298 protein-coding genes and 1 riboswitch (1 of these 299 only partly in view) are annotated in these 328,481 nt (G+C 64.1%); of the genes, 150 read left to right on the top strand and 148 right to left on the bottom strand.

Features of this window, described 5'->3' with window-relative positions; translation table 11 throughout:
* Window positions 1-237 precede the first annotated feature (237 nt).
* Both VSR72_RS03335 and VSR72_RS03330 read right to left on the bottom strand, forming a co-directional pair.
* On the bottom strand, window positions 238-2,508 hold the full coding sequence (locus tag VSR72_RS03335) for an EAL domain-containing protein (RefSeq protein WP_342950971.1): 2,271 nt from the start codon (window positions 2,506-2,508) through the stop codon (window positions 238-240).
* 320 nt (window positions 2,509-2,828) lie between these two features.
* The gene (locus tag VSR72_RS03330; RefSeq protein ID WP_342950970.1) at window positions 2,829-5,042 is read right to left on the bottom strand and encodes a glycoside hydrolase family 3 C-terminal domain-containing protein; all 2,214 of its coding nucleotides are present in this window, start codon (window positions 5,040-5,042) and stop codon (window positions 2,829-2,831) included.
* Between the two features lie 508 nt (window positions 5,043-5,550).
* Between VSR72_RS03330 and VSR72_RS03325 the strand changes: the two genes are divergently transcribed.
* A complete protein-coding gene (locus VSR72_RS03325) occupies window positions 5,551-5,988 on the top strand; it encodes a carboxypeptidase regulatory-like domain-containing protein (protein WP_342950969.1) in 438 nt (145 codons plus the stop codon).
* Between the two features lie 34 nt (window positions 5,989-6,022).
* On the opposite strand, the gene VSR72_RS03320 is transcribed toward VSR72_RS03325, so the two are convergent.
* Window positions 6,023-6,727 (bottom strand): SDR family NAD(P)-dependent oxidoreductase, encoded by a 705-nt coding sequence (locus VSR72_RS03320; RefSeq protein ID WP_342950968.1) that lies wholly within the window; start codon window positions 6,725-6,727, stop codon window positions 6,023-6,025.
* 127 nt (window positions 6,728-6,854) lie between these two features.
* On the opposite strand from VSR72_RS03320, the gene VSR72_RS03315 reads away from it, so the two are divergent.
* Complete coding sequence (locus VSR72_RS03315; RefSeq protein ID WP_342950967.1) at window positions 6,855-7,787, top strand: LysR family transcriptional regulator; 933 nt, start codon at window positions 6,855-6,857, stop codon at window positions 7,785-7,787.
* 11 nt (window positions 7,788-7,798) lie between these two features.
* Here VSR72_RS03315 and VSR72_RS03310 read toward each other — a convergent pair whose 3' ends face one another.
* Window positions 7,799-8,713, bottom strand: coding sequence for a LysR family transcriptional regulator (locus VSR72_RS03310; protein ID WP_342950966.1), 915 nt, complete (start codon window positions 8,711-8,713; stop codon window positions 7,799-7,801).
* Window positions 8,714-8,916: 203 nt separating this feature from the next.
* Between VSR72_RS03310 and VSR72_RS03305 the strand changes: the two genes are divergently transcribed.
* Window positions 8,917-9,780, top strand: a complete 864-nt coding sequence (locus VSR72_RS03305) for an NmrA family NAD(P)-binding protein (protein WP_342950965.1) — start codon at window positions 8,917-8,919, stop codon at window positions 9,778-9,780.
* Window positions 9,781-9,895: 115 nt separating this feature from the next.
* The gene (locus VSR72_RS03300; RefSeq protein ID WP_342950964.1) at window positions 9,896-10,609 is read left to right on the top strand and encodes a GNAT family N-acetyltransferase; all 714 of its coding nucleotides are present in this window, start codon (window positions 9,896-9,898) and stop codon (window positions 10,607-10,609) included.
* A gap of 22 nt (window positions 10,610-10,631) precedes the next feature.
* Here VSR72_RS03300 and VSR72_RS03295 read toward each other — a convergent pair whose 3' ends face one another.
* Entirely contained in the window at window positions 10,632-11,597 is a 966-nt protein-coding gene (locus VSR72_RS03295) for a helix-turn-helix domain-containing protein (protein WP_342950963.1), read from the bottom strand.
* Window positions 11,598-11,706: 109 nt separating this feature from the next.
* Between VSR72_RS03295 and VSR72_RS03290 the strand changes: the two genes are divergently transcribed.
* From VSR72_RS03290 to VSR72_RS03250, 9 genes are all read left to right on the top strand, one after another.
* Window positions 11,707-12,000: a hypothetical protein gene (locus VSR72_RS03290; RefSeq protein WP_342950962.1), complete on the top strand. Its 294-nt coding sequence runs from the start codon at window positions 11,707-11,709 to the stop codon at window positions 11,998-12,000.
* 194 nt (window positions 12,001-12,194) lie between these two features.
* A complete protein-coding gene (locus tag VSR72_RS03285) occupies window positions 12,195-12,566 on the top strand; it encodes a BON domain-containing protein (protein ID WP_342950961.1) in 372 nt (123 codons plus the stop codon).
* 132 nt (window positions 12,567-12,698) lie between these two features.
* On the top strand, window positions 12,699-13,574 hold the full coding sequence (locus tag VSR72_RS03280; RefSeq protein WP_342950960.1) for a GNAT family N-acetyltransferase: 876 nt from the start codon (window positions 12,699-12,701) through the stop codon (window positions 13,572-13,574).
* Window positions 13,575-13,591: 17 nt separating this feature from the next.
* On the top strand, window positions 13,592-14,518 hold the full coding sequence (locus VSR72_RS03275; protein ID WP_342950959.1) for a glyoxylate/hydroxypyruvate reductase A: 927 nt from the start codon (window positions 13,592-13,594) through the stop codon (window positions 14,516-14,518).
* Between the two features lie 202 nt (window positions 14,519-14,720).
* Entirely contained in the window at window positions 14,721-16,127 is a 1,407-nt protein-coding gene (locus tag VSR72_RS03270; RefSeq protein ID WP_342950958.1) for an aspartate aminotransferase family protein, read from the top strand.
* Between the two features lie 44 nt (window positions 16,128-16,171).
* Window positions 16,172-16,672 (top strand): winged helix-turn-helix transcriptional regulator, encoded by a 501-nt coding sequence (locus VSR72_RS03265; protein WP_042269347.1) that lies wholly within the window; start codon window positions 16,172-16,174, stop codon window positions 16,670-16,672.
* A gap of 169 nt (window positions 16,673-16,841) precedes the next feature.
* The gene (locus VSR72_RS03260; protein ID WP_342950957.1) at window positions 16,842-18,314 is read left to right on the top strand and encodes an NAD-dependent succinate-semialdehyde dehydrogenase; all 1,473 of its coding nucleotides are present in this window, start codon (window positions 16,842-16,844) and stop codon (window positions 18,312-18,314) included.
* Window positions 18,311-19,282, top strand: coding sequence for a M14 family metallopeptidase (locus VSR72_RS03255; protein ID WP_342950956.1), 972 nt, complete (start codon window positions 18,311-18,313; stop codon window positions 19,280-19,282). Before VSR72_RS03260 ends, VSR72_RS03255 begins: the two co-directional genes overlap by 4 nt.
* A gap of 37 nt (window positions 19,283-19,319) precedes the next feature.
* Window positions 19,320-19,664 carry a cupin domain-containing protein gene (locus tag VSR72_RS03250; protein ID WP_342951012.1) on the top strand — a complete coding sequence of 115 codons (345 nt, stop codon included), beginning with the start codon at window positions 19,320-19,322 and terminating at the stop codon, window positions 19,662-19,664.
* A 30-nt stretch (window positions 19,665-19,694) separates the two neighbouring features.
* Here the strand turns inward: VSR72_RS03250 and VSR72_RS03245 are convergent, their stop codons facing one another.
* The 11 genes from VSR72_RS03245 to VSR72_RS03195 all read right to left on the bottom strand — a co-directional run bounded on the left by VSR72_RS03245 (window position 19,695) and on the right by VSR72_RS03195 (window position 32,183).
* The gene (locus tag VSR72_RS03245) at window positions 19,695-20,045 is read right to left on the bottom strand and encodes an AraC family transcriptional regulator (RefSeq protein ID WP_342950955.1); all 351 of its coding nucleotides are present in this window, start codon (window positions 20,043-20,045) and stop codon (window positions 19,695-19,697) included.
* A gap of 2 nt (window positions 20,046-20,047) precedes the next feature.
* Window positions 20,048-21,217, bottom strand: coding sequence for an FAD-binding oxidoreductase (locus VSR72_RS03240; RefSeq protein WP_342950954.1), 1,170 nt, complete (start codon window positions 21,215-21,217; stop codon window positions 20,048-20,050).
* Window positions 21,214-22,680: an FAD/NAD(P)-binding oxidoreductase gene (locus tag VSR72_RS03235; RefSeq protein ID WP_342950953.1), complete on the bottom strand. Its 1,467-nt coding sequence runs from the start codon at window positions 22,678-22,680 to the stop codon at window positions 21,214-21,216. The genes VSR72_RS03240 and VSR72_RS03235 overlap by 4 nt, the downstream gene beginning before the upstream one ends.
* Window positions 22,659-22,979 (bottom strand): (2Fe-2S)-binding protein, encoded by a 321-nt coding sequence (locus VSR72_RS03230; protein WP_342950952.1) that lies wholly within the window; start codon window positions 22,977-22,979, stop codon window positions 22,659-22,661. The genes VSR72_RS03235 and VSR72_RS03230 overlap by 22 nt, the downstream gene beginning before the upstream one ends.
* Window positions 22,976-24,832, bottom strand: coding sequence for an ABC transporter ATP-binding protein (locus tag VSR72_RS03225; RefSeq protein WP_342950951.1), 1,857 nt, complete (start codon window positions 24,830-24,832; stop codon window positions 22,976-22,978). The genes VSR72_RS03230 and VSR72_RS03225 overlap by 4 nt, the downstream gene beginning before the upstream one ends.
* Window positions 24,829-25,785: an ABC transporter permease gene (locus tag VSR72_RS03220; protein WP_342950950.1), complete on the bottom strand. Its 957-nt coding sequence runs from the start codon at window positions 25,783-25,785 to the stop codon at window positions 24,829-24,831. The genes VSR72_RS03225 and VSR72_RS03220 overlap by 4 nt, the downstream gene beginning before the upstream one ends.
* Window positions 25,782-26,738 carry an ABC transporter permease gene (locus VSR72_RS03215; protein ID WP_110388115.1) on the bottom strand — a complete coding sequence of 319 codons (957 nt, stop codon included), beginning with the start codon at window positions 26,736-26,738 and terminating at the stop codon, window positions 25,782-25,784. The genes VSR72_RS03220 and VSR72_RS03215 overlap by 4 nt, the downstream gene beginning before the upstream one ends.
* A 67-nt stretch (window positions 26,739-26,805) precedes the next feature.
* Window positions 26,806-28,422, bottom strand: coding sequence for an ABC transporter substrate-binding protein (locus tag VSR72_RS03210; protein WP_342950949.1), 1,617 nt, complete (start codon window positions 28,420-28,422; stop codon window positions 26,806-26,808).
* Between the two features lie 72 nt (window positions 28,423-28,494).
* Window positions 28,495-29,769 carry an FAD-binding oxidoreductase gene (locus VSR72_RS03205; RefSeq protein ID WP_342950948.1) on the bottom strand — a complete coding sequence of 425 codons (1,275 nt, stop codon included), beginning with the start codon at window positions 29,767-29,769 and terminating at the stop codon, window positions 28,495-28,497.
* Window positions 29,770-29,785: 16 nt separating this feature from the next.
* Window positions 29,786-30,454, bottom strand: a complete 669-nt coding sequence (locus VSR72_RS03200; protein WP_342950947.1) for a haloacid dehalogenase type II — start codon at window positions 30,452-30,454, stop codon at window positions 29,786-29,788.
* 238 nt (window positions 30,455-30,692) lie between these two features.
* Window positions 30,693-32,183, bottom strand: coding sequence for an aldehyde dehydrogenase family protein (locus tag VSR72_RS03195; RefSeq protein ID WP_342950946.1), 1,491 nt, complete (start codon window positions 32,181-32,183; stop codon window positions 30,693-30,695).
* Between the two features lie 251 nt (window positions 32,184-32,434).
* Here VSR72_RS03195 and VSR72_RS03190 point away from each other — a divergent pair, with 251 nt between their 5' ends.
* Both VSR72_RS03190 and VSR72_RS03185 read left to right on the top strand, forming a co-directional pair.
* A complete protein-coding gene (locus VSR72_RS03190) occupies window positions 32,435-33,307 on the top strand; it encodes a GNAT family N-acetyltransferase (RefSeq protein ID WP_342950945.1) in 873 nt (290 codons plus the stop codon).
* Window positions 33,308-33,392: 85 nt separating this feature from the next.
* Window positions 33,393-33,701, top strand: a complete 309-nt coding sequence (locus VSR72_RS03185; RefSeq protein WP_342950944.1) for a hypothetical protein — start codon at window positions 33,393-33,395, stop codon at window positions 33,699-33,701.
* A 148-nt stretch (window positions 33,702-33,849) separates the two neighbouring features.
* Here VSR72_RS03185 and VSR72_RS03180 read toward each other — a convergent pair whose 3' ends face one another.
* Window positions 33,850-34,026, bottom strand: coding sequence for a hypothetical protein (locus tag VSR72_RS03180; RefSeq protein ID WP_342950943.1), 177 nt, complete (start codon window positions 34,024-34,026; stop codon window positions 33,850-33,852).
* 255 nt (window positions 34,027-34,281) lie between these two features.
* The gene (locus VSR72_RS03175) at window positions 34,282-34,473 is read right to left on the bottom strand and encodes a hypothetical protein (protein ID WP_342950942.1); all 192 of its coding nucleotides are present in this window, start codon (window positions 34,471-34,473) and stop codon (window positions 34,282-34,284) included.
* A gap of 368 nt (window positions 34,474-34,841) precedes the next feature.
* Between VSR72_RS03175 and VSR72_RS03170 the strand changes: the two genes are divergently transcribed.
* Entirely contained in the window at window positions 34,842-35,711 is an 870-nt protein-coding gene (locus VSR72_RS03170; RefSeq protein ID WP_342950941.1) for a substrate-binding domain-containing protein, read from the top strand.
* A 7-nt stretch (window positions 35,712-35,718) separates the two neighbouring features.
* Here the strand turns inward: VSR72_RS03170 and VSR72_RS03165 are convergent, their stop codons facing one another.
* Complete coding sequence (locus VSR72_RS03165; protein ID WP_342950940.1) at window positions 35,719-36,177, bottom strand: VOC family protein; 459 nt, start codon at window positions 36,175-36,177, stop codon at window positions 35,719-35,721.
* A 281-nt stretch (window positions 36,178-36,458) separates the two neighbouring features.
* Here VSR72_RS03165 and VSR72_RS03160 point away from each other — a divergent pair, with 281 nt between their 5' ends.
* Complete coding sequence (locus VSR72_RS03160) at window positions 36,459-37,625, top strand: radical SAM protein (RefSeq protein ID WP_342950939.1); 1,167 nt, start codon at window positions 36,459-36,461, stop codon at window positions 37,623-37,625.
* Between the two features lie 7 nt (window positions 37,626-37,632).
* On the opposite strand, the gene VSR72_RS03155 is transcribed toward VSR72_RS03160, so the two are convergent.
* Complete coding sequence (locus VSR72_RS03155; RefSeq protein WP_342950938.1) at window positions 37,633-38,712, bottom strand: zinc-binding dehydrogenase; 1,080 nt, start codon at window positions 38,710-38,712, stop codon at window positions 37,633-37,635.
* Between the two features lie 108 nt (window positions 38,713-38,820).
* Between VSR72_RS03155 and VSR72_RS03150 the strand changes: the two genes are divergently transcribed.
* Complete coding sequence (locus tag VSR72_RS03150) at window positions 38,821-39,609, top strand: helix-turn-helix transcriptional regulator (protein WP_342950937.1); 789 nt, start codon at window positions 38,821-38,823, stop codon at window positions 39,607-39,609.
* Here VSR72_RS03150 and VSR72_RS03145 read toward each other — a convergent pair.
* From VSR72_RS03145 to VSR72_RS03125, 5 genes are all read right to left on the bottom strand, one after another.
* The gene (locus tag VSR72_RS03145; RefSeq protein WP_342950936.1) at window positions 39,606-40,595 is read right to left on the bottom strand and encodes a serine hydrolase; all 990 of its coding nucleotides are present in this window, start codon (window positions 40,593-40,595) and stop codon (window positions 39,606-39,608) included. The genes VSR72_RS03150 and VSR72_RS03145 overlap by 4 nt on opposite strands.
* Window positions 40,596-41,231: 636 nt before the next feature.
* A complete protein-coding gene (locus VSR72_RS03140; protein WP_342950935.1) occupies window positions 41,232-42,554 on the bottom strand; it encodes a leucine-rich repeat-containing protein kinase family protein in 1,323 nt (440 codons plus the stop codon).
* 116 nt (window positions 42,555-42,670) lie between these two features.
* The gene (locus VSR72_RS03135; protein WP_342950934.1) at window positions 42,671-44,125 is read right to left on the bottom strand and encodes an efflux transporter outer membrane subunit; all 1,455 of its coding nucleotides are present in this window, start codon (window positions 44,123-44,125) and stop codon (window positions 42,671-42,673) included.
* Complete coding sequence (locus tag VSR72_RS03130) at window positions 44,122-47,334, bottom strand: efflux RND transporter permease subunit (RefSeq protein ID WP_342950933.1); 3,213 nt, start codon at window positions 47,332-47,334, stop codon at window positions 44,122-44,124. Before VSR72_RS03130 ends, VSR72_RS03135 begins: the two co-directional genes overlap by 4 nt.
* A 9-nt stretch (window positions 47,335-47,343) precedes the next feature.
* On the bottom strand, window positions 47,344-48,546 hold the full coding sequence (locus tag VSR72_RS03125; RefSeq protein WP_342951011.1) for an efflux RND transporter periplasmic adaptor subunit: 1,203 nt from the start codon (window positions 48,544-48,546) through the stop codon (window positions 47,344-47,346).
* A 275-nt stretch (window positions 48,547-48,821) separates the two neighbouring features.
* Here VSR72_RS03125 and VSR72_RS03120 point away from each other — a divergent pair, with 275 nt between their 5' ends.
* On the top strand, window positions 48,822-49,463 hold the full coding sequence (locus VSR72_RS03120) for a TetR/AcrR family transcriptional regulator (RefSeq protein WP_342951010.1): 642 nt from the start codon (window positions 48,822-48,824) through the stop codon (window positions 49,461-49,463).
* A gap of 28 nt (window positions 49,464-49,491) precedes the next feature.
* Here the strand turns inward: VSR72_RS03120 and VSR72_RS03115 are convergent, their stop codons facing one another.
* Window positions 49,492-49,947: an MEKHLA domain-containing protein gene (locus VSR72_RS03115; RefSeq protein WP_342950932.1), complete on the bottom strand. Its 456-nt coding sequence runs from the start codon at window positions 49,945-49,947 to the stop codon at window positions 49,492-49,494.
* Between the two features lie 198 nt (window positions 49,948-50,145).
* Here VSR72_RS03115 and VSR72_RS03110 point away from each other — a divergent pair, with 198 nt between their 5' ends.
* Together VSR72_RS03110 and VSR72_RS03105 are read left to right on the top strand one after the other, a co-directional pair.
* Window positions 50,146-51,159 (top strand): DapH/DapD/GlmU-related protein, encoded by a 1,014-nt coding sequence (locus VSR72_RS03110; protein ID WP_342950931.1) that lies wholly within the window; start codon window positions 50,146-50,148, stop codon window positions 51,157-51,159.
* A gap of 129 nt (window positions 51,160-51,288) precedes the next feature.
* Window positions 51,289-51,603 (top strand): DUF3311 domain-containing protein, encoded by a 315-nt coding sequence (locus VSR72_RS03105; protein WP_342950930.1) that lies wholly within the window; start codon window positions 51,289-51,291, stop codon window positions 51,601-51,603.
* Between the two features lie 19 nt (window positions 51,604-51,622).
* Here VSR72_RS03105 and VSR72_RS03100 read toward each other — a convergent pair whose 3' ends face one another.
* Window positions 51,623-52,405, bottom strand: a complete 783-nt coding sequence (locus VSR72_RS03100) for an aldolase (RefSeq protein ID WP_342950929.1) — start codon at window positions 52,403-52,405, stop codon at window positions 51,623-51,625.
* Window positions 52,406-52,608: 203 nt separating this feature from the next.
* Between VSR72_RS03100 and VSR72_RS03095 the strand changes: the two genes are divergently transcribed.
* Window positions 52,609-53,373 carry a YdcF family protein gene (locus VSR72_RS03095; protein ID WP_342950928.1) on the top strand — a complete coding sequence of 255 codons (765 nt, stop codon included), beginning with the start codon at window positions 52,609-52,611 and terminating at the stop codon, window positions 53,371-53,373.
* A 21-nt stretch (window positions 53,374-53,394) separates the two neighbouring features.
* On the opposite strand, the gene VSR72_RS03090 is transcribed toward VSR72_RS03095, so the two are convergent.
* Window positions 53,395-54,675, bottom strand: a complete 1,281-nt coding sequence (locus VSR72_RS03090; protein WP_342950927.1) for a glycosyltransferase — start codon at window positions 54,673-54,675, stop codon at window positions 53,395-53,397.
* Window positions 54,676-55,016: 341 nt separating this feature from the next.
* On the opposite strand from VSR72_RS03090, the gene VSR72_RS03085 reads away from it, so the two are divergent.
* The 5 genes from VSR72_RS03085 to VSR72_RS03065 all read left to right on the top strand — a co-directional run bounded on the left by VSR72_RS03085 (window position 55,017) and on the right by VSR72_RS03065 (window position 58,857).
* Complete coding sequence (locus VSR72_RS03085) at window positions 55,017-55,568, top strand: RNA polymerase sigma factor (RefSeq protein WP_342950926.1); 552 nt, start codon at window positions 55,017-55,019, stop codon at window positions 55,566-55,568.
* Between the two features lie 164 nt (window positions 55,569-55,732).
* Window positions 55,733-57,274 (top strand): methyl-accepting chemotaxis protein, encoded by a 1,542-nt coding sequence (locus tag VSR72_RS03080; protein ID WP_342950925.1) that lies wholly within the window; start codon window positions 55,733-55,735, stop codon window positions 57,272-57,274.
* A gap of 167 nt (window positions 57,275-57,441) precedes the next feature.
* Entirely contained in the window at window positions 57,442-57,936 is a 495-nt protein-coding gene (locus tag VSR72_RS03075) for a molybdopterin-dependent oxidoreductase (protein ID WP_342950924.1), read from the top strand.
* A gap of 309 nt (window positions 57,937-58,245) precedes the next feature.
* Window positions 58,246-58,449 (top strand): hypothetical protein, encoded by a 204-nt coding sequence (locus VSR72_RS03070; protein WP_342950923.1) that lies wholly within the window; start codon window positions 58,246-58,248, stop codon window positions 58,447-58,449.
* A gap of 66 nt (window positions 58,450-58,515) precedes the next feature.
* Complete coding sequence (locus VSR72_RS03065; RefSeq protein ID WP_342950922.1) at window positions 58,516-58,857, top strand: RcnB family protein; 342 nt, start codon at window positions 58,516-58,518, stop codon at window positions 58,855-58,857.
* Between the two features lie 94 nt (window positions 58,858-58,951).
* Here VSR72_RS03065 and VSR72_RS03060 read toward each other — a convergent pair whose 3' ends face one another.
* Window positions 58,952-59,320 (bottom strand): antibiotic biosynthesis monooxygenase family protein, encoded by a 369-nt coding sequence (locus VSR72_RS03060; RefSeq protein WP_342950921.1) that lies wholly within the window; start codon window positions 59,318-59,320, stop codon window positions 58,952-58,954.
* Between the two features lie 141 nt (window positions 59,321-59,461).
* Here VSR72_RS03060 and VSR72_RS03055 point away from each other — a divergent pair, with 141 nt between their 5' ends.
* From VSR72_RS03055 to VSR72_RS03040, 4 genes are all read left to right on the top strand, one after another.
* Entirely contained in the window at window positions 59,462-59,890 is a 429-nt protein-coding gene (locus VSR72_RS03055; protein WP_342950920.1) for a MarR family winged helix-turn-helix transcriptional regulator, read from the top strand.
* 75 nt (window positions 59,891-59,965) lie between these two features.
* On the top strand, window positions 59,966-61,237 hold the full coding sequence (cls, locus tag VSR72_RS03050) for a cardiolipin synthase (RefSeq protein ID WP_342950919.1): 1,272 nt from the start codon (window positions 59,966-59,968) through the stop codon (window positions 61,235-61,237).
* Complete coding sequence (locus VSR72_RS03045; RefSeq protein ID WP_342950918.1) at window positions 61,234-62,373, top strand: GNAT family N-acetyltransferase; 1,140 nt, start codon at window positions 61,234-61,236, stop codon at window positions 62,371-62,373. Before cls ends, VSR72_RS03045 begins: the two co-directional genes overlap by 4 nt.
* 108 nt (window positions 62,374-62,481) lie before the next feature.
* A complete protein-coding gene (locus tag VSR72_RS03040; protein WP_342950917.1) occupies window positions 62,482-63,723 on the top strand; it encodes a cystathionine gamma-synthase family protein in 1,242 nt (413 codons plus the stop codon).
* Between the two features lie 82 nt (window positions 63,724-63,805).
* On the opposite strand, the gene VSR72_RS03035 is transcribed toward VSR72_RS03040, so the two are convergent.
* Window positions 63,806-64,711 carry an NAD(P)-dependent oxidoreductase gene (locus VSR72_RS03035; protein ID WP_342950916.1) on the bottom strand — a complete coding sequence of 302 codons (906 nt, stop codon included), beginning with the start codon at window positions 64,709-64,711 and terminating at the stop codon, window positions 63,806-63,808.
* Window positions 64,712-65,036: 325 nt separating this feature from the next.
* Here VSR72_RS03035 and VSR72_RS03030 point away from each other — a divergent pair, with 325 nt between their 5' ends.
* From VSR72_RS03030 to VSR72_RS02995, 8 genes are all read left to right on the top strand, one after another.
* Window positions 65,037-66,185: a porin gene (locus tag VSR72_RS03030; RefSeq protein ID WP_342950915.1), complete on the top strand. Its 1,149-nt coding sequence runs from the start codon at window positions 65,037-65,039 to the stop codon at window positions 66,183-66,185.
* 85 nt (window positions 66,186-66,270) lie between these two features.
* Window positions 66,271-67,158: a 4-hydroxy-tetrahydrodipicolinate synthase gene (dapA, locus tag VSR72_RS03025; RefSeq protein ID WP_342950914.1), complete on the top strand. Its 888-nt coding sequence runs from the start codon at window positions 66,271-66,273 to the stop codon at window positions 67,156-67,158.
* Window positions 67,159-67,216: 58 nt separating this feature from the next.
* Window positions 67,217-68,386, top strand: coding sequence for an iron-containing alcohol dehydrogenase (locus VSR72_RS03020; RefSeq protein ID WP_342950913.1), 1,170 nt, complete (start codon window positions 67,217-67,219; stop codon window positions 68,384-68,386).
* Window positions 68,383-70,713: a 4-hydroxythreonine-4-phosphate dehydrogenase PdxA gene (gene pdxA, locus VSR72_RS03015; protein ID WP_342950912.1), complete on the top strand. Its 2,331-nt coding sequence runs from the start codon at window positions 68,383-68,385 to the stop codon at window positions 70,711-70,713. Before VSR72_RS03020 ends, pdxA begins: the two co-directional genes overlap by 4 nt.
* A gap of 71 nt (window positions 70,714-70,784) precedes the next feature.
* Window positions 70,785-72,194: a sodium:solute symporter family protein gene (locus tag VSR72_RS03010; RefSeq protein ID WP_342950911.1), complete on the top strand. Its 1,410-nt coding sequence runs from the start codon at window positions 70,785-70,787 to the stop codon at window positions 72,192-72,194.
* A 70-nt stretch (window positions 72,195-72,264) separates the two neighbouring features.
* On the top strand, window positions 72,265-73,449 hold the full coding sequence (locus VSR72_RS03005) for a sialidase family protein (protein ID WP_342951009.1): 1,185 nt from the start codon (window positions 72,265-72,267) through the stop codon (window positions 73,447-73,449).
* Between the two features lie 166 nt (window positions 73,450-73,615).
* Complete coding sequence (locus tag VSR72_RS03000; protein ID WP_342950910.1) at window positions 73,616-74,404, top strand: DeoR/GlpR family DNA-binding transcription regulator; 789 nt, start codon at window positions 73,616-73,618, stop codon at window positions 74,402-74,404.
* 9 nt (window positions 74,405-74,413) lie between these two features.
* The gene (locus VSR72_RS02995; protein WP_342950909.1) at window positions 74,414-75,136 is read left to right on the top strand and encodes an SDR family oxidoreductase; all 723 of its coding nucleotides are present in this window, start codon (window positions 74,414-74,416) and stop codon (window positions 75,134-75,136) included.
* 34 nt (window positions 75,137-75,170) lie between these two features.
* On the opposite strand, the gene VSR72_RS02990 is transcribed toward VSR72_RS02995, so the two are convergent.
* Window positions 75,171-76,100, bottom strand: coding sequence for a LysR substrate-binding domain-containing protein (locus VSR72_RS02990; RefSeq protein WP_342950908.1), 930 nt, complete (start codon window positions 76,098-76,100; stop codon window positions 75,171-75,173).
* Between the two features lie 128 nt (window positions 76,101-76,228).
* On the opposite strand from VSR72_RS02990, the gene VSR72_RS02985 reads away from it, so the two are divergent.
* The 10 genes from VSR72_RS02985 (at window position 76,229) to VSR72_RS02940 (ending at window position 86,445) form a co-directional block, all read left to right on the top strand.
* On the top strand, window positions 76,229-77,395 hold the full coding sequence (locus tag VSR72_RS02985; protein ID WP_342950907.1) for a mandelate racemase/muconate lactonizing enzyme family protein: 1,167 nt from the start codon (window positions 76,229-76,231) through the stop codon (window positions 77,393-77,395).
* A gap of 104 nt (window positions 77,396-77,499) precedes the next feature.
* Window positions 77,500-78,861 (top strand): C4-dicarboxylate transporter DctA, encoded by a 1,362-nt coding sequence (gene dctA, locus VSR72_RS02980; protein ID WP_342950906.1) that lies wholly within the window; start codon window positions 77,500-77,502, stop codon window positions 78,859-78,861.
* 291 nt (window positions 78,862-79,152) lie between these two features.
* The gene (locus tag VSR72_RS02975) at window positions 79,153-79,923 is read left to right on the top strand and encodes a GntR family transcriptional regulator (RefSeq protein WP_342950905.1); all 771 of its coding nucleotides are present in this window, start codon (window positions 79,153-79,155) and stop codon (window positions 79,921-79,923) included.
* A complete protein-coding gene (locus VSR72_RS02970) occupies window positions 79,920-81,659 on the top strand; it encodes a fumarate reductase/succinate dehydrogenase flavoprotein subunit (RefSeq protein WP_342950904.1) in 1,740 nt (579 codons plus the stop codon). Before VSR72_RS02975 ends, VSR72_RS02970 begins: the two co-directional genes overlap by 4 nt.
* Before the next feature lie 11 nt (window positions 81,660-81,670).
* Window positions 81,671-81,916, top strand: coding sequence for a ferredoxin family protein (locus VSR72_RS02965; protein WP_069266595.1), 246 nt, complete (start codon window positions 81,671-81,673; stop codon window positions 81,914-81,916).
* Window positions 81,917-81,942: 26 nt separating this feature from the next.
* Window positions 81,943-83,370 carry an ABC transporter substrate-binding protein gene (locus VSR72_RS02960; RefSeq protein ID WP_342950903.1) on the top strand — a complete coding sequence of 476 codons (1,428 nt, stop codon included), beginning with the start codon at window positions 81,943-81,945 and terminating at the stop codon, window positions 83,368-83,370.
* A 45-nt stretch (window positions 83,371-83,415) separates the two neighbouring features.
* Window positions 83,416-84,276, top strand: a complete 861-nt coding sequence (locus tag VSR72_RS02955; protein WP_342950902.1) for an ABC transporter permease — start codon at window positions 83,416-83,418, stop codon at window positions 84,274-84,276.
* A 44-nt stretch (window positions 84,277-84,320) separates the two neighbouring features.
* Window positions 84,321-85,091 (top strand): ABC transporter ATP-binding protein, encoded by a 771-nt coding sequence (locus VSR72_RS02950; protein ID WP_342951008.1) that lies wholly within the window; start codon window positions 84,321-84,323, stop codon window positions 85,089-85,091.
* A 68-nt stretch (window positions 85,092-85,159) separates the two neighbouring features.
* Window positions 85,160-86,155: a HEAT repeat domain-containing protein gene (locus VSR72_RS02945; protein WP_342950901.1), complete on the top strand. Its 996-nt coding sequence runs from the start codon at window positions 85,160-85,162 to the stop codon at window positions 86,153-86,155.
* Window positions 86,152-86,445 carry a gamma-butyrobetaine hydroxylase-like domain-containing protein gene (locus VSR72_RS02940; protein ID WP_342950900.1) on the top strand — a complete coding sequence of 98 codons (294 nt, stop codon included), beginning with the start codon at window positions 86,152-86,154 and terminating at the stop codon, window positions 86,443-86,445. Before VSR72_RS02945 ends, VSR72_RS02940 begins: the two co-directional genes overlap by 4 nt.
* Before the next feature lie 67 nt (window positions 86,446-86,512).
* On the opposite strand, the gene VSR72_RS02935 is transcribed toward VSR72_RS02940, so the two are convergent.
* Both VSR72_RS02935 and VSR72_RS02930 read right to left on the bottom strand, forming a co-directional pair.
* Complete coding sequence (locus VSR72_RS02935) at window positions 86,513-87,514, bottom strand: MvdC/MvdD family ATP grasp protein (RefSeq protein WP_342950899.1); 1,002 nt, start codon at window positions 87,512-87,514, stop codon at window positions 86,513-86,515.
* Window positions 87,515-87,607: 93 nt separating this feature from the next.
* Complete coding sequence (locus tag VSR72_RS02930) at window positions 87,608-87,901, bottom strand: microviridin/marinostatin family tricyclic proteinase inhibitor (RefSeq protein ID WP_342950898.1); 294 nt, start codon at window positions 87,899-87,901, stop codon at window positions 87,608-87,610.
* Window positions 87,902-88,208: 307 nt separating this feature from the next.
* Here VSR72_RS02930 and VSR72_RS02925 point away from each other — a divergent pair, with 307 nt between their 5' ends.
* The 3 genes from VSR72_RS02925 to VSR72_RS02915 all read left to right on the top strand — a co-directional run bounded on the left by VSR72_RS02925 (window position 88,209) and on the right by VSR72_RS02915 (window position 91,606).
* Window positions 88,209-89,204 (top strand): aldo/keto reductase, encoded by a 996-nt coding sequence (locus VSR72_RS02925; RefSeq protein WP_342950897.1) that lies wholly within the window; start codon window positions 88,209-88,211, stop codon window positions 89,202-89,204.
* Window positions 89,205-89,424: 220 nt separating this feature from the next.
* Window positions 89,425-90,171 carry a glucose 1-dehydrogenase gene (locus VSR72_RS02920; protein ID WP_342951007.1) on the top strand — a complete coding sequence of 249 codons (747 nt, stop codon included), beginning with the start codon at window positions 89,425-89,427 and terminating at the stop codon, window positions 90,169-90,171.
* A gap of 127 nt (window positions 90,172-90,298) precedes the next feature.
* Entirely contained in the window at window positions 90,299-91,606 is a 1,308-nt protein-coding gene (locus VSR72_RS02915; RefSeq protein WP_342950896.1) for a chloride channel protein, read from the top strand.
* Between the two features lie 33 nt (window positions 91,607-91,639).
* Here VSR72_RS02915 and VSR72_RS02910 read toward each other — a convergent pair whose 3' ends face one another.
* Together VSR72_RS02910 and VSR72_RS02905 are read right to left on the bottom strand one after the other, a co-directional pair.
* Window positions 91,640-92,281, bottom strand: a complete 642-nt coding sequence (locus VSR72_RS02910) for a DUF1109 domain-containing protein (protein WP_342950895.1) — start codon at window positions 92,279-92,281, stop codon at window positions 91,640-91,642.
* Window positions 92,278-92,871 carry a sigma-70 family RNA polymerase sigma factor gene (locus tag VSR72_RS02905; RefSeq protein ID WP_342951006.1) on the bottom strand — a complete coding sequence of 198 codons (594 nt, stop codon included), beginning with the start codon at window positions 92,869-92,871 and terminating at the stop codon, window positions 92,278-92,280. The genes VSR72_RS02910 and VSR72_RS02905 overlap by 4 nt, the downstream gene beginning before the upstream one ends.
* Before the next feature lie 360 nt (window positions 92,872-93,231).
* Between VSR72_RS02905 and VSR72_RS02900 the strand changes: the two genes are divergently transcribed.
* From VSR72_RS02900 to VSR72_RS02870, 7 genes are all read left to right on the top strand, one after another.
* On the top strand, window positions 93,232-93,870 hold the full coding sequence (locus VSR72_RS02900; protein ID WP_342950894.1) for a cytochrome b/b6 domain-containing protein: 639 nt from the start codon (window positions 93,232-93,234) through the stop codon (window positions 93,868-93,870).
* 56 nt (window positions 93,871-93,926) lie between these two features.
* Window positions 93,927-94,703, top strand: coding sequence for a molybdopterin-dependent oxidoreductase (locus VSR72_RS02895; RefSeq protein WP_342950893.1), 777 nt, complete (start codon window positions 93,927-93,929; stop codon window positions 94,701-94,703).
* Window positions 94,704-94,819: 116 nt separating this feature from the next.
* A complete protein-coding gene (locus VSR72_RS02890; RefSeq protein ID WP_342950892.1) occupies window positions 94,820-95,086 on the top strand; it encodes a pentapeptide MXKDX repeat protein in 267 nt (88 codons plus the stop codon).
* A gap of 119 nt (window positions 95,087-95,205) precedes the next feature.
* Window positions 95,206-95,598 carry a hypothetical protein gene (locus VSR72_RS02885; RefSeq protein WP_342950891.1) on the top strand — a complete coding sequence of 131 codons (393 nt, stop codon included), beginning with the start codon at window positions 95,206-95,208 and terminating at the stop codon, window positions 95,596-95,598.
* 335 nt (window positions 95,599-95,933) lie between these two features.
* A complete protein-coding gene (locus tag VSR72_RS02880; RefSeq protein WP_342950890.1) occupies window positions 95,934-96,191 on the top strand; it encodes a hypothetical protein in 258 nt (85 codons plus the stop codon).
* A gap of 82 nt (window positions 96,192-96,273) precedes the next feature.
* On the top strand, window positions 96,274-96,612 hold the full coding sequence (locus VSR72_RS02875) for a hypothetical protein (protein WP_342951005.1): 339 nt from the start codon (window positions 96,274-96,276) through the stop codon (window positions 96,610-96,612).
* 93 nt (window positions 96,613-96,705) lie between these two features.
* A complete protein-coding gene (locus tag VSR72_RS02870; protein ID WP_342950889.1) occupies window positions 96,706-98,262 on the top strand; it encodes a transporter substrate-binding domain-containing protein in 1,557 nt (518 codons plus the stop codon).
* A gap of 7 nt (window positions 98,263-98,269) precedes the next feature.
* On the opposite strand, the gene VSR72_RS02865 is transcribed toward VSR72_RS02870, so the two are convergent.
* Window positions 98,270-99,217 carry an alpha/beta hydrolase fold domain-containing protein gene (locus VSR72_RS02865; protein WP_342950888.1) on the bottom strand — a complete coding sequence of 316 codons (948 nt, stop codon included), beginning with the start codon at window positions 99,215-99,217 and terminating at the stop codon, window positions 98,270-98,272.
* 121 nt (window positions 99,218-99,338) lie between these two features.
* On the opposite strand from VSR72_RS02865, the gene VSR72_RS02860 reads away from it, so the two are divergent.
* Both VSR72_RS02860 and VSR72_RS02855 read left to right on the top strand, forming a co-directional pair.
* Window positions 99,339-100,250, top strand: coding sequence for a LysR family transcriptional regulator (locus VSR72_RS02860; RefSeq protein ID WP_342950887.1), 912 nt, complete (start codon window positions 99,339-99,341; stop codon window positions 100,248-100,250).
* Window positions 100,251-100,329: 79 nt separating this feature from the next.
* Entirely contained in the window at window positions 100,330-101,763 is a 1,434-nt protein-coding gene (locus VSR72_RS02855; protein ID WP_342950886.1) for a 3-deoxy-D-arabino-heptulosonate 7-phosphate synthase, read from the top strand.
* Window positions 101,764-101,796: 33 nt separating this feature from the next.
* On the opposite strand, the gene VSR72_RS02850 is transcribed toward VSR72_RS02855, so the two are convergent.
* Window positions 101,797-102,690 (bottom strand): hypothetical protein, encoded by an 894-nt coding sequence (locus tag VSR72_RS02850; RefSeq protein WP_342950885.1) that lies wholly within the window; start codon window positions 102,688-102,690, stop codon window positions 101,797-101,799.
* Window positions 102,691-102,834: 144 nt separating this feature from the next.
* On the opposite strand from VSR72_RS02850, the gene VSR72_RS02845 reads away from it, so the two are divergent.
* The 4 genes from VSR72_RS02845 (at window position 102,835) to VSR72_RS02830 (ending at window position 109,613) form a co-directional block, all read left to right on the top strand.
* Window positions 102,835-103,692, top strand: coding sequence for a M15 family metallopeptidase (locus VSR72_RS02845; RefSeq protein ID WP_342950884.1), 858 nt, complete (start codon window positions 102,835-102,837; stop codon window positions 103,690-103,692).
* 131 nt (window positions 103,693-103,823) lie between these two features.
* The gene (tssM, locus tag VSR72_RS02840; RefSeq protein WP_342950883.1) at window positions 103,824-107,675 is read left to right on the top strand and encodes a type VI secretion system membrane subunit TssM; all 3,852 of its coding nucleotides are present in this window, start codon (window positions 103,824-103,826) and stop codon (window positions 107,673-107,675) included.
* The gene (gene tagF, locus VSR72_RS02835) at window positions 107,672-108,682 is read left to right on the top strand and encodes a type VI secretion system-associated protein TagF (protein ID WP_342950882.1); all 1,011 of its coding nucleotides are present in this window, start codon (window positions 107,672-107,674) and stop codon (window positions 108,680-108,682) included. Before tssM ends, tagF begins: the two co-directional genes overlap by 4 nt.
* Before the next feature lie 28 nt (window positions 108,683-108,710).
* A complete protein-coding gene (locus tag VSR72_RS02830) occupies window positions 108,711-109,613 on the top strand; it encodes an OmpA family protein (RefSeq protein ID WP_342951004.1) in 903 nt (300 codons plus the stop codon).
* 38 nt (window positions 109,614-109,651) lie between these two features.
* On the opposite strand, the gene VSR72_RS02825 is transcribed toward VSR72_RS02830, so the two are convergent.
* The 14 genes from VSR72_RS02825 to VSR72_RS02760 form a co-directional block, all read right to left on the bottom strand.
* Window positions 109,652-110,017 (bottom strand): hypothetical protein, encoded by a 366-nt coding sequence (locus VSR72_RS02825; protein ID WP_342950881.1) that lies wholly within the window; start codon window positions 110,015-110,017, stop codon window positions 109,652-109,654.
* A gap of 328 nt (window positions 110,018-110,345) precedes the next feature.
* Complete coding sequence (locus tag VSR72_RS02820; protein ID WP_342950880.1) at window positions 110,346-110,630, bottom strand: PAAR domain-containing protein; 285 nt, start codon at window positions 110,628-110,630, stop codon at window positions 110,346-110,348.
* A gap of 92 nt (window positions 110,631-110,722) precedes the next feature.
* Entirely contained in the window at window positions 110,723-111,379 is a 657-nt protein-coding gene (locus VSR72_RS02815) for a hypothetical protein (RefSeq protein ID WP_342950879.1), read from the bottom strand.
* Window positions 111,354-113,723, bottom strand: a complete 2,370-nt coding sequence (locus VSR72_RS02810) for a hypothetical protein (RefSeq protein WP_342950878.1) — start codon at window positions 113,721-113,723, stop codon at window positions 111,354-111,356. The genes VSR72_RS02815 and VSR72_RS02810 overlap by 26 nt, the downstream gene beginning before the upstream one ends.
* 5 nt (window positions 113,724-113,728) lie before the next feature.
* Window positions 113,729-116,254 carry a type VI secretion system Vgr family protein gene (locus tag VSR72_RS02805; protein ID WP_342950877.1) on the bottom strand — a complete coding sequence of 842 codons (2,526 nt, stop codon included), beginning with the start codon at window positions 116,252-116,254 and terminating at the stop codon, window positions 113,729-113,731.
* A gap of 51 nt (window positions 116,255-116,305) precedes the next feature.
* Entirely contained in the window at window positions 116,306-117,430 is a 1,125-nt protein-coding gene (tssA, locus tag VSR72_RS02800; RefSeq protein ID WP_342950876.1) for a type VI secretion system protein TssA, read from the bottom strand.
* A 2-nt stretch (window positions 117,431-117,432) separates the two neighbouring features.
* Entirely contained in the window at window positions 117,433-120,093 is a 2,661-nt protein-coding gene (gene tssH / locus VSR72_RS02795; protein ID WP_342950875.1) for a type VI secretion system ATPase TssH, read from the bottom strand.
* Window positions 120,094-120,124: 31 nt separating this feature from the next.
* Window positions 120,125-121,210, bottom strand: coding sequence for a type VI secretion system baseplate subunit TssG (gene tssG, locus VSR72_RS02790; RefSeq protein WP_342950874.1), 1,086 nt, complete (start codon window positions 121,208-121,210; stop codon window positions 120,125-120,127).
* On the bottom strand, window positions 121,174-123,012 hold the full coding sequence (gene tssF, locus VSR72_RS02785; RefSeq protein ID WP_342950873.1) for a type VI secretion system baseplate subunit TssF: 1,839 nt from the start codon (window positions 123,010-123,012) through the stop codon (window positions 121,174-121,176). Before tssF ends, tssG begins: the two co-directional genes overlap by 37 nt.
* Window positions 123,013-123,080: 68 nt before the next feature.
* A complete protein-coding gene (tssE, locus tag VSR72_RS02780) occupies window positions 123,081-123,560 on the bottom strand; it encodes a type VI secretion system baseplate subunit TssE (protein ID WP_342950872.1) in 480 nt (159 codons plus the stop codon).
* A gap of 78 nt (window positions 123,561-123,638) precedes the next feature.
* On the bottom strand, window positions 123,639-124,142 hold the full coding sequence (locus VSR72_RS02775; protein ID WP_342950871.1) for a type VI secretion system tube protein Hcp: 504 nt from the start codon (window positions 124,140-124,142) through the stop codon (window positions 123,639-123,641).
* Window positions 124,143-124,270: 128 nt separating this feature from the next.
* The gene (gene tssC / locus VSR72_RS02770; protein ID WP_342950870.1) at window positions 124,271-125,764 is read right to left on the bottom strand and encodes a type VI secretion system contractile sheath large subunit; all 1,494 of its coding nucleotides are present in this window, start codon (window positions 125,762-125,764) and stop codon (window positions 124,271-124,273) included.
* 17 nt (window positions 125,765-125,781) lie between these two features.
* On the bottom strand, window positions 125,782-126,330 hold the full coding sequence (gene tssB, locus VSR72_RS02765; RefSeq protein ID WP_342950869.1) for a type VI secretion system contractile sheath small subunit: 549 nt from the start codon (window positions 126,328-126,330) through the stop codon (window positions 125,782-125,784).
* Between the two features lie 60 nt (window positions 126,331-126,390).
* Complete coding sequence (locus tag VSR72_RS02760) at window positions 126,391-127,086, bottom strand: tetratricopeptide repeat protein (protein WP_342950868.1); 696 nt, start codon at window positions 127,084-127,086, stop codon at window positions 126,391-126,393.
* A 362-nt stretch (window positions 127,087-127,448) separates the two neighbouring features.
* On the opposite strand from VSR72_RS02760, the gene tssJ reads away from it, so the two are divergent.
* The 7 genes from tssJ to VSR72_RS02725 all read left to right on the top strand — a co-directional run bounded on the left by tssJ (window position 127,449) and on the right by VSR72_RS02725 (window position 134,185).
* Window positions 127,449-128,063, top strand: a complete 615-nt coding sequence (tssJ, locus tag VSR72_RS02755; protein WP_342950867.1) for a type VI secretion system lipoprotein TssJ — start codon at window positions 127,449-127,451, stop codon at window positions 128,061-128,063.
* A 115-nt stretch (window positions 128,064-128,178) separates the two neighbouring features.
* Entirely contained in the window at window positions 128,179-129,525 is a 1,347-nt protein-coding gene (tssK, locus tag VSR72_RS02750; protein WP_342950866.1) for a type VI secretion system baseplate subunit TssK, read from the top strand.
* On the top strand, window positions 129,522-130,304 hold the full coding sequence (gene icmH / locus VSR72_RS02745; RefSeq protein ID WP_342950865.1) for a type IVB secretion system protein IcmH/DotU: 783 nt from the start codon (window positions 129,522-129,524) through the stop codon (window positions 130,302-130,304). Before tssK ends, icmH begins: the two co-directional genes overlap by 4 nt.
* Before the next feature lie 208 nt (window positions 130,305-130,512).
* Window positions 130,513-131,598, top strand: coding sequence for an ABC transporter substrate-binding protein (locus VSR72_RS02740; protein WP_342950864.1), 1,086 nt, complete (start codon window positions 130,513-130,515; stop codon window positions 131,596-131,598).
* A complete protein-coding gene (locus VSR72_RS02735) occupies window positions 131,595-132,437 on the top strand; it encodes an ABC transporter ATP-binding protein (protein WP_342950863.1) in 843 nt (280 codons plus the stop codon). The genes VSR72_RS02740 and VSR72_RS02735 overlap by 4 nt, the downstream gene beginning before the upstream one ends.
* Window positions 132,430-133,302, top strand: a complete 873-nt coding sequence (locus VSR72_RS02730; protein WP_342950862.1) for an ABC transporter permease — start codon at window positions 132,430-132,432, stop codon at window positions 133,300-133,302. The genes VSR72_RS02735 and VSR72_RS02730 overlap by 8 nt, the downstream gene beginning before the upstream one ends.
* Window positions 133,295-134,185: a transporter substrate-binding domain-containing protein gene (locus tag VSR72_RS02725; protein WP_342950861.1), complete on the top strand. Its 891-nt coding sequence runs from the start codon at window positions 133,295-133,297 to the stop codon at window positions 134,183-134,185. The genes VSR72_RS02730 and VSR72_RS02725 overlap by 8 nt, the downstream gene beginning before the upstream one ends.
* A 6-nt stretch (window positions 134,186-134,191) precedes the next feature.
* Here the strand turns inward: VSR72_RS02725 and VSR72_RS02720 are convergent, their stop codons facing one another.
* On the bottom strand, window positions 134,192-135,061 hold the full coding sequence (locus VSR72_RS02720; protein ID WP_342950860.1) for a lysozyme inhibitor LprI family protein: 870 nt from the start codon (window positions 135,059-135,061) through the stop codon (window positions 134,192-134,194).
* 51 nt (window positions 135,062-135,112) lie between these two features.
* On the bottom strand, window positions 135,113-135,625 hold the full coding sequence (locus VSR72_RS02715; protein ID WP_342950859.1) for a hypothetical protein: 513 nt from the start codon (window positions 135,623-135,625) through the stop codon (window positions 135,113-135,115).
* Between the two features lie 265 nt (window positions 135,626-135,890).
* On the opposite strand from VSR72_RS02715, the gene VSR72_RS02710 reads away from it, so the two are divergent.
* Window positions 135,891-137,483 (top strand): EAL domain-containing protein, encoded by a 1,593-nt coding sequence (locus tag VSR72_RS02710; RefSeq protein ID WP_342950858.1) that lies wholly within the window; start codon window positions 135,891-135,893, stop codon window positions 137,481-137,483.
* 169 nt (window positions 137,484-137,652) lie between these two features.
* A complete protein-coding gene (locus VSR72_RS02705; RefSeq protein ID WP_342950857.1) occupies window positions 137,653-138,801 on the top strand; it encodes a DSD1 family PLP-dependent enzyme in 1,149 nt (382 codons plus the stop codon).
* A 42-nt stretch (window positions 138,802-138,843) separates the two neighbouring features.
* Here VSR72_RS02705 and VSR72_RS02700 read toward each other — a convergent pair whose 3' ends face one another.
* The 3 genes from VSR72_RS02700 to VSR72_RS02690 form a co-directional block, all read right to left on the bottom strand.
* The gene (locus VSR72_RS02700; RefSeq protein ID WP_342950856.1) at window positions 138,844-140,400 is read right to left on the bottom strand and encodes a methyl-accepting chemotaxis protein; all 1,557 of its coding nucleotides are present in this window, start codon (window positions 140,398-140,400) and stop codon (window positions 138,844-138,846) included.
* 221 nt (window positions 140,401-140,621) lie between these two features.
* Window positions 140,622-141,911: a voltage-gated chloride channel family protein gene (locus VSR72_RS02695; RefSeq protein ID WP_342950855.1), complete on the bottom strand. Its 1,290-nt coding sequence runs from the start codon at window positions 141,909-141,911 to the stop codon at window positions 140,622-140,624.
* A 97-nt stretch (window positions 141,912-142,008) separates the two neighbouring features.
* Window positions 142,009-142,080: riboswitch (Fluoride riboswitch) on the bottom strand.
* 67 nt (window positions 142,081-142,147) lie between these two features.
* Complete coding sequence (locus tag VSR72_RS02690; RefSeq protein ID WP_342950854.1) at window positions 142,148-144,658, bottom strand: penicillin acylase family protein; 2,511 nt, start codon at window positions 144,656-144,658, stop codon at window positions 142,148-142,150.
* A gap of 241 nt (window positions 144,659-144,899) precedes the next feature.
* Between VSR72_RS02690 and VSR72_RS02685 the strand changes: the two genes are divergently transcribed.
* Window positions 144,900-145,103, top strand: coding sequence for a DUF3079 domain-containing protein (locus VSR72_RS02685; RefSeq protein ID WP_028206775.1), 204 nt, complete (start codon window positions 144,900-144,902; stop codon window positions 145,101-145,103).
* Window positions 145,104-145,112: 9 nt separating this feature from the next.
* Here VSR72_RS02685 and VSR72_RS02680 read toward each other — a convergent pair whose 3' ends face one another.
* The gene (locus tag VSR72_RS02680; RefSeq protein WP_342950853.1) at window positions 145,113-145,916 is read right to left on the bottom strand and encodes an SDR family oxidoreductase; all 804 of its coding nucleotides are present in this window, start codon (window positions 145,914-145,916) and stop codon (window positions 145,113-145,115) included.
* A gap of 154 nt (window positions 145,917-146,070) precedes the next feature.
* On the opposite strand from VSR72_RS02680, the gene VSR72_RS02675 reads away from it, so the two are divergent.
* Window positions 146,071-146,967 (top strand): AraC family transcriptional regulator, encoded by an 897-nt coding sequence (locus VSR72_RS02675; RefSeq protein WP_342950852.1) that lies wholly within the window; start codon window positions 146,071-146,073, stop codon window positions 146,965-146,967.
* A gap of 70 nt (window positions 146,968-147,037) precedes the next feature.
* Here VSR72_RS02675 and VSR72_RS02670 read toward each other — a convergent pair whose 3' ends face one another.
* Window positions 147,038-147,817 (bottom strand): ABC transporter substrate-binding protein, encoded by a 780-nt coding sequence (locus VSR72_RS02670; protein WP_342950851.1) that lies wholly within the window; start codon window positions 147,815-147,817, stop codon window positions 147,038-147,040.
* A 285-nt stretch (window positions 147,818-148,102) separates the two neighbouring features.
* Entirely contained in the window at window positions 148,103-149,134 is a 1,032-nt protein-coding gene (locus tag VSR72_RS02665) for a GGDEF domain-containing protein (protein WP_342950850.1), read from the bottom strand.
* Between the two features lies 1 nt (window position 149,135).
* Between VSR72_RS02665 and VSR72_RS02660 the strand changes: the two genes are divergently transcribed.
* Window positions 149,136-149,657: a hypothetical protein gene (locus VSR72_RS02660; RefSeq protein WP_342950849.1), complete on the top strand. Its 522-nt coding sequence runs from the start codon at window positions 149,136-149,138 to the stop codon at window positions 149,655-149,657.
* Between the two features lie 51 nt (window positions 149,658-149,708).
* Here VSR72_RS02660 and VSR72_RS02655 read toward each other — a convergent pair whose 3' ends face one another.
* On the bottom strand, window positions 149,709-150,839 hold the full coding sequence (locus VSR72_RS02655) for a GGDEF domain-containing protein (protein WP_342950848.1): 1,131 nt from the start codon (window positions 150,837-150,839) through the stop codon (window positions 149,709-149,711).
* 240 nt (window positions 150,840-151,079) lie between these two features.
* Between VSR72_RS02655 and VSR72_RS02650 the strand changes: the two genes are divergently transcribed.
* A complete protein-coding gene (locus VSR72_RS02650) occupies window positions 151,080-151,571 on the top strand; it encodes an LEA type 2 family protein (protein WP_342950847.1) in 492 nt (163 codons plus the stop codon).
* A gap of 160 nt (window positions 151,572-151,731) precedes the next feature.
* Here VSR72_RS02650 and trpS read toward each other — a convergent pair whose 3' ends face one another.
* Window positions 151,732-152,748 (bottom strand): tryptophan--tRNA ligase, encoded by a 1,017-nt coding sequence (gene trpS / locus VSR72_RS02645; RefSeq protein WP_342950846.1) that lies wholly within the window; start codon window positions 152,746-152,748, stop codon window positions 151,732-151,734.
* A 339-nt stretch (window positions 152,749-153,087) separates the two neighbouring features.
* Between trpS and VSR72_RS02640 the strand changes: the two genes are divergently transcribed.
* Together VSR72_RS02640 and VSR72_RS02635 are read left to right on the top strand one after the other, a co-directional pair.
* Window positions 153,088-154,824: an ATP-binding protein gene (locus tag VSR72_RS02640; protein WP_342950845.1), complete on the top strand. Its 1,737-nt coding sequence runs from the start codon at window positions 153,088-153,090 to the stop codon at window positions 154,822-154,824.
* Between the two features lie 147 nt (window positions 154,825-154,971).
* A complete protein-coding gene (locus VSR72_RS02635) occupies window positions 154,972-155,247 on the top strand; it encodes a CsbD family protein (protein ID WP_342950844.1) in 276 nt (91 codons plus the stop codon).
* 71 nt (window positions 155,248-155,318) lie between these two features.
* Here the strand turns inward: VSR72_RS02635 and VSR72_RS02630 are convergent, their stop codons facing one another.
* A complete protein-coding gene (locus VSR72_RS02630) occupies window positions 155,319-156,164 on the bottom strand; it encodes a helix-turn-helix transcriptional regulator (RefSeq protein ID WP_342950843.1) in 846 nt (281 codons plus the stop codon).
* Window positions 156,165-156,244: 80 nt separating this feature from the next.
* Between VSR72_RS02630 and VSR72_RS02625 the strand changes: the two genes are divergently transcribed.
* Window positions 156,245-157,138, top strand: coding sequence for an SDR family oxidoreductase (locus VSR72_RS02625; RefSeq protein ID WP_342950842.1), 894 nt, complete (start codon window positions 156,245-156,247; stop codon window positions 157,136-157,138).
* 99 nt (window positions 157,139-157,237) lie between these two features.
* Here VSR72_RS02625 and VSR72_RS02620 read toward each other — a convergent pair whose 3' ends face one another.
* Window positions 157,238-158,428, bottom strand: a complete 1,191-nt coding sequence (locus VSR72_RS02620; protein ID WP_342950841.1) for a phytanoyl-CoA dioxygenase family protein — start codon at window positions 158,426-158,428, stop codon at window positions 157,238-157,240.
* A 109-nt stretch (window positions 158,429-158,537) separates the two neighbouring features.
* Window positions 158,538-159,479 carry a LysR family transcriptional regulator gene (locus VSR72_RS02615; RefSeq protein WP_342950840.1) on the bottom strand — a complete coding sequence of 314 codons (942 nt, stop codon included), beginning with the start codon at window positions 159,477-159,479 and terminating at the stop codon, window positions 158,538-158,540.
* Between the two features lie 185 nt (window positions 159,480-159,664).
* Here VSR72_RS02615 and VSR72_RS02610 point away from each other — a divergent pair, with 185 nt between their 5' ends.
* A complete protein-coding gene (locus tag VSR72_RS02610; RefSeq protein WP_342950839.1) occupies window positions 159,665-161,176 on the top strand; it encodes a CoA-acylating methylmalonate-semialdehyde dehydrogenase in 1,512 nt (503 codons plus the stop codon).
* Between the two features lie 78 nt (window positions 161,177-161,254).
* On the opposite strand, the gene VSR72_RS02605 is transcribed toward VSR72_RS02610, so the two are convergent.
* The 6 genes from VSR72_RS02605 to VSR72_RS02580 all read right to left on the bottom strand — a co-directional run bounded on the left by VSR72_RS02605 (window position 161,255) and on the right by VSR72_RS02580 (window position 167,345).
* Window positions 161,255-161,551, bottom strand: a complete 297-nt coding sequence (locus tag VSR72_RS02605) for a VF_A0006 family four-cysteine protein (protein WP_342950838.1) — start codon at window positions 161,549-161,551, stop codon at window positions 161,255-161,257.
* 137 nt (window positions 161,552-161,688) lie between these two features.
* Complete coding sequence (gene iolG, locus VSR72_RS02600) at window positions 161,689-162,711, bottom strand: inositol 2-dehydrogenase (protein ID WP_342950837.1); 1,023 nt, start codon at window positions 162,709-162,711, stop codon at window positions 161,689-161,691.
* Window positions 162,712-162,779: 68 nt separating this feature from the next.
* Window positions 162,780-163,802 (bottom strand): ABC transporter permease, encoded by a 1,023-nt coding sequence (locus tag VSR72_RS02595; protein ID WP_342950836.1) that lies wholly within the window; start codon window positions 163,800-163,802, stop codon window positions 162,780-162,782.
* Window positions 163,803-163,852: 50 nt separating this feature from the next.
* Window positions 163,853-165,370 carry a sugar ABC transporter ATP-binding protein gene (locus VSR72_RS02590; RefSeq protein ID WP_342950835.1) on the bottom strand — a complete coding sequence of 506 codons (1,518 nt, stop codon included), beginning with the start codon at window positions 165,368-165,370 and terminating at the stop codon, window positions 163,853-163,855.
* 55 nt (window positions 165,371-165,425) lie between these two features.
* Window positions 165,426-166,352, bottom strand: coding sequence for a sugar ABC transporter substrate-binding protein (locus tag VSR72_RS02585; protein ID WP_342950834.1), 927 nt, complete (start codon window positions 166,350-166,352; stop codon window positions 165,426-165,428).
* A 147-nt stretch (window positions 166,353-166,499) separates the two neighbouring features.
* Window positions 166,500-167,345 (bottom strand): TIM barrel protein, encoded by an 846-nt coding sequence (locus VSR72_RS02580; protein ID WP_342950833.1) that lies wholly within the window; start codon window positions 167,343-167,345, stop codon window positions 166,500-166,502.
* Window positions 167,346-167,525: 180 nt separating this feature from the next.
* Here VSR72_RS02580 and VSR72_RS02575 point away from each other — a divergent pair, with 180 nt between their 5' ends.
* The gene (locus VSR72_RS02575) at window positions 167,526-168,590 is read left to right on the top strand and encodes a LacI family DNA-binding transcriptional regulator (RefSeq protein WP_342950832.1); all 1,065 of its coding nucleotides are present in this window, start codon (window positions 167,526-167,528) and stop codon (window positions 168,588-168,590) included.
* A 10-nt stretch (window positions 168,591-168,600) separates the two neighbouring features.
* On the opposite strand, the gene VSR72_RS02570 is transcribed toward VSR72_RS02575, so the two are convergent.
* The 4 genes from VSR72_RS02570 to VSR72_RS02555 all read right to left on the bottom strand — a co-directional run bounded on the left by VSR72_RS02570 (window position 168,601) and on the right by VSR72_RS02555 (window position 172,883).
* Entirely contained in the window at window positions 168,601-169,467 is an 867-nt protein-coding gene (locus tag VSR72_RS02570; RefSeq protein WP_342950831.1) for a sugar phosphate isomerase/epimerase, read from the bottom strand.
* Window positions 169,468-169,483: 16 nt separating this feature from the next.
* Window positions 169,484-170,710 carry an FAD-dependent oxidoreductase gene (locus tag VSR72_RS02565; RefSeq protein ID WP_342950830.1) on the bottom strand — a complete coding sequence of 409 codons (1,227 nt, stop codon included), beginning with the start codon at window positions 170,708-170,710 and terminating at the stop codon, window positions 169,484-169,486.
* 19 nt (window positions 170,711-170,729) lie between these two features.
* On the bottom strand, window positions 170,730-171,812 hold the full coding sequence (locus VSR72_RS02560) for a fatty acid desaturase family protein (RefSeq protein ID WP_342950829.1): 1,083 nt from the start codon (window positions 171,810-171,812) through the stop codon (window positions 170,730-170,732).
* A 108-nt stretch (window positions 171,813-171,920) separates the two neighbouring features.
* Window positions 171,921-172,883 (bottom strand): LysR family transcriptional regulator, encoded by a 963-nt coding sequence (locus VSR72_RS02555; RefSeq protein WP_342950828.1) that lies wholly within the window; start codon window positions 172,881-172,883, stop codon window positions 171,921-171,923.
* A gap of 110 nt (window positions 172,884-172,993) precedes the next feature.
* On the opposite strand from VSR72_RS02555, the gene VSR72_RS02550 reads away from it, so the two are divergent.
* On the top strand, window positions 172,994-174,010 hold the full coding sequence (locus VSR72_RS02550; RefSeq protein ID WP_342950827.1) for an NAD(P)-dependent alcohol dehydrogenase: 1,017 nt from the start codon (window positions 172,994-172,996) through the stop codon (window positions 174,008-174,010).
* 69 nt (window positions 174,011-174,079) lie between these two features.
* Here VSR72_RS02550 and VSR72_RS02545 read toward each other — a convergent pair whose 3' ends face one another.
* From VSR72_RS02545 to VSR72_RS02530, 4 genes are all read right to left on the bottom strand, one after another.
* Window positions 174,080-175,432: a TRAP transporter large permease gene (locus tag VSR72_RS02545; protein ID WP_342950826.1), complete on the bottom strand. Its 1,353-nt coding sequence runs from the start codon at window positions 175,430-175,432 to the stop codon at window positions 174,080-174,082.
* A gap of 7 nt (window positions 175,433-175,439) precedes the next feature.
* Complete coding sequence (locus VSR72_RS02540) at window positions 175,440-175,919, bottom strand: TRAP transporter small permease (RefSeq protein ID WP_342950825.1); 480 nt, start codon at window positions 175,917-175,919, stop codon at window positions 175,440-175,442.
* Between the two features lie 77 nt (window positions 175,920-175,996).
* Entirely contained in the window at window positions 175,997-176,998 is a 1,002-nt protein-coding gene (locus VSR72_RS02535) for a TRAP transporter substrate-binding protein (RefSeq protein WP_342950824.1), read from the bottom strand.
* A 367-nt stretch (window positions 176,999-177,365) separates the two neighbouring features.
* The gene (locus tag VSR72_RS02530; protein ID WP_342950823.1) at window positions 177,366-178,358 is read right to left on the bottom strand and encodes a LacI family DNA-binding transcriptional regulator; all 993 of its coding nucleotides are present in this window, start codon (window positions 178,356-178,358) and stop codon (window positions 177,366-177,368) included.
* 175 nt (window positions 178,359-178,533) lie between these two features.
* Here VSR72_RS02530 and VSR72_RS02525 point away from each other — a divergent pair, with 175 nt between their 5' ends.
* The 3 genes from VSR72_RS02525 to VSR72_RS02515 all read left to right on the top strand — a co-directional run bounded on the left by VSR72_RS02525 (window position 178,534) and on the right by VSR72_RS02515 (window position 181,387).
* On the top strand, window positions 178,534-179,367 hold the full coding sequence (locus tag VSR72_RS02525) for an NAD(P)-dependent oxidoreductase (RefSeq protein WP_342950822.1): 834 nt from the start codon (window positions 178,534-178,536) through the stop codon (window positions 179,365-179,367).
* 293 nt (window positions 179,368-179,660) lie between these two features.
* Complete coding sequence (locus VSR72_RS02520) at window positions 179,661-180,059, top strand: helix-turn-helix transcriptional regulator (protein WP_342950821.1); 399 nt, start codon at window positions 179,661-179,663, stop codon at window positions 180,057-180,059.
* A 38-nt stretch (window positions 180,060-180,097) separates the two neighbouring features.
* Window positions 180,098-181,387, top strand: coding sequence for a type II toxin-antitoxin system HipA family toxin (locus VSR72_RS02515; RefSeq protein WP_342951003.1), 1,290 nt, complete (start codon window positions 180,098-180,100; stop codon window positions 181,385-181,387).
* A 6-nt stretch (window positions 181,388-181,393) separates the two neighbouring features.
* On the opposite strand, the gene VSR72_RS02510 is transcribed toward VSR72_RS02515, so the two are convergent.
* Complete coding sequence (locus tag VSR72_RS02510) at window positions 181,394-182,302, bottom strand: LysR family transcriptional regulator (protein ID WP_342950820.1); 909 nt, start codon at window positions 182,300-182,302, stop codon at window positions 181,394-181,396.
* 123 nt (window positions 182,303-182,425) lie between these two features.
* Between VSR72_RS02510 and VSR72_RS02505 the strand changes: the two genes are divergently transcribed.
* The 3 genes from VSR72_RS02505 to VSR72_RS02495 are packed head-to-tail and all read left to right on the top strand — an operon-like array spanning window position 182,426 to window position 186,312.
* Window positions 182,426-183,844, top strand: coding sequence for a M20 family metallopeptidase (locus VSR72_RS02505; RefSeq protein WP_342950819.1), 1,419 nt, complete (start codon window positions 182,426-182,428; stop codon window positions 183,842-183,844).
* A 10-nt stretch (window positions 183,845-183,854) separates the two neighbouring features.
* Entirely contained in the window at window positions 183,855-185,165 is a 1,311-nt protein-coding gene (locus tag VSR72_RS02500; protein ID WP_342950818.1) for an MFS transporter, read from the top strand.
* Between the two features lie 52 nt (window positions 185,166-185,217).
* Complete coding sequence (locus tag VSR72_RS02495) at window positions 185,218-186,312, top strand: serine hydrolase (protein WP_342950817.1); 1,095 nt, start codon at window positions 185,218-185,220, stop codon at window positions 186,310-186,312.
* Here the strand turns inward: VSR72_RS02495 and VSR72_RS02490 are convergent.
* From VSR72_RS02490 to VSR72_RS02480, 3 genes are all read right to left on the bottom strand, one after another.
* The gene (locus VSR72_RS02490) at window positions 186,309-189,332 is read right to left on the bottom strand and encodes an FAD-binding and (Fe-S)-binding domain-containing protein (RefSeq protein WP_342950816.1); all 3,024 of its coding nucleotides are present in this window, start codon (window positions 189,330-189,332) and stop codon (window positions 186,309-186,311) included. The two genes, VSR72_RS02495 and VSR72_RS02490, sit on opposite strands and share 4 nt — an antisense overlap.
* A gap of 6 nt (window positions 189,333-189,338) precedes the next feature.
* On the bottom strand, window positions 189,339-190,625 hold the full coding sequence (locus VSR72_RS02485; protein ID WP_342950815.1) for an MFS transporter: 1,287 nt from the start codon (window positions 190,623-190,625) through the stop codon (window positions 189,339-189,341).
* Window positions 190,626-190,764: 139 nt separating this feature from the next.
* Window positions 190,765-191,982: an aminotransferase class V-fold PLP-dependent enzyme gene (locus VSR72_RS02480; protein WP_342950814.1), complete on the bottom strand. Its 1,218-nt coding sequence runs from the start codon at window positions 191,980-191,982 to the stop codon at window positions 190,765-190,767.
* Window positions 191,983-192,144: 162 nt separating this feature from the next.
* On the opposite strand from VSR72_RS02480, the gene VSR72_RS02475 reads away from it, so the two are divergent.
* Entirely contained in the window at window positions 192,145-192,864 is a 720-nt protein-coding gene (locus VSR72_RS02475) for a GntR family transcriptional regulator (protein WP_342950813.1), read from the top strand.
* Window positions 192,865-192,922: 58 nt separating this feature from the next.
* On the opposite strand, the gene VSR72_RS02470 is transcribed toward VSR72_RS02475, so the two are convergent.
* Complete coding sequence (locus VSR72_RS02470; protein ID WP_342950812.1) at window positions 192,923-193,876, bottom strand: LysR family transcriptional regulator; 954 nt, start codon at window positions 193,874-193,876, stop codon at window positions 192,923-192,925.
* A 164-nt stretch (window positions 193,877-194,040) separates the two neighbouring features.
* Between VSR72_RS02470 and VSR72_RS02465 the strand changes: the two genes are divergently transcribed.
* The 3 genes from VSR72_RS02465 to VSR72_RS02455 all read left to right on the top strand — a co-directional run bounded on the left by VSR72_RS02465 (window position 194,041) and on the right by VSR72_RS02455 (window position 197,682).
* Window positions 194,041-195,231 (top strand): M20 aminoacylase family protein, encoded by a 1,191-nt coding sequence (locus VSR72_RS02465; protein ID WP_342950811.1) that lies wholly within the window; start codon window positions 194,041-194,043, stop codon window positions 195,229-195,231.
* Window positions 195,228-196,532, top strand: coding sequence for an MFS transporter (locus tag VSR72_RS02460; protein ID WP_342950810.1), 1,305 nt, complete (start codon window positions 195,228-195,230; stop codon window positions 196,530-196,532). The genes VSR72_RS02465 and VSR72_RS02460 overlap by 4 nt, the downstream gene beginning before the upstream one ends.
* 178 nt (window positions 196,533-196,710) lie before the next feature.
* Window positions 196,711-197,682, top strand: coding sequence for a helix-turn-helix domain-containing GNAT family N-acetyltransferase (locus VSR72_RS02455; RefSeq protein ID WP_342950809.1), 972 nt, complete (start codon window positions 196,711-196,713; stop codon window positions 197,680-197,682).
* Window positions 197,683-197,688: 6 nt separating this feature from the next.
* Here the strand turns inward: VSR72_RS02455 and VSR72_RS02450 are convergent, their stop codons facing one another.
* On the bottom strand, window positions 197,689-199,020 hold the full coding sequence (locus VSR72_RS02450; RefSeq protein WP_342950808.1) for an MFS transporter: 1,332 nt from the start codon (window positions 199,018-199,020) through the stop codon (window positions 197,689-197,691).
* Between the two features lie 46 nt (window positions 199,021-199,066).
* A complete protein-coding gene (locus tag VSR72_RS02445) occupies window positions 199,067-199,951 on the bottom strand; it encodes an oxaloacetate decarboxylase (RefSeq protein WP_342950807.1) in 885 nt (294 codons plus the stop codon).
* A 194-nt stretch (window positions 199,952-200,145) separates the two neighbouring features.
* Between VSR72_RS02445 and prpR the strand changes: the two genes are divergently transcribed.
* From prpR to VSR72_RS02430, 3 genes are all read left to right on the top strand, one after another.
* On the top strand, window positions 200,146-202,104 hold the full coding sequence (gene prpR / locus VSR72_RS02440) for a propionate catabolism operon regulatory protein PrpR (RefSeq protein ID WP_342950806.1): 1,959 nt from the start codon (window positions 200,146-200,148) through the stop codon (window positions 202,102-202,104).
* A 110-nt stretch (window positions 202,105-202,214) separates the two neighbouring features.
* Window positions 202,215-202,829 carry a LysE family transporter gene (locus tag VSR72_RS02435; RefSeq protein WP_342951002.1) on the top strand — a complete coding sequence of 205 codons (615 nt, stop codon included), beginning with the start codon at window positions 202,215-202,217 and terminating at the stop codon, window positions 202,827-202,829.
* A gap of 16 nt (window positions 202,830-202,845) precedes the next feature.
* Entirely contained in the window at window positions 202,846-203,694 is an 849-nt protein-coding gene (locus VSR72_RS02430) for an alpha/beta hydrolase (protein ID WP_342950805.1), read from the top strand.
* Window positions 203,695-203,710: 16 nt separating this feature from the next.
* Here VSR72_RS02430 and VSR72_RS02425 read toward each other — a convergent pair whose 3' ends face one another.
* The 4 genes from VSR72_RS02425 to gcvA form a co-directional block, all read right to left on the bottom strand.
* Window positions 203,711-204,652 carry an arginine deiminase-related protein gene (locus VSR72_RS02425; protein WP_342950804.1) on the bottom strand — a complete coding sequence of 314 codons (942 nt, stop codon included), beginning with the start codon at window positions 204,650-204,652 and terminating at the stop codon, window positions 203,711-203,713.
* A gap of 8 nt (window positions 204,653-204,660) precedes the next feature.
* The gene (locus VSR72_RS02420; RefSeq protein ID WP_342950803.1) at window positions 204,661-205,722 is read right to left on the bottom strand and encodes an ornithine cyclodeaminase; all 1,062 of its coding nucleotides are present in this window, start codon (window positions 205,720-205,722) and stop codon (window positions 204,661-204,663) included.
* A gap of 168 nt (window positions 205,723-205,890) precedes the next feature.
* The gene (locus tag VSR72_RS02415) at window positions 205,891-206,322 is read right to left on the bottom strand and encodes an Lrp/AsnC family transcriptional regulator (RefSeq protein ID WP_342950802.1); all 432 of its coding nucleotides are present in this window, start codon (window positions 206,320-206,322) and stop codon (window positions 205,891-205,893) included.
* Between the two features lie 144 nt (window positions 206,323-206,466).
* Complete coding sequence (gene gcvA, locus VSR72_RS02410; RefSeq protein ID WP_342950801.1) at window positions 206,467-207,393, bottom strand: transcriptional regulator GcvA; 927 nt, start codon at window positions 207,391-207,393, stop codon at window positions 206,467-206,469.
* A 146-nt stretch (window positions 207,394-207,539) separates the two neighbouring features.
* On the opposite strand from gcvA, the gene VSR72_RS02405 reads away from it, so the two are divergent.
* From VSR72_RS02405 to VSR72_RS02390, 4 genes are read left to right on the top strand one after another with little or no spacing between them, the layout of a single operon-like run.
* Window positions 207,540-208,331 carry an SDR family NAD(P)-dependent oxidoreductase gene (locus tag VSR72_RS02405; RefSeq protein ID WP_342950800.1) on the top strand — a complete coding sequence of 264 codons (792 nt, stop codon included), beginning with the start codon at window positions 207,540-207,542 and terminating at the stop codon, window positions 208,329-208,331.
* Between the two features lie 41 nt (window positions 208,332-208,372).
* A complete protein-coding gene (locus tag VSR72_RS02400) occupies window positions 208,373-208,654 on the top strand; it encodes a hypothetical protein (protein WP_342950799.1) in 282 nt (93 codons plus the stop codon).
* Window positions 208,655-208,702: 48 nt separating this feature from the next.
* Window positions 208,703-209,044: a carboxymuconolactone decarboxylase family protein gene (locus VSR72_RS02395; RefSeq protein WP_342950798.1), complete on the top strand. Its 342-nt coding sequence runs from the start codon at window positions 208,703-208,705 to the stop codon at window positions 209,042-209,044.
* Window positions 209,045-209,100: 56 nt separating this feature from the next.
* Window positions 209,101-210,147 carry an alcohol dehydrogenase gene (locus VSR72_RS02390; RefSeq protein ID WP_342950797.1) on the top strand — a complete coding sequence of 349 codons (1,047 nt, stop codon included), beginning with the start codon at window positions 209,101-209,103 and terminating at the stop codon, window positions 210,145-210,147.
* Here the strand turns inward: VSR72_RS02390 and VSR72_RS02385 are convergent.
* The 3 genes from VSR72_RS02385 to VSR72_RS02375 all read right to left on the bottom strand — a co-directional run bounded on the left by VSR72_RS02385 (window position 210,144) and on the right by VSR72_RS02375 (window position 211,094).
* Window positions 210,144-210,413: a hypothetical protein gene (locus VSR72_RS02385; RefSeq protein WP_342950796.1), complete on the bottom strand. Its 270-nt coding sequence runs from the start codon at window positions 210,411-210,413 to the stop codon at window positions 210,144-210,146. The genes VSR72_RS02390 and VSR72_RS02385 overlap by 4 nt on opposite strands.
* 46 nt (window positions 210,414-210,459) lie before the next feature.
* Window positions 210,460-210,669 (bottom strand): hypothetical protein, encoded by a 210-nt coding sequence (locus VSR72_RS02380; RefSeq protein ID WP_342950795.1) that lies wholly within the window; start codon window positions 210,667-210,669, stop codon window positions 210,460-210,462.
* Window positions 210,670-210,803: 134 nt separating this feature from the next.
* On the bottom strand, window positions 210,804-211,094 hold the full coding sequence (locus VSR72_RS02375) for a hypothetical protein (protein ID WP_342950794.1): 291 nt from the start codon (window positions 211,092-211,094) through the stop codon (window positions 210,804-210,806).
* A gap of 163 nt (window positions 211,095-211,257) precedes the next feature.
* Between VSR72_RS02375 and VSR72_RS02370 the strand changes: the two genes are divergently transcribed.
* A complete protein-coding gene (locus VSR72_RS02370; protein WP_342950793.1) occupies window positions 211,258-211,644 on the top strand; it encodes a DUF3175 domain-containing protein in 387 nt (128 codons plus the stop codon).
* Between the two features lie 180 nt (window positions 211,645-211,824).
* Window positions 211,825-214,410 (top strand): bifunctional aconitate hydratase 2/2-methylisocitrate dehydratase, encoded by a 2,586-nt coding sequence (gene acnB / locus VSR72_RS02365; RefSeq protein WP_342950792.1) that lies wholly within the window; start codon window positions 211,825-211,827, stop codon window positions 214,408-214,410.
* A gap of 110 nt (window positions 214,411-214,520) precedes the next feature.
* Here the strand turns inward: acnB and VSR72_RS02360 are convergent, their stop codons facing one another.
* A complete protein-coding gene (locus VSR72_RS02360; protein ID WP_342950791.1) occupies window positions 214,521-215,093 on the bottom strand; it encodes a TetR/AcrR family transcriptional regulator in 573 nt (190 codons plus the stop codon).
* A 67-nt stretch (window positions 215,094-215,160) separates the two neighbouring features.
* On the opposite strand from VSR72_RS02360, the gene VSR72_RS02355 reads away from it, so the two are divergent.
* Together VSR72_RS02355 and VSR72_RS02350 are read left to right on the top strand one after the other, a co-directional pair.
* Window positions 215,161-215,589 carry a DUF4267 domain-containing protein gene (locus VSR72_RS02355; protein ID WP_342950790.1) on the top strand — a complete coding sequence of 143 codons (429 nt, stop codon included), beginning with the start codon at window positions 215,161-215,163 and terminating at the stop codon, window positions 215,587-215,589.
* Window position 215,590: 1 nt separating this feature from the next.
* The gene (locus tag VSR72_RS02350) at window positions 215,591-215,911 is read left to right on the top strand and encodes a DoxX family protein (RefSeq protein WP_342950789.1); all 321 of its coding nucleotides are present in this window, start codon (window positions 215,591-215,593) and stop codon (window positions 215,909-215,911) included.
* Between the two features lie 18 nt (window positions 215,912-215,929).
* Here VSR72_RS02350 and VSR72_RS02345 read toward each other — a convergent pair whose 3' ends face one another.
* Together VSR72_RS02345 and VSR72_RS02340 are read right to left on the bottom strand one after the other, a co-directional pair.
* Window positions 215,930-216,292 carry a BON domain-containing protein gene (locus tag VSR72_RS02345; RefSeq protein WP_342950788.1) on the bottom strand — a complete coding sequence of 121 codons (363 nt, stop codon included), beginning with the start codon at window positions 216,290-216,292 and terminating at the stop codon, window positions 215,930-215,932.
* A gap of 124 nt (window positions 216,293-216,416) precedes the next feature.
* Entirely contained in the window at window positions 216,417-217,286 is an 870-nt protein-coding gene (locus VSR72_RS02340) for a LysR family transcriptional regulator (RefSeq protein ID WP_342950787.1), read from the bottom strand.
* 181 nt (window positions 217,287-217,467) lie between these two features.
* Between VSR72_RS02340 and VSR72_RS02335 the strand changes: the two genes are divergently transcribed.
* Window positions 217,468-218,118, top strand: coding sequence for an ureidoglycolate lyase (locus tag VSR72_RS02335; protein ID WP_342950786.1), 651 nt, complete (start codon window positions 217,468-217,470; stop codon window positions 218,116-218,118).
* A 38-nt stretch (window positions 218,119-218,156) separates the two neighbouring features.
* Here VSR72_RS02335 and tatA read toward each other — a convergent pair whose 3' ends face one another.
* Window positions 218,157-218,381 (bottom strand): Sec-independent protein translocase subunit TatA, encoded by a 225-nt coding sequence (gene tatA, locus VSR72_RS02330; protein ID WP_342950785.1) that lies wholly within the window; start codon window positions 218,379-218,381, stop codon window positions 218,157-218,159.
* A 234-nt stretch (window positions 218,382-218,615) separates the two neighbouring features.
* The gene (locus VSR72_RS02325; protein WP_342950784.1) at window positions 218,616-219,587 is read right to left on the bottom strand and encodes a LysR family transcriptional regulator; all 972 of its coding nucleotides are present in this window, start codon (window positions 219,585-219,587) and stop codon (window positions 218,616-218,618) included.
* A 119-nt stretch (window positions 219,588-219,706) separates the two neighbouring features.
* Here VSR72_RS02325 and VSR72_RS02320 point away from each other — a divergent pair, with 119 nt between their 5' ends.
* On the top strand, window positions 219,707-220,564 hold the full coding sequence (locus VSR72_RS02320) for an oxidoreductase (protein ID WP_342950783.1): 858 nt from the start codon (window positions 219,707-219,709) through the stop codon (window positions 220,562-220,564).
* A gap of 44 nt (window positions 220,565-220,608) precedes the next feature.
* On the opposite strand, the gene VSR72_RS02315 is transcribed toward VSR72_RS02320, so the two are convergent.
* On the bottom strand, window positions 220,609-221,214 hold the full coding sequence (locus VSR72_RS02315; protein WP_342950782.1) for a glycine zipper 2TM domain-containing protein: 606 nt from the start codon (window positions 221,212-221,214) through the stop codon (window positions 220,609-220,611).
* A gap of 167 nt (window positions 221,215-221,381) precedes the next feature.
* Window positions 221,382-221,822, bottom strand: a complete 441-nt coding sequence (locus VSR72_RS02310) for a potassium channel family protein (protein WP_342950781.1) — start codon at window positions 221,820-221,822, stop codon at window positions 221,382-221,384.
* Between the two features lie 381 nt (window positions 221,823-222,203).
* Here VSR72_RS02310 and VSR72_RS02305 point away from each other — a divergent pair, with 381 nt between their 5' ends.
* The 3 genes from VSR72_RS02305 to VSR72_RS02295 all read left to right on the top strand — a co-directional run bounded on the left by VSR72_RS02305 (window position 222,204) and on the right by VSR72_RS02295 (window position 226,272).
* Window positions 222,204-222,884 (top strand): VIT1/CCC1 transporter family protein, encoded by a 681-nt coding sequence (locus tag VSR72_RS02305; RefSeq protein WP_342950780.1) that lies wholly within the window; start codon window positions 222,204-222,206, stop codon window positions 222,882-222,884.
* A gap of 168 nt (window positions 222,885-223,052) precedes the next feature.
* A complete protein-coding gene (locus VSR72_RS02300; RefSeq protein WP_342950779.1) occupies window positions 223,053-224,768 on the top strand; it encodes a SulP family inorganic anion transporter in 1,716 nt (571 codons plus the stop codon).
* 49 nt (window positions 224,769-224,817) lie between these two features.
* The gene (locus tag VSR72_RS02295; protein ID WP_342950778.1) at window positions 224,818-226,272 is read left to right on the top strand and encodes a DUF2252 domain-containing protein; all 1,455 of its coding nucleotides are present in this window, start codon (window positions 224,818-224,820) and stop codon (window positions 226,270-226,272) included.
* Window positions 226,273-226,348: 76 nt separating this feature from the next.
* On the opposite strand, the gene VSR72_RS02290 is transcribed toward VSR72_RS02295, so the two are convergent.
* Window positions 226,349-226,639 carry a hypothetical protein gene (locus tag VSR72_RS02290; RefSeq protein WP_342950777.1) on the bottom strand — a complete coding sequence of 97 codons (291 nt, stop codon included), beginning with the start codon at window positions 226,637-226,639 and terminating at the stop codon, window positions 226,349-226,351.
* A 113-nt stretch (window positions 226,640-226,752) separates the two neighbouring features.
* Window positions 226,753-227,580, bottom strand: coding sequence for a tyrosine-protein phosphatase (locus tag VSR72_RS02285; RefSeq protein ID WP_342950776.1), 828 nt, complete (start codon window positions 227,578-227,580; stop codon window positions 226,753-226,755).
* A 594-nt stretch (window positions 227,581-228,174) separates the two neighbouring features.
* Between VSR72_RS02285 and VSR72_RS02280 the strand changes: the two genes are divergently transcribed.
* The gene (locus VSR72_RS02280) at window positions 228,175-230,367 is read left to right on the top strand and encodes a glycoside hydrolase family 28 protein (protein WP_342950775.1); all 2,193 of its coding nucleotides are present in this window, start codon (window positions 228,175-228,177) and stop codon (window positions 230,365-230,367) included.
* A 323-nt stretch (window positions 230,368-230,690) separates the two neighbouring features.
* On the opposite strand, the gene VSR72_RS02275 is transcribed toward VSR72_RS02280, so the two are convergent.
* From VSR72_RS02275 to VSR72_RS02265, 3 genes are all read right to left on the bottom strand, one after another.
* The gene (locus tag VSR72_RS02275; RefSeq protein WP_158761588.1) at window positions 230,691-231,002 is read right to left on the bottom strand and encodes a high-potential iron-sulfur protein; all 312 of its coding nucleotides are present in this window, start codon (window positions 231,000-231,002) and stop codon (window positions 230,691-230,693) included.
* Window positions 231,003-231,221: 219 nt separating this feature from the next.
* On the bottom strand, window positions 231,222-232,235 hold the full coding sequence (locus VSR72_RS02270) for an NAD(P)-dependent alcohol dehydrogenase (RefSeq protein ID WP_342950774.1): 1,014 nt from the start codon (window positions 232,233-232,235) through the stop codon (window positions 231,222-231,224).
* A complete protein-coding gene (locus VSR72_RS02265; protein WP_342950773.1) occupies window positions 232,232-232,753 on the bottom strand; it encodes an SRPBCC domain-containing protein in 522 nt (173 codons plus the stop codon). The genes VSR72_RS02270 and VSR72_RS02265 overlap by 4 nt, the downstream gene beginning before the upstream one ends.
* Before the next feature lie 120 nt (window positions 232,754-232,873).
* Here VSR72_RS02265 and VSR72_RS02260 point away from each other — a divergent pair, with 120 nt between their 5' ends.
* Window positions 232,874-233,776, top strand: coding sequence for a LysR family transcriptional regulator (locus VSR72_RS02260; protein ID WP_342950772.1), 903 nt, complete (start codon window positions 232,874-232,876; stop codon window positions 233,774-233,776).
* Between the two features lie 157 nt (window positions 233,777-233,933).
* On the opposite strand, the gene VSR72_RS02255 is transcribed toward VSR72_RS02260, so the two are convergent.
* Together VSR72_RS02255 and VSR72_RS02250 are read right to left on the bottom strand one after the other, a co-directional pair.
* A complete protein-coding gene (locus VSR72_RS02255) occupies window positions 233,934-234,314 on the bottom strand; it encodes a hypothetical protein (RefSeq protein WP_342950771.1) in 381 nt (126 codons plus the stop codon).
* 138 nt (window positions 234,315-234,452) lie between these two features.
* Entirely contained in the window at window positions 234,453-235,361 is a 909-nt protein-coding gene (locus tag VSR72_RS02250) for a LysR family transcriptional regulator (protein WP_342950770.1), read from the bottom strand.
* Between the two features lie 121 nt (window positions 235,362-235,482).
* On the opposite strand from VSR72_RS02250, the gene VSR72_RS02245 reads away from it, so the two are divergent.
* The 5 genes from VSR72_RS02245 to VSR72_RS02225 all read left to right on the top strand — a co-directional run bounded on the left by VSR72_RS02245 (window position 235,483) and on the right by VSR72_RS02225 (window position 241,038).
* Window positions 235,483-236,838 (top strand): MFS transporter, encoded by a 1,356-nt coding sequence (locus VSR72_RS02245; protein ID WP_342950769.1) that lies wholly within the window; start codon window positions 235,483-235,485, stop codon window positions 236,836-236,838.
* Complete coding sequence (locus VSR72_RS02240) at window positions 236,835-237,893, top strand: hypothetical protein (RefSeq protein ID WP_342950768.1); 1,059 nt, start codon at window positions 236,835-236,837, stop codon at window positions 237,891-237,893. The genes VSR72_RS02245 and VSR72_RS02240 overlap by 4 nt, the downstream gene beginning before the upstream one ends.
* 97 nt (window positions 237,894-237,990) lie before the next feature.
* Complete coding sequence (locus tag VSR72_RS02235; protein ID WP_342950767.1) at window positions 237,991-238,869, top strand: LysR substrate-binding domain-containing protein; 879 nt, start codon at window positions 237,991-237,993, stop codon at window positions 238,867-238,869.
* 159 nt (window positions 238,870-239,028) lie between these two features.
* Complete coding sequence (locus VSR72_RS02230) at window positions 239,029-240,183, top strand: pyridoxal phosphate-dependent aminotransferase (protein ID WP_342950766.1); 1,155 nt, start codon at window positions 239,029-239,031, stop codon at window positions 240,181-240,183.
* Between the two features lie 66 nt (window positions 240,184-240,249).
* Complete coding sequence (locus tag VSR72_RS02225) at window positions 240,250-241,038, top strand: ABC transporter substrate-binding protein (protein WP_342950765.1); 789 nt, start codon at window positions 240,250-240,252, stop codon at window positions 241,036-241,038.
* Window positions 241,039-241,073: 35 nt separating this feature from the next.
* Here VSR72_RS02225 and VSR72_RS02220 read toward each other — a convergent pair whose 3' ends face one another.
* The 3 genes from VSR72_RS02220 to VSR72_RS02210 all read right to left on the bottom strand — a co-directional run bounded on the left by VSR72_RS02220 (window position 241,074) and on the right by VSR72_RS02210 (window position 245,014).
* Window positions 241,074-242,399 carry an MFS transporter gene (locus VSR72_RS02220; RefSeq protein ID WP_342950764.1) on the bottom strand — a complete coding sequence of 442 codons (1,326 nt, stop codon included), beginning with the start codon at window positions 242,397-242,399 and terminating at the stop codon, window positions 241,074-241,076.
* A gap of 83 nt (window positions 242,400-242,482) precedes the next feature.
* A complete protein-coding gene (locus VSR72_RS02215) occupies window positions 242,483-244,042 on the bottom strand; it encodes a bifunctional 3-(3-hydroxy-phenyl)propionate/3-hydroxycinnamic acid hydroxylase (protein WP_342950763.1) in 1,560 nt (519 codons plus the stop codon).
* 120 nt (window positions 244,043-244,162) lie between these two features.
* Window positions 244,163-245,014 carry a fumarylacetoacetate hydrolase family protein gene (locus VSR72_RS02210; RefSeq protein ID WP_342950762.1) on the bottom strand — a complete coding sequence of 284 codons (852 nt, stop codon included), beginning with the start codon at window positions 245,012-245,014 and terminating at the stop codon, window positions 244,163-244,165.
* 145 nt (window positions 245,015-245,159) lie between these two features.
* On the opposite strand from VSR72_RS02210, the gene VSR72_RS02205 reads away from it, so the two are divergent.
* Window positions 245,160-245,726: a VOC family protein gene (locus VSR72_RS02205; protein WP_342950761.1), complete on the top strand. Its 567-nt coding sequence runs from the start codon at window positions 245,160-245,162 to the stop codon at window positions 245,724-245,726.
* A 15-nt stretch (window positions 245,727-245,741) separates the two neighbouring features.
* On the opposite strand, the gene VSR72_RS02200 is transcribed toward VSR72_RS02205, so the two are convergent.
* The 4 genes from VSR72_RS02200 to phaP form a co-directional block, all read right to left on the bottom strand.
* The gene (locus VSR72_RS02200) at window positions 245,742-246,497 is read right to left on the bottom strand and encodes an IclR family transcriptional regulator (RefSeq protein ID WP_342950760.1); all 756 of its coding nucleotides are present in this window, start codon (window positions 246,495-246,497) and stop codon (window positions 245,742-245,744) included.
* Between the two features lie 243 nt (window positions 246,498-246,740).
* Window positions 246,741-247,484, bottom strand: a complete 744-nt coding sequence (phbB, locus tag VSR72_RS02195) for an acetoacetyl-CoA reductase (RefSeq protein WP_342950759.1) — start codon at window positions 247,482-247,484, stop codon at window positions 246,741-246,743.
* 273 nt (window positions 247,485-247,757) lie between these two features.
* On the bottom strand, window positions 247,758-248,939 hold the full coding sequence (locus VSR72_RS02190) for an acetyl-CoA C-acetyltransferase (RefSeq protein WP_342950758.1): 1,182 nt from the start codon (window positions 248,937-248,939) through the stop codon (window positions 247,758-247,760).
* Between the two features lie 135 nt (window positions 248,940-249,074).
* Window positions 249,075-249,653, bottom strand: a complete 579-nt coding sequence (gene phaP / locus VSR72_RS02185; protein WP_342950757.1) for a TIGR01841 family phasin — start codon at window positions 249,651-249,653, stop codon at window positions 249,075-249,077.
* Between the two features lie 357 nt (window positions 249,654-250,010).
* Here phaP and VSR72_RS02180 point away from each other — a divergent pair, with 357 nt between their 5' ends.
* The 8 genes from VSR72_RS02180 (at window position 250,011) to hmpA (ending at window position 256,516) form a co-directional block, all read left to right on the top strand.
* Window positions 250,011-250,349: a hypothetical protein gene (locus VSR72_RS02180; RefSeq protein ID WP_342950756.1), complete on the top strand. Its 339-nt coding sequence runs from the start codon at window positions 250,011-250,013 to the stop codon at window positions 250,347-250,349.
* Window positions 250,350-250,475: 126 nt separating this feature from the next.
* Window positions 250,476-251,075 (top strand): RNA polymerase sigma factor, encoded by a 600-nt coding sequence (locus VSR72_RS02175; RefSeq protein ID WP_342950755.1) that lies wholly within the window; start codon window positions 250,476-250,478, stop codon window positions 251,073-251,075.
* Entirely contained in the window at window positions 251,072-251,533 is a 462-nt protein-coding gene (locus VSR72_RS02170) for a hypothetical protein (protein ID WP_342950754.1), read from the top strand. Before VSR72_RS02175 ends, VSR72_RS02170 begins: the two co-directional genes overlap by 4 nt.
* Window positions 251,530-252,042, top strand: a complete 513-nt coding sequence (locus tag VSR72_RS02165; RefSeq protein WP_342950753.1) for a periplasmic heavy metal sensor — start codon at window positions 251,530-251,532, stop codon at window positions 252,040-252,042. The genes VSR72_RS02170 and VSR72_RS02165 overlap by 4 nt, the downstream gene beginning before the upstream one ends.
* An 86-nt stretch (window positions 252,043-252,128) precedes the next feature.
* Window positions 252,129-253,631, top strand: coding sequence for a DUF1800 domain-containing protein (locus VSR72_RS02160; RefSeq protein WP_342950752.1), 1,503 nt, complete (start codon window positions 252,129-252,131; stop codon window positions 253,629-253,631).
* Complete coding sequence (locus VSR72_RS02155; protein ID WP_342951001.1) at window positions 253,628-254,785, top strand: DUF1501 domain-containing protein; 1,158 nt, start codon at window positions 253,628-253,630, stop codon at window positions 254,783-254,785. The genes VSR72_RS02160 and VSR72_RS02155 overlap by 4 nt, the downstream gene beginning before the upstream one ends.
* A 116-nt stretch (window positions 254,786-254,901) precedes the next feature.
* Window positions 254,902-255,117, top strand: a complete 216-nt coding sequence (locus VSR72_RS02150; RefSeq protein WP_342950751.1) for a YXWGXW repeat-containing protein — start codon at window positions 254,902-254,904, stop codon at window positions 255,115-255,117.
* A gap of 187 nt (window positions 255,118-255,304) precedes the next feature.
* The gene (gene hmpA / locus VSR72_RS02145) at window positions 255,305-256,516 is read left to right on the top strand and encodes an NO-inducible flavohemoprotein (RefSeq protein WP_342950750.1); all 1,212 of its coding nucleotides are present in this window, start codon (window positions 255,305-255,307) and stop codon (window positions 256,514-256,516) included.
* 57 nt (window positions 256,517-256,573) lie between these two features.
* Here the strand turns inward: hmpA and VSR72_RS02140 are convergent, their stop codons facing one another.
* Together VSR72_RS02140 and VSR72_RS02135 are read right to left on the bottom strand one after the other, a co-directional pair.
* Window positions 256,574-257,554, bottom strand: a complete 981-nt coding sequence (locus tag VSR72_RS02140) for an amidohydrolase family protein (protein WP_342950749.1) — start codon at window positions 257,552-257,554, stop codon at window positions 256,574-256,576.
* Between the two features lie 91 nt (window positions 257,555-257,645).
* Window positions 257,646-258,929 (bottom strand): MFS transporter, encoded by a 1,284-nt coding sequence (locus VSR72_RS02135; protein WP_342951000.1) that lies wholly within the window; start codon window positions 258,927-258,929, stop codon window positions 257,646-257,648.
* A 164-nt stretch (window positions 258,930-259,093) separates the two neighbouring features.
* Here VSR72_RS02135 and VSR72_RS02130 point away from each other — a divergent pair, with 164 nt between their 5' ends.
* Window positions 259,094-259,996 carry a LysR substrate-binding domain-containing protein gene (locus VSR72_RS02130; protein WP_342950748.1) on the top strand — a complete coding sequence of 301 codons (903 nt, stop codon included), beginning with the start codon at window positions 259,094-259,096 and terminating at the stop codon, window positions 259,994-259,996.
* Window positions 259,997-260,023: 27 nt separating this feature from the next.
* Here VSR72_RS02130 and VSR72_RS02125 read toward each other — a convergent pair whose 3' ends face one another.
* Window positions 260,024-260,896 (bottom strand): LysR family transcriptional regulator, encoded by an 873-nt coding sequence (locus VSR72_RS02125; protein ID WP_342950747.1) that lies wholly within the window; start codon window positions 260,894-260,896, stop codon window positions 260,024-260,026.
* A gap of 104 nt (window positions 260,897-261,000) precedes the next feature.
* Between VSR72_RS02125 and VSR72_RS02120 the strand changes: the two genes are divergently transcribed.
* From VSR72_RS02120 to VSR72_RS02100, 5 genes are all read left to right on the top strand, one after another.
* On the top strand, window positions 261,001-261,894 hold the full coding sequence (locus VSR72_RS02120; RefSeq protein ID WP_342950746.1) for a CoA ester lyase: 894 nt from the start codon (window positions 261,001-261,003) through the stop codon (window positions 261,892-261,894).
* Window positions 261,891-263,093 carry a CoA transferase gene (locus VSR72_RS02115; RefSeq protein WP_342950745.1) on the top strand — a complete coding sequence of 401 codons (1,203 nt, stop codon included), beginning with the start codon at window positions 261,891-261,893 and terminating at the stop codon, window positions 263,091-263,093. The genes VSR72_RS02120 and VSR72_RS02115 overlap by 4 nt, the downstream gene beginning before the upstream one ends.
* Window positions 263,094-263,160: 67 nt before the next feature.
* Entirely contained in the window at window positions 263,161-264,036 is an 876-nt protein-coding gene (locus VSR72_RS02110; RefSeq protein ID WP_342950744.1) for an amidohydrolase family protein, read from the top strand.
* 78 nt (window positions 264,037-264,114) lie between these two features.
* The gene (locus tag VSR72_RS02105; RefSeq protein WP_342950743.1) at window positions 264,115-265,482 is read left to right on the top strand and encodes a TIGR00366 family protein; all 1,368 of its coding nucleotides are present in this window, start codon (window positions 264,115-264,117) and stop codon (window positions 265,480-265,482) included.
* Between the two features lie 44 nt (window positions 265,483-265,526).
* On the top strand, window positions 265,527-267,011 hold the full coding sequence (locus tag VSR72_RS02100; RefSeq protein ID WP_342950742.1) for an MmgE/PrpD family protein: 1,485 nt from the start codon (window positions 265,527-265,529) through the stop codon (window positions 267,009-267,011).
* Between the two features lie 18 nt (window positions 267,012-267,029).
* On the opposite strand, the gene VSR72_RS02095 is transcribed toward VSR72_RS02100, so the two are convergent.
* The 6 genes from VSR72_RS02095 to VSR72_RS02070 form a co-directional block, all read right to left on the bottom strand.
* Window positions 267,030-268,616, bottom strand: a complete 1,587-nt coding sequence (locus tag VSR72_RS02095) for a Na+/H+ antiporter (RefSeq protein WP_342950741.1) — start codon at window positions 268,614-268,616, stop codon at window positions 267,030-267,032.
* Between the two features lie 133 nt (window positions 268,617-268,749).
* Window positions 268,750-268,941, bottom strand: a complete 192-nt coding sequence (locus VSR72_RS02090; RefSeq protein WP_342950740.1) for a hypothetical protein — start codon at window positions 268,939-268,941, stop codon at window positions 268,750-268,752.
* Between the two features lie 22 nt (window positions 268,942-268,963).
* Entirely contained in the window at window positions 268,964-269,197 is a 234-nt protein-coding gene (locus VSR72_RS02085) for a hypothetical protein (RefSeq protein WP_342950739.1), read from the bottom strand.
* Window positions 269,198-269,298: 101 nt separating this feature from the next.
* Window positions 269,299-270,204: a LysR family transcriptional regulator gene (locus VSR72_RS02080; protein WP_342950738.1), complete on the bottom strand. Its 906-nt coding sequence runs from the start codon at window positions 270,202-270,204 to the stop codon at window positions 269,299-269,301.
* A 92-nt stretch (window positions 270,205-270,296) separates the two neighbouring features.
* Window positions 270,297-271,064: an SDR family NAD(P)-dependent oxidoreductase gene (locus tag VSR72_RS02075; protein ID WP_342950737.1), complete on the bottom strand. Its 768-nt coding sequence runs from the start codon at window positions 271,062-271,064 to the stop codon at window positions 270,297-270,299.
* A gap of 27 nt (window positions 271,065-271,091) precedes the next feature.
* Entirely contained in the window at window positions 271,092-274,622 is a 3,531-nt protein-coding gene (locus VSR72_RS02070) for an indolepyruvate ferredoxin oxidoreductase family protein (protein WP_342950736.1), read from the bottom strand.
* A gap of 141 nt (window positions 274,623-274,763) precedes the next feature.
* On the opposite strand from VSR72_RS02070, the gene VSR72_RS02065 reads away from it, so the two are divergent.
* Entirely contained in the window at window positions 274,764-275,237 is a 474-nt protein-coding gene (locus VSR72_RS02065) for an Lrp/AsnC family transcriptional regulator (RefSeq protein ID WP_042267102.1), read from the top strand.
* A gap of 67 nt (window positions 275,238-275,304) precedes the next feature.
* Here VSR72_RS02065 and VSR72_RS02060 read toward each other — a convergent pair whose 3' ends face one another.
* Window positions 275,305-276,186 carry a DNA-binding protein gene (locus VSR72_RS02060; RefSeq protein ID WP_342950735.1) on the bottom strand — a complete coding sequence of 294 codons (882 nt, stop codon included), beginning with the start codon at window positions 276,184-276,186 and terminating at the stop codon, window positions 275,305-275,307.
* A 115-nt stretch (window positions 276,187-276,301) separates the two neighbouring features.
* On the opposite strand from VSR72_RS02060, the gene VSR72_RS02055 reads away from it, so the two are divergent.
* Window positions 276,302-277,855: a phospholipase D family protein gene (locus VSR72_RS02055; protein WP_342950734.1), complete on the top strand. Its 1,554-nt coding sequence runs from the start codon at window positions 276,302-276,304 to the stop codon at window positions 277,853-277,855.
* Between the two features lie 31 nt (window positions 277,856-277,886).
* On the opposite strand, the gene VSR72_RS02050 is transcribed toward VSR72_RS02055, so the two are convergent.
* Complete coding sequence (locus VSR72_RS02050; protein WP_342950733.1) at window positions 277,887-279,347, bottom strand: mechanosensitive ion channel family protein; 1,461 nt, start codon at window positions 279,345-279,347, stop codon at window positions 277,887-277,889.
* 626 nt (window positions 279,348-279,973) lie between these two features.
* On the opposite strand from VSR72_RS02050, the gene VSR72_RS02045 reads away from it, so the two are divergent.
* The 5 genes from VSR72_RS02045 to VSR72_RS02025 all read left to right on the top strand — a co-directional run bounded on the left by VSR72_RS02045 (window position 279,974) and on the right by VSR72_RS02025 (window position 283,255).
* On the top strand, window positions 279,974-281,380 hold the full coding sequence (locus tag VSR72_RS02045) for an FAD-binding oxidoreductase (protein WP_342950732.1): 1,407 nt from the start codon (window positions 279,974-279,976) through the stop codon (window positions 281,378-281,380).
* Window positions 281,381-281,414: 34 nt separating this feature from the next.
* Window positions 281,415-281,708, top strand: coding sequence for a GYD domain-containing protein (locus VSR72_RS02040; protein WP_342950731.1), 294 nt, complete (start codon window positions 281,415-281,417; stop codon window positions 281,706-281,708).
* 296 nt (window positions 281,709-282,004) lie between these two features.
* Window positions 282,005-282,349 carry a hypothetical protein gene (locus tag VSR72_RS02035; RefSeq protein ID WP_321915242.1) on the top strand — a complete coding sequence of 115 codons (345 nt, stop codon included), beginning with the start codon at window positions 282,005-282,007 and terminating at the stop codon, window positions 282,347-282,349.
* Window positions 282,350-282,353: 4 nt separating this feature from the next.
* Window positions 282,354-282,701, top strand: a complete 348-nt coding sequence (locus VSR72_RS02030; protein ID WP_342950730.1) for a hypothetical protein — start codon at window positions 282,354-282,356, stop codon at window positions 282,699-282,701.
* Window positions 282,702-282,823: 122 nt separating this feature from the next.
* Window positions 282,824-283,255, top strand: coding sequence for a lytic transglycosylase domain-containing protein (locus VSR72_RS02025; protein ID WP_342950999.1), 432 nt, complete (start codon window positions 282,824-282,826; stop codon window positions 283,253-283,255).
* 50 nt (window positions 283,256-283,305) lie between these two features.
* On the opposite strand, the gene VSR72_RS02020 is transcribed toward VSR72_RS02025, so the two are convergent.
* Window positions 283,306-284,277: a DUF6492 family protein gene (locus VSR72_RS02020; RefSeq protein ID WP_342950729.1), complete on the bottom strand. Its 972-nt coding sequence runs from the start codon at window positions 284,275-284,277 to the stop codon at window positions 283,306-283,308.
* 19 nt (window positions 284,278-284,296) lie between these two features.
* Complete coding sequence (locus VSR72_RS02015) at window positions 284,297-286,294, bottom strand: hypothetical protein (protein ID WP_342950728.1); 1,998 nt, start codon at window positions 286,292-286,294, stop codon at window positions 284,297-284,299.
* Between the two features lie 385 nt (window positions 286,295-286,679).
* On the opposite strand from VSR72_RS02015, the gene VSR72_RS02010 reads away from it, so the two are divergent.
* The 6 genes from VSR72_RS02010 (at window position 286,680) to VSR72_RS01985 (ending at window position 294,098) form a co-directional block, all read left to right on the top strand.
* Window positions 286,680-287,363 carry a polysaccharide biosynthesis/export family protein gene (locus tag VSR72_RS02010; RefSeq protein ID WP_342950727.1) on the top strand — a complete coding sequence of 228 codons (684 nt, stop codon included), beginning with the start codon at window positions 286,680-286,682 and terminating at the stop codon, window positions 287,361-287,363.
* A 73-nt stretch (window positions 287,364-287,436) separates the two neighbouring features.
* The gene (locus VSR72_RS02005) at window positions 287,437-288,732 is read left to right on the top strand and encodes a hypothetical protein (protein ID WP_342950726.1); all 1,296 of its coding nucleotides are present in this window, start codon (window positions 287,437-287,439) and stop codon (window positions 288,730-288,732) included.
* Window positions 288,719-290,419 (top strand): glycoside hydrolase family 44 protein, encoded by a 1,701-nt coding sequence (locus tag VSR72_RS02000; protein ID WP_342950725.1) that lies wholly within the window; start codon window positions 288,719-288,721, stop codon window positions 290,417-290,419. Before VSR72_RS02005 ends, VSR72_RS02000 begins: the two co-directional genes overlap by 14 nt.
* The gene (locus VSR72_RS01995; RefSeq protein ID WP_342950724.1) at window positions 290,412-291,788 is read left to right on the top strand and encodes an oligosaccharide flippase family protein; all 1,377 of its coding nucleotides are present in this window, start codon (window positions 290,412-290,414) and stop codon (window positions 291,786-291,788) included. Before VSR72_RS02000 ends, VSR72_RS01995 begins: the two co-directional genes overlap by 8 nt.
* A 331-nt stretch (window positions 291,789-292,119) precedes the next feature.
* On the top strand, window positions 292,120-292,260 hold the full coding sequence (locus VSR72_RS01990; protein ID WP_342950723.1) for a hypothetical protein: 141 nt from the start codon (window positions 292,120-292,122) through the stop codon (window positions 292,258-292,260).
* A gap of 32 nt (window positions 292,261-292,292) precedes the next feature.
* Window positions 292,293-294,098, top strand: a complete 1,806-nt coding sequence (locus VSR72_RS01985; protein ID WP_342950722.1) for an FAD-binding oxidoreductase — start codon at window positions 292,293-292,295, stop codon at window positions 294,096-294,098.
* Between the two features lie 76 nt (window positions 294,099-294,174).
* Here the strand turns inward: VSR72_RS01985 and VSR72_RS01980 are convergent, their stop codons facing one another.
* The 15 genes from VSR72_RS01980 to VSR72_RS01910 form a co-directional block, all read right to left on the bottom strand.
* Window positions 294,175-294,423, bottom strand: coding sequence for a hypothetical protein (locus VSR72_RS01980; protein WP_342950721.1), 249 nt, complete (start codon window positions 294,421-294,423; stop codon window positions 294,175-294,177).
* Between the two features lie 60 nt (window positions 294,424-294,483).
* Window positions 294,484-294,900: a PilZ domain-containing protein gene (locus tag VSR72_RS01975; RefSeq protein ID WP_342950720.1), complete on the bottom strand. Its 417-nt coding sequence runs from the start codon at window positions 294,898-294,900 to the stop codon at window positions 294,484-294,486.
* Between the two features lie 194 nt (window positions 294,901-295,094).
* Window positions 295,095-296,606 (bottom strand): efflux transporter outer membrane subunit, encoded by a 1,512-nt coding sequence (locus tag VSR72_RS01970; protein ID WP_342950719.1) that lies wholly within the window; start codon window positions 296,604-296,606, stop codon window positions 295,095-295,097.
* A gap of 1 nt (window position 296,607) precedes the next feature.
* Entirely contained in the window at window positions 296,608-299,826 is a 3,219-nt protein-coding gene (locus VSR72_RS01965) for a multidrug efflux RND transporter permease subunit (RefSeq protein ID WP_342950718.1), read from the bottom strand.
* Between the two features lie 11 nt (window positions 299,827-299,837).
* Window positions 299,838-301,124 carry an efflux RND transporter periplasmic adaptor subunit gene (locus VSR72_RS01960; protein ID WP_342950717.1) on the bottom strand — a complete coding sequence of 429 codons (1,287 nt, stop codon included), beginning with the start codon at window positions 301,122-301,124 and terminating at the stop codon, window positions 299,838-299,840.
* A 377-nt stretch (window positions 301,125-301,501) separates the two neighbouring features.
* Window positions 301,502-301,738, bottom strand: coding sequence for a hypothetical protein (locus VSR72_RS01955; protein ID WP_342950716.1), 237 nt, complete (start codon window positions 301,736-301,738; stop codon window positions 301,502-301,504).
* A 43-nt stretch (window positions 301,739-301,781) separates the two neighbouring features.
* Window positions 301,782-302,066, bottom strand: a complete 285-nt coding sequence (locus tag VSR72_RS01950) for a hypothetical protein (protein WP_342950715.1) — start codon at window positions 302,064-302,066, stop codon at window positions 301,782-301,784.
* 257 nt (window positions 302,067-302,323) lie between these two features.
* Complete coding sequence (locus VSR72_RS01945) at window positions 302,324-303,067, bottom strand: acetoacetate decarboxylase (RefSeq protein ID WP_342950714.1); 744 nt, start codon at window positions 303,065-303,067, stop codon at window positions 302,324-302,326.
* The gene (locus VSR72_RS01940) at window positions 303,064-304,236 is read right to left on the bottom strand and encodes a patatin-like phospholipase family protein (protein WP_342950998.1); all 1,173 of its coding nucleotides are present in this window, start codon (window positions 304,234-304,236) and stop codon (window positions 303,064-303,066) included. Before VSR72_RS01940 ends, VSR72_RS01945 begins: the two co-directional genes overlap by 4 nt.
* A complete protein-coding gene (locus tag VSR72_RS01935; RefSeq protein WP_342950713.1) occupies window positions 304,236-304,823 on the bottom strand; it encodes a PqiC family protein in 588 nt (195 codons plus the stop codon). The genes VSR72_RS01940 and VSR72_RS01935 overlap by 1 nt, the downstream gene beginning before the upstream one ends.
* Window positions 304,820-306,442 (bottom strand): MlaD family protein, encoded by a 1,623-nt coding sequence (locus tag VSR72_RS01930; protein ID WP_342950712.1) that lies wholly within the window; start codon window positions 306,440-306,442, stop codon window positions 304,820-304,822. The genes VSR72_RS01935 and VSR72_RS01930 overlap by 4 nt, the downstream gene beginning before the upstream one ends.
* Window positions 306,417-307,706 carry a paraquat-inducible protein A gene (locus tag VSR72_RS01925; protein ID WP_342950711.1) on the bottom strand — a complete coding sequence of 430 codons (1,290 nt, stop codon included), beginning with the start codon at window positions 307,704-307,706 and terminating at the stop codon, window positions 306,417-306,419. Before VSR72_RS01925 ends, VSR72_RS01930 begins: the two co-directional genes overlap by 26 nt.
* A 422-nt stretch (window positions 307,707-308,128) precedes the next feature.
* Window positions 308,129-308,737 carry a lipid-binding SYLF domain-containing protein gene (locus VSR72_RS01920; protein WP_342950710.1) on the bottom strand — a complete coding sequence of 203 codons (609 nt, stop codon included), beginning with the start codon at window positions 308,735-308,737 and terminating at the stop codon, window positions 308,129-308,131.
* A 281-nt stretch (window positions 308,738-309,018) separates the two neighbouring features.
* A complete protein-coding gene (locus VSR72_RS01915) occupies window positions 309,019-309,990 on the bottom strand; it encodes an NAD(P)-dependent oxidoreductase (protein ID WP_342950709.1) in 972 nt (323 codons plus the stop codon).
* Entirely contained in the window at window positions 309,990-311,690 is a 1,701-nt protein-coding gene (locus VSR72_RS01910; RefSeq protein ID WP_342950708.1) for a GMC family oxidoreductase, read from the bottom strand. Before VSR72_RS01910 ends, VSR72_RS01915 begins: the two co-directional genes overlap by 1 nt.
* A gap of 317 nt (window positions 311,691-312,007) precedes the next feature.
* Between VSR72_RS01910 and VSR72_RS01905 the strand changes: the two genes are divergently transcribed.
* On the top strand, window positions 312,008-312,832 hold the full coding sequence (locus VSR72_RS01905; protein WP_342950707.1) for a WecB/TagA/CpsF family glycosyltransferase: 825 nt from the start codon (window positions 312,008-312,010) through the stop codon (window positions 312,830-312,832).
* A gap of 58 nt (window positions 312,833-312,890) precedes the next feature.
* Here VSR72_RS01905 and VSR72_RS01900 read toward each other — a convergent pair whose 3' ends face one another.
* Together VSR72_RS01900 and VSR72_RS01895 are read right to left on the bottom strand one after the other, a co-directional pair.
* Window positions 312,891-314,333, bottom strand: a complete 1,443-nt coding sequence (locus tag VSR72_RS01900; protein ID WP_342950706.1) for an undecaprenyl-phosphate glucose phosphotransferase — start codon at window positions 314,331-314,333, stop codon at window positions 312,891-312,893.
* A gap of 600 nt (window positions 314,334-314,933) precedes the next feature.
* The gene (locus tag VSR72_RS01895) at window positions 314,934-315,281 is read right to left on the bottom strand and encodes a DUF4148 domain-containing protein (RefSeq protein WP_342950705.1); all 348 of its coding nucleotides are present in this window, start codon (window positions 315,279-315,281) and stop codon (window positions 314,934-314,936) included.
* 284 nt (window positions 315,282-315,565) lie between these two features.
* Here VSR72_RS01895 and VSR72_RS01890 point away from each other — a divergent pair, with 284 nt between their 5' ends.
* From VSR72_RS01890 to VSR72_RS01880, 3 genes are read left to right on the top strand one after another with little or no spacing between them, the layout of a single operon-like run.
* The gene (locus VSR72_RS01890) at window positions 315,566-318,775 is read left to right on the top strand and encodes an efflux RND transporter permease subunit (protein WP_342950704.1); all 3,210 of its coding nucleotides are present in this window, start codon (window positions 315,566-315,568) and stop codon (window positions 318,773-318,775) included.
* A gap of 10 nt (window positions 318,776-318,785) precedes the next feature.
* Window positions 318,786-320,015 (top strand): efflux RND transporter periplasmic adaptor subunit, encoded by a 1,230-nt coding sequence (locus VSR72_RS01885; RefSeq protein ID WP_342950703.1) that lies wholly within the window; start codon window positions 318,786-318,788, stop codon window positions 320,013-320,015.
* 12 nt (window positions 320,016-320,027) lie between these two features.
* Window positions 320,028-321,518: an efflux transporter outer membrane subunit gene (locus tag VSR72_RS01880; RefSeq protein WP_342950702.1), complete on the top strand. Its 1,491-nt coding sequence runs from the start codon at window positions 320,028-320,030 to the stop codon at window positions 321,516-321,518.
* Here VSR72_RS01880 and VSR72_RS01875 read toward each other — a convergent pair.
* On the bottom strand, window positions 321,493-322,908 hold the full coding sequence (locus VSR72_RS01875) for a heavy metal sensor histidine kinase (RefSeq protein ID WP_342950997.1): 1,416 nt from the start codon (window positions 322,906-322,908) through the stop codon (window positions 321,493-321,495). The two genes, VSR72_RS01880 and VSR72_RS01875, sit on opposite strands and share 26 nt — an antisense overlap.
* A gap of 8 nt (window positions 322,909-322,916) precedes the next feature.
* A complete protein-coding gene (locus VSR72_RS01870; protein WP_342950701.1) occupies window positions 322,917-323,594 on the bottom strand; it encodes a heavy metal response regulator transcription factor in 678 nt (225 codons plus the stop codon).
* A gap of 402 nt (window positions 323,595-323,996) precedes the next feature.
* Between VSR72_RS01870 and VSR72_RS01865 the strand changes: the two genes are divergently transcribed.
* The gene (locus tag VSR72_RS01865) at window positions 323,997-325,583 is read left to right on the top strand and encodes a methyl-accepting chemotaxis protein (RefSeq protein WP_342950700.1); all 1,587 of its coding nucleotides are present in this window, start codon (window positions 323,997-323,999) and stop codon (window positions 325,581-325,583) included.
* Window positions 325,584-325,693: 110 nt separating this feature from the next.
* On the opposite strand, the gene VSR72_RS01860 is transcribed toward VSR72_RS01865, so the two are convergent.
* The 3 genes from VSR72_RS01860 to VSR72_RS01850 all read right to left on the bottom strand — a co-directional run.
* Window positions 325,694-327,043, bottom strand: coding sequence for an aromatic acid/H+ symport family MFS transporter (locus tag VSR72_RS01860; RefSeq protein WP_342950699.1), 1,350 nt, complete (start codon window positions 327,041-327,043; stop codon window positions 325,694-325,696).
* 386 nt (window positions 327,044-327,429) lie between these two features.
* Complete coding sequence (locus VSR72_RS01855; protein ID WP_342950698.1) at window positions 327,430-328,197, bottom strand: class II aldolase/adducin family protein; 768 nt, start codon at window positions 328,195-328,197, stop codon at window positions 327,430-327,432.
* A gap of 205 nt (window positions 328,198-328,402) precedes the next feature.
* Window positions 328,403-328,481: the final stretch of a tannase/feruloyl esterase family alpha/beta hydrolase gene (locus tag VSR72_RS01850; protein WP_342950697.1), read on the bottom strand. It continues 1,697 nt past the right edge of the window; only the last 79 of its 1,776 coding nucleotides appear in the window; the start codon falls outside the window, past its right edge; its stop codon occupies window positions 328,403-328,405.

Here is a 328,481-nt window from a genome sequence, read left to right as displayed (position 1 = left end):
CTGTAAATTTTTAAAGAGCAATTCGTCTTAATCGCTTCGTTTTCGTTCGCAGCGATCAGCGAAGGAGGCGAATTATGCGGGTCATTCCGGATATCGTCAAGCGTCTTTCGAATATTTATTTTTGGGGGCCGCTACGCCGATTTTGCCCTCAATCGCGCAGCGTATGGCAACGTCGTTACAGGGCGCCCTCCAACTTGAAAACACCGACGCGCCGCCAGGCGGATTTGCCGTGGAGCGCTACGCGGCCGCGGTCACGTCGATTCCTTCGGGCAAAGGCTGGGGCAACCCAACACAAAACCCTTGCGCATAGTCGATGCCAATCCCGCTAAGGCGCCCGATGATCGCCTCGCTCTCCACAAATTCGGCGATGGTCGCTTTGCCCGCGGCGTGGGCCACCTGGTGAATGGACTGGACGATCGTCCTGTCGAGGTCGCTGCTGGCAATGCCGCGCACGAAGCTGCCGTCGATCTTCAGGTAATCCACGGGCAGACGCTTGAGGTAGGTGAACGAAGACATGCCGGAGCCGAAATCGTCGAGCGCGAATCGGCAGCCAAGTACACGCAGGCTCTCCATAAGGGCAATCGCTTTCGAGAGATTGGTGATCACGGCCGTTTCCGTGATTTCGAAGCAAACGCTTTCGAAGCTGATTCCGCAGCGCTGCTGCTGCTGCACGATATACGCGAGCAAGTCTTCGTCGCCGAGCGATGCGCCGGAGAGATTGATCGACCAGACGTTCGCCGCAAGATGGCCCGCCGCGATAGCCTCGAAAGCGCGCCCGATCACCCATCGGTCGACGAGCGGCATCAAATTGAAGCGCTCGGCGGCCCCGATGAAGTAAGCGGGAGGAATCACGCCGCCCGATTCGTCGACCATGCGCAGCAGCAACTCGACGTGCACTTCCTCGCCGGCGCCCTCTTTGAGCGACTTGATCTGTTGCGCGTACAGGCGGAAGCGGTCGTGCTCGAGCGCGGCTTTCACGCGAGCCACCCATTCCATCTGCGTATGGGTGGTCGACTGGAGCTGATCTTCGAGGCAATACTGGTGCACGCGGTTGCGGCCTTTTTCCTTGGCCATATAACAGGCAACGTCGGCCGCCTTCATGATGTCCCACGTCGAAGTCTGCGTGGCGTCCACATCCACTACGCCGACGCTCACCCCGGTCGTGAGCAAGCGCTGGTCCCAGGGCAGCCGGATGACCGTCACGGCCTCCCGCAGATCTTCCGCCATCCTCAGGGCGTCGTCGATACTGCACTCCGGCAGGACGACGCCGAATTCGTCGCCGCCCAGGCGCGCGAGGATATGGGCCGCGCGCAGTTGTTGTTTCAACGCAGCGCCCACACTGCGAATCAATTCATCGCCGGCCGCGTGGCCGCACGTATCGTTGACGACCTTGAACTGATCGAGGTCGAGGAACATCACCGCATGCGGGCGCGTACCGGCCTTCTCGAGCAAACCCGACAGCCGCCGCTCGAATTCGCGACGGTTCAGCAAACCGGTCAGATGATCGTGCGTAGCCTGATATTCGAGTTCGGCGGCGTGCTTGCGCTCCGTGCTGGCGTCCCGAAGCACCATCACCGTGCCCAGCATTTCCTCTTCGTCGTCGCGGATCGTCGCTACAGAGCAGGCCACGGGCAGGAGCGAGCCATCCGGGCGCGTCACCGAAAGTCTGCGCTCCGCGTCGTCGGGCATCGCTTCGCGGTTGTGCAAGCATTGAGCGGTGACGATATTGCCGGAGCGCTCGTCGTAGAGATCGCAAACGTCGAACAGCGGCTTGCGGTAAATCTCGCGCGTGGGTCGCCCGAGCATGCGCTCGGCGGCGGCGTTGCAATAGGTCACGCTCGCCTCGTTGTCCATGCGGATCACGCCGTCATCGATCGACGCGAGCGTGGCTTCGGTCAGGCTCTTTTCCTTCGCGGCGGCCGCTTCTGCGCGCTTGAGTTCGGAGATATCGAACAGGCAACCGACGATACGCGTCGCCCGGCCGCTCTCGTCGCGTATGGCCTTGCCGCGTCCGCGGCACCACAGATATTGACCGTCGGCCATTCGCAGCCTGTACTCGACATCGTAGAGGCTGTCATGCTTCAGGTGGTTGATGATGGTCTCGCGCAAGCGCAGCAGATCCGCCGGATGCACGAGCGCGTTGAACGCGCGGGTGTCCATAGGCAGGTCACCGTCGCCATAGCCGAGTTGTTGGTACAGATAGCGGGAATAGTAGGCACGGTCGTTATCCAGGTCCCAGTCCCATAGTCCAGCGTTGATTCCCTCGAACCCGAGGCTGAGGCGCTCTTCGCTTAAACGCAAACGGGCGCCGAGGTGCCGGAAGAGACGCACCAGCAGCACTGCGGTGCAAGCGAGCACGATCGCGAGCCACGCTATCGCAGCACGGGAGTGCTGATTGAGTACGGCCGCCGCTACGGCACTCACCCACACAGGGACGAGCACCACAACGATTCGACCGCGGCGGTTGCCTTCGGTAAGCCAGTTCACGGCGCGTGTGATCAGTCTCATGGCTGATTTAGTATTCTTCTTGGTTCAGCTTCCATGCGTCGCGTGCGCGCGGCACTATGAGACAGAGTCACCGTGAAACGTGACAGCGTGTGACTGGAATACGCGCAAACGGAGGAAGGCCCACGGACGGGTGGGTAAGTCTACCTGGTTTCACGATTCAAAATGAATGGGGATTACCCGCGGGAGTCATTTACGTTTGCGGGAATTTCCGTTTGCATGCGAGTCCACTATTAAAACCGGCTCACAAACGTTCGCGAGCCAGGCCCTATCAAGTATTGAGGTACAGAGGCTGCCATCGCAGCCTCTGCATGCCCGCTTGCTTACCGGCTCTGCAGACGGATATCGCGCGACGACGCGCCTACATAGACCGCGCTACCAGGCACATAGGCCCAGTCGTTATGCGTCGTGTCCCAGACGCTCTGCGCGCGCTCGGTGATCGTCACACGCACCGGTTGCGACTGGCCAGGCTTCAGGAACACCTTCTGGAAGCCAACCAGACGGCGCGGCGGCTCGCCGGCATAGCTCACGCCCAGATACACCTGAGCCGTGTCCGCACCGGCTACGCGACCATCGTTGCGCACCGTGAACGAAGCCGTGAGCGTATGGCCTGGGCCCTGCTTCACCGTCAGTCCCGAATAGCTGAAGTGCGTATACGACAGGCCATAGCCGAACTCGTAAAGCGGCGTGATGTTGTTCGCGTCATACCAGCGATAACCCATGTCCAGCTTTTCCGAGTACACCGGATCGGACGCGAAAGCGCCGTTCGTCCCCCACGTCGGCGTGTCCTGATCGCGCACCGGGAACGTGACCGGCAGCTTGCCCGAAGGATTGACCTGACCGAACAGCACGTTCGCGATCGCCTTGCCGCCGCCCTCGCCCGGATACCATGCCTCGACGATCGCCGAGACCTGGTCCTTCCAAGGCATGAGCACCGGATTGCCGCTCTCGATGATCACGATCGTGCGCGGATTGGCCTTCGCCACAGCCTCGACCAGTTGATCCTGATTCGACGGATTCGCGAGGCCCAGGCTTTGCAGATCGCCGAAGTCCTCACCCGCAGGCTGCGCCACGACGACGATCGCGACATCGGATTGGCTGGCGAGCGTCGCGGCCTGGGTGATTTCCTGCTGTGTATAGGCGCTAAACGGCTGCGTCTGGTCGATGTTGCCCGCGAAGCTCACCTGAGCCGACGGCGCGAGTTGCTGGATCGCCTGGGTGATCGGCGTACCGAGCTTGAGCCACGGGTTGGTCCACCATCCGCAGCCCGTATGCGACGCGAACGTGAGTCCGCCGCAGCCCGAGAAGTTGCCCGTGACCGGATCGCGCGTATTACCCGAGCCACCGCCAGACAGCACCGCCGTGTCGGCATGCGCGCCGATCACTGCGATCTTGTGCAGGCTCGGCCCCGAAAGCGGCAGCTGGCTGTTGTCGTTCTTCAGGAGAACGATTGATTGTTCTTCGGCGGCCTGCGTGAACGCGTTGTACTTCGCGAAGTCGATCGTGGCGCCGCCCTGTGCCGGATGATCCAGCACGCCCGTGCTGATCATCACATAGAGCTTGCGCCGCACCATGTCGTCCAGACGGTCCTGCGAGACCGCCTTCGAGGCGATGGCCTGCTTGACCAGATCGGGCGTGAGGTAGACCGTCGGGCCGACGTCCTCTTCCTCGTCGAGGCCCGCGTTGATCGCCGGTGCCGTGCTATGCGTCGCGCCCCAGTCCGACTGCACCTGACCCTGGAAGCCCCAATCCTTTTTCAGCACGTCGGTCAGCACATGCGTGTTCTCGCACGCGTAGGTGCCGTTCAGGCGGTTATAGCTGCACATCACGCTGCCCGGCCGCGCTTCCTTCGCCGCGATCTCGAACGGCAGCAGATAAAGCTCGCGCAGCGTACGCTCGTCGATCTGGCTGTTGCCGCCCTGACGGCCCGTTTCCTGCTCGTTGCCGACGTAGTGCTTGATCGTGGCGATCACCTGCTGGCTTTGCGTGCCGATGGTGCGCGCCGCCAACATTTCGCCCGCCAGCACGGGGTCCTCGCCGAGGTACTCGAACAGACGCCCGCCACGCGGCTCGCGCGCGAGGTTCGTGCCGCCGCCCAGACCCATGCCGAACCCTTGCTCGCGCAACTGGTCGGCTATGCGCGCGCCAAAATCACGCGCGAGGTACGGGTCCCAGCTCGCCGCGAGCGCGATCGTCGCCGGGAAAGTCGTGCTCTTCTGGTTCGTGCTGCCCGATCCCGTTGCGGAATCAACCATATTCAGGTCAGGAATGCCCAGGCGCGGCACGCCCTGAATATAGCCCGCGCCGCCGCCGGGCACGGCGCTCATTTGATACTCGGAATGGATGAACTGGAGCTTCTCGTCCTGCGTCATGCGCTTGAGCAGCAGGTCCGCGCGAACGTGCGCGCCGAGGTTTTGGGGGACGGCCATCAACGGCATCGGCAATGGATAAGGTACGTCGTTGCTGCTGTCGCCGGCATGTGCGGTAGCGGCCATCGCAACCAGAACGGCGGCGGTAGGCCAACGGGTGATCCTCATGTGTCTCTCCGAGAGTTCGAATACGTTATGGAGTACTGATCAGACCGGTAAACACGATCTGGCAGAGCGGCCGGTCGCCTCAGGCGCCGGCAAACTTCCTGCGGGGGAAACCGGCTGAGCCGCTGCGCGCAAACGTTTGCCTCTTTGCTTGCTTGTGGGCTTCGCCGGTTGATGTAGCAAAACTCCAAATAATCATATAAAAACTATTGAGTAGCCTTACGGGCTTTTATCTCAGTATTTTCCCGGCTGGCGGTAGCTAACACGCATGAAAGGCACGAAATCGACAGTTAAACGTAATGTGCGCGTAATGTGATTGTTGCGAACGCAACGGAAAATCGGAATTCGATGTGATTTGCATGGCGCTCGCGAATGAGGAGCGGCGCCCTGTGAATGCAGCGTGCGGTGCGCATCGCGGGCCGAAAAAAGCTAATCTGTTGCGAGGCCTGCGCATGCGGCGGCGCTCACGCTACCGCGCGCGAAATCGACATCGCTGTAAGGAGTGACCACGATGAAAAGGCAACGCAAGGCTCCCCGAATCGCTTCGACCCTGCTCGCCGCGGCGTGCGCATTTGCTCTGGCGAGCGGCGCACTCGCGCAAACCGGCATGCCGCAAACGGAGCAGCAAGGCGACGTCTCGTTCGTGTCCGGCGGGGTGGGCCGCGACGAGTCCACGGCGCTGCGGCACGCGCGCGGCCAGTGGCCGCTCTCGCTGCTGTTTACGGGTCCCGGTTCGAGCTATGTCTCGGACGTGCAGGTGCAGATCGCGGGCGCCGGCGGCGCGTCCGTGCTCGACACGCGTTCGCACGGTCCGTACATGCTCGTGCGCCTGCCTGCCGGTCGCTATACGATCACCGCGACCTATAACGAAGTCACGAGAACACAGCGCGTGAACGTCGCCGGCAACGGCAGCGCGCGTGCGACGTTCTCGTTCCCGGGCAAGCACTGAGCACGAAAACGCATCTCCAGCCGGTCGAACTGGCTCACCAGGGAACGACTCTCCCGAGGTAGTCGAGGTAATGCAGTCCGGTGCGGCCTTCGTACGCTTCGATCGTGCTGACGAGGTTGGGGATGCTTTCTTCGATGCCCAGGCGCGCTTCGGGGCCGCCCATGTCCGTGCGCACCCATCCGGGCGCCATCAGCAACAAGGTTCTCGCGTCGTTGTGATGGCGCGCCGCGTAACTGCGCATGAACATGTTCAATGCGGCCTTGCTGCCCCGGTAGACTTCGTGGTTTCCATTCGTGTTGTTGCTGACGCTGCCTTGGCCCGACGACATGACGCCTATCGTGCCGGCCGGCTGCACGAGGTCCTGGAATGCCTCGACAACGCGCATCGGACTCAATGCGTTCGTCACCATCACGCGGACGAATTCATCGGTCGAGACATCTGCAATCGTTTCACGATGGTCATTCGTGACACCGGCGTTCACGAAAAGCATGTCCACCTGACGACCCTGAAGGCGATTGCGGAGCGCAGCGACTTGCTCCGGCACCGTAATGTCGACCGAGTCGACTTCGAGCGCGCCGTTTGAGGTTTGCGCCGCCAGCGCAAGTCGCTCCATCGAACCCGCTCTGCCGGTGGCGATCACGCGCCAGCCGCGCTTGAGGTATTCCTCGACCATGGCGAAGCCGAGCCCGCGCGATGCGCCGATGAGAAGGACCGTTTTTAAATGCGGTGAATCGTGCATGGCTATTTCCCTGTATTCAGTCGATACGGGAAATATAGTGGCGCCTCACACGTGGCGGAAGGCGCATGGCTTGCAGCTATAAGCTGCACGCAACGCCATGTGTGAAAGTGCCGTGCTAGCATCGGGCATGTCCGCCCCCGACTTGAATCTCCTCATCGCGCTCGACGCATTGCTCGACGACGGCAGCGTGGTTGGCGCGGCGCGTCGACTGGGGTTGAGCGCCTCGGCAATGAGCCGAACCTTGACCCGCCTTCGCGAGGCGACCGGCGACCCGCTCCTCGTTCGCGCCGGCCGCGGCATGGTGCTCACCCCGCATGCGCAGGCGCTGCGCGAACGCACACGAAACGCGGTTCACGAAGCGCGCGCCGTCCTCTTGCCGTCGGCCACCGAACCCGATCTCGCGACCTTGCAACGGAGCTTCACCCTACGCGCCAACGACGGCTTCGTGGAAGCCTTCGGCGCGCCGCTCATCGCCGCGGCCACCGCGGTCGCGCCGTTCGTGCGGCTGCGTTTCGCGCCCAAAACCGAAAAGACCTCGGCGCATTTGCGCGAGGGTTCGGCCGACCTCGAGATCGGCGTGCTGGGCGAGATGGGTCCGGAAATCCGCGTGCAGGCTCTCTTCAGGGACCGCTTCGTTGGCGTCGTGAGAAAAGGCCATCCGCTGGCGTTGGAGCGCGAACTGAGCGCCGAGCGGTATGTCGCTTTCGGCCACGTCGTCGCGTCGCGCAGCGGCCGCAGCAATGGCCCGGTCGATGTCGCACTGGCCGCGCTGGGACTCGAAAGAACGATCGTCGCCGTGGTGCCCAGCTTCCCTGCCGCCCTAGCCGTGGCACGCGCTTCCGATCTGATCGCGCTCGTGCCCGGATCGTTTCTGCGCAATCAATGGGAAAAGCCGCACGACTCGCCGCCATCCGCTGGCATCCACGTTTTCGAGCTTCCGGTCACGACCGAAAAAATCACCGTCTCGCAGATGTGGCATCCGCGCATCGAGGCCGATCCGGCTCATCGCTGGCTGCGTCAGCTCGTGCTCGCGGTATGCGGGGAACGCATCCCGCTGTGATCTCGCCGCAATCAATGCGCAGCGGCCCAGCCGACGATGAAATCGATGAATGCGCGCGTCTTCGCGGGCGTGTAGTGACGCGACGGATAGTAGACGTATAGCGGGAATCGTTCGTCTGGCCAGTCGGGGAACAGGTTCACCAGTTTGCCGTCGGCAATCAGCGGTTCGGCGCCGAGCAGGAGCATTTGCGCAATGCCGGAACCAGCGAGGCACGCATTGAGCAGCGCGCCCGGATCGTTCACGGTCAGCCGCCCTTGCGTCGCCACCACGACATGCTTGCGCTTGCGATGAAACTCCCAGGGATAAGGTTTGCCGGTCTCGGGGTCGCGGAATTCGAGGCACCGGTGCGCGGGGCCTTCGAGATCTTCGGGGCGCAGCGGCCTTCCCCGGCGCGAGAGGTACGCTGGAGCCGCAACCGTCACCACGGCGGTGTCGAGCAGCTTGCGTGCAACTAGCGTCGATGACTTCGGCTTGCCGAAACGCATCGCGACATCGAATCCCTCCGCGACCAGATCGCCGAGACTATCCCTTGCGATGAGTTCGATCTCGAGTTCGGGATGAGCGTCCATGAAACGGTCGAGCGCCGTGCCGAGAATCGCGCGATAGCACACGGGGTCCAGGTTGACCCGCAGCCTGCCCCGCACCGCCGACGCATTGCCCGATGCCGCGATGGCCGCTTCTTCGAGCCCCGCGAGATGCGGGACAACCTGCTCGTAAAAACGGCGGCCTCCTTCGGTGAGCGAAATCGATCGCGTCGTGCGATTGAAGAGACGGATATCGAGCCGCTTTTCCAGCCGTGCAATCGCGCGGCTCACGCCTGGCGGCGACATGCCGAGCACGTCTGCCGCGGCGGCAAACGTCCCCGCGTCGACAACGGCGGCAAACACGCTGATCGCGCCGGAAATATTCTCGAGTGTCGTTCTCAATGTCGTCGTTCCAATCGCGGCCGGTACGGCGGCAGGCCATCCGATTCGTGCGCACCAGTCACTGATCTAGTGCCCTTCACGGCATTTAGCTTCGGCCGCCGTGCGTCCAGAATGCGTCTCACCGAAACGGAACCAGGCAGCACGTTGCTGCCATCGTGTTCGGTTCTTTCTGCAATCTCGTCGGCGCATTCGGAGGGTTTCAAGTGTACGCAATTACAGGCATTACCGGAAAAGTGGGCGGCGCACTCGCACGTGCACTCATTGCCTCGGGGCAACCGGTGCGGGCAGTCGTGCGCGACGCGGCGCGCGCCGCGTCGTGGCAAGCACAAGGCTGTGAGCTGGCGACGGCGAGCATGGAAGACACGGCAGCGCTTACCGCCGCATTCAGCGGCGCGCAGGGCGTATTCATCCTGCTGCCCCCGCAGTTCGATCCCGCGCCTGGCTTTCCGGAATCGCGCGCGGTCGTCGACGCCGTTTGCGCCGCGATCCGCCACGCACAACCCGGAAAAGTCGTTTGTCTGTCGACCATCGGCGCCCAGGCGCAGGAAAGCAATTTACTCTCGCAACTCTCGATGATGGAAGAGGCGCTAACCGCGCTGCCTGTGCCCGTCACTTTCCTTCGACCCGGCTGGTTCATGGAGAACGCGGCGTGGGATGTCGCGTCAGCGCGCGACGATGGTGTGATCGAGAGCTACCTGCAACCGCTCGACCACGCCGTGCCGATGGTCGCGACATCGGACGTCGGCCGCGTCGCCGCCGGATTGCTCCAGCAAACATGGAGCGGCACGCGCGTGGTCGAGCTGGAGGGGCCGCGCCGCGTGAGCGCCAACGACATGGCTTCGGCGTTTGCTCGCGTGCTTGGCAGGCCCGTACGCGCCGTGGCGGTGAGCCGGCAGACCTGGGAATCGCGATTTCTCTCGCAGGGCATGAAGCATCCGCTGCCGCGTATGCGCATGCTGGACGGCTTCAACGAGGGCTGGATCTGCTTCGACAAGCCCGAACATGAAATCGTCCGCGGGCATGTCGAACTGGACACCGTGCTCGAAGCGCTGGCAAAGGGTGCGTGACGAAGGGCGTTGGCGCGAATGACGCCAAAGTTGGCGCGTCCGGCCGTGGTCCGCCGGACGCGCCGCGTCTAGACTATCGTCGCAAACCGTCCACCTTTTTAGCGGAGCGCGAATCATGTTCGATGTGCTGGCAACGAAATCTGCGGGCAGCACGCCCGCGCTGGACAACGTGATCGGGAACGCGCTAACCGGCCGCCAGCGCCAGTTTGCCGTTGGCAACGATCGCGCAGTGCGGTATGCGCACGCCGTCGCCCCCTTTGCGGCGATGACGGACACCACGCCCGAATCGTTCGATGCCCTGGCGCGACTGATCGAAGAGCACGCACCCGTTGCCCTGACCACGCTGGATGCCGTGGAACCGCCCGCCGGCTTCGCGCTGATCAGGCATGCCACGCTGCTGCAAATGGTCTGGCAAGGCGAACCGCACGCGCACGCCGCGCTGGAACACGTCCCGCTAACGGCGCACGACGTGCCGGAGATGCTGGCGCTGGCCGCTGCAACACAGCCCGGCCCGTTTGGTCCACGCACCATTGAATTCGGCGGCTACGTTGGCGTACGCAGGGAGGGAAAGCTCGTCGCTATGGCAGGCGAGCGCATGAAGATCGAAGGGCATACCGAAATCAGCGCCGTGTGCGTGGACCCGGCCTTCCGGGGACAAGGGCTCGCGGCGGGCCTCATGAAGCTGCTGATGGCGGCAATCAGCGCGCGCGGCGAGACCCCCTTCCTGCACGTGCTCACGTCGAATCACGGCGCCATTTCCATCTATCGCGCACTGGGTTTTGTCGAGCGCCGCGAGTTGCATCTCACGGTGCTCGGCGTCGCGCAATAGAAAAGCCGGAAAAGCCGCACGCTCATAGCAGGTCGGCGCGCAGTTCCCGCACCCCTCTTCCCAGCCGCTGCCGCAACAGGCTGCGCAGCGTCGCGCCGTCGCCGTAACCGACTTCGGCGGCGATCCTCTCCAGGTCGAGCTTGCCGCTGCGCAACAGCGACTGCGCGTGCTCGACCCGCAAATCCTGAAAGTACGCCAATGGCGACTTGCCGAGCACTTCCTGGCAGCGGCGCTGCAATGAGCGCGAACTGGTTGCCAGCGCCTTCGCGGCGTCCTGCAGCGAGAATCCCGCCTTGAGATTCTTCCTCGCCCATTGTTCGAAGCGCTGAATGAGCGGATCGGCTTGCGCCAGATGATTCGGGATGATGTACGGCGCCTGCGAAGAGCGGATGTCCGCCAGCAGATAGCGCGAAACGAGCGACGCCAGTTCCGGGCTCGCGGAGCGGATCAGCCAGAGCGCGAGATCGAGGTGCCCCATCGCCGCGCCGGCCGTCACGCCGATATCCGAAGGCACGAGCATGCGCGCCTCGTTCAACTGGACCTGCGGATAGCGTTGCCGGAAGAACGGCGCGAGCGCCCAGTTGGTCGTGGCTTCGCGATGATCGAGCAGCCCCGCCTCGGCGAGGATGAAAGTTCCCACGCACGACGCGCCGACTCGCGCGCCCCCCGCTTGCCATTCGAGCAAACGCCCGATGGCCTGTTCGACGTCCGGGCGCTCGAAAGACGCCATCAGCTCCTGCGGGGACAACGTCACCAACGCCGGCACGATCACCCAGTCCGGCTTTGCGTCGGCCGTGACCGGCTGCACCGGGACAGCCAGGCCGTGAGCCGAGCGCACCCGCTTTCTCACCCCCACGAGCGTGACGTCGAAACGCGGAACGCCGCCCATGGTGGCGGCCGAGAGCTTGTTGGCGGCTGAGAACGCGTCGAGCGTGACGGAGAGCCCGGTATCGAAGACGCCGTCGAGCGCCAGGACAGAAATGCGCATGGCGTAAATGCCTCTAAAGTTGTCGTTTGTGACAGTACAGCCGACGAGACCCCAACGATACACTCAATCGCGTTGCAAGTCGCAACACACATTGAACAAGGAGGTTGTCATGAAGGTTCTCGCCATTGGATCGATCGTCAAGGAACTCACGCCCGCGCAGCGCGACGAGATCATGCCGCACGAAGTGCCGGCCACGCTCAAGCTCTACCTGGACGGCAAGATCGAGCAGCACTGGTTTCGCCAGGACAAGCCGGGTGTGGTGTTTCTCATGAGCTCGGGCTCGGTGGAAGAAGCGAAGGCCACGCTGGATACGCTGCCGCTCGCCGAAGCTGGCATCCTCGCGTTCGATCTGCTGCCGGTGGGCCCGCTCGCGCCGCTCGGCCTGCTGCTTCAAGGAAAGTAATCGAGGAAAACAAGCGCTGCGAAGGAGGCGCCGTCCACGCATGCGCCATGAGTGGCCGGCGCCCTCCTGGCAGCCTTCTTCTCCTCGCCAGAGATTTCACCTACAACGTACTGATCCGCCGCTTGTTTTCGATGCTGTCCGGCGGCTGGCGCGCAACCTTGGGGAATCTGCAGCACCTGGCAAAGGGATGAAGGATGAAAACTAACGGTAAAAGCCAAATCGCCCGCGTGCTGGTCTTCGCGGCCATCGCGACCGGCGCGGGCTATGCGCACGCCCAAACGGCCGCGAGCGCGCCCGCCGAGGCGTCCGCCCAGGAAGGCGCGGCGCAATCGGGCCGCTCGGACAGCGCACTGGTGCGTGACGTCCGCCGGGCCTTCACGCGCACGACGGGACTCAATTTCGCCAACATTCACGTCACGGCGCACCAAGGCGTCGTCTCGTTGACGGGGTCGGTACCGCACCAGTCGCAGATCGCGCGGGCCGGCGACGCGGCGGGGTCGGTGAACGGCGTCACCTCGGTGTCGAACCACTTGACCGTGCGCACGGCTCGCGGCAGCGGACCTTGATTAGCGGCCTTACAAGCCGACTCTGAAGCGGACTCTGAAGCGGATTCGATTGGCCGCACAGCAGGATCGTCCTATTCCCGCGGCGTGCGTCCTGTCAAAGTGACCCATCGAACTTCGATCAAGGAGCCCTCCGTGTCTGGCCAGCCTGCGTCCTCGACTCTCGTCTGCGAGACTTTCACCGAATCCGACATCGAGGGCGCCCACGCGCTTTCGCTGCAATTCCGTTGGCCGCATCGTAGCGACGACTGGCGTTTTGCCGCCGCGGCCGGGCATGGCTTCGTGGTTCGCGAAGGCAAGACTGTGGTGGGCACGGCGCTGTGCTGGCCGTGGGGCGAGCATGGCGCGACGCTCGGGCTCGTGATCGTCTCGGCCGACCAGCAGGGCCGCGGCATCGGCCGGATGCTGATGGAGCGCCTGCTCGATGCGCTAGGCCCACGCATGACCGTGCTGCACGCCACGCAGGCGGGCCAGCCGCTCTACGAAAAGCTCGGCTTCAAGAAGATTGGCCTGCTGCACCAGCATCAGGGTGACAGCTTTGCCGCGCCCGTTGTCGAGCCGCCGCCTGGCGAGCGTTTGCGTGCGCTCGAACCCGGCGACACGCCGCGGCTGATCGAACTCGCATCGCGCGCGAGCGGGCTCGACCGCAGCGCACTCGTGCCGCCGCTGCTCGATGTCTCCCAGGGCGTCGCGCTCGTGCGTGGCGACACGGTGCTCGGCTTCGCGCTGTTGCGCCCGTTTGGCCGCGGCCAAGCGATCGGTCCGGTGGCCGTCGCCACCGACGATGGGTTGCACATGCAGCGCGCCAAAGCGCTGATCGCCAACCGGCTCGCCGCCAACGCAGGCGCCTTCACGCGCCTCGATACGCCCGACGAGCAGGGCCTCGGCCCGTGGCTCGAATCGATCGGCCTCGCACGCGTCGACACGGTCGTGAAGATGGCGCGCAACGGCGAGCCCGCGCACGATGCGGGCGTGCTGCAATTCGCCATCGTCAACCAGGCGCTCGGCTGACTGCGAGGACCGCCTTCATGACGCTTCTCTACAAAGCCGACCCCGAGCGCGGCAAGCAATGGGCGCAGCTTTTCGCGCACAAGGCGCCCGAGATCCCCTTCCGCCTTTGGCCCGATACCGGCGACCTCGCCGCCGTGCGTTATCTCGCGGCGTGGCAGCCGCCCGAGGACCCCGCGCGCACGCTGCCCAATCTCGAAGTGATCTTTTCGGTAGGCGCGGGCATCGACCAGTTCGATCTTTCCGGCGTGCCGGAGCACGTCGCCGTGGTGCGCATGATCGAGCCGGGCATCGTCGAGGGCATGGTCGAGTATGTGACGCAGTCGGTCCTGACCATCCACCGCGATCTGTTCGACTACGCCCTGCAACAGCAGCAGCGGGTGTGGCGCGCGCTGCCCGTGCGCTCCGCCGCGTCGCGCCGCGTTGGCGTACTGGGCCTCGGCATGCTGGGCAGCGCGGTGCTCGAACGCCTGGGCCTCTTCGGCTTTACATGCGCGGGCTGGAGCCGCTCGCCGCGCGCGTTGCCAGGCGTGGAATGCTACGCGGGCGCCGAAGCGCTCGACGCCTTCCTCGCGCGCACCGATATCCTCATCTGCCTGTTGCCGCTGACCGAAGCGACGCGCGGACTACTCGACGCGAAGCTCTTCGCGAAGCTGCCGCAGGGTGCATCGTTCATCAACGTCGGGCGCGGGCCGCAACTGGACCAGCACGCGCTGCGCGACGCGCTCGACACCGGTCACCTGCGCAATGCGATTCTCGATGTCGCGGACCCCGAGCCGCTGCCGCCGGAGCATGCGTTCTGGACCCATCCGCGCGTGCGCCTCACGCCGCACATCGCGAGCGCCACGCGGCCCGAAACCGCAGTCGACGTCGTGCTCGAGAACATCCGCCGCCACCGCGACGGCTTGCCGATGCTCGGCCTTATCGACCGGACGCGCGGCTACTGAAGCGGCTGAAGCGATAAGGGGCGCAGCACAATATGCTGCGCCCCCCGATCAAAACGCCACAAACACGCTATTTGGCGAATTATTTGGCGAAACGTCCACCGGTATCGGCCCGGTAGCATGGAACGGTGAATCAACGGCCTCTCAATGGCCTCTCAACGGCCACTCGCCGCACTCCTCTGACTCTTCAGCCGGGAACCGAACCATGCCGAATCGCTCGCTCATTGAAGCCGACCGCAAACATCTGATCCATCCCGTCGTGAACTACCGCGCGCACGAAGCGCGCGGCGTGACCGTGCTCGAATCCGCCCAGGGTGTGTTCCTGCGCGACGCAGACGGCAACGAACTGCTCGACGCGTTCTCCGGCCTCTGGTGCGTGAACACGGGCTACGGCCATCAAAGCATCGTCGAAGCCGCCGCGCGCCAGATGGCGCGCCTGCCCTACGCAACGGGCTACTTCCACTTCGGCTCGGAGCCCGCCATCGAACTGGCCGCGCTGCTCGTGGAACGCGCGCCCGCTTCGTTGCAGCACGTGTACTTCACGCTGGGCGGCTCGGATGCCGTCGATTCCGCGCTGCGCTTCATCACGCACTACTACAACGCGACGGGACGCCCCGCGAAGAAGCACATCATCGCGCAGGAGCGCGGCTATCACGGCTCGTCGGCAGTCGGCGCGGGGCTGACTGCATTGCCCGCGTTCCATCGAAACTTCGACTTGCCGCTCGCCACGCAGCATCACATTCCTTCGCCCTATGCGTATCGCAGCGAGCACGCCGACGATGCCGCGCTCATCGCCGCTTCGGTCGCCGCGCTCGAAGCGAAGGTCGCCGCGCTCGGTGCGGAGAACGTCGCCGCGTTTTTCTGCGAGCCGATCCAGGGCTCGGGCGGCGTGATCGTGCCGCCCGTCGGCTGGCTGAAAGCCATGCGCGAAGCGTGCCGCAAGCTCGACATTCTGTTCGTCGCCGATGAAGTGATCACGGGCTTTGGCCGCACGGGTCCGCTCTTCGCATGCCAGGCGGAAGATGTCGAACCGGATCTGATGACCGTGGCCAAGGGCCTCACGGCAGGCTACGCGCCGATGGGCGCCGTGCTGATGTCGGACGCGATCTATCAAGGCATTGCCGATGGCGACGCCGCCGCCGTGGTCGGTCACGGCCACACGTATTCGGCGCACCCGGTGAGCGCGGCTATCGGCCTCGAAGTCATGCGGCTCTATCACGAAGGCGGGCTGCTCGCGAATGGCGTGGCGCGCGCGCCGCGCTTCGCGCAGGGCCTCGACGCGCTGCTCGCGCACCCGCTCGTGGGCGACTCGCGTCACCGCGGCCTGCTCGGCGCGCTCGAGCTCGTGGCAGACAAAGACAGCAAGCAGCGCTTCGACGCATCGCTCGGCCTGCCCGATCGCATTGCCGCTGCCGCATATGGCAACGGCCTCGTTTTCCGCGCGTTCGGCGACAACATTCTCGGCTTCGCGCCCGCGCTTTCGTACACCGAAAGCGAATTCGACCTGCTGTTCGAGCGCCTCGAAAAAACGCTCGACGACGTGCTCGCGCAACCCGAAGTGCGCGCGGCATTGAAGCAAAAGAATGGGGTCAGCGCCCGTGTCGCCGCGTGATAACATCACTCGACACTTCGACATGCAGGGCCGCCCCCATCCCGATGAGCAACGACTGCAAGCTGGACCGAATCGATCTGCGCATCCTCTCGCAACTGCAGAAGCGGGGGCGCATCACGAATGTCGAACTGGCCGACGCAGTCGGGCTGTCGCCCAGCCCCTGCCTGATCCGCGTGAAACGTCTGGAGAAGGCGGGGTTCATCGTCGGCTACGGCGCGCAAATCCAGCTGGAAAAGCTCGGCGACGTGCAAATGGTGTTCACCGAAGTCACGCTCGCCGACCATCGCCGCGAGGACTTCATCAAGTTCGAGAAGGCCATACGCGAGGTGGACGAGGTCGTCGAGTGCCATCTCGCGAGCGGCGGCTACGACTATCTGCTGAAGTTTGTCGCGCGCAGCGTGAGCCACTATCAGAGCATTGTCGAGGGGCTGCTGGAGCGCGACATCGGCATCGAGAAGTACTTCAGCTACGTCATCATCAAGACGGCGTTCGTCAAGACGCACTATCCGCTCGAAACGCTGTTCTCGCAGAACCTGCATTCCTAAGCATGGGCGACGGACGTGAGGCATGCGCCTCGCGCTCCTGCGTCCCTCATCCATTTTCTCGCGCGCGCTTCGCGCTGAAACCTCCTTCCGGTTTCGGCGCACTCGTCGTGCGCGTTTGGTTACCCGCATCGATCCATCTTCTTCCGCATGGGCGGAAAGGACTCGGCATATGACTACGCGTTATCTCTTGAGCGCGCTGATCCGCAGCGACAACTTCATCGACGGGGAGTGGGTGCCCGCCGCGTCTGGCACGCGCTTCGCCGTGACCGATCCAGCCACTGGCAAAACAATCGCCGAGATCGCCGACAGCGATGCGAATGACGCACGCGCCGCCACCGACGCCGCCGCCCGCGCATTCCCCGCGTGGCGTGACACGCTGCCCGCTGAACGCGCGGCGGTGCTGCGCCGCTGGCATGCGCTGATCGTCGCGAACGCCGACGAACTCGGCCAACTGATCTCGCTCGAACAAGGCAAGCCCCTGCACGAAGGACGCGGCGAAGCGATGTATGGCGCGTCGTACGTCGCATGGTTTGCGGATGAAGCCACGCGCATTTACGGCGACCTCATCCCGCAGCAGCAGCGCGGCAAGCGCATGAGCGCGGTGAAAGAACCGGTTGGCGTGGTCGCGGCGATCACGCCCTGGAACTTCCCGCTCGCGATGATCGCTCGCAAGATCGCGCCTGCCCTCGCCGCGGGCTGCACCGTAGTCGGCAAGCCCGCTGAAGATACGCCGCTCACCGCGCTCGCGCTCGTGATGCTCGCGCACGAGGCGGGCGTGCCGCCTGGCGTGCTGAACCTCATCTGCGCGTCGCGCGATCGCGGCGTGACCGCCGTCGCCGACTGGCTCGCCGACAGCCGCGTGCGCAAGATCACCTTCACCGGCTCGACGCCCGTGGGCAAGCATCTCGCGAGGGAATCGGCGGGCACGTTGAAGAAGCTTTCGCTCGAACTGGGCGGCAACGCGCCGTTCATCGTATTCGACGACGCGGATCTCGACGCCGCCGTGGAAGGCCTCATGGCCGCGAAGTTCCGCAACGGCGGCCAGACCTGCGTGTGCCCGAACCGCGTGTACGTGCAGTCAGGCGTGTTCGAGCGTTTCGCCGACAAGCTCGCTACGCGCGTGGCCGCCTTGAAAGTCGCGCCCGCGACCGACCCCGCCGCGCAGATCGGCCCGATGATCAACGCGCGCGCGGTCGAAAAAATCGCCCGCCACGTGGATGACGCCGTGAGCCGCGGTGCACGCGTGCTCACGGGCGGCAAGCGCCTGAACGAACTGGGCCCCAACTGGTACGCGCCCACCGTTCTCGCAGGTGCCACGTCCGACATGCAGCTAAGCTGCGAAGAAACCTTCGGCCCGGTCGTGCCGCTGTTCCGCTTCGACGACGAAGCCGAAGCGATTCACGCCGCCAACGACACGCCGTATGGTCTCGCCTCGTACTTCTACAGCCAGGACGTGCGCCGCATCGACCGCGTCGCGCGGCAACTCGAAGCGGGGATCGTCGGCATCAACGAAGGCGCGCTTGCTAGCGAAGCGGCGCCGTTCGGCGGCGTGAAGGAATCGGGCTATGGCCGCGAAGGCTCGAAGTACGGGCTCGACGATTACCTTTCCATCAAATACCTCTGCCAGGGAGGGCTTGCATGAGTACCTATCCGATCGAAGTCGCGTTTCCCGACATCGCCGCGCACGAGCGCAGCGAAACGGGCATCCCCTATGTGCACACGTTCGATTCGGGCGTGCCCGGCCCGCATGTGATGATCAACGCGCTCACGCACGGCAACGAGGTGTGCGGCGCGATCGTCGTCGATGCGCTGCTGCGTGCGCGGCTGCGGCCACGGCGCGGCAAGCTCACGCTAGCGTTCGCGAACGTGGAGGCCTACGGCCGCTTCGACCCCGCTCACCCAGACGCCGCGCGTTTCGTCGATCAGGACTTCAACCGCGTGTGGACCGCGCAGGCGCTAGACGACCTAACGCGCGATTCGAGCGAACTGCGCCGCGCCCGCGCGATGCGGCCCGTGATCGACGACGTCGTCCTGCTGCTCGATCTGCATTCGATGCACGAGAAGTGCATGCCGCTCATCGTCGCGGGGCCGCTCGCCAAGGGCGTCGAACTCTCCGCACGGCTCGGGGCGCCGGCCACCGTCATTTGCGACGAAGGCCACCCCGAAGGCCGCCGCATGCGCGACTACGAAGGCTTCGGCGACGCGGCGAGCGAGAAGAACGCACTGTTGATCGAGTGCGGACAGCATTGGGAAGCGAGCGCGGCGACTGTGGCGCGCGATGTCACCGCGCGCTTTTTGCTGCTCTCGGGCGTGGTGGACGAAGCGGATCTGCCTGCGGACTGGCTGCAGCCGCTGCCGCCTGAAATGCGCGTCGTGCGCGTGACGGAACCCGTAGTGGCGAAGAGCATGGACTTCCGTTTCGCGGATAACTACACGGGCCTCGAAGTTTTTCCCAAGGCGGGCGCCGTGATCGGCTGGTCCAACGGCGAGCCGGTCGTCACGACCTACGACGACTGCATTCTCGTGATGCCCTCGCTGCGCCAGTTGCGCCCCGGTGTGACCGTGGTGCGCCTCGGCAAGATCGAGCAGCGCATCGTTCGGAAGCGATGATTCGGCTTCCACTTTTACTTAGGCAAACGAACAAATGATGAAAGTTCAGCAAATCGAGCAGAGCATCGACGTACAAGCGCTAGAAGACTGGGGCACGGCAGGCGCACCGGGCTCGCAGACAATACGCGTTTCCGGCGTGCAAAAGGTCATTCCGGGAACGGAGTCCATCGACACCGGGCTTTTCGAATGCACGAGCGGCACCTACCGTCGTTCGGTGAAAGAAGCGGAAGTCATGCACATCCTGAGCGGCAGCGGACGCTTCACGCCCGACGGCGAGGCGACCGTGCATTTCCGCGGCGGCGATACGCTCTTCTTCGCGGCGAACACGCAGGGCACGTGGGAAGTCGACGAAACGATGCGCAAGGTCTACGTCATTCTGTGACGCGAGATGCAAGACAGAGGGCGCTCAAGCTCAAGCCGCTTCGAGCGCCCTCGCCTGCTGCAGGAAAGCGCTGGGCGTGACGCCGCAAAAGCGCTTGAAATGGCGAGCCAGATGGCTCTGGTCGAAAAAGCCCACCTGGGTCGCGACCACAGCGCCCGGTACGCCCGCAAGCAGCAATAGCTGCGCGCGGCGCACCCGCACTTCGCACAAGTACTTGTATGGCGAAAGGCCGACCTGCTGACGAAATACAGTAGCGAATCGCGAGACGCTGAGCGCCGACACCTCGGCCAGTTCGGCAAGGCTCACCGACTTGTCGAAATTCGCTTCGATATAGGCCAGCGCGTCGCGAAGCGGAGTCACTGTCGCGTGGAACGTATGCATGATCAAGCCTCGCTGGCAGTCGATGCGTGCGCGCTCATCGCTGACGCCGTGCGCCCGAAGCGCGCAATCGAAAACGGTTCGAGCGGCATGTCGGTGGCGCCGGAATCGAGCAGTTCCGCGAGCGTTTCGCCCACGCCCGGCCCAATCTGGAATCCCGAGCCGCTGAAGCCGAACGCATAGAAAAGGCCCGCCGTGGTCGAACTCGGACCGATCACCGGCTCGGAATCCGGCAGATAGCTTTCCACGCCGCTCCACACGCGAATCACATGCAGCGGCGCGAGCGCGGGAACCAGCCGGCGGAACTGCGCGATCTGCTGCACGGTGTTGCCGGGCAGCACACCGGCGCGGCGCGTGTGCGCGTCGGCGGGCCCTGGGGGACCGCCGCCCAGCACGAGGTTGCCGCGCGGAATCTGCCGGAAGTACACGCTCTCTTCCTTGACCGACGTGTAGACGCCCATCGAATGCGTAAAGCGGTACGGCACGGGCTCGGTCACGGCCATCTGCGGGCCGCGCGCGACGAGCGGGACCGGCTCGCCGAACTGCTCTGAGAGCGCACCCGCCCATGCCCCGGCGCAGATGAGCAGTTGTTCCGCGCGCCACACGGCCCCCGTGGCGCTCTCCACGCGAAAGCCGCCTGCCTCCTTTTCCACGCGGACGATCTCGGTGTTCTCCACGAGATTCGCGCCGAGCCGCGCGGCGGCGCGCCCGAAAGCGGGTGCCGCGAGACGCGGATTGGCGTGGCCGTCGCGCGGCGAGATCGAGGCGGCCAGCACTTCGCGGCCAAGGAAGGGAAAGCGCTTGAACATCGCCTCGCCTTCGAGCACTTCGAGATCGAGGTCGTATGCACGCGCCTGCTCGGCGTAGCGATGAAAATACTCGGCGTCGTGCGCGTGGTAGCACACGCGCGTGTGGCCCGAAGGCAGGAACTCCACGTCCTCGCCGAGCAGCGACTGCGCGCGGTACCAGATATCGAGCGCGCGATTGGACATGCCGAGCTGCGAGAGCGCGCGGCCCTGGCGGCGCACGCCGCCGAAATTCACGCCGCTCGCCTGCTGCCCCGTTAGTCCGCGTTCGATCAGGATCACTGAGCGCTTGCGGCGGCTCAGAAAGAACGCCGTTGACGTCCCGATGATGCCGCCGCCAATCACGATCACATCGGCGCGATCCGTCATTCGCTGAACTCCTTTGTTCGGCATGCGCCGAGCTGCGTTTGCGCGGCGCGCATCTGCGTTTCGTCGATATCGTGCGAGGTGGCGCTCAGCGTCATCGTGAGCGGTTTCACCGGCGCCTGCCCGCGCAAGCGCCCCACGGCTTCAAGCGGCACGCGCGCCTCGGCTGCGATGACTTCGGCCCCTGCGTGCGCGCAGAAGCGGCCCTGGCAGCGCCCCATCCCCACGCGTGAAAACGCCTTCGCGCGATTCGCCTCGGTTGCGCCCGTCTCGCGCACCACGCGGCGTAGCTCGCCCGCGGTAATGGCCTCGCACCGGCATACGACGGTATCGTCGGGCAGCGCCGCCGCGAAATGCGCGGGCCACGGAAAAGCTTTGCGCAAGCCTTGCGCGAAGCGCGTGAACCGAACGAGTTCAACACGCAGTTTCGCTGCTTCTGCGAGTGCGCCGTTCGATGCGCCCTCGCCCGCATCCTGCAATGCCGCCAGTGCGGCGAGACGCCCCGCGCGCTCGGCCGCGTCCGCGCCGCGCACGCGCACGCCGTCACCGGCCAGATAAACGCCTGCCACGCTGCTACGGCCATCCTGATCGACTTCGGGCAGCCATTGCCGCGCAGCTTGATCGAAATGGAACGCGCAACCTGCGAGATCCGCGATTTGCGTTTCGGAGCGCAGGTGGTAGCCAAGCGCAACGGCGTCGCACTCCACGCGTTGTTCGCTGCCGTTCGCGAGCTTCACGCGCACCGCGTCTACGCCGTGCTCGGGCGTGCCCTCGATCGCTAGCGGCGTGACGCCGCGATGCACCGCCACGCCCGCACGGCGCAGCGTGCGCAGAAGGGCCATGCCCTTGCGCAACGTCGCGGGCACTTGCAGCAAATCGGGCAACGCCCGCACGCGCTGCCCCAACGTCGACGTATCGAGCACCGCACTCACCGTCGCGCCCGCTTTCACGTACTGCGCGGCGACGAGGTAAAGCAGCGGTCCCGTGCCCATCATCACGGTGCGCGCGCCGATGGCGCAGCCCTGCGACTTCAGCGCGACCTGCGCGCCGCCCAGGCTATAGGCGCCCGCCAGATGCCAGCCGGGCACGGGCATGAGCCTGTCGGTCGCGCCGCTGCAGACGATCAGCGCGTCGAAGGCAAGCTCGTGGTAGCGCGCGCCGCTCGCGAGATGCACGGACTTCGGCCCGACGTTCCAGACGAGCGTGTCGGGCAGGTAATCGATCTGCGAGCGCAGCGCGTCGAAGTCGCGATGCAGCGACGCCGCCCGCTCGGCTTCGGTGCCATAGAGCGTTTCGTAGCTGCGTTTAAAGCCGTCGGGCTGACGTCGATAAATCTGCCCGCCATCGCGCCGCCCTTCGTCCACGACGACAGGACGCAGGCCCGCCGCGACCAGCGTTTGCGCCGCGCGCACGCCCGCCGGACCCGCGCCGATCACGACGACCTTCAGTTCTGCGCCTGCGGCCATACGCCCTCCCCGGCAAGCGCATTGCGCGTGACGATCGACATGCCCGGCGCCGCCGGCGTCGTGCAGGCGCGCAGCCGCTCGCCCTGCGCGGTCCACACCCAGCAGTCCTGGCACGCGCCCATCAGGCAGAAGCCCGCGCGCCGTCCGTCGTCGAACTCGCAGTCGCGCAGCGCGTCCTGCGTGGCGAGCAGCGCGACCATCAGCGTGTCGCCTTCGGCGGCCTGCGCCGTGCGGCCGTCGATCTCGATGTCGAAGGTCGGTCGGCCCGCCTCCGCCACTCTCACGAAACGCGCACTCATGCGGCCGCCCTCTTCGTGGATTGCGCGATCTGCTCGGCCTGTGCAATCTGCAGGCGCGCCAGTTCCGCCGTCGTGTGATGGCAAAGAATCTGCGCGCCGCTGGGCAAGCGCTTCATCGCGGGCGCCGAAACATTGCACGCGCCATCGATCCGCACCGGGCAGCGCGCGCGGAACGCGCACAGCTCGCGCACCTCGGCCGAGGCCCCGAGCGGCGGGAGCGCCGCGCCCGCCACCGCGCGCCGCGCATCGAGCCAGCCCGGCTGCAACGCGGGCACCGAATCGACGAGCAAACCCGTGTACGGGTGATACGGCGGCGCCTCCAGTACATCGCGCTGGCCCGCCTCGACGCACTGGCCGCCGTACAGCACGACGACGTCGTCGCAGATCGCGCGCACCGTCGAAATATCGTGGCTGATGAACATGTACGAGACGCCCAGCTCGCGCCGCAGCTCGGCGAGCAGGTCGAGGATCGCAGCGCCGACCACGGTGTCGAGCGCGGACGTCACCTCGTCGCACAGAATGAGCGCGGGCTCGGCCGCGAGCGCGCGGGCCAGGTTCACGCGCTGTTTCTGGCCGCCCGAGAGACCGCCCGGCTGACGCTTCGCAATCGATGCGGGCAACTTCACGAGGTCGAGCAGTTCGAGCATGCGCTTTTGCGCCCGCGCGCCGCGCAGCCCGTGATAGAAGCACATGGGCCGCGCGAGAATGTCGGCGATCGTGCGGCTCGGGTTGAGCGCCGTGTCCGCGTTCTGGAACACGATCTGGATGCGGCGGTACTGATCGGGCGTGCGCGCCGCAAGCGTGGCGGGCAGCGGCACGCCGTCGAGCAGCACCTCGCCGCGCGCGCGCTCGACGAGCCCGGACACCACGCGCGCAAGCGTCGTCTTGCCCGAACCGGATTCGCCGATCACGCCGAGCGCACTGCCGCGCGCAATGCGCAGGCTCACGTCCTCCAGCACGCGCACAGCGGGCACGCCGTTCGCATCGACACGGCCGTAGCCCGCGATCAGGTTGCGCACTTCGAGCAGCGGCACTTCGGCGGGCGGCGGCGCGGCGGGCGGCCCGGGGTCGGGGTGGCGGCGCGCCGCCAGCAGTGCGCGCGTGTAATCGTCGGCGGGTTCGTCGAGCACCTGGAGCGTCGTGCCATTCTCGCGCACGGCGCCATTGTTCAGGACGACGATACGATCGGCCATCTGCGCAACGACCGCGAGATCGTGGGACACGTACACAGCCGTCGTGCCAAGCTCCCTCACGACCTTGCGGAACGCCGCGAGCACTTCGATCTGTGTGGTCACGTCGAGCGCCGTGGTGGGCTCGTCGAAGACGACCACGGCGGGATCGGTGATGAGCGCCATCGCCGCCATGAGCCGTTGCAACTGGCCGCCGGACACCTGATGCGGATAGCGCGCGCCAATTGTCTCGGGCGAAGGCAGCGCGAGTGCGCGGAACAGGTTCACCGCCTTTTCGCGCGCTGCTGCGGGCGACATGAGCTTATGCAGCAGCGCGGGCTCGGTCACCTGATCCATGATCGTGCGCGCCGGATTGAAGCCTGCCGATGCGCTCTGCGCCACATAAGCCACGGTGCGCGCGCGCAGCGCGCGGCGGCCGCGTTCGTCGAGCGCCAGCACATCCTTGCCGCCGATTTTGACGCTGCCGCCCGCAATGGCGCAGCCGTCGCGCGCATGGCCGAGCAGCGAGAGCGCGATGGTGGTCTTGCCCGACCCCGACTCGCCGATCAGCGCGAGCACTTCGCCCTTCTTCACCGTGAAGTCGACGCCCTTGACGATCTCGACGACCGGATCGGGCGCCGTGCCCGCGACCACGCGCAGGCCCGTCACTTCGATCATGTTCATTTTCCGCCTCCCTGTGCGCGGCCGCCGTGGCGGCGCAGGCTGTCGATCAGCAGGTTCACGCCCACGGTCAGCGTCGCGATGGCGACGGCCGGCATCAGCACGGCGGGCGCGCCTTCCGAAAGGCCACCGATGTTTTCGCGCACGAGCGAGCCCCAGTCCGCGTCCGGCGGTTGCACGCCCAGGCCGAGGAACGACAGGCCGCTCAGCAGCAGCACGATGAACACGAAGCGCAAGCCGAAGTCGGCGAGCATGGGGTGGATCATGTTCGGCAGCACCTCCACGCGAGCGATATAGAACAGCCCCTCGCCGCGCGCCCTTGCGACTTGCACGTATTCGAGCGTCATCAGGTTCACGGCGAGCGAGCGCGAAATGCGGAACGCGCCCGGAATATAGGCCAGCGCCGCAACCGTGATGAGCATCGGCACAGAAGAGCCGAACGCCGCAATCACGACGAGCGCGAGCACCTTGCTCGGAATGGAGATCAGCGCGTCGAACAGGCGGCTCAGCACCTCGTCGATCCAGCGCGGCGACACGGCGGCAAGCAGTCCGAAGAATGTGCCGATGCCGCTTGCAAGCAGCGTCGCGGCGAGCGCGAGGCCAACGGTGTACTGCGTGCCGTAGAGCACGCGGCTCAGCATGTCGCGGCCGAGGAAATCGGTACCGAGCAGATGCGCCGCGCTATACGAGCCAAAAATCTCCGTGGAGGTGATCGCGCCGCCCTTGTACGGCGCGACGAGCGGTCCGATGAAGGCCACGCCGAGCCAGAACACGACAATCGCAAGGCCGATCAGGCCGAGCACCGAGAGGCGCCCGACGATGCGGCGCAGCGGCGAGCGCGGCGGCGTGGGTATGTCGTTCTGCGCTTCCTTGACAGCCTCGGTTGCTGGCCGTTCCTCGCTCTCGCTCGTCGCGTAGAGCACGGTTGCGGCATGGGATGTGGCGGGTCGGTTCATCGTTGACGCAGCCTCGGGTTGGATACGATTTGACACAGGTCCGCGATCAGCACGAGCACCAGATACGCGGCGCAGAACACCATCACGCAGCCCTGCACGAGCGGCAGGTCGCGGTTCGTCACGGCGTCGACCATCAGGCTCGCGAGGCCCGGATAGTTGAAGATCGACTCCACGATCACCACGCCGCCAAAGAGATACGACAGGCTCAGCGCGACAGCATTGGCGATCGGGCCAATCGTGTTGGGCAGCACGTGGCGCAACACGATGCGAGCGGGCGAGGCGCCCTTCAAGCGCGCCATTTCCACATAAGGCGCGCCCAGTTGATCGAGCACGGCCGCGCGCGTCATGCGCGCCATCTGCGCAACGATCACGCAGCACAGCGTCATGACCGGCATCGCGTAGATGCGCAACAGCGTGCCGAACGAATCCACCTCGGAGAGATACGAGAGCGCAGGCAGCCAGCGCAGCTTCACCGCGAAGATCAGCACGGCGATGGTGGCCACCAGGAATTCAGGTACGGCCACGGCGGAGAGCGTGAGCACGTTGAGCGCGCGGTCGAGCAGCGAGCCGCGGAACACGGCGGAAAAGATGCCGATGGCGAGCGCAAGCGGCACCGAAACGAGCGTGGTGAGCCCCGCGAGCACGAGCGAATTCGGCAGGCGCGTGGCGATCAGTTCGCTCACCGGCTGGTTGTTCGACACCGAGGTGCCGAAGTTGCCGGTCACGGCCTGCAGGAGCCAGTGCACATAACGCGTGAGCGCGGGCTGGTCGAGGCCGAACTGATGGCGCAGCGCCGCCACCTGCTCAGGCGTGGCCGCCTGACCGAGGGCCTGCTGCGCGGCGTCGCCGGGCAAGAGGCCCGTGAGGCCGAACACGATTGCCGAGACGATCAGCAACGTGAGCAGCGCGAGACCGAGACGCGCGGCAATGAGTCGTTGCGCGTGTGCTTTCATCGGGTGTCGCCTCCTCATCATGGTGAAGCGAGAAATCGGTGGCCGGGCGCGCGCCCGGCCGCAAGCATCAAGCCTCGAGCCAGACGTTCTCGGCAAACTTGAAGCCCATGAGGCCCGCAATCGGAATCGAGCCGAGGCCCTTGAGCTTCGTCGAATGCGCGTCGAGCGAACTCAGGAACAGCGGAATGCCGATGCCGCCGTCGCTATGCACGAGCACCTGCATGTCGCCGTAGATCTTCTTGCGCTTGGCGTCGTCGGGTTCGCCGCGCGCGGCCAGCAGCATCTGGTCGAACTTCGGGTCCTTCCAGTTCGCCTCGTTCCACGGGGCATCCGACTTGAAGAACTGCGTGAAGATCACGTCGGCGCTCGGGCGCGCATTGATGTTGCCGAAGGTCAGCGGGTGCTTCATCCAGTGGTTCGACCAGTAGCCGTCGCTTGGCGTGCGCACCACCTGGAGGTTCAGGCCCGCCTGCGGCGCGACCTGCTGCAGCAGCATCGCCATTTCGACGGAACCGTCTGCCGCCGGGGACGCATAGATCTGCAGCGGCGTGCTGCCGAGCTTCGCCTTCTGGAAGTAGAACTTCGCCTTCTGCGGATCGAACGTACGCTCCGGCAAGCCCGCGAAGTAGTACTTGTTGGTCGGATCGATAGGCTGGTCGTTGCCGATCGCGCCATAGCCGAGGAACACGGCGTTGCGGATCTGCTCGCGGTCGAACAGGTGCATCATGCCGCGGCGGAAATCGGCGTTGCCCGTGACGCCGCCTTCGTCGCGCATGATGAGGTCGGTGTACTGGCCCGTCTTGGTTTCCTTCACTGCGAAGCCAGGCGTGCCCTTGATGCGCGAGGTCGAACGCGGACTCACCTGGTTGATGAGCTGCACGTCGCCCGAGAGCAGCGCATTCACGCGCGCCGATTCGTCGCCGATGCCGACCAGTTCGATCTCGTCCAGATGCGGCAGGCCCGGCTTCCAGTAGCGCTCGTTGCGCACGACCACCGTGCGCACGCCCGGCGAGAATTCCTTGAGCTTGAACGGGCCGGTGCCCACGGCCGTCTTGAAGTCGTTCGTGCCGTCCTTGATGATCATGAAGTGCGAGTCGGCGAGAATGACCGGCAGGTCGGCGTTCGCCCCCGTGAGCGTAATCGTCACTTCGTTCGGGCCCGTGGCCTTCACGTCCTGGAACTGGTCGGCGAGCGTCTTGACCTTCGAGCCCACCGCGGCGTCCTTGTGGCGCATGAGCGAGTAGACCACGTCGGCCGGTGCGAGCGACTTGCCGTCATGGAACACCACGCCGTTGCGCAGCTTCACGACCCACACCGTCGCGTCCTTTGTTTCGAGCGACTGCGCAAGCGCCATCTGCGCGCCGAGGTGCGAGTCGTACTCGGTCAGGCCGTTGTACACCATGTAGGCGCGCACGTAGTCGGTGGACACCGACTCCTTCGCGGGGTCGAGCGTGTCCGAAGCCGACGCCGACTGCGTCGCCACGCGGATCTTGCCGCCCTGCTTCGGCTTTTCCTGCGCGAGGGCCGCGCCGCTCGCGGCGAGCAGGCCCGCGCCCGTCATCGACATCATGCCCCCCGCGACCATCGCGCGAAGGAGGTCGCGGCGCGAGGCGCCGCGCTTCGTCAACTCCTCGAGCCGCACGCCCGGGTGTGCGATGTCTTCAAGCGATTTGTCGATGCTCATGAAACTTCTCCGCGTCTGATGTGGGGGGCCGCAGCTCGACGTATCGAGGCTGTGTGTTGTGGAAAAGCAGGGTCAGTAAAAAGCGTCTTTGATCTGGTAGTACGCGCCGACGAGCGGCAAAAACCACGGTTTGCCCGTATGGCCGGGAATGGCTGGCCACGTAAAATCTCGCCACGGGTTGGCCGATGTGTTGCCGCTCATGACTTCGGCCATTACCTGGCCCATGTGCGTCGACATCTGCGTGCCGTGGCCGCTGTAACCCATCGAGAACCACACGCCTTCATGCTGGCCCGCGCGCGGCAGGCGGTCCGCCGTGATATCGACGAGCCCGCCCCAGCAGTAATCGATGCGCACGTTCGCCAGCGCCGGAAAGAGCTGCGCGAGATTGCGTTGAAGAATGCGGCCGCTCTTCGCGTCGGAGGGCTGCTCCGACGCCGTGAAGCGCGCACGGCCGCCGAACAGCAGACGCGAGTCCGGCGTCACGCGGAAATAGTTGTGCATGAGGCGGCTCGTGGTGTACGAGCGGCGGTTGGGCAAGAGCTGCATGAGCTGCGCGGGCGGCAGCGGTTCCGTCACGACGATGAACGAGCCGACTGGCGCAAGACGTCGCCGATACCACGCAAACGGACCGTGCCGCGAAGGGCCCGTGGCAATCAACACCTGTTGCGCGTGCAACGTTCCGCGCGAAGACTCCACGCGATAACCGCCGCCCTCCTTCGCGATGGACGTCACGCCAGCGTGCTCATACAACCGCGCGCCGCGACGCACCGCAGCGTTCGCGAGCCCTACCGCAAAGCGGCCCATGTGCATCTGGCCGCCATGCTTTTGCAGCAGCCCACCATAAAAGCTGTCCGACTCCACCTCGCTGCGAATCTGCTCGCGGCCGATGATTTCGACGTCCGGATCGACTTCGCGGCGGATCAGCTCGGCCGTGTGTTCGAGGTGTTCGAGGTGATGCGGCTTCGACGCGAGCTTGAGCTTTCCGGAAGCCAGGTAGTCGCAGTCGATGCCCTCTTCGCGAATGAGCCGCTCGACCGTATCGACCGCCGCCGCGTACGCGCGGTAGCAGCCCTGTGCGCGCTCGACGCCCAGTTGCCCGCGCAGCGCCGCATAGTCCTGCGCCACGCCCGTGTTGCACTGGCCGCCGTTGCGCCCCGATGCCCCGCCGCCCATGCGGCCCGCGTCCAGCACCGCGACGCTCGCGCCGCGGCGGCCAAACGCAAGCGCCGCCGAAAGCCCGGTGAAGCCGCCGCCAACCACGGCGACATCCACGCGGCCTTCCACTGGCCCCTCGCTTGCGAGGAGACCGGCAGGGGCAGTATCGAGCCAGTACGAGTCGAGCTTCATTCGGCGGCCTCGGTGATTACAGACCCAGTTGCGAAGCGAGTTCGCCGATCGTCTCGACTTCGTAGTACTCGTAGTACGGCGTGCCCGGCTCGTGGCCGCGCTTGACGAACGCCTTGTGCTTGATGCCCATGTCGTGCGCCGTCATCAGGTCGTAGCGCAGGCTCGACGAAACGTGCAGCACGTCGCCGGGGTTGCAGTTCAGCTGGTCGAACATGTACTCGAAGCCCTGCATGCGCGGCTTGTACGACTGCGCCTGCTGCGCCGTGAACACGCGGTGGAACGGCGCGCCGAGCTTGTCGACGTTGCTCTGGATCTGGTCGTCCGAAGCGTTCGAGAGAATCACGAGCTTGTACTTCTTCGCGAGGCGCGAGAGGCCTTCGGGCACGTCCGGGTGCGGGCCCCAGGTCGGCACGGCGGTGTAGAACTTTTCAGCTTCAGACTCGATGAACTCGACGTTCATGCGCTTGCAGGTGCGGCGCACCGAATTGACGACCACGTCGCGGTACGGCTTCCATGCGCCGAGCACCTCGTCGCGGCGATAGCCCGCGAAGAACGCGACGAACTTCTCGAGTTCCGCGCCCTTGAGGCGGTCGCCGTACATCTCGCGCGCCATGTCGGCCATGCGGAACTTCGTCAGCGTGCCGTAGCAGTCGAACGTGATGTACTTCGGCTCGAAATCGATCATGATGGCAATCCTTTCGTGTGATGAACCCGCTCCGGGCTCAGTGGCGAAAACAGGTGAAAGTGCGTCCCTGTGGAAAATTTAACCAGCGCAAAATTTGGGGTTGGCGTCGAATCGTGGGGCCTTCGCGGTATAAATCACGCGTTTGCAGGGGCCGCCACAGCAGATTCTGCGGTGGCGCTCCTGAGCGGGTTTTAACCGCATGACCGTGCGTTTTGGCAGGCGATTCGTCAGCATTACGTCAGGCCCTCGTATCGATCAGCACGCTCTTGAAACGCAGGTGCGCTTCGTAGCCCTGGCGGCCGAGATCCTTGCCCATGCCCGAGCGTTTGTAGCCGCCCGTCGGGATCATGAAGTCGTTGCTGCGCCCGTACCGGTTGACCCACACGGTGCCCGCCTCCAGCGCGCGCACGAGGCGCAGCGCGCGGCCGATGTCCGCGGTGTGCACGCCGGCGGCCAGCCCGTATTCGGGATGCGAGGCGAGCGCGAGCGCTTCTTCCTCTGTGTCGAAGGACTGCACCGTGAGCACGGGGCCGAAGATCTCGGCGCGCACGGCCTCGGTTTGCGGCGTCACGCCGGTGAGGATGGTGGGCTGATAGAACGCGCCAGGCACAGCGGCATCCGCGCGGCGGCCGCCGCAATACAGCGTGGCGCCTTCGGCCACGCTGCGCTCGACAATGGCTTCGATACGCGCGGCCTGGGTTTCCGAAATGATGGGCGGCAGCGTCGTGCCCGAAGCCCACGTCGCCCCGGCGCGCAGCGCAGCGAATGCCTGCTCAATGCGCGACACCAGTTCATCGGCGATGGAGCGTTCGACCAGAAGCCGCGAACCTGCCACGCACACCTGCCCCGCGTTACCCGCAATCGCGCCTGCAATGCGGCGCGCAACTTCGTCGAGCTTCGGCGCATCGGCGAACACGAGCTGCGGGCTCTTGCCGCCCAGTTCCAGCGTGACCGGCTTCGTACCGCTTTGCGCGCACGCCGCCATGATCGCGGCGCCCGCGCGCGTCGATCCCGTGAACGTCACTTTCGCGACATCCGGGTGGCGCACGAGCGCGTCGCCGGTCGTCACGCCGTCGCCTTGCACGACGTTGAAAATGCCCGGCGGAATGCCCGCCTCGATCGCGAGTTCGGCCAGGCGCAGCACAGAAAACGGCGTCATCTCCGAAGGCTTGAGCACAACGGCATTGCCTGCCGCGAGCGCGGGGCCGATCTTCCACGACGCCATCACGAGCGGGAAATTCCACGGTGCGATCGCACCCACCACGCCATAAGGTTCGGCGATCGTCATGCCCAGGTGGTCATGATCGGTGGCCACGACCTCGCCGCCGATCTTGTCGGCGAATTCGGCATAGAAGCGGATGCCTTCCGCCGTGAACGGCACGTCCCACGCGCATACGTCGCGCACGGGCCGCGTCGAGCCGAGCGCTTCGAGCGGCGCGAGCGTGGCGGTGTCGGCGACGATCAGGTCGGCGAAGCGGCGCAGGATGCGGGCGCGCTCGCGCGGCGCCATGCGCGCCCAGCCGCTCTCGCGAAACGCGCGCCTCGCGTTATCGACGGCGCGGTCCACGAGTTGCGCATCGCCGAGCGGCACCGAGGCATAGACCACGCCGTCCGATGGCCGCGCGACGCCGATGCGCGCCGCGCCCTCGGCGACCCACTCGCCGCTGATGAAATGGCCGGCTTTGTCGGCCATTGCGGCAGTGACTGCGGCGGGATCGAACTGGTCCATGACTGGGTTCCCTCGACTTGGTCTCGATGGGAACTATCGTAGGTCCATTGGCACCGCATATTTCGCCGACAAAAAAGCGCAATCAGCAGAATCGACGCGTTATTCACTGTCCAACCCCGCGTTTTGCATTGCATCACCGGCGCAGGCCGCTCGCACGCAGAACACGCATGCAGAACAGGAAGATCGTCCTAGTCAGCCACCGCGGCCAATGCGATAGTCACGGTACGCGTATACAGAATCTGGAGGCCGGCGTGTCCGACCCAAACCTGCACAGCGTCATCACCTACCGCGCCTTTACTGCCGACGACCTGGCCGCAGCACATGCGTTGTCGACGGCCGTGCGCTGGCGGCACCGCCCCGAAGACTGGCGTTTTGCTGCGCGCATCGGCGAAGGCATCGTGGCCGTGGACGAAACCGGCTCGCTCGTCGGCACGGCTTTCTCCTGGCTGTTCGGTCCCAACGCGGCAACGCTCGGCATGCTGATCGTCAAGCCCAGTCATCAGCGCCGCGGCATTGGCCGCGCGATGATCGAGCACTGGATGCAGGCGCTCGCCTCGCGCACGCTGCTGCTCCACGCAAGCGACACGGGCTGGCCGCTCGTCGAGCGGCTCGGCTTTACGCGCATTGGGCGCGTTCATCAGCATCAGGGCGCGGCGTTCCAGCCGCCGCTCGTCTCGCTGCCTGCGGGCGAGCGGCTGCGCCCGATCGGCGCGAGCGACCGGCCCCGCCTGATCGAGCTGGCCACGCGCGCAAGCGGCCTCGACCGCTCGGACATGCTGCCCAAACTACTCGACCAGGCAAGCGGCATCGCGCTCGACCGCGACGGCGAACTGATTGGCTTCGCGCTCTTTCGCCGCTTTGGCGACGGGCATGTGATCGGCCCCGTGATCGCCCCCGACTCACCCGATGCGTGCCGCGCCAAGGCGCTGATCAGCCATTGGCTCGCCTCCAACGCGGGCATGTTCGTGCGCATCGATACGCCCGTCGATCTCGGCCTCTCTGATTGGCTCGAAGGCGTGGGGCTGCCGCTCGTCGATCACATCGAGAAGACGGAGCGCGGCGCGCCTTTGCGCGTCGATGCGCAGTTCAAACAGTTTGCTATCACGAGCCAGGCGGTGTGGTGAGCGCGCTCGACTGAAAAAAACCAGCGCGCTACCACCCGCGCAGCGAACGGACTACCATTGAAGTCTCGCCTCGAGGGTGACGGCTATGGCTACCTATGGTGTCGACGGTGTACGCATCAGTTCCTCAACGGACCGGGTAACACACGTGCGCTGGGCGCAAATCGATCCCCAGACGCATAATTGGCTCTCGGTGCCCACCATCTCCGAGGTGTCGGCGCTCACCGACGACATCCGCTCGGGCGCAGTGGTTTATTCCGTATTTACGCTGGGCGGAATGCGATTTCTCGGCCCGAAAATCAAGCCGGTGCCGCATCCAAACGGCATAGATGGAATCGATCTGGAAGTGCCGGACGGCAACGTCGAAAAGTCGATCGACGATCTGCCGCGCGTCTAGCGGTGCATTGATTGCCCACGAAGAGTGCCGGGAAGCGCGATGCGCCCGGATGGGCGCGCATCTGCCGCTTGTCTTTAAGGTTGACCCGGCGAGTCAACTGGTTCGGAGTGCCGATCATAGGTCGGCGCACGACGAGCGATCTATTACCTCAGTTGTAGCCCAGTATCGCAGACGTCGCGACGTCTGCCCGGTCACTTGGATTGCCAACCAGCACGACGGTAGGCTCGTGCAAACACGCACGATACGGGTGCTCGTAAGGCTCGTTCGCGGAATCAGCGTCGTTCTGATCAATCTCCAGCGGGTGGCTATGCTCACGGTTGTCCATGATCGTCTCCTGATGTAGGGGCTGTTTGTTCGACCAATAGGGTTCCCTACCCACCGATTAAGCAAGTTCGGTGCCGTAGCCGCAAGCGCTGCCGCCCCTCTCGAGCCATCGCACGTATCCACGCGGCCGGACGTCTTGTCCCCAGGTCGCTGAACGCATTCGCGCGAGTCATCGGCTGCAGAGTTCCTTCAATAGATATTACATCACGTTGTGATGCTTTTACCCTACCGGAGGAAACTCGTCTGCCGTGCTTGACTATTGCGAAGTCGTGAGCTTCAGGTTCGGACGCAAGTCATGCGTAATCGCTTCGTGATGTCCTTTGCGCTGATCCGACACCTGTTCGATGCCTGTCTTCAGCACTTCCTCACAAAACGCAATTCGCGTGCGGTAATACTCGGCCTGCAGTTGCGCATCGAGCACCCGCTGCTCGGCCTGGAACAGTGCCATGCGCAATTCGCCTAGCGCGCGTTGAGCCTGCTTCTCCGGCGTTGCGGCATTGTGGGCAATCAGGTTTGAAAGCCAATGCAACATGGATAAGCCCCCCTGTTGTCAATTTCACGCTTCGCACGCGGCAAGTTTGATAACCGCTCGAACTGTCGCTGGGAAAAGACTATCAGAGGCGAAGAAAAGCAGTGTGTGCACAAACGAACGTGTTGTATAAACGATGCACAAAGCACGCAGACATCGCTCGAACGATCACTTCACTGTACGCAATCCGCCTCATGCTCAAGACGCGCTTTCGTCGCACGTTTTCGTCGCTATTAGGGAGCGATGCATGTGCGGGTCAGATCAGCCGATCGAGATGGGACGCAGCGGTGACTATCCACAAGCTGAGGGTTCGCACATTCGCGCTCTGCGCAGCGCTCGCGTTGCTGGGCCCCGGCGCATGTTGGGCCGACCAGGTCAAGGTGATGATGTCGGGCTGGTTTGCGCCGGCGTATCGCGACCTGGGTCCGCTATTCGAGGACGAGACCGGCAATACCCTGGTCACGGTTTGGGGGGCCGCGGCGGGCACGAGCCTGACTGCCATTCCCGTGCGGTTCGCGCGGGGCGAGTGGGCCGACGTGCTGATCGTAGTCAGCTATGCGCTCGACGATCAGATTCACGCAGGCAACGTCGTGGCCGGCAGCAGGGTGGATTTCGCACGCTCGCCAATCGGCATGGTGGTGCGCGACGGTGCGCCGAAGCCGGACATCAGCACGGTCGACGCCTTGCGCCGCACGCTGCTTGCAGCGAAGTCTATCGTCTACCCGGAGAGCGCGAGCGGCGTCTATATCGCCAACGAACTGTTTGCGCGCCTGGGCATCGAGGGGCGTGTGAAAAGCAAGAGCCGCATGGTTTCCGCCGAGCGGGTCGCCACGGTCGTCGCGAACGGCGGCGCGGAAATCGGCTTGCAGCAGGTCGTGGAAGTGTTGCCGGCGAAGGGGGTGACGGTGGTCGGCAGTTTGCCCGCGGAAGTACAGAGTTACGTGGTGTATTCCGGGGGCATTGCCACCACTGCGAAAAATCCGCTCGGCGCACAGGCGCTGATCCGTTTTCTGTCTTCGCCGGACGCCGCGCCCGCGATTATGCACTCCGGGCTCGAGCCGATCACGGCACCGCAACCGCTGCCGTTGCCGACACCATTGCCGACACCGCCGCCGAATGAGCCAGGCAGCAGCGCCGCGGTAAATCCCTCGCCATAAATGGGCGCTAGCGCTCTGCCATCCCTTTTTCCGCCAGTTCCTTTTTCGCGCTTTCGTTCTTGCTCAGGTGCGTGAGGCCCATGCCACGAAGAACGTTCGGAGCCTTGGTGTACTGAATATTCTCGTAGCCCACGATCTCGATGCGATTGCCCCACGGGTCGCGGAAATCCAGAAACGGACCGTCGAGCAACCTGACTCCCGCAGCCTTGAGCGCGGCGCGCGCCGCCTCCTTGTCATCGACGACGAGGCCGACATGCCGGCCGTCGTCAGCGGGCTGTTTGCGTCCCGCCTGCAACGCGATGAATTGATCGCCGAGATCGATGAAGGCCATCGTCCTGCTCTTGCCGCGCAACTGAAAATCGAAAATGCGTCCATAGAAAGTCAGCGCTTCTTCGATATCGCCAACTTCCAGCGCGACGTGATTGAAGCCGATGGCGCGCGGCCTGGTGGTTGTGGTGTCAACCATTTCACCCTCCTTCTGCAACCCGTGCATAGCGTTCGCGAACTCGCCGCGAACCGGTCTCCCGGTGAGACACCTCAAGTATGGGGATTCAAGTCGCCGCACACTAGCCAGTCAAACAGGATTTGTTTGATCCATTATTGGACAAATGTCGTGCCTGATCCGAACGCTCTGGCCGTGTTCGTTCCGGTCGTCCACGCCTGGTACTTTCACTGTCACGGCGCGCGCGGGCCGAACGTAACCTATGATGGTTCCTGCAGAATCAGTCAGCAAACCTTGGGGGGGCCATGGAGACGACTGAGCAGACCATCAAGTGGCGCAGTCGGCCAAATGTAAGCACCAGCGCGATCGAGCCGCTCAATCCACTGCCCGCAGTCTGCGACGTATCGGTGACCAACGTCTGCAACGCGGCGTGCGACTTCTGCGGATTCGCGCGCGACAAGAATCTGGCTGGCCCGCGTCGCTATATCGATCCCGATGCGTTCGAGCGTGCAATGCCGTTGCTGCGCAAACGCAGGATTCGCTACATGACGCTGCAGGGCGGCGAGCCTCTGGTTCACCCGCAGATCGAATCGCTCGTCGCGTCGGCCGCGAAAGCCGGCATTCAGTGCGGCGTGATCACGAACGGCTGGTTCCTCCCCCGCCACATCAAGCAACTGGCGGCAGCCGGCCTCAAGCGGCTCCTGATATCGATCGATAGCGCGGACATGAGCGAGCACGAGCGCAATCGCGGCTTGCCCGGTCTGGCGGCCCGCATCCGCGAGGGCATCGCTCAGGCGCACACCTTCGGTATCCCTGTCTGCGCTACGGTTACGGTGAGCCATCTGGTTCGTTACGCTGCGCTTCCCGAGACGCTCGAGCGGCTTGGGTTCGATTCCGTGGTGTTTTCCTACCCCAGGCGCGACGCATTCGGGTCCACATCGCTCGTCTACGACGAACATTCGACACTCGTCGACTTGAGCCGCGACGAAATGCTCGAAGCATTGAGCGCCATCGAGCGCCTCAAGAAGCACTTTCGTGTGATGGACCCAAGCGCTGCACTGGACGAAGTCGCGCGGTTCGTACGCGGCGAAGAACAACGGATTCCGTGTATCGCTGGCAGCAAGTATTTTTATATCGACTGGAACCTCGATGTCTGGCGTTGCGAACCGTGGCACGAGCCCATGGGCTCCGTGTTCGACCTCGACCGCTTGCCCGATCAACGCGAGCCCTGCAATGCCTGCATGATGGGGTGCTACCGGCATGCCAGCGTGCTGATGCACGGTGCAAAGGCCGTCACTGACTCGGCACAAGCGCTGGGCAGAGGCGAGCTTCGCACTGCTGTGAGCCTGATGTTCCAGCGCGGCGTTGCGTATTCGCTGTGGGCGCTCGCCACGGAAGAATTGCCTCGAACGGCGCTTGCCGCACTGGCAGGACGAAGCGGCGCTCGCCGTTCGTCGCCGCAAAGTGCATGAATGACGGTTACGGGCAAATCACCGTCATTCTGAATGGACCGCCGTTCGCCGCTGCGTGTGCGACGGCCTCGTTCGCATCGTCGAGCGAAAACGTCGTCACGTCGAACTGGCCCAGATCGAGCAGTGCGCCGCGAATCAAACCTGTCATCAGCGTGACGGCTTGCTTTGGGTACATCCACTTGCCGCGCAGCGTGATGTCGTTGCGCATGATCCACGGATAAGGCAGTTCGAGCCCGGCTCCCCCCAGCATGCCGACACCGCCCATCAGGACCACGCGCCCGTAGGGGCGCACCGCCATCACCGCGGCGCGCACCGTCGTCGCGGGCACCGACGGCGGCATCAGGTCCATCACGCAGTCGATCGGCCCGGGCGCCGCCTGTTGCATGCGTTCGCGATCCGTTGCTTCGTCGCCGGAAAGCACAACGGTTCGCACGCGCTCGCCGAACCTGCGCGTCAGGTCCTCGAGCGCCTGCGCATTGCGGCCAGGCGCCACGACGCAGCGCGCACCCATGGCGAGCGCGACCGCGACGCACGCGCTGCCGAAGTTGCCGGTCGCGCCGCTCACGAGCAGGATCTCGCCCGCCCGCAGATCCGACGCGAGCAGCCCGCCATACGGCACGAGCAGCGTATTGAGCGCGCACCAGCGCGCGGCGTCGGCCGGGTCGATGTCGCCGAGACTCACGGCGTTTTCGGTCGGCACGCGTAACTGTTGCGCGAACGGGCCGTCATGAAAATAGCGCTGCAACTTCGCGCCGCCCTCGCCTCGCGCGCTCCAGCCCTGCAACACGATGTCGGGCATGAGCGCGTCGTCGCGAGAGCGCACGGTCGGGTCGCAGAACACCCAGTCGCCCGGTTGCAGATGCGTCGCATCCGGGCCGATGGTGCGGACCCGGCCAATCGCGCCGCAGCCAGGCACGATCGGCAGCTCGATGGGATAGCGGCGCTCTCCGCTGAACACTTCCTTCGCATAGGACAACACCGGCGCCGCAACGACGTCCACGATGACCTCGCCGGTGCCGGCAGAAGGGTCCGGCATCGGTTCGATCGAGAGCGGCGCGTTGAGCGTCTTCAGAATGGCAGCTTTCATGGCGCTTCCAGAGAGGGGAATGAGCCGATTCTGGCAGGCTTAGAATGGGCAACAAGGCCCGCTGCGATCCCAGGACTGCGCAGTCCCTCCCTACATGAAACGAACACGATGACAGCGACGACTCGAACCCAGTTCGGCGATTTTCTGCGCTCCCGGCGCAAGAAGCTCAAACCCGATGACGTCGGCCTGGGCGGTGGCCAGCGCCGCCGCACGCCCGGCCTGCGGCGCGAAGAAGTCGCGGAACTCGCGGGTATCGGCGTGGACTGGTATGTGCGGCTCGAGCAAGGGCGCGCGGTCAGTCCTTCGGATGCGACGCTCGATGCGCTCGCGCAGGCACTGCGGCTCGACAAAGCCGAAGCCGGCCATTTGCGCGCACTCGCGCAGCGCGGCGAGCCGCGCGCCTTCGCCCGCGAAAGCGTGCCGCCTGCGATCGCGCGGATCGTCGCCAGTCTCGCGCTGCCGGCCTATGTCACCGGCCGGCGCTGGGACATCCTCGCGTGCAACGAGGCCGCCTCGGAACTGCTCGGCTTCGACCGCCTCGCGCAACAAGATCGCAACATCATGATCTACATGTTCATCGAACCCGAGGCACGGCGGCTCTTTGGCGCGAACTGGTCCGATGAGGCGCGCCGCATGATCGCGCTCTTTCGCACGAGCCACGACCTCCATGCGGGCGACCCGGCGTTCGTCGAACTGGTCGAGCGGCTGCGCTCGGGCAGCGAGGAGTTCGCGAGGTGGTGGAGTGCCCACGACGTGCGCAGCGGCGCGTCGGGCCAGAAAGTCTTTGCGCACGCGAAGCACGGCATGCAGCGCTACGAGTACGCCACGTTTCAGGCGAACGACGATCCAGCGCTGAAACTCGCCATCTACACACCGCTCGGCGCGGACGCAAGTTAGCCTACGGCCGCAACCAGCGTACGATGTCCCCGCTTGCCGGCATGGTGTTTGACGCTCTGCCGGTGCGCGCCGGATGCCGAAGCGCTCCGGTACGATGCGAGCCGCACCTTGACGCCGTGCGAATGCGCGAGCGTCCAATGGTGACGATGCGCAGCGGCGCCTGCGTAATAGCGCGGCTCGACAACCGGTGTGTCGTCGCCGTTCAGCCAGCGCCGTATCGTGACGAGATCGGCGGAGCGCCCCCACGACGTTTGTGAGCCCAGCAGCGCGATCATCACTTCACCGCTCGGCAGGTTGGCATCGACCACGATGCAGCGTCCCGCCTCGCGGATATAGCCGGTCTTTGCGACCAGCAAGTCCCAGTCGGCAGAGCTCACCAAAGGGTCGGTGTTGTGATAGAAGCGCGTCCTCGTGCCGATCGCCTCTTCGTAACGGGGCAGCGTCGTGTACTCGCTGATCAATGGGTAGTGCGCCGCGGCGCCCGCCATCTTCACGACGTCACGCGCCGTCGAGAGATTTTCGGGCGAGAGCCCGGTTGGATCGTCGAAGTGCGAATTGGCCATATGCAGCGCGCGTGCCTTTTCATTCATCTGCCGGATGAACGCGGCCTGGCCGCCCGGGAACGCACGCGAAAGCGCCGACGCCGCGCGATTCTCCGACGACATGAGCGCAAGACGCAGCATCTCTCCTCGCTCGAGCGACGCACCGATAGGGATGCGGGAGCCCGTATGCTTGAGCCGGTCGATATCGTCGTTGTCGACGTTCACCGTGCCTCCCAACGGCTGGGCGCTGTCCAGCACGACCATCGCCGTCATCAGCTTGGTGAGCGACGCGATCGGCTGGGCTTCGTCGGCGTTCTTTTCCAGCAGGACTTCCTGGCGCCCGACGTCGTACACGATCGCACTGCGCGAATGGAGGAATGGCGTCTCGCCCCACGCGACGAAGGACGCAGAAGCGAGCAGTAGCGCGCTGAGGGATTTTTTCATGGTGTTCACACCCTGGGACGGCAATCAGGCGATGGCGGGTCCAACGTGCAACTGATCCCCAACGATTCAACTGTAGTTGCTCGTTGCACGAATGAGTGTGTGAAAGAGGACAGAATTCTTGTCCTTCATGCGGGCAATTCAGCGCCTTACGAAAATACCTTTGGCGTCTTTCTCTAGTGCGAGTGACGCGAGTGATGCGTGCCGCTTTTTCTTGCGCGCCGCCCGCGAGCGTTCGTCTTCCAGTTCAGGAAGCTGGCCACAGCAGCCGCAATGAATGTGACGAAAGTCGAGGCCGACGAAGCGAGGAGCGTCTTTTCCGCTGCATCCATCGGGGGCGTTGTCGGACGAAATCGGGCAGCAGGCGGGATTGACACTGCCGGGGCGCTTCCCGGCGAGACTGACGAGACGCGCGGCGCCGGTGCGCCTTTAGGCTGGACGACGGTTGCGTGCGGTAGCGGAACCGCCCACTTGTCACGCACAAAAAGGGCGGCCGTTACGCAAAAGAATCCCACAAAGAGACCCAGAAACAACCGGCAAAACAGTTCGAGCCTGAGGGAATGAGCCACGTCAGCCTCCGTCGTCGTCAACGGTTCCCACAGGCTTATATTGCGCTGGCAATGGCAAAAGGGAATAGCTTCAGGCAGACAGCCGCTCGACAATCTCATCGAACGAAGGCCGCGTTTCGACCTGCTCGGAGAAACAGTCGGCTATCAGCGCTTCGAACCCGGCGGCGCGATCATGGGCTTCTCCGGCCAGGCGTTGCGAGAGTTCTTCGAGCAGGCAGCCGAACGCACGCACCTCGATACGTTCGAGCGCCTGCGCCTGTGCGCGATCGTCGATATCGTGGAAGGACGCCGCGCCGAAGTCGCCGAGCAATACGCGCCCTGCGCCGTCGTGCAGGATGTTGTGCGCATAGAGATCGCCGTGCATGATCCCACGCCCATGCAGATGCCGCGCCGCCGATGCGATGCCGCGCGCGATCTGCAAAGCAACTGGCCAGTCGAAGCGCACATCTGCCGCATACACATCGCGTGTACACGAGTCGAGGCTCGGCGGCCCGGCGAGATTGCTAAACGACGGAGGGATCAGTTCCATCACGAGGCCGTGCTCGCCCAGCGGATGACCCGTGATCTTGCCGAGCACCGGGATAAGGTTCGGGTGCGAACCGGCTTGCAGACACGCTGCCATTTCGAGCTCGGGCAAACCGTCGCTCGTCACCGCGCCCTTGAACAGCTTGACAGCGACCGCCTCGACTGGATGCCCGTCGCGCAGAAGACGCGTCGCGCGATGCGTCACACCAGACGCGCCCTCACCGATCGTTTGTCCAAGCGCGAGCGTATGCCAGTCGATATCGGGCACCGGCGAGTCGGCCAGCGCCACCTGCTCGCGCACGACGTTCAGCGGATTGCCCGCGTAGGCGAGCCACGCGAGGCGCGGCAGGCGCAACAGCCAGTCGGGCAAGGCGTCGAGCCGGTTCGCCGAAATCCGCAGGAGTTCGAGCCGGCTGCATGCGGCCATCGTCTCAGGCAACGACCGCAGGCGGTTGCCGGCCAGCATCAGCTTTTGCAGATTCGGACGCTCGCCGATTTCCGGCGGCAGCGCGTCGACGTCGTTATCGGTCAGGATCAGCCAGCGCAATTGCGGCGGCAGCGCGCGCCCGGAAACGTGGCGGATGCGGTTCGCCTTGAAGCCGACCATGCTCAGCGATTCGCACTCGCCGAGTACGGGCGGCAACTCGGTGAACGGGTTGTTCGAGGCGAACAGAATGCGCAAATGGCGCAGCCGCGGCAGGTCGTCCGGCAGCGCCGTGAGCGAATTGCCCGAGAGATCGAGCACCTCCAGGGTATCGGCGAGGTCGAAGATCTCGCGCGGAAATTCGGTCAACCCGCAGGCGAGCTTGAGCTGTCGTGCGCCGGCGAGTTGCCCGTCGCGCAGTTGTTCGAGAGAAGCGGTCTTCACGCGTGGATTGAATTCGAAAATGGCAAGGAAATCGCAGGTGCCGGCGCCAAAACGTGGCGCCGGCACCTGCAATTCTAGCGGGTCACCCGCTGTGAGCGCATTTCGGACCGCATTCTTCAGGAACGCGCCGGCTCGCTTGCGGCGGCTGGCTCTCGCACGCTCGTTGCGGACCAGCCGCCGCCCAGCACCTTGTACAGCGTGACCTGATTCGACAGCTTCGCCAGTTCGTCGGTGACGAGCTGCTCCTGCGCGGTGTAGAGCGTGCGTTGCGCGGTCAGCACGGTCAGGAAGCTGTCGGTGCCGGTCTTGTAGCGCGCCTGCGCAAGATCGTAGTAATCCTGCGCCGATTTCACGTAATCGCGGTCCGCCTCGACCTGATCGACATAGGTCGCGCGCCCCGCCAGTGCGTTCGACACTTCCTTGAACGCCGTCTGGATCGCCTTTTCGTAGTCAGCCACGTCGATATCCTTCTCGATCTTCGCCACGTCGAGCGACGCCTTGTTGCTGCCGTAATCGAAGATCGGCATCGTGATCGTGGGCGCGAAGGTCCACGCGCCCGTGCTCGCCTTGAACAATTGCGAGAGGCTCGTGCTGGCGGTTCCCGCGCTCGCCGTCAGTTCGATCTTGGGAAAGAACGCCGCGCGCGCGGCGCCGATATTCGCGTTCGCCGCCTTCAGCGTATGCTCCGCCTCGACGATATCGGGGCGGCGGGCGAGCAAATCGGACGGGATGCCCGCATCGACATCGGCGAACATGGCGTCGCTCTCCAGCAGCGTGGGCCCCGTGCCAAAGTCGTCCGGCAGCGGGCAGCCAATTTCGGCGATCAGATTGTTGCGGTCCTGCGCGACCGCTCGCGTGTACGACGCCACACTCGCTCGCGCGCTTGCCAGCGACGTCTGCGCCTCGCGCACGTCCTGAAGCGACGCACTGCCGATCTTCATCATGCTCACCGTGAGATCGTAGGTGCTCTGGTTGGCTGTGGCGGTGTCGGTGGAGACCTTCAGCAAGGTCTCGTCGGAGAGCCATTGCAGATAGTCGCTCGCCACATCTGCCACGAGCGAAAGCTGGGTGCTGGTGCGCGAGGCCTGCGTCGACAGATAGCTTTCCAGCGCCTGGCGCTTCAGGCTCCGAATGCGCCCGAAGAAGTCGATTTCCCACGACGTCGTACCAACCGACACGGTGTTCGTGTGACTCACCGCGCCATCGGTGCGCGTGTTCGTGAGCGAGCCGCCGGCATCGATCGTCGGCGCCAGTTCCGCGCGCGTGATGCGGTACTGCGCCTCGTATTCGGCCACCTGAAGCGCCGCGACGCGCAGGTCGCGATTGTGGTCGAGCGCGAGCGCGATCAGCTCCTGCAGGCGCGCGTCCTTGAAGTAATCGTGCCAGCCGACGTCGGCCGCGTTCGGTGCCCTGGATGGCGCCGGGGGCGTGGCCGCCGTTGCTGTCGCCTCGTACGCGGCGCCCGTAGGCCACGCGCTATCGACTGGCGACGCGGGCCGTTGATAAACCGGGTCGAGAGAACACGCACTCAATGCAACAGCACAAAGTGCAGCCAGAAGCTTCAATTTCATTCGTTGTCCTTTTCGGGCTGTGCTGCATCGCCTTCAGCGCCATGCTCGTTGAACAGCCGGCGCACCACGATGAAGAACACGGGCACGAAGAAGATGGCGAGCGCCGTCGCCGCGATCATCCCGCCGGCCACACCGGTTCCGATCGCATGGCGCGCGGCCGAGCCCGCACCGGTGGAGATCACGAGCGGCAGCACGCCGAACACGAAAGCCAGCGACGTCATCAGGATTGGCCGCAAACGCTGGTGCGCCGCTTCGAGCGTGGCCTCGACGAGCCCGCGGCCCTGTGCCTGGAGGTCCTTCGCGAATTCGACGATCAGGATCGCGTTCTTCGTCGCAAGGCCGATGGTCGTCAGCAGGCCGACCTTGAAGTAGACGTCGTTCGACAGTCCGCGCATATGCGCACCCAGCAGCGCGCCAAGCACGCCGATCGGCACCACGAGAATGACCGCGAGCGGCACGGACCAGCTTTCGTACAACCCCGCAAGGCAAAGGAACACCACGATTAGCGAAATGGCGTAGAGGTAGGTGGCCTGTGAGCCGGCGAGCACTTCCTGAAACGACTGGCCCGTCCATTCGATGCCGAATCCGGCGGGTAACTGCTTCGCGAGATTCTCGACGGCGGTCATCGCCTGGCCGGTGCTGACACCCGGCGCGGGCTGCGCGCTCATTTGCGCGGCCAGTTCACGGTTGTAGCGTTCGATCTGCGGCGGTCCGAACGTCCAGCGCGTGGTGGCGAACGCGGAGAACGGCACCATCTGGCTGTCGTAGCCCGAGGTCGTCGTGGAAGACGTAGAGCTTGAACTGGACGACGAACTTGAGGATGACGAAGTACTCGACGACGACGAATCCGCACGCACATACCACTGCCCGATGTCGTCCGGCATCATCCGGTACGGCGCATCCGCCTGCACGTAAACCTTCTGGATTCGCCCCGTATCGATGTAGTTGTTCACGTACGCCGAACCGAACGCAGTGGAAAGCGTCGTGTCGACATCGGCGATCGACAGCCCGAGCGCACTCGCCTTCTCCCGGTCGATATCGACGTAGAGTTGCGGCGTATCTTCGAGGCCTGCCGGACGCGTCATCGCAAGCGATGGATCCTTCGCGGCCAGCGCCATGAACTGGTTGCGCGCCTTCATCAGCTTGTCGTGCCCCTGACCCGCGCGGTCCTCGATCTCGAAGTCGAGGCCGCTTTGGGTGCCGAGCCCATGAATCGCGGGCTCGTTCATCACGAAGATCTGCGCATCGCGATTGCCCGCGAAGGCCGCGTTCGCGCGATTGATCACCGCCTGCGCGCTATCGTTCGACCCGCGCAGGCTCCAGTCCTTCAACTGCACGAACGCGAGCGCGTTATTCTGCCCTTGCCCGTTGAAGCTGAATCCGTTCACGGCCATCACGTGCGTCACCGCGGGCTGCTTGAGGAAATACTGCTCGACGGCTGCCACGGTTTTCAGCGTCTTCGAAGAAGGCGTGCCGACCGGCGCCGAAATCGACACCATGATCGAACCCTGGTCCTCTTCCGGCAGATACGATGAAGGCAGCGTCACGTACAGAATGCCGACCACGCCCGCAATGAGCGCATAGCCGAGCATCCAGCGCGCGGGCTTGGCCACCACGCGCGTAAGCGTCGCGCTATAGCGCGCGTTGCCCTTCGTGAAGAGGCGATTGAACGCGCCGAGCAAGCCGCGGCTCTGCGCGTGTTCAACCGCCGACGGGCTCAGCAAGCTCGCACAGAGCGCGGGCGTGAGCGTCATGGCGAGCAGCACCGAGAGCACCATCGCCGAAACGATCGTGACCGAGAACTGGCGATAGATCGCCCCCGTCGAGCCGGAAAAGAAGGCCATGGGGATGAAGACGGCGGTCAGCACGGTCGTCACGCCCACGAGCGCGCCGGTGATCTGGTTCATCGCCTTCTTCGTTGCCGCCTTCGCGTCGAGCTTTTCTTCGGCCATGATCCGCTCGACGTTCTCGACGACGACGATCGCGTCGTCCACGAGCAGGCCGATTGCGAGCACCATGGCGAACATCGAAAGCACGTTGATCGAGAAGCCGATCACCGACATCACGCCCAGCGTGCCGAGCAGCGCGACCGGTACGACGATGGTCGGAATCAGCGTCGCACGCAGGTTCTGCAGGAACAGGTACATCACGAGGAACACGAGGATCACCGCTTCGAAGAGCGTCTTCATGACCTCCTCGATCGAGATCTTCACGAACGGCGTGGAGTCGTACGGGTACGCAATCGCCACGTCCTTCGGCAATTGTGGCTGCAACTCCACGAGCTTCGCACGCACGGCCTTTGCAACCGCCATGGCGTTCGCCCCCGTCGAGAGCTTGACAGCCAGCGCGGAGGCCGGCTTGCCGTCGAGCCGTGACGACGTATCGTACGAATCGCCGCCCACCTCGACGCGCGCGACGTCTTTGAGAAGCACCTTCGAGCCGTCGCTATTCACGCGCAGGAGAATGTCGCCGAACTGCTCAGGCGTGGTCAACAGGCTAGACGCGGAGATCGTCGCGTTGATCGCCTGGGAGTCCGTAGCAGGCGCGCCGCCAAGTTCGCCGACGGAGAGCTGCACGTTCTGGTTGGTGACTGCGGTCGTCACATCGGACGCGGTGACGCCGAAACTGCGCAGCTTCACGGGATCGAGCCAGATCCGCATGGCATGCTGCGCGCCAAAGAGCGTGACGTCGCCCACGCCGTTGATCTGCGTGAGCGGGTCCTCGATCTGCGTCGCGATGACATTGCCGAGGTCGATCGAATTGAGCGTGCCGCCCGGCGACGACAGCGCGACGATCATCAGAAAGTCGCTCGACGCCTTTGCCACCTGCACGCCCTGCTCCTGCACCGTTTCCGGCAGGGAGGCGGTGGCCTGAGTCACCTTGTTCTGGACCTGCACCTGCGCGATGTCCGGATTGGTGCCGGGCTTGAACGTCAGGTTGATGGTCGCCTGCCCCGCACCGCTGCTCGTCGACGACATGTACAGCAGATTGTCGATGCCGGAGAGCTTCTGCTCGATCACCTGGGTGACGGTCTTCGCAACGGTATCGGCGGAGGCGCCCGGATAGGTCGCCGTGACCTGCACCGAAGGCGGCGCGATGGTCGGATATTGCTCGATCGGCAGCGTAGTGGTCGCCGCGCCGCCGATCAGCATGATGACGATCGCGACGACCCACGCGAGGATCGGGCGCTGAATGAAGAAACCTGCCATGCGCCCTCCTTACGACGTCGCCGCGGCGTCCGCGGCCACGTGAACCGCCACGCCGGCCTGCACCTTCTGCAGCCCGCTCACGATCACGCGGTCGCCGGCTTTCAGTCCGCTCGTGACGATCCACTGGTCTGCGTAGGCACTGTCCGCGTGCACCGACACCTGCTTCGCGTGTCCGGTCGCATCGACGACCCACACGCTCGCGCCGCCGTCCGAAGCGCGCGTGACCGCGAGCTGCGGAACGAGCAGCGCGCTCGTGCTTTCGCCTTCGTCGAGTTGCGCGCGCACGAACATGCCGGGCAGCAGCTCGCCCTCCGGGTTCGGGAAAATCATGCGCAGCGTGACCGAGCCTGTCGTCGCGTCGACGGTGATACCCGAAAACTGCAGCACGCCCGCGTGTGCGTACGGCGTGCCGTCCTCCATCACGAGCTGCACAGCCGCGCCCGTGCCCGAGCGCTTGAGCCGGCCCGAGGCAAATGCCTTGCGCAAGCGCAGCCAGTCGGCGCTCGAGCGCGTGACGTCGAGGTACATCTGGTCGTAGGCCTGAATGGAGGCGAGCGCGGTGGTCTGCTCCGAGGTCACGAGCGCGCCTTCGGTCACGGACGAAGCGCCGATGCGGCCCGAAATGGGCGCCGTGATCCGCGTGTAGCCGAGATTGATACGCGCCGACTCGAGCGATGCGCGGTCCGCAATCACATCGGCCTCGTCCTCGCGAACGGCCGCGATCGCGTCGTCGTTGTCCTGCGCGCTCACTGCGTTGATCTTCACGAGCTGTGCATAGCGGTCGGCTTTCGTCTCCGCGGAAGCGAGCGTGGCCTCGGCCTTGGCAAGCGTGCCGCGCGCCTGATCGTAAGTCGCCTGGTAGGTCGCGGGATCGATCTGGTAGAGCACCTGGCCGGCCTTCACGTCCGAACCCTCGACGAAGAACCGCTTCTGCACGATGCCGCCGATCTGCGGCCGTACATCCGAAACCTTGAGCGACGAAAGCCGGCCCGATAGCTCGGCCGTCATCACGATGCGTTGCGGTGCGAGCGTCCTGACGCCGACTTCGACGCTCTGGCTAGCGTGGCCAACGGAGTTCGCGGGCATGGCGGCGTCGTGACGTTGACAGCCTGCGGTCAGTATTGCGGCCGAGCAGAAAAGCATTGCGCCCAAGCGGCGGCTTTTGCTGCCCCACCTATTTCTTGCATGAATCTGTTGTGGCATATATCCCATCGAGTCGCGCATTGAATCGCGTTGCCGGAACGTGGCGAGGTGCGATGCAATTGACTCGGAGTGCTAAGTGGTTGAACTCGTGCGATTCAGAAAGGCGATGCCTCGTTTTGCATCACCTTCCAACCCTAAATCCCATGTTCCCGATCACATAACTAAACTGAACGGTATGGTTTATAATGGAAGGGTTGGTGGCTGTCAATCGAATCGCCCGGCAACGAATGTTTCAAACCGTGACTGGCCGGCCCAGCCGGAGAGCGAGTGAGGAAGGGAGACCCATGAGAAAGAAGACCGAAGAAAAGCGTCAATCGATCATCGAGGCCGCGCTGGAAGTGTTTAGGGACGTCGGATTCGAGCAGGCGTCCATGACGCAAATCGCCGCTCGCTCAGGCGCGTCGAAGGCGACGCTCTACAGCTATTTCGAGTCGAAAGAGGCGTTATTTGCTGAAACAATGACGAGCCGCGCCGGAACCGAGATTCGGCATGCGTTCGGTCAGCTAACGCTCGATATGCCGTTAGGCGAGTCGCTCGTTTCGTTTGGGGTCCACTACCTGACGGCCGTGCTGCAGCCCTCGTTTCTCGCGACACGCCGCCTGTGCTTTCAGGAGGTCGACCGCTCGGACGTGGGCCGGACCTTGTACGAATCGGGGCCGAAACGGGGCTTGATGCACGTGCGCGACTTTCTGGCAAGTGCGATCGAATCGGGCGCCATTCGGCCCTGCGACGCAGGCGTCGCGGCCCACCATCTGTTGGCGCTTCTCGAGGCAGAGCTGGTCGAAATCGCGACGCTCGGTTATGAAGTGAAAACCTCGCGCGCGAAATTGCTGGAAGTCGTGAACCGCGCGGTCGATGTATTTCTCGCGGGCTATGCCGTGGCGGCGCCGCAAGCGAACCGCAAGGGTCCGCTGAATACGAAATGATTACGGGCTTCGCGATCCCAAGGACGCGTCAGCAAGGCGCGACATGCGGAATCATCGCCGCCTGCCCGTGCAGCACACCGGCTTCGTCGATCAGTTGCCATACGGTCGCGCGCTCGATCCAGAAGCGCTGCCCCGACTTCGTAATGCGGATGCCACGATAGTCTTTCACGAAGCCTTCGCGGGTAACCGAGTCGAGAAAGGCCTGGCGCTCGCTACGCTCGGGCGCCTGCGCCGAAAGACGCGAAGGCAGCGCCGTGATTTCAGCCCAGTCATAGCCGAAGATCGCTTGTGCGCGGCGATTGCCGTACATGAACACGGGGTCTGCCTGCGTGCCGTGCGCGAGCAAGCCAAACGGCGCGCATTCGTAGAGCCAGGCCGCGCCTTCTGTGTCGCTCATGCCATCGGGAACGAGGGCAACACCTAGCAGGCGGCGATAGCTATTCGCGAGAAGGCGAAAAAGTTCGGTATCCGTGTTCGTCGACATTCAGACTGGCTCCTTCAAATCGAGGGGTTGCGCGTTGCGCAATTCTATCAACCGCGCGTTAATGCACGCGAGTTGCCCGGCGGCGAATACACACCGACACAAACGAGAAAAAAACGGATACATGTGCGGGCCAGCCACGCTGGAATACGACCGAAACGCCGGGTGTTTTGTTAGCGGGTCAACTTCACGAGCACACCAATGGCACCGCTTTATCTGAACACCGGCGCAGAGGGATTCGGCCTCGCCACCGTCTCCAGCAATCACACGGTCCTCGACACGTGGTATCCATTTCTCGCGCTGCGCGCCGATGCGGCGCCATCGGGCAGTTCGGAACTCACCGGCGCGCGGATCGGCGAATCGCTGGGAAAATGGACCAGGCTGGCCGGTCAACGAGACGAGCGTCGAGGAGTGCGAACAGTTGCAGTGAGGACCACGATAGCAAGCCTCGAGGCCCCGCCTGCGGACATCCACGATGTTTATCTGCGTTTGCACCTGATCAGCCGTCGCCTCATTCAGCCGAGGCAAGCCAATTTGACCGGCTTCCTGGATCTCATGGCGGATGTCACGTGGACAACGCTCGGCCCATGCGAGCCCGGCCAGGCGCTCGACGTTCTGCGCACGTGTCGCGCCGAAGGCGTTCCATTCGAGATTCGCGGCACCTTCAAGGTCCCGCGCATGATCGACTACGTCATGCACGACGACGTCTGGATCGCCGATGCCGACCGGGTGCTGCTGGGCGCTCACCTCGCGCGCGGCACGACGGTGACGGCAGAGGGCTTTATCGGCGTCAATGCCGGGACAACCGGATCGTGCATGGTCGAGGGGCGCATCAGTCTCGGCGCATTGGTGGGCGAGCTCTCCGACGTAGGCGGCGGCGTGTCGATCATGGGCACGACGTCTGGGGGCGGCAAACATCAGGTGACGATCGGGAAACGGTGCTTGCTGGGCGCGAACGCCGGAGTCGGCATTTCCCTGGGCGACGATTGCGCAGTCGAAGCAGGTTTGTATCTGACTGCGGGAACGCGAGTGCGGCTTTTCTCGGGCGAAGTGGTAAAAGCCATCGACTTGAGTGGCCAAAGCGGCCTTGTGTACCGGCGCAACTCGCAGACCGGTCAGATCGAGGCATTGGAAAGCACGCGGAGTTGGGTGTCACTGCATCCGTCGCTTCATCGCCTCTCGCCCCAGCCATATCTCGTCACGTTAGAAGGATAATTATTTCGTATGCCATATTAATTTTTTCACCCCTTCGTGTCAGGAATATGCCTGATCGATTGCGTGTTATGCCCTACAGATCGCCGCATCTCATGACGCGACGGTTTCAACTTTCCATGGGCTACGCAATTGAAAGGCAATCCAAAATCACCGCGACACTGGCTTTTCCTTTTGTATTTGCCGTGGCTGGCCCTCATCGCCGTGCCAACCTGGGACCAGGTCGATCCCATGTGGGATGGCATGCCGTTCTTCTACTGGTATCCGCTTTTCTGGATTCTGGCTGGCTGCGTGATCACGGGCATCGTCTTCTTTGCAAGCGACGCAACTGCATCGAAATGCATGGCTGGCGGAAACGGTACGTCAACGGCAGCTCCCGACCCCGCTGCCGATCCTCTCATCGCCGAGTTTCATTTCGAAGCGTTTGAAGGGGAGGCCGATCTATAGTTCGCCGGCGCGCCCTGCATTAGCCAAGGCAATCGCCATGCACGCGCAGCGCGCGCCGCGCGTAGTAGGCAAAAGTCACGCGATCGCGCTTCTCCGTAGAAACCCAGTCGTGCGCCTCGCTCGCCAGCACAGGTGGCAGCCGACGGATCGTGCCCGCCGCCATTGCAAGCAGTTGCAACCGCGCGGCCTTTTCCATCAACAGTGCGAGCATGCACGCCTCCTCCACCGACTTGCCGACGACGAGCTGGCCGTGATGCGCGAGCAGGATTGCGCGTTTCTCGCCAAGCGCCGCCGAGATAATTTCGCCCTCCTCGTTGCCCACCGGCACGCCGGGCCATTTCTCGAGAAATGCGCAGTCGTCGTAGAGCGGGCTCGTGTCCATATGCGAAACATCCAGCGGCACCTCGAGCATCGAAAGCGCGGAAACATGAGGCGGATGGGTGTGGATGATGCAGTTCACCTCGGGACGCGCGCGATAGATCCACGTGTGAAAGCGGTTTGCCGGATTGGGAATGCCCTCACCCGCAACGACTTCGAGATCCTCGTTCACCTCGATCAGGTTCGACGGTGTGATCTCGTCGAAGCCCAGACCCAACCGCTGGGTGTAGTACGTGCCGCCGTTGCCCGATCGGCCGGTAATCTGCCCAGCAAGCCCCGAGTCGTGTCCACCATCAAACAGAATGCGGCACGTCAGCGCCAGTTTCTGCGGCAAATCCCAGCTGCCGTCGCTGACACCGCTTTCGAGCCGGCGCTCGGCGAGCGCCAGGAGTTCCTGCTTCGACATATCGAGTGTGCTGCTCATGCTAGCCCTCCGATCCTTTTACATTGAGTGGATGTGTTGCACTCTAGAAGAGTATTGTCAGCGAGTAAAGGCAACGCAACGCATTCATATTTGCCAGAACTAGCTGGAATAAACGGCCTGCGTGGCTTGTTCTGTGCGATGCACTGCGCGGCGGCCATGTCGCCGTCCAATTTTCAATTCCGTTTCGATACCAGGTGATACGCATGACGTTCGTCGTCCTTCTCGTCGCCATTGTTTTTGCCATTTGTTTCGCCGCACTCAAATGGCGCCGCACGAGTGGAGCGATCTATGCCGCTGCATTCGCCCTCTTTCTGGCTGTAGGCTGCGGACCCGTTCCTGCCTGGCTGTTGACGAACCTGCAATCGGCCTACGTAACGAATCCAGTGATGCAATGGGGCAAACGTAACGCCATCGTCGTTCTCGGCGCTGGCACGGAAAAGGTCCCCGGTGCCGACCTCATCGAGCCGCCGATTTTGTCGTATTCGCGTATCGTCGAATCCGCCGCGCTTTATCGCGACTGCCGAAGCACAGCGGCGAATTGCAAGGTCGTCGTGAGCGGCGGCGATCCGCTCCATCATGGCGCGTCAGAAGCATCGGTATATCGAGGCGCCTTGCTCCGGCTCGGTGTCGAGTCAGCCGATGTGCTCGTTGAACCCGACAGCATGAATACATGGCAAAACGCCCAATTCACCAGTGCCTTGCTCGAGCGATACCAAGCAAACGAGGTACTGCTGGTGTCGTCAGGCATCCACCTACGGCGAAGCGTCCTGTATTTTTCGCATTTCGGTGTCGATGCCATTCCTATACGCGCTGACTATCTACGCGCCGTTTTCTCGCCGCTGCCGCTTTCGTACAACTTCGCGATCGCCGACTTCGCGCTCCACGAATACCTTGGCATTGCTCGCTACGCGGTGTACAACGCGCTGGGCTGGAATGCGCCCGTGAAACATCCGCGTCTGCGCGGCTAGAACCGGCGGCTCGCTCGCGCGCTATTGCACCGTGGTTAGCAGCGCGATGATCTCGGCTTTGGTATCGAATGCGGCGTAACGGGACTTCAGGGTCTTCGCCGCCTCCGAATATCCGGACGTCTGCAACACCTCGTCGATCGCCTCACGCAGCGACGCTGGATCAGGCGCGTTGGATTTCAGATCGATGCCGCAACCCGACCACGCGACGCGTGCAGCGATCTCCGCCTTGTCTTCGGTGAGACCCGCCACGACGATCGGCACGCCTTCGCTCAAGGCGTGGTTGACCGTTCCATAGCCCCCGTTGGTGACGAGTACGTCGACGAACGGCATGATCACGTCGTACGGCAAGAATTCCGTGACATACGCGTTGGCGGGAATCGGCGCGGGAATGTCCGTTGCCGGCTTGCCTCCGGTGGTGACCAGCACGACAAGATCGTCGCGTCCGCTCAACGCGGTCAGCGTTGGGCCGACCAATTGGCCGAGGTCGAAATTCGCCACGGTTCCTTGTGTCACGAGAATGACCTTTTTTGCCGGATCGATATCGCGCGCCCATTCCGGCAGCCGCGTCTCGACCGAGCCGGGCAGGCGTCCGACGAATCGCACCGTGCCGGGAAGCGTTGCACGCGGATATTCGAACTCCGGCACGGTAGCCTGTATGTAGAGGTCCGGCCGATGGACCGTCGCGTCGAACACCGTTTGCGCAACAGGCGCCGCACCAATGCTTGCCAGAACTTCGTTGAGCGAGCGCGCGACGGGTTCGTAAAACGATTCCTGCAATCCGTCGAAGATCTGCCGATAGGCGCTTACCTGCTCCTGCGATTGCGCGGGCGGAAGGCCGGGCCCCATCGGTGCGTGATCGTCGCGGGCGGACCAAAGAATACTGATTGCGCAATGCACGACCGCTGGCCGCTTTTCGCGCGGAAGGTCCAACAGCGGAAACGAGCCGAGGAAAAGCTGATCGCAGATGACAACGTCTGCCGGAAACTCGCGCAGCGTCTGCGTTAGTTGCTGAAACTGATCCGGAATGACGTCGATGAACACCTTTTTCAGGTCGAACAGCAATAATTCGGCACCGGGCTCAAGGTCGGTCCGTTCGGGGAAATACTCGAATATCTTCGAAAGATCCCTGTTCGGTTTTCCGGAGAATGCTTTGTGCCGCACGCCGCTTTTTGTGAACCGGTCTTTGAATGCGTCGGCGGTCAACGCGAGGACTTCATGCCCTTCTTCGACGAGGACTCGCGCAATGGCAAGCAATGGGTTGATGTGTCCAGCCGCAGACGTTGCGGCAACGAGAAATTTCATTTGAGTCAGCCTCAGCAGTTTCGTGGGGAGTCGTAGAAGACAGCGTGCTCACGGTCTCCCCCTACAACAGCCAGCTGAGTCGGTCTATTCCAGCCGAGGACGATTGCTGGAAAGCGAGTGTGTCGATTCTTGTCTCACGCGGCGTCAGACAAAAATAAACAAAAAAGTCGTAAAGAATTAATCATTAATGGCACTCCATCTGTTAATTTTTAATCAAATAGGCGCTTCATATGAACCGAATAGCCCATACTTATTGGACCGGATAGCGTGATGCTCGTAGAGTGCTCGATGCCCGATCATGCGAATGCGATTGCGTCGATCGCCACAGCTTTCCGAAAGCGATGAAGCCAGCCGATCTCTCCCCTCTCCTTCCCGACATGCTTCCCCGGCTTTGGTCGTTTGCCTTCCGCTTGTCCCGAAGCCCACGCAATGCCGAAGAGATCGTTCGCCGCGCCTGCGTCCGCGGACTCGATGAGGCGTATCGCATGACCCCTGGCATGTCGGCGTTGACCTGGATGCTCTCGCTCGTTTACTCCACGTGGCTAAAGGATATGCAGCGGGACACGCGGTCTCTCGCGCAATGGAGCGGACGCCCTGGTGAAAGCCGTGTAGCGATGATCGACGCCGTTGAACGCCTGCCCGAACCGCAACGCGTCGTATTGCTTCTGGCCTGCGCGGAAGGCCTGTGCAAGCAGGAAGTCGCCGAGGTGCTCGCCATAACGGTCGGAACAGTCGCGAGCCGCCTGTTCCACGGGCTCGCGACGGCAAGTTCATCGCCAGACACGAACGCCGCGCAAGGCAAAGTCCCAGCGCGAGCGAGAAGAATCGCGCGGAGCGTGCGCCCGTCATTCATAGACCGAAGACGCCTCGGGCGGCAGCGGCGATTCAGTTAATACGGACTCCGTACTTCATTGCATTTCGGCACGCGCAACAGGTTTGCTGCGGCTTCCGTATGACGAAAGACTGCGTAATGCGCCAACGCTCAAGAACAGCGGACGCGCGCCGTTATAGGAAGATCGGCGCGCAATGCGCCTTGCGTTTTCAGCCATTCGACCCTATGAAGCTCAGCCGCAAGATTCCCCTCGCTTTCGCCGCATCCCTCACCCTCATGTCGGCAGGTGCGCTCTACGGCATCCACACCCTCAACCAGGCCATCGATACCTACCGCAGCACCGTGCAGGACGCCGCCGCGAACGAACGCATGGTGTCCGCCACGCTCGTCGAGTTCAAGCTGCAGGTGCAGGAGTGGAAGGACACGCTCCTGCGCGGCAAGGACCCGCAAAAGCTCGATCGCTACTGGAGCGCGTTTCAAAAGCGCGAGCGCAAGGTGAACGAGCTCGCCGCCGCGCTCGAAACGAAGCTGCCCGAAGGCGAAGCGCGTACGCTCGTCGAACAGTTCGCGGCGGCGCACGAGGCGATGGGCCGGGGGTATCGCAAGGGCTTCGAGGCGTTCAAGGCAGCGGGTGCCGATCCCGTGGCGGGCGACACCGTGGTCGCCGGCGTCGATCGCGCGCCAGCCGAGTTGCTCGACCGCGCCGCGCAGATCATTGCCGCCACCAACGCGCAGGTGGCCGCGCAGGCCGCGGTGCAGGCAGCGCATGCCACCATCGTCAGCGCCGTGCTCATGGTGGTCGCGTTCCTGCTGGCGCTGGCGGGCGGCGTGTTCTTCAGCCGCACGGTCACGCGCCCGCTGGGCCGCGCCGTGGGCTTTGCCCGCGAGGTCGCCAACGGTGACCTGTCGACCGATCTGCACGCGCATGGCGACGACGAAACCGCTGAACTGCTCACGGCGCTTGCGAAGATGCAGGCGAGCCTCGCGCGCGTGGTGAGCGGGGTCCGCGCCAACGCCGAGGGCGTGGCAACCGCGAGCGCGCAGATCGCCTCGGGCAACCAGAATCTGTCCTCGCGCACCGAAGAGCAGGCAGCGTCGCTCGAAGAAACCGCCGCGAGCATGGAAGAGCTCACGTCGATCGTGCGCATGAACGCCCAGAACGCGGAGCACGCCAGCTCGCTCGCGGGCACGGCGGCGCAGACCGCGGCGCGCGGCGGCACGGTGATGCGCGGCGTGGTCGGCACGATGCAGTCCATCGCAACCAGCTCGAGCAAGGTCGGCGAAATCATCGGACTGATCGACGGCATCGCCTTTCAGACCAACATTCTTGCGCTGAACGCCGCCGTCGAAGCGGCGCGCGCGGGCGAGCAAGGCCGCGGCTTCGCGGTCGTCGCGGGAGAAGTCCGCACGCTCGCGCAGCGCAGCGCGAGCGCGGCGCGCGAGATCAAGGTGCTCGTCGAACAATCGAAAGAGCACGTCGAAAGCGGATCGACGCAAGTGGCCGACGCCGGGAGCATCATCGACGAGATCGTCGAAGCCGTGCGGCGGGTTTCGGGCACCGTTCAAGATATCTCGACAGCGTCGCGCGAACAGTCGACGGGCATCGAACAGGTGAACATCGCCGTCACGCAAATGGACGAAGTCACGCAGCAGAACGCCGCGCTCGTGGAAGAAGCATCCGCGGCAACGTATGCGCTGGCCGAGCAGGCGCACGCGCTGCGGGAAACCGTGGCCGCGTTCAAACTCAGGCAGACGGCCACGGCCTGACTTCACGAGCACGCCGCGCACGCGCGTTGGGGGCCATAACCGCTGCGGCATGACCGGCATCTTGCGGGCCGGGCTGACTCAGGTCGATCGCGAGCGTAATATACGCCAGACTATAGCGAACGCTAGACCGACGCTCATTGCGCAGACACCGGCCCGGAGACTCATGCATGGATATCGCCACCGCCCCCGCACCAATCGACGACGCCGCAGGACAAAGCGCCCCGCTCCAGCTCACGGGCACCCTCGTGCGTCCGATGTCGCTTTCGCTCGAAGCGCTCCGGCGCTATCCGGCCGTGACGTGCGCGGCGTTCGATCTGCGCTGCTACACCACGCAGCGCTTCATCCGGGCAGTCGCGCCCTATCGCGGCGTGCGCCTCACGGACCTGCTCATGGAGGCAGAACTGCGCAACGACGTGGACGGCGACTTCAAGCGCATGATCTTCCTCGCCGTCGGCGATGACGGTTACTTTGTGACTTTCTCGTGGCACGAACTCTTCAACACGCCCGTAGGCGAGCAGGTGATCGTTGCGTATGAATGCGGGGGCAATGCGCTCGATGCCCAGCACGGCGCGCCCGTGTTGTTTTCCGGCGCCGATCTTGTACCCGCGCCGCGCCACGTCAAACGCCTCGCGCGCATCGAGGCTCGCGTGCTCGCGCTCTGAGGCTGCTCCCCCGGCTGGCTTGTGCAACGCAGGCTGGCCCGCAGTTCCGCCCGCAGTTTTCACCCTATGCGACCGACGCGCCTACCGCCGCCGTGTTCGCGCTCTAATTTCACGACGCTTTCGTGAGGCCCTCGTGGGGCGTTACGCCGCACGAAAACTTCGCTCCCATTGCTTGAAAGCAAATCTTACGGAATGTAAACTTGCCGTAAGCTTTGGATCCGGAAGCGGTCTTCCAGAGGCTTCAGTCGAGCCCCGATGCGATCCATCGATAAGTTAGCAATCCTTTGTTTAATTGTCAGGGAGAAAAGCGTGAATACGTATGTCAACCGACTCAACGCCACGTTCGCGATTGCAGGCCTCCTCATGATGGCGCCGTTCATGGCCATGGCCCGCTTGCCAGCGCCGACGACCGCCCCGCACGGCGACTCCGTCGTCAAGAAGCGCACGACGACCCGCGCGGCAGAAGAGGAGCATCGCGCCAGCAAATCCGACGGAAGTGAATCTCACCCGTAATTCATACGGACTCCCGATTGAATTGCAATTCACTTCCTTTTTTGAACGCTATTCGGAGCATTCACCATGAAAGCGAAAGTCACGACATTCTTCATCATTGCGGCCCTGCTTGCAGCGACAACGACCGCGTTCGCGTCACAGCCTGAACACCGTCCCGGTAACCCGCCGCCCATGTCGATCGAAAGAGCCAATCGTCCCGTAGGTGCGATTCCGCATCGCGACTGGCATCGTGGCGACCGCCTGCCGTCCGAATACCGCGACCGGATTTTCGTGGTCGACGACTGGCACCAGCATGGTCTGAAAGCGCCCCCGCGCGGCTACCATTGGGTCGGCGTCGCCGGCGACTACGTGCTTGTCGCCAGCGCATCCGGCGTGATCTCGACTGTCCTGTCCGCCGGTACGCATTGATCATGCGGTTGTTTGTCCACTCTTTGCCCGCTCTTTGCCGCAAAACGGCCACGGCGGGCAACCGGCGCTAGCGCATTCGCCGCGGCGCCACCGCCTAACTCCCACAAATTCCCTGCACGGCAACCTTCTGGAAGATATGCGGCGACGCGATCACCGAAGAAGGATAAGCGGCCAGGCTCGCCCGGAACGCCGGGTGCGAGAATGCCGCACGAAAATGCGCCGTGGATTCCCAGATCGCGTAATTCATATAGGACGCGCGCTCTCCGAGCCCGCGATGGAGTTGCGTTGAAATGAAGCCGGATTGCTGCTTCATGAACGCAGCGTCCTCCTGCCAAGCCTCGAGAAACTTCGCCTCATCGGCTGGATCCAGCGTGAAGACATTCACGAGCACAACGGGCTCGGCGTCAATGGCAAGTTGATGTTCGATCGGGCAAGCAGAATCGAGTGGTCGTAATTGCAGCACGGTTACTCCTGGTTCTGAAGCATGATGTCAACCCTTCATGGGCAATTTATAGTAAATTGACATGATGATGTCAATTAAGAAATAGGGTGACAAATGCGCGAACCTGCGAGAACCCCGGCCGGCGAACTCCTGTCGAGCATCATGCTCGATCTCTTCCGGCTCAATAGCAGACTGCTCACCTCGGGGGACCGCCTGGTCGAGGGCCTCGGGCTCACGAGCGCACGCTGGCAAATGCTTGGCGCCATCCGTGCCGCGGAGCGGCCGCAGCCGGTGGCCTGGATCGCCCGGGATCTGGGGGCCAATCGGCAAAACGTACAACGGATCGTGAACGACCTCGCAGCCGACGGTCTGGTGCGCTTCGAGGCGAACCCTCACCATCGCCGCGCACAGCTTGTCGTTTTGACCGACGAAGGCAGTCAGGCCTTCGAAGCGGCCATGCGTCTTCAGGCCCCTTGGGTCAACCGCCTCGCCGACGGATTGAGCGTCAACGAGATCAAGGCCGCGCATCGCGTGATGACGAAATTGCAGGCGAATCTGGACGACATGGACGGGGCCGCCGAGCCGGATTGAGCCCCCCGGCGCCGCTTGCGCATGCAATGTGCTACCACCATGGCATCGTTCCCACCCGCCAGGCGAGGCTCACGCATGTCGACGATTGCCCTCATTTTCGTGACGGTCGCGGTGACGCTCGTCGTCATCCTCGTGATCGCGAACCTCACGAGCGGCGAGAAGAAGATCGAGCACAAAATCGCCCGGCTTTACGCGAGCGAGAGCCCGCAGTTCATCCGCTCGATGGGGCTGCTGCTGGGCCCGCCCGTCGTGGGAGGCAACCGCTTCGAAGTGCTCGTGAACGGCGACGAGATCTTCCCGTCGATGCTGGAGGGCATACGCTCGGCGCAGCACACCATCACCTTCGAGACCTTCATTTACTGGTCCGGCGCGATCGGCGAGGAAATCGCGCGCGTGCTGGCCGAGCGCTCGCGCGCGGGCGTCGCCGTGCATGTGCTGCTCGACTGGGTCGGCTCCTCGAAGATGGACAAGCGCTATCAACGAATGCTGCGCGAAGCGGGCGCGCAGCTCGTGCTCTATCACAAGCCGCACTGGACCGGCCTCGGCCGCATGAACGACCGCACGCACCGCAAGCTGCTCGTGATCGACGGACGCATCGGCTTTACGGGCGGCGTGGGCATCGCCGACGAATGGAGCGGCCACGCACAGGACGAAAACCACTGGCGCGACACGCACTTTCGCGTTGAAGGCCCAGCGGTCGGGCAGATGCAGGCGGTCTTCATGGACAACTGGGTCAAGTCCACGGGCAATGTGCTCCACGGCTGGCAATATTTTCCCGAGATCGACGATGCGGGCAACGGCCTCGCACACACGTTCAGCAGTTCGCCCTCGGGCGGCAGCGACGACATGGAGCTCATGTACCTCATGGCGATCACCGCCGCGGCGCGCTCCATCCACTTGTCGACGGCGTACTTCGTGCCGGACAAGCTGACGATCAACGCGATCGTGGAGGCGGCGAAGCGCGGCGTGAAAGTGCGCATCATCACGCCCGGCAAGCGCATCGACACCCACACGGTGCGCGAAGCGTCGCGCGCGTGCTGGGGCGACCTGCTCGCGGCGGGCGTGGAGATGTACGAGTATCAGCCGACGATGTTTCACTGCAAGCTGATCGTCGTCGACGAATATCTGGTGTCGGTCGGCTCGACCAATTTCGACAGCCGCTCGTTCAAGCTCAACGACGAGGCCAATCTCAACATCTACGACCGCGATTTCGCGCGCCAGCAAACGGCCATTTTCGACGCCGACGTGACCCTCGCGAAACGCATCACACTCGAGGCGTGGCGCCGCCGGTCGTTACGCGAAAGACTGCTCGAACACGTGGCCGCCCTGCTCGATTCGCAGTTGTGACGCGCATCGACGCTAGCTGCGACGCCTGTGCGAGTGCAGCAGCGCCAATCGACAACGAAGCGAAGATCACCGACAATCGGTGCCCGACAGAAGTGGTTGGCGAAGCGCACTCCAGTCAACAAACAAATCAGAAAGAGGGACCGCAACCCATGCTGCACATCGAGGATCTGGCCGCTCCGCCAGAGGGGTTTCTGCGCGACGAACCCGAGGGGGCGGAGTTTTACCAGGCCTTTCAGACGGCACGCCTGGACGATTTCAGCTTCGGTTATTTTGCCGTGTACCGGGACAGCGCGCTCGTTACCGTGGCGCCCTACTTCGTGATGGATTTCCGCCTCAATACCCTGCTTCCCAGCGGCTGGCTGAAGCACAGTTTGAGCTGGATCCGCTTCAAGCTGGCCTGCATCGGGCATCCAACCGTGGATGCCGGACGCATCCAGGGCGAAGTCTCGCAGGAGACGCTTGCGGCCATCAGTGCGGCGCTTGCGAAGAAAGGAAGCCTGCTCGCGTACAAAGGATTCGCCGAAGATTTGCCGCTGCGCGGCTTCGTGGCGGCGAAAGGCCTGCCCGTGCCCGTGCTGTCGATCGGCCCGGACTACTACCAGGCCATGAAGAGCGACCGCAGAAACCTGCTCAAGCGCAAGCTGAAGAAAGCCGCCGCACTGCGCTATGAAGAGTGTGCGGGTCTGCCCGATCACCTCGTCGCCAAAGTGCACGCGCTCTATTTGAACACCTGGCAAAAAGCCGAGCTGAAGTTCGAAAAGCTCACGCCGGAGTATTTCGCCAATACCCGCAGCCTCAGCCACTATCTGCTGTACTTTCTGGACGACGAGTTGATTGGCTTCACCCAGTTGATCGGCAAAGGACGGCACCTGGTCAACCGCTATATCGGGCTCGACTACGCGAGGAGCCACGAATACGGCTTGTATTTCGCCATGTTCATTCGCACGGTCGAATTCGGCATTCGCGAAGGCTTCGAGGAAATCGAGCTGGGCGCCACGTCCTATGAGTTCAAACGCATTCTGGGCGCCCGCCAGATTCCCACATGGAATCACTACCGGCACAACAATGCGCTGGTCAACTGGCTGCTCGGCAAGCTGCGCAGCGTGCTGGAACCGTCGGAGTCCGAACTGCGTTAGCGCAGCGGCGCGCCTGGGGAATATGGGCGCGGTGCATGCCCGATGCCCGCAACACGCGTTACAGGCGATAATGTGCCAAACGCAATCGACTTGAGAAACGGAGTAAGGATGAGCAAGCAAGGCTTCACCACTGGCATCGTTCACGGCGACAGAATCGCGGGCACCGAGCACGGCGGCGTGCGCCAGCCGATTCATACGTCCGTGCAATACGGTTTCGAGCGCGTCGAGGACCTGATCGGCGTGTTTCAGGGCACGAAGAAAGGCGGCTTCAACTACGCGCGCCAGGGCACGCCCACGACGGCCGCGCTAGAGCGCAAGATCACGAGCCTGGAAGGCGGCACCGGCACGGTCTGCTTCAGCACCGGCATGGCCGCGATCACGGCAACCTTCCTCACGCTGCTGCGCGCGGGCGATCATCTCGTGTCGAGCCGCTACGTGTTCGGCAACACCAACAGCCTGTTCGGCACGCTGCGCATGCTCGGCGTGGAAGTCACGACCGTCGACGCCAGCGACGCGGCGAACGTGAAAGCCGCCATCCAGCCGAATACGCGCATGGTGTTCGTCGAAACCATCGCGAATCCGGGCACGCAGATTCCCGACCTGGAAGGCATCGGCGCACTGTGCCGCGAGCGCGGCATCGTCTATGTGGTCGACAACACGATCACCTCGCCCGCCCTGTTCCAGCCGAAGGCGGTTGGCGCGAGCCTCGTCATCAACTCGTTGACGAAGACCATCGCGGGCCACGGCGCCGCGCTCGGCGGCGCGGTGACGGACACGGGCCTGTTCGACTGGAGCGCGTATCCGAATATCGCCGACGACTATCGGCGCTCGGCAGCCAGGGATCAGGGGCTCCTGCAGATCCGCAAAAAAGGCCTGCGCGACATGGGCGCGTCGTTGTCGTCCGAGCAGGCGCATTCCATCGCGCAGGGCGCGGAAACGCTTGCCCTGCGCGTGAAGCAAAGCAGCGACAATGCGCTCGCACTCGCGCAGTTTCTCGAAGGCCACGACGCCATCGGCAAGGTGTTCTATCCGGGCTTGCAGAGCCATCCGCAATACGAGGTCGCGCAAAAGCTGTTCAAAGGCGCGTCGTGGCTGCTCTCGTTCGAATTGCTCAACGCGGAGCGCATGATCGACGTCGTGAACGCGCTCGAACTGCCGATCAAGGCGACCGGTCTCGGCGACACGCGCACGCTCATCATTCCCGTCGCGCCGACGATCTTTTTCGAAGCCGGCGCAGAGACGCGCAAGGCAATGGGCATCTCCGACGGCATGCTGCGCCTTTCGGCAGGCATCGAGGATATCGACGACCTGATCGCGGACTTCTCGCAAGCGCTCAAGCTGGCGGCGTAACACCAGGAGCGGCCAGAAGCGCCGCTTTCTTGAACGGGGCCAGCGCACGCTGGTCCCGTGACGTTTACAGCATCGATCGCACTTACGGAGTATTGAAGCGTTTTGCCTCATCACGCCAGTAGTGCTGCTGCTTCCAGCCAAGCAGTCGTTTGAGCTTTTCGTTGCTGAGCAGCGTCTCGAACTCGCCGAGCGCCTTCTTGACCGGCACGCCCGGATAATAGCGATCCAGCAGGGTTTGGGTCGGCAAGTCGGACGACACGTCGTCCGCAGCGACGTTCATGATCTCGAAGCCGAGCCCGTCCGTTTCTATCGCCAGCCTGCACGCGTTCGCGAGGTCCCGCCCGTCGATATAGCTCCACGCAATGCGCTTGCGCAGCGCGGGGTCCTTGAGCCACGTGGAGAACTTCGCGTAGTCCTCGGGATCGAGCACGTTGCCAATGCGAAAACAGTAGATATCCGACCCGGTGCGCGCCTGAAAGGCCTTCGCGGTCACTTCGTTGACCACTTTCGAGGTCGCGTAGCTGTCCATCGGGTCCACCGGGTAGTCCTCGTCGAGCGGAAAGTACGCGGGATCGCGATGCCGGTGGGCGAACACCACGCCGTAAGTCGTCTCGCTCGAGGCCAGGATCACCTTGCGGATCCCGAGCTTCGACGCGGCGTCGAGAATGTTGTAAGTCCCCATCACGTTGATCCGGTAGACCTCGTTATCGGTCGTGATCATGACGCGTGGGATCGCCGCAAAGTGAACGATCGCGTCGATCGGCTTCGGCTCCAGATCGTCGGCGAACTCCACGGCCGCCGTGGTCGAGGCGAGCGCATTGAAAACCTGGCCCGCGTCGGTAATGTCGGTAATCAGCGTGCGCGCCGTGCGCTTCGGCATGGGCACGCGGTCCAGATTCAGCACTTCGTAGCCCTGCGCTACCAGGTTTTCGACCACCCATTTGCCGGCGAGGCCACTGCCGCCGGTCACTATGACTCGCTTTGTCATCTGTCTCGCTCCAGTTCGTCGCTCGATGCCAGCCTCGGCAAACGCGCACGTTACCGCAAACATTGGGCGTCTGTAACGACCATCACCGCCTTTCCAGCCGGATGGAATATCTGTGCAGCGCGGAGACATTCCGGTCTGCGCGCCGAATGATAACTCCTCAAAAAATGATCGATTCGATCAATTTCAGGGTTTTCCCTCGGTTGAATTGATCGTTTCGCTCAAATAAGATGACTTCATCGATCAATTCTGAGGTGCCCGATGCATGAATCCCGCCCCGCCTTGATCGAATCAATCAAATAACTCACCCAGCCGGAGACAATAAACGATGAGAAGGACCACCGCCATGCTTGGCCTGTTGGGCGCCGCGATCGGCGCACATGCGCAAAGCAGCGTCACCCTCTACGGGTTGATCGACACGTCGCTCGTGTACACGAACAACCAGAAGGGGTCGGCGAACTACCAGATGTCGAGCGGCGTACTGTCCGGCAGCCGCTGGGGCCTCAAGGGCTCCGAGGATCTGGGTGGCGGGTACGCGGCCATCTTCCAGCTGGAAAACGGCTTTAGCAGCACCACGGGCACGCTGGGCCAGAACGGCCGCATGTTCGGCCGCGCGGCCTGGGTGGGCGCATCCACGCCGGTCGGCAGCGTCACGCTCGGCCGCCAGAACGAGCCTTCGGCCGATCTCGTCGGTCCGCTCGTCGTCGCGAATCAGTGGGCCGGCGGCATCGGCGCGCATCCGGGCGACACGGACAACCTGTATGTGAACTCGCGCGTGAGCAACAGCGTCAAGTTCCTGAGCCAGAGCTATCACGGTCTGCGCGGCGGCGCGCTGTTCAGTTTCGGCGGCACGCCGGGCGCCTTCAACAACAACCGCATCTGGAGCGTCGTGGCGGGCTACTCGCAAGGGCCGCTCGCGCTGGCCGCGTCTTACATCAACACGTCGCGACCCAACACAGCGCTGTGGGACGGCACGGCCGGCGCCGCGCCCATTTCGCCGAACAACTCGCCGATCTTCTCCGGCTACACGTCGGCGCGCACGCAGCAAGTCGCCTCCGTGGCGGGCAACTACACATTCGGCAACGCGAAGCTCGGTCTGGTGTACTCGAATTCGCGTTTCGAGGACCTCGGCTCGGGTGCGGCGGCGGCGCCCATTGCGGCCTACCATGGCAAGACAGCGGTGTTCGACAACGCCGAAGTGAGCTTCAGCTACCAGTTCACGCCCGCGCTCTTGATGGGCGTAGCGTACGAATATACGAACAGCCACGGCGCCGGCGACGCGCACTACAACCAGGCCAATATCGGCGGCGACTATCTGCTTTCCAAGCGCACCGATATTTACCTGACCGCCGCGTACCAGCGCGCGAGCGGCATCGACTCGACCGGCAAGGCCGCAGTGGCCGCGCTGTGGCCGATCACGGCTTCGAGCAACTCGCATCAGATCGTCGCGGCACTGGGGCTGCGGCACCGGTTCTAGCAATCAACCAGCGGCGGCGCGCCCCATCGCGCCGCCAGGCTTGAGGACAACGTGGCGTTGTCCTCCGGCGAAATGGAGAACGAACATGGCAGTGAATTTCCGGGGCATCATCCCCGCCCTCATCACCCCGATGACCGCCGACGAAGAAGTCGACGAAGCCGGCCTGCGCACGCTCGTCGAGCGCCTGATCGGCGCGGGCGTGCACGCGCTCTTCGTGCTCGGCACCAACGGCGAATTCATCGCGCTCTCCGAGGCGGAAAAGCTGCGCATCGCGCGCATCGCCGTGGATCAGGCGCGCTCGCGCGTGCCCGTGATCGCGGGCACCGGCGCCTACGCCACGCGCGACGTGATCGAACTGAACAGCAAGATGGTGGACACGGGCGTCGACGCCGTCTCCGTCATCACGCCGTACTTCAACGGTGCTTCGCAGCCCGAACTGTTCACGCACTACGAGCGCATCGCACGCGCCACGCCGCTGCCGGTGATGCTCTACACGATTCCGGCCAAGGCGGGCGTGACGCTCACCATCGACACCGTGCGCCGCCTCGCCGAGATTCCGAACATTCGCGGCATTAAAGATAGCGGCGGCGACTTCGACCGCCTGCTGCAGCTCATCAACCTGCGCCGCGACGATTTCGCCGTATTTACCGGCACCGATTCGATGATCCTCTGGTCGCTGATTGCAGGCGGCGACGGCGCCGTTGCCGCCACGACGAATGCGGTACCCAGCGTCGTGATGTCGATCTGGAATCACTTCCAGGCAGGCGAAATCGAAGCGGCCCGCCGCGCCCAGGAATCGCTGCGCGCGCTGCGCGACGCCTTCGCGCTCGGCACGATGCCGGTGGTGCTCAAGACCGCCGCCGCCATGCTCGGCATGCCCGCCGGCCCAGCGCGCTCGCCTGCGCAGCCGCTCGACGCCGCCACGCGCGAACGCCTCGCGAAGGCGCTCGAAATCTACCCGCGCGTCGCCTGAAGCCACGGCAGCAAACGAACGAAAGCTCATCCGCAAGACCGAAATCGAGACTCACGAAATGAACCCCGTTTATCACTTCCAGACCGTCAAGCACGTCGTGCACGGCGCCAACAGCCTCGACCAGTTGCCCGAGAAACTCGCGCTGCTCGACCGCCCGGTTCGCCGCATAGCGTTCATCACGCAACCGGTGATGGAGGAGAACGGCGTCGCGGCGCGCGTGGTGGCGGCGCTCGAAGCGAAGGATATCGAAGTATTGATCGTGCGCGACGTGCAGCCCGAGCCGACCATCGAGAACGTGGAGACGGTGTTTCGCGGCCAGATCGAGCCGTTCGCGCCCGACGCGGTGCTTTCCGTCGGCGGCGGCAGCGTGCTCGACGCCGCGAAGCTCTTCGCCGTGCGCCTCACCAACGCGCAGCCGCTGCGCGAATGGCTCGGCATCGATCTGATCAAGACGCCGGGCGTGCCGCTCATTCTCGTGCCGACCACTTCGGGCACCGGCTCCGAGGTCACGCCCAACGCCATCGTCACGCTGCCCGACGAAGAGCTGAAAGTGGGCATCGTGAGCCGCCATCTGCTGCCGCAGCTCGTGATCCTCGACGCCACGCTCACGCTCGACTTGCCCAAGCCCATCACGGCCGCCACGGGCATGGACGCGTTCATTCACGCGCTCGAATCGTATATCTCGACCAAGGCCAATCCCATCAGCGACATGTTCGCGATGGAGTCCATGCGCCTCATTGGCGCGAACCTGCTCGAAGCCTATGAAAACGGCCACTCGCTGAAGGCGCGCGAAGCCATGCTGCTCGGCTCGATGTACGGCGGCCTCGCGCTGACCGCGGCTGGCACGGCCGCCGTGCACGCCCTCGCCTACCCGCTCGGCGGCATGTTCAACATCACGCACGGCGTGGCCAACTCCATGCTGCTGCCGCACGTGATGGCGTTCAATCTCGACGCGATCGTCGGCCGCCTCGCCACCGTGGCGCACGCGCTCGGCATCGCGCAGCACGACGACAGCGATCAGGCCGCCGCCGACAAATTCCTCGAGCGCCTGCGCGAATGGACTGCGGCGCTCGCGATTCCGCAGGATCTGCGCCAGTTCGGCGTGTCGGAAACGCATCTCGACGCGCTCGCCGTTGCGGCCGCCAAGGTCAAGCGCCTGCTCGGCAACAACCCCAAGGCGCTGAGCCTCGACGACATCAAGGCCATCTACAGCCGTCTGCTGCCATGAACACCGCCATCACCCGCAACGTGCGCCTGCTGATACTCGGAGACGACCTCTCCGGCACGGCCGACTGCGCCGTGAAGAGCACGCATCGGGGTCTTGCCAGCGTGGTCTGCCTGAACGCGGCGGCGGCGCACGGCGGAGCAGCCGGTCCCGACGTGCTCGCGATCGACACCGACACACGCCGCGCCTCGCCCGCGCAAGCTGCGAGCGCGAATGCGCAGGCGTGGCGCGCGCACGCTGCCGGCCGGCGGCTCTACAAGAAGATCGATTCGACGTTGCGCGGCAACGTCGCCGCGGAAGTGGCCGCGCTCGCGGCTCACGCGGGCATGGCGATCGTGGCGCCCGCGCTGCCGGAAGCGGGCCGCACCACGCAGGGCGGGTGCCTCCTCGTGAACGGCACGCCCGTTGAAGAGACGGAAGTCTGGCGCAACGAAAGCATCGGCGGCACGGGCCACCTGCCTTCCATGCTCACGGGCGCCGGCTTGCAGGTCGAGCATATCGGCCTGCAAGCCGTGCGCGAAGGCGTCGATCGCTTGCGCGCACGTCTCGAAGCCTTGCGCGCCGCAAAGTGCGAGGCCGTGGTCTGCGACAGCGAAACCGATGCCGACCTCGCCATGCTTGCGCAAGCCTCCGCCACGCTCGACGGCGTGTTCTGGGTCGGATCGGCAGGACTCGCGCAACCCTTGATCGCCAGGCTCACGAATGAAAACGCACGGCAAAGCGCAACGCCTGCGCATGAGGTTGCACCCGCAACGATCGCGCAACACCCGCGCGGCGTACTGGCGGTCGTGGGCAGCATGTCGAGCGTCTCGCACGAACAGGTCGCCACGCTGCGCGCCAATGTGGGCGATGCCGTCGACGTATTCGAAGTCGACGTCGTTGCGCTGCTCGACCCCGTGAGCCCCGAATCGCTCACGCTGGGCACGCGCGTCGCGAACACGCTCATGCGCGGGCGCCATGCGGTCGTCGCCTTGAGCCAGACCGAACGCGTACTCATTGGCGACGGCGAACTGCTCGCCCGCCAGCTCGCCGAGTGCCTGGCCCCTGCCGCCGCGCACGCCGCCGCACTGTTCGCCACGGGCGGCGAAACGGCGCGCGCGCTGCTCGCGGCCATGGGCGTGGCTACGCTGCGCGTGATCGAAGAAGTCGAAAACGGCGTGCCGCTCTTGGCCGCCTCCCAGGCGTCGCGCGTTTTGCCCGTCGTCACCAAGGCGGGCGGCTTCGGTCGCCCCGACACCCTTTATCGCGCATGGCAGCGGCTCGCCGCCATGACGCAAGCGGACGCGAAGGCGCCGCGCCACTCCAGCAAAGAGGAAGCCATGAACTATCGTCCCGTAATCGGCATCACGATGGGCGATGCCACCGGCGTGGGCCCGGAAATCATCATGAAGAGCCTGGCGCACCAGTCGGTGTACGACGGCTGCCGCCCGCTCGTGATCGGCGACGCGAAGCGTCTCGTCGACGCCGGGCGGCGCGTGGGCGTCACGCTCGAAGTGCGCTCGATCAAGGCCCCCGCCGAAGCGCGCTTCCAGCTCGGCGTGGTCGACTGCATCGATCTCGGCCTGATTCCAGAGTCGATGCCCTACGGCCAGCTTTCCTCCGTCGCCGGCGACGCCGCGTACCAGTACATCGCGCGCACAGTCGAACTGACCTCGGCGGGCGAACTAGACGCGATCTGCACCGCGCCGCTGAACAAAGAAGCGCTGCACGCGGGCGGCCACATCTTCCCCGGCCACACGGAAATGCTCGCGCACCTCACGGGCATTCCCGAAGTCTCGATGATGCTCGTGGCGCCCAAGCTGCGCGTGATTCACGTGACGACGCACATCGGCCTGCTCGACGCGATCCGCAAGATCGAGCCGGGCCTCGTGCAGCGCACGATCGAGCGCGCGCACGAAACGCTCGTGCGTGCAGGCATTGAGGAGCCGCGTATCGGCGTGTGCGGCATCAATCCGCATGCGGGCGAAAACGGCCTGTTCGGCTATGGCGAAGAAGAGGAAAAGATCATGCCCGCCGTGGCCGTGCTGCGCGAGCGCGGCTGGGACGTGGAAGGCCCTCTGCCTGCCGACACCCTGTTCTTCCGCGCGGGCCGCGGCGACTTCGACGTAGTCGTGGCGATGTATCACGACCAGGGCCACGGCCCCGTGAAGGTGATGGGTCTCGAAGCGGGCGTGAACGTGACGGTGGGGCTGCCCGTGATCCGCACCTCGGTCGATCACGGCACGGCGTTCGATATCGCGGGCAAGGGCATTGCCGACGAGCGCAGCATGCTCGAAGCGCTGAAGCAGGCACAAGACCTCGCCACGCGCCGCGCCGTGCAGACGGCGTAACGCTCTGCCCCGCCGCCGCCCACGCGTGCGGGCGGCGGCCGTTGAGCACACAACAATCGGAGACATCACGTATGAATCGCCTCACTGTGTGGGATACCTCCATCATCATCGCGATGGTGGTCGTGTATATCGTCGTCACGGCCTGGATCAGCATCCGGCTGCGCAGCAAGACCACCGAGCAGTTCATGGTCGCGGGCCGCTCCACGCCCGCCATCGTGATCGCCATCCTGCTGATGTCGGAGTACATCGGCGCGAAGTCCACCATCGGCACCTCGCAGGAAGCCTTCAACGTCGGTATTGCGGCTTCGTGGTCGGTGCTCTCCGCTTCCATCGGCTTCGTGTTCTTTGGCCTCTTCATGGCCAGGCGCCTCTACCGCTCCGGCGAATTCACGATCTCGGGCTTCATTGCGCAGAAGTACGGCAAAACGGCCAGGCTCGTCGTTTCAGCCGTCATGATCTACGCGCTCTTCATCGTGAACGTGGGCAACTACGTGAGCGGGGCGGCGGCCATCTCGACCGTGATGCGCGTGAACCTGCCCACTGCGGCGTTCATCACCGCTGTCGTCAGCACGATCTACTTCGCATGGGGCGGCCTGAAGAGCGTGGCCTACGTGACGATCCTGCATAGCACGGTGAAGCTCATCGGCATCGGCATTCTCGTGTGGGTCGCGTTCTCCATGACGGGCGGCGTCGCACCGATGATGCACGCCATGCCCGCCCAGTACTTCACCTGGAACGGCATGCTGAGCGGCGGCACGATCGGCGCATGGATCATCGGCACGGCCGGCGCGATCTTCTCCACGCAGTTCATCATTCAGGCGATCTCGGGCGCGAAGTCGGCGAACGAGGCGCGCAACTCCACGCTGATCGCAGGCGCGCTGTGCATTCCCATCGCGATTGCACTTGGCTTTCTCGGCGTCGCGGCGAAGTTCCTGTTCCCCAACATCAAGAGCCTCTACGCGCTGCCGATCTTTCTCCAGCACATGCACCCGCTGCTTTCGGGCGTGGTCACGGTCTCGCTCGTCGCTTCGATCTTCGTGAGCGTGAGCACGGTGGCGCTCGCCATCGCCTCGCTGATCGTCAAGGACTTCTACGTACCGCGCTATCGTCCGACGCCTGAGAAAGAGCTGCGCGCCACGCGCATGATCTCCTTCGTGGTGGGCTTCCTGCCGCTCATTTTCGTGCTGTTCGTGCCGCAGATTCTCGCGCTCTCGTTCTTCACCCGCGCGCTGCGCCTCTCGGTGACGGTCGTCGCGCTGATGGGCATCTACCTGCCCTTCTTCAACAGCAACCGCGGCGCGATCAGTGCGCTCGTGGTCGCCACGATCGCCACGACGATCTGGTATGGGCTCGGCAATCCGCTCGGCATCGACAACATGTACGTCGCGCTCATTGCGCCCGCGATCGTGATGGTCGTCGAAAAGCTGCTCACGCCCACGGCGAGCGGCAACGGCCAGCGCGTCGCGCATACCGATTCGTGAACCCCTTGCAACACCGCAACAGGAATTCATCATGACGACTCCCTCCACGCTGCCCGACGCCGCGTTCACCATGCCCGGCCGCCTGCACGCCGCCGCCGGCGACGCTGCGCGCACGGACGCCTACCTCCCCGCCGCCACGGTGCAGTGCCACGCGGCCAACCTGCTCGCGCTCGCCAACGGCGACGTGCTCTGTGCCTGGTTTGGCGGCACCCAGGAAGGCGTGCCCGACATTTCGGTCTACCTCTCGCGCCTGAACAAGGGCAGCGATGCGTGGAGCGAGCCGGTGCGCCTCTCCGACGACCCCACGCGCTCCGAGCAGAACCCCGTCCTTTTTGCGGCGCCCAACGGCGATATCTGGCTCATCTACACGGCGCAGCTCTCGGGCCACCAGAACACCTCGATCGTGCGCCGCCGCGTTTCCGCCGATCAGGGCCGCACCTGGGGCCCGATCGAAACGCTGTTCGACAAACCCGGCACCTTCGTGCGCCAGCCTGTCGTCGTGGCGCGCGACGGCGCATGGCTGTGCCCCGTGTTCCTGTGCCGCGTGCAGCCGGGCGAGCGCTGGTCGGGCAACGACGACGTGAGCGTGGTGATGCGCTCGACCGACAACGGCGCGAGCTGGACCGAGCACGCGGTGCCCGCGAGCGTGGGCTGCGTGCACATGAACATCCAGCCGCTCACGGACGGCTCGCTCCTCGCGCTCTACCGCAGCCGCTGGGCCGACCATATCTACGCGAGCCGCTCCGCCGACGGCATGACGTGGAGCGTGCCCGAGCCGCTCGCCCTGCCGAACAACAACTCGTCGATCCAGTTCGTCGCGCTCGCAAACGGCCATCTCGGCCTCGTGTTCAACGCGAGCAGCGCGGCGCAGAGCACCGGGCGGCGCGCCTCGCTCTATGACGACATCGAAGACTCGGAAGACAGCGGCGAACTGGTCACGCAAGCCGCCTCCGCACACGGCACCGCGTTCTGGGGCGCACCGCGCGCGCCGATGACGCTCGCCATTTCGATGGATGGCGGCCGCACCTGGCCCGTCACGCGCAACCTGGAAACCGGCGACGGCTACTGCATGACGAACAACTCGACGGACAAGCTCAACCGCGAGTTCTCGTATCCGTCAATCGCGCAGTCGCCCGATGGCCGCCTGCATATCGCTTACACGTACTTCCGCCAGCGCATCAAGTACGTGAGCGTGGCCGAGGCATGGGCCAGCGCGGCGCCAGCCGCTTCGCAGCCCGCGCCGGCCGCCGCCTGACGGGACGCCAGGACACCGGGACACCGGGACCCACGCGATGAACGCGAGGCGTCGGAAAGTGGATACAGTACGGGGTGACGTACGCGGTAAACTGCGTGCGCACCGTATTGTCCAAGCCGTCTGCCTCGTTGCGAAGCGACGTCCCGAACCCATCGCCGAACACTCCATGAAAGTAGCCCGCCGCCGCGAAGCCATGCTCCAGGCCGTCCTCTCCGGCATGACCGAAGTGTCCGAGTTGTGCGAGCACTTCGGCATGTCGGAGGCCACCGTGCGCCGCGACCTGCGCGCGCTCGCCGACGAGCGGCTGATCCTGCGCACCTATGGCGGCGCGGCCTCGGTCAGCACGCATGCGCCCGAGGAATCGCTCGAGCAGCGCCGCCAGAGCTTCCAGGCGGAGAAAGACGCCATCGGCCACGCGGCAGCGGCTCACGTGCGCGCCGGCGACACGATCTTCCTCGACAGCGGCACCACCACCGCCGCGCTTGCACGCGCGCTCGCGCAGGCGGGTCGCCACGACATTCGCGTGGTCACGAACAACCTGCTCGTTGTGCAGGCACTCGCGGGCAGCAGCGTGCCGCTCACACTGATCGGCGGCGAGGTGCGCGAGTCGAGCATGAGCACGCTCGGGCCAATCGCACAGCTTGCGCTCACGCGGGTGACGGTCGACAAGGCCTTTCTTGGCGCCGATGGCGTGGTGCCCGGCCGCGGCCTATGCGAAGCGACCGCCGACCAGGCCTACCTCAAGGAATGCCTCATGCGGCAGGCTGCGAGCCTCTTCGTGCTCGTGACCGCCGACAAGCTCAACCGCGACAGCCAGCAGCACTGGGCGCCGATCGAAAAGCCGTGGACGCTCATCACGGACGCGAGCGCAACGCACAGCGAGCTGCAGGCGTTCCGCAATCTCGCGGGGCTCACGATCGAGCCGATCGAAGTGCCTGCGGGAGCCGCGCATTGAAAGACGACAATGGACAACGCAACGAAAGCAGCGGATAGCACGCCGCCTGGCGCCACGAAAAAACGCATGGTCGTGACGGGCGCAAGCTCCGGCATCGGCTATGCCATTACGCAGCACCTGCTTGCAGAAGGCCACGACGTGATCGGCCTGAGCCGCAGCGCGCCGGACCTCGATCATCCAGGCTTCACCTGGTGCGCCGCCGATCTGGACGATACCGCCGCGATTGACAGACTCGCGCAACGCATGGGCGCAGTCGACGGCCTCGTGCACGCGGCGGGCTTCATGAAAACAGCGCGCCTTGGCGAACTCGACGAAGCAAGCGGCGAAGCGATGTGGCGCCTGCACGTGGCCGCTGCTTCGGCGCTCGCCAACGCACTCGTGCCCGCCATGAGCGAAGGCGGCCGCATCGTGCTGATCGGCAGCCGCGTGTCGGCCGGGGCCGCTGGGCGCAGCCAGTACGCCGCTGTCAAGGCCGCCATGGTCGGCATGGCGCGTTCGTGGGCCATCGAACTGGCACCGCGCGGCATTACCGTCAACGTGGTCTCGCCCGCTGCGACCGCTACGCCCATGCTGAGCGATCCGAAGCGCACATCCAGTGCGCCGGTCATGCCGCCTATCGGGCGCTACGTGACGGTGGAGGAAGTGGCCTCGATGGTCGCGTATCTGCTCGGCCCGCAGGCCGGCGCGATTACGGGGCAGCAGATCATGATCTGCGGCGGCAGTTCGCTATGAGCGGGCCAAGCGCGTCGTTCGTCCGTCAAGGCATTCACTCGGCGGACTGCGCAGGCGCCGCCACCGAAGCGTGCCGATTGAACCGCTCCGCCAGAAAGTCGATAAACGCCCGCGCGCGCGCCGATTGATTCCGCTTGTTCGGGTAATAAACGAATAAATCGGCAAGCGGCTGCACGAACTCGGGCAGCACGACGCGCAACCGCCCGCTCTCCAGATACTTCGCCAGGTCCCACTCCGAGCGCAGCAGAATGCCGTGACCGTCGAGCGCCCAGCCGAGCACGATATCGCCATCGTTGCTCGACAGCATGCCGTGCACCTTCACCGAATGCGCCTCGCCGCCGCGTTCCAGACGCCAGATGCCATAGGCGTTGTCGTTCTGCCGATGCACGATGCACTGATGATTGGCGAGATCGCCAAGCGTCGCGGGCGTGCCCTGCTTCTCCAGATAACGCGGCGACGCGCACAGCAAGCGGCGATTCGTCATGATGCGCCGCGCAATGAGCCGCTTGTCGGGCAGCTCGCCGAAACGGATCGCCAGATCCACGCCGCTTTCGACGAGATCGATCGGCCGGTCGGTGACGTCTAGCTGCACCTCCACATGCGGATGGCGCCTCGCGAACTCCGATACGAGCGGCGCAATCGTCGTGCGCCCAAAGCCGAGCGTCGCGTTCACACGCAGCAAGCCGCGCGTCACGGAACGGCTCGACGACACCACATCTTCCATTTCCTTCACTTCCGCGAGAATGCGCGTCGCGTAGTGCAGAAAGGTTTCGCCTTCGGCGGTCAGGCTCACGCTGCGGGTCGTCCGGTTGACGAGCCGCACGCCCAGCCGCGCCTCGAGCTGGGCGAGCCGTTTGGTGGCCGCCGGCGGCGTGATGTCCATGTCGCGCGCCACGCTAGAAAGGCTTCCGTAACGCCCGAGCAGGACGAAAAACTCCAGGTAGGAGGTCAGGTCATTCTTCACCGTAAGTTAATAAAGATGTGAAAACAAGTGAATCATAGTACCGATCCGGGCGCATAACCTAGCGTCTCCAACAGCCAGCCAGGCGCGAACCATCGCAAGCACGCTGGCCGTGCCACCAGGAGACACCCGTGAGAATCGTTGAAATCCGCGAAAAAACCGTGCCGATCAGCTCCTCGATCCGCAACGCCTATATCGACTTCAGCAAGATGACGCTCAGCCTCGTCGCCGTGGTCACCGACGTGATCCGCGACGGCAAGCCCGTCATCGGCTATGGCTTCAACTCGAATGGCCGCTACGGCCAGGGCACGCTGATGCGCGAGCGCTTCATCCCGCGCATTCTCGAAGCCGACCCCGCCGCGCTCGTGAACGACGCGGGCGACAACCTCGATCCGCACAAGATCTGGGCGACGATGTTCACCAACGAAAAGCCGGGCGGCCACGGCGAGCGCTCGGTGGCCATCGGCACGATCGATATGGCGGTGTGGGACGCCGTGGCGAAGATCGAAGGCAAGCCGCTCTTCCAGCTGCTCGCCGACCGTTATGGCAACGGCCAGCCGGACCGCAAGATCTTCGTGTATGCGGCGGGCGGCTACTACTACCCGGGCCAGGACCACAACAAGCTCAAGGACGAAATGCGCAGCTATATCGACCGCGGCTACACGGTCGTGAAGAAGAAGATTGGCGGCGCGTCGCTCGACGAGGACCTGCGCCGCATCGACTCGATCCTGAGCGTGCTGGGCGACGGCCAGAAGCTCGCCGTCGACGCCAACGGCCGTTTCGACCTCGACACCGCGATCCAGTACGCGAAAGCGCTCTCGCAATACGACCTGTTCTGGTACGAGGAGCCGGGCGACCCGCTCGACTTCGAACTGCAGGCCACGCTGCGCAACTACTACGACAAACCGATGGCGACCGGCGAGGATCTGTTCTCGATGCAGGACGCGCGCAACCTCATCCGCTACGGCGGCATGCGCCCGGATCGCGACTGGCTGCAATTCGACTGCGCGCTGAGCTATGGCCTCGTCGAGTATCTGCGCACGCTCGACATGCTGCATCAGCACGGCTGGTCCGCGAGCCGCTGCATTCCGCACGGCGGCCATCAGATGTCGCTCAATATCGCGGCAGGCCTGGGTCTTGGCGGCAACGAGTCGTATCCCGATCTGTTCCAGCCGTATGGCGGCTTCCCCGACGGCGTGAAGGTCGACAACGGCTACATCACGATGCCCGACCTGCCCGGTATCGGTTTTGAGGGCAAAGCCGATCTGTTTGCCGAAATGAAAAAGCTCGCGGGCTAACGCTCAAGCACAAGCGAAGCGCGACCGGAAACACAACCGCTGCACGCATGGCGGTTGGCGGTCGCCTGGATTCATCTGGATGGCGCCATGCTCAGGAGACAGACATGCGGCCCTCGAAACTCAAAAAGTATCTTTCCAGGCTCTACATACAGGTCTTGATCGGTATTGTGGCCGGCATTCTCATCGGCCACTTTTACCCGGATATCGGGGCCGATCTCAAACCGCTCGGCGACCTCTTCATCAAGCTGATCCGCATGGCGCTCGCGCCGATCATCTTCGCCTCGGTCGTCGTGGGCATTGCCCGCATGAACGATCTGCACGAAGCGGGCCGCGTGGGCGTGAAGGCGCTGCTCTACTTCGAAGTGGCTTCGACCATCGCGCTGCTCGTGGGCCTTGTCGTCGTGAACGTGATCAAGCCTGGCAGCGGCATGAACATCGATCCGGCGCACATCGACAGCTCGGCCATTGCCAGCTACGCGCACGCTGCGCACGACCACACGGCGATCGGGTTCCTCATGAGCATCGTGCCGAACAGCATCGTCGGCGCATTCGCGAACGGCGAAATCCTGCCGATCATCTTTTTCTCGGTACTGTTCGCCATCGCGCTGGCGAAGCTCGGCCCGCGCACCGCGCCGCTCGTCGACATGCTCGACATGTTTTTGCAGGGCATGTTCGGCGTCGTGCGTATCGTCATGTATGTCGCGCCCGTGGGCGCGTTTGGCGGCATGGCGTTCACCATCGCGAAGTACGGGCTCGGCACGCTGGCGTCATTCGGCGAATTGATGCTTTGCCTGTACGTGACGTCGATCTTCTTCGTCGTGGTCGTGCTCGGGCTCGTCATGCGCGTTTGCGGCCTTTCGCTGTGGAAGTATCTGCGCTATATCCGCGACGAAATTCTGATCACGTTCGGCACCGCGTCGACCGAGGCTGTGCTGCCGCAGATGCTCGTCAAGATGGAGAACCTCGGCTGTTCGCGTCCGGTTGTCGGCATGGTGCTGCCGACCGGCTATACGTTCAACGCGGATGGCACGGCAATCTATCTCACGATGGCCGCCCTCTTCGTTGCGCAGGCAATGAACATTCATCTCACGCTGCTCGATCAACTCGTTGTACTGAGCGTTTTGCTGCTGACTTCCAAGGGGTCTGCCGGTGTGGCGGGAGCCGGGTTTGTCGCGCTTGCGGCGACGCTCGCGTCGATGCACAAGATTCCGGTTTCGGGTCTCGTGCTGCTGTTGGGCGTGGATCGCTTTCTGAATGAAGCTCGCGCGGTGACGAATTTGATCGGTAACGGCGTGGCCACGATCGTGGTCGCGCGGTGGGAAGGCGCGATGGATGTCGATCGCGCGCGGGCGGTGTTGAATGGCGAGGGCGAATTCGGGTTGGGGGGTGGCGTGATGGATGCGCCGGGGACCGAGGATTTGCCCTTGCCGTGTGGCGAGACCGTTACTGGGTCGCGGAGTGGGTAGTTGGGTCTGTGAGTTGTACGGTTTGGGCTTTCCTTGATTTCGTGTCGGTGTTTGCCGCTGCAAAGAAAAGTAGGTGCCACCCCGCACAGGGGGAACACTGGTAGACCGACGCGAACACAAGGAAAGGCCAAAGCGGCAAAAACCACGCCCCCACCACTTCCGCGATAGCACCAAAACCCACATCAAAACAGCGCCACCAGAAACCCAAGAAATAGATATCAGAATTCGTTGGTTTGTCGCGGGCAAAAGCCTGACTAGACTGCACATCCATCTTGTTATGACAAGCCAACCATGCCCCGAACGAATCTGGTGGCGCTTTCCCCCCAGCCGCTCTACGTCCAGATCAAGGACACACTGCGCGAGCGCATCCTGAACGGCACGTATGCGCCGCACAGCCAGATGCCCTCCGAACACGAACTGTGCGCCCTGTTCGGCGTCAGCCGCATTACCGTGCGCCAGGCGCTAGGCGATCTGCAAAAGGAAGGCCTGGTTTTCAGGCTGCACGGCAAGGGCACATTCGTCTCCAAACCCAAGGCCTTCCAGAACGTGACGTCGCTGCAAGGCTTCGCGGAAGCCATGTCGTCGATGGGCTACGAGATCGTCAACCAGTTGCGCAGCTTCAGGATCATCAAGGCCGATCGCCACGTCGCGCAGCGTCTGAACCTGCCGGAAGGCGCACCGGTCGCGGAAATCCATCGTGTGCGCATGCTCAATCGCGAGCCCGTTTCGCTCGAACTGACCTGGGTGCCCGAAGCGCTCGGCAAGCGTCTGGCCAATGCGGACCTCGCCACGCGCGACATCTTCCTCATTCTCGAGAACGATTGCGGCGTGCCGCTCGGCCACGCCGATGTGTCGATCGACGCGATTCTCGCCGACGACGACATCGCCCGCGCCCTGCGCGTGGAAGACGGCAGCCCCGTGCTGCGCATCGAGCGTCTGACGCTCGACGCGTCCGGCAATCCGCTCGACTACGAATACCTGTACTTCCGCGGCGACGCCTTCCAATACCGCCTGCGCGTCGACCGCCAGAAAACCCGTGCAAAGCGAAGGAAAACGCTATGAATACCGAAGTGCTCGAATACGACATCGTGGTCGTCGGCGGCGGCACGGCCGGCCCAATGGCCGCCATCAAGGCCAAGGAGCGCAACCCCGCGCTCAAGGTCTTGCTGCTCGAAAAAGCCAACGTCAAGCGCAGCGGCGCGATCTCGATGGGCATGGACGGCCTGAACAACGCCATCATTCCCGGCCATGCCACGCCCGAGCAGTACACGCGCGAAATCACCGTCGCGAACGATGGCATTGTCGACCAGGAGGCCGTCTACGCGTATGCGCGGCACAGCTTCACGACCATCGAGCAACTCGACCGCTGGGGCGTGAAGTTCGAAAAAGACGGCAACGGCGACTACGCCGTGAAGAAGGTCCATCACATGGGCGCTTATGTGCTGCCCATGCCCGAAGGCCACGACGTCAAAAAGATCCTGTACCGGCAACTCAAGCGCGCGCGCATCGAGATCACGAACCGCATTGTCGCCACCCGGCTCCTGACCGACGCACAAGGCCGCGTGAGCGGCGTGCTCGGCTTCGACTGCCGAACGGCGCAATTCCACGTGGTGCGCGCAAAAGCCGTGATCCTGTGTTGCGGCGCGGCCGGCCGCCTCGGCCTGCCCTCTTCCGGCTATCTGATGGGAACCTACGAGAACCCCACGAATGCGGGCGACGGCTACGCCATGGCCTACCATGCGGGGGCCGCGCTCGCAAACCTGGAATGCTTTCAAATCAACCCGCTTATTAAGGACTACAACGGACCGGCATGCGCGTATGTCACCGGGCCACTGGGCGGCTTCACCGCGAACGGCAAGGGCGAGCGCTTCATCGAATGCGACTACTGGAGCGGCCAGATGATGTGGGAGTTCTACCAGGAACTGCAGAGCGGCAATGGCCCCGTATTCCTGAAGCTCGACCATCTCGCCGAAGAAACGATCCAGACCATCGAGCAGATCCTGCACACCAACGAGCGCCCAAGCCGCGGCCGCTTTCACGCGGGGCGCGGCACCGACTACCGGCAGCAGATGGTCGAGATGCATATCTCCGAGATCGGCTTTTGCAGCGGCCATAGCGCATCGGGCGTCTATGTGAACTCGCGCGCGGAGACGACCGTGCCCGGACTGTACGCAGCAGGGGACATGGCGGCGGTGCCGCACAACTATATGCTGGGCGCGTTCACGTACGGCTGGTTCGCAGGTGCGAACGCGGCCGAATACGTGGCGGGCCGCGAGCATGCGAGCCTCGACGAAGGCCAGATCGCCGCCGAGCGCGCGCGTATCTACGCGCCGCTCGAGCGCGAAAACGGACTCGCGCCCGCACAGGTCGAATACAAGCTGCGCCGCATGGTGAACGACTACCTCCAGCCACCCAAGGTCACGCGCAAGATGGAGATCGGCCTGCAGCGTTTCGACGAGATCGGCGAAGACATCAAGTCGATCAAGGCCAATAATGCGCACGAGTTGATGCGCGCCGCCGAAGTGCGCGCCATACGCGACTGCGCGGAAATGGCGGCGCGCGCCTCGCTGTTCCGCACAGAAAGCCGCTGGGGCCTGTATCACCACCGGGTCGATTACCCGCAGCGCAACGACGCCGAATGGTTCTGCCACACGCACCTGCGCAAGGACGCCGCCGGCCGGATGACAAGCGAAAAACGCACGGTCGAACCGTACATCGTCCCGCTTGCGCAGGCGGATCGAGGCGCCTACGACCAGCTGCGCATTCGTGAATCCACGGAACTCGCCACCGAACACTGAGGAATCCGAATATGTCCTATACACCGCACGAAATCTTCCAGCGCAGCAGTGCGCCCGTCACGATCGACGAAGACCGCTGCATTGCCGACAAGGGCTGCACGGTTTGCGTGGACGTGTGCCCGCTCGACCTGCTCGCGATCGACGTGAGCAAGGGCAAAGCCTATATGCAGTTCGACGAATGCTGGTATTGCATGCCCTGCGAACGCGACTGCCCGACCGGCGCAGTCAAGGTCGACATTCCGTACCTGTTGCGCTAGCCCTCATATTGCTCACCCAAAAGACCATGAAAACACGCCAACGGATTCTTCGCCTTCTCGCCGTACCGCTTGTGTTTAGCGCGGCAACGACCGCGCAAGCCGAGACGATACGCGTCGCGATCGGCACGCAGGACACGACGATCAACTGCGCGACGGGCGGCCTCCTGATCCGCGAATTGCATCTGCTCGACAAGTATCTGCCGCACACCGGCAAATACGCGAACGTCACTTACGACGTGCAGTGGAAAGACTTCACCTCCGGCGCGCCGCTCACGAACGAAATGGTGGCAGGCAAGCTCGACTTCGGCGCGATGGCGGATTTCCCGGGGTCGCTCAACGGTGCGGCGTTCCAGAAGGCAGGCCGCAAGAGCCTCTTCATCACCGTGCTCGAAGGCAGCACCGAGGGCAGCGGCAACGGCATCGTCGTGCCCGTCAACTCGCCGGTGCACTCGATCGCCGACCTGAAGGGCAAGACGATCTCGGTGCCGTTCGCCTCGACCTCGCACGGCATGCTGCTGCGCGCGATCAAGGCGCAGGGGTGGAACCCGGATACCGACGTGAACATCATCACGCAGGCGCCGGAAGTGGCCGGCAGCGCGCTCAAGGCGGGCAAGATCGACGCGCACGCCGACTTCGTGCCGTTCGCCGACCTGTTCCCGTATCGCGGCATCGCTCGCAAGATCTACGACGGCGCGCAAAGCCATGCGCCGACCTTTCACGGCGCGCTCGTGGACGCCGCCTACGCACAGCAGTACCCCGAAGTGGTGGTCGCGTATCTGCGCGCGGCAATCGAGGCAAACCGCCTGATCGCAGACGACCCCGAAAAATATAGCCTGCTGATCGAGAAGGTGACGGGCATCGAGGCGCCGGTCGATTATCTCTATCACGGCCCGCTCGGCCTGCAAACGCGCGATCTCACCTGGAAGCCGGAATACCGCCAGGCGGTGGCGACCGCCATCGACACGCTGAAGCTGCTCAAGAAGACGGATGTCAATCTCGATGCGAACACGTTCATCGACGACCGCTATATCCGCGAAGCGTTCAAGGAATCGGGGCTCGACTATGACGCCGCGCTGAAGAACTACGCGCGACAGCCGCTCGCCGCCAATGACGCGCTGACCGGCAAGCCCATTCGCGATTTCCTCGCGGTGACGCAGGTGTGGGTCGCAAACGAAGCGCACGTGCGCAACTATGCGAACGCGGCGGAAGGATTCGCCGCGCTCGCGAAGCTCGAACAATCGGGCAGCAAGGTGCGCGCGGTGTACGTGCAGGACCACGACAGCGGCCAGAAGCTCTTTGCTTCCGACGCCTGGTACGTGCGCGACGCGCATGGCGGCGTCACCGCCTTCCTGCAGAAAGCGGGCGCCGATGCCTATGCGCAGCACACGTCGGGGGCGGTCGTTGACTACGCCGCCGCGAAAACGGGCGCGCAGCAGGCCCTCGCTTCGCGCTAGCGCGCCATGCCCCGTCCGATCCCCTGCACTTGATGAGGAGTCCGCATGTCCGCCACACTTGACCTCGCCGCCCGGCAACGCCTCGGCGCCCGGGAACCGGCACTGACCGCAGCCGCGGCGCGCCGCGCACCGATGCGCCGCCGCGCGTGGCGCGCCGGTTCGATTGTGCTGTTCGTGGCCGCCTGGCAGGCAGCCGTTCACTACCGCCTCTCGCTTGGCATCGTGACGTTCGCGAACGTCCCCTCGCCCGCCGACGCCATTCCCGCGCTATGGGCGCTGCTCCATTCGCCGAAACTGCCGATGCATCTCGCCGCGAGCCTGACACGCGTGCTCGCCGGCTTCTGCGCGGCGGCCGTGGTCGGCGTCGGACTTGGACTCGCGATCGGCCGCCATCGCGCGCTTGAAGATGTGCTGCTGCCGCCGCTCGAAGTGCTGCGGCCCATCCCGGCGGTCGCCTGGATTCCGCTCGCGATCCTGATGTTTCCTTCTTCCGAGCTGAGCATGATGTTCATCACGTTCATCGGCGCGCTGTTTCCTATCCTGCTGAACACGATCCACGGCGTGGAAGCCGTCGATCCGCGGCTCGTCGCCACCGCACGGGGTCTCGGCACCGGCTCGCTGTCGCTCTACACGGAAGTGGTGTTGCCAGGCGCGGCACCGTCGATCTTCACCGGCCTCTCCATCGGCATGGGCACTGCCTGGTTTTGCCTCGTGACCGCGGAGATGATTGCTGGCCAGTACGGCATAGGTTATTTCACCTGGGAATCCTATACGTTGCAGAACTACGCCGATATCGTCGTCGGCATGGCGTTGATCGGCGTGCTCGGTATGGGCAGCAGCCTGCTCCTCAAGCGCATTGGCGCAGCGCTGACGCCGTGGTACCGCCTGCGGGGAGCCCGCCAGTGAACGCGCCAGCCGCCATCCAGCCAGAAGCCCGCGCCCCGGCGCCGGTGTCCCGCGCGCCTGGGCGCATTGATGTGCGTTCGCTGACTGTGGAGGTCGGTCCGCCGCACGCGCGCTTCGCCGCTCTCGATTCGCTCGATGTCGATATCGCGCCCGGCGAATTCGTTTGCGTGCTCGGGCCGTCCGGCTGCGGAAAGTCCACGCTGCTCGGCGCCATAGGGGGCCACCTGCTGCCCACGCAGGGCGTAATCGCCGTGGACGGCGTTGCGGTCGACCGCCCGCATCCGCAGCGCGGCCTCGTGTTCCAGCAGCACACGCTGTTCCCCTGGAAGCGTGTGATCGACAACGTGGCCTTCGGCCTCAAGATGAAGGGCGTAGGCGCTGGCGAGCGTCGGCGCGAAGCCGCCGAACTGCTCGCGCTGGTCGGCCTCGCGGGGTTCGAGTCGCACTATCCCGCGCAGCTGTCGGGCGGCATGCAGCAGCGCGTGGAAATCGCGCGTGTACTGATCAACCGGCCGCGCATTCTGCTGATGGACGAGCCCTTCGGCGCACTCGACGCCCAAACGCGCCGCATGATGCAAACCCTGTTGCTCGATATCTGGGCGCAGATCCGCACGACCGTCGTGTTCGTCACGCACGATATCGACGAAGCGCTGTTTCTCGGCGACCGCATCCTGATGCTCTCGCAACGACCCGCGCGCCTCATCGCCGATATTGCGGTGCCGCTCGCGCGGCCGCGCAGCGACGAGAGCACGACCGAAGCAGGCTTCATCGATATCAAGCGCCGCTGCCTCGCGTTGCTGCGCGAAGCGGCGTAGCCCCGCTAGCGCCCTCTACGCCGCCCGAAACTCTGCCTGAGCGCCCACCAAGACAATCGCCTTTGCCCATGACCGTTTCCGCTCCCACTTTGCCGATCCACCAGCACCCGAGCGCCGAAGCGAGCGTCCCGCTCGCGCGCCTGGCCGACGCCGATGCCGCCGTGCGCCGCATCGCGCTCTTCGAACTCGCCGATCTGGAAGATGCAACGCTGCTGCCTGCGTTCATCGCCGCGCTGCGCGACGATCCTGCGCCAGACGTGCGGCGCGAAGCCGCCGCCGTGCTGGCCTCGTGGGAAGACGACGACGTTGTTGAAGCGCTGTGCGCGGCGTTGCTCGACGCCGACGACGATGTGCGCGGAGCCGCGGCGCAAAGTCTTTCGGAGTTGAAAGCCCAGTCGTCGGGCCATGTGCTGCGCCGCTGGGCCACGCGGCCCGAACCGTTCGTGCGCCGCGCGGCATTGCGCGGCCTGCGCGAGCTGCGCTTTGCGGATGCCTTCGAGCCGGCGCTGGACGCGCTCGCGGCCACAGAGGCCGACGTGCGGCTCGAAGCCGTTGCCGTGCTCGGCTGGATGAAGGAGGCGCGCGCACTGGAGGCGCTCGCCGCGCTCGCGGCCCGCGACGCGCACCCGGAGGTCCGCCGCGCCGCCGTCGGTGCGCTGGGATTCGCCGCGCCAGACGATCAGCCCACGCTCGACGCGCTGCTCACGGCGTTGCGCGACGACGCCTGGCAAGTGCGCGAAGAAGCCGCGACGACGCTCGGCAAATTGCACGCCGCCGCGGCGCTCGAACCGCTTGTCGAAGCGCTCGGCGACGCGTACTGGCAGGTCCGCCTGCGTGCAGCGCGCGCGCTCGGGCAATTGCGCGATGCGCAAGCGGCCGACGCCGTCGCTACGCTCCTCACACACTCGATCAGCAATTTGCGCAAGGAAGCGGCGCTTGCGCTCGGCGAGTTGGGCGCGCGCGAGTCATTGCCGGCGCTGCACGGCACACTGCAGGACCGCGATCCCGAGGTGCGCAAGGCCGCGCGCATCGCGATCGGCCAGATCGAGGGCGGCGCGCAATGAACACGCCGCTCGAAGTCCGCAACGACACCGCCGCGCGAGCGCTTACGCTCTGCTGGCCCGCGGGCGAAACGCAACGCGTGGACCACGCCCGGCTGCGCGCGGCCTGCCCGTGCGCAGCCTGCCGACGGCTGCGGCTCGGCGGCGCCGCGCCCGCGCTCGCACCTGACGTGATGCTGATCGCCATCGAGCCAATGGGCTACGGCGTGCAGCTCTCGTTCAGCGACGGCCATGCGCGCGGCATCTATCCCTGGACGTACCTCGAGCAACTGGGGCACGGCAAGGACCGCTAGCTCGAAAAAGCCGGTTTGACGTATAGGCCGTGACGGAGCGCGCGCACGCGTCGACGCGCCCCCTGTGTCACGAAGCGCCCTTGCCCGCAACGAGCAGGTCGGCAATCGCGGCCGAGATCGGCAAACCGGGGTGCTTTTCCAGCCAGAAGAACTCGCCAACCGGGTTGACCTCAAGAAAGCAGTGGCGACCGTCGGGGGTAAGGATGAAATCGGCGGCGCCGTAGTTGAGGCCCAGCGCACGCATGAGTTTCAGCAGCCCGCTCTCGACCTCGGGCGGTAAGGGGTACGGCTCCCACGCTTCGAGTAGTCCAAAGCCATCACGACGCCAGTCGACGCTCGACTTCTCGGAGCGTTGGGAATCGATCGAGGCGGTGAACACGCGATTTCCCACGATCGTGGTTCTGAGTTCCAGCGCCTTGGGCACCTGCTCCTGAAAGATGGCCGGGCAATAGCGAAGATCGTCGAGGCGTTCGAGGTCCTTGTCATGAACCCTGCTGGTAAAGACCACTTTCTGGTCGCACTGATCGTAAATGGCAAACGACGACAGCGTCTTCATGATCATCCCCTGCGTGCATTCGCGTGCGAAACTGCGCACGGCGTCTGGCGCATTGGTGATCAAGGTGCGTGGAATCGTGAGCCCGGCTTCTCTCGCGATCTTGAGCTGAAGCTGCTTGTTTTCCGCGCGGCGCAGGCGGTGCACGGGGTCGAGATGAAACGCATCGAGGCTCGCGATCATGCCGTGCAGCGTGGCGCGCGATTGATCGATCGCCGCCCGCCTGAGCTGTGAATCCATCGTTTCAGGAATGCATCGCCCAATGGCGATCCGCCGATACCACACGGCAGAAACCGCGCCCAGGTCTAACTCATAGTCCTCACACGCGATCACCTGCCGCTCTTCTTCGCCGCTGTACTGGCTGCGATGGCGAATGTCCGTGGGAAAACGATCGGTATCGAACCGGTGAGCCGTGCCGCCCTGTGCCGCGACAGCGTTCATGACCAGCGGAATACTCTCGTTGTCGTTGCTGTGGGTGATGATCAGTACCACCGGCCGTGGGTGCCGCTCGGACATGGTTGAACTCCTTCACTAAAGGCGCGCGGTGAGATGGCACCTCGCCGCGCGCTCGACCCCGGTTCAGGCGCCTCCGCTATATACACAGGAATGCTAAACAGGGATAAATTCGCTGTCGGAGGGATACGCCATGGTCGTCGACGGCGCGTGCTGATTGCCAGGCATCTGTCCCATCGTCGGCAATCCCATGTGCCGGAGCAGGCACTGGATGTCGGGCATCTCGCCGACCGGCATGCCTTCCTGGTCGGACGGCGCCACCATCGTCACGACCGCACCGCCGCGTATCGCCTGCATCTCCGCCGGCGTGAGGTTCCTGGAAAACTGCCCTTCCAGGAAATGCGAGAAGAACGGTACGGGCTCCTGATTTTCAATCTTGACGTTAGACATGATGCTTACCTCGCTGGAAGTGTGGGGCCATTGACAACCACTCGGACGGCACAGGCCGCTGCCACGTCCTGCAACTGGCGTGCCAGCGCGCAACGGCCTGCCGTGGCGGAGAATTCGCGTGGAATCGACGGCGGAATCGTTGGCCCGCAACCAACGCGAGGGGCTAAAAGACGGCCATAGGCCAACAGCGGGCCAACAGCGGCCCAACGGCAGGCCAACACCGGAACCAGCAGCCAGCTAAACTACTGGCGCAGAGACCATTGGGCGCCTGAGGCCCGACTTCGCATATCACAGGAGGAGTACGTAAATGACGCTTTCGAATAGAAAATTTGGTCGCACCGGCTGGAATGTTTCCGAAATAGGCTTTGGTGCATGGGCGATCGGCGGCTCGTGGGGCAGCGTTGGCGAAGACGACGCGAAAGCCGCGCTGAACGCCGCGCTCGATAGTGGCGTCACGTTCATCGATACGGCCGACGTGTACGGCGACGGCCGCTCGGAGCGCATCATCCGGGACGTATTGCGCCAACGCGGCGGCACGCGACCCATCGTGGCCACCAAGCTCGGGCGTCGCCTCGACCCTCACGTGACCAACGGGTATCTGAACAAGCGCGAACTCGAAGGCTTCATCGACCGGAGTCTCTCGAACCTGGGCGTCGACACGCTCGACCTCGTGCAACTGCACTGCCCGCCGACGGAGGTCTATTACTGCCCCGAGGTGTTCGACGCGATGGACGACTTTGTCGCCGCCGGCAAAATCCGCTTTTACGGCGTTTCGGTCGAAAAGGTGGAAGAAGCGCTGAAGGCGATCGAATATCCCAATGTCGCTTCGGTGCAGATCATCTACAACATGTTCCGTCAACGTCCTGCCGACCTGTTTTTCCGCGAGGCACAAAAGAAAAACGTTGCGGTCATCGCGCGGGTGCCGCTCGCCAGCGGCATGCTCACCGGCAAATTGTCCGCGGATTCCGTTTTCGCGGCAGACGACCACCGTGCGTTCAATCGTCATGGCGAAGCGTTCGACGTTGGCGAAACGTTCTCGGGCGTGCCGTATGACGTCGCGCTGAAGGCAGTCGATGAACTGCGCGGCCTGGTGCCGGTCGACGCCTCGATGGCGCAACTCGCCCTGCGCTGGATTCTGATGGAAGACGCCGTCACGGTCATCATTCCGGGCAGCAAGAACGCGGCCCAGGCAGCGTCGAATGTCTCGGCAGCGGGCCTCGCGCCACTGCCCGATGCAGCGATGCAACGCGTGCGGGATGTTTACGAACGCCTTATCGCACCGCACGTCCACCAGCGCTGGTAAAAGCGCTGCGGTCAATGCCGCTCGAGTTTCTGCGACCGCTTACTCCAGTTTGCCCGTCCTTGCCCCGATTGTTCGGCTGATCCCGCCACTCTATTCGCGCCCGGCCGCTTTATCGCGGCGGCGCGGATCTTTACATTTGTACCCGTCGCCGGCCGATGGCTGCATGCATGCCAGGGCGCCGGTTCCATTCGATGCTGCGACTTACGGTACGGAGAACATGATGGGCAAACTTGCAGGCAAGGTGGCGGTCGTCACGGGCGCGTCGAAAGGCATTGGCGCCGCTATCGCCAAGGCCCTCGCGGCCGAAGGCGCTTCGGTGGTCGTGAACTACGCGAGCAGCAAGGCGGGCGCGGATACGGTCGTCGCCGCGATTACGGCGGCCGGTGGCAAGGCGGTTTCCGTTGGCGGCGACGTGTCGAAGGCAGCCGACGCACAGGGCATCATCGGCGCGGCCGTCGAAACTTACGGTCGGCTCGACATCCTCGTGAACAATTCGGGCGTCTATGAGTTCGCGCCAATCGAAGAGTTCACGGAAGCGCAATACCGCAAGCAGTTCGACACGAACGTGCTCGGCGTGCTGCTCACCACGCAGGCGGCCGTGAAGCATCTTGGCGAAGGCGCAAGCATCATCAACGTGAGTTCGGTCGTGACGACCCTCACGCCGCCGACCACCGCTGTCTATAGCGGCACGAAGGGCGCCGTGGATGCGATCACCGGCGTGCTCGCACGCGAACTGGGACCGCGCAAGATTCGCGTGAATTCGATCAATCCCGGGATGGTCGAGACCGAAGGCGCGCACACGGCCGGCGTCATCGGCTCGGAATTCGAAAGCCAGGTGGTCAGCCAGACGCCGCTCGGACGCGTGGGGCAGCCCGACGATATCGCCACGGCCGTGGTGTTCCTCGCATCCGACGATGCCAAATGGTTGACGGGCGAGCATATCGTCGCCAGCGGGGGCATGCGCTAAGGCGGGTTGTGGTACCGGCTCGCGCGAGAAAACGCGTGCGTGCTAATCTCCCTAAGACCGGTCGTGCCGCCCTCGCTGCGGCACGACTGGCAACGCTTCAGCACAGGGAGTTCGGCCAAGCCGGTTCATGCGAGTTTCCGACCTTGTAGACCACCGTACGATCCTGCGCAGCCGGCGGCGCTGGCTGTATTTCGGCGTGTTCTGGCTCGGCGCCATCGCGACGGGCCTCGTCGCGGTCCTGTACGCGCGCCTCATCGACTTCGGCTACGCGCTCTTCGTGCAGATGACCGCCCACCACTGGTGGCTGCCGATCTTCATCACGCCGGCAATCTCCGCGTTCTGCGTCTGGGCCACGCGCCGCTGGTTTCCCGGCTCGGAGGGCAGCGGCATCCCGCAGGTCATCGCGACGCTGCACGACGTGCGTGAGTTCGGCCCGCGTCTGCTCACGCTGCGCATCCTGATCGGCAAGATCGCCCTGTCGTTCCTCGCGATTCTCGGCGGCTTCACGATCGGCCGCGAAGGACCGACCATCCACGTGGGCGCCGCGCTGATGTACACCCTCCGGCGTTTCTACCCGGCGCGGCTGCGCAGCATGTACGGCGTCGGCCTCGAATACAGGCTCGCGCTCGCGGGCGCCGCTGCCGGCCTTTCTGCGGCGTTCAATGCGCCGCTCGCGGGCGTGGTCTTCGCCATCGAGGAACTCACGCGCAGCTTCGAGGCGCGAACGAGCGGCGTGATCATCACGGCGATCATCTTTTCGGGCGTCGTCTCGCTTGCCCTGCAAGGCAACTATGTGTATTTCGGCACGATCGCCATCGCCGGCAAACTGCCCGACCTGCTCGCCGTCGCCGTCATTCTCGTTGGCGTGATCACTGGCCTCGCGGGCGGCGTGTTCTGCTGGCTGCTGCTCAACACCGAGCGATGGATGCCCGCGCGTTTATTCGCTCTCCGAAAGGAACGGCCCGTGGCGTTTGGCGCCGCATGCGGTTTGTTCATCGCCGTGATCGGCGTGGCGAGCGGTGGCAATCTGTTCGGCAGCGGCTATGCGGAGGCGCGCGGCATGCTCGAAGGCCACTCGCAGCTCGGTGTGGCCTATCCCGTGCTGAAAATGGCCTCGATGGTGGGCTCTTATCTGCCGGGCACACCGGGCGGCCTCTTTGCGCCGTCGCTGGCAATTGGCGCGGGCATCGGCAACGTGCTGCACATGGTGTTCGGGCAGATGCAGTTGCCGATGCTGATCGCGCTCGGCATGGTCGGCTATCTTGCCGCCGTCACGCAAAGCCCGATTACAGCGTTTGTCATCGTCATCGAAATGATCGACGGGCACGCGCTCGTGATCTCGTTGATGGCGACGGCGCTCATTTCGAGCCAGGTGTCCAGGCTATTCGCGCCGCCGCTTTACGAAGCCCTGGCGGAACGCTTCCTCAAGCAGTAACGCGCGCCAACTCGCGCTGACCGGCGCACGCCGCTACCAGCGCAGCAGCCGCGGCCCGAGCCACGCGCCAATGCCGGCGGGCAGCAACATGCCAATCACATACCAGACGCTCCAGAACGCCGGGCTCATCTCCGGGCAATGGAGGCAATACGCAATGGTGGCGAGCGCGCTCGCAAAGAGCCCCGCCGCCGCGCCCGCCGCGCGCAGGTTGGTTGGCGCGAGACCGCGCACGGCCCAGAACACGGCCGCGAACGTGGGCACCGAAAGCAGCACGATATTGAACGGGCACGTGCGCCATGTGAGGCCCATCACGAGCGGCATGCGTTGCGCGGGCGCCGCGTCGCCCAGCGCGAGCCACGCGCCCGCAAGCACGGCGACGAACGGCAGCGCCACCAGCGCCCACGCATAGCCGCCGCGCTGGCCCGGCCGCCCGAGGCGGCTGACCGCGAACGCTGCAGCCACCGCGACACACAGCGGGAACGCGAGCTTCGCCCAGAAGATCGGCGTGTGCATGACGCTCATGAGATCGTGCCGCACGCCGAACACCACGCTCATCAGCACGACCGAGCCTGCGAAACCGAGCGACAGCGCCCGCGCGAAGCGGCGCAGCACGGCCTTGCGGTCCACGCGCGCATCGCCGCTGGCAAGGAGGTTGATCAGATCGTCTGTTTTCATCGCGCTCCCCTGATGCGCGTGGCAAGCGCTTTCAATCCGCGATGAATCCCCACCTTGACCGCCGATTCGGAGAGTCCCGTGAGCTTCGCCGTTTCCACGACCGAAAGCCCCTCGAGCTTCACGTGGACGATAGGCAGGCGCTGCTTGTCGGGCAACTGTTCGAGCAGCTTGCCGATATCGCGGCGCGCCTGCGCGGGCTCGTCGTCGGGCGCGGCGAAGAGATCGGTGTGGTCTTCCAGCGGATCGTTGAGCATGTCGCGGCGCGCGCGCGAGCGGAAAAAGTCCATCAGCTTGTAGCGGGCGATCGCGTGCACCCAGGCCGTGAGCGGTTCGTCGGGGCGCCACGTGTGACGCGCGTTGTGCACCGCAAGCAGGATTTCCTGCACGAGGTCCTCTACGTCGTCGCGCAACTGCGGAATGCGCCGGCGCAGGTAGCCACGCAGATGACGCGTGAGCTCCGCGAGGAAGTCGCGATACGCTTGCGCATCGCCTTCCAGTCCGCTGACGAAAAGCGCTTTGAGACGGGTTTCCGCAGAGTGCAAAGGTTGTCCTGGATTGTCGCGACGCCAGGTTGGCGGGTTGGCGGGCATGGCGCTTGCCCGGTCTGCTGAAGGCGAGCTTTCATAATGATTACGCGCGCCGCCGCACTCGCGCCCGTTCGCGTGAGCGTAGCCGAACGTTTCGTGCGCCGCAACGGCAGCCGCAGCGCCGCCGCACGCCCCGTCCGTCATCGTCGCCCATGTGCTGGTCAAGCCCACCGTTGAGTTCTCCGCGTGAAGCGAGCGCGTGCGCCCGCTGCAGGTAGTTCGCTCGCCACGCCAGTTGGGTTACAGCCGAAGCGAATTATTCCTGGCCGCCCCCCGGTTGCAAGATTTTTTTCCCGACGTGCTGTAACCGGGGGGCGCGCCACAGCGAATTCACTGTCAACTCTGCGCTAACGAGGAATCGCCATGCACACGTCGATCGGTGAAACGCCCGCACTGCAAGCACACACGCGCCGCCCGCGCTCGATCCAGCCGCTCTGGCTGCGCATCGCGCATTGGCTCAACGCGCTCGCGGCGCTCGTCATGATGTTCTCCGGCTGGCGCATCTACGATGCGTCGCCCGTGTTCGCGGGGTTCGTCATTCCCACGTCGATCACGCTCGGCGGCTGGCTCGGCGGCGCGCTGCAATGGCATTTCGCCGCCATGTGGCTGCTGTTTTTCAACGGGCTTTTCTATCTCGCCATGAATTTCACCACCGGCCGCTGGCGCACGAAGTTCTTCCCCTTGAGCCCGCGCGCCGTGCTGCACGATCTGCGCGCCGCGCTCACCGGCCGGCTTTCCCACGCCGATCTGAGCCAGTACAACGCCGTGCAGAAACTCGCCTATCTCGTCGCGATCGCCGATCTCATCGTCCTCGTGCTGTCGGGCCTGGCGATCTGGAAGTCGGTGCAGTTTCCGCTGCTGCGCGAGTTGATGGGCGGATACGACCGCGCACGCGTGGTGCACTTTTGCGCGATGTCCGTGCTCGCGGCGTTCGTGCTCGTTCACGTGACGATGGTCGCGCTCGTGCCGCGCTCGTTGCTCACGATGCTGCGCGGACGCTGAGCACGCGGCCCGGATCAACGAAAAGACGCCCCCCTATCCGTTGCTAAGGATTGCATATGAAAACGACTGACCGAAAGATCATCGAACTCGACCGCGCAGCGATTCTGGCCGATGCACGGCGCGAACTCGACATGCCGTCACGGCGCCTGTTCGGCAAGCGCGTGCTCACGCTCGGCGGCCTTTCGCTGCTGACGGGCTGCACGCTCACCGACGACGCCTCGGTCAACACGTTCCTGACCGCCGTTTCCCGGCTCAACGATCGCGTGCAGGGGTGGCTGTTCGACCCAACCCGGCTCGCGCCCACGTACGCCGAAGCGCAGATCACGCGGCCCTTCCCCTTCAACGCGTTCTATAGCGAGAGCGAGGCGCCTGTTGTCGATGGCGGGGACTATCGGCTCAAGCTCAGCGGGCTTGTGAAGGGCCAGCGCGTCTGGACGCTGCCCGAGTTGTACGCGCTGCCGCACGAAGAGCAGATCACGCGGCATATCTGCGTGGAAGGCTGGAGCGCGATAGGCCGTTGGGGCGGCACGCCGTTCGCGCATTTCCTGCGCCGTGTGGACGCGGATCTCACCGCGAAATACGTAGGCTTTCGTTGCGCTGACAACTACTACGAAAGCATCGACATGCCTACGGCGCTGCATCCGCAGACCTTGCTCGCTTTCGACTATGACGGCGAGCGCCTGCCCGCGAAATACGGCTATCCGATGAAGCTGCGCATGCCGACGAAGCTCGGCTACAAGAACCCGAAGCACATCGTCGAGATTTTCGTCACGAATACGTACCCAGGCGGCTACTGGGTCGACCAGGGCTACAACTGGTTCGGCGGTTCGTGACGTCTTCCTGCCGCCGCTTGATAGGCCACTTGATACGCCACTTCATGCGACGGCTCCGTTTCACTTCCGCCCGAAAACGGGCAAGCGTTTTTTCCACCCAGCAAGGAGCAATGCAAATGAACACGATCCGATTCGCAGCAATCGCCATCTCGGCCGCCCTGTTGAGCCTGAGCGCTGGCGCGGCATTCGCGCAGGCAAGCGGCGCGATGTCGAACGACGCCATGTCGCAAGACTCGATGCACAAGGACACCATGGGCAAAGGCGCGATGTCGCACGATACGACGGGCAAAGACGGCGCGATGAGCCACGACAAGATGGGCAAGCCCATGAAGCAGGACGCCATGGGCATGGATCATCCGGCGTCGGGCGCCATGGCGCATTGAACCCTTGTGGTGTGCTCCCGGCGTGGCTTGCGTCGGGAGCGCATCGCGCGCGCCTCGCCACCGTGCGCTCGCGATGTATGATTTCTGCAGGGCCGCACACCCTGCACCGGGAGTCCGTCATGGGAAGCGAATGGCATCGCCGCCTGAAACTGTTCATTCAGCGCTTCTGGCAGCCAACCAGTGCGTGCATGACCTGCATGCCGGGGAGTTGGGGCAACGTCATGAGCCTTGCCCATTGGACGATCGCATTCAAGACGGGGCTCTTCACCGGCGCGCTGGCCGTGCTGCTCACCTTCACGCCGGCGAAGAAGTGGTACGGGAATCGCTATGGCAACGCGCTGCTGGTTGGCTGCCTGACCGTCATAGGCGACGCCTACGCTCACATGAATCACTATGTTCTCGAACACGTCGCGACCGGCGTCGTGTCCGGGTTGATCGCGCTCGCAGCGTCGTATCTGTTAGCGGACCCTGTGCGCCGGATACGAACGCTGTGGGCGCGCTTGACTGGATAGTCCAGGGTTCTGCATCGCGTGTGCGGTGGCCCGTTACTGCGACTTCGCGAAATCCTGTCCAATCATGGCCACGACGGCCATCCGTCGAAAGCTTGACCTTCTGGTCGGTCGGCGTAACGGCCTGATGCCCGTCCGTGGTCAGGCGTGAGACGGGGCCCCAGACGAACTTCAGGCATGCCGCTTCCGTCTAGGACCTAGGTCCGATTGACTGGATATCCGCACGTGGCACCCTTCGACAAAGCCGCCCTCGCTTGCCCAGTCGCCAGCGGCGCAAACACGCCAACAGACAGTTGGCGACACGAAATAGCCAAATTCAGTCTGCTACGGAGGTCACCATGTATTCATGGCGCCGGAAGTTCGCCGTCACGGTCGTGTCGATGGTTGTGACGGCCACTGCTGGGTCCGCATGGGCAACCGAGCAGGCTCAGCAGCGCCGGGCCGGGCGTGACGTTCGTCAGGAAACACGCCAGGGTTCGCGCCATACCAAGCAGGACTGCAGGGCGGCCAACCAGCAGAGCAATTCGCAATGCCGGCAGGACAAGCGGCAAACCAAGCAGAACGGCCGCCAGACGGCCAGGGCGATCAAATATTGAGCGTTCGCGCTCCGTCTATCAGACCAAAGAGGGCAACCCGATGCGAGCCTGCCGATACGTGGTCCTTTGCGCTTTGCCATTCATGATTGTGGGCTGCAACACGCCGCCCATCCCGCCGGGAAAGCCGGTCGATATCCCGACCGCCCTCCATCAGGTTCTCGAAGGCCTGTGCAATTTCAAGAAGGAACAGGCCGACCGCAAGCAGGATATGGGCGTCGCAATCGACTCGGTCACCGTGGAGCTCGACCTGACCGTAGACGGCGCAAGGAATCCCCCTGTGGCCGTCGCGCCGGATATCCAGTTCATCCCCACCGTCAGTTACGGGCAGATCATCACAGCAAACCGGGGCAGCCGGCTTACGCTCACCCTGAAAAACACCGGCTCCCATGGCGGCTGCGACGTCATGACATCGGCGAAGTAGCGGCAGTTCTCTTTCGCTATAGGACTATCGGCCCATAGCCAGCGTATGCGGTTGTGACATGATGGAGACAGCGGAACATTCGGCCCTGGCATCATGCGAATTGTTCATACGTTGCTGATCATCCTGGCGTTCGGGATGTCCATTGCCGCCCGGCCGACCGGTTGCCTCGCGGCCCAGGGAACGCCTGCGCAAGCCGCGGCGTCACCGGCCGCGCCGGCAGCGCCAGCCAGCGCGCCACCGCCCCCTGTACCGGCGAAGCCCACCGCACCCCGCCGGCTCGACGTCGCCACCCTCGCCAACCAGCCGAAGTTCGGCGACTTCGACGCGATGCTCGAGCGTCGGGTGATCCGCGTGCTGGTGCCGTACAGCAGAACGCTCTATTTCAACGAGATGGGGCATGAGCGAGGACTGACCGCCGGGCTCATGCGCGACTTCGAGCGCTACCTGAACAAGACATACGAGAGCACCCTAGGCAAGCGTCCATTGACGCTCGTGATCATCCCGACGACGCGCGACCAACTCCTTCCGGCGCTGATCGCCGGGAAGGGCGACATCGCCGCCGGCAATCTGACCGTCACGGAAACGCGGCTGAAGCAAGTCGACTTCGTCGCACCGCGCGACCGCAAGGCGGTTCGGGAACTAGTCGTCACCGGTCCGAAATCTCCCGCGCTCACCAAACTCGACGACCTGAGCGGCAAGACCGTGCACGTGCGCGCGAGCAGCAGCTACTACGAGAGCCTGACCGCCCTGAACGCGCGCTTCAAGAAAGACGGCAAGCCGCCGATGAAGCTGGTGTTGCTGCCCGATGCGCTCGAGGACGAAGACGCCATGGAGATGCTCAATGTCGGGCTGGTCCAGATCCTCGTCGTCGACGACTGGAAGGCCAATTTCTGGGCGCAGGTGCTGCCGGGCATCGTGGTGCACGACGACATGGCCGTGCGTGACGCCGGCTATATCGGCTGGGCGATTCGCAAGCAGAGTCCCAAACTCCAGCAGGCCATCACCGACTTCTACGTTGGCTACGTGAAAAAGCAGAGCGTGGCGGAAGTGCGCCTGCAGCAGGAACTGCAGCGCGTCAAGCAGATCACCAGCAATACCGAGGACACGGAACTCAAGCGTTTCACGCAAACGGTCGGTCTCTTCGAAAAGTATGGCGCGCAGTATCACTTCGATCCGTTGATGCTTGCCGCGCAGGGATTCCAGGAGTCGCAGCTCAATCAAAGTGCCCGCAGCCATGTTGGAGCGATCGGCATCATGCAGCTCATGCCGGCAACCGGCAAGGAGCTGGCCGTCGGCGACATCCGGGTGACGGATTCGAACATCCATGCCGGCGCGAAATACCTGGACGTCCTGATGACCCGTTACTTCCCGGATGCGCACTTTTCCGACTCGGACCGCGCCCTCTTCGCGTTCGCGAGCTACAACGCGGGTCCCGCCAGGATCGCGAAGATGCGCAAGGAAGCGGCCGCCCGGGGACTCTCGCCGGACAAGTGGTTCAACAACGTCGAGATCGTGGTGGGCGAGAAGATCGGGATCGAGACGACCACCTACGTGCGCAATATCTACAAGTACTACGTCGCCTACCGGCTCGTTCAGCAAGCACAGGCGGCGCGCGATCGCGCCATCGGGCAGGTGCGCAAGCAGGGCTGAGGCCTGCCTACGCGTCGCGCGTCCAGCATCGCGTGATGAAGCTCGCGACCTCATCCAGCGCATGCCGGGCGCTCGCCAGTTCATGGGTGGATCGCTGGAACACGTGGTGCAGCCCTTCGTAGATTTCCAGTTGCACCGCGTTGCCCTGCTCCGCCGCAGCCGCCGCGTAACGTCGCGCGTCGTCGAACAGCAGTTCGTCAGTGCCCACCTGGAGCGCGATGGGCGGCAGGCGCCCGGGAATCGCATGCAGCGGCGAGGCGCGTCCATCCGTGGGATCGGCAGCACCCAGGTACGTAGCGGCGGCATTGGCGAGCACAGGTCTCGTCAAAACCGGATCGTGCGTCGCTTCGCTGTGGAACGATGGCCCGGTCAACGCAAGATCGACCCACGGCGAAAAGGCCGCCACGCTCGCGATGTTCAACGCCGGCCGTTCCTCGACACCCAGAGCCGCGAGCGCTAGCGCCCCGCCTGCGGAATCGCCAACCAGGGCGACTTCGCGTATGCCGCTGTTCGCCAGCCAGCGCAGCGCGGCTAGCACGGCATCGTGCGCCGCCGGAAACGGATGCTCGGGCGCAAGCGGGTAGTCGAGAACAAAGGTGTCGACGCCGGTGCGCGCCGCGATCTGACTCGCAAACCCGCGATACCCCGTGGCAGACCCGAGCACGAAGGCGCCGCCGTGCAGAAACAGGATCGCGCAACCGGAACAGTTGGCAGGCGCGGATCGCGGCCGAATCCACCAGCCATCGATGTGCGCATTCCCGATGCGCCCCAGGCTGACGCCGTCCGCCACCGGCGTCTGCGCAGTCATGGCGTCGTATGCCTCGCGCATCGTCCCGTTGAATTCATTGAAATGCCGTTGCGTGCGCTCGATCGCGGCCTTTGCCGCGTTACGTTCGTCAGCGCTCAGGGCGTGCCGTATTTCGATCAGGTTCGCGCGTTGTTCGATGCTCATCATGGCTCCTTCGTTGCGTGAATGCGTTGTCGATGGGCATGACGATATCGATTCCAGTCACAGCTCGGAAGAACGTCAAACGGAATAAAATCCATTCCAATCAGGAAGTTTTGGAGGAGTTGAGATGGACCGGCTCGACGCGCTCAAACTGTTCATTCGCATCGTCGAAAGCGGGAGTTTCGCCGCGGCGGCGCGCGACATCGGCGTGGGCCAGCCTGCGGTCAGCAAGCAGATCGCGTCGCTCGAGCACTATCTGGGCACACAACTGGTCAGACGCACGTCGCGCAGCATGACGCTCACTGAAACCGGTCAATCGGTTTATGAAGCGGGCTTGCGCATCATTGGCGACTTCACCGATCTCGAATCTTCGGTCGGGCATGGCCAGGTGTCGCCGGGCGGCCTGATCCGCGTCACCGTGCCGCCCGTTTTTGGCAGGCTGTATATCGTGCCGCACCTGCCGGTGTTCTTCTCCCGGTATCCACACGTGTACGTGGACCTTTCCGCAACGGAGCGCAACGTCAATCTCGTCGAGGAAGGTTTCGACCTTTCGATCAAGAGCGGACCGCTTGCCGACTCGTCGATGATTTCGAAGCATCTGGCCTCGAGTCCAGTGGTGGTGGTCGCAACGCCGGAATACCTCGAAACGCATGGGCGCCCCGAACAGCCGCAGGATATCGAACGGCATGCGTGTGTCGTCTTCGCGCCCAGACACGAGCCGCGAGCATGGCATTTCGGCACCGTCGAAGGTCCGCGCACGCATGTTCCATCCGGCAATTTCCGCACCGGCGACGCGGAGCAGATTCGCGCTGCCGTCCTGGCCCATATGGGATTGGTTCAAGCGCCGGGTTGGCTCTTTGCCACGGAGATGGCGAGCGGTGCGGTGGTCAGCGTGCTGGAGGGTTTCGCGCCGCCCCCGTTGCCGATCCACGGCGTGCATGCCTCCGGCAGGCGGCTGCCGAACAAGACCCGCGTGTTTCTCGACTTCGTTGCCGAAATCCTCGCGGCCGATCCGCGCACGGCTTTTGCTCCGGTCTGATGACTTCGCGATTGGCAAGTAGCGGGGTTATGAGACTATGTGCCTCATCGCCTCGCACACCGATGCTGCCACTTCGCCGATGTCATCACCCGCTCTGCTGCTCGAAACCATTCTGCGCGACGTCGCCCGTCGTTATCGCCTGCCACACGATGCCGCGGTTTCAGGGTCGCGGCTTCGAAACGCCAATTCGGCCACGGCGCTCGCACTCGTCATCGAACAGGTACGCGAAGGCATGGCTCATGGCGGAGCACCAGACGCAACGCTGAAGCCGCGCTTTATCGACGCGCTCGCGGCCATGATCACCGAGGCCATGCAGGCCGATTCCGGCGACCGTGCGTTCCAGGCGATGGTTCTGCGGCACCGTGCCGCTCCGGTGCGCGAGTTTGCGTCGCTTTCGGCACAGGCCGACCAGGACCGCCGGCAGATCCATGCCGCTGTCAATGCGATCGCACATCCGGCCAAACAGCAGCGCGCCGTGCAAGAGTGGCAGCGCGAAGTACTCGCACGGCTGCATAAGTCCGCGTCTTCCGCGCACCGCGAAGCGCACTACGTTGGGCTTCGCGATACGCTGCAAACCCTGCTCAAGGAACTTGCTGAGAAGGGCGCGGACTTCGCGCCCGCGCTGGCGGACCTGCGCGACAGTCCAGCACTCACGCGCCTGTGCCGCCTTGAAGCCCTCGCACACGATCCACTCGTACAGGATTACGTATCATTGCTCGATGCGTATGGCCCGCGCCCCGGTACGCCGGCGGCCCAGGCGCAAGGCCGGGCGTCGCAACGACGCGGCGCGGCCGTCGAAGCACTCGCCGTACAGGCGCTCGAAGCGCTCGCTCAACGGCTCAACGCTGCGCAGGAGAATCCCCTTGCGTACCGGGTCGTGAGTTCGATGCGCGTTCCGGCCTCGATACCGGGCAAGCACGAGCGCGCGAAAACGGAATGGGACGTGGTGCTGCTCAAGCGCTTGCACGCGAAGACCCTCGATACCGCGCCGGTCTGGAATGTGCGCCTGCTGGTCGAAGCGAAGGCATCCGTCGAGTCTGCAACGACCGACCTCCCGCGGCTCATGCGCGGTTTGCGCCTGCTCGCGCACGCCGAGGAAACCGCCGTGTATACGTTTGAAACCCAGCAGGGTCCCGTCCAGTTGAACGGCGCGTCGTTACGCACACAAGGCAGCGACGAGCCGGGCTTGATGCACACCGTCCTCTATTGCTGCGATGCGCCGGCCGAAGCCGCCCCGCGAATGCTCAATGCCGCGAGCCGCATGCAGCTTCTCTCCGCAGAGGCGAGCCTTGAATTCGCCAGCGCCCAGTACGACGGGCGACATGCCGATCCGCAAATACTGGGCGCTGTCTGGCAGCAACTCACGCAATCGCCGCGCTGGCATGCGGTCCTCAACCAGTACTCGATGTTGCGCCTCGTGCGCGACTTGATGGTTCATCCAGACGACCTGATGGCTGCCATCCGCGACACGACGGCGTGTGCGCAATACACGGCGAACGGACGGCCCGGTTGACGCACCCTCGTTCGCTAAAGGCGCGCTAACGCCTCAATGCTCCGTGCTCGCGCGCGCCGCCGCGGGGCACGCCGGATCCTTGCCCCAATGCCCGTCGCACACGCGCCAGCGGCAAAGCTGATCCTCGAAAAATCCCTGCTCTCCGCACGCCTTCACTTGCTGGGCGAGCGTGGGCTTTGCAGCCGCCACCTTCGCCGTTCGCGCGGATGCGTCCTTGCCGTCGCCCGGTTTCGTGCGGGCCATGAGCACGGCCAGCAGGTCCGCATCGGAGTCGTCCTTCTGGGCGCCGGGGCGCACGTCATGCCGCTTCCTCGCAAGGGCTTCCGGTTTGGTGTTGCCAGCATGCGCCGCGGTCTTCGCTTCATGCCGGCTTTCGGCGCTCTTGCCCGTGTGCTTGTGGTTCGCGTCGGGGGCCGCGCTTGCAAGCGGCGCGGCGCCGCCCGAAGCCGCGCTCGCTCCTGCATCGCGCGCGCCATCGGCCAACGCACGCGAAAGCCGGCCATCGTCGGGTGCCGTTGCGGACGCAACGGTATCGGCAGCGGGCTTCGCGTTGTCGGTGCTTTCGTCGTCGCTCACGATGGTGGCCGCGTGGGAAGCCGACGCCGTATCGGGCGCGCTCGCCGCGTTTGCGACCACTGGCGCAGCAACGGCGGGGGCAGCCGCGTGCGTCCCGTCGCCCACCGGTGTACTGCGCTCGGCCACGTGCCAGGCGCCGAAACCGGCAGCGGCGATCAGAAGCAGCGCCCCGGCCAGAATCGGGGCGCGCGAGCGACGCCCCGTGCCCGGCGGCGTGGCCGGCGGCACGACACGGCCCTCGAGATTCGCGAGGATGCGCGAGCCGCCCGGCTGCGCGCCCGGCACACTGGCAGGCGTGTCGGCGAGGAGGCTGGGCGGAGCTTTGGGGGTAGAGTTGTCCGGCGCACTCATTCACTGTCTCGTTGGAATCGTGCTCATTGTGCTCATTGAATTGAGCGTGTTTCACCGCAATAATACGAGGCGGCCCAGCTTCGGGCAGCGCTGATTCTAAAATCAAGCATTACAAAAAACAATTGCCACTACGCGGGTTCGCTTTTGGTCGCCATTGCTCTTGTCGTCTATTTTGCCATTGCCGTACCGCTGGCCGCACTATTGCTGCTGCCTGCCGTACGTGCGTCGATTTTCAGCACGTTATTCGAATTGCATAATGTAATTATGCGTCGCGCTTCAACAAGCGCTACTCAAGCCCGGAGTCAGTTCTTTAAGTCGGCAAAAATTTCTCATTTGAGAATGGCCGATATGAAAAATATACTCATCAAGCGCCGCTTGCTGATTTTCATTACCGCAGGTATTCTTGCGACGCCGCCGCTGATTGCAATTACATTGCGCGGTCATCAGTTATTTCAATACGATGACACGCCCCGAGTGCCGGACGAAAAAATCGCTGCCTTGCTCAACGGCGAGCAGCTGGTTCCACCGCCGCCGCTGCCTCCCGAGGTGTTCGCCACCAAGGAGGTCGAGCAGGTGCGGCCCGCGCTGCACGACGCAAGCCGCGACTGGAATTTGCTGGACGCCGATTTCCGCACGCGGCTATTGCTCGTCTACAAAATCATGCGCGAGCAATACGGTTATGAAATGGCATTGCTGGAGGGTTACCGCAGCCCCGAGCGGCAAAACAGGCTTGCGCAAATGGGCGGTAATGTGACAAACGCGGCAGCTTTCCAAAGCTATCACCAATATGGACTCGCGGCCGATAACGCATTTCTGCGTGACGGCAAGCTCGTCATTTCAGAAAAAGATCCCTGGGCGATGCGCGGCTATCAGTTATACGGTCAAGTGGCCGAGCAGGTTGGCCTGACCTGGGGCGGACGCTGGAAATTGATGGACCTGGGCCACGTCGAATATCACAAACCCGGCTTCGTTCTGGGCCGCGCGCCAGCAAGCGTTAAATGAGGCGCAGCGGGAAATAAATGGGGAGTTTATGGGGCGTTCATTCATTCTGCCGGGCGGCAAAAGCGCTTGCTGCGTGAGCACACCGCACACCACCACACACAGCACCCAAGGCACCAGGACCTGAACGGCTTATGCAACGCTTTTTCAACGTGTTGATCAACACGCGCACGCTCTCCGTGGTCGGCGTCATTGCGCTCACGGCCGCATTGTTCATCGCCGCCGACGCACTGCAAATCAGCCCCGTCTGGCCCGCCGCCATACTCGGCGCACTATTCGCGATCTGGTTCGCATTCTGGCTCTGGCGCCGCGCGCGCGTGCGGCGCGCGAACCACAAGCTCGGCGACATGCTCGAGCAGCAGGCGCAGACCGACAACGGCGCTCCCGCATCCGCACCCGCCAGGCAAGCGGAGCTCGATGTGCTGCGCACCCGGCTCGTCGATGCCGTCAAGACCATCAAGACTTCGAAGATCGGCCAGCTTTCGGGCGGCTCGGCGCTGTATGAATTGCCGTGGTACATCGTCATCGGCAATCCGGCGGCCGGCAAGAGCAGCGCCGTGCTGAACTCGGGCCTGCAGTTCCCTTTCGCTGACAAACACGACGCCGTCGTGCACGGCATCGGCGGCACGCGCAACTGCGACTGGTTCTTCACGACCGAAGGCATTCTGCTCGATACCGCGGGCCGCTATTCGGTCCACGAGGAAGACCGCAGCGAATGGCTCGGCTTTCTCGGCCTCCTCAAGCGCCATCGTCCGAAGGCGCCGATCAACGGCATCATCGTCACCGCGAGCATTGCGGAACTCACGGGCAACCGCCCCGAGTTCGCCATCAATCTCGCGAAAAATCTGCGCCAGCGCGTGCAGGAACTGACCGAGAAGCTCGAAGTGTTCGCGCCCGTGTACGTGATGTTCACGAAAGCCGACCTCATCACCGGCTTCACCGAATTCTTCAGCAGCAACGACCGCCAGGAGTACGACCGCGTGTGGGGCGCCACCCTGCCCTACGAGCCGGACGAGAAGCGCGATATCGTCGCGCTGTTCGACGAGCGTTTCGAGGAGCTTTACGAAGGCCTCAAGGAAATCAGCATCGCGCAGATGTCGCTTAGCCGCGGCAAGCAGCTAACGCCTGGACAACTGAGCTTCCCGCTCGAATTCTCGGCGATCAAACCCGCGCTGCGGGCGTTCCTCGCCACGCTGTTCGAAAACAACCCGTTCCAGTACAAGCCGATCTTCCGCGGCTTCTATTTCACGAGCGCGCTGCAGGAAGGCGAAACGAGCAGCGCCGCCGCACAGCGCATCGCGAACCGCTTCGTGCTTTCGGCCGAGGGCCTGCCCAAGCCGCATAGCGCGTTCTCGAAGAACGGCTTCTTCCTGCGCGACCTGTTCTCCAAGGTGATCTTCGCGGACCGGCAAACGGTGAAGCAGTTCGCGAGCCCCGCCAAAACGCGACTGCGCTACGCCACGTTCTTCGGATTCGTCGCGGTGCTCGCGCTCGCGCTGGGTGGCTGGACGTGGTCCACCATCGGCAACCAGCAGCTCGTGGCGAACGTGCAGGCCGATCTCGACAACGTCGAGCGCCTCCAGCAGAACCGCAACGACCTGCAGTCGCGCCTGCAGGCCATGGACATTCTCGAAGACCGCATCGAGCAGCTCGAGCAGTTCCGCCGCGACCGGCCGCTCGCCGTCTCGCTCGGCCTTTACCAGGGCGACCGGCTCGAACAGCATCTGCTTCAGGAGTATTACAGCGGCGTGCGGCAGATCATGCTCACGCCCGTCTCGCAGAATCTCGCCTCGTTCCTCAAGGACGTGGACGCGCATCCCGAACTGCTCGCGCCGATGTCGCACACGCCCGATTCGGGCGCGATTCCCGTCTCGGCGCACACGGCAATGGCTGGTGCGAGCCAGGGCGGTCTGTATAGCGCCGCCTCGCCCACAAGCGTCGAAGACGCCTACAACGCGCTCAAAACTTACCTGATGCTCTCCGACAAGCGTCACGTCGAGGCCGCGCACCTCACCGACCAGATCGCGCGCTTCTGGCGCGGCTGGCTCGAAACGAATCGCGGCAACATGCCTCGCGACGAGATGATCCGCAGCGCGGAGCGCATGATCACGTTCTACCTCGCACGCGTGTCCGACGACGACTGGCCGATGGTCGACGCAAATCTCGCGCTAGTCGACCAAACGCGCGAAAACCTGCGCCACGTGGTGCGCGGCATGCCGGCACGCCAGCGCGTGTACGAAGAGATCAAGGCGCGCGCCTCCACGCGATTCGCGCCGATGACGGTCGCGCGCATCGTCGGCGACACGAATACCTCGCTGATTGCGGGCAGTTATGCCATTTCTGGCACCTTCACGCGCGAGGCATGGTTCCAGTACGTGCAGCCCGCCATCCGCGACGCCGCGACGAAGGAACTGCAAGCGAAGGACTGGGTGCTCAACACCTCGGCGCAGGACGATCTCACGCTCGAAGGCAGCCCCGAGCAGATCCAGAAGGCGCTGGTGTCGATGTACAAGACCGAGTACGCGCAGAACTGGCAGAAGTTCATGCAGGGCATTGCCGTGCAGGACTTCGGCACGTTCGGCCAAGCTGTCGATGCGATGAACCGCCTGGGCGACCCGCAGGATTCGCCGATCCGCAAGATCCTCGAGACTGCGTACGACCAGACCTCGTGGGACAACCCGTCGCTTGCGAGCGTGAGCATCAAGCGCGCGGAAAGCGGCGTGACGGGCTGGGTCAAGCAATGGTTCTCGCGCATGTCGGGCAACACCGCGACAGCCAATCTCGACCTCAACGGCAATCCGGTCGAACCGACGATGGGCCCGATCGGCCAGGCGTTCGCGGGTCTGGGCCGCATGGTCGTGACGCACGACAACGCGTCGCTGCTCGGCGGCTATATGGACTCGCTCTCCAAGGTGCGCACGCGTCTTAACGTGATCAAGAACCAGGGCGACCCGGGGCCCGGCGCGCGCCAGCTCATGCAGCAAACGCTGGATGGCAACGGCTCCGAACTCTCCGATTCGCTCAAGTTCGTCGACGAGCAGATGCTCACCGGTCTGACCGACCCGCAGAAGAAGGCCCTGCGCCCGCTGCTCGTGCGCCCGCTCATGCAGGCCTATGCCGTGGTGATCCAGCCGGCGAGCGTGGAAGTGAACAAGGTATGGAATGCACAGGTATACCAACCATTCCAGGCCTCACTTGCGAACAAGTATCCGTTTGCGGGCAGCGCGAAAGTCGAGGCCGGATCGACCGAAATCGCCCAGATGTTCGGGCCGGACGGCGCGATCTCGAAGTTCGTGGGCACGACGCTCGGGCCGCTCGCCGTGCGCCGCGGTGACACGCTCTCCGCGCGCACCTGGGGCGACATGGGCCTCACGCTCTCGCCTGACTTCACGAGCGGCTTTGCACGCTGGGTGGCGCCGCTTGCAGGCGGCGCAGCGGGCGCGGGACAAGGCTCGTCCGAGCCGCAGACCGTGTTCCAGATCCTGCCGCAGCCGTCCACCGGCACGACCGAGTACACGATCGCTATCGACGGCCAGCAACTGCGCTACCGCAACACGCCGCCGCAATGGACGAACTTCGTCTGGCCCAATCCGCAGGGCGCGCCGGGCGCGACGCTCTCGGCCACCACGTTCGACGGCCGCACGATCCAGTTCGTCAACGAGCCGGGCCGTTTCGGTCTGGAGAAACTCATCAACTCGGCGCAGCGCACGCGCCATCCGGACGGCACGTTCGACCTCGCGTGGACGCAGGGCAACGTGACGGTGTCGGTGAGCATGCGCATCGTCAGCACCTCGCAGCCCACGGCCGCGAGCGGCAACGCGCCCCAGCAGCAGGGCTTGAGCGGCGTGCAACTGCCCTCGTCGATCGCGAGCGTCGGGACGGTGAACAATCCGGCAGCGACTACGACTGGCGCGAGCGCAGCACCCGCCGCCGTGGCCGCAGCGACGACTGCGGCCCCCACCCAGCAAGGAGGTACCGCGCAATGACGCAGTCCGTTCAGGCGCAGATCGCGTACTTCGGCAAGATTCCGTCACGCGGCGACTTCGTCAAGAGTGCTCACAATCCGCAGTTGCTGCAAACGCTCGACCGCTGGATCGCGCAAGCGATGGAACTACTCGCCGACGATCCGCGCTGGAAGATCGTCTACGGCGAAGCGCAGCCCATGCACTTCGCGTTTCTCGGCTCGCAGAGCAAGCTTGCCATCGCGGGGCACATGGTGGCGAGCCAGGACCAGTCTTCGCGGCGCTTTCCGTTTCTCGCGGCCACGGCGCTCGAAGTCGAGCAGCCGCTCGCCTTTCTCGCGCGCAGCCCGCTCGCGTTCGCGCGGCTGTGGTCGCGCGCCGCGCAGCAGATGCAGCCGCTGCTTGGCGCTAGCGAACCGGCGGGCGCGCTGCACGCGCTCGGCGAAACCCAGGTGAGCGTGGACGTGGGCGGCGTGGGCAACCCGCATGATGGCACCTTCAACGACTTCGTCGAACACCAGACGCTCGAAGGCCTGGAGCGCATGCTGCTCGCGAGCGGCCATCCTGTGCGCCTGCGCGGCGCGATGCTCGCGCTCGGCTCGCTGTTGCGGCCCGTGATGACGAGCGGCTCCTCGCATCTGGAGCGCGGCCTCACGCTGCCGCTGCCGACCGATCCGTTCTACCGCAGCCTCGTGGCTGCGTTCTGGCTGGAGCTGATTGCGCCGTTCGTTTCGAAGGCGGACTTCGAGCTTGCGATCTTCATCGGCACCATCGCGCAGCGCGAGCGGCTGATCGTCGGCTTCAACGGCGCCTCGGCCCGGACCCTGCACAGCGTGGTCGATCCGCAAACCTACGCCGCCCACAACATCGATATCGACGATCCCGAATGGGTCGACGGTCACGCACAAAGCGACCATGGCATCAGCAAACTCGTCAGCTACCTCGATCAGCCGCAACTGTCGCTGCGGCTTGCGATCGATACGTTCCAGGAAGCGTTCGTTGGGGAGGCTGGCAATGCGCGGCGCGGATAAACAGGCTTGGAGTCATGTGCGCACGGCGATGACTGCGGCGCTCGTGGCCGGTTTGTTCGGGCTCGTGGGCGCGCACGCATGGGCCGATGATGCGAGCCCTGCTCGCGTCACGCCTGTGAACAACAGCGGCGCGCAGGTCAGCACGACCGAGCTGCCTTCCGCGAATACGGTGGCCTCTGCTGCCGCAACAGCGCCCCGCTCGTCCGCCACATCCACGCCCGCGCCCGTCGATACGGTGCCGGGCCAGGTTGTGGCAGGCGGCAAAGTGCCCGACGAAGCCACGCACGCGGCCGTGCTCGCGCGCCTGCGCGAGACCTATGGTGCGGCCAACGTCGTGGATCAGATCGAAGTGGGCGACGTTGCGACGCCGCCCAACTGGTCGGACAACGTGCAGAAGCTGCTCAATGTACAGCTCAAACAGATCCACAAAGGACAACTGAAGATCGACGGCACGCAGATCGACGTGCGCGGCGAGGTGGGCAACGAGGCCGCACGCCAGCAGATCGCGAGCGATATGGCCACCGCGCTCAATCCCACTTACACGATCCGCAACGGGCTACGTGTGAGCGCGTCTGAACAGGGCCTGCTCGATCAGACGCTCGCGAATCGCACGATCGAATTCGAAACGGGCAGCGCGACGCTCACGCCGCAAGGCCGCTCGATTCTCGACCAGATGGCGGTTGTGCTCGTGAAGATGAACACGCGTACCGTAGCGATCATCGGGCATACGGACAATTCGGGCAATCGCGCGTCGAATATCGCGCTGAGTCAGGCGCGTGCTGATGCTGTTAAGGGCTACCTCGTCGGCAAGGGGATCTCGCCGCAACAGATGACGGCGACGGGCGTGGGCCCCGATCAGCCGATCGCTTCGAATGACACGAACGACGGGCGGGCGCGGAATCGGCGGATCGAGTTTCGGGCGGGGTTGTAGGCGGCTCAGGCGGCGCGCGACCTGAATGGATGCGTGCGTCAATTCTTGTTGCACGCATCCATCGAGAACGGTGGCACGTAAGTTGGATCGTAAGATACGAAGTTTTTACTCGCGATATCAAGAACGTCGATGGAGGATACCGAGGAGACAACGAGGTATTTTCCGTCCGCGCTGAAGTCCGCGAAATAGATCCCTGCTCCATAGGTTCGCGTGAGCCCTTTCTTCGTTCCACCGCCGATCGCATAGAGCGTGAGGAACGTAGCCTGAGCATTCTTCGGCTCTATCCTCAATGGTTGCCCGTACAGCACCAGATACTTGCCGTCGGGGCTGAATTTCCCACCTTCCACTTGATGATCGATCCTGGCGCTTACAGCGCTCCCGTTTTTCCCAACGACGGAAATCATGCCCGGCTGGACTACATCGACGCGGGATGAAGTATCACACGAGACGACCGCTTCGCCAGCACGTGCAATCCCGCACGTAACGAGAGCGTCCCTGGTGAATTGATCAAGTACCGCTCTTGCCAATTCTCACAGGCACTTCGTGAAAGCAGGTGCCGATAAGCTGCTTATTTTTAGCGTCTGCCTGTAAGCAAGGAATTACGCTCAGCTTGTTGTTTAAATGATAGAGTCCGTCGATACCATCTGAACGGTCAAACGTACATTAGTTTTCTTGCAGGCGTCCATTGAGAACGGGGTTGCGTAAGTCAGTTACACCGGCAATGGTGGAGCATTACGCGTCGATGGCCATGGACTGCTGCGAAGCCACAAGCTTCGGCGGCGGATCACATTTGCAGATGCACAGATCATCGCTCAATGCCGCGCGCCGACCATCCGGCGCTGTCATCTGATGAGTTTCGTCGCATCTGATTTTCCCCGTGGTATCACATGCGGGGCATTGTACATCGTCACCTTCGTGGGCAATGTCGCGACCCTCGAATTGGACTGTGGTTGGTGCAGCAACCACCGTTCCGTTAACTGCGGTCTTATCGCCGCTGAGGATCAAGTAGCGTCTCATAGGATTCGAATTACTTTCTAGCGCATCCGGATTCACTTATGAATGACGTGTCCACGCGCTTTTTGTTCCTTGCGACATGGACTCCGCCCTCGTTATTTAGCCTGCTTGAATAAAGCATTGCAGGCTTCGGGATCGACAAACACCCGCTTATTTTTAGCGATATCCCAAACACCCGGATATGCATCGTTGCTGCAGTCTATTTGACCGCCAGGCGCGACATAGCGGCCATCAGGCGAGATAGTTGAAGAACCCGCATCGCCTGATGCCGAGAACGCTGTCTTCTTCAGCTGATTGACGCTCTTCCCCGCTATATATGCGCCATCCAGGTTCACCAGATTATTCTTGCTCCCGATCCTTGCAACCGTTGCAAGGTATGTCATTGGCTGCGTGCTGACGAAATCAAGGGAAACATAGACAGCCTTTGATACGTTGATATCCGACAGAAATCCAACACCCTTTGGAATCTCAGCGACGTGCAGAGGGTTCCCCGCCTGACAATTCTCTAGATCAGACATCAGTACGTAGCCGCGCTCCGACACGATGACGGCTTGGCCATCCGCGCTCTCCACCGCATACGCTGGCGTAGCATCGAGAGCACAATGTATATTCTTTCCATTCAATGATGCATCAATGAACTTCCCGTTAATTGATAGATTCTCGTCTGCACAAATTTCCTTCGAAGAAATCGCAGACGCAATCGCGAGAGAAAGAATAATCAGTGAATTAAGACAAAATATCTTTCGCAACACGTGTATCCTCCCATCTATTTCTGTCCGCCAACAATGCACCATTAATTGCTCGCGTAACACTCTGAGAAATCGCAAATTCAGCCATTTTCCCCGAGTCGCTTGTTGCAGATTCTGCGTTGTCCGCATCAATCGCTTTTGCAACACCGGGTCGCTCACAACGTAAATAAAATCCACCACTGTCAATACAGTTCTCCGGAAGCGCCACTCTCTGCGGACTGTCGATCACCGCCGGCCTCCGCGTCATGCTACTTCTGTGGCGTGCATGATACGCCGGGTCATCCCACCAATTTCTGGTGAAATCGGATTCCGACAACCATCCCCTAAAGAGCCAGTAGTCCGCGTAGTTGCTTCTTCCCGTCAGTTGCTTGAATCCACGGCCTCTAAATTTTTGTGCATCCTCGAAATCGCAATTCCCCAATTTCCAGTCGTACGAACCCGTAATATACCCACCGTGGCTGTTGTATTTTTTGGAGCGGAACCAAGCATCATCTTCAGCAGGGGTCGCTCCGTACCAATGCCCCAAGCCCGACTCCGCTACCGTAGACGCGGGATTTTCGGCTGTTCCATGAAAGCCTGTCGTATCGAGTTGCCCAAGCATACTCGTTTCTTGCATTGACGCCAGCCATCCGCTCTCAACGGCCCCTTGTCCAAGGAAATGCGCCAGCCTTACCGGCGAGGTCAACCCATACTTTCGCACAGCAAGGTTCAAAGGCACAAGGTACGTCGACCGCAGCTGGGGAGCCTGCGAACGTTTGTGTCTGCTATATCTGCTATCCGAATAGATTTGCTCGAATTCCTTCATGCTCAACCAGCCACACCCGCGGAAGGTGCGAATGAATTGCAGCGGGTGGAAGAACCAGAGCTTGCCATCGGGGAGTCCAGTCTTATCCCAAAACTGGAATTTTTCCAGCAGTGTGAGGAACTCACCGTAGCCATCCGGATTCGTTTGCTGCTGCTTGCCGTAGAAGCCATCGGGTTCGTTTAACTTCGCGTATCGAGTGGCATTGTGTGTCTTGCTCCATTCCGTTGGAGCCTCGCAAACTAACCTTCGCAGTTTTGCCTGAACCGACCTGTTACCCTTAACGTAGTCGCTCAACACGTCTTCGTCCTCGTATTCCTTCGCGTCAGCGGACTTCGGCTGGACATCGCCGAGGATCTTCTGCAGTTCGTCGATATCGCATATGCCATCGTCACTGTAGGGCGTGTTGCCCTCACTGATTTTCTCCCAGCCCATAAAGAGCGGGAAATCGGCATCCGACAGCTTGACAACAGAATCTGGGCTAATGTCAATGTAGCCTTCCTTCCCAGCTGCAAACGTCACCCGCGTCCAGGTAACGCGCCCTGCGCCAGCCGGTAGCGTCGGCTGAGGCGACAGAATACGGCCGAAGCGAAGCAGTTCGTAACCATCGCTCGGGCAACTCGGATATAGACCCTTCGCCCTGTGGTAAAGATCATATTCATATCCCTGCTCTCGTACGGGTTGCGAAGTGATCAGAGTTCGCGTGCCATCCGGCGAGACGGTCCATACGCTCGTGAATTTGTCGCCTTTATAAAACCACGCTTCCACGTGCAACGCATATCCGTCGTTCGCTCCGTCCTCCAACGGGACAAATTCCACGCCGTTAAGCGAATATACGATCCCGCCGTGGGGCTTGTGGCGGCTAGCGGTGCCGTCGGGCAGTTTCTTGAACGCCTGGCCGGCCGGAATGATGAAGTAGCTATGCCCCCAGTAGTCAGTGCTACCTGGCGTAGTGGGCTGCTTGTCGTCGAGTTTCGTTCTGCCGAAGTAAGTATTGAAGTCGGCCGGCAGCATGAAGATTTCGAAATGGATATGCCGCTGACCATGGCAGGCTCCCGGCAAACCGAGTACGTCTTTCCGGTACACCTTCAGTGTGCTGCTGCCCGCAACCCCTTCATCAGGCGTGGCCTTCTGCAGGAATTTCGGCAACGCCTGGACCATGGACGCTGCCCCGGCAGCCCCGTAACTGTCCAGGTCCAACAGATGCATATAAAGGGAGTAGAACGTGATGGACCGGCCGTCACCTGTGTCGGTGTGATGTTTGAGCAGCACGAAGCCCGGATTGCTGTCGAGCGTCCCCGCACCTCCGTCGATCGCCTTCTGACTCACACGATACGCGACAACTTCTCCGTCGGCGATCGCGCGCACGGGGTCGCCTTTGTTCTCTGGCATAAGGTGCACACCGGTATGCCAGCGCCGATCAAACGCGATCGGATAGACTCCGTGTGCAAGCTCTAATGCATTTACCGCTGTCGTTAGCGGATCGTCGTCCGGGCCGGCGTTGTCGGTCACACCTGCAAGCAGGAAGGGGGGGCTGATGATCATCGTTCTTATCGTGACAGGTTGTAGACGTTGCTGATTTTCAGATCGCCCTGAGGAAGCGATGGCAGCGGCGTATCGAGGCTCGCAGGACCTTCGAAGGAATGCGAGGCTGCCTTGACCGTAAATTTACCCGGACAGCGAATTTCGACATTGCCGTTCTCGATCGTGATACTGGCGCCTCCGCTCGTCACTACCACCTTCTGGCTCGCCGCAACCAGCACATCCTGCCCCGCGCTCGTCACCCGCAATTGCTTTTCCGAGATCAGATCCATCCCGTCGCTCTGTGCCTGTATCTCGACCTTCCCTTTCGCCGCAAAAAGCTTCATGCCGGCATTCTGCACGAACAGGCTAATTTTCTCCGCCACACTGACGATCAACGATTTTCCAGATGCGACATGCGTGCTTTGCCCGCTGACCAGATTCAGGTGCTGGTCGGCCGTGACGCGCGTCGACTTCTCCGAGGAAATGCCTACGCCGGACGGGCTGGCCAACAATATCAGCGGCTCCTGGAACGCATTTGCGCTTCCGGTCCCTCCTCCTGCGGTGCGCCCGCCGCTCGAGGACGCGGATACGGTATGTTGCGCCGCCGACGAGTATTGTTTGAGCGAGTCGAGTTCAGCCTGCAGATCTTCGGCATTGCGCTGTCTGGCTGCATCGGAGAGACCCTTGGTCACGTTCTCGGCACGCGCGAGCTGTTGCTGTGCACTGGCAGTATCAAAGGGTTGGCTTCCCGACGAGGTAGTGTGCGTCGTCACAAACAGCCCTTTGTTCGCTCTCACTGCACCGTATGAATCTGTGCGCAGATCGAAACCCGAGCCGAGGTACGAACCGCGCGTGTTACCGCTCTGATCGACCAGATACCCCAAGTGAAGCAGACTATTGCCAGTACTGCTGAACAACTTCGCACGATTCTGCCCCGTCGCATCGTCGAGAACCATTTCGTTGAAGCCGGACCCCGAATACTCCTTCGACCGATAGCCCGAAAGAATACCGTTGCTGTGCCACTGCGGCTGGGCACTTCCGTTGTACACACGATGCAGAACGATGGGCCTGTCGCAGTCGCCGCCCACATACCCGATCAGCACTTCCTCGCCAACTCTGGGAACATGAACACTCCCGTATCCGCCCCCCGTATCCGACTGTGCGACCCGCACCCAGCACGAGGCGCCCGCATCGCCTGAGTTCTGCCGGTCCCAGATGAACATCACCTTCACACGGTTCAGTTCGTCCGTGTAGACCTCTTCGCCCTGCGGCCCCACGACGATACCCGTCTCCAGGTGCATCTCCGGCTTTGTGTGCTCGAACGGGCTACGGTACGGAACCGTCACGCGCTGCGCCTCGACCTCGACCAGATAGAAGCCCGTGGAGCCGTCCTCCTGGGTAACGGTTTCTCCCGTGTATGCGGCCTTGGCCCGCGCCAGCTCGTTCTGCAAGCTATGAGGAAAGCTCGCTTCGTGATCCGAAAGCGGCAGATTGTTCTCGATGTACCGGCGCACCATGATCGCCGCGAATTCGCGCTGGCTCGCCGGGTCGTGATCATGCTCGGGGTGACCGGTCAGTTCGAAGCGCAGGCCAGCATCGATACCGCGTACGCCGCCGGCAGCGTAAAAGCGCTTCGCACGCGACTCCCACTCTTCTAGATGAACCTTCGAAAGCTGCTCGCCGCGGCTCTGGTCCGAGAAGGTGTACGCGCCGGTGTATTCATAAACCTCGGTCTGCTCAGGCAGGTCGCCCTGACCGGCCATCGTCGGCAGCGTTGTCCCTTTGGGATTGACCGCCGAAGACGGCGCCTTGTAGTCGAACGTGCGCGTGGTGTGCACTGTGCTCTGCAAGGTGCGCGTGCCCGACCACTGCGTGAAGGCATCCGTTTCGCTGCCAGCGCCCGACCGGTAGAACGTAACCGGATTGGGCGACACCTCATCGAGCGAGTGGATGTCGTCGGTCACGACCAGCGTATGGGATTTGCCGTCCTTCGCCTGCCGCCAGAATCCGAACAGACCTTCTTCCTCCATCAGCCGGTGGACAAAGTTCCAGTCAGTTTCGCTCTGGCGACAATACGAGCGTTGCGGCAGCGGCTTGCTCAAGGCGAACTGGAACTGGCCTCTTGCCTGCGGATGCTGGTTGAATACGTCCGTGATGATGGCGTCGGCACTCTTGTCCTGCCAGTACCGCATGTCGCTGCGGAACCGGAGAAAGTGCATCCACGAGGCATAGGTCAATTGATAACTGGAAAAGCTGCCGTCCGCACCGAGCCTTCGAGCCGTATGAATATAGCCGTTCACCGGAAGGTAGGACTTGTCCGCCTGCTGAATCCACAGCGTCATCGGCTGCGCAATCAGCTTCTTGAGCTCGATGTCTCCTGCCGTGGATACCATGTCGAGCGTGCCATTGAAATCTCGCCCAAGATCGGAATAAAGCACTGCCCTGCGCGGCACAAGCGCACTATCCGGCAATGCTGGAATATCTGTTTTGATCAGGCGGTCCTGCTGGATCAAACCGCCCTGAATGATCTGGACCAGTTCAGTCAGGTTCATGCCAATTCCATATTGTTGTCTTCGCAGGCCAGCTCGACGCGCTCACCACGCTCAACCCGCATCATCCGTCTTCACACCCAGCATCTCGCGAATCTGCGCGAGCGTGCCCTCGTCTTTCACCACGGTCGAAAGCCACTTATGCAGCGGCATTTCCGCCCACTCGGCCGCCTTATCCGCGAGATAGGCGGCGGGGCTATGCGGCTCGGTGTCGCGAAAGAAAACCGCCACCGCGCGCAGTTGCGCAACGGCTTCAGCACGGCTCTGTATGCCCGCGTGCGAGCGGACCAGCATTTGAATCGGATCCGCCATGGTGTCCTCAACGGGCAAAGGTGTCTTGAAGCTCGGCTCCGCGCGTTCGACCATCGCAGGTGAACCGGCAGGCTGCGCGACAAGCTCCGGAGCCTCTGCCTGAAGGTTCACACCCACGTCACGCGCGAACCGCTGCGCGAGTCCGTACACGCTCTCGCAGGCTTCCCGCGCCTGGCGGAAGCTCGGCGCGTCGTCGCCGGCTCGGGCTTCGAGCGCCTCGTCGAGCGCCGCGAGCGCCGCTTCGAACGTATTCAGTTGTGCGAGCAGCGTTCGATAGAATGAAGCCGGCGTGGCGCGCTTCGAGGCGTCGATTTGCTCCACCGAAGGCTTGCCGCGCGCAATGTCGTCCGCGTGATCGGGGTCGCGCTTGACGGCCTGCGCGACATGCATCGCGACATCCCAGTCGATCGCGCTGAACGCCACGCCAGACTGCGTGAGCGGCACCGAACGCAGCAACTCCGCCGTGCGGCCCGCGAGCCACGCAATGTTGCCGAGACGGTACTCGGTATCGTCGCCTTCGGGCAGCGGATGCACCTGTTCCCAATACTGCTCGACAAGTCCGGTCAAGAGCCCATAGCCCTGGGTGAGTCCCGGCACGCCCTCCTGAATGGCGAGCGCTTCGGTAAGCCAAACGGCGAGCCGCAAATCCTTCGTCTGTGTACGCAGCAACGCCGTGCAGCGCTCGACAACGAAGGGCCAGTCGGCTTCCTTGATTTCGGTGATCCACTCGCCCTGATCGAGCGACGGGTCGTCGAAGCGGCGTGCATGCTGGATCGCATCGAAATCCACCGAAAACAGCAAGTCGGCGCCGCAGGGCGACGCTTCGTTAATGGGCGCAAGCAGCGCGGTCGTGTCAGTCGTGGTCATGGTCATTGCACCGTGTATTCGAACTCGCCGGCATCATCGGCGCGCACGCTCACGCGCGAGAGCGACGTGCCCTGCGCGATGCGCTCCAGAATCTGCTGCGCGAGTTCCGGCAGGAGCGTTCCGTTCAGAATGTGATCGACGTTTCGTGCGCCCGAATCGACTTCAGTGCATCGCGCGAGCACTGCATCGACGAGCGACTCGTCCCATTCGAACGCGGCACCGTGGTTCGTTTCGACGCGGCGGCGAATGCGTTCCAGCTTCAAGTCGATGATTTCCGCAAGCACGTCGTCGGAAATCGGGTAATACGGCACGACTTTCATACGTCCGAGGAAAGCGGGCTTGAATGTCTTGTACAGTTGCGGGCGCAACAGTTCTGCCAGCGCCTGTGCATCTGGCAGTTCTTCAGCGGGCCTGTTCAGGCAGGCTTGCATGACCGCTGCAGAACCCACGTTCGACGTGAGGATGATGAGCGTGTTGCGAAAATCGATCGCACGGCCCTCGGCATCATCCATCGTGCCTTTGTCGAACACCTGGAAGAACATTTCCAGCACGTCGGGATGGGCCTTTTCCACTTCGTCGAGCAGCACGACCGAATACGGATTGCGGCGCACGGCCTCGGTCAACACGCCGCCCTCGCCGTAACCCACATAGCCAGGCGGCGAGCCCTTCAGGCCCGACACGCTGTGCGCCTCCTGATACTCGCTCATGTTGATCGTGACGAGCTTGCGCTCGCCGCCGTAGAGAATGTCGGCCAATGCGAGCGCCGTTTCCGTCTTGCCCACGCCAGACGGCCCCACGAACATGAACACGCCGCGCGGCTTGTTCGGGTCCTCCAGATTCGCGCCCGCCGTGCGCACGCGCTGCGCGATGGCTTCGAGCGCGTGATCCTGTCCGATCACGCGCTCGGCAAGTAACGGATGAAGATTCAGCATGGTATGGATTTCGTCCTTTACCATGCGACCAAGCGGAATGCCCGTCCAGGAAGCGACGATTTCGGCCACCACGTGCGCGTCGACCTGCAGCGGCACCATCGGCGTGTTCTGCTGCAGCGCGTGCAGCCGCTCGATGAGCGACGGCAACAATTCACGTGCGGCATCGGCTTCGCGCATTCGTTCGGATGACGTACTGTCCTCGCGAGCCGTGTCGATCTGGCCGCGCAGTTGCGTAATGCGCGCCACGAGTTCGCGCTCCTCAGCGTGGCGCGCTTCGTTTTCGGCAAGCTCGCGCCCGGCAAGGTCGCGCGCCTCGCGCAGCGCGGCGAGTCGCTCGTCGTGCGCGGCGCCATGCACGGCCTCACGTTCGAGCGAAGCAATCTCGGCCTCGACGCGCTCGATGCGCTTTTTACCGTCATCGATCGCACCCGGCGTCGCGCCTTGCGCGAGCGCCACCCTGGCGCATGCGGTGTCGAGCACGCTCACGGCCTTGTCGGGCAATTGCCGCGCACTGATGTAGCGATGCGAAAGCCGCACGGCCTCCGTGATCGCCTCATCCAGAATGCGCACGTCGAAGTGGCGCTCCATGAGCCCCACCATGCCGCGCAGCATGGCCGCCGCGAGCGTTTCGTCCGGTTCCTCGATTTTGACCACCTGAAAGCGCCGCGCCAGCGCCGCATCTTTTTCGAAGTAGCGCTTGTATTCGCTCCATGTCGTCGCGGCGATGGTACGCAGTTCGCCTCGCGCGAGCGCGGGCTTGAGCAGGTTCGCCGCGTCGTTCTGGCCCGCCTGACCGCCCGCGCCGATGATGGTATGCGCCTCGTCGATAAAGAGCACGATGGGCTGCGGGCTTTTCTTCACCTCGTCGATCACGCTCTTCAGGCGGTTCTCGAACTCGCCCTTCACGCTCGCGCCGGCCTGCAGCAACCCCATGTCGAGCACACGCAGCGCGACGCCGCACAGCGCCTGCGGCACGTCGCCCGCGGCGATGCGCAGTGCGAGCCCCTCCACCACCGCAGTCTTGCCTACGCCCGGCTCGCCCGTGAGGATCGGGTTATTCTGGCGGCGGCGCATCAGAATATCGATCGTTTGGCGGATTTCCGCTTCGCGCCCGATGACCGGGTCGACGTATCCTTCGCGCGCACGCTGGGTCAGGTCGGTCGTGTAAGTGTCGAGCGCGGGCGTTTTCGACGGCACGGCACTCGTTGCGCCCGCAGCGTCATCTCCTTCTTCCTGCGCGCTTTCGCGCGGCTCGGCCTCAACCGAACCTTGCGTCACTTCATCGAAGCGATGCTTGAGTTCGGCAACAGGTACCTCCGCGAAGCGCGCCGACATGCGCTGCGCGAACTGCGCAAGATCGGGTGCGCTCAGGAGCGCGAGCAACAGATGACCGGAGCGGATGCGCCCGATCTGCGAGTCGAGCGAAGCGATCAGCCAGGCTTGCTCGAACAGCGCGATCAAATGCGGCGAGAATACAGGTGTGCGTGTATTGCCCGTCTTGAGGCGTTGCAGTTCGCGCTCCAGATCCGCGCGCAGCGCATGTGCGTCGACGCGTGACGCGCGCAACACGCACGCGAGGTCGCTGGCCGGTTCTTCGAGCAGCGCAAGCAGCACATGCTCGAGGTCCACTTCATAGTGTCCGCGAGAAAGGCACGCACTCGCCGCGCGCTCGGTGACTAGCCGGCAGGTCGTGTTCAGCTTCGCGATCAGGGTTTTCAGGGGCGTGCTCATGTCGTGCAGTCCGGCCTCAGGTCTCGTGTGTTCAATGAATGACGTGCAGTTCGTAGCGCGCGTCGCGGCGGTCGCGCTCGGCTGCGTGCGTGCACAGGAAAGCGTCCCAGCCGAGACGCGCTCCCGCGCCCAGGCGGCTAGGCCCGACTTCCTCGCGACGCAGCACCAGCAACACCTCGTATTCGAGCGTCACGCGCGCGAGCAGCGTGAGCATGCGTTCGAGTGCGAGCGCGTTTTCCGCGCCAGGCAGGAAGGACTCATAGTCGGCCTTCGAAAGCGGCCCGATCACGAGGCGCGCGCGCATGTCGCGTTGCCAGACGCGCTCGCCCGCGAGCGCCGTTGCGCCGAGCATGACATTGCGCTGCCCGAGCATGGAAAGCTGGTCGGGCGGCACGTCGTACCACTTGCCCACGAACTGCTCGACCCGCACGGGCACGCCAAAATAATCGGAGAGCGTCTGCCGCAGATACGCGGCGGAAACCGGCTGATGACGCGCGGCCACGGCATGACCCGCGATCGCCTCGTCGAACAGTGCGCCGCCGCCATTCTGCATGCTCTCGCGAGACGTGTCGTTGGCCACGCCCGCGAGCGCGAGCAGCAACGGCAAGTAACGTTCATCGCGATCGAGTTCGTAGTGCAACGGCAGCCGGTACTTTTTCCACGCCGAATAGAACAGCGCCGTGGCGCGATTCGAGAACACGTCGAAGAACTCGCGCGCGGCGCGGTCTCGCCGCAATTGCTCACGCGCGACGATCTGCTCCGTATAGTTCAGCGGCAGCGCGCCTTGGGCGCCCAGCAGCCCGAAGAACGCGGGCGTGAGATCCACGCGTTCGAGTTCGCCCATATCGAGCGCGGCCGCGCGTTGGTCGGCATCGGCAAGCGGTGCGCCAGCCGCGTCGTAAGACACGGCGCCCGCGATTTCGCTGGCCGGAAACGCAAGCGACAACGAATTGCGAAAGCCGATGCGCTGCGGGAGCACGTCGCGCTGCCGCGCGCCGGCCTTGTCGACGAACCAGCGCTCGAGCAGACGCACCGCCTGGAAAAATCCAAAGCGGTGCGGTTCTTCGAGCAGCCGCTCGATTACGCCAGAATCGATTCGCCGCTGCGGGGACTGCATCGCATGATCTCCTCGCCGGTGCGCCGCGAGACGACGACCAGTTGCACGAAGCTGTTGATGTGCACGTAAAGCCCGAAAAACACGTCGATGACGCGCACGAACGTTCCGAGGCTGGTGCCGACGAAGTGATCCTCGTCGACGGTGAGGCGGATCTCGATGCCGCGCACGAAGGTCGCGAACGGCTTGCCGGGCAGCCATTGCACGGCGGCGCGCTGCTCGACGTCGACGATTCCGTCCACGTGCCGCGCCGACACCGCCGTGCGCCGCAGGTCATAGAGCGCGAGCATTTCCTTGAGCGCAGTGGCGCCGTGGTTCGCAAGCGAAACATGGTTGAGCGCGAGATGCGAAATGAGCCGCCAGTGCGCAGCCTGGCGGCGCTCGAAACGCACGCATGGCGTGGGCCGCATCAGGAGCGCAATGCTGCTCGTCATCGAGCCGCCTTCCAGAAACAAATCGCCGCCATCGAGTCCGGTCGCGAGCGCCGTGGGCAAATCGCGGTTGGTGCAAGTCAGGTCGAGGCTCAATGTTTCGTTCTGCTCGGCATCTACTTCGAAGTCAATATCGACGATCGAGATTTCGGTTTCGTAGCCGGGACTCTTTTGCGCGACCGCCTCGTCGCGCCGGGCGAACCAGTAGTGACCGGCGCGCATCGATTCGCCATGCCGCAGCGAATAGAAAGGCCTGAACTCGACGACCGATTCTTCATGCGCGCGTTGCCGCACCAGTTGCACGGAGTCGATCGAATACACCTCATAGGCGAACGCGCGCCGCCCCTCTGCCACGACGGGATACGAGACCGCTTGATGATCGAGGCGAATCGGCTCGCCGTGCTGCTTGAAGAGGTTCACGACGGGCGTGCAGAAAAGCCGCAGGTGGTGCGCCGCGAGCGCGTCGAGCAGGCGCGCCACGTGCGAGTCGCCGCGCACGTCCTTGAGCACAATGTGCAGCGTCAGACGATGGCAGCGCCCCGCCGCCGCGGTCATCGCGGCGAGGTCGAAGTCGACGAAATCGAACTTGTCTGGAAACGCGAAATACTCTGTGAGCAGGCGGTACGCCGGGTGCGATTTCGCCGGATAGTCGATCAGCGCGTCGGCCTCATCGAAGCCCGCCTGCGCGAACGGCAGCGCGGAAAGCGCGCGCCAGCGGCCATTGCGCTCGGGCTCGGCGTAGGCGGCAATCGCATGAACGAGCAGGCAGTCGCCGAGCGCCGCGATGAACGACTGCTCGCCGTGCAGATACGTGCGCAGTGCGCCGCTTCTCCATGCAGAGAGATCGAACTGCGGCGAGGTCGATTCGAACGTAATCGACATGACGCCCGTTGCGTTCGGCGGCAGAACGGTCGCGCTCGGTGCGATCGCCGCCGGAACGTAGCGCGCCTCCGAAATGCGGATCGGCGCGAGCGTTACGTCATAGGCGGTGCGAAAGCGGCATTGCACGCCACGCAGCGGGCGCGACTTGAGTTCGGTGCCGCGCTCGACCACGGCCGGCTCCGTGAGATTGCCGGACGCGCCTGCAGCGCCGAACTGTACGATCGAGCACGAGGGAAACGGGCGCAGATAGTGCGGGTACAGCACCTCCAGCAGCGCCTCGGTGAACTCCGGATAGTCGTCGTCGAGTCGCTTGTTGATGCGCGCACCGAGCAACGCAAACGACTCGATCATCCGCTCGACGTGCGGGTCCTCGCAATGCTCCCCCGTCATCGCGAGGCGGCCCGCGATCTTCGGGTAGCGCTGGGCGAATTCGCGCGAATAACGCCGCAGGAACGACAATTCGCGCTCGTAGTACGGCAACAACTCTTCCATCGGTACGCTCCCGCCCCCAAAACCGCCTTTATGTCATGTCAGGTCGCGCGCCGCAGCCCGCGGCAGCGTCATGCTTTTGCGCGTGCGCGCGTGACCGAATACTGCAGCGTGGAAGGCTGCAGCATCGCGTCGAAACTCACCGGCTCTTGCGCCGGATGCACCACGAGCAGCGCCTGAATCGCAAAGTACAGCGCATTGGTCGAGCGCTCGTTCAGTTCGAGCGTTACCGTGACGCGCTGTAGACGCGGTTCGTGCCGCTCGATCGCCTGCTGGATCGACTTGCAGATGAACGCGCGATCGTAGTGGCTCGCGAGGCTCAAGCCCGCGAAGTCGTTCAGCCCATAGGTCAGGATCGAACGGCGGCATTCGGGCAACATCGCAAGTTCGTGCTCGGTGAACGCGATGCGCGAGTTCAAGATGGACTCCAGATCGCGCGCGACGCTCCCCTTGAGCTCTTCGATCGAAAACTGCCGCACTGCCGCCGGTGCCGGCGAGTGCGGGTCGTCGTCGAAGAGCTTGTCCAGCAGTCCTGGCTCGAAACGCTTCATGAGTTCAATTTGAGTCGATCAGCCAGTGCATCCGGTGCAGGCGGCGAGCGCAATCGCGCGCCGCCTTTGCCCGGTTTGTTAGACCGCGTAGGTCTTGTCGTTCTTCGTGAGGCTCCATGCGCCTTGCGCATTGCCGCCCTGATTGCCGCCGATCTTCTGCTGCGTGTACTTCCACTGCACGGCCGCGTACTTCAGCGAGAACTGCTCAGTGGGCAGACCAACGCCCACGACTTCCGGCGTGATGCTCGAAATGATCACGTACTTGAGCTTGATTTCGAGGTACTTGATGCGGTTGCCCTCGCCGTCAGAGCGCATGAAGTCGATCGTGACTTCGTCGAAGGTCGTGCCGCCCGAAGCGTGCTGATATAGCAGCGGGCTCACGACGTCGATGTCCTTCAGGAAGCGCATGTCGGCGTGCTCGCAACGCTCGACCGTGTGACCGCCCGCCGTCGAGGCCGTGGCCGAACGCGGCTGCAGAATGGAGTGATTCCACGAATCGATTTCGATCCAGCCCGCGTGGTCCTTGTCCTGCGACTCGCCCTTGATGGCCGGATTGCCGAATTTTAGATAGATGTCCTTCATAACGCCTCGACTCCCCAGAGTGGTGGTTTACGGTAGTTTTTAACGCGATCCCGGGGGCGATGCCCCGGGCTGCTTCTCAAAGCGATGCGCCCGATGGCGGACCGCTCGCGCTCAACTCATGCGCGCGCTTACGAATTTGCCGGCTTCGGCAGATCCGCCACGAGCCGCAGCGATATCGACAGCTCGTCGAGCTGGAAGTGCGGCCGCAGGAATGCAACCGACCGGTACGAACCCGGCTTGCCCGGAATCTCGCTGACCTGGATCGACGCCTCGCGCAACGGGAACTGCGCCTTTTGCTCCTGCGAGGCGTTGTCGTCTAGCAGCACGTACTGCGATATCCAACGATTCAGGAACACTTCGACGTTTTGTGCGGAAGCGAAGCTGCCGATCTTGTCGCGCATCATCGCCTTCAGATAGTGCGCCACGCGCGAGACCGAGAAGATGTATTGCAGCTGCGCCGAAAGCACAGCGTTCGCATTCGCGTTGTCGGTACTATATTTTTTGGGCTTCTGCACTGACTGTGCGGCAAAAAATGCGGCGTAGTCTGAGTTCTTGCAATGGACGAGCGGAATGAAGCCGAGGTCGCTCAGTTCCTTTTCGCGCCGATCGGTGATGGCGATTTCGGTCGGGCATTTCAGCGCGATTTCGCCGTCGTCGGTCTTGAAGGTGTGCGTGGGCAGGTCTTCCACGAGGCCGCCGCCTTCCACGCCGCGAATCGCCGCGCACCAGCCGAAGTCGTCGAACGCCGCGGTCAGGCGCGCCGCGAAAGCCCATGCCGCGTTACACCACAGGTATTTCGCGTGGTCGGTGCCGTCCACGTCCTCGACGAAGTTGAAGCCTTCCGCCGTCGCGCCATCTTTCGGATTGAACGGCAGGCGGCCGAGAAAGCGCGGCAGCGTGAGGCCCACGTAGCGCGAATCTTCCGCGTCGCGGAACGACTTCCATTTCGTGTATTCGACGGTGTCGAACACCTTGCCGAGATCGCGCGGCTTGCCGAGATCGGCGAACGACTCGAGCCCGAGCAGCTCGGGTGAGGCCGATGCGACGAAAGGCGCATGCGCCGCCGCCGCGACGTGCGACATCTGCTCGATGAAATACATGTCTTCCGGCTGGCGCGTCACTTCGTAGTCGCCGATCAGCGCACCGAACGGCGCGCCGCCGAACGTGCCGAACTCTTCCTCGTAGATCTTCTTGAAGAGCGCGCTCTGGTCGAATTCGACGGCGGTCTTGAAGTCGCGCACGATGTCGCGCTTGGGTGCGTGCAGCGCCTTGATCTTAATGGTCGAGCCGGTATTGCTTTCCTTGCACAGATACTCGAGGCCGCGCCATGTGCCTTCCAGCTTCTGGAATTCCGGCGCGTGCATCACGGCGCTCAGCTGCGCCGAGATCAGGCGGTCGAGTTCGGCCACGCGGGCATCGATCGTCGCGGAAAGATTGTTCGAGACGATCACGGTGCCGTCCAGCACCTGATGCACGAGTTCGCCGATCAAGTCTTTCGCGCGCGCGTGCTCAGATTCGGATTTGGCCACCTTGCTCTTTTCGACGATCTCGTCGAGCAACGACGGCGCGGCCTGGGCTTCTTCCAGGGCCGGTGCGCGCACTGCGCCAGTTTGCTGGTTCATGTCGATCTCCCTGGCGCTTATTGATCGTTGCCCGGATCGTTGCGGTCGCCACGATCCGTTTCGCCCGCGCTGCCGGTGTTGCCAGCGAGCGCCTGCAATTGCTGTGTATTGGCCAGCACCTCGCTCAGCAGGTCTTCGAGCTTGTCGTTGCCGGCGAGCTTGTTGCGCAGGTCCGCGAGCTTCGAACGTGCTTCGAGCAAACGGCGCAGCGGCTCGATCTGCGCGACAACTTCGTCGGGATTGAAGTCGGCCATCGAATGAAAGCGCAGGTCCACGGCGAACTTGCCGCCCGTCTCGCTCAAGCGGTTCTCGACCTGGAACGCCGCGCGCGGCTCGATGCCTTTCATGACGTCGTCGAAATTGTCGCGGTCGATATTGACGAACTTGCGATCGCGCAGACGCGGCTGTTCGACTTCCGACTGACCCGCGAGATCGCCCATCACGCCGACCACGAACGGCAGCTCCTTCACCTCAATCGCGTCGCCGAGTTCGACTTCGTACGTCAACTGGACGCGCGGCGGCCGCACTTTCTGCAAGCGCTTCTGGATACTTTCTTTCTTGGCCATCGAGGGCTCCCCTGTTCGAATCGTTCAAGACCTGTTGTCAGCAATTCACCGCGAGGCGTTTCAGCGCAGCGCGCTGAACGGATCGGACGCGCCGCCGCTTGCAGCCGCTTTGGTCGGCGCCGCCTTTGCAGGCGCGGGCGCCGCTGCCGCGGGGGCCGCGGGTGCGGAAGGCGCAGGCTGTGCAGCCGGCGCGGCCTCTGCCGTTTCAACGGGCTTTGCCGCCGGCTTCTGCACATGGCGAACGATGCGACGCTTCTTCGGCGTGGCCTTCTCCGCCTGCTCGGGCGGGAACAGCGCATCCTCGCCGAGCGTGTCGCGCAACTGCTTTGCGAGCGCCTGCGCGTCGGACTTCGCATCGCCCTGCAGTGAGGCGTCCTGACGCAATTCGCCGAGCGACTGCGTCGCGACGCGCAAGCCGGCCACGGCCAGCACGCTTTTCGCCGCGCGGTCGGTCTGATCGCGCTGCAGTGCTTCCTGCGCGGCGACGATGGCCTGTCCATAGTGTTGCTGCTGGAACTGGATCTGCGCGATACGCGACCACGGCTCTTCGCGCGTGGGGTCCGCCGCGGCGAGTTTCTGATAAAGCGCGATCGCGCGATCCTGATCACCACCCTTCGCCGCAGTATCAGCGTCGGCTAGCGCCTTGTTGAATGCGTCTGGCGATGCCGCGAGATTATGGTCCTGCGTAGCGCAGCCCGCGATTACCCCGCATGCCAGCACCACCCCGGAGAGCCTTGAAATGACCCGGTTTATCATTCTTTCACCAACGTGTAATTATTAATTCGATGGGAGGGAACTAGAGTTTTGCTTTAGCTCTAGCGCGCGGGTATAGTACAGCCCAAATTTTGATAATTCAACTTCTTAATGTAATGCGGCGACACTAAATAGCTTCTCTGAAGCGGGGTTTACTGCCACAAATTGCCACAAGAAATTCATACAGGAAATAATTTCTCGCTCGAGTAATTGAAAACACGAGCGAACCGGAAAAGTTTGCCGCGTCAATTAATGAGCCGCTAATCGCGCAAAGCGGGGATAAATGCGCTTTTATGCGGATAGCATTATCCGGATCGCATACCACCACTAAACGGACCCCGGGCATTCATGCCTGGCCAATAAAAATGAATGCGCGTGTTATTCGTTTCGCATCGCTCCTTATCGTCACGGCCCACCTGGCCGGCTGCGCGGCGGCCGTGCCCGCGCTCGGCAGCGCGGCGTCCGCGGCGTTGCAGCTCGCGGGCATCGGCAAGCCCGACGTGCCGGACAGCCAGAAACCCCCGCGCGACCTCGGTATTACGCTATTTGCGGCGCAAAACCTCAACGCGGCGACCGACAACAAGCCGCTTGCGCTCGTGGTGCGGCTCTATGTGCTGAAGGACCCCACGTCATTCCAGCAAGCGTCTTTCGATACGTTCACCGACCCCGTAAAAGAAAAGAGCGCGCTGGGCGGCGACCTGCTCGGCGTGCGCGAGGTGACGCTCATTCCTGGCCAGCGATATAACGCCACCGAAAAGATTTCACGCGAGGCGCAGGCATTCGGCATTGTCGCGCTATTCCGCGATCCGGCCATGCAGCGTTGGAAGTTCGCCTTCGACCCTGCGAAATCCGAGAAATCCGGCATAATGGTCGGCCTGCATAACTGCGCAATGACCGTCACGAGCGGCACGGTGATTTCTCGGGACCAGGGATTACCGCCGCAGCAGCTGAATCTGCTTTCGTCGGTGACTTGCGGGTGAATAACGGGGAAAGCCACGAGCAGAGTAACGAGCAAGCGGGATATTTAACCATTTCAGTCCGCCGATCGCCGGCTGCGAGCGGCACGGGCCGAATCACGCATATAGCCGATTTAACATGAGTTATTCCTCGAAAGTGCTATGGGGAGAAGGCCTGTTCCTGAGGCCTCAGCACTTCCAGCGGCAGGACGCCTATCACGAAGCGCGCCTTTTCGAATCGATCCAGGCCATCGCGCCGTACAACTGGGGCGTTCGCACCGCGCGACTCGATCACGACGCGCTGGGCAGCAACATGCTGCGCATGAGCGAGCTCGCACTCGTGTTTCCGGACGGCACGCTCTATAGCGCGCCGCAGGCCGACGACCTGCCGCCGCCCGTTGCGCTCGACACGTTGCCCGAGGGCATCAATGAATTCACGTTCTACCTCGCCCTGCACCAGATGCGCGAAACCGGCACGAACTACGCGCCCGACCGCAACGAGGGCTTCGTCACGCGCTACGTGAGCGAGCAGGCGAGCGTGGCCGACCACTACACGGACGCCGCGCAGGCCGACGTGACGTTCCTGAAAACGAACGTCAAGCTGATTGCGCACAGCGAACCGCGCGACCAGTTGCTTTCGGTGCCCGTCGCGCGCGTGCGGCGCACCGCGACTTCGGGCTTCGAGGTCGACGAAAGCTTCGTGCCGCCAAGTCTCGCCATTGAAGCGTCGCCGCTGCTGCACCAGCGGTTGCGACGCCTCATCGACGCGCTTCAGGCCAAGGTCAACGCGCTTTATGGCTTCCATCGCGAGCCGACCAAGAACATCATCGAGTTCCGCTCGGGCGACATCGCCTCGTTCTGGCTGCTGCATACGGCAAGCGGCGCGTTCGCCACGCTCGCGCATCTCTATCAGCACGCGGCGCTCCACCCGGAGCGGCTCTTTCATGAACTGCTGCGCCTCGCCGGCCAGCTCATGACGTTCTCCAAGGGCTACGCGCTGGCTGACCTGCCCGCGTACCGCCACGACGATCCCGGCCCCGGCTTTGCGCGCCTCGACACGATTCTGCGCGACCTGCTCGAAACGGTGATCTCCACGCAATACTTCGCGATTGCGCTGGAAGAAGTGCGCCCATCGTTCCAAATCGGTCGCCTCGATTCGGGCAAGATCGACGACAAGACCACGTTCTATCTCGCCGTTTCGGCGGACATGCCCGCCGTCGATCTCGTCGAGGCCGTACCGACGCGCTTCAAGGTCGGCGCGCCCGACGACGTCGACAAGCTCGTGCTCTCGGCCATGCCGGGCGTACGGCTCGTCTACACGCCCCAGGTGCCGCCCGCCATTCCCGTGCGGCCGGGTGCGTGCTATTTCGCGTTCGAGGCGCGCAGCGCGCTTTATGAGCGCATGGTGCAGGCACAGTCGGCCATGGTCTATGCGCCTTCGGGCATCAACGATCTCAAACTCGAACTGATCGCGGTGACGTCATGAGCAACGCCCCTTCCCTTTTCGGTGACGCGCCGCCCGCCGCGAATCACGCCTCACCTGCCGCCGAGCCCGCTTACCAGGTGCGCTCGCTGCTCGATTTGCTCTACGACGGCTTCTTCATGCTGTTCCTCTTGAAGAACGGCCGCGAGCCCGGCGACGCTGCAGAATTCGGCGCGCGCGTGCAGCAGTTTCTCGGCGACTTCGAGCGCGGCGCGAAAAAGCTGAACGTCGCGGCCGAAGACGTGTACGCGGCCAAATTCGCGTTTTGCGCCGCGCTCGACGAATCGGTGCTGGCATCGTCGTTCCGCATTCGCGCCGAGTGGGAACGCCGCCCCTTGCAGCTCGCCCTCTTCGGCGAGCAGCTCGCGGGCGAGAAGTTCTTCCAGTATCTCGAGGAATGCCGCGCGCAGGGTGCACCGCGGCTGCAGTCGCTCGAGGTCTTCCATATGTGCCTGCTGCTCGGATTCCAGGGCAAGTACATTCTCGAAGGACCGGAAAAGCTCGCCTACCTCACGGCGCGCCTGGGCGACGAGATCGCACATATCAAAGGCAAGCGCGCGGCCTTCGCGCCGCATTGGCCGCTGCCCGATCAGGTTGCACACCGGCTCAAGCGCGAGGTGCCGTTGTGGTCGATCGGCGCGGTGTTCGCGCTGGTGGGTCTGCTCGCGTGGCTCGGCCTCAGCACCTGGCTGCGCGACAACACGGTGCACATGCTCGCGCCGTATACGCAGCTCATCAAGCTCGGGCCGCAATCGGCGAATCTGACGATCTCGCTGCCTTGAGTGTGTGAAAGGGGCGTGGCGTGCGGCCCGCCCCTTTGCAGTAACGGATATTTCGAAGCAACAGCAGAAGTAGCCGAATTGGCGCATTGTCGATACGAACAACTAAGCAAATCATAATTCGTTGGTTTGCCTGAAATCGTTGCAGATCGACAATCATCTTGCTTCGTCAATTCACTTACCTACTCTGCTCGCTGCCGAGTCTCCGCACATGAAGGCGTTCTCCTCGAAAACCGGTCGGCGCTCCGCCGGAACCCTCCTGCTTGCCGCGTGCGCTGCTGCGGCGCTGATTTTCCAAAGCGGTTGCAAACCGCGTTCGGAGCAGGCGCAAGACGCATCGGCAACGACCAGGCAAGCGTCGGCACAGCAGCAAATCACATATTTCAAGTACCCCGACAATCCCGCGTTCGACCTTGTCTATCTCGCCGACAAGCTCGGCTATTTCGACAACACGAGCACGCGGCCCAAATATGTCGGCAAGATTTCGGCGCCGCAGATCATTCCGCTCGTGGGCACCGGCGATATCGATTTCGGCACACGCATGGTGCCGCTCGTCATTTCCGCAATTGCCAGCGGCGCGGATATCAAGGTCATTTCCGCAGGCGGCGAAACGCTGCCCGACGCGCCGCACATGAAGTATTTCGTGCGCAAGGACTCCGGCATTCTCGGGCCGAAGGACTTCGAAGGCAAAACGGTGGCGTTCAACAGCTTCGGCGCGTGCGCGGAGTTCGTCACCAAGAAGTATCTGGCGCAGCACGGCGTGAATGTCTCGAAGGTGAACTGGCTCGTCGTGCCCGACAACCAGTCAGAGCAGGCGCTCGTCACGAAGAACGTAGACGTCGCGATCATTCACCCGCCCTTTTCCGGCTCGGCCGAAGCCGATCCGCAACTGCGCAAGCTGTGGAGCGACTGGGACGAGGACCACGGTCTTGGCGGCATGGCGCCCTATAGCGTGAACGGCGCGTTCGCACGCGCCCACCCGCAGGCGGTGCGCGACTTCGTCACGGCCATTGCGAAAGCGGGCAACTGGGTCAACGCGCATCCCGACGAAGCACGCACGCTCACAGCCGAGCGGCTTGGCATCGACGTTCGGCTCGTGGAGCGCTATGCCTACGTGAAGGATCTCGTGGTCACGGAGCCGCCCATCCAGTACTACATCGATATCCTCGAGCAGGCCGGCAAGATTCCGAAGGGCAAGGTCAACGTTAAGGATGTCTATACAAACGACTTCAATCCGTTTGCGAAGCACGAGGCCCAAGCCAGCGTGACGACCTTGCCTGAAGGAACGCGCTCGTGAGCACGGCAACGGCAATACGCGAGAAGATCGTTGCGCGCGATCTCTCGCTCACCTACACCAATGCGCAAACGGACACGCACCATACGGTGCTCAAGCGCTTCGATCTTTCCGTGCGCGAAGGCGAATTCCTTTCGCTGCTAGGCCCGAGCGGTTGCGGCAAGTCGACCTTCCTCAACGTGCTCGCCGGCCTTACGCCGCCCACCTCGGGCGATATTCGCGTGGACGGTGAACCCGTAGGCGCCGTGCGGCAAAAGCTCGGCTTCGTGTTTCAGGGCTACGCGCTCTTTCCGTGGCGCACCGTGCGCCGGAACGTGGAAGCGGGACTCGAAATTCGCGGCATGAAGCGCGCCGAGCGCCGCCGCGAGGCCGAACGCTTCTTGCACCTCGTGGGCCTGCTGGAGTTCGCGGACCACTACCCGCATCAGCTTTCCGGCGGCATGCGCCAGCGCGTGGCCATCGCACGCGCGCTCGCTTACGGCCCCGAGATTTTGCTGATGGACGAACCATTCGGTGCGCTCGACGCGCAAACGCGCGAGTTGCTTCAGCAGGAATTGCTCGCGATCTGGGAGCAAAGCGCCACGACCGTCGTGTTCGTCACGCACAGCATCGACGAGGCCATCTTTCTCTCCAATCGCATCGCCATTCTCGGTCGCGGCCCCGGACGCGTGAAAGAGATCATCGACGTCGATCTGCCGCGCCCGCGCGACGCCGCGCTGCGTCATTCGGCGGCGTTTGTCGCGCTGCGGCAGCGCGCATGGGCGAGCCTCAGCACGGAACTCGACGCGCGACTCGACGTAGAGCCGCAAACCCATGCTTTAGCGGGAGCCCAGCATGTCTGACTCGATGTCCGATTCCATGTCCGACCCCGGTGCGGTCCGCGAATCGCGCGTTCTTTCGCCGCGCGGCGTGCGGCGTGCGCGCGCTGGCTCGTCCATTGCCCGCGTTTTCGCGGGAGTCGAGCGTTCCATCGCGCTCATCGCCTTCCTGGTGTTGTGGGAGTTGCTGCCCCGGCTCGGCGTGGTCAACGCGGCTTATTTGAGCCCGCCTTCGCAGGTCGCCCTGGCCATCGCGCGGCTCTTCGAAAACGGCGATGCCTGGACGCATATCGGCGCGAGCGCCGTGCGCTCCCTGAGCGGCCTGCTGCTCGCCGTGGCCGGCGGGATCGTGTGCGGCTTCCTGCTGGGATGGTTCCGGCGCGTCGAGCGCATTGTCGACCCCGTGTTTCAACTGCTACGGCAGGTGTCGGCCTTCGCGCTCTTTCCCGTTTTCATGCTGTTTCTCGGCATCGGCGAGTCGTCGAAGATCGCAATTGTCGTGTGGGCCGCGTTCTGGCCGGTCCTGCTCAATACCATTGCGGGCGTAAAGCAGGTCGAGCGCGTGCTGATCGACTGCGCCCGCTCGATGGGCGCCTCGCAGCGCTTTATCGCGACCAAGGTCGTGCTCCCCGCGGCACTGCCGCAAATCCTCACGGGCGTGCGCCTGGCGGGCGCGTACAGCATTACCGCACTGGTGGCGGCGGAAATGATCGGCGCGCGTTCGGGACTCGGGTTCTATACGCTCAACTCGCAGGAGACGTTTCAGATTCCGGACATGTACGCGGGCATCGTTCTGCTCGCTATCTTTGGACTGCTGATCAATCAGAGTCTGTCGATACTCGAACGGCAACTGCTGCGCTGGCGCGTCGGGCTCGCGCAGAATGGCTAGGCACGCGCCACTCGCGGGTCCGGCGGACCCAAGGCGCCTGCGCCGGCCGGCGACCGCGCTAGCCTTTGCGTTCGCAGGGCTCGCGCTGCTCGCGTGGGCACTGAAGCACGACGTTGCACGCAACCTGCTAGACGACGAACGTCCCTTCGCGGCGGCGGCAGCGCGCGGCGTGCTGATCGTGGCGGTGCCGCCGCGCGCCGCGCCTACGCTTTACGTCGGCAAGGTCGACCGGACGGTGCGCGCGCCCGATCCATTCGCCGCTGCGCTAGCCACGGACCTCGCAAGCCGCTTGGGACTGCCCGTGCAGTTTTTGCTGGCCGAACCGGACGGCGCACGGGCCGCCCTGCAGTCGGGCAAAGCCGATGCCGCCATCGCCGGCCTGCGTTTCTCACCCGATGCGCACGTCGCGTTCGCACCGGCTTCGTACACGAGCGGCCGTGGCATGGCGCTCGTCCTGAACCGTGGCGACGTGCGAGCATGGCGCGACCTGCGCGGCCGCACGATTTGCGCGTCGCAAGGCAACCCGTATGCCGAGCGCGCGGCGCGCGAGTTCCACGCGAGCGTGCACGGATTCGACCGGCCGCTCGATGCGCTGTTGGCGTTCCAGGCGGGCGATTGCGCCGCGCTGGTCGACGACGAGTTCGTGATCGAGTCGCTGCTCAAGCAGCCGGACTGGTCGTACTATCGCCCGCTGCGCGGCACGATCGCCGCGCAGGCCGCATTCATCGCGACGCGCGCGGGCGACACGGCAAGCACAGTCTTTGTGGGCAACACGGTGACGCATTGGCAACGTAGCCGGTGGCTCGCAACCGTGCGCAAGGATCAGGCAATCAGCCTCGCGTTCGATATGTTCAATGCGGAAAACGACCTGTATTGCCATTAATCGCCGCTACCCGCGCCGCTTCAGTTCAGCGAGGCGAAGCTGATAGCTTTTCAGCAAACACGCTTTGTCGGCGCATGCATTGCGGGAGTTTCGAAGCCATGCCCGTTGCTCCGCTCTCAATTGCGCCTTGCGGGTCGATACCTTCAGCTTTTGGTTAAAGACTTCGGCCATGGTTTGATCGATGCGGGCCAACTCCGGATCGCCGCAAACGAGCTGCGCCTGAAGGGAAATGAGTTCGCTGCAATCGAAGCTTTGCGCGAGCGCCGCTTTCGTTGCGGGCTGCGTTTCCAGCAGCCCCGGCCTGCAAAGCCCCTGAAGCAACGTGCACGCGACATTGCGATGGACCCACGCCATCTCTCCCGCGCCATATTGCTCGACAAAGCGATTGATGCCGGCGTGGCTCACGCCTCGCTGCATGGCGTTTGCCGCGATGATTTCATTGCAAAGCGAGTCCTCTGCGTACGTGCTCCCGGCGCGCCGATAACAACTGTGAAAGCCGAGTTGCCCCGAACCCATGACGCTTCTGCGCACCCCTGAAGCAAACAGAATCGAGGCGCATGCGGACGCGCACTTCGCATCATCCGGAACGATCGTATAGACCTTGACCTGGTCCATCGCATCCACTACGCGGAAAGCCGCTTCGACATTTCCGCCTGGGCTGTCCAGCACCAGGGGAACGAGTCCTTCGCTATCACGGTCGGCAAGTTTGGCAGCCGCCCGGAATTTTTCGGCATCGCCGCTCTGAATCTTGCCCTTTCCGATCACCATTTTCAGTTTGAGATCGGGCTGGTAATAGAGCTTAAAATCCATTGCCCGCGATATGCCGGGCAGCATGAGCAGAACTGCGATTAGCCACATGTGCGCGAGGCGTTGCATGGGCGTTGGCTGCCGGGCGCTACGCATGCACGCCTCCGAACGGTGCCCGATTTAGAACCCGCGCCTCAGATTGCGGTCGCGCATCGGATCGGGCGTCTTCTGCGTGAGCCGCAAGATGCCCTGATCGTCGAAGTAGAAGTGGAACATCATCCAATCGATGTTGTTCTCGACGTAGCGGTAGGACCAGACTTCCCGCTGCATGCGCGAGAAGTATGCGGTCTCCGCAGGCCGGCCGAAATTGATCAGGACATCGTCGCGTGTCCACACGTTGACTTGTGCGCGATAGAACTCGCGCTCCTGCAAGACCTGGCGCACGCTCACGACCTTGCCGCTCGCGTCGATGTCGGCAACGGTGTTCGTCGACCCCATCGGCTGGGTCGACCACATGAGCCGTTTGCCGCCGTCCGGCAGATTATAGGTTTCGCGCGGCTGCCCGAGACGCGCGATCAGCGCAGACTGGTCGGTGCCGGGTTCGACGTTTTGCCACGGCTGCGCGCAGCCGGCCACGAGCGCCACAGCGGCGGCAAGCCATACGTGCTTCACGATGTCGGAAAGAGTCCCCATTCACGCTCCCCCTGAGCAGCGAACCCGGCGAGCCACACAGCCAGATCATGCGGGCCGAGGCGGACGCGGACAATCGGACCATGGTCCTACCGGCAAGCCGCCTGTGGCGGCCCTGGAGGAAGCCCTGGCAGCGCGTCTGCCCGTTGAAAACGAAGCGCCGGAGTGTATGCTTTGGTCTGATGTTCGGCATCCCGTACATCGGAAGCGCCCGCGCGCGTCCTGCCTGTGGTTCGTTCTCTAACGTTCCATCCCTCCGGGGTGCGAAATGATCAAGCGCATCACGCTGATTTCGGCTTCGGTCGCCCTTGGGTGCCTCGCCACGCTCGTCCCCGTTTTCACGAGTCTTTATGTCGCGGACAAGGACGTCCAGCGGCGCGACCGAACCGAACTGCGCGAGTTCGCCGAAAAGGCGGTCATGCGCACAGACCTCGTCACCTACCAGGCCTTTGCCGCCCTTTCCGACCTGGACCGGGAACCCGGCGCGCCCTGTACGCCCGCCAATCTCGAACTCGCCGCGCGTGTCATCTACAACTACCGCTATGTTCAGGATGCCGGCACCTACGAGGACGGGCACTACCTCTGCTCGCCCCTGCTTGGCGACGTGCGCAACAAGGACTTCACGCTGCCGCCGCCCGACTATCGCAGCAACGACGGCTACCTGGTGTGGTTCCAGCAGAAGAGCCCGCTAAGCGACATCCGCAAGGACATTCAGATTGGCCGCAATGGCCACTACGTCTCAATCGATCCAGGCTCGTTTGTCGATCTCATCGATCCGGCGAGACGCCCCATCGCGGTGATCCAGATCACGACGGGAAGGCTCCTCGCCATTTCGCCCGGCGCTGACCCTGACGACATGCTCGATGCGTGGAAGCGCGGCGGCAAGGTGAACAGCAATGACTGGAATTACGCGGTCGCCCACTCGGCTACGAGACCGCTCGGCGTCGTGGTGAAGTCGCCGCGCAGCAGCGTCGCGGGCGACTGGCCCAAGTTGCTCGCAGCGTGGCTGACCGTCGGCGTGTTCTTTGGCGCCGCGCTTGGCTGGCTCGCCTACAAGCGCGTTTTGCGGCAGCTCTCGTTTCCGGCAACACTGCACTGGGCCATTTCGCGGCGCAAGCTCGACGTGGTTTTCCAGCCCATCGTGCGGCTCGCCGACAACCAGTGCGCCGGCGCCGAAGCGCTGGTGCGGTGGACGCTGAACGGGCGCGCCATTTCGCCCGAGGTCTTCGTGCGCGTTGCCGAAGACAATCACCTCATTGAGCCCTTGACCGATCTCGTGCTCGAAAAGACCATCGCGCAAATCGGGAAACTGCTCACGGCGAACCCCTCGTTTTATGTCTCGATCAACGTGAGCGGCGAAGACCTGCAGAGCTTGCGCTTTCTGAACCTGCTCACCGCGTCGCTGGACGGAACCGGCATCGCGCCCGCGCAAATCCGCATCGAGGCGACGGAGCGCAGTTTCATGAACGCCGAAGCCACGCGCAGTGTCATTGCGGCATTCCGCGCCGCCGGCCATCCCATCTATATCGACGACTTCGGCACCGGCTACTCGAGCCTCTCGTATTTGCAGACCTTCGAGATCGACGTGCTGAAGATCGACAAGTCGTTCGTCGATACGATTGTCCAGGACACCGCTTCGAGCGTCGTCGCGCCGCACATCATTTCGATGGCCCACGAGCTGGGCCTGGAGATCGTCGCCGAGGGCGTGGAGACGGGCGCCCAGGTGACGTGGCTGCGCGACAAAGGTGTCCAGTATGGCCAGGGCTGGTACTACGCGAAGGCAATGTCCGCCGGCGATCTCGCAAAATGGCTGGGCAAGCAGCGCACACCGCGTGAAGCGAACAGCATGCCGGCTATTTGAGCCACGCAAAATACCCGAGAACGATTCGAGCCGCCTGGGCCGGCCACGCCGTGTGCAATACTGGCGCAGCACGGGCGTTCGCGTACGGTGGTAGCGTCGCGCGCCTTCCGATACGCGCGTCTGACTTTGCGCACGCGCGACATGCTTGCGCATCCTGAACGGAGCCTTGATGACTCTCACTCCCCCTGCCGCCGCCCTCGCCGGCGACCGGCTTGTTTCGGTCGGCACCCCTTCGCTGTTGATCGATCTCGACGCATTTGAAGCGAACTTGCGCGACACCGCGGCATTCGTCGCCGGTCACGGCGTCGCCTTGCGGCCGCACGCCAAGGCCCACAAGAGCAGCGCCGTCGCCCTGAGGCAGATCGAAGCCGGCGCCGTGGGCATCTGTTGCCAGAAGCTGAGCGAAGCGTATCCGTTTGCCGCTGCCGGCGTGCGTGACATCTACGTGACCAATGAGTTTGTCGGCAAAGACAAACTCTCGATGGCCACCGAACTCGCATCGCACGTACAACTAAGCGTTTGCGTGGACGCCATGCCGCAGGTAATCGCACTAGGCGAAGCGGCGGCGTCGGCAGGCGTCGCGATCGACGTGTTACCTGAGATCGATGTCGGGCAGAACCGTTGCGGGGTGACAACCCATGACGCCCTGCTCGAACTGATCGACGCCATTGCCGCGCATTCGAGCCTGCACTTCGCGGGGCTGCAGGCCTACCACGGCGGGGCGCAGCATATTGCGGGCTGGGCGGCAAGAAAGGACACGGCCAGCCGCGCCGCAGAGCGCGCCGGGTCGTTCGTCCACGCACTCGAAGCGCGCGGCGTGCGTTGCGCGCGCGTGACGGGCGGCGGCACCGGCACCTTTGAATTCGACGTTGCCAGCGGCGTGTACACCGAGGTGCAGCCGGGCTCGTACGCGATCATGGACGGCGAATACGGCGGCATTGAGTGGCATGGCGCCGTCCGGCCGCGCAACAGCCTGTTCGTGCTCTCCACCATCATGAGCGCAACCCGCCCTGGCATGGCGGTGTGCGACGTTGGCCTCAAGGGGCTGGCCGTCGATGCAGGGCTTCCGCGAGAAGTGACGTGGACGGCCTCCGAAGAAGGTCCGCCGCTCGCGTACATCGCGGCCAACGACGAGCACGGCAAGCTGGAAATAGTCGGCTCCCCGGATGCCGATACTTCGCACCTCCTCGGGCAGCGCGTTCTCGTCACGCCGGGGCACTGCGACCCGACTGTGAATCTCTACGATCAGTACGTGTGCTTCCGGGGCGATCGCGTGGAAGCGATCTGGCCCATCGACGCACGCGGCCTTTCCCGATGATGCCCCGCTGCCGCGGCAAGCGCCGCGGCTTCAGCTCTCCCGTCAAGCGCCCGCGAACCTGAATACCGATACCGCCTGCTGCAACTGCGCCGCCTGATCCGCCATCGAACTCGCCGCGGCGGCGGCCTGTTCGACGAGGGCCGCGTTTTGCTGCGTGACCTGGTCCATTTGCGCCACCGCGCGATTCACCTGCTCGATGCCCGTGCTCTGTTCGCCAGACGCCGCGACGATCTCGCCCATGATGTCCGTGACGCGCTGCACGGCCGCCGTCACCTCGACCATCGTCGAGCCTGCGCGTTCAGCCAGCGCCGCGCCGTTCGAGACGCCAGCCGTCGAGGCTTCGATCAGCTCCTTGATCTCCCGCGCCGAAGCCGCGCTGCGCTGCGCGAGCGCGCGCACCTCGCCCGCCACGACCGCGAAGCCACGCCCTTGCTCGCCTGCGCGCGCCGACTCGACGGCGGCGTTGAGCGCAAGAATATTGGTCTGGAAGGCGATTTTCTCGATCGTCGCGATGATGTCGGTCATGCGCTTAGCGTCCTGCGCCACCTCGCCCATCGTCCTCGCCACTTCGCTCACCAGCTTGCTGCCGCGCGCCGCAACCTCTGAAGCGCCGCGGGCGAGGCCGCCCACCTGGCGCGCGCTCTCGGCATTCTGCCGCACGGTCGAGGTCAGTTGCTCCATGCTCGTCGCGGTCTCGCCGAGCGACGCCGCCTGCTCTTCGGTGCGTTGCGAAAGGTCCGTATTGCCTTGCGAGATTTCGCGCGCGGCGAGAAGGATGGAACCGCTCGAGTCGTGAATGTTGGCGACGATGCCCGTGAGCTGCACACGCATCTCGCCCAGCGCGTACAACAGGCTGCTCGAATCGCCGCGGCGTGTTTCTACGGACACCGAAAGATCGCCAGACGCGATACGGCCCGCGATTTCCATGGCATGAGACGGCTCGCAGCCCAGCTGACGCGATAGCCGTTGCGATATCAGCCAGGCTAGCAACGCGCCGGTCGCGACCGCCCCAAGCAGAATCGCCATGATGAGCGTGCGCATGTGCTGGAATTGCGCCGTGGCTTCGGTCTGCGCGCTTTTCGCCTCGCGTTGCAGCGAATCGATCAGCGCAGCCACGCTGTCGCCCAGCGCAACGCTCGCCGCAATTGCGCGGCGCACGAGTTCGGCGTTGTCCACGCCTGCGGGCACCGGCGCGAAACCGATCTGCTGATGCACGATCGCCTCCCATGCAGCGGTTTTCCGGAGCACGTCGTCGTACAGGCTGCGGTCGCCAGCCGACACGCCCGCACCGGCGTAGCGATCCAGCGATTCATGCATGCGTTTGAGTTGCGCGACGATGTCTTCCTTCAGACGGTTGCGACCCGCTTCGTCGGCGTAGCCCAGATTCGCGGCGTCGAGGTCGGTGCTCAGCTTGCTGCGAGCCGCTTCCTCCAGCCAGAACTGGCCGCTCATGTGCCGGTTGCAGATTTCATCGGCGATGTCGTGCATCGACGCCAGCGACGAAACCCCGGCAACGCCGACGGCCACCGCAAATACGATCACAACGGCGAAGGCTGTGAGCAGCTTTTTGAACACCGTCATGCGATCGAGCCACTTCATGGCTGTCCCCTTATTCGATTCCCTGTTATATGGCTCGCGGCGAGTCATTGCCTCGACGCGAGCGCGGCAAGCTTGACTCAATCCCCCCCATCAACGGTAGGAGAGGAACAGATATAGGGAGAATCAGCCGGCGCTTCTAGCGGCGTGCGCGGACTTCTGCTAACGCGCGACGCGCGCTGCATTTCGCGGTGGACGAGCCAACCATGGCGCGTTGTTGGGGCTCAATCGCTGCGCCGCGCCCGGCGCAACGCGGGAATGTCCGAAAGCCGCATGCCGGCAGGCAGAAGTGGATGTTTCGCCTCGCCCACGCGTTGCGCGCGGTAGATGCCCGTATGGCCAGAAAACAGGTACGCCACCACGCAGGCCAGCGCCGCATACATGCCGATATCGGCGCCGAACAACTCGATTGCCATGACCGTCGAAGCGATGGGCGTGTTGGCGGCGCCGGCGAATACGGCGACGAAACCGAGACCCGCGAGCACAGGCATCGGCAAGGCCAGCACATGACCCAGCGCATTGCCGAGCGTCGCGCCGATATAGAAGAGCGGCGTGACTTCGCCGCCTTTGAAACCCGAGGCAAGCGTCACGACGGTAAAGCCGAACTTGCCCGCGAAGTCGTAGACGGGCAACGGATGATTGAACGACTCGACGATCGTCGGAATACCCAGGCCGAGATATTGCGGCACGTTCAGCACGGTGGCCGCAACCGCCACGACGATGCCGCCCACGAACGGGCGTGCCGGTGCGTATGCGATCTTGCGCTTGATGAAGGCGGAGAGCGCGTGGGTCGAGTCGGCGAACAGCATGCCCACGACGCCGAACGCAATGCCCGCGAGAATGACCGACCCCAGTCCGAGCGGCGAGACATGCGGTACGAACGAAATGACGTAGGCCGTGTGATGGATGCCCCACATCCGGCACACCTGGTCCGCGACCAGCGACGACGCCACGCAGGTGAGCAGCGCGTCATAACGCAGGCGCCCGATTGCGAGCACTTCCAGCCCGAAGATCGCGCCGGCCAGCGGCGTGCCGAACACCGACGAGAAGCCCGCGGCGATGCCGCCCATCAGCAGAATGCGGCGGTCTTCCCGTTCGAGGCCGAAGAGGTTCGTCACCTGGTCGGCGAGCGCGCCGCCCATCTGAACGGCAGTGCCTTCGCGCCCGGCCGAGCCGCCGAACAAATGCGTGACCACGGTGGCGACGAGCACGAGCGGCGCCATCCGCTTGGGTACGATTTTCTGCGGGTCGTGGATTTCGTCGATCAGCAGGTTATTCCCGCCTTCGACCGGCTTGCCGACGCTGTGATAGATCCAGCCGGTCACGAAGCCGGCAACGGGCAACAGCCAGAGCAGCCACGCATGAGCCACGCGGATATCGGTTGCGCGGTCGAGCGCGTAGAGGAACAAGGCGGATGCGCTGCCCGCCAGGGCACCGAGCATGCACGAGAGCAGCAGCCAACGCGCGAGGTACGGAACCATCGCGAATTGCTCGATTGACTTCAGGGGTTTCATTGCGGTCCAGGTTTGCGTTTGCTTATGCGTAAGCGTGTGCGTCGAACCTGGGCGACAGGAGGCGTCGCGTGGACGGCCTACGACCTCCTGCACCCAGGAACTCGTAGGCATCATCAGCGCTGCGGGAATGCAGCGCGGTTACGGGAGGAATGCCATCTCCGAAAACCCCGTGATTCTATGCGACAACATACGCCGCCGCAACAGGATCGCCGCTGCGCCCGCTTACCGCTGAGCGCTCAGCTTCCAGCCTGGCGCTGCGCGCCAGCCGGTACGAGCTTCATCGTATGCACGGCGGCACCCGGCAGAAACGGCGCCGCGCCCGAATGCACCCACGTTTCATGCCCCGCAAGGAAATACGGCGACATGGGATTGCCCGACTGTCCGCCCGGCATCTCGAAGATGCCGTCCTGCTCGCGCCCCGGCGACACCGCGAAACGCTCGGACGCGCCAAACACCGGCGTCTGCACACGCGGCATGTTGGTGTCGCCCGGCAGCGGGTCATGCGGCGCGCTGAGCCAGTCGCGAACCCACGGCAGCCACGCCGGCACCATGCGCGCGAACGGATGCGCAATGGCCGAGCGGTTGCGCTCGCCCCAGCGGACCTTGTCGAGCTTCGCTGCGCTCGTGCCCTTTTGCAGCCTGGCGATCGTGTGGTCGATCCGGTCCAGCATGAACGCACGCCAATCCGCGAAACCGCCCGGTATCCACGCGTGCTGGTCGGCGAGCGTCTCCATCGTCGCTTCGAAACGCGAGTTCGCCGCGCGGTAGCTGAGGTCCGGCGCGATCGCTGCCATCTGCTTGTCCAGTACACCGAACCATGTTTCGTAGAGCGAGTCGTAGAACGCGCGCACCAGGCGGTAGCCGACGGCATCCACATCGGCGCGGCCATCCCACGTTTGAACCAGCCGCTGGAATTCGGCGCGTTCGGGATGGCCGTCGAGCGCGCGTGCATCGAGTGCGTCGAGCGCGACGCGTCGCCAATGCTCGATCCAGAATGCGCGGTCGTCGGTCTGCACCGCGAGCATGTCGCGCTCGCTCGCGTGCGGCAACGCGAGCAGGTCGTCGCGGATCTGCGTTGCGCGCGCGCCGAGGTCCGTGCCGGAGTCGCCGATGCGCGCCGCCTCGTCCAGCGGCAACGTCCGGTTGTTCGCCGTCCAGATGCGGCCCGCCGCCGGATCGATGCGCATGGGATACGCATCGGGTGGGAGATATCCTTGCCAACCGGCATACGTGTCGGACCTGAACGGCAAGCCGGGGAGCGCTGCTGCACCACCGTCGGCAGCAGCGTCAGCGAAGCGCGGCAGCGGCCCGGCAAGCGTCCAGCCGATATGGCCTTGCGCGTCGGCCACCATGAAGTTTTGCGTCGGCATGCCGAAGGTCTGCGCGGCGCGCAACGCGTCGGCGACATTCGTGGTGCCTTCGAGCCGCACGAAATTCATGTTGGTCGCCTGCGGATCCTGCGCGACCCAATGCAATGCATAGGCATGCTCGCCGGCAACGAGCTGCGGCCCCCAGCGCGTTTGCACGACCGGCAGATCGACGCTCGCGCCGCCGCTCACGTCAAGGCGCTCGTGGATCACCTGCGCCGTCTCCCAATCGCCGTTCGGGACGCGGTAACGCAGAGGATCGGCCGGATCGCGCTGAAGTTCGACCAGATCGACGAAGCGCCCATAGCTGTCCGTGAAGCCCCACGCGATATGGCCATTGCTGCCCGCCACGACGAACGGCGTACCCGGCAGACTGACGCCCGTGATACGCCGCTCGCCGCCGTCGGGCGCGGGATAAACGAGCGAGACGCGGTACCAGATGTTCGGCAACGACAGGCCGAGGTGCATGTCGCTCGCAAGCAGCGCGCCGCCGTGCGCACTGTGTGCGCCGTCGACCGCGAAGCCGTTGCTGCCCACCATCGAATCGACCGCGCCCCCGCCATCGACGAAACCGGGCACGCCGCTGAGAAGCGCAGTGGCATCCGGTTCGGCATCGGCAGCGGACTGTGTTTGCGGAAGCCATGACGGCGGCGCAGCGGGCAGCGCGGCCGGTGGCTGCGGCAATGCACGCTGCCCGTCGAGCGGGGCGTCCCAATGGCTCGTTTCAGGGAGCAGGAACGCAAGCAGATCGGCAGGCACGCGCTCGCGCAGCGCCGCGCGAGAGAGCGCGCGCCTCACCTGGTCATACTGAAGATCGAAGTACATCGCATAGACGGCGAGCACCGTGTCCTCGGGGCGCCACGGCGCCGGTTGCGAGTGCAACAGCCAGTATTCGAACGGCCGCGCGCGAAGCGAGCGCAGGCCGTCGTTGACGCCCGCCGTATAGCGCTCGATCAGTTGCCGCTGGTCGGCCGGGAGCGCAGCAAGCGCCGCCTGCGCGTGTTCGCGAAAGCGCAAGGGACGGTCGCGGCGGTCCAGAGGCAGCGCCGCCGGACCGATGAGCGCCGCCATCTCGCCGGCGGCGACCCGGCGCAGCAAATCCATCTGGAAGAAGCGGTCCTGCGCGTGAAGGAAGCCACTCGCGTATGCGACGTCGCCACGTGTGCGGCCCTGCGCCGTCGGCACACCTTGTGAGTCGCGCGCGATCGTGACCGGTGCGGAGAGTGGCGCGGCATACGTGCCGTCCAGTTCCGGCAAACTGGCGCGCAACGTCAGCCAGCCCGCCAGCGCCACGGCTGCGAGGACGATGACGACGGCACACAACAGGATCAGCGGCCACGCGCGGCGCCGCTGTTGCGGGGAAAGGCTCGAACGGGTCATGGAGGAACACGCGGGTCGTTTGGTTCAGCGCTTCCAGGCGCCGCGACCGGATCGGCCGGACGCCGTACGACCATAGCATGGCCCTGTGGCAATTTGCTGCAGCGCTCGGCAACTGCCCGTGTCGTGAGCGCGAGCGGCGCCCGTGCCAGTCGGGCGCGACACTCTGCCATCTGCCACCGGGCCGCGGAAGGAACACAATTCTCACATTGCGTTCCTTCCAGGATCGCACAGGGGCGACATCATGGCAAAGAAGTTTCCGATTCACCCACTGCATCCCGAGCGTTTGTGCTGGGGCTGCGACCACTACTGCCCCGCCAACGACATGCGATGCGGCAACGGCCAGAGCCGCACGCAGCATCCGGCCGAACTGCTCGGCGACGACTGGCTCGAACAGGGCGACTGGGGTATCGAAGTCGACGCCTCCGGCAAAAGCGTCACGCCATAAGCAACGAAGTCAAATATGAATGCCGCCGGCTACCTCGATGCGCTGCGCATTCACCCAGCCAAAGTCATCCGATAGCAAACCCGCGATAACCGGCCCCACGTCGGTCGGCAATCCCGCGCGTCCCAGCGCGGTATGTTCCGCCACGGCTTTGTTGACCTCCGGATTGTCCCGCACGATGCCGCCGCTAAAGTCGGTCGCAATGGCGCCCGGCGCCACCACGTTGACCGCGATTCGGCGCGGCGCGAGTTCGAGCGCCATATAGCGCGTGAGCGCTTCGACCGCCGCCTTCATCGGACCGTATATCGCGCGGCCCGGAAACGCGAAGCGCGCGAGGCCCGAGGAGATATTCACAATCCGGCCGCCGTCGTGAATGAGCGGCAGCAGCTTTTGCGTCAGCAGAAACGGCCCCTTGAAATGCACCGCGAACTGCGCGTCGAGTTCCGCTTCGGTGCCGGCTGCGAGCGTGGCTGTCGATGAAATACCGGCGTTGTTCACCAGGTAGTCGAAGCCCTCGGCGTTCAGCATGCCAAGCGCTTCTCGCAGGCGCGTAACGAAGTCGTCGAACGCGCCTGAATTCGCCATGTTCAATTGCAGGGCAATCGCGCGTCCGCCCGCTTCAGCAGCCTGCGCAAAGACCTTCTCTGCTTCGGCTCGATTGGTGTTGTATGTGAAAACCGAATGGACGCCGCGGCTTGCCAACCGCAGAACGGTATCGCGGCCAATGCCGCGGCTGCCGCCCGTGACGACCGCGATTTTTGGGAACGATTGTGCGCCCGAATGTGCGTCCGACTGCGTGCTGTTGTGCGTTGCCATCTGGCACCTCCCGGTAGGTTCGATAGCGTCGATTCTCCGCTTGACACCACCGGCGAGTGAATACCCGAACCTGCCCGATTCTTGCCTAATCCTGCTTCGCTGACTAAGATGGGCCGACGCGCACTTTCCGACGCACGTTCCTGATCGAGCCGCCATGACTAACGAACTGGCCGCCGCCCTGCTGCGCTACACGCAAGCGCAGCCAGGCACGAGCCCATACAGCACCGCTGTCGACGGACTGCTTATCCTGCGCTCCGACCACCCCGCCCCGCCCTCGTTTCGCTCGGCGCGACCGGCGTTGTGCATCGTCGCCCAAGGCGCCAAATGGGCCAGTTTTGGCGGGGCGCAACTGGAGTACCGGGCCGGCCAGGCGCTGGTGGTCGGCGTGGAAACGCCCTCACAGGGCCGCGTGTTCGAAGCGAGCCCGGACAAACCTTGCCTGGTTCTGATTCTCGAACTGGATCTGGCCATGTTGCGAGCCGTGGCGAAGGAGATGTCGCCTGCGCCCGTTCCTGCGGCAGACGCCAGCCGCGGCGTGTTCGTGGCAAACTTCGACGGCCCGCTTGCCGATTGCGCGCTGCGCGCCGTGCGCCTGCTGGATACGCCCGACGCCATCGGCATGCTGTACCCCATGCTCCTGCGCGAGATTTGCTACTGGTTGCTAAGGGGTCCGAATGGATCGGAAATCGCGAGACTGGCGTCGACCGAAAGTCCCTCTCATAGCCTGATGCGCGCGGTGGAAGATTTGCGCTCACGGTTTGCCGAGCCCGTGCGGGTGGAAGACCTGGCGGCGCTCGCCCAGCTCAGCGCGTCGGCGTTCCATCGACAGTTCAAGGCGCTCACTGGGCTGCCGCCCCTGCAATACCAGAAGCAATTGCGGCTTCTGGAAGCCCGCAGACTGCTGCTCTCGCTTTCGATGAGCGTGCAGGCCGCCGCATTCGAAGTGGGATACGAGAGCGCCTCGCAGTTCAGCCGGGAATACGCGCGGATGTTTGGCGCGCCGCCGAAAAAGGAATCGAACCAGGCGAAGGCCATACGCGAAGCCGCGTAGGCTGCTGCGGTGACTCACAGCGCGAAAGCGAAACGTCCGCTTTCGCGCCGTGCGCATCATCGATCAAGCATTACTTGCCATACACGTCGAAGTCGAAGTACTTCTTCTCGATCTTCTTGTAGGTGCCGTCCTTGATGATGCTGGCGATCGCGCCGTCGATCTTCGTCTTGAGCGCGGTGTCTTCCTTGCGCAGGCCGATGCCGGCGCCGTTGCCGAGCGTGGCCGGGTCATCCAGGTCGCCGCCCGCGAAGCTGTAGCCCTGGCCGCGCGGCGACTTCAGGAAGCCCACTTCGGCCTGCACGGCGTCTTGCAGCGCCGCGTCCACGCGACCGGCCAGCAGGTCCTGATACACCTGGTCCTGGTTCTGGTAAGGCACGACCTCTACGCCCGCCGTTGCCCAATGCGCCTTCGCATAGGCTTCCTGAATCGTGCCCTGCTCCACGCCCACGCGCTTACCCTTGAGCGATTCCGCGGTCGGCTTGATGCCCGAACCCGTCTTGGCGACGAGGCGCGTCGGCGTGTTGAACAGTTTGTCCGAGAACGCGATCTGCTCTTTGCGCGCCGGGGTCATCGACATCGACGAGAGCACGCCGTCGAACTTGCGCGCCTTCAGCGCCGGGATCATGCCGTCGAAGTCGTTTTCGATCCAGACGCATTGCGCATTCAGACGGTGGCAGATCTCGTTGCCGAGATCGATGTCGAAGCCGACCAGTTTGCCGTCCGGCGCTTTCGATTCAAACGGCGGATAGCTCGCATCGACACCAAAGCGGATGGTGTCCGCCGCAAAGGCTCCGGCGCTGGCCGTGGCGGAGATCAAGGCAATAGACACGGCTGCAAACAACTTTTTCATGGGATCTCCCTTGGTTCTCGATATACAGGGTGGTCAAGTCATGGACTCCGCCCGCATGGTTGCGGCGCGGACGTTCCCCGCGGCGCGCGCCCCCAGCGTGATCGACGCTGCGGGTGCACCTGCGCCCGGCAAGGTAGCAGTCCAGAATACTCGCGTCGAGTTGTCAAAAACACGAGGAAACACCTGGTTGCCCGGGAGAACCCTGAGAAAAACTCGCGATGAAACGGCCCGCCCACCCTCATGGCAGGGAAGACCCTGGACGAATGCAAGTGGATTCAAGGCGGCTTACCTGAACGTCCAGTTGCTCCTGCCGGCGCGAGCCGCGCGCCGCAAGCGCTTGACGCGGTACATCTCATGGTCCGCCTGGTCGAGCGCCTGCTGGGCGCTCACGAAGCGAACCGCGACACAACCGGCGGTCGCCCCCTCGTAATGCAGGCGCATGTTCGGCAAGGTGTATTCGCCCGCCGTCACGGCGGCGACATGGTTCGCGATGACGTCTGCCAGGCTCGCTGCCTGATCGTAATCGCCCGGCCCAGCTGCAACGAATGCGAACTCATCGCCGCCAATGCGCGCGAGCAGGCCTCTATCGGAAGTCGCGGCGAGCAGTCGCCCGGCGCACGTTTGCAGAAACTGGTCGCCCACCGCGTGGCCGCGTTGATCGTTCAGTTCCTTGAAGCCGTCCAGGTCGATCATGCACACCACGACATAGGAACCGTCCGATGCGGCGTGCGCCATCAGGCGGCCGAGTTCCTCATGCAGCGCGCGCCGGTTCGGCAGTTCCGTCATGTCGTCTATCAGGGCGCGCTGTGCGAGATGCTCGTTGGCGAGCGTGAGTTGTTCGATGAGCCGCTCGCGCCCGATATGCTCCGAGATCAGCTTGGCAAAGACGTTAAGCGCGCCGCGCGCCCGCGAGTTGACTTCGAGGCTCTCGCGGCTAATGCCGCATAACGTACCGATGACGGCGCCGCCTTCCGCGCAGACCGGCGCGCTGGCATATGTGCAGATTCCGAGTTCGGAGGCCGCCCGTGAATCGCCCCAGATATCCTTTACGTTGCTGACGACACGCCGCCCGCTTTCGAGGCTGCGCTTGCACAGGGTGTCGAACCACTGAACCTGCAGGCCCTCCATGATGTGCACGTCGCCTTCGTTGCGCGAATAGAGGACGGTTTGCACTTCGCGGCTGAAGTCGACCGATGTCAGGTAGGTCGATTCGAGTCCGGTCAATATTCCAAGCATCTCGAGAAGCGGCCGCACGAGACCTTCCAGACTATCCGCCGCGACAACCTTCTGGGAAAGCCGCTCAAGCAATTCATCCATATTGGCGATTCACCGTAAAGCAATTGAAACCCTGTTTTGGCAACGGTCCTTCGAGCCGGGTTTTTGTGCAAATTACAGTAGCAGCTTTTCTATGACGAATCCACGTCGCGTTATCCCTGCGCCCCTGATTACGGGCGGGCGTATTGGCGCATTAGCGGCGCGGCAAAGGACGAATGGTGTGGCGGACTGCGCGAAGCCTCCAGACGCGGCGGCGCGAGCGGGCCGCACGCATGCCTGCACAGTCGCGCAATCGGGACAGCCCGCTTTCCCGCTCGTTGGCGGCGTCGTCGAACGCACCGCAGGGGAAGTCGATCAGAGCGGGGAAGTCGCAGGTTCGCCCAGCCGGGACGAAGACTCGGGCAAGTTCGGCAAAGAGGCGCTTGAACATGGGCAGTTGTCCGGCATGACCACCGTTGCGGACGCCATTGCCCGAAAAAGGATTGACCTGCCCGGTACGACGCGCCGGGTCGCACAAAGCCGGCGTCGATGCCGGTTTCGTCAGCGCGAATTCTCCCTGGAATAAATTCCCCGGGCAAGCATTTATTCAGGGAGAGTCGGCGAAATTCAGCAAAATTCAGCCGGATTCGGCGAGGTAGCGCGCTTCGCCCTCTTCGGCATCCGACGTCATGATGACGCGATTGCGCCCCGCCGCCTTGGCGACATAAAGGGCAGCGTCGGCACGCACCATCGCGCTCTCCAGCGTGTCGGCCGGCACGAACCTGCCGACGCCCGCGCTGAGCGTGCAGCGCACGCCTTCGGCGGACGACCGCTCGAGCGCGAGCCTCAGCGAATTCGTCAACGTCGCTGCGTCGTGCTTTTGCGCGTAGGCGAACAGGATCGCGAACTCTTCGCCGCCCAGCCGCCCGAACAGATCGCATGACCTCAATTGCGCGGCGACGACCGAGGCGACGTGCGTGAGGATGCGGTCGCCGACCGCGTGGCCAAACCCGTCGTTGACAGCCTTGAAGTTATCGATGTCGAGAATCGCGATCGACACGGGATCGCCCTTCTCCCGCGCTTGGGCGAGCAGAACCTGCGCGCGGTCGATGAACGCACGGCGCGTGAGCGCGCCCGTCAATTCGTCGATCGTCGCGAGCTTTTCCATGCGCCCGAGGATCCGGTCGTGAGCGAGCATCACCATGCCGATCGACATGCAAGGTAACGTGCAGATGGCGAGCCCGAGAAGCGCCACATTCCAGGGCGACGGCTGCAGGAACGAAAGCGACGGCACGGCGCCGAAGACGATCGCGCCGATGCGCGCGACAGAAACGAGCGCGCCGAGCCCGGCGGCGACGGCGATGAGCCGGCATGCATAGCGCGTACCCTCGCGCGAAGCATGCCGCAGCGCCAACGTCCCCACCGCGAGCCGCCCATAGATAAGGCCCAGCGAAATGAGCACGCCTCTCGCGTCGACTTTCGGCGACGCCCACGTGAAATACACGAGCGCCGCGCAGACCACGACGAACGCCCCGGATTCCACACCCCACACGGCAGGCTTGCCGAAGAACTGGCGCGTGCCCTGCACGAGCAGCACCACGGCGCCCAGGATCGCGGTCGAAGCGCCGACGATCGTGATGCCGCCCGCCCGCACGCCGGCGAGCACGATCCAGGCGGAAGCCGCGGCCAGCAGCGCATAGCCCAGACACCAGCGGGCCACGCCCGGCACGGCGGTTCGCATCAGCGAGCCCAGGATGGCGACGCTCATCAGGCAAGATACGATCAAGATCCCGAATAGAGCGAAGGCGCTGAGCATGAGAACGGGCCGGGCAACGAAAGAAGAGAATCGGGACGGGCGATGCGGTGCGCGGCCGACGAAAGCAAATTGCAAGGAATTCCGGCCGCGAGTCGCGCATGTCGCATTAGCCTCGGGGACGTATCGTATCGCAGGTTTCGATCGACGCTACACTAAGCGCCTCCAGCGCACTCTACGGACGAGGGACTTTCCATGCCAGAACCTGATACCGGGCGCTCGATTCGACTCTTCTGCGCCTTGCTTTGCGTCCTTTTCTGGCTTGGCGGCTGCGCGGGGTTCGGTCAGGATCCGCTGCGGGTCAACGTGGCGGGGCTCGAGCCGCTGCAGGGCGAAGGCATGGAGATGCGCTTCAACGTGAAGCTGCGCGTCCAGAATCCCAATGACGCGCCAGTCGAATTCAGTGGCGTGTCGCTGCAACTGGATCTGAACGGTCAATCGTTCGCGAGCGGCGTGAGCGATCAAAGCGGCGTCGTGCCGCGCTTCGGTGAGGCAGTCATCGTCGTGCCGTTGACCGTGCCGGCATTCGCCGCCGTGCGCCAGGCGTTCGCCTTTGCGGGCAGCGCCCAGTCCGGCAGCATCCCCTACGAAATCCGCGGGCGCCTCGCAGGCGGCATCGGCGGCGGCACTCGCTTCGTCGACCACGGCAAGCTGTCGCTGCCAACCCAGGGTCTGCTCGGCCCGTGAGCGCAGGCTGGCCGGTGGCGGCAATGCCAGCATGGGTCGCACTTCGTCCTCATCGAATCCACCAGACAAATCGGGGGATTTAATCTGGAGAGCGAACCATGCGATGACGGCTCCCTCGCGCCTTTGAATTCGCATCGCCTGTTCCTGCGCAGCGGGCATTTCATGCATCGAAATAATTCAGCCCCAACGCGCTTTTCACTTCGGAGAGCGTCGCGCCGGCAGCCTCGCGCGCGCGCATCGTGCCACGGCGCAGGATCGCCAGCACTTCGGCGCGATCCTGCTCGAACTCGCGACGACGCGTGCGAATGGGTTCCAGCAGCGCCTGCAGCCGCTCGTTGAGCAGCCGTTTGACGACGCTGTCGCCGAGGCCCCCCTGACGATACTGCGCCTTGAGTTCGTCCACGCGGCTCGTGTCCGGCTCGAACGCATCCAGAAACGTGAAGACGACATTGCCTTCGACCTGGCCCGGGTCGCTCACGCGCAAGTGCTTCGGATCGGTGTACATGTCGTGAACGGCCCGCGTGATTTCGTCCGGGGCCGAGCCAAGCGTGATGGCATTGCCGAGCGACTTGCTCATCTTGGCCTTGCCGTCGATGCCGGGCAACCGCGGCGCATGCGAGAGCACCGCCTCGCACTCGACGAGCACCTGCCGGTCCGTGGTGAGGTTGAAGCGGCGCACGAGTTCGTTGGTTTGCTCGATCATGGGCAGCTGGTCGTCGCCCACCGGTACGTGCGTCGCCTTGAACGCGGTGATATCGGCCGCCTGACTGACCGGATAGGTCAGGAAACCAGCCGGGATATCGCGCTCGAACCCGCGCAGGCGGATTTCTGCCTTGATGGTCGGATTGCGCTCGAGGCGCGCGACCGTAACGAGATTGAGCAGATACTGTGAAAGCTCGGCCAGCTCCGGCACCTGCGACTGGATGAAAATGGTCGACTTTGCCGGGTCGATGCCTACTGCGAGGTAGTCGAGCGCGACTTCAACGACGTTTTCCGTCACCCGCTGGTGCCGCCCGACGTTGTCGGTGAGCGCTTGCGTGTCCGCGAGCAGAAGGAACTGCTGCGCCTCGTGCTGCAGTTGCACCCGCGCACTCAGGGAGCCGACGTAGTGGCCGAGATGCAGCGGCCCGGTCGTGCGGTCGCCAGTGAGAATAATGGGTCGATTGGCTAGCGTCATGGTGAGATGTTCCAGATTTCGGACACCACCAGCCATTAGCGCGGGGAAACAAAAATGCCGCCTTGGCTGGCGGCATCATGTTTTCGATTGACATGGGGAAACCGGCCGCCTGGGTCAGGCGTGCCACCAATGCTGCAGGTCGAGCGATTGCGGTTTCGAATCCATGGGTCGAGTATATCGCAGCATGGTGCGGGCTGCCGGTCGGACACTCGCGCCGCCGTGTGTCGTTGCCAGTGCAACTGGATGTAACCCGACTTACGGGTGGGCAACACATGGACATTACAAAGCCGCATAGAATACGCGGATTGCCGGAAGTGGGCGCCCCCGTACGGAACCAGGATGACGACGCGAGACGCAGATCCGCTAATGGGCCCGGCCCCGGCGGTCAGCACCGACCCCGCAACGCTGATCGCCCTGCTCAACGAGGATCTGTCCGCGAGCCGGTCGCTGCACGAACTCTCGCTTCACCTGCTGGTGGAGCATCAGCCGGTGGCGCTATACAGCCGTATCGTCGCGGCGGCCCGGCAACTCATGGGCTCCGATTTCGCGAGCCTGCAAATGCTTTCTGGCCCGGAGAACGGGCGCAAGCGGCTCGATCTCATTGCCCATTGCGGCTTCACGCTGGCTGCGGCCGAACACTGGCGCGTCGTTTATATCGACTCGACAACGAGTTGCGGCGCCGCCTGGGCGCGCAGCGAGCGCGTGATCGTCCCCGACGCGGAAACCTGGCCCGACTTCGCCGGCACGGCCGACCTCGACATGTTCCGCGAGACAGGCATCCGGAGCATGCAGACCACGCCACTGCGCGCCCGCGACGGCACGCTGATCGGCATGCTCTCCACGCACTGGGCCACGCCCTATTCACCGAGCGCGCAGCAACTCCAGCTTTTCGACATTCTTGCGAGCCAGGCGGCGAGCCTCATCGAACGCACGAAGGCCGAGGCGCTGCTGCGCGAGCGCGAAGCGAAGCTCGCGCACGTCGACCGCATGAAAGACCACTTTCTCGCGACGCTCGCGCACGAGTTGCGCAATCCGCTCGCGCCCATCCGCAACGGCCTGCAGATCCTGCGCGCGAGCCCCGACCCGAGCGACGGGAAACACGTGCTCGACATGCTCGATCGCCAGCTCGGCCATCTCGTGCGACTCGTCGACGACCTGATGGAGGTGGCGCGCATCAATAGCGGCGCCATTGCGCTGCGCCGGCGGCGTGTCGATATTCATACCGTGCTGGAGACCGCGCTCGACCTGAGCCGGCCGGCCATCGAGAATGCGCGGCATACGCTGGCAGTGAGCAAGGCGGCCGCGCCGTTGCATCTGCATGGCGACGACGTGCGGCTCGCCCAGGTCTTCGCCAATCTGCTCAACAACTCGGCGAAATACACGCCCGAGGGCGGCCGCATCGACATTGCCGTGGAACGCGGCCTGGACCGCGTGATCGTGACGGTCGAGGACAACGGCGTGGGTTTCACGCAGGAGGAGTCGCCCCTGCTCTTCACGCTGTTCGGGCGTCTGCAGACGGAGCGGCACACGGACGGACTCGGTGTAGGCCTCGCGTTGTCGAAGAAGCTCGTCGAACTGCATGGCGGCACGATCTCCGCAACGAGCGAAGGCAGGAACCAGGGAAGCCGCTTCGTCGTTTCACTGCCCGTCGACTACGCGTTCGAGCCGGCCGCACCCAATGGCGGCACAGCCGAAGTCGCCAGACTCGACGGCACGAAGGTGTTGATCGTCGACGACAACCGCGACGCCGCAGACAGCCTCGGCGAACTGCTTGGCGTACTCGGATGTGAATGTGCCGTGTTTTACGATGGAAAAGCAGCCTTCGATTCGCTGGAACGGTCCACCCCCGCGATCGCGTTCGTCGATCTCGACATGCCGGGCATCGACGGCTGCCAGTTTGCGCAACAGGTACGCGCGCGCGCAGGCTTGCGCGACCTGCGCCTCGTCGCGCTGACCGGCTGGGCGCAAGCCGGCGACGCGCTGCGCAGCGCGCAGGCCGGCTTCGATCGGCACCTCGTCAAACCTGTTGGCCTCGATCAGCTCACCGCCGCACTGGCGCTCACGCGCGAGCGCTGATTTGCTGCTGATTTGCTGCTGATTTGCTCCTGATTCGCCGCTGATTCATCGATCGCCGCCCGGCGGGCATTCGCGTTGCTCCACCGTCATTGCGCCAGTGGAGCGCGCACATTCAATGACCCACCCTGAGCACACAGGAGCACGATCATGAGCACGAGAAACGCACACGCCATCGCGAACGAGGTCGCGGGAGAAGCGCAGCATCTGGCCGGCGACATGCTGGGCGACCCGGCGATGGGACTGGCCGGCAAGGCGAAGGTGCTATACGGCAAGTCCCAGCAGGCATTGAACAATGCCGCCGACGTTACACGCGACAACGTCGCCGACAAGCCCATGACGGCACTCGGGCTCGCCGCCGCCGTCGGCTTCGCGCTCGGCGCGGCCTGGGCCCTGAACCGCGGCAGATCCGAAGACCAGGGATAAACCCCGGCGCGGCGCGCGCAAGACAGGCCAGCGGGGTCAGGATGCGTGCGGTGCGAATTCACACGGCAGCGTCACGACTGCTCGATCAGCGCCTTGATGCGCTCGGCTTGCCCGGCGTCGACCGGGTTGTACACGATCATGTGCAGGTCCGGCCGGCCATCGACGGCAAACGCCGACTGCTCCAGCGCGATCAGACCGAGCGTGGGATGGTGCAGGCGCTTGACGTGGTCGGCTTCTGCGTGCGTATGCACTTCGGCGTCGCGCCACAGCGCGTCGAACTCGGGGCTGACGCTGCACAGTTCATCGACGAGTTCGCCAACGGCCGACACGAGGCCCGCGCGCGCCACGTCGGCCCGGAACGCGCCCACCACGAAGCGCGCCACGCTGTCCCAGTCGTGCTGCTTGGCGCGCACGTCCGGGTTGCAGAACAGAAAGCGCAGGATATTGCGCTGACCGGGTGGCAGCTTGCCGTAATCGGTGAGAACGATGGCCGCGGCGCGATTCCAGGCCACGACCTCCCATGTCGCCGTCTTGACGATGGCCGGGCTGAAGCGCAGCGAGTCGAGCAGGCGCTGCAACCGCGGATTGACCCCGTCAACGGCCTTGTAGCGCACTTCCGGGGGCCGCCCGAGCCCCAGCATGAAGAGGTGCTCGCGCTCGGGGTCGGTGAGCATCAGCGCGCTGCAAATGCGCTCGAGCACTTCCGGCGAAGGCGCGCCGCCGCGCCCCTGTTCGAGCCACGTGTACCAGGTCGGACTGATGTTGGCCCGCTGCGCCACTTCTTCGCGGCGTAGTCCCGGCGTGCGCCGGCGGCCGCTGAAGCCGAAACTCGCGGGGTCGAGCCGCGTGCGGCAGCGCCTCAGGAAGTCGCCGAGCGACCCCGCCGAATGGATCGGAATGGAAAGCCTGTTAGTCATCTTAATATGATGAACTCACTACTTTAACGGTATAGAAAATTTGGAGATAGTACGCCAGTCATGACCCAGGAGAGATGACCATGCGTATTTTTCTGACCGGCGCGACCGGCTTCATCGGCTCGGCGCTCGTGCCGGAACTCATCGAAGCCGGTCACGAGGTGACCGGCATGACCCGTTCCGAAGCCGGCGCACAGGCGCTCGCCAAGGCGGGCGCACGCGTGCATCGCGGCACGCTGGAGGAACCGGCGAGCCTGCGCAGCGGCGCTGAGCATGCGGACGCCGTGATCCACACGGCCTTCGATCACGACTTCTCGCGCTTCGTCGAGAACTGCGAAAAGGACAAGCGCGCCATTGCGGCGCTCGGCGCCGCGCTCGCCGGCTCCGATCGCCCGCTGCTCATCACGTCCGGAACGGGCATCGGCAACGGAGCGCACGGCGAGCTGGCGAGCGAGGACGTCTTCAATACGAGCCACCCCAACCCGCGCATTGCGTCCGAGCTGGCCGGGCAGGTGCTGCTGGACCAAGGGCTCAATGTGGGCGCGGTGCGGCTGCCGCAGGTCCACAACCCGTTCCGGCAGGGACTCATTACGCCGCTCGTGGCCATCGCGCGAGAAAAAGGCGTATGCGCCTATGTGGGCGACGGCCTGAACCGCTGGCCGGCCGGCCATCTCTCCGACGTCGTGCGCCTTTATCGGCTCGCCATCGAAAAAGGGCAGCCCGGCGCGCGTTACAACGCGGTCGGCGAAGAAGGCGTAACGAGCCGCGACATTGCCGAGGCGCTGGCCCGCGGGCTCGGCCTGCCCGCCGTTTCGATCGCACCGGAGGAAGCGGCCGCGCATTTCGGGTGGATGGGCATGTTCGTCGGCATGGACATGCCTGCTTCGAGCGCGCTCACCCAGGCGCGGCTCGGCTGGCGTCCGACGGGTCCGACGCTCATCGCCGATCTGGACGAAGCGCGTTTCGCCGACATGTGAGCTTCAGGTTGAATCGATAGCCATCCTGAATATCCTCACCTTACCGTCTCGTGGTCCATCGCGGCCACGAGACACGCCCCACGCTGGGCGTCTCGGCGCTTACGCGGGGTCGCGTCGCGCGCCCTGCGCGCGCAACGCCTCGGCGAATCTGCCCGGCTCCCAGCGCTCACGCAGCGCGCGCTGCATGAGGGCCTGCTGGCTTTCCGGCGCCAGGCCGCCCACGGGCGGATCGCGGTCGAGATTCGTGGGAAAAGGATAGCCCTCGGCGCAGGACGCGATGACCGCGAGTTCGGCCGCGTCGCCGAGGCGGCCGCTCATACGCCGCTCGCGCAGCACGGGATAAATCGCTTCGCACATGCTCGTGCGCTCGAGCGCCTCCATTGCGCGCCCCATTGCCGATGAAACCTGCAGGAGGTTAGCCATGCGCTGAACGTCCGCGGTGCGGTTCGCGCCCGCCGCATGAAATAGCGCGGGATTGAAGAACAAGGCGTCGCCCTTGGCAAGCGGCAACTGCACGCAATGCGCTTCGAAATACGCGCGGAAATCGCTGCGACGCCAGGCAAGGTAGCCCTCGGCATAGCGTTGCGAGTAAGGCAGGAGTTTCGTCGGCCCGCTCTCGATTGGCATGTCGCTGTGTGCAACCGCGCCCTGGAGCGTGAGATAGGCCGAGACATGATGCACATGCGCCGGATAACGCTGTGCCTCCTCGATCGTCTGGAATCCCAGGTGATAGTCGCGGTGCGCCTCCTGCGCCGCGCCGCCCGGACGCACCACGTTGACCTGCGAGGTCATCTGATAGCACGGGCCGAGCCATGCCTCGCAGATCGCCATGAGCGGCAGGTTCGCGAAGTAATCGACGAATACGGCGGGCGCTTCGAGGCACAGCTTTTGTTGCGCATTCCAGATGCGGTCGTTCGCGCCCGCCTTGGCGAAATGATCCGCACCGCTCGCGCCCTGCTCCCGCTCGGCACGGATGATGGATTCGAACACGGCGGTCGCTTCGTCCACGGGCTGCGTGTTGCCGTAAGCGCGCTCGAGCACCAGCACTCCCGCGCCGTCGCGCAGCACGTAGGCCCATTCGGCCTGCAATTGCGCGCGCTGCTCCGCGTCCTCGAGCGCGCCCTGGAGTGCCTGGCAGTCGTACACCGGAATACGCTGCCGCACATCGCATGCGAAACGCAGCGGGTTGCCGTCGTCCCGCAGCCGGCTCACGAACGTATCGAGCGAGCAATCGCGCTCGGCATACCATTGCCGCCCCAAATCCGCCACATGGGTTTCGTGCTGATTCATGCGTCTGCCTCCGTTACGAGTCAAGGATAACGTCGGCACCGGGCGCTGTGGATACCAAAAATCCATCAAAAACACATCAGAAAGCTGGCCGCATGGCTAAGTGCGTGAGTCACTCCAGCGGAAAACCATCCTTGAAGGTCTGCCGCAGGAATTCCGCAAAGTGCCTGACCGCACGCGGCACCTGCGCCCCATATGGCCGCACGACGTGCAGTTGCGAAGCGAACGCCCCAACAGGGCGCCAGTTGGGCAGCAGCACGACGAGCTTGCCTGCCTGCAGCGCAGCCTGCGCGCTGAAATCGGGCAGCAGCGCGATGCCGAGATGTTCGAGCGCCGCGTCGCGCAGCGCTTCGCTGTTGTTCGCCGAGAACGGGCCGTTCACCGTCACGGTCTCGCGCGCGCCTTCCGCGCGGCGGCCGGCTTTTTCGAACGACCACGCGCCCGCGCCCAGCGCGCGTGGATAGAACAGGCAGTCGTGCTGCGCCAGATCGGCGGGCGTTTGCGGTGTGCCGCGCTGCTTCAGGTAAGCGCGCGTGGCGACGATGACCGAGCGCGTGTCACACAGCTTCCAGGCCACGTGGGTTTCCGGCACCTGCGCGCTATGGCGAATCGCGAGATCGAACCCTTCGGTCGCAATCGAGGTGAGCCGGTCGGAAAGCTCCAGTTGCACGCGCACTTCGGGATGCGTGCGCGAAAACTCCGCGAGACGCGGCACCAGCTGCTGGCGTGCGAATGCCACGGGCGCGGTGACGCGCACGGTGCCGCGCGCGACATCGGCCATCTCGCGCACGCTCGCGAAGCTCGCCGCGATGCTGTCGAACTGCGCGCGCGTGTCTTCCACGAGCCGCAATCCCGCTTCCGTGAAGCGCACGCTGCGCGTGGTGCGCTGCACAAGCGGTACGCCCGCCACGCGCTCCAGTTCGGCAATGCGCTGGCTCACGGCCGCCTTGCTCACGCCGAGGCGCGTCGCCGCCGCGGTATAGCTGCCCTGGGTGGCCAGCACATTGAGCCAGTGCAGATGCGTCCAGAGTGCCTCGACTCGCTGCGTATCCATGAATGAAAAGTCCGCGTCAAAACTCGTGATCCCCGCGCCGATACTAGCACGCCGCCCGGGCACTTTTCACAGACTGCGCGAGAGATTGTTCACAGATGAAAACAATCAATTCAGCGCCAGAGTCTTTCCTCGCCCCTGCGCCCTCCGTAGACTGGCGGCACGCACTCACCAATCGAGGAGATGACATGCAGGCCTTTACCGATTCCGCAGACGTGGTCCACTTCATCGGCGGCAAAGCCGAACGCGGCGCGGGCGACCGCACGCAAGCGGTCTTCAACCCCGCGACCGGCGCCGCCGCGCGCCGCCTCGTGCTGGGCGAAGTTGCCGACGTGGACGCCGCCGTGGCGAGCGCGAAAGCCGCATTCCCGCAGTGGCGCGACACGCCGCCCATCCGCCGTGCACGCGTCATGCTGCGATTTCTCGAGTTGATGAACCGTCACGCGGACGAACTCGCGGCCATCATCACGGCCGAGCATGGCAAGGTGTTCTCCGACGCGCAAGGCGAAGTGGCACGCGGCATCGACGTGATCGAATTCGCTTGCGGCATTCCGCAACTGCTCAAGGGCGACTACACCGAGCAGGTTTCGACAGGCATGGACAACTGGACCGTGCGCCAGCCGCTGGGCGTGGTGGCCGGCATCACGCCGTTCAACTTCCCCTGCATGGTGCCGTGCTGGATGTTCCCCGTGGCGCTCGCAGCGGGCTGCACGTTCATCCTCAAACCTAGCGAGCGCGATCCCTCGGCTTCGCTCTTCATGGCGCGTCTGCTCAAGGAAGCGGGCCTGCCCGACGGCGTGTTCAATGTCGTGCAAGGCGACAAGATCGTGGTGGACGCCCTCCTCGCGCACCGCGACGTGAAGGCCGTGAGCTTCGTGGGTTCCACGCCGATCGCGAACTACATCTACGAAACGGGTGCGAAGCACGGCAAGCGCGTGCAGGCGCTCGGCGGTGCGAAGAACCACATGGTCGTGATGCCCGACGCTGACATCGACAAGACCGTGGACGCACTGATCGGCGCAGGCTACGGGTCGGCAGGCGAGCGCTGCATGGCGATCTCGGTGGCCGTTCTGGTGGGCGACGTGGCTGACAAGATCGTGCCGCGTCTCGCCGAGCGCGCACGCAGCCTCATTGTGAAGAACGGCATGGAAGCCGATGCGGAAATGGGCCCGATCGTCACGAAGCAGGCGCTCGAGCGCATCGAGGGCTATATCGCGAGCGGCGTGGAAGAAGGCGCGAAGCTCGTGGTGGACGGGCGCGGCCTCAAGGTGCCGGGCCACGAAGCAGGCTTCTTCACCGGCGGCACGCTGTTCGACAACGTCACGCCCGAGATGCGCATCTACAAGGAAGAAATCTTTGGACCGGTGCTCGCCTGCGTGCGTGTGAAGGATTTCGCGCAAGCCGTGCAACTGATCAACGATCACGAATTCGGTAACGGCGTCGCCTGCTTCACGAGCGACGGCCACGTGGCGCGCGAGTTCGGCCGCCAGATCGAAGTGGGCATGGTGGGCATCAACGTGCCGATTCCGGTGCCGATGGCATGGCACGGCTTTGGCGGCTGGAAGCGCAGCCTCTTTGGCGACATGCACGCGTATGGCGAAGAAGGCGTGCGCTTCTATACGAAGCAGAAGTCGATCATGCAGCGCTGGCCGGAAAGCACCGAAAAGGGTGCGGAGTTTTCGATGCCGGTGGCGAAGTAAGCGCTTTCTGTGCGAGAAAAAGCCCACTTTCGAGTGGGCTTTTTTAATGTTGCGCTCAGGCGATCCGTGGGTGCGGCTTTACAGTTGGCCCCTGCGAGAACAGATCTGCGCGATGCGCGAAATCGCAGACGGTTCTCTCGCGCCGGGCATGTTCTGCAGAATGCACTCGTGATATGCCTTCTCGCGCGGCAACAGCATCTCGCCGTTCCGATACAGCGCGTAGCACGAGCGCTGGACATAGTTCGATGCGACCTCATTGCGGGCGTCGCGCAATCCAGCCAGCATACAGTCATCGTAGGATGACTGACCATCGGCCAGCGCAGCGTGTGCAGTCAGCAAGCCTGCCAGACCAATCGCAGTCCGCAGGGCGGACATCCATCTGCCATTCCTTACCATGACGTTCCTTATTCTGATTCTTGTCTGTCTGCATGAGTTTGCGCGGCGTGAATACCAGCCGCGCATTTTCAGCAGTCTAACAAAGGACGTCATTACTGCATTGATGGATGCCTCGCCTACGCCGCTGTCGCCAGTTGGCGATGCTCATCCGCTGCGACATCGAGAGCCGCGCCGTTCGTCCACGACGACGTAGCCAACTCCGCCAGTTCGAGCGCCTTCACGCCGTCTTCGATCGTCGTGCGAACCGGCGCGCCCTTCGTCAGCGCTTCCACGAAGTGCGCCATCTCTGCGGCATACGCCTCGCGATAACGTTCGAGGAAGAACGGCTCGGGCACATCCGTCGAAACCGCTGCGGCGGTCCACGCGCTCACCTGCGTCGGGCGCACATTACCCGCCTGCAGCATGCCCATGCTGCCCAGCACTTCAAAACGCTGATCGTAGCCATACGCGGCACGCCGCGAGGTGTTGATCTGGCAAAGCAGACCGCGCTGCGTGCGAATGGTCACCGCCGTCGAATCGATATCGCCCGCCGCGGCCACCTTCGGGTCCGTCAGGCAACTACCGGTTGCGTGCAAGCTCAACGCCTCGTCGCCAAGAATCCAGCGGAAAACGTCGAGGTCGTGAATCAGCATGTCCTTGAAAATGCCGCCCGAGCTCTTGATGTAATCCACGGGCGGCGCGCCCGGGTCGCGGCTCGTGATGATGAGCATTTCCGGGTCGCCAATTTCGCCCTGCTCGATGCGTGCCTTAAGTGCCGCGAAGGTCGGATCGAAGCGCCGCTGAAAACCGATCATGCAAACCACGCCGTTGCGCCGCACCGCCTCGGCGCTTTCACGCGAGCGTGCAACCGTCAAGTCGACCGGCTTTTCGCAGAACACCGCTTTGCCTGCATTCGCGGCGGCGACGATCAGATCCGCATGCGTATTCGTGCTCGAAGCGATCACCACCGCACCAATGGCCGGATCGTCCAGCGCCTGCGCGACACTGGCCACCTGCGCGCCGTGCATCTGCGCGAGCGCCTGCGCGGAAGGCGCGTGCATGTCCACCACGTACTTCAACCGCACGCCCGGCTGGCGAACCAGATTCGAAGCGTGAATCTTGCCGATTCGACCTGCACCGAACAAAGCAAACTCAATCATTACGTTCTCCGTTATGTCTCTTTTAGACGTGGTTTCCACTGCGATGCTGGTGAACAACGAATGGGGTTTCAACGCGCGCGGCGCTTGCGATATTGATCGGCGATCACGGCAGCAACGATGATTCCGCCTTTCACGATTTCCTGAATATAAGAGTCGATGCCGAGGAAAATGAAGCCGCTCGAAATCACGCCGAGAATCAACGCGCCGATGACGGTGCCGGTAATGCGCCCTACGCCGCCAGCGAGACTCGTGCCGCCGATCACGGCTGCCGCAATTGCATCGAGTTCGTACGAAAGGCCCATGCCCGATTGACTCGTTTGCGCGCGCGCCGACACCACCACACCGGCAAGACCGCTCAACAGCCCGGCAATGGCATACACGGCGATCAGGTTGCGCCCCACGCCAATACCCGAAACACGCGCGGCCTGCACGTTGCCGCCAATCGCATAGAGGCACTTGCCGAAGCGCGTATAGCGCAGCACGATATGGAAGATCAGCGCCGCCACGAGAAAGATCGCTACGGGCCGGGCGCCCGAGCCAATCGCCGAATAGGCGTCGGTGAACATGGAGATCGGCTGACCGTGCGTGTAGTAACGCGCCAGACCTCGCGCCGAAACCATCATGCCCAGCGTGACAATGAACGGCGGCACATTCGAGCGCACGATCAATGCACCATTCAGGAGACCGCACAAACTGCCTACGAGCACGCCGGCCAGCACCGGAACGAGCACCGGCAAATCCGCCACGCCAGGAGACACGGTCGAACCAAAACCGCCGGCCTGCGCAAAGCTGCCCGCCACCATCGCCGACAACGCGACGAGCGAACCCGACGACAGATCGATGCCGCCCGCGATAATGACCATCGTCACGCCAACCGCTATGAGCCCGATCTCCGATACGCGCAGGACCATGATGAGCAAGCCTTGCGGGTTGTAGAGAAACGACTGGCCACGTTCGATCCAGCCCAGCGCCTCGAACACGAGCGCAATCGCGACCAGCACGACGAGAATGCTGGTCTCCTGGGGGAAGCGCCATTTGCGGGGCGCGGGGGCCGCCGCGTCGGCGGCGCCGTTGATCGCTGATACTCGCATGTCCGTCTCCTTCTCTTTCGTCGAATTGTCGAATTGTCGAATTGTCGAATTCAGGGTCGCTCGCCCGATGCGAGCGTCATGATGGATTCCTGCGTGGCGCGTTCGCGCGGAAGAATGCCGCTCACCGTGCGCTCATGCATGACCACGACGCGGTCGCTCATGCCGATCACCTCCGGCAGCTCCGAGGAAATCATGATGATCGCGGCGCCGCTGCGCGCGAGCTGGGTGATGAGCGCATGAATCTCGGCTTTGGCGCCTACGTCCACGCCGCGCGTGGGTTCATCGAGAATGAGTAGCTTTGGCTGATTGAGCAGCCACCTCGCGAGCAGCACTTTCTGCTGATTGCCGCCGCTCAGGTTCTCGATGATCTGCGCGAGCCCAGGCGTTTTCACTTTCAGGCTTCGGCACATGCGCGCGCACTCCTCGTCCATGCGCTGCTGCCGCACGAAGCCGAACGCGCAATGACGTTTGAGCGAAGAGATCTGCATGTTTTCGCCCACGGAAAGCTGGAGGAAAAGACCCGTGCCCTTGCGGTCCTCGGTGAGGAACGCGACACCGGCGCGAATGGCGTCGGCGGGCGAGCGAATCGCCTTTGGCTTGCCGTCGAACAGCATTTCGCCTTCATCCGCGGCGTAAATGCCGAAGATCGATTCCATGACTTCGGTGCGACCCGATCCCATCAGGCCCGCCACGCCGAGAATCTCGCCATAGCGCACGTCGAAACTCACGTCCGTAAAGGCGCCGCGCCGGCCGAGTTTGCGTACCGTGAGCGCCACTTCGCCTATCGGCACCGTCTCCTTCGGGAAGACCTGTGTGAGTTCACGCCCCACCATCGCGGCGATCAGCGAAGACTTGTCAAATTCGCTCGCGGCGCGCGTGACGATATGGTGCCCGTCGCGGAAGATCGAAATATCGTCCGCGATCTGGAACACTTCGTCCATCTTGTGCGTGATGTAGATGATCGCCTTGCCGCGCGCCTTCAACTCCGCAATGATGCGAAAGAGATGCTCGACCTCCTTTTCCGTGATGGCCGAAGTCGGCTCGTCCATGATCAGCAAGTCGGAGTCGAACGACACGGCTTTCGCGATCTCGACCATCTGCCGGTTCGCAATGCTCAGTTTGCCTAACTGAATTTGCGGATCGATTTCGATGCCGAGTTGATCGAACAGATCGCGCGTGTGCCGGTTCAGTGCGCCGTGATCGACAAGGCCGATGCGGCTGCGCGGCTCGCGGCGTATCCAGATGTTTTCCGCGACCGTCATGTCCGGCAGGAGGTTCAGCTCCTGGTGGATCATGGCGATGCCGCGGTCGAGCGCATCGCGCGGCGACTTCAACGTGATGGGCTCGCCTTTGAAGCGCAGCGTTCCGCCGTCGGGCGTGTACACGCCTGCGATGATCTTCATCATCGTAGACTTGCCCGCGCCGTTCTCGCCCATCAGTGCGTGAACGCGTCCCGCATGGATGTCGATGGAGACATCATGGAGCGCGATCACGCCTGGAAACGCCTTGCGGACGTGCTGAGCCGCGAGTAGCGGGTTGATCTGTGCTGCGATAGTCGAATCTGGCATTTCGCTCTCGCCTGAAGAAACTGCTTGAGAAGACACGCTGCCCGCAACGAGCGGCTTAGCGGTTCACGAAGTCCTTGTAGTTCTCGGGCGTCACGAGCTGATAGGGAATCCAGGCTTCGCTCTGCACGCTCTTGTCGCCGCCAGCGAGCTTCGCGGCCATGTCGACGGCCGCCTTGCCCTGGCCCTTGCCGTCCTGAAACACGGTCACGGCGAGGTCTCCCTTCGACATCGCGAACAAGGCGTCCTTCGTGGCATCGACGCCGCCCACCAGCACCGTCTTGGGCGCGACGCCGGCCTGGCGCATGGCGATCAGCGCGCCGAGCGCCATTTCGTCGTTGTTGGCGGCAATGGCGTCGAACTTCTTGCCCGCGCTGAGCCACTGGCTCATGAGATTGATTGCCTGGCTGCGGTCGAAATTCGCCGTCTGCTCCGCGACGATATGAATGCCCGGATTCTTCGAGAGGATGTCCTTCACGCCGCGCGTGCGGTCGCGTGTGGCGTCGGTCGAGAGTTCGCCGAGCATGACCGCGATATTGCCGTGCCCATTGAGTTTTTTCGCGAGGTACTCCATTTGCAGATGCCCCGCCACGAGGCTATCGGAGCCCACGAAATACGCGCCGTTGCCCATCGGTTCGTCGGGCTTGCGATTGACGTACACGATCGGAATGCCGCCCTTGCGCGCGGCGTCGGTCATGCGTTTCGTTGCGGACGCATCGGCCGGGTTCACGATAATGGCCGCCACGTGCTGCGCGACGAAGGCTTCGACCTGGCTCACCTGGCGGCCTACGTCGCCTTGCGCGTCTTCGAAGTCGAGCGTCACGTTCTTCGCACGGCCTTCGGCGGCCATGGACTCGCGCACGGTGGTGAGGAAGTTGTCGTCGAAGTGCGCCATCGTCACGCCTATCGTCGAGCTTGCCGAAGCGGAAAGTGGGATGGCTGCGGCCAGCGCGAACGCGAGCAGCGAGCGGGTGAGGATGTTCATGGCTGTCTCCGTATGTTTGTGGGTTTTGTGCGCCGGTTAATCGCCAGAGGGCTTTAATTCGGCGCACAAAACCTCTCCTGCCGTGCGAACGCACGGTCAGTTACGACTTCGGTATTGCGGGTTAATGCAGAAAGAGGCGAATGGGCCTTATGCGGCCTCGCGCAAACTCGCGGCTTCGAGCGCTTCGCGGATATGGCTCATGCTCGCCGCGAGACGCTGCTCGATGTCGCTGGCCTGAGCGATCTCATCGGCGAACGGTTCGTACGACGCATAACCGCGATAGCCACGCGCACGCAGAATCGCAAGCTGGCGCACGTTGCCGAGGCGATCGTCGCGGCCCACTAGCACGCGATGGCCGTCGCGCATTTCGTCGACTTTCAGCGCGCTCTCCTCCACGCCGGAGATATGCACGAGCCCCGTGAGATCGGGATAAAAGATGTCTTCGCCCGCAAGGTGATGATGAAACGTGTCGTGCACGAGTTTGAAATGACGCTCGCCCGCCGCGTCGTAAATGCCCTTTACCGCGTCGGACTTGCGGCGCAGCGCGCACTCTTCGAAGCCGAGCGTTTCCACGAGACCTAGCAGGCCGTGGTCTTGCAGAATTGGCTTGAGCTGCATGAGTGCGGCCACCAGATCCGCGTGACGCTCGGCCGGCGTGCGCTTGTCGAGCAGCGAATTGGTGGGGCACAGCACCAGCGCTTTCGCTCCGCAATCGGCGGCATAGCGCGCGAGCGCTACGGCTTCGCTCATGCGCGTCTCATCGAACTGCTCGAAGCGCTGCAACGCGTTGATCGAGAGAATGGTGAGTCCACCTGCTTCGCACGCGTCCTTGATTCGCGCGGCGGGCGTGCCGTCGGTGATTTCGATGCCCGGTAGATCGTTGCGGATCTCAATCGCATCGATGCCCAGACGCTGGCACAGCGCCACATACTCGGGAAAGCCGAGCTTCGGCGCGCTCATGCGGTTGAGGGAAAACTGCTGCACTTCTCGCATCGTTGTCTCCTTTTCGATTTCTTCAATGACCTGCGCGATGTAGAAAAGGTAGGCGACCCATTGACGCGCCTCAACGAAAAGATTGATGATTTTTCGTCAGCGGCAGCGCGGCGGAAATGACCGCTTCGTGCTGCAATGCGACATCGCTGTGCAAGACAACAAAACAGACGGAGACACCCCATGACGGACCCCGCTTCGCCGCGCCGCAAGCGCACGGCGCGTTTCGTGGAGATTGCCGAAGCCGCGGGCGTAAGCCCCGCCACGGTCGACCGCGTGCTCAACGAGCGCGGCAGCGTGTCCGCCGCGATGCGCGCGCGCGTCGTGGCGGCCGCGCGCCAGCTTGGCGTTCCGCGCGTGTTACCCGAAACGCATCACGGGCTCGTGCATATCGACGTGCTGCTGCCACAAAACAGCACGCCGTTTTTCCAGCGGCTGACGCAAGGCCTCGAGCGCTCCATGCAAATGCTCGACCGGCGCATCGTCCTGCATCGGCAGTTCCTGCCCGAAGCCGACGACGACGTGATTACGCGCGCCATCCTGCAGCCGAACTACAAGCGCGCGGGCCTGATCGTCACCACGCACGACACGGCGGCGGTGCGCGACGCGCTACGCACCGTGATCGCCCAGGGCGAGGCCGTGGTCACGATGGTCACGGATATCGACGATGTCGAGCGCGTGCATTACGCGGGCATCGACAACCGGCTCGCGGGCCGCACCGCGGGCTATTTCGTCGGGCGCCTCGCAAAAGAACCGGGCCGCGTGCTGCTGATCTGCTCGCGCAAGGACTATCACGCGCATATCGAACGCATCAGCGGATGCCGTGAGCAGTTGGCCGAAACGTTTCCGCACCTCGTTTGCGACGAAGAAGCCGTGGAAACGCTCGACGACGTGGACCTGTGCCACCGCGCCGTGCTCAAGTCGCTCAAGCGCGGCGGCGTGGTCGGCATTTACAACAGCGGCTATGCGTCGGCGGGAATCGAGGCCGCGTTGCGCAAGGTGGGCGCGACGGGAAAAATCGTGTGGGCAGGCCATGAAATGCTCGACCTGCACCGCCAGTACATCGAACAGGGGACGATGGATATCGCCATCGACCAGGACCCGGACGGGCAGGTCATTTCAGCGTTGCAGCACGCGCTCAACGCATGCGGCGTGCTCGAAACGCCCGCGCCTCCGGGGCCAGTCGAGTTCCGGATTTTCTGCTCGGCGAATGTGCGGCGCAATCCGTATCTGGGCGTTGGGATCTAAGTGCCTGGTTTCAAGCCGCCGCACTTTCGCGCGCCGATTCCTTTTCGACCTCTTGCCACAGTTCGCGAATCCAGTCGCGCATGAGCAGCGATTCGCGCCAGCGGTCGGTCGTGTCGTTGCCGTCCGGACCGATTATCGCGTAAGGCTGCGGCCCCAGCTCGCAGGTGAACGCGAGCGTGTCGTCCGCGCCCGCACGCTTGCGCCACGAGCGAAAGCCGTAGCGCCACCAGTCGAGAAAGAGATCGACCCATTTGCGGTGCGGCGCGAACGATAGCTCGATCTGCACCTGCTCGCGGCTCGCCACGCGGCCATGATACGCCCACGAAGCATCGAGTATGCGATGCATGAGCGCGTGATTCTCCTGCGAAACCGGCCACGCGAACTCGCGCCCCACGAGGTAATGCGAAATGTCGCCAAGCAGCTTGAGGCCGGGCCGCGCGTCGAGCAAATCGAGCGTGAAATACAGGTCCGTCGTCATGCGGTCGCGATGCGTTTCGATGTAGACGGGTATATCCACCTGCTCGGCCAGCCGCTGCCAGCCGTCCAGCAAGGCGAGCGCCTCGCGCTGCGTGCGCGGACGCACGTCGGGCTGGAGATCGACGTGATGCAGGCCGAATTCGGTTGCGAGCTCGAGCACCGGCTGCAAATCGTCCACGGTCGTGGGGAAGCATTGGCCTTCCGCCGCAAGCCCGTATGTTTTGCGTAGTTCCGCGAGGCGCTTCACGTCCTCGCGGTTCGTACAATGCGCGCTCACGCCGTCGAAACCCGCTTCGGCGATCATTCGCACGTTGTCTTCGAGCGTGCGCTCGTAGCCATCGGTATGGCGGCGTTCCATCGACCAGAGCGACTGGAACACCAGGAGTCGTTGCGCCATCATGTCTCCGTTTTTCGTTTTAAAGCAGGCTCTTGAGTTTCACCTCGGGATTTCCCAACTGCTCTGCCGCAACTGAAGCGCCCCGCTCCACCAGCATGCGCGCCAGCTTCATGTCTTTGGCAAGCGCACTGGTGGGTCCAAAGCCGCTTGCACCAACGAGGCGCGCTTCTTTATCGAATTCGAAATGGATTTGCGTATCGCTACCGATCGTGCGCACGATCGAACTCGCGCCGAGCGCAGGCTCGCCCGCGACCTGCAACTGGTGGTCGTACTGATCGGACCAGAACCAGGGCAGCTCGCGATAGGCATCGTGCGCGCCGAGCATGTTATGCGCCGCTACGCGCGCCTGGGTTTCCGCGTTGTGCCAGGTCTCCTGGCGAATGCGATGCGAACCGAAGCGGCTCGGAAAAACTGCCACGTCGCCAGCGGCATAGACGCCGCGCGCCGAGGTGGCGAGTTCCTCGTTCACGACTATCCCGCGCTCGACTTCGATGCCAGCCTCACGCGCAAGCGCATCGGCAGGCTCGATGCCAATGCCGACGATCACCGTGTCCGCACGAAGCGTGTCGCCGTTTTCCAGCAGCACGTCGAGCGTGCCGTCGCTCAGCCGCTCGAACGCCTGCGGCGCGCAGTTCAGGAGAATGCGCACGCCGTTGCGTTCATGCAGCGCATGCGCACGCGCCGCGATCACGGCGGGCACGGCGCGGCCCATCAGCCGAGTACCGCCTTCGATGAGCGTCACGTCGCAGCCGCGCGCGCGGGCCGAGGCCGCGACTTCGAGCCCGATGAACCCGCCGCCCACGACAACTATGCGCGAACCCTGCGCGAGCCGCGGACCGATCGCCGCTGCATCGTCGAGCGTGCGCAGGCTGAGCACGCCCGCGCCTGTTGCCCCTGGAATGCTCAGCCGTCTCGCGTGACCGCCGGTTGCCAGCAGCAGCGCCTCATAGGCGAGCGTCGCGCCGTCGCCAAGTCGCAGCGTACGCGCCGCTGGATCGATCGCCTGCACCGTCGCGACGATGTGCTCGACGCCATCTTCGCGCCACGCCTCCAGCGGACGTAGACCGCATTGCTCCGGGCTGCGCTCACCCGTCAGGAGTGCTTTGGAAAGCGGCGGCCGCTCGTACGGCAGATGCGGCTCCGCACCGATCAGCGCAATGCGGCCGCGCCACCCTGCTTCGCGCAATGTCTGCGCGGCACGCCCGCCGACATGGCCCGCCCCGACGATCGCCATCACCCGTTCCATCTCGTGTCTCCCTGGGTTTTCACGCCGCTTCTGGTTGCTTGAACTCACTCAACTCAGCGCCCGGCACCGGCCGCCTGATGTGATACGAGGGATCGCGAGTCTGGCGCACGAGCGCGGGCAGGATCTCCGCGTAGGCGGCAATCGTGCTGCCATACGAAGGCGGCATATCCGGCTTGACGACGTCATGCAGTCGCGGCAACGCATGGAACGGCACCATCGGGAACATGTGATGTTCGACGTGATAGTTCATGTTCCAGTACAGGAAGCGGAACACGGGATTCATCATGACCGTGCGGCAGTTCTTGCGATGATCGAGCACGTTCTCAGGCAGGCCAGCGTGCTGCATGAGGCCGAAGTAAAGATAGAGCCACGCGCCGTAAAGGCTCGGCAGGCCGATATACAAGAGCGGCAACGGGGAGCGCAACGCAATGCTCGCGCCAGTCACGATCGCATACACGAGCAGCGTGAGCCGCGCTTCGCGCACGACCTTGGGCCACTCGGAAGCGGGCACATAGGTCTTTTCTTCCGCGCCGATACGGCCGAACGCGCACGCCACGATCTTCGGCGCTTCGCCCGCCACATGCTTGATCGCGAAAACGTTGAGCAGCAGCGCGGCCCAGTCGGTTGGGCGCGGCGCGGCGATCTCGGGGTCGCGGCCCACGACGAGCGTATCGGTATGGTGGCGCGCATGCGTCCAGCGCGTGACGGTCGGGCGGCGAAACACCTGGAAGGAAGCCAACTGGTAGACCACGGTGTTCATCCAGCGCGTCTTGAACGCCGTGCCGTGTCCGCATTCGTGCCAGCGCGAATCGGCGGGGCTGCAATAGAGCGTGCCGTAGAGGAAGAACGCGGGAATCGCCCACAGCGAATGCGCGTGCCACGCGAACCACGCAAGCACGCCACTCGCGACGATGGCTGCGTACCAGATGAACGTGTCGCGAATGGCGCGCGCGTCGCCGCGCTGCATGAGCGCTTTCATCGTGGCGCGCGGCACCGGGCACTTGTACCACTCGGCATTGACGAGCCCCGCGGCGCGCGCCGCGTCCCCGCTTCCGCCGATCAGCCTGTACGCGTTACGTGCGCTGGTTTCCGTGTTCGACACCGATGTCTCCTTGATCCGGTTGGCCGTGCTTCGAGCGGCAACGTCTTCTTGGGATCAAACATAAGCGGCGCGCCTCACGCGCTCAACGGAAACCTTGATGAAATTTCGTCAATTTCCTGCCAGATCGGCGTGGTCCGTACGCTCCATATAGTCCGCGTGGGTCTGATCGGCGCCGAGCATGCGCGAAATATCCGCGACTAGCGCATCCACCGCCACGCGCACCTTAGAAGGCATATGCCGCGCCTTCTGCCGCACCACGTGCACTTCGTCGCCCATCACGCTCTTGCTGTCCATGACGAGTTCGAGGCGTCCGTCGCTCAAATACGGGCCCATGAGCCAGCACGGCAGCCACGCGAGACCGGCGCCGGCAGCGGCCGCATCGGCAATCGCCAGCAGGTCGTCGAAGCACAGCCGCGACGCGAGCCGGCACTCCTCGACTTCGCCGTCCGGGCCGCGCACGCGCCACGCCGGGGTCTGCCCCGCGCGGCCGTACGCGATGCCCGTATGCGCGGCGAGCGCCGCGACGTCGGCGGGCTTGCCGTGCTGCGCGAGATACGCGGGCGACGCACAAATGCCCATGCGCTGCACGCCGAGCCGGCGCGCGACGAGCGTGCCGTTGTCGGGCAGCGTGCCGATGCGCACCGCCAGATCGAAGCCATCCTCGACGAGATCGGCGACGCGGTCGCTGAACGAGAGCTCGACGTTCAGACGCGGATACGCCTCCACGAGGCGACGCACCACGGGCGCCACGCACTGGCGGCCGAACAGCACAGGCGCGCTGATGCGCAAGCGTCCCGAAGGCTCGCGCCTTCCATGGTCGAAGGCAGCCTCCACGGCGCTCAGCTCGCCCAGCACGCGGCGGCACTGCTCGTAGTAGGCGTGGCCTTCATCGGTGAGGCTCAAGCTGCGCGTGGTCCGCTGCAGCAGACGCACGCCCAGGCGCTGCTCGAGCCGCGCGACGATCTTCGCGACCGCCGAGCGTGTCACGCCAAGGCGCTCACCCGCGGCCGAGAAGCTGCCCGCGTCCACCACGTCCACGAATTCGGCCACGCCGCTCAGGCGGTCGTTCATATCCCCACTCCTTTTGTATCCTTCACGGCGACAACGAAGCGCCAGAATCTCACCAATGTCGCCTGACAAGCAACACTATCATAGGTGCTCCCACTCGTACTGGAGCAGTCATGAACGCATGGAAACTGAAGGCCGGCAGCGGCTATGGCGCACTCGCGCGCGCCGACTTCACGCCGCGCGCGCCCGGCCCGCATGACGTGGTCGTGAAGATTCACGCGGTCTCGCTCAACTATCGCGACCTGATGTTCGCGCGCGGCGATTACCTCGGTCTTGGCGACACCCCGCTCGTGCCGGTCGCCGACGGCGCGGGCGAAGTGCTCGAAGTCGGCGCGGCCGTCACGCGCTTCAAGCCCGGCGACCGCGTGATCAACACGTACTTCCCGCATTGGTTGGATGGCCCGCCCACGCCATCGAAGGTGCGCGAGACGCCCGGCGCGCAGTTCGACGGCGTGCTGGCCGAGCGCTTCGTCGCCGCGGAGTCCTCGCTCGTTTCCATTCCCTCGCACCTGAGCTACGAGGAAGCCGCGACGATCTCGTGCGCCGGCATCACGGCATGGAATGCGATCTTCGCCGATGGCCAGGCGCAGCCCGGCGCGACTGTGGCGCTGCTCGGCACCGGCGGCGTGTCGATCTGGGCTTTGCAGATTGCTCACGCCGCGGGCTTGCGCACCATCATCACCTCGTCGAGCGACGAGAAGCTCGAACGCGCGCGCACGCTAGGTGCGAACGAGACGATCAACTATCGTTCGCACCCCGAATGGCAGGACGAAGTGCTGAAACTCACGGGCGGCGAAGGCGCGGATATCGTCGTGGAAGTGGGCGGTCGCGATACGCTGCCGCGCTCGGTGGCCGCCGCGAAGATGGGCGGACTCGTTTCGATCATCGGTGGCGTGACGAGTTTTGCGGGCCCCGAACTCCCGCTGCTCCCGGTGATCGGCGGCTTCAAGCGCCTGCACGGCTTCATGGTCGGCAGCCGCTCGATGCTCGACGACCTCACGCGTTTTGTCGGCGCGCAGCAGATTCGCCCCGTGGTGGATCGCGTGTTCGGTTTCGACGAAGCGCCCGAGGCTTACGCGTGGCTCGAAGCCGGCAAGCATTTCGGCAAGGTGGTGATACGCGTGGCGTGATGCGCTAACGCTTTAAAAAAAGCGGGCACCCTTCAAGGTGCCCGCTTCGTTTTTATCGTGCCGGTTGCGTTAGAAAACCGGATGCCCGTTGATCACGCTGGGCAGCCACGTCGAGAAGAACGGAAAGTAAGTGACCAGATTGATCGCGCTGAAAATCGCGAGATAGTATGGCCACGCGACCTTGGTCGTCTCCCCGATCGACACGTCGCCGATTGCGCAGCCGATGAACTGCACCGAGCCGATTGGCGGATGCACGAGTCCCAGCGCGCAGTTCAGCAGGATCATGATGCCGAACTGCACCGGGCCCACGCCGCTATGCATGGCGAGCGGCAGGAAGAGCGGCGTCGTGATCAGGATGTGCGCCGCCATGTCGATGAACGTGCCCAGAAACACCTGGATGATGTTGATGTACAGAAGCATCAGCCAGGGAAGCGTCGTGGCGTGTTCGAGCACGCGCTCGATGGCCTCCGGAATCTCCAGATAAGCCATCTGATAGCGCAGCATGTTCGACACCGCGATCAGCAGCAGCACGACACCTGTGGTCTTGGCGGCGCGCGAGAGTGCGTAGAACAGCTTCTCCTTCGTCATCGAGCGATAGACGACCACGGTGAGCCCGAGTGAATACACCACGGCAATCGCGGCCGCCTCCGTTGCGGTTGCGATACCACGAGCCACGCAGAAGAGAATGATCCCGATCACCAGCAAGCCGGGCAGCGCGCCGAGGAACGCTCGCACCACAGCAAGCCAGCCGGGGAACACCTGCAGTTTGGTCGAGCCATCCGCGCTGAGCGGATAGCCAAAGCGGCGTGCCTGCCAGTACGCGGCAATCAGCACGAAGCCCATGACCCACAACACGGGCAGCAAGCCCGAGAACAGCAGGTCGCCAATCGAGACGCCGCTCATCTGCTGGCCGTTCAGCGTGCCCGTAATGCCTTGGGCCGCGAACGCGTAGATGATCATGTTCGTCGAGGTCGGCATCAACGCGCCTGCGAGCGACGAGTGCGTCGTCACGTTGACCGCATAGGCCGCGCTATAGCCTTCGCGTTTCATGAGCGGGATGACCACGCCGCCCATGGCCGACGTATCGGCGGAAGGCGAACCGGAAACGCCGCCGAACAGCGTGCACGCGACGACGTTGGCCATGCCGAGGCCGCCACGGAAATGCCCCACAGCGGCTTGTGCAAAGCGCAGGATGCGGTCGGCAATGCCGCCGTGCAGCATCAACTCGCCGGAGAAGATGAAGAACGGCACGGCCAGAAACGAGAACGCGTTCATGCCCGAGACCATCGACTGCATGGCAGTCGCGGCGGGCAGCCCTTCGTAAAGGTACGTGCTGACGCAGGCTAGACCCAAAGAGAAAGAGACCGGCACCCCAACGGCGAGGAGCACCAAAAAACTGAGCGAAAGAATTGCGAGTTCCATGTTTGCCCTACTTTGCCTTGCGTACGAAGAGCGCCAACAAATGCTCGAGCGAAAACAGCACGATGCAGGTGCCGGCCACGACCGGAATGACATAGCGCACGGCTTCCGGCACGCCGAGAATCGCGATGCGGTCATCCATGGTCGTTTCCGCCATTTGCAGGCAGCCGAAGAAAATCGCCACGCCAAGCGCGATCAGGCAGAGGTGCTGGAACGCCTCTGCGATCACTTGTCCTCGCGGGGAAAGCTTCTTGACGAGCGAATCGAGACCGATATGCCCGCGCTCGCGCACCTTGAGCGCAGCGCCGAACATGGCGATGGTGACCACCAGCAGCAACGCGATCGGCTCGACGAAATCGGGTGCGCTCTCGAACACGTAGCGCATGATCACGCCGTAAAAGACAAGCACCGTGAGCGCGGCGAGCGCGACCGAGGCGACGACAGTCAGCAGGCGAAACAGTAAATCGTTGGGGAGTTTCAGGAAGGTCATGATCCATCCTTGCACGGTACAGACTTCACAACTGCGTTTCTTCGGCTCCGCGCCGCTTCAGACGCGGAGCCCCGGCTTTAGTGAATCGCCTGGATTTCGTCCACGATCTTCTTCATGTCTGCGGTCTTTTCATACTTCGTCCAGACCGGCTGCATGGCCTTCACGAAGGCCGCGCGATCGACCTGCGTGGCCGGAATGATGGTCGCACCGCCCTTTTCCACCGTCTTGCCCGCGGTATCTTCGCGCGCCGTCCAGAGCTTCACGTAGTACGGCACCGAGTCGGCCGCTGCCTTCTTGATGACTTCCTGCTCCTGCGGCGTGAGCGTGTCCCACACCTTCTTCGAGAACACGAGCACTTCCGGCGTCATGGCGTGATCCGTCTCCGAGTACACCTGCGCCACTTCGTAGTGCTTGGTTTCCTCGTACGAGGGCAGGTTGTTTTCGGCTGCGTCCACGAGGCCCGTCTTCAGGCCCGTATAGACTTCGGCGAACGGCATCGGCGTGGGCGTGCCGCCCATGGCCTTGATTTCGTCGACCATGAGGTCGGACGGTTGCACGCGCACCTTCAGGCCTTTCATGTCGGCCGGCGACTTGATCGGACGCTTCGCGTAGATCGAGCGCGCGCCGCTCTCATAGAACGTCAGCGCGATCATGCCCTTGGCCTTGAACGCGTCGAGAATCTTCTGGCCTTCGGGGCCGTACATCACCTTGCGGAAATGGTCGATGTCGCGAAAGAGGAACGGCAGCGAAGGAATCATCGACTCCGGCACGATCTCGTTGAAGGCGGCGCCATTGGCGCGCACCATGTCGAGCGCGCCAATGCGCACCTGATCGATCGTATCGTTCTCCGAACCGAGTGCGCTGTTGCCGAACACCTTGATGGAGTCCTTGCCGCCCGTGGCCTGCGAGATTTCCTCGCCCATGTGCTTGAGCGCCATGTTGGTCGGGAAGGTGTCGCTGTGGACGTCGGCTACGCGAAACACGCGTGCGTGCGCGGCGCCTGCGGTGAGCGCGAGAGCCGCAGCCAGAACGGTCATTGCGGTCTTTGCACTACGTGAATTGCGAAAGGTCTTTTGCATCGCTTGCCCCATGAATGGAAGAGTTGTTTTGAGCATTAGCTGACCAACCGGCTGTCTCAGAACCGGCGGATGATGTCTGCACCTACTGCGACCCTGCTGCGAGACGAAGACGGCCTGGTCTGGAAGCCGCCGCCGATCGTCGCGGTCGCGTTGATGATCTGCGTATCGTTGCCTGCCTCCAGTCTCGTTTTGTTCTTCGCATGTCATTTCTGGAAAACGTTTTCTCGAATTTAATGCGTTCCTTTCGAAATGGCTAGTAGGTAGTTACGCGGAGCGGCTGCGCGAACCGGCGCGGATCGAACAGGCGTGACGAGGCCGCTGGCCGCCTGTTGGCGGCCAGCGCGCGGGAAGTTCGGCGATCAGGAAATCAGCGGCAGGCGACGGTCGAGTCGCGCACGACGAGGCGGGGCTCGAGCACGACCTGCTCGACATCCGGCTTGCCGGCCAGGACGTCGATGAGCTTTTGCATGGCCAGCTCCCCCATTCGCTCGCTCTGCCCATCGATCGTGGTGAGGCGAGGCTCGACATACTCGCCATAGGGCACGTTGTCGATGCCGGCGACCGAGACGTCCTGCGGCAGGCGAAAGCCGAGCGAGCGAGCCTCCTTCATGAAGCCGAGCGCGATGAGGTCGTTGTAGCAGATCACCGCCTGCGGGCGCTTCGGGCCCAGCATCACGCGCGAGCAGGCCTGCTCGCCCGCCTCGGCGGTCGGCGCGTGCGTCTCGTACACATCGAGCGTGAGGCCCGCTTCGGCCAGCGCCTCGGTTGCGCCGGCAATCCGCTCGTCGTTGATGGTCGCCGCGGCGAACCCGAGATAGGCGATATGCCGGTGCCCGAGATTGAGCAGGTGGCGCACCATCATGGAAGTCGCGAGCCGGTTGTCGAAGCCGACCGCGGCAATGTCGAGCCCGCGCACGGTCCTGAGCATGACGACAGGCTTACCCAGTTTCATCGTCCACTTCGCGATCTCCTCGGAAGCGCGCGAGCTGACGATGAGCCCGTCCACGCGCGGCGCAAGCGCTTCGATGAGCGAGCGTTCGCGCGCGAGATTCTCTTCGGCGTCCACGAGCAGCAGGGTGTAGTCGTGCTGGAGCGCAACGCGGTTTGCCCCCTTGACCACGTTCGTGAAGTGCGGGTTCGCGATGTCCAGAATGGCAATGCCGATGGTGCGCGTGCGCCCCGTGATCATCGAGCGCGCAAGCGGATTGGAGCGGTAGCCGAGCAGTTCGATGGCGTCCTTCACCTTCGCTTCCACCGCCGGCGAAAAGCGTTGCGTGCCGTTCACGTACTTCGATACCGTCGCGACCGAGACGCCGGCCATGGCGGCGACATCGCGAATCGTCGGGGAACCACTTTTCATAGATTGGCAACGCCCTGGAGGATCGACGGCGAGCATTGTCGCAGAAACAGACCTGGGGTGAACCCCTGTGTTTGCCGCAGGTATTCCTCCATTGACGCTGTGACTCCCGATGGCTATATTCGGAAAACGTTTTCCTATTATTTCTCAATATCAAAATAATTCCCAGGGAGCCCCGATGTCGCAACACTCACTTTCAGCCAAACCGTTCGGCCGCCTTCTTCTGACTGGCGCGGGCGGCAATCTGGGCCGTCAGTTGCGCGGCGCGCTCGCGAACTGGGCCGACTTCGTCCGTGTCAGCGACATCTCGGAGCTGGGCGAGGCTGCGCCGCACGAGGAAACGCGCCGCGTCGACCTCGCAGATCGTGAAGCGGTCACGCAACTCGTGGAAGGCGTGGATGCGATCGTGCACCTGGGCGGCATTTCCATCGACGCGCCGTTCGACGATCTGCTCGAAGCCAATATTCGCGGCACGTACAACCTTTATGAAGCCGCGCGCAAGCACGGCATCAAGCGCATCGTCTACGCGAGCTCCAATCACGTCACCGGCTTCCATCCTGTGACGAACGTGCTCGATACCGATGCCGCGCACCGGCCGGACAGCCTGTACGGCGTGACGAAATGCTTCGGCGAATCGCTGTCGCGCTATTACTTCGATCGCTTCGGCATCGAAACGGTATGCCTGCGCATCGGTTCGTCGTTCGAAGAACCGCGCAACGCGCGCATGCTCGTCACGTTCCTGAGCTATCGCGACTTCATCGAACTCGTGCGCTGCTCGCTGTTCACCAACCGCGTGGGTCATGCGGTCGTCTATGGCGTGTCCGACAACCCGGCAAGCTGGTGGGACAATGGCAAGGCCGGTTTCCTGGGCTATCGTCCGCGCGACAGTTCGGCGCCATACGCCGACCGCTTCCCGGCGACCGCGCCGAACGCCGAGCTTGCCGACGCTGCCCAGCAGTACCAGGGCGGGCCGTTCGTGCTTGGCGAGCCGATGCAAGGCGCCGAACTCTGATCGGACTCCTGATAAAAAGGGGAAACCGGCTCGACAGCCTGAAAGCAGGCCGCTTTGGCCGCGAAGCGGCTTGGCGGTGTCGTGCGGCGCCAGACAGTTAGTTGCAGCTTTATGGCGGCGACGCGCACGTCGCCGCACTCACCCGGCGCTAGATACAACTTATAGGCTGTATATTCACATTACAGCCTGGAGTTTGTATTTTTACTTTACAACGTATAGACTGTATTCGACTGCGCCGCGCGTTTCCGTTTGCACCGGCCGCTTGCCTCAGCATTTAGCCGCCCGGAGTTGCCGTGGACTACCCTCTCAAGACCCTGAGCCAACTGCGCCCGATTCTCGTCGGCTTCCGCAAGAAAGCCGGCCTCACCCAGAAAGACGTGGCAGCGCGGCTCGGCATCTCGCAGCAAAGCTATGCCGCGTTCGAGGCGAATCCCGAAGCGGCGAGCGTCGAGCGGCTCGTACGGGTTCTGCGGCTCGTCGACGTAGAAATCAAGCTCGGCACGGCTGAAGCCAAGGCCTCGCCGGTCGCGTCGAAAGCCACGCCCCGCCCGGCTAAAGCCCCGGCAGCCGCTGCCAAGACGTCGAGCGCTACCAAGCCCCCGGCCGCCCGCAAACGTACCCGCGCCACGCCAACGGCTGGAACGCCGCCGCGCCAGGCCGCCACGCGACGCAAGCCGAGGGAGAACTGGTGAGCACACGCGCACGTCTACCCAACCGGCTCGACCTGTGGATGAACGGCCTGCCCGTGGGCTACTGGGAGAGCGTGCGCGGCAACGAACGCCTCGCGTACCTCGACAGCTGGCTCGACGACGAGCAAGGCCGCCCCCTCTCACTCTCGCTGCCGTTCACGCCCGGCAACCAGCCCTACCGCGGCAAGATCGTCGCCGACTATTTCGACAATCTGCTGCCGGACAGCGACCGCATTCGCAGACGCATCGCCGCGCGCTATCAGACGGGCGGCATTTCGCCGTTCGAGCTGCTCACCGCGCTTGGCCGCGATTGCGTGGGCGCGCTGCAGATTCTTCCGGCCGGCGAGGCGCCCGCCGGCCTGCGAAGCATCAAGGGACGCGCACTGAGCGAAACGGACATCGCGCAACTGCTGCGCGAAACCACCGCCACGCCACACGCGGGCGCGCACGATGCCGTGGACAGCCTGCGGCTATCGATCGCCGGGGCGCAGGAAAAGACGGCACTGCTGTGGCATGGCGGACAGTGGCTGCTTCCTGAAGGCAGCACGCCGACCACGCACATCCTGAAGCTGCCGCTCGGCCTCGTCGGCAACATGCGCGCCGACATGCGCACCTCGGTGGAAAACGAATGGCTGTGCACGCAAATCATCGCGGCCTACGGCCTGCCGGTCGCACCTTGCGAGATCGCGCAATTCGAGGACGTCAAGGCGCTGGTCGTGGAGCGCTTCGACCGGCGCCTTTCCAGCGACGCCAAATGGATCGTGCGCCTGCCGCAGGAGGACCTGTGCCAGGCCACGGGTACGTCGGGGCTCGCCAAATACGAGGCCGATGGCGGCCCCGGCATCGACGCGATCATGCAGGTGCTGGACGGCTCCGCGCAGGCCACAGCCGACCGCCGCCACTTCTTCGTCACGCAAATCGTCTTCTGGCTGCTCGCAGCAACAGACGGCCACGCGAAGAACTACAGCATCGCGCTGCTGCCCGGCAGCGAGTATGCCGCCACACCGCTTTACGACGTGCTCAGCGCGCATCCGATCGTCGGCCGGGGCCGCAATCATATTGCGCCGCAGCGCGTGAGCCTCGCCATGGCCGTGCGCGGGCGCAACCGGCACTATCGCGTCGAGGAGATCTATCCCCGGCACTGGATCGCGCAAGGCCAGCGCGTGGGGTTCGCCGCAGCGGAAGTCGAAGCGATGCTCGCGCAGTTGGCGGCGCAAACGCCAGGTGTGATCGAAGCCGTCGCGGGGCAGATCCCCGCCGGTTTTCCCGAAGACGTTTCCGACGCCGTATTCGCCGGCATGGGCAGGCTCGCCGCGAGGCTCACCGCCTAAGCGAGATCAGCCGCACACGAGTTGCTCGTCGTCGATCGCACGCGTAAGCAGGTCGAGAAATGCCTGCATGGTTTGCGGCAGCGTGCGGCCCGCCATCGTCTGGACCTGCAACGTGCGCTGGTGCAGTTCCGGGTTCGTGATCGGCACGGCGGCAAGCTCTTCCACATCGAGACGGCCGCGCACGGTCAGAAAGCCGGCGAACGTCACGGCATTGGTCAGACGTACGAACCGTTGCAGCGCGACATGATAGTTGCTGACGAACACCGGCTCGAAGATCAACCCTTCGAGGCTGCACGCGATGTCGAGAAGCTGGCGGATCGTCACGCCCTCGCTGTTCATGGCAACCGGCCAGGGGAGCAGATCGCGCAATGACACTGACTCGCGCGCCGCCAGCGGATGGTCGCGCCGCATGAGCGCGAAGATCGGCGCGCGCTGCGAATAGTGCACGGCAATTTCCTTCTCCGGCGCGACGTTGAAGCACAACGCGATATCGGCCGTTCCCTCTCTCACGCGCTGCGTTGCAACAGAAGGCGCCGACACGTCCAGCTGAAAATGCGTTTGCGGATACGTCCTGAGAAAGTGCGCGAACACCTTCGGCAAAAAATCCGGCGCGAGGCCCTCGGAACTCGCAACGCGGATGGTCGCCCGGCCACCCTCGCTCAGCCCGCGAATCTCGCCGACCACGCGCTCCGTTTCGAGCAGACTGCGCCGCGCGTGCTCGGCGAGCAAACGCCCCGCCTCGCTCAGCACCATGCCGCGCGGGCGCCGCTCGAATAGCGGCGTACCCAGTTCCTCTTCGAGCCGGGCGATCTGGCGGCTGAGCGCCGAAACGGCCACGTAAAGCCGCTCGGAGGCCTTGCTCAGCGAGCCGCTGCGGGTCACCTCCAGAAAATAACGCAGTGCGGTGTTGTCCATGTCGATGGGAGCGGCCTCGTCCGCTTTGCCGTTTCGGCAACGATAGATCACAAATATTGTAATTGTGCAGAAATATCGGCGGTTGCAGGATCGCTCGACGGCTTTCAAACAGGGAGACGCGCGTTGACCCGTGACACAGCCATTCAAACCGCAACCGGTCAATATGATTCAGGACACTTCCTGAACGATCTGCGACGCCGCGTGGCGTTTCGTACCGAGAGCCAGGAGCCGGAAAGCGCTGAGCGTTTGCGCGGCTATCTGGATGAAGAACTCACGCCGTTGCTGACGCAATGGGGCTTCACCTGCCGTGTCGTCGAGAACCCCGCCAAAGGCGCGGGCCCGTTCCTGATTGCCCACCGCCACGAAGACGATGCGCTGCCAACCGTCCTCAGCTACGGCCACGGCGACGTGGTGCGCGGCTACGACGCGCAGTGGCGCGCAGGCCTCACGCCGTGGGACGTGACCGTCGACGGCGAGCGCTGGTACGGCCGCGGCACCGCCGACAACAAGGGGCAGCACAGCATCAACCTCGCCGCGCTCAAGGCCGTGCTCGACGCGCGCGGCGGCAAGCTCGGCTTCAACCTCAAGCTGCTCTTCGAAACGGGCGAGGAAGTCGGCTCGCCGGGTCTGCACGAACTGTGCACGCAACTGCGCGACGAACTCGCCGCCGACGTGCTGATCGCCTCCGACGGCCCGCGCCTCTCCGCCCACCGTCCGACGATCTTTCTCGGTTCGCGCGGCCTCGTCAATTTCAAGCTCGAACTCACGCTGCGCGAGGGCGGCCATCATTCGGGTAACTGGGGCGGCCTCTTGCGCAATCCGGGCGTCGTGCTCGCGAATGCAATCGCCGCGATGGTCGATGCGAACGGCAAGATTCTCGTCGATGGCCTGCGCCCGCCGCCCATTCCGGAATCCGTGCGCCGCGCGCTCGCCGATATTCGCGTGGGCGGCAATCCGGGCGAGCCCGACGTCGATCACGACTATGGCGAGCCGGGCCTCACGCCCACCGAGCGCGTGTTCGGCTGGAACAATCTGGAAGTGCTCGCGTTCCGCACGGGCAACCCCGAGAAGCCCGTAAACGCGATTCCGCCGACCGCCATCGCGTACATGCAGATCCGCTTCGTCGTGGGCACGGACTGGCAGAACCTCGAACACATCGTGCGCGCGCACCTCGATGCGCACGGCTTCGGCATGGTCGAACTCGAAGTGGAACGCGGCGCGCCGGCCACACGTGTCGATCCGGACAACGTCTGGGTGCAATGGGCGCTGCGCTCACTGCGCGAAACCACCGGAGGCGAGCCCGTGCTGCTGCCGAACCTGGGCGGCACGCTGCCCAACGACGTATTCGCCGAAGTGCTCGGCATGCCCACCCTCTGGGTGCCGCATTCGTATCCAGGCTGCTCGCAGCACGCGCCGAACGAGCACCTGCTCGGCCCGGTCGTGCGCGACGGCCTGCGCATCATGGCTGGCCTCTTCTGGGACCTCGGCGCAAGAGAGGCCGGCGCGTCCAACCCCGCACCGCATCCGCCAACGCTTGCATGAGGACGTCGCAATGAGCATCGATTCCCTACCCGCGCATCACGGCAGCGAGCCCTGGTCAGAGTCCGCGCAAAGCAGCTCCGGCAAGAACGTCTCGCGGCTCATCCTCGCGACTTCGATAGGCAACGCGCTGGAGTTCTACGACCTGCTGGCGTACGGCTACTTCGCCACGACGCTCTCCAAGCTCTTCTTCCCCGTTCACAACGCCACGATATCGCTGCTGCTCACGCTCGGCACATTCGCGCTCTCCTACCTCGCGCGGCCGTTCGGCGCGCTCGTGCTCGGCTCGTACAGCGACCGCAAGGGCCGCAAGGCGTCGCTCACGCTCTCCATCGCGATGATGACGATCGGCACCGGCATGGTCGCGCTCATGCCCACTTACGCGACAATCGGCATACTCGCGCCGATTGGCATTTTTGCGTCGCGCCTTCTGCAAGGCTTTTCGGCGGGCGGCGAGTTCGGCAGTTCCACCGCCTTCCTGGTCGAGCACGCGCCGCAGCGCAGCGGTTTCATGTCGAGCTGGCAGTTCTCGAGCCAGGGCGCGAGCACGCTGCTCGTCTCCCTGTTCGGCGCGGTGCTGACGGGTATGCTCACGCAGCCGCAACTCGAAGGCTGGGGATGGCGAATTCCATTTTTGTTCGGTGTGCTGATCGGCCCCGTGGGTCTTTATATCCGCCGACGCATGGACGAAACGCCCGAATTCGAGCGCATCGAAAAAGCCGAGTCGCCGGTGCGCGAATTGTTCGCCACGCAAAAATCGGGCGTGATTGCATCGATTGGCGTGCTGATCCTGACCACGTCGGCTCAATACGTGCTCCTCTACATGCCGACTTATGCTGCGCGACAGCTCGGCCTCGCGCCTTCGTCGGGCTTTATCGCCACGCTCGTGGCAGGCCTCATTGCCATCGTGCTCACGCCGATTGTGGGCCACTGGTCGGACAAGGTGGGCCGCACGCGCATCATGTTCGTGGCGGGCGTGCTGTTCCTGCTCACCGTTTATCCCGCGTTCATGATCCTGAACGCCCATCCTTCGCTGCCCATGCTGCTCGCCGCCGTTATCTGGGTCGCGGTGCTGAAGGTCAGCTATTTCGCCTCGATTCCGGCGCTCATGGCCAGTTTCTTCCCCACACGCACGCGCACCACGGGCATGGCACTCGCCTATAACGTCGGCACAACCGTATTCGGCGGGTTCACGCCGCTGGCCGTGGCCTCGATCATCGCGGTCACGGGCAACAATCTCGCGCCGGGACTCTGGCTGATGTTCGCCGCCGTGTTGAGCCTCGTTACACTGACCTGGGCCTGCGTCAAGCTGGGCGCCCGTTGACCCGGCGCGGCACAAGCACAATACGAGAACACGAAAAAGGAAACACGCACGTATGCAACACGATTTGCCGCAGGAAGTTCAGGACGCCATTCAGTTTTCCGTCGATCACGAATCGGCCTGGGACCGTAACGCCGATGGCAACTTCGGCGTGCATGTGAACGACCCGCCGCCGTGGAACCGCTTGCTCGGCCCGATCCACGATCGCGGCCCTGTGTCGGGCGCAATCGCCGTGGATGGGCACATGCTTGCGCAATGGGGCGAGCCCGACCGGCCCGATCTGACCTTCAGCATCGCGAAGACGTATCTGGCGCTGCTCGCGGGCGTCGCGCACGACCGCGGCCTCCTGCCCGATCCCGACGAGCCCGTACGCGTGCGCGTGCCTGGCATCGGCTTCGACGATGACCACAATGCGTCGGTCACGTGGACGCATCTGCTGCAACAGACGAGCGAATGGCAAGGCGAGTGCTTCGGCCTCTCCGATCAAGCCGACCACTTTCGCGCCGTCACGTTCGGCGAGCCGCCCAACGGGAAGAAAGGCGATTTGCGCCCCTTGCAAGCGCCCGGCACGTATTGGGAATACAACGACGTACGCATCAACCAGCTTTCGCTCGCGCTTCTGCATCTGTTCGGTCGTTCGTTACCCGAAGTATTTCGCGAGACGATCATGCGGCCCGTTGGCGCAAGCGAAAACTGGCAATGGGTCGGTTACGACGACGCATGGATCGATATGGGCGGAAGGCGCGTGCAATCGGTGCCAGGCGGCTCGCATTGGGGCGGCGGCATGTCGGTAAGCGCCAACGATCAGTTGAAGGTCGCGCAGATGCTGCTCGACGACGGCGTGGCCCAGGGTCACCGCGTGCTTTCGAGCGAATGGATCGCGCGCATGCGCACGCCCTGCCCGCTCGCGCCGTTTTATGGCTCGCTGGTCTGGCTCAACACAGAGCGGCGCGTGTTTCCGGGCGTGCCTGAGTCGAGCTGGTTCGGCGTGGGCGCGGGCAGTTCGTTCATGTGGATCGAACCCGAGCGCAAGATCGCGCTGATCGTGCGCTGGCTCGACTCGCAATTCGCCGATGCGTTCTTCGGCAAGATGCTGCACGCAGTGGACGCCGCGTGCTCGCGCCAGGGCACGAGCACGCTAGCGACTTAACGCATCGCCATTTCCAGCACTCTCGCCACGTGCAGCGCCGTGGCGTTTGCGCCGTCGTGGATCTGATGGCGGCAACTCGTGCCGTCCGCCACGACGAGATCGGTGCGATCGGCTTTGCGCACGGCGGGCAGCAGCGAAATCTCAGCCATTGCGAGCGATGCTTCGTAGTGCTCCGCTTCATAGCCGAAGCTGCCTGCCATCCCGCAACATGACGATTCGATCGGCTGCACATCGAGGCCCGGAATCCATCCCAGCACCGTGAGCACAGGCCGGAAAGCGTCGAACGCTTTCTGGTGGCAGTGGCCGTGTACCCACGCGCGCGGCGCGTCTAGCTGGTGCAAGGCCAGATCGAATCGGCCCGCGCTTTTCTCGCGCACGAGAAATTCTTCGAACAGAAACGCCGCCGCTGAAAGCTCGCGCGCTTCGTCGCCGTAGCCGTATTGCAGGAACTCGTCGCGCATCGAGAGCAGGCACGACGGTTCCAGCCCGACGATCGAAACGCCGCGCGCCACGAACGGCATGAGCGTATCGAGGAGGCGCCGCGCCTCGCGCTTCGCCTCGTCCACCAGTCCCGCTGCGAGGAACGTTCGGCCGCAGCATAGCGGGCGTTCATCGCCGCGCACGTTGAAGTGCACGAAATAGCCGGCCGCTTCGAGCACCCGTTGCGCGGCGCGGGCGTTTTCGGGCTCGAAGTTGTCGTTGAAGGTATCGACGAACAGCACCACTTCCTTCGTTGCCGCTGCCGGGTCCTGCTTTGCGGCCGCAACCTCCGAAAGGAACGAAGGCTGTAACTGCGGCAGCGAGCGTTGCGGCGCGAAGCCGAGCGCGCGCTTCGCCCACGCGGATACCACAGGGATGCGCTCGCCAGCCGCCGCCAAGCCGCCCGCTTTTGCCGCGCGACGCGCATAGCGCGGCAAAAACGCGATCATCTTCTCGCGTAGCTTCAGGCCATGCTTCGTGTTCCATGCCGCGCGCGCTTCGATCTTCAGCTTCGCCATGTCCACGCCGGTCGGGCAGTCGCGCTTGCAGCCCTTGCACGATACACAGAGGTCAAGCGTGTCCTTGACCTCGTCGCTCGCGAGTCCGTCCTCGCCCAGTTGCCCCGAAATCGCGAGCCGCAACGTGTTCGCGCGACCCCGCGTCACGTGCTTTTCGTCTTTCGTCACGCGATAGCTCGGGCACATGGTGCCCGCGTCGAACTTGCGGCAGTGGCCATTGTTGTTGCACATCTCCACGGCTTTCGCGAGGCCGCCGGTCAGGTCGTCGCCAGTGCCGGGCGGCGTCTCTACCCCCGTTTGCGGATCGCGGTTCACATCCCACGCCGACCAGTCGAGCATTGGCCGCATCTGGCGCTCGCGATATCCCGGCGCGAAGCGGAATAGCTTCGCGTCGTCCATCTTCGGCGGGCGCACGATCTTGTCAGGATTGAAGCGGTTCTCGGGGTCGAACAACTGCTTGATCTCCGAAAACGCCGCGTTGATCTTCGGTCCGTACTGCCAGGCAATCCATTCGCCGCGGCACAGGCCGTCGCCGTGCTCACCCGAAAACGCCCCCTTATACTCGCGCACGAGTTCGGCAGCCTGCTCCCCTATCGCGCGCATTTTCGCCGCGCCGTCGCGACGCATGTCGAGAATCGGGCGCACGTGCAGCGTGCCGACGCTCGCATGCGCGTACCACGTGCCTTCGGTGCCGTGCTGATGGAAGATTTCGGTCAGGCGGCTCGTGTACTGGGCGAGATGTTCGAGCGGCACAGCGCAGTCCTCGATGAACGAGACGGGCTTGCCGTCGCCCTTCATGCTCATCATGATGTTCAGGCCTGCCTTGCGCACTTCCCATAGCGCCTTTTGCTCGTTCGCGTCGGTCATCTTCACGACCGAGTCCGGCAGGCCGAGGTCGCCCATCAGTTCGACCAGGCCATCGAGGCGGCGCACCTGCTCATCGCGCTCATTGCCGGCGAACTCCACGAGCAGGATCGCATCGGGCCTGCCCACCAGCGCCTTTTCGATCACCGGCTTGAAGCCCGGATTGCCGAGCGCAAGCTCGATCATCGTGCGATCGACCAGCTCCACGGCGGTCGGCTTGAGCTTGACGATGTGCTGCGCCGAATCCATTGCCTGCCAGAACGAGGGAAAACTCACCACGCCCAGCGTTTTGTGCGCGGGCAGCGGCGCGAGCTTCAGCGTGATCTGCCGGCTGAACGCGAGCGTGCCTTCGGAGCCCACGAGCAGATGCGCGAGGTTCGCCACACCGTCGTCGGTATAGGCGAGCGGGTTCTGGCAGTCGAACAGGTCGATGTTGTAGCCCGCCACACGGCGCAGCACCTTCGGCATGCGCTCGGCAATCTCGCCGCGCTCGCGCGTGGCGATGCGCTGCACGCCTTCGAGCAGCGCCGCCAGCCGCGTGCCTTCGTGCGACATTTTCAGGGACTGGAAACGCGCCTCGCTGCCATCCGCGAGAATCGCGTCGATGCCGAGCACGTTGTGCACCATGTTGCCGTATTCGATCGAGCGCGAGCCGCACGAATTGTTGCCCGCCATGCCGCCGATCGTGCACTGCGCCGCCGTCGAAACGTCCACGGGAAACCACAGCCCGTGCGGCTTGAGCCACGCGTTCAGATGATCGAGCACGACGCCCGGCTCGACCGTCACCGTGCGCGCATCGGCATCGAAATCGACGATGTTGTTCAGCCACTTCGACGTGTCGATCACGAGCGCTTCGCCCACCGTCTGCCCGCACTGGCTCGTGCCCGCGCCGCGCGCCAGCACGGGAGCATGCTCGAGGCGCGCCACTTCCAGCGCGGCGCGCAAGTCGTCCTGATCGCGCGGCACCACCACGCCGATGGGCATGATCTGGTAGATCGAGGCGTCGGTTGCATAACGGCCGCGGCTCGCCGCGTCGAAGAACACGTCGCCGCGCAGTGCATCACGCAGGCGCCGCGCGAGCGGCGAGCCGTGGCCCGCGCTCGAAGGAACCAGATGAATCGGCTTGACCAGCATGCCTGAAGTACGTGCGCCTTCCATCGCCGTTCACACTCCTTGACGGGAACCCGTGGGTTCTTCAGCCTGCTTGCCCAGCTCGAAGCGGCTGTCCGGCTGCATGCGGAACGCGAGAATCACACCGCACCCCATCAGCACCATGCTGCCGACGAACGGCAAATCCCAGTTGCCGAAGCGGTCGATCAGAAAACCGCCCACCACAGGCGAGATGATCGCAGCCAGCGCCGAGCCCGTGTTCATCATGCCGCTCGCCGTGCCCGAGAACTCCGGTGCGATATCCATGGGAATCGCCCACATCGGCCCGATGGTCATCTCGGCGAAGAAGAAACCCGCCGCGAGGCATGCCATGGAAATGACCGGATCGTGGACGAACATCAGCGGCACCATCACGATGAGCGTGATGAGCATGCACACCGAGACCATCCAGCTGCGCGCGCGCTTGAGATTGCCCGTGCGCTGAAAGAGCCAGTCGGTCACGAGCCCGCCGAGCGTGTCGCCCACCACGCCCGCGAGGAACACCACCGACGCAAAGATCGCCGACTTGCCCAGTTGCAGGTGATAGTTGTGCAGGAAGTATTGCGGAATCCAGCTAAGGAAAAGCCACAGCGTCCAGCCGTAGCAGAAGTAGACGATCGTCACCGGAATCATGCGCTTGAAGAGCGCCATCCACGGCAGGCCCGTCGAGCGCGGCTTGGGCGGCGGCAGAATCGCGAGTTCGGCCTCGGTGATGCGCGGGTGATCCTTCGGATGCTCGGTGAACGTGAACGCCCATACCACCACCCACAGCAGGCTGAGCGCGCCGCACACGTAGAACGATTCGCGCCAGCCGTAGCGCGCCATCACCAGCACCACGACGGCGGGCGCCACGGCATTGCCGATGCGCGAAGCCGAGTGCGTGATGCCCTGCGCGAAGCCGCGCCGCTCTTTCGCGACCCAGCGCGACATGGCCGAAGTCGAGGCGGGAAACGTTGCGCCCTCACCGAACCCGAGCAACAGGCGCGCGGCGAGCAGCGAGGCAAGGCCGCCTGCCATCCCCGTGAGCACTGTCGCCACGCCCCACAGCGCGCCGCAAAAAAGCAGCGTGCGGCGGGCGCCGAAGCGGTCGCTCACCCAGCCGCCAATGATCTGAAACAGCAGATACGGATACGCAAACGCCGAAAAAACCAGCCCTACCTGGGTATGCGAGAGCTGGAACTCCTTGCCGAAGCCCGCCGCCGCCGTGCTCACGTTCACACGGTCCAGGTAGGTGATGAAGTACATGATGCAGAGCATGATCAGCACGATGCTGCTCGCGCTCGTCAATCGATACCGTTTCATCGTCTGTCTCCGTTGCTGGTTCTATCGGCCGCGTCGCCCTTCTTTCAGGGGCGTCCGGCAAGGGAACAACCTGGGACCGCCTGGGAAATCAGCCTGTCATGCCGCGCCCCGCGCGCGGCATGTGCAAAAAGCCCTTGTTTCAGGCCGCTTTCAGCGACACCACGTTGGGTTGCGCCGCGAGATATTCCATCGCGGCCGGCAAGCCACTGTCCTTCAACGGCACGCCCGCAATGCGCAGGCCCATTTCGCAGCCGGCCAACGCCGCCAGCAGCGTGAGGTCGTTGCAGTCGCCCAGGTGCCCGATGCGGAACATGCGCCCCTTGACCTTGCCGAGACCCGTGCCGAGCGAAAGATCGAAACGCTCGTAGATGATCTTGCGCACCGCATCCGCGTCCACGCCTTCGGGCATCATCACGCCCGTGAGCACGGGGCTGTACACGGCCGGGTCCACGCACTGGATCTCGAGGCCCCACGCGCGCACCGCGCGCCGGCACGCCTCGCCAAGACGCTGATGCCGCGCGAACACGTTGTCGAGCCCTTCGTCCTGCAGCATGTCGAGCGCTTCGGAAAGGCCGTAAAGCAGGTTCGTGTTCGGCGTGTACGGCCAGTAGCCGCTCTTGTTCATCTCGATGATCTCGGTCCAGCCCCAGAAGCTGCGCGGCAGCTTCGCGTGCTCGCTAGCCGCCAGCGCCTTCGCCGAAACGGCATTGAAGCTGATGCCCGGCGGCAGCATGAGGCCCTTTTGCGAGCCGGAGACGGTCACGTCCACGCCCCACTCGTCGTGGCGATAGTCAGCGCTTGCGAGACCCGAGATCGTGTCCACGAGCAGCAGCGCCGGATGCCCGGAGGCGTCGATCGCGCGGCGCACCGCCGCAATGTCCGAGGTCACGCCGGTCGAGGTTTCGTTGTGGACCACGCAAACCGCCTTGATGGCGTGCTGCGCGTCCTCGCGCAGACGCTTTTCGATCATGTCGGCCTGCACGCCGCGCCGCCAGCCTTCAATGCCGGGCAAGCCGAGAAATTCCGGCTTCAGCCCAAGGCGCTCGGCCATCTGCTTCCATAACGTCGCGAAATGACCCGTTTCGTACATGAGCACCGTATCGCCGGGGCTCAGCGTGTTGGTGAGCGCGGCTTCCCAGGCGCCAGTGCCCGAGGCCGGGTAGATCACCACCGGCTGCTGCGTCTTGAAGATCTTCTTGATGCCTTCCAGCACCTTGAGCCCAAGCACGCCGAACTCGGGACCGCGATGATCGATGGTCGGATAGCTCATCGCGCGCAGGATGCGATCGGGCACCGGGCTCGGCCCGGGAATCTGCAGGAAGTGGCGACCAGCGGGATGGAAATCGAGCTTCAACATGCAATCGCTCCTGTTTTGAATTTTGCATGCAAAAAACTATAATCCAGTCAGCCCACGTGTAGACAGACAATTCTGACGTGGTTTACCCCAATGACAGCTTGCTTCATTGGGGTCCTGTCCTTGGGCTAGAATTCGCTGGAAATCGATGGAAATGCCTTTTGCATGCAAAATCCGAACCTGAACCCCTCCGCCATTAGCCCGGTCGTTAGCCCGGAACTGCCGCCCATTCCGCGCCAGCAACTTCATGACACCGTCGTCGACCATCTGCGGCGGTTCATCGTGGAGGGCGTGCTCGAGGCCGGCCGCAAGCTCAACGAACGCGAGCTGTGCGAAACCTTGGGCATTTCGCGCACGCCGCTGCGCGAGGCGCTGAAGGTGCTCGCGTCCGAAGGGCTGATCGAGATCTCGCCGAACCGCGGCGCCTCAGTCTCGAAGATGTCGGAGGCGGAGCTGCGCGAGACCTTCGAACTCATGAGCGGGCTCGAAGCGTTTTCAGGCGAGCTGGCTTGCGAGCGCATCACCGCGGCCGAGATCGCCGAGATCAAGGCGCTGCACTACGCCATGCTCGCGTGCCGCGCGCAGAACGATCTGGCCGGTTACTACAGCCGCAACCAGGCGATTCACGACAAGATCAACGAAGCGGCGCGCAACTCGGCGCTGCGGCAAACGTATATCGCCGTGAACCGCCGCTTGCAGGCGCTGCGCTTTCGTTCGAACTTCGAGACCCCGAAGTGGGACCGTGCGATTCATGAGCACGGCGAAATGCTCGAGGCGCTGGACGCGCGCGATGGCAAGCGGCTCGCGGCGATCTTGCGGCAGCATTTGCTTGCGAAACGCGATGCGGTGTTGAGGATTGGGGATACGCCTGCGGCGCAAGAATAGAAACAGAAGCGAGGAGCGCACGGCCATTCTTGTCCGTTGCGCGCGCAACGTCGAACAGTTACTTCGTTGCCGACTCCAGAAAACTCTGCGCGAGCTGCTTCCTCAAGTGATCGGCGGCTGGCGAGAGCCTGCGCCCCACGCGCGTGACCATCTGGCTGGAAAAACCCGCCGCGATCGGATGATCGATCGGCACGGCCACCAATTCACCCAGATCGATGCCGCGGCGCGCCGTGATCGACGACATGAACGCCACCCCCAGCCCGGCCGCCGCAAGCGTCTGCGCCGTGTTGAAAAGATCCACGCGATACGCGGGCATCACGTTCAGGCGCGCGTCGTCGAACAGTGACTGCACGAAGTGCTGCACGCCGAACGATTCGGTCATGAATATCAGGCGTTCGCTCGCGAGTTCGGCAGGCGCCACCTTCTGCATCTTCGCAAAGCGGTGCGAAGGCGCGACGAGCGCACAGAGCGGCCTCGACGCGAAGGGATGAATGCGCATCGCGGGGTCGTCGGAGGTGCGCGTGCACAAGCCGATATCGACTACGTCGTCGCGCACGAGCGAGAGCACGACCGGCGTCGGCCCCGAGCGGATCTCCACGAGAATGTCAGGGTACGTCATCGAAAACCGCTGCAGCGCCCGCGCGATCAGATTGCCGATGAAGCCCTCGCCCACGCCGAGCGCCACGCGCCCGCGCTGCAGGTGGCGGTACTCCTCCAGGCGCGCGGCCAGATCGCGCTGGCGGCGCTGGCCGTCGCGATAGTGGTCCACGAGAAGCTGGCCGATTTCGGTCACGGCCACGTTGCGGCCGCGCCGCTCGATCAGCGGAAAGCGCAGCCGCCGCTCCAGTGCCGCCACCTGCCGGCTGATGACCGAGGCGTTGATGCCCAGCGCCTCGGCCGCCATACGCACGCCACCCGCCGCGGCGATTTCGGCCAGATAGCGCAGCGGCCGCTCGCCGATATCGTCGATCGCACCTCGCGCCGCATCTTCCCGATCTGCCTTTCCTCGCACTGCCTTGCTCCTTTCGCACGCGTTGCGTTGCTGCGCCGCGACAATCGACCGTTGACTTCAAGTCAACATTTTCGGCGCTTTTCCGTCATGGGTCGAGTTTTTCGTCGGTGCAATACTCGGCCTTTGGCTTTTGCCCAAACCTATTCCAATAAACGGAGTCCCCCGTGAGCGAGCACCCCTATTGCGAAGTCGCCGACCTGGCCGAAGCCCGATCGGAACTCGACGAAATCCGTCATCACCTCCACAAGCACCCCGAGCTGTCGTACGAGGAAGCCGACACGTCGCGCTTCGTCGCGGACAAGCTCGCGGCCTGGGGCTACGAAGTCACGCGCCACGTGGGCGGGCACGGCGTGGTGGCGTCGCTCAAGGCGGGCACGAGCGCGCGCACGGTAGGCGTGCGCGCCGACATGGACGCCCTGCCGATCCAGGAGTTGACCGGCCTCGACTACGCGAGCGTTCACGAGGGCAAGATGCACGCGTGCGGCCACGACGGCCACACCACGGTCCTGCTCGGCGCGGCGCGCCAGCTCGCCAAAACGCGCAATTTCGACGGCACCGTCCACCTGATCTTCCAGCCCGCAGAGGAAGCCGGCTCGGACAGCGGCGCCGAGCGCATGATCGCCGACGGCCTGTTCGAGCGCTTCCCCTGCGAAGCCATCTTCGGGCTGCACAACCACCCGGGCGTACCTACCGGCACCTTCGGCTTTCGCGCCGGCCCGCTCATGGCCGCGTGCGACACCGTCAAGCTGCGCGTTCACGGCAAGGGCGGCCATGCGGCGCGCCCGCATCTGGCCGTCGACCCGGTGCTCGTGGGCAGCAGCATCGTGATGGCCCTGCAGTCGGTGGTGTCGCGCAACGTCGATCCCAACGAAGCCGCGGTCGTGACTGTTGGCGCGTTCCGCTCGGGCCACGCGCCGAACGTGATTCCTGAAGACGCCGTGCTCGAAATGAGCGTGCGCTCGTTCTCGCCAGAAGTGCGCGCGACGCTCGAAGCGCGCATCCGCGCGCTCGTTCAAGCGCAGGCGCAAAGCTACGGCGCGACGGTGGACATCGAATTCATCCGCGGCTATCCGGTGCTCATCAACAGCGAAGCCGAAACCGAATTCGCGCGCCAGGTCGCCGAGGAACTGGTCGGGCCGGAGCACGTCATCGCGCCGTTCCCGCCGATCGCGGGCAGCGAAGACTTCGCGTACTACCTGCAGCAGCGCCCCGGTTGTTTCGTACGCCTTGGCAATGGCGAAGGCCGGCCGATGCTGCACAACGCGCGCTACGACTTCAACGACGAGAACCTGACCATTGGCGCCGCGTTCTGGACGCGTCTTGTCGAGCGCTTCCTCAGCAAGGGCCGTGCATGAACGCCGCCATCGAACCGCTTCAGAAAGCGGACGAAGAAGGCGCGCTCTCGCCCGGCTACCAGCGCAAGATCGTTCTCGCGGCGGTAATCGGCAACCTGCTCGAGTTCTTCGACTTCACCGTCTATAGCTATTTCGCGCTCACGATCGGCCATCAGTTCTTTCCGGCCGACAGCCAGGTCACGTCGCTGCTGCTCGCGTTCGCGGTGTTCGCCGTGGGCTTCGTGATGCGCCCGCTCGGTGGCATCGTGCTCGGCCGCTACGCGGACCGCGCGGGCCGCAAGCCGGCGCTCACGCTCACCATCCTGCTGATGGCGGTGGGTTCGGCGTCCATCGGTCTTGCGCCCACTTACGCGCAGATCGGCTTGGCCGCGCCCCTGCTGATCGTCGTCGCCCGTCTCGTGCAGGGCTTCGCGCAAGGCGGCGAGTTCGGCGCGGCAACGGCCACGCTGCTCGAAATGGGCGGTCAGGCCAGCCGCGGTTTTCGCGCGAGCTGGCAACTGGCAAGCCAGGGCGCGGCGGCGCTGCTCGGCTCGGGATTCGCGGCGAGCCTCGGCTTTCTGCTTTCAGCGGAGACGATGCATAGCTGGGGCTGGCGCATTCCGTTCCTGCTCGGCACGCTCATCGCGCCGGTCGGCATCTATCTGCGCCGGCATATTCGCGAGGAGCCGCCCGCGCAGCGCGTCGTCGCCGACCGCAACGACCCGAAGCGCAGCCTGTACGTGCGCAACTGGTTCCTCACGATCTTCGCGATCATGGGCATGTCGGTTTCGACGTACGTGATGATGTATTACATGCCGACCTACTGCATCCAGTACCTGGGACTGCCACCTAAAATGTCGATCCTGGCGGGCGTGGCCTCAAGCACGATCTCGCTCGTGATGTGCCCGATCTACGGCGCGTGGTCGGACCGCATGGGGCGCCGCAAGCCGCTCACGGTGATCGGCCGCGTCGCGCTGATCGTCCTGCTCTACCCGGCGTTCTGGCTCATGACGCACTTTCCCTCGCTGCCGGTCGTGCTCGCCGCGCTCATCGTGCTCATGCTTTGCTACACGATGGGCTCCGCCCCCGCTTACGCGCTAATGCCGGAAAACTTTCCGAAACATCTGCGCGCAGGTTACATGTCGAGCGCGTACGCGATTGCGGTTTCGGTGTTCGGCGGCACGGCTCAGCTTGTGGCCGGCTGGCTCATTCATGCGACGGGCAGCAAGATGGCCCCCGCGTGGTACATGATCGGCTGCGTGCTGATTTCGCTCATCGCCGTTTCGATGTTCGAGGAAACCGGCAACAAGGCGATCGACTGAAAGGCCGCCTGAAACGCGTGCAGTGCCAAAAAAGGGCGGGCGAACGCAAATTGCGTCGCCCGCCCTTCTCGCTTCATCGTAACCCCGGATCTTGCGTTCTCCGTAGGTCCCGCCTATATTTCTCTCCAATGGTTGCGACTCGCAACCATTGGCATATAGGACCATAACGGAGACCACCATGGATTTTGTCGACGTGCCCACCCAGCCCCGCGAGACGACCATCCTGGAGCTGCGCGAGTTTTCGCGGCGGCTCGTGCGCGAGCTGGGCTTCATGCGCACGACGCTCGCGGACAGCGATCTCGCCCCCTCCGCCGTGCACGCGATCATCGAAATCGGCGCGCAGCCCGGCATCAACGCCCGTGCGCTGGGCGACATCCTGCGGCTCGACAAGTCGAATACGAGCCGCCAGGTCGCACGGCTCGAAGCGGCCGGTCTCGTCAAACGCAAGACCGCCGACGACGACGCACGCTCCTCGGAACTGAGCCTGAGCGCGGCAGGCCAGAAACTGCGCGCGAAGATCGACCGCTTCGCAACCGACCAGGTTTCCAACGCGCTGCGGCGGCTGGTTCCCGCCGACCAGCAGGCGCTCGTGCGCGCGCTCGCGCTCTACGCCGACGCGCTCGCGCACGACAACCCCAACGAGGCCGGCGCAACCGCGCCGACGGCGGGCGTGCAGATCGTGGAAGGCTACCGGCCCGGCTGCATCGGCGATATTGCGAGCCTGCATGGGCGTTACTACGCGGCGAACTGGGGCTTCGGCGCGTACTTCGAGAAGAAGGTGGCGACGGGACTAGCCGAGTTCGCGGGCGCGTTGCCGGCCGAGGGCAAGGCGCTCTGGCTCGCGGTGGAGCGCGATCGCATACTGGCTTCGCTCGCCATCGATGGAAACGCGAGCGGCGTTGCGCATTTGCGTTGGTTCATCGTGGACGACTCGCTGCGCGGCACCGGAATCGGCAAGCAGTTGATGGCAGGCGCAATGCAGTTCGTCGATGCGCGCTACACCGAGACTTACCTGTGGACGTTCAAGGGCCTCGACGCCGCGCGGCATCTGTACGAGTCGTTCGGCTTTCAGTTGGCCGAGGAGTTCGAAGGGGACCAGTGGGGCACGAAGGTCACGGAGCAGCGCTTCGTGAGGCGCCGCGCCCACTAACCGGCGTTATACGGACTCTGCCGGGCGCCCGCGCGTTTCAGGCATGCGCAAATACACGATCAGCGAGATCGCCGCGCAGGCCGTGACGTACCAGTAGAAGTACTGCTCGTGCCCGCTCGCCTTGAAGCGCAGCGCGACGAACTCCGTCGTGCCGCCGAGAATCGCCGTGGTGAGCGCGTACGGCAATCCCACCGCGAGCGCGCGAATGCGCGTGGGGAACAGTTCCGTTTTCGCGAGCATGTGAACCGAGGTGAAGCCGCTCAGCATCACGAGCCCGGCGAACGAGAGCAGGAACGCCACCAGCGGATCACGCGTATGGCTGAGCGCCGTGAAAAGCGGCACGGAGAATAGCGTGGTCGAAAGGCCGAAACAGATCAGCACCGGGCGGCGGCCAAACACATCGGAGGCAAGACCGAAGAGCGGCTGGAGCGGCATATACAGCAGCAGCGCGCCCGTGGAAACGAGCGTCGACATCTCCTTCGAAAGGCCCACCGTGTTCACGAGATACTTCTGCATGTACACGGTGAACGTATAGAAGCCCACCGTGCCGCCCACCGTAATACCGATGGCAAGCAAGATCTGCCGCCAGTGCGAGAGCAATTGCTTCAGCACCGGCGGACCGGCTGCACGCCTGCCGCGCTCGAAAGCTTCGGTTTCCGTCACGTTGCGCCGCATGTAGAGCGCAAACAGCGCGAGCGCGCCGCCCAGCAGAAACGGCACGCGCCAGCCCCAGCGCTCGATCTGCTCGGCCGTCATCAGCAGGTTCTGCATGACGAGCATGAGTGCGAGCGCAACGAGTTGCCCCGCCACCACGCTCACCTGCAAAAAGCCGAGATAAAAGCCGCGACGGTTGGCGGGCGCGATCTCGCTGAGGTAAGTCGCGCTGGTGCCGTATTCGCCGCCCATGCTCAGACCCTGCAGCAGGCGCGCGGCGATCAGCACGACAGGCGCGAGCACGCCGATGCTCGCGTAGCCGGGCGTGAGCGCGATCATCAGCGAGCCGATGCACATGGCCGTGACCGACCACGTGAGCGCGGACTTGCGCCCGTGGCGGTCGGCGTAGAAGCCCACGAGCCAGCTGCCGAGCGGCCTCGCAACGTAGCCCACGGCGGCGATAGCAGCCGTGTTCATGAGCTGCACGGTAGGCTTGTCGCTCGGGAAAAACGACTTCGCGAAGTAGATCGAAAAAATGCTGTACGCCAGAAAGTCGTACCACTCGATCAGATTGCCGGCCAGGCCCCCGACGATCGAACGGATGCGTGGCCGCGCTATTGGCGCAGCATCTGCTTCTACTGCCTGATTATTTATTCGGACTCCGAAGTCTGTTTCATTCGACATGCGTGCGTCTCCTCCTCTTGATTTTCAAATTGTCGGGATGTGGCGTTCAGTCCTTCGGCGCGTACTCTTTATCGAGCCGGTCGAAGAGCGGCTTGTTCACGAGGCGCTGACGCTCGGCGAACGGCGCGACGATATTCGCGTCTTCGTCGAGGCGGCCGTTTGCGCGCAATTGCCCAAGCGCACGCTGCATGCCGACCAACGCACCTTGCAGCGCCGCGTTCGCGTACAGCACCAGCGCGTAGCCCAGACCCGCCAGCGCTTCGCGCGACTGCACCGGCGTCTTGCCGCCAATCACGATGTTGATGAGTTGCGGCGCGTCGATGAGCTTCGGCAGGCGCTCGATGTCTTCGAGCTTTTCCGTGGCTTCGATAAAGAGAATGTCCGCGCCAGCCTCGATGAACGCATGGCCGCGCGCAATCGCGTCTTCGATGCCGTGCACGGCGGCCGCGTCGGTGCGCGCCATGATGAGCAGGTTGCCGTCTTCGCGCGCGTCCACGGCCGCGCGGATCTTGCCGACCATCTCGCTCGCGCCGATCACTTCCTTGTTGGCGAAGTGGCCGCACTTCTTTGGCATCACCTGGTCTTCGAACTGGATCGCGTCGGCGCCGCTGCGCTCGAGCGTGCGCACGGTCTGGCGCACATTGAGCGCGTTGCCGAAGCCCGTGTCGGCGTCGACGATGAGCGGCAGGTTGACGGCGTCGCGCACGCGCGCCGTGTGCTCGGCGATGTCGGAGAGGCCGACGAAACCGAGATCGGGCAGGCCGAACGACATGTTGGTGACGCCCGCACCCGTGAGGTAGAGCGCTTCGAAGCCGGCGTCCTCGATCACGCGGGCGCTCATGGCGTTGAAGGCGCCCGGCACGAGCAGGCCGCGGCGTTCGTTGACCTTGGCGCGGAAAGCGGCGCGGCGCGCGGCAGTGGAAGTGGTCATCGCGATGACTCCGTGAAGTGGGTTTTGAGATGGCTCAGACAATTGCAGGATGTATGCCAACCGGCAGATGCCGGGGCCAGGCCATATAAAACAACACCTTAGCCGGTCCCTGCGCACGGCAGCGTTTCATGCCACAATCGGTGGAACGTTTCATGAAACGTTCCAGAACACCCCTTCGTACCGAGGATTTTGCCGTGCCTCAACCCAGCCTGCCCCAGCCCGCCGGCCGCCCGAGCATCGCGCTCGTGAGCATCAGCCGGCTGCGCAATCTCTGCGAAACCGTTGCGCCGCGTTACGCCAATGAGGCGCGCTTCTTCAACGTGCGCGAAGGCTATGGCGACGCCGTTACGGCGCTGCAGCCCTATATCGAAGCGGGCACTGTCGACGTGGTGCTCGCCGCCGGGTCCAACGGCGCGTATCTGCGCGACAACCTGAGCGTGCCCGTGGTCATGGTGAAAGTGAACGGTTTCGACGTGCTGGCCGGCATCACGCACGCGAACGCCACCTGGCCCGGCGCGCCGATCGGGCTGATCCTGCACGAGAGCGTTTCGCACGAGCTCGCCGACCTGGGCGCGTGGCTCAAGCTGCGCCTCACGCAGCGCGCCTACCGCACTGTGGATGAAGTACGCGACGCCGTCACGGCGCTCGCCGCCGAGGGATGCCGCGTCATCATCGGCCCCGGCATGGCCTGCGATCTCGCCCAGGAGGCGGGGCTCGAAAGCGTCTTCCTCTATTCGCTGGGCGCGGTACATGAAGCGTTCGAGCGCTCCGTGGAGCTGGCGCGCGTGAGCCGCCAGAAAGAGTCCAAGCGCGTGCGCCTGAACACGATCGTCGCGCACCTGCGCGACGGCGTGGCCGCTTTCGACGCAGCCGGTCAGCTCGAAGCGGTCAATCCCGCCATGCTCGACTTGCTCGGCCTCGACCGCGCGCGCGACGTGAGTGCGCAGCTTGTCCGCTCGCTGGGCCCGCTGCTGCGTGAAGTAGCCAACGAGGTGGCCGGCGGCGAGGCGGCAGTCGACGAGCGCATCGAGCAGATCGGCGGGCGCTCGCTCATCGTGAGTTGCGTGCCGATCGTCGAGCAAGGCGCGCGCTCGGGCGCGGTCGTCACGGCGCAGGATGCGCTCGTCGCGCAGCGCATCGACCGGTCGCTGCGCACGACCCAGCGGCCCCGGCATCTCGTGGCGCGCTACGAACTGGACGACCTGGTAGGCGTGGCGCCCTCCATGGCGCGCGTGCGGCGCCTCGCGGCCATGAGCGCCGCGCACGACGCCACCGTGCTCCTTACGGGCGAAAGCGGCACGGGCAAGGAACTCGTCGCGCAAGGCATCCACAACGCGAGCCGGCGGCACGGCAATCCATTCGTCGCCTTCAATTGCGCGGCGCTGCCCGAGGGGCTGATCGAAAGCGAGCTGTTCGGCCACGAGGAAGGCGCGTTCACGGGCGCGCGGCGCGGCGGCAAGCCCGGCCTCGTGGAAACCGCGCATACGGGCACGATCTTTCTCGACGAAATCGGCGAGATGCCGCCCGCGTTGCAAAGCCGCTTGCTGCGCGTGCTCCAGGAGCGCGAGGTGATGAAGCTGGGCGCTAGCCGCGCCACGCCCGTGGACGTGCGCGTGATCGCCGCCACGCACCGCGACCTGCGCGCACTGGTGCAGGAAGGCGCGTTCCGGGCCGACCTGTATTTCCGGCTCAATCTGCTGCATATTCCGTTGCCGCCCTTGCGCGAGCGCCGCGAGGACATGGCCGCGCTCGCGCGCCATCTGCTCGAACGCATGGCCGATCGTTACGGGCTGCGCGCCGTCGCGATCGAGCGCGTGCATACGCTGTTCGCGCCGTATTTCACGCGCTATGCGTGGCCGGGCAATGTTCGCGAACTGGAAAATCTGCTGGCGCGCGCGGCCATTTTCCTCGCAGATGAAACTGGCGGCATGCCCGGAGATAGTTCGTTATACGATGTATTCCCGGAATTCGCGCAGAGCGACGAAGCCACCGATGCGCCACAGCGCAACGGAGCGCGCCGCGACGACGCCACACCGGTCACCCGGGAGGATGTCGAGCGCGCACTCGCCGCGCACGGCGGCAATCGGGCGGCCGCCAGCCGTGCGCTCGGCATCGGGCGCACGACACTTTGGCGTTTGATGAAGGGGACTTGAGCCACGGCGATCGTCACGGTCCGGCGGGTCGCGCCGCCGCGCTCGGGTAATATGACACGCTGAACATCGCGTCTTTCTACAACGCCTCCACCCTGCCGCGGAACCTGTCAATCGTGAACTATTTCAATGTCCTGCTCGCGCTTTCGGGCGTCCTGCTGTTGAGCGTCGCCAGTCCGGGGCCGAACTTCGTCATCGTCACTTCCACGGCGGTGGCCTCGCGCCGCGCGGGCCTCGCGACCGGCCTCGGCCTCGCCGCCGCCTCCGGCACCTGGGCGTGGATCGCCATCGCGGGCTTGAGCCTGATCGTCAGCCATGTCGCGTGGATCGGCACCGGGCTGCGCATTGCGGGCGCGGCCTATTTGATCTGGCTCGGCGCGAAAATGCTGCTCACCGCGCGCCAGCCTTTGCAGGTTGCGGCGCAGGCGGGCGCGTCGGGTTGGGCCGCAGCGAAAAAGGGCTATGTCGTCAGCATGACGAACCCGAAGGCCATTGCGTTTTACGGCAGCATCTTCGCGTTGATGGTGCCCGCCAGCGCGCCGCGGTGGCTCGAAGCGGCCGTCGTCGTGATCGCGATCCTCATCTCGTGCGGGTGGTATTGCACGATGGCTCTGCTCGCCTCGCATCCCGCCGTGCGCCAGTTCCTCGTTCGGCGCAAAGCTGCGCTCGACTCGGTGGTGGGCGTCGTGCTGATCGGGCTCGGCGGGCGCATGCTCGCAGGGCGCTGAGCGTTTCTGCGCGGCCATGAGCGCTCGCATACCTTCGCAATGGCTGCGCGCCGCGCTGCTGGCGTTCGCGCTCGCGTGGCTGAGCGCGGCCTCGTCATTGCTGGCCCATGCGCAAAGCGCGCCCAGAGTCGTCGACATCCCTACCCGGCCCGGCGTCACCCAGCGATTTCTTTTCATTGCGCCCGCAACTCCGAAGGCGGTCGCGATACTCTATGCGGGCGGGCACGGCGGCCTGCAACTGAACCCGAATGGCAGCTTCGGCTGGGGCGCCAACAACTTTCTCGTGCGTTCGCGCATGCTGTTCGTGAACGACGACGTTGCCGTGGCCGTCATCGACGCACCGAGCGACCGGCAATCGCCGCCCTACCTTGACGGCTTTCGCAGCACGCCCGAACACGCCGAGGACGCCCGCGCCGTGATTGCATGGTTGCGCGAGCAACTACACGTGCCGGTCTGGCTCGTCGGCACGAGCCGCGGCACGCAGTCGGTCGCGGCCATCGCCATTGCGCTAGGGAACGACGCAAACCCGAATGCAACCCCCGGCGCGGGCCCGGACGGCATCGTGCTGAGTTCGACCATCCTGCAAGACAAACGTGGCGGCAATCCGGTCACGAGCATGAACCTCTCCGCGCTCAAGATCCCCGTGCTCGTGGTGCATCACAAGGACGACGCCTGCAAGTTCTGTCCGGTTTCCGAAACGGACACGCTCATGCAAAAGCTCACGCAGTCGCCGAGAACGAAGCTGATGCTCGTCTCCGGCGGCGCCTCGCGGGGCGACCCGTGCGAGGCGTTTGCGTATCACGGCTACAACGGCATCGAGAGCGACGTCGTACACGGCATCACGGCTTGGATGCTGGCGCCTTGAGCGCTTTCACGCACGTCTAGTGACGCCTCGCGAGATGAATGCCGGCCAGCATGCAGCGCACCGAACCGCCAGCCATCTCGATCGTCGGCACATTTAGCGGCAAGAGCTGCGCGGATCGTTCGATCAAGCGCCGTTGCTCTGGGCTCAGGCAGTCGTACGCGCGCTGCGACAGCGCGAGCACGCGCGCGCCGTTTGCCGTGAGTTCGATGGCGTTGCCCGCAAAATTGCCGATCTGTTCGCGCTCGAGTCCGATGACAGTGCGCCCGCTTTGCTCGAGGCGCCGACGAATCTCGGCGCGGCGCGTGGCGTCGGGAATCACATCGAGGCCAATCAGCGCGAAGTCGGTCGCGACGCTCATCATGACGTTGGTGTGATAGATGGGCTTACCGTCCGCGCCGGCCGTATCGAAGCACATCGGCTCGTACTGAAAGCGCTCGCAAAAGCGTTCGAGCGCCGCTGGATCGGCACGGCGCGAACGCGCCGTATAAGCCACGCGGGTCACATGGTCGAGCACCATGGCGCCCGTGCCTTCGAGAAATACTTCGTCCTGCTCAAGAACCGAGAAGTCGATCACCTCCGCGACGCGATATTGCGTCTTGAGCAGATCGATCACATCGGGCCTGCGCTCGCGGCGGCGGTTGCCGCTATACATCGGATAAAGCGCGACATGCCCGCCCGCATGGGTGGAAAACCAGTTGTTCGGGAATACCGAATCGGGCGTGCCATGCTCGCCGAAGTCGTCGAAGAGATGCACGCGCACGCCCGCGTGTTCGAGCGCCTCGGCCGCCTGGGTCACCTCGTCGCGCGCGGTCTCGGCGATGGCCTGCGCGGCCTCGCTACAGGTAGCGGCCGCCGCGCATTGAAACGCGTTGTCGGCGGCGGTTTCGGGGTTGGGGTGAAAGCGGTGCGGCCGGATCATCACGACGGCAGACGGCGCCTGGATCGAAGGGAGATTCATGGCTTCGCTCAGGCGGCGCATTCTGCTGCGTGTGCCGTTGCGCCCGTTTCGGCGACCTCGCCGATCAACCCGAAGAGGTTCTTGGGATCGTCGGCGGGCGGGACCAGCGAAATCTCGCTGCCCACGTGGTGCTCGGAGGACAGCGCATACAGGTAGCGCAGCGCAGAATAATCCTCCAGCGCGAAGCCAACCGAATCGAATACCGTCACCTGCGCCGCATGCTCGCGGCCCGGCGCTTCGCCTTGCAGCACGCGCCAGAACTCGGTCACGGAAAAGTCGGCGGGCATTTGCTGGATCTCGCCTTCAATGCGGCTCTGCGGCTCGTATTCCACAATGACGCGCGCCATGCGCAATACGTCCGCGTGCAACTCGGTCTTGCCGGGGCAGTCCCCGCCCACCGCGTTCAGATGCATGCCGGGCTCGATCATCTCCGGCGTGACGATGGTCGCGTATGCCTTGTCCGCCGTGACGGTCGTGACGATATCGGCACCGCGCACGGCATCCGCGGTCGAAGCGGCACGCACGAGTTTCAGGCGCGGCCATGCCGCGAGATTGCGCATCAGCTTGTCGGTGGCGAGCGGGTCGATGTCGAACACACGGATCTCGTCGATGCCCAGCAGCGTGTGAAAGGCAATCGCCTGAAACTCGCTCTGCGCGCCATTGCCGATCAGCGCCATCGTGCGCGCATTGGTACGCGCAAGACGCTTCGCGGCCATGACCGAGGTGGCGGCCGTGCGCAGCGCGGTGGTGAGCGTCAGTTCCGCGAGCAGCACGGGATAGCCCGTCTCGACGTCGCCGAGCGCCCCGAACGCCATCACGGTGGGCAGACCGCGCCGCGCATTGATCGGGTGACCGTTCACGTACTTGAACGCGAAGAGCTTCGAGTCCGCCACCGGCATGAGTTCGATCACGCCGTCGCGCGAATGGCACGCAACGCGCGGCGACTTGTCGAAGTCGGCCCAACGGCGGTAGTCGGCCTCGAGCGTATCGACGAGTTCACTCAGGAAGCGGCGCACGCCGATTCGCGCGATTAGATGGCTGGTAGCAGGAACGTCGAGAAAGCGGGTCATGAAATGTCTCCTGTGCGATGCCTGATGGATACGCGGCGTTGCGCCGCTGATAAGGAGATTATTTCGATGAAGCGCGCCAACCAGAAGCGCGCAAAGCTGGCAAATTGCGCGGCAAATGTGTCACTTTGCCATGTCTCGCTGGCAGGTTGCGCCCTGCTGCGCGCCCGCTCAAGCCTTATGCGTGGAAAGCAGGATGCTGGTTTCGGTGTTGTTAATGCCGTCGATCAGGCGGATCGCGCCAAGCACGCGATCGAAATTTTCCAGCGAGTCGGCCTGCAGTTCCGCGATCAGGTCCCACCGCCCGTTCGTGCTGTAGATGGTCGTGACGTTGGGATAGCCGCGCAGCGCCTTGACGACTTCGGCGCCCTGGTTGCCTTCCACCGCAATCGACATCAGCGCGCGAATGCGATGCTTTTCCGCCACGGGCTTCACCCTGATCGTGTAGCCGACGATCACGCCGTTCTCTTCGAGTCGCGCAATGCGGTTCTGCACGGTGGCGCGTGCCACGCGCAGTTGCTTCGCGAGCGTGACGACGGAGGTGCGGGCGTTGTCGCGCAAGAGCGCGATGAGTTGGCGATCGACGTCGTCGAGGCTGATCATGTTGAGTTTCCTGCCTGTATTTCCGAAAGCCGCGACTATGCAGTGAATGGCGGGTTGCCGCCATGCGGGTTGATCAGCATGCGTAGCATGCATGCACATTTTGCCAGGAATATCGGCATTTTCGCCAGCTTCGCGAAGCTCGCATTACGGCCGCTCGCGCAATTCGCTTGCGGCCTCCTGGACGAGCCAGTCACGAAACGCCTTAAGGCGCGGCAGACTCGCGCATTCCGGCCGATAGACCACGTAATACGCCAGCGCCGACGTGAAGTCGACCTCAGGAAAGAGCCGCACGAGCCGGCCGGCCGCGAGATCGTCGCGCGCCATGACGCTGCGCGCGAGCGCAACGCCATGCCCTTCAATCGCGGCCTGCAGCACCGCGGCCGAGTTGTTGATCTTCATGCCGCGGCTGGCTGATGCGAGCGTCACACCCACGCTCTCGAACCACGCCCGCCACGAAGCGAAGCCCGCATGGCTGTCCACGGAGAGATCGTGAATGAGCGGCGCGCGGGCAAGATCGCGTGGCGCGCGCCATTTGCCGGCCCGGCGCACGGCCGGTGAGCAGACGGGATAGATCTCCTCGTCCATGAGCTTTTCGGCAGCGAGCCCCGGCCACGCGCCCGCTCCATAGCGCACGCCGATATCGACGCCCTGCGCGACGAAGTCGAGCAGTTTGAGGCTCGTGTCCAGACGCACATCGGTGTCGGGCCATGCCGCCTGAAATCGGTCGATGCGCGGCAAGAGCCATTTGGCGGCGAACGCGGGGCTTACCGTGACCGTGAGCACGCCGTTCGCCGATCCTTCCTTCAGGCGCTCCAGCCCCAGGCTCAAGCGATCGAAACCCGCGCGAATGTCGGGCAGCGCGCGCTCGGCCACCTCTGTCGCCACCAACCGCGCCCGTCCGCCGCTGCCGCGGACGAACAAGGGCGTACCGAGCCAGTCTTCGAGACTGCGCACGAGCTGGCCCACGGCGGCAGGTGTCACGCTCAACTCGGCCGCAGCGGCGGAAAAGCTCTGATGCCGCGCGCTCGCTTCGAATGCGCGCATGGCATTGAGGTAGACCGGCGTCTTCATGATCTAAATATTTTCTATCAATGAGAGACAGAATATCTGATTTGTGGCCGCTTGAGGACGCGCACAGAATGACTGCATAGACATAACGCGGCGTACAACCCGTTCCGCCAGCTTCGTCCACCATTTACTGCTTCGAGGAGTCCGTCATGAGCCAAAGTTTTTCTTTCGATTTTACGTCCAGGGTCGCCATCGTCACCGGCGGCGGCTCCGGTATCGGCAAGGAGGTCGCCGCGCGCCTCGTGAAGGGCGGCGCGCGCGTTGTCATTGGCGGGCGCGATGAGGCAAAGCTGCGCGAAGCGGCCGCGCAAATCGACGCTTCGGGTGAGAACGTGCGCTTCCTTGCGGGCGACATCGCGCTGCCTGCCACGGCGGCTGCGCTCGTCGACCTCGCGACCGAGGCATTCGGCGGCGTCGACATTCTCATCAACAACGCCGGCATATTCCGGCCCAAAGCGTTTCTCGACGTGACCGAGGCTGAATACGACGGCTTTCTCGACACGATCCTCAAAGGCAAGTTCTTCATGGCGCAAGCGGCTGCAAAGGCGATGCTCAAGCGCGGCGGCGGCGCGATCGTGCAGACGGGTTCGCTCTGGGCGCTGCAAGCCATCGGCGCCACGCCTTCCGCGGCCTATTCGGCGGCAAATGCGGGCGTGCATGCGCTCACGCGCAATCTCGCCATCGAACTGGCGTCCTCGAACATCCGCATCAATACCGTCGCGCCGGGCGTTGTGGAAACGCCGGTCTATCGCACTTTCATGACGGAAGACGAAGTCAAGCAGACGCTGCCGGGATTCAACGCGTTTCATCCGCTCGGACGCAACGGGCAACCCGCGGATGTCGCCGAAGCGATGCTCTTTCTCGCCTCGCCTCACGCCTCGTGGATTACGGGCACCGTGCTGCCCGTGGACGGCGGCGTGATGGCCGGCCGCCACGCCTGAAGCGCTTTCGACTCATCGAAATTTCGACACAGGAGCAAGACATGGTTTATCTGCAAATCACCCTGAAGATCGCGGCAGGCAACCGCGCGGCCGCAGCAGGCGTCTACCGGCAGTACAAGGCGCCGTTTCTCGAAACGATAGCGGGAGCCAAATCGAAAGAACTGCTCGTGCGTGAAGCGGACGTGCAGGTGCTGCACGGCTTTGACACTATCGAACGTGCGCAGGCTTACCTGGAAAGCACGTTGTTCACGGCAGACGTCGTTGGCGCGCTCGCGCCGCTGCTGGACGATGCGCCCGAAGTGCGCGTGTACGAAGCCGCCTGAAGCAACCGCACAGCCTGACCAACCTCACAAACCGGACAAACGACGAAGATGCAAGACTGGAACCTCTATCGCGACGCAATGCTCGCGCGCGTAGGCGAATACGCACGGATCACTCCCGATGTGATGCGCGGGCTGATGACGATCGACGGCGCGGCGGCCAAAACCGGCAAGCTCGAACCGAAGATGCACGAACTCATTGCGCTCGCGGTTGCCGTCACCACGCGCTGCGACGGCTGTATCGCCGTACACACCAAGAAGGCTGTCGAGCTCGACGCGACGATCGAGGAAATATCCGAAGCATTGGGCGTGGCGATCGCGCTCAACGCAGGCGCGGCGCTCACGTATTCGGCGCGTGTTCTCGACGCACACGCCGCTTTGCCGAAAGTCTGAAAGTCACACTCGTTCGCCGCCGGGCACGCTGCTTCATTCATAAGGAATCCTGCATCATGAAGAAAACGTACCGTGCCATGCAGATCACGCGGCCCGGCATGCTCGAACTGGTGGAGCGGCCCACGCCCGAGCCCGGCCCCGGCGAGGTGCTGCTCGAAGTCGAGGCGTGCGGCGTGTGCGGCGCAGACGCCATGGACATCGAGCAGCCGGACCCAGCACTCGATGCGCCACGCGTGCCGGGCCACGAAGTCGTAGGCCGCATTGCTGCGATCGGCGCGGGTACGCCGCCAATCTGGCGCATGGGGCAGCGCGTGGGCGTGGGCCGTCTCGGCGGCCACTGCAATGCCTGCGATGCGTGCCGGCGCGGCCAGTTTCAGCTATGTCGCAATCAGCCCTTCGTGGGCGCCAGTTGCGACGGCGGCTACGCCGAAATGATGGTGGCGCGCAGCACCGGGCTCGTTTCTATCCCCGAAGCGTTGAGCGCCGAGGCGGCCGCGCCGATACTCTGCGCCGGGATCGCGACGTTCAACGCGCTCAAGAAATGCGGTGCGCAAGCCGGCGATCGCGTCGCCGTGTTCGGCATCGGCGGGCTCGGCCACATGGCGCTGCAGTACGCGCGCCGCATGGGCTTCGAGGTGATAGCCATTGGCCGCGGCGACGACGTTGCCGCCGACACGCTCGCACTCGGCGCGCACGTCTACATCGACGCCACCCGCGACGATGCAGCGGCACGACTGCTGGCGCTGGGGGGCGCACAGGCCATCGTCGCGACCGTCGGCGACGCCGCAAGCGTGAGCGCACTGATGCGCGCGCTCGCGCCTCAGGGCCGCATGGTGGTGCTCGGCGCGGGAAAGGACGCGCTGGCCGTATCGCCGGGACTGCTTGTCGTGGGCGAACAGGGCGTGCTGGGGTCGCTCACGGGCTCGCCCTATGAGAATGAGAAAACGCTGAACTTCAGCGTACTGACCGGCGTGCGCCCGACAATCGAAGTCCTCCCGCTTGTGCGCGCCAACGACGCCTACCAGAAGATGAAATCCGGCAAGGCGCAGTTCCGGATGGTGCTCACGATGGAGAACCCGCCGCTCGACGGCAGCCAACGCTAACCGCCCTTCTTCCTCACCGGCGCGCTGTTGTGCCCGAACGACCCCGGCGGCTCCGCTCTGCCGTGGTGGCCGAGCGGCACCTCTGCCGATTGTTCCGGATGCGGTCCGCCCTCGCGCGGCATGAACTCGGGCCGCGATTCCGGTTGATCGAAGCTGCCCGGCGCACCCCGTGCGGGTTTCTGCTTCGCCAGTTGCTTGCCCGCGCCGGGATCGTCGCCGGATTCGCTGGCCTCGTCCGGCCGCGGGTTTTGTGTCGAAGGACCCATACTCGCTCCCTGGTGTGCGTAAAACATCGTTGCGCGGCCATCCTGCTCACGATTTCGGTCCGCTGGCCGGCGTCGCTTGCGCGCCGGCCGGCGCCGACATCTGACTGCTCGAAGAGGAGTCCAGCGTTTGCGGGTGCTCGCCTTCGTTCACACGTTTGCAGGCCGTGCATCCAAGCGCGAGCGCAACCGCGCCGAGCAGCCACACGCCGGCCCGCCGCCGGCCCTGGCCTGGACGTCGATTCGTAGTGCTTTTCATCTGATCCCTCCCTCGTGCGCGGCAATTGCAATTCCGCCTGCCACGCTTGTAATTTTTCTACCCCGCTCTGCGTCCGTCTGATCTTTTGGTTCTGCGCTGCTGCACGCCGTCTTTGCGCTCAACGTTGCGCCCAGCTATTCCCGATATGCCGCCATCACGATCCACATATCGCGCTCGCCGTTGCTCACTTCGGCGGCTAGCGCGTAGCGATCGTGCGGGCTGCAGGCGTTTTGCAGCGCCTTGCGCGCCTGCTCCGTGTTGTCGTAATCGCGCCGTTCCAGCGGACGCACCTCGTTGCGTCCCTCGAACATCTTCTGGTCCCTGCGGTAGATGAGCGTTTCCGTTTTCCATTCGCGAAAGCATTCCCTGACATGCTGGAAATCGCCCCCGCACACATTCACTTCGTAGCGTGGAGTTGACTTCATGATCGACTGCCTCCCTTGCCGGTTCCGCGCGCGCGAGCCGTTTTCCTCACGTCTCGCGCGTGCACACCCGATAGAACGCATGAGGCGTGCCGGATCCCGCCGCACTCGCGCCGCAGACGGTATTGCATTTGCGCAGCGGGTGAATCGTCGAAAGGGAGCACTTATGACCACGAGCCAGCATCCTTCTACGCGGCGCAAGGGCGGCCGCCCCGCGCGCCAGCGTCATGCCCATGCGAGCGCCGCTAAAGGTCACACGAAAAGCGCCGCTAGCAGCGCCACGAACAAATGGTCGAAGCACGTGAACGAGACGAGCGACGCCATGGACATCGAATCCGGCTTATTCAAGTCCGGCAGCGCCGAACAGATTGCCCGGTCGCTCAAGGAGTCGTCGCTGCACAGCCGGCGGCGCAAGGGCACACCGTTTCAGTCGGCCATGTCGATGCTGAACTTCTACATCAATCGGGCGGGCAAAAACCTGCCTAAAACGCGGCGCGACACGCTCGCGAAAGCAAAAGGAAAGCTGCGCGAAGCGTTTGGCCGCAAGCCCTGAAGGAAAATCTCAGGCTTTTCCACGCAGGCACCGGCGTTGCAGCCCAACTCTTATATAAGACATAAGACATTTGACGTTATAGAGCATTCCAATTAAAATCGCGATCAAAGCAGTGCCTGGAAAAGCCTCGGAGTGCCCGAAAAGCCTTCGCCTTCAAACGCAATACCAGTAGGTCCCCCAATGCTTGAAAATTTTCGCGCTCACGTAGCCGCACGCGCCGCGCTCGGCATTCCCCCCCTGCCGCTCACGGCCCAGCAGACCGCCGAACTGGTGGAACTGCTGACGAACCCGCCCGCTGGCGAAGAACAAACCCTCGTCGACCTGATCACCAACCGCGTGCCCGCAGGCGTTGACGAAGCCGCCCGCGTGAAGGCCGGGTTCCTGGCCGCCGTGGCCAAGGGCGAAACCGCCTGCGCGCTGATCTCGCGCGCTCGCGCCACCGAACTGCTCGGCACGATGCTGGGCGGCTACAACATCGCCCCGCTGATCGAGCTGCTGTCCGACGCCGAAGTGGGCACCGTGGCTGCCGACGCGCTGAAGAAAACCCTGCTGATGTTCGACCAGTTCCACGACGTCAAGGAACTGGCCGACAAGGGCAACGCGAATGCACGTGCCGTGCTGCAAAGCTGGGCCGACGCCGAATGGTTCACGAGCCGTCCGGAAGTGCCGCAAAGCCTGACCATCACCGTGTTCAAGGTGACGGGCGAAACCAACACCGACGACCTCTCGCCGGCCCCGGACGCGACCACCCGCCCGGACATCCCCATGCACGCGCTGGCGATGCTCAAGAACGCGCGCCCCGGCATCACGCCGGAAGAAGACGGCAAGCGCGGCCCGGTCAAGTTCATCGAATCGCTGAAGGAAAAGGGTCACCTGGTCGCCTACGTGGGCGACGTGGTCGGCACCGGCTCCTCGCGCAAGTCGGCGACCAATTCGGTGCTGTGGTTCACGGGTGAAGACATCCCCTTCATCCCGAACAAGCGCTTCGGCGGCGTGTGCCTCGGCGGCAAGATCGCCCCGATCTTCTACAACACGATGGAAGACGCCGGCGCCCTGCCGATCGAACTCGACGTGTCGCAGATGGAAATGGGCGACGTGGTCGAACTGCGCCCGTATGAAGGCAAGGCACTCAAGAACGGCGAAGTCATCTCCGAATTCCAGGTCAAGTCCGACGTGCTGTTCGACGAAGTGCGCGCCGGCGGCCGCATTCCGCTGATCATCGGCCGCGGCCTGACCGCCAAGGCGCGTGAAGCACTGGGTCTCGCCCCGTCGACGCTGTTCCGCCTGCCGCAGCAGCCGGCCAACAGCGGCAAGGGTTTCTCGCTGGCACAGAAGATGGTTGGCCGCGCCTGCGGCCTGCCGGAAGGCCAGGGCGTGCGCCCCGGCACGTACTGCGAACCGAAGATGACCTCGGTCGGCTCGCAGGACACGACGGGCCCGATGACCCGCGACGAACTGAAGGACCTGGCGTGTCTCGGCTTCTCGGCCGACCTCGTCATGCAGTCGTTCTGCCACACCGCCGCTTATCCGAAGCCGGTGGACGTGAAGACGCACCAGACGCTGCCGAACTTCATCAGCAACCGTGGCGGCATCGCGCTGCGCCCCGGCGACGGCGTGATCCACTCGTGGCTGAACCGCATGCTGCTGCCCGACACCGTCGGCACCGGCGGCGACTCGCACACGCGCTTCCCGATCGGCATCAGCTTCCCGGCAGGCTCGGGTCTGGTCGCCTTCGCGGCCGCCACCGGCACGATGCCGCTGGACATGCCGGAATCGGTGCTCGTGCGCTTCAAGGGCAAGATGCAGCCGGGCGTCACGCTGCGTGACCTCGTCAACGCCATCCCGCTGTGGGCGATCAAGCAAGGCACGCTGACGGTTGCCAAGCAAGGCAAGAAGAACATTTTCTCGGGCCGCATCCTCGAAATCGAAGGCCTGCCCGACCTGAAGGTCGAGCAAGCGTTTGAACTGTCGGATGCATCGGCCGAGCGTTCGGCTGCCGGTTGCACGGTGCACCTGAACAAGGAACCGATCATCGAATACCTCAACAGCAACATCACGCTGCTGAAGTGGATGATGGCCCAGGGCTACCAGGACCCGCGCAGCCTCGAGCGCCGCGTCAAGGCGATGGAAGCATGGCTCGCCGACCCGCAACTGCTGCAACCGGATGCGGACGCCGAGTACGCCGCGGTCATCGAAATCGACCTGGCCGACGTGCATGAGCCGATCGTGGCCTGCCCGAACGACCCGGACGACGTGAAGACGCTGTCGGATGTTGCCGGCGCCAAGATCGACGAAGTGTTCATCGGCTCGTGCATGACCAACATCGGTCACTTCCGTGCCGCGTCGAAGCTGCTCGAAGGCAAGCGCGACATTCCGGTCAAGCTGTGGGTCGCTCCGCCGACCAAGATGGACCAGAAGCAGTTGACCGAAGAAGGCCACTATGGCGTGTTCGGCACGGCAGGCGCACGCACCGAAATGCCGGGCTGCTCGCTGTGCATGGGCAACCAGGCACAGGTGCGCGAAGGCGCGACGGTCATGTCGACGTCCACGCGTAACTTCCCGAACCGTCTGGGCAAGAACACGAACGTGTATCTTGGCTCGGCGGAACTGGCGGCGATCTGCTCGCGTCTGGGCAAGATCCCGACCAAGGAAGAGTACATGGCCGACATGGGCGTGCTCAACGCCAATGGCGACAAGATCTACCAGTACATGAACTTCGACCAGATCGCCGACTTCAAGGAAGTGGCCGACACGGTGACGATGTAAGTGTGACGCTGGAGTACGGCGCGGAGTTGTTGTTCTAGCTCTGCGCCGCTGCGCCAAACGATGGCGCCGCAGGCTCGATGCCTGCGGCGCCATTTTTTTCGCTTCGAGGATTACCGCGCGGCGGTGACGGCCCGAACCACGAGCATGATGCGCTCGACCCGCGCGCCGGGCCGGATCCGGCCTGAACGTTCGAGCTCGGCGAGCCCATGCAGCGCTGCCCAGAAAGTCTCGGTCACGTCGTCGACATTGGCGCAGAACGGCGCGACGACCGACGCGATCGCTTCGAAACCAGCCCGAAGTTCCGGGCGCGTTTCAGCGTCGGCAAACCGCAGATCGGTCGGGAGGGTAAACATGGCCTCGTAGAGCGCGGTGCAACGCGATGCAAAGCCGAGATAGGCCATCGCGACATTCTCGATGGCGTTCTCCTGGCCGCTCGATCCATCGGCCGCTTCCCGAAGCGCCACTGTCAGCTCCTGGAAGCCCTCTATCGCAACCGCTGTCACGATCGCGTCCCTATTCTCAAAATGCGAATAGAGGACCGGCTGACTGTATTCGATCTCAACGGCCAGGCGGCGCACGGTTACGGCATCCCATCCTTCGCGCTCCGCAATCGCGCGCGCAACCGCAATGATGCGGGACTCGCGCTCCGCCCGTTGCCTGCCCTTGCGCTCGGCGATACTCAACTTTTCATCTCCCTGACCAGAATGGTCGACATGCCCCGCGATGATACGGAAGCTTGAAAATCTAGCAATGCTAGATTATATTCCATCACTACATCACGAGGCATGGGGCGATGCGATGCACGGACTTTCGATCGGACTGGCGCTGTTTCTGGCCCTCGCAATTATCGCGATCGGCACCCAATATCTTGCGCGGCCAATGACTGCGACTCGCAGTTTCGGCCTGCCGCTGCCGGAGAACGGCGCCAACGTCGCCTGGTGGCTTCGTCTCAAGGGCGTGCGCGACATTGCGTCGGGACTGGCGGTCCTGGCGTTCATGGTGTGGGGCACGCCTCTTGGGGCCGGCATCGTCCTGCTTGTGCTGGCCTTTGTTCCCGTTGGCGACATGCTGGTCATTCTTGGCGCGAAAGGCTCCACCAAGGCTGCTTTCGGCATGCACGGCGCGACGGCCGTGCTGATGGTCTTCACGGCGGCTTCTTTGATGATGGGCGGGCGCTGAGATGATCCATACGCTTTCGGTCTGGCTTCTCGTTGCCGGCTTCTTTGGCGCAGGTCTCTTCAATGCGCTCGGCACGCCCGCGACGCAACGCGATTTCGCCCGGTGGGGTTACCCGCGCTGGTGGGGCCGCTTGACCGGCGCACTCGAGATGGTGTGCGCCGCTCTGATTGCGCTTCCTGTTAGCCGCATGGTTGGCCTCGCGCTTGGTGCGCTAATCATTGCGGCCGCGGTTTTGACCGTGCTGCGTCACCGCGACTACACGCACCTTGTGCCACTCGGTGTGTTTGTCGCCGTGATCGCGCTCGCAGGAATCGCGCCTTGAGAGAGCGGCGCACCGTATTCAGCCGTTGCCGCCGTGAAAGAGCGTCAGCTTGTTCGACACCGAAGTCACGCCCTGCACCGAACGCGTAACGTCCTCCGCCTGCCGGATCTGGTCGGCAGTGCGAACCGTGCCGCTCAGCGTCACGGCGCCGCTTCGCGCGCGAACGAAAACGCCGGAAACGTTGAATCCTTGCGCTCTGGACAGTGCGTGCCGCACAGCACGGGCGAGTGCGCGGTCTGACTTCGCCGCGCTGGGCGCCGCCGGCGTCGCGGCGGGCGCCATCGAGGCGTCCGCTGGCGCACTTGCCGACTGGGCATAAGCCACGCCAGCCGAGCTCAACAGAAGAAACGCACACAAGGCACATCGCAGGTTCGATTTCATGACCAGCTCCTGTCAACGCCGCGCAAAAATGCGCCGGCCGCGATCCATATTGCACCACCATCCGAACACTCGCTCCGACAGCGCTCGAATCGCGCCGTTGCATCGCCGTTGCACCGCCGCAGCACTACAGCGTCGCCGATGTCGCCGCGACGCCCAGAAAGGTTTGCACGATGCCGCGCTTGCGTTGACTGTGCAGGCAGGCCACCGAATCGATATTGCAGCCGCGCAGCTCCTCCACCGCAATGGCAACGGAACGCGCGCCCTCGGGAATCTCGCGTTCGAGCACGAACCCGATGCCGAGCCCTTGCCTGACGGCTTCCAGAACGGCCTCGCGACTCCCTAGTTTCATTGCCGTCGGGAGCGAAATCCCCGCACGCCGCAACGCTTCATCGACGAGTCGTTGCGTGTTGGAGCCCGCCTCCCGGCGAATCGCGGCATACGCCCCGAGATCTCGCAGCGATACGCTCCCGGCCGCTGCGAGCGGATGATGCTCTGGCACGAGAACACGCATGTCCTGCCGGGCGATGGGAATCGACGACACACGCGCATCGCTTTTCGCGTTGCCGATGACCACCGCGTCTACCCGATACGCCAGCAGATCGTCCCAGACCTCGCGCTGGCTGCCGAACGAGACCGATATTTCGATGTCCGGATATTGCGCGCGAAAGGCAGCCACCACTTGAAGGACCACCTGTGGCCCGTCGGCGGCGAGTTTGAGGCTGCCGTGCTGGAACATCGTCGCCCGGCTCACCATGTCCTCGATCTGCTCTTGCGCCGCAAACATCTGGCGGGTCAATTCAAAGAGCGGCTTCGCGGCATCGGTTGGATAAACGCCCTCGTTCGTGCGAACAAAGAGCGCCTGCTTGCAATCCTCTTCGAGATTGCGAATCTGCGCCGTGATCGCCGGTTGCGTCAGGCCAAGAAGATTTGCCGCCTTCGAGAAACTGCCCTCGCGCGCCACCGCGTCGAACGCCCTGAGCTGGAAATAACGCATCGCCACTCGAACCTCGCCATATAAATCTCAATGTGAAAATATAGCATCCGTATTAATTTGACTGCCGCCGGCGACACGTTCTAAGCTCGGTGCCGTTGCGGTTCCGCACGATCGCGCCAACTGGCGCCCGGCCCGATTCACGTTGAACGCGCCCGCCCCTTTTGACTCCTGGTGAAACGTAATGAGCAAAGAGATCGACTACCTCAATCCCGCCCTCCCGCGCGGCCTCCGGCGAGTGGCGATGCCCGTGGTCGACGCGACTGACGCAACGCTGAATGGCTACGGCAAGCTGGTGGACGACCCGCACGCATGCGAAGTGGAAATCGTGCAGTGGCCCGCAGTGGGCTCAAGACCGATCGACCCAGGGACCGGTGACGAAGCGGGCACGACGGAAGGCACATTTGTGAGCGAATGGCGCGGCGACATTCTCTACGGCCGAAACGAAGCCGTAGGCGGCAACTATGTGCTCGCCTACGCAACGGAGCCGGACGACGCGCGCGAAAACAGCGCCGCCGCACCGGAACGCATGTTGCTTTGGCATGCTAACTATCACCCCGATGGCGGGCAGCTGTTTTTTCCGCTCGATCGTCGCCCGTTCTATGTCCCGCTGGCATTGCCCGGCGACGATATAACGCCAGAGAAGTTCGTGTGCTTTCGCTTCGACGGACGGCAGGGTCTCTATATCCACCCCAACATCTGGCATGAAGGCGTGTTCACGCTGGACGGGACCCAGCGATTCTTCGACAAGCAAGGCGCTGTCCATGCACGCGTCTCGGTCGAATTTGCGTCCGAGTTCGGCTGTCTGCTCGAGGCAGCCATTACGCGTGACTAGCGCGTAGTGCTCCCGAAGCAGCACTGAGGCGGATAACGCTAGCGGAAGTTGCCCGAACGCGTCACGTCCTTTGCCTCCCTGTCGACAGCGCTGAGCGGCAATTCACGCTGCGTTTCGGGCATTTCGCTTTGCGCCATGCCCTCCTTGAATCCCTTCACAGCGCCGCCCAGATCGCCGCCGATGTTCCGTAGCTTCTTCGTGCCAAAAACGAGTGCCACGATCAATAGCACGATCATCCAATGCCAAATGCTCAATGAACCCATAACTGAAAATCCTCTCTTTCGCGTGACGGAGCATCGCCACCCCGCAGATTGAAACCGATGTTTCGCAGGCGTATTGGAACGCGCGGATGTGTCTCGTTCGTTTCCTGAAACGGCGGTTTTGTATGCGCATGTACGAACGCAGCCAGCAGATACACGCACATACAAAGCGGGGCCTTGTCTGCGAGCATGCGGCGCACCATCGGCCTCTTGTTTTACAGGGGCTGCGTCAGGCAACTATGCGCGTCGCTTCGCTGCGCGTTTGGGCTGCTGCGGCTGCGCCGCGCGAAGTTCGGACGGATCGAGGAAAAAGTTTCGGTTGCCGGCCATGTGCTCGACCATGAAGTCGATGAACGTCTTCACGCGCAGCGATTGTTCGGTTCGATGCTTGTAGTAGATGTAAAGCGTGCCGTATTCGGTGACGTGCTGCACCAGCAACGGAATGAGTCGACCGCTTCTGATATGCGTCGTGGCGTTGAAGCTACCCAGTTGCCCGATGCCGAGACCAGAAAGCACAGCCTGCGTTTCCATTTCCGTATCGTTCACGCAGATGGCGGCGGGCACATCGCGATAGACGATTTCATCGCCGATACGGAACTGCCACTGCGCGAGCTTGCCCGTGTTTGCGCGGCGGTACCCGGTGCAGCGATGTTGAGCGAGTTCGTCGATAGTGCGTGGCGCGCCGTTGCGCTCGATATAGTCCGGCGATCCGCACACGATCAGTTGAATCGGCACCAGCCGGCGTGCGATCGAGCCGCCCGAAGGCGGCGGTCCACCGCGAAATCCCACGTCGGCGCGCTCGGTCACGAGATCCGTGAATTGATCGTCGAACTGCACTTCGAGTTGCACGTGCGGATAGCGCTTCTGGAATGCCTCGAAGTACGGCCACAGAACCGGCAGCCCGAATGCGCGCGGCGCGCTCACGCGCAGCATGCCGGCCACGTCCTCTTTCGAGCGCCGGGCCTCGTCGAGCGCCGTCGACAGAATGGCGAGCGCCGGCTCCACGCTGTCGAGAAGCCGCTGGCCGTCCTCGGTCAGGCTCAGCTTGCGAGTGGTCCGATGAAAGAGCCGCACGCCCAGTTCCTTCTCCAACTGCATCACCGCATGGCTTGCGGCCTGCGGCGAGATGCCTTGATCGACTGCCGCGGCGCGCAGACTGCCGCGCGCCGCGGCCCGGACGAAAGTAGTGATCGCGCGGATTTCGTTCATTTCCGGGGCCCCCGATTCGCAAACAAACGTTGATTATCACTCCAGTAATATACGGCTAGTTTGTGTCAATCGTCACGCTTACCATGGCGTCACCTCATCACACACGTAGGAGAGACATCATGGCGGACGTTCAACAAGGGGGTTTCAAGCGCGTATGGTTCATCACCGGCGCGTCGCGCGGCATTGGCGCATTGATTGCCGAAGCGGCGCTCGCGGACGGCAACGCGGTTGTGGCCGCCGGACGTAACGTCCAGGCGATCGTCGAGCGTCTCGGCGAGTCGGCCGCATTGCTGCCGGTTGCGCTGGACGTGACAAACGAGGCCCAGGCCAGAACGGCAGTGCAATTAGCGCTTGAAAAATTCGGCCGCGTCGATGTCCTCGTCAACAATGCCGGCTTCGGTCTGCTGGGCGCGATCGAAGAATCCGCCGACAAGGACGTCCGCCGCATGTACGACACGAATGTATTCGGACTGCTGAACGTTACGCGCGCCGCGCTGCCGACAATGCGCGCGAACCGCTCGGGCCACGTAATCAATATTTCGTCGATCGGCGGCTATCGCGCCGCGGCCGGATTTGGCGCGTACTCGTCGACGAAGTTCGCCGTCGAAGGCATTACTGAAGCCTTGCATGCCGAGCTCAAACCGCTAGGCGTGCACGCGACCGTTGTCGAGCCGGGGTATTTCCGCACGGACTTTCTGGATGCGTCCTCGCTGGTCGTCGCGCCCGAGGTGATCGACGATTACGACGAGACCTCGGGCGCAGTTCGCCGCAAGGCCGTGCAAATGAATCACAACCAGCCCGGCGACCCGACGAAGCTTGCGGCCGCATTGCTCACGCTCGTCGACGCGGCTAACCCGCCGCTGCGCCTTCCGCTCGGCACGGACACGCTGGCCGCCATCGCTGCGAAAAACGCTTACGTCACGCAGGAAACCGAAACGTGGAAGGCACTGTCGACGTCGACGGACTTCGCTGCGTGAGTGATAAGCCCGACTCACGCACCGCTTTGTGGCGGCAGCCCGAATCAGTAGCGCGCTAGCTGGCTGCCGTTGACCTGTACGCGGTCGCCCGGACGCAGGTCGCCGGGCGTCGACACGTTGAACGCGCGGGTCGAGCCGTCGCTCAGCTGCACGTCGATCTGGAAGCCTGCGGGCTGCCCCATCTGCTGGCCGATCTGATTGCCTGCATAAGCACCGCCGAGCGCGCCGATGACGGTCGCGGCGTCGCGACCGTGGCCACCTCCGACCTGATTGCCGAGAACGCCGCCAACCAGCGCGCCGACCACGGTGCCGGCGATGCCCGAGGCGCCCGTGGCGCTACTCAAGGGCTGGATTCTCGAGATCGTGCCGTACTGCGTGCCATATTGGTTGCCGTATTGCGAGTTGTACTGCGATCCGTACTGGCCGTTGCTTTGCGTGTCGTACGGCTGTTGCGGCGCAGGCGGCGGCGCGTAGGCCGGTTGCTGCACGGTGCCGGGTTGCGCGTAGGCAGGCGCTGCATACTGCCCCTGGTAGCCTTGCTGCGCGCCATACGGCGAGTAGCCCGGGGCAACGCATGCTGACAACGAAAGACTGGCTGCAGCGACGAGCGCAGCGGCGAGGACGGACCTGGTAGAGAACATGGGCATCACGGTGTAGTTCGCATTGCCGCCGCGCCGGGCACGGCAAGCGTAATGAGGAAGGCGGTTGCGCGGCAGTATACGGAAAGGCCGCCCGAACGTGCGCTGCGCGACGGTAACAACGTGTAAAGTCCGTTGCTGGGTGAATGGCCGCCGCCAGGTACGTGCTTGCTTCGCCGCTACTCCTGTTGCAGCCGGGCGTGATGGAACTTGATCACATCCATGACCGCAGCCGTCATCACCGAGGTTGAGACGCCGAACATCAGAATGCCGTTGGCCGCTTCGATTGGGCCAAGCATGCGCCACCGTTTGGACATGACAATATCGCCGTAGCCCAGCGTGATGAAGTTGACCGCGGAGTGATACAGCGCCGTGGCGAAATCGGAAAATTCGCCTAAGAGCATGAACAGTGCAGCCCAGATCGCCATTTGGGCGAAATTGCAGAGCAAGGTCAGCAGCATCACGGTTACCAATAGCAGGACATCCACCCACAGCAAATCCTGATTCTTGACGTCGCGCCGAAAACGCGCGTACCGGCGCAGGCAGACGGCTACCACCACGGCTTGCAGCAGCAGGCACAGGATCATGGCCGGAGCGGCGGCCAGTACGTTGTGTAGCATGATCGACTCCGTCTTCTGGGGGAGCGCACGGGCAAGAAGCGGCCGCATTCTGAACGCGGGGATCGCAAGTCTAAAACTCGCTGGCCATTCAATCATAGAAAGACGCGCCGGGCGTTGTCGAATGGGCGGTTGCAGGCAAAGCGCTTCTTTGGCTCGATGCCGGACCTGAGGAAACACGCTGCGCAACCCGCACGATGCACAACCGTCATTTGGCCGGTCGTGACTTGCTTGCGAACATCCACGCCCGCATGCCATTGGTGCTCCCGGTCCATCAAAAAAATAAGGGAAGCAAACTGCCGACTCTTTCATATACTGCTCGTACCAGCAGCCCATGCTGACCGCTAGCGCGACGTCTCGTTACCAACATCGAGTCGAGGCCCTATGAGCACGATCATGCCGGCAGGACACGCCGAACCCGAACGGCGCGTACCGATTCTCAATACCGTCGACCGCGTCTGCGAAATATGTTTTGGTCTGTTCATGGCCCTGACGTTCGTCGGCGCCGTCAAGGCGGTCACCGCAGGTGCGGACGAGGGCTACAAGATGTTCTTCGCCGCGCTCGGGTGCAATCTGGCGTGGGGCCTCGCGGACGCCGTGATGTACCTCGTACGCACGCTCGCCGATCGAGGGCAACGCCTGAAACTCGCGCAGACCGTCAGGGACGAGAAGGACGCAGCGGTCGCGGTACGCGTGTTGCGCGATGCACTCCCGGAAAAGCTGGAGCAGCTCGTCGACGATGCCGAACTCGAGCGAATCCGCGCGCGCCTCGCGCTCGCCTCGACACTGCCTCCCCGGGCGAATTTTGTGGGTGCTGATTTCGTCGGCGCGCTGGGCATCTTTCTGCTTGTGGTCCTGGGAACGTTCCCGGTCGCCATACCGTTTCTCGTCATCAGGGACGTGACGACGGCACTCATCGCCTCGCGCGTGCTCACACTCGCGATGCTTTTCATCGCGGGCTTTGCGCTCGGGCGCTATACCGGCGCAGGGGGAATGAAGGCCGGTGTCGTAATGATCGCGCTCGGCATTTTGCTGACGATGGCAATCATCAAGCTGGGCGGCTAACCGTCGCCACGCCGGTTCACAATCGATCGGCCCGCCTGGCGCATGCGGGCACAGACCTGGCACATTCGCAGGCCGATCCAACGCAATGAAGGAGCGCAAGCTCGAACAACTCTCCAATCAATTCGCACGGGTCGGATTTCACTCGTCGGCTGAAATCGAGGTGACGCCATGAAACCAGCGGCTTCCGCGCAATCCCATCTGCATCGCATGCCGTTTCTGCAGGGGCTCTTGCCATTCAGTCCCGCGCAACTCCCGCACGACATCATTGCCGGCATCACGCTCGCGGCTCTCGGCATTCCCGAGGTGATGGGCTACACGAAGATCTCCGGCACGCCCACTGTCACGGGGCTTTACACCATCCTGCTGCCGCTCCTGGCGTTCGCGGTCTTTGGTGCGTCGCGTCAACTGGTCGTCGCGGCGGACTCCGCCACCGCCGCCATTCTCGCCGGTACGCTGACCGCGGTCGCCGCGCTGGGCAGCAAGGAATATGTCGGCCTGACGAGCACCGTGGCCTTGACAGTGGCTGTGATGCTCGTGATTGCGCGCATCTTTCGTCTGGGGTTCCTGGCCGACTTCCTTTCTCGCAGCGCGTTGATCGGCTTCCTTACAGGCGTGGGCGTGCAGGTCGCGGCAGGCGAACTGGCGGGGCTGATCGGGCTCGAGAAGCAGGGGCATGGGCCGCTGATGCAAATCGTGTCCGTGGTCGAACGCGTTGCCGGGGCGAACTATCCAACCACGCTCCTTTCGATTGCCGTCCTTGCCGTGATCGTCGGTTGCAAGCGTTTCGCGCCACGTGCGCCGGGCGCGCTGATCGCCGTCATCGGATCCATCGTGGCGAGTGGCGTGTTCAATTTCGCCGGGCGTGGCATTGCCGTAACCGGCGAAGTGCCGGGCGGCCTGCCGTCGCTGTTCATGCCGCCGATCCATTCGGGCGAGATCAACCAGGTACTGGCCACGGCCGCCTCGTGCTTCATCGTCATCATCGCGCAGAGCGCCGCGACCGCGCGCGCGTATGCCAACCGCTACAACGAAAAAGGCGACGACAATGCCGACATCATCGGGCTTGCTGCGGCAAACGCCGCTGCGGCATTCACCGGCACCTTCGTCGTGAACGGAAGCCCGACCAAGACCGAGATGGTCGACGACGCGGGCGGCCGCACCCAGGTCGCCCATCTCACGACGGCTGTCATCGTGCTGCTGGTGCTGTTATTCCTCACGAGACCGCTGAGTCTTCTGCCTGCCGCAGTCTTGTCGGCCATCGTGTTCATGATCGGCGTGAAGCTGATCGACCTGAAGGGCATGGCCGAGCTTTTTCGCGTGCAGAAGGACGAATTCGTGGTCGCGTTGCTGACGGTGTGCGTGGTCGTGTTCGTCGATGTGATGCACGGCATTCTCGCGGCCATCGTGATGTCGCTGATCGCACACGCCCGCAACAGTTACCAGCTGCGCACGCGCGTGCTCACCCGCAGCCCTACCGGCCACTGGATCTCGCATCGTGTCGAGCCGAATCTGCTCGCGGCGCCCGGCATCGTCGTCTACCAGTTCGAAGCGGACCTGTTCTATGCGAACAGCGGCCGCTTCACGGAGGAAGTGCTGAAGCTCGTGAATGAGGCCAGTTCTCCGTTGCGCTGGGTGATCCTCGATGCATCGGAAATCAACAACGTCGATTACACGGCGTGCAAGGCATTGATTCAGCTGGGCGGCGAACTCGACAGGCGCGGCGTGGGTTTCGCCGTCGTCGCCCTTCCGACGGGTGTGCGGCATGAGCTCGAACGGTACAAGGCGCTGCGTGCGCCAGAGATCCATCGCGAGATCTTCCCCACGGTCGATGCCGCGATCGACGCGCTCGGCAATCTATCGCCGCCCACTGCGCCGCACGCCTGAGCGCGGCGAAGCCACGCCTGTTGGCAATGAACCTTAAAGGGGGTGACACGTGTCCGAGATCGCTGCAGCGAAGCGCAATCAGCCTGCTACGGCACCGGCCGATCCGGGAACATTGGCGGCGCACGAAGATCCTTCCACCCTGTTCGCCGGGCGGGCTTCGCTGGCGTCGCGCATCGATCAGGGCAAAGCGGCGCGCAGGAAGGTGCCCCGTGCGAAGCTGGCCGAATGCAGGATCGATAGCCGCGATCCCCTCGTGCTGCTCGATGCATCCAACGTGGGACGCGTGCCCGAGCTGATCCCGATTCGCTACGGGCGCATGGTCGCGAGCCCATTCGCATTCTATCGAGGCGCCGCGCCGCTGATGGCCTATGACCTCTCGAAGCTGCCGCGTTCGGACATCAACGTGCAACTGGGCGGAGATGCGCATCTCGCGAATTTCGGACTGTTCGCAAGTCCCGAGCGGTACATACTCTTCGGGCCCAACGATTTCGACGAGACGCTGCCCGGCCCGTTTGACTGGGATGTGCGCAGGCTCGCCGCATCGTTCGTGATCGAAGCGCGCGAGCGCGGATTTGCGATACGCGAGCAGCGCGCCGTCGTGCGCAAGCTGTGCGAGACCTTTCGCCAAAGAATTGCCGAGTTCAGCCGGATGGATACGCTCGACGTCTGGTACTACCAGTTCAGCGCGGCGAGCATGCTGGCGATCGCCGCTTCGCCGCAGGAAAAGAAAAAGGAACTCGCGGTCATCGCCAAGGCGAGCCAGCAGTCCTCACGGACGGTGATGACTCACGTAACCGAGACCGTCAACGGCAAGCTGCGCATCAAGGACGTGCCTCCTCTTGTGTATCACATCCCACTGGAGAGCCGGCAGGATCATAAAATATACGACGCGATGGTCCGGCGCTTCTTCGCAGACTACCGGTTGACACTCCCCGACGACAGGCGTGCGTTGTTCGATCGCTATGAACTGGTGGACGTCGCGATTCGCGTCGTTGGCGTGGGTTCGGTCGGAACGCGCTGCTATCAGGCGCTTTTCATGGCCGATGGAGACTGCCCGTTGTTCCTTCAGTTAAAGGAGGCGCGAGCTTCCGTGCTGGAGGGCTACGTGCCGCCGAGCCGTTTCCCCAATCACGGCCAGCGTGTGGTGAACGGACAGCGTCTGCTGCAGTCGGCCAGTGACATCTTTCTCGGATGGTCGAAAATGCGGCACACGGGCAATGACTTCTACGTGCGCCAACTGCGCGACATGAAGGGCGCGTTCGACTTTTCCACATTCGATATTGAAGATCTCGGCGAATACGCCGTGTCATGCGCTCACGCGCTCGCCCACTCGATGGCGAAAGCGGGCGACCCCGCTTTGCTCTTCGGATATATGGGAAAGTCGACTGCGTTCGACGAAGCCATCGAGCGTTTCGCGCTTGCCTATGCTGAACAGAATGAAGCCGACTGGACTGTTTTAAAGGCAGCGGTGAAGTCGGGAAAGATTCAGGTCGTTCGCGAATGATGCGACTGGCCGCGAGCGGGCATCCCCGCCCGCTCGTTCTCCGAAATTGAATTCGCAAGCACGCGATGCTGCGTAGTCAGGCAAACGTAACCTGTGCGAGGAACGTTGCGAAGTAGTCGTCGTCCAGCCATCCAGAAACGTTCTTTGAGGCCTCAATGCGCTGGAGTTCTTTCTGTCCCTTATCGGTCAGGATAGCAATCTGGTGCGCCGGGAGATACGTTGTACTGGCGGTAGGTTTCTGTTCGATGGTCTGGATCAGACCCTGCGAGCGAAGCCAGGTAAAAATTGCCGGTCGCTTGTGCCACGGTATTTGTCGATGCAAAGCAAGGCGAAGAGCTTCAAGTACAGCGCCGTTGTTGAATTCCATGAGCTTCCTTCTGGTTTTCGGCTGAAACGTCGTGCTGGCCCCGAAGACACACGGTATCACATGAAATGGTTCTGTACGATGACACACACTGGAGACCGCATTCGCTGTCGAGTTCAGTTGACGCTCTCCAGGTAATGCGCGCGTAGTTTTTCGATATCCACGGACAGAGCTCCAGTGAGAAACCTTGCGGTGCCGCCCCATTCCTGCTGAATTGTCTCAAGCGACGCTAGCAGATAGCCGGGCCGGACCTCCAGCAGCGGCGTCGCTACGTCATGCGCAATGCCAAGCGAACTCAGACGGGTCAAGAGCCCTCCGACGAGCCTTCTGTTCCGGTGGTTGGATTCCATGTAGTTCGCGAGGATCGTCTCGGGCGCCACGTCGAGCGCTGACAGGAGCAGGAGCGTGGCGAAGCCCGCCCTGTCCTTGCCGGTGCTGCAGTGGTAAAGCAGCGTAAGGCCCGCTTCGGCCGCCTTCATGAATCGACCGAAGGCCGACTGATGCTTCAGCGGAAAGTCGCGATACACCTGCAGCATGAAGTTGTCCATTTCCTGCCGTGTCGCGCTTCTCAGGCGCGGCACCAGTTCGGCCATACTCATGCTGCCTTCCAGCACCGGCAATGGCAGCCAGCTAAACGCGGCACCAAATCCGCTTTCTTCATCGGACTTCTCTTCGGGAGAACGGAAGTCGATGACTACGTCCAGTCCAAGCGTCCGAAGGCGATCAATGTCGCGCGAACTGGCCATCCCCGGGTTGCCGCTGCGGAAAAGTCGCCCCGCGCTTATGCGTCTGCCCTCGTGGCCATTCAGCCCTCCAAGATCGCGCAAGTTGTGGATGTTGTCGAAATGGAGCGGTGCATCGGAACACTGTCCGAAGGACTGTTCCCGGTCGCGAACCTCATCCGGGGTGACACCAGAGAGAAGTGACGAAATTTGGCTTGACATACTTAATTCAGGACTACCGATCAGATGCAGTCACGATTCTTCGACGATGCAAGGAGCCGCTATTTTTCATCGAGCCGGTTCAAGTCGTTTTTTATTTCGCGCCAAAATCTCCCAGGGTTGACCACTACGCGGCATAAAGGTTGCCGAGCTCGCATGAGGAGTCCGAACGTTTGCAGTAACGTCCCAACAACGCCGTATAAGGCTTAACGTCGGCGCTGATTTCATTACAAATGCCCGACACGATTTCACACCAGACGATGCTACGGCTATCCTCTCGCGCCACGCCACCTCAGAGAACCTCACCCCGCTCGTCAGACAAATTCCCGATGCCGTAAGCTACCTGTAGCTATGCGCCGTAACTCAAAACTGGCTGCACCAGGTACATCACCTAGATAAATCTGATTGACGATTTCGATGTCGTCTGACAACAATATCCATGGTGATCGTCCAGCCGCTCCTGTTCGATCGCATCGCTGTAACCCGTGCCTCTCCCGTTCGCATTAGCGTGGCCACGCGGCCCAATGGCCGCCGAACTTCGGCCACCACCTCATCAGCAAAAACAAATCAGCGAGACAACATAGGAGAACGAATCAAATGGCAACGCATGACCAAGACGATCCCCTGCTCTCCGAAGCCCGCACCGATGCGCCCGCGTCGCCCAAACGGCGCGCGTTCATGGCCTTTGCCGGCGCATCTGCAGGCGCAAGCCTCTTCGCGGCCAGCCGCGGGGCGGCAGCTGCAGACGCCATGTTTCCCACGCCTGCCACATTCGGCGGGCCGTTTCCGCAGCCGCCCGGCCACGCCGCCGGCGACCCGATCTGGGGCCCGGACGGCCAGGCCACGGCCATCCTCAGGCGGCTTGCGCACGTCGACCGCTCGCTGTTCCACGGCGCCCAATTTCACGTGACGAGCTACGGTGCGCGCACACTCCCCGCCGCGGCGCTGATTACGTCGACGGCATGGCCGGGCGGCAAGATTCCATGGGTGACGGGCGGCACGGAACAGACCGCGCATCCGACGAGCGACCTGCAAAGCCCAGGCTCGGCCGTGATGGTGCCGTGCGACTACACGGGCACGCAATACGACTCATGCGCGGCGATCAACGCCGCGATCGTCGACGCGAGCCGCGCCGGTGGCGGCCGCGTGGTGGTGCCGGCCGGCAACTGGTATTGCGGCGGCCCGATCGTGCTGCTGAGCCATGTCAACCTCCACCTGGAATCGGGCTGCACGATCTATTTCAGCCCGAACCCGGCGGACTACGCGAAGAACGGCCCGTACAAGACGGCGAACGGCAACCTGTACCACACGCGCTGGCAGGCGAATGACTGCCTGAATTTCGGCTCGCCGATCTACGCATTCCGCCAGACCAACATTGCCGTGACCGCCGACGACAATACCTGCGTGCTGAACGGTCAGGCAATGACGCCAATGCAATTGAGCACCCAGGCGCCGACTTCGTGCTGGTGGACCTTCAAGGGAAGCAGCAACACCTATGGTTGCGCGGGTTCATCAACGCCCTCGCAGGCCTATGCGAATCCGAACAACGTCGCGCTGACCAGCCTCCCCGCTTCGCAGATCCAGAACCCGCAGGCGAACGTCTCCTTTACGAACCAGTACGGCGCGACGACTTCGCTGATGACCCTGCTCACGGGCACGGGCTGGAACCAGGACCAGAACTATCTGCCCGCGCTCTCCGAGCTGCGCGTGCCGCTGGAGAACCGCATTTTCGGCAACGGCCACTATCTGCGTCCGTGCATGATCGAGTTCATCAGCTGCACGAACGTGTATCTGCAGAACTACCACACGCAGAACACCCCGTTCTGGCAGCATCACCCCACCGACTGCACGAACGTGGTGATCGATGGCGTGTTTGCCGACAGCGTCGGCCCGAACAACGACGGCTTCGACCCGGACGCATGCAACCACGTACTGGTGCAGAACGTTCAGTTCAACACCGGCGACGACTGCATTGCGATCAAGTCCGGCAAGTACCTCGACACCGAGTACGGTCCGATGCAGAACATCGTCGTGCAGAACTGCACGATGCAAAGCGGCCACGGCGGTCTGACGATCGGCAGCGAAATGAGCGCGGGCGTGCGCAACGTCTACGCTCGCAACCTGACGATGCAAAACGAGAACTGGGCGAGCAATCCGCTGAACATCGCGCTGCGGTTCAAGAGCAACATGAACCGCGGCGGGTTCATCAACAACGTCTGGATCAATGGCGTGACGCTGTCCAACGGCGTCAACCTCGCCGGGAAATACGGCGGCGGGTCGCTGGGCGCCGCGATCAGCAAGATCACGGGTACGGGCACGACCGGTCTCGCAACGAACCCGTCCACGGGCCAGGGCGGCGTGATCACGTTCGACTGCGACTACAGTCCGTCCGGCGACGCGGTGCGCTGGAGTCCGTCCGTGATCAGCAACATCAACATCACGAACGTGAACGCGAGCAACGTGTCGGGCGCGGTGTCCTACTCGATGCCTACGGGCTTCGTCGCCGGGTCGAACTCGTGCTTCCAGGCGATCGTCATGCAGGGCCCCGAAGCGGTCGACTACAACGGTCCGCTGCCGGTGCCGACCGTGAGCCCGATCAGCGGCGTCACGATCTCGAACTGCAACCTCGGCAACCCGGTGTGCACGGGCGCGGTTCCGACGACGTCTGCAACGTCCGCCTCGGCGGCGCCGGGTCCGCTCTTCGCGAGCAACGTGAGCGGCATTACGCTCACCAATGTGGTGATCGCAGGCACCACGTACAACACGTCGCTGACCGCGCCGGCAACGTAATGCCTGCGCACACGAACGCGGGCAACCGCGTTCGTGTGCGTGGCGATCGCGCAATCAGTGTCGGTTATCGGCGTTGCTCTTTGTCTTTCGGAGGTTGCTGGCGTTTGGGCGCCGGCTCGTCCCCCGACTGCACCGGCTCGCGCGTACAGGCGTCCGGCGGCATGACAAAGGGAATGTCGTCGCGGCAACACGCATACACCGGGAACCCGTACGCGTTCGTACCGACGATAGTCGTTGGCCCGTGCAGCGGGCACACCGCCTTCATGGCGCCTCCTGAAACTCGTCATTCACATGCTTGCGCCGTGCCCCTCGCGGGGCATGGCTCAGGCCTTCTTCACGTAGGCATTGCACCAGCCTTTGGCGTCGACGATCTTGCCGCCATACGTCGCGCATGGACCGTTCGGCGCACCCGGCTTGCCCTGAAAGAGCTGGCAATTCGCGCAGGTCTGCCCCACCTGGAAGTGCGGGAACTTGGTCTTGTCGACTTTGCTCGCATCGGCTTTGTAGCCGAGCGCCATGGCGGTCGGGTCGCTCTCGGAGAGCACCGGCGCATCGGCGCGCGATTCGTTGGAAAGCGCCGCCGTGGAAGCCACGGAGGCGGCAAGGATCATGAAGCGACGACGGGAAAGCGGCATGGTGGGGCTCCTGAGCATGGAACGTACCCGGCTCTTGCTGTCAGCCTGCTGTCGGCCGGTTGGTTCGAGGATTTTCCGTGTGCTATTTATTTATATCACTTCGTGATTCGTTGTAAAGAACGGAAACATTGCGCTTCGAATGCCGTGTTATTTAGTTCGTTATGCAAATCAACTTTCAGGACGATTCGAAACGCGGCGCCACAGCGGCGCCGCATGGCTTCACCACGCCGCGCAGACCTTGCCGAAATGCGCACCGGCCTGCTGATGGGCAAACGCATCGGCAAGCTCGTCCAGTCCGAACGTGCGGTCGAGCACGGGCCGGATGCCGGCCTGGTCGAGCGCCGCGACGTAGTCTTGCTGCTGGCGCCGGCTGCCCACGATCAAGCCCTGCAGGCGCGCCTGCTTCGCCATGAGCACCGAAGTCGGCACAGTGCCTTCGCGTCCGGTCAACACGCCGATCAGCGCGATGTGGCCGCCCACGCGCACCGCGTCGATCGACTGGGCGAGCGTGCCCGGCCCGCCGACTTCGATCACGTGATCCACACCCTTGCCGCCCGTGATGTCGCGCACGAGCGCGCCCCACTTTTCGTGCTGCCGGTAGTTGACCACGTGGTTGGCGCCCAGCGCCTTCGCACGTGCAAGCTTCTCGTCCGAAGATGAAGTGACGATGACCGAAGCGCCCATCATCCGCGCGATCTGCAACGCCGCGATCGACACGCCGCCGGTGCCGAGCGTGAGCACGGTGTCACCCGCCTTGAGGCCGCCGTCGGCCACCAGCGCGCGCCAGGCCGTGAGCCCCGCCGTGGTGATCGTGGCCGCCTCGGCATGAGTCCAGCCGCGCGGCGCGAGCGTGAACGCGCTCGCGGGCCGCACGGCGTGCAAGGTCGCGAAGCCGTCTGCGCCGTCGCCGGGCGTCTGCGCAAAATTGCCCACGGCCTGCCACGGCAGGCCGTCCGTCCATTGCGGAAAGAAGCACGACACCACGTGATCGCCGTGCTTGAACTCCGTCACGCCCGCGCCCACGGCCGACACCACGCCCGCGCCATCCGACATCAGCACGCGCCCATCTGCCGTGGGGATCGCGCCATTGGCCACCAGCAGGTCATGAAAGTTGAGCGACGTGGCATGCAGTTCCACGCGGATCTCGCCGGCGCCAGGCGCGCCGGGCTCGGCGATGTCGCGCAGTTCGATCCGGTCGAGACCACCCGGCGCGCGCACCACGGCGGCCTTCATTGCCGTGCTCCCTTGGCCTTGCGCGCGGCGTCGATCAGGCCGTCGAGCCAGTCCTGGTGCCCGTTGATCATCGGGTTCGGACGCGTTTTCGCCAGTTCCACGGCGGGTTTGCCCTTCTGCGATTCCTGCGTGAGCACACGAACGCGGCCGCCAGAAAGGTCTTCGATCAGCCAGGCGTGAATCACATCGAGGCGCGTCTGCTCGTCGCCGTCCGCCCAGCCGTGCCACGCCACGCGCGCGGGCTGACCCGCGGCCGGCGGCACGTACTCAGTCACTTTGGCCTGCACCGGAAAACCGAAGGTCTTGAACTGGAAGCGCGCGCCGTCGCTCAATTCGGGGCCCTGACCGTCGTGGAAGCCAACGTCAGCGGAATTGCTGTAGTAGCTCGGCCACACGGTCGCCTTGTTCAGCAGAGGCCAGACGTCGGCGGTGGAAAGACCCGCGACGATCACTTCGTTGGAACAGAAGTTATCGGTCGTGCCGGGCAAATAGTCTTCGGGCCAGAAAATCTCGTTCATGTTCGTTACCTTTCGATGCTGTCGGTTTAGGTGCGGTGGACACGAGAAATCATGCGGGCTATGCTGAAATAAATCCAATCGCGGATCATTATTTGCGTCATAAACCGTGTTGATATCAGAATGCTCGATCTGAACCTCTTGCGGGCGCTCGACGCCCTGCTCGACGAACGCAACGTCACGCGCGCCGCGCAGCGTCTGTCGCTCACGCAGCCGGCGGTGAGTGCGATGCTGACGCGTCTGCGTGAGAGTTTCGGCGATCCGCTGTTCGTGCGCTCGCAACGTGGCATCGTGCCGACCGAGCGCGCGCTGCAACTGGCCGCGCCGCTCAAGCAGGTGCTCAGCGAGATCGAGCAGATGCTCCAGCCGCAGGCCTTCGAGCCTGCCGCGGCCGAGATGACGCTCACGCTCGCCTCGACCGACTACGCGCTGCGCGCTGTCGTCGTGCCGTTTCTCGCGCGACTGCGGGAAACGGCGCCTGGCGTGCGCGCCGTGATCGTGCCGGTGCAGCACGAGCGCCTGCAGGCGCAACTGGAGAGCGGCGATGTCGATATGGCCCTGATCACGCCGGAAACCACGCCCGCCGACCTGCACGCACGGCGCCTCTTCGACGAGCGTTACGTGTGCGTGATGCGCGCGGATCACCCCGCCGCCGCGCGGCGGCTTACGCTGGAACGCTTTTGCGCACTCGATCACGCGCTGGTGTCGTATGCGGGCGGCAGCCTGAGCGGCGTGACGGATGAGGCGCTGGCGCGCATGGGGCGCGCGCGGCGCGTGACGGTGTCGGTGAACAGCTTTCTCGTGCTGCCCGATATTTTGCTGACGAGCGATCTGATTGCGGTCGTGCCGTCGCGGCTCGTGAAGGATGCGCAGGGGCTCGCCGTGGTCGAACCGCCGCTCGAGATACCAGGGTTCACCAAGACGCTCGCATGGCACGAGCGCACGCATCGCTCACCGGGGCATCAGTGGGTGCGGGCGTTGTTGTTTGAAACGTGTGAGGGGTTGGCGCGTGGAGCGCGAGGGTAACGTCGTCATGTAACGGCGTGCGCCTGCGCCAGCTCCACCCGCAGCGCGCAGCCCAACGTCCGCGCCACCGGCGATTGCGCCACGGCGGCGCGAGCGATCTCGCGCACCGTATGCGTCAAAGGTTCTTCGCAGCGCACGGCAGCGCGCGAAAAGGACATCAGCAGGACGGACTGCCGTTGGCCGTGCAGAACGCCGCGGGCGCACGCGCGATGAGCGGAAGCGGCGTGACGGGCCGCGGCGGCGGCGGCGGAATCGTCACGGCGCCGCACCACGAAGTAGGACTGCGCCCGGCGCTGGGCACGCAAGGCGCCACGGCCTCGCGCATCTCCTCGGCCATTTGTTCGCTCAGTTCCATGCGCTCACGCGCCTCGAGCGCGGGCCTCAGCTGGCCCTCCAGCCAGGACGCGAACGTGATGACGCAGCCCGCGGCAACGGCCAGCAGCGCCAGCCTCGCCTTGTGGTTGCGTAGCGCGATGAGCAAGCGCACCGCTGCCGGGCGGCTTACGGTGGGCGCATGCGGCCCGGCGGCGGCCCGCATTGCCGCTCCTTCGATGATTCTCGTTGCCACTGTCTATTCGTTTTGCTCTTGTGATTGCGCTTAAGCCGTATCGAGGCATACGGGTTAACGGCAGGTCGAAGCAATCCGAAAGGGGCCAGACGAAAATATTTGAGCGGCTCAGCCGCCCTCCCGCGAGCGCTGCGCAAACGCCAACACGGTTTCGCGGAACCGCTCCACCGCCGGATTGCGCACCGCCGGCTTCGTCACGAGATGAAGCGGCGCGCGAAACGCGTCGTCGCCGGCCACGCGGCAGTAGCGCACACTCTCCTGCTGATAGCGCCGCATGGAAGCCGGCACGAGCGTCACGCCGCCGCCCGCGGCCACGAGATTGATCGCCGTGACCATGCGCGGCACCTCGTCGACCACGCGCAATTCCACGCCCTGCGCTTCGCAGGCGCGCACGAAATCGGCGTACATGCCCGGGGCGCCAGGCCGCCGCACGAAGATGAACGGCTCGCCCGCGAGACGCTTGAGTGACACCGGCCGCGTACCCGCCAGCCTGTGGCCCACCGGCAGCACAAGCAGCATATGCTCCTGGGCGATGCGCTCGAAGCGCAGCTCAGCCGGCGTCTCGATCGGCTTGCGCAGAATCGCGACATCGACGTGACCGTTCATCATCATCTCGATGATCTCGGCCGCATTGATCTCGCTGAGTTCGATGGCGATGTCGGGATGCGCATCGCGATATGCGCGGATCACGGCGGGCGCGAGCGGATGAAACGCAGCCGAACTCGTGAGCGCCACATGCAGCTTGCCCACCTGCCCGAGCGCCACGCGCCGCGCATGCGTGACGCCCTGCTCCAGCGTGCGCAGAAGGTTGCGCGCGCAATCAGCGAACGCTTCGCCCGGCGCGGTCAGCTCCACGCCGCGCGGCTGCCGCGTAAAAAGCGCGAAGCCCAGTTCCTGCTCGAGTTCCTGGATCTGCTGCGAGAGCGGCGGTTGCTGCATGTGCAGTCGCGCCGCCGCGCGCGTGAACTGGCGCTCTTCGCAAACCGCGAGGAAGTAGCGCAGGTGACGTAGCTCCATCTGGGCACCCCGGTAGAGGTATAGGAATTGGATATGGCAACCCCATCCGATATGTATTTTACATTTGCCGCGCAACTCCCTAGTCTGTGGGGAAAACGCCAACGACAATTTCCGGAGACATATGCAATCCATACTCGAAGCAGGGCCGGCCGCGCTCGATGCGCCCCGCCTCACCAACTCGCAGGTGCGCCGCGCGGTGCTCGCCTCGGTCATCGGCAACGGGCTGGAGTGGTTCGATTTCCTCATCTACGGCTACTTCGCGAAGACCATCGCGCACGTGTTTTTCCCCGTGCAAAGCAGCTTTCTGTCGATCACGCTCACGCTCGCCACGTTCGCGATCGGCTTCGTCGTGCGGCCGCTCGGCGGCGTGGTGATCGGCGCCTTCGCCGACCGCTACGGGCGGCGCAGAACCTTGTCCGCGCTGATCGTGCTGATGGCGGCAAGCACCCTGCTCATGGGCGTCACGCCCGGCTACGCGTCGATCGGCATTGCCGCGCCGCTCATCGTGCTGCTCGCGCGCATCCTGCAAGGACTTTCGGTGGGCGGCGAATTCGCCACCGCCGCTTCGATGCTCACCGAATACGCGCCGCCCGGACGCAAGATGTTCTACGGCAGCTTTCAGATGACTTCGCAGGCCGTGGCGCTGCTGCTTTCCTCCGCGTGCAGTTTCCTGCTGACCACGCGGCTGACACCCGAAGCGCTCGTCGATTGGGGCTGGCGCGTGCCCTTCCTGCTCGGCGCGCTGGTCGGCCCGGTGGGCTTCTATATCCGCCACAAGGTCGCCGAATCGCCGGAGTTCGTGCAACTGCGCGAGCGCCTCGGCCACGCGCCGCGCCAGTCCTTGCGTGCGTTCCTGCGCGAGCGCGGCGACGCGGCGCTGTGCGCGGTCGGCGTGATCGCCGTGGGCGCCGCGACCAACTACCTCTGGCACTCGTACATGCCGCTCTATGTCGAGCACCAGTTGCATCTGCCGCTCAAGAGCGCGCTGCTCGGCACGGCGGCGTCGGGGCTCATCGGCATCGTGGGCTATCCGCTCGCGGGCAAGCTCGCCGACCGTTTCGGCGCCTACCGCCTTTTCCTGCCGGTGACACTCGTGTGGATCTGCGCCGCCTGGCCGCTCTTCGCGTGGGTACTCGCCGCGCCCACGCCGGAGCGCGTGTTCGCCGCGCAAATGGTCGCGACCGTCGTGCTGAGCCTGATGTCGGGCGCGCACCCCGGCATGCTCACGCAGCTTTTCCCCACATCCACGCGCTCCACGGGCGTCGCGCTTTCGTACAACATCGCCGTCACGCTGTTCGGAGGCATGGCGCCGCTCACGGTCTCGACGCTGATCGGCGTAACCGGCTCGCGCATCGTGCCGGCGTGGTATCTCATCGTCACAGGCATCGTGTCGCTCGTGCTGGTTTTCGCAAGCGTTTCGGGCCGGCGTCTGCTGCGCGAGCCCAATGCCTGGCCGGCCGAGTCGGAGTCCGAATGAGCGAGCAGTCCATCGTGAGCGATGCGATCGAGGCACGCCCGCGCAACGAGTACCCGGTGCGCGCCATCGGCGATGTTCGATTGCCTGTCGTCACGGCGCAAGGCAGCGGCAGCGTGCCGATGTTCGTGGGCGGCTGCACGGCGAGCGAGCGAGCGACGCGTGCGCTCGTGGTGTTGCACGGCCGCCTGCGCGACGCCGACGCCTATTTGCGCTCGACACTGCGCGCCCGCGCCGCTTCCTCCGCGCATGACGACGACACACTCGTGGCGGTGCCGCAGTTCCTCGCAAGCGCCGACGTCGAGCACCACCGCGCACCTGCCGATAGCCTGCACTGGGAGTGGACCGCATGGATGGGCGGCGCCGACGCGCGCGGTCCCGCGCCCCTGAGTTCGTTCGACGCGCTCGACGCTCTCGTCGCCCAGCTTGCCGATCGCTCGCGCTATCCGGCGTTGCGCGAGATCGTCATCGCAGGGCACTCGGGCGGAGCTCAGGTCGCGCATCGCTATGCGATCTTGAGCGCCGCGCCGCAGCAATGCGCACAACGCGGCATCGCCCTGCGCTTCGTGATCGCGAATCCGTCTTCCTGGGTGTATTTCGATTCGTTGCGCCCGCAACCGGATGGCGGCTTCGCCTTTGCGGATCACGCCGCATGTCCCGACGTCGACGAGTGGAAATACGGCATGCGCAAGCTCCCGCGCTATGCGGCGGCCATGCTGGATGCAGGGGCGCTGGAGCGCCGCTATGTCGAGCGTGAAGTGGTCTATCTGGCGGGCGAACTCGATCGCGATCCGGCGCACGCGGCACTCGACCGCTCGTGCGCGGCCAATGCGCAAGGGCCGCACCGCCTCGCCCGCGCCCGCGCCTATTACGCCTACCTGCGAGCGAGGCATCCGCAGTTGCGCCATACGTGGTTCGAAGTGCCGGGTGCGGGGCACAACGCCGAGGCCATGTTCCTCTCCGAGGCCGGCATACGGGCCCTGTTCGGCCCGCGCGCAACGATCGACGCGACACGCGCGGCAGACATGGCGCAGAACTCAGGCGGCGCGGACGATTGAATCAGGCCCCGGCGCCAGGCCTCGGCGGGCGGCCGTCGTATCATAGCGGCTCGATTCCCGCCGGATGCGCGCACCGCCCGGCCGCCCAACGACCGCCATGAGACGCCTTCCTCCGCTCAACGCCCTGCAAATCTTCGAAACGGTCGCCCGCTACGGCAGCTTTACACGCGCGGCCGAGCACCTTTGCCTCACCCAAGGCGCAGTCAGCCGACAAATCCTCGCGCTCGAGCAGTACTACGGCCTGCCGCTCTTTCGCCGTTCGCCCAGGGGGCTCACGCTCACCGCCGAGGGCGAACAACTGCTGCCCGCCGTGCGCGACGGCTTCGGGCGCATCGAGGAAGCCTCGCAGCGCCTCACGCGCCAGCGCACCGAGCTTGCGCTCAAGGTGCCGACCTGCGTGATGCGCTGGATGCTGCCGCGCATCATGCGCTTCCAGAACGAACACCCCGACCTGCAGATCCAGATCACGACCACGTGGGGACACGAAGTCGATTTCCAGGCGGAGCCGTTCGATGCAGCGATCATCTACGGCTCGTCGCCCGGCGCCGACGTACATGCGGTGCCGCTCTTCGACGAATACCTCACGCCCGTCTGCACTCCCGAGGTGCTTTCGCGCCGCCCGCTCGTCAAGCCCGACGACCTCGCGCATCAGACCCTGCTGCACCCCACGCGCGACCACGCCGACTGGCGCCTGTGGCTGACGCGCGCCGGCGCAAACAAGGTCGATGCCGATCTCGGCCCCACTTTCGAATCGCTCGACCTCGCGGCCACGGCCGCCATGCAGGGCTTTGGGGTCGCCATTACCGACCGCACGCTCGTGCGCGAGGATGTCGAGACGCGACGCCTCGTCATGCCCTTCGAACTCGCCGTGCCCACGGGCTCGCGCTACTATTTCGTCTACCCCGAGTGTGTGGCCCAGCAGCAGAAGGTGCAGCTGTTCAGCGAGTGGATCGGCCGGGACCGCGCAACGCCGTAGTGCCGCCATGAGCGTCGTGCATGGCGGGCATGAGAATTAATCGATTGCATGCGGGCCGCTCTTTCGGCGTAATGGGCCGCTTCGTGCGAGGCTCGCGCATTCTGCGGCCTTGCACCTGTCAAGTCATGCGGCCGCGCGCCGCCCGAAGGGAGACCGACCATGCAGAGCGCCGCTCAGGCCCGCTCGAAGCTGCCCGATGTAGGCACGACGATTTTCACGGTGATCGGCCAGCTCGCCGCCGAACATCAGGCGCTGAACCTTTCGCAAGGCGCGCCGAATTTCGACCCGAGCGCGAAGCTCGTGGACGACGTGGCCGCCGCCATGCGCGCGGGCCACAACCAGTACGCGCCCATGGCGGGTCTCGGCGACTTGCGCGAAGCCCTCGCCGCGAAGTTCGAAACGCTCCATGGCGCGCGCTACGACCCGTCGAGCGAAGTCACCGTGCTCGCGAGCGCGAGCGAAGGCCTGTACTCGACGATCAGCGCGCTCGTGCATCCCGGCGACGAAGTGATCTATTTCGAGCCCGCGTTCGACAGCTATGCGCCCATCGTGCGCCTGCAGGGCGCGACGCCCGTGGCGATCAAGCTCGCGCAGCCGCATTTTCGCGTGGACTGGGACGCGGTGAGCGCCGCCATCACGCCGCGCACGCGCATGATCATCGTGAACACGCCGCACAATCCCACGGCCACGATTTTCGGCGAGGACGACATCGCGCGGCTCACGGCGCTCACGCGCAACACCGACATCGTGATTCTCTCCGACGAGGTGTACGAGCACGTGGTGTTCGACGGCGCACCGCACCGGAGCATGGCACGCTACCGCGAGCTTGCCGAGCGCAGCGTGATCGTTTCGTCGTTCGGCAAGTCGTATCACGTCACGGGCTGGCGCGTAGGCTATTGCCTCGCACCCGCCGCGCTGATGGACGAGATCCGCAAGGTCCACCAGTTCATGGTGTTTTCCGCTGACACGCCCATGCAGTACGCGTTCGCCCAGGCGCTGGCCGAACCGCAAAGTTATCTTGGCCTTTCGGCGTTCTACCAGCACAAGCGCGACCTGCTTTCGCGCGCGCTGGAAGCCTCGCGGTTCGAACTGCTGCCAAGCGAAGGCAGCTTTTTCCTGCTCGCGCGTTTCCGGTCTTTCTCCGACGAGCGCGACAGCGACTTCGTGCTGCGGCTCATTCGCGACGCCCGCGTGGCGACGATTCCGCTCTCGGCGTTCTACACCGACGGCACCGACGAAGGCATCATCCGCTTGAGCTTTGCCAAGGATGACGAAACATTGCTCGAAGGCGCGCGCCGCCTTTGTGCGATTTAAAGTGCACTGAAGCTCCGCTTTCGAAACACAACGAAACTGATAGAACCGATAGGCAAGGAGATCACCATGAAGCGACTCAATGCGCTCCTCGCGCTGGCATGCGTGTACGGCGTGCTCGGCCCGGCAACGGCGTTCGCCGATGCGAACCTGCTGCGCTTCGGCGTCGAGGCGCAGTATCCGCCATTCGAAACCAAGGCCGCGGACGGTACGCTGCAAGGCTTCGACATCGACATTGGCAATGCCGTGTGCGCCAGGGCCAACATGACCTGCAAATGGGTCGAAACGTCGTTCGACGGCTTGATTCCTGCGCTCCAGGGCCGCAAGTTCGACGCCATCAACTCGGCGATGAACGCCACCGAAAAGCGCCGCGAGGCCATCGACTTCACCACCGTGATCTATCGCGTGCCGAGCCGCCTGATCGCGCGTAGTGACAGCGGGCTCGTCGCTACCGCCGCTTCGCTCAAGGGCAAGCGCGTGGGCGTGCTGCAGTCGTCGATTCAGGAAACCTACGCAAAGGTGCACTGGGAGCCGGCCGGCGTGACGGTCGTGCCTTACCAGGACCAAAACCAGATTTATACGGACCTCGGCGCGGGGCGTCTGGACGCGACGCTCGTGCTCGCGCCCGCGGGCCAGAAGGGCTTTCTCTCGCAACCCGATGGAAAGGGCTTCGCCTTCGTGGGCGAGGCCGTCCGCGACGACAAGATTCTCGGCAGCGGTGTGGCGTTCGGCATCCGCAAGGGCGACGCGGCATTGCGCGATCGCCTGAACGCGGCCATCGCGAAGATCGAGGCCGACGGCACCGTTACGTCGCTCGCGCACAAATACTTCGGCGACATCGACGTATCGCCGAAGTAAGACGCGGAGGACCGGGCGGACTCAGTGCCGCCCGTTCACGTGGATGCCGCGGCGGCCGAGCGCTCCACCCGCGCCCGTGACGTAGCGTGCAGCCCCACGTTCGCCGCGAGGGCGATCAGCGCCGAGCCGATCACATACCACGCAGGCGCGGCCGGCGATCCGCTCATGCGCACGAAGGCCGCGCAGAGCAACGGCGCAAAGCCGCTGAACACGACCACCGAAACGTTATACGCGAGCGCGATGCCGCTAAAGCGCACCTGAACCGGAAAGAGGTCGGCGAGTACCGCGGCCCACGTGCCGCTGGCGAGCGAGAACACCAACGCGGCGAGCACGAACAGCACAACCACGTTCACGCTGTGCGCTGCGAGCGCCGTATAGAACGGCCACGCAAGCGCGGCGAGCAGCACGCACGAAACACGCAGCAAGTAGCGGCGCGGCACGAAGTCGCCGGCCCAGCCAGCCGCGAGCAGCCCCGCCGAACTCACGAGCAGGTACGCATTCTGTGCGAGCGCGGCCTCGCGCGGGGCATAGTTCAACGTCTCGATCAGATACGCGGGCATGTGGCCATAGAGCACGCCGTTGAAGCCCGCCATCACCGCAATCGAGAGTGCGCCGCCCACCACCGCGCCGCGATGGTGGCGCAGCGTCTCGCGAAACGGCTGCTTCACCACGGCGCCTTGCATCTGCTTGAACTCGGGCGACTCGTCGAGATTGCGGCGCAGCACGTATGAAACGATCCCGCACAGGCCGCCCACGAGGAACGCAATGCGCCAGCCGTAGCTCGCGGCATCGGCAGGCTTGAGCGCGGACTGCACGACGAGATTGACGATCGTCGCAAGCATCACGCCCGTATTGATCGCGCAGACGATCACGCCGGCCGCGAGGCCCGCGCGGCGCGGCGCCGCTTCCACCGCATAGGTGATCGCGCCGGGCATTTCACCGCCCACGCAAAAGCCTTGCAGCACGCGCAAGCCGATCAGCGCGATGGGCGCGGCAATGCCCCAGCGTGCGTAATTGGGCAACAGGCCGATGCAGATCGTCGCGAACGTCACGACGACGATCGAACCCACGAACACGGGCCGCCGCCCGATGCGATCGCCCAGACTGCTGAGCACGATGCCGCCGAGCGGCCGGATGATATAGCCGATGGCGAGCACCGAAAACGTGAGCAGCATGCTCACGAGCGGGTCGCTTGCCGGAAAGAACTGCGCGGCGATCGAGTGCGCGAAGAAGCCGTAAATCACGAAGTCATAGAATTCCAGCGAGCCGCCCAGACTCGCAATGAGGATCATCTTCCATTGGGCGCGGGTCAGGCCTGGCGCTGCGGCATGCGATGCTGGCAGCGAGGGTGTCGTCTCCATTTGCTCTCCTTATTGATGAACTTGGCGGCGCTTGGGGTCCTGCTAGCGGATCTTCGTCCTGCGCCTGGGCTTCAAAAAACCAGTCAGGCTACCGCGGTCTCGCGCCGCTGCGGCACACGCGCCACGCCTGCGCGTTCGAGCAGCGCTTCCAGCTCGCTGGCATCGTGCGCCACGCCTCCTACGTAGCGGTCTGGCCGCAGCAGCACGGCGCGCGCGCCGGCGTCTGCAAGCCACGCGCGAAGCGGCTCGCGTGTAGCCGGCACGATCGCCACGCGCTCGCGTTGCGTGGCGCGTTGCGTGGCATTTGTCAGCGCATCCTGTGCGCTCGGCACTAGCGCTTCATCGACGATCAACGCGAAGCGATAGCCCACGGCATCGTCGAGGCGCGAGCCGTCTTCGAACACGGGTTGCGGTCCGATCTCGCCGCCACCGGCGCCCGCGTGCCAGCCCGGCCCCAAACGCGGCTGGGGCGTGCGGAATTCGCGAATCGCCGCCGTCATCTCGCGATCGCGCGCGGCCACCGCGTCGCTATCGGTCGCCTGGATCACGCTGCCTAGCTGCACCGCCGTTTCGATGAACGTGCGCACGTGCGGCTCGCGTTCGCTCTCGTAAGTGTCAAGCAGCGTTTCGGGCAGCGCGCCGTCGATCACATCGGCGAGTTTCCACGCGAGATTCGAGGCGTCGCGTATGCCCGCGGCCATCCCCTGCCCCATGAACGGCGGCGTCTGATGCGCGGCGTCGCCCGCGATCAGCAGCCTGCCGCGCCGCCAGCCCTGCGCGATCACCGAATGGAACGTGTAGATCGCCGAGCGTTCGAGTTGCGCGTGCTCCGGCGTGATCCATCGTGCAAGCCGTTCCCAGATCCATTCAGCCGTGCCGATGCGGCGCTCGTCGTCGCCCGGCATCACCATGATTTCCCAGCGGCGGCGGTTGTGGGGCCCGCGCGTGTACGTGGTCGGTCGCGCGGGGTCGCAGTACTGGATCGAGTAGTCGCCGAGATCGGCGCGCTCGCTCTCCAGCAGCACGTCCACCACGACCCAGCGCTCGTGCGATTTCAGATCGGCCAGCTCGGTGCCGATGAAGCGGCGCACCGTGGAGCGCGCGCCGTCGCAACCCACCACGTAGCGGGCCGTGGTGTGGGCAAGACGCCCTTGCGCCGTATCCTCGAAGCGGATGCGCACGTGGTCGTCGCGTTCGTCGAGCGCGAACACCTCGTGGCGCAAGCGCACTTGCGCCACGCTGCACGCGCATAGTTGCGCGCGCAACGCCCGCTCGAGATCCGGCTGATGAAACTTGTAACTTGCGCACCAGCCTTGCGGACCAATGCCGCCGGGGCGGCTCCAGTCGATCATCAACTCGCCGCGCGCGTTCAGGAACTTCATGCCGGGCCCGACGAAGAGGTTGGGCAGCAGCGTCTGAGCGATGCCGGCAGTCTGAAACACGCGCATGCATTCGCCGTCGAAGTGGACGGCGCGCGGCAACTGGAACACGTCCTTGTCGCGCTCGAACACCACGACTTTCAGGCCGCGCAGCGCGAGCAGATTGGCGAGCGTCGCGCCGGTCGGCCCAAAGCCGATGATCGCGACGTCAAAGTCGGGCGCCGGATTTGCTTTGCATACCGAATTGTTTACGACATCCTTCATCCCATTCACCTGATACCTGGCTAACTGCGTGAATAACTGCACGAACAACTGCGTGAATCACTGCGTGAATCACTGCGTGGACGACCTGGCCGCCCGCATCGTGCAGGCGGCGTCCTCGACTTACGCTTCGTCCGCGACGGGATTCCTGAGCGTGCCGATGCGATCCACCTCGACTTCCACCACGTCGCCATGCTTCATGAAAAGCGGCGGATTGCGCTTCGCGCCCACGCCGCCGGGCGTGCCGGTCACGATCACGTCGCCGGGGAAAAGCGGCGTGAAGGTGGAGAGATACGCGATCTGCTTCGCAATGCCGTGTATCAGCATCTCCGTGGTCGCGCGCTGCACTTCCTGGCCGTTCAGGCGCGTGACGAGCGTCATCAGCGCGTTCGGCTCGATCTCGTCGCTCGTGACCATCCACGGGCCGAACGCGCCCGTGCGGAAGAAGTTCTTGCCCGGTCCCCATTGGCCCGTGTGGCGCTGCCAGTCGCGAATCGAGCCGTCGTTGTAGCAGCTATAGCCCGCGATATGACGCCAGGCGTCGGCCTCGGCAATGCGCCGCCCGCCCTCGCCGATGATCACGGCAATCTCGCCTTCGTAGTCGAATTGCGCGGATTCGCGCGGACGCAGCATGGGCTCGCCCGCGCCCACCTGCGAAGCCGGCAGGCGCATGAAGATCACGGGCTGCTCGGTGGTCTCGCGGTTGGTTTCCTTCACGTGCTCCGCGTAGTTCAGGCCCACGCAGAAGATCTGCTGCGGATTCGCAATGACGGGCTCGAGCGTGACTTCAGCGAGCGGATAGTCGCCCTTGCCCTCGCTCGCGGCGCGTTCGGCTTCGGCAAACGCGCCGGCTGCGATCAGCGACTTGAGGTCCGCGTAGCGGCTACCAAGGCGCTTCTTGAGGTCGAAAACCGCGCCGTCGCGCACAACGCCGAACGACGAACCTTCATGAGTGGAAAAGCTGGCGAGTTTCATGATGCTCCGATGATAAAGAGTGAGTTTTCCATGGAATCGAGACGCGCATTTCTTGCTGCGTTTATCGTATTTTGAGAATACACTACGAAAAACGCGGCACACAACTTGATTCTTATCAGGGTTTATCACTACGACTGGAGACAGCATGACTCTGCAGAACATCAAACGCACGGGCCTCACGCTCAGCCACATGGGCTTTTTCGTGAGCGACATGGAGAAAGTCGAAGACTTCTATACGCGGGTACTCGAATTCACGGTAACGGACCGCGGCACGCTGCCCTCGCCGCGCGGCACGGTCAGCCTGGTCTTTCTGAGCCGGGACCCCCGCGTGCATCACCAGATCGTGCTGGCGAGCGGCAGACCCGAGCAGTTGCCGTTCAATCCGATCAACCAGATTTCACTGGAGGCGGACAGCCTCGCCACGCTCAAGCACTTTCACCGGCGCTTCGTGGAGGAAGGGATGGAGGAAATCGTTCCGGTCACGCACGGCAATGCGATCTCGTTCTATGCGCGAGATCCGGAAGGCAACCGTCTGGAGATATTTATCGACACGCCGTGGTACGTGGATCAGCCCATGCGCGTGAGCGTGGACTTCACGCTGCCCGACGCAGCGTTGCTAGCCGAAGTCGAGCGCCATGCAAGCACGTTGCCGGGATTCCGGCCGCGCGCGATATGGGAGCAGGAGATGGCGGCGCGTATGGGCTTGGCGTGACGCCGCAGCAGCGCTTTATGACTCGATCAATGCACGCACGCGCGTGGAAATGCGCGCGGCGGCATCCTTCACGGCCTCGACCACGCGGTCCAGGTTGAAGAACGCGAGGCGCTGCTCGGGTACGACGAGCGCGAGCGAGGCCACGGCTTCGCCCGATGCATCGGTAAAGAGCGGCGAAGCGACGGCGGACATGCCCGCTTCGAGTTCGCCCTTCGAGAGATAGAAGCCGGCGCGGCGGATCTTGAGCAGACTCGCGCGGAATTCTTCGAGCGACGCACCGAGTCCGCTCGCGGCGATGTCTTCGGGGTACTGCTCGAACAGCGCGGCGAGCTTCGCCTTGGGAAACGTCGAGAGGATCGCCTTGGGTGCCGCGCCGAGAAAGAGCGGGCGCGGACGGCCACGTCCATAGCGCAGGTCGAAAACGGCGTCGTGCGATTCCCGGTGGGTATCCACGAGTTCATTGCCGTACCAGCGCGACATCACGGCGTCGAAGCCCGATTGCTCCGCCAGTTCGCGCATGACCGGCTGCCCCGCCTTCAACAGCGGATCGGAAATGCGCAGATGGTAGTCGAGCGTGATGATGCGGGGCCCAAGGCCATATTCACCGCCCACGAAGCGCAGCAACATGCCCGTATCGACGAGTTCGCGCAGATAGCGGTAAGCGGTCGGCACCGAGCATTGCAGTTCGGCCGCCACCTGTTCGGCGGAAAGAAAAGGCCGCGCCTCGGAAAAGAGTTCAAGGATGGACAGCAGTTTCGCAATGCTCGACAAAGGCCGGTCTCCGGTCACGCGTGGTTGTCACGTTTGAGGTGGCCAATTATAGCGGCACGCTTCATCGCGTTCGTGCCCCGCAAACCTGGCGGCACCATGCAAAACCGCCGCATGGCAGGTCACGCTTTACACGTTCCCTGCCATGCGGCGGTCGGTATCCTTTTCCGGTGCCACATGCACCGCGCATCCATCAGAAGAAATTCGCCTGACATCATTCATGCGCGATACATGTTTAGCATAGCTTTACTGCATATGCTGGCCGCCGTTGATAGGAATATTTGCGCCCGTCACGAAGCCCGCTTCGTCCGAACACAGGAACAGCACGAGCGCCGCGACTTCACCCGGGTTGCCGAGGCGGCCCATCGGGATCTGCGGCAGGATCTTCGTGTCGAGAATGTCCTGAGGAATGGCGGTCACCATCTTCGTGGCGAGATAGCCAGGCGAAATGGTGTTCACGGTCACGCCCTTGCGCGCCACTTCGAGCGCGAGCGACTTCGTGAAGCCGTGCATGCCGGCCTTTGCTGCTGCGTAGTTGGTCTGACCGACCGAACCCTTCGAACCGTTCACCGACGAAATGTTGATGATGCGGCCCCAAGCGCGCTCGACCATGCTGTCGCACAGCGGCTTCGAAATGTTGAAGATCGAGTCGAGATTCGTGCGCAGCACGGCGTCCCAGTTGACCTTGTCGAGCTTGCGGAACGTCATGTCGCGCGTGATGCCCGCATTGTTCACGAGAATATCGACGGGGCCGATCTCGCTCTGGATCTTCTTCGCGCCGCGCTGGCACGAATCGTAGTCCGCTACGTCCATGCCATAGGCGTGGAATTCGCGGTCGGTCTCCTTCATGCGCGCCAGCCAGTCTTTGGCGCCCGCATTATCGGGCGAATGCGTCACGACGACGCGATAGCCCGCATCATGCAGTTTCACGCTGATGGCCTCGCCAAGGCCGCCCATACCACCTGTTACCAATGCAATACGATTAGTCATCCTATATATCCGCGAGAGTTGAGCGTCAATCAAACCGTGGCGTTACGCGCTACGCGTGCAGGCGCCACATACACTGTTGCCCAGCTTCATCCTTCCACCCAGGACGAAGACAAGGCGAATACCGCGCGGCTTCTGGTCAGTTTCTAGTATTGCGCGTGGTTACTGCTACAGGCGGATCGCCGCTGCTTATGCGCGACGATCCGCCTGATACCTCCTTACTGCCCTGCTTGCTTGAAATCGTGATCAAGCGGGATCAAGCGGGATCAAGCGGGATCAAGCACGCTCGAGCGCGAGCGCCACGCCCATGCCGCCGCCGATGCACAGCGAGGCAAGACCGCGCTTCGCGTCGCGGCGCTGCATTTCGTGCAGCAGCGTCACGAGAATCCGGCAGCCCGACGCGCCGATCGGGTGACCGATCGCAATCGCCCCGCCGTTCACGTTGATCTTCGACGTGTCCCAGCCCATCTGCTTGTTCACGGCCAGCGCCTGCGCGGCAAACGCCTCGTTGATCTCCATGAGATCGAGGTCGTTGACCGACCAACCCGCGCGCTCCAGCGCACGCTTCGACGCCGGCACCGGGCCCATGCCCATGATCTTCGGATCGACGCCGCCGCTGGCGTACGCCTTGATGCGCGCGAGCGGCTTCAGGCCCAGCGCTTCGGCCTTCTTCGCCGACATCACCACGACCGCTGCCGCGCCGTCATTGATGCCGGAGGCGTTGGCCGCCGTCACCGTACCTTCCTTGTTGAACGCCGGCTTCAGGCCCGCGAGCGATTCGGCCGTCACGCCGTGGCGCACGAACTCGTCGGTTGCGAACTGCAGCGGCTCGCCCTTGCGCTGGGGAATCGCCACCGGCACGATTTCCGCGTCGAAGCGGCCGGCCTTCTGCGCAGCCTCAGCCTTGTTCTGCGAGAGCGCAGCAAACGCGTCCTGCTCTTCGCGCGTGATGCCGTATTCCTTCGCGACGTTTTCCGCCGTCACGCCCATGTGATACTGGTTGTACACGTCCCACAGGCCGTCGACGATCATGGTGTCGATGAGCTTCGCATCGCCCATGCGGAAGCCGTCGCGCGAGCCCGGCAGCACGTGCGGCGCGGCGCTCATGTTCTCCTGGCCGCCGGCCACGACGATGTCCGAATCACCGGCGATGATCGCGTTGGCTGCGAGCATCACGGCCTTCAGGCCCGAGCCGCACACCTTGTTGATCGTCATGGCGGGTACGGCCGTGGGCAGGCCCGCCTTGATCGACGCCTGGCGCGCCACGTTCTGGCCCGACCCGGCGGTCAGCACCTGACCCATGATCACGTCGCTCACCTGCTCGGGCTTCACACCCGCGCGCTCGAGCGCGGCCTTGATGACGATGGCGCCCAGGTCAGGCGCCGCCACCTTCGCGAGCGAGCCGCCGAATTTGCCTACTGCCGTACGTGCGGCCGAAACGATCACAATGTCAGTCATGTTGAGCTCCTGCTCTGCAATTACGCTGATATATCGATGTTTTGAAAGCTGAGCCGGCAAATGCCGCGCCCTCGTCGTTCAGTCGCGACGACGAAGGCGGGTATTGGCGTACTGCCCGGCTGGCAGGAACGGAAATCAGGCCTTGGCCTGACTCGTCGCCTTCGCGGAAGCCGGCTGGACGGCAACCGGCGTGGCTTCCTGGACGGAAGCGGCGACATTCTGGAAATTGCTTTGAGCCGTTTCGATGGCCTGGCGGGTCACGCCGCGCAGCGTCTCGGCGGCATTGTTCACGGCTGCGAACGTGGAATTCATGGCCGCGACGAAGGACTCCGCGCCGACGGGCGCGTTTTGCGTCAGGCCTTCGGAAAAGGCCTTGAAGCGTTGCTCCTGCTCGCCCGACTGCACCTGGGCGGCTTGAATCAACTCGTTTTGCGTCGTCGTCGCGATATCGACGAGATGGCGGCCGTACGACATGGCCTTGGCAGCCGCTTGCTGCGACGCACCAATCTGCTGCGTCAGAAACTCGGCGGGATTGCCGCTCTGCAGGGCGCCCTTGAGCGTCGCTTCGCTTTCAGCGATGGCAGCCTTGCTGGCCTGGACGTTGAGATCGATCACGGCCTGCACGCCCTGGAAAACGGGCTTCGTCAGCGCAAAGAACGCTGCGACACCGGCCTGGTAGTTTGCGCGGAATTGTTCGGGTGCGGAAACAGACATCAGCTTATGCTCCTTGGTTAGTCTTACTAATTAAAGCGCCAACCCCCGATGGCATGACTTGCGGCTGCATTCCTACGTTTGAAAACTTATGCTGCATCGCCGCAGTCAATTTAGAGTGTCCATTCTAAGACAGAAATTTAACAATTTTGTGGCGGTTCATATTAGGTAAAAACCCTTAGTGCAAGTCTTTCGGGTTCGGAAATTGCAGTTGTCAAGCAACATGCTTTCCGGATCGGTAAGCTCGATGCCGAGCGCGGAAATTGCATGCGGAATAAACGGCACGCGACGGATTTTCCCCGCGGCGCCGTTTAAGTCCTTATGGGGCTGTTGACCCCTCTGCATCAAGGGAGAGAAATCATGATCCGCAAACCACTGCGTTCGTCGTTTGCCGCCGCCCTGCTCGCCTCCACCGCAACGGCCGCGCTCGCTCAGGCCGTGATCGTCGAACCGAACGAGCCGCCTCAGCAGCCCGTGATCGTCGCGCCAACTTCGCCGCCGCCTCCGCCGCGGGAAGAAGCCGCCCCGCCGCCGCGCGAAGGCTATGTGTGGCAGACAGGCCACTGGCGCTGGGATCGGGGCGTGTATGTCTGGGAACCCGGTCGCTGGGAGGAGGCCCGCTCGGGCTACAACTGGGTGCCGGGGCACTGGGTCGAGGACGGCCCGAACTGGCGATGGATTCCGGGCCATTGGGCATAAAAGCGGCACAAAAGCGGCATAACGCCGGCATGACGTGACATAGAACGGCATAAGGCGTGAATACCTGACTTCAAACTGAGAAACGACTATGACGGCGCGGCAGCGGGTTCGCCTGCGGACCAATCGTTGCAAACCAACAAGGCCGGGAAGGCCTTGAACGAACGCGATCCGGACGCGGACCTCGTCGCGCGCGTCGGCGCGCGCGATCCGCTTGCCGTGCGCGCGCTCGTCGCGAGCAAGCTGCCGCGCCTCATCGCACTCGCCACGCGCATGCTGGGCGACCACAGCGAAGCCGAGGACGTCGCACAGGAAGCTTTCGTGCGGATCTGGAAACAGGCGCCCACCTGGCGCACCGGCGAAGCGAAATTCGACACCTGGCTGCATCGCGTGGCGCTCAACCTGTGCTACGACCGCTTGCGCGGCCGCCGCGAAGAGACCGTAGAAGACGTGCACGCCATGAGCGAGCCGACACCCGATCCCGCGGGCTCGCCCGACCAGCAGATCGAAGCGCGCACACGCGACGACCGCGTGCGCGCCGCACTCGCGGCGCTGCCGGTGCGTCAGCGCGAAGCGCTCGTGCTCACTTATTATCAGGAGCTTTCGAACCTCGAAGCAGCCAGCCTGATGGATATTTCGGTGGACGCACTCGAAAGCCTGCTGGCGCGCGCCAGGCGCACCCTGCGCGCACAACTGGCCGGCGAAGCCGCCGGTAAGGACTCCGTATGACACCCGAACGATTCCACACTCTCGTTGCCGCTTATGGCGCAGACCCGCAGCGCTGGCCGCAGCACGAGCGCAACGACGCGCTCGAATGGGCGCGCGCGCATCGCGCGCAAGCGGGCGCGGCGCTCGACGAAGCCATGGAGCTCGATAGCTGGCTCTCCCGCGACATGGTCACGCCGCCTTCTCGTGCCCTCTTCGAGCAGATCGTTGCGGGCGCACCGGTCAAGCCCGTTGCCGCCGCCGAACGCCGCGGCCGCAGATTCTGGTGGTCGGGTGCGGCCTTCGCGGGCGTGGGCCTCGCCGGTGCGCTTGCGGGCGCGCTGACGATATCGTTTATCGTGCTCGGCGGTACGACGCCCGCAGCGCCGCACGAGACTTATCTCAGCACGAGCTTTGGCGGCACGAGTTCGGACTGGAGCGAATCGAACCTCAACCCCGGCGCCGAAGGGAGTGACGAATGAACGGCTGCTCATGGAAGACGCTGCTCGTCGGCTCGGTACTCCTGAACGTTTTTCTGCTCGGGGGCATAGCGGGCGGTGCGTGGCGCTGGTTCGCCGTGCACGGCGAGCCGCAGGCGCAACCCGCGCAGCGTGTGGCGCTGCGCTTCGCCACTGAGGAGCTTTCGCCGGAACGCCAGCAGCAGTTCGCGCAGGCGCTCAAGTCCTCGCGCCGCGAAGGCCGCCAGTACGCGCGCGACGCACACGACGGACGCCGCCAGTTGCTCGACCTGCTCGCAGCCCCCCAACTCGACCGCAACGCCATCGACGCCGCGCTCACGCGCACGCGCACGGCCGATACCGCGTTGCGCGCGCAAATCGAAAGCGGCGTGGTCGATTTCGCGGCCACGCTCACGCCAGAAGAGCGCGTGAAGTTCGTCGAGGGGCTCGAAAAGCGCGGCCAGTGGCGGCTGCCAGCGCAGCAGCAAAAGCAGGCGCAACACGCCGTAAGCGAGGCAAGCAGCCCGCAGTAAAAAAGTTGGCGGACCAGCGACGGATACCAGCAGCGATGACCGTTTAACGGGAATACGCAACGCTCGAACGAGCACAAGGACCGCGCATGGAAAGCCTTTCGAATGCCCGCGCCGGCGCAATCGCCATGAATCGCTTCGGCCTCGGCGCGCGCGCCGATGAAACGCCGCCCGCCAATCCTCAAGGATGGCTGCTCGGCCAGTTCTCCACGTACGAACCGCTGCCCGCCGCATGGCGCAACGAGCCCGGCGCACTGGCGCTAGCCGCACGCTTCGGCGCAGAACGCCAGCAAGGTATGGCGGGCGACGCGGTGGCAAGCGCGGCGTCAGAAACGAACGGACAAAGCAACGGCCAAACCAACCCCCAACAAGCCGCACGCCGCGCGGTCAATCAGGCGATCCGCCGCGAGAGCGTGGGCATCTACCGCAGCGCGGTCAACGCGCGCCTCGCGAGCGCCTTGCAGACCGAGACGCCCTTCGTCGAGCGCCTCGTGCATTTCTGGTCGAACCACTTCGCCGTATCGGTCGACAAGGCGCTGATTGCAGGCATTGCGGGCGCATTCGAAATGGAAGCGATACGCCCTCACGTGCTCGGCAATTTCGCGGACATGCTGGTCGCCGTCGAACAGCACCCCGCCATGCAGCTCTTTCTCGACCAGACGCGCTCGGTGGGCCCCGACAGCCGCGCCGCGCTGCGCGCCGATCAGCGCGACCCCGCGCACAAGCGCGGCCTGAACGAGAACCTCGCACGCGAAATCATGGAACTGCACACGCTCGGCGTGCGCACCGGCTACACGCAGGACGACGTGACCGAATTCGCGCGCGCGCTCACGGGCTGGAGCGTGGCCGGCGTGCGTGGCCCGCAGCCTGGGAATATGGCGAATGCAGTGGCCAATGCAGTGGCCAATGCAGTGACCAATGCGGCAGCGCCGGGCAGCTTCGTGTTTCGCCCCGCGCTGCACGAGCCGGGCGCGCGCACTGTGATGGGCAAGCGCTACGATCAGCCGGGCGAGCAGCAGGCGCTCGCCATCCTCAACGAGCTCGCGCATGCGAGCGCGACGAGCCGCCATATCGCGTTTCAGCTCGCGCGCCATTTCATCGCCGACAACCCGCCGCCCGCGCTCACCGAGCGCCTCGCGCTCGCCTTCGAGCAAAGCGGCGGCGACCTGCCCACCGTGTATCGCGCACTGGTTGAAGCGCCGCAAGCGTGGACTCCGGTCGATGCGAAGTTCAAGACGCCGTGGGAATGGACCGTATCGTCGATGCGCGGGCTCGGCTGGCGCGAACCCGGCGACGTGAATGCGGCACCGCTGCTCACGCAGCTCGGCCAGCCGGTGTGGCGGCCGGGCTCGCCCGCCGGTTACGACGACATTGCGGCAAGCTGGGCCGCGCCCGACGCGCTCGTGCGCCGCGTGGAAGTCGCGCAGCGTTTCTCGGCGCGCGTGGGCGACCGGCTCGATCCGCGCGCGCTCGGCAACACCCTCATGGGCGCCACGCTCAGCGCGCCCACGGCCACCGCAGTCGCACATGCCGAAAGCGCCTCGACTGCGATCGCCCTGCTGCTCGTCTCGCCCGATTTCCTGAGGAGATAACCGCCATGGTTTCCCGCCGCCATTTCCTGAGCGTCGCCGCCGCTGGCGCGGGCGCCATGCTCGTTGCGCCGCAGATCGTATTCGCCAGCGTCGAAACCGAGCGCCGCTTCGTGTTCGTGATCCAGCGCGGCGCGGCCGACGGACTCAACATCGTCGTGCCCTACGCGGAGCCTGCCTACGCGACGCTGCGCGGCCCGCTCGCCATCGAAGTCGACCGTGCCACGAAACTCGACGGCACGTTCGCACTGCATCCCTCGCTCGTACAGATCGCGCAGATGTACGGCGAGAAGCAGGCGCTCTTCGTGCATGCGATCGCATCGCCCTATCGCGACCGCTCGCACTTCGACGGTCAGAACGTGCTGGAAACGGGCGGCCGCGCGCCCTACCAGGTCAAGGACGGCTGGCTCAACCGGCTCGTCGCGATGCTGCCCGCCTCGCGCGAAAGCGCCATTGCGCTCGCGCCCACCGTGCCGCTCGCACTGCGCGGCACAGCGCAAGTGAGTTCGTATGCGCCCTCGGCGCTACCCAGCGCTTCCGACGATCTGCTCACGCGCGTTTCGGCGCTCTACGAAGCCGATCCGCAACTGCGCTCGCTCTGGACGTCCGCCATGAATGCACGTGGGCTCGCGGGCGATGCGAACGCGCACCAGGACCCCGCGAGCGTCGGCAAGCTCGCGGCGGGCTTCCTCTCGCGCCCCGATGGCCCGCGCATCGCCATGATCGAAACCGGCGGATGGGACACACACAGCGCGCAGCATGCGCGGCTCGCGAATCAGCTAAAGGCGCTCGACACGATGCTTGCCTCGCTGCGCGACGGCCTCGGCCCTGCGTGGGACAAGACCACGGTGCTCGTTGCAACCGAGTTCGGCCGCACGGCCGCAGCGAACGGCACGGGCGGCACCGACCATGGGCAGGCGTCTGTCGCGATGCTCGTGGGCGGCGCCGTGGCGGGCGGACGCGTGAAGGCCGACTGGCCGGGGCTGCGTAGCTCGGACCTTTACGAATCGCGCGACCTCAAGCCGACTGCCTCACTCGACGCATTGATCGCGGGCGCGGCCGCAGAGAGCCTCGGGCTCGATCCGCAGCGCACGGCGTCGACGCTGTTTGGTGACGCAGGCACAAAATATGCGACTACGGGGTTGATAAGGGCATGACCGTTTCAAATAAACACGGAAACGGGCCGCCTTACGCGGACTCAGATGCCGGCGCGCGACAAGACCGGCAATCCGTTCGGAGAACCAAACAACTTCAATCAGTGGAGGAAGCCGTCATGAAGATAAAACTACTGCACCCCGTTATCCTGGTCGCCTGCGCCACCCTCCTTTCCGCGTGCATCGTGGAACCCGCCCACCCACCGGAGCCAGCGCCGCGAGTCGAGACACCGCCGCCCGCCCCTGCGCAGGGCTATGCCTGGGCCAAGGGACATTACCGCTGGGAAGGCAACCAGTGGGTGTGGATTCCGGGGCATTGGGTGCAGGGATACTGAGACATCTAGCGGCTCGAGCGATCCGCGTTTGAAGCGCGGCATGAACATCAGTCTGCGCCGGAAGAAGTGCGCTTCTTCCGGCGCAGTGCATTTCTCGATTGACCATTGGACCCTGCGATTGCGCCTGTCATTGTCTAGACTGGAATGAGTATGCGCGCTTCCCCCACCCTAGAAAGGAGAACCGGCAATGCTCACGCAGCGAACGAAGGACATCGTGAAGGCGACCGCGCCCGTGCTCGCCGACCACGGTTTCGCCATCATCAAGCGTTTTTACACGCGGCTCTTCGAGGCTCACCCTGAACTGAAGAATGTGTTCAACATGGCGCACCAGGAACAGGGGCAGCAACAGCAGGCGCTCGCGCGCGCCGTCTACGCGTATGCGGAAAACATCGAAGACCCTTCGAGCCTCGCAGCCGTGCTCAAGAACATTGCAAACAAGCACGCGAGCCTCGGCGTGCTGCCCGAGCACTACCCTATCGTTGGCGAACATCTGCTAGGCGCGATCAAGGACGTCCTCGGCGATGCGGCCACGGAGGACATCATCTCCGCATGGGCGCAGGCCTACGGCAATCTCGCGGACGTGCTCATGGGCATGGAAAGCGAACTGTATGAAGGTTCCGGCGACAAGCTCGGCGGCTGGACAGGCTGGCGCGAGTTCGTCGTGCGCGAGAAGCGGCCCGAAAGCAGCGTCATCACCTCGTTCGTGCTCGAACCGGCCGACGGCGGCCCAGTCGCGAACTTCGAGCCCGGCCAGTACATCAGCATCGGTGTGAACGTGCCGGCGCTCGGCTTGCAGCAGATTCGGCAATATAGTCTTTCCGATATGCCCAATGCCCGCACCTACCGTATTTCCGTGAAGCGCGAGGCCGGCGGCCCGCAGCCGGCCGGCTACGTTTCGAATCTGCTGCACGATCACGTGAACGTGGGCGACGAAGTGAAACTGGCCGCGCCTTACGGCAATTTCCATATCGACGTGAACGCGCATACGCCTATCGTGCTCATCAGTGGCGGCGTGGGTCTCACGCCGATGATCAGCATGCTCAAGCGGGCGCTTCAGGATCCGAACCGCAAGGTGGTGTTCGTGCATGGCGCGCGCAATAGCGGCGTGCATGCCATGCGCGACCGTCTGCGCGAAACCGCGGCCACGAATGCCAACTTCCAGCTCCAGATTTTCTACAACGAGCCGCTGCCCGGCGACGTGCAAGGACGCGATTACGACTACGCGGGTTTCGTCGATATCGGCCAGATCAAGCAGGCCGTTCTGCAACCGGACGCCGATTACTATATTTGCGGGCCCATCCCCTTCATGCGCATGCAGCACGATGCGCTAAAGAATCTCGGCGTTCACGAAGCCCGCATTCACTACGAGGTCTTCGGGCCGGATCTTTTCGCGGAATAGGCGCGCTTTTGAAGGACGCAGGCGCAACGCAAACGCTGCGCCTGCCGTTTCCATCGCTCAGAATCCAAACACTTTTAGCGCGTTACTGCCGCGCACTGCGTCGCTTTGCGCCTTCGGCAAACGCGCCGTATTGGCAAACGCGCCACGCGTGTCATGGACCTGGTGCGGCCAGTCCGTGCCGAACATCACCTGCTCCGCGCCCACCACCGAAATCAGGAATTCGAGCGACGCCGGGCTATACGTGATGCAGTCGTAGTAAATGTGACGCAGATAATCGATGGGCTTGCGCTTCATCTGGCGGCGCTGCGGAATTTCCACGTCGTCGCCCTTGCCGAAGCGGCCCGCGAGATACGGCAGCGCCCCGCCCGCATGCGAGGCGATGATCTTGAGGTTCGGATACTGGTCGAAGAAGCCTTCGAAGATCATGCGCGTGATGGCGAGCGTCGTATCGAACATGAAGCCCACCGACCAGCTCAGATCGAACTTCGTCATGTCCATTTGCTCGGCGCCCGGCGGATCGGTGGGGTGCACGAGCACCGGCAGCGCACGCCGGTCGATCTCGGCCCAGATCGGCGCGAACATCGGGTCCGTGAGGCTGCGGCCCGCCACGTTGGCGAGCACCATCACGCCGCTCGCGCCGTTGGCGCAGGCACGCTCCAGTTCCTGCACTGCGCGTTGCGGATACTCCCACGGCAGCGAGGCGAACCAGCGGATGCGCTCGGGGTGAGCGGCCTGACCCTCGGCAATCGTATCGTTGGTCTCGCGTGCCGCCTGGCAGCTCGTTGCCTCGTCGCCCCAGAATACGTTCGGGCACGTCAGCGAAACGACGGAAATATCGATACCCGCTTCGTTCATATGCTCGATGCGCAGATCGAAATCGAAATGGCCCTTCTGTGGAATCACGACCGGCGTGTTGCCGCGAAACACTTCCTGCTGCCCGTCGGGCCGCGTTTGAATGTTGTAGGCGCCGCCGCGCGCCTTGAGCAGATCGAGCCACTTGTGCGTGAAGATATGGGTATGGACGTCGATCACGGGCATGCTGGCTTCTCCTGTTCAATGGAAAAGATGACATTTCGTCATCCTTATCTTATGGATGGAGGCTGAGCATACATAGGCTCAGCCGCTCCGCTCAAATGGACGAAGGTGCGGAAAGGTCGTTCAAATGCGGCGCTTCACGCTTGAGCATAAATGCGCCAACGAGGCCAAGCGCGAAGAACACCGCGCAGAAGTGGGCCGGCGCCATGTTGTTGCCTGTGGTGTGCAGCAGCCACGTCAGCACGAACGGCGAAAATCCGCCGAAAATGGCCGCACCGATGTTGTACGAAATCGCAAGACCCGTGGAGCGCACTTCGGTGGGAAAGAGCGCTGCGAGCGCCGTGGGAATCGGGCTATTCGAAGCACCGATCAGCAACGCGAACAGCAGTTCGACCGTCATGATCGAAACGATGGAAGGCGCGCTCACGATCCAGTAATAGGCCGGATACAGCACAACGAGGAAGATGATGAGCGAGCCGCAGATCATGCGGTTGCCGCCCACGCGGTCCGCCATATGGCCGAAAAGCGGAATCGTGACCACGCGCAGCAACACGCTCGCGAGGAGCACGTTAAAGGGCAACGTCACCGGCATGTGCAGGTTCTGGACCGAATAAATCGGCAGATACGTGATGATCACGTAAGCCATGACGTTGAGCGCGGCGCTCAGCGCAGTGGCCACAAAAAGCTCGCGTGGGTATTGCGACACCACGCGGCTAAATGGCGCCTTCACGCGCTTCTCGATCTGCTCGAACGCTTCGGTCTCAGGCAGACTGCGGCGGATATAGAAACCCACCGGTCCAATGAGCAGACCAAAGAGGAAAGGAATGCGCCAGGCCCATGATTCGAGCGCATGCGGCGTGAAGAGGTGCGTGAGCGCGCTGCCCATCGCCACGGCCAGCAGCGCGCCCAGCGCCTGGGCGAACATCTGCCAGCTGCCGTAGAGGTTGCGCCGCCCCTTGGGCGCGTACTCGATCAGCATGGCCGTAGCCGTGCCGAACTCGCCGCCCGCCGATATGCCCTGCAGCAGGCGCGCGCACAAGACGATTGCGGGCGCAACGAGTCCGATCTGATGGAAACCGGGTGTGAAGGCGACCATCGCGGCCGCCAGCGTCATCAAGGCAATGACGAGCGTCAGGCCCGCCTTGCGGCCCTTGCGGTCGGCGTACATGCCGAGCAGCACGCCGCCGAGCGGCCGCACGACAAACCCCGCGCCAAAAGTGGCCGTGGTCAGCATGAGCGCTGCGTATTCGCTGTCGCCGGGAAAGAACTGTTTGGCGATGATGATAGAGAGAAACCCGAATACGACGAAGTCGTACCACTCCAGCACGTTTCCGAGCGTCGACGCCACGGCGCCGCGCCAGCGAATGCGCGTATCCATTGCTCTCACGACTGTCTCCATGCGGCCGGCTCGCGGCTGGCCTGCTTTTATTGCTGCTTTTAGCGGGTCGTTGTCGACTTCATCCGGCTCTGTCGCAATGCAATGTAAGGCACTATGATCATGAAGACAATCGAACAAAATCAATGGCTCCATAAAGTTACTTTATGCAACCGACCATCAAGCAACTGCGCGCCTTCACGCTCGTCTGCCGCTTCGGCGTGCTCACGCGCGCCGCCGACGAGATGTTCGTCACGCAGCCGGCCGTGAGCGTGCTGATCCGGCAAATGGAGGAAGCGCTCGGCATGCGCCTCTTCGACCGCACGTCGCGCTCGCTGCGGCCCACCGTGGCGGCGCGGGAAATCCTGCCCACTGTCGAGCGCATGCTGCGCGACCTCGAATCGATCCAGTCGAGCGTCAAAGAACTGGCCGGGCGCGAACGCGGGCAACTGCGTTTCGCCGCCACACCTTCCATCGCGGCGGCAATCGTGCCGCGCCTCGTGGCGGAGTACCGCGCGCTCTATCCGAACATCGAAATTTCGATCGACGATGCAGCACCCGACCGGCTCACCGCGTCCACGCTCACCGGCGACGTGGAGTTCAGCATCGGCACGATCAGCGACAAACCCGAAGGCATCACGCTGCAATGCCTCGCGCGCGACAGGCTTTGCGCGATCTGCCGCAAGGATTCGCCGCTCGCGAAGAAGCGCCGCGTGACGTGGGCCGATGCGCTGGGCTATCCGTGGATCGGCGTGAAGCCGGGCAGCGGCATTCGCGGCCTGATCGACGAGACGCTCTTTGCATTAGGTGAGCGCAAGTCCATCGACTACGAGGTGTCGTATATGACGACGGGACTCGCCATGACGGAGGCGGGACTCGGCATCGCGATCTTTCCGGGCATGTTGCTCGGCTCGTTTCCGCACCGCGATCTCGTCGCGCGCAAGCTCGAAGCGCCCGTCGTCACGCGCGACGTCAACCTGATCCGGCGCGCCGATCATTCGCTTTCGCCCGCCGCGGAGTCGTTCATCGAGCTTTGGTACAAGCGCGTTGGCAGGCCGGCGGGCGCCTGAATCCCGCGCGGCCGCCCCTCATTGCCATCACCTGCGCAGCGCCTCGCCAGAGCATTCGATCAACCCGCGTATCACGCGGCTGCGCGTGGAAGCGCGCGACCACAGAATGCCGAAGCGTCGAGGCTCCGTTTCCTCGGGCAGAGGAAGGCGCGCGAGCCGCAAGCCCTTCGTAAGCGGCGTACCGATATCGGGCACGAGCGCCACGCCAAGGCCGCGATCCACCATCAATGCAATCGCCATTAGCGAGTTCAGTTCGAACAACTCGCGCGGTGCGATCTTCGCGCGGCGCAGATACTGGTCGGCCTGCTTGCCGCCGCCAAGCGCGCGGTCGTAGCGAATGAACGGCTCGCGGCGCAGAAGTTCGTGCGGATCGGCGCGAGCAAACTTTGCAGGCGCGAGCACGACAATGGGCTCTTCGCGCAACAGGTGCCAGTCATACGATTTCGGCAACGCGAAGGCCGGGTGCAGGCAGATAGCCACGTCCACCTCGCCGCGCTGCAACGCCTCGAACAGCTCGGTCGAGGTGCCCGCGCGAATCAGCAGCTTGACCTGTGGGAAAGCCGCGGCGAAGCGCGCCATCACGTCGGGCAGCACGCTCAATAGCGCCGACGTGATGGTCCCCACACGCAGTTCGCCGCCCATTTCCTGTTCCTGCGCCAGCGCCTTCAGTTCGTCGAAACCGCGCACGAGCGAGCGGGCGCGCTCCACCACGCGCTGGCCCGCCTCCGTGGGAATGACGGTGCGCCCCGCGCGCATGACGAGCGCCACGCCCAGTTCGCGCTCGAGCGCCTGGATTTGCTGCGCGATCGCGGCGGGCGTCACGCCCACACGCCGTGCGGCCTCCGCCATGGAGCCGCTCTCCACGACCAGCAACAGGTTGCTCAGAAAGCCAGTGTCCATAAACGTAGCTTCTCTATGGTTTAAAGATAGATTCGCATAGTTTATCTAAATCGTTGCCGATCGTAGACTGCCCTTCAGTGGTGATCTATACGGAATGGGTGGAGATGAGAAGCAAACTGTTCGTGCCGGCATCGCGCCCGGAGCTGTTTGAAAAGGCACTCGCGAGCGCCGCGGACGCGTTGTCGTTCGATCTGGAAGACTCGGTTGCACCTGCGCGTAAACCCGAAGCACGTGAGGCGCTGCGCGCGCTGCTGGTTTCGCCCGCCGTGCGCGAACGCGGCAAGGTGCTGATCGTGCGCGTGAACGCGCTCGACACGCCGTGGTTCGCCGACGATATCGCCGCCGTGGTTCAGCCCGGCCTCGATTACGTGAATCTGCCAAAACCCGAATCCGCAGACGACGTGCGCGCCGCTGCCGCCGCGATCGAGCGCGCGGAGCGCGCCAACGGCGTGAGCCGCCCCGTGAAGCTGCTCCTCAACGTCGAGTCGCCGCGTGCGCTGCGCGAGGCGGCGACGCTCGCCGCTGCGCATGCACGCGTGGCCGGCTTGCAACTGGGTCTGGGCGACTTGTTCGAGCCACTGGGTATCGCCCGGCGCGACCCGGCCGCTGTGCAGCAAGCCATGTTCAGTCTGCGGCTCGCCGCGGGCGAAGCCGGCGTGTTCGCCTACGATTCTGCGTTCGCCAATATCAAGGATGCCGAAGGATTTCGCGCCGAAGCCGAATTGGCCCGCGCGCTCGGCTTTCTCGGCAAGAGCTGCATCCACCCGAGCCAGATCGCGCTCGCCAACGACGTGTTCCGCCCTTCCGACGAGGAAATCGCCCACGCGTTTCGCGTGGTGCAAGCCGCGCGCAACGCCGAACGCGACGGCGTGGGCGCCTATGTGGTGGACGGCAAGATGATCGACGCGCCCTTCGTCGAGCGCGCCCGCGCACTCGTACAAAGCGCCGAACGGCTAGGACTCGTTGTGCCCGCAACGTCTGGCGAGGTGCAGCAATGACCCAGTCCCAAGAAACGAATGCAGCGCCGCGCGGCCCGCTCGCGGGCGTGCGCGTGCTCGACCTGAGCGCCTATATCGCGGGTCCGTATGGCTGCACGCTGCTCGCCGATCAAGGCGCGGACGTCATCAAGATCGAACCGCCCACGGGCGACAACCTGCGCAAGTATCCTTCCACCCTGGAAGCCGAAAGCCGCGCCTTTCTCGGCGTCAACCGCGGCAAGCGCGGCCTCGTGCTCGACCTGAAACAGCCACGCGCGCAGGAGGTCCTGCTGCGTCTCGTCAAACAGGCCGACGTGCTCGTGCACAACTTCCGGCCCGGCGTGCCCGCACGCCTTGGCATTGCGTGGGAACAACTGCGCGAAGTGAACCCCCGGCTCATCTATTGCGCGGTCACCGGCTACGGCGACCAGGGCCCGAACAAGGACAAAGCCGGCTACGACCAGGTGCTCCAGACCATGACGGGCATGTGCACGTTCCAGGGCAAGCGCGGCGGGCCGCCCGAGATTCTTTATGGCTCGGTGGTCGACTACTACGCCGCCGCGCTCGTTGCGGCGGGGGTATCGTCTGCGTTGTTCGAGCGCGAGCGCAGCGGCGCGGGCCAGTACGTGGGCGTTTCGCTGTTGCGCAGCGCGCTCACCATGCAGTCGGCGCGCATGATCTGGGCCGACGACGAACCGAAGGACGTAGGGCGCGACATGCGCTCGGGCGGCATCACCGGCATTCATCCCACGCGCGAAGGCTGGCTTTACATCTCCGCGAACACGCCGCATTTCTGGCAGGCGCTTTGCGAAAAAACCGGGCTCGCTGCACTCGCGCAGAACGAGCGTTACGATTCGGTTCGCAAGCGGGCGGAACATCGCGACGAAATCGTGCCGCAGTTGCACGCAGCCTTGCAGGCGCGCACTGCGCTCGAATGGGAAGCGCACTTCGGCGAGGCGGTGCCCTGCGCGGCGGCGCGCACGGTCGAAGACATGTTCGACGACCCACAGGTGCTCGCCGAGGAAATGGTCACGCGCTACGACTATCCCGGCGTGGGCGCGTATCGCGGCTTTCGCGAGCCGATCCGTTTCGGCGAAGCGCCCGCACCCGATCCGATTGCCGCGCCCGCCTTTGGCGAGCATTCCGATGCGGTGCTGCGCGAGGCCGGCTGGAACGACGCCGAGATCGAGCGCTTGAGAAGCGAGCACGCCGTGCTCTGAACACAAAATGCTGCATCCGCGCGCGTCCAGGCATATCGGCGCGCGCGGCAAACCAGGAGACAACGCGATGGACCGTGAGCAGCATGTCCATACCATCGACGCCCCCAATGCGCACATCCAGGCGCCAGCTTTCGCGTGCGATTCGCACATCCATATCTACGATCGTCGCTTCGCGGCTTCGCCCGGCAACGGCGCGCATATCGTTGATCGCGCAACGGTCGAGGACTATCGCCGCGTTCAGGAACGCACCGGCACGCAGCGCACGGTGATCGTGACACCGCGACCCTACGGCACCGATAACTGCGTGACACTCGACGCGATCCGTCAGCTTGGCGTCGACAACGCCCGCGGCGTAGCGGTCCTGCGCCCCGAAGTGAGCGATGCCGAACTCGACATGCTCGATCGCGGCGGCATCCGCGGCATCCGCTTCACGCTGTATACGCCGCATCAAGCGGTCGTCACCTTCGACATGGTCGAACCGCTTGCGCGACGCATAGCGGAACTCGGATGGCATGTGCAGTTGCACTGGACCGCCGACCAGATCGTCGAACACGAAGCCCTGCTTACGCGCCTGCCCTGCAAGATGGTGTTCGACCATCTCGCGCGCCTGCCTTTGCCGGCGGGCACCGCGCATCCCGCTTATGGCGTGGTCCGCCGCCTTGCCGCTTCAGGACGTGTGTGGGTCAAGCTATCGGGCGCTTACCTCGACTCGCAAGTGGGCCTCGCAGGCGGCTATGCGGACCTCGCCGACACCGCGCGCGCATGGGCCGCTCTGCTGCCGGAGCGCACGGTATGGGGCAGCGACTGGCCCCATGTGACGGAGGCGCACAAGCCCGACACCGCCGCGATCTTCGATCTGCTCGGCACGTGGGTCGAGGACGAAGCGGCGCGCAAGCGCATTCTCGTCGACAACCCGGCCGAACTGTACGGCTTCGCCCGATGAACTAGCGCCACTGCGCACCCGATACAAACAGCCGCGCGCCAGGTACGCGCGGCCACTTTCCGCACCAGGAGACGATACGTGAAGTCCACCGCCACCGCCGCACCCGCGCGCAAGACACGCTTTACCGACGCGACAATCAGTCTGTTCGAGCGCACCATTCCCGACCCGTTCGTGCTCGCGATTCTCATCACCGCCGTCGTGGCCGCGCTCTCGGCCATGTTCGCCCCGCATGCGACGCTCAACACGCTCGTGGTCGGGTGGTACAAGGGATTCTTCAATATCCTCACGTTCGCGTTCCAGATCACGCTCGTCCTCGTAACGGGCCATGCGTTCGCCCACGCGGCGCCCGTGCAGCGCGTGTTCAAGGCCCTTGTGGGCATTGCCCGCACGCCGGTACAGGCGGCCGCGCTGACCTTCTTGCTCGTGGCCGTCGCCTCGTTCTTCAACTGGGGCCTTGGTCTCGTGGTCAGCGCACTGCTCGCGCGCGAAGTCGCCAAGCGCATGCGGGTAGACTTCGCATGGATCGTAGCGGCTGGATTCTCGGGCTGGGTGGTGTGGGCGAGCGGCATTTCGAGCTCCATCGCGCTTGCGCAATCCACGCCGGGCAGCGCGATGAACGTCGTGCAAAAACTCACGGGCGAAGTGCTGCCGTTCAACGACACCGTGTTCACGGCATTCAACCTCGTGCCCGTGATCGTGATGCTCATCGCCACGCCCATCGTGCTCGCGCTCCTCAAGCCGCGTGACGAAGACGCCGTCGTGCTCGACATCGAGAAGAACCCCGACCCGGAACCGCGCAAGCGCCCCGAAGGCAAACTGAGCTTCGCGAAGTGGCTCGAATATTCGTGGATCGGCAGTGCATTCATCGGCGTGGTGGGCGTGACGTTCCTCGTGCTCGCGCACATCGAGCATATCGAAGCGTTTTCTGGCGTGAACGCCGTGATCTTCGTGATGTTCATCGCGGGCGTGATCCTGCACGGCTACCCGCTCGCTTACGCCGATGCCGTCAAGAACGCTGCCAAACAAACCGGCTCGATGATGCTGCAATACCCGCTCTACGGCGGCGTGATGGGCATGATGGACGCCACGGGCCTGCCGAACGTAATCTCGCACTTCTTCATCGCGATTTCGAACACGCACACACTGCCGTTCTGGAGCTATGTCTGCTCGCTCATCGTCACGTTCTTCATTCCGAGCGGCGGCGGCCACTGGGCCGTGCAGGGCCCGTTCGTCGTACCCGCAGCGGTCGCGCTGCATGCTTCGATGCCCGCCACCACCATGGCCGTCGCCATGGGCGAGCAGGTCTCCAACATGATGCAGCCGTTCTGGGCCGCGCCCGTGGTCGCGATGGCCGGGATTGGCGTGCAGCGCGTGCTGGGCTTCACCGTCATGACCTTCCTGCTCGGCACCGTAGTGTTCGGCGCGGCCCTGCTGCTGCTCGTTTGACCGGCACTCATTCCTCAAACCAACAAAGAACAAGGAGACACCGCATGCAACGGCGTGCATTCATGGCGTCGCTCACGGCGCTCGCCGCGGGCGCGGGCACATTCGGCAGCATGGGCGCGGCGCGCGCGCAGAAGGTTGCGTCCGCATCGGCTTCGTCGACCATCGCTCAGCGGCTTGCGGCATACGCCGCCGCGTTGAGCTACGACGATCTCGACGTCAATACGATCGAAGCGGTCAAGACTCACTCGGCCGACGCGCTGGGCTGCGGCGTCGCCGCGCTCGGCGAAAAGCCCGTGGGCATCGCGCGCCAGGTGGCGCTCAACTACACGAGCGGCGACGGCAAGGGCGCGACGGTGCTCGGCACGCAGCGGCGCACGTCGCCCGATCTGGCGACGTTTGCGAATGGCGCGGCGATCCGCTACTACGACCTCAACGACGTGTATGCGGGCAAGGAAATTGGCCACCCGAGCGACAACATCGCGGCGTGTCTCGCGCAGGCCGAGGCCGAAGGCGCTAACGGCCGCGACCTGATCGTCGCTATCGCCCTCGCCTACGAAATCGATTGTCGTCTCATGGACGCCGCGTCGATCAGCTCGCGCGGCTGGGATCATCCCATCTTCAGCCTGCCCGCGGCCGCGCTTGCGGCGGGCAAGCTCATGAAGCTCGACGAGCGGCAACTGGCCGAAGCGGTCAATATCGCGCTCAACGGCCATCTCGCGCTGAACCAGACGCGCGTGCAGACCATGTCGAACTGGAAGGGCCTCGCCGATGCCGACGCCGCGCGCAACGCCGTGTTCTCGGCCGCCCTCGCGCGCGACGGACTCACGGGCCCCGCGCCGATCTTCGAGGGCAATGCGGGGCTCTTCAAACAGGTATCCGGACCGTTCAGCATCGACACGGCGAGCTTCGGCGGCAAAGGCCGTCCGTTTCGCATCACCGACTGCGCCGTGAAGTTCTACCCAGCGCAGGCGCTCACGCAAACGGCCATTGCGGCTGGCATCGACGTGGCGAAGCAGGTGGGCGATCTCGACCGCATCGCCAGCATCGAGATTCGCACGTCGCACGAGGGCTATTTCTCGGCGGGCATGGACCCGCAAAAATGGGCCCCGGAAACGAGTGAAACCGCCGATCACAGCCTGCCCTACGTCACCGCACGCGCGATGTTCGACGGCGATATCAGCCTGGCGAGCTATCGCCCCGAAGCGCTGCATGACCCGAAGATCCGCGCCTTCATGCAGAAGATCAAGGTTGTGGAGGATTCGGAACTGACCCGGCTCTATCCGAAGTATTACGCGACCATCGTGAGCGCCACGCTCACGGACGGACAAACCGTGTCGAAACGCGTGGACGACATTCCAGGCTTCGCCACGCGGCCGATGCAGCGCGGCGACTTCGAGGTGAAGTTCCGCAAGAACACCGTACCGGTGATCGGCAAGGCGCGTGCCGACGATGCCCTGGGCTTTCTCTGGAGTCTCGACCAGCAGCGCGATCTCTCGAACCTGTTTGCGCCGCTCGTCGTGCACGCCTGAGGAACGTGAGGGGAAGCCTCAGCCCCTCCCGTGCCGCGCTGAAAGCTCCTCCAGATCGAGGTCGCGTTCGAGCACGCGCAAGAGTTCGTCGTGAATGAGGCCGGCGCGGTGCAGCTTCAACAGTTCCGCACGCCCGGCCTCCACGGCCGCCAGCACGACGTCGTAGTGCGAGGTGCGCATTTCCTGCGGGTAGCTCTCGGCGTTTTCATAATCGCGCGTCAAGTTCGCGCGATAGGTGTACTGCTCCAGCAAACGCGGATGAATCACGCTGCCATCAGGTCCATGTACAAGCGGCGTGATTGCCGCAAGCTGTGCGGCTTCGAGTCGGGCCCATGCCTGCGGCTCGTTGAGATAGGCCGCCTCCCCTTCCATATCGTTCGCAGGTCTGATTAGCTTGATCAGTGGTCCGATAGTCGTGCCCTGCAGCAACACCGTGAACAGAATGACGGCGAACGCGGCGAAGAGGATGAGATCGCGGCCCGGCATCGCTTCTGGCAAGGCGAGCGCAATGGCCAGCGTGACGACGCCGCGCATGCCGGCCCAGCTCACCACCGTTGCGCCGCGAAAGTCAGGCGCTTTCACGCGGGCTGGCAACATTCGGTGCAGCACGGCCCTGATGACCTCGATTCCATAGGTCCACACGCAGCGCGAAACGACAACGGCGAACACCACGGCCATCGCGGCGGGACCGAGCAGCGCGACGGCGTTGCCAGTCCCGCCCAGACGCACCATGACCCCGCGCAGCGAGAGGCCGATCAGCACGAACACCAGCGCCTCGAGCACGAAAACCATGACCTGCCAAAATGCCGTGCCGCGGCTGCGCACCGTGGCGGAAAAAATCTCGTGCTGATGCCAGCCTAGCTGCATGCCGCACGTGACCGTGGCGATCACGCTCGAAACGCCCAGCATGTCCCCAGCGATATAGGCGATCCAGCCTGCCAGCACCGATGCGGTGATGATCAGATATTCATCTTCGAGCTGACGCAGCAAGCAAACCACGACATAGCCCACGACGGCGCCGACCACAATGCCGCCAAGCGCGAGCCCGACGAAGCTGAGCGCCGCATTCGGCTCGCTGAACGCGCCCGTCAATGCCGCAGCCACAGCGAAGCGAAACAGCACGAGACCGGCGGCGTCGTTCAGGAGACTTTCGCCTTCGAGCAGCACCATCAGGCGGCGCGGCAACGCGAGCCGCTCGAGCACGGCTTTCGCGGCAACCGCATCGGGCGGCGATACCACCGCGCCGAGCGCGAAACATGCGGCCCACGGCAGCGACGGAACAGCCCAATGCGCGACCACGCCGACTGCCCACGTCGTGAACGCAACCGCGCCAATGGCGAAGAGAAGAATGGCCGCGAGGTGACGCTTGAAGTCGGACCAGACAAAGAAGTAAGCGCCATCCATCAGCAAGGGCGGCAGGAAGACGATGAGCACGAGGTCGGGGTCGATCACGACCGGCGGCAGGCCCGGCACGAACGCCATGGCGGCGCCGCCCACCAGCAGCGCGGCAGCGGGCGGCAAGCGCACGCGTTTTGCGAGCAACTCGAGCGCGATAATGGCGATGAGCGAAAGGAGCACGAGCTTGAACGCCGACACGGACGACATGACGCTTCCTTGTTTTTGCCCTGGGTACGGTGCCCGGGGTGGCGCGAGGGAAAGCGTATCTTGCCACGAAGGCGGTGGGCGGCGGAACGGGCGTGTCGGCCCGCTTACCGAGGATGAGCCCTGCCGCTGGCCACTAGACCGCGAGATCGAGCCAGTCGGCGATCACGTGTGCTGCAACGACCATGCAGACGACCACCACCAATACGCCCATGCACATCGCTACATCGGCATATCGATGGCGGTGACGCTCGATGATCGCCGCGAGGCGGCTGTCCGGATGGACCGGTTCTTTCCCGGCCCGGTAACGTTCGCGCAGTCTGGACATGGGAATGGAATCGTTGAATGGATTAGAGGCGTTCGAGCAGGAGGTACGCGCCGAGCACGATCCCCATGCAAAATGCCGCGCAGCCAAGCGCCACGCCTAGATTGATGATCTCGGCGCACTGCCGTTGAACGAATTCGACGACGACGCGCTCACGGCGCGCGACGGGCCGCGCATCGGCGTGCGTGTGAATGGACTTGCCCAGCGCATCGACGTGTTTCATCAGATGCGACGTATCGAGCAACAGTTGCGGACCCATGAATTGCCTCCAGCACGAATGATTCCGGTGAAGGCTTCAGGTTAGGGAAATGGGGGTGGCGGGAATATCGGAGGAATTCGAAAAGGGGGGCTGGCTGAGACTCAATTCCCACACGCATGAATCAAAAACTGCTGCATCGCGCGCGCCGGATCGCTTAGCACCGCCCCCGGATGCCACAGCATGCCCGCCTCCATCTGCGGAATGGCATCCTCCACGGCGCACGCATCGATGCGCTTACCCTCCAGCGACCACGGCCTGAACACCATATCCGAAAGAATCGTCACGCCAAAGCCATGCGCCACGAGCCCGCGCAGGGCCTCCATCGAACTCGTGCGAAATGCGATATTCGGTGCAACGCGCCGCTTTTTCCAGTAGCGCAGCGTCGAGGCCTCGCCCTCGTCCACCGTAATCAGGATGTAGGGGTAACGCGCGATGTCGCGCAGCGTGACGGTGCCCATCTGCGCGAGCGGATGGGTCGGAGCGGCCCACAATTGCCGGCGCGAACGCATCAACACATGATGGCCAAAGCGCGCGCGCCGCTCCACGTTGGAAAGCAGCACCACGCCAAGCTCCACCTGGCCCGAGAGCACCGCCTCCTCGATGGCCGGGCGGTCCAGATCGTGCAGATCGATCTCGATCTCGGGATAAGTCGCACGAAAGCGCGCGAGCAACTCCGGGAGGAAATAGCCGAGCAGCGTATACGAGGCCGCCATGCGCACCGTGCCGCGCAAGCTGTGCGCGCGAAACGGCGCCTTGTGCAGCGCGTCGCGCACCGACTCCAGCACGTGGCGCGCGTGATTGAGGAAGTCCTGCCCGTCGGGCGTCAGTTCCACGCCCTGAGGCAGGCGCACGAAGAGCCGCGTGCCAAGCGCCTCCTCGAGCGCGAGCACCGCATTGGTGATCGCCGACTGCGAGACATGCTCGGCCGCCGCCGCCATCGAAAACTGCCCGTTCTGCGCCGCCGCCACGAAGTAGCGGAACTGCCGCAAAGTCACGTCTTTGGCCATGTGCTTTTCGAATATCGTGAGTCGATGGTTCCGATTCTACGATACGTGGTCTTCGACGTGGCCTCCGCGGCCAGCCCAACGCAATACGCGTATCAGCGCGGCGCCATGCGCAACGCGCCGTCGAGCCGGATCACCTCGCCGTTCAAATAGCGATTGCCGACGATATGCTCGACGAGCGCCGCGAACTCCCCGGGCTGGCCCAGACGCTGCGGAAACGGCACGCCCGCGCCCAGCGCCTGCTGCACTTCCACAGGCATCGCGAGCAGCATCGGCGTTTCGAAGATGCCGGGCGCGATGGTCACCACGCGAATCGCGTTGCGCGCCAGTTCGCGCGCCGCCGGCAGCGTGAGCGAAACGACACCGCCTTTGGAAGCCGCATAGGCCGACTGCCCGATCTGGCCGTCGTACGCCGCCACCGAGGCCGTATTGACGATCACGCCGCGCTCGCCTCCGGCGTCGGGCGCGTTGTTCGCCATCGCCACGGCGGCGAGGCGCATCACGTTGAAGGTGCCGATGAGGTTCACGCTTACGACCTTCGCGAACAGGTCGAGCGAATGCGCGCCCTCTTTTCCGACAATGCGCTGCGCCGGTGCGATCCCCGCGCAGTTGACCACGCCATGCAGCGCGCCGAAGCGCTGCGTGACAAGCGCAATCGCTGTTTCGACGCTTGCTGCCTGCGTCACATCGACCTCGACGGCCAGTGCGCGTTCGCCACCACGCGCTGCCTCGTCACGCGCACGGGCAACATCGATATCGGCGAACGCGACGTTCGCGCCGCGCTCGAGCAGATGCCGGCCCACCGCTGCGCCGAGTCCTGAACCACCGCCCGTGATGAAAAACGTCTTGTCCTGCACAACCATTTGCCTCTCCTCCTTTAGTTATCCGATTCAAGCAATCTTGCCGGCGAGTTCCGCGCGATACCGCTCGCGCACACCGCGCGAACGCTCGTAATTGCGCTCCTTGACGATTCCGAACCCGCGCACCGCACCCGGCACGCCAAGCAGGCCGATGGCCGCCGCCAGCGTCTGCTGTGTAAGCTTGCCGAGCACGAGGCGCACGTCGTCCTCGAATTCGCCGATCATCGCGCGCTCGATCACGCGGTCGCGCTGTCGCGCGAACGGATCGAGCGGCGTGCCGCGCAGCGCCTTGCCGTGCTTGAGCACGCGCAGCAGCGGCTCGGCCCACACGCCGCGCAGTGCGATCTTGTTGCGGCGTCCCGTTTGCGCGTCGCGGCGCGTGAGGAGCGGCGGCGCCATGTGGAACGTCTTCTTGCCCGCCGTGCCGTCGAACAAGCCCGACAGGTACGCGCCGAAGCCACCATCCGTGTGCAGGCGCGCAACTTCGTACTCGTCTTTATAGGCAAGCACTTTGAAGTAGTGGCGCGCCGCGGCTTGCGCAAGCTCGCCGCTCGCCCCTTCAATCCGGCGCTCTGCCTGCGCGACGGTTTCGACCAGCGCGCGATAGCGCGCCGCATAGGCAGCATTCTGGTACAGCGTGAGATCGCGCTCACGCCCGGCCACGAAGCGCGCAAGATCGAACGGCGTGTTCTCGACCGCAACCTCGGCTCCCGCAACGCGTTCGAGTGCGCGCGCGTCCTGCGCGATCAAACGCCCCCAAAGGAACGCCCGTTCGTTCATCTTCACGGCCGCGCCATTGAGTTCGATGGCGCGCAGGATCGATGCCTCGGTGAGCGGCACAAGGCCCTGCTGATACGCGTAGCCCACCATCATCATGTTCGTGGCGATGGCGTCGCCGAAGATCGCTTCCGCCGCAGCCGTGCAGTCCCAGAACGCCGCGCCCTGCGCGCCCATCGCACTCTCGATCGCCGCTTGATGCACGGCTTTGCTCACGGGCAGATCGCCATCGCGCACGAAGTCGGCGGTAGCGTTAATGCGCTCGTTCACGATCGCGCGCGCGCCGCTGGCCGGCAGGCGCGAAAGCGCGCCGGACGATGCGGCCACCACGGCGTCGCAGCCCAGCAGCACGTTGGCCGCATGCGCGCCGATGCGCGAGGTGGTGATGAGCCCGCGGCTCTGCGCGATCTGCACGTGACTCAACACCGCGCCGTTCTTCTGCGCGAGGCCGGTGAAGTCGAGCGTCGACGCGCCGCGTCCTTCGAGATGCGCGGCCATCGCGAGTATCGCGCCGATCGTCACGACGCCCGTGCCGCCCACGCCGGTCACGACCATGCGCATGTGTTGCTCCAGCGCTTGCGGCACGCGCGCGGGCGGCGCGAGCGTGGCGCGCAGTTCGGCTTCGATGCGCTGGATGCGCGCGGCGTCCGGGCGCTTCGGCTCCATGCCCTCTACCGTCACGAAGCTCGGGCAGAAACCCTTCACGCACGAGGTGTCCTTGTTGCAACTCGACTGATTGATGGCCCGCTTGCGGCCCAGTTCCGTTTCGAGCGGCTCGACCGCAATGCAGTTCGACTGCACGGAGCAGTCGCCGCAGCCTTCGCACACGGCCGGGTTGATCACCACGCGCGTGGGCGGATCGATCAGCTTGCCGCGCTTGCGGCGGCGGCGCTTCTCGGCGGCGCAGGTCTGGTCGTAGACGATCACCGAAACGCCCTTCTGCTCGCGCAAGCGGCGTTGCAGCGCATCGAGCGCGTCGCGGTGCAGGAGCGTCACGCCCGCGGGCAACCCATGCGCGTTCGCATATTGCTCGGGCCGGTCGGTGACCACGGCGACTTCGCTCACGCCTTCGGCCTGCACCTGCGCCACCACACGATGCACGGTGAGGCCGCCCTCGGCGGGCTGGCCGCCGGTCATCGCCACCGCGTCGTTGAAGAGAATCTTGTACGTGACGTTCGCGCGCGCCGCCACGGCCTGGCGGATCGCCAGGCTGCCCGAATGCTGGTAGGTGCCGTCACCGAGATTCACGAACAGATGCGGCATGTCCGTGAACGTCGACATGCCGACCCACTGCACGCCTTCGCCGCCCATCTGGCAAAACGTGGCCGTGTCGCCCGCTTCGCCGAGCGCCATGATGTGACAGCCGATACCGGCGGCGGCGTGCGAGCCTTCCGGCAGACGCGTCGAAGTATTGTGCGGGCAGCCCGCGCAGAAAAACGGCTTGCGGGTAAGCGGCTCGCCTGGCGGCACCGAGGCAAGTGCGATGACGCGCTGCGTGGCCGTTCGTGCGCTTGTTGCGTCCGCAACGATAACGGGCAGTTCAATCGAAACGTGCTGAAAAAACCGCTGCAGGGCGCGCGCAAGTTGCTCGGGCGCGAACTCCATCGCCGCGGGAAGCAGAGGCTCGCGCTCGCCGAGCGTCTTGCCGTGCACGGACGGCCGCTCATCGGCGCGCACATTGAAGAGCGCTTCCTTGATCTGCCGCTCCACGAACGAGCGCTTTTCTTCCACGACGAAAAGCGCCTGCATGCCGCGCGCAAATGCCTTGAGCCCTTCCGTTTCGAGCGGCCAGATCATGCCGACCTTATAGAGGCCGATACCGAGCTGTTCGAGCCGCGCGGGCGTGAGGCCGAGCGCCTCGAACGCGGCCAGCACGTCCGCATGCGCCTTGCCCACCGTGACGATACCCACGCGCGCCTGCGCGGGCCGCAGCAACGCGCGATCGAGCGGATTCGCGCGCATGAACGCGAGCGCAGCGGGCAGGCGCTCGTCGAGCACGCGGCGCTCCAGTTCGGCGCGCTCGGCGGGCCAGCGCAATTGCGGGTCGTAATTGAAACCGCGCTGCGCCGGGACCGCGATGTCATCGGGCAAGCGCAACGGCACGCTGCGGTTCACGCGCATCGAGCGGCCGCTTTCCACTGTCTCCGTAATCGCCTTGAAACCCACCCACAACCCGCTGTAACGCGAAAGCGCATAGCCCGCGAGCCCGAACTCGATGTACTCCTCCACCGAGGCGGGAAAGAGGATGGGCATCATCGCGCCTTCGAATACGTGGTCCGTCTGGTGCGGAAACATCGACGACTGCGCCGCGTGATCGTCGCCGGCCACGGCCAGCACGCCGCCGTGCCGCGCGGTGCCGAGCATGTTGGCGTTGCGGAAGACGTCGCCGGTGCGGTCCACGCCCGGCCCTTTGCCGTACCACATCGAGTACACGCCTTGCACGCGCTTGCCGGGAAACGCGTCGAGTTGCTGCGCGCCCCACAGCATGGTTGCGCCGAGATCTTCGTTCAGGCCCGGCTCGAAGCGCACGTCGAAGTCCGCAAGCAGCGCCTTCTGGCGCCACAGTTCCTGATCGAATCCGCCGAGCGGCGAGCCGCGATAGCCGGAGACGAGACCCGCGGTCTTCAGCCCGGCAAGCCGGTCTGCGCGCGCCTGTTCGATGAGGATGCGCACGAGCGCCTGGGTGCCCGTGAGAAAGACCGCGCCGTCCTCGCGCAGGTAGCGGTCTTCGAGGCGATAGTCCGTGTCGATCTGGCGCCCGGTCTCGACGGCTCGCATGTTCATGGTTGTCTCCGCTGTTCGGCTTGTGGGTATTAGCGGATTTTAGGTAGCCAATAGCGGCGATTCGTGCCAAACTGAGCCACAGATTTCTGCCGAATTAGCAACACTCGCCTCAAACTCATCTTTTTCAGGGAAAGCTGGCCAATGAAATTCGACCGCGTGGATGTGGCCATCCTGCACGCCCTGCAGCGCGACGCGCACGTGAAGTCCGCCGACCTCGCGGAATCGCTCGGGCTTTCGCTCTCCCCGTTCTACCGGCGCATCCGCATGCTCGAGGAGCGCGGCGTCATCACGCAGTACGTCACGCTGCTCGATCAGGAGAAAGCGGGCTTTCCGGTCAACGCGTATGTGTCTGTGGCGATCGAGAAGAAGAACGAGACGCGGCTAGCCGCGTTCGAGCGCGCGATCTCGAACTGCGACGAAGTGATGGAGTGTTATTTAATGACGGGCGCGTTCGACTACATGCTGCGCGTGGTGGCGAGCGATATTGCGGGCATCGAGCGTTTCGTCATGACGCGCCTCACCAAGATCGAGGGCGTGCGTGACATTCACACTTCCGTGGCGCTGCGCCGCGTGGAGTACAAAACCGAGCTGCCCGTGCGCGTGCGCGACGAGTGACACGCAGCGGGCACGCAGGCGTTCATTCGATCAGGATGCCGAACGAATCGCCGCTTGATGCAATGCTTCAGGTCTTCGGCCCCGTCTTGCGCGCCGCTCGCAACGGCTTTGCGACGGCCTTCTGCCGCTCGCGCACCGGAACTTCGCGGGTCGAACTCAGCGCGTCGAGCCGGCCTTCGAGCATGCCCACCTGGTGGCGCAAATCGCCCAGTTGCGTCTGCAACGCCTGAATTTCGGCGCGCGCGCTTTCCTCGGTGCGCGACGCGCGCTGCGTGGCCGCTTCCAGGTCGCGTTGCAAACGCGTTTGCGCGAGTTCGGCGCTTGCGCGCAGCTTGTCGCGCTCGGCGGCAAACTCGCGGCGCGCCTCGCTCAGCGCGCTGTCGCGTTCGCGGCTCGCCTCGCGCTCGCGCTCAAGTTCCGCTTCGAGTGCGCCGCGCGTGGCAACCGCGGCAGCCTGTGCCTGTTCCAGCTCCTGAATACGCACCTGCGCCGTGAGCAGCGCGGCGGTGCGCTGTTCGAGCGCCACCTCGGTGTGCGCGAGGTCCGTGCGCACGGCGGCGGTCGCACCTTCCGCTGCGCGGCGCGCGTCCTCCACCTCCAGCCGCAGCGCTTCGAGTGAAGCCTGCGCAGCAGCCGTTGCGCGTATCCAGAGCGCGCCCATGAGTTCGCCGGCGGCCGCTTGCAGTTCCGACGGCAAATCGGCGTGCTCGATACGCACGCGACTCTTTTCACGCAGGGTGGCCCAGAACTCCGAAAGCACGGCGGTTGGCGTGCTCATGCTGCCGCGGCGCACGAGCTGATACAGCCGGTTGGCCGTGGGCGTGATGCCATAGCGAAAGAACATCAGCGCGCACACTTCGCGGTACAGCTCGCGCGTTTTGGGAAATTCGGCCTTGAGCCGCTCGATCTCGGCGGCGAGGCGTACTTCGTCCGGGGCGACGTCGGTCATGGGGCATTGCGGGGCTGGGATGCGTCGATATTACAGCGTAAAGCGTATGATTCCTACCGCCGATGCACGCGAAAAGCGGCACTTGCCCGGACGGATGCTCCAGCGAGGTGTGAACATGACAAAGCTTCAGCGTCTCATCGTAATCGTTGCTGCCTGTGTTTTGAGCGCATGCGCGAATCTGCCGCCGCAGACCAACCGGACGCAGACATTTGCGCTTCAAAACACGGAGTCCACGCCGCTCGGCACGCTCTTCGCACCCGAGGAGCCGAGCCATCCCGGCGAAAGCGCTTTTCACCTGCTGCCGGACCCAACCGACGCGATGGTGGCCCGCGTCGTGCTCACCGAAAAGGCGGCGCGCTCGCTCGATCTGCAGTACTACATCTGGCACGACGACCTGACCGGCCGCGAACTGGCGGCGGCGGTGCTCAAGGCAGCGGACCGCGGAGTGCGTGTTCGTGTTCTCCTCGACGACCTTGGCACGAATGCGGACGACCAGGTGCTGCTCACGCTCAGCTCGCACCCGAATGTGCAGATCCGGCTATTCAATCCAGTTGCGGGCCGCCACTTCAAGGCACTTTCATCCGCGCTGGAATTCTCGCGGGTCGACCGGCGCATGCACAACAAGGCGCTGATTGCCGACAACGAGGCCGCTATTCTCGGTGGCCGCAATATCGGCGATGAATACTTCGGCGCGTCGAGAGTCGTCGCCTTCGGCGATCTGGATGTCCTGGTGCACGGCCCCATCGTCGGCAAGGTCTCTACCGTCTTCGACGCGTTCTGGAATTCCGAATCGAGCTATTCGATCGAACAACTGATGGGTCATGCGGCGGATCCTTCCGCATTGGCCAGCTACCGCGCGAAGCTGGACGAGTACATCCAATCGGAGCACGACTCGCCCTATGTCGTGCAAGCCAGACAACGGCTGGCCAAGGCCCTCGAGGCGGGCGACACAAGCTTTTCATGGGGAAAGGCCACGCTCCTGTACGACGACCCGTCCAAGATCTCTCGCGACCCGGCCGACCCGGAAGGCCACCTCATGACGCGCTTCGCCGCGCTGAACCTCAAACCCGCGCATGAGATGCTCATCATCTCGCCATATTTCGTGCCGGGGAAAGCGGGCGTGGCGTGGATTAGCGATTTGACTGCACACGGAGTCACCGTCACGGTGTTGACCAACTCGCTGGCCGCAACCGACGTCGTCGCCGTGAATGCCGGATATGACCGCTATCGCGAGGCGCTCCTCGCGGCTGGCGTGCGACTCTATGAACTGAAGCCGGTCAGTACGTCCGGTGTTAAAGCGCAACGAAAGTTTTTCGGTTCCTCGCGGGCCTCGTTGCATGCGAAGACGTACGTGTTCGACCGGCAAAGCATCTTCATTGGCTCGATGAATCTCGACCCTCGCTCGAGCAAACTCAATACGGAAATTGGCGTGCTGTGCGACAGTCCGGCGATTGCCGGCCAGGTGATCGACGACGTCGAGCCGCAACTGGACAAGATTGCCTGGCGAGTCGAGCAACGCACGGATGCAAACGGCAAGACCCGCATCGTCTGGATCGACACCGCCGCGGACGCAACGGTGACCGAATATGATTCGGAGCCCGATGCATCTTTCATGCGGCGTACAAGCGTCTGGTTCCTCGGCCTGCTGCCTATCGAGTCCGAGCTGTAACCGGCCGGGCGCGCGCAGCGAAAACGCCCATTCACGAATCGTGCAGCGAATGGATATTGCGCACCTTGCCGAAGAGCCACTCGAAGAGCGAATGACCTTGCTCCTCTTCAGCGGGGAGCGCGGTCGTCAACTTGGCGATCTTGTCTTGCCGGTACGCCAATAACTGGCACAGTTGCTTCGCGACTTCCGGGTGCTCTTTCAGGAACGCGGTCATGTCGTCCTTGCCGATCTCGAACAGGACCGATGGCGTAAGCGAGGTAATGCACACGTGCATGGGCAGGCCCGCCAGCAGGCCCGCCTCCCCAAATGCCTCACCGGGGCCAATGCGCGCGAGCTCGCGCTCACCCGACGACTCACGGAAAGTCACCGACAGCACGCCCGCATAAATAATGGCGAGACTGTCCGGCACGGTGTCCGGGGCGAGTATCTGTTGATTGGCCTGGTACTCGTGGCGCGAAAGACGCTTCGCGAGTTGTCTCACCTCTTCCGCACTCAAGCTTTCGAACAACGACACGCGCTTGAGCAAGCCTTCCTTCGCGTCGTGCGCCTCCATGATCGGCGCCGGCACGCCCAGCGCACGCAACGATACCCCGGAGGCAGCAAGGTGGCGGTAGCACAGGTCGAACAGTTCGTTGGAGGTCGCCCTCTTTTTGCCCATATCGTCGACGAAACCGACCACTTCGTAATGGATCGAGTTCAGCGTTGCGCGCTGCATGCGGGCATAGGGCGCAGGCGTCTTGAGGATGGCGTTGCTTCCGGTCAGCGCGCGTTCCAGCGCGTCGATCACGGTCTTCGGCCGTGCTTCGGGGTCGATCTCGAGCACGAGCGACAGGCCGTGCACATCTGCCGGCCTGCTGTTGTTCGAGATTTTCGCCTTGGATGTAAAAGCGTTCGGGACGATGAGCGTATTGCCCTGGCCGGTCAGCAAATGCGTGGCGCGCCAGTTCATTTCGACGACCTTGCCTTCCACATCGTCGATCACGACCCAGTCGCCTACGGTGTACGGCTCCGTGGCGTTGAGCACGATTCCGGCGAATACGTCGCTGAGCGTGCTCTGGATCGCGAGACCAAGCACGATAGCCAGTGCGCCTGACGTTGCGACGAGGCCCCGCACCGGCAGTTCGAGCACGAAGCCAAGCGCCGCAACGACCGCGGCGAGGAAGACGACGGCGCCGAAGACGTCCGAGAAGAGCCGCTGCTTTCGCCAGGCGCGAGGCAGCAGCAACGAGTCGAGCGACAGGGTAAACAGCCGCGCCGCCATGAGCCACCAGACGATTTCCAGAACCTGGGCCAACCAGTGGAGTTCGGGCGCGTCGCGGTACGGCGCCTGCCCGAACGGATTCATGCCCGATGAAAACAGGACCCAGCTCAACGCCGCAAAGAGCGCCAGCCGGATGAAGAGCCTGATCAGATCCTGTGGAGGAATCCGCGCACGCCACACGACGACATCGACGATCACGATACTCAAACCAACGATTAGCGGGTATTTCACGGGCGGCTCCCGGCTGGAAAGGCCTTACGCTGATGTCGGGACTGCGCGACGCGGCTCATTCTGCCACGGACGAACGTGCCGGGGCGATCGGGTGGCAATTTGAAGTCTGAGGGCGCCTGGGGCTCCGCCGAGATTCGGGCGCCGGATGCGCGTGGGGTGTGAGGCGGTATGTTCGCGTGCGTTGTGTGGGCAGGCACACGCATGCAGCCCGTGCGGGCGTGAAAATTATAGAATCCATGCATTGTGCTTGCTAAACTATTAAAGCGCGAATCCAAACGCGACAATAATCTGAATTAATTGCACGCGATTTTATTTATCAAGCTGCGTAATTTAGGTTAGCTAATGAATCGGCGAGGCTCGGTGGCCGCCTGGGTAGCAGCCCGGCGAAGTCACCACGCGCTCGCCGCCCGGTCCCTCGCGGTCCGGCCAGAGGCTGCCCCCGCGGCCCTTTGCGAAAGCCCTTCCTTCCCGCTTTCCCGACCGGACGCACGCCGCCTTGCGCGCGTGCTTAAGCCGCATTTGATTCGACAATTGAAGCGGTCGCCCGCAGTTCCGTTCAGTCCATGAAAACGCACGTCCTGTGATGTGCGCGCGTTTGTCCGATCCGATGAATTGAGAGGTGTGCCATGTCAAGCCTGTCGAACGAATCCGTCGCCACACTGAAAAGCGCGCTGCGAGGCGTTGCGTTGCAACCCGGCGACGCGGATTACGAAGCGGCCCGGCAAATCTGGAACGCGATGATCGACCGCCGCCCCGCGCTGATCGTGCGCTGCCGGGGCTGCGCAGACGTGCGCCAGGCCGTGGCGCTCGCGCGTGAATCGGGGCTGCCGCTCGCCGTGCGTGGCGGCGGCCACAATATTGCGGGCAGCGCGCTGTGCGACGGCGGCATCGTGATCGATCTCTCGCTGATGAAGTCGGTCAGAGTCGAGCCCGCCACGCGCCGCGCCTATGTGGAGCCAGGCGCTACGCTCGGCGACTTCGACCATGAAGCGCAGGCGTTCGGCCTCGCCACGCCGCTCGGCATCAACTCGACTACGGGCGTGGCGGGCCTCACGCTGGGCGGCGGCTTCGGCTGGCTGAGCCGGCGCTTCGGCATGTCGGTGGACAATCTGGTCTCAGCCGACGTCGTGACGGCCGACGGCAATCTGCTGCGCGCGAACGCCGAAGAAAACACCGACCTGTTCTGGGCGATTCGCGGCGGCGGCGGCAACTTCGGCGTGGTCACGATGTTCGAGTTCGCGCTTCACCCCCTCGGCCCGCAAATCTACGGCGGGCTGGTCGTGCTGCCGTTCGACGCCGCGAAAGAAGCGCTCACCAAGTATCGCGAGGCCGCCGCGACGATGCCCGAAGACCTGACTGTCTGGAGCGTATCGCGTCTCGCGCCGCCGCTACCCTTCCTGCCGCCCGAGGTGCACGGCAAGCCGGTCATCGTGTTCGCCATCTGCTATTCGGGGCCGCTGGAAAACGGGCCGGGCGCGGTGGAGGTGGTGCGGGGCTTCGGCAAGCCTTGTGGCGAACATCTCGGCCCGATGCCCTATGCCGCGTGGCAGCAGGCATTCGATCCGCTCCTCACGCCGGGCGAGCGCAACTACTGGAAATCGCACAATCTCGACGCGTTGCCCGACGGTCTCATCGACACGCTGACCGACGCCATCGCCACGCTGCCCTCGCCCCAGTGCGAAATATTCTTCGGGCAGATCGGCGGCGCGACGTTGCGCTTCGCGCCCGATGCGATGGCCTACGCGAACCGCGACGCGCTCTACGTCATGAACGTGCACGGCCGCTGGACCGACCCCGCCGACGACGAACGCTGCATTGCCTGGGCGCGCGACTTTTTCGAAGCTTCCGCGCCGTATGCGCTCGGCAGCGTCTACGTGAACTTCCTCACCGACGACGAACGCGCGCGCGTGGAGGCGGCCTATGGTCCGAACATGGAGCGTCTCGTCGCCGTCAAGACGCGTTATGACCCAAACAATCTTTTCCGCCATAACCAGAACATCCGGCCCGAAGGGTCGGCCGAGGGGAGTTCGTAATCCGCGTTTCGATCTCATCGTAAGGGGAATCGTCATGTCGACCTATGTGGTGCTTGCGCAGTTCACCGACCAGGGCATTCGCGCTGTGAAAAACAGCGCGCAACGGGCCGGTCAGGCAGCGGAACTCGCCAAGACTTTCGGCTGTGAAATGAAGCAGATCTACTGGACGCTCGGGAAATACGACATCGTCACGGTCATCGAAGCGCCCGACGAGGAAAGCTTCATGGCGTTCGGCCTCGCGCTCGGGTCGCTCGGCAATATCCGCACGCAAACGCTGCGCGCGATGAACAAGGATGAGTTCACCGCGGTTCTCGGCAAGCTCAACTGATGAGAGACGGCGCACGGCACCTGGCCCGGTGCCGCGCCGCCCCATCATTCTTCATACTTTTCAGGCGCATGCGTCCGGCATTTCCGGACCGACTGGGGGAGGCAGTTCTCTGCCCGAAGTCTGCGTCGCGCGCGAGCGACCTTCCGGGAAGCGCGACTCCGCGAGCGAAGTCTTTCTTTTTGGCAAACGTTTGCTGTCCGGGTATCAAGTCGGCGCGTGCCAGGCCGAAAACGCGTACATCGCCACGAATTTTTGGAGACCCGGCCGTGACGCGCGTTTTGCTTTTACTTGCCGTAATGGTTATGACAGGCTGCGCGCAACTGCAGCCGCCCGCCACGGCACAAACCGGGAAACCCGCGGTGTCGAACGTCATCATGAAGTTCGACATTCCCGCCGATGCGCTCGGCGCGCACGACCCGCAACTGAGCGCGGTGCTCGCCAAGGCGGGCGCGCTCGCCGCCGCGCAGAAGCAGCCCACCGTGATCCGCGTGACGGCCCTCGGCCAGGACCTCAAGTACATCAATCAGGCCATCTGGCGCGGCGTGCCCGCGCAAGGGCCCAAGCCCACGCTCGAAAACCTCACGGCCGGTGCGAACCAGACATACAGCGTCTCGATCGAGCCGTTGCATGCGGGGAGCTGACTCGATGCGTCCGATCGTTTTCGCCGCCGCACTCTGCCTGAGTAGCGCCGCCTGGGCGGGCCAGCCTGCCGCCAGCGCGCCGGCCGCCGGGGGCGCCACCACCGTCGCTGCCGTCGCCGTGCCCGCGGCCGACAAGGTTTATCCGCCGCTGCCCTCGCTCGCCATGCTGCCGCCCACCGCCGGCGACGACGACGAGCTTCCCGCCGCACCGCGCTCGTCCTCGCACAAGAAGAAGCTGCGCCAGCGCGATTGCCACTGCGCCATGCCCGCGCCGCGCCTCGTTGTCTCCGAGACTTCGCGCGCTTACCTCAAGGACATCGAGCAGCAACTCGATTCCGCTCTCGCGCAGTGACGTTGCGCAGTCTCCGCCGCGGTCAACCCCGCAGTCAACCCAACCGGGAGCTTCGACCCATGCAGCAGCAGACCAACGCCCTGTGCCTGCGATCGCGAGTCCGCCGCGTGTGGATCACGCTAATGAGCCTCGCGGCGCTCGGCGCAACGGCCGCGCACGCCGCGCCGCCCGCCGAAGAATGCTTCGAAAAGGCCGGCGCCTACCAGGGCGTGAATCCGCTGGTTCTGCGCGCCGTCGCATGGCGTGAATCGAAAGGCGACGCGGCGGCCATCAATCACAACGCGAACGGCTCGATCGACGTCGGGCAAGCGCAGATCAACTCGATTCACTTTTCGGAGCTTTCGCGCGAGGGCATTCCGCACGGCGCCCTCACGGACCCGTGCGTGAATATTTTCGTGGCCGCCTGGCTGCTCAAGCAAAAGATGGTGCGATACGGCAACACGTGGCGCGCCATCGGCGCGTACCACTCGGAGTCGCCGCACGAGCGCGATGCCTATGCGCGCAGCATTCAGGCCATTCTCGTGAGCTGGGGCCAGTTGCAGCCGGGGCGATGAACGAAGCGCGGAAGCGTCGTTTCAGATTCGTTGCAGGCGCAACGGCCCGATTAACCGCGCAGTCTGTTCAACAGCTTGAGTCCGCGCCGCGCAACCGCCGAATACAGTTCGGCGCCCTTTAGCGCAGGGTCGACATGGCGCTCGTAAGGCTGCAGCGTGATGGGGAAATACGGCGAAAGCATTTCCACCACACGCTGCGGCGAAATATGCGTGTTGCTCTGAACCACGGCAAACATGCCGTCGCTTTCCGGCGCGAGATGCCGCGCCTCGTTCCAGCCTTCCATCTTGTCGGCGAACCACACGCTTTCGTCAGCATGCAGCGCGCGCTGGCCGGGTTTCGGCCCAGTGTGGTACTGCTCCAGCAGCCCTTCGTTCTCGGCGTTGAGCCAGTAAAGCGTGTACTCGGTCCAGTCGAGCGCGTAATTGGCGAGCAACACGCGCCGCCAGTCGGTGCCGTGCAGCTTCGCCAGCCGCTGTTGCAGGCTCACGCACAGCGTGCGCGACAAGATGGCCGGCGTCCACCAGATGCCGTCGCGCGTGAGTTGCGGATCGATCTGCAGCAGCTTCGCCGAAGCCTCCCAGTAGTACGGCTCCACCGTGCGCGGCTGAACGTGCGTCAGCGCCTTTCCGTCGAGAATCAGCGTGTCCGCGCTGAACCGATGCGTGGCGAAACAGTCGGGATCGAGCACGAGGAAATACTCGGTTTCGATCCACTCGGGCGCATTGAGCTTGATGATCTGCTGCCGGTGCCAGTTGCGGATCTGGTGGCGCTGCGAGAACTCCGCAAAAATGCCCATGTACAGCGATTCGTCGACCACTTCGATGGGGAAATCGGACCACGCTTTCGCGTAGCCTTTGACCTCTTCGAGTTCGTCGTGCGGCACCACGATCACGAAACGGTGAAACGTTTTGGGCGTCGTGAAATGGCGCAGCGACGAGAAGAGAATGTCGCAGCGGCCGATGTTGTCGGCGTAGTGCCGCCCCCGCGTCTTGATCGGCAGAATCGCGCTGATCTGGTGCATGGCAGTCAGGCCCCGAATGTTAGAAGAATCGATAAATGAAGTTCGGGATGTAGCCGCGCCGATGCGTCAGCGCAATGCCGATCAGCCTGCCGCCCGCGTCGAGCAGTTGAGCCTTCAGGCCCAGCACCACCGGCTTGCGTGAAACCTCGGCGCGCACCGCCATGACCGTGGCGTCCGCCAGCGCCGCGTTTTCGATGCCGGCGAAGGACTGGCTAGCGGGCGGCGCATGCACGACGATGTAGTCGTGCGCCTCGCGCAGCGCGTCGAACAGGGTCGTGGTCTGCTGCCATGAAGTCGGGAACGTGCCGCTTTCCGGCCGCGCGACGACGATGTTGTGCCGCTCGACGCTCTCGAACACGAGGCCGCTCGAAGCCGCGATATCGGTGGGCGCCGCGCTCGCCGCACGGCTTTGCCCGTTATGCCCCGACCACGTCAGCAAGCCCTGCGCGTTCGGCGGGCCATAGAGCGGCGCGTCGGCGCCGGAAGCCATGTCGAGAATGAGGACGGGCTTGGTCGTGCGGTGCTCCAGTTCGACGGCAAGCCCGCGAATCACCGAGAGCAGCCCGTCGTTCTTGCCGAACGAGAGCGCCATGATCACCTTGGCGGGCGAATCCGCGCTCGCGTTGATGGCCGCGATCATGCGGCCATACGCCAGGTGAGCGGGCCGGCTGGCCGCTTTGGCGGGATTGGCCGCGTCGGCGGACGCGGCGCCGGGCCGGCGCGCGCCGCCGCCGAGCATGACGGGCGCGTTCAGCACCGGCAGCATCAGCGAGCGCTCGGCCTGCTCCGGGCTCAGGAAGGTCTCGCGCAGGCTCGCCATGACGAGCACGACGAGCGCCGCGATCAACAGGCCCGCCGCCACGCTCGCGGCAATGATGAGGCTCGCCGAAACGCTGCGCTGCGACGGCGGGAACGGCGCCTGGATCACGCGCACGTTCGTGCTGTTCACCTGGCTCACCTGCCCCTGCTGGATCTTGGCGAGCTCGACCTGGCGCGAACGGTCCTTGAAGCTGTCGGCCAGAATGTCGCGCGTTGCCTGCAACTGACGCATCTGGCTGGAGATGTCGCTCAAGCCCCTGAGCTTCGCGCGCGTGTCCTTGATCTGCCCTTCGAGCGCCTGCTGGCGCGCGGTTTCGCCCGCGATGCTCGCGTTCAGCGCGGCAAGCCGCCCTTGCACCACGTCGTAGTAGTCGTTGTGGCCGAAGCGTGTAGCCGTGGCCATTTGCTCCTTGCGCTTCGCGATGCTCGCGTGCATGTCGGCGATCTGCTGATCGAGCTGCTGCACGAACGGCGAGCTGTCCATATAGCGCGAGGCGAAATCGGCTCGGCGCGCTTCGAGCTGCATCAGCGAGAGCTGCATCGTGTCGAGCGCGTGAGCGGCTTCGGAGTCGTCGGTGAAGATCGGAATCGTCGCCTTCACGCCCTTCGAAGACGTCTGCTCCGATTTCAGCTCGCCGTGATGCTGCGCGAGCGACGTGTCGTTCTCGAGCTTTTGCTGGACCAACTGACTCTCGAGCAGCACGGCGCGCGAAGTCTGGTCGTCGATATTGACGATGCCGTGCGTTTTCTGGAACGCGAGCAGATCGGCATCGGCTTTTTTCAGCTGCCTTGCGACTTCGTCGCGCTGGCCGGTCAGGAAATCGACGCGGCCCGAGGTGAAAATCGTCGCGCGCCGGCGGAAATACGTGTCGAGCAGACGCGAAAGCGCGTTTGCCGCTTCCTTGGGATCGGCGTCGTAGTACGTGAGGTTGATGGTGCTCGCGAGATCGTTTTGCTCGATATGCAGCCGATGCTCGAATTCCTGCAACTGGCTGTCGATCTCGTGTTCACTCGCGTTCGGCCCGAGCTTCGAAATCACGACGTCGCGGTGAAGCTCCGGGCTGCCGAGAATCTGCGCTTCGACGCCATCGAGCTGGCCGATGGCCGGCTGCAACGCTGCGCCGCCGTTCGGGTTATTCGACTGGTCGTAATATCCTGCAAGGAGTACGAGCAGCGTGGATTGCGCCCGGTAAGGCATGGGCACAAAGAGCGCCACCGCAAGGCCAATGGCCACAACGGAAAGAAATACCGCTGTTGCGAGCTTGCGATAATAAAAGAAGGTGTTGAGATAATCCCGGACCGTCAGTTCGACAACAGCCGCCTTCCGTTCAGGCCTTGTTCTAGTAGTAATAACCATACAGTTGCGGTTCCGGACCAACAGTGAAGATTCGACGGCGCATATAATACGTAAGAAAACATCCAGGAATGTCGCGTCAATCGGACATTTTTGGAAAATTCGCGAGTTCCACCCTTCATTAACGGCAACTCCTGCCGTTACTTGATAAGAGATCAAGGAACCGCCAGCCACTGCTTCGCCCACGCGCCCGATGAACATATTCCGACCAGCCTGCGTTATCGGGCTGATGACGCTTACCGCCTGCACCCAGACCTGGGTGGAGCCGCAATACCAGCAGCGCACGCACTTCGCGGCGTGGTCGGAAGCCACGCCCGGCGTCTATCGCATCGAACCCGGCGACGACCTTTCGGTCGTCATGCCCTTCAATGCCGAGCTGAACTTTCGCGGTTCGGTCGCGCCGGACGGCGGCCTGACCATGCCGTTCGCGGGCACGATTGCCGCGGCGGGCCTCACGGTCGCCCAGCTCGCGGACGCCATCAACAAGGCGCTCGCCACCAACGGCGTGGCGAAGAACGCCCATGCCTCGGTCGCCATCTTGCAGTCGGCGGCCAAGGTCTATGTGGCGGGCCAGGTCGCGCGGCCCGGAGAAATCGCGCTGCACACAGGCATGAGCGTGCTGCAGGCCATTTCCGCCGCGCAGGGCTTGCTCGACACGGCGCGCACCAACGAAGTCGTGCTGATCCGCCGCACCCCCGATGGCCGCCCGATGCTGCGCACGATCGATATCGACGCGCTCACGCATCGCGGCGACCCGACGCAGGACGTCATTCTGCAGGCCACCGACACGATCTTCGTGCCGAAGTCCTCGATCGCCGAAGTCGACCAGTGGGTCGACCAGTACATCGACAAGGTCATTCCGTTCCAGCGGGGCTTCGACTACACGATCTCGAACAACCCCACGACTTACTAAGCCTGCTCAGCGAGCCCGTAACGCCCAGCGGATTTCAACGACCGGCGAACGAACCGCTCGCGAACCCCATACGATGGAAACCGCCACCACACCCCCCGGGCTTGCCCCAGTCTTTTCGAGCGAGCCCGCCAGGTGGCGGGTCACGTGGTGGCTGCTCGCACTCTTGCCGCTCTTTGGCCAGACGTTCCACTACCTGAGCACGCTCGTGCCGCTCTGGGCGCTCTCGAAAGCGCTGCCGGTCATTTCGCTGCCAGGCGTGCTGCGTCTGGGCGGCGAACGGCGTTTTCCCATGACGCGGCAAATCCTCATCAGCTTCGCGTGGCTCCTGCTGGTGCCGAGCTTCGCCGCCGTGTTCTATTTCCACGAGAGTTTTTTCACGAGCATCACGGCGCAGGTGAAGCTGCTGCCTGTCCTGTACTTCTTCTCGTTCCTCGCGCTCCTCCTCACGCTCAAGCCCACGCTCGGCGAGCTCGAGCGCGGCTTCGTGGTGCTGGGCGTCGTCATTCTCGCGGTGCTGATCGTGCTCTGGGCCGTGGTGCCGTCCGACTGGTACCAGGAATCGTATGTGATCGGCCAGTCACCGTTTTTCAGCAGCGACAACCGCGGCCATCGCATCCGCATGTCGATGTATTTCCCGCTCATCCTGCTGTTCTTCTGCTACCGGCGAGCCTTCTTCGAAAAGCATGCGGGCCATCTGTTCGGCGCGCTCGTCGCGTTCGCTGTCACGCTTTTGATCGTCAAGACGCGCGCCATGGTCATCGGCGTCATCAGCGTGCTCGTCATCAACACCTTCGCGTGGTCGCGCATGCGCACGCGCATTCTGTTGCTGCTCGCCGCGCCCGTCGCGCTCGTCGCCATGTTTTCGGCGGGCTACCTCGCCACGACGTTCAGCACCGACGCGAGCACGGGTTTCGACACGCGCCGCATCACCATCCTGCTCGCCACGAAGTTCCTCGGCAGCGAACCGATGCGCTGGCTCTTCGGCGTGGGCACGATCAGCTCGACCAGCAAGGACAACCTGATCGACTACTTTCACCACTTCTTTTTCCTCGCCGACATTACGTGGCTTGGCATCGTGTTCGAGTACGGCCTGATCGGCGCGCTCATCATCCTGTTCTTCCAGCTGCGCGGCATCGTGTTCTACCGGCGCCTGCGCAAGAAGGTCGACGACGATTTTCTCGGCGCGCTGTTCGACTATCTCGTCTACATCCTGCTCATTTCGTTTTTCTACCCGCCTACGCTCACACCGGGCGAAACCTCGGTCATTCTCGCGATCTTCGCGTACGTCTGGCGCGTGGGCGAGCTGGACAGCGAACGCGACGATCTCGCCGACCATGCCGATTTGCGGGTTCACCATGCCTCGCCCTGATCGCATCAAGCGGCGCATCAAGCGCATCGTCAAACGCCCGAACCTGCACACGCTGCTGATCGGCGCGCTGCTCATGTCGGGCGCGGCGGCCTGCACGGACGCCACTTCGGGCACGCCCTTGCCCGTGGCCATCTCGGTGGATGCCGCGGCCGGCCGGCATCCCATCAGCCCGCTGATTTACGGCATCAACTTCGGCACGACCGCCGTCCTGCAAGACCTGCGCGCGCCGGTCAACCGCTCGGGCGGCAACAGCGCCTCGGCCTACAACTGGCGCATCGATGCGCGCAACGCGGGCAAGGACTGGTATTTCGAAAGCCTCGCCGTCAATCCCGCCGATATCAACGACCAGTTCGGCGAGCGCTTCGTCGCGCTCACCCAGGCGGCGGGCGCCACGCCCATCGTGACCATTCCGATGCTCGGCCGCGTGGCGAAACTCGGGCCGGCGCGCGAGACGCTCGCGAGCTTCTCGATCGCCAAATACGGCCCGCAGCCGAATCACGACGTGGACGGGCACGCCGACGCCGGCAATGGCGTGGCGGCCGGCGGCAAGTCGATCGACGGCAACGACGCGAACGACGCCTCGACGCCCGACGACCCGCAAAACGAGCAAGCGCGCGTGGCGGATCTGGTCAGGCAGTTCGGCGGCGCGAGCGCGGGCGGCGTGCGCTACTACGCGCTCGACAACGAGCCGAGCCTTTGGCAGCTCATTCACCGCGACGTGCATCCCGCGGGCGCGCATGCGAGCGAAATCGCCAGCAAGGTGATCGCCTTTTCGCGCGCCGTGAAAGCGGCGGACCCGCACGCGCAGATCGTCGCGCCGGAAGAATGGGGCTGGCAGGGCTACTTCTACAGCGGCTTCGACCAGCAGTACGCAGCGGACCACGGCCTCGATCACACACCCGACCGCACAGTCGAAACGCAAGGCATGCCCTACGTGCCCTGGTTGCTCGCGCAGTGGAAAGCGGCGGGCCATCCGGTGGACGTGTTCAGCCTGCACTTCTACCCGCAGGGCGGCGAATATGCCGAAGCGGGCGTGACGAACTCGCAGGCCGTCGCGCTCATGCGCAACCGCTCCACGCGCGACCTGTGGGACCCGAACTACAAGGATCCCACGTGGATCAACAACGTCGTGGCGCTGATCCCGCTGATGCGCCGTTGGGTCGATACGTACTACTATCCAGGCACGCCCATCGGCATCACGGAATACAACTGGGGCGGCGACACGCTGATGAACGGCGCGACGGCCCAGGCCGACGTGCTCGGCATTTTCGGCCGCGAGGGGCTCGATCTCGCCACACGCTGGGGCACGCTCGATCCTTCGATGCCGGTGTACAAGGCGTTCAAGCTCTACCGCAACTACGACGGCAACGGCGCGGCGTTCGGCGCGATCAGCGTAGCCGCGAACACGCCCGACCCGGACACGGTTTCCGCGTTCGCCGCCTTGCGCGAGCGTGACCACGCGCTCACGCTCGTGGTCATCAACAAGCAGTTGGACCGCCCCGCCGACGCCGCCGTCTCGCTCGACCATTTCGCGGCGAACGGTGTGACCGAAACCTGGCGGCTCGCAAACAACCAGCTCTTTCGCATGCCCGACGCGCGCTACCAAGACGGTACGCTGCGCGTGAGCCTGCCCGCGCAGAGCGTGACGCTGTTTGTGCTGCGCGGCGCGCAGGCGCAGCATGAGTGAAGCCAGCGGAACGCCCGCGCGCCAGAACGGCGGCTCGATGATCCGAGGCTCGCTCGTGAGCCTCGGCGTTCGCCTGCTCGACCTTCCCAGCCGCTACGGTTTCCATCTGCTGATCGCGGCCATGCTCGGCGTGGTGCAGACAGGCGACTTCTATATCGTGTTCAGCACGATGGTGGCGCTCGCGGGCTTCGGCCGCCTCGGCATCGATCAGGCGCTGACGCGGAAAATCGCAATGGACATCGCAGCAGGTGAGGCGCGCGCGGTGCGCCCTGCCATCCGCCGCGCTCTGTGGCTGGTGCTGCTCGCCTCCACAGCCATTTCGCTCGCGCTCGGCGGCCTCGCTTTCGCCTTCGCGCACGACGTGCTGAAGAAACCCGAACTCGCCTGGCCGCTCGCGCTCGGCGCGCTTTCGTTCATCCCGCAGAATCTCGGCGCGGCCATGGCGGGGGCGCTCGCGGGACTCCAGCGCGTGGGCTACAGCCAGATGATCTACTCGTGGCTCTGGCCCGCCATTTTCTGCGCCGTCGCCATCCCGCTCGGGCTGACGCACGGCATGAGCGTCGCGAGCACGCTCATGCTGGTCGCCGCCAGCTTCACGCTCACGGCGCTTGCGGGGGCCTTTCTGCTCAAGCGCTTTCTGCGCGGCGTGCCCGCCAGCGCCCAGCCGCCAGCCGAGCCGCCCCGCTTCCTCAAGGCCGGTTTGCCGCTTTTCACGCTCGAATTCACCAAGCTCCTGATCACCTCGGCGCCCGCCATCGTGCTCGGCATCGTCGCCTCTTCGCGCGAAACCGGGCTCTTTGCGCTGGCGTGGCGTCTCGCGCTCGTCATCAATCTGTTGATCAGCGGCGTGACCGGCATGGCCGCGCCGAAGTTCGCGAGCCTCTTTGCGCGCAACGACCGGCACGGGCTCGATAAAAGCGCGGCCCAGGCGGCAGGTCTCGTGCTGTGCCTCGCGTTGCCCGCAGCACTCGGCATGCTGCTCTTTCCCGAACACCTGCTGCGCCTGTTCGGACCGGGATTCGGCGGCGGCGCTGCCGCGCTGCGCGTGCTCGCGCTCGGCCAGATCGCGGCGGCATGCTTTACCGCCATGCCCGAGCTGCTGGGCATGACGGCGCACACTTCCGTGCTGTACCGAATCAACCTCTACTCGGTTGCCGTGCTGCTCGTTGGTCTCGCCGTGCTCGCGCCGATTGGCGGCAGCGTCGGTGCCGCGGCGGCGGCATCGCTGGCCATTGCCGTAAACGGCGCGTTCGCGGCGTGGGCGGCGCATCGGCTCCTGGGCGTGTTGCCGCTTGCGTTGCTTGCGCGATGGGTGCTCGGGCGTGTGCCTCGACGCGTTGCGCCGCAAGACGGGAAACACGACGCGTAGATCGCCGGGATCTCGACGGCACCGGCTCCAACTGTTTGCCCGCGCAACGACTTATCGTTGCGAAGCGAATAAGCCCAGGCGGCACGGCAATTGCGGAATTCATGGACGGATCCACGACGAAGCACAGGGCGACAGCGACGCGCAAGAACCGCGCCTCGACACGCGAGATGCTGCGCCCCATGGGGCGCGCAGCATTGCTGATATCATGAAAACAGCCCTTGCCCCCGTTTCGCATGGAGACCGGGTCGCAAGGAATCGCGGACGCCGGAGGCGCAGGCACCCCATGTCGTCAACCGAGGACCGTTTCCCGGACACGCAACGACTGCCAGGCATGAGCGGCTACGAACTTGCCCAAACACTGCGCGCGATGCCTCATCTCGCAGGTCTTCGCCTCGTCGCCATCACGGAGTATGGCCAGACGGAAGACTTCCAGCGCCCGCTGTCAGCGCTGCATCGTAATTTGGATTGCTAAACGTCTCATCCATCGCGAGGAGAAGAAGCGTCATGAAACGACGATGCGTGCTAAAGGGGGTTGTCGCCCTGCCGTGCCTCGCCAGCGCCTCCGCCTTCGCCGACTCGCTGCCGGTTTTGGCTCACGCGGCTCGCGCGGGCCGCGTGCGTCCGGGCGACCCTGCCTGGCCGAAAGCGCCGCTATGGGCGGCGTTGAGCGAAGCGGTCGGCGGGAATCTGCTGCAGCCCACGACGATCTGGCAGACCTGCGAGCAAGCGCCCCACGCACCTAGTTGCCTCGCGAGACTCAACGAAGCGCGCAACCCGTTCGCACTCGGCGACGATCCTGGCGCCACGCAGGTTTCCGGCTGGCTCGACGCATGGACGGCAAAGGCGAGTGCCTACGCAGTCGCTGCCCACTCTACCGCGGACGTCGTTGCCGGCGTCAATTTCGCGCGCCAACATAATTTGCGCCTGGTGGTGAAAGGCGGCGGCCACAGCTACCTTGGCGGATCGAATGCGCCGGACTCTCTTCTGATCTGGACGCGCGGGATGAACCGCATCGAACTCCATGACGCGTTCGTTCCAGCCGGCTGCTCGACGCCACCCACGCCGGCCGTGACGGTGGAAGCGGGTTGCATGTGGATCGACGCCTACACCGCCGTCACGACGCAGGCGGGACGCTACGTTCAGGGTGGCGGATGCACGACCGTTGGCGTGGCCGGCCTCGTTCTGGGCGGCGGCTTCGGGTCCTGGTCGAAGCGTTTTGGCCTTGCGGCCGCGAGTCTGCTCCAGGCAGAGATCGTCACCGCCGACGGCGTTGTCCGCACGGCCAACGAAGGTCAGGATGCCGATCTATTCTGGGCGCTCAAAGGGGGTGGCGGCGGCAGCTTCGGCGTGGTGACCCGGCTCACCTTGCGCACGCACGACCTGCCCGAAAACTTCGGCTGGGCCAGATTAAAAATCAAGGCGTCGTCGCCTGAGGCTTACCGGCGGCTGGCTGCGCGACTGGTCGATCACTATGCGAAACATCTGTTCAACCCTCAGTGGGGCGAGCGGTTCATCTTTCGCAGCGACGAGATCGAGGTCGCGATGGTGTGCCAGGGCCTTGACGACCATCAGGCAAAGTCCGTCTGGGCGCCGCTCATCGATTGGGTACGCGCCTCGCCGAAGGACTTCAGCTTCACCGAGGCACCTCGCGTCGGCGCCGGTTCGTCGCGGCGCTGGTGGGACGTCGATACCAACCCTGGACTCGTAGCCGACCCGCGCGCAGGCGCCACGCACAATCACGGCTGGTGGCAAGGCGATGGCGAACAGGCCTCCGCCTTTCTTCACGCATACGACTCGCAATGGCTGCCCGCGACGCTTCTCGAACCGGCGCAGCGCGGCCGGCTTGTCGATGCTTTGGTCGCGGCGGCCCAATATCAGGCTGTCGAGTTGCATTTCAACAAAGGGCTCGCGGGCACACCGCCCGAGGTGAACGAAGCAGCGCGCCAGTGCGCCACGAATCCGAAAGTCGCCGACGCCTTCGGCCTCGTGATCGTCGCCACCGGCGGCCCACCGCCGTTTCCGGGCCTGCCCATCGCCCCGCCTGACATGGCGCAGGCGCATCGCAACGCCAGGAATGTGGCCTCGGCAGCGGCCACGCTCAAGACGTTATCGCCGCAAAGCGGCTCTTATGTTTCCGAGACCGATTTTTTTCGCGGCGATTGGCGCGAAGCGTTCTGGGGCGTCAACTATGCGCGGCTGAAAGCGATCAAGGACCGCTACGATCCAGCAGGCTTATTTTTTGTGCATCACGGCGTTGGCAGCGAGGACTGGAGTCCCGACGGCTTTACGCCCGCACGGGCAACTACTTAGAACCGCTGAATAATCATCCGATTTCTGCGGCTCCTCGCGCGGCAGAGCGCGTCCCTTATTCCCTCGCATCGCCCCATCACACCCCGGCGCCGTGCCGATCGCCGTCACCGTCCTTTTCATGTTCGCGCATATCGAGCGCGAGCACGCGCCCGACATCGCGCACAAAGGCTTCCATGATCGCAAGACATTCCGGGCTGCCTGGGACACAGTCTTCAGGATTTTTCTTTCCCTGCGCCCGTCTGATCGCGCGAATGCTGGCCTCCAGCGCGCGCGCTTCTGCCCAGATCGGATCGTCTTTGGGGGGGTGGGGTTGTTCGTGCGCCATGGATGGATTTTCGGCGCACGGCTCCCAAACTTTAGCGACTGAGCATGACTCGTCGACCGGTCAAGGCGCGGCCTTCGCGATCAGGTCCTGCAGGCGAGCCATCGAGCGCCGATCCAGCGGATGCATCTCGCAACCCACACGGCTCCATCCTCGTTCCTGATCCTCGGCGATCCACCGAACATCGAGCGCGACGGCGAGGACGATCTCGTCTTCGTCGTCGATCGGCGCCGACTGCAGCCATCCCGAGACCGTCTCTCCCCGGAAAAGCAAACCGCTGCGCGCATGCAGGAGCGCCCCGCGCGAGCTAAGGTCCGCGACCTGTGCGAGCGCCCTGCCGTCCTTGTTCAGAAGCAGCGGGGCGAACAATAGCGGCGTACGGACCTCCCGACGCATATCCAGTCCACTTTGCATACGCATGACACCTGTTTTCAGCTTTTCATTTTTATTGAGTGCCGGGATTCTAACGTGACTGCGCACAATTAAGCGCCTGAACAATCTGGCTGCCCGCCTTGCGCCCTGAATCCACTCTGGCGAAATAGCGATTGCCCGCCCTCAAGTTGCCCGGATCTTTGTCGATATCAAGCGCATTCGTGTCGACCGCCTCAAGATCGACCGCGAATTCGTGCGCGAGATCGGTCAGGACACGGAAACGGAAGCGATCGCGCTCGCCGTCATTGCGGGACCTGCGCAACGGGTTGAGGCGCAGCGGGCTGCGCCGGCTGCGCTCCGCTCGCTGGCTGCGCTCCGCTTGCCGGTACGGGCATGCTCATCTGCTCGGCCTGAACGACCCAGCCGCCGCCCATCGCCATGTAGAGATTGACGAGATTCGTCAGCGTCGCGGCCCGGGTCTGCGTTTGCTGCAGTTCCGCGTTGAACAGATTGCGCTCGGCATCGAGCACTTCCAGGTAGCTCGTATAGCCGCCCTCGTAGCGCAGCCGCGCAAGCCGCAGATACTTGCGCAGGTAATCGACCTGCTGGTTTTGAATCTCGAACTGCTCGCGTGACTTTTGCACTGAGATCAGCGCGTCGTTGACCTGCTGGAACGCCACCTTGATCGCATTTTCGTAGGCGAACAGCGCTTCCTGCTGGCGCGCCTCGGCCTGCTTGTTCTGGCCGTAGATATTGCCGCCGGTGAAGATCGGCATCACTGCCGAGCCGGCAAACGTCCAGACCCGCGCCGGTCCCGTGAAAAGATTGGAGAACTGCGTGCTCACCGAGCCGAAGAGCCCCGTGAGCGAGATCTGCGGGAAATACAGCGCGCGCGCCGCGCCAATCAGCGCATTTTGCGCGACCAGATTCTGCTCGGCTTGCAGCAGGTCGGGCCGGCGTTCGAGCACGTCCGACGGCACGCCCGCAGGCACCGCGGGCGTCGAGAGATCCACCAGTGCGCGCCCGCGCAGGATCGGCTCCGGGTTGCTGCCGAGCAGCACCGAGAGCGCGTCTTCCTGCTGCACGATCTGCTGCTCGAATTGCGGAATGGTCGCCTTCGTCGCCGCATAGTCGGACTGGCTCTGGGCAAGCTCCATATCCGAGGTCTGTCCGAACTGCTGGCGCAGCGTGAACACGTGCACGGAATCGGCCCGGCTCGCCGTGGTGCTCTGGGCGATTTCGAGCTGCGCGTCGAGGCTGCGCAGCGTGATATAGGACGTCGCGACCGATGCGACGAGCGTCAGGATCGTCGCGCGGCGGCTCTGTTCGGCCACGTTCACGTTGGCGCGCGCGGCCTCGGTTTCGCGCCGCACCTGGCCGAACAAGTCGATGGTCCAGAACGCCGACACGCTCGCCTGGTACTCGTTGAAGACCGGCGACACGCCGGCCGGTATCGGCGTCGGCCCGTTCTGCGTCGCGCGCTCGCGCGCCGCGCTGAAACCGGCGCTCGCCTGCGGGAACAGTGCCGAGCGCGTGCTCACGAACTGGCCCATGAACTCGTCGACGCGCGCGGCCGCCTGCTTCACGTTGAGGTTGTTCTCGAGCGCGGTCTTCACCAGGTCGTTGAGCACCGGGTCGTCGAACTGCTCCCACCACGTGGTGTTGGCGACGTCGGCCACGTCCGGGTACGCAAAGCGGTACGTTGCCGGTACGTCCACTTTCGGCCGCTCGTAGTTGGGGCCGAGCAGACACCCGTTCAGCAACCCTATGAGCAGGACGGGCGCGGCCACGCGCGCGAAGGCTGCGGCGCGCATGTCAGTCGTCCTCATGCCGCGCGGACGGCGTGATGGTCGGCGAGCCAGAGCCGCCAGACGCGGGCGGCGGTGTTCCGCTGCCCGGCGCGGGTGTTTCCTTGCCGCCACCCTTGCGGGAGCCAAGCGTCTCGATCCCCCAGTAGAACATCGGAATGAAGAACACGGCGATCGCGGTGGCGCCCAGCATCCCGCCGATCACGCCTGTGCCGATCGAATGGCGGCTGTTCTGCGAGGCGCCGAGCGCAATCGCGAGCGGCACACAGCCAAGGATGAACGCCAGCGACGTCATCACGATCGGCCGCAGGCGCTCTTCCGCGGCGACCAGCGCGGCGTCGTATGGCGACTTGCCGCCCTCCCGGTTCAGCACCGCGAACTCGAAGATCAGGATCGCGTTCTTCGCGGCGAGCGCGATCAGCATGGTCAGCCCGATCTGGAAGTACACGTCGTTGTTCAGGCCGCGCAGCAGGATCGCGAGCAGCGCGCCGAAAAGCGCGAATGGCACCGCCATCAGCACGCCGAGCGGCAACGACCACTTCTCGTATTGCGCGGCGAGAATCAGGAACACCATGATGATCCCGAACACGAACACGAGCCCCCCGGTCGAGCCCGATTTGATCTCCTCGAACGCCTCGCCGCTCCATCCCACGGCGTAGCCCGGCGGCATCTGCCCGGCGAGCTCCTTCAAAGTATCGATCACCTGGCCCGAGCTGTAGCCCGGGGCCGCGTTCGCGGTAATTTTCACCGCCGGGAAGTTGTTGAAGCGCGTGATCAGGTCGGGTCCCGTGACGTACTTGTAAGTCATCACGGCCTTGATCGGCACCATGTTGTTCGAGCGGCTGCGCACGTAGATCTGGTCGAGGTCGGCGGGCGTGAGCCGGTAGTGCGGATCCGCCTGAACGATCACCTGCCAGAGGCGAGCGTCCTTGTTGAACTGCGACACGTAAAGCGAGCCGAACATCGTCTGCATCGCGCTGTAGACCTCTTCGACCGGCACGCCGAGCGTCTCCGCCTGGTCGCGGTCGACGTTCACGAGCAACTGCTGCGAGCTTGCGTTGAACGTCGTGGTCACGCCGGTCAGTTCGGGGCGCGCCTTCGCCTTCGTCATGAAGTCCTGCACGACGCCCGCGAGCTGCTGAATGGAGCCTTCTCCGTGGCTTTCGATCCACATTTCGCTGCCGCCCGTGGTACCGAGACCTGGAATGGACGGCGGATTCACCGGTACGACAATGCCCTCCTGAATCTTCGAGAGCGTTTCATATGCGTTGATCAGCACGGCACGCGCGTTTTGCTCCCGGATGTTCGAGAACTTGTACCGTTCGTCGAACCCCTTCAGGCCGACGAAGAACGTGCCCGCGTTGTTCTTGTTCTGGCTGTCGAGCAAGCTGTACCCATTCACGATCGTGATGCTGCTGACCGCGGCCTGCTTCATGAAATGGTCGGTGACCTTGTCGCCCACGGCCGCGGTGCGGTCGAGACTCGCGGCGTCCGGCATGATGATCGCGCCAAGCAGATAACCCTGGTCCTCGGGTGGCAGGAAAGCGCCGGGGATCGACTTGCCCATCATGACCGCAAGCACGATCACGGCGCCGAAAACAAGCAGGCCCAGCACGTAACGCCGGATTATGAACTGCACGGCGCGCCCGTAGCCGGCGGTCATCCGCGCGAACTGGTTGTCGAACCACCGGAAGAAGCCCTTCTTCTCATGGTGCGTGGGCTTGAGCAGAATGGCGGCCAGCGCCGGAGACAGCGTGAGCGCCACGATGCCCGAAAACACCACCGAGATCGCGATCGTGATTGCGAACTGCTTGTACAACTGTCCGGTGATCCCGCCGAGGAACGCAACCGGCACGAACACGGCGCACATGACGAGCACGATCGCGATGACCGGGCCCGACACCTCGTCCATCGCTCGCTTGGCCGCGTCTTTCGGACTGAGCTTGAATACGGTCATGTTGCGCTCGACGTTCTCGATCACGACGATCGCGTCGTCCACGACGATGCCGATTGCGAGCACCATGCCGAACAAGGTCAGCATGTTGATCGAAAAGCCCAGCGCCGCCATCCCCATCGCCGTCCCGACGATCGACACCGGTACGGCCAGCACCGGAATGAGCGTCGCACGCAGGCTCTGCAGGAACACGTACACCACGATCACCACCAGCACGAGCGCTTCGAAGAACGTATGAATCACGTCTGCGATCGAAGCACGCGTGAAATCCGTCGTGTCCAACGCGACCTGATAGTCGAGCCCTTCAGGAAACGACGTCTTGAGTTGCGCGAGCGTCTCGTGTACCTGCTTTGAGACGTCGAGCGCATTCGCACCCGGCTGCTGGTAAACCGCGATGATCGTCGCGGGCTTGCCCTGGAAGGTGGTGCGATTCGAATAGCTCTTTTGCCCCAGCTCGGCCCGGCCAATGTCTTTCAGGCGGACGATCGCCGCGCCGTTGCTTGCCGCACGGATGATGATATTGTCGAACTCCGCGGGCGTTGCGAGCCGCCCGGTGGTCGTCACCGCGAACGACTGCTCGACCGGGTTGCCGGTTGGCGCCTGGCCAACGGTGCCGACGGCGAATTGCTGGTTCTGCGCGCGCACGGCGTTCTGCACGTCGCCGGCGGTAATGCCGAGCTGCGCCATGCGATCGGGCTTCAACCAGATCCGCATCGCATAGTCTGGAGTGCCAAAGATCGACGACTGGTTCGCGCCTGGAATCCGCTTGAGCGTGTCGAGCACGTAGACGTTCGCATAGTTCGCGATATAGGTCGGATCGAAGCGGTCGTCCGGCGAGTAGATCGCGATCACCATCATGAATGCGTTCGACTTCTTCTGGACCTGGACGCCCTGCGACTGCACCTGCTGCGGCAGTTGCGGCAGCGCGAGGTTCACGCGGTTCTGCACGTCGACCTGGGCAAGTTCCGGATTGGTGCCGATCCCGAAGAAGACGTTGAGCGTGTAGTTGCCCGTGGACGAGCCGGACGAATACATGTAGATCATGTTGTCCGCGCCGTTGACCTGTTGCTCGATCGGCGCCGCCACGTTGTTCGACACGACGTCCGCGCTGGCCCCCGGGTAGGTCGCGGAGACCGTGATCTGAGGCGGCGTGACGTCCGGATACTGCGCGATGGGAAGAGAGAACAACGTCAGTGCGCCGCCAAGCGTGATCACGATCGAGATGACGGACGCGAAGATGGGCCGGTCGATGCAGAAGTGCGAGATGTTCATCGAGTCGCCCCTTACTGCGACGCGCCACTGGTTGCTGCCGGCGCCGTCGCTCGCGCGCCCGTGCTCACCTGAGGCGCCGACGCACCGCCCTTCTCGACGACCGTCTTGCCGCCGGTCTGCGTCGAGGGAAGCGTTCCGGCGATCTTGAGCGGCACGTCGGGCACGACGCGGATCGCGCCGTCCACCACAATGCGCTCGCCGGCCTTCAGGCCATCGTTGACGAACCAGTTATCGCCGCTCCAGTCGCCGACTTCGACCACGCGCTGCTTCGCCTTCGACTCATTGTCCACGACCCATACGAAGTGGCTCTTCGCGCCCTGCAACACCGCCCGTTGCGGCACGAGGATCGCATTCGGCCGCGTGGCGCCCGACACGCGCGCGCGCACGAACTGCCCCGGACGCAACGTGCCCTTCGGGTTCGTGAGCGAGGCCCGCACGAGGAACGTGCCCGTGTCGGTGCTGAACGCCGGATTCGCAAAGCTGATGGTGCCGTGCTGCGGAAATTCCGAGCCGTCGGCGAGTATCACGGCCACGACGAATTCGCTGTTCGGCGGGAAGATCAGTTTGCCTGCCGAAATCTCGTCCTGAAAGTGCAGCATTTCGTTTTCGGAAATGCTGAAATTCACCCAGATCGGATCGAGCTGATAGACAAAAGTAAGGAGACCCGATGAATTGGCGATCAGATAGCTGCCATCCTGCTGTCTTGCGTAGCTCGCGAGGCCATCCAGCGGCGACTTGATCGTCGTGTAGCCGAGGTTCAGCTCCGCCGTCTCCACCTGCCCTTGCGCGGAAATCACCGCGGCCTGGGCCTGCTTCTCGTTGCCGATCGCGTCGTCGAGATCCTTCTGGCTCAATGCTTGCTGCGCGGCGAGCGGCTTGACCCGCGCAAGATTCTGCTGCGCCACCGTGAGCCGCGCCTGCTGCTGCGCAAGCTCGCCCCGCGCCGTTTGCAGCGCGGCCTGAAATGGCTTCGGATCCATCAGGAACATCGTCTGGCCGGCCTTGACCTTGTCCCCTTCGGAGTACGTCCGCCGGTCTAGAAAGCCGTCCACGCGCGCACGAATTTCGACCTCGCGCGAACTCTGCGTCTGCGCGGTGAACTCGAGTTGGACCGGAGTGTCTTGAGCCACGACCGTCATCACCGTGACTTCCGGCGCGCCGAGCGCCGGCGGCCCCGAGGCCTTCTTGCAGCCGGCGAAAAGCGTTAGCGCAACGGCGACGAGGAGGAGTGGCAGGCGGTTCCGGGGTGCCGCAACGCGGGCGAACGGTCGGTGTTCGGGAAAGAACGGTCCACTCATGAATGCCCTCCCGCAACGCGCCGGACCTGCGCATCGCTGCGGTGTGCGCGCGCCATGGTCACCTATTCGTTGCCCGCTTACTGTTCGCGATCCGGATCAGCAAGTGCCGTGCACGCAGCGCGCTCGAATGCGCCACCAGCGCCGCCCGGCGCCCAGGTATCGGCGTCGTCTCGTCACGGCGCCCGTAGTCGTCAAGTGTGGTAGCCGTCCTGGGCAAAAACAATGAGACTTTGGTCCGATATCCCGCTGCGCACGGCGAGGACTCAGCGGTTGACCGTGCAACCGCCACGCTGCAAATACAGGGTTATTAGCTCAACCGTTGAAGTGAAAAGTAACGCTGCAAGCGTGGCGATATAGTCATGCCAACATTACGCACGTCAATGCCGGATTGGATGGCGGGTATTGCCGGCATGCGCGGCAAACTGACAGCGCTGGTCCAACTCGCCGCGAATCGACGCGTCGTTGAGAAAGCGATCGCTCTGCTCTTCACCGTATCTCTCTTGCAGTGGCGCTTCGATCGCTCGCCAGTCGGCGTATCGGCCAGAGTCGGCCAGATCGCGCGCGTAGCGCAGCATGTAGTCTTTCACCCCGAAAGCGGAATTTTTGTTTCTCATCCGCCTCTCCAGGTTAGCTGACGACCAAGGCAGCGTTGCGCAGTCAGTTGCAACCGTGGCTATTCGCTGTCCGATAACAGGTCTTGCCGCCGGGCCCACGCACGACGCCTTTTCCATTCTCCGTTTTCGCTTCGCCCCCACGATTGGTCTGGGTCGTGTGCACGCCATTCTGATTCGTTTGGGATGTCCAGCCCGTGCCAGTATTGCGGTTGTAACCGCCTGCGCTGGACCCGTTGCCACACACCGTTTCGCCACGGTTGTTGGTCGCGCATTCGGCAAATGCGCTTGAACTGATCATTAAGCAAGCCAATAGCAACACGATCTTCATGGCGGTCTCCCGAAGGTTCTGCCAAACGTATCCGGCGCACGATCGGTCGAGCTTTGATCATCACGCCGTCGCCGTGTCAAAGAGTGTAGGACGCGCGCTCAGCGAAGGCCAATGCCGCGAGAGGTTAACGAACAGAAGTCCGGACCGCGATATCCCGGTAGTACTCCTTGACGTCTATAGCGTCATTGCCCTCGCTATTGATCAGACGGAAAACGCGCTCCTCGCGAATGCGCGCCGACACGTACTGACGACGCGGCTTACCGATCCGCCAGATAGTCGTGCACGACAGTCCCCAGACCGAGTGTCAGGTCAGTCAGGATATGGACTCCGGAAAGCACCTCCAGAACAGGCAGTTCAGCGACAGGCGCCAGGGCGTGATGAAACAGCTCGAGCGCAGCCGGGCCGTTCCATGCGCCCTTGACAGTGATGTCCTCACAAAAGTACCGCACAAGTTCGCAAACCCGAGGGGTTCCGTCCACGTGGGGAATGATCTTGAGCAGGTAGTTGGGTGCGGTTAGCGACTCCATGATGCGGTCGTGCGGCACGGGACGATACTTGTAGCCCATCGTGGCAACCGCAATCGGAATGGCGCCGTATCGCAGTACGCCACCGATCGTGTCCTTCTCGACCCGCAGTTGCGGACTCGCGAGCTTCTTGGGGAAGCCCCAGATTTCCCGGCCACCGGCAATGGGCGCCATGTCGTCGAGGAACATCGCATGCACGTAGCTGCCGGTATGCCCCTGAAAACTCACCGGGATGACCTGGCCGGCTTCGGTGTAATCGCCAAAGCCCGTAGAGTTCGGCATGCGGATGAACTCGAATTTGACGATCGGCTCGACCATTTCGAGCGGGCCGGGTATGACCTTCTTCAACCGCTCCGGATCGGTCCGATAGGTGATGATGAGAAATTCCCGATCCACGAACCGGTAGGGACCCGGTGGAAAGGCCGGACTCGTGAGCGGCATGGCGAAGGCGTTCTCTCTGACTTCCGATTCCGTCATGGTGCTTTCTCCTGGTTTTGTGACTCGACCGGTGTCAGGTCGAATACGCGAATGCCATAAGCCAGCTCGACCACGTCTTCCCAGGCTTTGCGTGCAACGGCATCGTGCACGTCGCCGAGCCCGCCCTGCCATAGTTCGTCAACGGTGGCGCGTGAAAACTCGTAATCCTTGAAGTCCGCAGAGCCGGTGTTATGGCGATTGGTCATATGAACCAGGGCAACCGCGCCTCGCGTGCTCACCGCCGCCAGCCGTTGCGCGTCGGGATCGTCGCGCAACGCTTCGGGAAGCTTGTCCAGCAGACGCCGCAGCGCCGTACGCAACTCTTCGGTCTTCTTGATGTGCGCCGAGCTAAAGCGCGCTCTGCTTGCGTATTGAATGTCCTTTTGGCGCTCCTGAACCTGCTGAAGATTCTGGGGAAAATGGCCTGCGCCGGTGAACACGTCGACCTGCAATACGAGCGCACTCTCCCGATAGGCCTCATCGACGACGTACCACATCGGTGTATTGGAAGAGATGCCGCCGTCCCAGTACCACTGCCCCTCTATCAGGACAGGAGGAAACCCCGGCGGCAATGCGCCGCTCGCCATGACATGCTCCGGGCCTATCGTCGTTTTCGTATTGTCGAAGTAGACCGACTCGCCCGTGCAGACGTTCACCGCGCCGAGCGAAAGACGGACATCGCGCCGGTTGATCAGATCGAAATCGACCAGCTCCTCCAGCGTGCTCTTAAGAGGACGCGTGTCGTAAAAGCTGAGCGCGCCGGGAGTGGCCGGAGCAGCGAGGAACGGCGGTATTGCACGCGGCGTAAAAAAACCTGGCACACCGAACGTCACCACCGATACCGCACTCCACGCGTTGAACCACGAGCGCGTTGCGTTGGTCGTGGCTTCCGGTATCAGCGATGTGCGGGCGGAAACACGCTCCCAGAACTCGCGTAGCCGTTCAACCCGCCTTTTCGGCGGATTTCCGGCGATGATTGCCGCGTTGATTGCGCCAATCGATATACCCGCAATCCAGTCCGGCGCGATACCGATCTCAGTGAAGCCTTCGACCACGCCAGCCTGATACGCGCCCAGCGCGCCTCCGCCCTGCAATACGAAAACGGTATGGTCGAACCTGGCGAGGTTTTCGACAACCTGAGGAGGCAGTTTGCTCGTCTTGGCCTTCATCATTTCCGCCCCTTCAGGATCGCCGCTGCAATATCCGCACTCACCGCGCCCAACGCACGATCGTGAGCGGCGACAAGCGCGTCGTAGGCCTGCCCTTGAACAGGCACTTGCGCGAGCGTGTGCCCGACAAACGGTTTCGCGTCGCCTGGAGGCGAGAGGGTCCACTGCGCGTCTATCGTTGCCATTTTGCCCAGCACCGAATCGAATTGCATGATGTCGACGCGCACTCGCCACGTTGGCAAGCCAACCGAATCCGCCCCATACACGCTCACGTGCTCGGTGCCGAGCAGCACGGCAAGATCACCGGCGATCGTTCGCTGGATATTGCCTTTGAGCGGCTCTGCCCAGCGCTGAAACTCGTCCGGCCACACCTGGTTGTCGGCAACGCTGACGACGATCTGCGGCCGGTCGACCAGCGCGGGTATCGTGACCGGGTTGACCACGACGTATAGCGGCGCGGCGGCGCCCATGGCGGTAAGCGTCGTGTCCGGCTTCAAGCGGTAGAAGCTCGACGACGGCGTGTGGGCGCAGCCGCCGGACAAAACCGCCAACAGGACAATAACGACCGATATCAGTGCGCGTGTCACGGGTGGGTCTCCTGCTGCTTGCCGCGAATCAGCGACTCCGGATGCCGCTCCAGATAATCGGCGAGCGTGCGGAAGGCCGTAGCCGTGCGTGAAAGTTCCTGAATCATCTCAGTCGTGTTCTGCTGCAGGGCGGAGTCCGGCTGCAACGCGTTGTTGGCCGAGTCGAGCGCAGTGTGGGCCGCGGCGAGTGTGCCCTGCGCCTGCGGCACGACCATCGTGTCGAGATCGTTGAGCAGCAACTTCGCGCTCGCGAGCGTGTCTTTCGTGTTCTTGCCAATCGCATCGAACGGAATCGTGTTGAGCTTGGCCACGAGCTGCGTGATGTTCTCCTGCAACCGCTGGAGATTACCGGGGATCGTCGGAAGTTCGGGCGGCGTCGACGCCCAGTTGACGGTGGCCTTTGGCGCATCAGGAAAGAAGTCGGCGGCGAGGTAGAGTTGCCCCGTCAGCAGATTGCCTGTTTTAAGCTGAAGACGCAGTCCCTTCGCGACGAGGCGATCCGCCAGGGCGTGAGGATCGTTGGACAGCCGCCCGCCTGGCCCGGTGGTCACGCCAGCCTTGTAGCGCGATGTGAACAACTCTGGATAAAGTTCGAATTCCACCGGAATGGTGAACTTCTCTGTTTTCGCGTCGAAGCGCGTGTAGATGGCGGTCACTTCGCCCACCACGATGCCGCGGAAATCCACCGGTGCACCCACGGTCAATCCCTTGACCGACTCACTGAAGTCGGCAACGTACTTCTCGACGATGTGATAGTGCGCCTTCATCGCGTCAGTGCGATCCGGGAACAGCGTGAAGGTCGAGTTGGTCGCGGCGACGGTTTCGTCGAGCGCGCTTGGCGGCGATTCGAACGCCACGCCGCCGATCATGATCGACACGAGCGACTGCGTATTGACCTGGATGCCACCCGAGTCGACTGTGACATCGACACCGCTCGCGTGCCAGAAGCGCGTGTCCGCAAGTACGAACTTGTCGTAAGGCGCGTTGATGAATACTCTCATCGTCACACCGCGTCCGTCGGGATCGAGCCGGTAGCCCGATATCTGCCCGACCTGCAGCCTTCGGAAATAGACCGGCGTACCGACGTCGAGCGAGCCCATATTGGTGCTCGTCAAAATGAATTCGCGCCCCGGCACATCGCTCGCGAATGCCGGCGGTACCTCGAGGCCGACGAAGTCGCGCCGCGCGGTGTTCGATTTTCCAATATCCATTTCGACGTAAGAGCCGGACAGGAGCGTGCCGATCCCGGACACCGTCCCGCCGGATATGCGCGGCCGCACGACCCAGAAGCGCGTGGTGTCCACCAGCATGTTCGTCGCGTTCTTGTTGATGTCGGCGGTTGCGACGACACGCTCGTGGTCTGACGTGAGCGTCACGGCCTTGACGATCCCAATGTCGACGTTCTTGAACTTGATTTTTGTCTTGCCTGCCTCCAGACCGTCAGCAGTCAGGAAGCTGATCGTAATCGTTGGCCCCTTTTCGATCGCCGCCTTGACAGCGAGCCACCCGCCAATCAGAACAGCGAGGATGGGCACAAGCCAGACGACCTGAAGACGCCAGCGCGAGCGCGGCGTCGCGTTCGCGTCCGGGAAATCAGGCTTCTTCTCCGGTCCTGGCATGATTTCGCTCCACTTCGTCCCATATCAGGCGGGGATCGAACGCCATCGCCGCGAACATCGTCAGCACCACCACCGCGCCGAATGCGATTGCCGCGTTGCCGGCCTGGATCGTCGCGAGTGCCTGGAACTGCACGAGCGCGACGAGCATGGTGATCACGTAGATGTCGAGCATCGACCAGCGCCCCACGAACTCGACCATCCGGTAGATCCGCGTGCGCTCGACCGGGTACCACGGCGAGTGCGCCTGGGTGGAGATCGTCAGGTAGGCGAGCGCAAGAATCTTGAGCATCGGCACGGCGATGCTCGCGACGAATACGACGATCGCAAGCGGCCACGATCCCGATGTCCACAGGTACACGACACCAGAGAGAATCGTGTCGTCCTCGGTCCCGAAGAGCGAGTTCGTGTACATCACGGGCAACATGTTCGCCGGGATGTACATCACCATCGCCGCAACGAGGAAGGCCCACGTGCGCGACAAGCTTGCGGGCTTGCGCACGTGCATCGCCGCACCACAGCGCGGACAGTCGAAGGTATGCGCATTGGCCCGCACGCCTGCGAGCAGCCCGCAATCGTGACACTGCGCGAGGCCGCATCGTGCCGCGGTAAGCGAGCCTTGCAACGAGGCCTCGTCGAGATCCGGCTGCGCGTCGATATGCTCGACGGCAGCGACGCGCGCCCACAGGCTGCGGATATCGAACGCGGAGCCCGCCGCGGCCAGCACGAACATCAGGGCTGCGAACGACCACAGTGCGGGGCCCACGACCACCCCTGCGATCGCGGACAACTTCACGAGCGCAACGAGCAAGCCGAGGATCAGCACCTCGGTCATCCCCCATGGCTGGCAAAAGCGGCATAGCCGGAAGATGGCCGGACCGCCCCACGGCGCACGATTGCATTTCAGCGGGATCAGCAACCACAGCATGCTTGCGGTCTGCAGCATCGGCATCAGCACCGTGGTAAAAAACACGAGGCCCGCGATGGGCCATTTCCCGTCCAGGTACAGTACGCTCACGGCGCCCAGCAGCGTCGTTTCGACGACAGTCCCGCTGACCGACAGGCCGACGATCGGATAGAGATTCGAGACCGCGAAGAGCACGACCGCGGCGAGAGAAAACGCGAGCGCACGGTCCAGACTGTTGGGAAGTTCGCGGTAAAGCTGGGCGCTGCAGCGTCGGCATCGCAAGGCGCCGCCTTGCGGCACGGTCACTTCGCGCTGCAGGAGATCGCATTCGTGACAGGCGATGAGTTTCCCGTGAGTCATCGCGACACGTCCGCCTGCATGAGCACCGAAACCACGCAGATCTCGAAGAAAACGTCGAGCGTCGGGTGAATGGTCGATGAACTCGACGAATACATACATGTCATGTTGTCTGCACCGTTCACCTGCTACCGAGTTCTGCGCGCATGACGAGGGGCGCGAAGGTCCTTCGGTCGCGAACAGGCCGGAATACGGCGCAAGCTCGCCCGTGACAGCGATCAGCTGTCAGCGGATTGCGAGCCCACATGGCTGCCGTGGCCACCTTTGTGCCAGTGTGGACGCCACGAGGGTGCCGCACAATCGGACTTTGGTCCGATATTCAATCGGCGCGAGGCAGTCGCGGGGTATCTCGTCGTTCCTGCACCAGGACGATCAGCAGCGGTTGAGAAGCGTTTCTGCAGCGCGGCTGCGCACCAGGAAAACTGTCAGGGACTGATGCGAGAGATCTTGGTGCCTCGCAGCGCGGTTCCGGCCATCAAGCCCTGCTGGTTGAATACCATTGCATAGACATCGGACTGCGCCGTCTCGGTGTTGAGGTTCTTTGCGGTTCCCTCATCGACCACGACGACCGTTGGCCCGACACCGATTTCGAAATCGCTGCTGGTCTTTAGCGTGTTTAGCGCGGCGTCATTCATGAAAAGCATAACGTAGGCATATTGCTGCGCGCCTGCCTGGAAGCCGTAGGACACCGAAGTCGTGTCGTAATAGCCCGTGACCTTGCCACCCTCGATCAATTCGCCGGCCCCATGCGACACGCCGGCAAGAAAGCCTGCTCGCACCACACTTGGAAATATCAACACGGCCTTCGCTTTTTTGGCCAGGGCGTCCATCTGCGGGTGGGTCGATGCAAGGCTCGACATCGCCGCTTGTGAGTCAGCGTCGAGTACGCGTTTCGCGCTTGTGGGCGCGGCTTGCGATGTCTGAGCCGCGGTGGATGGCGGCGTGGCACTGCTGCTCGTCATACCGTCGGTCGTGCATGCCGCGAGGATGGTCAAAGCAGAAATCGCGGCCAGTGCTGGTGCAATTTTCGACATGACGCGCTCCAATCTTAATTAACCGCTCACAACTGGATCGAATCGCTTTCAACGCGCTTCCCACTTCGAATAGTCTAGTACGCTTCTAACCTCAATCCATTTTCTTTATTTGTTCAGACACAAGCGGTGAGACGACTGTGGTTATCATCCCCCTCGATGTATTCGAACAAATCAGCAACGCTTCGCGATGCGTACGATAGCTCGTGCTGCACGCCGGCTTGGGATGTTAGTGGACGTATCAGCCGTATATGGCTAACACGTTGCGCGCGAACCCGCCCGATTCACGCAGCGGACGGCACACCCGCCATAAACGTTTCGGCCTGCAGCGCGACGCGCCACGGCGTCCACGCAATATCGAACGCGCGCTCCGCGCGGCTCGCATCGAGGCGGATATCCTGCTGCCACAGCCGCGCGAGCGAAGGCGGCAGCGGCGGCGGCAGTTTCACGCCACCGAGTTTGCGCCCCGCGATTTCCGCAATCTTCAGCGCCGGCGCCAATACTTTCGTTTCGAGTGCGAGGCGGCGCGCACCGATGCGCTCCACCGGCGTCGCCCCCAAAATACGTGCGTACGCAACGAAATATTCGTTCCAGCGCGGCGCGTCGGCCATCGCAAGGTTATAGACCTGCGCACCCGAGGCCGGCATGCGCAGCGCGGCCAGCGCCGCCTGCACGACATCGTCGATGTGCACGAGGTTGCTGCACCCGTCGCCGGCGGCGCCAAGGTCGCCCAGACGCCGCGCGCGCAGCAGTTGCGCAATGCGCACCGACCACTGCGGACTGCCGCCACCGTATATGCAGCCAGGCCGCAATATCGTGAGCGCCGGAAGCGAAGTCAGCAGTCCTTCCGATTCTGCCTTCGCCTTGCCGTATGGACTCAACGCGGGACTCAACGCGGGACTCACGGCGTCGAGCACAGCCGTTTCGTCGATACGACCTTCGGCGGCGCCGTACACGGCCATCGAACTGAAGTGCACGACGGGCATCGGCACACCACGCGCATCCAGCGCGGCAAACAGCGCGCGCGCGTTGTCGACGATCGTCGCCGGCGCGCCCGCCACGCAGTTGACCACACCGTCCACGTCCGCAAGTGCGGCGGCGAGCGATGCGGGGTCCGCGGCATCGACTCGGCGCACGCCGCTCCCCTCCCTGCGCGAGGCGGCAACCGGCTCGCCCCATTCTGTACTGCTTATCGCTTTCACCAGATGGCGTCCGACAAAACCGGTCGCGCCGAGAACGAGAATACGGGCTTTCATCAAGCGGGTTCCGAATGGTTTTCTGTGGGAACGGGCAGCGCGCCAAGATTGGCGGCGCCCTTGAGGTGACCGGCCAGCCGCAGCGCGAGCGCGACGATGGTCAAGGTCGGGTTCGCCTGGCCCGAAGTCGGGAACACGGCAGCGCCCGCCACGTAGACGTTGTCCGCCTCATGGAGCCGGCAGTCGGCATCGACCACGCTCGTGCGCGCATCGTGGCCCATGCGCGCCGTGCCGATGTGATGACCGCCGTATGCGCCGTAGCGCGTCATTTCGGCTTCGACCTGCGCGGGGTCGTAGGTGAAGCGGCCAACGCCCGCGCGCTCGACTTCATGCGCAAGCGCGGCGAGCGCGCGGCTCACGGTCGCGACGTCCTGTTGCGTATAGCGCCAGTCCACGTGAATGCGGCGCTGGCCGAACGCATCGGTCTCGCTGCCCAGCGTGACGCGGCTCGCCGGATTGGGCTCCTGCTCCGCATGGAAGTCGAGCGAAAAGCGCAGATTCGCGGGACGCACGATTACCGAGGGGAACTTGCGCGCCGCCAGCGTGCGCCGCCGTAGCCAGTGCGACAGAAAACGCGCGGTATTCGGTGCGTCCGCAACGACGTTCTTCAGGTGCGCGAGCGTGGAGCCCGCGTAGCCTTCGGGCGTGCCGTCGTAAAGGCGCTTCGCGTATTCATAAGGCACGATGCGACGCGCGAGATACAGCGCGGAGAGAATGCCGTTGCCGTGCCCGGCGTCCGGGATGCGCGGATGATGCAGGCGCGCAATGAAGTTGCTCGCGCGCAGTGCGGCTTGCTGCTCCGGGCGCAGCGCGAGGCGCCGGCGGCAATAGATGCCCTCTTCCGAAACCTCGTACCCGTGCCACACGGACTGCGCTGCCGCGAGATCCATCGTGCCGATGGTGCCCGCGAGATGACTCATGTAATAGCGGCCCACCACGTCATGGGCGTTGCCGAGCCCCCGGCCGCTCGGCCCGGGGTTGTTGAGCAAAAGGCGCGGCACTTCGAGACCGCCGGTCGCGAGCACGTAGGCGCGCGCGGCCACCTCGAACGTCGCGCCGCCCACCACGCGCACCTGTGCCGCGCCGACGCGGCGGGTCGTTCCCGCCAGCATCGGCAGGCGGCACAGGTTCGCATGCTGGAGCACGCGCACGCGGCCTTTCGCGAGGCGCGCCCGGTAACGTTGACCGAAATCGGTCGGACAGCTAAAGCGCTCGAGCGTATGCGTCGAAAACACGTCGCTTGCGAAGCCGCCGATCATCGGGCGCAGCGGCGCGGCGAACGCGCCTTCGGCCGTATAGGCGAATTCGCCTGCCTCGCACAGCGCGTTGGCCTGCGGGTAGTAGCGCAGTACATCGGCGAACGCGACAGGCCAGCCGCTGTGCGCAACGTACTCGCGCGCCTCGAAGTCGAGCGCGTCGAGCGGCATGCAGCGGCCGCCCCACAGCGTGGTCGAGCCGCCAAAGCGGCGCACGCGGTAGTTGTCAGGCGGCGGATGCAGGTCCGCGTTTGCCACCGTGCCTGCGTATAGCTGCTGGGTTTCGGGCTCGGGCGCTTCGCCACCGCTCTCCAGCACGATCACGTCGAGCCCGCTCTCCTCCAGCGCGAGCGCGAGCGTAATGCCGGCCGCGCCAGCGCCCACGATGCACAGGTCCGCACGCAACTGCGTGCCTGCGGGAATCTCACGGGCGTCGGTGATCATCGTTGGTTATCTGCGGCAAATGGAAAAGGCAAAAAACGGGCCGCGGCGATGGTAACCGGTTGCATAGGGGCAACCAAAGGCGCAACCCAGGAAATTTCACGCGCATCCCGATTTTTGTCTCTAAAAAAACACTGTCGTGACACCCAGCCCACCGACACAGCAGTAAGATTCTGTCTGAAGTCCAAAAAGCCTTGGCAAAAGCCAGGAGACCAGAAAAAAACATAACGTTCGTCGCTTGACGGGGTGGCACGACGCCGGTTCAACGGGCGCCGTGCGTGGCTCTCGTCGTGCGCGCGCGTCGGGGTCACAAAAACAAGATGAGCACGCCTTACATAACAGCGGCGCCGCAGGCGGCCGCACGGGGTGTTTTCAAGCCGAGCATTCCCTTGTTCGGACTCGATATCGCAGCCGTGTCGTTCGACACCGCGCTCGACGTGCTTTGCACGGCGGCTTTGCAACGCGACGGCCGGGCGCGCGTGGCGGTCACGCCGAACGTCGATCACGTGGTGCGTCTCGACACCCAGCCCGAGCTTCAACGCCTTTACTGCACCGCCGACTTCCTGTTCGCGGACGGCATGCCCGTTGTCTGGGCGAGCCGCCTGTTCGGCGCGCCGCTGCCGGAACGCGTGACCGGCTCGGACCTGCTGCCCGCACTGTGCGAGCGCGCCCACGCGAGCGGCTGGAAAGTCGTCGTGGTGGGCGGCCGCCCGGGTCACGAAGCCACCCTCGTGGACGGCTTCGCGCGGCACTATCCGGGCCTCGACGTCGAGGTGATCGCGCCTTCCATGACGTTCGATCCGACCGGCCCCGAGGGCGATGCCGTGGCCGAGCGCGTGCGCGCGGCCGCGCCCGATATCGTGTTCGTGTGCCTCGGCATGCCCAAGCAGGAACGCTGGGCGCTGCATCACGCCGGCAAGCTGCCGGGCGGCCTCATGCTGTGCGCGGGGGCGGCCGTGGAATTCGCCGTCGGCCTGCAGCAGCGCGCCCCGTCGTGGATGCAGCGCTGCGGCCTCGAATGGTGCTGGCGCATCAAGCAGGACCCCGCGCGCCTGTGGCGCCGTTACCTCGTGGACGACCGCCGTTTCTTCAGCATCCTGTGGCGCCACTGGCGCATGGCGCGTACGCAGCGCCGCACGGCGTAACAACGTCAATGCGGATGCGGCCGGCTCATGTCCGGCCGCCTCTCGCGCGGCGCACGCTTCAAACCGCATTGCGGCCCGAGACGATCGACGGGATCGTCTTTAGCAGGATCTGCAGGTCGAGCCACAGCGACCAGTGCGTGATGTAGTAGCGGTCGTACTCCACACGGCGCCGCATCTTGTCGGGCGTATCGGTCAGGCCGCGCAGGCCGTTGATCTGCGCCCACCCCGTAATGCCCGGCTTCACGCTATGGCGCAGCATGTAGCCGGTAATCAGCTGCCGGTACTCTTCGTTGTGCTCCGCCGCGTGCGGGCGCGGCCCTACGAGACTCATCGAGCCGCCCAGCACGTTGAAGAGCTGCGGCAACTCGTCGAGCGAGGTGCGGCGCAGATAGCGCCCCACGGCCGTGATCCGGTCGTCGCCGCTGCGGGCCTGGCGCACGCCCTTCTCTTCTACATCGCCCTCGTTGTGCGCCGCGACGCGCATCGAGCGGAACTTGTGTACGACGATCGCCCGGCCGTGCTCGCCGTTGCGGCGCTGTCTGAACATCACCGGGCCCGGCGAATCGAGCCGGACCGCCAGCACGATCGCGAGCATGACCGGCCACAGCAGCGCGAGCAGAAGCGCCGCGCCGGCAATATCGACCAGGCGCTTGAGCAAACGCGAAAGCCCCAGGATGGGAATGTCGTGGAGCGCCAGCAGCGGCACGCCGGCCAGCTCTGCGCTGGTCGTCGCGATGTCTTCGAGGTAGTGCAGTTCGGGCACGAGATAGATCGCGGCCGTCGAATCGTAAAGACGCGTCACGATGTCGGCCGTGATGTCCTTCACCCCGGCGGCATCGGCCGGCGTCATCGCGGCCTGCCCCATCGCGAGGAACACGATCTCGTAGTCGTTCGCGTGAATGTGCGCGGCGGCGTCTTCATAGCGGCCGAGATACGGCGGCAGCGTTTCGCCGTCGCGCGGCGCGGCGGGCGCATCGTCGTAATAGCCCAGCACGTGAATGCCGAGAACGGGCGAACGCTGCAGGCGCAGGTTCAGCTTGCGCGCCTCGCTGCCCATGCCGAAGAACACCGCACGGCGCAGGTTGCCGGGCGCGTTGTTGACGCTATGCGCCACGCCGCGCAACACAGCCAGGCCGGCGAGTTGCAGCGGCAGCGCAACGACGGCCCATTGCGCGACCAGTGTGCGCAGGTCCGTCGTGCCGCGATCGCCTTGCGTCACGAACAGCAGCACGATGAGCGCGACCGGCAGCCGGCACCAGCGCCATGCGCCGCGGCCCAGCATCCACCAGAGATGGCGCGCGCTCGCAATCAGGTGAAACCGCGCGAACACGACGAACGCGGCCACGGCGAACGCGCCGGTCAGCGCGCGGGTGTACGGCGTGTCGCCGGTCTGTCCGCGCAGCAATAACAACGCGACGAGCGCGCCCGTATTGAGCGCCGCGCTGATGACACCGACCAGCGCCATAAAGAGGCGGTGATGGTGGGTCGACTGGGTGGACATGACGGGTTCGGCCAGTATGTGCGACTGTTTTATACGCCTGATTGGCATGACGGCGGGATTCGACCGCGGGGGGAATAACCGTCTGCGCAAGGCGCAACAGCGGCAAGCGGCGGCAGACGATTCGCCGCAAAGACGAACCGTGAGTCTCAAACGCCTGCAATTCGACGCACATTGCGAACGTACGCGCTTCTTTTAAACATGGAGCGCAGTTCGCGGTGCAAGACGGCCGTCCCCGCCGGCCTGATGGCGCTCACTCCTGTACCGGCGGCGCGAGTGGTCTGGATTCACGCCGATAATCCGGAATGGAGAGCTGCCATCCCATATTTGCGCGTATCTTACCAGTCCATTATGAATTTGCGTGGCCCGGGAAGGTGCCAGCGTAAAAACACGTAATATTGTGGCGGATTTGCCAATGCGCCTGATTTAACGCCGCCTTTATTAATAGGGCGTGTTCGCGGCATTAATAAAAATGAATAACGATATTTTGTGCGCGAAAGGGGCGAATTACGTCCGCGCAAACGTTTGATCCGGTGAATCGGAATGCGCGGCGGCGCCCGGCTCTATCGCCGGAGGCGCCGCGCCCGACGCTCGGTAGCGTGCTCAGTGACCCGCATAAATCGACCGCCCGCCAACGCTCGCCACAACCGGTGCGCCTGCGTCCGAGCTGCCCGTCATCGCCACGCCGCCAACCGCCGAACTCACCGCCGCGGCGTGCTGGGCCGTTTGCGCCTGCTCTTGCGCCACGATCGCCTCGGCGTGCTGAATGTCGTCCGGATAGTTTTGATCATTGGCGATTGGACGGTACCCCGCCTGCTCCAGCCGCTCGAGGTCGCCGATCACCTGAGCGCGCGTCACCGGCGCGTTGGCGGAGTTGACGGTCTGTGCGAAAGCGGCGGCCGGAGCGGCCAGGGCGCAGGCAACGAGCAAAGTGGAAACGAGTGCTTTCATGATGTTCACCTCTCAATGTACGGCCGCCGCATCGGGAAGCGATGCCGCCTCAGCCGCCCTCGGCAATGTCGCGAGGGTTGACTGCATTCTGGCTGCGCGGCGCTGACCCAAAGCTGACCTTCTGATTACGAGTTCGTTATCTGGGGAGAGCGCGCCTCGCACGGCCAACGCGCGGCCAACATCCCTTCGCCGCAAACATGACAAATCCGTAATGTCGAGGTCAGCACCGGGTAAGCGCGCCCTCCCGATACTTGCGCCAATCCTGCCTCAACCCGGACACCGTCATGTGGATCGTCAAACTGGCGCTCAAGCGGCCTTACACGTTCATCGTGCTGGCCGTACTGCTTTTCATCCTCGGGCCGCTCGCCATCATGCGCACGCCCACGGACATTTTTCCGAACATCAATATCCCCGTGGTCAGCATCGTCTGGACCTACAACGGCTTTTCCGCCGAGGACATGGCGCACCGCATCACCTCGAACTACGAGCGCGCCCTCACCTCGGACGTGGACGACATCGAGCACATCGAATCGCAGTCGCTCAACGGCGTCTCGGTCGTCAAGGTGTTCTTCCACCCAGGCGCCGACATCAACCGTGCAATTGCCGAGGCCGCGTCGAACTCCGCTTCGATCTTGCGCATCCTCCCGCCTGGCACACTGCCGCCGAACATCATCACGTACAACGCCTCGACGGTGCCGGTGCTGCAACTGGGCCTTTCCAGCGCGACGCTGCCCGAGCAGTCGCTCTACGACCTCGGCAATAGCTTCATCCGCACGCAGCTCGCCACCGTCCAGGGCGCGGCCGTGCCGCTGCCCTATGGCGGCAAGATCCGCCAGATCATGGTGCAGCTCGACCCGAAAGCATTGCAGGCCAAAGGTCTCGCACCCGCCGACGTCGTGAACGCCGTGAACGCGCAGAACCTCATCCTGCCCGGCGGCACGGCGAAAATCGGCTCGCGCGAATACAACGTGGAGATGAACGGCAGCACGCAAACGGTAGCGGCGCTCAACGACCTGCCCATCAAGACGGTGAACGGCAGCGTGGTGTATGTGCGCGACGTGGCTCACGTGATCGACGGCTACGCGCCGCAAACGAATATCGTGCGTGCCGACGGAAAACGCGCGGCACTCCTTACCGTCGAAAAGACCGGCAGCGCCTCCACCCTCACGATCATCCAGCAAGTGAAGGCGATGCTGCCGAAGATCGCCGCGGGCCTGCCGAAAGCGCTCAAAATCACGCCGCTTTCCGATCAATCCGTGTTCGTGAAGTCGGCAATTTCAGGCGTGGTGCGCGAAGCGCTCATCGCCGCTTGCCTCACCGCCGCGATGATCCTGCTCTTTCTCGGTAGCTGGCGCGCCACGCTCATCATCGCCGTGACGATTCCGCTTGCTGTTCTCACGTCGCTCATCGCGCTCGCGGCGCTCGGCGAAACCATCAACATCATGACGCTCGGCGGGCTCGCGCTAGCCGTCGGCATACTCGTTGATGACGCAACCGTCGCCATCGAAAACATCACGCATCATCTGGAGCGTGGAGCGCCGCTGCACGACGCCATTCTCAACGGCTCCGGTGAGATCGCCGTGCCGACTTTCGTCTCCACGCTCTCCATCTGCATCGTGTTCGTGCCGATGTTCCTGCTTTCGGGCGTCGCGCGTTATCTCTTCGTGCCGCTCGCCGAAGCCGTGGTGTTCGCGATGTGCGCGTCGTACTTCTTCTCGCGCACGCTCATTCCCACGCTCGCCATGTACCTGCTGCGTGCGCGCACGCAAAGCGACAAGCCTGCGCGTGGAATTGCCGGCGCATTGACGCGTTTTCAGGCTGGCTTCGAAGCGCGCTTCGAAGCCGTGCGCAACCGCTATCGCACGCTGCTCCAGGCGGCCATTGCGCAGCGCCGTCGCTTCGTCGTGCTGTGGGTCGCGCTCTGCCTCGGCTCGCTCGTGCTCGTGCCGTTCACGGGCCGCGACTTCTTCCCCGCCGTCGATACCGGCGAAATCCGCCTGCATCTGCGCGCGCCCACCGGCACGCGCATCGAGGAAACGGCCCGTATCACCGACGAAGTCGAAGCGAAAATCCGCAGCGTGATTCCGCCCGCCGAACAGGCCGCCGTGCTCGACAACATCGGCGTGCCGGTGAGCGGCATCAACCTCACGTACGACTCGTCGGACCCCATCGGCCCCGAAGACGCGGACATCCTCATCACGCTCGCGCCGAAGCACAAGCCCACTGCGCAATACGTGGCGAAGCTGCGCAACATGCTCAACGCGTCGTTCCCGGGCGTGACCTTCGCGTTCCTGCCCGCCGACATCGTGAGCCAGATCCTGAACTTCGGTCTGCCCGCGCCGATCGACGTGCAGATCGTCGGCAACAAGCTCGCGCAGAATCGCGTCGTGGCGAACCGCCTGCTCGACGAAATGCGCGGCGTGCGCGGCCTCGTCGACGCGCGCATCCAGCAGCCCGGCGACGAGCCCACCATCAACGTGAACGTGGACCGCACCAAGGCCTTGCAAGCGGGCCTCACGCAGCACGACGTGGCGCAGAACCTGCTCATCGCGCTCTCCGGCAGCTCGCAGACCACACCCAACTTCTGGCTCGATCCGAAGAACGGCGTGAGCTATCCGCTCGTGACCGAGGTGCCGCAATACGACATTCATTCACTGCAAACGCTCGCCAATATTCCGGTGACGACGTCGCAATCCGTCACGTTCACGCCGCAAAGCCAGCTTGGCACGCTCGGCACCGTTTCGCGCACCTCGCAGGAAGCCGTGGTCTCGCACTACAACGTGCAGCCCGTGCTCGACATCTTCGCCTCGACGCAGGGGCGCGACCTGGGCGGCGTCGCCTCCGACGTCAACCGCCTCGTGAACGCCGCGCGCGCGCAACTGCCGCCAGGCTCGTCGATCGTGATGCGCGGCCAGGTGCAGTCGATGAACGCATCGTTCAGCGGCCTCGCAGCGGGCCTCGTGTTCGCCATCGCGCTCGTGTACCTGCTGATGGTCGTGAACTTCCAGTCGTGGCTCGACCCGCTCATCATCGTAAGCGGCCTTCCGGCCTCGCTCGCCGGCATCGCGTGGATGTTGTTCGTCACGCAAACCACACTGAGCGTGCCGGCGCTCACGGGCACGATCCTCTGCATGGGTATCGCCACGGCCAACAGCATTCTCGTCATCAACACGGCGCGCGAGTCGCTCGCCGCGGGCATGGAGCCGCTCGCCGCCGCGCTCGACGCGGGCTTCAACCGCTTTCGCCCGGTGCTCATGACGGCGCTCGCCATGCTGATCGGCATGTTGCCGATGGCGCTGGGTCTCGGCGACGGCGGCGAGCAGAACGCGCCGCTCGGGCGCGCCGTGATCGGCGGCCTTGCCATCGGCACGCTTTCCACGCTCGTGTTCGTGCCGGTCGTGTTCGGCATGGTGCATGGCTGGCTCGCGAAACGCCGCGCCGCTCGCGATGCCAGCAACGACGCGCAAGCCAGTGCAACCACTCACGTTGAATAAGGATTCCAGAATGAACCCGCTCACTCCGCACGAGCATCGCGACGCGTCAGCACAACCGGCCACGCCCGCCGGGCCCGCGCGCGAGCGCACGGCTGTCGTAGTCGGCCTGACCTGCCTCGCAATCGCCGCAACGCTCCTCACAGCGGGCATCATGCCGCGCCTCCAGGCCCATACGGCGCAGGCCCAGCAGGTTGCGGCGCAGCGCGATCTGATCGTTTCCACGCTCACGCCGACGCGCGCGCCCGCGACGCAGGACCTGCTTCTGCCCGGCTCGGTCATGTCCTGGGCCGACGCCTCGATCTACGCGCGCACGAGCGGCTACGTGCAGCACTGGTACACGGATATCGGCGCGCACGTGAAAGCGGGCCAGACGCTCGCGCAGATCGACACGCCCGAACTCGATGCGCAACTCCAGCAGGCGCGCGCCGACGAAGCCACGGCACAGGCCAACTATCGCTTTGCAAACAGCACGGCGCAACGCTGGCAGACGATGTTGCAGACGCAATCGGTTTCCGAGCAGGACGCCCAGGCGAAAACGAGCGACGCCGCCGCGAAACTCGCCACGCTCCAGGCCGCGCAGGCCAACGTGGCTCGGCTACAGGAACTGGTCTCGTACCAGAACGTGACAGCGCCCTTCGACGGCGTGATCACAGCGCGCAACGTGCAGGTGGGCGCGCTCGTCACTGCGGGCGGCACGCCCGGCCTCGCCACCATGCCCGGCGAGCTGTTCCATATTTCGCAGACCGACCGGCTGCGCGTATACGTAGACGTGCCTCAGGACGACGCAAGCCTCGTCACGCCGGGCACGACCGTCTGGTTGACGACGCAACAATATCCGGGGCGTCGTTTCGAGGCGAGCGTCGCGCGCAGTTCGAACGTGATCGACCCTGTGAGCCGCACGCTGCGCGTGGAAGTCGACGTGGACAACCACGATGGCGCGCTCATGCCCGGCGCCTACGCGCAAGTACACCTCGCGCTCACGGCTTCTGCGCCAGCGCTCGAACTGCCCGTGAGCGCGCTGCTGTTCCGCCCCGACGGCGTGACAGTCGCGGTCGTGAACGCCCAAAACAAGGTGCAATTGCGCGAGGTGACCATAGGCCGAGACTTCGGTACCTACGTGGAAATCGCAACGGGGCTCGCGCCGGCCGACCGCGTGATCAACAACCCCGGCGACGCCATTGCCAGCGGTCAGAGCGTGCGCGTGGCGGCGGCCTTCACGGCTGCAAAACCGAAAGCGTAAGCGAGACTCATCATGTTCGAACGCCCTCTTCCTGCGCTGCGTCGGGTCGTCGTCGCCTGCACGGCAGCGTCCCTTACGGCATGCACCACGTTGCCGCACTACAGCACGCCCTCGGTGGACGTGCCCGCACACTACGCCACCCAACCCACACCACCCGCAGCGGCGCCCGGCTGGAGCGTCGCCGCGCCCGCCGACGCCAACCCGCGCGGCCCGTGGTGGACGCTCTTCGGCGACAACGACCTCGACCAGCTCGAAGCCCGCGTAGACGTGTCAAACCAGACCGTGCGCGAGGCCGTGGCCAACCTCCAGGCCGCGCGTGCGATGATCGACTATCAACGCGCGGGCTATGCGCCTGTCGTCACGGCGGGTGTGGCGGCGCAACGTTACCGGACCTCGCAGAATCTCGTGGACCACTCGCTTGCGGGCAAGACGATCCCCGACTATTCGACGGGCCTCACGGCAAGCTGGGAACCCGACCTGTTCGGGCGCGTGAAGGACGCCACCACCGAGGCGCACGCCAACGCACAGGCCACCGAAGCCGATCTCGAATCGGTATGCCTTTCGGTGACGAGCCAGCTTGCTTCGGACTACTTCGATTTGCGTTCGCTCGATCGCCAGAAAAAACTACTCGACGACACCGTGACCGCCTACACGGCGGCGCTGCGCATCGTGCAGCAGCAGCTCGCCGATGGCGCGATCGACGCCTCCGCCGTCGCCCAGGCGCAAACGCAGCTCGAAAGCGCGCGCACGGCGGACAGCGACATCGACGTGCAGCGCGCGCAACTCCAGCATGCCATTGCCACGTTGATCGGCGTGCCCGCTTCGACGTTCAGTCTGCCGCCGCGCGTCGACCCTGTCATCGTGCCGTCGATTCCCACAGGCGTGCCTTCCGCGCTGCTCGAACGGCGTCCCGATATCGCCGCGGCGGAGCGGCGCGTGGCGGCGGCCAATGCGAGAATCGGCGAGGCGCACGCGGCCTTTTATCCCGACCTCACGCTCTCGGCGACGGCGGGTCTCGAAAGCACCTTCTTCGCGCCGTGGCTCAGCGCGCCCAGCCTCTTCTGGTCGCTCGGCTCGCAGCTAGCGGGCACGCTGTTCGATGGCGGGCGACGCGACGCCACGCTCAAAGGCGCGAACGCGCAGTACGACGCCTCAGTAGCCGGCTACCGTCAAACCGTACTCACGGCGTTCCAGCAAGTCGAGGACAACCTGAGCGCGCTCGATACGCTGGCCAGTGAAGCCCAGAGCCAGCAACGCGCCACGGCCGCCGCGCAACTTTCGCTCAAGCTGACCACCAACCGCTACCAGGCGGGCGCGGTGAATTATCTCGATGTGGTGACGGCGCAGACCATTGCGCTCACGAACGAGCGCAACGAAGAGCAGATTGCAGGAAGACGGCTCGACGCGAGTGTGCACTTGCTAGAGGCGCTCGGCGGCGGCTGGGATCGCGCGGCGCTGGGCAACCTGAGCGCCAGGTCTACGAACGCGCGAACGTCAGGATGAAACGCGTGCTCGCCGCGTCGCTCTCGGCGCGTGCCGAGCCGCCGTGCAGTGCCATGATCGTGCGCACGATCGCGAGCCCGAGCCCCGCCGACGCGCCCGCACGCGGTTCGCTGTGGCGCGACGCATCGGCGCGGTAGAAGCGGTCGAAAATGCGCTCCAGCAGCGCCGGGGCGATGGGCGTTCCCGGATTGGTCACCGTGACTTCGACGGCCGTTGGCGTCTGTGCGACGCTCAAGGTAATCGCTGCGCCGCGCGGCGTATAGCGCAGCGCATTGGCGAGCAGATTGCCCACGGCGCGCCGGAACAACTCCTTGTCCGCGCGCAGGCGGCCCGATCCCTGCACGCGAATCTGTACGCCGGCCTCGTCGGCGAGACCTTCGAAGTAGTCGGCAATCTGCGTGAGCGCGTCACTCACGTCGAACTCCGCGAGCGTCGTCATGAACTGCGGGTGCTCCGCGCGCGCGAGAAAGATCACGCTTTCTATCATGCGCGAAAGTCGTTCGCATTCCTCCAGATTCGATTCCAGCAATGCTTCATATTCGGCCGTGGTGCGCTCACGCGTCAGCGCCACTTCGTTCGCGCCGCGCAGATTCCCGAGCGGCGTGCGCATGTCGTGCGCCAGATCCGCCGTATATTGCGACATACGCTCGAAGCCGCCATGCAGCCGGTCAAGCATGGCGTTCAGCGACTTCGTGAGCGCTTCCAGCTCGCTTGGCGCGCCCTCGACTTCGATCGGCGTGTCGAGCCGGTCCACCGTGACCGTGGCCGCGCGCGCCGCCATCTCGCGCAGCGGGCGCAGCGACTCGCGCACGAGCAGCCAGCTCATGAGAAACGCGAGCAGCATGCCCGCCAGGCCGAATCCGTAAAGCCGTTCGCGATAGTGGTCGAGCAGCCGCCAGCGGTCGGTCATGTCGCGCGCAATGACGATCGTGACGGGCGTGCCGTCCACAAGCGCCGCGTCCGTGGCGAGTCCGCGCACCGGCACGCCGCGCGCGTTGCGCCACGCCACCACGTCGCCTTCGGTAATGCGTTGCGCAGGGGGAAGACGCCTTGCGAGCGCCGCTTCCGGAAACGCTGGGTCCGCAATGCTCGCGGTGTTGTGCTCGACCAGTTGCGCCCCGCCGGTGCCGAGGATTTCCATGGAAAGCGCGGGATTGCCGAGCACCTGGCTCGTCAGGCGCTCCGCATGCTCGCGCACGTCGTGCTCGCTGTGCAGTTCCTGCGCGAGGCGGCGCGTGTGCCGCGAGATCAGCACGATGTCGAGGTCGTCCTGCTGCTTCACTTCGCGGTCCAGCGTGAAATAAAGCGTGCTGCCCACGAGCGCGAATACCGCGAGCGTGGTGCCCGCGAAGCTCAGCGCGAGGCCGGTGGTGAGCGAGCGCACCGCCACGCGCGGCATCAGGCGTTCCCTTTGATTTCGGCGACGTAGCCCACGCCGCGCACCGTATGGATCAGCTTGACGTCGAACGCGTCGTCCACCTTCGCGCGCAGGCGGCGAATGGCCACCTCCACGACGTTGGTGTCGCTGTCGAAGTTCATGTCCCACACATATGAAGCGATTTGCGTGCGCGTGAGCACTTCGCCCTGGCGGCGCACGAGCAGTTGCAGGAGCGAGAACTCCTTCGGCGTGAGGTCGATGCGCGCGGCCCCGCGTTTCACGCGCCGGCGCGTGACGTCCACTTCGAGGTCGCCGAGCATGAGCACGTCGCTCTCGCGCGGGGGGCCACGGCGGGCCAGCGTACGCACGCGTGCGAGCAGTTCGACGAACGCGAACGGCTTGACGAGGTAGTCGTCCGCGCCCAGTTCGAGGCCTTTCACGCGGTCGCTGATATCGTCGCGCGCGGTGAGGAAGAGCACCGGCGTGGTGTGCGTGGCGCGCAGCGTCTTGAGCACCGTCCAGCCGTCCATCTCAGGCAGCATCACGTCGAGCACGATCACGTCGTACGCGGCCTCCTTCGCGAGGATCAGGCCTTCGGCGCCGTCCGCGGCTACGTCCACGCCGTAGCCGGATTCCTCGAAGCCCTTCTTCAGATACGCGCCGGTCTTCGGCTCGTCTTCGATCACAAGAATGCGCATCGCCGTTCAACTCTGAGTGTGTCCGGCTCAATTGTATGCGCTCCGCCACTTGCTGCGCGTATGGGCGCCCGGCCCGCTGCCGCGCCGGATCTTTGCTGTTGGCCTTGCGAACGGTCGTATCGAATCTGCTTTGAGGAAGTTGCGAAAAAGTTATCGCGGACTGTGCCTTCGGGCACGCACCGGAAGCCGTTGGGCGCTTCGCCTTTGCGGACGGAAGCTTATGCGGCGGGCGTTTCCGACGCGGCGACCCGGCGCACTCCACGGCGCTTCGCTTCGTTTATCGCCGTGCTGCGCGGCGGCGACGGTTTTTGGCCATGCGCTGCCCCATTCATGATCGAAAAGGCAGGCCGATAAGCAGCGAACGACAACAGGACAACCACTCAAAAGCGACGGAGACCAAGCGTGCACACCGAATCATCGACCCGACCGAACCCTCAGGGAGAAGCCTCTCTCCCATCCGGAAAGCTGCTCGTTTCCACGACCGACACGCGCGGCGTGATCACCTACTGCAACGACGCGTTCATCGAAGCCAGCGGCTTGTCCCGCGAGGCGCTGATCGGGCACCCGCACAACGTCGTGCGCCATCCCGACATGCCCGCCGAGGTGTATCGCGACATGTGGGCCACGCTGAAGAAGCGCGAGCCGTGGGTGGGCGTGCTGAAGAACCGCATCGGCCACGGCCGGCATTGCTGGGTGCAGATTGGCGTGACGCCCATCCTCGAAGGGCAGCATGTCGTTGCATACCGGGCCGTGCACACCGCCGCTTCGCGCGAACAGGTGCGAGCCGCCGAGGCGCTGTATGCGACGTTACTCGCGCAGCAAAGGGCCGGCCGGCAAGCGCACCATCTGCAGGCCGGCGCGATCGTTCGTAAGGACATGGTCGGGCGGCTGTCGCGCTTCGTGCATCCCACCATGAAAACGCAGACCTACCTGCTCACGAGCGGTCTCGCGGCGGCCGGCATGGTTACGGGGGTGCTCGTCGACGGCGGCGCTTCGTCGATCACGCCCGTGCGAACGGCGATCGGCCTCGCCGCCTGCGTGGCGTTCGGTGTGCTGGCCGAATACCGCATGCGCTTCATGTTCATCTACCCGCTGCGCCGCCTGCTGGGCGCCGCCACGAGGCTCGCCATGGGCGACCTCACGCAGCAGGTCGAGAACACCTGGAAGCCCACAGGCGTGGTCGGCAAGCTGGAGCAATCGGTCAATCAGGTCAGCCTGAACATGCGCGCCATCGTCGGCGACGCCCGCGAACAGATGGCGCGCATGAGCGCGGCCACGGTGACCGTGGCCGAAGGCAGCCAGAAGCTCTCGGCGCGCGCCGAATCGCAGGCGGCGAGCCTCGAGCAGTCCGCGGCCTCGATGCAGCACATTGCGGCCAACGTGCGGCAAACGGCCGACGCGGCGCGCCAGGCGGCCGCCAGCGCGGGTCACGCGCGCGCGATTACCGAAGACAGCGGCCGCGCCGTGGAAGCCATGACGGTGACGATGCAGGGCATTACCGAGGCCTCCCGCAAGATCGGCGAGATCATTCAGGTAATCGAAGGGATTTCCTTTCAGACCAACATTCTCGCGCTCAACGCGGCCGTGGAAGCGGCGCGCGCGGGCGAGCACGGGCGCGGTTTCGCCGTGGTGGCGAGCGAGGTGCGCAATCTCGCGGGCCGCGCGGCGATGGCGGCCAAGGAGATCGCCGGGCTTATCGTCGACTCGACGCAGAAGGTTCAGGAAGGTTGCCAGCTCACCGAAACCGCCCGCGAAAAGATGCAGCAGGCGGTTCAGGCGGTGCGCGAAGTGAATGGGCTCATCGACGAAATCAATACCGCGACCGGCGAGCAAAGCGCTGGCATCGCCGAAATCAAGCAGGCGTTGGATCACATCGAAGCGCTCACGCAGCAGGACAGCGCGCTGGTGAATCACTTTTCGATCTCGGCGAATACGCTTGGGCAGAACGCGGAAACCGTGATCGAAACGGTGGGGGCGTTCAGGATTTAACTTACCTGGCGGAGGCCTTGCCTCCTTTTTCGCGCCAAACGAAAAAAACGGCGCGGCAGTGCAATTCGCACCGCCGCGCCGCTCAATCCAGCGCTGTTGCTAATTCAAACTCAGTGTGCCGCGCTAACCTGCGTAGCCGGTTCGGAGTGACGCGCACGCTGCGAAACCAGGATCGCAATCGCCGCGAGCACCGCCGGTACAGCGAGCATCGCCAGAATCGCGGCGAATTCCCAGCCAAGGCCCAGCAGTGCGCCGCCAATGGCCGAGCCGAAAATGCTGCCGAAGCGGCCCATGCCCAGCATCCAGCTCACACCCGTTGCGCGCGCAACGGTCGGATAGCGGCCCGGCGCGTAGGCGTTCAGGCCCGTTTGCGCACCGCTCATGCAGAAGCCCGCTGCGAACACCAGCAGGGCGAGCGACGAGGAAAGCGCGCCCACGCCGGCCAGCGCCAGCACACAGATGCCGCCGCCAACATACGCCGCGCTGATCACGCGCGCCGGACGCACCTTGTCCATGATCCAGCCCACCAGCACAGCACCGATCGTGCCGCCAATCTGGAACATGGCCGTGACGTTCGCCGCCACCGTGATGGAGAGGCCCGCATCCTTGATCAGCGTGGGCAGCCAGCCGGTGAGCAGATAGATGACGAGCAGGCCCATGAAATACGTGACCCACAGCGCGAGGGTCATCACGCCATAGCCTTCCGAGAACAGCACGCCGATCGGCTTGCGCGTGGGCAGCGGCGGCTCCGTCGAGACGAAATTCTCGTCGCCCGAAAAGTTAGCGCCGGTCACGCGGTTGAGCGTCGCGGCAATGCGCTTGCTCGTGGCGCCGCGCACGGCGAGCAGACGCGCCGACTCAGGCAGCAGCCACGCTTGCAGCGGCACGAGCACGAGCGGAATGGCGCCGCCGAAAATCAGCACCGCGCGCCAGCCGTGATTCGGCACGAGCCAGCCCGCCGCGAAACCGATCAATGCCGAACCGAGGTTGAAGCCCGTGAACATGATCGTGATGAGCAGCGCGCGGCGGCGTTGCGGCGAATACTCCGAAAGGAGCGTCGTCGAGTTCGGCATGGCCGCGCCAAGACCGATGCCGGTCAGCACGCGCAGCACCGCCATCGAAACCGGCGACTGCGTGAACGCCGTGAGAATCGTGAAGACGCCGAAGAGGAACACGGAGGTGATCAGCACCCACTTGCGGCCAACGCGGTCAGATGCGGGGCCGGCGGCCAGCGCGCCGATCACGAGACCGATGGGCGCCGCGCTCATGACGAGCCCGAACTCGGGGCGCGAAATGCCCCACTCGTGAATGATGGAGGGTGCGACGAACCCCATGATGGCCACGTCCATGCCGTCGGCGGTCACCGCGAGAAAGCACAGCGCCACCAGTAGCCACTGGTAGGCCGAAATATGGCGTTCGTCGATGAACGCCTTGATATCAATTGTTTTGCTGCCAGACATCAGTAGTCTCCTGTCCGTTCTGTGGTCCGCCGCTCGCTCATGCCCGAGTCGAATTTTTACGAAGTGCTATCCGTCGGACGCACGATAGGTGGCCCGCCCTTCGCTTGAAAGTGCGGGTTAACCACATATTTGATACGTATAGGCCCGTGCAGATGGGCGATTGCGGCGCGGCCGCACCCGCGATATCGCCCTGGAAGCCGCGCCGCGCATAGGCCGGGCCAAATCAGCGCGTGCTTTGCCTGTCGTGGGATACGGCCGGAATCGAATCCAGCGTGATAAACAAAATCGATGTTCTGCGAAGGGATTCGCAAACGTGATGGACGATCGTGCGGAATTCAGTCGCCGCTACATCGCCGGGCGTGTGCCCGCCGTGATTTGAAATCACATTAGTCGGCATAGCCTGGGTTCATGCGATCGAGCCGGCGCAGCAACCCAGGCCATGCGAGAGCCCCCGTGCTAACGCCCCTCGTCACCTGAGCGATCTGCTGCTTGATGCCTTCAAGGATCGGCTGCGCGATCGGCAATAGTTTGGAGCCTCCCGCCTGCGCGCGGACCTGGATCATGCACGACGCTTCGAAAAAATACATCGCGACGAATGCATCGGCCGCCGTGGCGCCCACTGTCAAAAGACCGTGGTTTCTCAGCATGAGGTACGTGTTGTTTCCAAGGTCGCGTACGAGCCGCGGCTTTTCCGCTTTGTTGAGCGCAATGCCCTCGTAATCGTGGTAACCGAGCGACGCGAGTACGCCAAGTGACTGCTGCGATAAAGGCAATAGGCCCCGTTCTTGCGCAGATACCGCGACGCCATTGACGGAGTGGGTGTGCATCACGCACAACGCATCGTCGCGTGCAGCGTGAATTGCGCTATGAATCGTGAAGCCCACCGGATTGATTTCATACGGAGAGTCCATCACCTTGCGGCCATCGAGATCGATCTTGACCAGCGAGGATGCGGTGATCTCGTCGAACATGAACCCGTATGGGTTAATCAGGAAATGGTGCTCGGGTCCTGGCACGCTCGCGGAAATATGCGTGAAAACCAGGTCGTCCCAGCCGAACAACGCAGTAAGCCGGTATGCCGCGGCAAGGTCGACGCGCGCTTGCCATTCGGCTGCGGAAACGATCTGTTTCAGGTTCACATCGGATGAGGCCATGAAGAGACTCCCTTTTCGATGGTCACGGTGATTCTGGAAAACGCCTTCGAGCAATGTCGTCGAGATTCCCATGTGGAAACTGTCGGGTCGCCGACAATTCGCAATGTAATCTAGGGCACGGCCGAGCGCATTCTGCCGCCCACAAGAAGCAAAGCCAGCCCCGAAGGGCTGGCCGGTTCAACTGCGGATCATGCAAGTATGCGCGTTATGGCGCGGCAACGCCCTGCGTGGTCGGCGTGTACGACGTATAGAAGCTCGAGCCCGCCCAGGTATGCGTAGGCTCG

This window comes from Paraburkholderia sp. JHI869 (assembly GCF_038900775.1).
Taxonomy (GTDB): Bacteria; Pseudomonadota; Gammaproteobacteria; order Burkholderiales; family Burkholderiaceae; genus Paraburkholderia.
Note: the sequence above shows the minus strand (reverse complement) of the source record. Positions and strands in the feature narration are given on the sequence as shown.

Bases quoted from the DNA above. Each gene is read 5' to 3' on its own strand.
- VSR72_RS01890 (WP_342950704.1), top strand. From the start codon at position 315,566: ATGTGGATCGTCAAACTGGCGCTCAAGCGGCCTTACACGTTCATCGTG.
- VSR72_RS01960 (WP_342950717.1), bottom strand. From the start codon at position 301,124: ATGAGTGGACCGTTCTTTCCCGAACACCGACCGTTCGCCCGCGTTGCG.
- VSR72_RS02875 (WP_342951005.1), top strand. From the start codon at position 96,274: ATGATTGTGGGCTGCAACACGCCGCCCATCCCGCCGGGAAAGCCGGTC.
- VSR72_RS02905 (WP_342951006.1), bottom strand. From the start codon at position 92,871: ATGCCCGCCAACCCGCCAACCTGGCGTCGCGACAATCCAGGACAACCT.
- tssF (WP_342950873.1), bottom strand. From the start codon at position 123,012: ATGGAAGAGTTGTTGCCGTACTACGAGCGCGAATTGTCGTTCCTGCGG.
- VSR72_RS02605 (WP_342950838.1), bottom strand. From the start codon at position 161,551: ATGTCCGCCCTGCGGACTGCGATTGGTCTGGCAGGCTTGCTGACTGCA.
- VSR72_RS02110 (WP_342950744.1), top strand. From the start codon at position 263,161: ATGGACCGTGAGCAGCATGTCCATACCATCGACGCCCCCAATGCGCAC.
- VSR72_RS02680 (WP_342950853.1), bottom strand. From the start codon at position 145,916: ATGGCAACGCACAACAGCACGCAGTCGGACGCACATTCGGGCGCACAA.
- VSR72_RS02270 (WP_342950774.1), bottom strand. From the start codon at position 232,235: ATGAAGGCCGCCGTGGTGCGCGCGCCGGGTGGTCTCGACCGGATCGAA.
- VSR72_RS03225 (WP_342950951.1), bottom strand. From the start codon at position 24,832: ATGAACATGATCGAAGTGACGGGCCTGCGCGTGGTCGCGGGCACGGCG.
- VSR72_RS02890 (WP_342950892.1), top strand. From the start codon at position 94,820: ATGAACACGATCCGATTCGCAGCAATCGCCATCTCGGCCGCCCTGTTG.
- VSR72_RS02190 (WP_342950758.1), bottom strand. From the start codon at position 248,939: ATGACTGACATTGTGATCGTTTCGGCCGCACGTACGGCAGTAGGCAAA.
- VSR72_RS02760 (WP_342950868.1), bottom strand. From the start codon at position 127,086: ATGATAAACCGGGTCATTTCAAGGCTCTCCGGGGTGGTGCTGGCATGC.
- VSR72_RS02960 (WP_342950903.1), top strand. From the start codon at position 81,943: ATGAAAACACGCCAACGGATTCTTCGCCTTCTCGCCGTACCGCTTGTG.
- VSR72_RS02540 (WP_342950825.1), bottom strand. From the start codon at position 175,919: ATGACCTTCCTGAAACTCCCCAACGATTTACTGTTTCGCCTGCTGACT.
- tssH (WP_342950875.1), bottom strand. From the start codon at position 120,093: ATGAGCACGCCCCTGAAAACCCTGATCGCGAAGCTGAACACGACCTGC.
- VSR72_RS02640 (WP_342950845.1), top strand. From the start codon at position 153,088: ATGACGACGCGAGACGCAGATCCGCTAATGGGCCCGGCCCCGGCGGTC.
- VSR72_RS02140 (WP_342950749.1), bottom strand. From the start codon at position 257,554: ATGCCCGTGATCGACGTCCATACCCATATCTTCACGCACAAGTGGCTC.
- tssM (WP_342950883.1), top strand. From the start codon at position 103,824: ATGCAACGCTTTTTCAACGTGTTGATCAACACGCGCACGCTCTCCGTG.
- VSR72_RS02525 (WP_342950822.1), top strand. From the start codon at position 178,534: ATGTCGCAACACTCACTTTCAGCCAAACCGTTCGGCCGCCTTCTTCTG.
- VSR72_RS02210 (WP_342950762.1), bottom strand. From the start codon at position 245,014: ATGAAACTCGCCAGCTTTTCCACTCATGAAGGTTCGTCGTTCGGCGTT.
- VSR72_RS02710 (WP_342950858.1), top strand. From the start codon at position 135,891: ATGATCAAGCGCATCACGCTGATTTCGGCTTCGGTCGCCCTTGGGTGC.
- VSR72_RS02585 (WP_342950834.1), bottom strand. From the start codon at position 166,352: ATGAACATCCTCACCCGCTCGCTGCTCGCGTTCGCGCTGGCCGCAGCC.
- VSR72_RS01855 (WP_342950698.1), bottom strand. From the start codon at position 328,197: ATGGCCTCATCCGATGTGAACCTGAAACAGATCGTTTCCGCAGCCGAA.
- VSR72_RS02930 (WP_342950898.1), bottom strand. From the start codon at position 87,901: ATGTCTAACGTCAAGATTGAAAATCAGGAGCCCGTACCGTTCTTCTCG.
- VSR72_RS02850 (WP_342950885.1), bottom strand. From the start codon at position 102,690: ATGAGTGCGCCGGACAACTCTACCCCCAAAGCTCCGCCCAGCCTCCTC.
- VSR72_RS02065 (WP_042267102.1), top strand. From the start codon at position 274,764: ATGAAATTCGACCGCGTGGATGTGGCCATCCTGCACGCCCTGCAGCGC.
- VSR72_RS02125 (WP_342950747.1), bottom strand. From the start codon at position 260,896: ATGGACACTGGCTTTCTGAGCAACCTGTTGCTGGTCGTGGAGAGCGGC.
- VSR72_RS02705 (WP_342950857.1), top strand. From the start codon at position 137,653: ATGACTCTCACTCCCCCTGCCGCCGCCCTCGCCGGCGACCGGCTTGTT.
- VSR72_RS03240 (WP_342950954.1), bottom strand. From the start codon at position 21,217: ATGACGGATCGCGCCGATGTGATCGTGATTGGCGGCGGCATCATCGGG.
- VSR72_RS02120 (WP_342950746.1), top strand. From the start codon at position 261,001: ATGAGAAGCAAACTGTTCGTGCCGGCATCGCGCCCGGAGCTGTTTGAA.
- VSR72_RS02325 (WP_342950784.1), bottom strand. From the start codon at position 219,587: ATGAACGAAATCCGCGCGATCACTACTTTCGTCCGGGCCGCGGCGCGC.
- VSR72_RS02995 (WP_342950909.1), top strand. From the start codon at position 74,414: ATGGACAACGCAACGAAAGCAGCGGATAGCACGCCGCCTGGCGCCACG.
- VSR72_RS02830 (WP_342951004.1), top strand. From the start codon at position 108,711: ATGACTGCGGCGCTCGTGGCCGGTTTGTTCGGGCTCGTGGGCGCGCAC.
- tssB (WP_342950869.1), bottom strand. From the start codon at position 126,330: ATGGCCAAGAAAGAAAGTATCCAGAAGCGCTTGCAGAAAGTGCGGCCG.
- VSR72_RS02530 (WP_342950823.1), bottom strand. From the start codon at position 178,358: ATGAAAAGTGGTTCCCCGACGATTCGCGATGTCGCCGCCATGGCCGGC.
- VSR72_RS02740 (WP_342950864.1), top strand. From the start codon at position 130,513: ATGAAGGCGTTCTCCTCGAAAACCGGTCGGCGCTCCGCCGGAACCCTC.
- VSR72_RS02075 (WP_342950737.1), bottom strand. From the start codon at position 271,064: ATGGTTGTGCAGGACAAGACGTTTTTCATCACGGGCGGTGGTTCAGGA.
- VSR72_RS03220 (WP_342950950.1), bottom strand. From the start codon at position 25,785: ATGAACCGACCCGCCACATCCCATGCCGCAACCGTGCTCTACGCGACG.
- VSR72_RS02240 (WP_342950768.1), top strand. From the start codon at position 236,835: ATGAGCGAGCAGTCCATCGTGAGCGATGCGATCGAGGCACGCCCGCGC.
- VSR72_RS01945 (WP_342950714.1), bottom strand. From the start codon at position 303,067: ATGACGGAATCGGAAGTCAGAGAGAACGCCTTCGCCATGCCGCTCACG.
- VSR72_RS02670 (WP_342950851.1), bottom strand. From the start codon at position 147,817: ATGAAAAAGTTGTTTGCAGCCGTGTCTATTGCCTTGATCTCCGCCACG.
- VSR72_RS02150 (WP_342950751.1), top strand. From the start codon at position 254,902: ATGAAGATAAAACTACTGCACCCCGTTATCCTGGTCGCCTGCGCCACC.
- VSR72_RS03135 (WP_342950934.1), bottom strand. From the start codon at position 44,125: ATGAAATTGAAGCTTCTGGCTGCACTTTGTGCTGTTGCATTGAGTGCG.
- VSR72_RS03215 (WP_110388115.1), bottom strand. From the start codon at position 26,738: ATGAAAGCACACGCGCAACGACTCATTGCCGCGCGTCTCGGTCTCGCG.
- acnB (WP_342950792.1), top strand. From the start codon at position 211,825: ATGCTTGAAAATTTTCGCGCTCACGTAGCCGCACGCGCCGCGCTCGGC.
- VSR72_RS02475 (WP_342950813.1), top strand. From the start codon at position 192,145: ATGCAAAATCCGAACCTGAACCCCTCCGCCATTAGCCCGGTCGTTAGC.
- VSR72_RS02385 (WP_342950796.1), bottom strand. From the start codon at position 210,413: ATGGGTCCTTCGACACAAAACCCGCGGCCGGACGAGGCCAGCGAATCC.
- pdxA (WP_342950912.1), top strand. From the start codon at position 68,383: ATGAACACCGCCATCACCCGCAACGTGCGCCTGCTGATACTCGGAGAC.
- VSR72_RS03055 (WP_342950920.1), top strand. From the start codon at position 59,462: ATGCTCGATCTCTTCCGGCTCAATAGCAGACTGCTCACCTCGGGGGAC.
- VSR72_RS03205 (WP_342950948.1), bottom strand. From the start codon at position 29,769: ATGAAGCTCGACTCGTACTGGCTCGATACTGCCCCTGCCGGTCTCCTC.
- VSR72_RS01965 (WP_342950718.1), bottom strand. From the start codon at position 299,826: ATGAACATCTCGCACTTCTGCATCGACCGGCCCATCTTCGCGTCCGTC.
- VSR72_RS02650 (WP_342950847.1), top strand. From the start codon at position 151,080: ATGCCAGAACCTGATACCGGGCGCTCGATTCGACTCTTCTGCGCCTTG.
- VSR72_RS03080 (WP_342950925.1), top strand. From the start codon at position 55,733: ATGAAGCTCAGCCGCAAGATTCCCCTCGCTTTCGCCGCATCCCTCACC.
- VSR72_RS03065 (WP_342950922.1), top strand. From the start codon at position 58,516: ATGAAAGCGAAAGTCACGACATTCTTCATCATTGCGGCCCTGCTTGCA.
- VSR72_RS03125 (WP_342951011.1), bottom strand. From the start codon at position 48,546: ATGGGATATATGCCACAACAGATTCATGCAAGAAATAGGTGGGGCAGC.
- VSR72_RS02595 (WP_342950836.1), bottom strand. From the start codon at position 163,802: ATGCGAGTATCAGCGATCAACGGCGCCGCCGACGCGGCGGCCCCCGCG.
- VSR72_RS02675 (WP_342950852.1), top strand. From the start codon at position 146,071: ATGACTAACGAACTGGCCGCCGCCCTGCTGCGCTACACGCAAGCGCAG.
- VSR72_RS01900 (WP_342950706.1), bottom strand. From the start codon at position 314,333: ATGTCCACCCAGTCGACCCACCATCACCGCCTCTTTATGGCGCTGGTC.
- VSR72_RS02510 (WP_342950820.1), bottom strand. From the start codon at position 182,302: ATGGACAACACCGCACTGCGTTATTTTCTGGAGGTGACCCGCAGCGGC.
- VSR72_RS03260 (WP_342950957.1), top strand. From the start codon at position 16,842: ATGACTACGCGTTATCTCTTGAGCGCGCTGATCCGCAGCGACAACTTC.
- VSR72_RS02805 (WP_342950877.1), bottom strand. From the start codon at position 116,254: ATGAACCTGACTGAACTGGTCCAGATCATTCAGGGCGGTTTGATCCAG.
- VSR72_RS02970 (WP_342950904.1), top strand. From the start codon at position 79,920: ATGAATACCGAAGTGCTCGAATACGACATCGTGGTCGTCGGCGGCGGC.
- VSR72_RS02025 (WP_342950999.1), top strand. From the start codon at position 282,824: ATGAGCCTCGCGGCGCTCGGCGCAACGGCCGCGCACGCCGCGCCGCCC.
- VSR72_RS03320 (WP_342950968.1), bottom strand. From the start codon at position 6,727: ATGCACGATTCACCGCATTTAAAAACGGTCCTTCTCATCGGCGCATCG.
- VSR72_RS03295 (WP_342950963.1), bottom strand. From the start codon at position 11,597: ATGCGCATTTCTGTCCTGGCGCTCGACGGCGTCTTCGATACCGGGCTC.
- VSR72_RS02030 (WP_342950730.1), top strand. From the start codon at position 282,354: ATGCGTCCGATCGTTTTCGCCGCCGCACTCTGCCTGAGTAGCGCCGCC.
- VSR72_RS02975 (WP_342950905.1), top strand. From the start codon at position 79,153: ATGCCCCGAACGAATCTGGTGGCGCTTTCCCCCCAGCCGCTCTACGTC.
- trpS (WP_342950846.1), bottom strand. From the start codon at position 152,748: ATGACGCTAGCCAATCGACCCATTATTCTCACTGGCGACCGCACGACC.
- VSR72_RS02855 (WP_342950886.1), top strand. From the start codon at position 100,330: ATGTCATCACCCGCTCTGCTGCTCGAAACCATTCTGCGCGACGTCGCC.
- VSR72_RS02550 (WP_342950827.1), top strand. From the start codon at position 172,994: ATGAACGCATGGAAACTGAAGGCCGGCAGCGGCTATGGCGCACTCGCG.
- VSR72_RS02630 (WP_342950843.1), bottom strand. From the start codon at position 156,164: ATGACTAACAGGCTTTCCATTCCGATCCATTCGGCGGGGTCGCTCGGC.
- VSR72_RS02690 (WP_342950854.1), bottom strand. From the start codon at position 144,658: ATGACCCGTTCGAGCCTTTCCCCGCAACAGCGGCGCCGCGCGTGGCCG.
- VSR72_RS02495 (WP_342950817.1), top strand. From the start codon at position 185,218: ATGCAACACGATTTGCCGCAGGAAGTTCAGGACGCCATTCAGTTTTCC.
- VSR72_RS02265 (WP_342950773.1), bottom strand. From the start codon at position 232,753: ATGAACGAGATTTTCTGGCCCGAAGACTATTTGCCCGGCACGACCGAT.
- VSR72_RS02445 (WP_342950807.1), bottom strand. From the start codon at position 199,951: ATGACCACTTCCACTGCCGCGCGCCGCGCCGCTTTCCGCGCCAAGGTC.
- VSR72_RS02090 (WP_342950740.1), bottom strand. From the start codon at position 268,941: ATGTCCAGACTGCGCGAACGTTACCGGGCCGGGAAAGAACCGGTCCAT.
- VSR72_RS02810 (WP_342950878.1), bottom strand. From the start codon at position 113,723: ATGATCATCAGCCCCCCCTTCCTGCTTGCAGGTGTGACCGACAACGCC.
- VSR72_RS02935 (WP_342950899.1), bottom strand. From the start codon at position 87,514: ATGTCCGAGCGGCACCCACGGCCGGTGGTACTGATCATCACCCACAGC.
- VSR72_RS03325 (WP_342950969.1), top strand. From the start codon at position 5,551: ATGAAAAGGCAACGCAAGGCTCCCCGAATCGCTTCGACCCTGCTCGCC.
- VSR72_RS02350 (WP_342950789.1), top strand. From the start codon at position 215,591: ATGATCCATACGCTTTCGGTCTGGCTTCTCGTTGCCGGCTTCTTTGGC.
- VSR72_RS02035 (WP_321915242.1), top strand. From the start codon at position 282,005: ATGGTTATGACAGGCTGCGCGCAACTGCAGCCGCCCGCCACGGCACAA.
- VSR72_RS02100 (WP_342950742.1), top strand. From the start codon at position 265,527: ATGCAACGGCGTGCATTCATGGCGTCGCTCACGGCGCTCGCCGCGGGC.
- VSR72_RS01910 (WP_342950708.1), bottom strand. From the start codon at position 311,690: ATGATCACCGACGCCCGTGAGATTCCCGCAGGCACGCAGTTGCGTGCG.
- VSR72_RS01870 (WP_342950701.1), bottom strand. From the start codon at position 323,594: ATGCGCATTCTTGTGATCGAAGACGAGCCGAAGACCGGCGCGTATCTG.
- VSR72_RS03250 (WP_342951012.1), top strand. From the start codon at position 19,320: ATGAAAGTTCAGCAAATCGAGCAGAGCATCGACGTACAAGCGCTAGAA.
- VSR72_RS02610 (WP_342950839.1), top strand. From the start codon at position 159,665: ATGCAGGCCTTTACCGATTCCGCAGACGTGGTCCACTTCATCGGCGGC.
- VSR72_RS03255 (WP_342950956.1), top strand. From the start codon at position 18,311: ATGAGTACCTATCCGATCGAAGTCGCGTTTCCCGACATCGCCGCGCAC.
- VSR72_RS02730 (WP_342950862.1), top strand. From the start codon at position 132,430: ATGTCTGACTCGATGTCCGATTCCATGTCCGACCCCGGTGCGGTCCGC.
- iolG (WP_342950837.1), bottom strand. From the start codon at position 162,711: ATGATTGAGTTTGCTTTGTTCGGTGCAGGTCGAATCGGCAAGATTCAC.
- VSR72_RS02460 (WP_342950810.1), top strand. From the start codon at position 195,228: ATGAACGCCGCCATCGAACCGCTTCAGAAAGCGGACGAAGAAGGCGCG.
- dapA (WP_342950914.1), top strand. From the start codon at position 66,271: ATGGCAGTGAATTTCCGGGGCATCATCCCCGCCCTCATCACCCCGATG.
- VSR72_RS01995 (WP_342950724.1), top strand. From the start codon at position 290,412: ATGAGTGAAGCCAGCGGAACGCCCGCGCGCCAGAACGGCGGCTCGATG.
- VSR72_RS03085 (WP_342950926.1), top strand. From the start codon at position 55,017: ATGAAGCCAGCCGATCTCTCCCCTCTCCTTCCCGACATGCTTCCCCGG.
- VSR72_RS03235 (WP_342950953.1), bottom strand. From the start codon at position 22,680: ATGGCCGCAGGCGCAGAACTGAAGGTCGTCGTGATCGGCGCGGGTCCG.
- VSR72_RS02615 (WP_342950840.1), bottom strand. From the start codon at position 159,479: ATGGATACGCAGCGAGTCGAGGCACTCTGGACGCATCTGCACTGGCTC.
- VSR72_RS03265 (WP_042269347.1), top strand. From the start codon at position 16,172: ATGAGCAACGACTGCAAGCTGGACCGAATCGATCTGCGCATCCTCTCG.
- VSR72_RS03145 (WP_342950936.1), bottom strand. From the start codon at position 40,595: ATGAAAAAATCCCTCAGCGCGCTACTGCTCGCTTCTGCGTCCTTCGTC.
- VSR72_RS03195 (WP_342950946.1), bottom strand. From the start codon at position 32,183: ATGGACCAGTTCGATCCCGCCGCAGTCACTGCCGCAATGGCCGACAAA.
- VSR72_RS02420 (WP_342950803.1), bottom strand. From the start codon at position 205,722: ATGACCCGCTTTCTCGACGTTCCTGCTACCAGCCATCTAATCGCGCGA.
- VSR72_RS03155 (WP_342950938.1), bottom strand. From the start codon at position 38,712: ATGAAAGCTGCCATTCTGAAGACGCTCAACGCGCCGCTCTCGATCGAA.
- VSR72_RS03120 (WP_342951010.1), top strand. From the start codon at position 48,822: ATGAGAAAGAAGACCGAAGAAAAGCGTCAATCGATCATCGAGGCCGCG.
- VSR72_RS02205 (WP_342950761.1), top strand. From the start codon at position 245,160: ATGACTCTGCAGAACATCAAACGCACGGGCCTCACGCTCAGCCACATG.
- VSR72_RS03180 (WP_342950943.1), bottom strand. From the start codon at position 34,026: ATGGACAACCGTGAGCATAGCCACCCGCTGGAGATTGATCAGAACGAC.
- VSR72_RS03300 (WP_342950964.1), top strand. From the start codon at position 9,896: ATGTTCGATGTGCTGGCAACGAAATCTGCGGGCAGCACGCCCGCGCTG.
- VSR72_RS02370 (WP_342950793.1), top strand. From the start codon at position 211,258: ATGACCACGAGCCAGCATCCTTCTACGCGGCGCAAGGGCGGCCGCCCC.
- VSR72_RS03095 (WP_342950928.1), top strand. From the start codon at position 52,609: ATGACGTTCGTCGTCCTTCTCGTCGCCATTGTTTTTGCCATTTGTTTC.
- VSR72_RS02320 (WP_342950783.1), top strand. From the start codon at position 219,707: ATGGCGGACGTTCAACAAGGGGGTTTCAAGCGCGTATGGTTCATCACC.
- tssG (WP_342950874.1), bottom strand. From the start codon at position 121,210: ATGCAGTCCCCGCAGCGGCGAATCGATTCTGGCGTAATCGAGCGGCTG.
- VSR72_RS02345 (WP_342950788.1), bottom strand. From the start codon at position 216,292: ATGAAATCGAACCTGCGATGTGCCTTGTGTGCGTTTCTTCTGTTGAGC.
- VSR72_RS02825 (WP_342950881.1), bottom strand. From the start codon at position 110,017: ATGATTTCCGTCGTTGGGAAAAACGGGAGCGCTGTAAGCGCCAGGATC.
- VSR72_RS03270 (WP_342950958.1), top strand. From the start codon at position 14,721: ATGCCGAATCGCTCGCTCATTGAAGCCGACCGCAAACATCTGATCCAT.
- VSR72_RS02290 (WP_342950777.1), bottom strand. From the start codon at position 226,639: ATGGAATTCAACAACGGCGCTGTACTTGAAGCTCTTCGCCTTGCTTTG.
- hmpA (WP_342950750.1), top strand. From the start codon at position 255,305: ATGCTCACGCAGCGAACGAAGGACATCGTGAAGGCGACCGCGCCCGTG.
- VSR72_RS02545 (WP_342950826.1), bottom strand. From the start codon at position 175,432: ATGGAACTCGCAATTCTTTCGCTCAGTTTTTTGGTGCTCCTCGCCGTT.
- VSR72_RS02915 (WP_342950896.1), top strand. From the start codon at position 90,299: ATGCGAGTTTCCGACCTTGTAGACCACCGTACGATCCTGCGCAGCCGG.
- VSR72_RS02235 (WP_342950767.1), top strand. From the start codon at position 237,991: ATGAGACGCCTTCCTCCGCTCAACGCCCTGCAAATCTTCGAAACGGTC.
- VSR72_RS02225 (WP_342950765.1), top strand. From the start codon at position 240,250: ATGAAGCGACTCAATGCGCTCCTCGCGCTGGCATGCGTGTACGGCGTG.
- VSR72_RS02300 (WP_342950779.1), top strand. From the start codon at position 223,053: ATGAAACCAGCGGCTTCCGCGCAATCCCATCTGCATCGCATGCCGTTT.
- VSR72_RS03010 (WP_342950911.1), top strand. From the start codon at position 70,785: ATGAATCGCCTCACTGTGTGGGATACCTCCATCATCATCGCGATGGTG.
- VSR72_RS03100 (WP_342950929.1), bottom strand. From the start codon at position 52,405: ATGAGCAGCACACTCGATATGTCGAAGCAGGAACTCCTGGCGCTCGCC.
- VSR72_RS03160 (WP_342950939.1), top strand. From the start codon at position 36,459: ATGGAGACGACTGAGCAGACCATCAAGTGGCGCAGTCGGCCAAATGTA.
- VSR72_RS02250 (WP_342950770.1), bottom strand. From the start codon at position 235,361: ATGGAGCTACGTCACCTGCGCTACTTCCTCGCGGTTTGCGAAGAGCGC.
- VSR72_RS02275 (WP_158761588.1), bottom strand. From the start codon at position 231,002: ATGCCGCTTTCCCGTCGTCGCTTCATGATCCTTGCCGCCTCCGTGGCT.
- VSR72_RS02380 (WP_342950795.1), bottom strand. From the start codon at position 210,669: ATGAAAAGCACTACGAATCGACGTCCAGGCCAGGGCCGGCGGCGGGCC.
- VSR72_RS02395 (WP_342950798.1), top strand. From the start codon at position 208,703: ATGCAAGACTGGAACCTCTATCGCGACGCAATGCTCGCGCGCGTAGGC.
- VSR72_RS02045 (WP_342950732.1), top strand. From the start codon at position 279,974: ATGTCAAGCCTGTCGAACGAATCCGTCGCCACACTGAAAAGCGCGCTG.
- VSR72_RS02860 (WP_342950887.1), top strand. From the start codon at position 99,339: ATGGACCGGCTCGACGCGCTCAAACTGTTCATTCGCATCGTCGAAAGC.
- VSR72_RS02215 (WP_342950763.1), bottom strand. From the start codon at position 244,042: ATGAAGGATGTCGTAAACAATTCGGTATGCAAAGCAAATCCGGCGCCC.
- VSR72_RS02000 (WP_342950725.1), top strand. From the start codon at position 288,719: ATGCCTCGCCCTGATCGCATCAAGCGGCGCATCAAGCGCATCGTCAAA.
- VSR72_RS02940 (WP_342950900.1), top strand. From the start codon at position 86,152: ATGAACACGCCGCTCGAAGTCCGCAACGACACCGCCGCGCGAGCGCTT.
- VSR72_RS02400 (WP_342950799.1), top strand. From the start codon at position 208,373: ATGGTTTATCTGCAAATCACCCTGAAGATCGCGGCAGGCAACCGCGCG.
- VSR72_RS01905 (WP_342950707.1), top strand. From the start codon at position 312,008: ATGAGCACGCCTTACATAACAGCGGCGCCGCAGGCGGCCGCACGGGGT.
- VSR72_RS02910 (WP_342950895.1), bottom strand. From the start codon at position 92,281: ATGAAAACAGACGATCTGATCAACCTCCTTGCCAGCGGCGATGCGCGC.
- VSR72_RS02180 (WP_342950756.1), top strand. From the start codon at position 250,011: ATGATCCGCAAACCACTGCGTTCGTCGTTTGCCGCCGCCCTGCTCGCC.
- VSR72_RS02865 (WP_342950888.1), bottom strand. From the start codon at position 99,217: ATGATGAGCATCGAACAACGCGCGAACCTGATCGAAATACGGCACGCC.
- VSR72_RS02925 (WP_342950897.1), top strand. From the start codon at position 88,209: ATGACGCTTTCGAATAGAAAATTTGGTCGCACCGGCTGGAATGTTTCC.
- VSR72_RS03210 (WP_342950949.1), bottom strand. From the start codon at position 28,422: ATGAGCATCGACAAATCGCTTGAAGACATCGCACACCCGGGCGTGCGG.
- tssJ (WP_342950867.1), top strand. From the start codon at position 127,449: ATGAATGCGCGTGTTATTCGTTTCGCATCGCTCCTTATCGTCACGGCC.
- VSR72_RS02425 (WP_342950804.1), bottom strand. From the start codon at position 204,652: ATGAATCTCCCTTCGATCCAGGCGCCGTCTGCCGTCGTGATGATCCGG.
- VSR72_RS02245 (WP_342950769.1), top strand. From the start codon at position 235,483: ATGCAATCCATACTCGAAGCAGGGCCGGCCGCGCTCGATGCGCCCCGC.
- VSR72_RS01925 (WP_342950711.1), bottom strand. From the start codon at position 307,706: ATGACTCACGGGAAACTCATCGCCTGTCACGAATGCGATCTCCTGCAG.
- VSR72_RS02160 (WP_342950752.1), top strand. From the start codon at position 252,129: ATGGAAAGCCTTTCGAATGCCCGCGCCGGCGCAATCGCCATGAATCGC.
- VSR72_RS02010 (WP_342950727.1), top strand. From the start codon at position 286,680: ATGACGCTTACCGCCTGCACCCAGACCTGGGTGGAGCCGCAATACCAG.
- VSR72_RS02485 (WP_342950815.1), bottom strand. From the start codon at position 190,625: ATGAAACGGTATCGATTGACGAGCGCGAGCAGCATCGTGCTGATCATG.
- VSR72_RS02230 (WP_342950766.1), top strand. From the start codon at position 239,029: ATGCAGAGCGCCGCTCAGGCCCGCTCGAAGCTGCCCGATGTAGGCACG.
- VSR72_RS02130 (WP_342950748.1), top strand. From the start codon at position 259,094: ATGCAACCGACCATCAAGCAACTGCGCGCCTTCACGCTCGTCTGCCGC.
- VSR72_RS02135 (WP_342951000.1), bottom strand. From the start codon at position 258,929: ATGGATACGCGCATTCGCTGGCGCGGCGCCGTGGCGTCGACGCTCGGA.
- VSR72_RS03335 (WP_342950971.1), bottom strand. From the start codon at position 2,508: ATGAGACTGATCACACGCGCCGTGAACTGGCTTACCGAAGGCAACCGC.
- tssC (WP_342950870.1), bottom strand. From the start codon at position 125,764: ATGAACCAGCAAACTGGCGCAGTGCGCGCACCGGCCCTGGAAGAAGCC.
- VSR72_RS02655 (WP_342950848.1), bottom strand. From the start codon at position 150,839: ATGAGCGTCGCCATCCTGGGCTCGCTGATGCGAACCGCCGTGCCGGGC.
- VSR72_RS02955 (WP_342950902.1), top strand. From the start codon at position 83,416: ATGTCCGCCACACTTGACCTCGCCGCCCGGCAACGCCTCGGCGCCCGG.
- VSR72_RS01980 (WP_342950721.1), bottom strand. From the start codon at position 294,423: ATGGCGCACGAACAACCCCACCCCCCCAAAGACGATCCGATCTGGGCA.
- VSR72_RS02165 (WP_342950753.1), top strand. From the start codon at position 251,530: ATGAACGGCTGCTCATGGAAGACGCTGCTCGTCGGCTCGGTACTCCTG.
- VSR72_RS01860 (WP_342950699.1), bottom strand. From the start codon at position 327,043: ATGTCTGGCAGCAAAACAATTGATATCAAGGCGTTCATCGACGAACGC.
- VSR72_RS03165 (WP_342950940.1), bottom strand. From the start codon at position 36,177: ATGGTTGACACCACAACCACCAGGCCGCGCGCCATCGGCTTCAATCAC.
- VSR72_RS03005 (WP_342951009.1), top strand. From the start codon at position 72,265: ATGCCCGGCCGCCTGCACGCCGCCGCCGGCGACGCTGCGCGCACGGAC.
- VSR72_RS02945 (WP_342950901.1), top strand. From the start codon at position 85,160: ATGACCGTTTCCGCTCCCACTTTGCCGATCCACCAGCACCCGAGCGCC.
- VSR72_RS03175 (WP_342950942.1), bottom strand. From the start codon at position 34,473: ATGGCACTGTTCCAGGCCGAGCAGCGGGTGCTCGATGCGCAACTGCAG.
- VSR72_RS03000 (WP_342950910.1), top strand. From the start codon at position 73,616: ATGAAAGTAGCCCGCCGCCGCGAAGCCATGCTCCAGGCCGTCCTCTCC.
- VSR72_RS03245 (WP_342950955.1), bottom strand. From the start codon at position 20,045: ATGCATACGTTCCACGCGACAGTGACTCCGCTTCGCGACGCGCTGGCC.
- tssA (WP_342950876.1), bottom strand. From the start codon at position 117,430: ATGACCACGACTGACACGACCGCGCTGCTTGCGCCCATTAACGAAGCG.
- VSR72_RS02335 (WP_342950786.1), top strand. From the start codon at position 217,468: ATGAGCAAAGAGATCGACTACCTCAATCCCGCCCTCCCGCGCGGCCTC.
- VSR72_RS01930 (WP_342950712.1), bottom strand. From the start codon at position 306,442: ATGCCAGGACCGGAGAAGAAGCCTGATTTCCCGGACGCGAACGCGACG.
- VSR72_RS03040 (WP_342950917.1), top strand. From the start codon at position 62,482: ATGAGCAAGCAAGGCTTCACCACTGGCATCGTTCACGGCGACAGAATC.
- VSR72_RS02095 (WP_342950741.1), bottom strand. From the start codon at position 268,616: ATGTCGTCCGTGTCGGCGTTCAAGCTCGTGCTCCTTTCGCTCATCGCC.
- VSR72_RS02965 (WP_069266595.1), top strand. From the start codon at position 81,671: ATGTCCTATACACCGCACGAAATCTTCCAGCGCAGCAGTGCGCCCGTC.
- VSR72_RS02775 (WP_342950871.1), bottom strand. From the start codon at position 124,142: ATGAAGGACATCTATCTAAAATTCGGCAATCCGGCCATCAAGGGCGAG.
- VSR72_RS03230 (WP_342950952.1), bottom strand. From the start codon at position 22,979: ATGAGTGCGCGTTTCGTGAGAGTGGCGGAGGCGGGCCGACCGACCTTC.
- VSR72_RS02070 (WP_342950736.1), bottom strand. From the start codon at position 274,622: ATGAACATGCGAGCCGTCGAGACCGGGCGCCAGATCGACACGGACTAT.
- VSR72_RS02060 (WP_342950735.1), bottom strand. From the start codon at position 276,186: ATGACCGACGTCGCCCCGGACGAAGTACGCCTCGCCGCCGAGATCGAG.
- VSR72_RS02080 (WP_342950738.1), bottom strand. From the start codon at position 270,204: ATGGCCAAAGACGTGACTTTGCGGCAGTTCCGCTACTTCGTGGCGGCG.
- VSR72_RS02695 (WP_342950855.1), bottom strand. From the start codon at position 141,911: ATGAAACCCCTGAAGTCAATCGAGCAATTCGCGATGGTTCCGTACCTC.
- VSR72_RS02220 (WP_342950764.1), bottom strand. From the start codon at position 242,399: ATGGAGACGACACCCTCGCTGCCAGCATCGCATGCCGCAGCGCCAGGC.
- VSR72_RS02685 (WP_028206775.1), top strand. From the start codon at position 144,900: ATGGCAAAGAAGTTTCCGATTCACCCACTGCATCCCGAGCGTTTGTGC.
- VSR72_RS02280 (WP_342950775.1), top strand. From the start codon at position 228,175: ATGGCAACGCATGACCAAGACGATCCCCTGCTCTCCGAAGCCCGCACC.
- VSR72_RS03020 (WP_342950913.1), top strand. From the start codon at position 67,217: ATGAACCCCGTTTATCACTTCCAGACCGTCAAGCACGTCGTGCACGGC.
- VSR72_RS03315 (WP_342950967.1), top strand. From the start codon at position 6,855: ATGTCCGCCCCCGACTTGAATCTCCTCATCGCGCTCGACGCATTGCTC.
- VSR72_RS02895 (WP_342950893.1), top strand. From the start codon at position 93,927: ATGAAAACGACTGACCGAAAGATCATCGAACTCGACCGCGCAGCGATT.
- VSR72_RS02515 (WP_342951003.1), top strand. From the start codon at position 180,098: ATGAACGGCCTGCCCGTGGGCTACTGGGAGAGCGTGCGCGGCAACGAA.
- icmH (WP_342950865.1), top strand. From the start codon at position 129,522: ATGAGCAACGCCCCTTCCCTTTTCGGTGACGCGCCGCCCGCCGCGAAT.
- VSR72_RS02480 (WP_342950814.1), bottom strand. From the start codon at position 191,982: ATGTTGAAGCTCGATTTCCATCCCGCTGGTCGCCACTTCCTGCAGATT.
- VSR72_RS02535 (WP_342950824.1), bottom strand. From the start codon at position 176,998: ATGCAAAAGACCTTTCGCAATTCACGTAGTGCAAAGACCGCAATGACC.
- VSR72_RS03285 (WP_342950961.1), top strand. From the start codon at position 12,195: ATGAAAACTAACGGTAAAAGCCAAATCGCCCGCGTGCTGGTCTTCGCG.
- tatA (WP_342950785.1), bottom strand. From the start codon at position 218,381: ATGGGTTCATTGAGCATTTGGCATTGGATGATCGTGCTATTGATCGTG.
- VSR72_RS01955 (WP_342950716.1), bottom strand. From the start codon at position 301,738: ATGAGAAACAAAAATTCCGCTTTCGGGGTGAAAGACTACATGCTGCGC.
- VSR72_RS02575 (WP_342950832.1), top strand. From the start codon at position 167,526: ATGACGGACCCCGCTTCGCCGCGCCGCAAGCGCACGGCGCGTTTCGTG.
- tssE (WP_342950872.1), bottom strand. From the start codon at position 123,560: ATGAAGCGTTTCGAGCCAGGACTGCTGGACAAGCTCTTCGACGACGAC.
- VSR72_RS02390 (WP_342950797.1), top strand. From the start codon at position 209,101: ATGAAGAAAACGTACCGTGCCATGCAGATCACGCGGCCCGGCATGCTC.
- VSR72_RS01940 (WP_342950998.1), bottom strand. From the start codon at position 304,236: ATGAAGGCCAAGACGAGCAAACTGCCTCCTCAGGTTGTCGAAAACCTC.
- VSR72_RS01880 (WP_342950702.1), top strand. From the start codon at position 320,028: ATGTTCGAACGCCCTCTTCCTGCGCTGCGTCGGGTCGTCGTCGCCTGC.
- VSR72_RS01950 (WP_342950715.1), bottom strand. From the start codon at position 302,066: ATGAAGATCGTGTTGCTATTGGCTTGCTTAATGATCAGTTCAAGCGCA.
- VSR72_RS02015 (WP_342950728.1), bottom strand. From the start codon at position 286,294: ATGCCTTACCGGGCGCAATCCACGCTGCTCGTACTCCTTGCAGGATAT.
- VSR72_RS02555 (WP_342950828.1), bottom strand. From the start codon at position 172,883: ATGAACGACCGCCTGAGCGGCGTGGCCGAATTCGTGGACGTGGTGGAC.
- VSR72_RS01915 (WP_342950709.1), bottom strand. From the start codon at position 309,990: ATGAAAGCCCGTATTCTCGTTCTCGGCGCGACCGGTTTTGTCGGACGC.
- VSR72_RS02885 (WP_342950891.1), top strand. From the start codon at position 95,206: ATGGGAAGCGAATGGCATCGCCGCCTGAAACTGTTCATTCAGCGCTTC.
- VSR72_RS02900 (WP_342950894.1), top strand. From the start codon at position 93,232: ATGCACACGTCGATCGGTGAAACGCCCGCACTGCAAGCACACACGCGC.
- dctA (WP_342950906.1), top strand. From the start codon at position 77,500: ATGCGGCCCTCGAAACTCAAAAAGTATCTTTCCAGGCTCTACATACAG.
- VSR72_RS03275 (WP_342950959.1), top strand. From the start codon at position 13,592: ATGACGCTTCTCTACAAAGCCGACCCCGAGCGCGGCAAGCAATGGGCG.
- VSR72_RS01895 (WP_342950705.1), bottom strand. From the start codon at position 315,281: ATGAAAGCACTCGTTTCCACTTTGCTCGTTGCCTGCGCCCTGGCCGCT.
- VSR72_RS02580 (WP_342950833.1), bottom strand. From the start codon at position 167,345: ATGCGAGAAGTGCAGCAGTTTTCCCTCAACCGCATGAGCGCGCCGAAG.
- VSR72_RS03290 (WP_342950962.1), top strand. From the start codon at position 11,707: ATGAAGGTTCTCGCCATTGGATCGATCGTCAAGGAACTCACGCCCGCG.
- VSR72_RS02635 (WP_342950844.1), top strand. From the start codon at position 154,972: ATGAGCACGAGAAACGCACACGCCATCGCGAACGAGGTCGCGGGAGAA.
- VSR72_RS02305 (WP_342950780.1), top strand. From the start codon at position 222,204: ATGAGCACGATCATGCCGGCAGGACACGCCGAACCCGAACGGCGCGTA.
- VSR72_RS02430 (WP_342950805.1), top strand. From the start codon at position 202,846: ATGAGCGCTCGCATACCTTCGCAATGGCTGCGCGCCGCGCTGCTGGCG.
- VSR72_RS02565 (WP_342950830.1), bottom strand. From the start codon at position 170,710: ATGGAACGGGTGATGGCGATCGTCGGGGCGGGCCATGTCGGCGGGCGT.
- VSR72_RS01985 (WP_342950722.1), top strand. From the start codon at position 292,293: ATGAAACGACGATGCGTGCTAAAGGGGGTTGTCGCCCTGCCGTGCCTC.
- VSR72_RS02115 (WP_342950745.1), top strand. From the start codon at position 261,891: ATGACCCAGTCCCAAGAAACGAATGCAGCGCCGCGCGGCCCGCTCGCG.
- VSR72_RS02715 (WP_342950859.1), bottom strand. From the start codon at position 135,625: ATGGGGACTCTTTCCGACATCGTGAAGCACGTATGGCTTGCCGCCGCT.
- gcvA (WP_342950801.1), bottom strand. From the start codon at position 207,393: ATGAAGACGCCGGTCTACCTCAATGCCATGCGCGCATTCGAAGCGAGC.
- VSR72_RS03090 (WP_342950927.1), bottom strand. From the start codon at position 54,675: ATGAAATTTCTCGTTGCCGCAACGTCTGCGGCTGGACACATCAACCCA.
- phbB (WP_342950759.1), bottom strand. From the start codon at position 247,484: ATGACTAATCGTATTGCATTGGTAACAGGTGGTATGGGCGGCCTTGGC.
- VSR72_RS03030 (WP_342950915.1), top strand. From the start codon at position 65,037: ATGAGAAGGACCACCGCCATGCTTGGCCTGTTGGGCGCCGCGATCGGC.
- VSR72_RS03330 (WP_342950970.1), bottom strand. From the start codon at position 5,042: ATGAGGATCACCCGTTGGCCTACCGCCGCCGTTCTGGTTGCGATGGCC.
- VSR72_RS01970 (WP_342950719.1), bottom strand. From the start codon at position 296,606: ATGCGCGCCGCAGCCTTCGCGCGCGTGGCCGCGCCCGTCCTGCTCATA.
- VSR72_RS03200 (WP_342950947.1), bottom strand. From the start codon at position 30,454: ATGATCGATTTCGAGCCGAAGTACATCACGTTCGACTGCTACGGCACG.
- VSR72_RS03185 (WP_342950944.1), top strand. From the start codon at position 33,393: ATGGCTACCTATGGTGTCGACGGTGTACGCATCAGTTCCTCAACGGAC.
- VSR72_RS02055 (WP_342950734.1), top strand. From the start codon at position 276,302: ATGACAAAGCTTCAGCGTCTCATCGTAATCGTTGCTGCCTGTGTTTTG.
- tagF (WP_342950882.1), top strand. From the start codon at position 107,672: ATGACGCAGTCCGTTCAGGCGCAGATCGCGTACTTCGGCAAGATTCCG.
- cls (WP_342950919.1), top strand. From the start codon at position 59,966: ATGTCGACGATTGCCCTCATTTTCGTGACGGTCGCGGTGACGCTCGTC.
- VSR72_RS02255 (WP_342950771.1), bottom strand. From the start codon at position 234,314: ATGCGGGCCGCCGCCGGGCCGCATGCGCCCACCGTAAGCCGCCCGGCA.
- VSR72_RS02490 (WP_342950816.1), bottom strand. From the start codon at position 189,332: ATGGAAGGCGCACGTACTTCAGGCATGCTGGTCAAGCCGATTCATCTG.
- VSR72_RS03130 (WP_342950933.1), bottom strand. From the start codon at position 47,334: ATGGCAGGTTTCTTCATTCAGCGCCCGATCCTCGCGTGGGTCGTCGCG.
- phaP (WP_342950757.1), bottom strand. From the start codon at position 249,653: ATGTCTGTTTCCGCACCCGAACAATTCCGCGCAAACTACCAGGCCGGT.
- VSR72_RS02020 (WP_342950729.1), bottom strand. From the start codon at position 284,277: ATGCACCAGATCAGCGCGATTCTGCCGATCAAGACGCGGGGGCGGCAC.
- VSR72_RS02310 (WP_342950781.1), bottom strand. From the start codon at position 221,822: ATGCTACACAACGTACTGGCCGCCGCTCCGGCCATGATCCTGTGCCTG.
- VSR72_RS01920 (WP_342950710.1), bottom strand. From the start codon at position 308,737: ATGTCGAAAATTGCACCAGCACTGGCCGCGATTTCTGCTTTGACCATC.
- VSR72_RS02700 (WP_342950856.1), bottom strand. From the start codon at position 140,400: ATGAAGTGGCTCGATCGCATGACGGTGTTCAAAAAGCTGCTCACAGCC.
- VSR72_RS02590 (WP_342950835.1), bottom strand. From the start codon at position 165,370: ATGCCAGATTCGACTATCGCAGCACAGATCAACCCGCTACTCGCGGCT.
- VSR72_RS02820 (WP_342950880.1), bottom strand. From the start codon at position 110,630: ATGAGACGCTACTTGATCCTCAGCGGCGATAAGACCGCAGTTAACGGA.
- VSR72_RS03110 (WP_342950931.1), top strand. From the start codon at position 50,146: ATGGCACCGCTTTATCTGAACACCGGCGCAGAGGGATTCGGCCTCGCC.
- VSR72_RS03075 (WP_342950924.1), top strand. From the start codon at position 57,442: ATGGATATCGCCACCGCCCCCGCACCAATCGACGACGCCGCAGGACAA.
- VSR72_RS02405 (WP_342950800.1), top strand. From the start codon at position 207,540: ATGAGCCAAAGTTTTTCTTTCGATTTTACGTCCAGGGTCGCCATCGTC.
- VSR72_RS02620 (WP_342950841.1), bottom strand. From the start codon at position 158,428: ATGAATCAGCACGAAACCCATGTGGCGGATTTGGGGCGGCAATGGTAT.
- VSR72_RS02455 (WP_342950809.1), top strand. From the start codon at position 196,711: ATGGATTTTGTCGACGTGCCCACCCAGCCCCGCGAGACGACCATCCTG.
- VSR72_RS02665 (WP_342950850.1), bottom strand. From the start codon at position 149,134: ATGGATGAATTGCTTGAGCGGCTTTCCCAGAAGGTTGTCGCGGCGGAT.
- VSR72_RS03035 (WP_342950916.1), bottom strand. From the start codon at position 64,711: ATGACAAAGCGAGTCATAGTGACCGGCGGCAGTGGCCTCGCCGGCAAA.
- VSR72_RS02285 (WP_342950776.1), bottom strand. From the start codon at position 227,580: ATGTCAAGCCAAATTTCGTCACTTCTCTCTGGTGTCACCCCGGATGAG.
- VSR72_RS02725 (WP_342950861.1), top strand. From the start codon at position 133,295: ATGGCTAGGCACGCGCCACTCGCGGGTCCGGCGGACCCAAGGCGCCTG.
- VSR72_RS02085 (WP_342950739.1), bottom strand. From the start codon at position 269,197: ATGGGTCCGCAACTGTTGCTCGATACGTCGCATCTGATGAAACACGTC.
- VSR72_RS02005 (WP_342950726.1), top strand. From the start codon at position 287,437: ATGGAAACCGCCACCACACCCCCCGGGCTTGCCCCAGTCTTTTCGAGC.
- VSR72_RS01990 (WP_342950723.1), top strand. From the start codon at position 292,120: ATGAGCGGCTACGAACTTGCCCAAACACTGCGCGCGATGCCTCATCTC.
- VSR72_RS02920 (WP_342951007.1), top strand. From the start codon at position 89,425: ATGGGCAAACTTGCAGGCAAGGTGGCGGTCGTCACGGGCGCGTCGAAA.
- VSR72_RS02450 (WP_342950808.1), bottom strand. From the start codon at position 199,020: ATGTCGAATGAAACAGACTTCGGAGTCCGAATAAATAATCAGGCAGTA.
- VSR72_RS02870 (WP_342950889.1), top strand. From the start codon at position 96,706: ATGCGAATTGTTCATACGTTGCTGATCATCCTGGCGTTCGGGATGTCC.
- VSR72_RS02260 (WP_342950772.1), top strand. From the start codon at position 232,874: ATGCTCGATCTGAACCTCTTGCGGGCGCTCGACGCCCTGCTCGACGAA.
- VSR72_RS02170 (WP_342950754.1), top strand. From the start codon at position 251,072: ATGACACCCGAACGATTCCACACTCTCGTTGCCGCTTATGGCGCAGAC.
- VSR72_RS02880 (WP_342950890.1), top strand. From the start codon at position 95,934: ATGTATTCATGGCGCCGGAAGTTCGCCGTCACGGTCGTGTCGATGGTT.
- VSR72_RS01885 (WP_342950703.1), top strand. From the start codon at position 318,786: ATGAACCCGCTCACTCCGCACGAGCATCGCGACGCGTCAGCACAACCG.
- VSR72_RS02040 (WP_342950731.1), top strand. From the start codon at position 281,415: ATGTCGACCTATGTGGTGCTTGCGCAGTTCACCGACCAGGGCATTCGC.
- VSR72_RS02415 (WP_342950802.1), bottom strand. From the start codon at position 206,322: ATGATCAGCCTCGACGACGTCGATCGCCAACTCATCGCGCTCTTGCGC.
- VSR72_RS02720 (WP_342950860.1), bottom strand. From the start codon at position 135,061: ATGCAACGCCTCGCGCACATGTGGCTAATCGCAGTTCTGCTCATGCTG.
- VSR72_RS02340 (WP_342950787.1), bottom strand. From the start codon at position 217,286: ATGCGTTATTTCCAGCTCAGGGCGTTCGACGCGGTGGCGCGCGAGGGC.
- VSR72_RS02625 (WP_342950842.1), top strand. From the start codon at position 156,245: ATGCGTATTTTTCTGACCGGCGCGACCGGCTTCATCGGCTCGGCGCTC.
- VSR72_RS02355 (WP_342950790.1), top strand. From the start codon at position 215,161: ATGCTAGATTATATTCCATCACTACATCACGAGGCATGGGGCGATGCG.
- VSR72_RS02500 (WP_342950818.1), top strand. From the start codon at position 183,855: ATGAGCATCGATTCCCTACCCGCGCATCACGGCAGCGAGCCCTGGTCA.
- tssK (WP_342950866.1), top strand. From the start codon at position 128,179: ATGAGTTATTCCTCGAAAGTGCTATGGGGAGAAGGCCTGTTCCTGAGG.
- VSR72_RS02375 (WP_342950794.1), bottom strand. From the start codon at position 211,094: ATGAAGTCAACTCCACGCTACGAAGTGAATGTGTGCGGGGGCGATTTC.
- VSR72_RS02570 (WP_342950831.1), bottom strand. From the start codon at position 169,467: ATGATGGCGCAACGACTCCTGGTGTTCCAGTCGCTCTGGTCGATGGAA.
- VSR72_RS03150 (WP_342950937.1), top strand. From the start codon at position 38,821: ATGACAGCGACGACTCGAACCCAGTTCGGCGATTTTCTGCGCTCCCGG.
- VSR72_RS03115 (WP_342950932.1), bottom strand. From the start codon at position 49,947: ATGTCGACGAACACGGATACCGAACTTTTTCGCCTTCTCGCGAATAGC.